This is a genomic window from Streptomyces sp. H51 (assembly GCF_035656535.1).
Lineage (GTDB): Bacteria > Actinomycetota > Actinomycetes > Streptomycetales > Streptomycetaceae > Streptomyces.
Genome location: NZ_JAYMHD010000087.1, coordinates 112,500 through 478,327, shown reverse-complemented (window position 1 = coordinate 478,327; position 365,828 = coordinate 112,500). Strand labels below are relative to the sequence as shown.

Below are 365,828 nucleotides of genomic sequence, written 5' to 3'. Positions count from 1 at the left end.
CAGCAGCAGCGGGTTCTGGATGATCGACTCGCCGCCCCGCTCCTCACGACGGCGCATCAGCGCCGCGAGCAGCAGCGGGTGCTGGATGATCGACTCCTCGCCCCCGCGCTCCTCACGACGGCGCATCAGCGCCGCGAGCAGCAGCGGGTTCTGGATGATCGACTCGCCGCCCCGCTCCTCACGACGGCGCATCAGCGCCGCGAGCAGCAGCGGGTGCTGGATGATCGACTCCTCGCCCCCGCGCTCCTCACGACGGCGCATGAGCGCGGCGAGCAGCAGCGGGTGCTGGATGATGGACTCGCCGCCCCGCTCCTCACGCCGGCGCATCAGCGCGGCCAGCAGCAGCGGGTGCTCGATGATCTGCTCCTCACCGCGGTCCTCACGGCGGGCCAGCATCGCTGCCAGCAGGAGCGGGCCGAAGGCGGATTCCTCGCCGAACTCTTCCTGGCCGGCCTCGGCCTTTTCACGAGTGGGAGTCTCCGTCGTTGCCGTCATGGTTCCCTCTTTCTTCGACGCATGTTCAGCGGAGTGCCCGGCCTTTTACCGGCCGGGCGCTCCGCCCTTCATCGCCATCGTCCGGGCGTACGTCGTCGGCCGCACTTCGATCATGCGCCAGATGGCTGGCGAATTCCCGAGAACTCGCGCACGCCGAAAGCGGGAGTTATAGCAGCGCAAACAAGGGAACAGTTATCGGTCCGGCCTGCCCCGAAGGCCGCGGCGCCGCGTGCCGCGGTCCGTACGGCGGCGGGCCACCGCTGCCGTACGGACCACGGCCGGTCCTCGGCGGCGGTCTCCCCGATCACCCGGCCGGCCCACCGGTCCTCGGTGCCCGTACGGGCGAAGGCGGCCGTACGGACGAAGGCCCCGACCGGTTCGCCGGTCGGGGCCTTGGTCGGGCGGAGGGTCGCGGGGACCGCCCCGGGCTCAGCTGGTGAAGGTGAAGTACTTCCAGGTGCCGTACGTCGTGGTGTTCACGCTGTCGCCGGAGCCGCTGATGTAGGAGTCGCGGACCCGGTAGCGGTAGCCGGTGGGCGGGGTGCCGGTGATCGTGACGACGGACCTGCCCGCCGAGTCGAGCGTGAAGTACTGCTTGGCCGTGCTCTGCCAGACACCGCCGTAGTAGATCTGGATCTGCAGCAACTGCTTGCGGCCCGGGTAGGGCGTCATCGTGGTCGTGACGACCGGGTCCTTGGACTGGTGGAAGTAGTAGTAGGTGTGGTTCCACGCGTACCGCGTCTTGTAGGAGCCGCCGAGCGTGGTGGACACCTTCACCTTGGCGCCGACCGTGCTCGTCGCCGTCTTCGGCGCGTAGCGGGCGTCGCCCGCGAACTTCGCCGTGAGCTTGGTCTTGCGCGTCAGGGTGAGGGTGGCGGACAGGTTGCCGCTGGAGTCGACCGTGCCGGACTTCACCAGGGTGTCGGGTTTGTCGGCGCCGTAGGGGTTGGCCCAGATCTCGACGGTGCGGTTCTTGTACGTGGTGCCGAGGTGCGCCGTGAAGGTGACGGACTTGGCGTAGTCGTAGACCTTGCCGTCGTTGTTCAGCGTCAGGGTGGGCGTGGCGCGCGAGACGCTGACGGTGTCCGAGGCGGTCGCCGCGGTGTGCGTGGCGTCACCGGCGTAGGTGACCGTGTACGTGACCTTGCCCCCGGCGGGCGGGGTGTCCGTGAAGGAGTACGCGCCGCCCGTGCCGAGGGGCTTGGTGCCCAGGGACTTGCCGTTCGGCGAGTCCAGGTCGGTGCGGGTGACCTGCAGCGGGGTGCCCGCGGGCAGCGCCAGGTTCGCGGTCAGCTTGCCCTTGACGGTGAGGGAGGCGGCGCGGGTGGCCGTCGAGGGGGCGTCGACCGTCAGGGTGGGGGCGTACTTGCGGGGCGCGTCGACGGTCTGGAACCGCATGGCGTCCGGGGACCCGGTGAGCACGAACAACTGCGAGCCGTCGGCCGACCAGGTGGTGGTGTGCCCTCCGCTCGGCATCCAGGAGTGCGACAGGTTGCGGATGCTTGCCGGCTGGGCGGGGTCGGTGCCGAAGACGTAGGTGTCGCCGATGTCGTCGGTGTCGAGGACGGTGGCCGCGACCGTGCCGTCCGGGGCGACGCTGACCGTCAGCGGGTTCAGGGCGATCGGGTAGGTGCGCACCGCGGACAGGTCGGAGAGGCGGTACTCGGTGAGCGTCCGCGGCGCGGGCCCGGTGACGATGACGTTCCGGCCGTCCGGGGTGAGGGCCGCGTCCTGGAAGGAGGCGCCCTTCTCGGCGGAGACGCGGATCACCGGGGTGCCGGAGGAGATGTCGTAGACGACGATCGGGCCGGAGCTGATGTGCGCGTCGAGGGCGAGCAGCGTGCCCGGGTTGTCGGGGTCGGCGTAGAGCTCGGGCGGACTGGAGAAGTCGTGGCCGGCCGCCAGGTCGAGGGTGACCGTGGGCTGCTGGGCGGTCAGGTCCACCTCGCCGAGCCCGGAGTCCCACTGGTCGCCGTAGCCGAACCACAGCCTGCCGTCGGCGTAGGCGATGCGGGAGGGGGCGGTCTTGTCGCCCGTCGGGTACTCGGCCGCCTGCGTGAGCTGCTCGGTGTCGAGGGCGACGATCTTGTCGGCGCCGGGGACCGCGGCGTACAGGGTGCCGGAGTCCGGGCTCAGTTCCAGGTCGAGGACCTGGGGCAGACCGGTGAACTTGGTGACGACCGTGCCGGTGAAGTCGGTGACGACGATCTGGTTGTCGTAGCTGTCGCTGATGAAGACCCGCTGGTGGACGCCGTCCACGACGGTGTCGTCCGCCAGCGAGACCGGTATGGACGTGCTGGAGTCGGCGGACGCCGGTGCGGCGAGCACCACCGAGCCGAACAGGGCCGCCAGGGCTGCGGCGGCCGGGAGAGTGCGCAGACGCACGGTTCGAACCCCCCGGAACGAAAGTGAGCGCAAGTGGGTGCCACCCGTGTGTCCGGCGCGTCCGGTGTCTCCGGTGCGTGCCCGGGCGTGCCCGGTGCGTGGGAAGCAGGGGCCGCGTGTGGCGGGTGAGCGAAGAGTAAGTGATGCCGTGGTGAACCGGTGCACAGGGGTCCGGTCCGGGTCCCGGGCGGAGCCGTGCTGCCGTGCTCGCGTTCACGCTCGCGCCCCGCCCCGCCCCGCCCGGCCGAGCGGGCGGGCGGGGCGGGGCGGGAGCGGCCGGTGGGCGTGGTGCTTGAGGCGGGAGGCTCGGGGCACCCGGCGCCCATGAATCAACCGCTCGAACCCAGGCATACGCGAGACACGGCACGTCCCGGTCCAGGCGGCCCGGAGTCCGGGGAGGAGCGGGCGGCGGACACCTCCGAGGAGTCGTTCGGCCCGGACCCGGAGGTCGAGGAGCGGGCTCCGGACACCCCGGCCGGTCTGCCGAAGCAGCGCTGGGGCGCGGCACTGAAAGGCACCTTGAAGGAGTTCAAGGACGACGAGCTGACCGACCGCGCGGCCGCGCTGACGTACTACGGGGTGCTCTCGCTCTTCCCGGCCCTGCTGGTGCTGGTGTCGCTGCTCGGTCTGGCCGGCAGGTCGGCCTCCGAAGCGGTGCTGGACAGCATCAACCGGCTCGCGCCCGGCTCGGCGCGGGACATCCTCACCCGTGCCGTCCACCAGTTGCAGGACAACGGCGGTCTCGGTTCGGTCATGGCGATCGTCGGTCTGGTCCTGGCGGTGTGGTCCGCCTCCGGGTACGTCGCGGCGTTCATCCGCACCGCCAACGCGGTCTACGACATCCCCGAGGGCCGCCCGCTGTGGAAGATCCTGCCGGTGCGGCTCGGGGTGACGGTCACGCTCATGGTGCTGGCGGTCATCAGCGCGCTGATCGTCGTCTTCACCGGCGGCGTCGCCCGTCAGGCGGGAAGGGCGCTCGGCATCGGCGACACGGCGCTGACCGTCTGGTCCATCGCGAAGTGGCCGGTGCTGGTCCTGCTGGTCACGATCATGATCGCGATCCTGTACTGGGCGACGCCGAACGCCAGGACGCGCGGTCTGCGGTGGGTCACGCCGGGCAGCTTCCTGGCCCTGCTGATCTGGCTGGCCGCCTCCGCCGGGTTCGGGGTCTACGTCGCCAACTTCGCGTCGTACAACAAGACGTACGGCACGATGGCGGGGGTGATCGTCTTCCTGATCTGGCTGTGGATCGGCAACCTCGCCATCCTGCTGGGCCTGGAGTTCGACGCGGAGGCGGCACGGCAGCGCGCCCTGGCCGGCGGGCATCCGCCGGACGAGGAGCCGTACACCACGCCGCGCGACACCCGCACCTGGGACGAGGAGGACCGCCGCCGCCTGCGCGGCGGGTGACGGCGCCGGCTGCGCGGCGGCGGGTGACGGCGCCGGCTGACCGGCCGGACCGGTCGGTGCGGCCGGTGCGCCGGTGCGGCCGGTGCGGCCGGTGCGGCCGGTCAGCCGGCGACGCGGACCGGCCTGGTGACGGTCACCTGGTCGACGTCGGAGACGCGGACCGTGACCCTCATCGTCCAGGTCCCGGCCAGGGGGAGGGTGAGGGAACCGGTGCCCCAGTAGCCGCCCCGGTCGGTGAGCCGGGCGTCGACCGGGCCGATCCCGCGCGCGGGCAGCGTGAGCGACATCCGCAGTTCGGGGACGGTGGAGATACCGCCGTCGGGGCCGTACACCACGGCCTGCACGGAATTGCCGCCCACCCGGCCGGGGTCGAGGGTGATCTGCACCTTGCCGCGGCCGCCGGGGGTGCCGACGTCGAAGGGGACCGTGGTGACCGACGCCACCGGCAGTCCGCCCGCGGTGGTCGCGGGCCCTCGGGCCGCCTCGGCCTCGGCGCGGCCGGGCAGGGTGCCGGTGAGCACGGTGGTGATCACCAGCACCACCAGGCCGACGGTGACCTCGGCCAGCACGCGGCGGCGCAGGACGGGACGGTGGTCGTCGCCGGCCGCCTCGGCCTCCTGGGCGGACTTCGCGGACTTCGCGGGCTCGGCGGACTTCGCGGGCTCGGCGGGCTCCGGGGGCAGCGACGGCGGGCCGCCCACCGGCTCGGAGACCCGTTCGGGCACGGCTGCCTCCGCCCGCGCCGCCGACAGCGGCGCCGTTGCGCGCCGGGACAGCCCGGCCGCCGCCGGCAACAGCGCCACCGCGGCCAGCTTCGCGGTCAGCAGACGGCCGTACGCGGTGCCGGTGACCTGGTCCCAGGAGCCGAGGCCGCGCCAGGACTGATAGACGCCGGTGAGGACGAGGACGGTCACGCAGGCGAACGCGAGGCGGGAGAACCGGGCGGCCACGGACGCCGGGACCCGGTCTTGGTGCAGCGTGCGCAGCAGGGCCGTCAGACCGCCCAGCCAGACCGCCATGGCCAGCAGGTGCAGCACCGACGACGCCATCGCCGCCGGCACCTGGATCCCGGCCGACGCGTGCTCGGCGGATGCCCAGGTCAGCGCCAGGCCCGCGGCGAGCGCGGCGCCCGTCGCGAGCGCCGGGCGCGACCACGCCCCGCGCCCGCGCAGCCACCGGGCCCACACCGCCGCCGCCACCAGCAGCAGCGCGAGCCGGGCCAGCAGGGCCAGGCCCGGCCGGCCGGTCAGGGTGCGGGCGAGGACGGAGGGGTCGAGGGCGGCCGACGGGCCCGCTCCCGTCTCGTAGGGGCCGCGCAGCACCAGCAGGGCGAGCGTGGCGGCCAGCAGCGTCCACCAGCCCGCCGTCAGGGGCCGCCGCAGCGCGCCCCGCTCGGGCGGCCGGCACAGTGCCACGAACGCGGCCGTGCCGATGAGCAGGGCCGCGGCCAGGTACGCGAGGTAGCGGGCGACGGTGAAGAGGCTGCCGGTGACCGGGTCCTCGACGGGGCCGGTGTCCACCGGTGCCGTGGTCGCGGAGGGCCGGCCGACGGAGAAGGTGAAGGCGCCGGAGACCGGGTGGCTGTCGGCGGAGACGACCCGCCACGCCACGACGTACGTGCCCTCGGACAGTCCCGCGGGCAGGGGCACCCGGACCGTGTCGGAGCCGCCGGGGCCGTGCTGGGCGCCGCCCGTGCGGACCCGTCGGTTGCCGGGGTCCAGGACGCGCACGGAGTGGTCGAGCAGTCCGACGGACTCGGTGAAGGCCAGGGTGACGTGGCGGGGGGCGGAGTCGAGGACGGTGCCGTCGGCGGGGTCGGTGGAGCGCAGGGCCGCGTGGGCGGACGCCGGGACCGCGCCGCCGAGGACGAGCAGGAGCAGCAGGGCGCCGAGCAGCACGAGGCGCGGCGGTCGCCGGGGCACCCGGCGGGCCGGTCCGGAGCGCCGGGCCTCGCGGCGGACCGGACCGGCACACCCCGCCTCCCCGCCGACCAGACCAGCACACCCCGCCTCCCCGCCGACCAGACCAGCACACCCCGCCTCCCCGCCGACCAAACCAGCGCACCCCGCCTCCCGACCGATCGGACCGGCGCTGCGCGCCGGGTCGTCCGTCACGTCGTGTCCCGAACCCTCCGCCACGCTCCCTCACTTTCCGCCGCCCGGGCGTCCCGTCGTCGACGCGCCCCTCCGCATGGGTACGGACGCCGGTCCCGGTGCGCTCACCACGTGGGGCGCGCCGACACTCCGCCGTCGACGACGAGGTCGTGCCCGGTGATCCAGGAGGCGAGCGGGGAGGCGAGGAACACGCAGGCGTCGCCCACGTCCTCCGGCCGTCCGAGCCGCCCCGCGGGTGCCGCCGCCCGCCATCGCCGCACCCCCTCCGGCCAGTCCTCGGCCAGCCCGGCGCGGTCGATCAGGCCGGGCGAGACCGTGTTGACCCGGATGCCGTGCGGGCCGTACTCCAGGGCGGCGGAGCGGGCGTGCATCACGACCGCCGCCTTGGACGCGCCGTAGTGCGCGTGCCCGGGGGCGGGCCGCCGTGCCTCGATGGAGGCGATGTGCGTCACGGAACCCCCGCCGGCCTGCTCCCGCATGATCTCGGCGGCGGCCTGCGTGCAGGCGAAGACGCTGGACAGGTTGGCGTCCACGACCGCCCGCCACTCGGCCGCCGTCATGCCGGGCAGTTCCCTGACCGGCTGCACGCCCGCGTTGTTGACCAGCGCGGTGAGCCGCCCGCCGCCCCAGTCGGCCGCCTCCCGCACGACCCGCGCGCAGGCCTCCTCGTCGGTGAGGTCGCCGCGCAGTACGACGGCCCGGCCGCCCGACTCCTCGATGCGGCGGGCCACGTCGTGCGCCGCGTCCACCGCCGTACGGCAGTGCACGGCGACCGCGGCGCCCTCCTCGGCCAGCCGCACCGCGATCCCCCGTCCGAGGCCGCCGCTCGCGCCCGTGACCAGGGCAACCTGGCCCGCCAGCAGGCTCATGGGCGGCACAGCCGCGCGATCCGCGCGGCCTCGGCGGGGTACCGCGCCGTGAGCGCGGCCGCGTCGCCGTGCTCGTAGCCGGCGTAGGTGAAGCCGGGCGCCATCGTGCAGCCGAAGAACGTCCACGCCCCGCCCGCGGCGACCCGTCCGCCCATCCAGGTGCCGGCCGGGACGGTCAGCTGGGGTTGCTGGCCGTGCAGCACGTCCGGTCCGAGGACGGCGCTCGCGGCGGTGCCGTCCGGGGCGAGGAGCAGCAGCTCCAGCGGGTCGCCCAGGTAGAAGTGCCAGACCTCGTCGGCGGGCAGGCGGTGCAGGGCGGAGAAGTCGTCCGCGGTCAGCAGGGCGACGATCGCGGTGCCCTCCGGCCGCCCGTCGGCGCGCTCGGGACCCTCCCAGGTACGGCGGAACAGGCCGCCCTCGCGCGGGATCGGCTCCATCCGGTAGTGGGCGACGAGGTCTTCCGGAGTCATCCGGCGAAGGCTAGCGCCCTCCCCCGGACTCCCGGTGGAGGAACGCCAGCCGGGCCGTCTTGGCGGGCAGGTACACGTCCGGGAGGTCGACCTCGGGGAGCACGGCCACCGGGCCCGCCGTGAAGCGCCGTACGGCCGGGCGGGGAGGGTGCATCCCGCGCGGCCCGGAACGGTCCGCGGGATCATCGGTCCATGGACGTCACCCTGCACCTCGCCCAGGACCCCGAGGCCGACGAGCTCCTCGGGCGCTCCCCGCTCGCCGCGCTCGTCGGGATGCTGCTCGACCAGCAGGTCCCCATGGAGTGGGCGTTCAAGGGGCCCCGCACGATCGCGGACCGGCTCGGCGCCGACGACCTGGACGCGCACGACATCGCCGTACAGGACCCGGAGGCGTTCGCGGCCCTGCTGTCCGAGAAGCCGGCCGTGCACCGCTATCCCGGCTCCATGGCCAAGCGGGTCCAGGAGCTGTGCCGGTACCTGGCCGAGCACTACGACGGCAATGCCGAGCTGGTCTGGAAGGGCGTCACCGACGGGCGTGAGCTGCTGCGCCGCCTGCAGGAGCTGCCCGGGTTCGGCAGGCAGAAGGCGCAGATCTTCCTGGCCCTGCTGGGCAAGCAACTCGGCGTGCGCCCCGAGGGCTGGCAGGAGGCCGCCGGCGCGTACGGCGAGCCGGGATCCTTCCGCTCCGTCGCCGACATCACCGGACCCGAGTCGCTGGCCAAGGTGCGCGCCCACAAGCAGGAGATGAAGGCGGCCGCCAAGGCGGCGAAGGGCGCCCGCGGCTGAACGGCCGTAAGCCGACCGGCCCGCGCCCGGTGGCGGGGCGGCCGGGGCCGGTTCCAGCATGGACCATGACCGAGGCACCGACCGGCTCCTCACAGGGCCCCCACTTCGACGACCGCAAGGTCCACGCGGCAGGCCACGCGCCGGGCGGACACGAACCCGAGCCGCCCCTCGAAGGACCCCTGCACGCGCTGTCCCGCGCCGCCTGGCAGGTCGTCCTGCTGACCGGCGTGGCGTCCCTCGTCCTGGGCGTCCTGCTGCTGGTCTGGCCGGGCCCCTCCCTGCTCGCCGTGGGCGTCCTGTTCGCCCTGTACCTGCTGATCAGCGGCGTCTTCCAGCTGGTCGCCGCGTTCGGCACGCACCGGACGACGTCCCTGCGGGTGCTGGCCTTCGTCAGCGGCGCCCTGTCCATCCTGCTGGGCCTGTTCTGCCTGCGCGGCCCCATGCGCTCGATCCTGCTGCTCGCCCTGTGGATCGGGATCGGCTGGCTCATCCGCGGGATCACGCAGACCCTCGCCGCCGCCTCCGACCGGTCCGTGCCGGCCCGTGGCTGGCAGATCTCCCTCGGGATCCTCACCTTCCTCGCCGGCGTCGTGCTGATCGTCTCGCCCTTCACGTCGGTCGCCGTGCTCACCCTGGTGTGCGGGATCTGGCTGGTCGCGGTCGCCGTCGTGGAGATCGTCACCGCGCTGCGCATCCGGAGCCTGGCCCGGCAGGTGCCGCGCGCCCTGTGACCGGTGCCCGATACGCCGAACGGGCGGATTCCGCGTCCGCGTGACGCACACCGGGCGTGCCGCGGGAAGCCACCCGGCGTGAGCACCGCACGACGCCTCCCGCGCGGCCGCGCCTGGCCGCGGCTGCTCGTGCTGCTGTTCGTCCTGCTGGTGCCGGCCGCGCACACGAACGCCCTGACGGCACCGCCGACGTCCGTGGAGAGCGTCGAGTACGACACCTCGGACACGGCCGCACGGCCACCGGCCCCCGCCGCCCACCGTCCCGCCGCACCCGCGCGCCCGGCCGCCGTCGCGGCCGCCGCGCCCGCCGCGCGCGCCGTGCCCGGGGCCCGCCCGTGCGCCGCGCCGCCGCTGCCGCCGCAGGCCCTGCGGGCCCGGCGCTCCGTGGTCCTGCGCTGCTGACCGGCCTCCTTCCTCCCGGCCCGTCGGCACAACGAAGGAGCACTTCCATGCCCACAGACATGCCCGCAGACCCGTACGCGGTGCTGCGCGCCCTGCTGCGCGCGGAGGCCGTGCGCAGCGCCTCCCGGCCGCAGCGCGCGGAGGCGCGACCGCAGCCGGCCGAACAGGACCGGCGCGGCTGACCGCGCGGCCGGGCGCCGTCCGGCGGCGCCCGGCCACCTCCGGCGCCCTTCGCTCGTCCATGCCGGCCCGTCCCGGCAAGCCGGCCACGGCCAACCCCTTTTGACCGACATGGCCGGAATCTCCGCGTACTTGCCCCGCCCCGCCGGGGCCTGGAGGCTGCGCCCGGCGAGGCTCGCCCGGTAGGCTTTCCGTGTGATCTTCAAGCGCATCGGAAACGGCCGGCCGTACCCCGACCACGGCCGGGAGAGCACCCGGCAGTGGGCGGACGTCGCGCCACGCCCGGTCCGCCTCGATCAGCTCGTGACGACCAAGGGGCAGCTCGACCTGGAGACCCTCCTGGCCGAGGACTCGACCTTCTACGGCGACCTGTTCGCCCACGTCGTCAAGTGGCAGGGCGACCTGTACCTGGAGGACGGACTGCACCGCGCGGTGCGGGCGGCGCTCCAGCAGCGCCAGGTGCTGCACGCACGCGTCCTGGAGCTGGACTGACACGCTCCCGCGTCCCGGGTTGGACCTTTCGGGTTGACTGAGCGGCGTCCGATGATCATTTAGTAGGAATCACCGCCCGGGCGCACTACGCTGCGCCCATGAGCATGCTGACTCCCCCGGGCATGGGCGGGAAGTACCGGATCACGGGGGACACGTACCCGCGGATGCGCCCGCGTCGGCGGCACGGAAGGCTCCTGGCCGCCGCGGCGGCGTCCGTCGCCGTGCTCGGTCTGATCGGCTGGGGCACCGTGCAGCTCATCGACGTCTTCACCGGCGGCGCGGAGAAGGACTCGGCGTCCCCCGGCAAGGCGGCCTGCGCTGCCCAGGCGAGCCCGTCGCCCACCGCGGCCCCGTTGCCCAGGCCCGCGCAGATCACGGTCAACGTGTTCAACGCCACGCCCCGCAGCGGGCTGGCCAAGGAGACCGCGGACGAACTGAAGAAGCGCGGCTTCAAGATCGGCGAGGTCGGCAACGCGACCAAGCAGTACGACAAGAAGGTCAAGGGCACCGGGCTGCTGCTCGGCCCGGCCGCGTCGCTGAAGACCTCGCTGCCCGTGCTCGCCACCCAGCTCTCCTCCGCCGAGCAGCAGGCCGAAGCGGGCCGCAAGGGCACCGACGTGGACCTGATCATCGGCAGCGGCTTCAAGGCGCTCACGGAGAAGGCGGACGCCGACAAGGCACTGGCCACGCTGGCCGAGCCCCGGCCGACGCCCACCACGGGCAAGAAGAAGAGCTGCTGAACCCGGTACCCGGCAGGTCCCCGGCGCGGGGAAGCCGCCCGGGGCCCGCTCGGCGACGGCCGCCCGGGGCCTATTCGGCGGCGCCGTAGAGCCGGTCGCCCGCGTCGCCCAGGCCCGGCACGATGTAGCCCTGCTCGTTGAGGTGGTCGTCGACGGCGGCCGTCACCACGGTCACCGGGGTGCCCGCCAGCTCGCGCTCCATCACCTCGACGCCCTCCGGAGCGGCCAGCAGCACCACGGCGGTCACGTCGTCGGCGCCGCGCCTGATCAGCTCCCGGATCGCAGCGACCAGCGTGCCGCCGGTGGCCAGCATCGGGTCCAGGACGTACATCTGGCGGCCGGAGAGGTCCTCGGGCATACGCGTGGCGTAGGTGGAGGCCTGCAACGTCTCCTCGTTGCGGATCATGCCCAGGAAGCCCACCTCGGCGGTCGGCAGCAGCCGCATCATGCCGTCCAGCATGCCGAGCCCGGCGCGCAGGATCGGCACGACCATCGGGCGCGGGTGGGACAGCTTGACGCCGGTGGTCGCCGCGACCGGCGTGTTGATGTCGACCTGCTCGGTACGCACGTCGCGCGTGGCCTCGTAGGCGAGCAGGGTGACCAGCTCGTCGGCGAGACGGCGGAAGGTCGCGGAATCGGTGCGGCGGTCGCGCAGCGTGGTGAGCTTGTGGGCGACCAGAGGGTGGTCGACGACGTGGAGACGCATGACCACACAGTAACCGGGCCCGCCGGGGCCGGCGTCCTCACCAGGCACAAGCCGCCACACCGGCATTCACACTTCAGCCCGCATCAAACCACTCGCCCGAGGGAAAGTGGGAGGGACGGACCAGGGTGGTGAACCGATGCCTGAGCTGTCTGACCTGTCTGAGCTGCCGGAAGACGCATCCGAGCGGGAGTCCCGATCCGAGCGGGAGTCCCGATCCGGCAGGAAGGCCCGACCCGGGAGGGAGCCCCGATCCGAGCGCACGTCCCGGCCCGAGCGCACGTCCCGATCCGAGCCGGAGTCCTCCGCGCAGGACACCGAGACCGACACCGACCCGGACACCGAGCGCCGCAGGCGCCGCGCCCAGTTCCTGCGCGACCTCGCCGAGGCCCGCGAACTGCGCGCCCGGGTCCGGCCCCGGCGCGCCAAGGCGGCCCGGCTGCGCCACGCGATGCGCATGCGGACGTTCCGCTGGTAGGACCTCCGCCGGGAACCTCCGCCGGCCGCACCAGCGGCTCCGCCGCGCCGGGAAGATCTTCGGGCACACGGGTGTCGACCGGGTGGCCGTGCATGGACTCGGGGGAAAGCCGCGTACGATCCGCTGGTGGCGGCAACGAGTGTGCTGGTGAGTGCTTGACCGACGCGCCCGCGTACGCACGGTCAAAACTGCCGGACACAGGGAGCCGAAGACGTCCCCTGAACGCCTTGTTTCTGCCACGATTCCGAGTGGGTGGGGCTCGGAGCCCGAGCTCTCCCCGCCCGTAGCCTCCGCCGGGGGGATCCCCAACCGGCACGCCTAAGAACAGTGGGAGAGTCACGGTGTACTTCGCCGCACTGCTCGCGCGCACCGAAGACGGGTGGGAAGCGAGCGACACAGAACTCCTCGACAACGTGGAGACCCTGTCGGATCTGGCCGACCTCGCCCGGGAAGCCTCCGCCGACGAGGACACGGTGCTCGTTCTCATCGAGCAGGAGGACGAGTGGTTCGGCGTCGTCCGCGTCGACGGCGAGGACGACCCTCGTATCTACGTCTCGGACGCCGCGGCCGCCGCCCGCAGCAGTTACGGCGAGATCCTGCTCACCGACGAACTGCTCGGAAGGGAGCCCGGCGACGACGGCCCCGACCTGGACTCCCTGGACCTCGACGGCACGGAGGACGGAGAGGACGAGGACGGCGACGAGGACGCCCCGTCCGCCGAGTCGGTGCCGCACGGCCCCGTCGGTGACAGCGAGATCCTCGACGACCTCGGTGTCAGCGCCAAGGAGCTGCGGCTGCTCGACGAGGACGCCCTGACCGCGATCGCCGAGTCCCTGGGCGCCTCGGAGGTACTGGAGACCGTCCGCTGACCTCACCGACCGCACCCCGTACGGCCGACCCGGTGCGCGACCCCTGGCGGGCCGCGATGCGGCTCGCCCTGGCCGAGGCCGAGCGGGCCGGCCGGGGCGGGGACGTACCGGTCGGCGCCGTCGTGCTGGCCCCGGACGGTACGACGGTGCTCGCCGCCGGGCACAACGAACGGGAGGCCACCGGCGATCCCACGGCCCACGCGGAGGTGCTGGCGATCCGCCGGGCCGCCGCCGGGCTCGGCGAGTGGCGGCTGTCCGGCTGCACGCTCGTCGTCACGCTGGAGCCCTGCACGATGTGCGCGGGCGCGCTCGTGCAGTCCCGCGTGGACCGCGTCGTCTACGGCGCCCGCGACGAGAAGGCCGGCGCGGCCGGCTCACTCTGGGACGTCGTGCGCGACCGGCGGCTCAACCACCGACCGGAGGTGATCGAGGGCGTGCTCGCCGACGACTGCGCCCGGCTGCTCACGGACTTCTTCCGGAACCGCTGAATACAGATTTCTGAGCTGGGCCGGTCTTGCTGTAGGGTCTCCCTCGGTAGCGTGTCCGAGCGGCCGAAGGAGCTCGCCTCGAAAGCGAGTGTGGCGCAAGTCACCGAGGGTTCAAATCCCTCCGCTACCGCTTGAAGAAGGGTCCGGCTCGGTGAGCCGGACCCTTCGTGCTTCTCCCGCGGCGGTTTCCCTCCCGGCTGCCCGGCCCCCGGCCGGGGCCCGCCCGTCAGACGGTCGCGGCCAGCCAGCCGATGGTCTCGGTGGTGTGCTTGCCGTCACTCTTGGCGGCGCCGGCATACACCTCGTTCAGGCGGATGAGGAAGCCCGTGTTGGTGACGTCATGGATGCGGATGCCCGGCGTCTCCGGACCGTTGAAGGTCTGCGTCAGCGGGAGGACGACGACGCTGGACCCCTGCGGGAACGGGGTGGGGAACGTGACCCGCGTGAAGGTCGAGGTGTTGCCGCCGCTCGTCTCGATGGGGTTGTCGGACCTCAGGTCGATCTTGCCGGTCTGGATGAGGCTCATGGTCGACTTCCTTCATGGAGGGGATGGGATCTCCCGGCCGTCCTCGACGGCCAACGGGAGGATCGTCACGAAAGCGGCCCCACATGCCGAAGTCCCGCAAACGAGTGATCACTTTTCAGACACCCACAAAACGGCAGCTCAACCCCGCCGGCACCGAAGAAGGGCCCCGTCGTGGGACGGGGCCCTTCGGGTGCTTACGGACGGACCCTCAAGTGCGCGTCGCCGACGGGGGAGAACAGCGCCGCACACCCCGCAGTGGGGGTCCGTCCGGGCCCTCGGGACTCCTGCCAGATCCGCCGGGCTTGGTCCCATGATGACCCCCGGCGGCGCCGCGCGGACCCGGCGAAAGCCCCTGAATGACGGGCCGTTGGTCCCTAAAGACGATGTGAGGGGGATGACACGGGGGTTACACTCGCGGCCGGCAACAGGGGGCCCTCGGGGCACAGCAGTCACAGGGGAGGCCGCGGTGGCGGTGAACTTGAAGAGGATCGCCGTCTACCTGCTCGCGGTCTTCGCGCTGTACGTGATCATCACGGACCCGGCAAAGGCGGCCGACTACGTCCAGATAGGCTTCGAGGGCATATCGGACGCAGCCAAGGCCATGGGCGACTTCATGACCTGGGCCGTCAACGGAGGTAAGTCATGATCCGCCATCTGGTCCTCTTCAAGCTCGACGAGGGCGTCGAGCGCGACGACCCGCGCGTCGTGGAGGGCTTCGAGGCCTTCCGCTCGCTGGAGGGAAAGATCCCCGAGATCCGGTTCTGGGAGCTCGGCTGGAATTTCAGCGACCGGCCCATCGCCTACGACTTCGCCATCAACTCCGGCTTCGACGACATCGCCGCGCTGCGCCGCTACGTCGAGCACCCTGAGCACCAGGCGGGGGCCGCGCTGTGGAAGCAGTTCTCCACCTGGGTGGTCGCCGACTACGAGTACTGAGCCCGGCGCTCTGCGAGCCCTCCGCCGCGACGGCGGGGGGCTTTCGCATGTTCACCGGCCAACTCGTCCCTCAACACGGCGTTATGCGGTGCTTGCACACAGTGCACATGTCTTGTGATGCTATGACCGCTTTTGACGGATGAGTTGACCGATGTATGACCGATGAAGAGGTGGCGTTGACCGTGTCGGCCAGTACTGCGCCTCCCCAGGACGTCACCGATCCCGCCCCCGGCGCCGACCGGCGCAGTCGCGGCGCGGACACCCGGGCCCTCACCCAGGTGCTCTTCGCCGAGCTCAAGCAGCTGCGGCCGGGCACCCCCGAGCACGACCGGGTGCGCGGGGCACTCATCGAGGCCAACCTCCCGCTGGTGCGCTACGCCGCCGCCCGCTTCCGCTCCCGCAACGAGCCCATGGAGGACGTGGTCCAGGTCGGCACCATCGGGCTGATCAACGCCATCGACCGCTTCGACCCGGACCGGGGCGTGCAGTTCCCGACGTTCGCGATGCCGACGGTCGTCGGCGAGATCAAGCGGTACTTCCGCGACAACGTCCGCACCGTCCACGTACCGCGCCGCCTCCACGAGCTGTGGGTCCAGGTCAACAGCGCCACCGAGGACCTGACCACCTCCTTCGGGCGCAGCCCGACGACCGCCGAGATCGCCGAGCGGCTGCGCATCACCGAGGAGGAGGTGCTCTCCTGCATCGAGGCCGGGCGGTCGTACCACGCGACCTCCCTGGAGGCCGCCCAGGAGGGCGACGGACTGCCGGGCCTGCTGGACCGGCTCGGCTACGAGGACCCGGCACTGGACGGCGTGGAGCACCGCGATCTGGTCCGGCACCTGCTCGTCCAACTCCCCGAGCGGGAACAGCGAATCCTTCTTCTGCGGTACTACAGCAATCTCACCCAGTCGCAGATCAGCGCGGAACTCGGCGTGTCACAGATGCACGTCTCCCGGCTACTCGCACGTAGCTTCCAGCGACTGCGGTCCGCGAATCGCATCGAGGCATAAGAGGCGCACGGGAGCATGGCCGGAACACACCCGGAACTCCGCAGTTCGCAAGCAGGATCGACGGGTAACCGGTGCGAGCGAATCGCTCACCGGCGCTCCTCCCGACAGTTTCGCGCCGAAAAAGCCTCAGACCCCCTCTTTCCAGGGCCGATTCGACACTTGCATGTCGACATGTCACTACAGCGTGTTGCCGACATGTGACATTCTTCCGGAAGCGCGTTTGCCGCGGCTTCGGCTCCGGTATTCAGGTGAAGGCTGCGTTCCTCGATGGGACGTTCGCCGCGACCGTCCCGCGACCCAGAGGGGGTGGCATGTCCGTAGACCAGGGCAGCTCGAAGGTGCTCACGCTCACGAAGAGCGAAGCGGCGCCCGCAGAGCCCGACGTGCTCGACGACGTGGTGGCTCTCGAGGCCGCGCCGGCCCCGGCCCTCCCGACCTCGGAGAGCATCGACACCCGCACCCTGTCCCGCTCCCTCTTCCTGCGGCTGGCCGCCCTCGACGAGAACAGCCCCGAGCGGGCGTACGTCCGGGACACCCTGATCGAGCTCAACCTCCCGCTGGTGCGCTACGCCGCCGCCCGCTTCCGCTCCCGCAACGAGCCGATGGAGGACATCGTCCAGGTCGGCACCATCGGCCTGATCAAGGCGATCGACCGCTTCGACTGCGAACGGGGCGTGGAGTTCCCGACCTTCGCGATGCCGACGGTCGTGGGCGAGATCAAGCGGTTCTTCCGCGACACCTCGTGGTCGGTGCGCGTGCCGCGCCGCCTGCAGGAGCTGCGGCTGGCCCTGACGAAGGCCAGCGACGAGCTCTCGCAGAAGCTGGACCGCTCGCCGACGGTCACCGAACTCGCCGGCGCGCTCGGCGTCTCGGAGGAGGACGTCGTCGACGGCCTCGCGGTCGGCAACGCCTACACCGCCTCCTCGCTGGACTCCCCGGCGCCCGAGGACGACGGCGGCGAGGGCTCCCTGGCGGACCGCCTCGGCTACGAGGACAGCGCCCTGGAGGGCGTCGAGTACCGCGAGTCCCTCAAGCCCCTGCTGGCCAAGCTCCCGCCCCGGGAGCGCCGGATCATCATGCTGCGCTTCTTCGCCAACATGACCCAGTCGCAGATCGGCGAGGAGGTGGGCATCTCCCAGATGCACGTCTCGCGGCTGCTGACCCGGACCCTGTCCCAGCTCCGCGAGGGGCTCATCTCCGACTGACTCATCTCCGACTGGCTCATCTCCGACTGCCTCATCTCCGACTGAGGGGTTCTCTTCTGACGGAGCGTCAGCCACACTGGCGCGATGCTTCGCGGGTCTTCTCGGACTACGACGACATGGACACCCGGCCGTCGGCGCGCCCTGATCGGCGTGTCGGCGGCCGTCGTCTGCCTGGGCGGCGTCCTGGGCGCCTGCGCGGGCGACGACAGGGGCGGCGGATACGTCGCGACCGGGGCGGCGGGCGGACCACCGCGCGCCTCGGGCGCGGCCGCGGCGCCGACGGACGGGGTGCGGTTGGTTCCGCTCGACGACAGCGCCGGGGACGGCGGAAGCGGCGGGGGCGGGAGCGGTGACACCGGCGCCTCGGGTGACGGCGGTGCCGGTGGTGACGGGGGTGGCCGACGGGCGGCGGGTGCGGGGCCGGCCGCGGGTGCGGGCGGCGCGGCGGCTCGCGGGGGTGCGCCGGGCCCGGGCGGTACTCCCCGGGACACGCCGACGACGGCGTCCGGCACGCATGACGGCCACGGGTCCGGCGGTGGACCGGGCGGGGGCACCGGGTCCGGCGGTGGACCGGCCGGTCCGGGCTCTCCGGCGCCGACTCCCGGTGAGCCGACGCCGACCGGCCCCGCCGCGCTGAGCTGGGGCGAGCCGGAGCGGGAGGCGACGGACCGGCGGTGGTGCGAGAAGGTGACCGTCGCCTTCGACAACTCCGGCGGCACGGCGGTGCGTTCGGGCACCGTCACGTTCGGCACCCATGTCGTCGGCGCGCTCGGCGTCGACTGGGGGACCGTCGAGTCGACGGTGGGGCTTCCGGTGCCGATCGGGGCCGGAACGCGGACCGAGCGGACCTGGACGGTGTGCGTCGACCGGTGGCGGGTGCCGCTCGGCATGCACATCGAGACGCGGGACGTCTCCGTCCGGTGGGAGTAGCCCGGCCGTCGGGGCCCTGCTGAACGCTGCCCCTCCGGCCGGAGAGCGGCCCGCCCGTTCCGCTCGGACGGGGTCCGTCCTACTTGAACGCCAGCCAGGCCACCGCGGCGACGACCGCGACGGCGACCACGATGCCGACGATCAGGCCGACGCGCGGGCCGGACGACGCGGCCGCCTGCTGCTGGGCCGGCGGCGCCTCATCGACGAAGGCGCGGAACATCTGGGTGCTGCCTGCGGGGTCGTGGTTGCCCTGGGGGCCCTGGGGGTTAGCCATAGTGCGGAACCCTAGCGAATACCGGGTGGGTACCCAAGTGCGGGGCCGCCCACCACCACGGACGCCCCCACCTGCGCGTTTACGTCCGCAATACTTGCCTTTGCCAAGTTTTTGGACCACACCCGCCCGATTTTGTTTGCCTTCAGCAACCAACAACTCCTATGGTTGCCCCAAGCAACGAATGTAGGAGGTGTCATGGCCGAGCGAGCGCAGTACGAGGAACTGATCCGCCAGTTCAGCGCCTTCGGCGCCGTGAAGCGGGAGCTGGGGCGCATCCTGCCGCACGACTGCCCCAGTGGCTCCGCGGCCGTCCTGACGCTCCTCGGACGCCACGGCGACATGCGCATGAGCAAGCTCGCGGAGCTGCTCTCGGTGGACATGTCGGTCACCAGCCGCCACGCCGCGCACCTCGCCGACCGGGGCTGGATCGACCGCTCCCCCGACCCGGCGGACAAGCGGTCCCGGATCCTGCACCTCACACCCGCGGGCCGCGCCCAGCTGGAGGCGCTGTCCGAGCGCACCGCCGAACTGCTCGCCGACCGCCTGAGCGACTGGAGCGACGACGAGGTCGCCCAGCTCACCCGGCTCATGGCACGGCTCAGGTCGAGCTTCGACGACTGCCGCAGCGCCGCGCCACGGCACGCGCCGCCCGCACTCGCACCGACCACCCGTACACCCGCAAGCACGTAAGAGAAGGAAGTCCATGGCAACGACCACACCAGCCGGTGTGCGGGCCCACGCCAAGCACGGGGGAGGTTCCTCCGACGGCGCTCCGATGACGCACCGGCAGATCATGGAGGCGCTCTCCGGGCTGCTGCTCGGGATGTTCGTGGCGATCCTGTCGTCGACGATCGTCTCCAACGCCCTCCCGGAGATCGTCGGCGACCTCGGCGGCGGCCAGTCCGCCTACACCTGGGTCGTCACCGCCAGCCTGCTGGCGATGACGGCGACCACTCCGCTGTGGGGCAAGCTCGCCGACCTGTTCAGCAAGAAGGTCCTCGTCCAGGCCGCGCTGGTCGTCTACGTCCTGGGATCGGCCGCCGCGGGTCTGTCGCAGAGCTCGGGGATGCTGATCGCCTGCCGTGTCGTGCAGGGCATCGGCGTCGGCGGTCTGTCGGCCCTGGCGCAGATCGTCATGGCCGCCATGATCTCCCCGCGGGAACGCGGCCGTTACTCCGGCTACCTGGGCGCGACCTTCGCCGTCGCCACCGTCGGCGGCCCGCTGCTCGGCGGTGTCATCACCGACACCTCCTGGCTGGGCTGGCGCTGGTGCTTCTACGTCGGCGTGCCCTTCGCCGTCATCGCGCTGATCGTGCTGCAGAAGACCCTGCACCTGCCCGTCGTCAAGCGGGACGTGAAGGTCGACTGGGCCGGCGCGTTCTTCGTCTCCGCCGCGGTCTCGCTGCTGCTGCTGTGGGTCACCTTCGCCGGTGACAAGTACGACTGGCTGTCCTGGCAGACGTACACGATGATCTCCGGGTCGGTCGTGCTGGGGCTGATCTTCCTGCTCGTCGAGTCGAGGGCCGCCGAGCCGATCATCCCGCTGCGGCTGTTCCGCAACCGCACCATCACCCTGTCGTCGCTCGCCTCGCTGTTCGTGGGCGTGGCGATGTTCTCCGGCACGGTCTTCTTCGCCCAGTACTTCCAGCTGGCCCGGGACGAGTCCCCGACCATGTCGGGCGTCCTGACGATCCCGATGATCGGCGGCCTGTTCGTCTCCTCCACCGTCTCCGGGCAGCTCATCACCCGCACCGGCAAGTGGAAGGCCTGGCTGGTCAGCGGCGGCGTGCTGGTCACGGCGGGGCTGGGCCTGCTGGGCACCATCCGCTACGACACGCCGTACTGGAAGACCGCCGTCTTCATGGCACTGCTGGGTCTCGGCATCGGCATGATGATGCAGAACCTGGTGCTGTGCACGCAGAACCAGGTCGACCCGCACGACCTCGGCGCGGCCAGTTCCACGGTCACGTTCTTCCGGTCCCTCGGCGGTGCGATGGGCGTCTCGGCGCTCGGCGCGGTCATGGCCAACCGCATCACCGACTACGCCCGGGACGGCATCGCCGGCCTCGGCCCGAAGTACGCCGCGCTGGCGTCCGGTTCGAGCTCCTCCAGCCAGATCCCGGACATGGACAAGCTGCCGGCGCCGCTGCGCACCGTCATGGAGAGCTCCTACGGCCACGGCATCGCGGACGTGTTCCTGATCGCGTCGGGCCTGGCGCTGGTCGCCTTCCTGATCACGCTGTTCATCAAGGAGGTCCCGCTGCGGACCAAGGGCGGGCTGGCGCAGGCCGCCGAGAGCGAGACGCCGGCCGGGGCTCCCGCCGCCGAGACCGCTTCCGCCGCCGGGACCGGGGCCGCTTCCGCCGTCGGGGCCGGGGCCGGGGTCACCGCCGTCGAGGCCGGGGCTCCCGGCGCCGAGACGGCCGCGGGCCGGGCGGTGTCCGGCACGGAGCCGGCGCCCGAAGGCGGACGGCCGCTCACGGCCGTCGCCACGGCGGCCCGCCCCCAGGAGACCTCCGGTACCTCCGGCGCCCCCGACGGCATACCTGTGCGCGGGTACGTGCGCGGCGCCGAGGGCGCGGCCGTGCCGCTGGCCGCGGTCACGCTGATCTCGCTGACCGGACGACAGCTGGGCCGGTCGGTCGCGCAGGCCGACGGTTCCTACACGCTGGACGCGCCGGGCGCGGGCTCCTACGTCCTGATCGCCGCCGCCGACGGCTTCCAGCCGCAGGCGTCCACGGTCGTGGTGACCGGCGAGCCGGTCTCCTACGACGTCCTGCTCAGCGGGACCAGCGGGCTGAACGGCCTGGTGCGGGCCACCCGGACCGGTGAGCCGGTGAAGGACGCGATGGTCGTCGTCACCGACGTGCGCGGGGACCTGCTGGCCACCGGGAAGACCGGGGAGCAGGGCGAGTTCGGCTTCACGGAGCTGGTGCCGGGTGCCGTGACCGTCGCCGTCAACGCCTCCGGGTACCGGCCGCGGGCGCTGCCCGTCGAGGTGGGCGGCACCGGCGTCACCCGGATCGAGGTCGGCCTCGACGCGGGCGCCCAGGTCCAGGGCGTCGTACGGGCCCCGCACGGGCCGCTGGCCGACGCCCGCGTGACGCTGGTCGACGCGGCGGGCAACGTGGTCGGCACGGCCACCACCGGGCCGGACGGCGCTTACGCCTTCGCCGACCTGGACGGTGGCGAGTACACGGTCATCGCGGCGGGCTACCCTCCGGTGGCCACGGCGCTCACCGTCAGCGGCCGCGGAGCCGACGGCCACGACATCGAACTGGCCCATCCCGGCCAGTAGTCCGGAACCGGCCCCGGCCCGTGGCGGTGGCGCACCGTGAGCGGCGGTGCGCCACCGCCACGGGCCGGACTCTTTCACGACCACGCGCTGTTGCAGGGAGAAAACGGGATGGGACTGACCGCGAGGATCCGCACCCGGGACGGATGGGCCGTGTCGCACGCGATCGTCACGGTGACCGACATGACCGGTGCGCAGGTGGTGCGGGCCGAGGCGGACGCCGAGGGCAACGTACGGGACACGACCGTGCTCGCTCCCGGGCCGTACACCGTCGTCGTCACGGCCGTCGGGTACGCGCCCGCCGCCGCGACCGCGATCGTCACCGGTGGGGGAGGCAGGGTCGAGGTCGGCACGGTGACCCTGGACCGGCAGGGCGGCACCGAGTTGCCGGCGCCCGGACCGTGGACCATCGACCCGGCGCACTCGGCGGTCACCGCCGTCGCCCGGCACCTGGGGTTCTCCAGTGTCCGCGGCCGGTTCATGGAGTTCGCCGGACGCGTCGAGATCGCCCCGGACGAGGTGGAGAAGTCGAGCGTCGAGGCCGTCATCCGGGCCGCGTCCATCGACACCGGCAACGGCATGCGCGACGGCCACCTGCGCTCGCCCGACTTCCTGGATGTCGAGAAGTACCCGGAGATCGCCTACCGCTCCACGGGCCTTACGGCGGCCGGCCCGGACCGCTGGACGGTGCACGGCGAGCTGACGCTGCACGGCGTCGTACGGCCCGTCGACCTCGACCTCGCCTACCTCGGCACCGGCGCCGACCCGTGGGGCGGCACCCGCGCCGCGTTCCGCGCGACGACGGAGCTGCGGCGCGAGGACTTCGCCATGCACTACAACCAGGTCGTGCAGGCGGGCATCGCCGCGATCGGCACGACGCTGAAGGTGGAACTGGACGTCCAGGCGGTACAGGGCGAGTCCCTGCCCCAGCTGTGACCCGCCCGGGGCGGGCGGGTCAGCCGCCCGCGGTCCGGGTGACGAGTTCGGCGCACAGGTCGCGCAGTTTCATGTTCGCGTTCTGCGAGACGCGGCGCAGGCGCTCCATGGCCGTGGCGGCGTTGATGCGCTCCTGCGCCATGAGGATCCCGATCGCCTGGTCGATGACGCTGCGGGAGAGCAGGGCGGTGCGGACGTCGGCGACGGAGTCGGCCTCGCGTTCCACGCGCAGCGCGAGGCCGACGGCGTCCGCCGCCTGCGCGGCGAAGGCGCGGGCGGCCGGTCTGCCGGTGCCCAGGACACCCGGCTCGACGCCGTAGAAGTTGAGGGCGGCGCCCCGTTCGGCCTGCACGACGAGCGGCAGGGCCAGGACGCAGCGGACACCGACGGAGCGGGCGTAGGCGGTGTAGCGCGGCCAGCGGGTCTCGGCGGCGAGGTCCGGCGCGTACTGCTCGACACCGGTGTCGGCGGCCTCCACGCAGGGGCCCGAGCCGTTCTCGTACTGGCGCTGGTCGAGACCGTTGACCAGGTCGCTGCTGCCCGCCAGGGTCAGCAGGCGGTCGCCCCTGCGCACGGTGACACTGCACGCGGCGGCGCCGGGCACCGCCCGGACCGCTCGGTCGGTCAGGTCCCGCAGCAGCGTGTCGAGTCCGCCGCTGCGCGCGATCGCCATCTCCAACGTGTCGGAGCCGGATGTGCCGGGCGTGTCAGGACTCATAGGAGTACTGATAACCCGGAAGGCCGCGGACAAGCACGGACCGGACCGTGGCGGGCGTCGCACCGCCGCGCGCCACGGTCCGGTCCTCGTCCCCGCACGCCACCCGCCACGGTCCGGTCCTCGTCCCCGCGCGCCACCCGCCACGGTCCGGTCCTCATCCCCGCACGCCGACCTGCGCATCCGGCTCATGCCAGCCGTGCGACCGGCCCTCACGCCCGCACGCCACCCGCGCGACCGGCCCTCACGCCGGCCGTGCGCATCCGCCTCACGCCGGCCGGTTGCTCGCGTCGACGATGCGCCGGGCCAGGTCGCGCAGCTTGACGTTCTCCCGCTGCGAGGCCCGCACCAGGCTGTCGAACGCCTCGGCCGCGTCCATGTTCATGCGCTCCATGAGGATGCCGGTGGCCTGGCCGATCAGGTCGCGGGTGCGCATCGCCTCGGTGAGCTGCTCACGCACCGTCGTCGAGTCCAGGGCCAGGCTGACGTGCGCGGTGAACAGGCGGCCGATGCGGGTGGCGGCCTCGTCGAAGGCCCGGGGCCGGCGCGCGTACGCGGTCAGCACGGTCAGCCGCCGCCGGTCGGTGCGCAGCCGCAGCGCGAGCGCGGAGCGCAGTCCCAGGTCCGCCAGGCCACCGCCGCCCTCCTCGGTCTCGCTGTCGTCCAGGCGGACCACGGGCCGGTGCCAGAGCCCGTCCCAGTACGGCTGCTGCCGGTCCCCGTCCGCGCCCGACGCCTCCGCGGCGCGGACGATCTCGTCGGTCCAGGCGACCGTGCGCGGGTGGCTGTCGCCGTCGAGCACCGAGACGCCGGCGTGCTCGGCGCCGGGCAGCAGGTGCACGGCCAGGCGGGCCGCGGTGCGCATGGCGCTGTTGGGGGTGACGGTGTCGTGCAGTTGCTGTGCCGCCGCCGTCAGGGCTTCGGCCAGCTCGAAACCCGCTGGAAAGGGGGGCAAATCAGAAAATTCAGACGCAGTCACCACGAACCTCTTCGGCATGCACGGCCGACAAGCCGTGCGCAGGAGAGCTCCGCAGCACATTCCTGACTGCGAGCACAGTACGGACAGCACTTTATCCGTTCTCCCGCACGCCGATCACGTCCTCCCGGCCGTCGTACGGCTGCCCTTTTCAAGCCTCCATGGGGCATGGTGGAATGACGGCAGGTCGGGAAGTGGCCTCCCCCGGATTCCGGACGTCCGTCTGCCGTCTGCCAGGTGAGTGCGATGACCTTCCTGCTGGCCCTCTGCCGGGTCGATGACCTGCCCGGATGCACACTGATCACCCTTCCCGACGAGATCGACCTCGCCAACGGCGCGCTGCTGCTCGACGCCGTGGCCGCCGCCGTGACCTCCCGCCTCGACCGGATGGGCCTGCTGGTGCTGGACCTGACCGGCACCGCCTTCATGGACTCCCAGGGCGCCCGCCTCGTCGGGGACGTCCACCGCTTCCTGGACGGCCGCGTCCCGCTGCGGGTGGTGGCGGCGCCGGGCGGCCTGCCCAGCCGGGTCCTGGAGCTGACCGGGATACGCCGGGACGTACCGGTCTTCGGCAACCTGACGGAGGCGCTGCCGGGCTGAGCGGCGCGGCGAGAAGCCGCGCGACACGTCCGGGGCGGGCGGGCGGAACGGCCTAGGCTGGCGCCATGGCACCGAACATCGCGACCAACACCCGCGTCTCCCTGGACGAGCTGCTGGATTTCGTACGGCCCCGCCACCGCGCGATCCTGCTGACCCGGCGTGCCGACGGCAGCCCGCAGGGCTCCCCGCTGACCTGCGGCGTCGACGACTCCGGCCGGATCGTCGTGTCCACCTACCCCGAGCGCGCCAAGACGCGCAACGCCAAGCGGGACCCGCAGGTCAGCCTGCTCGTGCTGAGCGACGACTGGAACGGGCCCTGGGTCCAGGTCGACGGCACCGCCGAGGTGATCGACGCCCCCGACTCCGTCGAGCCGCTGGTGGAGTACTACCGCAACATCGCCGGCGAGCACCCGGACTGGGACGAGTACCGGGCGGCCATGCTGAAGCAGGGCAAGTCGATCATCCGGGTCACGCCCGAGAAGTGGGGTCCGGTCGCCACCGGCGGCTTCCCGGCCCGGCTGGCGTCCCAGGAGTAACGCGGCCGGCGGCCGGGTCCGGTTCGGCCGGCGGCCGGGAGCGAGTGGTCAGCCGCGGGCGACCATCGCCTCGATGCCCGCCACCAGCAGCTCCAGGGCGAAGGTGAAGTCCCTCTCCCTCATGTCCTGCACCGTGTCGCCGCCGCGGGCCGCCATGAGTTCGGCGGACTCCTGGACGACCTCGGCGGCTTCCGGCGCCCGGGTCGCCGCGCTCATCGCGTGCCGGAAGTACTCGTCCTGGGTCATGCCCGCGGCGGCGCAGCGGGCGATGAAGTGGCCCTCGACCGTGCCGTAGCCGTACACGAACTGGAAGACGGCGGAGATGGCGCCGGTCAGACCGTGCACCGGCAGGCCGGTCCTGCGGACGACCTGCTGGACGGCGCGGGAGAACGACAGCGAGTTCGGGCCGATGTTGAGGAACGTGCCGGCCAGCGGGGACAGCCAGGGGTGGCGCACCAGCAGGGTGCGGTACTCCCGGGCCAGCGCCCGCAGCTGGTCGCGCCAGTCCTCGTCGGGGTCGGCGTCCGGGTCGGGCAGGACCAGCTCGCCGAAGGCCGCGTCGAGGGCGAGTTCGAGCAGGTCGTCCTTGGTGTCGACGTACCAGTAGACGGACATCGCGGTGACGTTCAGCTCGGCGGCCAGGCGGCGCATGGAGAATCCGGCCAGCCCCTCGCCGTCCAGCAGCCGGACCGTCGCCTCGGTGATCCGCTGCCGGTCCAGCCCCGACGGCTGGCCGCTGCCGCGCCCTCCCCGGCGGGCCTTGCCCTCCAGCCAGACGCTGGTCCGCCCGGCCCGCTCGGCTGCCCTCACCATGGCGCACCTCCTCGACCTCGTTCGCCGGCCAGATGCCAGGTGGGGCATCCGCCCGCCCGGCTGCGGGCGGTCACCACCCGAGTCTGCCCGCTCCGCCCCGCGCCCCAACGCGGCGGGGGGCTTGGGTGACGCGTGGGACCGTTCCCGGCGGTGGGTGAAAGGACGGAGCGTCAGTCGCTCGTCTTCCGCGTGAGGTCGTAGAAGGTGGCCGAACCGGCCGTGACCGTCCTGAAGTTGCCCTCCACCCAGGAGGTGATCTGCGCGGACGTGCCGCTGTTGCCGCCGCCGCCCATGCCACCGCCGGCGACGAAGTAGTGGATCCTCCCTTCCGCCACGTACTTCTTGAACTGGGCGAGCGTCGGGGAGGGGTCGGTGCCGTTGAAGCCGCCGATCGCCATCACCGGTTCACCGGTGGAGAGTTGGTAGCTCGCCGCGTTCTGGGCACCGATGGCCGCGGCGACCCAGGTGTACTCGTCCGCGTCGGTCTCCAGCAGCTTCTTGGCCTCGGAGCTGACGCTCGCGCCGTTCAGCAGGCCGCCGGCGCCACCGCCGCCGCCCATGCCGCCGCCGTCGCCCGTCTGACCGCCGGGCATGCCGCCCTGCCGGCTCGGGCCCTGGTTCGGGGCCTGGTTCTGGCCCTGGTTCTGGCCCTGGCCCTGCTGGCCGGGCATGCCGCCGCCGGGGGCGCCGCCGGGGAAGCCGTTGCCCTGCTGCCCCTGTGTGCCGCCGTTGCCGTTCTGCTGGTTCTGGCCCTGCCGGCCCGGCATGCCGCCACCGGGGCCGCCCCGCATGCCGCCACCGCCGCCGGGGCCGCCGGGGCCGCCGGGGCCGCCGGGGCCGCCGCCCATCGTGCTCGCGCCCGCCGGACCGGCCGTCACGATGGAGCCGGTGTGCCCGCTGTCGACGGTGCTCAGGGTGTACGCGGTCGGGCCGGCCAGCGCGGCCACCAGGCCCAGGCCCGCCGCCGCGAGGGCGAGCCGCCGGGTGATGCGGCCCGCGAAGATCAGGCCGAGCGCTGCGGTCAGACCGCCGATCAGGACCGGCCACTTCAGCCAGGGAAGGTAGTCCGGGGTGCGGTCGAGCAGGACGTAGCCCCAGGCGGCGCTCGCCACGACCGAGGCCGCGAGGGTGAGCGACGCCCACGTCTGGCTCCGCCGCTCCCACAGCAGCGCCGAGCCCATGCCGGCCACGGCCGCCAGGTAGGGGGCGAGGGCCACCGTGTAGTACTGGTGGAAGATGCCCGCCATGTAGCTGAAGACGGCCATGGTCATCAGCAGCGAGCCGCCCCAGACCAGGAACGCGGCGCGGGTCGCTGAGGTGCGCGGCAGCTTGCGGGTGGCCACCAGACCGGCGGCCAGCAGGATCAGCGCGGCCGGCAGCAGCCAGGAGATCTGACCGCCGACCTCGGAGCCGAACATCCGGTTCCAGCCGGTCTCGCCCCACATGCCGGTGCCGCCCCCGCCGCCGACGCTGCCGGTCTCGTCGCCGCTCAGGCGGCCGAGGCCGTTGTAGCCGAAGGTCAGCTCCAGGAAGGAGTTGTTCTGCGAGCCGCCGATGTAGGGGCGGGAGGAGGCCGGCCACAGTTCGACGACCGCGACCCACCAGCCGCCCGAGACGACCAGCGCGAGCGTCGCCGCGGCCAGCTGCCCGAACCGCTTCTTCAGCGGCACCGGCGCGCACACCGCGTACACGATCGCCAGCGGCGGCAGGATCAGGAAGGCCTGCAGGGTCTTGGCGAGGAACGCGAAGCCGATCGCGACCCCGGCCCGTAGAAGCCACCGCGTCCGGCCGTCCTCGACCGCGCGGACGACGTAGTAGCAGGCCAGCGCCATCAGCAGCGCCAGCATCGCGTCCGGGTTGTTGAACCGGAACATCAGCGCCGCGACGGGGGTGAGCGCGAGCGCCGCGCCGGCGATCAGTCCCGCCGCGGGGGTGGACCGGCGGCGTACGGCCGCGTACACGACGGCGACCGTCGCGACGCCCATGAGGACCTCGGGGACCAGGATCGCCCACGAGTTCAGCCCGAAGATCCGCACCGACAGCTCCATCGGCCACAGCGAGGCCGGGGGCTTGTCGACGGTGATGGCGTTGCCCGCGTCCAGCGAGCCGAAGAAGAACGCCTTCCAGCTCTTGCTGCCGGCCTGGACGGCCGCGGAGTAGAAGGAGTTGGCGTAGCCGGAGGCGCTGAGGTCGTAGAGGTAGAGCAGGCCGGTGGCCAGCAGCAGGCCGAGGAGGGCCGGGCGCGCCCAGCGGGGGTCCTCGGGCCGGCCCCGCCACAGTCCGCGCCCGAACGGCTGCTTCGGTTCGCCCGCCGCGGGGGCGGGCGGGAGCGGCGGCGCCACGGGCTGCCGAGGGGCCGGGGCGAGCGTGTCCGTCGTCGGCGCGCTCGCCGGCGACGCGCTGGTCGGCGACGCGCTGGCCGTCGGTGTACTCGTCGCCGGTGCGCTCGTCGTCGGTGCGCTCGTCGTCGGTGGTCCCCAGGCGGAGGGGCCCGGTCCGCCCTCGTGGCTGGTCCGGTCGTAGTCGGTGGTCATCGGAAGTTCCTCGGGTCGGTGTCGGTGGGGCGCACCGGCTGCAGCCGCACGGTGGCGTCCCCCCAGGTGCGGGTGCGGTCCGCGGCGTCACCGGCGCGGACCGGGGCCGGGGTCTGCTGCCGGTACGGGTGCGGGTGCGGGTGCGGGTGCTGGGGCCGCGATCGCCGCGCGTGGGCCGGTGCGGACGGGGTGTGCGAGGCCACCGCGGCCGAGTGCCGCTCCTCCTGGCGGTCGGGGAACACCCACGCCCGGAACAGCAGGAAGCGCAGCACCGTCGCCGCGAGGTTGGCGGCGATCAGGACGGCCAGTTCGGTGGAGTGGGCCGGGTCGGACGTCGCCGCGTCGAGGGCGGCGAGCGAACCGCTGGTCAGCGCGAGGCCGATACCGAAGACGACCAGCCCCTGCGCCTGGTGCCGGACGGCGCCGCCGCGGCCGCGCACCCGGAAGGTCAGGCGGCGGTTGGCCGCGGTGTTGGCGACCGCCGAGACCAGCAGGGCGAGCGCGTTGGCCGCCTGCGAGCCGGAGAACACCCGGAAGCCGCTGTAGAGGAGCAGGTAGAACAGCGTGGACAGACCGCCGACCACGCAGAACCCGACGAATTGGCGGGCCAGCCCCTTCGGCACGTCCTCGAGGTCGCGGTCGCGCGGGTCGTCGCCGAAGGGACGGGCGAGCCGGTCCAACGGCAGCGAACCGCCGGCCAGGGCCCGGCCCACGCGCCACACTCCCCTGAGGTCGTCGGTCGCCGTCCGCACGATGTGCACCGTCGAGTCCGGGTCGTCGACCCAGTCGACCGGCACCTCGTGGATGCGCAGGCCCGCGCGCTCGGCGAGGACCAGCATCTCGGTGTCGAAGAACCAGCCGGTGTCCTCCACCAGCGGCAGCAGCACCTGGGCGACGTCACGGCGTATCGCCTTGAAGCCGCACTGCGCGTCCGAGAACCGGGCCTGCAGCGAACCGCGCAGGACGAGGTTGTAGGCCCGGCTGATGAACTCCCGCTTGGTACCCCGTACGACGCGGGAGGAGCGGGACAGCCGCGACCCGATCGCCAGGTCGGAGTGGCCCGAGATCAGCGGCGCCACCAGCGGCAGCAGCGCGTTGAGGTCGGTCGACAGGTCCACGTCCATGTAGGCGAGGACCGGGGCGTCCGAGGTGGACCAGACGCTTCGCAGCGCGCGGCCGCGGCCCTTCTGCTCCAGCCGGAAGGACCGGACCTCGGGGATGTCCGCCGCCAGCCGCCGGGCCACCAGCGGGGTGGTGTCCGTCGAGGCGTTGTCCGCGATCGTGATGCGGAACGCGTACGGGAAGGTGCGCCCGAGGTGCTCGTGCAGTCTCAGCACGCACGGCCGGAGGTCCTTCTCCTCGTTGTAGACGGGGATCACTACGTCCAGGACAGGCGTACCGGCATCGCCGGCCGGGAGGTGCTCCCGCGCCGGCAGGGTGCCGGGAGAAGAGTCGGTTCGCATGACACCGACTCTGGTCACGCGCCCTGTCGCGCCCATGTGGTGGCGCTGTGCTGCGCCTGTGAGTGCGATCGCCGGTCCGCTTCGGGGGCCGGCCGGGGCGCCTGCGGGGCGAGGGCCGGCAGGCGCACGGTGAACACCGTGCGTCCGGGCACGCTGTCCACGGTCACGGCGCCGCCGTGCGCGGTCGCCACGGCCTGCACGATCGCGAGCCCCAGGCCGGTCGAACCGGTCGCGCGGGAGCGCGCCGAGTCGCCCCGGGCGAACCGCTCGAAGACGTGCGGCAGCAGCTCCGGCGGGATGCCCCGGCCGTTGTCCTCTACGTCCACGCACATCCACGGTCCGCGCCGCTGCACGCGCGCGGTGACGGTCGTACCGGGCGGGGTGTGCTTGCGGGCGTTGCCGAGCAGGTTGACCAGCACCTGCTGGACGCGTGCCGCGTCGGCCGGCACCAGGGCCGGCTCGTCGGGCAGGTCGAGGCGCCAGTTGTGGTCCATGCCAGCCGCCCGGGAGTCGCTCACGGTGTCGACGACGAGGGGGACGAGGTCGGTCTGCTCGAACCGCAGCGGACGGCCCGCGTCCAGCCGGGCGAGCAGCAGCAGGTCCTCCACGAGCAGCGTCATACGGCCCGCCTCGGACTCGATGCGGCCGAGGGCGTGCCGGGTGTCGGGGCCGACCTGCTCGCGTCCGCGCCGGGTCAGCTCGGCGTAGCCGCGGATGGAGGCGAGGGGCGTACGCAGCTCATGGCTGGCGTCGGCGACGAACTGCCGTACCCGCATCTCGCTCTGCTGGCGGGCGTGCAGGGCGCCGTGGACGTGGTCCAGCATCCGGTTGAGCGCGGCGCCGACCTGGCCGACCTCGGTGTGCGGGTCGGTCTCGGACTCCGGGACGCGCTCGCTGAGGTTGACCTCGCCGGTGTGCAGGGGGAGTTCGGAGACGCGGGTGGCGGTGGCGGCGACCCGGCGCAGCGGGCGGGTGGCGACGCCGACCAGCACGTAACCGGCGAGGACGGCCGCGCCGAGACCGGCGGCGGTGACGCTGACCTCGACGAGGATCAGGGTGTTGATGGTGCTGTCGGTGTCCTTGGTGGGGATGGCGACGTAGTAGTCGCCGTTGACCCCGGTGACGTACTTGACGAGGTAGTGGCCCAGCCCGGGCAGTTCCACCGTGTGCGTCCGGCGGTCCGGGGCCACCTCGTCGAGGGCCTTCATCACGGAGTCGCCGAGTTCCGCGGCTTCCATGTGCGTGACGCCGCTGCTGTCGGTCGACTTCTCGCCCACCAGCCCGTCGGTGATGGAGCCGTCCACCACCTTCGCGGCGACCGTGCCCTCGGGCTGCGGCCCGTGCGTGACGAAGTCTTCGAGGTCGACCGCCTTGCCCTGCTGCTCGGGGGGCGCGGAACCGGCGTTCTTGTCGTTCTTGCCGGCGCCGGGCGGCCCGAAGCCGCCCGCGGCGCGCGCCGCGACCTCGTTCAGCCGCCCGTCCAGCTGCTCGTACAGATGGGACCGCAGGGCCAGCGTCGTCACCGTGCCGATCACCGCGCAGACGACGGCGATCAGCACCACGGACGCGACGACGAGCCGCGTCCGCAGGGTGCGCGGCTGTCCCGCCCCCGCCCCCGCCCCCGTCCCCGCCCCCGGCTTCGGCTTCGTCCGGGCGGGCAGGCCCGCACGCCGCTTCCGCGGCCGCGGTCGCCGCCGCCCGCTCATGACGCGGCGGGCTTGATCAGGTACCCGGCACCCCGGCGGGTGTGGATCATGGGCTCGTGTCCGGCGTCGATCTTCCGGCGCAGGTAGGAGATGTACAGCTCCACCACGTTGACCTGGCCGCCGAAGTCGTACGACCACACGCGGTCGAGGATCTGCGCCTTGCTGAGCACGCGCCGCGGGTTGCGCATCAGGAAGCGCAGCAGTTCGAACTCGGTGGCGGTGAGGTGGATGTTCCGGCCGGCCCGCGAGACCTCGTGGCTGTCCTCGTCGAGGGTGAGGTCGCCGACGACCAGGACCGATTCGGAACGCCGGTCGGCGGCGCCGGAACGGCGGATCAGTCCGCGCAGCCGGGCGACGACCTCCTCCAGGCTGAAGGGCTTGGTCACGTAGTCGTCGCCGCCGGCGGTGAGACCGGCGATACGGTCCTCGACCGCGTCCTTGGCGGTGAGGAACAGGACCGGCACGTCGGGCAGTTCGCGGCGCAGCCGCCCCAGGACGGTCAGCCCGTCCATGTCCGGGAGCATCATGTCGAGGACGACGGCGTCGGGGCGGAACTCCCGCGCGGTCCGGACGGCTTCCGTGCCGTCACCGGCGCTGCGTATCCGCCAGCCCTCGTAGCGAAGGGCCATGGACAGCAGTTCGGTGATCGACAGTTCGTCGTCCACCACCAGGACTCGGACCGGGCTCCCGTCCGGCCTCAGCAGTTCGGTGCGCCCCTGGGGCGAGGTCGTGGTCATGGTGGACACACTGTCCGGACCCTCTGAGAGCGCCCTTTCGGCAACCTGTGATTTCGCTGAGAAACTCACAGGCGCCTCTCAGGCGGCGCTTGGGCAATCCCTTGCCGGGTCCTTGCCGGGCCCTTGGCGGGTCCTTGGCGGGCGGCTCCGGTCCCTTGGCGGGCGCTGCTGACCCCTTGATGGGCGCTGCCGGCCCCTTGGTGGGGGGTGACGTCCGGTCACAGTCCCAACAGCCGGGCCCCGTTGTCGTGGCACACCGCGCGCAGCCACGCGTCCCCGAGCCCCAGCTCCTCCAGGGCCCGCAGCTGGTCGAGGTAGGGGTAGGGGATGTTGGGGAAGTCGCTGCCGAGCAGGATGCGGTCCCCGAGGCCGGCCAGCCTGGGCAGCGCGCGCTTCGGGAACGGCGCGAGCCGCTCGCTGAAGTCGGTGAACGCCATGGTGGTGTCCAGCCGCACCTCGTCGTACCGCTCGGCCAGGGCGAGGAAGTCCTCGTACTCCGGCATGCCCATGTGCGCGACGACGAGCCGCAGCCGGGGGTGGCGGGCCAGCACCCGGGCGACCGGTTCGGGACCGGTGTGCTTGCCCGGCGCGGGACCGGAACCGCAGTGGATCACCACCGGCGTACCGGCCTCGGCCAGCAGCCCCCACGCCGGGTCGAGCAGTTCGTCGGCCGGGTCGTACGCCCCCACCTGCACGTGCGCCTTGAAGACCCGCGCGCCCGCCTCGACCGCGTCCCGCACGTACGCCTCGACCCCGGGCTCCGGGAAGAGCGTCGAGGTGTGCAGGCAGTCGGGGGTGCGGCGGGCGAAGTCCACGGCCCAGCCGTTGAGCCACTCGGCCATGCCGGCCTTGTGCGGGTAGAGCATGGCCGTGAACGCGCGCACGCCGAACTCCCGGATGACGGCCACCCGTTCGGCCTCCTCCGCCCGGTAGGTGATGGGCCACTCGACACCGCCGGTCAGCGGGCCGAGCGAGTCGAAGTACCCCCAGACCTTGCGCAGGACGCGCTCCGGCATGAAGTGCGTGTGGACATCGACGAGCCCCGGCACTCCGAGCCGCTCCCAGAACCGCCGCACATCGGCGGCCTCACTGACGGCGGGCTCGGTGGGGGCGGGCTCGGTGGGGGCGGGCTCTCGGTGATCGCTCATGCCCTCACCCTCACCCGCACAGGCAGGCCAGAACAACCCGTCCCGCAGGTCAGAACAACCCGTCCTGAACCCCCGCCACCTCCCTGAACTCCCGCACCGGGACGGTGAGCCCGCCCCCGTCCGGGGCGGGAACCAGGTCCCAGCCGGTCATCAGCCGGGTGTCGAGCACGACGACCCCGCGCCCCGTCGCGAGATGCAGGTCCGGCCCGGCCGCCGCCAGCAACTCGCCAGCCACCGACCCGCCCGCGACCAGTTCACCGACCTGCCCGGCAGCGGGCGGCAGCCCCGCGATCCCGAACGCCTCCACGTGGTCCACCACCCGGCACGGCTCACGCGCCAGCGACTCCGGCCAGCCGGCCAGTCCCACCGCCCGCGCGTGCAGGGCCGTCACCTCGGCCGCCCGCTCCGCCGCCGACGCGGGCAGCCGGGACCGCACCGCCCGCTTCTCGCCGTACGGGATCCGGTCCGGCACCTGAAGCGCGGCCCGCAGCAGTTCCTCGGTCCGCCGGGCGGCCATCAGGGGCCCGGCGCCCAGCCAGCCGAAGCAGACCGCCCCCTGTTCGAGCAGCCGGGCCGAGCCCCGCTCCACCGCCGTGATGCCGACCTTGACCATGCCGGGCCCGAACCACGCCAGGTACACGCGGTACGGCCGCGGGTCGTCCGCGATCGTGTCGGCGGCGACGGAATGCGCCCGGTCCAGCCGCGCGCACTCCTCGCACCGCGCCCCCGTGCTCCGCCCCGGCACGCCCGCCCGTACCGGACACGGATGCCCCCTGGCTCCCACGCATGTCCGCCCACCCCCGTCCGCGACCGCGAAGGCCACGCGTTTCCCCCGCACCAGCGCGCTGCGCCGCCCGCCCTCCCAAGCCAGCTCGGGACGGCCCGCCGTCCAGCGCAGCCCCGCGCACTTCCATGCCTGTGCCATCACTCACGAGCGTAGGCGGAGCCACTGACATTGATCCTGGCGGCTCCTGTCACCCAGGTTCCGGTGGTCGTGGCTCTGCCACTGACCGACGTCCTGCTGGACCGTCTTCCGGCCGCATCCGCACGGCGTGCCCCACGCCCCGCCAGCCGGCACGCCACGCACCCCGGACGCCCGTCCGGGTGGTGATGAGGTCCCGCACCCACCAGTCCCACTGGTCCCTGGGCCGCGGCCCCGACGGCTTGCCCACCCGGCGAGATGCAGCACCCACGTGACCATGGCGCTCGCGGCCACGACCGCGAGCCCCCGGCCGGCACCGCGCCGGACGCCTCGCCGGCTCCCACCCCGGTCACCGCCGCCCCGACGACCGCGGCCCCGAAGCCGAAGCCGGGGCCAAGCCGCGCCCACCCGCCACCCCGGCACAGGCGCTGTCGGCGATGGACCACCGCATCACGACGAGCATGATCGGCCAGCACGAGACAGCACAGCAGGTGGGCCTGAACGCCACCGACCTGACCTGCTTCGCCCACGTCAACGAGGCCGGCGAGAACCTGCTCACGGCAGGCGATCCGGCAACCCACACCCCCGTCACGACGGGCGCGGTGACCGGAATCCCCAACCGCCTGACCCGGAGCCGGGACCGGCAACACACGATCTTTAACCCGTGGCAGCCATCACGACGTAAACCATCCCGACGACGGCGGCCAGACAGGCGCCGGCGGCAGCGACCGCGGCAACGGCCATCAGCCCCGTCACGCCCAGAATCGCCGTCCAGCCCACCCGCGTCATCCGCTCGGCCCGCTCGACCGCGCCCTCGCAGTCGCTGTCGTCGTCCCAGTCTCGATCAGCCATGGCACCCCGGCCCAAAGCATAGAAGGCACGGATTCAACCCCTGCGCCGACTCCCCTCGGCCCAGGCCCCGTTGCCGCACCTCACCGCTGTACGCCCCAGAAACACCGAAGGCCCCGGATCACTCCGGGGCCTTCTGGTCTGTGTGCACTCGGCAGGATTCGAACCTGCAACCTTCTGATCCGTAGTCAGATGCTCTATCCGTTAAGCTACGAGTGCTTGTTTTGTTTTCCGTCGGTCCTGGTCCTTTCGGCCCCGTCCCGGCGACAGGAAGAACATTACATGACTGCCGCCGCCATGTGAAATCCGTTTGGTCCACCCCTTGTGACCTGGGCAAACGCCCTCACGGGGGGGGGAGGACGGGAACGACGAAGCCCCGGTCCTGAGGACCGGGGCTTCGGTGATGCAGCGCGGAGGCGGAGGGATTTGAACCCTCGATGGGCTTTAAGGCCCAAACCGCATTAGCAGTGCGGCGCCATAGACCGGACTAGGCGACGCCTCCAGCACAACCGCCCGCGCGAGCGCGAGTGGTGCGTGCAGATGATGACACAGTCGAGTGCGGTGTCACCAATCGCCTCCCACGGTACTAGGCCGGAAGCCCGCAGGGCAAAGCCCTTGCCCGTGACGGGTGTGGCGCGCAACGTCCGGCGGTGTGGCGCGTTAGTCAGGTCATGCTGCAGGCCATCCCCCGCGTCCTCGTCGCCGCCACCGCCGCGACCGCCGCCGCCTTCTCCGTCGTGCCCGCCGTCGCGTACGCCGCGACGGGCCCGCTCGCGCCCCCGCCCGTCCGTGACGGGGACCGCGGCGGCGATCACCTCGTGGTCACCGTGCGGCACGCCGGGGAGGGGCGGGACGGCACGTACGAGCTGTACTGCCATCCCGCGAGCGGCAGTCACCCCGACGCCGCCGGCGCCTGCGCCGTGCTCGACCGGGGGACCCGGTGGGGAACGGACACCTTCGCCCCCGTCCCGGACGGCAGCATGTGCACCATGCAGTACGGCGGACCCGCCACCGCGCACGTCACCGGCACCTGGGCCGGACGGCCGGTGGACGCGGTGTACGACCGCGGTGACGGCTGCCGCATCGCCCGCTGGAACCGGCTGGTGCCGCTGCTGCCCGATCTCGATTCCGGCGGACGGCCGTGACCGCACGGCGTCCCGTGGCGGGGCGTCTCACGGCGGGACCGGGCTTCGCGGAAGTATGTGGAGGTCCCGCGGAGACCGGGCACCGGGCGGGCGGCGTGGTCACGGCAGGGTCACGGGTTCTGCGTCATTTCGTTGTGCGACCTCCCTCTCATCCGGCGTCGCCGGCGCAACCGCTGCCCTTAGACTCCCTCGCGTGACACGTCGCGGGCAGGTTGGCAAGATGGCCCGAGCGGTCAGCAAAGGGCGGTAACAGGGAGGAAGCGTCTCGTGAGCAGCAGGCCATCCCGAGGCGCTGCTCGCCTCGCAGCCATACTGGACGCGCTTCCCGACGCGTTGGTGCTGGTCAACGCCAATGGGACCGTCGTCAACGCCAACACCATCGCGCTCGAGGCGTTCGAGGCGCCGGGGACGGCCCTCGTCGGGCGGGGGCTGCTCGACCTGCTGCCGGAGTTCGACTCCAAGCTCATCCCCGGGTCCATGCGGCGGCCGGACCACATGGACCCGCGCGGGCGGACCAAGCCGACGCGGATGATCGCCCGGCGGACGGACGGTGCCGAGTTCCCCGTCGAGGTCACCAGCGCGAACCTCGAGAGCGGCCACCAGGCGTACGACAGTCACGGCTACAGCGGCGACGAACTGCTGATGCTCGTCGTGCGGGACCTCACCGGCACCGTGGACACCGAGGCCGAGCTGGCCCGCTCGCAGCGGCAGACCGAGATGATCCTGCGGGCCGCGTCCGAGGGCGTGGTGGGCACCGACACCGACGGGCGCATCGTCCTCGTCAACCCGGCCGCCGCCCAGATCCTCGGGTACCGGGCCAGCGATCTCGGCGGGCGCGAGCTGCACACCCTCGTCCTGCACTCCCGCGCCGACGGCTCGCCCTTCCCGTACGACGAGTCCCCGCTCGCCGACACCCTGCGCTCCGGGCGCAAGCACCGGGTGCGCGGGCAGGTGGTGTTCGCCAAGAACGGCGACGCGCTGCCGGTCGACCTGACGACCGCGCCCGTGCGTGACGGCGACCAGCTCGTCGGCGCCGTCATGACCTTCACCGACCGGCGGCCCTACGACGCGCTCGCCGAGGAGAAGAACGAGCTCGAGAAGCGGCACGCGGCGGAGCTGGAGCGGATCGAGGAGGAGCACGCCTCGGAGCTCACCGCCCTGCGCCAGAAGCACGTCACCGAACTCGAGGAACTGCAGGAGCAGCACGACGAGGAACTCGCCGCCGGGGAGGAGCGGTACGCCGCCCTCGGCGAGCGGGAGAAGGACCGCTACGAAGCTCTCGCCGGGCGGTACGAGCAGTTGCTGACGCTGCTGGGCCGGTCGCTGCGCGGGCCGCTGGAGGAGCTGCGGCGCGAACTCGCCACGCTGGCCGCCGACGACGCCGGGCAGTTGTGGCCCGAGGCCAACCAGGTGCTGCACCACCTCTCGGCCGGCTACTCGCGGATCACCTCCCTCATCGACAACGTCCTCGGCTACCAGCGCCTCGACGCCGGAAGCGAGGGGATCAGCCGTACGAAGGTCATGCTCGACGCCGTCGTCGCCGCCGGCATCGACGGAGCGGTGGAGCTGATCGGGCCCGGCCGGGTGCAGTTCGCGGTGCACGCCCCGCCCATCGAGGCCGAGGTCGACCCGCAGCGCCTGGCGACCGCCCTCGCGCACCTCGTCGCCGACGTCGCGGGGGTCGACGCGACCGGCAACACGCCCGTGTCGGCGGGCGGTTACATGGACAACACCGTCGTCGTGGCGGCGGCGCAGCGCGGTGAGGTCGTACGGATCGAGGTGCGCGGGCCGTACGCCGGGGGTGACCCGGTGCACGAGCCGATCGTGCGCGGGATCGTGCGCGCTCACGGCGGCGTGCTGCAGACGCACGAAGTGCCGGGCATGAGCGGCAACGCCTACGTGCTCGAAGTGCCCATCGGCGGTGGCGCCGGGGCCGTTCCGGCGGCCGAGGTCGCGGTGGCGGCGGTCCCGGTCGACGAGGCTCCGGCGGCCGAGTTCCCGGTGGCCGGGGCGCCGGCCGTCGAAGGCGCGGTCCCGGCCGAGCAGCCGGGCGGCGGGCGGCGGCGGGCCCGGCGGTCCTCCGTCGACGCCTTCCTGGAGAGCGAGGTCTCCGGCGGGCCCGGGACGGCCGGAGCGGGCGACACGGAGGGCGGCACGCCCACCGGTCGGCGCCGGAGGCGCGCGGCCGAGGAGGCGGCGGCCCAGGCACAAGCACAGGCACAGGCACAGGCACAGGCACCTGGGCAGGGGCAGGTACCGGCGCAGGCCGGTGTCGAGGGTTCCGGTGGTACGGGGCGCCGCCGGGGGCGGCCTGCCGAGGGCGCCGGGGAGGACGTCTCCGAGGGCGCCGTCATGACGGCTGCCGAGCATGCGGCGGGGACCGCCGCCGTGGGAACCGGGCTGGGCGGAACCGTGCCGCCGCAGGGCGTGCCCGCGCCGGGCGCCGGGCACCACCGTGCCCGGCGTGACGACGGAGGGCAGCAGGCGTTGCCGCCGGCCCTGCCGGCTCCCTCCGCCCCTCAGCCGGACCCGAGCGTCCAGCCCTCCCAGCCCCCACAGCTCTCCCAGGCGCCTCAGCTCTCCCAGGCGCCTCAGCCGGGCCAGACCGAGGATGCCCAGCCGACCGGGCGGCGGCGACGGGCCCTGGCCGCCGCCAACGAGCGCGCCGCCGCGCAGGAGGCCGGGCCCCGCGCGGTGTTCGCCCTGCCCCCGGCCGAGGCCGACCGTCCGTCCGGCGGGACGGCGACGGACGCCGGAGCCGAGGCCGGAGCGGAGACCGCGGCGGGGGCGGCCGCAGCAGCAGCGGCGGCCGCAGGGGCGGGGGCGGGGACAGCCGCGCCGGGCGGGCAGGCACCGGTTCCGGTGCCGGTGCCGGTGCCGGGACAGGTCCCTGGGCAGGCGCAGGTTCCGGGGGTGGCTGCGGCGCAGGAGCTCGGTCCCGTGCCGGGGATGACGCCCGCGCAGGTTCAGATTCAGGTTCCGGGTCAGTCGCAGGCGGTCGCCGGGCAGGTGCAGGCACAGACACCGGTTCCCGGGCAGGGAGTCGTTCCCGGGCAGCAGGCAGCGCCCGCGCAGGGAGTCGTTCCCGCGCAGGGGCTCGCGCCGGTGCAGGCGGTGACGCCGGCACCGGGTACGGCTCCGGCGCAGTCTCAGCTTCCCGGCCGGCCGCAGGCACCCGCGCAGCCGCAAAGCGCCGGCCGGCCGCAGTTGCCCGCGCAGGCCCAGGTGCCCACACAGGCGCAACCTCCGGTGCAGACTCCGGTGCCGGCGCAGGTTCCGGCGCAGGGGCAGGTCCCCGGGCACCCGCAGGGCCTCGTCCAGGCCGGTCAGGACGTCCCCGGTGAGGCTCTCGACGACGGTCGGCACGACGCCGTTCCGCACGACCAGGCCGACGACCACACCCCGCCCCAGCCGCACCCCACGACCGCGCCGACGGGGCGTCGACGTCGTGCCGTGGCCCAGCCGGGCGCGACGGCCGGAACGCCCGCCCACGGAGTTCCGGTGCAGGAGACCAATGCGCCGGCAGCCGGTCAGGGCGTGCCGGTGCAGCAGCCCCAGGTGCAGCCCGGCGCCCCCGTTCCCGCGCAGGGTGCCCTGGCGTCGAGCGTGCAGGTGGCTCCCGGTCAGCTGGTCACCGCACCGGACGCGACCGGGCAGGTCGGCCTGCCCGCCCAGCCCGTGCCGGCCCAGCCGGCGACAGTCGCCCAGCCGGCGACAGTCGCGCAGCCGGCAGTCCCGCAGCCCGTCCCCGCGGAACCCGTGCCTGCCCAGCCCGTGCCTGCCCAGCCGGTGCCCGCCCAGCCCGTGCCTGCCCAGCCGGTGCCCGCCGAGGCCGGCCCGGCCACCACTCCCGCTGCCGTCCCCACTCCCGCTCCCACCCAGCCCTGGCCCGGCACCGGCGGCACCTCCGGCGTCGGCGTGCCGCTGGCCAACGCCACCGCCCCGGCCCCGGCCCCGGTGGAAGCCGCGGCACAGCCGGTGCCCGCCGAGGGCGTCGCGCCGATCGATCCGAACTCCACGCAGGGGCGGGCGATCAGTGTGCGGACACTGGGGCAGGGCGTGCCGTTCACGCGGCAGGCGGCCCAGGTGCAGCAGCCGACCGCGACGCCCGCGCCGCATCAGCCGGGCGGTTCCGGCCGTCGGCGCAAGCTGGGGACGAGGGCCGACGCCGCCGCGGTCACGGAGCAGGCCGCCCGGCCGCACCCGCCGGCCGGGCAGGCTCCCGTACCGCCGCAAGCCCAGCCCCAACCTCAGCCCCAAGCGCAGGCGCAGGCGCAGCCGGCCACCGAGGGCACCGGACGGTCGTACGCCATCGGCGCGCCGGACGAGAACGCCGCCGAGGGGCCCGAACCGCTGGACGGTCCGGGCGGGGCCGTGGAGGTCGCGGATCCGCCGCGTCCGCAGCCGATGGACGACGAGCTGCCGCCGGAGCCGCTGGACAACCCGCGCCGACTGCTGGTGTGGCCGGCCCCGGACGTCATCACCCAGCAGGCGCTCAGCGACCGCGGCTACCGGCCGGTCATCGTGCACTCGCGCGAGGAGGTCGACGCGCAGATCGCCGCCTTCCCGGCCGCGCTGTTCGTCGACCCGCTGACCGGGCCGATCACCCGCACCGCGCTGCAGTCGCTGCGGCAGGCGGCGGTGGCCGCCGAGGTTCCGGTGATGGTGACGGCGGGCCTGGGGCAGGCGACGCGCGAGGCGGCGTACGGCGCCGATCCCGCCGTTCTGCTGAAGGCGCTCGCGCCGCGCGACAGCGAGCAGCACCCGCCACGCGTGCTGCTCATCGAGGAGCACGCGGAGATCGCGCTGGCGCTGACCGCGACGCTGGAGCGGCGCGGGATGCAGGTGGCGCGGGCCGCGAGCGACGCGGACGCGGTGGCGCTGGCGGGACAGTTCCGGCCGAACCTGGTCGTGATGGATCTGCTGCAGGTGCACCGGCACCGGGCGGGGATCGTCGACTGGCTGCGCGCCAACGGGCAGCTCAACCGCACCCCGCTCGTCGTCTACACCGCCGCGGTCGACGCGGCCGACCTGCCGCGGCTGGCCTCCGGCGAGACCGTGCTGTTCCTCGCGGAGCGCTCCACCAGCGCGGAGGTGCAGGCCCGGATCGTGGACCTGCTGGCCCGGATCGGGACCAACTAGGGCGGACCCACCCTTGTACCGGCCGGTGGGGACACCGGTCGGTGGGGACACCGGTCGGTGGGGACACCGGCCGGTGCCGTTCACCGCCCGGACGGTGTCTCCGGCCGTCCGGTTCGCCGCCGCCGGACAGACGGACGACATTGAGCAACGATTACTCAATTCCCTGGCACGGCTCGCTTGTCTTACGGAATGGTTGTTCAACTTTCTACGGAGGCGAGTTGTGAAGAAGCATGCGATGCGCGCGGCCCTGGTGGCCGGCGTCGCGGTCATGGCCGCGGGCCTTCCCGCCATGACGGCGCAGGCGTCCGCCGAGGCGGGCAGCGGCGCGACGACCTCGTACGAGAAGGGGCACGTGCTGTCCTGCCAGGGCCGGGCGGGAGACAGGTCCATCCTGGTGGATCTGTACGACAACTCCCAGTACGGCTCCTTCGCGTCGGTCAACATCGAAGGACCCGACGGGGAGTACGGCGGCGGCTCGGAGCCCGCACAGCTGTTCGCGAACGGTTCGGTCTCCGCCGACGTGCCCATCGAGCGCTTCGGCGAGAACGGCGGTGACGCGGGAACGGCGACGATCCGCGGTACCTACGCGCCCACCGGGGAGACGACCCGGGTCCACGACGTCTACCGGGAGCCCACCTGGGTCGTCGTCACCCACGGCGTTCACCGGCAGCTCAGCTCCAGCCTCACCGTCGACGTCCTCGGCGAGACCGCGTCGCTGTCCTGCCAGCCCTCCTTCGAATACGACCTGAAGGTGACCCGGACGCCCATGTGACGCGCCGTCCCGGGCACCGGGTCCGGCCGCGGATGAGGGTGCGGGCGACCCCGGTGAACACCGGGAAGCCGGCCGGCTGTCGCGCCCGCGGCGAAACCGCGGGCCCCGGCAGCCGGCCGGTCGCGTGAGATCAGCTGAGCGTCGTCACGTCGAGCCTGCCCAGCCTGTGGGCCTCACGGATCTTCTTCTTGTCGAACTTGCCCACGCTCGTCTTCGGCACCGACTCGATGATCGTCCAGCGCTCCGGGAGCTGCCACTTGGCGATCTTGCCCTCGGCGGCCAGGAAGGCGCGCAGGGAGGCGAAGTCGGCGGTGGCACCCTCCTTCAGGACGACGGTGGCCAGCGGACGCTCGCCCCACTTCTCGTCGGGGACGGCGACCACGGCGGCCTCGGCGACGTCCGGGTGGGACATGAGGGCGTTCTCCAGGTCGACGGAGGAGATCCACTCGCCGCCGGACTTGATGACGTCCTTGGCGCGGTCGGTGAGGGTGAGGAAGCCGTCGGGGGAGATGGTGCCGACGTCGCCCGTCTTCAGCCAGCCGTCCTCGCTGAACTTGTCGGCGGGGCGCAGCGGTTCGGCGTCGGGGCCGTTGTAGTAGGCGCCCGCGATCCACGGGCCGCGCACCTCCAGCTCACCGGCCGACTCGCCGTCCCAGGGCAGGCGCTCGCCGCCGGGGCCGGTCAGCCGTCCCTCGACGCCGGCCGGGAAGCGGCCCTGGGTGAGCCGGTAGGCGAACTCCTCGTCGGTGCCGACCGCGTGGGCCGGCGGGCGGGCGATCGTGCCCAGCGGCGAGGTCTCCGTCATGCCCCAGGCGTGGCAGACCCGCATGCCCAGGTCGTCGAACGCCGCCATGAGGGAGGGCGGGCAGGCCGAGCCGCCGATGGTGACCTGGGTCAGCGAGGAGACGTCGCGCGGCTTGGCGGTGAGCTCGGCGAGCAGGCCCTGCCAGATGGTGGGCACGGCGGCCGCGTGCGTCGGCTTCTCGGTCTCGATCATCTCGGCGATGGGGGCCGGCTGGAGGAAGCGGTCCGGCATCAGCATGTTCACGCCGGTCATGAAGGTGGCGTGCGGCAGGCCCCAGGCGTTGACGTGGAACTGCGGGACCACCACCAGCGACGTGTCCTGGTCGGTCAGCCCCATCGACTGGGTCATGTTGACCTGCATCGAGTGCAGGTAGACCGAACGGTGGCTGTACACCACGCCCTTGGGGTCGCCGGTGGTGCCGGAGGTGTAGCACATGGCGGCGGCCCGGCGCTCGTCCAGCTCCGGCCAGTCGTAGCCGGCCGGCTTGCCGGCGATCAGGTCCTCGTACTCGTGCACGTTCGCGGAGGCCCCGGCGAGCAGCGAGCGGTCGCCCGGGCCGGACACCACCACGTGTTCGACCGACGTCATGCGGGGCAGCAGCGGGGCCAGCAGCGGCAGCAGCGAGCCGTTGACGATGACGACCTTGTCGGCCGCGTGGCCGACGATCCAGGCCAGCTGTTCCGCGGGGAGGCGGAGGTTGAGGGTGTGCAGCACCGCGCCCATGGAGGGGATCGCGAAGTAGGCCTCGACGTGCTCGGCGTTGTTCCACATGAGGGTGGCCACCCGGTCGTCCTCGACGACGCCGAGGTCGTCGCGCAGGGCGTGCGCCAGCCGGGCCGCCCGGGCACCGATGTCCGCGAAGGAACGGCGGTGCGGCTCGCTCTCGCCTGTCCAGGTGGTCACCTGCGATGTGCCGTGGACCGTGGACCCGTGGGTCAGGATCCTCGAGATCAGCAGCGGTACGTCCTGCATCGTGCTCAGCACGGTGTCCTCCCGGGGCGACATTGCCAACGCGGCGGTAAGGTGTGCGCTGATTCTGCGCACATACCGCGTGGTATGTCACTAGCCGACGATGATCGATCAGCCCGGGTCGGCACCCCGAATGGGATCAGGAGGGGTCATTTCCGCACAAGCCCCAGCTCAGGGTCGTCCCGCAGCTTGCCGAGGGCACGCGAGACCGCCGACTTCACCGTGCCCACCGACACTCCCAGGACCGCGGCCGTCTGGGTCTCGCTGAGGTCCTCGTAGTACCTGAGGACGACCATCGCCCGCTGCCGGGCGGGCAGCTTCGTGATCGCCCGCCACATCGCGTCGTGCAGTGCCTGCCGCTCGGCGGGGTCGTCGCCGCCGGGCACCGGCTCCGGCTCGGGCAGCTCGTCGCAGACGAACTCGTCGACCTTGCGCTTGCGCCACTGCGAGGTGCGGGTGTTCAGCAGCGCCCGGCGCACGTAGCCGTCGAGTGCGCGGTGGTCCTCGATCCGCTCCCAGGCGACGTACGTCTTGGCGAGCGCGGTCTGCAGCAGGTCCTCCGCGTCGCTCGGGTTCGCGGTCAGCGAGCGGGCGGTGCGCAGCAGCACCGGCTGACGCGCCCTGACGTACGACGAGAACGACGGATAGGGCAGAGTCTGCGTCGCCGGTTCGGCGGCGGTCGAGGCGCTGGTGCAGACGGGTGTGGTCATGACGTCCACGCTAGGAGCGGCGCGGGCCGGGCGGATCGGCCGCAGGTCCCGAAGGGGAGTCCGACTCAGGTTGTAGGGGTGGGGCCGGCCCCACCTCCTGAAGGTGGACGATCGCCCCCGACCCGATGAGGGTTCAGCCGTCGGCGGTCAGCAGCAGGGCCGACGTCGGCACTCCCGTGCCCGCCGTGACCAGGACTTTCTCCGCACCCGGCACCTGGTTGACGGCGGTGCCCCGCACCTGCCGCACACCCTCCGCGATCCCGTTCATCCCGTGCAGGTACGCCTCGCCCAGCTGCCCGCCGTGCGTGTTGAGCGGCACCGTGCGCCCGGCCACGAAGTCCGCCGCCTCCCCCCTCCCGCAGAACCCGAACTCCTCCAGCTGCATCAGCACGAAGGGGGTGAAGTGGTCGTACAGGATCGCCACGTCGACGTCGGCCGGTCCCAGGCCCGCCGTCCGCCACAGCTGGCGCGCCACCACGCCCATCTCCGGCAGCCCGGTCAGATCGTCCCGGTAGAAGCTGGTCATCTGCTCCTGTGCGCGGCCCGAGCCCTGGGCGGCCGCCGCGACGACGGCGGGCGGGCGGGGCAGGTCGCGGGCGCGTTCCAGGGAGGTGACGACGACGGCCTGGCCGCCGTCGGTCTCCTGGCAGCAGTCCAGGAGCCGGAGCGGCTCCACGATCCAGCGCGAGGCGGCGTGGTCGGCGAGGGTGATCGGCCGGCCGTGGAAGTACGCCGCCGGGTTCGTCGCCGCGTACTCGCGGTCCACCACGGCCACGTGCCCGAACGCCTCCGGGGTCAGCCCGTGGGCGTGCAGGTAGCGCCGGGCCGCCATGGCCACCCAGGACGCCGGGGTCAGCAGCCCGAACGGCAGGACCCAGCCGAGCGCCGCGCCTTCCGCCGACGGTTCCCGGTGCCGCACGCCGGAGCCGAACCTGCGCCCCGACCGCTCGTTGAAGGCGCGGTAGCAGACCACGACCTCCGCCACGCCCGCCGCCACCGCCAGTGCCGCCTGCTGGACGGTCGCGCAGGCCGCCCCGCCGCCGTAGTGGACGCGGGAGAAGAAGGACAGCTCGCCGATCCCGCAGGCCTGGGCCACGGTGATCTCCGGGCTGGTGTCCATGGTGAACGTGACCATTCCGTCGACGTCCGCCGGCCGCAGTCCGGCGTCCCGCAGCGCGGCCCGTACCGCCTCGGCGGCCAGCCGCAGCTCACTGCGCCCGGAGTCCTTGGAGAACTCCGTGGCCCCGATGCCGACCACGGCCGCCCGCCCGCCGAGGGCGTCCGCAGCGCGCAGGCTCATGACACACCGCCCGGGTCGGGGACCGTGACCGTCACCGTGGCCGAGTCGGGGACCGTGACCGTCACCGTGCCTGTGACGTGATCGCCGACGCTGTTCGAGCCGACCACCCGGACCGTCGCGGTGTCGCCGTCGACCTCCTCGACGGTGCCCGTCAGCACCATGGTGTCCCCCGGGTGGTTGGGCGCCCCGAGCCGGATGGCCACCTTGCGCAGCACGGCCGCCGGGCCGAAGTGGTCGGTGACGTAGCGGCCGACCAGGCCGTTGGTCGTCAGGATGTTCATGAAGATGTCCGGTGAGCCCTTCTCACGGGCCCGTTCGGCGTCGTGGTGCACGTCCTGGAAGTCGCGTGAGGCGACGGCCCCGGCGACGATCAGGGTGCGGGTGACCGGGATCGTGAGCGGCGGGAGCTTCTCGCCGGCCCTCATGCGGCCTCCTCCCGGGGACGGAACACCGGCAGCACCGGCTCCTCGCCGTCGGCCTGGAACGCGAGCCGCACCGGCAGCCCGATCCGCACGTCGTCGCAGGGCAGCCCCACGACGTTGCTGACCATGCGGACGCCCTCCGTGAGTTCGACCAGCACCACCGCGTAGGGCGGGTCGAAGCCCGGAGCGGGTGGATGGTGCACGACGACGTACGAATGGACCGTCCCCTCGCCGCTCGCCTCGACCGTGTCCCAGTCGGGGCAGCCGCAGGCGCCGCACCCCGGCAGCCACGGGAAGCGCAGCACGCCGCAGCCCACGCACCGCTGGATCAGCAGGCGGCGCCGCGCGACGCCCTCCCAGAAGCCGGCGTTGTCGCGGTTGACGACCGGGCGGGGGCGCGGGGAATCGGGGCGCGGGTTATAGGGGCGCGGGGGCCCGGTGCGCGGAGCACCCGTGCGCGGAGAGCCCGTGCTCGTGAGGCCGGTGCGCGGGCGCGCGGGGGCGTACTTGAGGATGCGGAAGCGGTGCGTGCCCGCCAGGTCGGCGCCCACCCGCACGTCCGTGCGGGTCGTGACGAACCAGCCCGTGCCCAGCCGGGTCGTCTTGGGCCCGGATACCGACTCGATCACCGCGTCGAAGGTGATCTCGTCGCCGGGGCGCAGGGGCCGGACGTACTCCTGCTCGCAGTCGGTGGCGACGACGGCGGTGCAGCCCGCCTCGTCGAGCAGGCCGAGCAGTTCGTCGTACGCCCGCGCGCGTCGCCCGTGACCGGAGAGGCCGCCCATGGTCCACACCTGGAGCATGGTGGGCGGGGCGACGGGGTCGGGGCCGGCGTAGGCGGGGTGGGCGTCTCCCAGCGCCTCGCACCAGTGCCGGATCATGGGCGCGTTGACGGGGTCCTTGCCCCGGCACGCCACGGCCGCCGCCCGGCCCTCGTACGCCTTCAGCCGCGCCTCCAGGCCGTCGTCCCCCTCCGTCTCCGGCTCGCCGCTCACTGTCGCCCCCTCGTCGTGACCGCTCGTCGTGACCCCTCACCGTGGCCGCGCGCCGCGACCGCGCGCCGCGACCGCGCGTCCCGGGCGGCACCGCTCCGCCCCGCAGGGGTTTCTGACTGTCCGTCAGATCTCGTGGGCTGTCAAGCTGTCAAGAAGGCCGTCCGCGCCCGCGTACGTCCGCGCGGCGGCACCGGAGTACCGCCGCGACCGCCGCGCAGACGCCCTACGCCCCTTGCGAAGCACGTTCCCCCGGCCCCGAGGTCAGGGCCATCGAGTCACCGCATCGGAGCGAAGTGGATGGCAACGTTCCCGTTGCCCTGCTGGAGGGCCGTGCGATCGGAGCCGTTGACCTGGATGGCGTTGCTCTGGTTCGTGGCGCCGGGGCCTACCGCGTTCTGTTGCGTGGTGGACGAGTTGCCGTAGTTGTCGAGCCCGACACCGCTTCCGACGACACTCGCGACTCCCGCGTTCGAGTCGTCGTTCGCGAAGGCGCCGTTGTCCGCCGCCGCGACTCCGGTGAACAGGGCGGCTGCCAGCGGGAGGGCGGAGACGGCGGCGGTGACGCGAGCGGTACGGATGCTTGCCATGTGCTTCCTCCAGAATCCGGCTTCCTGGCCGGAGGTCCGTCAAGTAGGGCTTTCACCGGGCCGGTTGGCCGACCGCCCGGACTCCGTGCACGACGTCGCAAGACCAGGGTTGCCCACCGCATCCCCGGCGAACCACCCTGGAAGCCGCGATTCGCCCCTAAGTGCTACGGCGTATCGATAAACCCCTTTCACCACTTCCGACCCCGGACCAGGACAGACCACTCGCCCCCCACCCCAAGCGCCGCAAGGGGTGAACCGTTCCGGCAGAGGCCCCGCCCCGGACCTCCACCCCCGCGTGTCGCAACCACCCCCTCTTCCATTTTTCGAACGCGCGTACGAACATGGGAGCATGGCCACCACCGACCGGCAGGCCACGACGCTGGCCCTCGCGCACGCCCTGTCAGCCGCCGAACGCGGCCTGGCCGTCATCCCGCTGACCCGCACGAAACTCCCGGCCCTGCGCTCCCCCCACCGCGACGACCCCGACCCCCGCCCCTGTCACGGCGAGTGCGGCCGCTTCGGCCACGGGGTGTACGACGCCTCGACCGACCCGGCCCGCATCCGCGAGCTGTTCGCCGCCGCCCCCTGGGCCACCGGCTACGGCATCGCCTGCGGCCTTCCGCCCCACCACCTGATCGGGATCGACCTCGACACCAAGTCGGACACGGACTCCTCGGCGGCGCTGCGGGAACTGGCGCTGCGCCACCTGTTCACCATCCCCGACACCGTCGTCGTCCTCACCCCCAGCGGCGGCCGCCACCTGTGGCTGACCGGCCCGCCCGACGTCGCCGTGCCCAACTCCGCCGGCCGTCTCGCGCCCGGCATCGACATCCGGGGAGCGGGCGGCTACCTGGTCGGCCCCGGCTCCCGTACCGACCGTGGCGTGTACACGACGGCTCCGGGCACCGCACGCCTCGCCCCCGCGGCGTGCCCGCCGGCCCTCCTGCGCCTGCTTCTGCCGCCGCCGCGCCCCCTCCATCCAGCGACGCACCCGTCGGCCGGCGACCACGGCCAGGGCCTGATCCACTTCGTGCTCGCCGCGCACGAGGGCCAGCGCAACACCCGCCTGTTCTGGGCCGCCTGCCGCGCCTACGAGAACGGCATCGGCCCCGCGCTCGTCGCCCCGCTGGTCGACGCCGCCCTCGACACCGGCCTGTCCGAACGCGAGGCGCGGGCGACGATCGCCTCGGCGGCCCGCATGACGGGGCGCCGGCCGTGACGGCGAACCTCGACCGTCAGGGCGAGTAGACCTGCTCCAGTCGGTCGATGGAGCCGTCGGCACCGGTCCGGTACCGGAAGACCAGGCCGGAGTCGGGGTGCGCGTCGATCCAGTCGATCAGTTCCTGCACGCCGATCCGCTGGTTCGCGCTGCTGTCCGTGATGGGGTTCGTGGCGGTGACGTACGCGGCCTGGTCCAGCGCCCAGCGGCTGTCCTCACCGGTGACGACGAAGGGCACGCCGTCGCCGTCCCCGCCGGGGCACCCCCAGGCGCCGTGCTGGACGACGAGGTTCACCTTGCCGGTGCTGCCGTCGAGTTCCTCGACGCGGTACACGGCGAACTCGTCCGGATCGACCTCGTCCGGGGTCGGCGCCTTGTCGACGCAGCCGGCCTCGGACGCGCCGGGCTTGGCCGGGGCGGCGGGCTTGACGGAGGCGGCCGGCTTGGCGCCGGAGGTCGCGGCGGACGTGCCGCCGCCCTTGCCGGCCGAGGGGGTGGCCGCCGCGGCGCCGCTCGGCGTCGACGCGGACGCGGACGTGGCGGGCGACGAGGCGGCCGTACCGTCGGCCGCCGCTCCGGTTCCGCCGCCTTCCTGGCAGGCGGTGAGGACGGCGGCCAGCGCGACGGCCGTGAACGCGAGGACTGCGGGTCTGAGACGGTCGGCGTTCATCTGGGACATCCCCCCTGATCAAGGACGACCCGATCGGCCGTTCCCCGGAGCGGGAACGTAGCAGCGGCCCCCACCGCGCCACAGCCCCCGGCGACCGGATGTCACAGACGCAGGACAGACCCGTCACACCCCCCCGGACAGGCGTGACACCCCACACGCGGAAGCCCGGGACACACGGCGGTCCCCGGCCCGGGCCACCGCGGACGGCTCACCGGCTCCCCGGACCGGAACGGCCCCCGACCGAAGGCCGAAAAGCCAGGTCAGGGGCCGCGCCACGCTGCGGTGGGTGTGGGATTTGAACCCACGGTGGCTTGCGCCACGACGGTTTTCAAGACCGTTCCCTTAGGCCGCTCGGGCAACCCACCCCGCGCCGGCCGGTGATCGGTGGCGCGGGGACAAGGGTAACGGGTCGGTGCGCGGGTGTGCGGTCAGTTGTCGCCGAGGCGGGAGCCGAGGGTGAGTTGGACGGTGTGGGACTTGCCGCCGCGCTCGTAGGTGATCGTGACCTTGTCGCCGGGCTGGTGGGTCCAGATCTCGCCGATCAGGGTGGGGCCGGAGTCGATCACCGTGTCGTCGAGCTTGGTGATGACGTCACCGGGCTTGAGGCCTGCCTTGGCGGCGGGACCGCCCGGCTCGACCGAGGCGGAGCCGCCCGAGCCCTGGTCGGTGATCTTCGCACCGTTGGAGGAGTCCTCCAGGGAGACGGAGGCGCCGATCTTCGCGTAGACCGGCTTGCCGGTCTTGATCAGCTGCTGGGCGACGTACTTGGCCTGGTTGATCGGGATGGCGAAGCCCAGGCCGATCGAGCCGGACTGGCTGGCGCCGCCCAGGCCGCCGCTGCCGGTGGACTGGATCGCCGAGTTGATGCCGATGACGTTGCCCTGGGCGTCGAGGAGCGGGCCGCCGGAGTTGCCCGGGTTGATCGACGCGTCGGTCTGCAGGGCGCTCATGTAGGAGGCGTTGCTGCCGGTGCCGTCGCTGGAGGCCACGGGCCGGTTCTTGGCGCTGATGATGCCCGTCGTCACCGTGTTGGACAGGCCGAAGGGGGCGCCGATGGCGATCGTGGAGTCGCCGACGGCGACCTTGTCCGAGTTGCCCAGCGTCAGCGGCTTGAGGTCGGACGGGGCGTTCTTGAGCTTGATGACCGCCACGTCGTAGCCCTGCGCGTGGCCGACGACCTCGGCGTCGTACTTCTTGCCGCTCGGGAAGGTCGCCGTGAGTTTGCCGCCGTCGACCGCGTCGGCGACGACGTGGTTGTTGGTGACGATGTGGCCCTGGGTGTCGAAGACGAAACCGGTGCCGGTGCCGCCCTCACCGCTGGTGGACTCCGCCTGGATGGTGACGGTGCTGGGCAGCGCCCTGGCGGCGACGGCCGCGACCGTGCCGGGGTCGCGTTTGATGGAGCCGCCGGTGTCGGAGGCGGAGACCGTGGTGGAACCGGTGTTGTCGTCGTTCTTGGCCAGGGTGTAGCCGAGGCCGCCGCCCAGGCCGCCGGCGACCAGCGCGGCCACCAGGACCGCGGCGACCAGGCCGCCCCGTCCCCGGCCGGACTTCGGCGCGGGCTGCTGGTGGGGCGAGCCCCAGCCGCCGCCCGAGTCGCCTCCCGCGTCGGCGTAGGACGGGGTGGCGGGGGGCGGGGGCGGCCAGGCGGCGTCGGCGGCGGAGCCGACGGGGCCGGCGGAACCGGCGGGGCCGTAGCCCTGCGCGTCGGCGGCGGGGCCGTAGCCCTGGGGGCCGCCCGCGGGGGACGGCGTGAGCGGCGCCATCGGTGTGCTGCCCTCGTGGGCGGCGGGCGCCGAGGGAGCGGGAGCATCCACCGGCACGGGAGGTGCGGACGGGGCCGGGGGTACCGCGGTGCCCTCGTTCTCGGTGCTCACAGCTTCTCTCCTCGATCCACGGCTGTTGTCTTGGGTCACGCTGGTTCACGCTGGTCGACGGCCCGGCGCGCGGCAGCTGTGCACGTCTTTTTGTATGCCGTCAGCTTTTCCCATGGTCCGTCAGGGCACCATAAGCGGCTGCTGTGGGTACGGGACCATTCCTTATATAGGTCATGTGCGACAAAAAGGGCGCAATCTCGTCTCCGCCGAGAGCACGCTTACCCCCTACTCGGTGGCACCATGACGCCGTGACCCTCGCACGGCAGCAACGGATCCAAGTCGTCGCCCACCGCGGAGCCTCCGAGGAGGCCCCGGAGCACACCCTGGCCGCGTACCGGAAGGCGATCGAGGACGGCGCCGACGCCCTCGAATGCGACGTACGCCTCACCGCGGACGGCCACCTCGTCTGCGTCCACGACCGTCGCGTCAACCGTACGTCCAACGGCCGCGGTGCGGTCTCGGCGCTGGAGCTCGCCGATCTCGCCGCCCTGGACTTCGGCTCCTGGAAGACGCGGGACGCCTGGCGCACGCGCGACGAGGAGCCCGACTGGGAGCACCGGCCCGAGGACCGCGAACACACCGCCGTGCTGACCCTGGAGCGGCTGCTGGAGCTGGTCGCGGACGCGGGGCGCCGGGTGGAACTGGCCGTGGAGACCAAGCACCCCACCCGCTGGGCCGGGCAGGTGGAGGAGCGGCTGCTGGTGCTCCTCAAGCGGTTCGGACTGGACGCGCCGGCCTCGGCCGAGGAGTCGCCGGTGCGTGTGATGAGCTTCTCGGCGCGCTCGCTGCACCGCGTGCGCGCCGCCTCGCCGACGCTGCCGACGGTGTACCTGATGCAGTTCGTCTCGCCCCGGCTGCGCGACGGACGGCTGCCGGCGGGTGTCCGGATCGCGGGCCCCGGCATGCGCATCGTGCGCAGCCACCCGGCCTACGTGGAGCGGCTGAAACGGGCCGGTCACGAGGTGCACGTGTGGACCGTGAACGAGCCCGAGGACGTGGATCTCTGCGTCGAGCTGGGTGTCGACGCCATCATCACCAACCGGCCGCGGGCGGTGCTGCACCAGCTCCGCGGGTGACCGGGCCGCAGGTGACCGGCCGCGGGGCGACCGGTGAAGACCTCTGACGAAACGCTTGACCTCACGACACACCTGCAGCATCTTCAGTCTCGGCCACATAGTAGAAATCCAGCCACACGACTACGGGGAGTGCTCCGGCGCGTTCGCTCTGTGTTCGCTCATTTCGAATGCGTCACCGCACCGGGATTGGCCGGTTTCCGGTACAGGCCAATGGGGCATCCACACCGTGGCGTGGGGCGAAGGAGGTCTCGGGGGTGGCGTTGGTGGTGGCACAGGAGGTGCCCACGTCGTCGAGCATGGCCGTACCCCATGGCCCTGCGGGCGTGGGCGAGGCAAGGCACCGGATGCGCGAGCAGCTGCGCAGGGGCGGGGTCTCGGAAGCGGTCATCGACGATGCCGTACTGATTCTGTCGGAGCTGTTGAGCAACGCGTGCAAGCACGGCCGGCCGCTGGGCGACGCCCTGGCCGGGGACGGTGACGTCCGGGCCGCGTGGCGGGTCGACCCGTGCGGCAGGCTCACGGTGGAGGTGACGGACGGCGGCGGTCCCACCCGCCCCGCTCCGGCCACGCCCTCGGTCACCGCGCACGGCGGCCGCGGGCTGAACATCATCACGGCGCTGGCCGACGACTGGGGCGTACGCGACGACGTGCGCGGCGAGGTCACCGTCTGGGTGGTGGTCCACCAGGACGTTCATGATCCGGATGCGGGGTATCGCCGCGACGACTTCGCTACGCGCGTCACGGCCCCGTCCCTGTCCGCGATACGCGGGCTGGCCGGCCTGGACTTCGCGGACGCGTTCGACGACCTGGACTGACCCTCCGGGCGACCTGGGCCCGCCCGCGGGCGACCCGGGCCGGTGTCCGCGCGGCCCGGAGCGGCCGGGAGACGGCCCGGGCCGGCATCCGCGGGGCGTTCCCCGCCCGGCCCCGGACGGCACGCGGGCCGCGTCGTCCACAGGCTCCCGTGTCCCGTGGCGTGAACGGCTAGGCTCCCGCCCGTACGAGACGAGCCGTAACCGGGAGACCCCACGATGGCCAAGAAGCGACCTCAGACGAAGGCCAAGCGCCCCCAGACCAGCGTCGGGGCCGGCGCGGCAGGCGCTGATGGACAGGTTCCCGTTGTCGGCGCCCGCGAGCCCTGCCCGTGCGGCAGCGGCCGCCGCTACAAGGCCTGCCACGGCCGGGCCGCCGCGCAGGCCGTGACCGAGCTGGTGCAGCGTCCCTTCGAGGGGCTGCCCGCCGAGTGCGACTGGGTGGCGCTGCGTGAGCTGGTCCCGGCGGCCACGGTGGAGCTGACGCTCAAGGACGGCCTGCCGGAGGGCGTTCCGTCGGTCACCCTCGCCACGGTGCTGCCGATGGCCTGGCCGGCGTTGCGCCGCGACGACGGCTCGGTGCTGCTCGGCCTGCAGAACGACACGGCCTCCGGCGACATCAGCCGCGACCTCGCCGACACCCTCCGGCGCGCCCTCACGGCCGAGCCGGGCACCCCCGTCCAGGGCCGCCGCGCTCCCGCCGACGGTCCGCGGCTGCAGGATCTCCTCGACCCCGAAGGCGCCTTCGAGCCAGTTGTGCACAGCGGCTTCGAGTTCTGGGTTCCGGACTCGGAGAACGCCACGCCGGAGGTGACCGCCTCCCTGGAGCGGGCCAACGCCGCGGCCATCCCGACGGTCCGGCTGACCGGTGTGGACGCCGCGTACTGGTGCCGGACGCCGGAGAAGAACCATCTGCGGTGGGTCATGCCGCACGAGGAGGAGCGGCTTCTGGACGCCCTCGCGCGGCTGCACGCGGCGGGCCGGTCGAACCTCGGCGAGGGCACCCGCCTCGTGGGCTCCTTCCGCGCTCACGGGCTCACCGTCCCGGTCTGGGACCTGCCGAGCGAGGTCCGCGCGGAGGACGTGGAGAAGCCGGCGGCCGAGTTCGCCGAGCGGCTGGCCGACGCCCTCGCCGCGGACGCCCCGCTGACCGCCGACGAGCGCCGGGCGCGCGGCGGCCTGACCAACCGGCAGGTCACGCTCAGCTGACACCCGCGCGAGGGCCGGTCCGGACGGCCGTCCGTCCGGCCGGACCGGCCCTCGCGCGGACCGGAAACTTCCCTCACAACTCCCTTGCCGCGCAAGTGGATAGGTGACTGGAAAGCCCGGATGGAATTTGCGAACCGCCGATCTCTTGTTACCGTTCCAGTAGCCCGGTTGCTGGTGCATCCCCCGTCGCCAGCAACCGGGTCTTTTCATGTGCACGGTTCTTCACAGAAGGTCGCCGCCTGTCAACTGGCAGCTACCGCAAGGGGGTTGCTGCCGGATCGCGGGCATGGCCGCGCTGCTCCGGGACGCTCACGGGAGCCGGAGGGCGGCGGGACGACGGCGGGCGGCGGGACGAGGGCGGGCGGCGGGGAGCCGACGGCGACGGGGACCCGACAGCGACGGTGCAGCCGACAGCGACGGGCGCGCCCGGTCCGGCGCGCGCCCGGCACCGTCACAACTCGGGCGCGCCCGGCACCGTCACAGCTCGGGCGCGCTCACACCCGCACGCGTGAGGGCCTCGACGACGGCGTCCACCACGGCCTCGACGTCGGGCACCCAGGGGGCGGCGGAGCCGGGCAGCGGCGCGCGCTCCCAGCGGATCTCGCCCTCCCCGGTCTCGGACGGGGGCAGGGCGATGTAGCCGCCCTCGCCGTGGAAGCGGAGGGAGCCGGGGACGAAGTCCTTGGCGTACAGCAGCTCGCCCAACTGCTCCATGGAGTACGGCTTGACGAGGATCGCCCAGCGGCTGGGCGAGGCGACGACCGGGCCCAGGCGCATGCCCGCGCGGTCCAGGGCGGTCAGGGCGTGCGCGGCGGCGAGGGCCGGCAGGCTGACCGCGCAGGGGGCCTTGCCGCCGGTGGCCAGGATGATCGGCGCGGTCGGGCGGTTGGTCCACCACCAGCGCACCATGCGGGCGTCGGCGGTGGCCGCCAGCAGGCCGGGGTCGAAGGGATGCGCACCGGGCACCGTGCACTCGGGGTCGGGGCAGCCGCAGCGCCCCTTCGGGTCCGCTGTCACGCCGGGGAGCACGGGCCACTGCCATCCGGCCGCGAAGGTCAGGGCCGCGCTGATCGACTCAGGCCTCCCGTCGCTGCGCTGGGACAGGAGCCTGCGTCGCCTTCCGAGGATCTCGCGCATGAGCGCTCGTTCCTTTCCGTTGCACCGCTGGCAACACCGTGGGCCACATCACACCATGTGTAGATCACTTCACTGTGCGTACCTGTTGGCGCGTCACACCCGTGCCGGAGGCACAGGGAAACCCCTCTTGGCCGAGCGTCGGCTGCGTCCGCGGCAGCCTCGCCCTTGCTGCGTCTGTCAAAAGCACGGGCGTGGCGTGGGGGTGGCGAAGTCTGGCGTTTTGCGTCGCGCGTATTTCTCTTCGCCTCCGCCACGGGAGGATGGGGCACGGTCGTCGGTGGATAGGACGCCCGGGTCGGTCACCAGGTTCCGGGCAACTGCCAACCGCCCCTGGTCTTCTCCGAGTACGTACCCATCACGACCGCTGTGACGCTCCGTGGAGCAAACCCAGTCGACCGCAATGCCCCGTTGCCCGAGTCATTTTTAGGCCAACTTTGCTTTTTAGCAAGGGGTCCACTGAGTCCTCAGGGACACCAGGAATCCCCGCAGGACAATGCTGGACATCCCCTTACGAGTGCGTGTACATGTGGAGACACTGCCAGCGGCGCAGAACGACATGGGGGTTTGCGATGCTTTTGAGCAGTACGCACCGGTCGGAAAGCCGGTTGCCATGAACGCCCCTCACCCTCCGAAAGTGGCCGGAATCGATTCAACGGTCCCGGCTCCCGCACACACTGTCGCGCCGATGTCCGTCGTCTCGGGTACCTCGCCGGTCACGCCGCCAAACCCGCCCTGCGCCCTGCTCCAGGACCGCCTCGCCGGCTGGGTCTCGGACCTCACCACACTCCACGAACTGACCGAACGTCTGGTGCGCACGGACGCGCTCGCGGACGCCCTGACCGAACTGCTGCGCGCCGGATCCGCCCTCGTGGGCGCCCGGCGCGGCCTCGTCGTGCTCGAGCCCGGCGACGGGCTCGGGCCGGACACCACGATCGGCCTGGGTCTCGCCCACGCGGACCTCGGTCACATCGAGACCGTGCCGCGCAGCGCCATGTCGTACGGGAGGATCCTGGACGGACTGCCGGGCTGCGACCGGGAGATCGCCCAGCCCGACCTGCTCTCCGAGGACGGGCTCGACCCGCGCCACCGCGAGGTGGCCGCCCGCCTCGGCTATGCCGCGAGCTACGCCCTCCCCCTGGCCACCGACACCCTGGGCCGCGTCGGCGCCGCCGTGTGGCTGTACGACGAGCCCGCCGAACCGAGCGAGCGCCAGCGTCACCTCGTCGGCCTGTACGCCCGGTACGCCGGTGAGTACCTGGCCCGGCTGGTGGAGGTCGAGCGCGCCCGCACCCGCATGGCGACGATGGCCGAGGAACTGCTGCCGTCCCGGCTCCCGCGCGTCGCCGGCGTCCAGCTCGCCGTGCGCCACCGCACCGGCCCGCGCGGGGGCGGCGACTGGTACGACGCGCTGCCGCTGCCGGACGCGGCGCTGGGTCTCGCGGTCGGCTCGGTGACGGGCTCGGGCCCCAGCGCAGTCGCCGCGATGGGCCGCCTGCGGGCGAGCCTCCGGGCGTACGCGGTGATGGAGGGCGAGGATCCGGTCGCCGTGCTGTCCGACCTGGAGCTGCTGCTCAGACTCACCGAGCCCGCCCGCTCCGCCACCGCCCTGTTCGCCTACTGCGAGCCCGCGCTGCGCAAGATCACGCTGGCCGGTGCCGGGCACTGCCCGCCGCTGCTGCTCGGCGAGGGCCGCACGGAGTTCGTCGAGACGTCCGTGTCCGCACCGCTCGGCATGCTCGCCTGCTGGGAGGCGCCGAGCGTGGAGATGCAGGCGGGGCTCGGCGAGACGGTGCTGCTGTACACCGACGGGCTGCTGCACCGCACCGGCGACGCGATCGACCGCGCCTTCGCCCGGCTGCACGCGGCGGCGGCCGGCGTGCCCCGGGTGCTGCGCCACGACCCCGACGCGGTCGCCGACCACGTACTGCGCACGATGCTGCCCGACGGGCTGGACGCGGACGACAGCGCGGACGACGTCGTGCTGCTCGCGGCGCGTTTCGACTGACCCCTGCCCCCGCGTCTCAGCTGAGCCCCGACCCGGGTGAGCCGGGGCGCGTTCTCCGCACGCATGCCTTCCCACGCGCACGTCCCCGTACAGCGCATGTCCCTGTGCATACGTCCCCGTACATGCGTCTTGGTGCGCGGTGACGCGCCGCTGCCCGCGGTAACAGGTGCTCGGGGCCTGGGCCCCCTTCCGTACGACCGTACGATGGAGCGGTCCTGTGCCGTATCAAGGAGGATGACCGTGGCTGATGAGCTGCCGGCTGTGACCGACGGAGCTGCTGCCGCAGCGGCCCCGGAGGCTTCCGAGGAAGAGCCGATCGAGCAGCGCAAGAACGGCCTCTACCCGGGTGTCTCCGACGAGCTGGCCGAGAACATGAAGTCCGGCTGGGCCGACACCGAGCTGCGAGACCTGCGACCGGTCGCCCAGGCAGCCGAGACCGCCGCCCGCCGCGCCGCGCTGTCCGCGCGGTTCCCGGGCGAGCGTCTGGTCATCCCCGCGGGCAACCTCAAGACCCGCTCGAACGACACGGAGTACCCCTTCCGCGCGTCGGTCGAGTACGCCTATCTCACCGGCGACCAGACCGAGGACGGCGTACTCGTCCTGGAGCCGAAGGGGGACGGCCATGTCGCCACGCTGTACCTGCTGCCCCGCTCGAACCGCGAGAACGGCGAGTTCTGGCTCTCCGGCCACGGCGAGCTGTGGGTGGGCCGTCGGCACTCGCTGACCGAGGCGGAGAAGCTGTACGGCATCCCGGTCGCCGACGTGCGCGAAATCGCCGACGAACTGCGCGGGGCCACCGGCCCGGTGCGCGTGGTGCGCGGGTACGACGCCGGCATCGAGGCCGCCCTGACCGACAAGGTCACCGCCGAGCGCGACGAGGAGCTGCGCGTCTTCCTGTCCGAGGCGCGGCTGGTGAAGGACGCGTTCGAGATCGGCGAGCTGCAGAAGGCCGTCGACTCCACCGTGCGCGGCTTCGAGGACGTCGTACGGGTCCTCGACCGGGCCGAGGCCACCAGCGAGCGCTACATCGAGGGAACGTTCTTCCTCCGTGCGCGCGTGGAGGGCAACGACGTCGGCTACGGCACCATCGCCGCCGCGGGCCCGCACGCCTGCACCCTGCACTGGGTGCGCAACGACGGGCCCGTGCGCTCCGGCGACCTGCTCCTGCTGGACGCGGGCGTGGAGACGCACAGCTACTACACGGCCGACGTCACCCGCACGCTGCCGGTCAACGGCCGCTTCACCGAGCTCCAGAAGAAGATCTACGACGCGGTGTACGAGGCGCAGGAGGCCGGCATCGCGGCCGTGCGGCCGGGCGGCAAGTTCCGCGACTTCCACGACGCGGCGCAGCACGTGCTGACCGAGAAGCTCGTCGAGTGGGGCCTGGTCGAGGGTCCCGTGGAGCGGGTGCTGGAGCTCGGGCTGCAGCGCCGCTGGACGCTGCACGGCACCGGGCACATGCTCGGCATGGACGTCCACGACTGCGCCGCCGCGCGCGTGGAGTCGTACGTCGACGGGACGCTGGAGCCAGGCATGGTGCTCACCGTCGAGCCGGGGCTGTACTTCCAGGCCGACGACCTGACGGTGCCCGAGGAGTACCGGGGCATCGGCGTGCGCATCGAGGACGACATCCTGGTCACCGAGGACGGCAACCGGAACCTCAGCGCCGCGCTGCCGCGCCGGTCGGACGAGGTGGAGGCCTGGATGGCCGCTCTGACGGACAGCAAGGACAGCAAGGGCTGACAGGCGGCGATGGCCGGGTACCAGTAGGGTGCCCGGCCATTGACGTGCCCGGACGCACGTGCCGGTCATGCGCCATGTCCGGACGCACGTGCCCGGTCATGCGCCATGTCCGGACGCACGTGCCCGGACGCACGTGCCTGGATCCACATGCCTGGATTCACGTACCTAGGGGGAGGGTCTTCGTGGCGGACTTCTGGTCCGGTGTCGGTGTCGATCTGCATCTGGAACCCGAGGCCGGGGACGGCCGGCGCATCGGTCTCGAGCGGGCGCTGAGGGACGCCGTGCGGGACGGCCGGCTCGCGCCGGGCACCCGGCTGCCGGCCACCCGGCGGCTCGCCACCGAGCTCGGGATCTCGCGGGGCACGGCCAAGGCGGCGTACGACCAGCTCGTCGCCGAGGGGTACCTGACCGCCCGCCAGGGCTCGGGCACCCGGGTGGCCTCGCTGCCCTCGGTCGACACCGGCACGCCGGAGGCAGCGGCGCACGCGCGCGTGCCCCGGTTCGACCTCAGGCCCGGCAGCCCGGACGTCGGGGCGTTCCCGGCCGCGGCCTGGCTGCGCGCACTGCGCCGCGCCATCGCGACGGCACCCCTGCTGGCGTACGACTACGGGGACCCGCGCGGCCGCGTCGAGCTGCGCACGGCGCTGTCGGGGTACCTGGGGCGGGCGCGGGGCGTCATCGCGCCGCCCGAGCGGATCGTGATCACCTCCGGGTACGTGCAGGGGCTCGCGCTCCTCACCCGGGTGCTGGACGGCGCCGGGATCGCCATGGAGGACCCCGGCCTGCCCTTCCACCGGGACGTGGTGCGGCACAACGGCGGGACCGTGGTGCCGGTGCGGGTGGACGGACGCGGCGTGTGCGCGGAGGAGTTGGGGGACGTCGGCGCGGTCGTCGTCACCCCCGCCCACCAGTACCCGACCGGGGTGACGCTGCACCCGGAGCGGCGGCGGGCGCTGACGGACTGGGCACGCGCGCGGGGCGGGCTGATCGTCGAGGACGACTACGACGGGGAGTTCCGCTACGACCGCCAGCCCGTCGGCGCGCTCCAGGGCATGGCGCCCGGCCAGGTCGTCTACCTCGGCACCGCCTCCAAGACCCTCGGCCCCGCGCTGCGGCTCGGCTGGATGGTGCTGCCGCCGGACCTGGTCGACGCGGTGGCCGACGCCAAGCTGCACAGCGACCACCACACCGAGACGATCGGCCAGCTGGCGCTCGCCGAACTCATCGACAGCCACGCCTACGACCGGCACGTGCGCGCGGGCCGGCTGAGGTACCGGCGGCGCAGGGACCAGCTCCTGGACCGGCTCGGCTCGCGGCGCACGGTGCGCGGGATCGCGGCCGGGCTGCACGCGCTCGTGGAGGTCGCCGACGAGGCGGACGTCCTGGCGCGGGCCGAGGCGGAGGGGCTGGCCGTCGGACACCTCGGCGACCACTGGCACACCCCCGGCGAGGGACGGCCGCAGGGGCTCGTCGTCGGCTACGGGACACCGCGGGAACGGGTGTACCCGGAGGCGCTGGAGGTGCTGGCCAAGGTGCTGGACGGCGCCTGACCGGCGCGACGCCGGGCAATATTGGGCCATTGGATCGGGTTCTCATTGGATCTGCCGAGCGGTCCATTCCCTGCCTAGCGTCGACGGCATGACCAATCGCCTCGTCCCTCCCGCGGGTCCGCGACGCGTCCTGGCGCTGGCCCAGTTGTCCCATTCGATCGGCGACGGCGCCTACTACGTGACCTCGGCGCTGTTCTTCACCCGGGTGGTCGGGCTGGCCCCCGCGCGCGTGGGGCTCGGGCTGACCCTCGCGTGGGCGGCCGGCTCGGCGGCCGGGGTGCCGCTCGGGCGGCTCGCCGACCGGCGCGGGCCGCGCGGCACGGCGGTGCTGCTCGCGTCGGCGACGGCGATCGCGGTGGCGTCCTTCCTCGTCGTGCGCGGCTTCGTGCCGTTCGTGGCGGCGGCGTGCGCGTACGCGACCGCGCAGTCGGGACTCGCGGCGGCCCGGCAGGCGCTGCTGGCGGGACTGGTGCCCGCGGGGGAGCGCACCGGGCTGCTCGCGCGTCTGCAGTCGACGCTGAACGCCGGGCTGGCGGTGGGCGCGGGACTCGGCGGGCTTGCGCTGCAGGCCGGGACGCGGGAGGCGTATCTCGCGGTGCTGGCGCTGGACGCGGTGAGCTTCGCGGCGTGCGCCGGGATGCTGTCACGGCTGCCGTCGGTGCCGCCCGTGCCGTCGCCCACATCGTCCGCGCCGTCGGTGCCGTCCCCGCCGTCCCCGCCGCCCGCGCCGCCCGCGCCGTCCGCGCCGGTGCGTCGGCGGGACTCCCCCGGGGTGCTGCGCGACCGCCCGTACGCCCTGCTCGCCCTCCTCAACGCCGTGCTGTTGCTGCGGATGCCGGTGCTCAGCCTGGGGCTGCCGCTGTGGATCACGGAGCGGACCGGCGCACCGGTCTGGCTGGTCTCCGCGCTGTTCGTCCTGAACACCGTCGGGGTGACGCTCCTCCAGGTGCGCGCGGCCCGCTCGGTCACCGGGCTCGCGTCGGCCACGCGTGTCCTGCGGCGGTCCGGATGGGTGATGTTCGGGGCGTGCGCGGCGTTCGCGCTGTCGGCGGGGGTCTCGCCCTGGCTCGCGGTGGGCGTCCTGGTCGCGGGGGGCGTGCTGCAGGTGGTCGCGGAGACGGGGCAGTCGGCGGGTTCCTGGCAGCTGTCGTTCGACCTGGCCCCGGCCGGGCGGGTGGGCGAGTACCAGGGCTTCTTCGGCACCGGGGTGACGGTCGCCCGGACCCTGGGCCCGCTGGTGCTGACCTCGCTGCTGGTGGGGTGGGGGACGCCGGGGTGGCTGCTGCTGGGCGGCGTGACGGTCGCGGCGTCCTACGCGATGGGGCCGGCCGCGCGCCGGGCCGCCGCCGGCCGTGCGGGCGAAGACCTCAGGCGGCCGGTGGCGGTGCGGTGACCGGCGGCAGTGCGGTGACCGGCAGGGGCGGGGGTGACCGGCAGGGGCGGGGGTGACCAGCGGCAGCGGGGTGACCGGCGGCGTGTCCAGGAACAGCGTCCCCCGGCAGACCCGCGCTCCCCGGCGGGCTCCACCCGCGTGCGTCCAGGTCGGCATCGAGGGCGCGGCGACGGCCGATCCATGTGCCCGGGAGATGAGGCGCGGCGACGGCTGATCGATGTGCCCGGGAGATGAGGCGCGGCGACGGCTGATCGATGTGCCCGGGGGATGAGGCCCGGTCGGCAGCGGGCCGTGAATGCCGCGGAAGCCGAAGTCCGCTCGCGGTGAGGCCTCCGGCCGGTTCACACCGCCATCAGCGGCGCGCCCTCCCGGAACTTGAGGATCTTGTCGAAGCTCACCACGGTGCCACCACGGCCCGGCTTGCTGCCGATGTGCACGTGGTCGGCGAGCTCCTGGATCAGGCACAGGCCCCGGCCGTGCTCGGCGTCGGCGCGCGCGGGCCGGACGGGCGTCGGCGCGGTGAATCCCGGACCGGGGTCGGCGACCTCGATGCGGCACGTCTCGCCGTCGAGGTAGGCGGTGACGCGGTACGCCTCCGCCCTGCCACCGCGCGTTCCGTCCCCGCCGTGCTCGACGGCGTTCGCGCAGGCCTCGCTCAGGGCGACGGAGAGGTCGAAGGAGACGTCGGGATCGACCCCCGCGGTCTCCATCGCGCCGAGTAACAGGCGCCTGGCGAGCGGGACGCTCGCAGCCTCGCGCCGCAGATGGAGTGACCACCAGATGCTCATGCTCCAGCCTCCCGGCCGCGGCTCGACATACCGTTACGTATTGCCGCGCGTACCCGGTTGTAAGCGCGCAGTTGACGTGATGCCGCCCATATGGACGATGCGCCCCCATGGGATTCGGTGTATGTGCGGGCGGTCCGCTCCGGGAAGCGATCATCCGGCCGCCTTGCGGACCTGCTGTGTGGCGCCGAGGGGGCGAGTGCGATGATGAGCCCGCCATGACTGCCCCCCACCGGCGCCCGGCGCGCTCCGGAGGCGACCTGAGGGTCCTGCGGGCCGCGGTGTTCGCCGCGGTCTGCGTCGTGCTGGCCGCGGCCGGGCACGCGCTCGCCTCCTGCGCCACGGTTCCACTGTGGACCCTGGGCGCGGGCTTCCTCGGGGTGCTGCTGGCCGTGGCGCCGCTCGCCGGACGCGAGCGGTCGCTGCCCGGCATCGCGGCACTGCTCGCGGCCGGGCAGACCATGCTGCACACACTGTTCGAGCTGGGGCAGCAGGCGTCCGCCGGCGCCGGCGCGACGGCGATGTCCCCGGTGCCGACGGTGACGGACGCGTCCCTGGTGGAACGGGCCGCGCGGCTCGTGTGCGGGACCACCGCGGCGGCGATCAGCCCGGCCCAGGCCCGCGTCATCCTCGCGCGCGCCGGGGTCTACCAGGATCCTGGCGGCCAGGGCGCCGCCATGGGCCCCATGCACCACCCGGCCGACGCGCTGTCCACCGCGGCCGGCTCCCCGGCCGCGCTGCTGCCGTCGCTGCCCATGCTGCTCGGCCACGTCCTCGCGGCGCTGGCCGCGGGCTGGCTGCTGCGGCGCGGGGACCTGGCGCTGCTGCGGCTGCTGGAACTGTCGGCGCACTCCGTCGCCGAGGGCGCGCTGATGCGGTCCCTGCGCGGGGCGCTCGCCCTGGTGCGCGCCCTGTGTGCCGGGCTTCCCGGCGCCCCCGGGGCGGGGCCACGCCCGCCGCGGACCGCCCTGCTCCCCCCGCCGAAGCCCCGTACCGCCGCACTCCACCACACCGTGATCCGGCGCGGGCCGCCGGCCGCCGCGCTCGTCCTCGCCGCCTGACACGACGCGACCGCCGCTCCGCTTCTTCCGCTCCGGGAGCCGGGACCGCCGTCGTGCGGCACGCGCGCGTACCCGCGTCTCAGCGGCCGCGCGCCCGACCCGATCACCGGAAACCTCACTCGAAGTGGAGTGCCCCCTGCCATGAAGGCTTCCCGACTCGCCGCCGCCGGCGCCCTCGCCGCCTCGGCCGTCGTCGTGCTGTCCTCGCCCGCCTTCGCGCACGTCAGCGTGCAGCCCGAGGGCACCGCCGCCAAGGGCGGCTACGCGGTCGTCGACTTCAAGGTCCCCAACGAGCGCGACGACGCCTCGACCACCAAGCTCGAGGTCAGCTTCCCCACCGACCATCCGCTGGTCTCGGTGCTGCCGCAGCCGATGGACGGCTGGCGCGTCGAGGTCACCAGGGCGAAACTGGCCAAGCCCGTGGAACTGGAGGGCGAGAAGATCACCGAGGCCGTCACCAAGGTGATCTGGACCGCCGACGGCAAGGGCATTCAGCCCGGCTACTTCCAGAAGTTCCCGCTCTCCGTCGGCGCGCTGCCGAAGGACACCGACGAACTGGTCTTCAAGGCGCTCCAGACGTACTCCGACAAGGAGGTCGTGCGCTGGATCGAGGTCCAGCAGGACGGCCAGGCGGAGCCCGAGAACCCGGCCCCGGTGCTGACCCTCTCCGACGCCTCCGCCGACGGCCACGCACAGGGCTCCGGCTCCGAAGCCTCGGCCGCCAAGACCGGGAACACCGCCGCCGGCACCTCCGCATCCGTCTCCGCCTCCGACTCCGCCGACTCCAGCGACACCACCGCGCGCGTGCTCGGCGTGGTGGGCATCGCCGTCGGCACCCTGGGCGTCGCCTACGGCGTCCTCGCCGGCCGTCGGCGCACCGACGCCTGAGCCCGACCGTCCGCGTGCCGCGCCGGGGCCGCCGGCACCACCCCGTGCCGACGACCCCGGCGCACACCGGAACTCCTCACATCTGGGACATTTCTCTATGCGCAAGAAGACGTTCGCCGCGGCCGCGCTGCTCGCCGCGGCCGGCCTGACCCTCTCCGCCTGCGGCAGCGGCGACGACGGCGGCTCCCCCGTCGCCGTGGTCTCCGAGGACACCTCGCAGAAGGCCGCGACCATCCTCGACAAGCCCTTCGAGAAGCCGGACCTGGTCCTCACCGACACCCACGGCAAGAAGTACGACTTCCGCCGGGAGACCGCGGGCAGGCCCACGCTGATCTACTTCGGCTACACCCACTGCCCCGACGTCTGCCCGCTGACGATGAACAACCTCGCCGTCGCGAAGAAGCAGCTGCCCAAGGCCGAGCAGGACAAGCTGCGGGTGGTGTTCGTCACCACCGACCCGGCCCGGGACACCCCGTCCGAACTCGGCAAGTGGCTCAAGGGCATCGATCCCCGGTTCACCGGCCTCACCGGCGACTTCGCCACCATCCAGGCCGGCGCCCGCACCCTCGGCATCTCCATCGAGCCGACCCACAAGGACAAGAAGACCGGCAAGACCGTCTCGGTGCACGGCACCCAGGTCATCGCGTTCTCCCCGAAGACCGACGCCGGGTACGTCCTCTACGGCGAGGACGCCACCGTCGACGACTACACCAAGGACCTGCCCAGCCTCATCGAGGGAGCAAAGCCGTGAGGCGGCTGGCCCTGTCCGCCGCGGTGCTGGCGGGCGCGATGGCCCTGACGACGGGCTGCGGCGGCTCCGACGAGGGCGCGGGCAGGCCCGAACTGACCGTCGGCTCCCCCTACATGCCCCAGCCAGTCTCCGACATGGCCGCGGGCTTCCTGACCGTCGTCAACGAGGGCGGCGCCAAGGACGAGCTGACCTCCGTCAGCAGCGACATCGCGGGCAGTGTCACCGTGCACGAGACGGTCGGGCAGTCGATGCGGGAGGCCGACTCCCTCACCGTGCCCGCGCACGGCCGCCTCGTGCTGGAGAGCGGCGGCAACCACCTGATGTTCGAGAAGCTGAAGCGCGAGCCGAAGCGGGGCGAGAAGGTGACCGTCGTACTGCACTTCGCGACGTCCGACCCCATCACGGTCGAGATGCCGGTGAAGGCGGCCACCTACCGGTCGGCGACCGGCCACTGAGGGAGGACCACCGTGAGGCAGACCACCGCCCCCCGCCGCGTGCGGATCCTGGTGCTGCTGTTCCTGGCCGTCACCGGCGCGCTGCTCGCCGGCGCCGGCCCGGCATCCGCGCATGCCGCGCTGACCGGCAGCGACCCCGCGCAGGGGGTGGTGGTCGACAAGGCGCCCGCCCAGGTCTCCCTCACCTTCTCCGAGAAGGTCGCCACCTCAGACGGCTCCGTGCGCGTGCTCGACCCCAAGGGCGCGCGCGTCGACACCGGCAAGCCCACCGAGACCGGCGGCGCCACCTACGCCGTACGGCTGCGCGGCGGCCTGCCCGACGGCACGTACACCGTGTCCTGGCAGGTCGTCTCGGCCGACAGCCATCCGGCCGCCGGCGCCTTCACCTTCTCCATCGGCGCCCCCTCCGCGACCACCGTGTCGGTCTCCGAGCAGACGGCGGGCGGCGGGGTCGTCGGCGGGCTGTACGGCTTCGGGCGCTACCTGTCGTACGCGGGCTTCGTCGTCATGACCGGCGGGGCCGCCTTCGTGCTGGCCTGCTGGCAGCGCGGCTCCGGCGTGCGCGCGCTGCAGCGGCTGGTCGTCGGCGGCTGGCTCGCGCTCACCTCGGCCACCCTCCTGCTGCTGCTCCTGCGCGGCTCCTTCACCGGCTCCGGCACGCTCGCCGACGTCTTCGACCTGAGCCTGCTCGGCCAGGTCCTGCAGACCAAGACCGGCGCCGCGCTGGTCTCCCGGCTGCTGCTGCTCGCCGCGGCGGCCCTGTTCATCGCCGTGCTCTTCGGCGCATACGACAAGCGCGAGGCGGAGGAGAAGCGGGACCTGACCTTCGGGCTGGCCGTCGGCGGGGTCGTCGTGGCCGCGGGGCTGGCGGCGAGCTGGGCGATGGCCGAGCACGCCTCCACCGGCCTCCAGCCCGGCATCGCCATGCCGGCCGACGTCGTCCACCTGCTCGCTGTCGCCGCGTGGCTCGGCGGCCTCACCGCGCTCCTCGTGGCCCTGTACCGCGCGGACCGCCCGGTCGAGTCGGCCGCCGTACGGCGCTTCTCGCACGTCGCCTTCGGCAGCGTCTGCGCGCTCGTCGCCACGGGCGTCTACCAGTCGTGGCGCCAGCTCGGCTCCTGGTCGGCGTTCACCGAGACCTCCTACGGACAGTTGCTGATCGCCAAGCTGGCGCTGGTGGCGCTGCTCGTCGGTCTCGCCTGGTTCTCCCGGCGGTGGACGGCGCAGCTGACGGACCCGGTGACGGCCGCCGTGCGCCGACGCCCGAAGGAAACCGCCACGACCGGCGCCGCGAAGGCTACGAAGGGCGCGAAGGCCGTGAAGGGTGGGACCGGCGGGACTGGCGGGACGGGCGGGACGGGCGGGACGGACGCCAAGGCAGCCCAGGGCACGACGGACGCGAAGAACACGAAGGACGGGAAGGCCGGGAAGGACGGGAAGGACGGGAAAGACACGAAGGACGCGAAGGACGCGAAGAGCGGGAAGGACGCGAAGAGCGGGAAGGACGCGAAGTCGGCGGCGTCCGGGGACGGCGGACGCGCCGCCCAGCTCGCCCGGCAGCGGGCCGCCATGGCCGCCGCCCGGCAGAAGCGGCAGCGCGACGCCGACCCCGTCCGCTTCGGACTGCGGCGCTCCGTGCTCGCCGAGGCCGGAGTCGCCGTCGCCCTGCTCGCCGTCACCACCGTGCTGACCCAGACCGAACCCGGCCGCACCGAGCAAGAAGCCGCGGCGGCCACCGCGTCCTCCTCCTCGTCCGCGGCGGACTCCTCCGGCGCGCTGACGCTGACCATGCCGTTCGACACCGGCGGCGCGGACGGCAAGGGCGTGGTGTCGGTCGACCTCGACCCCGCGCGCGTGGGCGGCAACGACATGCACGTCTACGTCCAGCGCCCCAACGGCCGAGCCTTCGACATCCCGGAGGTCAAGGTCTCCTTCACTCTCACCGCCAAGGACATCGGGCCGTTGCCCGTCGTCCCCGACCACGTCACCACCGGACACTGGTCCGCGAGCGGCGTGCAGATCCCGATGGCCGGCGACTGGAAGGTCGCCGTGACCGTACGGACCTCCGACATCGACCAGGCCACCGTCTCCAAGAACGCGCAGATCGGCTGAACCGCACCATGCCCGACCAGTCCCTCCCCCAGGCCCCCGGCGAGGACCGCGCCGCCGCCCCGAAGGCGCCCTCCGCCGAGGGCGTCTCACGCCGCACGCTGCTCGGCACCGCCGGCGCCACCGGTCTCGCGCTCGGCGCGGCAGGCGGCGCCCTCGGATACACCGCCGCGCCCGCCGCGGCCACCCCGCTCACCTCGCTGGGCACCGGCCGGGCGATGTTTCACGGGAAACATCAGCCCGGCATCACCGAAGGGCTCCAGGCCCGCGGCCACCTCGCCGCCTTCGACCTGGCCGCCGGCGCGGGCCGCAAGGAGGCGGCCGCACTGCTGCGCCGCTGGTCGGCGACCGCGGAGCGGTTGATGGCGGGCGAGGCCGCGTCCGGCGACGACACGGACGTGGCGCGCGACGCCGGGCCCTCGTCGCTGACGATCACCTTCGGCTTCGGCCACAGCTTCTTCACCCGCACCGGCCTGGAGAAGCAGCGCCCGGTCGCCCTGGACCCGCTGCCCGACTTCTCCTCCGACCACCTGGACAAGAAGCGCAGCGACGGCGACCTGTGGGTGCAGATCGGCGCGAACGACGCCCTCGTCGCCTTCCACGCCCTGCGCGCCATCCAGAAGGACGCGGGGCGGGCGGCCCGGCTGCGGTGGCAGATGAACGGCTTCAACCGCTCGCCGGGCGCCACCGCCCGGCCCATGACGGCCCGGAACCTGATGGGCCAGATCGACGGCACGCGCAACCCCAAGCCCAGCGACGCCGACTTCGACCGGCGGATCTTCGTACCGGCGAACGGCACGCCCGCCTGGATGGCCAACGGCTCCTACGCGGTCGTACGCCGTATCCGCATGCTCCTCGACGACTGGGAGAAGCTCTCCGTCAGGGCCCAGGAGAACGTCATCGGGCGCCGCAAGGCCGACGGGGCGCCGCTGTCGGGCGGCTCCGAGACGACGGCGATGGACCTGGAGAAGATGGGTGCGGACGGCAATCTCGTCGTCCCCGTCAACGCGCACTCCCGGATCAGCCGTCCCGACCAGAACGGGGGCGCGGCCATGCTGCGGCGCCCGTTCAGCTACCACGACGGCTTCGGCGCGGACGGGACGCCCGACGCGGGGCTGCTGTTCGTCTGCTGGCAGGCGGATCCGCTGCGCGGCTTCGTGCCGGTGCAGCGCAAGCTCGACCGGGGCGACGCGCTGTCGAGGTTCATCCGCCACGAGGCCAGCGGGCTGTACGCGGTGCCCGGCGGAGCCGCCGGGGGACAGTACGTGGGGCAGGCGCTGCTGGAGGGGTGAGGGCCGGGGCGCCCACCGGGGCGCTCGGGGGACGGGTGCGCATGCGTCCGCCTGAGGCGATTAGGGTGAGGTCATGCCAGCGAGCTACGCGTATCTCGGCCCCGAGGGCACCTTCACCGAAGTCGCCCTGCGCACCCTCCCGGAGACGGCCACCCGGGAGCTGGTCCCGTACGTCTCCGTGCAGTCCGCGCTCGACGCGGTCCGCGGTGGCGAGGCCGAGGCCGCGTTCGTGCCCATCGAGAACTCCGTCGAGGGCGGTATCACCACCACCCTCGACGAACTGGTCGCGGGCACACCGCTGATGATCTACCGCGAGGTGCTGCTGTCGATCACCTTCGCGCTGCTGGTCAGGCCGGGCACCAAGCTGTCGGACATCAAGACCGTCTCCGCCCATCCGGCCGCCCAGCCCCAGGTGCGCAACTGGCTGCGGAGCAACCTGCCGGACGCCGCCTGGGAGTCCGCCGCCTCGAACGCGGACGCCGCCCGCCTGGTCCAGGAGGGCCGCTACGACGCCGCCTTCGCCGGCGAGTTCGCCGCCGCCCGGTACGGCCTGGAGGCCCTGGAGACCGGGATCCACGACGCGGAGAACGCCCAGACCCGGTTCGTGCTGGTCGGCCGGCCGGCCCGGCCCGCCGCGCCCACCGGCGCCGACAAGACGTCCGTCGTGCTGTGGCAGCGCGACGACCACCCCGGCGGCCTGCGCGACCTGCTGGGCGAGTTCGCCACCCGCGGCATCAACCTCATGCTGTTGCAGTCCCGGCCCACCGGCGCCGGCATCGGCAACTACTGCTTCTGCGTCGACGCCGAGGGGCACATCTCCGACCGCCGGGTCGCCGAGGCCCTGATGGGCCTGAAGCGGATCTGCCTGGAGGTGCGGTACCTGGGGTCGTACCCGCGCGCCGACGCGACGGTGGCGGACGTGAGCGCGCCGCGTCCGGGGACGTCGGACGAGGAGTTCGTCGCGGCGGCCGACTGGGTGGCCCGCTGCCAGGACGGGCGTTTCTAGGGCCTCACCTGCGTGGTTCCGTTATCCACAGAAGTTTTCCACAGGCGCGGTTCTCGACCTGGGGACAAGTCGACAAGGAAGCGCCATTCGGTCGACAAATCCTCGTGCGGACCCCTTCCGGATTCACCGACCCCCAAGACGCCCTTCGCTCGTTCTTTTCCTTCGGTCAACCCATTGAGGCGACGCATTTCCACCCGAAAGGGTGAGGAATCCAGGTTTGCACCGGCAGTCACCCGCATCGCTGACGACATTCGGATTGATCAATTCCGATATCCACAGATCTTCCACACAGCCTGTGGATAACTTGCCGGTGGGTGGCCCCCGCTGTGGACAACGCGGCCGCCAAGTCCCGTCCGCCGGACGGAGATCGAGCCGGAGAGCCGCACGACGCGGATAGTGAGTCGTGGGCCGTATCCCCGCACCGGTAGCCTTGAGCCCGTGATTGACCTTCGCCTGCTCCGTGAGGACCCCGACCGTGTGCGCGCCTCGCAGCGTGCCCGTGGAGAGGACGTCGCACTCGTCGACGCTCTCCTGTCTGCCGACGAGCGGCGCAGGTCGTCCGGCGTCCGCTTCGACGAGCTGCGCGCCGAACAGAGGGCGCTCGGCAAGCTCATCCCCAAGGCCTCGGGAGACGAGAAGGCCGAGCTGCTGAAGAAGGCAAGCCAGCTCGCCGCCGACGTCAAGGCGGCCGACGCCGAGCGCGACACGGCCGACGCCGAGACGCGGGAACTGCTGCAGAAGCTCGGCAACCTCGTCCACCCGGACGTGCCCGTGGGCGGCGAGGAGGACTTCGTCACCCTGGAGACGCACGGCACCATCCGCGACTTCGGCGCCGAGGGCTTCGAGCCCAAGGACCACCTGGAGCTCGGCCAGCTCCTCGGCGCGATCGACGTCGAGCGCGGCGCCAAGGTCTCCGGCTCCCGCTTCTACTTCCTCACCGGCGTGGGCGCCCTGCTGGAGCTGGCGCTGGTGAACGCGGCGATCGCGCAGGCCACGGCGGCCGGCTTCACGCCGATGCTGACCCCGGCGCTGGTGCGCCCGCAGTCGATGGCCGGCACCGGCTTCCTCGGCCAGGCGGCCCAGGACGTCTACCACCTCGACGCGGACGACCTCTACCTGGTCGGCACGTCCGAGGTCCCGCTGGCCGCGTACCACATGGACGAGATCATCGACGCGGACCGCCTGCCGCTGCGCTACGCGGGCTTCTCGCCCTGCTTCCGCCGCGAGGCCGGTTCGCACGGCAAGGACACGCGGGGCATCTTCCGCGTGCACCAGTTCGACAAGGTCGAGATGTTCTCCTACGTGACGCCCGAGGAGTCGCAGGAGGAGCACCGGCGCCTGCTGGAGTGGGAGAAGCAGTGGCTGACCTCGCTCGAGCTGCCGTTCCGCGTCATCGACGTCGCCAGCGGTGACCTGGGTTCCTCGGCCGCGCGGAAGTTCGACTGCGAGGCGTGGATCCCGACCCAGGGCAAGTACCGCGAGCTGACCTCGACCTCGGACTGCACCGAGTTCCAGTCCCGCCGCCTGCAGATCAGGGTCCGTGAAGGCAAGCAGGTCAGGCCGCTGGCGACGCTGAACGGCACGCTGTGCGCCGTACCGCGCACCATCGTGGCGATCCTGGAGAACCACCAGCAGGCCGACGGCTCCGTGCGCGTGCCCGAGGTGCTGCGCCCGTACCTGGGCGGCCGGGAGGTCCTGGAGCCGGTCGCCAAGTGAGCGCGGCCTTCCCCTACACCCTCGTCGCCACCGACCTCGACGGCACGCTCCTGCGCTCCGACGAGTCGATCTCGCGGCGCACCCGGGACGCGCTCACCGCGGCCACCGCGGCGGGCGCCGCCCACATCGTCGTCACCGGCCGCTCGGCGCCCTGGACCCGGCACATCCTCGACGACCTCGGCTACCGGGGTCTCGCGGTGTGCGCCCAGGGCGCGCAGGTCTACCACGCCGGGGAGCACCGGCTGCTGACGTCCGTCACCCTGGACCGGCAGCTAGCCGGGGTGGCCCTGGCCAAGATCGAGGCGGAGGTCGGCCCGCTGTTCCTCGCGGCGAGCCGGGACGGCCTGGACGGCGAGGTGCTGGTCGGGGCCGGTTACGCGGTCACCGGCGATCTCCCGTCGACGCCGCTGTCGGACGTGTCCGACCTGTGGGCCGCGCCGCTGAACAAGCTCTACATCCAGCACCCGCGGCTCTCCGACGACGCACTCGCCGAGGCTGCCCGCCAGGCAGCGGGGGGCTTCGTCACGGTCGCGATGGCGGGCGAGGGCATCGTGGAACTGCTGCCGCTGGGGCTGTCGAAGGCGACGGGACTGTCACTGGCCGCCCGGCGGCTGGGCCTGAAGGCCGCCGACACGATCGCCTTCGGCGACATGCCCAACGACGTCCCGATGTTCGCCTGGGCTTCCTACGGCGTGGCGATGGCCAACGCCCACGACGAGCTCCGGGCGGTGGCGGACGAGGTGACGTCCTCCAACGAGGAGGACGGGATCGCGGTGGTCCTGGAACGGTGGCTGACCTGACCCGGACCGCCTGACGGGGACCGCCTGACGTCGGCGTCGCCACGGCCCGTCGCCTCAGGGGCGGCGCCCGCCCCGGGAGGACCGGAGTGCGGCCGCCCCGCGGACCGGCCGCACATGGCACCGCTCCACCGGCGAGAAACCCCACCCGGCCAGAAACCAGGCCCCACGGACGCGGGCCCCCGAACCGACGCGGGCCCCGCACCATGGACGCGATTCCCCGAACCACGAATGCCGGCCCGCCGCACCACGAGCACGGCTCCCGCGCCCCGGGCACGGGGTGCCGAATCACACACGCGGGGCACCCGCGCCACGGACGCAGGGCGCCGAATCACGCAAGGCGGCGCCCCGAACCAACGTTCGTGAGTCCCCGCACCACGCACGCGGCGCCCACATCGCGAGCGCGAGTCCCCGGACCAACGCACGCGGGCATGTGGACCGCCGGCTCAACGGGCGCGGCTCCCCGCACCACACGGGCCGCCGAACCAACGGACGCAGGCCCCGCATCGAACACGGCTCCCAGCATCACGGACGCGGGGCGCCGAACACTCACGCGGCTCCCCGCACCTCAGCTGCGGCTCCAGGCATCATCGGGCACAGCTCCCCGCACCACACGGGCCGCCGAACCAACGGAGGCAGGCCCTACGTCGGGCGCGGCTCCCCGCACCACGGACACGGGCGCCGCACCACGGGCACAGCTCCCCGCACCTCGGCCGCGGGCCCCACGTCGGGCGCGGGCCCCACGTCGGGCGCGGCTCCCCGCACCACGGACACGGGCGCCGCACCACGGGCACAGCTCCCCGCACCTCGGCCGCGGGCTCCACGTCGGGCGCGGCTCCCCGCACCTCGGCTGCGGCTCCAGGCAGCACGGGCGCGGCTCCCCGCATCACCGCACCGTCCCAGTGACAACGTCTCGCGGAGGATGCACGGATCGAACGTGCGCGGGCTTTTCAGCCCGACCATGGCTTAGCAAGCCAGTGCCTTACCACTCGGCCAATCCTCCGGGTGGGCGGCCCACGCGAGTGCGACATCGCGTGCTCGAAGCGGCCGCCCGGGCAGCTCTCGTGCGCGGCGGGCTCGACGGTGCGGTGATCACACCGGAGCCTGCCCCGGGCTGCCCTGCGGGGAGCCCGGCGGACTGTCGTGCATCGACATGCCGGACCCCTCCCCGGTACGTGGCGCCGGCTCGGCCCGGCGTCGTGGACATCTCCACTCTGCCCGCGGGACGAGTCGGACGCCACCGAATAAAAACGGCGGTCAGCGGCGCCGCCACCGGCGCCTGCGGGCCTTGCTGAAGAACCAGCCGGCCGGCGGCTCGTCGGACCGCCACGGCTGCGGTTCGGGCTCCTCGGACCGCCAGCGCGCGGCGAGCATGCGGGCCCGGGCCGACGGCTCGGTGGTCTCGGCGGCCCGCACGAAGTCCTCGTCCAGCACCATGTCGTCCCACTCGTCGGCCATCGTCGTCCCTCCCGGCCCTCCCGCCGAACGTCCCTCCGCCCAGTGTGCCCCGACGGGGGTGAAGCCCCCGTCAGGACCGGACCGGGCCTGTCACTCCTCGCCGGCGAGGGTGAGCGACCGCAGCTTCTGACCGGCGTACCAGGTGGCGAGGACGGTGACCGCGACCAGCAGCACCGTCGCCGTGGTCAGTCCGACGTCCGAGGTCACCAGGTCCCCGCCGGCGACCTTGTGGGCCACCGCCAGCGACCACTGCTGGACGCTCAGCGTGCGCGCCCCGGCGACCAGGGAGCCGAACAGGGCCTCCCAGACGAGGGCGTAGACGAGGCCGAAGACGACCGCGTGCCGGGAGACGGTGCCCAGCAGCAGGAACAGCGCCGCGTAGGCGATCGAGGAGACGAGGGCCGCGACCGTGTAGGCGACGGCGATCTGCTGACCGTTGCCGTTCAGGACGAACCCAGCGATCAGGGTCGGCAGTGCCGAGAACACCATCGTCACCGCGATCGCCACGATCAGCTTGGTGAAGATGATCGTGGAGCGTTTCACCGGCTTGGACAGCAGGTACACCACCGAGCCGTCGTCGATCTCCGGTCCGATGGCGCCGGTGCCGGCGATGACGCCGATGATCGGCACCATCGTGGCGAGGGCGAGCCCGCCCAGCAGGTCGGCGGCGGTCTGGTCGTCGGCGCCCGCGAGGGCGCGGACGGCGACGGAGATCACGATCAGCAGCAGGGGCAGGGCGCCCAGGACGAGGGCCCGGCGGCGGCCGAGCAGGGCCCGGTAGGTGAGCCGGGCGACTGTGGGGTCGTACATCAGGGCCTCCTACGCCGCGACCAGGTACGAGAAGACGGACTCGAGGGACTCGTCGGACGGCGAGACCGTCAGCAGCCGGATGCCGTGGTCCCTGGCCACGCGGGGCAGCAGGGCCGTGAAGCGGCCGAAGTCGACGGCCTGGACGCGCAGCGCGCCCTCGGCGTGGTCCACCTCGATGCCGGACGTCGACGGGTCGGCGATCAGCGCGGCCGCGAGGGCGCGGTCGTCGCTGGAGCGCACCAGGTAGCGGTGCGGCCGGTCGGTCATCAGCCGGCGGATCCGGCGGAAGTCGCCGCTGGCCGCGTGCCGGCCCGCGACGACGACCTCGATGTGCCAGGCGAGCTGTTCGACCTCTTCGAGAATGTGGGACGAGAACAGCACGGTGCGGCCCTCGTCGCCCATGCGCCGCAGCAGGTCCATCAGCTGCATGCGCTGGCGCGGGTCCATGCCGTTGAAGGGCTCGTCCAGGAGCAGCAGCGAGGGGTCGTGGACGAGGGCGCTGGCCATCTTCACGCGCTGGCGCATGCCCTTGGAGTAGGTGGAGATCTTCCGGTCCTGCGCGTACTCCATCTCGACCGTGGCCAGCGCCCGCTGGGCGGCCTTGGCGCCGAGGCCGTGCAGCTCGGCGTTGGCGACGACGAACTCGCGGCCGGTGAGGAAGTCGTACATCGCCTCCCGCTCCGGGACGATGCCGATGTGCTTGTAGATCGACTCGTTGCGCCACACCTGCTGTCCGTCGAGGGTGACGGAGCCGGTGGAGGGGGCCAGGAAGCCGCCCATCATGTTGATGAGGGTGGACTTTCCGGCGCCGTTGGGGCCGAGGAGGCCGGTGACACCGGGGCCGATCGTCATGGTGATGTCGTTGACGGCGACCACGTTGCCGAACCAGCGGGAGACGTGGGCGATGGACAGGACGGTCATCAGAGGCCCACCCTCCGGTAGCGACGCAGCAGCAGGCCGTAGCTCGCGGCGATCAGGCCCAGGACGACGAGGACGTACACGGCGCCTTCGCCGTGGCCGGGGCCGATCGCGCCGGGGAAGGCCGAGTCGGCGCCGAGGAACGCGGACTGGAGCCCGTCGATGAGCGTGACGGGCGAGAACAGGCCGATCCACGGGACGGCGCTCGTGCTGCCCTGCGCGTCGGCGATGGCCTGGAGCGTGGAGACGGCGCCGTAGGAGATGGTCAGGACGGCGATCACGGCGGCGATGCCGAAGCCGCGGCGCGGGGTGACCGAGGCGATGACCAGGCCGATGCCGGAGAACAGCAGCGAGAGCAGGGCCACCGAGACGAGTCCCTGCGCGAACCCCTTGGTCTGGTCGGTGAAGTCGAGTTCGGCCAGCAGCGCGCCCACGTAGAGCACGAGCAGCGGGGCCGCGGTGAGGATGAACATCGCCGAGGCCAGGGCCGCGTACTTGGCGCGCACGTAGTCCGCGGTCTCGATCGGGCGGGAGAAATACAGCGGCACCGTCTTGAAGCGCAGGTCGCGCGAGACGGCCTGGGGCGCCTGCGAGGCGACGTAGAGGCTGATGACGGCCTGCATGATGATCGCGTAGCGCGTGTAGTCGACGGGCAGGTCCTTGGCCTTGGTGGCGACCGCGACGGCGACCATGATGGCCGCGGGCACGCACATCACCACGAACAGCAGCATCGGCAGCACCTTCGACTTCACCGAGCGGCCGAGGCCGTAGGCGCCGCGCAGGGACTGCGAGTACAGCGAGCGGGTGGCGTAGGAGCGGCCGAGGCGGGGGCCGTCGTAGGAGCGGTAGCCGATGTCGTGGATGCGGGTCTGGTCACCCGACACGGCGGCTGCGGGGTGGTCAGTTGCCATGGCCGACGGCCTCCTTCCGGTCGGTGTCGTGGTCCGTGAAGACCTCGGAGATGTGGTGCCTGCGCTGTTCCATGCGCACCAGGCCGAGGCCGAGGTCGGCGACCAGGTCGCGCACCAGGTCGTAGGTGTCCTCGCCCTGCGCGGTCAGCAGCAGGAGGTGCCCGGCGCCGGGCAGTCCGTTGCCGGCCTCGACGTCGGCCCCGCGCGCGGTGAGCGCCTCGCGCAGCGCGCGGGTGCCGTCGGGGTGCTCGTCGGTGTCGGTGACCTCGATCGCGAGCGTGGTGGTGGTCTGCGTGAAGTCGGTGGTGCGGCTGGAGCGCAGCAGCTTGCCGCCGTCGATGACGACGACGTGGTCGCAGGTGCGTTCCAGCTCGCCCAGCAGGTGCGAGGTGACCAGGACCGAGATGCCGAAGTCGGTGTGGATGCGGCGGATCAGGCCGAGCATCTCGTCGCGGCCGACCGGGTCGAGGCCGTTGGTCGGCTCGTCCAGGAAGACCAGCTGCGGGTCGTGCACCAGGGCCTGGGCCAGCTTGACGCGCTGTTTCATGCCGGTGGAGTAGCCGCCGATGGGGCGGTAGCGCTCCTCGTACAGGCCGACGTGGCGCAGGGTGTCCGCGGTGCGTTCGCGGGCGGCGGTGGGCGGCAGGCCGGACATGCGGGCCATGTGCACGACGAACTCGGTGGCCGAGACGTCGGGCGGCAGGCAGTCGTGCTCCGGCATGTAGCCGACGCGCTCGCGGATGGCGGCACCCGACGACGGGGCCGCGACGTCGAGTCCGAGCACCTCGGCTCGGCCCTCGCTCGCGGGGGACAGACCCAGCAGGATCTTGATCAGGGTGGACTTGCCGGCTCCGTTGGCGCCGACGAGTCCGGTCACACCGGGCCCGACGTCCATGGAGAGCCGGTCGAGCGCGGTCACCCGCGGGAACCGCTTGCTCAGGCTTTCGGTCGCGATCACAGTCACGGGTTCGACGGTAGTGACCGCGACCACTCGGGTCGTCAGCCCGGAGAGCCGGTTGGAGGTCCGTCTGGAGTTGTACGGACCCCTGAGGGAACCCCTGCCTGAGGGCTACGCGGCTGAGGGTTCTGTCCGCACGGAGGGAGGGCCGCGCGCCGCCGTCCGCACGCCACGGGGCTTTGCGGGGGGCTTTGCGCGGCCCGCTGTTGACGAAGCCTCTAACAACTGCCACATTCACCGGGGTCGGGACGGCGGCGAAGGAGAGGCCACGGTGCTGGAGGGCACGCGGGAGCGCAGGGTGAGGACCGGCGGCATCGAGCTGTGCGTCGCCGAACTGGGGGACCCGGGGCGGCCGACGGTGGTCCTGGTGCACGGCTATCCGGACAGCAAGGAGGTGTGGTCCGAGGTCGCGCCGCGGCTGGCGGACCGCTTCCACGTCGTGCTGTACGACGTCCGGGGCCACGGCCGGTCGACGGCGCCGCGGCCGCTGCGGGGCGGGTTCACGCTGGAGAAGCTGACGGACGACTTCCTGGCGGTGGCCGACGCGGTCAGCCCGGACCGGCCGGTGCATCTGGTGGGACACGACTGGGGCTCGGTGCAGGGCTGGGAGTTCGTCACCGCCGCCCGCGCGAAGGGACGCGTCGCGTCCTTCACCTCGATGTCCGGGCCGTCGCTGGACCACTTCGGGCACTGGATCGGCCGGCTCGCGAAACGACCCACCCCACGCCGGATCGGCCAGCTCCTCGGCCAGGGCGCCAGGTCCTGGTACGTGTACCTGCTGCACACGCCGGTCGTGCCGGAGCTGGCCTGGCGCGGCCCGCTCGGCAAGTGCTGGCCGGGCATCCTGCGGCGCCTGGAGAAGGTCCCCGGCGGTGACTACCCCACCTCCTCGCTGTCCGCCGACGCGGCACACGGCGCGTGGCTGTACCGGGACAACGTGCGGGCCAGGCTGCGCCGGCCGCGCCCGGACGCGTACGCGCACGCGCCGGTGCAGCTCGTCACGCCCCTGCACGACCCGTTCCTGTCGGAGCGGCTCTACGACGAGCTGGAGCGGTGGGTGCCGCGGCTGACCCGGCGCACCCTTCCCGCCGGGCACTGGATTCCGCGCACCCGGCCCGACCGGGTGGCCGCCCTGATCGACGATTTCGTCACCTCCGTGGAGGGCGGCACGGCCTCCGTCGACGGCGGCGCGACGTCGGTCGAGGACGGCGTGCCCGAGGCGCCGGTCGCGGCGGGCGCGTACGCCGACCGCTTCGCGGGGCAGCTCGTCCTGGTCACCGGTGCGGGCAGCGGCATCGGGCGGGCCACCGCGCTCGCGTTCGCCGGTGCCGGCGCGCGCGTGGTGGCCGTCGACCGGGACGCCGGCGCCGCGGCGCGCACCGCCGAGCTGTGCCTGCGGGCCGGGGCCACGCGGGCCTGGGCGCAGACCGCCGACGTCTCCGACGAGCAGGCCATGGACAAGCTCGCCGCCACGGTGGCCGCCGAGTACGGCGTGGTGGACGTCCTGGTGAACAACGCCGGTATCGGACTGGCCGGCTCCTTCCTCGACACGGCCCCCGAGGACTGGCGGAAGGTCCTCGACGTCAATCTGTGGGGCGTCATCCACGGCTGCCGCCTCTTCGGCGGGCAGATGACCGCGCGCGGGCAGGGCGGCCACATCGTCAACGTCGCGTCGGCGGCGGCGTACCAGCCCTCCAGGGCGCTGCCCGCCTACAGCACCTCCAAGGCCGCCGTGCTGATGCTCAGCCAGTGCCTGCGCGCCGAGCTGGCCGGGCAGGGCATCGGGGTCACCGCGGTGTGCCCGGGCTTCGTCAACACCGGCATCACCTCCGCCGCGCGTTTCGCGGGCGTCGATGCCGAGGAGGAGAAGCGGCGCCGGAGGAGGTCGGCGCGGCTGTACGGGCTGCGGAACTACCCGCCGGAGAAGGTGGCCGACGCGATCCTGCGGGCGGTGGCGCGCGACCGGGCCGTCGTCCCGGTGACGCCGGAGGCCCGCGCGATGTACGCGCTGTCGAGGTTCACGCCGAGGGTGATGCGGGCCGTCGCACGGCTGAAGCCGCCGCTGTGAGGACTCCGCGTCGGCTGCGGGACGGCTGTGGGCGGCGACTGCGGGACGGCTGTGGGCGGCGACTGCGGGACGGCTGTGGGCGGCGACTGTGGGTGTTCCCTTGTCCACAGAAGGCTCCGTTCTCCTGTGGACAACACCCCCTGGGCTGTGGATCAAACGTCCGGAGGAAAACCCGTCGCGTGATCCACGTCTCTCCCGGCACGCTGACGGCATGGACGACAGACGCACCGTGAAGGTGTCGAAGTACCTCTCGAAACACCTGCGGCACCAGCCGGAGCGGATCGGGCTGACGCTCGACGAGGGCGGCTGGGTCGAGATCGACGCGCTGATCGCCGCTGCCGCCGCACACGGATTCCGCCTCACCCGTGAAGAGCTGGACCAGGTGGTCGCCACGAACGACAAGCGGCGCTTCGCCGTGGAGGGCACCCGGATCCGCGCCAGCCAGGGCCACAGCGTGGAGGTGGAGCTCGGACTGGCTCCGGCGACCCCGCCGCCGTACCTCTACCACGGGACCGTGGCCCGCCATCTGGAGGCGATCCGCGCCGAGGGCCTGCGGCCCATGAACCGGCACGACGTGCACCTCTCGCCCGACCGTGAGACGGCGAGCCGTGTGGGCGCCCGCCGCGGCAGGCCCGTGGTGCTCTCCGTGGACGCGGCCGCCATGCATCGCGACGGCCACGTCTTCCACGTGAGCGCGAACGGGGTGTGGCTGACGAAGGCCGTGCCTCCGCGCTACCTCCGCTTCCCCGGGCCGCGCTGACTGCTTCACGCGTTCACGGGGCGGCGCCGACTGTTTCACGTGAAACCGGGTCGGCCGCATAGGCTCGGGGCATGAGTCTGCGTCTGAGCACCGTGATCCTGCCGTACCGCCGCTGGCACGAGGGAACACGTGAGACATGGCTGCGCGCGGAGCAGCTCGGCTTCCACGCCGCGTACACCTACGACCACCTGTCCTGGCGCACCTTCCGGGACGGGCCGTGGTTCGGCGCCGTGCCGACGCTCACCGCCGCCGCGGCCGTGACCGAGCGGATGCGCCTGGGAACCCTGGTGACCTCGCCGAACTTCCGGCATCCGGTGACCCTGGCCAAGGAGCTGATCTCCCTCGACGACATCTCCGGCGGGCGCGTCACACTCGGCATCGGGGCGGGCGGCACCGGCTTCGACGCCACCGTGCTGGGTCAGGAGGCCTGGACGCCGCGGGAACGCGCCGACCGGTTCGCCGAGTTCGTGCCGCTGCTGGACCGGCTGCTGACCGAGGAGTCGGTGTCGTACGAGGGCGACTTCTACTCGGCGCACGAGGCGCGCAACATTCCGGGCTGCGTGCAGCGGCCCCGGCTGCCCTTCGCGGTGGCCGCGACCGGGCCGCGCGGGCTGAGCCTGGCCGCAGGGTACGGACAGGCGTGGGTGACCACCGGCGATCCGAAGCTGTTCGAGAGCGGCACGTCCGAACAGTCGGTTCAGGCCATTCGGGGACAGATCGAGAGGCTGGCCGACGCCTGTGCCGCGATCGGGCGGGACGCGGCCGGGATGGACAAGATCCTGCTCACCGGGTTCACCCCGGACCGTGGCCGTCCGCTGGAGTCACTGGACGCGTTCGTGGACTTCGCCGGCCGCCACCGGGAGCTGGGCATCACCGAGATCGTGGTCCACTGGCCCGTTCCCGACTCGGACTTCGCCGCGGACGAGAAGGTCTTCGAGCGGATCGCGACGGAGGCACCGGCGCAGCTCGGCCAGGCCGGGGAGGGATGACGGGGGGCGATCTTTCCTGGGTGCGGGCGCCTTCCCGGGCGAGTGCCGGGGGCTTCCCGGGTGGGTGCCGGGAGCTTCCCGGGTGGGTGCCGGGGGGCTTCCCGGGTGCACTCGACGGCGGTAATCACTCACATGTGCGGACTCCCGCACGACCGTGCGGGCATATGCGGGAGAATGAGCGGGTGACCTCAGCGACCCGCCAGCCCGAGCCCCCGTCCGCCCTCGCACCGCCGCGGCTGATCGCCACCGACCTCGACGGCACCCTGCTGCGGGACGACCAGTCGGTCTCCCCGCGCACGGTCGCCGCCCTCGCCGCCGCCGAGGAGGCGGGCATCGAGGTCTTCTTCGTCACCGGCCGCCCGGCCCGCTGGATGGACGTCGTCAGCGAACACGTCCACGGCCACGGCCTGGCGATCTGCGGCAACGGCGCCGCCGTGGTCGACCTGCACGACGGCCCCGGCGCCCACCGGTTCGTCACGGTGCGCGACCTGGCCCGGGACAACGCGCTGCACGTCGTGCAACTGCTGCGCGAGGCCGCGCCGGGCACGGTGTACGCGGTGGAGCAGACGTACGGCTTCCACCAGGAGCCGGACTATCCCAAGCTGCACATGGAGCTCCCGGACCGGCTCCTGCCCGCCGAGGAAATCCTCGCGGCGGAGGGGCCGGCCGCCACCGAGCCGGTGCTGAAGATCCTCGCCTACCATCCCGAGCTCGACCCGGACGGCTTCCTGACCACCGCCCGCCTGGCCGTCGGCGAGCACGCCAACGTCACCCGCTCCAGCCCCAGCGCCCTGCTGGAGATCAGCGGCCCAGGCGTCTCCAAGGCCAGCACGCTGGCCCTGTGCTGCGCCGAGCGGGGCATCTCGCACGAGGAGGTCGTCGCCTTCGGAGACATGCCGAACGACGTCGAGATGCTCACCTGGGCGGGCCGCTCTTACGCCATGGGCAACGCCCACCCGGACGTGGTCGCCGCGGCCTCGGGCCGGACGGTCGCCAACAACGACGACGGGGTGGCCATCGTGATCGAGCAGATGCTGGCGCAGTGGTTGTAGCCCCTGTCGTCCGGGCCGCTCCGGCGCCGCGAGCCCCTGGCCCGCGCTACTGACCCAGGGGAACCCCTCGTGCCGTCAGCCACGGCACCGGGTCCACCGCCGATCCCGCCTCCGGCGTGACCCGCACCTCCAGGTGCAGGTGCGGGCCGGTGGAGTTGCCCGTGGTGCCGGACTGCCCGATCCACTGCCCGGTGGTCACGCGCTCGCCCTGTTCGACGGCGACGGCGGCGAGGTGGGCGTACTGCGTCCAGTAGCCGCCCGCGTGCTCGATGACCACTTCCATGCCGAAGGGGCCGCCGCACGACACCCGCACCACGCGCCCGGCGCCGACCGCCCGCACCGGCGTGCCGATGGGGACCGCGAAGTCCTGCCCGGTGTGCCGGTTCGCCCAGCGGGTACCCCCGCTGCCGAAGCCCGCGGACAGGACGTAGTCCTCCACGGGCGCGACCCACGCGCTCGCGGACCGCGCCGACGGCGGGTCGAGGCGGACCGCGCCCCGGCAGGCGCCCGCGGCGGCCGCCGCGTCCGCCCGGCCCTGCAACTCCGACTGCGCCTCCTCGAGCAGGCGCTGGAGGGCGTCCTTCATGGCGGCGAGTTCGGTGGTGCGCTTCCTCAGCGACCGCCATGCCGAAGCCGCCCTGGCCTCGTCCGCGGTGAGCCGGGCCGCGGCCCGGCGGCTCCTGTCCAGCGCGTGGTCGAGCACCAGGCTCTCCTGGGAGAAGAGGTGCTGACCGCGCATCAGCTCGTCCGGGCTCCTGGCGAGGACGATCCGCGCCGTCAGCGGCAGCCCGCCGCCGCTGCGGTACTGGGCGCGCGCGATGCGCCCGAGGCCGTCGCGCAGGACACCGAGTTCCCGCCGCTCACGCCCCAGCAGCACTTCCAGCCGCCGGGTCCGCGCCCGCTGCGCCTCGGCCTCCTGACGGCCCTTCTCGTAGTGCTGTGTCGCCACCGCCGCGTCCTCGTACAGGCGGGCCACCCGCGCACTGATCGCCGTGTCGTCGGCCCCGTCACCCTCCGTGGCGCCGGCCGGCCGCGCCGTGGGCACCGCCAGCGCGCACAGCAGCGCCACAACGAGCAGAGGCCGACGATGAGGTGAGCACATGTCAGCGATCGTGCCCGCGACGGTCCCGCAGCGCCTGTTCACGTCGTACACCTGGGGGACCGTCAGCCCCGAACGGCCCCGTACGGCCCGGTCCGGGCCCCGCCGCTACCGCGCTGCCGCCGGCAGCTCCGACTGTTCCTCGCGCTCCAGCATGTCGCTCAACGGACCGCCCGCGGCGGCCAGTTCCGCGTACGTTCCGCGCTGCACGACCCGCCCCGCGTCCAGCACGACGACCTCGTCGACGGCTCGCAGGCCGGCCAGCCGGTGGGTGATGAGCAGCGTCGTGCGGCCCTCGGTGGCCGCCAGCAGGTCGGCGGTGAGCGCGTCGGCCGTCGGCAGGTCGAGGTGTTCGGCGGGCTCGTCGAGGACCAGCACCGGGAAGTCGGCGAGCAGCGCACGGGCCAGCGCCAGCCGCTGCCGCTGCCCGCCCGACAGCCGCGCCCCGTGCTCCCCGACCAGCGTGTCGAGGCCCTCGGGCAGACCGTCGGCCCACTCCAGCAGCCGGGCACGCCTCAGGGCGGCGCGCAGTTCGTCCTCGGTGGCGTCCTTCTTGGCGAGCAGCAGGTTCTCGCGCACGGAACTGTCGAAGAGGTGCGCGTCCTGGGCGCACAGTCCGACGAACCGCCGTACGTCGTCGCCGTCGAGCGCGTACGCGTCCACACCGGCCAGCGTGTACGAACCGGCGCCCGCGTCCAGGAAGCGCAGCAGCACCTGGGCCAGCGTCGTCTTGCCGGAGCCGGAGGGGCCGACGACGGCGATCCGGCGCCCCTGCTCCAGCGTCAGGTCGAGGCCGGCGAGCGCGTCCCGCTCCTGTCCGGCGTGCCGGGCGGCCAGGCCGCGGACGACGAGCGGGAACGGCGAGGCGGGCGCCTGCCGCGGCCGCTCGGGTTCCCGTACGGGCTCGGGGGCGTCCAGCACCTCGTACACGCGCTCCGCGCTCTTGCGCACCCGCTGCCGGTACTGCACGGCGAGCGGCAGCCCGAGCACGGCCTCGAAGGCGGCCAGCGGGGTGAGGACGACGACGGCCATCGCCACGCCGTTCAACCGCCCGTCGGCGACCGCCTGGGCGCCCACGAGGGCCGCGACGGTGACCGTCAGGCCGGACAGCAGCGCGGTGAGCCCGTCGCCGAGCGCGGTCGCGGTGGCGGCGCGCGAGGCGATCCGGGTGAGCGTTCCGTCGGCCCGCCGCGCCTCGGCGGTGCGCGCGGGCAGCGCGCCGGCGACGGTCAGCTCCGCGGTGCCGGTGAGCAGGTCGGTCACCCGCGTCGCCAGCACCCCGCGGGCAGGGGCGAGCCTGCGCTCCGCACGCCGGGCAACGGCGCCGGTCACCAGCGGGACGCCGGCCCCGGCCGCGAGCAGGCCCACGGCGAGCGCGGCACCGGCCTCGGGCAGCAGCCAGGCGGTGAAGCCGACGGACACGGCGGACACGACGGCCGCGGCGCCCGCGGGCAGCAGCCAGCGCAGCCAGTAGTCCTGCAGGGCGTCCACGTCGGTGACCAGGCGCGAGAGCAGATCGCCCCGGCGGGTCCGCCGCAGTCCGGCGGGCGCCAGCCGCTCCAGCCTGCGGTAGACGGCGACCCGGGTGTCGGCCAGCATCCGCAGCACGGTGTCGTGCGAGACGAGCCGCTCGCCGTAGCGGAAGACGGCGCGCCCGATGCCGAAGGTCCGCGTCGCCGTCACGGCCACCATCAGGTACAGCACCGGCGGCTGCTGCGAGGCCCGGGAGATGAGCCATCCGGAGGTGGCCATGAGCCCGACGGCGCTGCCGAGCGCGAGGCTGCCGAGCAGCAGGGCGAGGGAGAGGCGTCCGCGGCGCGCCGCGGACATGGCCCGCACGCGGGCGAGGACGTTCCGGCTGCCCGCGGGCGCCTGCGCCGTCTCCGGTTCGAGCGGGCCGGCTTGGGCGGGGGAGGTCGTCCCTCCGGCGCCGCGCGCTTCGGCCGTCGCGTGCTCCGCCCGGGCGGCGGGGGCCGGCTCCTGAAGCCGCACGATCCGGTCGGCCACACCGAGCAGCGCCGGCCGGTGCACCACCAGCAGCACCGTCCGCCCCACGGCCAGACGCCGTACGGCCTCGACGATCCCGGCCTCGGTCGCTCCGTCCAGGGCCGCCGTCGGCTCGTCGAGCAGCAGCACGGGCCGGTCCGCGAGGAACGCCCGGGCCAGCGCGAGACGCTGCCGCTGCCCCGCGGACAGTCCGGCGCCGTCCTCGCCGAGCACCGTGGCCGCGCCGTCGGGCAGCGCGTCCACGAATTCCAGCGCGCCGGCGTCCTCCAGCGCGCGCCGCACGGCATCGTCGTCGGCGTCGGGGCGGGCCAGCCGTACGTTCTCGGCGATGGTGCCCGCGAACAGGTGCGGCCGCTGCGGCACCCACGCGATCCGTGACCGCCACTGCTCCAGGTCGAGGTCGGCGAGGTCGGCTCCGCCGACCGACACCCGCCCCTCGGCCGGCCCCACGAAGCCGAGGAGGACGTTCAGCAGTGTCGACTTGCCCGCGCCGCTCGGCCCCACGAGCGCGACCGTCTCTCCTGGCTCGACGGCGAAGGACACGTCCGAGACGGCGTCGTCGGCGCGCCCCGGATAGCGGACGGTCACCCCCTCGAAGGCGAGGGCGCCCTCCGGCACCGCGGCGTTCCCCGAGGCGGGCACCGGCGTCTCCAGGACCGCGAAGATCTCCTCGGCGGCGGCCAGTCCCTCGGCGGCCGCGTGGTAGCGCACGCCGACCTGCCGCAGCGGGAGATACGCCTCCGGGGCGAGGACCAGGATGACCAGACCGATGTAGAGGTCCATCTCGCCGTGCACGAGGCGCATGCCGATCGTCACGGCGACCAGCGCCACCGACAGGGTCGACAGGAGTTCCAGAGCGAAGGACGAGAGGAAGGCGATCCGCAGGGTGCGCATGGTGGCCTGCCGGTACTCGCCGGTGATGCGCCGGATCGACTCGGCCTGGGCCTTGGCCCGCCCGAACACCTTCAGTGTCGGCAGGCCGGCGACGACGTCCAGGAAGTGCCCGGACAGCCGGGACAGCAGCCGCCACTGACGGTCCATCCGGGACTGGGTGGCCCATCCGATGAGGGCCATGAAGACGGGGATGAGGGGGAGCGTCGCGACGATGATGGCCGCCGAGACCCAGTCCTCGGTGACGATCCGCGCCAGCACCGCCACCGGCACCACCACCGCCAGCCCCAGTTGCGGCAGGTAGCGCGAGAAGTAGTCGTCGAGGGCGTCGACCCCGCGGGTGGCCAGGGCGACGAGCGATCCGGTCCGCTGCCCGCCGAGCCAGCCGGGGCCCAGCTCGGCACTGCGCTCCAGCAGCCGCCCGCGCAGTTCCGACTTCACCGCCGCGCTCGCGCGGTGCGCGGCGAGTTCGGTGAGCCAGGACACCAGCGCCCGCCCGCACGCCACGGCCACCAACAGCAGCAGGGGAGTACGGAGTTCGGCGGCGGACATGCCGTGCTGGAAGGCGCCCACCACCGTCTCGGCGATGAGCATCGCCTGCGCGATGACCAGCCCGGCACCGACGGCGCCCAGGCCGACGACCGCCATCAGGAAGAAGCGGGTGGCGCGGGCGTACTGGAGGAGTCGGGGATCGATCGGTTTCACGTGAAACATGCCCTTCGATTCAGGGAGGGTGTTTCACGTGAAACATGACGGATCATCGCGAAAACACCCTCCCCGGCAGATTCAGCGCACAGCTCCGGCGGCAGTGTCGGCGGCGATGTGCTGCGTACCGATCCGCTTGCGGAACACCCAGTAGGTCCAGCCCTGGTAGAGCAGCACGATCGGCGTGGCGATCCCCGCGCACCAGGTCATGATCTTCAGGGTGTACGGGCTCGACGAGGCGTTGGTGACCGTGAGGCTCCAGTCACTGTCGAGCGAGGACGGCATGACGTCCGGGAAGAGCGTCACGAAGAGCATCGCCACCGCCGCCACGATGGTGACACCGGAGAGGGCGAACGACCATCCCTCCCGCCCGGCCTGGTTCGCCACGAGGGCGGCGACCAGCGCGGCGACCGCCACGACCAGCGCGACCAGGCTCTTGCCGTCCCCGCCGTCGATCTGCGTCCACAGCAGGAAGACCAGTGCCGACACGGCGGTGGCGAGACCGACCTGCAGGGCCAGCTTGCGCGCCCGCTCCCGGATGTCCCCGAGCGTCTTGAGCGCCGTGAACACCGCCCCGTGGAAGGTGAACAGTGTGAGCGTCACCACTCCGCCGAGCAGGGCGTACGGGTTGAGCAGATCCCAGAAGGTGCCGACGTATTCGCCGCTCTGGTCGATCTTGACGCCCCGCACGATGTTGCCGAAGGCCACGCCCCACAGCAGCGCGGGTATCAGCGAGGTCCAGAAGATCGCGTTCTCCCAGTTGCGCTGCCAGTTCTCCTCGGGCCGCTTCGCCCGGTACTCGAAGGCGACGCCCCGCACGATCAGGCAGACCAGGATGATCAGCAGAGGCAGGTAGAAGCCGGAGAACAGAGTGGCGTACCACTCGGGGAAGGCGGCGAAGGTCGCGCCGCCCGCCGTGAGCAGCCAGACCTCGTTGCCGTCCCAGACGGGCCCGATGGTGTTGATGAGCACCCGCCGCTCGGGCCGGTTGCGGGCGAGCAGCTTGGTGAGGATGCCGACCCCGAAGTCGAAGCCCTCGAGGAAGAAGTAGCCGATCCACAGGACGGCGATGAGGATGAACCAGACGTCGTGAAGGTGCATGACTTCAGCTCCTCGGCCTAGTACGAGAAGGCCATCGGCTTGTCGGCGTCACGGGTGTCGCCGCCGATCTTCGTGGGCGGATTGAGGTCGGCCTCGGTGAGCTCGGGCGGGCCGGCCTTGACGTACTTCGCCAGGAGCTTGACCTCGACGACGGCGAGGACGGCGTAGAGCACGGTGAAGACGATCATCGAGGTGAGGACCTCGCCCTGCGAGACGCCGGGGGAGACGGCACTGCGGGTCTGCAGGACACCGAAGACGGCCCACGGCTGACGGCCCATCTCGGTGAAGATCCAGCCCCAGGAGTTGGCGAGCAGCGGGAAGCCCAGGGTCCAGATCGCCACGAGCCAGTACAGCTTGCCGATCTTGGGGCTGAGCGCCTTGTTCTTGAACAGGACCAGGTTCGGCACCTCGTCCTCACCGACCCGCAGGTGCTGGGGCAGCATGAACTTCTTGCGGGTCAGCCACAGGCCGGCCAGGCCGATGGCGAAGGACGCCATGCCGAAGCCGATCATCCAGCGGAAGCCCCAGTAGGTGACGGGGATGACCGGACGGTAGTCACCCGGCCCGTACTTCTGCTGCTCGGCCTTGTTGACGTCGTTGATGCCGGGGACGTGCGAGGTGAAGTTGCTGTCCGCGAGGTAGGACAGGAGTCCCGGCACCTCGATGGCCACCTTGTTGTGCCCCTTGTCCACGTCACCGACGGCGAAGACCGAGAACGGCGCCGAGTCCTGCCCGTCCCACAGCGCCTCGGCGGCGGCCATCTTCATCGGCTGCTGCTTGAACATGACCTTGCCGAGGAAGTCGCCGCTGACCGCGGTGAGCAGACCCGCGATGACCACGGTGACCAGGCCCAGCCGCAACGAGGTCTTCATCACGGCCACGTGGTTCTTGCGGAACAGGTGCCAGGCGGCGATGCCGACCATGAAGGCGCCACCGGTCAGGAAGGCCGCGGACAGCGTGTGGAAGACCTGGGTGAGCGCGGTGTTCTGGGTCAGGACCTGCCAGAAGTCGGTGAGTTCGGCGCGTCCCTTCGCCTGGTTGATCTTGTAGCCGACGGGGTGCTGCATCCACGAGTTGGCCGCGAGGATGAAGTACGCCGACAGGATCGTGCCGATCGCGGTCATCCAGATGGTGGCCAGGTGCAGCTTCTTCGGCAGCTTGTCCCAGCCGAAGATCCACAGACCGATGAAGGTGGACTCGAAGAAGAAGGCGATGAGCGCCTCGAAGGCGAGAGGGGCGCCGAAGATGTCCCCGACGAAGCGTGAGTAGTCGGACCAGTTCATGCCGAACTGGAACTCCTGCACGATGCCGGTGACCACGCCCATCGCGATGTTGATCAAAAAGAGCTTGCCCCAGAACTTCGTCGCCCTGAGGTACTTCTCCTTGTCCGTGCGCACCCAGGCGGTCTGCAGGCCGGCCGTGAGGGCGGCGAGCGAGATCGTCAGGGGGACGAAGAGGAAGTGGTAGACGGTGGTGATACCGAACTGCCAGCGCGCCAGTGTCTCCGGCGCCAAAGCCATTTCCACGTCGTGGTCTCCTTACGTGGCCGTGGTCACAAGCGGCAGTTTGCTCCAGGGCAAAGACGCGGAAACGGAGCAACCGGGACACGTTTGTGAACGCGTTCACATTCACAAGGAATTATGACGCATACCCGTTCGGAACGGGATGGGCGGGGGGTCCCTGGGGCCGACCGACCGGCCCACCCAGGGACAGGGCCACCCGGCCCATGGCGCCCAAATGTGCTGCTCAGCAAGGGTGGAGACGGGGCGGCGGCGACTGGCGGACGGGCCGCGGCGCTCGCCTGTGAGCTTCCTCTCGGGTCCTTGCGGCCGACGCACCCAGGGCCTGTCCGGCGTGATTGCCGGACAGGCCCTGGGTGCCGTACGAGCCCGTACCTCGACGGGGGCTACAGCTCCTTGCGGAACCCTTCCGTCACCTTCAGGAAGATGTCGTTCGCCTCGGTCTCCCCGATCGTCACCCGCACGCCCTCGCCCGGGAACGGCCGCACGACGACGCCCGCTTGCTCGCACGCCGCCGCGAAGGCGGCCGTGCGCTCCCCCAGCCGCAGCCACACGAAGTTGGCCTGGGTCTCGGGCACCGTCCAGCCCTGGGCGCGCAGCGTGTCGACCACGCGCGTGCGCTCGCACACCAGCGAGCCGACCCTGCCGATCAGTTCGTCCTCCGCGCGCAGCGAGGCGATGGCCGCCTCCTGCGCGATCTGGCTCACCCCGAAGGGCACCGCGGTCTTGCGCAGTGCCGCGGCCACCGGCTCGTGCGCGATCGCGAAACCGACGCGCAGGCCCGCGAGACCGTAGGCCTTGGAGAAGGTCCGCAGCACGCAGACGTTCGGCCGGTCGCGGTAGAGCGTCACGCCGTCGGGCACCTCGGGGTCGCGGATGAACTCCCGGTAGGCCTCGTCCAGCACGACCAGCACGTCGGAGGGCACCCGGTCGAGGAACCGCTCCAGCTCGGCCCGCCGCACGACGGTGCCGGTGGGGTTGTTCGGGTTACAGACGAAGATCAGGCGGGTCCGGTCGGTGACCGCGTCCGCCATCGCGTCCAGGTCGTGCACGTCACCGGAAGTCAGCGGCACCCGCACGGACGTCGCGCCGCTGATCTGCGTGATGATCGGGTACGCCTCGAAGGACCGCCAGGCGTAGACGACCTCGTCGCCGGGGCCGGAGGTCGCCTGGACCAGCTGCTGGGCGACGCCGACCGAGCCGGTGCCGGTGGCCAGGTGGGAGGGCGGGACGGCGAAGCGCTCGGCGAGCTCGTCGATCAGGCCGGTGCAGGCCATGTCGGGGTAGCGGTTGAAGGAGGCCGCGGCGGCCGCCACGGTCTCCATCACGCCCGGCAGCGGGGGGTAGGGGTTCTCGTTGGAGGACAGCTTGTAGGCCACCGGTCCCCCGGCCGCGGCGGGCTTGCCCGGCTTGTAGGTGGGGATACCCTCCAGCTCGGCGCGCAGCTTGGGGCTCGTCTCGCTCACCGCAGTCCTCCTCATGACCACCGGCATCCAATACTTCTCACCTTATGAGGATTCGAAGCCGTTGCGTACAGGTGCGCGCTGACCTCGTGCTTTCCGACGACATCACGGGCATCACCGCACGGATCATGACGAAACCAGGGGCGCTGTCACATATATCTACGCGCCGGTGGCTCGCGCCGTGGCGCGCATCACTCGTGAAGGTGAGTTGAGACCTCTTCGAAACATCGGTGACTTGGCAGGCTCATGCGTGCCGACAAGTCACGTAATGCCATCGAATCGCTCAACTGGCTTCGTTTCACAGGGTGTTAGTGGCAAATGACCATGCAGAAACGTGCCTGTCAATGCGTGCATATGCGTCCGCCCTACCCCACCGCATGAGCCCTACTATCGGCTCGCCATGACAGCAGCAGGGAAGCACCAGGTGAGCCGCGCGGAAACCTCACGCCGAGGCAGCCGGCCGGGCCGGGCGGGCATCAGAGACGTGGCCGCCGCCGCCGGAGTCTCCATCACGACCGTCTCCGACGCCCTCAACGGCAAGGGCAGGCTCCCGGACGCCACCCGGCGCCATGTGCGCGAGGTCGCCGACCGGCTGGGCTACCGTCCCTCGGCCGCCGCCCGGACCCTCCGTACCGGCAAGTCCGGCCTGATCGGTCTGACCGTGACGACGTACGGGGATGAACCTTTCACCTTCACCGAGTTCGCCTACTTCGCCGAGATGGCCCGCGCCGCCACCTCCGCCGCGCTCGCCCGCGGCTACGCGCTCGTCATCCTGCCCGCGACCTCGCGGCACGACGTGTGGTCGAACGTCGCCCTGGACGGCACGGTCGTCATCGACCCCTCCGACCAGGACCCGGTCGTCAGCGAGCTGGTCCGGCAGGGCTTACCGGTCGTCTCCGACGGCCGCCCGGCCGGCGCGCTCCCGGTCACCGCCTGGGTCGACAACGACCACGAGGCCGCCGTCCTCGGCATCCTCGACCACCTGGCCGACGCCGGCGCCCGCCGCATCGGCCTGCTGACCGGTACGACCACGGACACGTACACCCACCTGTCGACCACGGCGTACCTGCGCTGGTGCGAGCGCGTCGGCCAGGACCCGGTGTACGAGGCCTACCCGGCGCACGACCCGTGCGCGGGCGCCGTCGCCGCCGACCGGCTGCTCGCCCGCCCCGACCGGCCCGACGCCGTCTACGGCCTGTTCGACCCCAACGGCACCGATCTGCTCGCCGCCGCCCGTCGTTACGGCCTGCGGGTACCGGACGACCTGCTCCTGGTCTGCTGCAGCGAGTCGACCGTGTACGCCAACACCGAGCCCCCCATCACCACGCTGTCGCTGAAACCGCGCCGGATCGGCACGGCTGTGGTGCAGCTCCTCATCGACGCGATCGAGGGGGTCGAATCGGACCAACCGGTCGAGCAGGTGATACCGACCGAGTTGATCGTGCGCACCTCCTCGCAGCGTCGACCGCAGCGGACGACGGTCAGCCCGCCGCGGTCGCCCGAGGAGGAGTAGAAGAGGTACGGTCGGCAGACGGTCGAAGCCCTGCCCAACCGGGGCGAATGCCACAGTGAGCAGGACTCTTGTTCCGATTGAGCACCCCTGGGTCATCACATGGCGCGATCCGCGTTCCTATGATGGGCCCACGACACCGCGGGCCGCTGCGACCTGGCAGTCCGAAGCGGTGCAGATGCGGCGCGATGGTGGAGGGGTCTGATGACTCAGGGGGCCGGTCAGGGACCCGAGGTGGAGCGGACGGCGACGCTGCGCGACTTCCGGGTACCGGCGTACGTCCACGAGACCGGTCCGTACGGCCACAGCACGCACCCCGGTGACGTCGTCCCGCCCCACGAGGCCGCCCACCCGGAGGGCTACACGCCCACCGAGCGCGACCTGCCCGTCATCAAGCGCGGTGACACGCTCCAGGTGACCATCGCCCCGGCCCCCGCGCCCGCCCCGCCGCACACCGACGGGCCGGGACCGCTGTACGTCGTCGGAGACGTGCACGGCTACCTCGACGAACTGATGGCCGCCCTGCGGGAGAAGGGCCTCATCGACGCGGCCGGCCAGTGGAGCGCGGGCACCGCCCGGCTGTGGTTCCTCGGCGACTTCACCGACCGCGGCCCCGACGGCATCGGCGTCATCGACCTCGTGATGCGGCTGTCCGCCGAGGCCGCCGCGGCGGGCGGCTACTGCAAGGCCCTCATGGGCAACCACGAACTGCTGCTGCTGGGCGCCAAGCGGTTCGGCGACACCCCCGTCAACTCCGGCGCGGGCACCGCCACCTTCCAGGCGGCCTGGCTGCTCAACGGCGGCCAGAAGACCGACATGGACCGCCTCCAGGACCACCACCTGCAGTGGATGGCCCGCCTCGACGCCGTCGAGGAGGTCGACGGCTATCTGCTCGTCCACTCCGACACCACCGCCTACCTCGACTACGGCGACTCGATCGAAGCGGTCAACGACACCGTCCGCGAGACGCTCACGCGCAATGACGCCGACGAGTGCTGGGACCTCTTCCGCAAGTTCACCAAGCGCTTCTCCTTCCGCGACGAGGGCGGCGCCGACCATGTCCGCTCCCTGCTGGATACGTACGGCGGCACCCGTATCGTTCACGGCCACAGCCCCATCCCGTATCTGCTCGGCCAGGTCGGCTCGGAGGACGGCGGGGACGACAGCGGTCCGGTGGTCGAGGGACCGCACGTCTACGCCGACGGGCTGGCCATCGCCATGGACGGCGGAGTGACCATGGCCGGAAAACTGCTGGTCCAGCAGCTTCCGCTGGAGGCCTAGGCGTTCGCCGGGCAGGCACCCCCGCCTGCCGGGAGCGCTCCCAACAGCGCAGGCCAGGGCCCAATTTCCGGAAACCCCCTGTCACCGCGCGCCCCCACCGCTCTACCATCGGCTTATCCGTAGCAGGCTCCCCTCCGTTTCTGCCCGACGGCTCGTTGGCATGCGAGCCCCAAGCCCTACGGAGCATCGGGGGATGCACATGAACAGCATTCCGCAGCACCTGCTGAGCGAGGACCGCCAGGAATACGAGCGGATCCTCGATGAGGCGCTGCGCCTGGCACCACACCGCCCGGAACTCGCCGCTGTGGGACAGCGGCTCAACTCCGAACAGCTGCGCACCATGGCGCTGAACGCCACCGCGCTCATCACGGCCGCCGCGGCGGCCGAGTACCAGCACTACGTGAAGGTCCGCGAGGAACTGCGCCGGCCGGCGCCGCCCGCCCCGTCGTCCGCCCACGTATCCGGCCCGGACGAGCCGGGCACGGGCGGGCTGGGGCTCGCCACCACGCTCGGCGGGACAGCCGGGACCGACGAGGAGGCCGGCGCGGGCGCCGTAGCCGTCGCCGCCGTCCTGACCCCCGTCCTCGCCGGGACAGCAGCGGCGATCTTCCTGCTCGTCGGCTACGTCCTCAAGTCCTTCGCCCCCCACAAGGCGTTCGGCAGGACCCTGCTCACCGCCGGGTGGGTGTTCGGTGCCATGACCGCGGTCGCCATCCTCGTCGCCGCCGTCGGGCTCCTGCTCACCGCCCTGCGCAACCGGCCGTCGTTCGACGCGGGGTCCTACGGGGAGTCGGGCGCGGAGGTGTTCCGGGCCAGGGAAGCCTGGCGCGAGGCCCTGCTGGAGCGCGGCGTCCTCCCGTTCCTGCGGGAGGCGCTCGAGGATCCCGCCACCGCTGCCGCACTCCGGCGGACGGCACAGCCCACGCCGAGCGGCCGTATGCCCCAACTCGGCTACGACCGGCCGGGCTTCAGCAGCCCGGACAACGGCCCGGCCGCCGGCCCGCGCCCGAGCTTCACCAGCCCGGACTACACCAGCCCGGACTTCGGAGGCCCGGAACACCGGCCGGAGTGACCCGGACGGACGCACGCAGCCTGCGCCCTCCGGACCCCGGGGGCGCGCATGCCGCGCCTGCAGACGCCTGATGATCTGCGCCTCGGCCCGTTCCACCGGCGTGCGGCCGTAGGCATGCACGAGAGAGAGGTGGAACAGCGCCGGCGCCAAGGGCGCCCACCGGTGGACGCGGTCGTCCCGCATCAGGTACTTGATCACCGTTGCCGGGCGGAAGGGCACGTGGTCGATGGTCTGGTGCTCCCAGCGGTCCGCGACACCCCGAGCGTGTACTCGTGCGGCGCCAGGGACAGCTCTTCCCGCACCCCCCGCCGGGCCACGACGTGCAGGTCCGGCGCGTTCCGGCCGGGCCCCTGCACACCTGGATCTTGACGGCGCCCGGCGGCATCGCGTTCCTGCCGTTGTCCCGGTGCGGACCCCTGCCCACGCAGGGGCGTCGGTGCGGCCCGCGCTCACATACGCGGGCCACACGACCACGAGGATCGCAAGGATCACAACGAACGGTCACGCAGCGGCTGCGGGCGCCCGCGGGTCAGTCGGCGATCGGCAGGTACACCCGGTTCCCGTTCGCCGCGAACTCCTTCGACTTCCGCAGCATCCCCTCGGCGACCTCCTCGGGCGACGCGCCCTCGGCCACGTCCCCGCCGAACCGTTCCGCGATGCTCTGGCTGATCTTCATGGAGCAGAACTTCGGCCCGCACATCGAGCAGAAGTGGGCGGTCTTGGCGGGCTCCGCAGGCAGGGTCTCGTCGTGGAACTCCCGTGCCGTGTCCGGGTCGAGGGCGAGGTTGAACTGGTCCTCCCACCGGAACTCGAAGCGGGCGTCGGACAGGGCGTCGTCCCACTCCTGCGCACCCGGGTGCCCCTTGGCGAGGTCGGCCGCGTGGGCGGCGATCTTGTAGGTGATGACGCCGGTCTTGACGTCGTCGCGGTTGGGCAGGCCCAGGTGTTCCTTGGGGGTGACGTAGCAGAGCATGGCCGTGCCCCACCAGGCGATCATCGCGGCACCGATGCCGGAGGTGATGTGGTCGTACGCCGGCGCGATGTCCGTCGTCAGCGGGCCGAGCGTGTAGAACGGGGCTTCGTCGCAGATCTCCTGCTGGAGGTCGATGTTCTCCTTGATCTTGTGCATGGGGACGTGACCCGGGCCCTCGATCATGGTCTGGACGTGGAAGCGCTTCGCGATCCGGTTGAGCTCCCCGAGCGTGCGCAACTCCGCGAACTGCGCCTCGTCGTTGGCGTCCGCGATCGAACCCGGCCGGAGGCCGTCACCCAGCGAGTACGTGACGTCATAGGCGGCGAGGATCTCGCAGAGTTCCTCGAAGTTCTCGTACAGGAAGCTCTCCTTGTGGTGCGCGAGGCACCAGGCGGCCATGATCGAGCCGCCGCGCGAGACGATGCCGGTCTTGCGGTTCGCCGTCAGCGGCACGTACGGCAGGCGCACACCCGCGTGGACCGTCATGTAGTCGACGCCCTGCTCGGCCTGCTCGATGACGGTGTCCTTGTAGATCTCCCAGGTCAGTTCCTCGGCCTTGCCGTCGACCTTCTCCAGGGCCTGGTACAGCGGCACCGTGCCGATGGGGACGGGGGAGTTGCGCAGCACCCACTCGCGGGTGGTGTGGATGTTGCGGCCGGTGGAGAGGTCCATGACCGTGTCGGCGCCCCAGCGGGTCGCCCAGGTCATCTTCTCCACCTCCTCCTCGATGGAGGACGTGACCGCGGAGTTGCCGATGTTGGCGTTGACCTTCACCAGGAACCGCTTGCCGATGATCATCGGCTCGATCTCCGGGTGGTTGACGTTGGCGGGCAGCACCGCGCGCCCCGCGGCGATCTCCTCACGGACCACCTCGGCGGAGACGTTCTCCCGGAGCGCCACGTACTCCATCTCCGGCGTGATCTCACCCCGCCGCGCGTACGCGAGCTGGGTGACCGCCTTGCCGTCCCGGCCGCGGCGCGGCTGGCGCGGCCGCCCCGGGAAGACGGCGTCGAGGTTGCGCAGTCCGCCGCGCGGCGAGGTGTGCTTGATCCCGTCGTCCTCGGGGCGTACGGGGCGGCCCGTGTACTCCTCGGTGTCACCACGGACGACGATCCAGTTCTCCCGCAGCGGCGGCAGGCCCCTGCGGACATCGGTGACGACGAGTGGATCGGTGTACGGGCCCGATGTGTCGTACAGCGTGACCGACTGCCCGTTGGTGAGGTGCACCTGACGGACGGGCACCCGCAGATCGGGGCTCGAGCCCTCGACGTACGCCTTGTGCCAGCCGATGGATGTCCCGGCCTCCCCGTCGATCTGGTCGGAGGCAGGCGTGCGTGCGTCCTTGCTGGTCATGAGACCTACTCCCTACGCCGGCATTACCCGGTAACAGGTTCGGCGGTCGACGCAGCGGTTTCCGTCGATGGACGTTCCGTGTGCAACGTCACTCGACTTCGGTGACGTTCCACGTGAAACATCGCTGGGACGGAGGTCAGCGCCCTCTCAGCCCGGTGCTCCGAGCTCCCGCGTGTACAAAAGGTGACTCCACGCTAGCGTCAACCCGGGCGCGGTGAACAGAGGCCCCCTGTCGTCCTTGCGATGATCGGGCGGTGACCACGACACCGCAGTACCCGTTTCCGCCACCCGATCCGCCACCCGGCCCGCCACCCGGTCCGCCGCACCGGCACGAGGGCGGTCACGGCCGTGGATCCGGCCCCGATCATGGCCACGGCCACGATCACGGGCCTGGGCATGAGCCTGGGCCTGGGCATGGGCACGATCAGGGGCAGGGGCGCGGCCACGGGTCAGGGGTCGGAGGCGGAGGCGCACACGGTCACTCGCACAGCCACGGCCCCGCCGCGCCCGTCTCCCGGCATCTGCGCAAGGTCATCGCCGCGATCCTGATCCCGTTCGCCGCGGCCGTGCTGGTCGGGCTCGCGGTGCTGTGGCCCGGGGGTGCGCCGTCGCACGAGCGCACCGGCGTCGGCTTCGACCGGCAGACCCAGCAGGCGACGGTCGTCAAGGTGGTGAACCTGAGCTGCGGGTCGGTGAACGCCTCGGGCTCCACGCCGACCGGCGACCCGGCGACCGCCGGGGGCTCCTCGGCCCGGCAGCAGGCGAACGGCGACTGCCACAAGGCCACCATCCGCGTCGACACCGGCAAGGACAAGGGCCGGACGTTCACCGAGATCGTGCAGCCGGACCAGTCGCGGCAACTGCACCAGGGACAGCAGGTCGTGGTCGCCTACGAGCCCTCGGCGCCCAAGGAACTGCAGTACGCGGTCGCCGACGTCGACCGCAGGTTCCCCATGGCCCTGCTCGCCGGCATCTTCGCGCTCGCCGTCGTGGTGGTCGGCCGGATGCGGGGCGTCATGGCGCTGATCGCGCTGGCCGTGAGCTTCCTGGTGCTGACCCTCTTCATTCTCCCGGCGATCCTGGAGGGGTCGAATCCGCTGGTCGTGGCGGTGGTCGGGTCCAGCGCCATCATGCTGATCGCCTTGTACATGTGCCACGGCCTGTCGGCCCGTACGTCCGTGGCGGTCCTGGGCACGCTGCTCTCGCTGCTGCTGATCGGCGTCCTGGGCTCGGTGTTCATCGGATGGGCCGCACTGACCGGCAACACGGATGACAACACCGGTCTGATCCACGGCCTGTATCCGTCGATCGACATGAGCGGTCTGCTGCTGGCCGGCGTCATCATCGGCTCCCTCGGTGTCCTCGACGACGTGACGGTCACGCAGACCTCGGCCGTGTGGGAACTGCACGAGGCCAACCCCTCGATGGGCTGGCGCGGGCTGTACCGCGCGGGCATCCGCATCGGCCGCGATCACATCGCGTCGGTCGTCAACACGCTCGTCCTCGCCTACGCGGGCGCCGCGCTGCCGTTGCTGCTGCTGTTCTCCATCGCGCAGAGCAGCGTGGGGACCGTCGCCAACAGCGAGCTGGTCGCGGAGGAGATCGTGCGCACGCTGGTGGGCTCGATCGGGCTGGTCGCCTCGGTGCCGGTCACCACGGCTCTCGCCGCCCTGGTCGTCTCCGCGGACCGTCGGGGATCGGAGGGGGCGACGGCCGGCGCCGCTCCGGCCCAGGCCCGCTCCGGCACGGGCAGAGGCAGGCGCCGCAAGCGCTGAGACCGGGGCTCGGACCGGACTCGTGGTGCTCCCGGGCCGACGGTGGCCGCGGAGGGGCATGAGGTCTGCGAGTCGGCCTGCTGGGAGGGCGGCTGTCGATGCCCCGGCACACGGCCAGGAGAAGCGTTCCTGCACAGTTTCCTGGCCCATGTCGCAGCGTTCCGCCGACTCGGTGCGCCCTGCCTCCGTCGTACCGCTTCAGCCCGCGCTCTGTTCCGCCAGGATGCGGTCCAGCGCCTCGTCGAGGTGGGCGTCGAAGTCGGCGAGCGAACCTTCCTGGCCGAGCGGCACCAGCTTGTCGGTGCGGTCGAGGAAGGCGATGAGCGGCGCCGTCGACGAGCGGAACAGCGCCTGGTCCCGGCCCACCTGGAGCCGGATCAGAACGTCGCTCAGCGACTCCGGGTCGGCGGGCGAGATGCGCACATCGCCGTCGCCGCAGGGCCGTCCTACCCCGTCGATCATCAGTTCCCGGCCGAACGCCCAGGTCACCGGGGCGTCACCCGGCAGATGGAAGGTCAGCCGCACGGCGTAGGGATCGTACGTCTCGTAACGCAGCTCCACCGGGATGCGGAAGGAGAGCTCCTCGGACACGAGAAAGCTCATCATGACCTCTGCCTGTACGGACTCGCGCATCGCCTACCCCGTCTTGTGACGCCGACTGGCCGGGAATGATCCCCCCGACCCTGCAGGCATCTTGCTCAACGTGTACACCAGATCACAAGGAGTGAGTTTTCAGATACTGATAGACCGGCCCGGAGACCTCAGCAACCGGCCCACTTCGCTCTGCAGTTGCTGCACGGCCGACTCCAGTCGGTCGGCCTGATCGCAGGGCATCGAGATGGCCATCGTCGCGGCGATCGTGCCCACGGTGACCGGGATCGCCGCGCACACCGTGCCGAGGGCGTACTCCTGCCGTTCCGTCACCGGCTCCCGGGGACCGATGCGTTCCAGCCTGCGGAGCAGGGCCTGGTTGTCGCGCACCGTGTAGGGGGTGACGGGACGCACCGGGTAACGCTCCAGGTGGTCGCGACGGGCCTGCTCGTCCAACTGGGCGAGCAGGCACTGACCGATCGCGTGCGCGTGCCCGGTCTCACGGAAGTCGGCCCCCTCCGCCACCGCCGGATTTTCCGAGTTGTCCGAAACGCCCAGCATCTCGATCTCACCGTCCTGGTAGACGGCGTAGTACACGGGCACGCCGATGGCGTCGTGACAGCGGGCCAGCACCTCGGCGACCGTGCCGCGACGTTTCTGCTCGGCTCCACTGCCGCCCAGCCGCCCGGCCGCCTCCCCGAGGAAGAACAGACCTCTGTCACGGCGCAGATAACCCTCGTGCACCAGGGTGCGCAGCAGGTGGTAGGCCGTGGGCAGCGCCAGACCGGTCTCGCGGGCCAGTTGCTTGGCGGGGGCTCCCTGCTCGTGCTCGGCGACGCGTTCCAGCAGGCGCAGCGCGCGCTGGACGGACCCGATGAGGGTGCCCGCCTGCGACGGTGCGCCGGACACCGCGGGGTGCGGCGCCGCGGGCACCGGCTGCGAGGAATTCTGCGAGGAGTTCTGTGCGGGGGCCTGTCGCTGAGCCTGCGAGGGGGGCGAGGGAGTCCGCGGGGACCGAGATGTGGACCGCGGGGACCGTGGCGGGGTCCGTGGGGGCTGCGTCGGCGTCCTCGGGGGCTGTGAGGGGGGTCGTCGAGGCTGGGTCGGTGTCCGTGGCAGTTGCGAGGACGTTCGCGGCGGATGTGCCGCGGAGCGGTCCTGCTCGGCGGGGCCCGGCTGTTCCGGGGGCCGGACGCGGTGTGCGGAGGAGATCACGGCCGACCGGTCCGGAGCCGGTGGTGCGTGGGGGACGGTGAGTGCGGTGTCTACCGTGGCCAAGGGTCACTCCCGAAGCGCGAGGGGGGAGCCCGTGCGGGGGAAACACGGGAGGGGTGTGCGCCGTTCGCGGGGTGGCCCCGCGTCGAGTTCCGGACTCTAACCGCCCGCCACCGCTTGCGGACCGCCTGCCGGGAAAACTTCCCTCGCGCGAGGGAACCGGTGATTCCTGTTACCGCTCACCGGCTCCCGGGGCCCTCACCAGTCGCCGCGCGAGGAGGAACTCGACGTGAACTTGCGCACCACGTAGACCAGTCCGCCCACCAGCGCCACGAAGACCAGCACCTTGAACAACAGCCCGATGACGAAGCCCACGACGCTGGCTATCAGCCCGCCGAACACGACCAGGGCGATGACCGGCACCGCTACCCACTTCACCCACCACGGCAGTCCCGCGAAGATCTCTCCCATCGCCTCTGTCCTTGCCTCTCCGCCCACTGCCTGGAGCAGGGGACGATCCGATGTCCTGCTCTCGATGCTAGGACGGACGGGGTCCCGGCGGAGGGCTCGCGCCCCTTGTCCTCCCCTGACTGATCCCCTAGGGAGCCCCGAGAGGACGGGTCGACCCGCGGGAGGGGCCGGCTTTCCGGCGGGTCAGCTCTCCGGAGGTCTCCCGAGGTCTCCGGGGGTCAGCTCTCCGGAGGTCTCCGGGGGTCAGCTCTCCGGCGGGGAGAACACCACGAGCACCCGCAGGTCCTCGCTGATGTGGTGGAACTTGTGGGCGACTCCGGCCGGCACGTACACCACGCTGCCGCGCGCCACCTCCGTGGTCTCCAGGCCGACGGTGATCGAGGCGCGGCCGCTCACCACGAAGTAGACCTCGTCCTGGCGGTGCGGCTGCTGCGGATCGTGCTCGCCCGCGTCGAGCGCGTACAGGCCGACCGACATGTTCCGCTCGCGAAGAAACTGCAGGTAGGCGCCCTCGTTGGCGGCGCGCTCCGCCTCCAGTTCGTCCAGCCGGAATGCCTTCATCGCCCTTGCCGCCCTCATCACGCTGCTCGTATTCGGTCCTGTCTGCCACGATCAGACACATGAAGAATTTCGTAGTCAAGACGATCGCCAACGCGGGTGCCCTGGCGGTCGCCGTCTGGCTGCTCGACAAGATCACCCTCACGGGGGACAGCACGGGCAAGAAGGCAGGCACCCTGATAGTGGTAGCGCTGCTCTTCGGCCTGGTGAACTGGCTGGTCAAGCCGGTCCTCAAGCTCCTCAGCCTGCCCCTGCTCGTCCTGACGCTCGGCCTGTTCACCCTGGTCGTCAACGCTCTGATGCTGCTGCTGACCTCGTGGCTGGCCGACGGGCTCGATCTCAGCTTCCACGTCGAGGGCTTCTGGACCGCCGTCCTCGGCGGCCTGATCATCTCGATCGTCTCCTGGGCGCTCCACGTCGTCCTGCCCGACGAGGACTGAGCGTGCGATGACCTACCGCGTCTGCTTCGTCTGCACCGGCAACATCTGCCGCTCCCCGATGGTCGAGGCCGTCTTCCGCGCCCGCCTGGCCGAGGCCGGGCTCGACGGTCTGGTCGAGGCCGAGAGCGCCGGGACCGGCGGCTGGCACGAGGGCGAGGGCGCCGACCCGCGCGCCGCCGCCGTCCTGGAGGACAACGGTTACGCGAACGAGCACACCGCCCGACAGTTCCAGCCGTCCTGGTTCGACCGGCTCGACCTCGTCGTCGCCCTGGACTCCGGCCACCTCACGGCCCTGCGCCGCCTCGCGTCCACTCCGAAGGACGTGGCGAAGGTGCGGCTGCTGCGCGCGTACGCCCGCCCCTCGCCCGGTCTCCAGCCCTCGGCGAGTGGATCGCCCGCGCCTTCCGACGAGGCCGGCGACGACCTCGACGTGCCCGACCCGTACTACGGGGGCAGGGACGGCTTCGAGGAGTGCCTGGAGATGGTGGAGACGGCGTGCGAGGGCCTGCTCGCCGCGGTGCGCGAGCACCTGGAAGGACGCGCGGCATGAACGGCTCCGGCACGGGCTCGGGCGGCGGCGGAGAGGGCACGCGCGCGGTGCGGGCCGGTCTGCCCGAGCCGGTGAAGTACGAGCCGACGCTGCCCGGTCCGGTGTTCGCCGCCCACTTCCACCTGCCGGGCGACCCGACCGGCCCGTACACCTACGGCCGTGACGAGAACCCGACCTGGACGCTGCTGGAGCGTGCCGTCGGCGAGTTGGAGGCGCCCGGTCAGGACGGGGTGGAGACGCTCGCGTTCGCCTCCGGTATGGCCGCGATCTCGTCGGTGCTGTTCTCCCAGCTGCGCGCCGGGGACACGGTCGTCCTGCCCAGCGACGGCTACCAGGCGCTGCCCCTGGTGCGCGCCCAGCTGGAGGCGTACGGCATCGAGGTGCGCACCGCGCCGACCGGGAACGACGCCCAGCTCGACGTCCTCGACGGCGCGCGGCTGCTGTGGCTCGAAACCCCCTCCAACCCCGGGCTCGACGTGTGCGACGTCCGGCGCCTGGCCGCGGCCGCACACGCGCGCGGCGCCCTGGTCGCGGTCGACAACACGCTCGCGACGCCGCTGGGGCAGCGCCCGCTGGAGCTCGGTGCCGACTTCTCGGTGGCCAGCGGCACCAAGCAGCTCACCGGGCACGGGGACGTACTGCTCGGTTACGTCGTCGGCCGCGACGCCGAGGCCATGTCCGCGGTCCGGCGCTGGCGCAAGATCGTCGGCGCGATCCCGGGGCCCATGGAGGCCTGGCTCGCGCACCGTTCGCTCGCCACGCTCCAGCTGCGGGTGGACCGGCAGTGCGCCACGGCCCTGGCGGTCGCCGAGGCCCTCCGGGAACAGCCGGAGGTGAGCGGTCTGCGCCATCCCGGGCTGCCCGGCGATCCCTCGCACGCCGTCGCTTCCCGGCAGATGCGCCGCTACGGGTGCGTGGTCTCCTTCACGCTGCCCACACGGGCGCGGGCCGAGCGGTTCCTTCAGGCGCTCCGGCTCGTGGACGAGGCGACGAGCTTCGGCGGGGTACGGTCCACGGCCGAGCGGCGCGGACGCTGGGGCGGGGACGCGGTGCCGGAGGGGTTCATCCGCCTGTCGGTCGGGGCCGAGGACCCGGAGGATCTGGTGGCGGACGTACTGCGCGCGGTGCGGGAATCGGCGGCGTGAACGCGGTCCCGGACGCCCCGCCCGGCATCCCGGGCGGCGTCCGCTGCGGACGGCGGAGGGCGGACGGTCCGAGCCTCCCCCCTCGTGGCTCGGACCGTCCTCGGTTCCGCGCGCGAAGAACCGCGCGACCAAGGCTAGTTGACTCTGTGTCAGTGTCCAATCACGGTAGCGACAGCGACCTATCGACATATTTATAGTTGGGCCCTGCCTCAAGGCCGGGAGAAGGGCAGGGAAAGAGGAGGACAGCCCATGGATCTGGCCTTGCTGCGCACCTTCGTGACCGTGCACCGGGCCGGCTCCTTCACCCGCGCCGCCGCGCTGCTCGGTCTGTCGCAGCCGGCCGTGACCTCACAGATCCGCACCCTCGAACGGCAGCTGGGCCGTCCCCTGTTCCTGCGCCAGGCCCGCGGAGTGACGCCGACGACCATCGGCGACGAACTCGCCCACAAAGCGGCTCCGCATCTCGACGCCCTGGTCGAGATCGCCGAAACCGGACTCGACGACGAGTCCTACCTGCGCAGTCTGCACCTCGCCGGGCCACCCGAGTTCACCGCCGAACGCGCGCTGCCCGCCCTCACCGAACTGACCGGGGAGGACGGCCAGGGATTCGCGTTGCGCTCCTCCTTCGGCACCGCCGAGGAGGTCCTGGAAGGGCTGGCAGCCGGGCATCACGATCTGGCCATCAGCACGGCCCGCCCGCGCGGGGCGCTGCTCACGGCGACTGCGCTGTGCGACGAGGAGCATGTCCTGGTCGCCGCGCCGGGCCGGGCCGAGCAGACAGGCCGGGCCGAGCAGACAGGCGCCGAGACAGCCCGCCACACCGGGGCGCCCGCGCTGAAGGACGTCCCCGTGATCGAGGTGCACGAGTCGCTGCCCTTCGTCTCCCGCTACTGGGCCTCCGTCTTCGACTCCCGTCCCGCCGCTCCCGGCACGGTCATCGTCCCCGACCTGCGCGCGGTCCTCGCCTGCGCCGTCGCGGGCGCGGGGCTGGCAGTGCTGCCCCGCTATCTGTGCGAGGCGGCTCTGGAGCGCGGTGACATCGTCGCCCTGCACGAGCCGGCCGTGCCTCCGCTGCGGACCTACTTCCTGGCGGTCCGGACGGGCACGCTGGCGATGCCGCACATCGCGCGGGCACACGATCGGCTGCTGCGGGCCGCGGCGGACTGGTGCTGAGCAGAGCCGCTCCGGCCGTCACCGGGAGGGCTCGCCCGGTGACGATATGCGATGTTTCACGTGGAACGATACGGGCCACATTCCTCCCATGACCGTCCGACCCGTGGTCAAGCGCACCGCCCGTGCCGTCCTGCTGGACGGTGACGACCTGATCCTGATCAAGCGCACCAAGCCCGGCGTGGACCCCTACTGGGTCACTCCCGGTGGCGGGGTGGAGCCCGGGGACACGACCGTCGTCGACGCCCTGCACCGCGAGGTGTACGAGGAACTCGGCGCCAAGATCACCGACGTGGTGCCCTGCTTCGTCGACACCGTCGAGCACATCGGCGAGGACGGCGGCGCGACCGGCGTGAAGGTGCAGCACTTCTTCGTCTGCCGCCTGGAGTCCATGGACACCTCCCTGCGGCACGGCCCGGAGGTGGACGAGCCCGCAGGCGAGTACGAGATCGTCCGTGTGCCGTTCACCCGTGTCGGGATCGCCTCCGTCCATCTCGTCCCGTTGTCGCTGCGGCACTATCTGGACGGCAACATCGAGGGCGTACGCGCCATGCACGCCCCGGACCTCGGCTGACGTACCGCCCGCGATCTCGGCCTCCGCCCCGCGCTGAGCGCTTCCGCCGGATCCGCCGCCCCGGTGAACGACAGGAAAGTGGTGGACGCCGAGGTGGCCCGTCGGACAGCCTGGCCCGCGTGCCGACTTCTTCCCTCCCCGCTCTGCCCATCCGCCGGCTGACGCTCCGCGATCTCACCGCCTGCGCCGACCTGTCCGAGGACCGGGGGTGGCCTCGTGAGGAGCACAAGTGGGGCCTGCTCCTCACCGCCGGGACGGCTTACGGCATCGACGACCCCGGCGGGGGTCTCGTCACCGCCTGCGTCGTCACCGAGTACGGGCCGCGGGACCGGCCGGAACTGGGCGCCGTAGGCATGGTGCTGGTGGCCCGACGGCATGCCCGCCAAGGCGTGGGCCGCCGACTGATGAGGCACGTCGTCACCACCCTGGGCACCACCCCGCTGACCCTGCACGCGACCCCGAACGGCCGCCCGTTGTACGAGGAACTCGGCTTCGAGGTCACCGGCCGGGCCGAGATGCTGCGCGGGCGCTTCACGCCCGGCGGACCGGTGCCCGAGGTCACCACCCGCGCCGCCACCGCCGAGGACCTCACCGCGATCCTGCGGCTCGACGCGGAGGTGTTCGGCGTCGACCGCACGCACCTCATCACGCGCCTGCCGGCCTTCGCCGACCAGATCCGGGTGGCCGAGGAGAACGGACGGCTCATCGGATACGCGGCCGCCTGGCCCAACATGGACACCCACGTCATCGGGCCGCTGATCGCCCGCGACACCGAGACGGCCGCGGCACTCATCACCTCCCTCGCCGCGCGCACCGACCGCCCCCTGCGCACCGACATCGACGTACGGCACGAGGCACTGCTGACATGGGTGAGGGCACGGGGGCTGGCGTCCGTCGCCTTCAACGCGGTCATGACCCACGGCATCCCGGACCTGCCCGGCGACTGGACCCGGCGCTTCGCTCCCCTGACGGTGGCGGCGGGCTGAACCGTGCCCGGCCGCCGTCAGCGCACCCGCATAGGGTGCTGCCCATGGGAGACCTTGCGATACGGCCCGCCACGGCGGACGACGTGCCCGCGATCGTCGCGATGCTGGCCGACGACCCTCTGGGCGCCCGGCGTGAGTCGCCGGACGATCTGAGCCCGTACCTGGCGGCCCTCGACCGCCTCACGTCCGACCCGCACCAGCATCTGGTCGTCGCCGAACACGAGGGCCGGGTCGTCGGCACCCTCCAGCTCACGATCGTTCCGGGACTGTCCCGGCGCGGCGCCACCCGGTCGATCATCGAAGCGGTGCGCGTCCACGCCGACGAGCGGGGCAGCGGACTGGGCACCCTGCTCATCGAGTGGGCGATCGACCGGTCCCGCCGTCTGGACTGTCAGTTGGTGCAGCTGACGTCGGACAGGACACGCAGCGACGCCCACCGTTTCTACGAGCGACTGGGATTCGAGCCCTCCCATCTGGGCTTCAAGCTCCAGCTCTGAACCCGCACCGAAACGGACGGGGCGTCTTGTTTCACGTGAAACAGGACGCCCCTCAGGCGCCACACCGGTTCACCGGGGGCGGATCACCCGTCAGCTGATACCCCGCCACCCGTCCGGGTCCACTCCGCCGGGTACGGAAGCCTCCTCGTCGTACGGCCGGCGCGTGAACACGAACGACCCGAGGTCCAGATGATCGACTGTCCCGTCCGGGCGCCGCACAGGCCTGAGCAGTTCGCCGGCGTAGTAGCCGTCGAGCCCGGTCCAGGTCCCGTCGCCGTTCGCCCGGAAGCGTGAGCGGCGGCCTCTCTCGGACAGCGGTTCCAGCGAGGCACCCCCGTCGGCCGTCAGCCGCAGGGCGAACGCCTGTGTCCCCCAGTACCAGGGTCTCGCCAGTTCCAGCGCCTCCGGGTCGACCTCCGGCATCGGCCGCCACGGTTCCGGGATGCGCGGCTCGGCCTCCGCGACGATGGCCACGAGATCGGCTCCGACCTCCGACAGATGGGGACCGGACGTGCAGTTGGCCAGCACCACCGCCGCGACGTCGTCCTCCACGCTGATGGTGAGGTTCGCCAGGAAGCCCGGCAGCGACCCGGAGTGCCCGACGAGTAGCCGGCCGTCCCGGCGCTGGATCTGCAGTCCGAGCCCGTAGGCGGCACCGTCCACCACGTCCGCGGGTTCCGGCGGGGCCGCGGGAGTCCGCATCTCCCGTACCGTCTCCTGGCTCAGCACCCGGTCGTCGCCGCGCGCCAGGAAGACGGCGAACCGTGCCAGGTCACCGGTGGTGGACCACAGTTGTCCCGCGGGCGCCATCCGTCCGAGGTTCTCGGAAGGCTCCGGCAGCAGCGCGTCGGCCCAGGGGTGGACGGCCCAGCCACCCGCGTGAGGAGACCTCGGTTGCACGGTCGTACGGTCCAGTCCCAGGGGCTGGAGCACTTCACTGCGCAGCACCTCCTCCCACGGAGCCCCCCGCAGCTTCTCCACGAGCGAGCCCAGCACGGTGTAGCCGGGATTGGAGTAGTGGAAGCGGCGGCCCACCGGATGCAGCAGGGGCCGTTCACCGAGGACGTCGGCGAGTTCGGGACGCAGCGACCCCGGGGTGCGCTCCCACCACGGGGCGGGCGACTCCGCGGCCAGCCCGCCGGTGTGGGCGAGGAGATCCGCGATCGTGGTCTCCCCCACTCCCGTGCCGGGCAGGTGTTTCTCCAGCGGATCGCCGAGGCCGAGCAGACCCTCGTCCCGCAACCGCAGCACCAGAACGGCCGTGAAGGTCTTCGTGATCGAGCCGATGCGGTACTGCACGTCCTCGTCGGGACCGTGCCCCTCCACCGAGGTCCGCGCACCGTGCCATACGGCTCGCCCGTCCCGTACCACTGCGGCGACCAGCGAGGGCGCGCGCCCCTCGGCCTGGGCCACGGCGATCCGGTGCACAAGTGCCCGGCGCGTGCCGGGGAGCAGGTCGAACTGAGGTGTCGTCATGCCCCCAGTCCATCCCGCGGGACACTCGGCCGTCGAGCTCATTACCTCCGGGCACCCCCGCGGCGCGGTGTGGAGCCTCGCCGCTCGTGACATGTCGATCTCGCGAGAGTGAGTTCGAGATCAGACGGCTTGCCCGTGTCGGCCGAGTGCACCACGCTGAGCCCCGAGCACGAGGACTACCGGCGAGCCCGGATCGCGCACCGATGAGTTTCCCGAGCCGCACTGGTCCATACGCCGGACACCCACGGACGGAAGGCTGGACATGCGGAAGCTGATCTACGGCATGAACCTGACGCTGGACGGCTACATCGCCGCGGCCGGTGACGACATCGGCTGGAGCGGACCGCCGAGCCGTGAACTGTTCCAGTGGTGGCTCGACCACGAGCAGGCGAGTGGCCTGTCGCTGTACGGGCGCAAGTTGTGGGAGACGATGAGCTCCTACTGGCCGACCGGCGACCAGCAGCCCGACGCCACCCCAGCGGAGATCGAGTTCGCGCGGAACTGGCGGGACACGCCGAAGGTGGTGTTCTCCTCGACGATCGGCAAGGTCGGCTGGAACGCCCGCCTGTTCACCGGCGACGCGATCGCCGAGATCACCCGGCTCAAGGCCGAGGACGGCGGCCCGATGAACATCGGCGGCGCGACACTCGCCGGGGCGGCCATGCGCGCAGGGCTGATCGACGAGTACGTGATCGCCGCCCATCCGGTCCTGGTGGGCGGCGGCACCCCGTTCTTCACCGCACTGGACAACTGGGTGAACCTGAACCTGGTGGAGACCCGGACGTTTCCCGGCGGCGTGGTCCTGACCAGGTACGAGACGAGGCGCTGAGCGGCTTCCCGTGTCTAACGGCCCGGCCGCGGAATCCGAGACCCGCACGCGGACGGATCAGGTCTGCGCCATGTCCACGAACCGGGAGTAGTGGCCCTGGAAGGCGACCGTGATAGTCGCCGTCGGGCCGTTACGGTGCTTGGCCACGATCAGGTCGGCCTCGCCCGCGCGCGGCGACTCCTTCTCGTAGGCGTCCTCGCGGTGCAGCAGGATCACCATGTCGGCATCCTGCTCGATGGATCCGGACTCACGCAGGTCGGAGACCATCGGCTTCTTGTCGGTGCGCTGCTCGGGACCACGGTTGAGCTGCGAGAGCGCGATCACCGGGATCTCCAGCTCCTTGGCGAGCAGCTTGAGGTTACGGGACATGTCCGAGACCTCCTGCTGACGGCTCTCGGCGCGCTTGGAGCCGCCGGACTGCATCAGCTGCAGGTAGTCGATGACGACCAGCCTGATGTCGTTGCGCTGTTTCAGGCGGCGGCATTTGGCGCGGATCTCCATCATCGACAGGTTCGGCGAGTCGTCGATGAAGAGGGGGGCCGCGGAGACGTCGGGCATGCGGCGGGCCAGCCGGGTCCAGTCCTCGTCGGTCATCGTGCCGGAGCGCATGTGGTGCAGGGCGACGCGGGCCTCGGCGGACAGCAGGCGCATCGCGATCTCGTTGCGGCCCATCTCGAGGGAGAAGATGACGCTCGGCAGGTTGTGCTTGATCGACGCGGCCCGCGCGAAGTCCAGCGCGAGGGTGGACTTGCCCATGGCGGGACGGGCGGCGATGACGATCATCTGGCCCGGGTGCAGGCCGTTGGTGAGCGAGTCGAAGTCGGTGAAGCCCGTGGGCACGCCGGTCATCTCGCCGCTGCGGGAGCCGATCGCCTCGATCTCGTCGAGCGCGCCCTCCATGATGTCGCCGAGCGGGAGGTAGTCCTCACTGGTGCGCTGCTCGGTGACCGCGTAGATCTCGGCCTGGGCGCGGTTGACGATCTCGTCGACGTCGTCGTCGGCCGCGTATCCCATCTGGGTGATGCGGGTGCCCGCCTCGACCAGGCGGCGCAGGACGGCACGCTCGTGGACGATCTCCGCGTAGTACTCGGCGTTCGCCGCGGTCGGCACCGTCTGGACGAGGGTGTGCAGGTAGGAGGCGCCGCCGACCTTGTTGATCTCGCCGCGCTTGGTGAGCTCGGCGGCGATCGTGATGGGGTCGGCCGGCTCGCCCTTGGCATAGATGTCGAGGATCGCCTGGAAGATCGTCTCGTGGGCGGGCTTGTAGAAGTCGTGACCCTTGAGGATCTCGACGACGTCCGCGATCGCGTCCTTCGACAGGAGCATGCCGCCGAGGACGGACTGCTCGGCGTCGAGGTCCTGGGGTGGGACCCGCTCGAAGGACGCACCGCCGCCGTCCCACACCCCGTTGTCCCGGCCGCGGTCGTGCTGCTCGTCCCGGCCTCGTCCCCCGTCACCACGCCGGCGGGAGGCGGGCAGACGATCACTGGGACCGCTGTCGGCCCACGGATCGTCCAAGGGCTCGGAAATGCTCACCGAGCCACCTCCTCCCGTCCGCGGAGCGGACCTCGCCGTGCCCCTCATTTCTACGGCACGGCACTGACAACTGAAGCGGCCAACTCCGGTTCTGAGACGTCGGTTTTGTGTCGTTATCACGGCCGACGAAGGGAGCGGGCGCCGGACCACGGTAGGCCCGCGGGCACCGTCAGCCAATCTGGTTATCCACAGGGCATGTGGACGACGGCCCGGATGCTGTGGAGAACTCCGCGAAACCTGTGCACGACCCGGTGGACAGGCCTGTGAACAAGGTTCCGACTCTCTCCCCACCAGGTAGCTGACCTGCACGTTTTCCGTCCACCGGCTGTGCAGAACAAAAACTTCTCCGCTCGGGCCGAGATCGCTGCGAACGGTGTACGAAAGAGCACACGCCAAGATGACGAGTAAGGGACGCATAGGCTTTACATCTCTTACCTGTGGACGATTGGATTGGTGCTCATGACACAGGCTCCCGCGCCCTCCCGCGCCACCCGGCGACTGCACGACCGAGAGATCGTCGCGCTGGCCGTGCCGGCCTTCGGCGCGCTGGTGGCCGAGCCGCTGTTCGTGCTGGCCGACAGCGCGATCGTGGGCCACCTGGGGACCGCCCAACTCGCCGGTCTCGGTGTCGCCTCGGCTCTGCTCACGACAGCGGTGAGCGTCTTCGTCTTCCTCGCCTACGCCACCACCGCGGCCGTCGCCCGGCGGGTCGGTGCCGGCGACCTCCACGCCGCGATCCGTCAGGGCATGGACGGCATCTGGCTGGCGCTCCTGATCGGCATCACCGTGATCACCGTCGTCCTGCCCACGGCACCGGTGCTGGTGGACGTCTTCGGCGCCTCCGACACCGCGGCCCCCTACGCGACGACCTATCTGCGCATATCCGCCCTCGGCATCCCGGCCATGCTCGTCGTGCTCGCCGCGACCGGCGTCCTGCGCGGCTTGCAGGACACCAAGACACCGTTGTACGTGGCCGTCGCTGGCTTCGTCGCGAATGCCGTGCTCAACGCGGGCCTCGTCTACGGTGCCGGCCTGGGAATCGCGGGCTCCGCGTGGGGGACGGTCATCGCCCAGTGCGGGATGGCGGCGGTCTATCTCACGGTGGTCGTCCGCGGGGCCCGCGGCCACGGCGCCTCGCTGCGGCCCGACGCCACGGGGATCAGGGCCTGCGCACAGGCCGGCGCCCCGCTGCTGGTGCGCACGCTGTCCCTGCGGGCGATCCTGATGATCGCCACCGCTGTGGCCGCGCGGCTCGGTGACGCCGACATCGCGGCCCACCAGATCATCCTGTCCCTGTGGAGCCTGCTCGCCTTCGCCCTCGATGCCATCGCCATAGCCGGGCAGGCCATCATCGGGCGCTACCTGGGAGCCGGCGACACCCGAGGAGCACGCCAGGCATGCCGCCGGATGGTGGAGTGGGGCATCGCGGTCGGTGTCGTCCTGGGCGTGCTGGTCGTGATCGCTCGACCGGTCTTCCTGCCCTTGTTCACCAGTGACTCCGTCGTGAAGGTCGCAGCTCTGCCCGCCCTGGTGATCGTCGCTCTCTCACAGCCGGTCTGCGGTGTCGTCTTCGTGCTGGACGGCGTCCTGATGGGCGCCGGCGACGGCCCGTATCTGGCGTGGGCCATGCTGCTCACCCTGGCGGTCTTCACCCCGGCGGCTCTGCTCGTGCCGACGACGGGCGGCGGACTGACCGCCCTGTGGGCCGCCATGACGTTGATGATGACGGTGCGGATGCTGACCCTGTGGCTCCGCGCCCGGTCGGGCCACTGGCTGGTGACCGGGGCGACACGCTGAACGTTTCACGTGAAACGCTCCCCGTCGTCCGTATCCGTGGGACGCCCGGCGGCGGAAGCAGAGCACGGGCGGGACACCGGCAGGACGTGGCCGGAACGCCGACGGCATGCGGAAGGGGCCGCACCCAGCGGGTACGGCCCCTTCCCGGCTGTCCAGCCGAACGCGGCACTCAGGCCGCGACCACCTCGATGCTGACCTTGGCGGCAACCTCGGGGTGCAGACGCACGGACGTCTCGTGGGCGCCCAGGGTCTTGATCGGCGCACCGAGCTCGATGCGGCGCTTGTCGACCTCGGGGCCACCGGCAGCCTTGATCGCCGAGGCGATGTCGGCCGGGGTGACGGAACCGAAGAGGCGACCGGCGTCGCCGGAGCGGACCGCCAGACGGACCTTCACGCCCTCGAGCTGGGCCTTGACCTGGTTGGCCTGCTCGATGGTCTGGATCTCGTGGATCTTGCGAGCACGACGGATCTGCTCGACGTCCTTCTCGCCGCCCTTGGTCCAGCGGATCGCGAGCTTCCGCGGGACCAGGTAGTTGCGAGCGTAACCGTCCTTGACGTCGACGACGTCGCCCGCGGCACCGAGGCCGGAGACCTCGTGGGTGAGGATGATCTTCATCAGTAGGTCACCCTTCCTTTAGCGCGCGGTGGACGTGTAGGGCAGCAGCGCCATCTCACGGCTGTTCTTGACGGCCGTGGCGACGTCACGCTGGTGCTGCGTGCAGTTGCCGGTCACGCGGCGGGCACGGATCTTGCCGCGGTCGGAAATGAACTTCCGCAGCATGTTCGTGTCCTTGTAGTCCACGTACGTGACCTTGTCCTTGCAGAAAGCGCAGACCTTCTTCTTCGGCTTGCGCACAGGCGGCTTCGCCATGGTGTTTCTCCTGTGTGATCAAGAAGTGTGGGTACGGCCCGCCCCTCGGCCCGAGGCCTAGAAGGGGGGCTCGTCCGAGTAGCCGCCACCGCCGCCGCCGGAGTTACCGCCCCAGCCGCCGCCCTGGTTGCCACCGGCGGGAGCGCCGGTGGCCCACGGGTCGTCGGCGGGAGCCCCGCCGCCCTGCTGGCCGCCACCGGGGCCACCGCCCCAGCCGCCGCCACCCTGGCCGCCACCGCCACCGCCGCCGTAACCGCCCTGGCCACCGCGGCCGGTGGTCTTGGTGACCTTGGCCGTGGCGTTGCGCAGGCTGGCGCCGACTTCCTCGACGTCCAGTTCGTAGACCGTGCGCTTGACGCCCTCACGGTCCTCGTAGGACCGCTGCTTCAGCCGGCCCTGCACGATGACGCGCATGCCTCGCTGGAGCGACTCGGCGACGTTCTCCGCCGCCTGACGCCAGACGGAACAGGTCAGGAAGAGGCTCTCGCCGTCCTTCCACTCGTTCGTCTGGCGGTCGAAGGTGCGGGGAGTGGACGCGACACGGAACTTCGCGACCGCCGCACCGGAGGGGGTGAAGCGCAGCTCGGGGTCGTCGACAAGATTGCCGACGACCGTGATGACGGTCTCGCCTGCCATGGGGGAACCTCTCGGCGGGTTTGCTGCTGGCTGCTTGGTGCTGCTACTCGAATCCCGGGATCAGCTGAGCGGAAGGGCTCAGTGGGTCTCGGGACGGAGGACCTTGGTCCGGAGGACCGACTCGTTCAGGTTCATCTGGCGGTCGAGCTCCTTGACGACCGCAGGCTCGGCCTGCAGGTCGATGACCGAGTAGATGCCCTCGGGCTTCTTCTTGATCTCGTACGCGAGCCGACGACGGCCCCAGGTGTCGACCTTCTCCACCTTTCCGTTGCCCTCACGGACGACGGAGAGGAAGTTCTCGATCAGCGGGGAGACAGCGCGCTCCTCGAGATCGGGGTCGAGGATGACCATCACCTCGTAGTGACGCATGTGGAACCCACCTCCTTTGGACTCAGCGGCCACGGTCGTTCCGTGGCAGGAGGGTTGTGATGCGTACGCAACGGTATAGGCCGCCACTGACAATCGGGGCCCTTCGCGAAAGACCCCACCGTGACATGGGCAGACACCGTGCAGAAGGTACAGAGTACCTGCAGGGCGGCTTCCGGTTGAAATCCGGCCTCCGGGACCGTCACTCTGTACACATCGGGTGTGTATGGCGCTACGGTGCGCCGTCTTCCGCAGGAGGTGCCCATATGGCACAGGCAATGCGACCCAACACCGTCGGAGGCCTCTTCGCCACGGACGGCAAGCCCCATCCGCTCCAGGACACCCTGCTGGTGGTGACCGGGGTGCTCGGAGTCCTCGCGTTCGTGACGGGCTTCTTCGGCGATCTGCACCTGCTCAGCTCGTGGACCGGCCTGATCGGCATCCTCACGGGCGCGTACGGGCAGTGGATCTCGGTGACGACGCGCGAGCGCTTCGGGCTCGTTCTGGGGCTCGGCGCCTCCGCGGTCGGGTTCTTCCTCGGCATGGCGCACGGCGGCCTCTTCGGCGGGGTCGTCGGCTGACGCCGCGGACACCGTCCACAGGACATCGCACAGCACCCTGCGGGCCGCCTCGGCGGCCCGCAGGCCCGGCGTGGCTTCCGCATGCCCAGTCGGGGCGCTCGTAAGGCGCAGTAGGCTTCGCGCGAGAGCCGGAGCCCCTGTACCCATGGGGACACACCAGCCCGAGGAGCGCCCCGAATGAGCCTGACCCTGAGGACGATCAGTCGCGAGCAGCATCTGGCGTACATCCAGAGCCTGCCGTCGGCGAGCCACATGCAGGTTCCGGCCTGGGCTGACGTCAAGGCGGAGTGGCGCTCGGAGAATCTCGGCTGGTTCGACGGGAAGACGGGCGAACTGGTCGGCGTGGGCCTCGTCCTGTACCGGCAGCTGCCGAAGATCAAGCGCTACCTCGCCTATCTGCCCGAGGGCCCGGTCATCAACTGGTTCGCGCCGAATCTCACCGACTGGCTGGAACCGATGCTCGCGCACCTCAAGCAGCAGGGCGCGTTCTCGGTGAAGATGGGCCCGCCGGTGATCATCCGGCGCTGGGAGGCCACCTCCATCAAGGCCGGCATCCAGGACCCGGACGTGAAGCGTCTGCGCGACATCGAGGCCGACTTCATCGAGCCGCGCGCCTTCGAGGTCGCCGACAAGCTGCGCCGGATGGGCTGGCAGCAGGGCGAGGACGGCGGCGCCGGCTTCGGCGATGTCCAGCCCCGCTACGTCTACCAGGTGCCGCTGGCCAACCGCTCCCTGGAAGAGGTCCACAAGAACTTCAACCAGCTGTGGCGCCGCAACATCAAGAAGGCCGAGAAGGCCGGCGTCGAGGTCGTCCAGGGCGGTTACCAGGACCTGGAGGAGTGGCAGCGGCTGTACGAGATCACGGCCGTGCGCGACCACTTCCGGCCCCGCCCGCTGTCGTACTTCCAGCGCATGTGGACGGCCCTCAACACCGAGGACCCCAACCGCATGCGGCTGTACTTCGCCCGGCACAACGGTGTGAACCTGTCGGCCGCGACGATGCTGATCGTCGGCGGGCACGTCTGGTATTCCTACGGCGCCTCCGACAACATCGGCCGCGAGGTCCGGCCCTCGAACGCGATGCAGTGGCGGATGCTGCGGGACGCCTACGCGCTGGGCGCGACCGTCTACGACCTGCGCGGCATCTCCGACTCGCTGGACGAGTCCGACCACCTCTTCGGCCTGATCCAGTTCAAGGTGGGCACGGGCGGGCAGGCCGCCGAGTACCTCGGCGAGTGGGACTTCCCGCTCAACAAGCTGCTCCACAAGGCGCTCGACATCTACATGTCGCGCCGCTGACGTCACGTTCAGTGATTCCATACCTCTGACACACCGCAGCCACGAGAAAGGTTCCAGGTCCGGCCATGGCGCTCACGCTCTACGTCGACACCGCGCGCTGGCGGGCGCACCACAAGCACGTGCAGGAGCAGTTCCCGGGGCTCGTCCCGGTCTGCAAGGGCAACGGCTACGGCTTCGGGCACGAGCGGCTGGCGGAGGAGGCCACGCGGCTGGGCGCGGACATCCTCGCCGTCGGTACGACGTACGAGGCCGCGCGCATCAAGGACTTCTTCAGTGGGGACCTGCTGGTGCTGACGCCGTACCGGCGCGGTGAGGAGCCCGTCCCGCTGCCCGACCGGGTGGTGCGCTCGGTGTCGTCCGTCGACGGCGTGTACGGCCTGGTGGGCGCCCGTGTGGTGATCGAGGTGATGTCCTCGATGAAGCGCCACGGTGTGAGCGAGCAGGACCTGCCGCAGCTGCACTCCGCCATAGAGAACGTCCGCCTCGAGGGCTTCGCCATCCACCTGCCGCTGGACCGGACGGACGGCTCGGACGCCGTCGAGGAGGTCATCGGCTGGATGGACCGTCTGCGGGCGGCCCGGCTGCCGCTGCACACGATGTTCGTCAGCCACCTGAAGGCGGAGGAACTGACTCGGCTGCAGCAGCAGTTCCCGCAGACGCGCTTCCGCGCCCGGATCGGCACGCGGCTGTGGCTGGGCGACCACGAGGCCACGGAGTACCGGGGAGCGGTCCTGGACGTCACCCGTGTCGCCAAGGGCGACCGCTTCGGCTACCGGCAGCAGAAGGCGGCCTCGGACGGTTTCCTGGTGGTCGTGGCGGGCGGTACGTCGCACGGGGTGGGCCTGGAGGCCCCCAAGGCGCTGCACGGCGTCATGCCGCGTGCCAAGGGCGTCGCCCGGGCCGGCCTGGCGACGGTCAACCGGAATCTCTCCCCGTTCGTCTGGGGCGGCAAGCAGCGCTGGTTCGCCGAGCCGCCGCACATGCAGGTCTCCATCCTCTTCGTGCCCGCGGACGCGCCCGAGCCGAAGGTGGGTGACGAGCTGGTGGCCCATCTGCGGCACACCACCACGCAGTACGACCGGCTCGTGGACGTCTGAGCGGCACCCCGCCCGCACGGCGAAGGCCGGACCCGGAGGACTTCCGGGTCCGGCCTTCGTCGTGCTCCGCCTTGCCTGTGGCCCGTTCGTTCAGAGTTCGTCCGTCGGGGACGCCGTTCCTCGGGAGCCCCATTCCACGTGCGGCCCGTCGAACGAGGGGACGTGCCCGCGGCGGGCGCGGGCCGCGGAGCCGAGGACGAAGACGTCCTCCGCTCCGTCGAGCACGCCCCCCGAGGGGTCGTCGTCACCGGAGCGGCGCACCGGGTCCCGTTCCGGCATGAGGATGTCCCGGACCACCATGACGCACAGGTACAGGGTGCCCAGCAGGTGGACGGCGATGGCCCAGTGGTAGCCCTCCTGGGGCAGGCCCTTGTGGGCCTCGCCGCTGGTCGTGTAGGCGAGGTACATCCAGATGCCCAGGTAGTACAGGACCTCGCACGCCTGCCAGATCAGGAAGTCCCGCCATTTGGGCCGCGCCAGCACGGCGAGCGGGACCAGCCACAGGACGTACTGCGGGGAGTAGACCTTGTTGGTGAGGATGAACGCCGCGACGATCAGGAACGCGAGCTGGGCGAAGCGCGGCCGGCGGGGAGCTGTCATGGTGAGCACCGCGATGCCCACGCCGCACAGCAGCACCAGAGCCGTGGCCAGGTTGTTGACCGTGTCGGTGGTCAGCGGGTCGGTCGAGTTCTGGGCCATGATCAGCCAGAAGGACCCGAAGTCCACGCCCCGGTCATGGCTGAACCTGTAGAACTGCACCCAGCCGTTCCAGGCGAACAGCATCACCGGCAGGTTCACCACGAGCCAGGAGACGACCGCCCCGCCCAGCCCCCGGCCGAACTCCCGCCACCTGCCCGACCGCCAGCACAGCAGGAACAGCGGCCACAGCAGGAACACCGGGTACAGCTTGGCGGCCGTGGCGAGCCCCAGGAGGACACCGAAGGCCAGGGAGCGGCCCCGCGACCACATGAGCATCGCCGCGGCCGTCAGGGCGACCGCCAGCAGGTCCCAGTTGATGGTGGCGGTCAGCGCGAAGGCGGGCGCCAGGGCGAGCAGCAGGCCGTCCCAGGGCCGCCGGGCGTGCGTACGGGTCACGCTGACGGCGATGACGGCCGCGCAGACCATCAGCATCCCGGCGTTGACCATCCAGTACCACTGCTCCTGGTCCTGGATGCTGCCGCTGCCCGGCGTGAGCCACGCGGCGACCTCCATGAACACGCCGGTCAGCACGGGGTACTCGAGGTACGGCATGTCGCCGGGAAGCTTGTCGAAGTACGGTACAAGCCCTTCGGCGAAGCCCCGCCCCTGGTACAGGTGCGGAATGTCCGAGTAGCAGGCCTTCGTGTACTGGGAGCTGGCGCCGTAGAACCAGGCGCCGTTGTAGCAGGGCGCCTTCTGGATCAGGCCGAGGGCGAACATGCCGATCGCGACCAGCGCGACGACCCGGACCGGTGTCCACCAGGACGTCCCGAGCAGGGCGCGCCGCCCGAGGGGGCCGCCGATCAGCTCGCTGCCGGAGCGGGCGACCTCGTCCTCCCTGGTCGGCAGCACCGGGTCCGGCTCGTGCGCGCTCGCTTGCGTCGATTCTGCACTGGGCATGCCGCACATCCTGCCGTACGTGCCCGGGGATACGCCGAGGGCCGCCGCACCTGTTCCGGTGCGGCGGCCCTGTTTTGCGTTTCACGTGAAACATGTGCTCGTTTCACGTGAAACATCCGTGCTGGGCGTTTTGGCGGTGGCCCGGTCCGTCAACCGAAGATGCCGCCGTTGCCGTTGCCTCTGTTGTTGCCGGTTCCGGAGGTGTCCGTGGGCGTCGGCGAGGAGGTGACGCCTCCGTCCGTGCCGCCGGTGTTCGTCCCGCCGGTGTCGTTGCACTGCCAGCCGAACTTGCAGGAGTCGCTCGGCGACGGTGTCGGGCTCTGCAGCGTCTCGCTCGGCGTCGGGCTCGGCGTCGGGCTGGCCTCCGGCGTGTCGCTGGCCGTCGGAGTGGGCGTCGGGCTCGGGACGTCGTTGACCACCTCGCCGATGTCCTCGGGCGTCGGGAAGTCCTTCGCCGGCGTGCCCTTCAGCGCCTCCGCCATGTAGTCGTGCCAGATCTCGGCCGGGAACGAGGCGCCGTGGATCTTCTCCTGGCCGCCGGTTCCGTACATCTCCTCGAAGGTGCGGTTCTTCTTGGTCTCGTCGTCGTCGTACCGGAACATCGTGATCGACGTCGACAGCTGCGGGGTGTAGCCCACGAACCAGGCCGACTTGTTGCCGTCGGTGGTACCGGTCTTGCCGGCGACCTCACGGCCGGGCAGCTGGGCGTTGGTACCCGTGCCCTTCTCGACCACGGTCTTCAGCACGTCCGTGACGTTGTCGGCGACCGCCGCGGTGAACGCCTGCTTGCTCCGCACCTTGTGGGCGTAGACCGTGCCTTCGCTGCTGGTGACCTTCTGCACGGAGTACGGGTCACGCTGCTCGCCGCTGGCCGCGAAGGTGGCGTACGCCCCCGCCATCCGGATCGCGCTCGGGTCGGAGATACCGATCGAGAACGACGGGAAGCTGGTGCCGGTCAGGCTGTCCGCCTTGATGCCGGCGTCGACGGCCGCCTCCTTCACCTTGTCCAGCCCGACGTCCATGCCGAGCTGCACGAAGGCGGAGTTCACCGACTCGCGCATCGCCTCACGAAGGTCGATCCGGTAGTCCGGCGGGCTGCCGAGCGACTGGTTGCCGTCGTTGGTCTGCAGCCACTCCTCGCCCTTCTCGTTCTTCCAGACCGTCCCGTCGTAGTCCTTGATCTTCAGCTTGTTCTTGCCGCTGTACAGACTCTTGGGGGAGACCTGGGTGCGCTCGTCCTGCGCCTGCTCGGTCCCGAGGTCGGGGTCGCGCACACCCCACTTCATGGCTGCGGCGAGCACGAACGGCTTGAAGGTCGAACCGACCTGGGCGCCGGTGACATCGGCGTTGTTGGTGAAGTGCTTGGTGGCGTCCTCGCCGCCGTAGATGGCCTTGATCGCCCCGGTCGCCGGGTCCACGGACGCCCCGCCGAACTGGACGTGGGTGTCCGTGTCCGGGCGCAGTTTGGGCTTGATGTTGGCCTTCCGGACGTTCTTGACGGCCGTCTCGAGCGCCTTGACCTTCTTCTTGTCGAAGGTCGTGTAGACCGAGTAGCCGCCCTGCTGCAGGTCGTCGGCGGTGATGTCGGTGTTGTTGATGATGTAGGCCTTGGCGAGGTCGACGAGGTAGCCGACCTGGCCGCTGAGCGCGGTGTTCGACCGCGGGTTCTGCACCTTGGGGAGCTTGGGGTACTTCGCCCGCGTCGAGGCGTCCAGGTGGCCGTACTCGACCATCTTGTCGAGCGTGTCCTGCATCTGGACCGTGGCACGCCTGCGGTTGGCCTCGGGCGTGGCGGCCGGGTCGATGGACGTCGCCCCCGCCGGGTCGTAGTACGTGGCGCCCTTCAGCATCGCCGCCAGGAAGGCGCACTCGCCCTCGTTGAGGTCGACGGCGTCCTTGTTGAAGTACGCCCGCGCGGCGGCCTGGATCCCGTAGGCGTTGCGCCCGTAGTACGCGGAGTTCAGGTAGCCGGCCATGATGGCGTCCTTCTTCATCTCGGCACCCACCTTGATCGAGACGAAGATCTCCTTGAACTTCCGGGAGATGGTCTGCGACTGGTCGTTCAGCATCGCGTTCTTCACGTACTGCTGAGTGATGGTGGAGCCGCCCTGCGTCTCACCGCCCCTGGCCATGTTGAACACGGCGCGGGCGATGCCCTTGGGGTCGATGCCGCTGTCGGTGTAGAAGGTCTTGTTCTCCTGGGAGATGACGGCGAACCGCATCGCCTCGGGGATCTGCGAGAGGTTGACGATCTGGCGGTTGGTCTCACCACCGGTGGCGACCATCTCGGAGCCGTCGGACCAGTAGTAGACGTTGTTCTGCGCCGTGGCCGTCTTGGCGACGTCGGGGATGCCCACGAGGGCGTACCCCACGCCGGCGACCGCCACCATGCCGCCGAAGAAGGCGATGAAGAGGCCGGTCACCAGCTTCCAGGACGGCACCCAGCGCGCAGCGCCGTACTTGCCCGCGCGCGGGTAGTCGATCAGACGCTTCTTGTCGGGGACGGCGGCGCGCCCGCGGCCTCGTCCCGGCGGCCCGCTCGGGCCACCGGGTGCCCCGCGGCGGCCCGAGCGGCCGGGTTCGGGCGCCCTGCGGCGGCCGCCCCCGTTTCTCTGTGCCGCACGCCGGGCATCGGCGCGGCCTCCGTAGGACCGCTCCTCGCCTCCCGGCCCGTAGGGATCCGACCCGTACGCGTCGGAAGGAGACCCGGTGGCGCCTCGCGGTGCCGCACGGCGGCCGGAGGACGAGCCGGACTGGCCACGTCGGGCCGCGGCACGTCCGCCTCCCTGCGGCTGCGGCGGTTTGCGACGGTGCTCGCTCATCGAACGACTACTCCTCGGGCAGGCGCACCCTTGCGCGCCTGTCAACGGCGGCTGGTTTCCGGTCCCCCCGAAGTACGGATGTGGTCGGTCGCTCATTCACCCGTACTGCACCGAGGACGATGACGCCCCCTCGCGTCACTCGGTTCCCGGTGGTGTGCATGGCGCACAGACTACGCACCGCCAAAACCCACCGAGCACAGAAGTTCACCTCAAACCAGGCAACTTGCCCCGGATGAATAAGTGATGTGACCCCGTTCACCGTTTCCCCACTTGTCGCATCCGGGCGGCCGTTCTATCGTCTTGATGTATCGAGTCGATACATCAGCGCGAGATAAGGACGGGGGCGAGAGGATGAGCCGACGTTCCGGCATCCTCGAGTTCGCCGTACTCGGCCTTCTCCGCGAGTCCCCGATGCACGGCTACGAGCTGCGGAAACGGCTCAATACGTCACTGGGAGTGTTCCGGGCGTTCAGCTACGGGACGCTGTACCCCTGCCTCAAGACGCTGGTCGCGAACGGCTGGTTGATCGAGGAGCCGGGGACCACCACCGAGGACGCCCTCGCCGCTCCGCTCGCGGGACGTCGCGCCAAGATCGTCTACCGGTTGACGGCGGAAGGTAAGGAACACTTCGAGGAACTGCTCTCGCAGACCGGCCCCGACGCCTACGAGGACGAGCACTTCGCCGCCCGTTTCGCCTTCTTCGGGCAGACGTCGCGCGACGTACGCATGCGCGTGCTCGAGGGCCGCCGCAGCCGGCTGGAGGAGCGGCTGGAGAGGATGCGTGCCTCCCTGGTGCGCACCCGGGAGCGCCTCGACGACTACACACTCGAGCTCCAGCGCCACGGGATGGAGTCCGTGGAGCGCGAAGTGCGCTGGCTGAACGAGCTCATCGAGAGCGAGCGGGCCGGGCGGGACCTCAGCGGTTCAGCGTCCGGGGGGTCCGCTCAGCAGGACACCACATCTGGAGCGCCGGGCGGCCTGCCCCGGCCCGGGGACACCCCCGGGCCGGATACGCCCGGCGACACCGCCACGTGACGGTCCACTCAGGACCTCACTCGTACACACAGGGAGCAACCGGAATGGGTTCGGTTCGCGTAGCCATCGTCGGCGTGGGCAACTGCGCCGCGTCGCTGGTGCAGGGAGTCGAGTACTACAAGGACGCCGACCCGGCGTCCAAGGTCCCCGGCCTGATGCACGTGCAGTTCGGTGACTACCACGTCCGCGACGTCGAGTTCGTCGCCGCGTTCGACGTCGACGCGAAGAAGGTCGGCCTGGACCTCGCGGACGCGATCGGCGCGTCGGAGAACAACACCATCAAGATCTGCGACGTGCCGCACACCGGCGTCACGGTCCAGCGCGGCCACACCCTCGACGGCCTCGGCAAGTACTACCGCCTCACCATCGAGGAGTCCGACGCCGAGCCGGTCGACGTCGTCCAGATCCTCAAGGACAAGCAGGTCGACGTTCTGGTCTGCTACCTGCCCGTGGGCTCCGAGGACGCGGCGAAGTTCTACGCCCAGTGCGCCATCGACGCCAAGGTCGCCTTCGTCAACGCCCTTCCGGTCTTCATCGCCGGCACCAAGGAGTGGGCGGACAAGTTCACCGAGGCGGGCGTGCCGATCGTCGGCGACGACATCAAGTCCCAGGTCGGCGCCACCATCACGCACCGCGTCATGGCGAAGCTGTTCGAGGACCGCGGTGTGATCCTGGACCGCACGATGCAGCTGAACGTCGGCGGCAACATGGACTTCAAGAACATGCTCGAGCGCGAGCGCCTGGAGTCCAAGAAGATCTCCAAGACGCAGGCCGTCACCTCCCAGATCCCCGACCGGGACCTCGGTGAGAAGAACGTCCACATCGGCCCGTCCGACTACGTCGCCTGGCTCGACGACCGCAAGTGGGCGTACGTCCGCCTCGAGGGCCGCGCCTTCGGTGACGTCCCGCTGAACCTCGAGTACAAGCTCGAGGTCTGGGACTCCCCGAACTCCGCCGGCGTCATCATCGACGCCCTGCGCGCCGCGAAGATCGCCAAGGACCGCGGCATCGGCGGCCCGATCCTGTCCGCGTCCTCGTACTTCATGAAGTCCCCGCCGGTCCAGTACTTCGACGACGAGGCCCGCGAGAACGTCGAGAAGTTCATCCGCGGCGAGGTCGACCGCTAAGCACGCACCGAGACCGCTCCTGCCAGGGCCTGAGGGTCCCCGGGTCGTAGGACCCGGGGACCCTCCGTGTGTGAGGCTGTGATCCATGGCCGTCGTCCGTGACCTGCGCACGCTGCTGCGCTTCAGGAACTTCCGGCGCCTGCTCGCCGTGCGACTGCTGTCGCAGGGCGCCGACGGCGTCTACCAGGTCGCGCTCGCCGCCTACGTGGTCTTCTCGCCGGAGAGACAGACCTCGGCCGCCGCGATCGCCTCCGCGATGGCGGTCCTGCTGCTTCCCTACTCCCTGGTGGGCCCCTTCGCCGGCGTCCTGCTGGACCGCTGGCGCCGACGGCAGGTCTTCCTCCACGGCAACCTGATCCGCGCGGTGATGGCGTCGGCGACCGCCCTGCTGATGATCGGCCGCGCCCCGGACTGGCTGTTCTACGTCTCCGCCCTGTGCGTCACCGGCGTCAACCGCTTCATCCTGGCGGGCCTGTCCGCCGCACTGCCACGCGTCGTCGACGACGAGCGCCTGGTGGTGGCCAACTCCCTCTCCCCGACCGCCGGTACGCTCGCCGCGACCGCGGGCGGCGGACTCGCCTTCCTGGTCCGGCTGGCATTCGCGGACAGCGACGCCGCCGTGGTGCTGCTGGGGGCGTCCCTGTACCTGTGCGCGGCCCTCGCGTCGCTGCGTATCGCGCCGGACGAGCTGGGACCGGAACCGGAGCTGGTGCGGCCCCGGCTGCTGACGGCGCTCAGCGGCAGCGCCCGTGACCTGGTGGCGGGTGTGCGTCACCTCGCCGCCCCGCCGCGGCGGGAAGCCGCCTGGGCGCTGATGACCATGACGCTCATGCGCTTCTGCTACGGCGCGCTGCTGGTCATACTGCTGATGCTGTGCCGGTACGCCTTCACCTCCACCACCGAGAGCGGACTCGCCCTGCTGGGGCTGGCGCTGGGGGTGTCCGGCGCCGGCTTCTTCGCGGCGGCCGTCGTGACGCCGTGGGCCGCGGGACGTCTCGGGCCCGGCTGGTGGATCGTCACGTGCGCCGCGACCGCCGCGGTTCTGGAACCGGCCCTCGGCCTGTCGTTCGCCAGGACTCCCATGCTGGCCGCGGCGTTCGTCCTGGGACTGACGACTCAGGGTGCGAAGATCGCCACGGACACGATCGTGCAGTCCTCGGTCGACGACGCCTTCCGGGGCCGCGTCTTCTCCGTCTACGACGTGCTGTTCAACGTGGCCTTCGTCGGCGCGGCGGGAACGGCCGCGCTGATTCTGCCTCCTGACGGCCGCTCGGCTTTCCTGGTCGTCATGGTGGCCGTGACGTATGGATCGGTTGCTGCCGCTATGGCCCGCTATGAGCGCCGGTAAGTGTCACATCAAAGCCACAGAGTCCTTATCGACTGCAGCGTTGTCAGTGGGGGCCGGTAGCTTACGTGGGTCTTACTCGCGTCTTACGCGTCACGTACCCATGCTTTTAGGGGGACCCCCAAGTGACAACTCCGCCTCAGGGCCAGAACCCGTTCGCCCAGGGCCAGCAGCCCTACGGCCAGCCTCAGGGCCAGGCCCCGTACCCGCCCCAGGGCGGCTACCCGCAGCAGCCGGGCCAGCCCGGGTTCCCCCAGCCCGGCGCCGCGCCCTACGCCCCCGTGCCGCCGCAGCCCAGCCGCAAGCTCGGCTTCAAGGCGATCAAGGGCATCGTCATCGCCGTCGTCGCCCTCGGCGTGGTCGTCGGCGGTTACATAGCCAGCCGCGACGACGCCAACACGGCCGCCGTCGGCGACTGCATGCACCGCGGCAACACCGACGACAACAACCCGGACCTCGAGGTCGTCGAGTGCAGCTCGGCGAAGGCCCAGTACGTCGTGCTCGCCAAGATCGAGGGCACCTACTCCGCACTCACCGCAGAGAGCAAGTGCACGGAGAAGGCCAAGGACTTCCAGTACTCGTACACCGAGTCCGGCGACGGCAGTGACTTCCTGCTCTGCCTGAAGGACTACAAGAAGTAGCCCAGACATACGGAGGGGCGGTGTTTCACGTGAAACACCGCCCCTCCGGCGTTCTGGTCATGTTTCACGTGAAACATGAGCCGCCATTGACGTCAGCCCTGCTCGGCCCACCACTCCTTGAGGGCCGCCACCGCCGCGTCGTACTCCATCGGGCCGTTCTCCAGGCGGAGCTCCAGCAGGTGCTTGTAGGCGCGGCCGACAGCGGGGCCGGGGCCCACGCCCAGGACCTCCATGATCTGGTTGCCGTCGAGGTCCGGGCGGATCGCGTCGAGCTCTTCCTGCTCCTGAAGGTGGGCGATGCGCTCCTCCAGTCCGTCGTAGGCACGGGAGAGCGCCGCGGCCTTCCGCTTGTTGCGCGTCGTGCAGTCCGAGCGGGTCAGCTTGTGGAGTCGGTCGAGGAGCGGGCCGGCGTCACGGACGTAACGGCGGACCGCGGAGTCCGTCCACTCGCCCGTGCCGTATCCGTGGAAGCGCAGGTGGAGTTCGACCAGGCGCGAGACGTCCTTGACCAGCTCGTTGGAGTACTTGAGGGCCGTCATCCGCTTCTTGGTCATCTTGGCGCCGACCACCTCGTGGTGGTGGAAGGAGACCCGGCCGTCCTTCTCGAACCGGCGGGTGCGCGGCTTGCCGATGTCATGCAGGAGGGCGGCCAGGCGGAGCGCCAGGTCGGGACCGCTCTGCTCCAGCGCGATCGCCTGTTCCAGGACGATCAGGGTGTGCTCGTAGACGTCCTTGTGGCGGTGGTGTTCGTCACTCTCCAGACGCAGCGCCGGCAGCTCGGGCAGCGCATGGTCGGCGAGACCCGTGTCCACCAGCAGCGTCAGCCCCTTGCGCGGGTGCGCCGACAGGATCAGCTTGTTCAGCTCCTCCCGCACCCGCTCGGCCGAGACGATCTCGATGCGGCCCGCCATCTCCTTCATGGCCGCCACCACCTCGGGAGCCACCTCGAAGTCGAGCTGCGCGGCGAAGCGCGCGGCCCGCATCATGCGCAGCGGGTCGTCCGAGAAGGAAGCCTCGGGCGTGCCCGGGGTGCGCAGCACCCGTGCGGCGAGGTCGTCGCGCCCGCCGTACGGGTCGATGAAGCGCCGCTCCGGCAGCGCGAGGGCCATCGCGTTCACGGTGAAGTCACGCCGGACGAGATCCTCGTCGATGGAGTCGCCGTACGACACCTCGGGCTTGCGCGAGGTGCGGTCGTAGGCCTCCGACCGGTAGGTCGTCACCTCGATCTGGTAGCCGTCCTTCTGGGCCCCCACCGTCCCGAAGGCGATGCCGACCTCCCACACGGCGTCCGCCCAGGGCCGGACGATCTTCAGGACGTCTTCGGGGCGGGCATCGGTCGTGAAATCCAGGTCGTTGCCGAGCCGCCCGAGCAGCGCGTCCCTGACCGAACCGCCGACCAGAGCAAGCGAGAACCCGGCCTCCTGGAAGCGGCGGGCGAGGTCGTCGGCGACAGGGGCGACCCGCAATGGTTCGCTCATCGCGGGCAGCTCCTGGTTCACGGCGCTGGCGGAGTCTTCGTTGGCGTTCGGCACAACAGAAGAGGGTACGTGGCCCGGGCGACCTCGGGCGCCCCCATTCGACGCACACGGACATTCCATCCGATATCAGCTCAAGAATGGCATTCAAGGGCGCAATGCGGCTCTAACCTCTCTTGTCCGTATATACGCGACGGAAGATTCCCTGCTCCTCGATCTTGTGGAGTGGTCCGCGGCACTTCCCCTCAGCGGGCATCGTTACCATGCGTGGACGCACATTCCGACGACCACTGACGACGACGAGGGACGGGCGAGCGCGTGGCCGAGGCGGCAGACTTCCAGGGGATGAGTTCCTCACCTGCCCGCCGGTGGCTGCGGCGCACCGGCTCCCTGCTCGCCGGGGCGCCTCTTCTCGCCGGCCTCCTGCAGCTGCCTTCGCCCGCCGCCGCGCACGCCGCCGGGCCGGCCTCTGCGGTGCGGGCCTCCGGCTCCGGCTCGGTGGCCGTCGCCCTCGACTCGCTCAGCCCCGGCCTTCCGCAGGACGGGGACACGCTGACCGTGACCGGCACGGTCACCAACAACGGCAAGCAGGCCGTCACCGGCGCCCATGTGGGCCTGCGCGTGGGCCCGCAGCTCCGCACCCGCTCGGCCATCGAGAATGCCGCCCAGAGCAGCGGCGAGGTCCCGGTGCCGGTCGGCCGGGAGGTGGGCGGCAAGTACGTGGAGAAGTTCGACGAGCTGGCCCCCGGTGTCGCCGAGCACTTCAGCATCTCCGTGCCGGTCGACAAGCTGGACCTGGGCTCCGACGGCGTCTACGAGTTCATGGTCTCGCTGTCCGGACAGACCTCCGCACAGCCCTGGGAGCAGGTCCTCGGCGTCCGGCGGACCTTCCTGCCCTGGAAGCCGGACGAGGCCGCCGCCAAGACCAGGACGACGTTCCTGTGGCCGCTCGTGTCCACCGTCCACATGACGGCGGAGACGGGGTCGAACGAACAGCAGACGCCGGTCTTCCTCAACGACGATCTCGCCGCGGAGATCTCGCCCGGAGGCCGCCTCGACGAGATGCTGTCGCTGGGCGCCGGCCTCGACGTCACCTGGGTGGTCGACCCGGATCTGCTGGCCTCCGTCGACGCCATGACCCGCAGCTACAAGATCCAGACCGGCAGCGGTACCCCCAGGGCCGGCACGCACCAGGCGGTCGCCAAGCAGTGGCTCGCCGAACTGCAGAGGGCGGTGGCCGGCAAGGAGGTCGTCGCACTGCCCTTCGGGGATCCCGACCTGGCCTCCATCGCGCACAACGGCACGAGCGTCACCGGCTCGCTCAGTCACCTCAAGGAGGCGACCGACGTCGTCGCCAACACGGTGGAGCCGATCCTCCACGTGAAGCCGAACACCGACTTCGCCTGGCCCGTGGACGGCGCGGTCGACCCGTCGATCGTCAAGGTGGCCACCTCCGCCGGCGCCGACAAGATCATCGCCCGCAGCGACAGCCTCCAGGAGACCGGCGACCTGCCGTACACGCCGTCCGCGGCCCGCCCCATCGGCGGCGGCACCACCGCGGTGGTCGCCGACGCCCGGCTGTCGACGGCGTTCCAGGGCGACCTGACGAAGGCCTCCGGCACCACGCTGGCCATGCAGCGGTTCCTGGCCCTGAGCCTGGCCCTCAACGCCCAGTCGGACAGGACGCGCAGCGTCGTCGTCGCCCCGCAGCGCATGCCGACCGTGCGTCAGGCCCACGCGATGGCCGACGCGCTGAGCGCACTCCAGAGCGGCACCTGGTCGGAGTCCCAGGAACTCGCCGCGACCGCCGCCGCCAAGCCCGATCCGGGCGCCACGACGAGGATCCCCTCCAGGTCCGACTACCCCTCGGCGCTGCGCCGGCAGGAGCTGCCGCGGTCCGCGTTCGAGCAGACCGCGACCACGCAGGACAAGCTCGACAACTTCAAGGTGATCCTCACCGACGAGTCCCGGGTGGTCACCCCCTTCGGACGGGCGATGAACCGGGAGATGTCCACGTCGTGGCGCGGGCGCGCCCGCGCCACGGAGAGCTTCCGCGGCAGCGTGGAGTCCCATCTCGACGACCTGACCGGCCAGGTCAAGCTGATCGACAAGTCCGACACCAAACTCTCCGGACGCAGCGCCACGATCCCCGTGACCGTGCAGAACAACCTGGTGCAGGGCGTCGGGCACCTGGTGCTGCGCCTCAGCTCGACGAGCCCCACCCGCCTGCAGATCCGCGGCGACGCCTTCGACGAGCAGCCCGTCACGGTGTCCGGCGGGCACAGCCAGACGGTGAAGTTCACCACCTCGGCCAGGGCCAACGGCCAGGCCACGGTGATCGCCCAGCTGTACACGGAGGACGGCCAGGCGTACGGCGCACCCGTCAGGTTCGAGGTCAAGGTCACCGAGTTCACCGCCACTGTGATGCTCGTCATCGGCGGCGGCTTCCTCCTGCTCGTCCTCGCCGGCTTCCGCATGTACACCCAGCGCAAGCGCGCCGCCGCCCGCGGCGCAGAGGACGACGGTCCCGACGAGGCGGCACCGACGGCCGACGGCCCGGAGAACCCCGGGGACCCGGAGGACCGTCCTGACAAGGAGTCCGGCACCGACGCCCGGGCGGACGACCCGGACCAGCCGAGTGACCGGACACCGGACACCGCGGCGGAAAGCACAGACCCGTCCGGCACGGGTGAGAGAGTGGACCGTTGAGGATGTCGTGGCCGGTCGGCCCGGGACGATGAGGTGGGGTAACCATGAACGCGCCGTACGACGGTGACCGCGGCCAGGCTGCGGGCAGCCCGGGGCACCCCGAGGGCCCGCCGCCCGAGCACGGCCAGGTACCGTCGCAGTCCTCCGGCGACATGTACCTCCAGGACGCCTACGACCAGGACCCCTACCGCGAGCAGGGCCTCTCCGCGCAGGACCCCGTCGCCGAGGCGCTCTACGACCGCGCCGCGCACCCCCCGCCGCCCGCGGGCACGTACGAGCCTCAGCAGCCGCTGTACTCGCAGCCGCCCCGGTCGGCGCACGGGCCCGACCCGCGGGTGTGGGCGCAGACCCCGGCCCCCGAGCCGGACGGCCCCAGCCGGCACCTGCCCTACGGCGACGATCCGCGCACGACGCAGTACGTGGGCGTCGACGACCTGGTCACCCAGGCCGGCGAGGAGCGCCACCAGCCGGATGCCTTCGCCCATCTCTTCCGCGACCAGCAGCAGGACGGCGGGCCCCGGCTTCCGGTGGACTCCCGGGCGGTGCCGGGCCCGGCCGCGCCCCCGCGCGGGCCGGAGCCGGCCGTGGCGGTCCCGGTGCCGGTGCCGGCGGACGACCGGACCATGAACCTGGGCACCGCCACGGAGCCTCCCGCACCGGCTCCCGCACCCGCCGCCAAGAAGGGCGGCCGCGCGTCGGGCCTGCTGAAGTCGAGCGCCGTGATGGCGGCGGGCACGATGGTCTCCCGCCTGACGGGGTTCATCCGCTCCGCGCTGATCGTCTCCGCCCTCGGCGTCGGCCTGCTCGGCGACACCTTCCAGGTCGCCTACCAGCTGCCCACGATGATCTACATCCTGACCGTCGGCGGCGGCCTCAACTCCGTGTTCGTGCCGCAGCTGGTGCGCGCCATGAAGGAGGACGAGGACGGCGGCGAGGCGTACGCCAACCGCCTGCTGACTCTCGTGATGGTGGCGCTGGGCCTGCTCACCGCCGCGGCGGTCCTGGCCGCGCCGCTCCTGATCCGTCTGCTGTCCGACTCGGTCGCCAGCGACCCGGCGGCCAACCAGGTCGGCGTCACCTTCGTCCAGTACTTCCTGCCCTCGATCTTCTTCATGGGCATCCACGTGGTCATGGGCCAGATCCTCAACGCGCGCGGCAAGTTCGGCGCGATGATGTGGACCCCGGTCCTGAACAACATCGTCATCATCGTGACGCTCGGCGCGTTCATCTGGGTGTACGGCACCTCGGCGGACTCCGGCATGAAGGTCACGAACATTCCGCCGGAGGGTCAGCGCCTCCTCGGCATCGGCGTGCTGCTCGGCCTCGTGGTCCAGGCACTGGCCATGATCCCGTACCTGCGCGAGACCGGCTTCCGGGTGCGGCTGCGCTTCGACTGGAAGGGCCACGGCCTCGGCAAGGCGGCAACGCTCGCCAAGTGGACGGTCCTCTTCGTCCTCGCCAACCAGGCGGGCGCCCTCGTCGTCTCCCAGCTCTCCACGGCGGCCGGCAAGGCGTCACCGGTCGACGGCACCGGCTTCGCCGCCTACGCCAACGCCCAGCTGATCTGGGGCCTGCCGCAGGCCATCATCACCGTCTCCCTGATGGCCGCCCTGCTGCCGCGCATCTCCCGCTCGGCGGCCGAGGGCGACGGCGGCGCCGTCCGCGACGACATCTCCCAGGGCCTGCGGACGACGGCGGTCGCCATCGTGCCGGTCGCCTTCGGCTTCCTCGCGCTCGGCATCCCGATGTGCACGCTGATCTTCGGCTCCTCGGGCACCAGCGAGGCCACCAACATGGGGTTCATGCTGATGGCCTTCGCCCTCGGCCTGATTCCGTACTCCGTGCAGTACGTCGTCCTGCGCGCCTTCTACGCCTACGAAGACACCCGGACGCCCTTCTACAACACGGTCATCGTCGCCGCGGTCAACGCGGGCGCCTCGGTGGTCTGCTACTTCGTGCTGCCGGCGCGCTGGGCCGTGGTCGGGATGTCGGCCTCCTACGGCCTGGCCTACGCCATCGGCGTCGGCGTCGCCTGGAACCGGCTGCGGGGGCGCCTCGGCGGCGACCTGGACGGCGCGCGTGTCCTGCGGACGTACGCGCGGCTGTGCATCGCCTCGGTGCCCGCGGCGCTGCTCAGCGGCGCCGCCTGCTACGCCATCGGCCACACGCTCGGCCAGGGTGTGGCCGGATCGTTCGCGGCGCTGCTGGTCGGCGGGGCGGTCCTGCTCGGCATCTTCTTCCTCGCGGCGCGGCGGATGCGCATCGAGGAACTGAACTCACTGGTCGGCATGGTGCGCGGGCGTCTGGGCCGCTGAGGCGGGGGTACGCGCACAACCATCGTCCGCCGCCGTGTGTCGTGCATACAGGCGGACTGTGGGCACAATGTGTTTCGGCGTCGGACGGCGCGCACGGACGTCGGTCGGCGCGCATGGGATGGGGAGGCAGGAACGACGGTGGCGGAACGGAGCACGGCTGCCGTCGACGTGGCAGACAACAGTGGCGATGAGCCGCTGACCGCACAGGCGGACCAGTCCACGGCCGACGGGGTGGCCCAGAACCGGGAGTGGGACACGGACATCGACGAGGAACAGGGGAGCGGGGGGACCGACGGTCCCGGCAAGGTCTCACCGCCGGAGCTGCACAGCGGTCACAAGCTGGCCGGACGGTACCGGCTGGAGGAGTGCGTCACCCGTCTGGACGGATTCAGCAGTTGGCGTGCGGTGGACGAGAAACTGCGCCGCGCCGTCGGCGTCCACATCCTGCCCGCGGACCACTCGCGGGCCCGCGCCGTCCTCGCCGCCGCCCGCTCCTCCGCGCTGCTCGGCGACCCCCGCTTCGTCCAGGTGCTGGACGCGGTCGAGGAGAACGACCTCGTCTACGTCGTCCACGAGTGGCTGCCCGACGCCGTCGAACTGACCACGCTGCTCGCCTCCGGCCCGCTGGAGCCGCACGACGCGTACCAGATGGTCAGCCAGATCGCCTCCGCCATGGCCGCCGCACACCGCGAGGGCCTCGCCCATCTCCGCCTGAACCCCAACGCGGTCCTGCGCACCTCCACCGGCCAGTGGCGCATCCGTGGCCTCGCCGTGAACGCCGCACTGCGGGGCATCAGCTCCGAGAGCCCGCAGCGCGCCGACACCGAGGCCGTCGGCGCGCTCCTGTATGCGGCGCTCACCCAGCGCTGGCCGTACGAGAGCGACGCCTACGGCCTGTCGGGGCTGCCCAAGGACGTCGGACTGATCGCGCCCGACCAGGTACGGGCCGGTGTCCACCGCGGCTTGTCCGAACTGGCCATGCGCGCACTCGTCAACGACGGCGCGACCGCCTCCCGTCACGAGTCGCCGTGCACCACGCCGGAGGAACTGGTGAAGGCGATCGGCGAGATGCCGCGCATCCGCCCGCCGGAGCCGGCGTTCACCGCGCCGCCGGAGTACCAGCGCACGACGTACCAGCAGGGCTCGTACGGCCGCCCGGCGCCGCACCCCGGCGTCGCCCAGCCGGTGCCGGCCCCGCCCGCCCCGCTGCAGAGCCGCACCGGCAAGGCGCTGAAGTGGGCCGTCTCGGCCCTGCTCATCGCCGCCCTGGGCCTGGGCAGCTGGCAGCTCGCGGACGCCCTGATGGACCACGGCGACAAGTCCGACGACACGAACAAGACGCAGACGACGGACGGCAACGACAAGAGCGGCAAGACGAAGCCGCTCAAGCCGATCGCCGTTAGGGGCGCACAGGAGTACGTGGCGGCGGGCGAGGCCCAGCACCCTGCCGACGTCGCCAAGACCTACGACGGCGACACGTCCACCGGATGGCGTACCAACAGCTTCAAGGACGGCCCGAAGATAGTGATCAAGCCGGGCGTCGGCATCGTCTATGACCTCGGTTCCGACCAGAAGGTGACGACCGCGACGCTTTCCCTCCGGTACGGCGGCGATCACACGGCGGTCGAGCTGTACGCGACGAACTCCTTGACCTCGTCCACTCCGCTGAGCTCGATGACCAAGCTCGGCTCGGTCACGACGACCGGCACCTCGGCGAACGTGACGGTCGCCAAGCCGACGAAGAGCCGATACGTGCTGGTCTGGCTCACGGCCATGCCGTACTCCGGTGCCGATTCCGCCAACTTCAGCGACGCCGGCTACAAGCAGGCCATCACCGAAGTGAAGTTCACCGGCTGAGCAGTACGTGCAGGGGGAGGGGGGCCGATGGCAGATGGAACCGCGTACGGCGGCGCTGACGATCAGGACCTCCTCGCCCGGCACGTGGCGGGCGATCCCGACGCCTTCGGTGAGCTCGTGCGGCGTCACCGGGACCGTCTGTGGGCCGTGGCGCTGCGGACGCTGGGCGACCGTGAGGAAGCCGCCGACGCCGTTCAGGACGCCCTCGTCTCCGCCTATCGGGCCGCCCATACCTTCCGCGGGCAGTCGGCCGTCACGACCTGGCTGCACCGGATCACGGTGAACGCCTGCCTCGACCGCGCCCGCAAGGCCGCCTCACGCAAGACGTCTCCCGTCGACGACCCCGAGCGGCTGGAGCAGCTGCTGGAGCCCCATGAGGAGGCGTCCGCCCCGGCGGAACGCAATGATGTCCACCGCCAGCTGCTGGAAGCGCTCGGCACTCTGTCGCCCGACCAGCGTGCCGCCCTCGTCCTCGTCGACATGCAGGGCTATCCGGTCGCCGAGGCCGCCCGCATGCTCGATGTCCCCACCGGCACGGTGAAGAGCCGCTGCGCGCGAGGCAGGGCGAGACTTCTGCCCCTGCTCACCCATCTGCGGCCGGGAAACACCGACGACGGCGACGGACACGCACAGGAGCGGAACCGGACGCCCGGGGCATCCGTCCCATCCGCAGCGGGACCACCGACCGGTGTCCGCGACGTGGGGCCGGACGCCGAGCCGAGTGATTCAGCTGCTGTGAAGGGCGGAGGTGGGCGAGCGTGACATCCACGCAGGACAGTGCCGGGCACCCGGACATCGCCGAGATCTCCGACCTCGCCGAGGGACTCCTCCCGCCGGCCACTACCACGGACGTTCGGCGGCATCTGGACGACTGCGAGCTGTGTGCCGACGTCTACGCGTCGCTGGAGGAGATCCGAGGCCTGCTCGGCTCCCTCCCCGGCCCGCCCCGCATGCCCGCAGATGTCGCCGGGCGTATCGACGCGGCTCTGGCGGCCGAGGCTCTGCTGAGCGCGACGACGTCCGGCACCTCCGGCGCCCAGCAGCCGGCGACCGGCTCCGGCTCACCGGCCGGCACGGACGACGGCACGCATGTTTCACGTGAAACATCGTCCACCAACGACCGCCCCACGGGGCGCGCCCGCCCTTCGACCACCGGCCCGGGCCGCAAGGACCACAAGCGGAGCGGCCGTCGCAGGGCCGCCGTCCTCGGCACGGTCTTCGCGGCCGCCGCTCTGGGACTCGGCTCGGTCCTCCTCACCACGCTGGACGACACCACGTCGAGCGGTACGCAGGCCGACGGTCGGCAGACCACCGCGGCGGACACCTTCTCCCGGAGCAAGCTGGAGAAGCACGTCTCCGACCTCCTGGCGAAGGAGCGGGGCTCGGCCACCGGCACCAGCGCCCCGCACAGCGATGGGGTGCAGAACGGTTCCGGTATCGCCTCGCCCAAGCTCCTCCGGACGCCCGCCGTCCCGGACTGCGTCCAGAAGGGCCTCGGTCGCACCGACCCGGCGCTCGCCACCGAGGAAGGCACCTACAAGGGCGGAGACGCCTTGCTCGTGGTGCTGCCCGACCCGTCCGACAGCACGAAGGTGACCGCGTACATCGTGGACTCGACGTGTGTGACCCACCCGTCGTCCGCCAAGGCAGACGTTCTGCTGGAACAGTCCTACACACGGTCGTCCGGCTGAGGCTTCGGCTCCCGCCCGCGTGGTATCCCGCCTCCGTGGCATCCCCTACGGTGCATGCTTCCGTGTGCCCGGACACAGCGGGAATGCGCGCCCCTTAGGATCCGTTGGGTGGGATGAGAGCCAGCAAGAGGCTCTCCCACCGGTCCGACGACGCAGTCCAGAGACGAGGAAACAAGCCGTGAGCGACGTCCGTAACGTGATCATCATCGGCTCCGGGCCCGCCGGCTACACGGCGGCGCTCTACACCGCGCGCGCGTCGCTGAAGCCGCTGGTGTTCGAGGGCGCCGTCACCGCCGGCGGCGCCCTGATGAACACCACCGAGGTGGAGAACTTCCCCGGTTTCCGGGACGGCATCATGGGCCCCGAGCTCATGGACAACATGCGCGCCCAGGCCGAGCGCTTCGGTGCCGAGCTCGTCCCCGACGACGTCGTCTCCGTCGACCTCACCGGTGAGATCAAGACCGTCACGGACACCTCCGGAACCGTGCACCGGGCGAAGGCCGTCATCGTCACCACCGGCTCGCAGCACCGCAAGCTCGGACTGCCCAACGAGGACGCCCTCTCCGGACGCGGCGTCTCCTGGTGCGCCACCTGTGACGGGTTCTTCTTCAAGGACCAGGACATCGCCGTGATCGGCGGTGGCGACACCGCGATGGAGGAGGCCACCTTCCTCTCCCGCTTCGCCAAGTCCGTGACGATCGTCCACCGCCGGGACACCCTGCGCGCCTCCAAGGCGATGCAGGAGCGCGCCTTCGCCGACCCGAAGATCAAGTTCGTGTGGGACAGCGAGGTCGCCGAGATCCACGGCGACCCGAAGCTCTCGGGCCTGAAGCTGCGCAACGTCAAGACGGGCGAGCTGTCCGACCTGGCGGTCACCGGCCTGTTCATCGCGATCGGCCACGACCCGCGCACCGAACTCTTCAAGGGCCAGCTCGACCTCGACGAGGAGGGCTACCTCAAGGTCGCCGCCCCCTCGACCCGCACCAACCTGTCCGGTGTCTTCGGGGCCGGCGACGTGGTCGACCACACCTACCGGCAGGCGATCACCGCCGCCGGTACGGGTTGCTCCGCCGCCCTCGACGCCGAGCGTTACCTCGCCGCTCTCGCGGACGAGGAGAAGGCCGAGCCCGAGAAGACCTCTGTCTGACCCCTGTCCGCCCCACGCACCAACCAGTTAAGGAGCCCGCCGTGGCCGGCACCCTGAAGAACGTGACCGACGACTCCTTCGACGAGGACGTCCTCAAGAGCGACAAGCCTGTCCTGGTGGACTTCTGGGCCGCCTGGTGCGGTCCGTGCCGCCAGATCGCGCCGTCCCTCGAGGCGATCGCCGCGGAATACGGCGACAAGATCGAGATCGTCAAGCTGAACATCGACGAGAACCCGGAAACGGCGGCCAAGTATGGCGTCATGTCCATCCCGACGCTGAATGTCTACGAGCACGGCGAGGTCGCCAAGACCATCGTCGGCGCCAAGCCGAAGGCCGCGATCGTCCGCGACCTCGAGGACTTCATCGCCGACTAGTCGGGCGCGCCGCCGAGCGGTCGGCGGCGCATGTTTCACGTGAAACACGAATGGGCCGACCCGAACGGGTCGGCCCATTCGCATGACAACGGCCACGTGTCACAAGGGACGCAGCGCCGGTTCCTTCTGCACTGCTCCCAGGAGCCGGTCCAGGGCCATCTCCACGTCTTCCTTCCAGGAGAGCGTCGTTCGCAACTCCAGCCGCATCCGTGGATAGGTGGGATGCTGCCTGACCGTCTTGAAGCCCACGGCCAGAAGGTGGTCGGCCGGGAGCACACAGGCCGGTTCCTTCCAGCGGGCGTCGCCGAACGCCTCGATCGCCTTGAAGCCCCTTCGCAGAAGGTCCTTGGCGACCGTCTGCACCATCACCCGTCCCAGGCCCTGCCCCTGATAGGCCGGCATGATGAAGCCCGTCATCAACTGCACCGCATCCGGCGAGACGGGGCTCGTGGGAAACGCCGTGGAGCGGGGGACGTACGCGGGAGGGGCGTAGAGCACGAAGCCCACCGGCACGTCATCGACGTACACCACCCGGCCGCACGATCCCCAGTCCAGGAGCACGGCTGAGATCCAGGACTCCTTCTCCAGCGCGGCCGTGCCTGCTCTTACCGCTGCTTCGCCGCTGACCGGGTCCAACTCCCAGAACACGCACGAGCGGCAGCGCTGGGGAAGGTCCTGAAGGTTGTCCAGCGTGAGCGGTACGAGCCGACGCCCCATGAAGGCTGTTCCTCGCTTCCTTCGCCCGCCCCGTCACGGGCGGCTGTCAAGGCACTCCGTTCCCTGAGCGGACTGCCGGCGAAACCGCCGACCGCGCCCAGGCCGAGCCCCGCGCTGACCAGTCCGGCGCGGCTCATCGTTCGCATGGCCCGGGTCCCTCTCAGCGGGCCTGCCACGTCGATGCGCCGTACCCGAACGCATCGTATCCACGATGCGATGCGTCAATGCCGACCGAAAGCAAAGAGCAGGCCGTGTTCCGGTAGACACCGGACACGGCCCGCCCCCGTGGCTGATCAGTCGAGCCCATCGGGCCGACCACCGGATCAGCCCTCGTTCTCCTCACCGTCGTCCTCGGCGAGACTGGCCTGGAGGGCCAGCTTCTCTCCCGGAGCGAACGTGCCGAGAATCCGCTCCAGGTCCTCCGGGGAGGCGAACTCGACGGTGATCTTGCCCTTCTTCTGGCCCAGTTCGACCTTCACGCGCGTTTCGAACCGGTCCGAGAGCCGCGTCGCCAGGTCGGTCAGTGCCGGAGAGACGCGGGAGCCTGCCCGCGGGCCCTTGGGGCGCCGAGCCGCCTGCGGACGTGATCCCATCAGGGTCACGATCTCCTCGACGGCCCGCACCGACAGCCCCTCGGCCACGACCCGGTAGGCCAGCCGCTCCTGCTCCTCCGGGTCCTCCACGGACAGCAGCGCCCGGGCGTGTCCGGCGGACAGTACACCGGCTGCCACCCGGTTCTGGACCTTGGGCGAGAGCTTCAACAGGCGGAGCGTGTTGGAGACCTGCGGACGGGACCGGCCGATGCGGTCCGCCAGCTGGTCGTGCGTGCAGTTGAAGTCCTTCAGCAACTGGTCGTAGGCGGCGGCCTCTTCCAGCGGGTTCAACTGCGCGCGGTGCAGGTTCTCCAGGAGCGCGTCCAGCAGCAGCTTCTCGTCGTCCGTGGCCCGCACGATCGCCGGGATCGCCTCCAGGCCCGCCTCACGGCAGGCCCGCCAGCGCCGCTCGCCCATGATGAGCTCGTAGCGGCCGGGACCCAACTGCCGGACCACGACCGGTTGGAGGAGGCCGACCTCCTTGATGGAGGTGACGAGTTCGTGCAACGCGTCCTCGTCGAAGACCTCACGCGGCTGACGCGGGTTCGGGCTGATGGAGTCGAGAGGGATCTCCGCGAAGTGAGCGCCGACGGGCGGTGCGGGCCGCTCCATGGTGCCGCCGACCGACGGCTCCTCCGTTTCACGTGAAACAGGCGGCAGCGTGGCCACCTTCGCCGCGGCGATCCCGCGGTCGGTCGTCAGCACCGGAACAGCCGCCGGAGCAGGAGAACCGGCACCCCCCGCCGCCGTCGGAAGCGGCGTCTTCTCCGTCGGGGCAGCAGGGATCAGTGCGCCGAGACCACGGCCCAAACCCCTCCGTCGCTCACTCACTGAATCCCCTCCACCATGTTCGGATCACTCTGGGCACCGATATGGGCCTGCGTCGCGTCGTAGCTGACGCCGACACCCTTCAGCGCGATTTCTCGTGCCGCCTCAAGATAGGACAGGGCACCGCTGGACCCCGGATCGTAGGTCAGCACGGTCTGTCCATAACTCGGCGCCTCGGAGATGCGGACCGAGCGCGGGATGCTCGTCCGTAGTACCTCGTCGCCGAAGTGGCTGCGCACCTCCTCCGCGACCTGGGACGCGAGCCGCGTCCGGCCGTCGTACATGGTGAGCAGAATCGTCGATACGTGCAGTGTGGGGTTGAGGTGCCCCCGGACCAGGTCGACGTTGCGCAGCAGCTGCCCCAGACCCTCCAGCGCGTAGTACTCGCACTGGATCGGGATGAGGACTTCCTGACCGGCGACCAGGGCGTTGACCGTCAGCAGGCCGAGCGACGGCGGGCAGTCGATCAGGATGTAGTCCAGCGGCTGCTCATAGGCCTGGATCGCCCGCAGCAGCCGGCTCTCGCGGGCCACCAGCGACACCAGCTCGATCTCTGCACCCGCGAGATCGATCGTGGCGGGAGCACAGAAGAGACCCTCGACGTCCGGGACGGGCTGGACGACCTCCGCGAGCGGCTTGCTCTCGATGAGGACGTCGTAGATGGACGGGACGTCGGCGTGGTGGTCGATCCCCAACGCCGTGGAGGCGTTGCCCTGCGGGTCGAGGTCGATCACCAGCACACGGGCACCGTGCAGCGCCAGGGAGGCGGCAAGGTTGACGGTCGTCGTGGTCTTGCCCACGCCGCCCTTCTGATTGGCGACCACCATGACTCGGGTCTGCTCAGGCCGCGGCAGGCCCTCGCCGGCGCGGCCCAGAGCCTCCACCGCAAGTTGGGCAGCACGACCGATCGGAGTGTCGTCCATCGGAGGCGGCGTTTCACGTGAAACATCCTCCCCCCTCGACTCGCTACGGGGACCGGGGACCGGATCGGTCATCGGTCCCGCGATGTTGGCGTCGGACCGCAAGGATTCACTCTCCTCGACTTCAGGCTCGCAATGAACAGAGCCTCCCATGCCTTCGGGGTCACGAACCAGCGAGGCCTTGTCTTCTGTGGAGAAATCCACCTCTGTGGACAACTTCGTGCCCCCCGAGGAGGACTCCGCATCGTGGGGAACCGGTGCCTCTCCGAGTGAACCGAGAGGCTTTCGGTCGCGGGGTTCGGCTGCGGCGCGACCGCGGCTGATGATGCCGTGGAGCAGTGAGCGACGTTTCACGTGAAACACGATGCACAGCGGCTCGGGTCCCATCCGGACGACACTCCGACACGCACGGGTGGCGCAGCTTGTGTGGAGTAGGGCGGAACGTCAGGAACACTCAGCGACGCCGACGCGCACGTCCGGTGCGCGCCGCCTTCGCACGCTTCGCCGCGAAGCGCACGCCGCCGGGGCTCTCCCCGACCTCCACCCGGACCACCGTGGACATCGGATCCACGATGCCGTCCCCGACATGCAGGATGGACGTCTCCACCGCGCCCAGCTTGCTCAGCGCCGCGGCAGCCGCCTTCAGCTCCTCCTCGGCGGTGTCGCCCTTGAGCGCGAGCATCTCGCCGTAGGGGCGCAGCAGTGGAATGCCCCAGGTGGCCAGACGGTCCAGCGGGGCGACCGCTCGTGCCGTGACCACATGGACCGGCGTCAGCTTCCCCATGACCTCCTCGGCGCGCCCCCGCATCACCGTCACGTGGTCCAGGCCCAGCAGCTCCACCACCTCGGTGAGGAAGTTCGTCCGCCGCAGCAGAGGTTCCAACAGGGTGATCTTCAGGTCCTCCCGGACCAGGGCCAGGGGGATGCCGGGCAGACCGGCTCCCGAGCCGACATCGCACACGGTGACACCCTCGGGAACCACCTCCGAGAGCACCGCGCAGTTCAGCAGGTGCCGTTCCCAGAGCCGGGACACCTCACGGGGACCGATCAGACCCCGCTGCACACCCGTCTCGGCGAGCAGCTCCGCGTACCGGACCGCATCCGCGAACCGATCGCCGAACACTTCGCGCGCCTGCTCGGGCGCAGGGGGAAGCTCCGCTGCCTCCGTCACGGGGACCGTCCTTCCGTACCGCATCGGCGCGCCGGGCGCCGACCACCAGAACTATCAGGCTGACAAAGACCGGCCCCGCCTGCGCTACAGACGGGGCCGGAGGAACGTGGGGACCGATCAGGCGGGAAGCACGACGACGAAGCGCTGCGGCTCCTCGCCCTCGGACTCGCTGCGCAGGCCCGCGGCCTTGACCGCGTCGTGCACGACCTTGCGCTCGAACGGCGTCATCGGCTTCAGCTTCACCGGCTCGCCGGTGCTCCTGACCTCGGCGGCGGCCTTGGCTCCCAGCTCGGACAGCTCGGCGCGCTTCTTGGCCCGGTAGCCCGCGATGTCCAGCATCAGCCGGCTGCGGTCCCCGGTCTCCCGGTGCACCGCCAGGCGCGTGAGCTCCTGGAGTGCCTCCAGCACCTCACCGTCACGGCCGACGAGCTTCTGCAGATCGCGGCTGCCGGTGTCGCTGACGATCGAGACAGCGGCGCGGTCGGCCTCGACATCCATGTCGATGTCGCCGTCGAGATCGGCGATGTCCAGCAGACCCTCGAGGTAGTCCGCCGCGATCTCGCCCTCCTGCTCCAGGCGGGTCAGGGTGTCTGCACCCTCGGCAGCGGCGGAGGTGGTGCCTTCCGTCACGGGATGGACTCCTTCTTACTTCTTGGACGGGGACTTGGGCCGCTGCGGGCCCTTGCGCTGTCCGGACTGGGCCTTGCTGCGGGTACCGCTGCCGGGCTTTGCGGCGCCCTTCTCGGCAGCGGCGGGCTTGGCGTCCTCGGGCTCCTCGGACTTGGTCAGCGACGTCTTCGACTCGGACTCGCCGGCTGCCTTGACACCGCCGGACTGACGCTGGGCCTTCGTCTGACGCTTGGGCTGCTGACGCTTCACGGCAGCGCCGCCCGTCGTCGGCGTACCGTCGTCCTGCACCTCTACGGCGACGGCGCCCTCGCTCTTGACCACGGTGCCGTCGGCCTGCGCCGCCAGTCCCGCCTTGCTCAGGCCGTTGATGAACTTGCGCTCGAACTCGTTGCGGTCCCGGCCCTTGGCGACGATCGCCTTGATGATGGTGCGCTCGCTGCGCCGACGGACCTTGCCGTGGTGCGTGACGTGCTTGGTCAGGCGCTCCAGGTACGCGGCCTGCGCCTTGGAACCCGGGGTCGGGTTGTTGTGGATCACGTACATCTGCTGGCCCATGGTCCACACGTTGGTGGTCAGCCAGTAGACGAGAACACCGACCGGGAAGTTGATGCCGAAGACGGCGAACATGACCGGGAAGACGTACATCAGCATCTTCTGCTGCTGCATGAACGGCGTCTTCACCGTGGTGTCGACGTTCTTCGTCATGAGCTGGCGCTGCGTGTAGAACTGCGACGCCGACATCATCACGATCATGATCGCGGTGACGACCCGGACATCGGCCAGCGTGGCGTTGAGTTGGGCGACCTTATCGGCGCTGTCCGTGAACTTCGCGGCCAGCGGGGCGCCGAAGATGTGCGCCTTGCGGGCGCTGGCGAGCAGCGGCTCGTTGATGACGCCGATCGTCTTGCTCGTCGCGATGCCGTTGAGCACGTGGTACAGGGCGAAGAAGAACGGGGACTGCGCGAGGATGGGAAGGCACGAGGAGAGCGGGTTGGTACCCGTCTCCTTGTACAGCTTCATCATCTCTTCGGACTGGCGCTGCTTGTCGTTCTTGTAGCGCTCCTGGATCTTCTTCATCTCGGGCTGGAGCGTCTGCATCGCCCGGGTCGCCTTGATCTGCTTCACGAAGAGCGGGATCAGGCAGATGCGGATCAGGATCACCAGAGACACGATCGACAGGCCCCAGGCCCACCCGGTGTCAGCGCCGAAGATCGCGCCGTACACCTTGTGGAACTGGACGATGACCCAGGAGACAGGTGTCGTGATGAAGCTGAAGAGGCTGGCAATCGTGTCCACTAATCATGCTCCTTGGGCATGGGACGAAGTCTCTGCGGCCGGGCTCGAAGAGGAACGCACTTCGCTGCTCGAAGACAGATTCTCCTCGGTGGCCGTTTCGGCGGCGGAGGGCCCGCCCCTACGTGCACGCCAGGCGTTACGCAGCATCTCGTGCCACCGCGGGCGCTTGCGCGGCGGAACATGGTCCACACCGCCCAGCGACCACGGATTGCACCGCAGGATGCGCCAGGCCGTGAGCGCCGTGCCCTTGATCGCGCCGTGCCGGTCGATGGCCGTGTAGCCGTAGTGCGAGCACGACGGGTAGTACTTGCACACCGGGCCGAGCAGTGGACTGATGGTCCACTGGTACAGCTTGATCAGAGCCAGCAGCGGGTACTTCATCGCGCGCCCCCTCCCAGCAGCCGCTCCACGGCGGCATCCAGGTCTCGGGCCAGATGTGCATGGTCGGCGTCGCCCGCACCGGGCAGCGCTCGTACGACTACCAGGCTACCGGGGGGAAACAGAGCGACTCGGTCGCGCATCAGATGACGCAGTCTGCGCTTCACCTTGTTACGCACCACCGCACCGCCCACGGCCTTGCTCACGACGAAACCCGCACGCGTCGGGGGAGCGCTCTCCCCAGGCGCGTGCGGGTCCGTGGCACCGCTACGAAGGTGGACGACGAGGGTCGGGCGGCCCGCCCGGCGACCTCGCCGTACCGCGGTCGCGAAGTCCTCGCGCCGCCTCAGCCGGTTCTCGGTGGGCAGCACGACGTCATGACCTGACCGGGATCAGGCGGACAGACGGGCGCGACCCTTGCTGCGGCGGGACGCGAGAATCGCGCGGCCGGCACGGGTGCGCATACGCAGCCGGAAGCCGTGGGTCTTCGCGCGACGACGGTTGTTCGGCTGGAAGGTGCGCTTGCTCACTCGGGGGCTCCAGAAGTAAATCGCGGTGGTGGCGTGGTGCCGTCCTGGCTGTCACCGTGCGCCCACGAGTAGCTCGCAGTGACGCCCGAGTGCACCGCTTACCGATCACCTGCAAGTGATCTGTGCCCATCGGAGGCAGGCGGCAGCAGCCATCGACAACTCGACCTGGTTACGGTACGCGCGGCTGAGCCGTCCGGTCAAACCAGAGCCCGCGGAGGCACACTGTCCACAGCCTGGGGACAACAACTTGAACCGCACCCGCCGCCCTGACTACCGTGGCTGAACTCCGATTCGTTCCCTTGTCCCCTCTGATCCGGCTGATCCGGCTCCACCCAGTTGAATCCCGACCCGTCCGACGACCACACGTTCGTGGGACCCGTGAGAGAGCGTGCCCTGTGGCTGACGTACCTGCCGATCTTGCCGCAGTGTGGCCACGAGTACTGGAGCAGCTCCTCGGGGAGGGCCGCGGGCAGGGCGTCGAGACGAAGGACGAGCACTGGATCCGCCGCTGCCAGCCCCTCGCGCTGGTCGCGGACACCGCCCTGCTCGCCGTACCGAACGAATTCGCGAAGGGCGTACTCGAAGGCCGCCTCGCCCCCGTCGTGAGCGAGACCCTGAGCCGCGAGTGCGGCCGCCCCATCCGCATCGCCATCACCGTCGACGACTCCGCGGGCGAGCCCCCCGCCCCGCCCGCGCGCCCCCAGCCGCGCTACGAGGAACCCGAACTCCCCGCCACGCAGTACGAGGGCTACGGCCGCCACCGGGCCGACGATCACCGCGCCGGCCGCCCGGAACAGCACCCCGGCACCTCCGGCGACCGGCTGCCCACGCCCCGGCCCGCCTACCCGGGCGAGTACCAGCGCCCCGAACCGGGCAGCTGGCCCCGCCCCGGCCAGGACGAGTACGGCTGGCAGCAGCAGCGCCTCGGCTTCCCCGACCGCGACCCCTACGCCTCCCCCTCCCAGGACACGTACGCGTCATCGCCGCAGGACCCCTACGGCCGCCCGCCCCAGGACTACCGCCCGCAGTCCATGGAGCGCCCCGCCTACGACGGCCAGCGCCCGGACTACGACCAGGCACGGCCCGACTACGCCCAGCGCGACGCCCGCCGGGACCGGCCCGAGTCGCCGTCCGGCACCGGACCGGCGCACCGCGGCGGCCCCGCGGGTCCTGGCGGCTCCGGCGGGCCGGCCACCGGCTCGTCCGGCCCACTCGCCGCGCAGCCCGCGCCGGCCACCGGCTCCGGTGAGCCGACCGCCCGCCTGAACCCCAAGTACCTCTTCGACACCTTCGTCATCGGCGCCTCCAACCGTTTCGCGCACGCGGCCGCGGTCGCCGTCGCCGAGGCACCCGCGAAGGCGTACAACCCCCTCTTCATCTACGGCGAGTCCGGGCTCGGCAAGACCCACCTGCTGCACGCCATCGGGCACTACGCGCGCAGCCTGTACCCCGGCACGCGCGTGCGGTACGTGAGCTCGGAGGAGTTCACCAACGAGTTCATCAACTCCATCCGCGACGGCAAGGGCGACAGCTTCCGCAAGCGCTACCGCGAGATGGACATCCTGCTCGTCGACGACATCCAGTTCCTCGCGGACAAGGAGTCGACGCAGGAGGAGTTCTTCCACACCTTCAACACCCTCCACAACGCCAACAAGCAGATCGTGCTGTCCAGCGACCGGCCGCCCAAGCAGCTGGTCACGCTGGAGGACCGCCTGCGGAACCGCTTCGAGTGGGGCCTGATCACCGATGTCCAGCCGCCCGAGCTGGAGACGCGCATCGCGATCCTGCGCAAGAAGGCGGTCCAGGAGCAGCTCAACGCCCCGCCGGAGGTGCTGGAGTTCATCGCCTCGCGGATCTCCCGCAACATCCGTGAGCTGGAGGGCGCGCTGATCCGGGTGACGGCGTTCGCCTCGCTCAACCGGCAGCCGGTCGACCTCGGCCTGACCGAGATCGTCCTCAAGGACCTCATCCCCGGCGGCGAGGACTCGGCGCCCGAGATCACCTCGACGGCCATCATGAGCGCGACCGCGGACTACTTCGGCCTCACCGTCGAGGACCTGTGCGGCACCTCGCGCGGGCGCGCGCTGGTGACGGCCCGCCAGATCGCCATGTACCTGTGCCGCGAGCTGACGGACCTGTCGCTGCCGAAGATCGGCGCGCTGTTCGGCGGCCGCGACCACACGACGGTGATGCACGCCGACCGCAAGATCCGCAATCTGATGGCGGAACGGCGCTCCATCTACAACCAGGTCACCGAGCTGACCAACCGCATCAAGAACGGCTGACGCGGCCGGCCGTACGGCCGCCGAAGGGCGCCCCGGGACGAGGTCCCTGGGCGCCCTTCGCCGTTCCGCCGGCCGGTCCGAGGGAGCACGCCCAGCCGGTCCGAGGGGAGCACGCCCAGCCGGTCCGAGGGGAGCACGTCCAGCCGATCCGCGGAGCACGTCCCAGCCGGTCCGAGGGGAGGGTCCGGCCGTCCGGGGAGTGTGTCCAGCCGGTCCGAGAGGGGCGCCCAGCCGGTCCGAGAGGGGCGAACAGCCGGTCCAGGAGGGGTGTCCGGCCGGTCCAGGAGGGGTGTCCGGCCGGTCCAGGAGCGGAGTGGCCGCCGCTTCGGGGCCGCACGTGCGACCACCCGCTGTTCGATTACCTGCCGGGTTACGGCCTCCCTCCACAGATCGGCCGACTTTCTGCCGTCCACATCCTGGGGACTGCGAAGTTGTCCAGATCGTTTCCACAGGGGCCCCTGCCGGTGGATCATCGAAGCAGCTCAGGTGGCTGTGGATTCGTGGACGAAGGATCTCCACAGGCTGTGGACAGAGCGGCGGTCCACAGCCTGTGCACAGAGTTGTCCACCGACAACCCACAGGCCCGGACCGGTTGTCCCCAGTGCGGGACGAGTTCTCCACATGCCTGTCCACTGTTCGGCAACCCGAGACGCCCCGTCACCGGGTGGAGTGAAAGGCGTCACATGAAGGTGCCGGATTCGGCTGTGGGCAACGGGGGTAAAACTGGGGACGGTCCTGGGGAGAACTCGCCCCGCCCTGTGCATGGGATGTGCAGAACTTTCCGTTCTCCACAGAGACGGCCGGTTGTCCACCGGTGTCGCCCACAGGGTCCGTGGACAAAATCTCCGCTCTGAGCTGCGCAGACGGGGTTATCCACCGTTTCCACAGGCCCTACTACTACTCCCGACCATAGAGAGCCGGGAATTCGTTTCGAAGCGGGTCCTGTGCACAACTCGCCGTCCGGCCCCCGGCTGCCCCTCGTCACGACTTGACCCCGAGCGGCACCTACTGTCAGTGCCGTGCGTCAGACTGTTCCCGGTGTCCTTGCCCTCACAGCGGCTCGGTCACACCGAGACAGACCACGAAGCCAGGCAGGCCGAGAAGCGCCGGCAACAGCAGGAGGCGGCAACAGTGAAGATCCGGGTGGAACGCGACGTACTCGCGGAGGCAGTGGCCTGGGCGGCCCGCAGCCTCCCGGCCCGTCCGCCGGCGCCTGTCCTCGCCGGCCTTCTGCTGAAGGCCGAGGACGGTCAGCTCAGCCTCTCCAGCTTCGACTACGAGGTCTCCGCACGCGTGAGCGTGGAGACGGAGGTCGAGGAGGAGGGCACGGTCCTCGTCTCCGGCCGCCTGCTCGCGGACATCTGCCGCGCGCTGCCGAACCGGCCGGTGGAGATTTCCACAGACGGTGTACGGGCGACGGTGGTCTGCGGGTCCTCGCGGTTCACCCTGCACACCCTGCCTGTGGAGGAGTACCCGGCGCTGCCGCAGATGCCGAACGCGACGGGCACCGTCCCCGGTGAGGTGTTCGCCTCCGCGGCCGCGCAGGTCGCCATCGCCGCCGGACGCGACGACACGCTGCCCGTGCTCACCGGTGTGCGCATCGAGATCGAGGGCGACACCGTCACCCTGGCCTCCACCGACCGCTACCGCTTCGCGGTCCGTGAGTTCCTGTGGAAGCCGGAGAACCCGGACGCCTCCGCGGTGGCCCTGGTGCCCGCCAAGACGCTCCTGGACACCGCCAAGGCGCTCACGAGCGGCGACAGCGTGACGCTGGCGCTGTCCGGCTCGGGCGCGGGCGAGGGGCTGATCGGTTTCGAGGGCGCCGGACGGCGGACGACGACGCGTCTGCTGGAGGGCGATCTGCCGAAGTACCGGACGCTGTTCCCGACGGAGTTCAACAGCATCGCCGTCATCGAGACCGCGCCGTTCGTCGAGGCCGTCAAGCGTGTGGCCCTGGTCGCCGAGCGCAACACCCCGGTGCGGCTCAGCTTCGAGCAGGGTGTGCTGATCCTGGAGGCGGGCTCCAGCGACGACGCACAGGCTGTGGAGCGCGTGGACGCACACCTGGAGGGCGACGACATCTCCATCGCCTTCAACCCGACCTTCCTGCTGGACGGCCTGAGCGCCATCGACTCGCCGGTGGCCCAGCTGTCGTTCACCACGTCGACCAAGCCGGCGCTGCTGAGCGGCAGGCCCGCGGTGGACGCGGAGGCGGACGAGGCCTACAAGTACCTGATCATGCCGGTGCGCCTCAGCGGCTGACCGCGTCCGGCAGGGAATCCGCAGGTCGGGGCGTACGTTTGAGCGCGTATGCCCACAGGTGTGCGTGAGCGTCCGGGTTTAGGCTGTTCGGGCTCGGACGCGGGTACGAACGTGCCCCACATGCCACACGCAACCTAAGGAACACCTGATGGAGCTCGGTCTCGTCGGCCTCGGCAAGATGGGCGGCAACATGCGCGAGCGGATACGCCGCGCGGGCCACACCGTCGTCGGATACGACCGCAACCCGGACCTCGCCGACGTCCACAGCCTGCGCGAACTCGTGGACGAGCTGGCGGGTCCGCGCGTGGTCTGGGTGATGGTCCCGGCCGGTGCGCCCACCCAGTCGACCATCGACGAACTCGCCGAGCTGCTGGAGCCGGGGGACGTCGTCGTGGACGGCGGCAACTCGCGCTGGACGGACGACGAGCGGCACGCCGAGGAACTGGCCGCGAAGGGCATCGGCTTCGTCGACTGCGGCGTCTCCGGTGGCGTCTGGGGCCTGGAGAACGGCTACGCGCTGATGTACGGCGGCGACGCCGAGCACGTCGCCAGGGTGCGGCCCGTCTTCGAGGCGCTCAAGCCCAAGGGTGACCTCGGTGCCGTACACGCCGGCAAGGTCGGTGCGGGCCACTTCGCGAAGATGGTCCACAACGGCATCGAGTACGCGATGATGCAGGCCTACGCCGAGGGCTGGGAGCTGCTGGAGAAGGTCGACTCGGTCACGGACGTGCGGGAGGTGTTCCGCTCCTGGCAGGAGGGCACCGTGATCCGTTCCTGGCTGCTGGATCTCGCGGTGAACGCGCTCGACGAGGACGAGCACCTGGACGGGCTGAAGGGTGTCGCCCAGGACTCCGGTGAGGGACGCTGGACGGTGGAGGCCGCGATCGACCACGCGGTTCCGCTGCCGGCGATCACCGCGTCGCTGTTCGCGCGGTTCTCCTCCCGGCAGGAGGACTCGCCCCAGATGAAGATGGTCGCCGCGCTGCGGAATCAGTTCGGCGGGCACGCGGTCGAGAAGAAGTAGTCCAGACAAGTCCACACCCTGGGGACGCGGGCCGCCCGGCGTTCCCGGAGGCGGCCCGGTCGTCCACAGCCCGGGGAAAAGTCAGCACGGCGGCGGCTCCCAGCGGGGCCGCCCACCACCACGTCCGGGGAGGTCGGCGAACGACCATGCACGTCACGCATCTGTCGCTGGCCGACTTCCGCTCGTACGCCCGGGCCGAGGTGGAGCTGGACCCGGGCGTGACCGCGTTCGTCGGTCCGAACGGGCAGGGCAAGACGAACCTGGTCGAGGCGGTCGGCTACCTCGCCACCCTCGGCAGCCACCGGGTGTCGTCCGACGCCCCTCTGGTGCGCGTGGGCGCCGACCGGGCGGTGATCCGGGCGCAGGTCAGGCAGGGTGAACGCCGACAGCTGGTGGAGCTGGAGCTGAACCCGGGCCGGGCCAACCGCGCCCGCGTCAACAGGTCCTCGCAGGTCAGGCCGCGGGACGTGCTGGGCATCGTGCGGACCGTGCTGTTCGCGCCGGAGGACCTCGCGCTGGTCAAGGGCGACCCCTCCGAGCGGCGCCGCTTCCTCGACGAGCTGGTCACCTCGCGTTCCCCGCGGATGGCCGGGGTGCGCTCCGACTACGAGCGGGTGCTCAAGCAGCGCAACACCCTGCTGAAGTCGGCCGCGCTGGCCCGGCGGCACGGCGGCCGCTCCCTGGACCTGTCCACCCTCGACATCTGGGACCAGCACCTCGCGCGCGCGGGGGCGGAACTGCTGGCCCAGCGGCTCGACCTGATCGGGGCGTTGCAGCCGCTCGCGGACAAGGCGTACGAGCAGCTGGCGCCGGGCGGTGGCCCGGTCGTGCTGGAGTACCGGCCGTCGGCCCCCGGTGAGGCGCACACGCGGGACGAGCTCTTCGCGCAGCTGACGGAGGCGTTGGCCCAGGCGCGCAAGCAGGAGATCGAGCGGGGGGTGACCCTGGTGGGGCCGCACCGGGACGACCTGCTGCTCAAGCTCGGTCAGCTGCCGGCCAAGGGATACGCCTCGCACGGTGAGTCGTGGTCGTTCGCGCTGGCGTTGCGGCTGGCGTCGTACGACCTGCTGCGGGCCGAGGGCAACGAGCCGGTGCTGGTGCTCGACGACGTGTTCGCCGAGCTGGACGCCCGTCGCCGGGAGCGGCTGGCGGAGCTGGTGGCCCCCGGTGAGCAGGTGCTGGTGACGGCGGCGGTGGACGACGACGTGCCGCACGTGCTGGCGGGGGCGCGGTTCGCGGTGTCGGGCGGGACGGTGGAGCGCGTATGAGCACCGGGCAGGAGCCCCAGCCGGAGAAGCGGCCGGAGCCGTCCGGTGTGGATCTGGCGCGGGTGGCGTTGCGGGCGGCGCGGGAACAGGCACGCGCGCGCGGGGACGCGACGCGGCAGCGGAAGCAGGCGCGGCGGGGTGGTCTGCGTTCGGGTGCCCGTGCCGACGGCCGGGATCCGATGGCGCTGGGCGCCGCGATCAACCGTCTGATCACCGAGCGCGGGTGGGAGGCGCCGGCCGCGGTGGGCGGGGTGATGGGGCGCTGGCCGCAGATCGTGGGCGCTGACGTCGCCAAGCACTGTGTGCCGGAGCGGTACGACGAGGACGAGCGGGTCCTGGTGGTGCGGTGCGACTCCACGGCGTGGGCGACGAACCTGCGGCTGCTGGCCCCGACGCTGGTGGCGCGGCTGAACGAGGATCTCGGGCACGGCAGGGTGCGGGTGATCAAGGTGCTGGGGCCCGGCGGACCCGCCCGTCGCTACGGTCCGCTGCGCGCTCCGGGCAGTACGGGACCGGGTGACACCTACGGGTGACGGACTTCACAACGGACGTCGCAGCGGGGGCCGGCGGCCGCCCGGTCGCGGGGCCGGACGCGGTCGCGAACCGGTCCGTGCGTCCGGGCTGACTTCCACGTAGCCATGGGTTGACGGCCGGAAGCGCTGAGTGCCGTTGTGAGCGTCTTGGAGCCCCGCTCCGTATATGGGGACCCGGCCAAGACCGGTTGAGGGCGCCACATGCGGACTCAGGTACCGGCAAACCCCCATCACTGTCGGCGCTACCGGTAGACTGGAAGACAATCCCGCCCCAGCCGTGGGGATCGTCCGGGAAAAGCTGAGCAACGCTGATCTAGGGCTTACCAACGCAACATGCCGCAGCCGCTCCGGCGACCGCCCCCCAGCGGGGGGAACCCCCAGGAGCCTGGCTCGTGCTGTGCCAGAAAGGGCGCTTCGTGGCCGATTCCGGCAACCCCAACGAGAACATCCCGTCCACCGACGCCGGCGAGCACGACGCGGTGACCTCGTCGAACGGCGAGGTCACCGCCTCGTACGACGCCAGCGCCATCACCGTCCTCGAGGGTCTGGACGCGGTCCGCAAGCGACCCGGTATGTACATCGGCTCCACCGGCGAGCGCGGACTGCACCACCTCGTGTACGAGGTCGTCGACAACTCGGTCGACGAGGCGCTGGCCGGTTACGCGGACACCATCGATGTGACGATCCTCCCCGACGGCGGCGTGCGCGTCGTCGACAACGGCCGTGGCATCCCGGTGGGCATCGTCCCGTCGGAGGGCAAGCCGGCCGTGGAGGTCGTGCTGACCGTGCTGCACGCGGGCGGCAAGTTCGGCGGCGGCGGTTACGCGGTGTCCGGCGGTCTGCACGGCGTGGGCGTCTCCGTCGTGAACGCGCTGTCCTCGAAGGTCGCCGTCGAGGTGAGGACCGACGGGTACCGGTGGACGCAGGACTACAAGATGGGCGTCCCGACGGCGCCGCTCGCGCGGCAGGAGGCCACGGAGGAGACCGGCACGTCGGTCACCTTCTGGGCGGACGCGGACATCTTCGAGACGACCGAGTACTCCTTCGAGACGCTGTCGCGGCGCTTCCAGGAGATGGCGTTCCTCAACAAGGGCCTGACGATCAGGCTCACCGACGAGCGCGAGTCGGCGAAGGCCACCACGGGCGCGGACGAGGCCGGCGCGGACGTCAAGGACGAGGTCAAGTCGGTCACGTACCACTACGAGGGCGGCATCTCGGACTTCGTGCGCTACCTCAACTCCCGCAAGGGCGAGGTGGTGCACCCGACCATCATCGACCTGGACGCGGAGGACAAGGACAAGCACCTGTCCCTCGAGGTCGCGATGCAGTGGAACAGCGGCTACAGCGAGGGTGTGTACTCCTTCGCGAACATCATCCACACGCACGAGGGCGGCACGCACGAAGAGGGCTTCCGCGCCGCGCTGACCAACCTGATCAACAAGTACGCGCGCGACAAGAAGCTGCTGCGGGAGAAGGACGACAACCTCACCGGCGACGACATCCGCGAGGGCCTGACGGCGATCATCTCGGTCAAGCTGAGCGAGCCGCAGTTCGAGGGCCAGACGAAGACGAAGCTGGGCAACACGGAGGCGAAGACCTTCGTGCAGAAGGCGGTCTACGAGCACCTCAACGACTGGCTGGACCGCAACCCGAACGAGGCCGCGGACATCGTCCGCAAGGGCATCCAGGCGGCCACCGCGCGCGTGGCGGCCCGCAAGGCGCGCGACCTCACCCGCCGCAAGGGCCTGCTGGAGTCGGCGTCGCTGCCGGGCAAGCTGGCCGACTGCCAGTCGAACGACCCGGCGAAGTGCGAGATCTTCATCGTCGAGGGTGACTCCGCCGGCGGCTCGGCCAAGTCCGGCCGCAACCCGCAGTACCAGGCGATCCTCCCGATCCGCGGCAAGATCCTCAACGTCGAGAAGGCCAGGATCGACAAGATCCTGCAGAACCAGGAGATCCAGGCGCTGATCTCCGCGTTCGGCACGGGCGTGCACGAGGACTTCGACATCGAGAAGCTCCGCTACCACAAGATCATCCTGATGGCGGACGCCGACGTCGACGGCCAGCACATCAGCACCCTGCTGCTGACCTTCCTGTTCCGCTTCATGCGGCCGCTGGTCGAGGCCGGGCACGTGTACCTCTCCCGTCCCCCGCTCTACAAGATCAAGTGGGGCCGGGACGACATCGAGTACGCGTACTCCGACCGCGAGCGCGACGCGCTGATCGAGATGGGCCGGCAGCGCGGCAAGCGGGTCCGCGAGGACTCGATCCAGCGCTTCAAGGGCCTCGGCGAGATGAACGCCGAGGAACTGCGCGTGACCACGATGGACCAGGAGCACCGGGTCCTCGGCCAGGTCACCCTCGACGACGCCGCCCAGGCCGACGACCTGTTCTCGGTCCTGATGGGCGAGGACGTCGAGGCCCGCCGCCAGTTCATCCAGCGCAACGCCAAGGACGTCCGCTTCCTCGACATCTGAGTCGGTCTCAGCTGACCGCACCAGGAAGGATCTTCACCAGCAATGGCCGACGAGAACACTCCCGTGACGCCCGCGGAGGGCGGCGAAGTCGCGATGCGCGTCGAGCCCGTCGGGCTCGAGACGGAGATGCAGCGTTCGTACCTGGACTACGCGATGTCCGTCATCGTGTCCCGTGCGCTGCCCGACGTCCGTGACGGTCTCAAGCCCGTCCACCGCCGTGTGCTGTACGCGATGTACGACGGCGGCTACCGACCCGAGCGCGGCTTCTACAAGTGCGCCCGCGTCGTCGGCGACGTCATGGGCAACTACCACCCGCACGGTGACTCATCGATCTACGACGCGCTGGTGCGCCTGGCGCAGCCGTGGTCGATGCGGATGCCGCTGGTGGACTCCAACGGAAACTTCGGCTCCCCGGGCAACGACCCGGCGGCGGCGATGCGCTACACCGAGTGCAAGATGGCGCCGCTGTCGATGGAGATGGTCCGTGACATCGACGAGGACACCGTCGACTTCACGGACAACTACGACGGCCGCTCCCAGGAGCCGACCGTCCTGCCGTCCCGTTTCCCGAACCTGCTGATCAACGGTTCGGCCGGTATCGCGGTCGGCATGGCGACGAACATCCCGCCGCACAACCTGCGCGAGGTCGCGGCCGGCGCCCAGTGGTACCTGGAGAACCCGGAGGCGTCCCACGAGGAGCTGCTGGACGCCCTGATCGAGCGGATCAAGGGCCCGGACTTCCCGACCGGCGCGCTGGTGGTGGGCCGCAAGGGCATCGAGGAGGCGTACCGCACCGGCCGCGGCTCGATCACCATGCGCGCGGTGGTCGAGGTGGAGGAGATCCAGAACCGCCAGTGCCTGGTGGTCACCGAGCTGCCGTACCAGGTGAACCCCGACAACCTGGCGCAGAAGATCGCCGACCTGGTGAAGGACGGCAAGATCGGCGGCATCGCGGACGTCCGGGACGAGACGAGCTCCCGTACCGGCCAGCGTCTGGTGATCGTGCTGAAGCGGGACGCGGTCGCCAAGGTCGTCCTGAACAACCTGTACAAGCACACCGACCTGCAGACGAACTTCGGCGCCAACATGCTGGCGCTGGTCGACGGGGTGCCGCGCACGCTGTCGCTGGACGCGTTCATCCGGCACTGGGTGACGCACCAGATCGAGGTCGTCGTCCGCCGGACGCGTTTCCGGCTGCGCAAGGCCGAGGAGCGGGCGCACATCCTGCGCGGTCTGCTGAAGGCGCTGGACGCCATCGACGAGGTCATCGCGCTGATCCGGCGCAGTGAGACCGTCGAGATCGCGCGCGGCGGCCTGATGGAGCTGCTGGAGATCGACGAGATCCAGGCGAACGCGATCCTCGAGATGCAGCTGCGCCGACTGGCCGCCCTGGAGCGCCAGAAGATCGTCCAGGAGCACGACGAACTCCAGGCGAAGATCAACGAGTACAACCAGATCCTCGCCTCGCCGGTCCGCCAGCGCGGCATCGTCAGCGAGGAGTTGGCCGCGATCGTCGAGAAGTACGGCGACGACCGCAAGACCATGCTGGTGCCCTACGACGGCGACATGTCCATCGAGGACCTCATCGCCGAAGAGGACATCGTGGTCACCGTCTCGCGCAGCGGGTACGTCAAGCGCACGAAGACGGACGACTACCGGGCGCAGAAGCGCGGCGGCAAGGGCGTGCGCGGCACGAAGCTGAAGGAAGACGACATCGTCGACCACTTCTTCGTCTCCACCACGCACCACTGGCTGCTGTTCTTCACCGACAAGGGCCGGGTCTACCGGGCGAAGGCGTACGAACTCCCGGACGCCGGCCGGGACGCGCGCGGGCAGCACGTGGCGAACCTGCTCGCCTTCCAGCCGGACGAGACGATCGCGGAGATCCTCGCGATCCGCGACTACGAGGCGGCGCCGTACCTGGTGCTGGCCACGAAGGCGGGTCTGGTGAAGAAGACGCCGCTGAAGGATTACGATTCGCCTCGTTCCGGCGGTGTGATCGCGATCAACCTGCGGGAGCGGGAGGACGGTTCCGACGACCAGCTGATCGGAGCCGAACTCGTGTCGGCCGACGACGATCTGCTGCTGATCAGCAAGAAGGCACAGTCGATCAGGTTCACCGCCTCGGATGACACACTGCGTCCCATGGGCCGTGCCACCTCGGGTGTCAAGGGCATGAGTTTCCGCGAGGGGGACGAGCTCCTCTCGATGAATGTTGTTCGACCCGGTACGTTCGTGTTCACTGCCACAGACGGTGGGTACGCGAAGCGGACCGCCGTCGACGAGTACCGCGTCCAGGGTCGCGGTGGCCTGGGTATCAAGGCTGCCAAGATCGTCGAGGACCGCGGCTCGCTCGTCGGCGCGCTGGTGGTCGAGGAGAGCGACGAGATCCTCGCCATCACGCTGGGTGGGGGTGTGATTCGTACGCGAGTCAGCGAGGTCAGGGAGACGGGCCGTGACACCATGGGCGTCCAACTGATCAACCTGGGCAAGCGCGATGCCGTGGTCGGCATCGCACGTAACGCCGAGGCCGGGCGCGAGGCGGAGGAGGTCGACGGTGACATCGCCGTGGACGAGACCGCCGAGGACGCCGCTGCCGCCGGCACGGACGAGGGTGAGTCGCCCTCGGCCGAGTAGGACGAGGAGAGAGTCATCGTGAGCGGAGCCACGGGCGCCGGATCGACCGGTACCTCCACTGGTACAGGAGCCGACGGCGGCGGCCGTGGCTCCGCCGCGCGTGCGACCGATCCGCACACGACCCAGCTGCGCAGGATCGACAGCGGTGCGACCGTGTCGTCTCCGCCGGACGCGCAGGGAACTCAGGGAACCCAGGGGGGAACTGTGCCGGAGACCCGCGGCCCGCGGCCTCAGCAGTACGCGGGCGGGGCCGCTCAGGGCGGTCGGCAAGCGCAGCAGCCGGCCTCCGCGCTGCCCGGTGAGCGGCAGCCGGAGCAGCCTGCCGGGCCGTATCACCCGCCGCAGGCCTACCCGGCACCGGAGGCGGCCTCGGCCGCGGCCGGTGCTGCCGGTTCGGTGCGCCGGCCGCGTACCGGGGCGCGCACGACGCCGCGCGTACGCAAGGCGCGGCTGCGGGTGGCCAAGGCGGATCCGTGGTCGGTCATGAAGGTCAGCTTCCTGCTGTCCATCGCGCTGGGCATCTGCACCATCGTGGCGTCCGCGGTGCTGTGGATGGTCCTGGACGCCATGAGCGTCTTCGAGACGGTCGGCGGCACGGTCTCCGAGGCGACCGGCTCCAACGGCTCCAGCGGCTCCAACGGCTTCGACCTGCAGTCGTTCCTGTCGCTGCCGCACGTCCTGATGTTCACGTCGATCATCGCCGTCATCGACGTCGTCCTCGCGACGGCCCTGGCGACACTGGGGGCGTTCATCTACAACCTCTCGGCGGGCTTCGTCGGGGGCGTCGAGCTGACGCTGGCGGAGGACGAGTAGCGGGCCTGCGGATATCGATTTTGGGACTGCGCACGTCGTGCGCTAATCTTCAGGAGTCAGCGCGCGGGACACACACCGCAGAGCGCGGCGGGGCTATAGCTCAGTTGGTTAGAGCGCATCCCTGATAAGGATGAGGCCACAGGTTCAAATCCTGTTAGCCCCACAGCTGAAGATCCGACAGACGGGCGTTTCCCTACGGGGGGCGCCCGTTCTTCGTTGTCCGGGACGGGCCCGGACGGGCGTGGGGGGCCTGGCGGCCTGGAGGGTCAGCGCAGGGCGCCGGGGGCGGAAGCGGGCGCCTGCCCGGCGGCTGCCGCGGCCGTCTCCACATCCCCGCCGGAGTGCACGCCGGTGTCGGTACCGGCTTCCGTTCCGGTGTCCGGAGTGATGTCCGTGCAGGCGTCCGTGAGCGGACGGTGGCGGCAGCTGGGGGACGAGCCGTGGGCCTCGGCGTGGATGCGCTGCTTCATCGTGGGTGGCAGGGCCCTGGCCAAGGGCCGTCCCCAGCCGGTCGGGACCGCCACGGCCGGCGCAGGCGCGGGCACCGGGGCGGTCCTGTTGCGGCCCGCCTCGGACTGCGGTACGGCCGCGGCGGCGTTCGTGGTGACGAGTCCGAGCGCCGTGCACAGCGCGAGGAAGGCGGTGACGATGGCGGTCCACAGCGTCATGACCTTGTTCCGGGCCATGTCCCCTCACTTTCGGGTTGGGCGATTTGCGTACTTTCCTCATGATGTGTATGAGGGTCGCGAAGTGGCGGACCGACGCCCGTGGTGCGCCGATCTTCGGATGAACACCACCCGGATGGTCGCAAGGCGGAGCAAAAGCGGACAATAAGGGTCGAAGTGACCGTCCGTGCGGGTGTGATCACCCTCTGATCGGAGCGCTGTCGCTCCGCTCGTACTGCGTTGAGCGGACCGGAAGTTGGGGGCCCACGCAGGTCACCGATCGGTCTCGGCCGGTGTGTATAGTCGGGCGCCAGAGGTCCCCTACGTCAAGGAAAGACGAGGTCGCGCGGTGAAGAAGCTTCTCCTGGTCGCACTGGCCGCCATCGGCGGGCTCCTCGTGTACCGCCAGATCCAGGCGGATCGCGCCGAGCAGGATCTGTGGACGGAGGCGACTGACTCCGTGCCCACGGGTTCGTGAGTACCGACATCCCAGTCTGAATGCAGACCCCGGCCGCGACGCGGTCGGGGTTTTGTGTCGCACGGGCGTTTCGGACGGGGTACGGAATGCGCGGGTGACGCGCCGCCTCGCGGGGCAGGATGGGCCACGGTTTTCGTGGTCCGGCGACGGCGAGGGGTGGCGCGTGATGGGGCGGCGTACGGCGTGGTGGCGCGCGAGGGCACGGCGCGGTCGTCCGTCGGCGCGCGCGTGCGGGGCGGCCGCGGGCGCGGTACTGTGCGCGGCGGCACTGCCCGGCCCGGCCGCGGCGGCCGCCACTCCCGGCGCCGCAGCCGCCTCCCACGGTTCCGGAACTGCCTCCTACAGCTCCGCCGCCGCCTCCCCCTCCGTCGCCTACGCCTTCGCCGAGGACGCGCGGACCGTGACCGGGGCGCCCGGCACCACGGACGCCCCGCTGATCGAACCCGGCCGGACGTACCGCAGCTCGCTGCCCAGGGGCGCCAAGGCGTACTACCGCATGGAACTCGACGTCGTGTCGAACGCGTACGTCTCCGCCACCGCCGTCCCCCGGCCGGGCAGCGTGCTGTCCACCTCCGACGGCATCCGGGTGTCGGTGCAGAGCGCCGACGGCCGCTCCTGCTCGCGGGAGAGCGTGAGCTTCGGCGCCGCGCACAGCCCGCACCCGATCACCGCCTGGGGCGCGCGGACGACGTCGCCCGCCGACCCCGTGTGCCGGGGCGCCGGCCCGTACTACGTCGTCGTCGAGCGTGTCGACGCGGCGGACTCCTCGCCCGGCGCCTGGGACCTCGAACTCGCCGCCGCGACCGAGCCGGGCCTGACCCGGACCGGCGCCACCAGCGCTCCCGATCCATGGGACTCCGCCTCGCCCGCACCGCTCACCGGCCGGGAGCAGCGGCGCCAGGGCGGCGCGGGCTTCAGCCGGGCGGTCCCGGTCCGGCAGGGCGTGTGGCGCGCGGCCGTCAGCCCCGGGCAGACGCTGTTCTACAAGGTTCCGGTCGACTGGGGCCAGCAGTTGTCCGCCACCGCCGAACTGGGCAGTTCGGCAGACGGCAGGGGCTTCGCCGTCGGCGCCCTCTCGCTGGCGCTGCACAACCCGGTGCGCGCCCGCGTCGAGGACGCCGGCGTCGGGTACGACGGACGGCAGCGGACGGCCGCCCTCGCTCCCGTGCCGCCGGTCGAGTACGCCAACCGGTACGCCGTGACCGACCGGGTGAACGGGATGCGTTTCGCCGGCTCGTACTACCTGGTGGTGCACCTCGCCGAGTCGGTGGCCGAGGACTTCGGCGACGGGCCCTTCGGGCTGACCCTGCGTGTGCGGGTCGCCGGCGCGGCGCACGACGGTCCCGGGTACGCCGGGCGGGCCGTGCCGCGGGACGCCTTCGGCGTGACGGCGGCGGACCGGCAGGCCGCGGCGGACGGCGGAGCGGCGGGGGACGACACGGCGATGAAGGCCCTCGCCGCGGGGGGCATCGGGGCGGGGACGCTGGTGCTCGTGGTGCTGGGGGTGTGGACGGCTTCGGCCCGGCGCAGGGCCGGGGTGCGCCTGCCGGTGCGGTAGGGCTGCCGCCCCGGGCGGTCGGTGGTGCGCAGGGTGGCCTCACGCGGGTCACAAGTGCGTCAGAGGCGGGGCGGAGGCGGGGACAGGGGCGGGCGGGGTCAGGGGCAGGGGCGGGTCAGAGTCGGGTCAGGGCCCAGAAGCCGATGGCGTAGCAGACCAGCGCCAGCAGCAGGAGCGGGACGGCCACCCGGGCGGGCGGGCCGGGGCGGCGCGCACGGCGGGCGGCGCGGTGGCTCGGGCGCGGGGCTTGCTGGGCCACGGGCGCCGCATGCGGTTCCTGGGCGGTGTAGGCGGCGGTCACGGCGTCGGGGCGCTGCGGTGGCGCGGGGGGCCGGGGAGGGCGCAGCACGTGCGTGGGGTCGTGGGGGGAGGCGGGGGCGGGACCGGGCCACGGGGCCGCCGCCGGATGGGGCTGCGGCGGTGCGGGGAGCGGCCGGTGCGGTGCCTGGGGGGAGGGGGTGATCGTGTCCTGGGGTGGCGGCAGGCGGAAGCTGCCGGTGTCCGACATGGTGGATCCGGTGGATCCGGTGGATCCGGTGGATCCGGTGGATCCGGCAGATGCGGTGGGCCCGGACGCGGTGGGTGCGGACGCGGTGGGTGCGGCAAGCCCGGTCGGTCCGGTCGGTGTGGCGGGTCCGGGGGGCCGGCGGGGGTCGGCGGGCGGCGTCTCGGCCGGGGTGGGGGCGGCCGGTGCCGACGCCGGCTCGCTCGGGTCCGTCGCGGGCGCGGGGGCCGCCGTCCCGGACGCGGTGCTGTCGGTGGCCGTCGCGCCGGACGCGGTGCTGTCGGTGGCCGTCACGCCGGACGCGGGTTTCAGGGGGCCGTCGGCGGCGAAGCCCGTCGGGAGCGGGCCGAGTTGGTCGAATATCTCGATCAGTTCGTCGTCCGGACCGGGTTCCGGCAGGAGTTCGGCGGCGGAGGCCAGGGCCTTGCGTGCCCCCGTGGCGGTGCGGAAGCGGGCCTGCGGGTCCGGTTGCAGCAGGGTGGCGATGACCTGCCACAGCGGTTCGGGGATGCCCTTGGGCGCACCCGGCGTCCCGTGCTCGGCGAAGTACTGCACGAGCGCCTTGGCGTCCGGCTTGGCGCCCTCCAGGAGATAGAGGGCGACCAGGCCCACGGCGAACAGGTCGGCGGGGAAGTCCGGTTCGGCGCCCATCATCTGTTCGGGCGCCAGATAACCGGGCGTGCCCACCACGAGGTTGGTCTCCGTCAGGCGGGGCTCGCCCAGCCGCATCGCGATGCCGAAGTCGGACAGCCGCAGGCGTGGACGGCCGGTGCCGGTGGCCTCCAGCAGCACGTTGGCGGGCTTGATGTCGCGGTGCACCACGCCTTCGGCGTGCACCGCGGCCAGCCCGGACAGGAGCTGGTCGATCAGGGTGCAGACGAAGACGGGCGGCAGCGGGCCGTAGTCCCCGACCAGATGGACCAGCGAACCGCCGGCCACGAGGTCCATGGTGAACAGGACCTTGTCGTCGTCGGCGGCCCAGCTCGCCGGGGCCAGCACGTGCGGATGGTCGATGCGCAGGGCCTGCTCGCGCACGAACCGCAGCAGGGAGTGGGCGTCGCGCTGTTGCAGCACCTTGGCGGCCACGTAGCGGCGGCGGCGGTGGTCCCAGGCGCGCCAGACGGCGCCGACCCCTCCGCGTCCGATCGGGTCGACCAGTTCGTACCGGCCGGCGAAGACCTCACCCATGGCGGTGCGTCGCTCCTCCCCCTGCGGTCATCCCCCTTCACCCCCCTCACTCCCCCGTGGCGGGTGAGACGACTCCCCTTCGTCTCCCCCTCGTTGCGATCTCCCCCTGGTGCGCGACCGTCGGCCCGGCTGCCGAACCCCCTTCGGTGACCGGGCCGCGGGGTCAGTTCTGGTGGGACTGGTAGTGCGCGACGGCGTCGGAGGTGCGCCCGGCGCCGTACACCCGCAGGAACTCGGCGAGTTCGGGGTGGGCCGGGGCGAGGCTGTCCGCGGCGTCGATTATGTCGCCGGCGGCGGCCACCGAGCGCAGCAGGGACTGGATCTCGCGGACCACCCGCTTGACCGTCGGCGCTCCCGAACCGGTCGTCGTGGTCGTGGTGTTGCTGAGCACCGAGCCCCCCTGGGACTTCTTGATCTCTTCCATGCGCTCGGTGGCCTCGGCCGCGCTGACGCTGCCGTCGGCGACCTGCCCCGCCAGGTCCTGCAGCAGCTGCACCCGCTGCACGACCGCCGGGTTGCCGATCTTCGCGCGCTGGCCGCTCATCAGCTGTGACAGCATCGGAGCGGACAGTCCCAGCACCCCCGCGAGACGAGCCTGGTTGAGGCCAAGATCGTCGATGAGCTTACGGAAGAGCGCCCCCAGCGGCTCCCCGTACCAGTTCCGCTGCAGTTCCCGCGCTCTCGCGGTCGCTTCCTGCTGTGCGGCGTCCATTGCGTCTCCCCATCGCTTCCCCAAGTACGGTGGTTCGCTGTAGCGAACCACGCCGAGCATCTTACGGAGAGTGGTCGCCCGCTGGGGACCCCCAATCTTTTTGCGGGATCCCGGGGGTGACCCGGTACTCTGGTCTCCGGCGCCTGCCGGTGGGAGGTTCTTCCGGACGGTCGCCTGTTGTCGCGGGGCCTTAGCTCAGTTGGTAGAGCGCTGTCTTTGCATGGCAGATGTCAGGGGTTCGACTCCCCTAGGCTCCACACAGAAACCCCTCCACCTGCGTGAATGCGGGTGGAGGGGTTTTTCGCGTGCTCTTCGTGTGCCCTGTCAGGGGTGGTGGACGGCGGCCGACACGACGTGGTCGGCGACGACCGCCGACGTGACGGTCAGCGCGGCCGGCAGGCCGTGGGCCGGGCGCAGGCGGTGCGGGGCGGCGGCGCCCGGGATCCAGGCCAGGGCCACCGCGCGGAAGGAGAGGCGGGGCTGCAGCGCGGGCGGGGCCGCCTTGTACGCGGCCTCCTTGGCGGAGAACAGCGTCAGCACCGCCCGCTGCGGGGGCGCCGGGGAGCGGGTGATGACGGTCAGCTCGGCGGGGCGGGCGATGAGGTGGCGGGCCCGGTGCAGGGCGGCGGCGGAGGCGAGCGGCTCGATGTCGATGCCGATGCGCGGGCCCGGTTCGGGCGCGGCCGTCACCACGCACACCGCCGTGGTCCCGCTGTGGCTCAGGGAGCCGTGCACCCCCGGTGGCCAGTCCGGCGCCCCGGTCGCCGTACGGGCCGGCCAGTGGCCCCGCCCGGTCGCCGCCGCCAGCGCGCGGTGCGCGGCGAGACGCCCCGCCGCGAACTCCGCGCGGCGGCGCGCGCCCGCGCCGGACAGCCGCAGACCGGCGGGGAGTTCGTCGTGGTCGTACTCGCCGACCCGCGCGATGCCGACGCTCACCGGCAGCGGCGCGAACAGCGCGGCCACCGATCCGGGCGCGTACGGCGCCGTCGCGAGGATGCCCGCCGCGTCCGCCGTCCGCGCCTTCATGCGCTCGCGCCCCGCGGCGTCGTGCGCCACGGCGTCGCGCCTCGTGTCGTCGTGCCTCGTGTCGGCGCGTCCCGCGCCGTAGCGGGCGTCGGGTGCCTCATCGTGCGGCGGTCTTCGCGGTCTCGGCGAGGTGGTCCTCGAAGGTGCCCCGGCCGACCGCGTGGGAGGCGGTCAGGTGGCCGCCCTCGCGGAACGCGCGGAACGTCCTGCCGGGCAGGCGCAGGCCGACGACCTTGCGGCTGCGGCCCTGGGCGCGGAGATAGACCCGGGCCAGCTCGGTCGCCTCGCGCACCTGCGGGCCACCCATGTCCGTCACCCGCCCCGAGGGCCCGCCGAGGGCCAGCGCGGCCAGCCGGTCGGCGACCTCGGCGGCGGAGATGGTCTGGTAGGAGAAGGCCGGGGCGAGCATCAGGGGGAGCTTGGAGGTGCCGTCGAAGATGGCGCGGACGAAGTCGTGGAACTGGGTCGCGCGCAGGATCGTGTACGGGAGCCGGCTGTTCTCGACGAGCCGCTCGCACTCCTGCTTGCCCTTGAAGTAGCTGAACGGCACCCGGTCGCAGCCGACGATGGAGATGTACACCAGGTGCCGGGTGCCGGCCTCCCGGGCCGCCGCGAGCAGCCTGCCGGTGGCGGCGACGTCCTTCTTGCCGTTGCTGGACGTCGCGCAGTGCACGATCGTGCCGGCGCCGCGGACCGCCTCGGCGACGCCCTCGCCGGACAGCAGGTCGCCGACCGCCCACCCGCGGCCGGCCGGCGCCGGGTCCGGGGGCGGCGTGTGGCGGCTGAGCACGCGCACCGTGCGTCCGGCCGTCAGCAGCCGGTCGACCACGAGGCGTCCGAGCGTGCCGGTGCCTCCGGTCACGAGAATGGTTCCGTCCACGACATTCCCCTTCGCCGATACCTGCCGATATCTGCCGATGCCTGTCCACGTCTGTCCGCGCCGGTGGCCGTCCCGGTGCCGGTGGCGTGGTCGCAGGGCGCGGCCACTCCGGGAGCATGCCCGCGCGGGCCAGGGCGGGCCAGGGCGGAAAAGGAATGTGTCAGGTCGGGCCGCCGGTTCCGGCCGGGCGTCCGGATTACCCGGAGACGGCATTTCCGGGAAGCGGTGAATAGGCGGGCGGCGGGACCTGACATATTTCCCGCCGAGGACCTGACGAACTCCCTTGCCCGCAGCCGCTCCACCGGGTCGCGTGGCGCACCATCTCTTCTGCCGGCTGCCGACCGAGGGCGGCTGCGGACGCGGGAGATTGATTGCCATCATGTCGCGCATCGAATTAATCCCCACCAAAGTCGGGGACCTTTTCGTTGAAGTACTCGGAAGCGGGCCGCCGGTATTGCTGTGGCACAGCATGCTGGTGGACCGCACGCAGTGGAAGCGCATGGCCGACTCGCTGGCCGGGGAGCGGACCCTGGTCCTCGTCGACGGTCCCGGACACGGCCGCAGCGGCGCCCCGCCGGCCGGCTACACGCTCGAGGACTGTGCCGACGCGGCCGACGAGGTGCTCACCGCCCTCGGCGTCGACGCCGTCGACTGGCTGGGCAGCGCCTGGGGCGGCCACGTCGGCCTGGTGTTCGCCGCCCGGCACCCGCGGCGCTGCCTGAGCGTGGTCACCGTCGCCACGCCCGTCGCCCCGCTGGAGACCGCCGAGCGCGTCCAGACCCGCGTCCTGGCCGGCGTGTACGGCGCGCTGGGGCCGATCCGGCCGCTCGCGGACGGCGTCGCCGACGCGCTGCTGACCAGGCGGTCCAAGCGCACCGACCCGGAGGGCCGGCGGATCGTGCGGGACGCCTTCGTGCGGGCCGGCCGCGTCGGCATGCACCGTTCGATGCACGCGATGATGCTGCGCCGGCCCGACATCGGCGGCCTGCTGGCCACCCTGGCCGCGCCGGTGCTGGTCATCGCCGGCAGCGACGACCGGATGTGGCCGCCCGAGGTGGCCGAGCGGTCCGCGGCCACCGTCCCGCGGGGCTGCTGCGCCGTCGTCGACGGTGCGCACCGGCTGCCCGCGCTGGAGCGGCCGGAGGCGGTTCTCACCCACGTGCGCGCGTTCTGGGCGCGTATCGGCAGCGTCCCCTCCGCGAATTGAGCGGCGCGCGGAACGGCCACGCGGAACAGTCGCGCGGAACGGCCGCGCGGAACGGCCGCGCGGAACGGCCACGCGGAAAAAGAAGTCCCGGTGGATCCCGGCACTCCGACAGCAGGGAGAAATGAAATGCCCAACCCCGAGTTCGGTGTTCTCGACGTCCGGTACAAGAACCACGAGGCCATCGCCCTTCCGGACGGCGGCGAGCTGTACTACGAGGAAAGCGGAATCGGCGGCGACGGAACTCCGCTGACCTTCGTCAACAACTTCTACATCGTCAGCCCGATCTGGGGAAACTTCACCCAGGAGCTCGCCAAGGAATTCCGCCTGCTCAACTACGACCTGCGCAACCAGGGTGCCTCCACGCCCGGCCCGGCGCCGGCCACCTTCGACGACCACGTCGAGGACCTGCGCCGCCTGCTGGACCACCGGGGCATCGAGCAGACGTACCTGGTCGCCACGTCGATCTCCACGCTGATCGCGCGCGAGTTCACCTACAAGTACCCGGAGCGGGTGGCCGGGCTGGTGCTGATCGGACCGGCGTTCTCCCCCAACGGCAGCCTGCGCCGGATCCTGCTCAGCAAGCACTGGCTGGCGACGCTGGAGAGCGGCGGCACCACCGGCCTGTTCAACCTGCTCTACCCGCTGGTCTTCCCCGACCAGCTGGTGCACGCCGGCGGCACCGCGGCCTACCTGGCGCTGCGCGACAACTTCCTCGCGCTGCTGTCCAAGAGCTCCATCGCGGAGAACCTCAAGGCCTCCCTGGAGGTCGAGGACGACCCGGACAAGCTCGCGACCCTCACCCGGCCCACGCTGATCATCAACGGCGACGGCGACTTCGCCTGGAGCCGCTCCGTCATCGAGGACGCCCTGGCGCGCATCCCGGACAGCCGCGAGGTCACCCTGCCCCGCGCCGGTCACGTGCCGTTCTTCGACGACCCGGCCGGCTTCCAGAAGGCCACCGCGGAGTTCGTCCGCGACTGCGAGGCCGCGCGGGCCGCCGAACGGCGGGGCGCCGCGGCCGCCGCGTGATCCGTCCCCGTCCTTGAAGGGAACCCCATGACCACACGCCTGCTCACCGGAGCCACCGGGTTCGTCGGCGGAGCCGTCGTCCTGGAGCTGCTGGACCGCACCGACGACCACATCCACGCCCTGGTCCGGGGCGAGGACGCCGCCGACGCCCAGCGGCGCCTGCACGAGGCCCTGGTCTCCATGGCCCGCGGCTACGGCCGGGCCGACCTGGAGGACGCGATCGCCCGCCGGACGACGGCGGTACGCGGCGACATCTCCCTGCCCGGCTGCGGCGTCGACCCGGCCGTGCTGCCCCGGGTCGACGAGCTGTGGCACTCCGCCGCCTCGCTGCGCTACGAGGAGGAGTACCGCGCCGAGATCGAGCGGCTCAACGTCGGCGGCACCCGCAACGTGCTGGATCTGGCGCGGACTTCGGGCGCCCGCACCGTCAACTACGTCTCCACCGCGTACGTGGCCGGCGCGCGCCGCGGCGCCGTGCCGGAGGGCCCGGTGACGGACGCGTCCGTCGCCAACAACTGCTACGAGGAGACGAAGATCCGTGCCGAGGCGCTGGTGCGGGAGGCGGCGGGCGACTTCGACCGGATCCGCGTCCTGCGGCCCACCGTCGTCATCGGCCACAGTCTGACCCGGCACGGCCTCAACTGGTCGGGGATGTACGGCTTCGCGCGCCAGGTGATGGTGTTCGAGAAGCTGGCCCGCCGCAAGGTCGGCACGCTCCTGGACCACGCACGCATGCGGCTGATCGCCGAGCCGGACTGCCCCGTCAACCTGGTCCCGGTCGACATCGTGGCCCGCAACGCGGTGAGCATCGCCCTGTCGGACTCGCCGGAGACGTACTTCCACCTCGGCAACTCCGCCACCGCGCCGGCCGGTCAGGTGCTCGCCACCATCATGCGGCTGGTCGGGCTGCGCGAGCCGGAGTGGGTCACCGACCCGGACACCTTCACGGCCCTGGACGAACAGCTCGACAAGGGCATGGCGTTCTACGGCTCGTACGTCAAGAACGCCAAGAAGTTCGGCCTCTCCCACACGGAGGACGTCTGCGGCGCCGGCTCCTGCCACGCCCCGCTCGACCCGGAGGAGATCCAGGAGTACGTCCTCTACTACCTCCGCCGGCAGCCGACGTACGTCGAGAAGTCGGGCCCCACGCGCACCCTGCACCCGGTGGTGGCCTGACCGGGCCAGCACCGTCCCACCCCGGCGACTTCGGAGGAATCATGCACGACAACGACGCGGTGACCGCTGCCCTGGGCGAGGTCTGGACGCGGGTCACGGGTGAGCCGGCGCCGGCCGGCCCGGCGGCCCGCGCCGGCTCCCTGTGGAACCTCGGACTGACGTCGGCCGGCTTCATCCAGCTGCTGGCCGCCGTGGAGGACGAGTTCGGCTTCGAGTGGGACCTCGACGACGACATCTCGTCCTTCGACGTCCTGGCCGTCCACGTCGCCGCGAAGGCGCGGCGGCTGCCCGCCGTGCCGGGGGGCCGGTGATGGCCCGCCGCACGCCGGGCCACCTGGCGCTGCCCACGGCCCCGGCGCTCGCCGCCCGGCGGCACGGCCGCGTCCCGCTCCGGCTGGACCGGCCGCTGGACCTGTTCCCGGACACGGGTACCGAACTGGACTACGTCACCTTCGCCGACCTGGTGGACCGCGCGGCCCGGCTGCTGGCCGCCGCGGGCGTCTCCCCGGGCGGCCGGGTGATGGTGGTCAAGCGGCCCGGGTTCGACGTGCCGCTGCTGGCGTTCGCCTGCGCCCGGCTGGGCGCCGTACCGGTCCTGATCCACCCCACCGTGGGCCGGCACGAGCTGCCGGTGCTGGTGGAGCGGGCGCGGCCGGGGGTGATCGTCACCGACGCGTACGCCGACGGGCTCGGCGTCCTCGGCGAGCTGCCGGCCGGCGGCCCGCGGCGCTGGTACGTCGGCTCCGGCGGCCGGTCGCTGACCGCGCTGGTGCCCGTGGAACTGCCCGAGGTGTCGGCGCCCGCGCCGGACACCGAGCAGCTGGTCACCCACACCTCGGGGACGACGGGCGTGCCGAAGCTGGTGCGGCAGACCGCGCGGACCTTCGCCGGGCAGGCCCGCCCGCAGACGGTCATCGGCCGGCTGCTGCGGGTGAGGGACCCCTACCTGGTGTGCATCTCGCCGGTGCACGTGCGGACCATGGCCGCGATCGTCTCGACGCTCGCGCTGGGGCTGCCGTTCGGCTTCATGACCGAACCGGACCCGCGGAACGCGGCCCGGATGCTGGAGCGGGTGCGGCCGGGGATCGTCGAGACGGTGCCCAACGCGTTCATCCGCTGGGAGGAGCTCGCCGACGAGCGGCCCGAACTGCTGGCGCCGGTGCGGATGTTCCTCAGCACCTTCGACGCGGCGCACCCGCGGACCATCCGGACGCTGCTCGGGGCGGGGCACCGGCACGCCCGGTACGTCCAGGTGTACGGGCAGTCGGAGACCGGGCCGGTGGCGATGAAGTTCTACCGGCGCGGGCGCCGGGGGCGGTGCGCCGACGGCCGGTGCGTGGGGCGTCCGCTGCCCGGCCAGTCCCGGGTGCGCATCGCCGGCGTCGGCGGCGCCGGCGCGGTGGGCCGGGGGACGGCGGGCGCCATCCTGGCGCGGACCTCCGCGGTCACCCCGTCCTACCTCGGCACCCCGGACGAGCGGACCGACGGCTGGTGGGCGATGGGCGACTTCGGGGTCGTCACGGACCGGGGGTGCCTGCACCTGTACGACCGGATCGTCGACCGCGAGCCCGGCGTGGACAGCCTGCTGGCGCTGGAGGACACGATCCTGGAGCGCGTCCCGGAGCTGACCGAGGCCGTGCTCGTCCCCGTCCGGGGCGGCCCGCCGGTGCCGGTGGTGTGCACCCGCGGCGACCGACCGCTGGACGCGCGGGCCTGGCGCGCGGCGGTCGCCGGGCTGCCGCCGGTCGCCGAGCCGGTCCGGCTGGCCTGGGACGACATCCCGCACACCGCGACCTGGAAGGTCAAACGGGCGGAGGCGGCACGAGTGCTGGAAGGAGTGAGGGCGCATGACGTCGCACACCTCGGCCGCGGCTGACACCTGGCTCGGCGCCCTGGACCGGCTGCGCCGCGTCCCCGGGCCGTACTTCCGGGCGACCCTGGACGTCACCGAGGCCGCGAAGCAGCTCGGCGCGAGCGTCGAGACCGTGTACGCGCTGATCGGCGCGGGGCTGCCCGCCGAGGAAGGGCGCGGCGGGCCCCGGCTCGACTACCACGACGTCGCCAACCTCGGCCTCGCCGCCGGACTCGGCAGGTCCCTGGGCGAGCTGGCGGAGGGCCGGATGCTGCGGATGGCGGCCGGGGAGCCGGAGGGGTGGGTCAAGGAGCGCACCTGGCGGCTGCGGCTCACCGCGCCCTGCGACGCCGACGGCTGCCCGGGCGAACGGCCCACGACACCCCGACCGGAACTGCTGGACGGCACCCTGCTCGACTTCGCCGACGCCGGCGACCACATCGTCGCCACCGTGGTCACCCGGGGCCTGCCCGACGCGCCCCGCACGGCCGCCGTGCGCGCGGTGTACGACGATCTGCTCGCCGAACTCGACGACGGCACGTACCAGTTCGGCTGGCTGCCGCACCGCCTGCGGGCACTGCCGGCGACGGCGGCCGCGCACGGCATGGTCGACTGCCGGGTCGCCGCGTGGATCATGGAGCGGCGCGCCCGCGAGGCCGGCCTGGCCGCCCGGGTCCGGGTCGGCTTCGTGCTCGGCCTGGTGGGCGTCGAGCACGCCTGGACCGAGGTGCTGGAGGGCGACCGCTGGCTGCCGCTCGACCCGGTCCTCGCCTTCCTGGCCCGCCGGCACCGTACGAGCAACCCGGCGTTCACCGACTTCTGCCGGGGCTCCGTCCACAACCGGCTGCTCGCCTGGCCGGCCGCGGCCGACCGGCCGCTCGTCGCGCACGACTGCGCCCTCGGCGGCCGCGTGACGCTCGCCTGCAACCAACTCATGGGCCGCTAGGGCCTGTCGTCCGGCCGCACCGGTCCGGACGGCAGGGCCCGGCGCCCACCGACCCCTGAGAGGGTGCCATGCTCCACAAGCTCGCCGCCTTGGCAGTGGGCCGCCGCAGACTCGTCCTGGTGCTGACGCTGCTGTTCGTGGCGCTGGGCGGGGCGCTGGGCGGCGGTGTCGCCGACAGACTGTCCGCGGGCGGCTACGAGGTCCCGGCCTCCGAGTCCACCCGGGCCGCCGACGCGGTCGCCGACGAGTTCGGCAGCGGTTCGCCGAACCTGGTGATCCTCGTCCGCACCCCGGCCGGCATCGACGACCCGGCGACCACCCGCAAGGGCTTGGCGCTGACCGCGGCCCTGGCGAAGGAGCCGGGCGTGCGGCAGGCGGTGTCGTACTGGTCGCAGGACCGCGCCCCGCTGCTGCACAGCGAGAAGGGCGACTCGGCGCTGGTGCTGGCGCACCTGTCCGGCGACGAGGACCGGGTCGCCGACAGCCTGGAGGCGCTGCTGCCGCACTACGACAAGGGCTTCGAGGGCCTCGACCTGGCCTTCGGCGGGCAGGCCGAGGCCTACCGGGAGCTGACCGAGCAGACCCAGAAGGACCTCGCGCTCGCCGAGGCGCTGGTGCTGCCGCTGACGCTGCTGCTGCTCGTCCTGGTCTTCCGCGGGGTGATCGCCGCCCTGCTGCCGCTGGCCCTCGGCGTCGTCGCCGTGATGGGCACCCTCGCGGTGCTGCGGGTGCTGGTCGCCTTCACCGACGTGTCGGTGTTCGCGATGAACCTCACCACCGCGCTCGGCCTGGGACTCGGCATCGACTACGCGCTGTTCGTGGTCTCCCGCTTCCGGGAGGAACTGCGCCGCGGCGCGCCGGTCCCGGACGCGCTGTCCACGACCTTGCGCACGGCCGGCCGTACCGTGCTGTTCTCCGCGCTGACGGTCGCGCTGTCGCTGTCGGCGCTGCTGATCTTCCCGATGTACTTCCTGCGGTCGTTCGCCTACGCGGGCATCGCGGTGGTCGCGTTCGCCGCGCTGGGCGCCCTGGTGGTGCTGCCCGCGCTGCTCGCGGTCATCGGGCACCGGGTGGACAAGTGGTCGTTCGGCCGGCGCCGGCGAGCCGCGACCGTGGACAGGGGGAACAGGGGGAACAGGGGGAACAGGGGGAACAGGGGGGACAGCGGCGACAGCGGCTTCTGGCACCGGCTCGCGACGCTGGTGATGCGCCGGCCGCTGCCGCTGGCCACGGCCGTCGTCGCCCTGATGGTGTTCCTGCTCACCCCGTTCTCCGGCATCAGCTTCGGCCTCGCCGACGAGCGCGGGCTGCCCGCCGACGCCGAGGCCCACCGGGTCGGCGACGTCATCACGCGGGACTACGCGGCCCAGGCGATGTCGCCGATGCTGATCGAGGCCGACGGGGCCGCGAGCCGGGCGCGGGTCGCCGACTACACCGAGCGGCTGTCGCGGCTGCCGGACGTGGCCCGCGTCGACGGGCTCGCCGGCTCCTGGACCGACGGCCGTCAGGTCGCCGACGGGTCGGGCCCGCTGTACCGGCAGTTCGCCGGCGGGGACGGCACCTGGCTGCTGCTGGTGCCCGACGTCGACCCCTACAGCGACGCCGGGCAGCGCCTGGTGAGCGAGGTGCGCCGGACGCCCGCGCCGTTCGCGGTGCGGGTGGGCGGCACGGCGGCCTCCTTCAAGGACACCATGTCCGCGCTCGGCGACCGGCTGCCGTACGGCCTGCTGATCGTCGCGGTCAGCATGTTCGTGCTGCTGTTCCTGCTCAGCGGCAGCGTGCTGATGCCGCTGAAGGCGCTGGTGCTCAACCTGTTCAGCCTCACCGCGACGTTCGGCTCCATCGTGTGGGTCTTCCAGGACGGCCACCTGAAGTGGCTGGTCGGCGACTTCACCACCACCGGCACCACCGTCGCGACCAACCCGATCATGATGTTCTGCGTCGCGTTCGGGCTGTCCATGGACTACGAGGTCTTCCTGCTGTCGCGGATCAAGGAGGAGTACGAACTCACCGGCGACAACACCCGCGCCGTGGCCCGCGGCCTGGAGCGCACCGGCGGCCTGGTCACCGCGGCGGCCCTGCTGATGGCACTGGTGTTCCTGTCCTTCCTGGTCTCCGGCATCACGTACATGAAGATGCTCGGCTTCGGTCTCGCCGTCGCCGTCCTGATGGACGCCACTCTCGTGCGCGGCGTGCTCGTCCCGGCGTTCATGCGGCTGGCCGGCCGCTTCAACTGGTGGGCCCCGGCCCCGCTGGCCCGCCTGCACCGGCGGATCGGACTGCGGGAGGGCGGCGAGGCGCCCCCCGTACGCCGTCTCCGGGCGGTCCCGCAGCCGCCCGAGCCCGAGCCTGCGCCCGCGCGCCGCTGACCCCGACCCCACCCTCACTCCCCACCCCCACTCCCCATCCCCAATCCCACTCCCCACCCCCACTCCCACTCCCACTCCCATTCCCCACCCTCACTCCACTCCCATTCCCACTCCCCACCCTCACTCCACGCCCGTCCCCACCCCGCCCCGCCCCGCGAAAGGACCCCGCGATGAACGACGTCGCCTCTCCCGGCCGCCGGCTGCTGCTCGAACTCGTCGACGTGCCCGGCCTGTTCGACGAGCTGGCCGACGACGCCGACCTGCTGTCGGCGGGCATCAACTCCGGTGAGCTGATCCGGCTCGCGCTCGCCATCGAGGAACGCACCGGCGTCGCCCTCGACGACGACGAGATGGCCGGCCTCTACACCATCGACGGCATCGACCGGGTGCTCAGGGCCGCGCGGGTGAGCGGCTGATGTGGCTGGCCCACGCGGTGCGCCGGCGCCGGCAGCTCGCCCCCGGCGCGACCGCCCTCGCCGACGAGACCCGCACGCTGACCTGGCAGGAACTGGACGACCGCACCGACGCCCTGGCCTGCGGGCTGCGGGACCTCGGCCTCACGCCCGGCGACCGGTTCGCGGTGGTCTCCCGCAACCGCCTGGAGGTCGTCGAGCTGTACGTCGCCGCCGCGAAGGCCGGTGTCACGGTGTGCCCGGTCAACCCGACGTTCCCCGCCCCCGAGGTCGCGCACATCGTGCGCAACGCCGGGCCGGCCTGCGTGATCGCCGACCCGTCGGCCGCCGCCCGGCTCGGCGACGCCCTCGGCGCGGGCACCCGGGTGCTGCTCGACTCCCCGCGGTTCGCCGCGCTGTACGACACCCCGCGGCGGGCGCTGCCGCTGCCGGACCCGGACGACGTCTTCGCCGTGGTGCACACCTCCGCGACCTCCGGACGCGCCAAGGGCGTCGCCCTCACCCACCGCGCGATCGCCGCGGGCTACACGGCGACGGTCGCCGACTTCGGCTTCACCCCCGACGACGTCCTGCTGTACCCGTGCCCGCTGTTCCACGGCAGCATGGTGGTGGGCCTGGCGCTGCTCGCGGCGGGCGGAACCCTCGTGGTGCAGGGCGAGTTCACCCCGCAGCGGTTCCTCGCCGGCGTCGAGCGGTTCGCGGCGACGACCGCCTTCCTGGTGCCGTCGATGATCCGTTTCGTCCTGCGGGCCAAGGCGTTCGCGGCCACCGACCTCTCCAGCCTGCGCGAGGTGATCTTCGGCGGCGCGCCGATGCCGGAGCCGCTGCTGCGGGAGGCGCTGGAGCGGTTCGGCGTCCCCGTGCGCAACTCCTACGGCCTGTCCGAGGGCGGCCCGATCGCCACCGCCCGCTACACCCTCGACGGGGACACGCCCCTGACCTCGGCCGGCCGGATGCTGCCCGGCTGCCACATCGAGATCCTCGACGAGGACGGCCGCCCGGTGCCGTACGGGGAGACCGGCGAGGTGTGCGTCCGGGGCGACGGCGTGATGCGCGGCTACTGGAACGACCCCGGGGCCACCGCCCGCAGCATCCGCGACGGCCGGCTGCGCACCGGGGACCTCGGGTACATGGACCCCGGGGGCCTGATCCACCTGGTGGACCGGCGCGGCGACGTCATCGTCCGCGGCGGGCAGAACGTCTACCCGGCCGAGATCGAACGGGTCCTCGGCGAGGTGGCGGGCGTCCGGGACGTGGCCGTGGTCGCCGCGCCGTCCGAGGAGTGGGGGCAGGTGCCGGTCGCGTTCGTCGTGGCGGACGGGGGGCGCCGGCCGACGGTGCCCGAACTGTACGGCGCGTGCGCCGCCCAGCTCGGCAGCTACAAGCGGCCGGCCGCCGTGCACTTCGCCGAGGAGATCCCGCGCAACGCGGCCGGCAAGGTGCTGCGCCGGGTCCTCAAGGAGCGGCTGGCGACGGCGGGAGCGGGGCGATGAGGGTCGCGTGCGTCGGCGGCGGGCCGGCCGGGCTGTTCTTCGCGCTGCTCATGCGCCGGGCCGGCGACCACCGGGTGGACGTCTTCGAGCGCAGCGCGCCGGACGCCACGTTCGGCTTCGGGGTGGTCTTCTCCCGGCTGAGCCTGATGCGGCTGCGCCGCCTCGCGCCGGAGGTGGTGGCCGGCATCCTCGACGCCGGGGCCCGCTGGGACAACGTGGAGGTGCGCCGCGGCGGCGAACGGGTCAGCGCCTCGGGCCACGGCTTCGCCGCCGTGGAACGCCGGGCGATGCTGGCCATGCTCCAGCGGCAGGCCGCCGCGGCCGGCGCCGGGCTGCACTACCGGACCGAGGTCGATCCGGCGTCCCTGCTCGACCGGTACGACGTGGTCGTCGCGGCCGACGGGGCGGGCAGCCGCAGCCGCGGCGCCTTCGCCGAGGACCTGGGCGCGCGGGTGGGCGCGGGGGAGAGCCGGTACGCCTGGTTCGCCTCCGACCGGGTCTTCGAGGACATGACGTTCCTGTTCGCGGACAGCCCCTACGGGCCGGTCGCCGCCCACGCCTACCCGTACGCGCCGGACCGCTGCACCTTCCTGGTGGAGATGGACGCCTGGAGCTGGCGGCGGGCAGGCTTCACCGACGGGCACACCAAGCCCGCCGACTTCACCGACGAGCGGGCCATGGCCTTCGCCCGCGAGGTGTTCGCCGACCAGCTCGGCGGCGGACGGCTGTACGGCAACGGCTCGCGCTGGCTGCGCTTCCCACAGGTGTCGGCCGCGCGCTGGCACCACAAGAACCTCGTCGGCATCGGCGACGCCGTGCACACCGCCCACTTCTCGATGGGCTCCGGCACGACGATGGCCCTGGAGGACGCGGCCGAACTGGTCGCCGTGCTCACCGGGGCCGGCCCGCTCGACGTGCCGGCCGCGCTCGCCGCTTACCAGGCGGTCCGGCGGCCGGTGGTGACCGGCGTCCAGGACGCGGCCTGGGCGAGCCGCCGCCTGTGGGAGACGCCGGAGGCCCACCACGGCGCCCCGCTGGACGTGCTGACGCTGCGCCTGCTCACCCGGGCCGGACAGCTGTCGGTGCGTCAGATACAACGGCTCGACCGGGGCTTCGCCTCGGGCGCGGGCGCCTCCTTCACCGCGCTGCCCGAGGCGCCGGTGCGGCGGCTGGCCGACCTGGCGGGGGCGCTGGTGGAGGTGGGCGCCGGGGACGGTGCCGAGGAACTGACGGCGCGGGTGAAGCGGCTGCGGCGGGCGGAGGCGGGGCTGCTGGTGCCGGCGCCGGGCGTGGACACCGCCGCCGTACGGCGACTGGCCGACGTCGTCCGCCGGGTCGCCCGCGCGGCCCCGGTGGACGTCGTCCTCGCGGCCCCGGGAGCGCACGGAGCCGCGGAGAACCGCATCGCACAGATGGTCCTCGCCGAGGAACTGCACGCCACCACGGGCGTCCGCACCGGGTACGCATGCCCGGGCCGGGAACTGGAGTACGGCTGGACGCACGTGCAGGCGGGTCGCGCGGACGAGGTCTGGACGACCGACTGACCCGAGCCAACCGGGTCACCGGGCTCACCCGGCCCACCGGCACCGACGTCGCGTGTCGGCCGTCCTCGGCATCCCCGCACCACGATGTGGTGCGGGGATCAGGCGTTTCACGCACGGGCACGGGGGCCGAGGCATTCCGGTCGGCGGGTGCCGAGCACTGGGTGGTGTGCACTGTGCGGTGTGCGGTGTTCCGCGTGCTAGGTGCGGTCGGTGTGCCTTGTGTGCTTTATGTGCCTTGTGCTCGTTGGTGGCTGCCAGCGCGACGGCGCCGGCTGCCTTGTTGTGGCAGATGAGGCGAGGGAGGCGTAAGCCGGCCGCCGTGCTGGACGGGAGGCGGGTTCCGCGGTGCGGTCGGCCGGGGGGCCCGCCTCCCGGCGTGCGCGCTCGGTCTCCGAGGGTGCTCCCGCGGGTTCACCTCTCCGACAGCGCCGGCCGTACCACCTCCAGCATCCGCACCAGCCACTCCTGGGTCGACCGGCGGGAGGCGAACGGGCCGTCGCCGAAGGCGATCTCCGCCGGTGAGCGGCTCATCGAGGTGGCGCCGACCACCAGGGACATCAGCAGACCGGTGGCCGGCCGGACCTCGACACCGGACAGCAGGGAACCGTCCGCGCGGGCCCGCCGCAGGGCCCGGAACAGGGTGCCGAGCCAGTTGAGCTGGCAGTGCAGCGAGGGGTCGTCGGGCGTCTCGAGCTCGTGGGCCAGGCGCGCCCCCGCGCGGACGACGATGTCGCCCTGCAGCATCCGTACCAGGGCGTCGGCCATGTCGACCGCGATCTCGAAGCCCGGCCCCTGACGGTCCGCCAAGTCCGCCAGCACCGCGCCCGACACCCGGCACGCCTCGGCCTGGACGGCCCGCGCGAGGTCGGACTTGGCCGCGAAGTGGAAGGTCAGTGCCCCCTTGGTGACCTGGGCCCGTTCACTGATCGCCGAAAGGGCGGCCCGCTCGTAGCCGACGTCGTCGAACACCGTCGAGGCGGCCCGGACCAGCCTGGCCCGGGTGCGCTCGGCCCGCTCCTGCTTCATCACGGCCAGCTCCTCGTTTGATCGTCGATACGACGACTGATCGTCACTACGACGACATTAGAAACCGGGCGTGCGGTCTGTCAAAGGTCGGAAGCTGAATGGCTTGATCCATGACATTCTCTCCGTCAAATGACGAGAACCTGCGGGTTTTTGGGGCAGGCTGCGAGCCAGGAGGTCCTGACCTGGGGGCGTTGACAGACCGCGCGCCCGGTTTTTAATGTATGGCTTGTTCTTGAGCATTCAGGTGGCCGCACGACACGACACACCGAAGGGGGACACTGTGAGCACTGCCGTCCTGAGGCATGAAACATCTCCCGCGGAGGCCGGCCTGGCCGAACTGACCGACCTGCTCTTCGCCTCGCTGCGGCGGCGGGACCAGCGGGACAAGGGAGCGAAGTACCTGCGCGGACTGCTGACGGCCAAGGGGCGCAAGTCGATCCGCAACATCGCCAGCGTCACCGGCGGCTCGGCCGCCGAGCAGAGCCTGCACCACTTCGTGTCCTGCTCCCCGTGGGAGTGGGCACCGATGCGCCGGGCGCTCGCGCAGTACGTGCACAAGGCCGTGGAGCCGCAGGCCTGGGTGGTGCAGTCGGTGCAGATACCCAAGGTCGGCGAGCACTCGGTCGGCGTCGACCGGCACTTCGTCCCGCACCTCGGCCAGACCGTCAACGGTCAGCAGGCCTTCGGCCTCTGGCTGGCGGGTCAGCGGGTGAGCGCCCCGGTCAACTGGCGGATGTACCTGCCGGGTTCGTGGCTCGACGACTCCGACCGGCGGCGCCGGGCGGAGATCCCCGAGGGACTGCCCGAGGAGACACTGGCGGCCTGCGCCGCGGCCGTCGTCCTGGAGGTCGCCGGATGGGGGCTGCCGGTGCGGCCGGTGGTGCTGGACGCCCGCTCCCCCGAGGTGCGGGGCGCGCTCGACACCTTCGCCGCGCTGGGTGTTCCCTTCCTGGCGCGGATCGACCCGGGCGACCGGCTGACCGTCGCGGACCCGGCGCTCCCGGGGTACGGCGCCGGGGCGCTGCCCGCGCAGCACATCATGCGCTCGGTCAGCGGGTTACGCCGTCCCGTCCGGTGGCTGGACCCGAATGTGCCGACGCCCGCCGTGCGCACCTCGTTGGCGGCGGCGATGCGGGTGGAGCCGGCGCGCGAGCCGTCCCGGCCCGCTGCCGCCGAGGCCGGGCGGGGGCGGATGCTGCTGCTCGGGGAGTGGCGCGATCCGCGGCGCCCGCCGGCCGAGCTGTGGCTGACCGGCATGGGCGCGGCGCCACCGGGCGCGCTGCTGCGCCTGGGCAAGCTGGTGCGCCGGGTGGCCCGCGACTACCGGGAGGTCGGTGAGCCCAGCGGGCTCAGCGAGTTCGCGGGGCGTTCCTTCCACGGCTGGCACCGGCACGTCACGCTGGCCTCCGCGGCGCACGTCGCGGCCCTGCTGGGGGAGCGGCGGTGACCGCGTACCGGGCCGTGCCGGTGGTGCTGGTGCCCCGGGGGCTCGCCCTCCCGGCGGCGGGCATGCCGACGGCGCCGAGTCCGGGCGCCTCAGCCGGTGCCGGCCGTGACCCCGGCGTCGCGGTCGGTGGTGGCGGCGTCCTGGCCGGTGGTCCCGGCATCGGCGGTCCGGTGGGCGACCTGTTCGGCCGGGTCGGTGGCGCCCTCCGGGAGCAGCCGGGCGATGGTGGCCGGGTGGGCGATGGACGGCAGGATGTGACGCCACATCACGCCGACCCGTACCCGCAGGTCGGCCCGGCGGCTGACGGCCTCGGAGACCAGCTGGACCCCGGTGAAGGTGGCCACCACGAACTCGGCGGTCTCCCGTGGCACCACCTGCGGCAGCACCTCGCCCTGTTCCTGTCCCTCGGCCAGCAGCCGCGTGGTGAGGTCGAACCAGTCGTCCCACGGATGGGTGCCGTGGAAGAACACGCCCTCGATGGACAGCCGGGTGCCCGCCCGGGCCAGGGCGTCGTGGCGCAGCACGTGCGCGAACTGGTGGGTGATGTCGATGACCGACTGCAGGGGTGACAGCTGCGGGGGTACGGTGACCAGTGAGGTCTGCCCGTCCATGATCGCCTGGGCGAGTGACTCCTTGGACGGGAAGTGGAAGTACATCGCGCCCTTGGTGACGTTCGCCCGCCGCAGGATCTCCGAGGTGGCCGCGCGTTCGTAGCCGTACTCGGCGAAAACGCTCGCTGCGGCTTCCACGATCGAGCGCCGGGTCTGCACCGCGCGCGCCTGCTTGGCCATGTCTTCCCTCCGAGGCGATTGCACAGCCATTCTAGCCGACCATGCGGTCTGTTTCCGTAGGTCCCTCGTACCGGCCATGGGCGGAACGATGCCGTCGAGGGTGGCCCGTCCCTTTATGGGGCGGTTGGGTCTCCAGGCAGGCGCCCTGGTTCGCCCGAAGAAAGAGACCGCACATCCCGTTTTTTTCATGCGACACCGGGCCACTCGCTGAAGGAGAGACACCAACCGTGACCATGCTCCTCGCCCCGCCGGACCACTCCACCCGCCAGCCGGTCCCGCGGGAGTTCGTCCACCGGAGTGCCGACGACGACATCCTGATCACCCATTTCCAGACCGGCGCCGACGGCACCCACCGGATGGCCGCCCGCTGGCCCCGCGCGCACGCGCTGTTCGGCCCGGTCGCGGGCGGCGACAACCCGATGCTGATGGCGGAGACGATCCGCCAGGCGGGCGCGGCCGTCGCGCACATGGCCTACGGCGCCCCGACCGACCTGCACTTCCTGCTGTGGGACCTGCGGTACGAGGTGCCCGGCGACGTCCTCGCGGCCGGCGTCCCGCTCTCCCCGGCGACCGTGGTGGTGCGGTGCGACGACGTGCGGCGGCGCGGCGGCCGGCTGGCCTCCTTCCACCTGGAGGCGGACCTCTGGCGCGGCGGCCTCCGGGTCGGCCGCGGCGGCGCCTCGGCGACCTGCGTCACCCGGGCCGCCTACCGCAGGCTCCGCCCGGCCCGCCCCCCGGCGCCCGCCGTCGTCACGGCGCCCGCCGTCGTCACGGCGCCCGCGGCGGTCACGGCGCCCGCCGTCGTCGACGGGCCCGAGCCGGTGACGCCCGCGCCGGCCGGGCGCACCCGGGCCCGGGACGTGCTGCTCGCGGCCACCGGGAGGCCCGGGGTGTGGCGGCTGCGGGCCGAGCGCGGTCACCCGGTCGTCTTCGACAGCCAGAGCGACCACCTGCCCGGCCGCGCGATCGTCGAGGCGATGCGGCAGGCGGCCCAGCTGGCCACCGGGTACCCGCACATGGTGGTCCCCTCCCTGGAAGCAGGGTTCCGCCGGTACGTGGAACTCGACCGTCCGTGCCACGTCACCGCCTCCCCCGGGCGCCCGCTCCCGGGCGGCGGCCTCCCGGTCCGGGTGGCCCTGGTGCAGGACGACGAGGTCGCCGCCGAAGGCGTGCTGACGGCGCGTCCGGTCGCCGGCGGTGCGTCGTGACCGGGCGGATCCTGGTCACCGGCGGCACCGGGTTCATCGGCTCGGCGGTGCTGCGGGCGCTGGCCCGCGACGACGCGTCCACGGTGACGGCGCTGGTGCGGCGCCTGCCGTTCCCGTCCGACGCGGTGCCCGGCGTCGAGTACACCGGCGGGGACCTCACCGATCCCGCCTCCCTGCGCGGGGCGTGCGGCGGCGTGGACACCGTGCTGCACTGCGCCTCCTGCATCGGCGGCGACGAGGACAGGTGCCGGGCGGTCAACGTCGACGGCACCGGCGCCCTGCTCGCCGAGGCCGCGCGTGCCGGGGTGCGCCGGACCGTCCTGCTCTCCACCACCGCCGTCCTCGGCGCCGGACCGCACCGGGGCCTGACCGCGCACGAACGCGAGCCCGCGCCCGCCTCGGCGACCAGCCGTACCCGGCTGCTGGCCGAGCACGCCGTGCTCGCCGCGGGCGGCACGGTGGTCCGGGCACCGCTGGTGTACGGCGCCGGGGACGTGTGGGTGGTGCCCTCCCTCGCCGAACTGCTGAACCGCGTACCGGCGTTGCCGGAGGACGGCAGGGCCCGGCTGTCGCTGGTGGCGGTCGACGACCTGGCCCGGCCGCTGGCCGCCCTGGCCCGCGACCCCGGCCTCGCCGCCCCGGGCACCGTCCACCACGCCGCCCACCCGGACACCCTCACCCTGCGCGAGTTCACCGGCCTGCTCGGCGACACCCTCGGCCTGCCGGTCCCGTCGGCCGGCCTGCCCCTGGACGCCTACCTGGCCCGTCTGGCCGAGGCACCCGGCACCGTCAGCGCGCACCAGGCACGGCTGCTCGCGGAGGACCGCTGGTACCGCGGCACGCTGTGGTCCCTGACCGGCTGCCCGCCCGGACCGGGCCACGCGGCANNNNAACGGCTGCTCGCGGAGGACCGCTGGTACCGCGGCACGCTGTGGTCCCTGACCGGCTGCCCGCCCGGACCGGGCCACGCGGCGCGGCTGGCGGAGGCGGCCGCCTGGTACCGGCGGCACCTCGCGACACGGAACCGCACCTGACGGCGCCGCACGGCCCGGGCCACGCGGCCCGTCCGGCCGAGGCGCCCGGCACCGTCAGCGCGCACCGGGCGCGGCTGCTCGCGGAGGACCGCTGGTACCGCGGCACGCTGTGGTCCCTGACCGGCTGCCCGCCCGGACCGGGCCACGCGGCGCGGCTGGCGGAGGCGGCCGCCTGGTACCGGCGGCACCTCGCGACACGGAACCGCACCTGACGGCGCCGCACGGCCCGCCTCCCGCATGCTGCTTTCCACCCGCCCGCTCCCCGCCCCCGCCGACCCGCCCCCGTCGACCTGCTGCCGCCTCCCCGGCGTCGCTGCCCCGCTGCGGCCGTCCCCCTGTCCGCCGTCCCCCTGTCCGCCGTCCCCCGGCCGCCGTCCTGCCGCCCCGCCCGGATTCCGGAGAGAGACCCGCCCATGCTCGCTGCGTACATCGACCGGTTCGGTCCGCCCGAGGTCATCCGTCACGGAGAGCTGCCCGACCCGGTGCCCGGACCCACGGACGTCCTGGTGGCGGTCGACGCGGTCGCCGTGAACCACGTCGACACCTTCGTCCGCTCCGGCGCCTGGCGCACCCCGGTCCCGCTGCCGTTCGTCGTCGGCCGCGACCTCGTGGGCACGGTCGTCGCGGCCGGGCCCGGCGCGCCCGGCTTCGCGCCCGGGGACCGGGTGTGGTGCAACAGCCTGGGGCACGAGGGGCGGCAGGGCGCCGCCGCCGAGCGGGCGGTGGTGCCGGTCGACCGGCTGTACCACCTGCCGCCCGGCGCCGACCCGCTGGACACGGTGGCGGTGGCGCACGGCGCGGCGACCGCCCATCTCGGCCTGTTCACGCACGGCCGGCTGCGGGCCGGCGAGAGCGTGGTCGTGGTCGGCGCCGCCGGGAACGTGGGCGGGGCGGCGGTGGTGCTGGCCGCCCGCGCCGGGGCCCGGGTCGTCGCCGTGGCCTCGGCGCGGGACGAGGACCGCTGCCGCTCCCTGGGCGCCGCCGAGTTCGTCGACCACCGTGCTCCCGACCCAGGTGCCCGGATCCGGGCGGCCTGCCCGTCCGGCGCCGGGGTGTGGCTGGACACGGCCGGCGCCAACGACCTCCCGCTCGCCGTGGACGCGCTGGCGCGGCGCGGCCGGATCGTCCTGCTGGCCGGCCTGCGCACCCGACCCGCGCTGCCCACGGGCCCCCTGTACCTGAAGGAGGGCTCGGTGCACGGCTTCGCCATCTCGCACGCCACCGTCCCCGAACTGGCCGAGGCCGCCGCCGCGGTAGGCCGGCTCACCGCGGAACGGGCCCTGGCACCCCGCGCGACCGAGACGCTGCCGCTGAACGCGGCGGCCGAGGCGCACCGCCGCCTGGAAAACGGCGAAGTGCGCGGAAAAATGATTCTGATCGTGAGGACTTGACGCACCCTGAAAGAATGCGTTGACCGTACCCGGAAGCGGTCGCGAGGATTTCCGGCATGACGACCGAAAGCATTGCCCGCGCGTCCGCGTCCGCTTCCGTGTCCGGCGCCGACGTCGGCGCCGTATCCGTCATCGACACCGTGCCGCTGTTCGAGTTCCGGGCGGAAATCCAGGTCGCCGCGGATCCGCACGGAATCTATTCCGTCGTCAGCGATCTGCCGCGCAGCCGCGAATGGAGTCCGGAATGCCGCGGCGGCAGCTGGAAGGGCGGTCCGCCCGCCGCCGTCGGCACGGTGTTCCGCGGCGAGAACGAGCGCTCGCCAGAGGTGGTCGGCTGGGCTCCCGTGGTCCGCGGCACCTGGTACACGGAGGCCGAGGTCGTCGCGGCCGAACCCGGCCGCACCTTCCGCTGGGCCATGCTCACCGCCGCCGGCGCGAGGCAGGAGAGCGTCTGGGGCTTCGACATCGCACCCGGCGCCGAACCCGGCACCAGCACACTCGTCCACCACTTCCGGATGGGCCGCGCCACCGAGGGAATCCGCTCGATCACCGCGGAACTCGACGAAGCGGCACGCCGGGATTTCGTCGCCGAATGGGGCGTGAAGCTGGAAAAGGATCTCGCCGCCACGGTACGGCGCATCAAGCAGGTCATCGAAAAGGCCACGGAGAAGACCGCGGAGAAGACCGATGGGAAGACCGCGGAGAAGGCCACCGGGGTGGCGGCCGAGACGGTCACCGAGAACGTCGACGAACAACAGCAGGGCTGAACACAGCGGCCTGAAATCGTGTTCCGTCGGTCACCGGCGGCCCGGCCTCTGCGGCACTGCGGGAGGAAGGCACATGTTTCTGCAGCGGATAGCTAACAACGGAATCCGGCTGGGAACGCTCTTCGACAGGGCGGCCGCCAGGTTCCCGGCGAACTTCGTGGTGCTCGACCACGACCTCGACTGCGCGCCCGGCTTCGGCCGCCGCGCCACCGTCACCGAACTGGCCGCGCTCGTGGACGACTTCGCCGCCCGGCTGTGGGCCGCCCGGGTCCGCCCGGGTGACCGGGTGGTGCTGCACAAGTCCGACGGGTTCGACATCACCCTGCTCGCCGTCGCCGTGGCCCGCGTCGGCGCGACCGCCGTACTGCTGTCGCCGAAGCTGGACGGGGCCACGGTCGCCGAACTCGTGCGCCGGGTCGACCAGCCGTACCTGATCACCGACCAGGACAAGCTGGACCACCACCTGCCCGACGACATCGCCGGTCTCACCCGGGGGGTGCTGCTGGCGGTCGGCCGCCACGAACGGGCCACCGCCCTCGCGGACCTGGCCGGCGCTCCCCGCGTCGACCCGGTGACGATGTCCCCGGACCACCCGGTGCTCATCACGCACACCTCCGGCACCACCGGCATCCCCAAACTCGCCGTCCACACCAACCGCACCTTCCAGGCGCGCTACCGCCCCCAGGCGAGCGTGGTCCGCCTCATCGACAAGCGCGAACCGGTCGCGATGCACATGTCGTTCGTGCACTCCCGGCTGTTCACCGCGATGCCCATCTCCCTCCTCCAGGGCCACCCGCTGATCATGCTGCGCGACGACGAACCGGCGGCCGTGGCCGAGCTGTTCACCCGGGTCCGCCCCGGCATCGTCGAGACCCACCCCAACACTCTGCTGCGCTGGGAGGTCCTGGCCGACGACCCGCGCCGCCCGCTGGCGCACGTCAAGTACTTCTCCAGCACCTTCGACGCCGTCCACCCCCGCACCGTCGCCACGATGCTGCGCGCCTCCGGGCGCCGCAATCCGCGCTACGCCCAGATCTACGGCCAGAGCGAGGTCGGCCCCGTCGCCGCCCGCACCTACACCGACCGCCACCCCTTCGACGGGCGCTGCGTCGGCATGCCGTTCCCCGGCATGACCGGCGTGCGCGTCGTCAGCCGGGACGGCAACCCGGTCAGCAAGGCCAACCCCGGCTTCATCGAGGTGCGCACCGACGGGCGCGTCCTCACCTACCTCGGCGAGCACCCGCGCTGGCAGAAGCAGGTCAACGACGGCTGGTGGCGCATGGGCGACCTCGGTTACCGCACCGGATGGGGCTGCCTGCACCTGCTGGACCGGGAGGTCGACCGCATCCCCGGCATCGACAGCACCCTGGAGATCGAGGACAAGCTGCTCGGCCGGCTGCCGGAGCTGATCGAGGTCATCATCGTGCCCGGCTCCGGCGGCGTTCCCTCGCCCGTGGTGTGCACCCGCGACGACCTGCCGCTGGACGGCGCCCGGTGGCAGGCCGCCCTGGACGGCCTGCCCGCCCTGGGCGAGCCGGTGCAGTGGCGACAGCGCGACCTGCCGCAGACGGCCACCACCAAGATCAAACGGCTGGAGCTGGCCCGGCTGCTGACCGCCCGGGAGGTACCGGCATGAACGGCCCCCGCACCCACATCCGCGCCGAGATCTGCGTGATCGGGGCAGGCCCACGCGGCCTGTCCGTGCTGGAGCGGCTGCTCGCCAACGAGCGCCGCACCCCCACGCACGACGAGGTCGTCGTGCACGTGGTCGACCCCGCCGCCCCCGGCGCCGGCACGGTCTGGCGCCCGGAGCAGTCCTGCCACCTGCTGATGAACACCGTGGCCTCGCAGATCACGGTCTTCACCGACGACTCCGTCCGCATCGAGGGCCCCGTCGAACCCGGCCCCACCCTCCACGAGTGGGCCCGCAGCCTGTCCGTCCTCGGCCAGTTCGGCGACTACGACGAACACATCCTGAAGGAGGCCGCCGCCCTCGGCCCCGACGCCTACCCCACCCGCGCGTTCTACGGCCGCTACCTGCGCGACTGCTTCCAGCAGATCGTCGCCGGCGCGCCCGCCCACGTCCACGTGCGCGTCCACCGCAGCCGGGCCCTGGCGATGGCCGACACCCACGGCGTGCCCGGCGGCCCGCAGGGCGTCCGCCTGGAGGACGGCACCCGCCTCAACACCCTCGACGCGATCGTCCTGGCCCAGGGCCACGTACCGGCCCGCCTCAGCCCGCGCGAGGCCCGCACCGCCAGCCTCGCCCGCATCCACTACCTGACCTACCTCCCCCCGGCCAACCCCGCCGACCTCGACCTCAGCGGCATACAGCCCGGACAGACCGTGCTGCTGCGCGGCCTCGGCCTCAACTTCTTCGACCACATGGCCCTGTTCACGGCCGGCCGCGGCGGCGCCTTCGTACGCCGCGACGACGGCGGGCTGACGTACCTGCCCTCCGGCCGCGAACCCCGGCTGTACGTGTTCTCCCGGCGCGGCGTGCCCTATCACGCGCGCGGTGAGAACGAGAAGGGCGCCCACGGCCGCCACCAGCCGCGCCTGCTCACCCCCGGCTTCGTCGCGCGCCTGCGCGGCCGCACCGGACCGGGCCCCCGCATCGACTTCACCGGCGACCTGTGGCCGCTGATCCGCAAGGAGGTCGAGAGCGTCTACTACGGCACCCTGCTGCGCGCTCACGGCCGCGGCGCCGAGGAGGAAGCCTTCGTCGAGCGGTACCTGGCGCTGCCAGAGGACGAGGAGACGGCGCTGCTCGACGCGTTCGGCATCCCCGCGGCCGAGCGCTGGGACTGGGAGCAGCTCTCCCGTCCCTACGGCGACCGGGTCTTCGCCGGCCGCGACGACTTCCGCGACTGGCTGCTGGAGCACCTGCGCGAGGACGTGCGCGAGGCGCGCGCCGGAAACGTCCGCGGCCCGCTGAAGGCCGCCCTCGACGTGCTGCGCGACCTGCGCAACGAGATCCGGCTCGCCGTGGACCACGGCGGCCTGGACGGCGCCTCGCACCGCGACGACCTCGACGGCTGGTACACCCCGCTCAACGCGTTCCTGTCGATCGGCCCGCCCGCCTCCCGCATCGAGGAGATGACCGCGCTGATCGAGGCCGGGGTGCTGACCGTCACCGGGCCGGGCACCCGGGTGCGCATCGACACCCGTTCGCCCGCCTTCGTCGCCGACTCCGAGGCCGTGCCCGGACCGCCCGTCCGCGCCACCGTCCTCATCGAGGCCCGGCTGCCGGAACCCGACCTGCGCCGCACCGACGACCCGCTCCTGCAGCACCTGCTGAGCACCGAGCAGGCGGCGCCGTACCGCATCGACAGCGCCCACGGCCCGAGCCACGAGACCGGCGGTCTCGCCGTCACCGAGCGCCCCTACCGCCTCCTCGACGCCCGCGGCCGCGCCCACCCGCGCCGCTTCGCCTACGGCGTCCCCACCGAGTCCGTGCACTGGGTCACCGCCGCCGGTATCCGCCCCGGAGTGGACTCCGTCACCCTCGGCGACTCGGACGCCATCGCCCGCGCGGTCCTCGCCCTCCCGCCGCACGCCCGGCCGCCGTCGGGCATCCACCCGGTGGGGACGGACGCCGACCCGTCCACGGACCCGTTCACGGACGCGGACGTGGACGTGACGGAGGTGATCGTGTGAACACCGCGGCCGCACACGCGGGTCGCCCCGGCGGAGCCCGGTCCGGCTTCGACGCCGGAGCCGCGGCCGAGGCCGGGGTCGGCGTCGGGTTGGCGGCCGGGGTGGTGGCGCGGCGCGGCTTCACCGGTGCCGGTGCCGGTGTGGGCGCGGTCCTCGTGTCCCCGGCGGTGCGGGCGGCGGCGGACTGGGCGCCGCCGTCCGGGGCCGCGGCGCGGGGTGGTCTCCGGGGCGCGGGACCGGGGCCGGTCGTGCGGGGCGTCCCGAGAGGGGTGGCCGCGTGAGCGCCGCCGCCCCCGCCCCCGCCGGGCCCGCCGCCCCCGCCGGGCTCGGCGACCTCGTGGACGCCGGGCTGCTCTCCCCCGTCCGTGCCGGAACGCCCGTCGAAGCCGCCGTCGGCGACCGGGCCTGGCTGCAGGCCATGCTCGACGCCGAGGCGGCACTCGCGCGGGCGCAGGCCCGGCTCGGCACGCTGCCGCAGCGGGCCGCCGACGTCATCGGCGAGGTCGCCCGGGCCGACCGGCTCGACCTGCGCGCCCTCGCGCTCGCCGCGCGGGAGACTGCCAACCCCGTCGTCGGCCTGGTGCGGGCGCTCACCGGCGCCGTCGCCGACGTGGACCCGGCCGCCGCCGAGTACGTGCACCGCGGCTCCACCAGTCAGGACATCCTCGACACCGGCAGCATGCTGGTCGCCGCCCGGGCCCGCGCCCTGACGGTCGCCGACCTCGACCGGGCCGCCGCCGCGTGCGGCGCCCTCGCCGCCGGCCACCGCGACACCCCGATGGCCGGCCGCACTCTCGCCCTGCACGCCGTCCCCACCACCTTCGGCCTGAAGGCCGCCGGCTGGCAGCGGCTGCTGCTGGACGCCCGGCAGCGCCTGGCCGCCGTGGTGCTGCCGGTCTCGCTCGGCGGCGCGGCCGGCACCCTGGCCGGCTACCTCGAGTACGCGGCGATCGACACCGCCGGCCCGCTCGACCGCGCCGCCTACCTGGACCGCCTCGTCGACGCCTACGCCGCCGAGACCGGCCTGGACCGGCCGGTGCTGCCCTGGCACGCCCTGCGCACCCCCGTGGCCGACCTCGCCGCCGCCCTGGCGTTCACCGCGGGTGCGCTCGGCAAGATCGCCCTGGACGTGCAGTCACTGGTGCGCACCGAGGTGGGCGAGGTCGCCGAGCCCGGTGGCGCCGCTCGCGGCGGCTCCTCCGCGATGCCGCACAAACGCAACCCCGTCCTGGCGACGCTGCTGCGCAGCGCGGCCCTTCAGGTCCCCGTAATGGCCGCCGGCCTGACCCAGTGCCTGATGAGCGAGGACGAGCGGTCCGCGGGCGCCTGGCACGCCGAGTGGCTGCCGCTGCGTGAGTGCCTGCGGCTCGCGGGCGGCGCCGCCCACACGGCCGTCGAACTCACCGAGGGCCTGCACGTCCACGCCGACCGCATGCGGGCCAACCTCGCCCTGACCGGCAGCGGGATCGTCTCCGAACGCGTCGCCGCCGTCCTCGCCCCCGGCCTGGGCAAGGCTGCCGCCAAGCAGCTCCTGGCCCACCTCTCCGCCGACGCCGTCCGCACCGGCCGCCCGCTCGCCGACCTCCTCGCCGCGGTCCCCGGCCTCGCACTGGACGCGGCGGACCTGACCGCCCTGTGCGACCCGGCGACGTACACCGGAGCCGCCGGGGAACTGGTCGACCGGGCCCTGCACGCGGCAGACACCTGACCGACCCCCGACCCCGCGCCCGCCATCCGGCTCTGCACCCGGCCCCGCACCCGCGCCCTTGCCCCTCCGGCCGGCACCTGGCCCCATGGCCGGCACCCGGCCCTCCGGGCTGGCACCTGGCCCCACGGCCGGCACCCGGCCCTCCGGGCTGGCTCGTGGCGCTCGGCCGGTGCCTGGCTCTGCGGGTAGGCATCCGGTCCCAGGGCCGGCACCTGGGTCTCCGGGCTGGCTCGTGGCGCTCGGCCGGTGCCTGGCTCTGCGGGTAGGTATCCGGTCGCACGGTCGGCACCTGGGTCTCCGGCCGGCGTCCGGACCTCCCGCTGGCATCCGGTGCCACAGTCGGCACCTGGGGTTCTGGCCGACGTCCGGCTCTCCCACCGGCATCCGGTCCCACGGCCGACGCCTGGCACTCAGGGGTGGCACGTGGTGCTCGGGCGGTGCGCGGCTCTGCGGGGAGGTATCCGGTCCCGCGGCACCCGGTCTTACGGTCGGCATCTGGCTCTGCGTTCGGCATCCGGCTTCACGGCCGACGTCCCGTCCTCCGGCTGGCATCCGGTCCATGGCCGGCATCTGGGGATCCGCCCCTGGCCCGCCAACCGGCCCCTGGCCCTCGGTCGGCCCCCTGGCCCTCGGTCGGCACATGGCCCCCGGCCGGTGCCTGGCTCTGTTGCCGGTACCTGGCCGTACGGTCGGTATCCCGTCCCTAGGGTCGGCACCCGACCCGGCTCCCACGGCCCGAAGGGGCCGGCCTCCCGTCGGACGGAGGCCGGCCCCTTCCCGTGGCCCGTTCCCGGCGCGGGCGCGGGTGAGGGTGCGTCACCCGACCGCCACCGCCGGCCGCAGGCCGGTCAGCAGCCGGCCCACCAGACGCGGCCCGTCCTGCGTGAGCACCGACTCCGGATGGAACTGCACCGACGCGAAGTGCGGCCCGCGCAGGGCGTGCACCTCGCCCGTGTCCGCGTCGCGGCAGACCTCGACGGCGCCGACGCCCGCACAGTTGACCCGGTCGCCGCGCGAACGGGCCGCGAAGGTGTTGTAGAAGCCCACCCGCGCGCGCGTGCCGAACAGGTCGATCTCGCGCTGCACACCTTGGTTCGGCACGTCCCGGCGCGCCAGCTCGAAACCCAACCGCGTCGCGAGCACCTGGTGGCTCAGACACACCGCGAGGAACGGCCGGCGCCCGGCGATCAACGCGTCCACCGCGCCGCGCAGGTGCGCGATCTTCGGATGTGCGGGCCGGCGCGGATCCCCCGGACCGGGGCCGAGGACGACGAGATCGTGGTCGGCGAAGGAGTACGCCTCGTCGAAACGGCGGACCGTCACCGCCAGCCCCAGCGAACCCAGCTGCCGCCCGAGCATCGAGGTGAACGTGTCCTCCGCGTCGACGATCAGCACTCGGCCGCCTTCCAGCCGCGGCACCGTCCGTGTCTCGGCCGCCCCGTCCGCCAGCCAGAAACCGGCCAGCGAGGCGTTGCGCAGCTCCAGGGCCGCCCGCACGTTCGGGTGGTCCGCGAACCGCGCCGGCCCCTCCGCCTCCAGCGCGGCCAGCATCCCCGCCGCCTTGGCGCGGGTCTCCGCGACCTCGGAGGCGGCGTCGGAGTGCCGCACCAGCGTGGCGCCCACCGACAGCCGCAGCCGCCCGCCCGCGTCGATGTCGGCGGTGCGGATCAGGATCGCCGAGTCGAGCGTCCGCCCGCCCCGCGCGTCCCGCCCGATCAGCGCGGCGACCCCGCTGTAGTAGCCGCGCCCGTCCGGTTCGTACCGCTCGACGACCCGGGCCGCGCTCTCCAGCGGAGAGCCGGTGACGGTCGGCGCGAACAGCGTCTCGCGCAGGATCTCCCGCGGATCGCGGCCGGTGCGGCCCTCGACGAAGTACTCGGTGTGCGCGAGCCGCGCCATCTCCTTCAGGTACGGGCCCACCACGCGCGGCCCGTCGTCGCAGATCCGGGCCATCATCTTCAGCTCCTCGTCGACGACCATGTACAGCTCGTCGGCCTCCTTGCGGTCGGCGAGGAAGTCGAGGACGCCGGAGAGGCTGGGACCGGTGGACGGGTAGCGGTAGGTGCCGCTGATCGGGTTCATCACCGCCGCACCGCCGCGCACGCTGATGTGCCGTTCCGGCGTCGCCCCGACGAGCGTCCGGTCGCCGGTGTGCACCAGGAACGTCCAGTACGCGCCCGACTCCAGCGTCAGCAGCAGCCGGAACAGGGCCGGCGCGGTGGCGGGGCCGTAGTCGGTGAGGTCGGCGACGAAGGTGCGCTTCAGGACGAAGTTGGCGCCCTCACCGGTGCCGATCTCGTCCCGTACGATCCGCCGGACCAGCTCCGCGTACGCCTCGTCGCCGATGTCGAAGTGCCCGCCGGCCAGCCGCACGGTCGTGCGCGGGGCCCGCGCGAGGAAGTCGTGCACGCGGACCGTCTCCTGCCCGGTGACGGTCATCGCCAGCAGGGGCGTGCCGTCGTCCGGGGCGGCGAAACCCCGCTCGGCGATCTGCCGGTAGGGCACCAGCGCCAGCACCTGGTGCCGCCCGGCGCCCGGCTCCTGCCCCATGGGCAGGTCGGCGAGACGGGCGACCTCCGCCACCTCGCCGGTGAGCACGTCGAGCAGGCCCGGACCGGTCGCCTCCGGCCGGTGGAGCAGCGCGTACGGCACTCCGGGCCCCCCGGGAGCCAGCACCCGGTCCAGCAGTCCGCCACCACCGTTGCTGGTGCCGCTGGTGCCGCTGGTGCCGCTCATGCGAAGACCTCCTTCGCGGTGGTGACCACCGCGCAGCGCCGGGCCGCGTAGTCGAGGGTCGTACGGTGCTCCGCCGCGCCGAAGTCGGCGACGCCGTCGGCCACCAGGAACGGCTGGATGTCGTGGGTGAAGGCGTCCACGGCCGTCATCAGCACGCCCACGTGCCCGTACACCCCGCACACCACCAGCTGGTCACGGCCGTGGGCCCGCATGAGTTCCAGCAGGTCGGAGCGGAAGAAGGCGCTGTAGCGCCACTTGGTGAACAGCCAGTCCCCGTCCCGGGGCGCCAGCTCCTCGACGATCTCCCGGTCGGCCGGCGCGGTACGCATGCCGGGGCCCCAGAAGTCCTTCAGCAGACCGCGCTGTTCGGGGCTCATGCCACCGGGCTGGGCGGTGTAGGCCACGGGGACGCCGAGGGCCCGGGCCCGGTCGGCCAGCGCCGCGACGTTGGCGACGAGTTTCGCGCGCAGGACCTCGGGAAGGGGCGCGAGGAAATAGCGCTGCATGTCGTGCAGCAGCAGCACCGCCCGCCCGGCATCGGCCGTCCACGCGGCGGTGTTCGCGGGCAGCTCGCCCGCGCCGGGCAGGGGATAGGGGGCGATCGTGGGTATGCCTGCCATGGCCGACGGGTCCTTTCGACGAAACCGGAGCGAATCCAGCGAATCCAGCGAGACCAGCGAATTCAGCGAGACCAGCGAGACCAGCGAAGCCGGGGATACCGGCGAAACGAGCGAAACAAGCGAAATGAGTGAAACGAGCGAAACCGGCGAGTGCTGTGTCCGGCGGGGCGTCGGACCGGGCCTAGCTGCCCAGGGAGGCGCCGCCGTCGACGGTCAGGACGTGCAGGGTGATGTGGCGGGCCCGGTCGGACAGCAGGAAGAGGACGGCGTCGGCGACGTTCGACGGCTGGGCGACGCGGCCCAGCGGGATGCCGGTGCGGAACGCGCCGGGGTCGCCCTCGACGGTGCCGGTCCGCCCGCTCTCGTCCCGCCACATGGAGTGCAGCATCGGCGTGTCGGTGGAACCCGGCGCCACCACGTTGCAGCGGATGCCGTGCCGGGCGACCTCCAGCCCCAGTGACTTGGTGAACATCGTGGCCGCCGCCTTGGAGGCCCCGTACGCAGCCATGGCCGTACGGGGAGTGCCCGCCGCGTTGGACGCCACGGTGACCACCGAGCCGGCGGCCCGCGGCACCATGCGCCGCACGACGGCCCGGCACATGTGGAAGACGCCGTCGGTGTTCACCCCGAACGTGGCCCGCCAGTCCTCGTCGCCGTAGTCCAGCACCCCGCCCAGACGCAGCACACCGGCCGCGTTGACCAGGTGGCCGACGGGCCCGAGCGTGCTCTCCACGCCGTCCACGACCCGTTCCACGTCCGCGCCGTCGGTCACGTCGACCGGGAAGGCGTGCGCCTCGTACCCGTCGCCGCGCAGCTTCTCCACCGTCTCCGCCAACCGGACGGCGTCACGGTCCAGCGCGGCGACCACCGCTCCCTCTTCGCACAGTGCCCGGGCGACCGCCCCGCCGATACCGCCGGCGGCGCCGGTGACCACGGCGACTCGGTTCTCCATCGTTACCTCCCGCAACTGGGACAGCCGGAACAGCTAGGACCGCCAGGCCGACACGACGGTGACGGCCTGGCCGAGATTGAGCCGGGGATCGCACAGCGTCGTGTACGACAGCCGCCCGCGGTCCCCGGCGAGACCGAGGTCGCACTCGACGACGTCGTGCGGCGTGGTCTCCAGATGGAGACCGCCCGCGACACCGCCGGAGGACCGCACGGCCCGCTGGAACGCCTCCACCTCCGCGATCACGGACTCGACGCGGCGGGTCTTCAGCCCGTACTCCGTGCTCACCGTGTTGCCGTGCATCGGATCGGTCAGCCACACGACCGGATGCCGGGCCGCCCGCACCGCCCACACCAGCGCGGGCAGACGTTCGCCCACCAGGTCGGCGCCCATCCGGGCCACCAGCGTCAGCCGCCCGGGTTCACGGTGCGGATCGAGCCGCGCGCACAGCCGCAGCACGTCGCCCACGCTGGTGTCGGGGCCCACCTTGCAGGCCACCGGATTCACCACGTCGGACAGGAGAGCGACATGAGGGCCGTCGGGCTGCCGGGTGCGCTCGCCGATCCACGGCCAGTGGGTGGAGGTCAGCAACGGCCGGCCGTGCTCGTCGCAGCGGATCAGCGGCATCTCGTAGTCGAGCAGCAGGGCCTCGTGGCTGGTCCACACCGACGGCCGGCCGCCGCCCGGCCCGCTCCGCTCCCCGAGCCACCCGAGATGCCCCATGGCCTGCCGGGCCGCGGTGTAGCCGTGCAGCAGACGCAACGGGTCGGGACGGCGCGCGGCCCGTTCGGGAACCGGCGAGTTGACCATGTGTCCGCGGTAGACGGGCAGTTCGACACCCTCGACGCGCTCGGTCGGCTGTGAGCGCGGCTTCGCGAACTGGCCGGCCATCCGTCCGACCCGCACCACCGGCAGCCGCGTCCGCGCGGTCAGCACACCGGCGAGCGCCTCCAGCAGCCCCGCCTTGCGCGCCACGTGATCGCGGGTGCACTCGGCGAAGTCCTCCGCGCAGTCGCCGGCCTGCACCACCAGGGCACGCCCCGTCGCGACCTCGGCGAGCAGCGCCCGCAGTCGCCGTACGTCCGAGGAAGCCACCAGCGGATCGCTCAGCACCAGTTCCTCCCGCACCGCCGGCAACCGGGGGTCCGCGCCCCAGTCCGGCTGTTGCAGGGGCGGGTGTGCCCGCGGGTCGAGCAGAGTTCCGTCCCCTGTCGTCACTGTCACTGGTCGTCTCCCGTTGCGATGGTGAGCTGAGACGGCGGGAATTCGGTGACAGGCTCCCGGAACGAATACGCACTGCCGCCAGATCCTGCCGACACGTGACCCCGAAACACCGGAACCACAGCGGTCCCGCCATGGTGGTCAGCGCTCAACCGGGCGGCAAAGGGTGAGGTGAGAGTAGGTCAGGTGCGGGAGAAAGGTGACAGACAATGCCCGGAAAACCTCCTGACACACAGGAGAACGCCTATGCTCCAATGCGCCATACGCCATAAGTCATTTCCGGCTTGACCGTGCGTGAATAGGGATTCGTGTCTTCTCATCTGACGAATCGTTGATCGAACTGGGCGGGCACCACAGCTCTGCCCCGGCCGTCGCACGGCCGTACCGCTCAACGAACGGGCAGAACATGATCGACGAATCGGTGCTCCTGGAGTCCAGGACGCTGCGCGACAGCGTCCTCGACCGCACGGACGTCCTCGACCGGGTCAAGGCACTGTCGCTGCTGCCGGACGGCATGCACGTGACGACGGCGATGGTGGCGGCGTACTTCGACGTCGGCCTCGAAGCCGTCAAGTCACTGATCAAGGACCACCGAGGCGAACTGGAGGCCAACGGCTACCGACTGCTGATCGGGGAGGAACTGAGGTCCTTCAAGGACCTCAGTGGCATCCAGTCCCGCACCCGCTCCCTGGCGATCTTCTCCCGCCGGGCTGTCCTCGACGTCGCCATGCTGCTCCGGGACAGCGACGTCGCACGTCAGGTGCGTGCGTATCTGCTGGACATGGAGTATCTGGCGCGTGCACAGCCTGTGGAAAACTCTGTCCACAGGCCCGCCGACTCCCTCGACGCACGCATCGACCAGCGAATCGACGAACGCATCACGCACATCCTCGGCAGGACCGTGGTGCCGCTGTTCAACGCGCTGATCGAAACCTCCGGCGAACACCGCCGGGAACTGATCGCCCTGCGGGCCGACGTCCAGCGCATCGAGCGGCGGCTCCACCGGCATCGCGTCCGGCTGCAAAGGATGGAAATGGGTGCGGGAAATCCCCTGAAAGCCCTGGAGCGGCGGATTCCCGGGGTGTGACGGCACCCACGCGCGCGAAAGGCCCGAAACCGCGAAGAACGGTCGCGGTTTCGGGCCTCACCATGAATACGGGACGTCTGCCGGTGCGGACCGGTTCTCACTGGCCCTCGTCGCGCCGGGCTGCCTCCTCCTCGGCCTGCTTGGCCTGCACCTCCGGGTCGAGCACCGACGGTCCGGTGCCGTCCACGGACGTGAGCCGGCTCGACTCGGGGACCTCGGTCGCGGCGGGCGGCTCGACCAGCCAGTCCGGGTTGGCCTGCTTGTCCCACCACTTCCAGGCGGCGAAGGCACCGCCCGCGACGGCGCCGAAGACCACCAGCGCCTTGGCCAGTCGGCCCACTTTCGCCCGCCGCTCCTGCCTGCGGACCAGCTTCTGGATCTGCCGCGCCGTGACCTGGCCGCGCAGCGCGGCCAGCGCGGCCGCACCACGCGCCGCGGCCTCGGCGCCGGCGGGCCCCGCCACGGCCACGACCTGCTCGATCTTCGGCCGGGAGTAGTCGGCGGCCTGCCGGGCAGCCGAACGCGTACGTTCGGCGGCCTCCTGGGCCGCATGGTCGAACTTCGGCGGCACGTGCGCACGTGCCTGCTCCAGGCGCGGCGCGACATGGACGCCGTACTGGGCGCGGGCCTGCTCTGCGGCCAGCGTCACCTTGGGCGCGAGCCGTACGCGTGCCTCGTGTGCGTAGTGTGCGGCCCTGTCCTTGGCCGTGTCGGCGTAGGGCGCCACCACTTCCGCGGCGTGCAGCACGCTGTCCTTCGCCGAACCGGTCGCGGCGCGCACGCTGTCGATGCGGGTCACGGGTTCCTCCTCCTCGGTGGCGTACGGTATTTCGACTTTCCACCCTTTTACGGATCATGCCTGCCAACGGACCCCGGGGCATGTGAGGGCGGGCATCCGGGTCATGCGACGCGACTCCGGGCCGTCCGGCGGTGCGGAGCCGGTCGAGAGTCCGGTCGAGAGTCCGGTTGAGAGGCCCGTCGATAACCCCATCGAGAGCCCCGTCGCGAGAGCCCCGTCGAGAGGGAGCCGGTCGGGAGAGCCGGTCGGGAGGTGCTCGACAGAGCCGGTCGGAAGCCGATCATGAGCCGATCGAGAGCCGATCAAGAGTCGACAGTCGGATATGAGGATGAATACGGTGCAAGGGGTACTTGTCGTCGACAATGCCACGGATGGCCGCCGAGCGCCCCCGAACCGGACGGACTCGCCCTGTTCTCCCCACCGACTTCCCCTCTGACCGCGCCCGGAACCGGCCGACGGGCGACGCGCGGCCCGGACCGTGCGAGGATCAGGGAGTCACAGGAAGACAACGGAAGGCAGATCGTGGCTGAGCAGCTTTACGCCACCCTGAAGACCAACCACGGGGACATCGAAGTCCGGCTCCTGCCGAACCACGCCCCCAAGACGGTCAAGAACTTCGTCGAGCTCGCCAAGGGCGAGCGTGAGTGGACCAACCCCGCCACGGGCCAGAAGTCCACGGACAAGCTCTACGACGGCACGGTCTTCCACCGGGTGATCAGCGGCTTCATGATCCAGGGCGGTGACCCGCTGGGCAACGGCACCGGCGGTCCCGGCTACCAGTTCGAGGACGAGTTCCACCCGGACCTGTCCTTCAACAAGCCCTACCTCCTGGCCATGGCCAACGCCGGTCCGGGCACCAACGGCTCGCAGTTCTTCATCACCGTCTCGCCGACGACGTGGCTGAACCGCAAGCACACGATCTTCGGCGAGGTCACGGACGCGGCCAGCCAGAAGGTCGTGGACGCCATCGCCGCCACCCAGACCAACCCGCGCACCGACCGCCCGGTCAACGACGTCGTCATCGAGTCGGTCGTCGTGGAGCCCCGCGAGGGCTGAACCGGCACCCGCCGGTCACGTGCCGGCAGGGCAGGAATCTGTCGGCAGGGCAGGAACCAAACGCCCCGCTCATCCGTAAAGATGGGCGGGGCGGTGCGTATGCGCACAACCGGTATGCGCACGCCGCCCGCCGGACGACCGAGGGGAAACCATGGACCACGCGGCAAGCAGCTCGCAGGACGCCATGAGCCTGCCCGGCTGCTACCGCCACCCCGACCGCGAGACGGGCATCCGCTGCACCCGCTGCGAACGCCCGATCTGCCCCGAGTGCATGGTGAACGCCTCGGTCGGCTTCCAGTGCCCCGAGTGCGCCCGAGGCGGCTCCGGCACCGGTCACGCGCCCGACGCCGCCAGGCCCCGCACCCTCGCCGGTGGCACGGTCGCCGCCGACCCGCGGCTGGTCACCAAGGTGCTGATCGCCGTCAACCTCGCCGTCTTCCTCGTCCAGCTCGCGGTCGGCGACCGCTTCACCGAGCGCTTCGAGATGCTGGGACAGGCCTACGTCCCCGTACTCGGCTCCGTGCACGGGATCGCCCAGGGCGAGTGGTACCGGCTGCTCACCCCGATGTTCCTGCACGGCAGCTACATCCACATCCTGTTCAACATGCTCAGTCTGTGGTGGCTCGGCGCCCCCCTGGAGGCGGCCCTCGGCCGCGCCCGCTACCTCGCGCTCTACTTCACCTCAGGGCTGGCAGGCAGCGCCCTCACCTACCTGGTCGCCGCCCCGAACCAGCCCTCGCTGGGCGCGTCCGGTGCGATCTTCGGCCTCTTCGGCGCCACCGCCGTGCTGATGCGCCGACTCGACTACGACATGCGGCCGATCATCGCCCTGCTGGTGATCAACCTGATCTTCACCTTCGGCTGGAGCAACATCGCCTGGCAGGCCCACATCGGCGGCCTCGTGGCCGGCGTGATCACCGGCTACGCGATGGTCCACGCCCCCCGCAGACACCGCGCCCTCGTGCAGTACGGCACCTGCGCCGTGGTGCTCGCCGCCGTGGTCGTCATCACCCTGGTCAGGACGGCTCAGCTCACCTGAGGTGCCCGGTTGTCCACAGCGTGTGGCCAATCTTGTGCATGGAGTGCGGCAAGCAGCGCGCCCCCTGCCTGACCCGCGTTCACGCAGGTCAGGCAGGGGGCGAACAGACGTCCGGGTGGCGGTGTGACAGTCGTACCGGTGTCAATGGGCGGGGAGTTATCCACAGATCGTCGTTTCTTTTCCCCAGGTGGCCTGTGGATATTTCCGCGATCTGTGGATAACCCGCCGGTGTGCCCGGCGGTGGACGGCACGGCACCACCGCAGCTGTCACTACGGCACCACCGCAGCTGTCACTACGGCACCACCGCAGCGCCACTACGGCGCCACACGCAGCGTCACAGGCGGCGCCATCGCGGCGCTACCACGCCGCTCGCGGCGCTACTTCCACTGGGTGGAGACGGCGAAGCCGGCCGCGATGAAGCCGAAGCCGACCACGATGTTCCAGTTGTCCAGCTTGTCGATCGGCAGCGAGCCGTCGCTCACATAGAAGACGACGATCCAGGCGAGCCCGATGAGGAACATGGCCAGCATCACGGGAGCGACCCAGGCGCGGCTGTTCAGCTTGATGGCGGTCGCCTGCTTCGCGGGCGGCGGCGTGTAGTCGGCCTTCTTGCGGATACGTGACTTCGGCACGAGGGTCTCTCCTGTCGATGCGCTGCGTGGCCGCGCAGGTAACTGGGTCGGGCTCGGGGCGGTGCAAGGGGACTCTTAGCGCTCCCCCGGGCGTCAGTTAGCGTAGTGCTTCCGCGGCGCCGAAGGAGATAAGGGTACGTTGAGCAATTCTGCCGACTCTCCCCAGTCCGGTTCCACCCCTGCCCCCGGGCGCCGTTTCCGGCCCGTTCGGGTGCTCACGGTGGCCGTCTTCGCGCTCGCCGGGCTCATTTTCTTCACCAGCTTCGACACCGCCAAGGGCACCAACATCCGCACGGACACCTCGCTGCTGAAGCTCTCCGACCTCATCCAGGAGCGGAGCCGCAAGAACGGCGAGCTGGACGAGTCCAACGGCTCGCTGCGCGGCGAGGTGGAGTCGCTGGCGGCGCGGGACGACGGCAGGACCAAGGCGGAGGACGAGAAGCTCAAGGCCCTGGAGCACCGGGCGGGCACGCAGAAGCTGACGGGCGAGGCGATCACGGTCACGCTCAACGACGCTCCGCCGGACGCGACCGCCAAGCTGCCCGGTTATCCCGAGCCGCAGCCCGACTACCTGGTCATCCACCAGCAGGACCTCCAGGCGGTGGTGAACGCGCTGTGGCAGGGCGGCGCCAAGGGCATCAAGGTCATGGACCAGCGGCTGATCTCCACCAGTGCCGTGCGCTGCGTCGGCAACACGCTGATCCTGCAGGGCAGGGTGTACTCGCCGCCCTACAAGATCACGGCGGTCGGTGATCCGGAGAAGCTGAACAAGGCGCTGTCCGACTCCCCGGCGATCCAGAACTACATGGTGTACGTGAACGTCTACGGCCTGGGCTGGAAAGTCACCGAGAACGGGACGGTGACTCTGCCCGGTTACTCGGGCACAGTGGATCTGCACTACGCCGAGCCCGTGGGATGAGCTGAGCCGTTCAGGAGCTGCCGGTGCGCGTCGTCGTCAGGACCGTCAGCGAGCTGTGCATCACCGTGGGCGCCCTGATCGTGCTCTTCGTCGTCTACGTGCTGTTCTGGACGGGTGTGCGGGCGGACGGCGCGATGGATCACCAGATCGACGTCCTCCAGGACCGTTGGGCCCGGCAGAGCGTGCCGTCGGCGGCGGCCGGCACCTCCGCGGCCCCGGCCCCGGCTGCGAAGAAACCGGCGCCGTATGTCGCGGGCAGCGCCTTCGCGATCATGTACATCCCGCGTCTTGGTTTCACGTGGAACAAGCCGGTCCTGGAGGGCACGGCCGTGGACACGCTGAAGAAGGGGCTCGGGCACTACGCGGGCACCGCCCGGCTCGGGCAGCGGGGGAACTTCGCGGTGGCCGGCCACCGGCGGACGTACGGCGATCCGTTCAAGGACTTCCCGAGGCTGCGCCGGGGGGACGCGGTGGTGCTGACGGACGGGACCACCTGGTTCACGTATCGGATCGACAAAGGGCCTTACAAAACGGTTCCGGCGGACGTTGAGGTGATCGACCCTGTGCCACGTAAGTCGGGATATAAACGCGAGGGCCGTTACCTGACGCTGACCACCTGCGATCCGGAGTGGGGGCACAGTCACCGGCTGATCGTGTGGGCACATCTGGACTCCACGCAGCCCGTGGAGGCAGGCAGGCCGGGGGCTCTGCGCCGTTAGTCTGGTGCCGGTACGGCGAATGGGTCCGGTGCCGTGGTGGAACGGAAGGGACGGCATGTACGGCTGGATCTGGCGGCATCTGCCGGGGAACGCGTGGGTGAAGGCGCTGATCTCACTCGTGCTGGTTCTGGCGGTGGTCTACATCCTGTTCCAGTACGTGTTTCCGTGGGCCGAGCCGCTGCTTCCCTTCAACGATGTGACGGTGGACAACCAGTGAGCGCGCGGATTCTCGTCGTCGACAACTACGACAGCTTCGTCTTCAACCTGGTCCAGTACCTGTATCAGCTCGGTGCCGAGTGCGAGGTGGTGCGCAACGACGAGGTGTCGACGGCGCACGCCCAGGACGGCTTCGACGGCGTCCTCCTCTCGCCGGGCCCGGGGACGCCGGAGGAGGCGGGCGTCTGCGTCGAGATGGTCCGCCACTGCGCGGCGACCGGGGTGCCCGTCTTCGGGGTGTGCCTGGGGATGCAGTCGATGCAGGTGGCGTACGGCGGTGTGGTGAGCCGTGCCCCTGAACTGCTGCACGGCAAGACGTCCTTGGTGGAGCACGCGGGCAAGGGCGTCTTCGCCGGCCTGCCGTCGCCGTTCACGGCGACGCGCTACCACTCGCTGGCCGCCGAGCCGGCGACGGTTCCGGCGGAGCTGGAGGTCACCGCCCGAACGCACGACGGCATCATCATGGGCCTGCGCCACCGTGAGCTGCCGGTCGAGGGCGTGCAGTTCCACCCGGAGTCGGTGCTCACCGAGCACGGTCACCGGATGCTGGCCAACTGGCTGGTGGAGTGCGGCGACGAGGACGCGGTGGCACGGTCTGCGGGGCTCGCCCCGGTGGTGGGCAGGGCCACGGCGTGACCGCGTTGCGTCCCGAGCGCAAGTCCGGCGCCCCGTACGGGCAGGAGCCGTACGAGGCGTCCGGGGCGTTCGCGGACTGGTCGGCGGGACAGCAGGCGCCCGAGACGCAGCCGCTGCCGCCGATCGACGAGGAGACGGTGGCGCTGCGGATCCCGGATCCGCCGCCGGATCCGCCCCCGTCGTCCTCTGCGGCCCTGTCCGTCACTTCCGTCACGGGAAGGCCCTCCGGCGGGCGTGCGGCCCGGAGAAAGGCCGCCAAGCGCCGTCACGGGCGTCACGGGGGCGCCCGCCCGGCGTCCGCTGCCGCGGCTGCCGCCACTGCCGCCACTGCCGCCGCTGCGGCGCCGGAGGCTTCTGGCGCGCCGTTGTCCCGGGTGGAGGCGCGTCGGCGGGCCCGTGCGAGCAAGGCGAGCCCGGCGGTCGTGGCGAGCCGGGTGATCGGCGAGGTGTTCATCACCACGGGCGTCCTCATGCTGCTGTTCGTCTCGTACCAGTTGTGGTGGACGAACGTCCGGGCGCACGCGCAGGCGGACAAGGAGACCAGCAGCCTCCAGCACGACTGGGCGGACGGCAAGCGTGCTCCGGGGAGCTTCGAGCCGGGGCAGGGCTTCGCGATACTCCACATCCCGAAACTGGACGTGGTGGTCCCGATCGCGGAGGGCGTCAGCAACAAGAAGGTGCTCGACAAGGGCATGGTGGGGCACTACAGCGAGGGCGAGCTGAAGACGGCGATGCCGTCGGCGAGGACCGGCAACTTCGCGCTGGCCGGGCACCGCAACACGCACGGCGAGCCCTTCCGGTACATCAACCGGCTGCGCAAGGGCGACCCGATCGTCGTCGAGACGCAGGACGAGTACTACGTCTACACGATGACGTCGACGCTGCCGGTGACGCCGCCGGGCAACACGAGCGTCATCGGGCCGGTACCGCCCGGCTCGGGCTTCACACAGCCCGGCCGCTACATCACCCTGACGACCTGCACGCCGGAGTTCACCAGCAAGTACCGGCTGATCGTCTGGGGCAAGATGGTCGAGGAACGGCCGCGCAGCAAGGGGAAGCCGGATGCGCTCGTCGAATAGGGGCGGTTGAACAACGTGGCAGCGACCACCGGCGGCACGCAGCACGCAGAGCACACCGGGGACTCACCGCCGGACGACGCCACCCCCCGGCGTCCGGGCCGCATCGCCTTCGCGGTGAGCGTCTTCGGCGAACTGCTGATCACCTCGGGCCTGGTGCTGGGCCTGTTCGTCGTCTACTCGCTGTGGTGGACCAACGTGGTCGCGGACCGCAGGGCCGACCGGCAGGGCGACAAGGTCCGCGACGGCTGGTCCCAGGGACCGACGGGCCCGGGCGCGCTGGACACCAAGGACGGCATCGGCTTCCTGCACGTCCCCGCCATGAAGAACGGCGAGGTCCTGGTGGAGAAGGGCACCTCGGCGAAGATCCTCAACGACGGCGTGGCCGGCTACTACACCGACCCGATCAAGGCGACGCTCCCGACGACGGGCAAGAAGGGCAACTTCACCCTCGCCGCCCACCGGGACGGCCACGGCGCCAAGTTCCACAACATCGACAAGGTGAGGAAGGGCGACCCGATCGTCTTCGAGACGAAGGACAAGTGGTACGTCTACAAGGTGTACGCGGTCCTCGCCGAGACCTCGAAGTACAACGTGAAGGTGCTGTCGCCGGTGCCGAAGGAGTCCGGCCGGAAGAAGCCCGGCCACTACATCACCCTCACGACGTGCACCCCGGTGTACACGTCCCGCTACCGCTACGTCGTCTGGGGCGAACTGGTCCGCACCCAGAAGGTGAACAGCGAACGGACCCCGCCGAAGGAACTGCGGTGACCGGCCGGCCGCGCTGACGGTCGGGCGGGCTTGCGACGACGAGAGCCCCGGTCCCTTGCGGGCGCCGGGGCTCTCGTGTGTGCCGGGTGCGGGCGGGTCAGTTCTCCTGACGGTACGCGACTCCGTCGACACCGCCGAAGAAGTTGGTGCCGCCGTTGTCGTTGCCGCCGTTGCCGCCGTTGCCGCCGAACGTCGTGAGGGTGATCGTGGTGCTGCCCGGATCGGCGACCTGGGTGTTCGCGCCCGGATCCTGCCCTATCACGATCGCGTCGTCGCTCGAGTCGCTGCCGTCGGCGAACTGGATGTTGTTGAAGCCGGCCTGCTGCAGGGCCTTCCTTGCGTCCTTCACCTTCCGGCCGACGACGCCGGGCACCGTGACTTGCTGCTTGGCCTTGCCGATCTGGATGGTCACCGCGGAGTTCTTCTTCACCTGGCTGCCGGCGACCGGGTTGGTGCCGACGACCTTGCCCACCAGGGCGGCGTTGTCGGTCTCCACGTCGGTGCAGTTGCCGACGAGGTTGCTGGCTGCCATCTGGGCCGTCGCTTCCTCGCAGCTCTTGCCCGCGACGTCCGGGACCGGCACCGTCTCGGCGGCCTTGGCGATGGTGAGGGTGATCGTCGATCCCTTCTCCACCCGCTTGCCGCCGACCGGGTCCTGATCGAGGACCTGGTTCGCGGTCTCCGAGGACTCACGGGTCTTCGTCTCGACCTGGAACTGGTAGTCGTCGCCCTCCAGCTTCGACTTGGCCTCGTCGAGGCTCAGGCCGATCACGCTGGGGACGGTGACCTTCGGGGCGCCCGTGGACACCACGAAGTTGACGGTGGAGCCCTTCTTGACGTCGGTGTTCTTGCCCGGTTCCTGCGAGCAGACCTTGCCCTTGCTCTGCGCCTCGCAGGGCTTGCGGGTGATCTCGCCCACTTCGAGGTCGCTGTTGGCCAGCAGCTTCTTGGCGTCGCCCTCGGTCTGGCTGACCAGGTTGGGCACCGGGACCGTGTCGTTGCCCGCGCCCCCGTTGCCGCTGAAGGCCCACTTCCCGATCAATATGGCGCCGATCAGCACCAGGACGCCGGCGACGACGAGCAGGATCGTGGAGGTGTTGTTCTTCTTCTGGCGGCGGCGGTCGGGACGGTCGTCGTAGCCGTAGCCACCGTCGTCCGGGTTCATGGGCGGCAGCATCGACGTGGCGCCGGCGCCGGCGCCCGCGTCGGCGCGCAGGGCCGTGGTCGGCTGGTCGTCGGGGTAGCCGCCGTAGCCCACCGGGCTCATGGCCGCCGCGGCGGCGACGGGCTGGCCGTCGAGGCAGGCCTCGATGTCGGCGCGCATCTCGTCCGCGGACTGGTACCGGTAGTTGGGGTCCTTGGTCAGCGCCTTCAACACGATCGCGTCCATCTCGGGCGTGATCTCGGGGTCGAAGACGGACGGCGGCTGGGCCTCCTCCCGCACGTGCTGGTAGGCGACCGCGACCGGGGAGTCGCCCACGAACGGCGGGCGGACCGTCAGCAGCTCGTACAGCAGGCAGCCGGTGGAGTACAGGTCGGAACGGGCGTCGACCTGCTCGCCCTTGGCCTGCTCCGGCGAGAGGTACTGCGCGGTGCCGATGACCGCCGCCGTCTGCGTCATCGTCATGCCGGCGTCGCCCATGGCGCGGGCGATGCCGAAGTCCATCACCTTGACCTGGCCGTTGCGCGTCAGCATGACGTTGGCCGGCTTGATGTCGCGGTGGACGATGCCGCTGCGGTGGGCGTACTCCAGGCCCTGGAGGATGCCGATGGTCATCTCCATGGCCCGCTCCGGCAGCAGCTTGCGGCCGGAGTGCAGCAGCTCACGGAGCGTGGAGCCGTCGACGTACTCCATCACGATGTACGGGATCGAGACCCCGTCGATGTAGTCCTCGCCCGTGTCGTAGACCGCGACGATCGCGGGATGGTTGAGCGAGGCGGCCGACTGGGCCTCCCGGCGGAACCGGGCCTGGAAGGACGGGTCGCGCGCGAGGTCGGCGCGCAGCGTCTTCACCGCCACGGTGCGGCCGAGGCGGGTGTCGTGCGCGAGGTAGACCTCCGCCATGCCACCACGGCCGAGCACATGGCCCAGCTCGTACCGGCCGCCGAGGCGACGCGGCTCTTCCATAGCTTCCTACCAGCCCTCTCCGTCGGTCCCGACCGGCACTGCTGTGCGGTCGGAGGCTGCCGTCCGGGCCCTACCGTACCCGGACAGCTGTGTGCGACTCGGCCGAGCCCGTCACCCGATACAGGACCGGTATCGCAACGTGCACCGATGCGTTGGGGACGTGACCGGGGTCACTTCTTGGAGTCGATGACCGCCTCCATCACGCTCTTGGCGATCGGCGCCGCGAGACCGCCACCGGAGATGTCGCCGCGGTTGGCGCTCTCGTCCTCGACGACCACGGCGACGGCCACCGGCGAGCTGCCGTCACTGAGCTTGGCGTAGGAGATGAACCAGGCGTACGGGTTCTTGCTGTTGGCCACACCGTGCTGGGCGGTACCGGTCTTGCCGCCCACGGTGACGCCCTGGATCTGGGCCCTCGTGCCGGTGCCCTCCTTGACGACCGTCTCCATCATCGACTGCAGGATCTGGGCGTTCTCCGAGGACAGCGGCTGGCTCAGCTCCTGGGGGTCGGTCTGCTCGATGGTGTCGAGGGTCGACGACTGGAGCTTGTCGACCATGTACGGCTTCATCAGCTTGCCGTTGTTGGCGACCGCGGAGGCCACCATGGCCATCTGCAACGGCGTCGCGGCGGTGTTGAACTGGCCGATGGAGGACAGCGCGGTCTGCGACGGGTTCATGTTGTCGGAGAAGACGGAGGCGCTGGAGCGCACCGGCGTGAACTGCTCGGCGTCGAAGCCGAACTTCTTCGCCTCGGCGAGCATCTTGTCGTTGCCGAGGTCGGAGCCGATCTTGCCGAAGACGGTGTTGCAGGAGTACCGCAGCGCGATCCGCATGGTCGCGTTCTCGCAGGGGATGTTGCCCTCGTTCTTCAGGGGGGTCGTGGTGCCGGGCATGATCCACGGCAGCGGCGTCTTGGTCTTCTGGTCGGCGGAGCTGTACAGCCCGTTCTCCAGCGCGGCCGCGGCGGTGACCACCTTGAACGTGGAGCCCGGCGGGTAGGTCTCGCGCAGCGCCCGGTTCAGCATCGGGTCGTCGGGGTTGTACTTCTTCTGCAGCTTCTTCCAGGCGGCGGCGTCGTCGTTGGAGTTGCCGGCGAAGGCCGACGGGTCGTACGACGGGAACGAGGCCAGCGCCAGGATCTTGCCGGTGGACGGCTCCAGCGCCACGACGGCGCCCTTGCCCCGGCTCTTCAGCCCGTTGAACGCGGCCTTCTGCGCGGCGGCGTTGAGGGTGGTGACGACGTTGCCGCCCTGCCGCGGCTTGCCCGTGATCATGTCCAGGGTGTTGCGGAAGAAGAGCCGGTCGTCGTTGCCGGTGAGGATGCCGTCCTCGATGGACTCCAACTGGTTGGCGCCGAAGGCCTGGGAGGCGTACCCGGTGACCGGCGCCCACATGGGGCCGTTCTTGTAGGTGCGCTTGTACTTCAGGTCGTTCAGGCCGTTGCGCTTGGTATCGGCCGACCCGGTGACCGGATTGCCGCCGACGATGATGTCGCCGCGCGGGGTGGAGTAACGGGAGATGGTGACGCGGCGGTTCTTGGGGTCGTCCTTCAGACTGTCGGCCTTGACGTACTGGAGCCAGTTGTCGCGGATGAGCAGGGTGAGGACCAGGAGGCCGCAGAAGATCGCGATCCGGCGCAGGGGCTTGTTCACGGGCGGACCACCTGGGTCATCTCGGCGTCGGGGTTGGCGGCGGGGGCAGGCGCCGGGCGGCGCGCGGTGTCACTGATCCGGATGAGAATGCCGATGAGGGCCCAGTTGGCGATGACGGAGGAACCGCCATACGCCACGAAGGGCATGGTCATACCGGTCAGCGGGATGAGGCCCATCACACCGCCGGAGACGACGAAGACCTGCAGGGCGAAGGCCCCGGAGAGGCCGATGGCGAGCAGCTTGCCGAACGGGTCGCGGGCGGCCAGCGCGGTGCGCACGCCGCGCTCGGCAATCAGACCGTAGATCAGCAGCAGTGCCATCACGCCGGCCAGGCCCAGTTCCTCGCCGAAGGTGGCGAGGATGAAGTCCGAGTTGGCGGCGAACCGGATGAGGTCGGAGTGGCCCTGGCCGAGGCCGGAACCCAGGGTGCCACCGGAGCCGAACGCCCACAGCGCCTGCATCGACTGCTCGGAGTGGCCGGCCACGCCCGCCTGGCTGAGCGTGTACTCCCGCATCGGGTCCAGCCAGGCCTGGACACGCATCTTCACGTGCGGTTCGAAGCTGGCCACGCCTACGGCGCCGGCGGCGGACATCAGCAGACCGAAGACGATCCAGCTGGTCCGCTCGGTGGCGACGTACAGCATGATGACGAACATTCCGAAGAACAGCAGCGAGGTGCCGAGGTCCGTCTCGAAGACCAGGATGAGGATCGAGATGAACCAGACGACCAGGATCGGGCCCAGGTCACGGCCGCGTGGCAGGTACAGGCCCATGAAGCGGCGGCTGGCCAGGGCCAGCGCGTCCCGCTTCACCATCAGGTAGCCGGCAAAGAAGATCGCGAGCACGATCTTGGCGAACTCACCGGGCTGGATGGAGAAGCCGGCGACCGAGATCCAGATCTTGGCACCGTAGATGTTCGCGCCGAGGCCCGGAACCAGCGGCAGCAGCAGCAGGAACAGCGCGCCGACCATGGAGATGTAGGTGTAGCGCTGCAGGACTCTGTGGTCCTTGAGGAAGATCAGCACCACGATGAACAGAGCGATACCCATCGCCGTGTACAGCAACTGCCGGGGCGCTGCCGTGCCCGCCTGATTGATGGACTGCAGCAGCTTGGACTGGTCCAGACGCCAGATGACGACCAGGCCGAGTCCGTTCAGCAGCGTCGCCAGCGGCAGCAGCAGCGGGTCCGCGTACGGCGCGAACTTTCGGACGACGAGGTGGGCGACGCCGGCCAGCAGGCCGAGGCCGAGGCCGTAGCTCAGCAGCCCGGCGGGCACCTGGTCGTTGATGGCCAGCCCCGCGTTGGCGTAGGCGAACACCGGGATGGCCACGGCGAACACCAGCAGCGCCAGTTCGGTGTTGCGTCGGCTGGGCGCGCCGATCGCGCCGATCGTGGACGTGTGGTGCGTCGACGGGTTGGTAGTACTGCTCATCGTGTGACGGGGCCTCTCACGGCTTGCCTACTGCTTACCGCACAGCGAGACGACCTTCTGCTCTTCCTCCGAGAGGGTCGGGCCGGGGCTGGGAGTGGCGGTCGGGGACGCGGACGGGTTCGGGGACTTGGTGGCCGACGGGCTCGGCGACGCCTTGGACGCGAGGGAGGTGGTGGTGGTTCCCGTGGTGCCGCCGGCCTGGCCCTCGCCGGTCTTGGCGTTGTTCTGGCTGTCGGCCGCCTCCCGCTCGGCCTGCTTCTTGCACGCGGAGGCCTGCAGGGCGAGTTCGTCGACCTTCGAGGTGGCGTCCTTCAGGCCGCCCTCGGCGATCGTGGCCTTGACCTGCTTCTGCTGGTACACCGGCAGGTACTTGAGTTCGATCTCGGGGTGGTCCTTCTCCACCTTCGACAGCGACACCCAGGCCAGGTCCTGGCTGATGCCGCGGTACAGCGCGACGTGCTCGCCGTTGGCGCCGACGTAGTACTGCGTCTGCGTCCAGCGGTAACCGCCGTACAGGCCACCGCCGATGACGGCGAGCGTGACCACGCTGTAGAAGGACCTCTTCAGCCATCTGCGGTTCTTGCGCGGCTTGACGAAGTCGTCGTCGGAGTAGTCGCCGAAGCCGCCCGTCGGGACGAAGCCGGTGGTGTCGCCGGAGCCGGGCGGGCCGAACTCGCCGCCGCCGCCCTGCCGGTGGCCCTGCCGGCCGAGGCCGGAGGCGCGGCCGGCCGGGGTCTGCATGATGTTGTTGTCGTGCAGCTGGTTCTGGTTCTCCGCGACGGCGCCCACCACGACAGGAGTGTCGGACAGCTGCCCGGCGAGGGTGTCCCCGGTGTCGAGGTCGAGGACGTCGGCGACGATGACGGTGATGTTGTCGGGCCCGCCGCCGCGCAGCGCGAGCTGGATGAGCTCCTGGACGGTCTCCTGGGGACCCTGGTAGCTGGCGAGGGTGTCCTCGAGGGTCTGGTGGGAGACGACGCCGGAGAGGCCGTCGGAGCAGATCAGGTAGCGGTCACCGGCCCGCACCTCGCGGATGGACAGGTCCGGCTCGACGTGCTCGCCGCTGCCCAGCGCCCGCATGAGCAGGGAGCGCTGCGGGTGGGTGGTGGCCTCTTCCTCGGTGATGCGGCCCTCGTCGACCAGGCGCTGCACCCAGGTGTGGTCCTGGGTGATCTGGGTGAGGACGCCGTCGCGCAGCAGGTAGGCGCGGGAGTCCCCGACGTGCACGAGACCGAGGCGCTGGCCGGTCCACAGCAGGGCGGTCAGCGTGGTGCCCATGCCCTCGAGCTGGGGGTCCTCCTCGACCATGGCGCGCAGCTGGTCGTTGGCGCGCTGCACGGCGGCGCCGAGGGAGGTGAGGATGTCGGATCCGGGCACGTCGTCGTCGAGGGCGACGATGGTGGAGATGGCCTCCGAGGAGGCGACCTCGCCCGCGGCGGCGCCGCCCATGCCGTCGGCGATCGCGAGCAGCCGCGGGCCGGCGTATCCGGAGTCCTCGTTGCCCTCCCGGATCATGCCTTTGTGCGATCCGGCGGCGAAGCGCAGTGACAGACTCATGCGCACCTCGCCCGTCGGCTCCGGGTACATCCGCACGGTGCCCACCCTCCGGTCGGGAGCGCGCCGGGGCCCTGGGTGACGGCCACCGCTGCGTGCTCGCTCCGCTCGCGCTCATTCATGACGTAGCACTACTTCCGCAGCTCGATGACGGTCTTGCCGATGCGGATCGGCGCGCCCAGCGGGATCGGCGTGGGGGTAGTCAGCCGGCTCCGGTCGAGGTACGTGCCGTTGGTGGAGCCCAGGTCCTCGACGATCCACTGGCCGTCGCGGTCCGGGTAGATCCTGGCATGGCGGCTGGAGGCGTAGTCGTCGTCCAGCACGATGGTGCTGTCGTGCGCCCGGCCCAGCGTGATGGTCTGGCCCTGCAGCGCGACGGTGGTGCCGGTGAGTGTGCCTTCGGTCACCACCAGCTTGGTGGGGGCGTTACGGCGCTGGCGCCCGCCCGACTGCTGGCGCTGCTGCGGAGGCGCGGCCTGCTGGCGGGCTGCCTGCTGCGGCCGCGAGGCGTCCCGCCTGGAGCCGCGCTGGGTGACGCGCGTACCGAACAGGTCGCTGCGGATGACCTGCACGGCCACGATCACGAACAGCCACAGTACGGCCAGGAAACCCAGCCGCATGACCGTGAGGGTCAGCTCTGACATTGCCCCCGCTTCACCCTTCGGCTTGCCTATAGATAACGGTGGTGCTGCCCACGACGATCCGCGAGCCGTCGCGGAGCGTAGCGCGGGTGGTGTGCTGCCCGTCCACCACGATGCCGTTGGTGGACCCGAGATCCTGGATCGTCGAGGGCATTCCGGTCCGGATCTCACAGTGTCGGCGCGAGACGCCGGGGTCGTCGATCCGCACGTCGGCGTCGGTGCTGCGGCCCAGCACCAGCGTCGGGCGGGAGATCTGATGGCGCACGCCGTTGATCTCGATCCAGTAGCGGGTGCGTCCGCCGGCCGTCGGCGCGGCGGCCGGGGGGCGCTGGGCGCCCGCGGGCTGCGGGTAGCCGTAGCCGCCGGGGCGTGCGCCGGGCGGCGGCGTGGCCGGCATGGGCGGGACGCCCGCGGGGGCTCCGGGCGGCGGGTAGCCGTAGCCGCCGTGCCGGGGCGCGGCCGGGGCGGCGGGCGCGGCGGACTGCTGGTTGGTGGAGGAGGCGAGCGTACGGCTGCGCACCCGGTACAGGCCGGTGTCGAGGTCGTCCGCCTTCTCCAGGTGGACCTTGATGGGGCCCATGAAGGTGTAGCGCTGCTGCTTGGCGTAGTCGCGCACCATGCCGGCGAGTTCGTCGCCGAGCTGGCCGGAGTAGGGGCTGAGCCGCTCGAAGTCCGGCGTGCTCAGTTCCACGATGAAGTCGTTGGGCACCACGGTGCGGTCGCGGTTCCAGATGGTCGCGTTGTTGTCGCACTCGCGCTGGAGCGCTCCGGCGATCTCCACGGGCTGGACCTCGGACTTGAACACCTTTGCGAAGGTGCCGTTGACCAGACCTTCGAGACGCTGCTCGAACTTCTTCAGGACTCCCATGGGGCACCTCCTCCTAAGTCGCTGCCGTCCGTCGTCCCGCCCTGCGGGCACTGCCCTACCTGGTACTGCTTACTGATCGTATCCACGCGCCGGTGAATCGGCCGGTTCCCCCTGTCGACCCCGTCGACGGGTGTCGACGCCTGACGAAGTTCCCTGCGGAGCAGTCGTTCGAACTCCTCCCGCGAACTCCTTCTGCCCAGGATCGTAGAGGCGGCTGCAGACCAGTGTCCCGCACCCGGCTGTGCACCTGTCCCGGCGCCGGGGGAGACGGGCCGGACCGGTACGAGGTTGATACGCGATCCGGTACGCCCTGAGACACCTCGGCGGGAGGCGGGGCAGGGGGCGAACGGCCCGGCGGACGCACGACTGCGCTGGTCGGGGGCCGCCCCGGAACAAGTGATGTGAACCCACCCTGCCCAGCGTGCTAATGTTCTGCGTGTCGGAAGGCGCCGGACCGAAAAGCCCGGAGCCCGAGGACAACACCCAATGCGCGGGTGGCGGAATAGGCAGACGCGCTGGATTCAGGTTCCAGTGCCCGCAAGGGCGTGGGGGTTCAACTCCCCCCTCGCGCACAGAAGCGAAGCGGTCCCATCGTGATCACGGTGGGACCGCTTCGCTGTGTCCTCGGCGCCGCGGTTCCGGTGCGGTGTGATGATGCTTACACACCGAAGGCCGGCTCCTGTCCGGCAGGGTCCGGCGGTCTTCGCGGCCGGGTCCGGCGGTCTTCACGACAGGTCCGGTGGTCTTCGTGCCGTGGCGATACCGCTCGGTGGTCTGCCGGAGCCGGGTCGAGGACCTGTAGGGTTCCCCACGGTGTGCCGGGAAGCCTGGTCGGCGAGCAGGAGAGCGTTTTCTCTTCCGATCGGGGTGGCCCTCATGGTGCTCGTGGTGGTGTCCGGTGCCGCGCTGTCGGCGGCGTGCGCGGACGGCCGCCCGCGCCGCCCGTCCCCGACCACGCCGGGGGCCCCTGGGTGAACGACTGGCAGAGCTGGGCGGCGGTCGTCGTCTTCGTCGGCGCGTACGCCCTGATCATCAGCGAGAAGATCCACCGCGTCGCCGTCGCCCTCGGCGGGGCCGGCCTGATGCTGGCCGTCCGGGCGACCGACGACAGGTCGGCCTTCTTCTCCGAGCGCAGCGGCGTCGACTGGAACGTCGTCTTTCTGCTCATGGGCATGATGATGATCGTCGGCGTGCTGAAGAAGACCGGGGTCTTCGAGTACCTGGCGATCTGGTCGGTGAAGCGGGCCCGGGCGGAGCCCTTCCGGGTGATGGCCATGCTGGTCGTGATGACGGCGCTGGCGTCGGCTCTGCTGGACAACGTCACCACGGTGCTGCTGATCGCGCCGGTGACGCTGCTCGTGTGCGAGCGCCTCGCGCTGCCGGCGGCGCCGTTCCTGATCGCCGAGGTCATGGCGTCGAACATCGGGGGGACCGCGACCCTGGTCGGTGACCCGCCCAACATCATCATCGCCAGCAGGGCCGGACTGTCCTTCAACGACTTCCTCGTCCACCTGGCCCCGATCGTGGCCGTCCTGCTGATCGCCCTGCTCCTGGTGTGCCGGGTGATGTTCCGTGAGACGTTCCGCTACGACGAGGACCGGGCCGCCGAGATCATGGAGCTGGAGGAGCGCGAGGCGATCGAGGATCCCCGGCTGCTCGTGCAGGGCCTGGCGGTGCTGGCGCTGGTGGTCGCCGGCTTCGTCCTGCACCCGGTGCTGCACTACGCGCCCAGTGTCGTCGCCCTGCTCGGCGCCGGACTGCTCATCGCCGTCTCCTCGGCGGAGACCCGCGAGGTCCTCGATGAGGTGGAGTGGCCCACCCTGGCCTTCTTCGCCGGTCTGTTCGTCATGATCGGCGGTCTGATCGAGACCGGTGTGATCGGTGAGATCTCCAAGGCCCTGGCCGACACGATCGGTGACAACGAGTCGGCCGGCTCGATGACCATGCTCGGTGCCTCCGCGGTCCTGTCCGGCGTCGTCGACAACATTCCCTACGTCGCCACGATGGCGCCCATCACCGGCGATCTCGTCCGGAACATGGGCGGCGGCGCGGACCACGTCATGTGGTGGGCCCTGGCCCTCGGCGCCGACCTGGGGGGCAACGCGACGGCCATCGGCGCCTCCGCCAACGTCGTCGTGCTCGGCATCGCCGAACGCAGCCGACAGCCCATCTCCTTCTGGCAGTTCACCAAGTACGGACTGGTCGTCACCGGCGTGACGGTGGCTCTCGCGCTCGGGTACGTGTGGCTGCGCTACTTCGCGCTCGGCTGACGCCCGGCCATCACCTCGGACCGGAAGGGAGCGGGCGGGCGCTCCCCGGGGGCGTGGGGGCGCTCACGCCGGTGTGCGGCTCGGCGCCGGAGTCCGCGTTCGGGGAAGTCCCGGGACCGCCGCCGGGCGCGCACCACAGAACGCCGACTATGACGGACACGGCGAACAGTGCGGCCGCGGCTGTGAGGCCGACGGCCGTCGGGCGCTGTGCGGCCGCGGCTCCCGCCCGCCGTCGGCCACTCCCGTGCCTGCGGTGACCGGGAGGCGGCAGGCGGTACGTGGTGCTGCGGCTGCGGCTGTGGCTGCGCCGTCTGCCGGACGGCGGGCGTGGTGAAGGACTCCAAGGCGTCAAGGTGCGGCACCCGCAGTGATGTGTGGCCGACCGGCATCAACGGGGCGTCAAGACTGCCGGGCGACGGCAATGCGCCTACGGGCACGCCCGGTTCAGGATGAGGGGCAGCGGCAGGGGTATCAGAAGGCCGGGACGGGGGGCAGGGCATGGGACGGTTCGTCGACGCCTCCGTGCGTTTCCCCGCCGTCGGCCTGACCTCCGCCTTGGTGGTCGCACTCGGTTTCTGGGCGCTGGTTCTGCTGGGCCGAGCCGACGTGCGTGCCTTCGACACCGACCTCCCGTCGCTGACCAGGTCTCTCAGCGGGATTCCGGTCGCCGTCGCGGTCTCCGCCGTGATCGTGAGCGCCTGGCTGGTCAGCCTCACCGGAACGGTCCTGATGGACCTGGCGCACCTGACGGGGGCCAGTGGCGCCACGGCCCGGGTCGCGCTGCTCGCCGCGTCCGCGCTTGCCGCCCGGACGGTGACACGCCGGTGTGCGCCCCTCCTCGCCGGACTGTTCCCGCATCCGCGGACGCACCCGCGGACGCACCAGCCGACGCACCCGCGGACGGCGACCGACAGTGCCCCGTACGACCCCGGCAGTCCCCGCTCCCGCGCCTGACCCCGGCCGGACGCTCCCGCGCTCGCAGCGGGTCGCCACGCCTTCCCGCACCTGCCCGCAGCCGAGTGGGCCACCCGGCCTCCCCACCGAGGCGCCGACTTCTCGCAGTCCAGCAGACTCAAAGGATTTCGCATGAACACCATCGCCGTGGGCCTCGGCGTGCTCGTCGCCGTCTGCCTGCTCGCCGTACTCGCCGTCTCCCGGCTGTTCCGCAAGGTGGAGCAGGGCAAGGCCCTGATCGTCTCCAAGCTGCGGAAGGTCGACGTGACCTTCACCGGGCAGGTCGTGCTGCCGGTGCTGCACAAGGCCGAGGTGATGGACATCTCGGTGAAGACGATCGAGATCACCCGGGCCGGCAAGGAGGGGCTGATCTGCCGGGACAACATCCGCGCGGACATCCGGATCTCGTTCTTCGTGAAGGTCAACAAGACCGTCGGAGACGTCATCAAGGTCGCCCAGGCGGTCGGCACGGCACGGGCCAGCGACCAGCGGACGCTGCAAGAGCTGTTCCACGCGAAGTTCTCCGAGGCACTGAAGACCGTCGGCAAGCAGATGGACTTCACCGACCTGTACACCAAGCGCGAGGAACTCCGCTACAAGATCATCGAGTTGATCGGCGTCGACCTCAACGGCTACCACCTGGAGGACGCGGCCATCGACTACCTGGAGCAGACGCCGGTCACCCAGCTCGACCCGGCGAACGTCCTCGACGCCCAGGGCATCCGGAAGATCACCGAGCTGACGGCCGTGGAGCACGTGCGCACCAACGAGGCGCAGCGCACGGAGGAGAAGGAGATCACCCGGCAGAACGTGGACGCCCGGGAGGCGATCCTGGAACTGGAGCGCCGGCAGGCGGACGCGGAGATCAAGCAGCGGCGGGAGATCGAGACCGTGCGGGCTCGTGAGGAGGCCGAGACGGCGCGGGTGGTGGAGGAGGAGCGGCTGCGGGCGCAGGGGGCGTTCCTCAGGACCGAGGAGGAGCTCGGCGTCCAGCGGGAGAACCAGGCCCGGGAGATCGCGGTGGCCGCGAAGAACCGCGAGCGGGTCATCGCGGTGGAGAACGAGCGCATCGAGAAGGACCGCATGCTGGAGGTCATCGCGCGGGAGCGGGAGACCCAGCTCACGAAGATCGCCGCCGAGAAGGAGGTCGAGGCGGAGAAGCGGGAGATCGCCGAGGTCGTCCGGGAGCGGGTGGCGGTGGACCGTACGGTCGCCGAGCAGGAGGAGTCCATCAAGAAGCTGCGTGCGGTGGAGGAGGCCGAGCGGCAGCGGCAGGCCGTCGTCATCGCCGCCGAGGCCGAGGCGCAGGAGAAGCTGGTCAAGGACATCAAGGCGGCGGAGGCCGCCGAGCAGGCCGCGGTCCACCGTGCCACCGAGGAAGTCACCCTGGCCGAGGCCCGGCTGAAGAGCGCAGACCTGGACGCGCGGGCGAAGCTGCGGCTGGCGGAGGGCGTGCAGGCGGAGGCCGCCGCGGAGGGGCTGGCCGCGGTGCAGGTGCGGGACAAGGAGGCCGAGGTCATCGAGAAGGCCGGCCGGGCGGAGGCCGAGGCGGCCGAGGCGCGGATGCGGGCCGAGGCGGAGGGCGCGCGGGCGAAGGCGCTCGCCGAGGCCGCGGGCATCGGCGAGAAGCTGAAGGCGGAGGCGGCCGGTCTGACCGAGAAGGCGGCGGCGATGGCCGCGCTCGACGAGGCGTCCCGCGGCCACGAGGAGTACCGGCTGCGGCTCCAGGCGGAGAAGGACATCCGGCTGGCCGGGCTCGAGACGCAGAGGCAGGTCGCCGAGGCGCAGGCCACCGTCCTCGCCACCGGCCTGGAGAACGCCGACATCAACATCGTCGGCGGCGAGTCCGTCTTCTTGGACCGCCTGGTCTCCTCCATCACGCTCGGCAAGAGCGTCGACGGGTTCGTGCGGCACTCCGAGACGGCGCAGGCCCTCGCCCGGCCGTGGCTGGACGGCTCGTCGAGTTTCACCGACGACCTCGGCCGCGTCCTCGGCTCGGTCTCCACGGCGGACGTGCAGAACCTGACCGTCTCCGCCCTGCTGATGAAGCTGATGAACACCGGCGGAGCGAACGCCGGACACCTCCAGCAGCTCCTGGACAAGGCCGGCGAGCTGGGCCTCTCCGACACCTCCCTCGCCGCCCTCGACGGCAGCGCCAAGGGCTGACCGGTCGTGGTCCGGAGCTGCCGCGCAGGGCACGGCAGCTCCGGACCATGTCTTTCCTCCGACCTCCTGAGAGGGCTTCATGACCACCGGGCTGGACACCGGAACGTACGAGGTGCTGCGCGACCGCCTCACCGCGCAGGCCGCCGAACTCGCCCGCCGCGCCGAGGCGCTCAACGCCCGCCGTGCCGAGGAGTTCGGCTCCACACGGCTCGAACTCACCGGCACCGACCGGCTGCGCACGGAACACAACTGCGTGCCCCGGGACATCGTCCCGGTCGGCGACGTCCTGCTCTTCGGCCACAACGTCTTCCTCGGCCTGAAGCCGGAGACGACCGTCGGGGACGTCTTCGCGCTGCACGACCGCGACCTGAACCGACTGCCTGACGACGCCGTTCCCGGCCTGCTGGACGATCCGGCCTTCGTGCGCGAGTTCGCCGCCCTCTACCGCTACTACCGGCAGGCCCACCTCCTGCAGCTCCGCCGGGTCGACGGCAGGCTGCTGGCCGTCTTCCAGACCGGGGTGAAGCCCGGGGACATCCGCGTCCTGCGCTGGGCCGTGACCGACGACGGCCGGGTGTCCTTCCTGGACGCGCGCGGCGAGCGCGACCACGTCTTCCCGCCCTCCCACGACTTCGACTGGACGCGGACGACCCGTGAGGACCACGTACCCGGCCGTCACCCGCACGTCTCCATCGAAGGAGAGGTCTTCGTCGAGACCATGGGCGGCAGCCTCACCGTCAAGGTCGAGAACAACACCGAGACCGGTGAGGGCCTCTACGCCGAGCCCGTCGACGAGCCGCTGCAGTCCCTCGCCGACGCCGACATCGCGTACGCGCGGGTGGGCGCCCTGATCCTGCTGCGGATCCGTCCCTACAAGGAGGACGCCGACCGACACCTGGTGTTCAACACGCTCACCAGGTCGGTGGTCCGCCTGGACGGCATCGGCCAGGCGTGCCGCCGGCTGCCGGAGGACCAGGGCATCGTGTTCCCGGGCGGCTACTGCCTGGCCACCGGCGCTTACAAGATCTTCGACGGGGCCGCCGCCCCATGGGACACGACGGCCCTGGAGTTCGAGCGCCTGGTCCGCTCGCCCAACGGTGAGGACGTGCTGTTCGCGTTCCACGCGCGCGTGGAGGGACGCAGCCTGCTGCTGCCCTACAACATGATCCGCAAGGAGGTCGCCACCCCGCTGTCCTGCCACGGCTGGGCGCTCTTCGACGACGGTGCCCTGCTCGTCCTGCGCGCCGGCAGCGACGAGCCGCAGCGCGTGCACCCCGTCCAGGTGTGGAACTCCCCGTACGTCTCCGACGCCCACGCCGCCGCCCGGCCCGTCGGCACCGGCCCGCTGGCCCGCGTCGGCAACGCCGACCTCGTGCGCGGCATCTCCGACTGCCTGTCCATCGCGCGCGCCGTCACCGAGACCACCCCCACGGGCAAGGTGTACGAGGCACTCGCCGCGGCCTGCGTGCGCGCCGCCGACTCCTACCACTGGCTCGCCGAGCCCGAACTCGGTCTTCTCCGTGAGCCGTTGGAGCAGGTGCGGGTCACCGCCGAGCAGGTCCTGTCCGAGTTCGAGACCGTCCGGGCCCTCACCCGCCGGGCCACCCACGCGCTGGGCACGGCCGAGGCACGGGTCGCCGCCGTCGTCCGACGCCTGCGCGGCGAGGCCCCGCGCGGCGCCACCGCCTGGGTGGCCGGGCTGACCGAACTCCGGCAGGCCCAGGGCCACCTGCTCACCCTCAAGGACATGCGGTACACCGACATCGCCCGCATCGACGAACTCGCCGCCGAGACCGAGGCCGACCTGGCCTCCTTCGGGCAGCGGGCGGTCGCCCACCTGGCCCGCGAGGATGCCTTCGCCGACCACCGGGCCGACATCGACCGGCTCGTCGCCGACGCCGAAGCGATCACCACCGTCGCCGAGGCCACGCCCGTCGCCGCCCGCCTCGACGAACTCGCCGACGGGCTGCGCACGGTGACCGAGGTGGTCGCCGGCCTGCACATCGCCGACGCCACCGTCCGTACGGCCGTACTGGAACGGATCGCCGGAATCCTGGGCGGCGTCAACCGCGCCCGTGCCACCCTCGACGGCCGCCGCCGCATGCTTCGGGACCGCGAGGGGCGGTCCGAGTTCGCCGCCGAGTTCGCGCTGCTCGGCCAGGCCGTCTCCGGCGCGCTCGGGGCCGCCGACAGCCCCGACGCGTGTGACGAGCAGCTCGCCCGCATGCTCGTGCAGGTGGAGAACCTGGAGTCGCGGTTCGCCGAGTCGGCCGGGTTCGCCGAGTCCGACGACTTCCTCGGCGCGCTCGCCGACAAGCGGGAGGAGATCCACGAGGTCTTCTCCGCCCGCAGACAGACCCTCGCCGACGCTCGCGCCCGCCGCGCCGAACGGCTCGCCGACGCGGCGGCCCGGATCCTGCGGACCGTCTCCCGCCGCGCCGCCGCCCTCGCCGACGCGGACACGGTCGCCACCTACTTCACCTCCGACCCGATGCCCGCCAAGGTCCGCCGCCTGGCCGACGAACTGCGCGAACTCGGCGACCAGGTGAAGGCCGAGGAACTGGACGGCCGCCTGAAGGCCGCCCGCCAGGACGCGCTCAGGTCCCTGCGCGACCGCACCGACCTGTACACCGACGACGGCCGCACCCTCCGCCTCGGCGCCCACCGCTTCGCCGTCAACACCCAGCCCCTCGACCTCACCCTCGTCCCGCACGGCGACGGCCTCGCCTTCGCCCTCACCGGCACCGACTACCGCTCCCCGGTCGACGACCCCGGCTTCGCCGCCACCCGCCCGTACTGGGACCGCCCGCTGCCCTCGGAGTCGCCGGAGGTCTACCGGGCCGAGCACCTCGCCGCCCGGCTGCTGGCCGAACACGGCCCGGCACACCTCGCGGACGCCGACCTGCCCGCCCTGGTCCGGCAGGCCGTGGAGGGCGCCTACGACGAGGGCTACGAGCGCGGCGTCCACGACCACGACACGGTCCTGATCCTCACCACCGTCCTGCGCCTTCACGAGACCGCGGGCCCCCTGCGCCACGAACCCTCGGCACGCGCCGCCGCCCAGATGTTCTGGGCCCACGGCACGACCGCCGAGGCCCGGCAGGACTGGCGGCGGCGCGCGGTCTCGCTGGCCCGCGCCCGCGACACGTTCGGCCTCGCGCCCGCGATCGACGACCTGCGCCGGGAGCTGGCTCAGGAGATCGGCGGAGAGGCCGCGGACGCCGCCGCCGCGTACCTCTTCGAGGAACTGACGAGCGGCCCGGACGGCTTCGTCATCAGCGCCGGCACACGGACGCTGCTCGACACGTTCCGCCGTACGGCCGGCGATCCGGCGTACGACGACGATCTGACCGCTCTCGGCGACCTGGCCGCCCGGCGACAGCTCGTCGAGGCATGGCTCACCTCGTACACCGCCTCGACCGGCACCGGCGTCCTCCCCGGCGACCTGGCCGAGGCGGTGGCCGCCGAGCTCTGCCCCGGCCTGACCCGGTACGAGCGCGACGCACCGCTGACCGGGACGGTCGAAGGGCTGCTGGGCGACCACCCCCGCATCGCCGGCCGCTCGCTGCCGGTCCGCATCGACGAGTTCCTCGCCCGCACCCACGCCTTCCGCACCCACGACGTCCCCGGACACCGCGCCTACCAGCGCCGCCGCGCGGAGCTGGCAGCCGCCGAACACGCCCGGCTCCTCCTGGACGACCACCGGCCCCGGACCATGTCCGCCTTCGTCCGCAGCAAGCTCATCGACCAGGTGTACCTCCCGCTGATCGGCGACAGCCTGGCCAGGCAACTCGGCACGACCGGAGCCTCGAAGCGCACCGACACCGGAGGCCTGCTCCTGCTCGTCTCCCCGCCCGGCTACGGCAAGACCACGCTCATGGAGTACGTCGCCGACCGCCTCGGCCTGCTCCTGGTGAAGGTCAACGGTCCGGCCCTCGGGAACGCGGTCACCTCCCTCGACCCCGCCGAAGCCCCGAACGCCACCGCCCGGCAGGAGGTCGAGAAGATCAACTTCGCGCTGGAGGCGGGCAACAACACCCTCCTCCACCTCGACGACATCCAGCACACCTCGCCCGAGCTGCTGCAGAAGTTCATCCCGCTGTGCGACGCCACCCGCCGCGTCGAGGGCGTCCGGGACGGTGTGCCGCGCACCTACGACCTGCGCGGCAAGCGCTTCGCCGTCTGCATGGCCGGCAACCCCTACACCGAGTCCGGCGCCCGCTTCCGTGTCCCCGACATGCTCGCCAACCGGGCCGACGTCTGGAACCTCGGCGACGTCCTCACCGGCAAGCAGGACGCCTTCGCGTCGAGCTTCGTCGAGAACGCGCTCACCGCCAACCCGGTCCTCGCGCCGCTCGCCGGCCGGGACCGCGCCGACCTCGACCTCCTCCTCCGGCTCGCCGGGGGCGACCCCACGGCCCGGGCCGACCGGCTCACCCACCCGTACGCCCCGGCCGAGCTCGAACGGATCCTGGCGGTGCTGCGCCACCTGCTGACGATCCGCGAGACGGTCCTGGCGGTGAACGCCGCGTACATCGCCTCCGCGGCCCAGACCGACACCACCCGCACCGAACCGCCCTTCCGGCTGCAGGGCTCGTACCGCAACATGATCAAGATGGCCCAGCGCATCCAGCCGGTCATGAACGACGCCGAGCTGTCCGCGCTGATCGACGACCACTACCGTGCCGAGGCTCAGACCCTCACCACCGGGGCCGAGGCCGGCCTGCTGAAGCTGGCCGAACTGCGCGGCACGCTCACCCCGGAGCAGGCCGCGCGATGGGCCGGCATCAAGAGCGCCTACGTCCGCGCACAGGCGCTCGGCGGCCCGGAGGACGACCAGCTCACCCGCGCGATCGCGGCCCTCGGCCTCCTCGCCGACCGGATCGCCGCCGTCGAGTCGGCCATCAGCCGCGCCGCCGGGTCAAGCCCCCCGACGGCCCCCTCGACGGCCCCGCCGACGGCCCACCCGACGGCCCCGCCGACGGCCCCTCCGACGGCCCGTCACGCGGCCCGCCCGCACCAGGAGTGACTCCTGGACCCGGGGGAGTGAGGTGCTCCGGCTCGAAGTGTCCTCAGCCGGATCGAGACGTGCCGGCGGCCCCGAGCAGCTCGTGCAGGAGGTGCGAGGCGGTGATCACACCCAGCAGACGGGTGCCGGTCTTCCCGCGCGCGTCCTTACCCCGTTCCGCCACGGCCACCAGCGGGCTGCGCACCCGCGCCATCAGCGCGGCCACCTCCAGCGCGGTGTCGTCCGGGGCGGCGATCGGCGGCGGGTCCGCCTCCTGCGGCAGACAGTCTCCGACGCTCCGGCCCGCCAGGGCCCGGCAGAGCCGGTCGGCGTGCTTCTCGTCGACCACGGCGGCGAGCGCCGGGTCCTCGACGACGTAGGCGGGCACGAGCGCCTTGACCATCTGGGAGGCGGGGAGGACCGCCTTCGGTTCGCCCAGCTCGTCCACCACGAGCAGCCCCGGCAGCCGGTGCTCGGCCAGCAGCCGGGCCGCGTCCTCGGCGTCGCTGTCGACGCTCACCGTCTCGTACTCGACCGCCAGGTCACGTGCGCGCACGGCGGGCTCCCCTCTCCGCTGAAGGTCCGGTCAGGGCTGTGGAGCGGCGCCCATCTCCTGGGCGAAGGTCACCGCATCGCTGTCGAATCCCCGGATCATGCCGTGGAACTCCCACGTCCCCGAGTCGTCTCTGCGGAATTCGGCGACGGTGCCGGAGGTGGACCCGGCGATCTGTCCGAAGTCGTCCTTCAGCAGCTCCGTGTACCCCTCCACGACCAGGACTCCGGTGTTCGTGATGTCGCCGAAGGTCTTGGGGCCGCTGTCCTGGTGGATCACTACGCCCACGACGACCCGTGCGAAGGAGGGTGCGAGCCGGTCGAGTTCGAGGGTCATCGCCTCGACGTAGCCGAAGCCCTGGCCGGTCCGGCTGTGCCGGCTCATGTTGATGGTGCCGTCCGGTGAGCGGCTGTCGTAGTGCACGACGTACACCGGCCGCCCGTAGGGGGCTTCCGCCGAGTAGGTCGTGGCGACGATGTCGAGGTGATGAGGCGGCTGACCCAGGGGGCTCGGGTCCCACTTGAGCCGCACCTCGACCTTCTTGACTCCCTTGCTGCCACTGCTCACCGGAAACCGCCCCTCCTGCCGTCATGGGCCCTCACGGGACGTCCCCCGCAGGTCAAGTATGGCGACTGACCCTTGATGCGACCCCTGCCCGGAACGGGACGTCCCCCGCAGGCCAAGTATGGCCGCGGGCGCTGCCGTTGGTTCACCGGTAGCGCAGCAGGAGCATGGCGGCGTCGTCCTGGATCGGGCCGTCGATGTGCTGGAGCACGTCCTGGCGGAGGGTCTCCAGGGCCTTCTCGGGATCCTGTTCCTCCAGCAGTCGGGCGCGTTCGGCGAGCGGGTAGAAGCGGCCGTCGCGGTCGCGGGCCTCGACGATGCCGTCGGTGTACAGCAGCAGTTGGTCGCCCGGGCGGAAGGCCGCTCGGTACGGCTCCGGTCCCGCGGTGCCGTGTGCGCCCAGGCCGAGCGGCAGTGCGTAGGAGTCCGGTTCGGGCAGTTCGACCCTGCCGTCGTCGCGGACCAGCATCGGGGCGGGATGGCCGAAGTTGAGGAAGGTCACCTGCTGGGCGTTCACCTCGGCGAGGATGGCGGTGACGAACCGCTCGCCGTCCAGTTGCCGGTCGACGGAGCGGGCCAGTCTGCTGCCGACGTCCACCAGATCCGCCTCGTCGAGAGCCGCCTCGCGGAACGCTCCGAGGACCAGCGCCGCCGTCTCCACCGCCTCCAGCCCCTTGCCCTGGACGTCCCCGACGATCACCCGGACGCCTTGCGGCGCGGCGACGACCTCGTACAGATCTCCGCCGATACGGGCCTCGGCCACGGCGGACGTGTAGGAGACGGCCGCCCGCAGTCGGCCGGCGTGCTTCGGCACGGGTTTCAGCAGGACCCGCTGCGCGGCCTCGGCGATCGACCGGACGCTTTCGAGCTCTGCCTCCTGCTTGCGGCGCATGGACACGGCCACCAGTCCGGCGACGGTGACCCCGAAGACCGATGCGAGGGCCACGGCTCCGCGCGGCACGGTGGTCAGATCGTCGTACCAGGCCAGGGCGAGGCAGAGCAGCAGGGACAGCCCGCCGACGCAGGCGGTGCGCTTCCAGCCGCCCACGAGCGGAGCGAGGGCGGGCCCCACCGCCACCAGCGGCAGGAAACCCAGTGAGGGGCCGGCCACGACATCCGCCACGGCGACCGCGCCCATGACCGCGAAGGGCAGCACGGACAGCACCCTGGACTGACGGCTCTGTGCGGACACGTCCTGGAATGCCTCCCCTCACGCCCGACCGGCACGACGCATCATCGCAGACGTACCCGTTGCTGCCCGTAAATAGGCGACAGGGCGGTCGATAGCCGTAAATGGCAATGAAACGGGACGGGCCGGCGTGCCGCCTGCCGCACGGCCCGGTGGGCGGGGTTTTCCACAGCGGCTCGGTTGTCCACAGGGTCTGACGCGTCCGGGCCGCCGGCTGTACGGTCTGCACGAGTTGATGTTCGTACGGGTGCGCATTTCGGGGGGAGGCGGTCGACATGACCGGTAGTGGTGCTGGTGGTGCCGGGGAGACTGCGGGGACGGCCACGGAGCCGGCGGGCGCGGGCGCGGGCGCGGAGTCCGCGGGCGCGGGCGCAGGCGCGGAGTCGGCGGGCGCGGGCGCGGAGTCGGCGGTTGCGGTCGCGGAGCCGGCGGCCGCGTCGGCTGGGGCGTCGGCTGGGGTGGCCGGGGCAGGTGGGGAGGCGGTGGCGCGGTGGCTGCCGCCGGTGCCCGGGTTCGCCCGGTGGCCCGTCGGAGGGTCGGCGAAGGACGAGGGCAAGGAGCTGCGCCGGCGTGTCCCGCGCGGCGCCCACGCCACCCTCGACACGGACGCCTCCCGGCCCGACGCGGTCGCGGCGGTGGAGGAGTCCAACCGTGGCAGGCTCCCCGAGCTGACCCCGATACGCGTGGGGCGGATGGTGGCCACGCCCTTCGCCTTCCTGCGCGGTTCGGCCGGCCTCATGGCCCACGACCTGGCCCGCACGCCGATGACCGGGATCCGCGCGCAGATCTGCGGCGACGCGCACGCGGCGAACTTCGGCCTGTACGGCGACGCGCGCGGCGGCCTGGTCATCGACCTCAACGACTTCGACGAGACGGTGGACGGCCCCTGGGAGTGGGACCTGAAGCGGCTCGCCGCCTCGCTCGTGCTCGCCGGCCGGGAAGCCGGCGCGGACGAGGACACCTGCCGTCAGGCGGCGCACGACGCGGTCGGCGCCTACCGGCGCACCATGCGGCTGCTGGCCAAGCTCTCCGTCCTGGACGCGTGGAACGCCATCGCGGACGAGGAACTCGTCTCCCACACCGACGCCCACGACCTGCTCGGCACGTTGGAGCGGGTCTCGGAGAAGGCACGCGCCAACACCAGCGGGCGGTTCGCGGCGAAGTCGACCGAGCCGACCGCGGACGGCGGCCGCCGCTTCGTCGACGCCCCGCCGGTGCTGCGCCGCGTGCCGGACGCGGAAGCCGCGATGGTGGCGTCGTCCCTGGAGCACTACCTGACCACGCTCTCCGAGGACCGCCTTCCGCTGCTGGCCCGGCACACGGTCCACGACGTGGCGTTCCGCGTCGTCGGCACGGGCAGCGTCGGCACCCGGTCGTACGTCGTGCTGCTCCTGGACCACCGCGGCGCGCCGCTCGTCCTTCAGGTGAAGGAGGCCCGCCCGTCCGCGCTGGTGCCGCACCTGGCGGCCGCCGGCTTCGACGTGCCGCCCGTCGAGCACGAGGGCCGCCGGGTCGTCCTCGGGCAGAAGCGCATGCAGGTCGTCAGCGACATCCTGCTGGGCTGGACATCGGTGGACGGCCGTCCCTTCCAGGTGCGGCAGTTCCGCAACCGCAAGGGCAGCGTCGACCCGGCCGCGCTGGCCGCCGACCAGGTGGACGACTACGCCCGCATGACCGGAGCCCTGCTGGCCCGCGCCCACTCCCACAGCGCCGACCCGCGCCTGATCGCCGGGTACTGCGGCAAGAACGAGGAACTGGACGACGCCGTCGCCGCGTTCGCCGTCGCCTACGCCGACCGCACCGAGGCCGACCACGCCGACCTGCTCGCCGCGGTGCGCAACGGGCGGGTGGCGGCCGAGACGGGGGTGTGAGGCGGGGGTCTTCAACTGCTGGTCTTCAAGGTCGGGTGAGTGAGCGTAACCATGTGTGAGTGAGTGTCGTTGTCAGAGCATGAATCTCACGGAATGGGCGAAGGCGCAGGGCGTGCATCCGCAGACCGCGTATCGCTGGTTCCGTGAGGGGACGCTGCCGGTACCGGCTCAGCGGGTGTGAGGGGACTGTGAGGCGCCGGCGGTGGGCCGCGCGGGGCGTCCGCCCGCGTGGCCTAGGCTGGTCGGGTGACAAGCTCGGAAGCTGATGGTGGTGGCGCCGGTGAGGCCGAGGTGACCCGTGAGGCCGCTGAGGGCCCGGTGACCGGTGAGAGCGGTGCCGCGCGGCCCGAGGAACGGCTGGAGCGTGCCGTGCGGGCCGCCGAGCAGGCGTTGATCGAGTACGAGATCGCGGTGGAGACCTTCCGCATCGAGGTCGAGAACTTCTCCCGGCTGCACCACCAGAAGCTGGGCCCGATGTACGCCCGTCTCGACGAACTGGACGCCCAGATCCTGGAGGCCAGGGCCGCCCGCAGCGGTGACCCCGAGGACCGGCGCAAGGCCGACGAGGCGCGTGCCCGGGTGATGCCGATGCCCGGCGTCGAGGAGCTCTTCCACGGCTGGATGGACGGGGAGGGACTGTTCCCCGAGGCCGCGGCGATGCTCACCGACCAGCCGGTTCGGCCGCCGCAGCGGGTCCGGCCCAGCGACGAGGCCCGCAAGCTCTACCGTGAACTGGCCCGCAAGGCGCACCCGGACCTGGCGCAGGAGGACGGCGAGCGGCAGCGCCGGGAGGAGTTCATCACCCGCGTCAACTCCGCCTACGCACTCGGCGACGAGTCCCTGCTGCGGGAACTGGCCGAGGAGTGGGCCAAGGGCCCGGCACCGGCCGAGCGGGGTCCGAGCCACAGCGAGGAGCTCTACGCCCGCCTGGAGTGGCTCTCCCAGCGCAAGGAACTGCTCACCCTGATCGCCCGTGACCTGGAGGAGGGCGCGATCGGCTCGATGCTCCGGCTGGCCCCGGACGACCCGGACCGCCTGCTGGACGAGATCGCCGAGCAGCTCCTGGGCGAGGTCGCCGAGCGGGAGCGCGAGCTGGCGGCGCTGCTCGGGTAGCTGCCCGGTTCGCTGCCCAGTTCGGGTGGCGGCCCCGCTCGGGTAGCTGCCCTGTTCGGGTAGCTGCCCTGTTCGGTGGCGGTCCTGCTGGGTCGGCGGCGGGGGCGGGGAGCCACGGTTCCCCGGTGGACGTGCGGTTGTGGTTGTGGTCGCGGGCGGTCGGCGGTCGGGTAGCGTCGGGGCATGCATTTCGGAGCTGGTGTGCCCACGATCGAGGTCGGCGACCTCAAGGACGACGACTTCCTGCTGGACGTCCGCGAGGACGACGAGTGGAAGGCGGGACACGCGCAAGGGGCGCTGCACATCCCCATCAGCGAGTTCGTGGCCCGTTACGGCGAGCTGACCGAGGCCGCGCCGCAGGACGGCCGCGTCCACGTGATCTGCCGCTCCGGGGGCCGTTCGGCCCAGGTCGCGATGTATCTGGTCCAGCAGGGCGTCGACGCCGTGAACGTCGAGGGCGGTATGCAGGTGTGGGCGGCCGCGGGCCGGCCCGTCGTGACCGACGAGGGAGAGCCGGGCTTCGTGCTGTAGGACGGGGCTGGACCTCGTCCTGCGGGACGGCAGGCCGGCGCCGCGCGCAGGGCGCCCGACGGCGCCGGTCAGCCGAGCGGGTGGGCTGCCAGCAGGTCTCCCAGGGCCTCCTCGTGCGCGGGCGCCGGGCCGAGCGACAGTTCCAGGTGCTTGGCCCAGGCGTGGTAGCGGTGCAGCGGGTAGTCGACGTCGGCCCCGAACCCGCCGTGCAGATGCTGCGCGGTCTGCACGATCCGCCGTACGCCGTCCGACGCCCAGATCTTGGCGACGGCGACGTCGCCGGAGGCGGGCAGCGCGCCGGGCGCCCCCGAGGCGATCCGCCAGGCCGCCTGCCACAGCGTGGCTTCCATCGCGCGCAGGTCGATGAAGCGGTCGGCGGCCTGCACCGCCACGGCCTGGAAGGTCGCGACCGGGTGCCCGAACTGCTCCCGCCCGCCGGTGTATTCGGCGGTCATCGCGAGGACCCGCTCGCCCAGGCCGAGGGCCAGCGCGCACGTCCCGGTGGCCAGCAGTTCGCGCAGCCATTCCCACGCGCCGTCGGCGTCGACGACATCACGGGCCGCGATCCGCGCTGCGTCCAGGCGCAGTTCGCCGAGCCGCTCGCCGGTGGTGGAGACCTGCTCGCCGATCGTGATCCCGGGGTGGGCGCGGGGGAGCACGGCGAGCAGGGTCCGGTCGTCGGCCGTTCGCGCGGGGACGACGATGTGGTCGGCGGTGTGGGCCCACGGCACCGCGGTCTGTGTCCCGTCCAGGATCCATGCGTCGCCGTCCCGCCTCGCGGTGACGGCGAGTTCGGCCGGGTCGTGGCCGGTGCGGCCGTTCGCCGCGACGGTCAGCACGACCTCGCCGCGGGCCGCCCGGGCGAGCAGGCCGGACCTCAACTCATCGCTCCCGTGCGCCTGGACGGCTGCCGCGGCCGCGCTGCTCTCCAGCAACGGGACACGCGCCAGCACCTTCGCCGACTCCCGCAGCACCAGGCACAGCGCGATGGCGTCCAGGCCGGCGCCGCCGTACTCCGCGTCGAGCAGCAGGCTCAGCAGGTCGGCCTCGGCGAGCCGGGCCCACAGAGCGCGGTCGAAGTCGTCGGCGACGGCGCCCGTGACGAGTGAGGGGCTGGGCACCGCGTCGGGCGTGACGCCGGCGAACACCCCGCGTGCCGCCTCGGCCGCCGCCTGCTGCTCCTCGGTGAAGGTGAAGTCCACGGTCCTGTCCTTCCGGCCGGATCCGCTCAGCCGAAGCTGATCTGACGAGCCGTCAAGATAGAACAGGTTCTAGGAGAAGGGAACGGTGACGTTCCCGGTCGGTCTCACCGGTCGAAGTCCAGTTCCACCTTCTCCGTCACCGGATGCGACTGGCAGGCCAGCACGTATCCCGCCTCGGTCTCCTCCTTCTCCAGCGCGAAATTGCGGTCCATGCGGACCTCGCCCGAGACCAGGAAGGCCCGGCAGGTGCCGCACACACCGCCCTTGCAGGCGTAGGGCGCGTCGGGCCGGTTGCGCAGCACGGTCTCCAGCAGCGACTCGCCGTCCTCGACGGGCCAGGTTCCACCGCGGCCGTCGAGCCGGGCGGTCACCGTGCTGTGCGCGGGGGCGGGCACGGGCCTCGCGGGGGCGGCGGCCGAGTCCACGTGGAAGATCTCCTCGTGGATCCGGGCCCGGGGGACGCCGAGCTCCCGGAGCGCCTGCTCGGCGCCCTGGACCAGTCCGAACGGCCCGCACAGGAACCACTCGGCGACCTCCGTCACCGGCAGCAGCGCCGGCAGCAGGGAGGCCAGCCGCTCCCGATCGAGCCGCCCGGACGGCAGCCCGGCCTGCTGCTCCTCCCGGGACAGCACCGTCACCAGCTGCAACCGCTCGGGATACCGGTCCTTCAGGTCGGCGACCTCGTCCAGGAACATCGTGGAGGCCGTCGTACGGTCGCCGCGTATCAGGCAGAAGCGGGCCGTCGGCTCGCGCTCGAGCAGCGTCGAGACGATCGACAGCACCGGGGTGATGCCGCTGCCGCCGACGATCGCCGCGTACCGGCCGGGGGCGGGCCGGAGGGTGAAGCGCCCCGCCGGTGTCATCACCTCCACCTCGTCGCCGACGTTGATCTCCTTCAGGGCGTAGGTCGAGAACGCGCCGCCCTCCACCAGGCGCACCCCGACCCGCAGTTCCCGCGGACCCTCGGCGTCCGGTGCCGGGGAGCAGATCGAGTACGTGCGCCGTATCTCCCGGCCGTCGACGGTGCGCCGCAGGGCGAGGTGCTGGCCGGGGGCGTGCCGGTAGTCCTGCCTCAGCTCGGGGGGCACGGCGAGGGTGAGGGCCACGGAGTCGTCGGTGAGCCGGTCGACCGCCACCACCCGGAGCGCGTGGAAGCGGGCCATCACAACTCCTTGAAGTGGTCGAACGGTTCACGGCAGGCGAGGCAGCGCCGCAGCGCCTTGCACGCGGTGGAGGAGAACCGGCTCAGCAGCTCGGTGTCGGCACTGCCGCAGTGCGGGCAGCGGACGGGCTCCTCGCCCGCGTCGCGGGTCCGGACCGGGCCGAGGGAGACGGCCACCGGGCCGGACTCCCGCCGCGCGCGGGGCGGGGCGATGCCGAACTCCCTCAGCTTGCGCCGCCCTTCGGCGCTGATGTCGTCCGTCGACCAGGCGGGCCGCAGCACTTTGCGGACGGTCACCTCGCGCACGCCGTGCGCGTGCAGCGCCCGCTCTATGTCCAGGCACATCGCCTCGATGGCCGGGCAGCCGGTGTACGTGGGGGTCAGCTCGACGTCGACCGAGTCCGTGTCGCGCAGGTGCACCGCGCGCACCACGCCCAGCTCACCGAGGGTGAGCACGGGCAGCTCCGGGTCGGGCACCGACCCGGCGATCTCCAGCAGCTCCGCCTCCAGCGGGGTGGCCGTCACCATGACGCCCCCGGGTGGCTGCGGTGCAGGTGCTGCATCTCGGCGAGCATCCGGCCGAAGGGCTCGGTGTGCAGGCCCTGGCGACCCGCGCCGGCCGTCCACGCCCCGGACCTCGCTCCCTCCGGCACCGTCAGGGTCGCCCGGCGCAGCACGTCCCCGACGGACTCCAGCCAGGCCGACTCCATGCCCGCCCGGTCGACGTCCAGCCCGTCCACCGGCTGGAACATCTCGCCGGTGAACCGCCACAGGGCCGCGCACGCCCGCTGCATCCGCTCGTGGCTGACCTCGGTGCCGTCGCCGAGCCGCAGCGTCCACTGCTCGGCGTGGTCGCGGTGGTAGGCGACCTCCTTGACGGCCTTCGCGGCCAGGCCGGCGAAGGGGCCGTCCCCGTCGGCCAGTTCGGCGTACAGCAGGTGCTGGTAGGTGGAGAAGTACAGCTGGCGGGCGATGGTGTGGGCGAAGTCGCCGTTCGGCTGCTCGACGAGCTGGAGGTTGGTGAAGGAGCGCTCCTCGCGCAGGTAGGCCAGTTCGTCCTCGTCGCCGGCCATCGACAGCAGCACGCGGGCCTGGCCGAGCAGGTCGAGGGCGATGTTGGCGAGGGCGACCTCTTCCTCCAGCACGGGGGCGTGGCCCGCCCACTCGCCCAGGCGGTGGGACAGCACCAGCGCGTCGTCGCCGAGGGCCAGCGCCGCCGTCGTGGGGACCGGGGCAGGTGTGGGGGCCGGGGTCGTGGCCGTCGTGGGGACCGGGGTCGTCTGCTGAGCCGTCACAGGTGCTTCACCCCCTCCGGGATGTCGTAGAACGTCGGGTGCCGGTAGGGCTTGTCGGCGGCCGGTTCGAAGAACGGGTCCTTCTCGTCGGGGGAGGACGCCGTGATCGCGGACGAGGGGACGACCCAGATCGAGACGCCCTCGCCGCGGCGGGTGTACAGGTCGCGGGCGTTGCGCAGGGCGAACTCCGCGTCGGGGGCGTGCAGGCTGCCGGCGTGGGTGTGCGCGAGGCCGCGGCGCGAGCGCACGAAGACCTCCCACAGGGGCCAGTCGGTGTTCGTCATGCTCGCTCCGCTCCGTCGCCGGTGTGCTTGGCCGCGTACGCCGCGGCCGCCTCCCTGACCCAGGCGCCCTCCTCGTGGGCCCGCCTGCGCTGGGTCATCCGCTGTTCGTTGCACGGGCCGTTGCCCTTGAGGACCTCCCGGAACTCCGCCCAGTCGATCGGGCCGAAGTCGTGGTGTCCCCGCTCCTCGTTCCACTTCAGGTCCGGGTCGGGGAGCGTGAGGCCCAGGGACTCGGCCTGAGGCACGCAGATGTCGACGAAGCGCTGGCGCAACTCGTCGTTCGAGTGCCGCTTGATCTTCCACGCCATCGACTGCGCCGAGTGCGCCGACTCGTCGTCGGGCGGACCGAACATCATCAACGACGGCCACCACCAGCGGTTCACCGCGTCCTGGGCCATCGCGTGCTGCGCCGGGGTGCCGCGGCTGAGGGCGAGCAGCAGCTCGTAGCCCTGGCGCTGGTGGAAGGACTCCTCCTTGCAGACGCGGACCATCGCGCGGGCGTACGGGCCGTAGGAGCAGCGGCACAGCGGCACCTGGTTGGTGATCGCGGCGCCGTCCACCAGCCAGCCGATCGCGCCCACGTCCGCCCAGGTCAGCGTGGGGTAGTTGAAGATCGAGGAGTATTTCTGGCGGCCGGAGTGGAGCTTGTCGAGCAGCTCTTCGCGGCTGGTGCCCAGGGTCTCCGCCGCGCTGTAGAGGTACAGCCCGTGTCCCGCCTCGTCCTGGACCTTGGCCATCAGGATGGCCTTGCGGCGCAGTGATGGCGCGCGGGTGATCCAGTTGGCCTCCGGCTGCATGCCGATGATCTCGGAGTGGGCGTGCTGGGCGATCTGGCGGACGAGGGTCGTGCGGTAGGCGTCGGGCATCCAGTCGCGCGGCTCGATGCGCTCGTCGGCAGCCACGGCGGCGTCGAAGGCGCGCTCGTACGCGTCGGTGCCGACGGTCTTCTCCTCGGTGCCGTACGTCTGGTGCGCGGCTGCTGTCGCCATTTGAGGTCCCCCTCGACCTGGACTCTGCTGGAACCGACTCCCGACCGATCGTTCGGTCCGTGCGATTCCATGGTGGGTCGGCCGCCGTGAGGTGTCAACCACTGTGGAAAACGTGCGGCGCACCCTGTGGATCCTGTGGACAGCCGCGACGTCCGCCCCCGGCCCGTCGTGCGGGACGCCGGAGGGCGGGTGTGGCCATGGCCACGTGGAGATCTCCCGACAAGGCTGTGCCGGGTGCCCGGGCCTGAGTACCGTTCCGTGCGAGTGCCGCGGAGCCGGTGCCGCGGGCGGCGGAACGCCATGCGGCCGGAGGCGGGACGGCGACGGCAACCGGAAGACGGGGCGCAATGGACGCGTACGACGCAGGCTCCCAGGCCCGGCATGGGCCAGAGGGTCCGGACGAGCCCGACGAGCCCGGCGAGTCCGATGGGCTGGACGTACCCGCCGAGTCCGATGGGCTGCACGGACCGGCCGGGTCTGGCGGGTCCGGTGGGCTCGGTGGGGCGCTCGGTGTCTCGGAGTCCGATGTGGCTGGTGCCTCCAAGGCCGGTGGGCCTGGCGATGCCTCGGAGTCAGGTAGGGAGGAGCGGGACGGGCCCACTGGTGCGTCGGATCCCGCACGACCTTCCCAGGCCGATCGGACCGACCAGCCCGACCGGTTCCCCCAGTCCGACCGGTCCGACCGGTCCCCCCAGTCCGACCGGCCCGACCAACCCGACCGGCCTGATCAGCCGGCCTGGCTCGACCAACCCGGCCAGGCAGCCGAGCCGCGGGACTCCGCGTCGAGCGCCCTGACCGGCCACGCCGGTGCCCGCACCGGCGTGGCCGCTCTCGGGCTGCGCTGTCAGATAGCCGCGGCCGTGGCTCTCGCGGTCGTCGCGGTCGCCGTCTGCGTGCATCTCGGCATGGTCTTCCTGCACGTCGCGCCCTCGAACACGCTCACCAAGCAGCACGGGAAGGCGATCGACGACTGGGTCTACCCGGAGTTCGAGCAGAACTGGAAGCTCTTCGCGCCGAACCCGCTGCAGCAGAACATCGCCGTGCAGGTCCGCGCGGACGTCAGCACGGGCGACGGGGACGTGCGGACCACCGGCTGGTACGACCTGTCCGCGCAGGACGGCCGCGCCATCGACGGCAACCCGCTGCCCAGCCACACCCAGCAGAACGAGCTGCGCAGGGCCTGGGACTTCTTCGTCGCCACCCATGACGGCCAGAACCGCCCGACCGGCCTGCGCGGGGCCCTGTCCGAGACGTATCTGCGGCGCATCGTGGCGCTGCGCCTGGACCGGGAGGACGCGGCCGGCGCGGGCGGCGTCGTCCAGCGTGTCCAGGTCCGTTCCCGTACCACGGACGTCCCGCCGCCGAAGTGGAGCGGGGAGCAGGTGGCCGTCCGGCCGGTGTACCGCGTGCTGCCGTGGTGGTCCCTCTCGTCCGCCGACACCGGGGGAGGCACCGGGTGAACCGCTTCGCCCTGTCGGTGTCCGCAGGCATCGCCCGCGTCACCGAGTCCGCGCTCGGCCCGTACCAGAGCGCCGTGATCCGCATCGGCTTCAGCACGACCTGGCTGCTGTTCCTGCTGCGCGAGCTCCCCCACCGCCGCGAGCTGTACGGTCCCGACGGGCCGTGGAGCTGGGACCTGGCCCAGCAGCTGATCTCGGTCAACCACGCCTTCACGGTGCTGATGTGGTCCGACAGCGCCGTCTGGTTCGAGATCGTCTACGCCGTCGCCGTACTGTCGAGCGTCCTGCTGCTGCTCGGCTGGCGCACGCGCGCGATGTCCGTGCTGTTCATGGTCGGTGTGCTGTCGCTGCAGAACCGCAGCGTCTTCATGGGCGACGGCGGGGACAACGTCCTGCACCTGATGTCGGTCTACCTGGTCTTCACACGCTGCGGCCGGGTGTGGTCGCTGGACGCCCGCCGGGCACGGCTCGCAGGCGAGGCACGTGCGCGCGGGGAACGGGTCGCCGATCCGGCGGGCCCCGTGCTGTGGGGCGTGCTCGGGTTCGTGCTGGTCGCGGTGACCGCCGGCGGCCGGTTCCACGGCGTCGATCCGACGGTGCCGGTGATCCTGTGGACGCTGTGGCCGGCGTCGGCCCTGTACTGGGCTGTCGCGCGCCGTGCGCGAAGTGACCAGCCGCGGATCCTGCTGGACGTCGTCGGGAACATCGTGCACAACGGCGCCCTGCTCGTGATCATGGCCGAGGCCTGTCTGATCTACGCCACGGCCGGCTGGTACAAGATCCAGGGCTCGCGCTGGCAGGACGGCACCGCGGTCTACTACCCGCTCCACCTCGACTACTTCTCGCCCTGGCCCGCGCTCGCCGACGCGCTGTCGGCCGGCGGCACGATGGTGATGCTGGTGACCTACGGGACGGTCGTCGCGCAGGTCGCCTTCCCGTTCACGCTGTTCAACCGGCGGGTCAAGAACGTCCTGCTGGTGGGCATGATGACCGAGCACGCGGTGATCGCCGTGGTGCTCGGGCTGCCGTTCTTCTCGCTGGCGATGATCGCGGCGGACTCCGTCTTCCTGCCGACCTCGTTCCTGCGCAGGCTGGGCGGACGGGCGGTACGCGCGCGTGGACGCGTGCTCCGGCGGGACGGCCGTACGGCGCCGTCCGAGCCGGGGGCCGCGGACGACTCCGGGGGCCCGCAGGCGGGGCCGACGGCGAAGGCGGACGGGGAAGCGGCCAAGGGCATCCCCCGGCCACGCGCACGCGGGGTGGACGACGACGTGACCGCACACCGGCCCTGACCGTCGGCCGCCGTCGAGCCCGCACGTAGGCTTCACGCCATGACCGATCCGGCCGCCCCCGGCCCCCTGCGCACCTGGCACCGGCTCGCCGACGCCTGCGTCCTGCTCGACGGCTTCCATGCCCTCAAGCACGCCGTGCGCTTCGGGGCGGAGGTGCCGGTGGCGGTCGCCGTCGACCGGCGGGCGGCGCTGGCGCTGGCCGACGAGCTGGCCCCCGACGTGCGGTCCACGCTGGCCGCGCTGGTGACGGAGGTGCCCGAGGTGGCGTACCGCGGCCTCGTGTCCCGGCCGCATCCGACCGGGGTCGCCGCCCTGGCGGTACGTCCGTCCCGTGAGGCCAACCTGGCGAGGCTGACCCACACGCCGCGCACCGCCCCGGTCGTCGTCCTGGACAATCCGCGCAACCTCGGCAACGCGGGCGCCGTGATCCGGCTGGCCGCCGGCTTCGGGGCGACCGGCGTCGTCACCACCGGCACGCTCGACCCCTGGCATCCCACGGTCGTGCGCGGCGGGGCCGGGCTGCACTTCGCCACCGCCGTGGAGCGGCTGACCGTCGGCGAACTGCCCGGCGGACCGGTGTTCGCACTGGACCCGGAGGGCGAGGACGTCCGGGGCGTGAAGCTCCCGGACGACGCCGTCCTCGCCTTCGGCTCGGAGCGCAGCGGCCTGTCGCAGGAACTGCGCGCCCGTGCCGATCACCTGCTCGCCCTGCCGATGCGCCCGCAGGTCTCCAGCTACAACCTCGCCACCAGCGTGGCCATGACGCTGTACCACTGGAGCGCGGGCGCCGGCCGACCGGCCTGACCCGCCGGGTCGGCTGTCCTACGTCCTCCGGTATGTCAGTCGATCAGGCTGTCCTACACCCTCCGGTATGCCAGCCGATCGGGCTGTCCCCCGCGTCCCGGCCCGGCCCGCCGCGCCGGCTTTCCTACGCCTCCCGGCGCACCTCCACCACCCGGAAGCGGTTGGCGACGAACGCCCCGTCGGTGAGGGCCGCGTTCGCCGCCGGGTTGCCGCCCGAGCCGTGGAAGTCGGAGAAGGCTGCCGTCTGGTTGACGTACACCCCGCCGGTGAGGTTGAGGGACAGCTGGGCCGCCTCCTCCAGGCACACCTCCTGGATCGCCTGCTCCGCCTCGGCGTCGGTCGTGTAGGCGCCGACCGTCATCGCGCCCTTCTCGCGGATCGTGCGCCGCAGCAGCTCCACCGCGTCGGCCGTGGAGTCGACCGCGACGGCGAAGGAGACCGGGCCGAAGCACTCGCTCATGCAGACGGCCTGGGCGTCCGGCTTGGCGCCGTCCAGGGTGACGATCACGGGCGTCCGCACGACCGCGCCCGGGAACTCCGGGTTGCTCACCTCCCGAGAGGCCAGGGCGACCTCGCCCAGGCCCGCGGCCGCCTCCAGGCGCGCCTTGACGTCGGGGTTGACGATGGCGCCGAGCAGGGCGTTCGCGCGCGCGTCGTCGCCGAGCAGGCCGTCGACCGAGCGGGCGAGGTCGGCGACCACCTCGTCGAAGGTCTTCGGGCCCTGGTCGGTGCGGATGCCGTCGCGCGGGATCAGCAGGTTCTGCGGGGTGGTGCACATCTGGCCGCTGTACAGGGAGAGCGAGAAGGCCAGGTTGGACAGCATCCCCTTGTAGTCGCCCGTGGAGTCCACGACGACCGTGTTGACGCCGGCCTTCTCCGTGTAGACCTGTGCCTGGCGGGCGTTGGCCTCCAGCCAGTCGCCGAACCCGGTGGAGCCGGTGTAGTCGATGATCTTGATCTCGGGCCGGGTGGCGAGCGTCTTGGCGATGCCCTCGCCGGGCCGTTCCGCGGCCAGCGCCACCAGATTGGGGTCGAAGCCTGTCTCGGCCAGGACCTGGCGGGCGACCTGCACGGTGAGCGCGAGCGGCAGTACCGCGCGCGGGTGCGGCTTGACCACGACCGCGTTGCCGGTGGCCAGGGAGGCGAACAGGCCCGGATAGCCGTTCCACGTGGGGAAGGTGTTGCAGCCGATGACCAGGGCGGTGCCCCGGGGCACCGGGACGAACTGCTTGGTCAGCGCGAGCGGGTCGCGCTTGCCCTGGGGCTTGGTCCACTCCGCCGTGTCCGGGGTGCGGACCTGCTCCACGTAGGCGTACGCCACCGCCTCCAGGCCGCGGTCCTGGGCGTGCGGGCCGCCCGCCTGGAAGGCCATCATGAAGGCCTGGCCGGAGGTGTGCATGACCGCGTGCGCGAACTCGTGCGTCCGGTCGCTGATCCGCTTGAGGATCTCCATGCAGACCACCGCGCGCATCTCCGCGCCGGCGTCCCGCCAGGCCCGCTGACCGGCCCGCATCGCGGGCAGCAGCACGTCGAGGTCCGCGTGCGGGTACTCGACCCCCAGCTCGATGCCGTACGGCGAGACCTCGCCGCCGACCCAGTCGTCCGTGCCGGGCTGGCCGAGGTCGAGACGGGTGCCGAGCAGCGCGTCGAAGGCGGCCTTGCCCGCCGCCATGTCCAGGCTGCCGTTCTCGCCGTAGGCCTTGGGGTGCTCGGGGTGCGGGGACCAGTACGCGCGCGTGCGGATCGCGTCCAGCGCCTGGTCGAGGGTGGGCCGGTGCTTGGCGATCAGCTCGTGGGCGGTCAGTTCGGCGGCCATGCGGGACCAACTCCTCGTCTTGTGAACTCTCCGTTGAGCTCATGACCTGGGCAGAAACATGGGCGGGACGGTGCCGCGAGAGTTAGAGTAACCGAACGATCGGTCGGGACAAGGGGGCCTGCCGCATCTGTGGAAAACCCCGTGCGGGAGGATCGCGCACATGACAGCACTCGACCTCAGCAGCCCCGTGGCCGTCGTCGGCACCGGCACCATGGGCCAGGGCATCGCCCAGGTCGCGCTGGTCGCCGGCCACCCCGTCCGGTTGTACGACGCCGTACCGGGGCGGGCCCGGGAAGCGGCCGACACGATCGGCGCCCGCCTCGACCGGCTCGTCGAGAAGGACCGGCTCACCGGCACCGACCGCGACGCGGCCCGCGCCCGGCTCAGCCCCGTCGAAAGCCTCGCCGACCTGGCCGGCTGCGCCCTCGTCGTGGAGGCCGTGCTGGAGCGGCTCGACGTCAAGCAGGAGCTGCTGCGGGAGCTGGAGGGCATCGTCGGCGAGGACTGCCTGCTCGCCACCAACACCTCCTCCCTGTCGGTGACGGCCATCGCCGGCGCGCTGCGCAACCCCGGCCGCTTCGTCGGCCTGCACTTCTTCAACCCCGCCCCGCTGCTGCCGCTGGTCGAGGTGGTCTCCGGGTTCGCCACCGACGTCACCTCGGCCACGCGCGCCTACGAGACGGCGCGCGCCTGGGGCAAGACGCCGGTGGCCTGCGCCGACACACCCGGTTTCATCGTCAACCGCATCGCCCGGCCCTTCTACGCCGAGGCCTTCGCGGTGTACGAGGACCAGGGCGCCGACCCGGCCACCATCGACGCGGTCCTGCGCGAATGTGGCGGCTTCCGGATGGGCGCCTTCGAGCTGACCGACCTCATCGGCCAGGACGTCAACGAGTCCGTCACGCACTCCGTGTGGCAGTCCTTCTTCCAGGACGTGCGCTTCGCGCCCTCCCTCGCCCAGCGGCGCCTGGTCGAGTCCGGCCGTCTCGGCCGCAAGAGCGGCCGCGGCTGGTACGACTACGCCGACGGCGCCGACCGTCCCGAGCCGCACACCGCGGAGAAGCACCAGCCGCCCGCCTACGTCGTCGCCGAGGGCACGCTGGGGCCGGCCGGGGAGCTGCTCGCGCTGATCCGGGAGGCGGGCATCCAGGTCCGCGAGGAGGACGACGACCACGGCACCCGCCTGGTGCTGCCGAGCGGCGGCCAGCTGGCGCTCGCCGACGGGCAGACCTCCGTGGAGTTCCGCGACGTCGTCTACTTCGACCTCGCCCTCGACTACCGCCGGGCCACCCGCATCGCCGTGTCCGCCGGCCAGGACACCGCCCCGCGGACCCTCTCCGAGGCGATCGGCCTGTTCCAGGCGCTCGGCAAGGACGTCAGCGTCATCGGCGACGTCCCCGGCATGATCGTCGCCCGCACGGTCGCCCGGATCGTCGACCTCGCGCACGACGCCGTCGCCAAGGGGGTGGCCACCGAGGAGGACGTCGACACCGCGATGCGCCTGGGCGTCAACTACCCGCTCGGCCCCTTCGAGTGGAGCCGCAAGCTCGGCCGGATGTGGGCCTTCTCCCTCCTGGACGACCTGCACGACCGTGACCCACGCGGCCGCTATGCGCCCTCGCTCGCGCTGTACCGGCACGCTTTCGCCACCGACAAGCGGGAGGGCGGCACCTCATGACCACCGCCAAGCGCGACACGTACACCCCCGAGACGCTGCTGTCCGTCGCCGTGCAGGTCTTCAACGAACGTGGCTACGACGGCACCTCCATGGAGCACCTGTCCCGCGCGGCGGGCATCTCCAAGTCATCGATCTACCACCACGTCACCGGCAAGGAGGAGCTGCTGCGCCGGGCCGTGCGCCGGGCGCTGGACGGCCTGTTCGCCATCCTGGACGAGCAGCACGCGTGCGAGGGGCCCGCCGCCGACCGCCTGGAGTACGTCGTACGGCGCATGGTCGAGGTGCTGATCGCCGAGCTGCCGTACGTGACGCTGCTGCTGCGCGTACGGGGCAACACCGAGACCGAGCGGTGGGCCCTGATGCGGCGCCGCGAGTTCGACCGCCGGGTCGCCGAGTTGCTGAAGGCGGCGGCCGCCGACGGGGACGTACGGGGCGACGTCGAGGTGCGGCTCGCCACCCGGCTGGTCTTCGGGATGATCAACTCGATCGTCGAGTGGTACCGGCCGGACGGCCGGGGCATGAACGAGCGGGACGTGGCCGACGCGGTCGTGCGGCTGGTCTTCGGGGGGCTGCGCCAGGCCGGCTGAGTCAGCCCTGCGGCTCGAGGTCCTCCTCCTCGAAGACCAGCAGCGTGCGCGTGCTGAGCACCTCCGGCATGGCCTGCAGCCGGGTGAGCACCAGCTCGCGCAGCGCCCTGTTGTCGGAGGTGTGCACCAGCAGCAGCACGTCGAAATCACCCCCGACCAGGGCGATGTGCGAGGCCCCCGGCAACTGCCTGAGCTGCTCGCGCACCGTGCGCCAGGAGTTCTGGACGATCTTCAGGGTGATGTACGCCGACGTGCCCTGACCGGCCCGTTCGTGGTTGACCCGGGCGCCGAAGCCGCAGATGACACCGTCCTCGAGGAGGCGGTTGATACGGGCGTAGGCATTGGCACGCGAGACGTGGACCCGTTCGGCGACCGACCGTATCGAGGCGCGGCCGTCGGCCTGGAGTATCTGCAGGATGTCCAGATCGATGGCGTCGAGAGGTCTCGCGGGCGGCGGGGCGACGCCCTCGGCGGGCCGCGCGGGCGGCAGAGCGTCGTCGGCCTCCGGAGCCTCGGCCATTTGTTCAGGTGTCATGTCCCCCCGCCTTCCCGCCATGGACGTCCTGCGTTCATTGCAGGCTGTGGAGAACCGTTTGTCCACAGCCTGGAGGGCCCTGTAGCCAAACTGTGCCGACGACCGAACAATCGGTAGGTGAGGCCCGTCACACACGTGCCGTGCCGCAAGCCGCCCACGAGGAGGTTCCGTCATGACGGTCATGGAGCAGCGGGGTGCCTACCGGCCGTCCCCGCCGCCCGCCTGGCAGCCCCGCACGGACCCCGCGCCGCTGCTGCCCGACGCGGAGCCGTACCGCGTCCTCGGCACGAAGGCAGCGGCCGAGGCCGACCCGGCCCTGCTGCGCCGCCTGTACGCCGAGCTGGTGCGCGGCCGCAGGTACAACGCGCAGGCCACCGCCCTCACCAAGCAGGGCCGCCTCGCCGTCTACCCCTCCACCACCGGCCAGGAGGCATGCGAGGTCGCCGCCGCGCTCGTCCTCCAGGACCGCGACTGGCTCTTCCCCAGCTACCGGGACACGCTCGCCGCCGTCGTCCGCGGCGTGGACCCGGTCGAGGCCCTGACCCTCCTGCGCGGCGACTGGCACACCGGCTACGACCCGCGCGAGCACCGCGTGGCCCCCCTGTGCACCCCGCTCGCCACCCAGCTCCCGCACGCCGTCGGCCTCGCGCACGCCGCCCGCCTCAAGGGCGACGACGTGGTCGCGCTGGCCATGGTCGGCGACGGCGGCACCAGCGAGGGCGACTTCCACGAGGCGCTGAACTTCGCCGCCGTCTGGCAGGCGCCGGTCGTCTTCCTGGTCCAGAACAACGGCTTCGCCATCTCCGTGCCGCTCGCCAAGCAGACCGCGGCCCCGTCGCTGGCCCACAAGGCCGTCGGCTACGGCATGCCCGGCCGCCTGGTCGACGGCAACGACGTCCTCGCCGTGCACGAGGTGCTCGACGAGGCGGTGCGCCGCGCGCGAGCGGGCGGCGGCCCCACGCTCGTCGAGGCGATCACCTACCGCGTCGACGCCCACACCAACGCCGACGACGCCACCCGCTACCGCACCGACGCCGAGGTCGACACCTGGCGCGAGCACGACCCGATCGACCTGCTGGAACACGAACTGACCGGACGCGGCCTGCTCGACGACGACGGCGTCCGGGCCGCCAAGCAGGACGCGGAGGCCATGGCGGCCGCCCTGCGCGAGCGCATGAACCAGGACCCGGTGCTCGACCCCATGGACCTGTTCGACCACGTCTACGCCGAGCCCACCCCGCAACTGCGCGAACAGCGCGCGTTGCTGCGGGCGGAACTCGAGGCGGAGCAGGAGGGAACCCACCGATGACCACCGTCGCCCTCAAGCCGGCCACCATGGCGCAGGCCCTCACGCGCGCGCTGCGCGACGCCATGGCCGCCGACCCGAGCGTGCACGTGATGGGCGAGGACGTCGGCACCCTCGGCGGCGTCTTCCGGGTCACCGACGGGCTCGCCAAGGAGTTCGGCGAGCACCGCTGCATGGACACCCCGCTCGCCGAGGCCGGCATCCTCGGCACGGCCGTCGGCATGGCCATGTACGGGCTGCGCCCGGTCGTGGAGATGCAGTTCGACGCGTTCGCCTACCCGTCGTTCGAGCAACTGGTCTCGCACGTGGCCCGCATGCGCAACCGCACCCGCGGGACGATGCCGATGCCGATCACGATCCGCATCCCCTACGGCGGCGGCATCGGCGGCGTCGAGCACCACAGCGACTCCTCCGAGGCGTACTACATGGCGACTCCGGGGCTCCATGTCGTCACGCCCGCCACCGTCGCCGACGCCTACGGCCTGCTGCGCGCCGCGATCGCCTCCGACGATCCGGTGGTCTTCCTCGAACCCAAGCGCCTGTACTGGTCGAAGGACTCCTGGAACCCCGAGGAGCCGGCGGCCGTGGAACCGATCGGCCGCGCGGTGGTGCGGCGCACCGGCCGGAGCGCCACGCTCATCACGTACGGGCCGTCGGTGCCCGTCTGCCTGGAAGCCGCCGAGGCGGCCCGGGCCGAGGGCTGGGACCTGGAAGTCGTCGACCTGCGCTCCCTGGTGCCGTTCGACGACGAGACGGTCTCCGCCTCGGTACGGCGGACCGGGCGAGCGGTCGTCGTGCACGAGGCGGGCGGGTTCGGCGGACCGGGCGGGGAGATCGCGGCCCGTGTCACGGAGCGCTGCTTCCACCACCTGGAGGCGCCGGTGCTGCGCGTGGCCGGGTTCGACACCCCCTACCCGCCGCCGATGCTGGAGCGCCACCACCTGCCCGGGGTGGACCGGATCCTGGACGCCGTGGCGCGTCTGCAGTGGGAGGCCGAGGGCTGATGGCACAGGTGCTGGAGTTCAAGCTCCCCGACCTCGGGGAGGGGCTCACCGAGGCGCAGATCGTGCGCTGGCTGGTCCAGGTCGGCGAGGTCGTCGCCATCGACCAGCCGGTCGTCGAGGTCGAGACGGCCAAGGCGATGGTCGAGGTGCCCTGCCCCTACGGCGGCGTGGTCACCGCCCGCTTCGGCGAGGAGGGCACCGAGCTTCCCGTCGGGGCGCCCCTGCTGACCGTCGCGGTGGGCGCGCCGGCCGCCGGCTCCCCCGGCGGGAGCGAGCAGCACGGCGAGGGTTCGGGCAACGTACTGGTCGGCTACGGCACCTCGCAGGCGCCCGCCCGCCGGCGCCGGGTCCGGCCGCAGGCGCCCGCGGCCTCCCCCGCGCCCGCGGCCTCCCACGCGTCCGTGGCGCCGGCGCGGCAGCCCGTGCCCGGTGCGGCGCCCGGCGGGTCCGCCGACCGGATCGCGTCCTCGGCCGGGCACGGCCCGGCAGGTACGGGCGGCCTCGGCACGGCCCCGCCCCCCGGCGCCGGCCGGCCGGCCACCGGCAACGGCGCCGACGGCTCCCCCGCCGACGGTCCGGTGCCGGTGATCTCGCCGCTCGTGCGCCGTCTCGCCCGGGAGAACGGCCTGGACCTGCGGGAGCTGACCGGGTCCGGGCCGGACGGGCTGATCCTGCGCGCGGACGTCGAGTACGCCCTGCGTGCCGCCGCCGCCGGCGCGCACAGCCCTACGCCCTCGGCTCCGGCGTCGGCCGCAGCCCCCGCCGGGACACGCATCCCCCTCAAGGGCGTCCGCGGTGCCGTCGCCGACAAACTCTCCCGCAGCCGGCGCGAGATTCCGGACGCCACCTGCTGGGTGGACGCCGACGCGACGGAGTTGATGCGCGCGCGCAGCGCGATGAACGCCACCGGCGGGCCGAAGATCTCCCTGATCGCCCTGCTGGCCCGCATCTGCACCGCCGCCCTCGCCCGGTATCCCGAGCTCAACTCCACCGTGGACATGGAAGCCAGGGAGGTCGTCCGGCTCGACCAGGTGCACCTGGGCTTCGCCGCGCAGACCGAGCGGGGTCTGGTCGTACCGGTGGTGCGCGGCGCGCACGAGCGGGACGCCGAGTCGCTGAGCGCGGAGTTCGCGCGGCTCACCGAGGCGGCCCGGGCCGGCACCCTCACGCCCGCCGAACTCACCGGCGGCACCTTCACACTGAACAACTACGGAGTGTTCGGCGTCGACGGCTCGACCCCGATCGTCAACCATCCCGAGGCCGCCATGTTGGGCGTCGGCCGCATCGTCCCCAAGCCGTGGGTGCACGAGGGCGAGCTGGCGGTGCGCCAGGTCGTCCAGCTCTCGCTCACCTTCGACCACCGCGTCTGCGACGGCGGCACCGCGGGCGGTTTCCTGCGGTACGTGGCCGACTGCGTCGAACATCCGGCGGTACTGCTGCGCACCCTGTGACGGCGGGACCCCCCGCGCGTTCCCCGTGATCGCCGGGGCCCGCATACTCGGGGGGTGACGTCTAACGAGCCGCGGGACGCCGCGGCCCCTGCCGGGCAGGAACCTGCCCGGCAAGAACCTGCCGGGCAGGACCCCGCCCGGCAGGACGCCGCCGGGTACGACGCCGTCGTGCTCGCGGGCGGGGCCGCCCGGCGGCTCGGCGGCGCGGACAAGCCCGGCCTGCCCGTCGGCGGGCGCGCGCTGCTCGACCGCGTGCTCGCCGCCTGCGCCACGGCACACACGACCGTGGTCGTCGCCGACGCCCGCCCCACCGCCCGGCCCGTGCTGTGGACGCGCGAGGACCCGCCCGGCGCGGGCCCGCTCGCCGCACTCGGTGCCGGGCTGCGCCACATCACGGCCGAGGACGTCGTCGTCCTCTCCGCCGACCTGCCCTTCCTGCGGGCGGCGACGGTGGAACGCCTGCTGGCCGCCCTGCGCGCGGACCACGCCGACGGCGTGCTGCTCACCGACGCGGACGGCCGCGACCAGCCCCTCGTGGCCGCGTACCGCAGGAAGGCGCTGGACCGCGAGCTGGCCGCACTCACCCGGGCGCACGGCGGCCTCAGCGGGCTGCCGCTGCGCCGGCTGACCGCCGCCCTCGACCTCACCCGCATCACCGACCCCGTCGCGTCGTTCGACTGCGACACCTGGGAAGACATCGCCACCGCCCGGGCACGCATCAGGGAGCATGAGCACGTGTTGGACGAATGGATCTCCGCAGTCAAGACCGAGCTCGGCATCGACCTCGACGTCGACACCGGCGTCCTGCTCGACCTCGCCCGGGACGCCGCCCACGGCGTCGCCAGGCCGGCGGCGCCGCTGACCACCTTCCTCGTCGGTTACGCGGCCGCACGGGGCGTCTACGAGCGGGGAGCCGAAGGGGCTTCCGAGGAGGGCGACGGCGGGCGACGGGTGAGCGGACCCGACGCGGTCGCGGAGGCCGCCCGGAAGGCCGCCGCCCTCGCCCTGCGCTGGGCCGAGGAGGACGCCGCCGCCGGCGAACCGGACGTGGCCCCCGACGCCACACCCGACACCCGCCCGGACGCCGAATGACCGCCCGGTCCGCAGGGTCCGCCCGGTCCGCGAAGCCCTCCCGGTCCGCCGAATCCGCCGAATCCTCCCGGTCCGCCGAATCCGCCGAATCCGCCCGGTCCGCAGAGTCCCCGCGTTCCCAGCGGACCGGTGAGGAAGCCGACGACCTGGGCGTCGAGGAGGTGCTCGCGCTCGTGAGGAATCCCGAAGGCGGCACCCCCGGCACCTCCGGCACCCCCGGCCACCGGGTGACCCCGCCCGCCGCCCAGGGCGGCCGTCACGGCGCCCCCGCCGCGGCCGACGCCCGGCACCGGGCCACCCCCTGGCCGCAGGCCCGCGCGACCGCCGCCCACGCCGGTTCCCGGGCGGCCCGCCGCGCCCTCGTCTCCGCCCCGCTCGACGCCGCCCTGGGCCTCACCCTGGCCGCCCCCCTCGACGCCCTCACCGACCTGCCGTCCTTCGACACCTCGGCGATGGACGGCTGGGCGGTCGCCGGACCCGGCCCCTGGGACGTGCGGGACGAGGGGGTGCTCGCCGGGCACGCGCGGCCGGAGCCCCTCACCGACGGCGAGGCCGTCCGCATCGCCACCGGCGCCCGCATCCCCCTGGAGACCACCGCCGTCCTGCGCAGCGAGCACGGCCGCGGCGACGACAAGGGCCGCCTGCACGCCACCCGCGAGGTCCAGCACGGCCAGGACATCCGCCCCCGCGGTCAGGAGTGCCGCAGCGGCGACCGGCTGCTGCCCGCCGGCGCCCTCGTGACCCCGGCCGTGCTCGGCCTCGCCGCGGCCGCCGGGTACGACACCCTCACCGTGGTCCCCCGCCCCCGCGCCGAGGTCCTGGTCCTCGGCGACGAACTGCTCACCGAGGGACGGCCGCACGACGGTCTCATCCGGGACGCCCTCGGCCCCATGCTCCCGCCCTGGCTGCGGGCGCTCGGCGCCGAGGTCACCGCCGTCCGCCGCCTCGGCGACGACGCGAAGGCCCTGCACCGGGCGATCACGGCGTCCGACGCCGACCTGATCGTCACCACCGGCGGCACCGCCTCCGGCCCGGTCGACCACGTCCACCCCACCCTGCACCGCATCGGGGCCGAACTCCTGGTGGACGGCGTCAAGGTCCGCCCCGGCCACCCCATGCTGCTGGCCCGCATCGCGGACGGCCGGCACCTCGTGGGCCTGCCCGGCAACCCCCTGGCAGCCGTCTCCGGCCTGCTCACGCTCGCCGAGCCCCTGCTGCGCGCCCTGGCCGCACGCCCCGCCCCGGAGCCGTACACGCTGCCGCTGCGGGAGGCGGCGCAGGGACACCCGTACGACACCCGGCTGGTCCCCGTCGCGCTGCGCGGCGATCGTGCCGTGCCGCTGCACTACAACGGACCGGCCATGCTGCGCGGCGTCGCGGCGGCCGACGCCCTCGCCGTCGTCCCTCCCGGCGGGGCCCGTGCCGGTCAGGAGCTGGAACTGCTGGATCTGCCGTGGGCGTCCGCGGGAATCGGGGTGTGTTTCACGTGAAACTTCCGGGCCATGACGCGATCGCCCGCCAGGCGGACGAACATCTCGTGACCCGTCGGGTGAATCTGCCGAGACGAGTGGTGGAGCGCCCGCTGCGGCAGGTCACCAAGCGGCTGCTGATGGCGCTCCTGGTGCTGATCGTGACCGCGCTGATCGTCTACGCCGACCACGACGGCTACCACGACAACGCCGACGACTCCGTCGGCCTGCTCGACTCCTTCTACTACGCCACCGTCACCCTCTCCACCACCGGATACGGCGACATCACCCCGGTCGGTGACGGCGCCCGGCTCATCAACATCTTCGTCGTCACGCCGCTGCGTGTGCTGTTCCTGATCATCCTGGTCGGCACCACGCTGGAGGTCCTCACCGAACGAACCCGTGAGGAATGGCGTCTGAACCGCTGGAGGTCCACCTTGCGCGACCACACCGTCGTCGTCGGCTTCGGCACCAAGGGCCGTTCGGCGATCCAGACCGTCTGCGCGACGGGCCTGAAGAAGGAACAGGTCGTCGTGGTCGATCCCAGCAACAAGGTGATCGACGCCGCGACGGCCGAGGGCTACGCGGGTGTGACCGGGGACGGGACGCGCAGCGAGGTGCTGAAGCGCGCCGAGGTGCACCGGGCGCGGCAGGTCATAGTCGCCACCCAGCGCGACGACACGGCCGTGCTCGTGACGCTGACGGCGCGGCAGCTCAACCGCGGAGCGAAGATCGTCGCCGCGGTGCGCGAGGAGGAGAACGCGCCGCTGCTGAAGCAGTCCGGCGCCGACGCGGTCATCACCAGCGCCAGCGCGGCCGGCCGGCTGCTCGGCCTGTCCGTGCTCAGCCCCGCGGCCGGCATGGTGATGGAGGACCTGATCCACCAGGGCAGCGGGCTCGACATCGTCGAACGACCGGTCACCAAGGCGGAGGTGGGCAGGGGCCCGCGCGAGCTGGACGACCTGGTGGTGAGCGTCGTCCGCGGACACCGCGTCCTCGGCTACGACGACTCCGCCGTCGGAGGACTGGAGCTGACGGACCGGCTGATCACCATCGTGCGGGCCACGCCGGGTACGCACGTCACGCCGGACGTCCGCCGGCTGCCGCCGCAGTGATCACCGGCGGTCGTACGGCCGCGTCGTGACCGGGGTGAGGGAGTAGCGTCCTGCTCATGCATGCGATCACGATTCCCGAACCTGGTGGGCCCGAGGCGCTGGTGTGGGACGAGGTCCCCGATCCGGTGCCCGGCGAGGGAGAGGTGCTGGTCGAGGTGGTGGCCGGCGCCGTCAACCGGGCCGACATTCTGCAGCGGCAGGGCTTCTACGACCCGCCGCCCGGTGCCTCCCCCTACCCCGGCCTGGAGTGCTCCGGACGGATCGCCGCCGTGGGGCCCGGCGTGTCCGGCTGGGCCGAGGGCGACGAGGTGTGCGCGCTGCTCTCGGGCGGCGGCTACGCGGAGAAGGTCGTCGTGCCGGCCGGTCAGTTGCTGCCGGTGCCGGAGGGCCTGGACCTGAAGCAGGCCGCGGCGCTGCCCGAGGTGGTCTGCACGGTCTGGTCCAACGTGTTCATGGTCGCCCACCTGCGGCCGGGCGAGACGCTGCTCGTGCACGGCGGCTCCAGCGGCATCGGCACGATGGCGATCCAGCTCGCCAAGGCCGTCGGCGCCAAGGTCGCCGTCACGGCGGGCACCCCGGAGAAGCTGGAGCGCTGCGCCCGGCTCGGCGCGGACATCCTGATCAACTACCGGGAGCAGGACTTCGTCGCCGAGGTGAAGAAGGCCACCGACGGCGCGGGCGCCGACGTCATCCTCGACAACATGGGCGCCAAGTACCTGCAGCGCAACGTGCAGGCCCTCGCCGTCAACGGCCGGCTCGCGATCATCGGCATGCAGGGCGGCGTCAAGGGCGAGCTGAACATCGGCACGCTGCTGAACAAGCGGGCCGCGATCAGCGCCACCTCGCTGCGCGCCCGTCCGCTCGGCGAGAAGGCGGCCATCGTCGCGGCCGTGCGCGAGCACGTCTGGCCGTTGATCGCCGGCGGTCACGTCCGCCCGGTCGTCGACCGCGAGGTCCCGATGAACGACGCGGCCGCCGCCCACCGGGTGGTGGAGGCGAGCGGGCACGTGGGCAAGGTCCTGCTGGTCGTGCCGTAGCCGCCCCGACGCCGGGCCCGCGCCGGGCCCGCGCCGGGCCGGCGCCGGGCCGGCCCGGATCCCCGGACGGCCCGGAGCAGGCCACGACCCGCCCACGACCCGCCCCGGACCGGCCCCGGGTCAGCCGCGCCGCAGCCGCAAGCCGAGGAAGGCGAGGCCCAGGCCGAGCCCGATCAGGACCAGCCCGCTGCCCAGGGGCAGGATCCGCAGCACGGGCTCGGTGGGGGCCTCGGCGTGCGAGGCGGCCTGCTGTGTGGACCGCGACGTGGGCGAGGAGTCGCCCGGGGTGGCGTCCTGGGGCGGCGCGGAGGCGTCCGGCTCGTCTGCGGTGTCCTGCTGGTCGGGGTACGCCTTCCGGGGGTAATCCCCCTGCCGGTCGGCGTCCTGGTCCTCCTGGTTCTCCTCGCTCTCCTCGTCCTGCTCGTCCCACCACCGGCGCCCGGGCCGCTCGCGCCCCTCACCCGCCCGGCTCCCGGCTCGCGACGGCTCGGGCCGGGCGGACGCGGAGGCGCGGGCGGCAGGCGTGCGCCGGTGACCGTGCGACGAGGCGCTGTCGTACGTCGGCGACGTCTCCTCGGACGACTCACCCACCGCCGTGGACGCTGCCTCGCCACGGTCGGTCCGGTGGTCGTCCCGCTCCCACCGCCCCGGCCCCGCAGCGGCGGAGGCACCGACCGGAGCACCGGCCGAGGCACCGGCCGAGGCACCCACGGCAGGCGCCCGCCCGTCGTCGCCCGGCGAGACGCTGCCGTACGACGAGACACGGCCGCCCGGCGGAACGCTGCCGTACGACGAGACGCCCTCGCCCGGCAGCGCGCCCCCGCACAGGAGGAGCACGCCGGCGCCCGCCAGTCCCGTCGTCCGCACCACACGTAGCCATGGAGTCACGCCACCACCCTCACCCTGCTGCCCGATCCCGGCATTTCTGCTTCCGCCAAAGTGCTGATGGCGCTGCACAATCCGGTTACGCCGACACGTCACGGACTGCCCGCGCTCCTGGAACGCGGCCCCCGCCACTCGGCATCGGGCAGGTGTGCACCGCGTCGGCCCGGCTGGAGCGGGACGGGGCGGTCGTACAGGAGGGCGTGGACGAGGCGGGGCACGTGCTGTACGCGCTGACCGAGGCGGGGCGCGCCGAACTGCGGGCCTGGTTCGCGCGGCCGGTGGAGCGGGCGAGCCCGCCGCGCGACGAACTGGGCGTCAAGCCGGCCCTGGCGGTCGGTGCGCCCTGTGCCGACGTCCGGGAGGTCGTCGAGGCGCAGCGCCGGCACGTCACCCAGGCGCTGCACGAGCACGTGCGGCAGCGGGCCGGCGGGCCGGCGGGCCGAGGTGCTGTCCGGGGCGCCGGGCGGACCGGACCGGACCGGATCGCCCGGCTGCTCGTGCCGGAGCAGCGCATCTGCGACGCGGAGGCCGAGGTCCGCCGGCTCGACCACTGCGAGGCCCGGGTGCTGCGGCTGACCAGAGCGGCGGAGGCGGGAGAGAGACGGCGGAGGCGGGAGAGTGACGCAGAACTTCCGCGGCGCGAAACGGCGATCGGCCCACGGTGGGGGCGGCACGGTGATGAGATGCAGGGGTGCGAGACAATGGCGGCATGGAGATGCCGAGGAACGAAAGGTCGCCCGAGAATCCCCAGATCCTGGTCGTGGGCCAGGACGGCATGGCGATCGGCGGCGGAGGAGACGAGGACTCCCGCGAGACTCCGGTGACGGAGCAGGTCGAGCAGCCGGCCAAGGTGATGCGGATCGGCAGCATGATCAAGCAGTTGCTGGAGGAGGTGCGCGCGGCACCGCTGGACGAGGCGAGCCGGGTCCGGCTGAAGGAGATCCACGCCAGCTCGGTGAAGGAGCTGGAGGACGGGCTGGCGCCGGAACTCGTGGAGGAACTGGAGCGGCTCTCCCTGCCGTTCACGGACGAGAAGACCCCCAGCGACGCGGAACTGCGGATCGCGCAGGCCCAGTTGGTCGGCTGGCTGGAGGGCCTCTTCCACGGCATCCAGACCACCCTGTTCGCGCAGCAGATGGCGGCGCGGGCCCAGCTGGAGCAGATGCGGCGGGCGCTGCCGCCGGGCGTGGCCCACGAGATGGGCGGCGACGACCCGCGAGCCGGTGGCCGTTCGGGAGGACCGTACCTGTAGATCTCGGCCGACAGACGACACAAGGGCCCGGCGGCCGCGCGGGATGCAGCATCCCGCGCGGCCGCCGGGCCCTTCGCACGTCCGCCCGGACGGACGGGACGCGGGAGACGGCTCAGGACGGCGGGTTGCCCGTGGAGACGTCGAGCTGGATCTGCGGCATGTCCGTGGGGTCGACGTCCGTGCCGGCGGCGGGGAACTGCTTCATGACCGCCCCCTCGCCGTAGGTGTTCTCGTCCACGTTGTTGACCTTGAGCTCCCAGCCGGCGGCCTGCAGGCACTCCTTGACCGACTTGATGTACTTGAACCGGAAGTCGGGCAGCTCGATCTTGTCCGGGTCGTTGTACGACTCCTGCGGTTCGGTGCACTCGGTGGAGTCGATCGTCTTCGAGGTGTCCGGTCCGGTGTAGCCCGCCGCCCTCGCCACCGTCGGGCTCGCGCTGCTGCCGCCGTCCTTGCCCTTGCTGTCGCTGCCGCCGCCCTGGGTGGCCAGGGCGATGAGCAGGCCGCCGACGGCCACCAGGGAGACGACGACCGAGCCGATGACCACCGGCTTGTTGCTCCTGCCGCCGCCCGCGGGGGCGGGCGTGTGGTGCTGCGGCGCCGGCTGGTACTGGGGCTGGGTCTGCGGCGCGTACCCGGACGGCGCCGGCGTCTGGTAGCCGCCCTGCTGCGGGTAGCCGTAGGCCGGCGACGGGGTGGGCGTGCTGTACGGGTTCGGCGTCGGCTGGTACGGCGTCTGCACGGGCCCGGTCGGCGCCGGGGTCGACCGGTCGACCGGCGGGAACACCGCGGAGCCGACGCCGGCGCCGCTCGCGGTGGGCGCGCCGGGGACGATGCTCGGCGGGGCGCCCTGGACGGAGGAGGCCACCCGCAGGCACTCGTCGCGCATCGACTCGGCGCTCGGGAAGCGCTCGTTCGGGTTCTTCTTCAGCGCGCGGGCGACCAGCGCGTCCACCGCGGGCGGCAGCGAGCGGTTGACGGACGAAGGAGCCACCGGCTCCTCCTGCACGTGCGCGTACGCGATGGCCAGCGGCGAGTCGGCGTCGAACGGCAGCCGCCCGGTGACCAGCTGGAACAGCATGATGCCGACCGAGTACAGGTCGGAGCGGGCGTCCACGCCACGGCCGAGGGCCTGTTCGGGCGAGAGGTACTGCGGGGTGCCGACGACCATGCCGGTCTGCGTCATCGAGGTGACGCCGGACTGCATGGCGCGGGCGATGCCGAAGTCCATCACCTTCACGACGCCGCGCTTGGTCATCATCACGTTGCCCGGCTTGATGTCCCGGTGGACCAGCCCCATCTCGTGGCTGATCTCCAGCGCCGCGAGCACGTCCGCGGTGATCTTCAGCGCCTTGTCCGCGGGCATCGCGCCGAGCTGCCGTACGTCCTCGTCGAGGACCGAGCCCAGCGGGCGGCCCTCGATGTACTCCATGACGATGTACGGCGTCGTCATACCGTCGAGCTCGTCCTCGCCGGTGTCGAAGACGGAGACGATGTTGGTGTGCGTGAGCTTCGCCACGGCCTGGGCCTCGCGGCGGAAACGCTCGCGGAAGGCCTGTTCCCGGCCCAGTTCGGTGTGCAGGGTCTTGATCGCGACCTGCCGGTCCAGCACGGCGTCGTACGCCAGGTGCACCGAGGCCATGCCGCCCTCGCCGAGCAAGTCACGCAGCTGATACCGGCCACCGGCGAGCGCCCGCCCCGTATACCGCCCGTGTGCGCCGTCCTGCTGGCTCATGTCTCCGTGTCCCCCACTAGACCTCAGGCGCAGTGACCATCATTGATCGAAAGTGCCATTCCCGGCCAAGTCTGCCCCAGGGCAGTGACACGTCAAGCTCGGTGCCCGTTCCGTGACCGTACGCGAATGAAGCGTCGCGGGAGCGTTACAGAGGCTGTACGGCCGGTACACGGGATTTGCACGACCGAGGACGATGACGGTTTCATGGCCGGTCCGTCCCGTGCCGGTTCCGCCACCCTTCCCGGATCGGCGGGTTGCGCGGAGGCTGTAGCGTGGCCGACGGAGACCGTGACAACACCGCGCGCACCGCGGGCAGAAACGACGGCGAGGACTGATGGCACAGCAGCAGCGCGCCCAGGGCCCGTCCGACCCCGAGGCGACTGGCGGCGGTATGTCGGACGCGCCGGAGATGTGGGGCAACGGCGGGCTTGTCGGGGACGGCCGGTACCGGCTGACCCACAGACTCGGCCGGGGCGGCATGGCAGAGGTGTTCGCCGCCGAGGACGTGCGCCTCGGGCGGACCGTCGCGGTCAAGCTGCTGCGCGCCGACCTCGCCGAGGACCCGGTCTCCAAGGCCCGTTTCACCCGCGAGGCACAGTCGGTGGCCGGGCTCAACCACCACGCGATCGTCGCCGTGTACGACTCCGGCGAGGACGTCGTGGGCGGCCAGAGCGTGCCGTACATCGTCATGGAGCTGGTCGAGGGCCGCACCATCCGCGACCTGCTGCTCAACGCCGAGGCGCCCGGTCCCGAGCAGGCCCTGATCATCGTCTCCGGCGTGCTGGAGGCGCTGGCCTACTCGCACCAGCACGGCATCGTGCACCGCGACATCAAGCCGGCCAACGTCATCATCACCAACAACGGCGCCGTGAAGGTGATGGACTTCGGCATCGCCCGCGCCCTGCACGGCGCGTCGACGACGATGACGCAGACCGGCATGGTCATGGGCACCCCGCAGTACCTCTCCCCGGAGCAGGCGCTCGGCAAGGCCGTCGACCACCGCTCCGACCTGTACGCGACGGGCTGCCTGCTCTACGAACTCCTCGCGCTGCGGCCCCCCTTCACCGGCGAGACGCCGCTGTCGGTGGTCTACCAGCACGTGCAGGACATCCCGACACCGCCGTCGGAGGTGTCCGACGCCTCGCCTCCGGAGCTCGACGGCCTGGTCATGCGTGCGCTGGCCAAGGAGCCGGACGACCGTTTCCAGACGGCCGAGGAGATGCGCGGGCTCGTCCAGTACGGGCTGCAGATGCTGTACGACCAGGGCAGCCACACCGGCACCTGGAACACCGGCCCGGTCGACATGCACGAGGGCCGGCACACCCCGGCCGCCGGTTTCGCCGGCACCCAGGTGCTGCCGCACCCCGGCGACGCCCCCGGCACGACCCAGATCCCGCAGCCGATCCTGCCCGCCGGGTACGGCGGCGGGGACGACGGCGGCTTCGAGGGGCACGGCAACCGGGGCAGCGGCCGCGGCAAGCTGTGGATCCTCGCCGTCCTCGCGGTGATCGCCATCGCGGCGGGCGTCGCGCTGGCGATGCAGAAGACCGGCTCGGGCGGCGGAGGCCCGGACACGACCCAGTCGCCGACCGCGACGAAGTCCACCGAGGACGGCACGGCCAGCGAGACGCCGAGCGACCAGGCGAGCGACCAGGCGACGGACACGGCCACGGGCGACAGCTCCGGCGACAACTCCGGCTCGAGCTGGACGCCGTCGTACTCGCCCTCGTACACGCCGTCGCCGAGCTACACGCAGCAGCCGACGAACGAGCCCACCAGCGAGCCGACGTCCCAGGCGCCGACGCAGCAGCCGAGCGACACGGCGTCCCAGCCGTCGCAGCCGACGGAGCCGACGGCCGGCATCACCGACGGCCTGGGCGGGAACTGACCCGGCCCGGCGGACCGCCTTTCACGCGTGCGGGGAGCCGTCCCACGGCTCCCCGCACGCGTGTCCGCGCCTGCCCTGATGCCGGGCGGCCCGCGTATTTGTCCGCCCGCCCGGTGCAGCCCGCCGTTTCGGGCAGCCGCTTCAGCCGGCCGTCTCAGCAGGCCGTCTCAGTCCGCGAACGCCCCGCACACCGCGTCGTACTCCCGCGTCCACCACACCGCCAGTGCCGAGGCCGCCGGGAACTGGAGGTCGGCGCGGGTGTCGCCGCGTTCGTAGTGCCAGCGCAGCATCCAGAAGTCGTTCAGGCGCTCCCACCACACGCGGTGCACGGCCGCGGCGAGCTGGGACGGTGTGGCGCCGGCCGCGCGCCGGTACGCGCGCGCGTAGGCCCGCACCTTCGGCAGGTCGAGCGTCCCGGCGGGCTGCACGAAGAAGATCGCGGCGGCGCGTACGGCCTCCTCGGCGCGGGGCCGCAGGCCCAGCCGGTCCCAGTCGACGATCGCGGCGGGCGCGTCGCCCCGGTAGAGCAGGTTGAACGGATGGAAGTCGCCGTGCACCCAGCCCACCGAGGCGCCGCGCGGCGGACGCCGGTCCGCGTGCCGCTCCAGCAGCGCGCGCCGCTCCAGCAGGCGGTGGCGGGCCAGTTCGTCGAAGGCGTCGGCGGGGTGGTGACGGCGCACCCGGGCGAGCAGCTCGTCGATGAGGCTGAAGGTGTCGGCGGGGTCGGCGCTCTCGGCCGGCTCGGCGCGCGCCCGCCGGTACGCCGGTTGCATTACGTGCTCCAGTCCGGCGTGCACCCGGCCCAGCAGCGCGCCCAGCCGTCCGCACTGCCCGGTGCCGAGCTGCCCGCCGTGCCGGTGGCGTCCCTCGATCCACGGGTGCAGGGCGTACGCGTGGCCGCCGACGACGGCGACCGTGCGCCCGTCCCGGCCGGCCAGCGCGGGCGCCACCGGGACACCCAGGTCGGCCAGGCGCTGGGTGGCGCGGTGCCGGCGTGCGATGGCGGCCGGGTCGGCCGTCTCGGGGTCGAAGTGGTGCTTGAGGAAGTACCGGCCGAGAGTGGTGCGCAGGCGGTAACCCCGGTTGAGCAGGCCTTGGTCGACGGGCTCGCAGGCGAGGGCCGAACCGGCCGCGAACTGGCGCAGCAACGGGCCCAACGGGGGCGCGTGAGGCACCTGGGGTGGTACGGAGGAGCGCGGCACGCCCCGATGCTAGGGCACCGGCCGAGCCTGTGAACTGCGTATTGTCACAGACTGTCGCATTCGATCACGAAGAGTACTCGAAGTGGGCGTCACGCACCCGGCGCGCACCCGTCACGCACCCGACGCGTGTGCCGGCACGTGTCCTGACGCCGCCCTGACGCCTGCCCGCACGCCTGTCCTGACGAGTGCCCCGGCCGGTGTCCTGACCCGCGCACCTGACGAACCGCGCCGCGCCCGCGTGACGAACCGCCTCCGTAGCGGTGGACTCTTCCCGTGACCTGGGTCACCGGGATAACGTGCCGTTGTTCCGGCCCCCTGCAAGGCTGTGACCAGCGACTGTTCCCGGCTGACGCGATTTACTTGGAAATCCAAGCAAAATCGCAGGTCAGGAGGTGTTTCACAGAAGTGTGGGGCACTGGGTAACGTGCCTCTTGCAGGGCGCTCGCCGGGGCACCTGTCACGCCTGTCCCCAACGAGCCACCCACCCTGTGCGCCCGTGGGACGGCAGGCGAGCCGCTTCCCCGGGCTCCTGAACGGAGCTGGGGGGACACCCAGGCACCCGGCGAACCCGGGAGCCGGACCGACGGAGGAGCACACGTGACCGTGGAGAGCACTGCCGCGCGCAAGCCGCGACGCAGCGCCGGTACCAAAAGCACGGCCGGCAAGCGAACGACCGGCCGTAAGTCGCCGGGCACCGAGCCCGGACTCGTACAGCTGCTGACGCCCGAGGGCGAGCGCGTCGAGAACGCCGAGTACGACCAGTACGTCGTCGGCGTCACCCCCGAGGAGCTGCGCGGCCTGTACCGCGACATGGTGCTCACCCGCCGCTTCGACGCCGAGGCCACCGCACTGCAACGGCAGGGCGAGCTGGGCCTGTGGGCCTCGCTGCTCGGCCAGGAGGCCGCCCAGATCGGCTCCGGCCGGGCGCTGCGCGACGACGACTACGTCTTCCCGACCTACCGCGAGCACGGCGTCGCCTGGTGCCGCGGGGTCGACCCGACCAACCTGCTCGGCATGTTCCGCGGCGTGAACAACGGCGGCTGGGACCCGAACGGCAACAACTTCCACCTGTACACGATCGTCATCGGCTCCCAGACGCTGCACGCGACCGGGTACGCGATGGGCGTCGCCAAGGACGGCGCGGACTCGGCCGTCATCGCGTACTTCGGCGACGGCGCCTCCAGCCAGGGCGACGTCGCGGAGTCCTTCACCTTCTCCGCGGTCTACAACGCCCCCGTGGTGTTCTTCTGCCAGAACAACCAGTGGGCGATCTCCGAACCGACCGAGAAGCAGACCCGCGTGCCGCTGTACCAGCGCGCGCAGGGCTACGGCTTCCCCGGCGTCCGCGTCGACGGCAACGACGTCCTCGCCTGCCTGGCGGTCACCCGGTGGGCGCTGGAGCGCGCCCGGGCCGGCGAGGGCCCGACGCTGGTCGAGGCGTACACGTACCGCATGGGCGCGCACACCACCTCCGACGACCCGACCCGCTACCGGGGCGACGAGGAGCGGCAGTCCTGGGAGGCGAAGGACCCGATCCTGCGGCTCCGCCGCTACCTGGAGGCCGCAAACCACGCGGACGAGGGATTCTTCGCGGAACTCGAGACCGAGAGCGAGACGTTGGGCAGGCGAGTGCGCGAAGCGGTCCGCGCCATGCCTGACCCGGACCGTTTCGCCATCTTCGAGAACGTGTACGCGGACGGGCACGCGCTCGTCGACGAGGAGCGAGCGCAGTTCGCCGCCTACCAGGCGTCGTTCGCGGACGAGTCCGAAAGCGGCTTCGCCGCGGGAGAGGGGGTCTGACATGGCTGCGGAGAAGATGGCCCTGGCCAAGGCGATCAACGAGTCGCTGCGCCGCGCCCTGGAGTCCGACCCCAAGGTCCTGGTCATGGGCGAGGACGTCGGCAAGCTCGGCGGCGTGTTCCGGGTGACGGACGGCCTGCAGAAGGACTTCGGCGAGAGCCGCGTCATCGACACCCCCCTCGCCGAGTCCGGCATCGTCGGCACGGCGATCGGTCTCGCGCTGCGCGGCTACCGCCCGGTGGTGGAGATCCAGTTCGACGGCTTCGTCTTCCCGGCCTACGACCAGATCGTCACGCAGCTCGCGAAGATGCACGCGCGCTCGCTGGGCAAGGTCAAGATGCCGGTCGTCATCCGCATCCCCTACGGCGGCGGCATCGGCGCGGTCGAGCACCACTCGGAGTCCCCGGAGTCGCTGTTCGCGCACGTGGCGGGCCTGAAGGTGGTCTCCCCCTCCAACGCCTCCGACGCGTACTGGATGATGCAGCAGGCCATCCAGAGCGACGACCCGGTGATCTTCTTCGAGCCGAAGCGGCGCTACTGGGACAAGGCCGAGGTCAACACCGAGGCGATCCCCGGCCCGCTGCACCGGGCCCAGGTCGTCCGCGAGGGCACCGACCTCACCCTGGTCGCCTACGGCCCGATGGTGAAGCTGTGCCAGGAGGTCGCCGACGCGGCCGCCGAGGAGGGCAGGTCCCTGGAGGTCCTGGACCTGCGCTCGGTCTCCCCGCTCGACTTCGACTCGATCCAGGCCTCGGTGGAGAAGACGCGCCGCCTGGTGGTGGTCCACGAGGCGCCGGTGTTCTTCGGCTCGGGCGCGGAGATCGCCGCCCGCATCACGGAGCGCTGCTTCTACCACCTGGAGGCGCCGGTCCTGCGGGTCGGCGGCTACCACGCCCCGTACCCGCCGGCCCGCCTGGAGGAGGAGTACCTGCCGGGCCTGGACCGGGTGCTCGACGCCGTCGACCGCGCCCTGGCGTACTGAGGAGAAGGTCGTGACGACGATGACGGAAGCGTCCGTACGCGAGTTCAAGATGCCGGACGTGGGCGAGGGGCTCACCGAGGCCGAGATCCTCAAGTGGTACGTCCAGCCCGGCGACACGGTCACCGACGGCCAGGTGGTGTGCGAGGTCGAGACCGCCAAGGCGGCCGTCGAACTGCCCATCCCCTACGACGGTGTGGTCCGCGAGCTGCACTTCCCCGAGGGCACCACGGTGGACGTGGGCACGTCGATCATCGCGGTGGACGTGTCGGGGGGCACCGCCGTCGCCGCCCCGGCCGCCCCCGCCGCGCCGGAGCGGCAGGAGGAGCCGAAGCCGCAGGGCCGTCAGCCGGTCCTGGTGGGCTACGGGGTGGCGACGTCCTCCACCCGGCGCCGTCCGCGCAAGGGCCCGGAGACCGCGACGCCCGTACCCGCGCCCGCAGCCCCCGCGGTGCCCGCGCCCGCGGCTCCGGCGGGGCTGAACGGCCACGGGACGGCTCCCGCGGCGGCGCCCGTGGCGCCGCCGCAGGAGCGCCCGCTGGCCAAGCCGCCGGTGCGCAAGCTGGCCAAGGACCTGGGCGTCGACCTGGCGACGGTCACCCCGTCCGGCCCGGACGGCATCATCACGCGCGAGGACGTGCACGCGGCGGTCGCGGCGCGGACCGAGGCGCCCGAGCCGGCCGTGGAGGCGCCCGCCGCCCCCACGCCCGCCCCCGCCCCGGTGTACGACACGGCCCGCGAGACCCGCGTCCCGGTCAAGGGGGTCCGCAAGGCCACGGCGGCGGCGATGGTCGGCTCGGCGTTCACCGCCCCGCACGTCACCGAGTTCGTGACGGTGGACGTGACCCGCACCATGCGGCTGGTCGAGGAGCTCAAGCAGGACAAGGAGTTCGCGGGCCTGCGCGTGAACCCCCTGCTGCTGATCGCCAAAGCCCTGCTGGTCGCCATCCGGCGCAACCCGGACATCAACGCGTCCTGGGACGAGGCGAACCAGGAGATCGTCCTCAAGCACTACGTCAACCTGGGCATCGCGGCGGCGACCCCGCGCGGCCTGATCGTCCCGAACATCAAGGACGCCCACGCCAAGACGCTGCCGCAGCTGGCCGAGGCCCTGGGCGACCTGGTGGCCACGGCCCGCGAGGGCAAGACGTCCCCGGGAGCCATGCAGGGCGGCACGGTGACCATCACCAACGTCGGCGTCTTCGGCGTCGATACCGGCACGCCGCTGCTCAACCCCGGCGAGTCCGCGATCCTCGCGGTCGGCGCGATCAAGCTCCAGCCATGGGTCCACAAGGGCAAGGTGAAGCCTCGCCAGGTCACCACCCTCGCCCTGAGCTTCGACCACCGCCTGGTGGACGGCGAACTCGGCTCCAAGGTCCTGGCCGACGTGGCCGCGATCCTGGAACAGCCCAAGCGGCTGATGACTTGGGCGTGACGGACATCACGCGATAGCCTCAGAGGCCCGGAGGGGACGGCCGCAACTTCAGCTTGCGACCGCCCCCTCCGTCTTTTTCTCCTCAGGTGCTGTCAGCCCTGGTTGAGCACGTACACCGGCACCCCGTCCTCCGTACCGCCCTGCGAGCGGATGCAGGCGTGCTTCTGCAGCAGCCGGAGGCACTCGTTGACGCGACGCACCGGAAGCCCCGTACGAGCCGCGACCGCTTCCAGCGGCTCGCGGAGTTCACCCTGTTCGACGAGGACCGGGGCGATCACCACAGCCACCGTCCACACGTCCTCCGTCACGGACAGCCGGTGCCGCCAGTCGGCCAGCACGGACTCCGTGGTTGGCGGCACCGCGAGGCGCCCGCCATGAGCCCGACGTTCGAGCACGAGACCGTCGAGCCGGTCCGCGATCCGCTCCATCGCCCGGACCATGGCCTGCTGCACGGCAAGCGTGGCCTTCTGCGTCGCCAGCACCTCCCTCTGCAGGGTGAGCGATTCCTGCTGTGCGTTCGCAAGCTCCTCGTCCAACTGAAGGTTGTGCGCCTCCAGACGGACGATGGCCTCCGCGACCTGGTCCGGCATGGCATACACGACCGGGGCACCCGGATCGGCGGGCTGCACCTCCGCCTCCTCAAGGGCGTAGGAGCCCTCCCGCTGCACTGTCTCGATCACCTCGGCGGCCCACTGCTTGAAGGGCTCGCAAGACGGTTTCGTGCAGGCCTGGACGAGGCGGATCAGACCCTGCAGATCGATGAGTTGCAAGTCTCGACGCCACTCCCTACCTGCGGGAATGCTGAGAGAGTGACTTCCAGTCACTGTCTCGAGACTCTCTCGATGGTCCGCCGGGACGTGGTCCGTCAGTGCCTTACGGGTCGTGGTGTACCCGAGTTCCTTGCACACATCCACCGCCGGGAACCAGTGGGTCCCGTCCGGCATGGTCAGCCGGCGCACCCGGGCTCCGGTCGCCGCGTAGACGAAGTCGCTGACGTCGATCGCCTCGTGTCGTTCGACAGAGTCGTGTCGCTTGCTGGGTTCGATCACGTGAACCACCTCCGCCGCGGAACGTAAAGCGGAGCAAATCGAATATGCCAGCCAAAGCCAGGATGTTCACGATTGCGAGCGAATATCGCCTCTTCTGCTTGCATATAAGGCAGTTGAGTGCGCATAACCTCAACTGCCTTATCCTGCCGCTGTCGGTGAGCACCTCCGCCAGCACGGTCAGGACAGCCGGTATCTCTGCTCGACAACCGACAACCGACAACCGACAACCCCACCGGGTCGGAGACCGGGGCCTTCTGCTGTCGACCGGCACATGGACGGCCCCCCGGGTGGGACCCGGGGGGCCGGCAGGGTGGCTGGGGTCAGCGGACGTCGACGAAGTCGCCGGGGGAGGTGGCGGCCGCTGTGGTGGACGTGCCGGTGAAGACGTATCGCCAGTAGCCGTCCGTCGACGCCGTCACCGTGGTGTTCAGACCTCCCGTGCTGCTGGTGGAGATCGTTTTGACGGTCGTGTACCCGGACGCCCCGGTCTTTCTGAACTGCAGCTTCACCTTCTGCCCGGCGTATCCGTGATACCCGCCGAGCGTCTCCCAGCCCGCGCGGGAGAGCTTGCCCGTGATGGTGAGCGTCTTGCCCTTGGCCACCGGCTCGGGGGACGCGTTCGCCGTCACCCTCGCGTCGCGCACCACGGACGCCGACTTGGCGGCGTGCAGGTCGACGTACCCGGTGCCGTCCGCGGCCTCGGCCCAGGCGGCGGCCTTCCAGACACCGGCGAAGGCGTTGCGGCCCAGGGTCCAGCGCGGCTGGATGTACGCGAACTGCGCCTCGCAGGTGGACGTGGTCGCGTCGACCTTGGTGCAGGTCGCCGGCCACGCGCCGTAGAGGACGGCGTCGGGGGTGGTGTACGAGCCCCGGTAGAGGTACATGTCGCCGCTCGCGATCCCCGACGGGTCGGTCGCGGTGAACTTCGCCGTGAACTCCTGGAGCGGCTGGTCGGTCAGCTCGACCGGCTTTCCGCCGTTCACCACGATGTTCGAGATGCGGGTAGCGCCCACCGCCTCGTCGCTCTGCGGGGCCGGGCCCCCGAACGCCCGCACGATGGTGCGGCGGAGGCTGCCTCCCTGGTCGTCGGCGGCGGTGACGCGCAGGGTGATGAAGGAGGCGGTGGCGGGTACGTCCAGCGTGGCGGAGCCGTCGGCCGCGACGGTCAGGTCGGTCCAGTTCGCGCCGTCGTCGGTGGAGTAGGCGAGACCGGTGACCCGGGTGTTCACCTCGGTCGCCGTGTTGCGGGTGCTCGCGCTCGCGTCGACCCGTACCGTCCCGACCGCCGCACGACCCAGGCCGTCGAGCCCCGAGACCTTCAACTGAGTGTCGATCAGCGGGAGCTCCATGCGGCTCGCATAGCCCGAACGGAAGGTCCACTCGTTGTGGACGTCCGTGGACAGCCGGGAGTACGGGACACGGCGGTGCACCGTCTGGTCGAGGGTGTACGTCCGCTCGGACGACGGCAGGCTCGAAGACGTCAGCCCGTGGAAGCTGTCGAGGCCCGAGGCCTGCGCGTAGGTGACGCCGTCGGACGTCAGCTTGTAGGCGTAGGTCGCGCGGAGGTCGTTGGCCGGGTGGCCCGCGGTGTCACCGAAGGTGTCCGGCTCGCGCAGCGACATCTTGTCGAGGGACCGCTGTGAGCCGCCCCACTGGCCGCGCACCGGCTGGAGCGGGGCAGCACCGAGTACCTCGCCCGCACTGGTCCCGGCGGGCAGGGTGCGGTCGGGGAGGTTCAGCCTCAGGTCGCTGGGGCCGTAGTCCAGGATGCGGTTGTAGGTGATGCCGGGGGTGGCGTACTCGGTGACGGAACCGGCGGTCGGCACCGAGGAGCCGATGAACACGCCCGTCCACTCGCCGAGGGAAGGGGCGCTCTGCAGGAGCGCGGTGGTGCGGGTGCCCGGGGCGTCGACCTTCGTGACCGTCTTCGCCAGGTCGGAGGTGCGGACCGTCTTGACGGGCGAGGTGGGCACCGTGCTGTCGAAGCTGTGCGTGAGGTCGTATCGGTAGGTGCTGGGGACGCTCGCGGACGCGCCCTTCTTGCCGAGCACCTCGTGCAGACGCAGCGAGACACCGGGCACCGAGAACGGGGTGACGTACACCTTGTCGGGCCCCGCACCGGCGAAGCCCGCCAGGCCGCCACCCGGGACGGCGATCCACACGGCGGAGGACTCCCGGGCGGCGCCGGTGTCATCGGTACGGATCGCGGTCTCCTTGGCCGCGCGCTGGTCGAAGGTGACCGTGGTGGCGGCCGAACCGACGGTGAAGGTCCGGGTGAGCAGGTAGCTCGGCTTCATCCAGTCGCTGTGCAACGCCACCGAGAAGTAGTCGCCCGGCGGCAGCTTCACGCTCGAGGTGCCGCCCGCCGTGTCGCTGTTGACGGCGTACGACGTCCAGGTCTTGCGGTTCCAGACGTAGAAGAGCTTCGAAATGACGTCGGCGTTCGTGATGCTCAGTTTCACCGTGTACGTCGACGCGGTGGCGCTCTGCGTGGTGAGACCGCTGAGGGTGGTGCCGGTGCGGGTGTCCGTCGCTGTCAGCGGAAGCCTGGCGGTCGTTCGGTCCGCCGCGGACTTCGTCGTCGGTCGTACGGAGAGCGTGCCGTTCGTGGCGGCGATCGTGTAGCGGGCCGGGCGGCCCCCGGAGCTTTCCGGATCCGCCGTGACCCGGACGTTCCGCCCGTCGACGAGCTCGACACGGCCACCGTCCCCCAGCTCGGCGCTGGACGCCAGGCGGTGGGCCGGACCCGGTACCGCGGAGACCACGCCCACCGTGCCGGGTTCCGCGTCCGTGGCGCTCGCCATGGGCGCGAGCAGCACCGAAGCCGTCACCAACGCCCCGCTCACTGCCACCCCAGCGGGCCTTCGGAACCGCCCACCCAAGAATTCGGACATCAGATCGTCCCTGTCCCTTCCCCTCGAAGATCAACCCCCGGCCTGTCCACCACAGGAGTCGATCTGCCCACCCCAAGGCGGAGTGCGAGCCTCCGTTCGATTATTGCCACCCGTCCGCCTGCGGCCTCAGCGGGGTGGGTGACACGGCCGACGGAGCGGGTCCGGCGTCCGGGCCTCTGACGAGGTCGAGTTCCGCCCAGACGCTCTTGCCGACCGTCGGTTTCTCCACGGACCCCTCGTCTACGCCGTGGCTGGAGAGCGAGTCCGACGCCGCGCGTCACAACGTCACGTTCGAGCGGATCGCCCGCAGCGGCCTCGCGCTTCGCGACTCCGCCGCCCTGATCGAACGCATCCGCAAGGAGCTGTGAGCCGTGTCGCCTTTCCGGTTCGCCGAGTTCACTTGCAGCAGCGGCAACGGGGAGTGCGTGGAGTCGCCCGTAACGTCCCCCGGACCGTCGCCGTGCGGGACGGCAAGCGGGCCGGCGGGCCCATACTCCGGGTCGGGCCCGCCGCGTGGGCGTCCTTCGCGGCGTACGTGGGGCGCCCCGGGCGCTGAAAAGGCCCGCCGCCGGCTGCGACGGGCCCTCGGAGCGCGGAGCGGGACGTCAGCTGATCCTGGCGTAGCCGTAGTTGATGAGCTTCTTGACGTCGTTCGTGCGGTCCGTGGCGGTCGGTGCCGTCATGACCGTGCCCATCACCGACTCGCCGTTCAGCGTGGCGGCGAAGACGAGGCAGTAGTGGGCGTCGGGGCCCGAGCCGGTCTTGATGCCGAGCGTGCCGTTCCAGCCGAGCAGGGTGTTGGTGTTGTACCAGGTGGCCATCGTGCGGGTGGCGCCGCTGCTGGTGATGGTCTTCGCCGTGTACGACTTGGTCTTCACGACGGTCTTGAACGTCGTGCTCTTCATCACGCTGCGGGCGAGCTTCGTCAGGTCGCGCGGCGTCGAGTAGTTCGAGCCGTTGCTCAGGCCGTCGAACGAGTCGAAGTGCGTGTTCGTCATGCCGAGGTTCTTGGCCGTGGTGTTCATCTTGTAGATGAACGACTTCACGCGCGCGCTGACCGTCGTGCCGGAGCCGAACTTGTCGGCGAGGGCCATCGCGGCGTCGCAGCCGGAGGGCAGCATCATCCCGTACAGCAGCTGCCGGACGGTGACCTTGTCGCCGACGATCAGGTGGGCCGACGAGGGGTAGCCCTTGGAGACCATGTAGTCACTGACGGCCTTCTTGATCGTGACCTTGGTGTCCAGGTTCAGGTTCGACTGCGACAGCACGACCTTGGCGGTCATGACCTTCGTGGTCGAGGCGGTCAGCCGCTTGGTGTCGGCGGACTTGCTGTAGAGGGTCGTGCCAGTGGCGCTGTTCATCAGGTATCCGCCCTTGGCGGTGATGGTGGGCGCCGTCAAGGCCTGCGCCGGAGCCGCGGTGAGCGCTCCGGTGGCGAACACCGCGCCGGTCGTGACGGCGACGGCTGCGGCTTTGCGAAGACGGAAGCCCTTGATGCCGGTAATCAAGTGAGGTACCCCGATTGAGTCGAATGCCCCTGGAATGCGGCCGGGTTGAGCGTGCATGGATTCTGGGGCCGCACGTGTGTGACACGTAAGTAGCACAGAAGGTTGTGCGGTTGATGGGGTGAATTCGGGATCCGGCTGTGGCGTGGGCCACGTGCGTGCCGCGCCCGACGCGGGGCCGGCCGCCCGCGGTCCGCATGGTGGACCGGCCCGGACATGCGTACGTGTTGTATCTATGCTGTGTTCATGCCTTCAGTGCCACTCGCACCCGTCAAGCGGCCGCCCGCCGCCGACCGCGTGTACGCCCACGTCAAGCAGGCCGTCCTGGAACGCCGTTACGAGGGCGGGACCCTCCTCACCGAAGGCGAACTCGCCGAAGCCGTCGGAGTCTCGCGCACCCCCGTGCGCGAGGCGCTGCTGCGGCTGGAGGTCGAGGGGCTGATCCGGCTGTACCCGAAGAAGGGTGCGCTGGTCCTGCCGGTGTCCGCGCAGGAGATCGCCGACGTCATCGAGACCCGCCTGCTGGTCGAGGAGCACGCGGCCCGCAAGGCCGTACCCGCATCCGCGGGTCTCGTCGAGCGGCTGGAGGAACTGCTGGCCCGGCAGCGGGCGCAGGCCGCCGTCGGCGACTTCGCCGCGGCCGCCGTCACCGACCGCTGCTTCCACGCCGAGATCGTGCGCAGCGGCGGCAACGAGATCCTCTCCCGCCTCTACGACCAGCTGCGCGACCGTCAGCTGCGGATGGGCGTAGCCGTCATGCACTCCCACCCGGACCGGATCGCCAAGACCCTCGCCGAGCACGAGGAGATCCTCGACGCGCTGCGCTCCGGGGACGCGGACGCGGCGGTCGGGGTCGTGCACCGGCACGTCGGCTGGTTCTCGCACCTGGCGCGGGGGGAGATCCGATGAGCGTCTCCACCCTGCCGGGCGACCCGCCGGGCGGACGGCGCGCGATCGCCGTCTGGGGCGTCGGCGTCTCCGTCTACTTCGTCGCCGTGATCTTCCGGACGTCCCTCGGCGTCGCCGGGCTGGACGCGGCCGACCGCTTCCACGTCAACGCCTCGGCGCTGTCGACCTTCTCCATCCTGCAACTGCTGGTCTACGCCGGCATGCAGATACCCGTGGGGCTCCTGGTCGACCGGCTCGGCACCAAGAAGGTGCTGGGCATCGGGACCGTGCTGTTCACGGCCGGCCAGCTGGGCTTCGCCCTCTCGCCGTCGTACGGCATGGCGCTCGCCTCGCGGGCGCTGCTCGGCTGCGGCGACGCGATGACGTTCATCAGCGTGCTGCGGCTGGGCACCCGCTGGTTCCCCGCCCGGCGCGGCCCGCTCGTCGCGCAGCTCGCGGGGCTCGTGGGCATGGCCGGCAACCTGGTCTCCACGCTGCTGCTGGCCCGGCTGCTGCACGGCGTCGGCTGGACGGCGGCGTTCGCGGGCAGCTCGCTCGCCGGAGCCGTCGTCCTCGTCCTGCTGCTGGTCTTCCTGAAGGACCACCCCGAGGGCCACGAACCGGAGCCGCTGCCGCACCGGGGGGCCGCCTACGTGCGCCGGCAGATCGCCGCTTCCTGGCGGGAGCCGGGGACCCGGCTCGGGCTGTGGGTGCACTTCACGACCCAGTTCCCGGCGATGGTGTTCCTGCTGCTGTGGGGGCTGCCGTTCCTGGTCGAGGCGCAGGGGCTCAGCCGCGCCACGGCCGGGGAACTGCTCACCCTGGTCGTCCTGTCGAACATGGCCGTCGGCCTGGTCTACGGCCAGGTCGTCGCCCGGCACCACGCGGCCCGGCTGCCGCTGGCGCTGGGCACGGTGGGCGCCACCGCGGTCATGTGGGCGCTCACCCTGGCGTGGCCCGGCGCCCGTGCGCCGATGGGGCTGCTGATCGCACTGTGCGCGGTGCTGGGCGCGTGCGGGCCCGCGTCCATGCTCGGCTTCGACTTCGCGCGGCCGGCCAACCCGCCGGAGCGGCAGGGCACGGCCTCCGGAATCACCAACATGGGCGGTTTCGTCGCCTCGATGACGACGCTGTTCGCGATCGGCGTGCTGCTCGACGCCACCGGTGACAACTACACCGTCGCCTTCTCCGCGGTGTTCGTGCTCCAGGCGCTCGGCGTCAGCCAGATCCTCCGGCTCGGCGGGCGGGCGGCACGCCGGGAGCGGGAGCGGCTGGTGGCCAGCCGGGTGGAGACGGTGCACGTGCCCGCGTGACCCACGACGCGGCCCCGCTCACCTGCGCGGCCCCGCTCACCTGCGCGGCCCCGCTCACCTGCGCGGCCCGGTCATAGGCGTGGCCCCGCGCAGCCGTGAGACCAGTCGGGCGGCCCCGCTCACCGGCGTGTCCCGGGCGCCGGGCGGGGCACCGCGTCGCCGTCGGCACGCGGTGCGGCCTGGTCCCGCGGCCTCCGGACCACCGTCCGGCAGCGCCCCGGACTACGGCGTCACCGTGAAGTTCCGCAGGATCGCCGACGTCAGCTCCGGGGCGCCCTCGGCCTTGACCCGGTCCGCCACCGCGTCCGGCGTCACCCGGCCGCAGGCCAGGCGGACGTAGGTCTCCCAGTCGAGGGTGAAGGTCGCGGCGGGTCCCAGCGCGGGGGCCGTCTCGAGGGTGCCGCGGCCCTGGATGTCGATGCGGATCGTGCGCAGGAACTCGATCGGGCCGTGGACGTCGAAGACGAACGCCGAACTGCGCGGCGCCTCGGCCCGGTTCGCCACCACCTCCGGCAGCGCGGCCAGCAGCACGTCACGGGCCACGTGCGCGCCGGGGGAGTCGAGGTTGCCGGGACGGCCGAGCGCGGCGCGCAGGTCCTGCTCGTGCACCCACACGTTGAAGGCGTGGCTGCGCATGGACTCCTCCAGCGTCAGCTCGGAGCCCAGCGGGCCGCGCACCTTGGCGCCCGGCTGCCGGTTCTCGTTGCGCAGCTGGCGGTTGCGGCGGATGATCACGTACTCCAGCTCGGACGTCATCTCCGGCGCCGTGTGGTGGCGGCGGACGTCGACCTGCATCTCCATGTAGCGCTGGTGCTCGTTGGTGACGTGGAACAGGTCGCGCGGGAGCGCGTGGATGGGCCGCGGGTCGCCGAGCATCTCGCAGTCCAGGCCGATGACGTGGGAGACGACGTCACGGACCGACCACCCAGGGCACGGTGTGCGCCAGTTCCACTCGCCCTCCACGAGGGGCCGGACCAGTTCGGATATCGCTTCGATGGAGTGGGTCCAGGCGTCGGCGTAGGGCTGGAGGGTGGGATGCAGACTCACGGAACGGGACCCCTCGGCGGTCGGTACACGGGCAGGTTGTGGCGGCTTTGCCAGTGGGAGGTGGCTGCACTCGGCGGGTGTCTTGGAACTCCCCCAGCTCTCGGTCGCGCTCGAGCCGGGGGTGCCCCCAAGTTACGCTGCTGTGAGGCACCCCGGCAGTGCTTTCGTGTGACGATCGTAGGCCCGAGTGGACGGCTTCCATGCCAGGACGGTGGTAGTGTGCGCGCCTCTTTGCTTCAGATTGCCGTGAACGAGGACGAATCGGTCGAATCGCGTCGGCGGCGGGTGTCGTCGCTCGTACGGGAACAGGCCGGAGCCGATCTGGTCGTGCTCCCGGAGCTGTGGACCACCGGTGCCTTCGCCTACGAGGACTTCGGCGGCGAGGCCGAGCCGCTCCAGGGGCCGACGTACGAGGCCATGGCGAAGGCGGCGAGCGACGCGGGCGTGTGGCTGCACGCGGGCTCGATCCCCGAGCGCGACCCGGACGGCACCCTCTACAACACCTCACTCGTCTTCACCCCCTCCGGCGACCTGGCCGCCGCCTACCGCAAGATCCACCGCTTCGGCTTCGACGAGGGCGAGGCCGTGCTGATGGGAGCGGGCCGCGAACCGGTGACCGTCCGGCTGCCGCAGACCACCGCCGGCCTGGCCACCTGCTACGACCTCCGCTTCCCCGAACTGTTCCGCGCGCTCGTCGACGCCGGCGCCGAGATCCTGGTGATCCCGGCGGGCTGGCCGGAGCGCCGCCGGGCGCACTGGACGCTGCTGGCCCGGGCGCGGGCGGTGGAGAACCAGGCGTTCGTGCTCGCCTGTGGAACGGCCGGGACCCACGCGGGGGTTCCCCAGGCCGGTCACTCGATCGTGGTGGATCCCTGGGGCGAGGTGCTCGCCGAGGCGGACGCCGGCGAGGAGGTCCTCACCGTCGACCTCGACCCGGCGAAGGTGGCGGCGACCCGGCAGCAGTTCCCGGCCCTGAAGGACCGCGTCCTGGGCCTGGCACCCCCGCCCGCGCCCCGGCCTTCCTGAGGCCCCGTGACCCCTGTCCCATGACCCCTGCCCCCGGCTGGGACGGGGGTTCAGTCCTCCCCCAGGCCGTGTTCCCGCTCCTTCTCCGCCAGGTGGATCACGCACACCGTCACCGCGATCAGCAGCGCCGGGTCCGCGTCCTCGCGGACGACGTCGACGCCGTACGTCTCGCGCACGTGCAGCCAGCGGCGGGAGATCACGGCCAGCACCTCGCCGTCGTACTCGACGACGAACTCCCGGTCGAGGATCCGGCCGCTGACGTCGAGTTCGGTGCCGTCCACCAGGGTGACCCGGAAGTGGTTGCGCAGCAGCGACAGGCGCTTGCGCCGGACGGTCGCCAGGGCCTCGCCGCCGCGTTCGATCACCATCGTGTCGCGCAGCGCGAACATCTTCCGGTGGATGTCGACGAGCACGTGCCCGTCCCGGTCCTTCAGTTCGAAGGTGTCCCGCAGCCGCATGGCCTTGCCGTCGACGAGGAACACCTTGTCGCCGTGCTCGTCCTCGATCCAGTAGTCCTCGCCGATGCCGAGGAGCCGGTCGCGTACCAGGAATCTCATACCGTCAGCGCTTCCCCGCCGGCCGGCCCGCGACGCCGCCGCTAGGCCGACGGACTGAGCCCCCGGCCCCGGCCCCCGAGCCGCCGGGCTGAGCAAGGGCCGCCGGGCTGAGCAAGGGCCGCCGGGCTGAGCCCGGTCCCGTGCCGCGCCGCGCCCGCCCCGCCCCGGGCTGCGGGCGGAGCGGAGTCAGGCGCCGGGGCCGGGACAGGGCGGCCGAAGAGGACTGCCCCGGCACCCGGCGGGGGTGAGGGGCAGGTGGGTTGCCCGGGAACGGCGGGCGGGGCCCGGGTGGTCCCCGGCCGCCGCCGCCGCCGCCGCCGCCGCCGCCCGCCCCCACCCGCCCCCGGCCGCGTCCGCGTCCGCCGTGGAGAGCGGCGGCCGGTGTACCTCCTGCCGGTTACCGCCGACGCGGCACCAGCTTGAACACCGCCACCCCGGCGGCCACCAGGGTGGTGGCCGCCACCAGCATCGCCATGCTGTTCATCCACAGGCCGGTGGCCGCCAGTGTCGCGCCTCCGGCGCCGGTCGTGCCCGCGCCGATCACTCTGCCGTACATGTCGCTTTTCTCCTGGAAGGGTTGAAAGAGGGTTGAAGGGGATTCACGTGGCCACCCACTTCTCCTCGCTGCGGCGGACCAGCCCCCACAGCGAGGTGAAGTAGACGGCGTGCTGGAAGAGGTCGTAGAGCATCTCCGGGACCATCAGTGCGGCGACCAGCACGGCCAGCGGCCCGGCGCGGCGTACCGAGACGGTCTTCTCGACCACGAAGATCAGGCCGATCGCCGTCCAGAAGGGCGAGAGGCCGGGCCAGCCGTACAGCGTGGTGTACGTGGTCATGTAGGTCAGGTAGGCGAGGAAGGAGAGCGCGCCGAAGCCCATCAGGATCTGCTGGAGGAAGTAGCGGGCGGTGACCCGGGTCCAGCCGTAGTCGCGCAGGTTCTCCAGGGCGCCGCGCTGCCAGCGCAGCCGTTGGTGCCACAGCTTGGACAGGCTCGGCATGACCTCGGTGGTGACCGCGCAGCCGGCCGGGGACATGGTCCGGTAGCCGAGGGTCTTGACCGCCTTGGTCATCTCGTCGTCCTCGGTGAGCGAGGCGAGGCTGTAGTAGTCGGTGCCGCCGCCCAGTTCGCCGGAGCGGCGGGCGGCGCGGACCTCGCGGAGCACGCGGGCGCGGAACATGGTGCCGGTGCCGGTGAGGACCTGGGCCTTGCCTCCGGTGCGCTCCAGTTCCCAGGCGTAGCGGTGGAACTCCATGCGCTGCAGCAGGCCGAGGAGGCCGCCGCCGTCCTCGCCGTAGAAGACGCCGCCGACGGCGCCGACCTTGCGGTTGAAGGTGGCGAGCGCGGTCTCGGCGAACCAGGGGTTGAGGACGGTGTCCGCGTCCTGGACGAGGAGCAGGTCCCGGTCGTCCAGGTGCGGCAGCACCCAGGAGATGGCCTGGTTGAGGGCGCCGGCCTTCTTGTGCGTGTTGCCCCGGGTGTGGAAGACCTGGGCGCCGTGCGCGGCGGCGACGCGGGCGGTGTCGTCGGTGCAGTTGTCGGCGACGACGACGATCAGGTCGGGGCGCCGGGTCTGCTCCCAGAGGCCCTCGATGGCGTAGGAGATACGTTCCTGCTCGTTGTGGGCGGGGATCAGGACGGCAAGCCGAGGTCTGCCGTCCTGATCCCCGGGGGCGGCGTGCGCGCGGCGCGCGGCATGACGGCGCACAGCTCGGACCCCCCATCGTGAAAGCCGTAGTGGACCCGGACGGTGATGTTCCGGATCCGACGGTGATCCACAGTCTTCACGATTTCCCTACAACTCCGAAAGTTGAAACTGGTAAAAAATCCCTCACGGCTGTCTGTGATCGCCCTGTGGGTGCGGGATCGCCCTGTGCGTACGGCTGTGTCCCGCAAACGGTCGAACGGTTCCTCAGACGCCGTAGCCGTCGCTGTAACCGTCGCGCCGATGGGGGTGCGCCTCCTCGCTGACGACCGGTGTGGTGGGCGGTACCACCACCCGCCTGCGCCGGGCGATGCTGCTGAAGGTGCTGACACCGATCAGCCCGACGATCATCAGGATGATGCCGACCAGGTCGAGGTTGACCCCCTGCATGTGCCAGTCGGTCGCAAACGTGAGGATGGCTCCCGCGGCGATGAGGATGATGCATCCGCCGAGGCCCATGAGTGTCGCCTCCTGTCCGATCCGGACTTTCCGGTCACCTCCGTGTACCCGCGCGTCCGGCACCCATGCGGAGCCGACGGCTCACGTCTCGTCAGGACGGCCGCCACCGGCCCGGGTTCGGGCCGGTGCTCACCCCTCCAGGAACGCCACCAGCGCGTTCGCCAGCAGGTGCGGGTCGTCGACGCCGCACAGTTCGCGCGCGCTGTGCATGGACAGGATCGCCACGCCGATGTCGACCGTCTTGATGCCGTGCCGGGCCGCGGTGATCGGGCCGATCGTGGTGCCGCACGGCATGGAGTTGTTGGAGACGAAGGACTGGAAGGGGACGCCGGCCTTCTCGCAGGCGGCGGCGAACACCGCGCGGCCCGAACCGTCGGTGGCGTAGCGGTTGTTGACGTTGACCTTGAGGATCGGCCCGCCGTTGACGCGCGGGTGGTGCGTGGGGTCGTGCCGCTCCGCGTAGTTGGGGTGGACGGCGTGACCGGTGTCGGAGGACAGGCAGACGCTGCCCGCGAAGGCCCTGGCCCGGTCCTCGTACGATCCTCCGCGCGCGAAGACCGAACGTTCCAGCACGCTGCCGAGCAGCGGCCCGTCCGCGCCGGTGTCCGACTGGGAGCCGTTCTCCTCGTGGTCGAAGGCCGCCAGGACGGGGATGTACGGCAGGTCCGAGCCGCCGGACGCGACGGCGGCCAGCGCTGCCGTGGCGGCGTGCACGGACAGCAGGTTGTCCATCCGGGGTCCGGCGACGAGCTCCTTGTCGCGGCCGAGGTGGGCCGGGGGTTCCACCGAGTGCACCATCAGGTCCCAGCCGGTGACCTCGCCCGCGCCGAGCCGGGCGGTCTCCTCCAGGAACGCGATCAGGTCACCGTCCCGCACGTCGTTGCCGAGGCCCCACACCGGCTGGAGGTGGCGCTGCTTGTCGAGCTTGAGCCCCTCCGCGGCCACCGAGCGGTCCAGGTGGATGGCGAGCTGGGGGACGCGCAGCAGCGGCCGGTCGACGTTCACCAGCCGGGTCGAGCCGTCCCGCAGGGTCAGCCGGCCCGCCAGGCCCAGGTCGCGGTCGAGCCAGGAGTTCAGCAGCGGCCCGCCGTAGATCTCGACGGCCACCTGCCGCCAGCCGTGCGCCCCGGTGTCGGGCAGCGGCTTGACCCGCAGGTTGGGGGAGTCGGTGTGGGCGCCGATGATCCGGAACGGGGCGTGCGCGGGGGCGGCCTCGGGGACGTACCAGGCCACGATCGCCCCGCCGCGCAGCACGTACCGGCCGCCGCTGGTCCCGTCCCAGGCGTCCGTCTCGACGACCTGGCGGAAACCGGCCTTCTCCAGCCGTTCGGCGGCAGCGGCCACCGCGTGGTAGGGCGACGGGCTGGCCGTCAGGAAGGACATCAGGTCGTCGGTGTGGCCGCGGTCGAAGCGGGAGGGTGCGCTCATGGGTTCACCTTAACGACGCCAAGGAGCCCGTTCCCGGGCTGGGAACGGGCCCCTTGTGAAGGAAATGGGGACGCGCGGGCCCCTCCCGGGGAAGGGAGGGGCAGGGGCGGGCAGGAGGCTCCCCTGGCGGGGAGCGGAGGCGGCTAGAACGCCGCCTCGTCCAGCTCCATCAGGTCCAGGTCCACGCCCTCGGCGAGCTTGCGCGCGCCGGTGACGCCGGGCAGGACGTTGGCCGCGAAGAACTTCGCCGCCGCGATCTTGCCCGTGTAGAACGCCTTGTCCTTGGCGGACGCCGTCTGCAGCTTCTCGGCGGCGATCGCGGCGCCCTTGAGCAGCAGGTAGCCGACGACGACGTCACCGGAGGCCAGCAGCAGGCGGGTGGTGTTCAGGCCCACCTTGTAGATGTTCTTGACGTCCTGCTCGGTGGCCGCGAGGTCGGTCAGCATCAGGCCGACGATGGCCTCCAGCTCGACGGCCGCCTTGGCCAGGTGCTCGCGGGCGCCCGCCAGCTCCTCGCCGCCGGTGCCGAGGGCGAGGAACTTCTTGATGTCCTCGGCGAGCGAGTTCAGCGCGGCGCCCTGGTTGCGGACGATCTTCCGGAAGAAGAAGTCCTGGCCCTGGATCGCGGTCGTGCCCTCGTACAGGGTGTCGATCTTGGCGTCGCGGATGTACTGCTCGATCGGGTACTCCTGCAGGAAGCCGGAGCCGCCGAAGGTCTGCAGCGACTGCGCGAGCTGCTCGTAGCCCTTCTCGGAGCCGTAGCCCTTGACGATCGGCAGGAGCAGGTCGTTGAGCGCGTGCTCGGCCTTGGCGTCCTCGCCGGCGGCCTCCTTGACGGCGATCGCGTCCTGGATCGAGGCCGTGTAGAGGACGAGGGCGCGCATGCCCTCGGCGTACGCCTTCTGCGTCATCAGCGAGCGGCGCACGTCGGGGTGGTGGGCGATGGTGACCTTCGGCGCGGCCTTGTCCATGAAGTTGGCCAGGTCCGGACCCTGGACGCGCTCCTTGGCGTACTCCAGCGCGTTGAGGTAGCCGGTCGACAGGGTGGAGATGGCCTTCGTGCCGACCATCATCCGGGCGAACTCGATGATGCGGAACATCTGGCGGATGCCGTCGTGCTTGTCGCCGATCAGCCAGCCCTTGGCGGGGTGCTGGTCGCCGAACGTCATCTCGCAGGTGTTGGACGCCTTCAGGCCCATCTTGTGCTCGACGTTCGTGGCGTAGACGCCGTTGCGCCCGCCCAGCTCGCCGGTCTCGAAGTCGAAGAGGTACTTCGGGACGAGGAAGAGGGACAGGCCCTTGGTGCCGGGGCCGGCGCCCTCGGGACGGGCGAGGACGTAGTGGAGGATGTTCTCCGCCATGTCGTGCTCGCCGGAGGTGATGAACCGCTTCACGCCCTCGATGTGCCAGGAGCCGTCCTCCTGCTCCACGGCCTTGGTGCGGCCGGCGCCGACGTCCGAGCCGGCGTCCGGCTCGGTGAGCACCATCGTCGAGCCCCACTGCTTCTCGACGGCGATCTTCGCGATGCCCTTCTGGACGTCGTTGCCCTCGTCGTAGAGGATCCCGGCGAAGGCCGGCCCGGAGGAGTACATCCACACGGCCGGGTTCGCGCCGAGGATGAGCTCGGCGTACGCCCAGATCAGGGACGGGGGAGCGGTGGTGCCGCCGATTCCCTCGGGCAGGCCCAGGCGCCAGTACTCGGAGTCCATGAAGGCCTTGAAGCTCTTCTTGAAGGACGCCGGGACCGGCGCGGTGTTGGTCTCCGGGTCGAAGACCGGCGGGTTGCGGTCGGCGTCCGCGAAGGACTCGGCGAGCTCGTTCTCCGCGAGGCGGGTCAGCTCCTCGAGGACGCTGCGGGCGGTCTCGGTGTCCATCTCCTCGAACGGGCCGGTGCCGTACAGCTTGTCGCGCCCGAGTACTTCGAAGAGGTTGAACTCGATGTCGCGGAGATTCGACTTGTAGTGCCCCATGGCGACGGCTCCGTAGAGAGATCGGCGAGGCACTGGATCCTCGCGCTAGTTCACGTACCAACAAGTAGCTCCGATGATGCTACCCGTCGGTAATAAGAAGCAACCCCGATTCGGTCATCTGTGACTCGTTACTCTTTGGGGCATGTACGGCTACGACCAGGGTGTGGGCGCTCAGCAGCAGCAGTACGCCCAAGCGCAGCAGCAGATGCCGGGCGGGTACGGCCAGCAGCCGCCGCTGTACCCCGAGCCGTCCCCGCCGTCCCTCGCGGACGCGGTGCGGGCCTTCACCACCGGCCAGATGTCGGCCGAGGACTTCCAGCAGGTCTTCGCCACGTCCAAGGTGTACTGCCCGCGCGGCGACAACCCGGGCTTCCTCGCGCTGCACAACACCCAGCAGCCGGTGATCCCGATGTTCACCTCGCTCAAGGAGCTGCGCCGGTACGCCGGCAAGGAGTCCAAGTACTTCGTGATCACCGGTGCGGAGGTGATCGACCTGCTGCCCACCGGCTACGGCTTCGTCCTGGACATGGAGGGCGAGCACCGGATGGTGTTCGACGCGAAGGCGGTCGAGCAGATGGTCGACTTCGCGATGCGGCGCATGTACGGCTGAGACGCCATTGCTTCGCGGACGCCTGGTGCGGCGCGTGCGCGGCTGAGCGGCCGCCGTCCCGCGAGGAACCCTGCGAGAGCCCGTGAGGGGCTGGGAGAGCCCGGAGGGAATGCCCTCCGGGCTCTCCGTGTTCTGGGTGGCAGAAAGTTCAACGCTCAACTAAAGTAGCCGCACAAGGAGGTACCGACATGCCTGCAGTGACCGTCGAGAACCCGCTGACGCTCCCGCGCGTGACCGCGCCGGCCGACGCCGTGGCACGCCCCGTACTCGCTGTGACCACCGCACCGAGCGGTTTCGAGGGCGAGGGTTTCCCGGTGCGCCGGGCGTTCGCCGGGATCAACTACCGCCACCTGGACCCGTTCATCATGATGGACCAGATGGGTGAGGTGGAGTACGCGCCGGGAGAGCCCAAGGGAACCCCCTGGCACCCGCACCGCGGCTTCGAGACCGTCACCTACATCGTCGACGGGATCTTCGACCACCAGGACTCCAACGGCGGTGGCGGCACCATCACCAACGGCGACACCCAGTGGATGACGGCGGGCGCGGGCCTGCTGCACATCGAGGCGCCGCCGGAGCACCTGGTCGTCTCGGGCGGCCTCTTCCACGGCCTGCAGCTGTGGGTGAACCTGCCGGCCAAGGACAAGATGATGGCGCCGCGCTACCAGGACATCCGCGCCGGCAACGTCCAGCTGCTCACCTCCCCCGACGGCGGCGCGCTGCTCCGCGTCATCGCCGGCGAGCTGGACGGCCACGCCGGTCCCGGCATCACGCACACGCCGATCACGATGATCCACGCGACGCTGGCGCCGGGCGCGGAGATCACGCTGCCGTGGCGTGAGGACTTCAACGGCCTCGCGTACGTGATGGCGGGCAAGGGCTCGGTCGGCGCCGAGCGCCGTCCGATCCACCTCGGCCAGACGGCGGTCTTCGGCTCCGGCGGCTCGCTGACCGTCCGCGCGGACGAGAAGCAGGACTCCCACACCCCGGACCTGGAGGTCGTCCTCCTCGGCGGACAGCCCATCCGTGAGCCCATGGCCCACTACGGCCCGTTCGTCATGAACACCCGCGAGGAGCTCCAGCAGGCCTTCGAGGACTTCCAGAAGGGCCGCCTGGGCACGATCCCGGCCGTGCACGGAATGACCGAGGGCGGCCTGTAGGACGCACCCGGCCGACCCCTGCGGGAGGGCTCCGTCCCCGATGGGACGGGGCCCTCCCGCAGGTCCGGGCCCGTCGCTCCGGACGCCACCGGCCCGGGGCGTCCTCCGGGGCCGTTCCCCCGTTGGTGGGCACAAGCGGCGGTTCGCCCGATGTCGGGCGGGTGGTGGGCGCGGCCTGTGGTGGCCTGGGAGCGTGTCGTTGCTTCCCGAACCCGTGCGCCGGCTCGCCGCCTGGTGCGTCGTCGCGCTGCTCGTGTCCGGGGTCGTGTTCGTCGGGATCCGGCTGTGCGTGGAACTGCGGACCGCCGTCGTGCCCGTGCTGCTGGCGCTGCTGGGGACCGCGCTGCTCGGGCCCCTGCACCGGCGGCTCGTCAGCGTCGGGGTCCCCCGGTCCGCCGCCGCCGGGCTCACCTGCGTCGCCGTCGTCGCCGTGGTCGGCGGGGCCGTGTACATCGTCGTCGCCGCGCTCCTGGGCACCGGGGACCAGATCGTCGCCTCGCTGAAGGAGGCGGCCCGGGGGGTCGCCGAGCACTTCGGCGCCGCCGGCACGTCGCTGGACGACCTCGCCTCCAACTCGCGGCAACTGCTGGCGAAGTTCGGGGGGACGGCGGCCTCGGGCGTGATCAGCGGGGTGAGCGTCGTGGGGGAGAGCCTCGCCATGGCCGTGCTCGCCCTGCTGCTCGTCTTCTTCTTCCTGCGCGACGCGCACCGGGCCGCCGACACCCTGCGGGCGCTCGTCCCCCGCGATTCCGGCGACACCGTCGAGGCCATGGCACGGCGGGCCTACGGCGCCGTCGAGGGGTTCATGCGCGGGACCACGTTCATCGCGCTCATCGACGCCCTGTGCATCACCGTCGGCCTGCTCATCCTCCGCGTGCCGGGCGCCGTCGGCCTCGGCGCGCTGGTCTTCGTCGGGGCGTACATCCCCTACCTCGGCGCGTTCATCTCGGGGGCCGTGGCCGTGCTGGTCGCGCTCGCCGACCGCGGGTTCGTCATCGCGCTGTGGGCGCTCGGCGTCGTGCTCGCCGTGCAGGTGCTGGAGGGACACGTGCTGCAGCCGATGATCCAGAGCAGGACCGTGCAGATGCATCCGGCGGCGGTGCTGCTCGCGATCACGGCGGGCGCGTCGGTGGCCGGGATCCTCGGCATGCTGCTCGCCGTGCCGCTGACGGCGGCCGCCTTCGGGGTCCTGCACGAGATGCGGGAGATCTACGGGGCCACGGGGATGTCGGAGTCGTCGGACTCGTAGAGCTCGAACCAGATGGTCTTGCCCTCGCCCTGCGGATCGACGCCCCAGGCGTGCGCCAGCAGTTCGATCAGGAGCAGCCCGCGGCCGGAGGAGGCCAGTTCGCCCGGGCGGCGCCGGTGCGGCAGGTCGTCGCTGGGGTCGGTGACTTCCACCCGCATCCGCCGGTCGCCCTTCTCGCCCCGCACCTCGGCGCGCAGCAGCGCGTCGGAGTCGGTGTGCAGGAGCACGTTGGTGAGCATCTCCGACAGCAGCAGGACCGCCGAGTCGACCTGGTCCGGGTAGGCCCAGTCGTGCAGCAGTTCGCGCAGTTGCTGGCGGGCCGCGGCCACCCGCTCCGGCTCGGTCTGCGCCACCGCCAGCGCCGTGCGGCGGACGGGGGGCTGGACGGTGACCGCGTCGGGGCTGCCCTCCGACGGCCGGCACAGCAGCAGGACCGCTATGTCGTCCTCGCGCCGGTCGGCGAGCGGGCCGGTGGTGTGGTGGGAGGAGGGCCCGTGCACCCCCTGCACCAGCCCGTCGGCGAGTTCCTCGAGGTCGCCCTTGTGCTGCTCGAGGATCGTGCGGATGCGCCGCCAGCCGGTCTCAAGGTCGTGGCCGCCGGTCTCGATCAGGCCGTCGGTGCAGAGCAACATGATCTCGTCGGGTTCGAGGAGGATGCGGCTGGTGGGGTAGTCGGCGTCCGGGTCGATGCCCAGCGGCAGGCCGCCCTCCGTCGGCCGGGTCAGCACCGTGCCGTCCGCCATCCGGATCGCCGGATCGGGGTGGCCGGCGCGGGCGATCTCCAGGACTCCGGTGGCGGGGTCCACCTCGACGTACAGGCAGGTCGCGAAGCGCAGGTCGGCGGCCTCACCGCCCATGCCGTGCAGGAAACGCGACGCGCGGGAGAGCACCGCGTCGGGGCGGTGGCCCTCGCTGGCGTAGGCGCGCAGCGCTATGCGCAGCTGCGCCATCAGCCCGGCCGCCCGTACGTCGTGGCCCTGGACGTCGCCGATGACGAGGGCGAAGCGGCGGTTGCCGTCCCTGGTCCGGGAGGTCCCGCCGGGCAGCGGGATCATGTCGTACCAGTCACCGCCGACCTGGAGGCCGCCGCCGGTGGGGACGTAGCGGGCGGCGACGCGCATGCCGGGTATCTGCGGGCCGAGGGTCGGCAGCATGGAGCGCTGCAGGTCGTCGGTCAGGGCCCGCTCGGTCTCGGCGGCCCCGGCGCGGCTGAGTGCCTGGGCGAGCATGCGGGCCACCGTCGCCAGCACGGCCCGTTCGTCGGGGGTGAAGGCGACCGGGTAGGAGAAGACCGCCAGCCAGGTGCCCATGGTGCGGCCCCCCGCGGTCAGCGGCAGGTAGGCCCAGGAGCGGCGGCCGTAGTGCGCGGCCAGCGGCCAGGTGACCCGGTAGCGGGACCTGTACTGCTCGGGCGTGGAGAGGTAGATGGCACGGCCGGTGCGGACCACCTCGGCAGCCGGGTAGTCGGTCTCCAGCGGCATCTGTGTGAAGGGGGGTTCCGCGCTGAGTTCCGGCCCGTGGTGGCCGATGACCTTGAGCTGGTCGCCCTGCACGCCGAACACCGCGAGTTCGGCCGGCGAGAAGCCCGGCATCGACAGGCCCGCCGCGACCCGCAGCACCTCCTCCGTGGACCGTGCCTCGGCCAGCGCCCGGCCCGCGTCCAGCAGGAAGGCCTCACGGGAGCGCCGCCAGTCGCCGGTGACCGCGCTGCGCCCGGCGGGCGTGCCCGGGGTGGGCTCGGTGACCTCCTGAAGGGTGCCGATCAGCCGGAAGGAGCGCGTCCGCCGGTCGTAGGTCGGCTTGGAGCGGGAGCGGACCACGCGGATGATCCGGCCGTGCTCGTCCATGATCCGGATACGCACCTCGGCGAGGGTCTGCTCGGAGACGGCGAGGGCGACCACGCCGGTGATCTCGTTCCAGTCGACGGGGTGCAGACGGGCCCGGGCCTGGGCCTGCGTGAGCGTGGTCGTCTCGGCGGGCAGCCCGAGCAGCCGAGCGGCCTCGGCGTCGACGGTGACCAACTCGGTGGCGGTGTCCCAGTGCCACAGGCCGGTCGCGAGGGCGGTGAGGACGTCCCCCACGGCGGGCAGGGGCTCGCCAGTGCGCATTGACCCACTTTATGGAGAAGCGATCGGAAAGTGCCACTGATCGTCTCGTTTCCGGTCGTGGGAAGGCGATCTCGGTGTCCCCGGTAGGCTTGGCAGGAGTTTCACGTGAAACATGCCCCCGATCCGCGAAGGCTGGATGAACGACGATGCATCGGTACAGGTCCCACACCTGCGGCGAGCTCCGCGCCTCTGACGTCGGCACCGACGTCCGGCTGAGTGGCTGGCTGCACAATCGGCGCGACCTGGGCGGCATCCTCTTCATCGATCTGCGGGACCACTACGGCATCACGCAGCTCGTGGCGCGCCCCGGGACGCCCGCGTACGAGGCACTCGACAAGCTCTCCAAGGAGACCGTCGTCCGCGTCGACGGCAAGGTCGTCTCCCGCGGCACCGAGAACGTCAACGCCGACCTGCCGACCGGTGAGGTCGAGGTCGAGGTCGGCGAGGTGGAGGTGCTGGGCGCGGCCGCCCCGCTCCCCTTCACGATCAACACCGAGGACGGCGTCAACGAGGAGCGGCGCCTGGAGTACCGCTTCCTGGACCTGCGCCGCGAGCGCATGCACCGCAACATCATGCTGCGCACGGCGGTCATCTCGGCCATGCGGCACAAGATGACGGCGATGGGCTTCAACGAGATGGCGACGCCCATCCTGTCCGCCACCTCGCCCGAGGGCGCCCGCGACTTCGTCGTTCCCTCCCGCCTCAACCCGGGCAAGTTCTACGCCCTCCCGCAGGCCCCGCAGCAGTTCAAGCAGCTGCTGATGATCTCCGGCTTCGACCGCTACTTCCAGATCGCGCCCTGCTTCCGCGACGAGGACGCCCGCGCCGACCGCTCGCCGGGCGAGTTCTACCAGCTCGACATCGAGATGTCCTTCGTCGAGCAGGAAGACATCTTCCAGCCGGTCGAGAAGCTGATGACCGAGCTGTTCGAGGAGTTCGGCGACGGCCGGCACGTGACGTCCCCGTTCCCGCGGATCCCGTTCCGCGAGGCGATGCTGAAGTACGGCTCCGACAAGCCGGACCTGCGCGCCAAGCTGGAGCTCGTCGACATCACCGACGTCTTCGAGGGCTCGGAGTTCAAGGCGTTCGCGGGCAAGCACGTGCGCGCGCTGCCGGTGCCGGACGTGTCGTCGCAGCCCCGCAAGTTCTTCGACCAGCTCGGCGAGTTCGCCGTCTCGCTGGGCGCCAAGGGCCTGGCCTGGGTGCGCGTGGCCGAGGACGGCTCGCTGACCGGCCCGATCGCGAAGTTCCTCACCGAGGAGAACGTCGCCGAGCTGACCAAGCGCCTGTCGCTGGTGGCCGGGCACGCGGTGTTCTTCGGCGCGGGCGAGTTCGACGAGGTCTCCAAGGTCATGGGCGCGGTGCGGGTCGAGGCCGCCCGGCGCGCCGGCCACTTCGAGGAGGGCGTCTTCCGGTTCTGCTGGATCGTCGACTTCCCGATGTACGAGAAGGACGAGGAAACCGGGAAGATCGACTTCTCGCACAACCCCTTCTCGATGCCGCAGGGCGGCCTGGAGGCGCTGGAGACCCAGGACCCGCTGGACATCCTCGGCTGGCAGTACGACATCGTCTGCAACGGCGTCGAGCTGTCCTCCGGCGCGATCCGGAACCACGAGCCGGAGATCATGCTGAAGGCGTTCGAGATCGCCGGCTACGACCGGGAGACCGTCGAGGAGAAGTTCGCCGGCATGCTGCGCGCCTTCCGCTTCGGCGCCCCGCCGCACGGTGGCATCGCGCCCGGCGTCGACCGCATCGTCATGCTGCTGGCCGACGAGCCGAACATCCGCGAGACCATCGCCTTCCCGCTCAACGGCAACGCCCAGGACCTGATGATGGGCGCGCCGACGGAGCTGGAGGAGGCGCGGCTGAGGGAGCTGCACCTCCAGGTGCGCAAGCCGCAGCCGAAGTAGGCGGAGCGGGCCGCAGCAGCCGATGCGGGCGAAGTAGCCGCAGCGGGCACAGGCGGGCAGGAAGGGCTCGGAACCGGCGTCGGTTCCGAGCCCTTCCGCGTGCGGGACGGCCGGGGGCGGGGAGGATCTCGCCCGGTCGCGGTTCAGGCGCGTCGGTTCGGGCATGCCGGTCGAGGCCCGCCGGTTGAGGCCCGCCGGTTCAGGCGCGCCGGTCAAGGCCCGCCGGTCGAGGCGTGCCGGTTCAGGCGTTCTGCTTCGCGTCGATCTCGGCGATGAGGGCCTCGACGCGGGTCCTGATCTCGTCGCGGATGGGGCGGACGGCCTCGACGCCCTTGCCCGCCGGGTCCTCCAGCGGCCAGTCGAGGTACTTCTTGCCGGGGAAGACGGGGCAGGCGTCGCCGCAGCCCATGGTGATGACGTAGTCGGACGCCTGGACGGCCTCGGTGGTCAGGACCTTCGGCCTGGCCGCGGAGATGTCGACGCCGGCCTCCAGCATGGCCGCCACCGCGGCCGGGTTGACCTGGTCGCCGGGGACGGAACCGGCGGACCGCACCTCGATGCGGTCGCCCGCGAGGTGGTGGAGAAATCCGGCGGCCATCTGGGAGCGCCCGGCGTTGTGGACGCAGACGAACAGCACGGAGGCGAGCGGGCTGGAGGACATCGGCTCTTTCCTTCGTCGGTGGGGCGGGCGGTCGTGGATCCTCACGGATGCAGACGGGTTCAGACGGATACGGATGGGCTCCGACGGGCTGACGGATCAGTCCTGGCTGGCATCAGTCTGAAGTGATGTGACAGTATCAGTGCATGATGTCGTCAGCCGACGCTGATCTGATCCGGGTGCTGGCCGACCCGCTCAGGCTGCGGATCGTGACCCTGCTGGCCCGCGAGACGCTGTGCACCACCCACCTGGTGGAGGAGACCGGCGCACGGCAGACCAACCTCTCCAACCATCTGAGGGTGCTGCGCGAGGCGGGCGTCGTGGATACCGAACCGTGCGGCCGGTACACCTACTACCAGCTGCGTCCGGACGTCATCGACCGGCTGGCCGGGCAGTTCGCCGGCCTGGCCGCGTCCGCCCGCAAAGCCGCCGGGATCAAGAGGGCCTGCCCGTGACCAGCCCCGGAACCAGCCCCGGAACCACGCCACCCGGGGATTCCTCGGTCGTCGCGAAGCTGTCGACGCTCGACCGCTTCCTCGCCGTGTGGATCCTGGCCGCCATGGCCGCCGGCCTGGGCCTGGGCCGGGCGATCCCCGGCCTGAACGACGCCCTCGCCAGGGTGGAGATCGGCGGGGTCTCGCTGCCGATCGCCCTCGGCCTGCTGGTCATGATGTACCCGGTCCTGGCCAAGGTCCGCTACGACAGGCTCGACGCGGTCACCGGCGACCGCCGGCTCATGGTGCCGTCGCTGGTCGTCAACTGGATCGTCGGCCCGGCGGTCATGTTCGCGCTGGCGTGGATCTTCCTGCCGGACCTGCCCGAGTACCGCACCGGCCTGATCATCGTCGGGCTCGCCCGCTGCATCGCCATGGTCATCATCTGGAACGACCTCGCGTGCGGGGACCGCGAGGCCGCCGCCGTCCTCGTCGCCCTCAACTCCGTCTTCCAGGTCCTCGCGTTCGGGCTGCTCGGCTGGTTCTACCTCGACCTGCTGCCCGGGTGGCTGGGCCTGGGCGACGGCGAGCGCCTGGACATCTCCATGGGGAAGATCGCGCTGAACGTCGTCATCTTCCTCGGCATCCCGCTGGTGGCCGGCTTCCTCACCCGCCGCCTCGGCGAGCGCAGGCTGGGCCGGGAGGCGTACGAGAGCGGGTTCCTGCCGAAGATCGGCCCGTGGGCGCTGTACGGCCTGCTGTTCACGATCGTGATCCTGTTCGCCCTCCAGGGGAAGACGATCACCTCCCAGCCCCTGGACGTGGCCCGCATCGCGCTGCCGCTGCTGGCCTACTTCGCCATCATGTGGTTCGGCACCTTCGCCCTGGGCAAGGCGCTCGGCCTCCCCTACGACCGCACCGCCACCCTCGCCTTCACCGCCGCCGGCAACAACTTCGAGCTGGCCATCGCGGTCGCGATCGCCACCTTCGGCGTCACCTCGGGACAGGCCCTCTCCGGTGTGGTCGGGCCGCTGATCGAGGTCCCGGTGCTGGTGGCGCTGGTGTACGTCTCCCTGGCCTGGCGGCGGAGGTTCAGCGCGGACCGGCGGACCGGGCCGGGGCCGGAGCAGGGGCCGACATCGGCGTCCGCGTCCGCGTCGCGGGAGAGCTGACACCGGTCAGCAGCCTGCCCATGGCGGCCAGCACGGACGGCTCGACGCGGTAGTACACCCAGGTGCCGCGCCGCTGCGAGCTGAGCAGCCCGGCCTCCTTCAGCTTCTTCAGGTGGTGCGACACCGTCGGCTGGGACACGCCGACGTCGGAGATGTCGCACACGCACGCCTCGCCGCCGTCGTGCGAGGCCACCGCGGAGAACAGCCGCAGCCGCACCGGGTCGCCGAGCGCCTTGAACATCCGCGCGGCCGTCTCCGCCTCCTCCGCGGTGAACGGGCGCTCGGTGAGCGGCGGGCAGCAGGGTTCCACGGCCTCGCCGGGGCCGGGTCCCGGCAGCGGCAGCACCTCAGCGTTCGACATGCGTCTATGTTGACATACGTCGAACCAGCGGGCTCCTCCTGCGGGACAGGCTGCCGCGGGCCTGCTTCTTGCTCCGCTGCCGGCTCCGGTCCGGCCGGGGGCCGCCGCGTCACGCGTCCGGCATCACAGGGATTCGTCGCCGACCTTCCCCTTGGCCTCGTCGTAACCGGCCTTGGCGGGCGCCTCGGCCGGTGCGTAGATCACGCGGATCACACCGGTCGGGAACGTCTCGGTCGCCGTCACGCGCAGGTGGTACGGCGCGTCGCCCTCATCGAACAGCTTGCGGCCCTTGCGCGCCGCCACCGGGTGCACCAGCAGGCGCAGTTCGTCGATCAGCCCTGCGGCCAGGAGTTGCTGCACGACCGAGAGCGACCCGGGGACGAGGATGCCCCGGACGCCGGTGTCGTCCTTCAGTGCGGCGACGGCGTCGACGAGGTCGCCCTTGATCAGCTCGGAGTTGCGCCAGGTGAACTCCTGCGGCCGGCGCGAGACGACCACCTTGCGCGTGTCCCCGAGCTGCTTCGCGAACGGTGCGTCCTCCCCGCCCGCGGCCTCGCGGCCGGGCCAGGCGCCGGCGAAGCTGTCGTAGGTCTCGCGGCCGATGAGCAGCACGTCAGAGGTTTCGTAGTCCTCGGTGACGGCGCGGCCCATGTCCTCGTCGAAGTAGGGGAAGTGCCAGTCCGGGTCGATCTCGGCCACGCCGTCGGCCGAGATGAACAGGGTGGAGATGACCTTCGCCATGTGATGACTCCTTCGCTTCGAGTGGTGTCAGCAGGTAGACCGGTGCACCGCGCCGAACTCATCGGGCCGGCGGGGCGAGATGCTCCGGGGAGAGGGGCGGGATTCGTCCCGCTGCCCACGATCTACTGGCGGCTGGTGCCTGAGCCAGGACATCGGGGCCGGAAAACGGCGTGTCGGGGCCCTGGATTCGATGAATGTCTATGTTGACGCTTGTCGAATCAGGTGCCATGCTGGCCGCTCAAGCCATCGACGCATGTCGAAGCAAAGGGGAATTCTCGTGGCCGTGTCCATCAGCAACGTCTCCGGCACCGACCGGCTGCCCGTCGTGGTCGTCGGAGCCGGCCCGGTCGGACTGGCCGCCGCCGCCCGTCTCCTCGAGCGTGGCATCGAGCCGCTGGTCCTGGAGGCCGGACCGTCCGCCGGCACCGCCGTACGCGACTGGGCACACGTACGGCTGTTCTCCCCCTGGGCCGAGGTGACCGACCCCGCCGCCGAGAAGCTCCTCGCCCCCACCGGCTGGGTCCGCCCCGACTCCACCGCGTACCCGACCGGCGGCGACTGGGCGCGGCAGTACCTGCAGCCGCTCGCCGACGCCCTGGGCGACCGGGTCCGCTACGGCGCCACGGTCACCGGCGTCGCCCGCGCCGGCCGGGACCGCGTCGTCGACTCCGGCCGCGACGAGCAGCCGTTCACCGTGCACCTCCGCACCGCGGACGGCGGCGAGGAGCGGATCGCCGCGCGCGCCGTCGTCGACGCCTCCGGCACCTGGTCCACGCCCGGCCCGATGGGCGGCGACGGCCTGCCCGCGCTCGGTGAGGCGGCGGCCGCCGACCGGATCTCCCACCGCATCCCCGACCTCGCCGACCCGGCCGTCCGCGCCCGGTACGCGGGCCGCCGCACCGCCGTCGTCGGCTCTGGCGCCTCCGCCTTCACCGCGCTGGCCCAGCTCGCCGACCTGGCCGAGCGGACGGAGGGCACGCACGCGGTGTGGATCCTGCGCCGGGGCATCGGCACGGACACCTACGGCGGCGGCGAGGCCGACCAGCTCCCCGCGCGCGGCGCGCTGGGCCTGCGGGCCAAGGCCGCCGTGGAGAACGGGCACGCGAGCGCGGTCACCGGCTTCCGCACCGCGGCCGTGGAGCGCGCCGACGCCGGCGGCCTGGTCCTGGTGTCCGAGGACGGCCGCCGCCTCGACCCCGTCGACGAGGTGATCGTCCTGACCGGCTTCCGCCCGGACCTGTCCTTCCTGACCGAGATCCGCCTGCGCCTCGACGAGCGGCTCCAGGCCCCGGCCGCGCTGGCCCCGCTCATCGACCCGAACGTGCACTCCTGCGGCACGGTCTACCCGCACGGCGTGAACGAGCTCTCCCACCCCGAACACGGCGTCTACCTGGTCGGCATGAAGTCCTACGGCCGTGCCCCGACGTTCCTCGCCCTCACCGGCTACGAGCAGGTCCGCTCCGTCGCCGCCGCGATCGCCGGGGACCGGGAGGCCGCCGAGCGCGTCGAACTGGTCCTCCCGGAGACGGGGGTGTGCGGCGGCGCCGGCCTGTTCGACGAGCCGGACAGCGCCGAGGGGTCCGGCGGCTGCTGCGCCGCCCCCGCCACCCTCCAGATCGGCACCGGCATCCCGGCCGACCCCTCCGGCGCCGCCTCCGGCGGCTGCTGAAACCACCTGCCTGCCCGCCCGCCCGGCCGTTGCCTGCCCGCCTCACCGCGTTCGCACAGCGAGCGCGAGGCCGCCGCGCAGCGGCCCGGCGTGTCATGGGGGAGTGACATCGTTCGGTCCCCCGGCGTTCGGTCTCCCGGCGTTCGGTCTCCCGGCGTTCGGTCCCCCGGCGTTCGGTCTCCCGGCGTTCGGTCCCCCGGGGTTCAGTCCCCCGGCGTTCAGTCGTCCGGCTCGTCCGGGGACGCGCCCTCCTCCAGCAGCCGCTCGGCGATGTCCGTGGACCAGGCCAGTGCCCAGCCGCGCAGCTCCGTGATCTCCTCCTCGGCCAGGCCGTACGCCGTGAACGCCGAGTCCGGGTAGTAGTCCCCGCCCTCCAGCCGGGCCCGCAGGGTGGGCAGGTCGAAGTCGTCCCGGGCGTGGCGGCGGCCCAGTTCCTCCAGGCCGGGGTGGGTGAAGCGGGCGGCGGCCGCCCTCGCGTCGATCAGGTCGACGGCCAGCCCCCGGTCGTACAGGGCCCGGATCTTGGTGCCGACCGCGTCCTCCAGGCAGAGCGCCGGGCCGTACGCCGTCAGGACGGGCGGGCCCCAGAAGGTCTCCTTGTGCAGGGCGAGCGCCAGCGGGGAGGCGGGACCGCCGGCCCGCGGTCCCGTCACCGACAGGCGGGCGGAGAGGGGGTCGGTGTCCTGGACGGTGACCTCGCGGCCCCGGGCGGACAGCGCCTCGGCGAGCGCGCCCGCGATGCGGTCCATCGGCTCGGTGCTCTCCGTCGCCAGGTCGACGTTCGCGTGCGGGCGCTGGAGCAGTCCGTGCGCCTGGAGGCAGTAGCCGCCGGCCAGGGCGAGCGGGGCGGGCACGTGCGGGGCGTGCGGCATGTCCCTTACATGCGCCGCATCCGGCACGTTCACGGCGAAGACGTCGGCGAGGAGACGCAGGTGCGGTTCGGTGAGGTTCGGCAGGTTCACTCGGCGGCCTGAGGGCGGGGGCTGGGGCTGGGCTGGGGCTGGTGCGGGGCGGACACGGAAGGTGGAGCCTAGCGGGCGATGCGGGGCGGCCGGGGACGACATTCCCGAACGGCCGGCGGGGACGTCACCCGAACCCCCTCGGCGAGCGTCCGGAAAGACTTCCCGGGGCACGACAACCTTCCTCCCCCCGGCGACCACTGACGGGTCGTAAGCCCCCTCACCGGAGCACGCCCGCGGAGCCGGGGACGGACGGAACACGACCGTCCCCGGCTCCGCCGCCCCGGACGCCACCACCCCAGCACGTGAAGTACCAGCACGTAAGGAATCCCCCCGTGGCAAAGCCCCCGCAGCGTCCCTCGCACCGCCGCTCCCTCCGCAGGCGGCGCCTGGCCACCCTCCGCGCCACCCTCGAAGCCGGCTCCCACGGCCGAGCAGGCTGAGGGGGCATGACGGTGAGGTCGGTCACGGAGAGCAATCCATGCGGGCTGACTTGGGCCATCCCGTGACGGCGGCACCAAGTGCAGGTTCTCCAGTCCCGGACGGAAGCCGGCCCACCCCGGGTCACGCTAGTACTTCGCCGTCCTGCCCGAGGTACGAGGGCAGGGCCTGGGCCGCGTCCTGTGGCGGGCCGCGATGCACTGGGGCCAGTCCCAAGGCGCCGTCCACCAACTTCTCCAGACCGAGGTCGGCGGCCCGTCCGACAGGCTGTGCCAAGCCGAAGGGCTGACTTCCCTCGGCTTCATCCACACCACACCGGCGTAGCCGCTTCAGCACCTCTGTTGGCCATGCGTCCCGAATGCTGAGTGAGCCTGCGCCTGGCAGACTCTGCCAGGCGCAGGCGAGAGTGAGGCACTCATCGCCAACATGATCAAGGTAGAGCCATTGGTGGGTTGATCGTCACTTTCCGTAAGGAAGAAGCGGCTGTGGTCGGTGCGGTATCCGTACTCGGCCCATTCGGCCACGTCGGAGGAGAGCGATGATTCGGAACCTGCGGATCCATGGATTGACTGATCTCGATCGGCGGGCAGTGGAATGGGGGGTTCCCCCGGTGGGTGAGAAATCGGGAAGCGCAGATCTACCTCAAATGGGAAACCCCAAGCGGTAGTTCGCTCTAGTCTGATCCATCCGCCAACCAGCAGAATCGAGGTTGCCGCATGCCTGTCGGCCCCGAAGTCACGGCCCTGACGCGGTCGGTCGGGGGCGTTCTCCGGGCGGTCTCGGAGCGCGCCACACGCTCGCCGGAGTGGCCGAACCTGCACGAGTCGTTGATGGAACTGCACGAGATCCTCAATGACTGGTGCGACGCGGCCACTCGAACCAATCGGGCTCTTCGGGAGATCGGAACGGGTGCGCAGTCCAGACGGGAGTTGAGGCAGCGCGCCAGTGTCGGCAATGGAGGGGGCGGCACCTACACCGTTTTCACGCTCAAGCTCGGACGCGGTTACGTGCAGAAGGCTCATCGGGAGATCGAGTCGATCATGCGGCCCGCGGCGCCCTTGATGCAGCGTTGGAGTGCCGACAAGCGACGACGGGCGGCCAGGCGCTCACTCCGCGGCATGATGACCATCTACTGTGCCGAACTGCTGCTGGAGTTCGAGCTGGCGGTCGAAGCGCGAACGGAATGGATCGGCAGGTATCGCGAGTTCGTCGACCATGCCCTCACGTGCACAGAGGTGAATCCGGAACGCCTTCGTGTCCTGCGACAAGAGACTGAGGACACCACTGCCGCGCTGGTCACCATCCGGGATCAATTGAGAGAATTGATCAAGGAGCGATACCCGATGGGTGACGTGCACGGGGGGAACATTCTTCGAAGCCAGCCCTAGCGGTCGTTGACGGTGTGGGGGTGCAGGGCCGTGTCTACGGATCGAGCGGAAGGGATGTCTGTTCCGCCGCCGGGCCGAGGTAGGTGTATTCGGTCGACCGTGCGATGCCCATGGAGTCCAGTTGCTGGCGGAAGCGGACCCTGAAGTGGACGTTGTCGCCAAGACCGGGGCGCATGCGCAGCAGTTCCTCGGGGTCCTCGAAACGGACGTCGTAGGCGGGCGCGTTCTTGGCCGTGCCCGTCTTCACCTTGACGAGGCCGCTTTCCCGCAGTTCCGTGATGCGGCCGGAGATGATGATCTCCTGATCGCGGTCTTTGGTCTCCCGAAGCCGTCTCACATAGCTCCGGCCCCGCTCGGTCAGTCGTGCGCGACGCATGTGGCCGTCGGCGCCGTACCAGGTCACACCCAGGTCCAGCTCGTACCGGCCCAGTGCCCGGGACACTGCTTCGACCGCGTCGAAGATCCGTGCCCATTCGCGGACGTCACGTTCCGACTCCAGGGCGTCGAGCAGCGTGGTGAGGGTGCCGAGGCCGGTGGAAGCGGCGGAGGTGGCGGGTGCGTCGAGAGCGCCGGATTCGGCGGCTTCGGCGGGCACGGCGACCGGGCGGGCGTGCACCACCGTGCTGCCCGCCGAGATACCGGTGAGTTCCAGATGTACCGGAGTGCCCGCGGCGACCGAGACCAGGTGCTCGACGGGTTGCAGCAGCGCATCGCCCCACTGGAAACGGAGAGCACCGCCCTCGGTGTCCGGTCCGGTCAGACGGAGTCGCAGCTCTTCGTCGAGCCGGGCGCCCGGGGCGTACTCCCGTGCCGCCGCCAGTCGGCTCGCGCGGTGCTCTGCCTCGATCTCCTCGTCGTCCCGGTCCTCGGTGCCCAATTGGTCAAGCAGGCGTGCGGCATGTTCGGCCGCGCCGGGATGGTCTCGAAGGAGCGCGCGCCTGCGCTCGCGCCAGCTGTCGCCGGTCACAGTCGCACCTCCAGGTATCCGCGTGCCGGGATGGCACTCTCTTCGGACGGTGAGCGGTCCTTCCCGTCTGACAACCTGCAGCGCTGCCACCAGTCGTCCCACACACCCCGTTGCGTGAAGTATGTCCGCTCTTCGGGCGTGAAGCGCTCCGGCTCGAAGATATGGGCAACCGGCTGGTACCCGATACGGAGGGGCGAGACGCCGAACTTCTCCCTCATCTGTCCCGGCTCTGGAACGCGGTCGTCAGCCACTTGGAGCCGGGTCTACCGCGTACCGCACGTTCGGCCCGGGTGTCGATCAGAAGCGTCGCGTCGATGTTCCGGGGGTCGGTCTTCGTGCTGACGAAACTGCCACCGAGCCAGATCCGGTGGATGAGCGGGAGTCCGGCAAGGACGTCTGTGTACGCGTCCTCCAGAGCGAGGAAACGATCGAGATAGTCGTGCAGGCCGTCCCACAGCGCTGTGCGTGTGTCGGAGTCCTGGAACTCCGGCGCGCTGACCAGCATGGCCTCCGCTTCGTCGAGGGAGACGGAGTACCGGCCCAGGGGGAGGAATCCGTTGGCCGCGAAGGTGGGTGGCACGTCAGGTCCTGTCGGGTGTCGGGGAACGTCGGCACAGCGGTCGGGGCAGGGCATTACCGGTCATCCTGCCGGGGCGTCCTCGGAGGCGCCGACAGTTCCGGGAACTGCGCCGTTGACGCGCACTCCCGGCAGTGGTGTGGGTCGGGGCCTCGGTAGCCGCGGTCGCAGGAGTCGCAGTTGCGGAGCGGGTGCCGGACGGGCGGGGTCGGGTCGGGGAGGCGGAGCGGCGGCAGCGGTGGGAGCTGGGCGGTGAGGCGGTGGGCCAGGAAGGCGGCCGGGCGGCGCAGCGGTTCCGCCGGAAGGTCGTCGGTCAGGGCGTGGCGTACGGCGGTGGGGGTGAGGTCCCGTTCCAGCCAGGCGACGACGCCGGGCGCGAGGTGCTCGGCATCGGTGGCGGAGAGCAGCAGGCGGGGGTCCTTGCGGCGCAGGCCGGCGAGGATCTCGGTGGCTGTCTGGAGGAGGGTGGGGGAGCTGTACGCGGGCTTCGGGACGGCGGGGAGGGCGCGGCGGCGTGGGGGTTCCTGCTGCGGGGCGGTGGCCGCGCGGCGGGCCGGGGGCTTCGGCGGTGCCGTCTCGGACGCGCCGCGGTCGTGGTCGCGGTGGCGGCCGGGCTGGTTGCAGGAGACGGTGCGGGTGACGATCCGGCCGGTCGGGGTGCGTTCGCGGGTACGGCTCAGGTAGCCGTGGTCCTCCAGCTCGCTCAGGGCGTCGGCGATCCGGGTCCGGCCCTCGGGGAAGCGGTCGGCGAGGGTCTTGATGTCGACGGGGGTGCCGGCGGGGACCGACTGAATGTACACCGCCAGCCCGATGGCGAGCGCCGACAGCTCGGGGTGCTGGGCGAGGTGGTTGCCGATCACCGTGAAGCGGGTGGCGTGGCGGGTGTTGTCGTGGATGACCCCGCCGGGGTGCGCGTTCGTGTGCGTGCGCCGAGTCCGCCGGAGGGGGTGGTTTTTGCCGCCGTTACGGGACTGGGCGCGCGGGGGCGCGCTAGTGTTTTGGGTGTCCATCGGGAAGGTTCCGTCTTCCTTGGTGGTCAGGCCCTCGCACTGGGATGCCAGTCCCGGCGAGGGCCGTTGCATATCTGGAGTTGTGCCGTGCCACTCGGGGCCGTGTGGTGTTGCGCTGAGCGTAAGGCAGACAACCAGGGACGAATCCAGCCCAGTTGGTGATGTTCACTCGTGGGAGTGAGCGTCCGCTGCGGGCGGGAGGGGCGGGGCTTGGTGCGGTTCTTTTCCTCTCCTGGTCCTTGGGAAAGACCGCCTGCGGCACCGGAGTGCACGCGGTCGGGTTCCGGTGCGGGTGCCGCTGCCGTGGGTGGATTTTCGCTGTTCAGCGACCGAGCACGGCCGTGCATGCTTACCGTGAGCAGTGACAGTGCTGACACGCAGGGTGACTGAACCTGCGTGTGGAGGTGCTGCGGCACGGCGGTACGACGGAAGGTGCGGGATGTCGGTCGACGGAGAGGTGCGGCAGCTCACGGGTGAGGTGGAGGAGCCGGGGTGGGAGGTCGATCCGGACGATGAGTGGGGAGTGGCAGTACTGGCCACGGTGGGGCGGCAGTTGAGACTGCGGCGGGAGGCCGTGGGCATGCGTGCCGCCGACTTCGCGGCGGCGATCGGGTATGGAGAGGACCTGGTCTACAAGGTCGAGAGCGGGAAGCGGATCCCCCGGCAGGAGTACTTGCGCGAAGCCGACGAGGTGCTGGGCGCGGGCGGGCTCATCGCGGCGGCCTGGGAGGACGTGAAGAAGGTCCGGTATCCGAAAAGGGTTCGGGAACTGGGGAAGCTGGAGGCCCAGGCGGTTGAGATTGCGCTGTACAGCAACCACAACATTCACGGCCTGTTGCAGACCGAGGAGCATATGCGGGCGCTCTTCGACGCGTGGCTTCCCAGCTACTCGGACGAGGAGACGGAACGTATGGTGGCCGCTCGGATGGCCCGCCGTGCGATCTTCGAACGGTCACCGGCACCGACTCTCAGCTTTGTCCAGGAAGAGGTGACTCTGCGCCGCCCGGTCGGGGGGAGAATGGTCTGGCGGCGGCAACTCGAACGTCTCCTGGAACTCGGGCAGTTGCGGAACGTCTCGATCCAGGTGATGCCGACCGACTGCGAGGATCACTTCGGCACGGGCGGGTTGATCGAGGTGCTCAAGTTTCCGGACGGCACGGCGGTCGGGCGCTCGGAAGGGGCGTTCAACTGCCGCCCGGTGTCCGAGCCGAAGCAGCTCAGGATCCTCGAACTGCGCTATGGCATGATCCGGGCGCAGGCTCTCACGCCCCGAGAGTCGCGGGCTTTCATCGAGCAGATGCTGGGAGAGACATGATGGGCACCTCCACTCGGCGCGACGCTTCCGGACTGATCTGGTTCAAGAGCAGCTACAGCAGCAGCGGTGACGGCAACGACTGCGTCGAGTGTGCCGTCACCCCCGGCACCGTGCACGTCCGCGACTCAAAGAACATAGGCGGCGCGCAACTCGCGCTCACCCGCGATGCTTGGGCGGAGTTCGTGGCCCACGCGTCGGCAAGCTGAACGGCCCCACGCGTCGCTCTCCAAGTCGGAGTGAACAGTTCCTCCGACGTGCTCACCGTGACGGCGCGGCCCGGAAACGGGTGGTTTCCGGGCCGCTGTTGCTGTGCGGGAAGGGTGTGCCTGGCTGCTGTTACTGGTCCTCGCCGCCGAAGCGCTCCTTGTACGTCTCCAGGTCCTCGTCCGTCAGCTTGGCGAACAGGACCGGCGGGACGGTGAAGGCGGTGCCGGCCGGGACGGAGGTGAGGGCCTTCGCCTCGTCACGGGTGACCCAGCTCGCGGTGTCGTCCGCCAGGGAGAACACCTCGCGCATGGCCTTCGACGTCGTCGGGACGATGGGCTCGGAGACCACCGAGTAGAGGTGGATGAGGTTCATCGCCGTGCGGAGGGTGAGGGCGGCGCCGTCCTTGTTCGTCTTGATCTCCAGCCAGGGGGCCTTCTCCTCGAGGTAGGAGTTGCCCGCGGACCACAGGGCGCGCAGCGCGGCCGCCGCCTTGCGGAACTGGAGCGCCTCCATGTGCTCCTCGTACTCGGCGAGGAGGCGAGTGATCTCCTCGCCCAGCTTCGCCTCGGCCTCGCCCGGCTCGCCGCCCGCCGGGACCTCCTCGCCGAAGCGCTTCTTCGAGAAGGACAGCACGCGGTTGACGAAGTTGCCGAGCGTGTCGGCCAGGTCCTTGTTCACCGTGGCGGTGAAGTGCTCCCAGGTGAAGGACGAGTCGTCCGACTCGGGGGCGTTGGCGATCAGGAAGTAGCGCCAGTAGTCGGCGGGCAGGATGTCCAGCGCCTGGTCGGTGAAGACGCCGCGCTTCTGCGAGGTGGAGAACTTGCCGCCGTAGTACGTCAGCCAGTTGAACGCCTTGACGTAGTCGACCTTCTTCCACGGCTCGCGGACCCCGAGCTCCGTGGCCGGGAACATCACCGTGTGGAAGGGGACGTTGTCCTTCGCCATGAACTCGGTGTAGCGGACCTCGGTGTCGACGTCGTACCACCAGGACCGGTAGTCGCGGTTCTCCGGGTCCTGGTCGGCCCACTCCTTCGTCGCGCCGATGTACTCGATCGGGGCGTCGAACCAGACGTAGAAGACCTTGCCCTCGGCGGCCAGCTCCGGCCAGGTGTCGGCCGGGACCGGGACGCCCCAGTCCAGGTCACGGGTGATCGCGCGGTCGTGCAGGCCCTCGTTCAGCCACTTGCGGGCGATGGACGCGGCGAGCTGCGGCCACTCCTCCTCGTGCGCGGCCACCCACTCCTCGACCTCGTGCTGGAGCTTGGACTGCAGCAGGAAGAGGTGCTTGGTCTCGCGGACCTCCAGGTCGGTGGAGCCGGAGATCGCGGAACGCGGGTTGATCAGGTCCGTCGGGTCCAGGACGCGCGTGCAGTTCTCGCACTGGTCGCCGCGGGCCTTGTCGTAGCCGCAGTGCGGGCAGGTGCCCTCCACGTAGCGGTCGGGGAGGAATCGGTTGTCGGCGGGCGAGTAGACCTGGCGGATCGCCCGCTCCTCGATGAAGCCGTTCTCGTTCAGGCGGCGGGCGAAGTGCTGGGTGATCTCCACGTTCTCGGGGCTGGAGCTGCGGCCGAAGTAGTCGAACGCCAGCGCGAAGCCGTCGTAGACCGCCTTCTGCGCGTCGTGCGCCTGCGCGCAGAACTCGTCGACCGGCAGGCCCTGCTCCTTCGCGGCCAGCTCCGCCGGGGTGCCGTGTTCGTCCGTCGCGCAGATGTACAGCACGTCGTGGCCGCGCTGGCGCAGATAACGGGAGTAGACGTCCGCCGGGAGCATGGACCCCACCATGTTGCCCAGGTGCTTGATCCCGTTGATGTACGGAAGGGCGCTGGTGATGAGGTGTCGAGCCATCGGGGGCTGCTCCCAGGTCGGGGTTTCGCGAACCTTGAAATCGTAGCCGACATGGGTGGGCCGCCCGCTTCCCGTTTTGCAGGGTGGGAAGGGGCGGCCGCGGTGGTCCCGGTGGGATCTTCGGCGGTGGCTACGGGCGCCAGGCCGCGAGGACTCCTTCGTACAGCTCGGCGTCCGTGAGCTCGCGCGGGGCCGGGCCCGCGTGGAAGAAGGACGCGTTGTCGGTCTTCAGTTTGCGGAGGTAGTCGAACGCCTTGTTGTCGTGCTCGCCGAAGGCGACGAAGGAGAAGAACACGGAGGGGTGGTTCTTCGCCGCGTCCGTGAGGGACTGGGTGGCGGGGGTCTTCGCGTCGGGGGCGCCGTCCGTCTGGAAGACGACCAGGGCCGGGGTCTGCGGGTCGGCGGCGTTCTCCCGGTGGTGGGTGACGACCGCCTCGACGGCCGCGTGGTAGCTGGTACGGCCCATGCGGCCGAGGCCCGCGTGCAGCTCGTCGATCTTGTTCTCGTGGTCGGCGAGCGTGACGTCGGCGGTGCCGTCCAGCTCCGTGGAGAAGAAGACGACGTGGACCTTGGTGCCGGGGCCGGCCGGGTCGAGATGGGCGGCGAGGGCGAGGGTCTGCTCGGCGAGGGCCTGCGCGGAGCCGTCCTTGTAGTACGGGCGCATCGACGCCGAGCGGTCGAGCACGAGGTACACGGAGGCGCGGGCACCGGCGAGACCCCGCGCGGCGAGAGCGTCGGTGGCGGCCCGGTAGGCGGAACCGAGCCCGACGGCTTCGGCGGCCTCGGTCTCGGCCTCGGTGCCTGCATCGGTCACGGCGTCGGCATTGGCCTCGGCCTCGGCATCGGCCTCGGGGGCAGCGCCGTCGGGTGCGGCGGCGGCCACGACCTCGGGCTCGGGGGCGGGCTCCGGCGCCGTCTCGGCCTCGGGGGCAGGGGCAGGGGCGGGGGCGGGCTCCGGCTCGGGCTGGGCTTCGGCTTCGGGGGTGGGCTCCGGGGCGGACTCAAGCTTGGGCTCGGCCTCGGCCTCGGGCTCGGCTACGGGAGCGGGGTCTGCGGGCTGCTCGGGCTCCGCGGCAGGCTCCGGCGCCTCGACGGCCTCGGGCTCGGAGGCCGTTTCACCGGCGGGCACGGGCACGGCCTCGGCCGCGGGCTCCGGTGCGTCGGAGGTCACCTCTGACTCGGGCTCGGGCTCGGCGGTCGCCTCGGTGGCCGGTTCGGGAGTCGCCTCGGGCTCCTCCTGCGGCGCCTCTGCCTCCGTCACCGTTTCGGTTTCCGGGGTCGGCTCCTCAGCGGTCGCCTGCGGCTCGGCCTGCGCCTCCGCCTCGGCGGCGGGCTCCGCGGTCTCTTCGGCGGCCGGTGTGACCTCGGGCTCTGCGGCGCGCTCGGGCTCCGCCACCGCTTCCTCGGCTGCCGTCTTGGGCTCCTCGGCGTCGGCTGCCGCCGTCGTTTCGGGCTCGGGGGTGGCCTCGGCGGCCGGTTCGGGAGTCGCCTCCGGCGCCTCCTCCGCCTCCGTCACCGTCTCCGCTTCCGGGGTGGGCTCCTCGGCCGTCGCCTGCGGCTCGGCCTCCGCCTCGGCCTCGGGCTTCTTCTCCGCCTCGGGCTCCGTGTCAACCGTCACCTTGGCCTCGTCGGCGGCCTCGGCCTCCTCGGCGGTAACGGCCTCCTCGGCGGTAACGGGCTCCTCCGCCGTCGGCTCGGTAGCCGGCTCCTCCACCGGGGCGGACTCCTCCGTCGCCGTCGGCTCGGCGGCCGGCTCCTCCGGGTGCGTCGGCTTGGGGACCGTCACGTTGTCGAAGGCCGCGGCCACCAGGTCGTGCTCATCCCCGGTGTCCGGGGTCGACGACGAGCGGGGCTCCGGGACGCGGGCCGAAGCCGAGGGCTGGGGCTCGGGGGACGGGGAGGGGACCGCCGGCTGCTCCGCCTGCTCCGCCTCCACCTGCGTCGATGCCGCCTCCGACGGCTGCGAAGAGGTACGGTCCGCACCCTCCGCCTCGGCCGCACGTTCCTTGCGTGATCGGCCGAAAGCGTTCCGCAGGAGAGTGAGAATGCCCATGTGCGCACCCCTTCGCGTAAGTTGTTGCCCGTCAATCCCTGGCCAGGACGGACACGTAAGGTTAGCCGCCCCGGAGGGCGATCTTGGGTAGGGGCGGGGACCTGTGCCGGGCTCCGTGTCAAGTGCGCCTCAGGTGTCGGGGACTTCACTCTTCGTTCATGTCGCGGCAGCCCTCCCGCACATACGCACCCCTAACGTCACGCTCACACCAAGGGCATGCAAGGGGAGAGCAAAGTGCGCAAGCTGCTGCCGATCGTCGGGACGCCGTCCGGCTCGCATCCGGGTGGGCGGTCCGCCCTGACCTGTCGTTTCCGGTGTGGTGACGCCTGTTTCCACGAGGTGCCCAACACCAGCTCCAACGAGTACGTCGGTGACGTCATCGCCGGTGCCATCGGCCGCCGCTCGATGATGCGGGCCGCCGCCGTCGTCACCGTGGCCGCCGCGGCCGGTACGGCCGGCCTCGCGGCCGCCCGTCCGGCCCAGGCCGCCGAGACGGCGGGCGCCGGCGCGGCGGGCGCGACGTCGCACCCGAGGCCGGCGTCCAAGGCGGCGCGCGGGCTGCGGTTCGCCCCCGTCGCCCCGAACACCGTCGACGCCGTCGTCACCCCGGACGGGTACGGCCAGAACGTCGTGATCCGCTGGGGCGAGCCCATCCTGCGCGGTGCCCCGGCCTTCGACCCCGACAACCAGACCGCCGCCGCGCAGGCCGGGCAGTTCGGTTACAACAACGACTTCCTCGCCCTGCTGCCGCTGCCCGGCGAGCACGGCCGGCAGCTCCTGGTCGCCAACCACGAGTACACCGACGAGATCCTGATGTTCCGCGGGTACGACCCGGCCAACCCGACCCGGCAGCAGGTCGAGGTGGCCTGGGCGGCGCACGGGCTGGCGGCCGTGGTCGTGGAGGAGGACCGGAAGACCGGCAAGCTCACCGCCGTGCCCCGGCACGCCCTGAACCGGCGCGTCACCGCCACCACCGAGTTCCGGCTGACCGGGCCCGCGGCCGGCAGCGACCTGCTGAAGACCTCCGCCGACCCGACGGGCACGAAGGTGCTCGGCACCCTTAACAACTGCTCCGGCGGCACCACCCCGTGGGGCACGACCCTGCACGGCGAGGAGAACTTCAACCAGTACTTCGCCAACGGCAGCCGCGCCACCGACAAGCGCTACGGCATCGGCACCGGCGCGACCGAGCGCAAGTGGGAGCGGTTCGACAAGCGGTTCGACGTCGCGCGGGAGCCGAACGAGGTGCACCGGTTCGGCTACGTGGTCGAGTTCGACCCGTACGACCCGACGTCCACGCCCCGCAAGCACACCGCGCTCGGACGGTTCAAGCACGAGGCGGCGACCGTGCGGCTGACGGCGGACGGCCGTCCGGTCGTCTACTCCGGCGACGACGAGCGGTTCGACTACTTCTACAAGTTCGTCGGCAGCAAGCGGATGAAGCACGGCTCCTCGCGGGCGGTGCGGGAGCACAACCTCTCGCTGCTCGACGAGGGCACCCTCTACGTCGCCCGGCTCACCGGCGACTCGCCCGCCGCCGAGATCGACGGCAGCGGCGCGCTGCCCTCGGACGGCGAGTTCGACGGCAGCGGCCAGTGGATCCCGCTGGCCACCGCGACCGCCGACGGCGCCGTCTCGCACGTCGAGGGCATGACCGCCGAGGAGGTCTTCGTCTTCACGCGGCTGGCCGGCGACAAGGTGGGCGCGACGAAGATGGACCGGCCGGAGGACATCCAGCCGTCCCCGCAGACCGGCAAGGTCTACGTCGTCCTCACCAACAACACCAAGCGCGGTGTCGGCAGCGAGGCCAAGGCCGACGAGGCCAACCCGCGCAACGCCAACAAGCACGGGCACATCCTGGAGCTGACCGAGCGCCGGAACCGGCCCGAGAGCACCGAGTTCGGCTGGTCGCTGTTCCTGGTCGCGGGCGACCCGGACGACCCGGCGACCTACTTCGCCGGGTTCCCGAAGGACGACGTCAGCCCCATCTCCTGCCCGGACAACGTGGCCTTCGACCCGCACGGCAACCTGTGGATCTCCACCGACGGCAACCAGCTCGGCTCGCACGACGGGCTGTTCGGCGTCGCCACCCGCGGTGAGCGGCGCGGTGAGCTGAAGCAGTTCCTGACCGTGCCGACGGGCGCGGAGACCTGCGGTCCGATCGTGCAGGACCGGCGCGTGCTGGTCGCCGTACAGCACCCGGGAGAGATCGACGGGGCGTCCGTGGAGAAGCCCGCCAGCACCTGGCCGGACGGTCCCGGCCGGATCGTCCGCCCGGCGGTCGTGGCGGTGTGGCGCGAGGACGGCCGCGACATCGGCGTCTGAGACCCGTCCGTCCGAGTCCCGCAGGGGCGCGCGCACCCCTGCGGGACCCCGTTTTCCAAGGGCCGGCTTTTCCAAGGGTCGGCTTTTCAAGGGTCAGCCGCGCCCGTGCAGCGCGATGTCCACGAGCAGGGCGCGGTGGTCGGTGCCGGCCAGGTCGAGGAAGCGGGCGGTGTTCGCGGAGAAGTCCCGCGACACCAGTACGTGGTCGATCTGGACGCCGAACGCCGGCGCGGTGCGGGCCGGCCAGCTCGGGGTGCGGTCGTGGCCGGCGAGGCGGGCGGCGTCGCGCAGGCCGGTGTCGAGGACGCGGCGGAAGGCCGCGTGGTCCTGGGAGGCGTTGAAGTCCCCGGCCAGGACGGTCGGGGTGCGCCGGTCGGCCGCGGCGAAATCGCGCAGCCTGCCCAGTTGGCGGCGCCAGACGCCGACCTGGCCGGGCAGCGGCGGCGCGGGGTGCGCGAGCTGCAGCCGTACGGGCCGGCCGCGGACGTCGGCGACCGCGCCGGGCATGCCCATGGTGCCCCGCACGCCGGCCGCGTCCCGCAGCCGGAACCGGCTGAGCAGCAGCGACCCCGCGGAGCCCTCGGCGGCGACGGCCCGCCGGAAGCGCAGGGTGTCGCCGAACGTCCGCTCCAGGGCCGCCCGGCACCCCTGCTCGCACTCCTCGACGAACACGACGTCGGGCCGCTCGCGGCGGATCACGGCGATCAGCGAGCCGGTGCCGCGCCCGAACTCGACGTTCGAGGTCAGCACCCGCAGCTCGGCGACCGCGGGCCCGCCCGGCTCGCCGCTCCTGCCGTACGGCTCGACGTACCAGGCCAGCAGTCCGAGGACGGCGGTCCCCCACACCAGCCCGGCCCACCATCTGGCGAGCAGCGCGAGCAGCAGCGCACCCCCGGTGGGCGCGAGCAGCCAGGGCAGGAAGGCCAGGAACTGCGGCACCGGCGTGACGCCGTCGCTGTCGGCGGCCCGGCAGCCGACGACGACGCTGACGCCGGCGAGCAGCAGCCCCGCGCACCGGCCGCCGACGCGCCGCACCGTCGATCGCACGCCTCGAGCCTACGAGGGGCCGTCCACCCGCGCCAGGAACGTCCCCAGCGCCCGGTTGAACTCCTCGGGCCGTTCCAGGTTCGGCAGGTGGGCAGCCCCCTCGACCACGTGCAGGTCCGCGTCGGGCAGCGCCGCGTGCATGGCCTCGGCGTCGGCGACCGGCGTGTAGGTGTCGTCGGCGCCCACGACGACCAGGGCGGGGACGGCGACGCGGGTGAGCAGGGCGCGGTAGTCGGGGCGGGCGGCGCGGGCGCGCAGGGCGGCCGCGGCGCCCTGCGGGGAGGCGGCCGTCATCATGCCGTGCACGTGCGCCTTGACCGGCGGTCCGGCGTGCGGCGCCACCATCTTCTCCAGGATCTCGTCGGCGTACCCGCGCATGCCCTCCCGCAGCAGGCGGTCCGCCAGGGTGTGCCGTGCGCGCACCCCCTGCGGGGTCTCGGCGGCGGGGAAGGTGTCGGCCAGGACCAGGCCACGGACGCGGCCCGGGAACTGGCGGTAGAGGTCCAGGACGATCTGGCCGCCCATGGACAGACCCACCGGCACGAAAGCGTCCACCTCCAGGTCGTCCAGCAGCGCGACGACGTCCCGTGCGAACTCCTCGAAGGGGAACTCGTCGGAACGGGTGACGCCGGGAGAGACGGGGGACGCGCCGTAGCCGCGCAGGTCGGGGGCGATCACCCGGCGGGTGGTGGAGAAGGCGGCGAGCTGCGGGTGCCACATCGTGCGGTCGAAGGGATGGCCGTGCACGAGGACCAGGGGGGCGAGGGGGACGAGGGGGGTACCGGCGTCCCGCGGGGTATGGGAGGTGTCCGGGCCTTTGTCCTCGTACGCGAGGAAGGGTGCCATGCGACCGACCCTAGGAGCGCGGCGTTCCTCGGTGCAATAAAATCTTTGCCCTCGGTGCAATCACAGCCGCCGGCCGACCCGTCGAGAGGAGCCCCGCCGTGGCAGACCACCGCCGTATCGACTACCGCCGCGTCGCCGACCGCATCGCCGCCGACATCGCGGCCGGCCGGCTCCAGCCCGGTGAACGGCTGCTTCCGCAGCGCCGGTTCGCCCGTCGGCACGGGATCGCGGTGTCCACCGCGGAGCGGGCGTACGGCGAACTCGTCCGGCGCGGGCTGGTCGTCGGCGAGGTCGGCCGTGGCACCTTCGTGCGGGCCGCGCCGCGGCAGCCGGCCGGCCGCGCGCTGATCGAGCCCGCCACCACGGCCACCGTCAACCTGGAGCTCAACTACCCTTCCGCGCCGCACCAGTCGGAACTCCTCGCGCCCGTTCTCGCGCCGCTGCTGCGCCCCGACGTGCTGACCGAGGCGCTGCGCCCGGCCCCCGCCGCCGGCACCGCCGCCGCCCGCGAGGCGGCGGCCGCGCTGCTCGCGACGCCCGGCTGGGAGATCGCGCCCGAGCAGGTGCTGTTCACCGGAAGCGCCCGCCAGGCCATCGCCGCCGCACTCGCCTCCCTGGTCCGGCCGGGCGGCCGCGTCGGCGTGGAGGCACTGACGTATCCGCTGGTCAAGGAGATCGCCGCCCGCCTCGGCCTCACCCTGGTCCCCCTGGCGACCGACCAGGAGGGCCTGCGCCCGGAGGCCGTCGCCGCCGCGCGGCTGTCCGCCCTCTACGTCCAGCCGACCCTGCACAACCCGACGTCCGCGACGATGGGCGCCGGCCGGCGCCGTCGGCTCGCGGAGGTCGTCGCCGGCCTGGGGCTGCCCGTCGTCGAGGACCGCATCTGGTCCTTCCTCGACGAGTCGGCCCCGCCGCCCCTCGCCGCCCACGCCCCCGGCCTGACCCTGGTGGTCGACGGCCTGTCCAAGCGGGTCGCGCCCGGCCTCACCGTCGGCCTCCTCGTCGTCCCGCCCGGGCGGGCGGAGTCGGTGGCGGGCGCCGTGCGGTCGGGGGGGTGGAGCGCCGGACGGTTCGCGCTGGAGGCGGCCGTGCGGTGGGCCGGGGACGGCACGGTGGAGCGGCTGGTCGCGGCGAAACGCGCGGACGCGGCGGCCCGGCAGCGGCTGGTGGCCCGGCACCTCGGCGGCTTCCGGGTACGGTCCGACCCGCGCGCGTACTTCGCCTGGTGGGAACTGCCCGCCGGGTGGCGTGCGGACACCTTCACGGCCGCCGCGGCCGCGTACGGCATCGCCGTCACCCCCGGCACCGCCTTCGCCGTCGACCCGGGCCACACCCCCGACGCCGTCCGGCTCGGCCTCGCGTCGGCCCCACCGGACGACCTGGACCGCGCCCTGCGCACCCTCGCGGCCATCGCCGGGGAGCGCCCGGGCGGCCGTCGGCACGGGACCTGAGGCGCGCCCGGCTCGCCGTGGCCGGCCGTGCGGCCGTGTTCACGGGCCGGAACTCGTCAGCAGGTTCAGCAGGTGATGCTCTCGATGTAGACGTGGTCCAGATCGCTGAACTTCTTCCACAGGCTGGCCTTGCCGCGCCGGTCCTCCGTGTTGGTCCAGCCGCCCCAGTAATGCCACTTGGTGACGCAGCCCTTGTAGAACCGGACGGCGTCGGTGTCGTAGTAGTAGTAATGGAACTTCGACTCGTCGCCCGCCGGGAGTTCCACGTCGGAGTAGTAGGCGGACCAGTAGTTCACGTGCTGCACGCAGGGGAGCTTGTCCCCGGAGTAGGTGCTGGAGGTCCCGGACCAGCAGTTGGCGATACGGACCGGCATACGCGAGTTGTTGCTGACCTCACCGCCGCAGCCCGAGGTGGTGCAGGTGCCCGCGGACGCGGGTGTGCTGAGGCCGATGCCCATGAGGGGTATCGCGACGGCCAACGCCGCGGAGCGCGCGCCCCACTTGCCGAGTCTTTCCTTGATCATTTTTCCTCCGTGTGATCGCGAGTGATCCGACCGATGACCGATGGCCGGTGACCGATGACCGATGACCGATGACCGGTGGGGGCTGCGGGCGGGCGGCCGACGGCCGGTGGGGTCCCGACGGCCGGCTGGGTCCCGGTGGCCGTCGGGGGCCGGGTGGGCGGCGGGGGTCCGGTGAGCGGCGGGGGAGCGCGGCAGGATGAGCAGCGCGCAGAGTCTCGGCAATCTGCCGAGGGGCTCTGGCCTCCCCGTTCTCACCCCTGCTGCGTTTCACCCCGCCCGCGGGTCCCCGGGCCCCGTCTCCCCCGGGCCCCGTTTCCCCCGGGCCCCCCGGGCCCCGTTTCCCCCCCCGGGCCCCTCGTTTCCCCCGGTCGCCCGGGCCCCCGTTCTTCCGCGGCCCCCGTTTCCCCCCGTTGTCCCCGTCCCCCCGTTTCCCCCGACCCCCGTTGTCCCCCGTTGTCCCCGTCCCTCCGTTTCCCCGGCCCCCGTTGTCCCCGTCCCTCCGTTTCCCCTGGCCCCCGTTGTCCCCGTCCCCCCGCCCTCGGATTGCCGTGGCCTTCGTCTTCGTCAGGCAGCAGACTGCATCGGGCAGGACTGCCACGGCGAGCTTCCGTGCCACGATTCGAGCAGGTTCGAAGGGCCGGAGGACACCGAGCCCGTCGGGGACGCCGTGGGCCGGTGGGGGTGTCGGGCTCTCAGACGGGTCGGCCGGAGGCTGGGGCCGAGGCAGGTGCCGCGGGTTCGCCAGGTTCGCCGTGGCGTCGTCCGAGAGGGCCCGGGCGGCCGGTGAGCCAGGCGCCGAGGGCGACCGCCAGGCCGAGGGCGACCAACAGCCAGGAGGCTTCGCGCAGGGTGGCGGTGAGGGCGTCGTAGACCGCGCCCGCGGCCGTCCGGCGGGACGGTTCGGGCACGTCGGCGACGGTGAGACGGCGGCAGACCGCGACGGCGAGGGCGAGCAGCGCACCGCCCAGCGCGGCGCCGAGGGCGGTCGCGACGACCGCGTGGCGGCGGCAGCCGGCGACGGCGATCCCGGCGACGGCCAGGACGACGGCCACCGGCGGCAGCCAGAAACCGGCGACTTCCAGTACGCGGAAACCTTTCCGGAGCCGGTCCAGGTCCACGGCGGGCACGACGGCCACCTCGGTGTGCTCGACCGGGATGCGCTCGGCCAGCGGCATGTGCTCGTCGGCCAGTTTCCGCTTGACCTGCGCGGTGACGGGCGCGAGGTCGACGGTCACCGCGCGCTCGCGCTCGTCGCGCAGGGCGCGCAGGACGGCGTCGTGGACGGCCCGGTTCCCGGCGTCCCACGCCGTGCGGTAGGCCTCGGTCCGGGTGAACGAGCGCACCGCGTCGTGCACGAAGGGGCGCATGCTCCCCCGCATCGGCCGGACGTCGAGCCGGTCGTCGACCTCGTCCATGATCCCGGCGCCGACGGTCTCCGCGACGGCGTTCCGCACGGCCGGGTCCGACGCCAGCGGCGCCAGCGTGGCGACGTACCGGCCGGTGTCGGCCAGCCCGTAGGCGGCCCAGGCGGCCAGCGCGCCGAACGGCACGAGGAAGCAGGCGAGGGCGATCAGGGCGGCCGACAGGACGCCACGCAGTCGTGAGGGCACCCTCCCAGGCAACGTCCCCGACCCGCCCCCCGCGACCGCTGCGCCCGCAATCGGGTGCCCCGCCGTCCGCGCCGCCGCCGGGTCGCACCGTCGTCCGCGCCGTCGCTGTGCCGCGCCGCCGGACCGGCGGCGGCCTGGCCGCGCCGCCGCCGGGTCGCACCATCGGCCACGCCGACGCTGTGCCGTGCCGCCGCCCGGCCGCGCCGCCGCCCGGCCGCGCCGCCGCCCGGCCGCGCCGCCGCCCGGCCGCGCCGCCGCCCGGCTGCGTCACTGCCGGGCCCTGTCCTCCGGCCGCACCGCCGCACCTCCGTGCCGTCGCACCTCCGTGCCGTCGTCGGGCCGTGGCGGCCGTCGCCCGCGCTGCGGTCGGGCGGTGCCCGCGCTGTCGGGTGGCGCCGTCCGGCCGGGCCACCGGCCGTGCCGCCGTGCGCTGCCGCGCCGCCTTGTCGCCGCCAGGCCGGGCCGCCGGCCGCTTCGCTGCCGGGCTGTGTCCTGCGGCCGGGCCGGTGGCGGACACTGCGCCTGGTTGTCCCGCTGCCCGGCCCGGGCCCGGTGGCCGCTGCCGATCCGTGTCGTCCGGTCGGGTCGCTCCCGGGTCTGCCGCATCCCGCCGTCGCCCGGCTGCGCCGTCGCCCGGCCGCTTCGCTGCCGGGGTGTGTCCTGCGGCCGGGCCGGTGGCGGACACTGCGCATGGCTGTCCCGCTGGCGGACCCGCGCTGCCGGCCGTCGCCGACCTGTGTCGTCCGGCCGTAACCCTCCGGGCACGCCGTTCACGGTCTGCGTTTACGGTCTGCCGCATCCCGCCGTCGCCGTGCGATGCCGTGCCGGTCGTGTGCCGCGTCGCCGACTGCGCCGCATCGCCGTCGTGTCGCGGGGGCGCGGGGGCGCGGAGGCGCCGGGCCGCAACGTGCCGCCGCGTTGCCGTCCGGTCGCGTCGTGTCGCCGCCCGGCCGGGGGCCGGGCCCCCGGGGGTGGCGGCGTCAGCGGATGCGGTTGCCCGCTGCGTCCTCGCGTGTGTAGTAGCGGTAGAAGAAGACGGCGAAGACGCCCGCCGTGACGGCGATGCCCAGTGCCACGCACTCCAGCACGGACGCGCCGCTCTGGTCGAAGAGGAAGGCGATCGCCGCGCCCGCGAACGCGGACTTCGTCAGCGAGTGCAGTTCCCGCTTCAGCCGCGGCGCGAAGACCGCCACGGCGATGCACAGCACCATGAACACCAGCGCGGTCACGAAGCCGAACAGGAGGTTCCAGCCGGTGATGGGGCCGCCGTCGCGACGGTTCGCCGCCGCCCAGTAGCCGTAGAGGAGCCCGAGGGCGACGGGTACCCCGTACCGCACCGCCGTGTGGACGCGCTCGTCGAAGACGTCGGGTGTGCGGGTGGGCCTGACCAGTCCGCCGCGCCTGGGTGCCGCGTGCGTCATGGGAGCACTCCTTCCTCCTCGCCCCGGCTTCCAGAGCACACCGGCGCGGGGGTCCTGGCAAGTCGGCGGACGGAACCGGTTCCCGCCCGGATGCGCGGGGGGCGGACGCGTGCTTCGCTGGGGCTCATGAGCGGGCGGGTGCCGAGGCGGGTGGGCGGCGGCCGGGCTCCGCTCCACCGGGTGCTTCCGGCCGGGCGCGAGGACGTGCTGTACCGGCACCAGCTGCTGCGGGTGCGCGGGCGCAGTGTCGCGTGGGTTCCGCCGCTGCTGCTGCTCGTCGGCATCATGCTGGTCGACATCAACACCGGCGATTTCCGGATCAACTCCTGGATCGTGCTGGTGCCGGGCATCGCCGCCGCGATCTGCGGGCTGTGGGGCACGGCCGCTTTCGCCGTGCTCGCCATGGGCGCGTACGTCATCGGGGACCGGTCCTGGCCGCACCAGTACCAGAGCGGCCTGCCCGACTTCATCCTCGTCGCCGTCGGCGGCGCCCTCGCGGTCCTGGCCTGCGCGGTGCGACTGCGCGGCGAGCGGCGCATGCTGCACATGCGGGACATCGCCGACACCACCCGCCGCACCGTGCTGCGCCTCCTGCCGCCGGGCTGGGGCGGCCTCGACCACGCGGCCGTCTACCTCGCCTCCGACGTCGAGGCGCGGGTCGGCGGCGACTTCTACGACGTCCAGCCCGGCCCGCACGGCACCCGCGTCCTGCTCGGCGACGTCCAGGGCAAGGGCCTCGCCGCGGTCGAGGCGGCGGCCGCGCTGCTCGGCGCGTTCCGCGAGGCCGGCTACCACGAGGCCTCCCTGACCACGATCGCCGAGCGTCTGGAGGTCCGGATGACGCGCCACCGCGAGCACACCGCGGCCCTCGGCCGGGACGACGGCGAACGCTTCGCCACCGCCGTGCTGCTCGGCTTCCCGGAGGACTGCCCCGGCGCGGTCGACGTCGTCGTCTTCGGCCACGAGCCGCCGCTGATCGTCGGCCCCGCGGGCGTGCGCACCCTGCCGCCCGGCGACGGCCTCCCCCTCGGCCTCGCCGATCTGACCGACGAGGGGCCGCCCCCTGTGCACCGGGTGCCCGTCGCCCCCGGTGAGACCCTGCTGCTGACCACCGACGGCGTCACCGAGGCCCGCAACGACGACGGGGTGTTCTACCCCCTCCTCGTGGACGTGGCCGGCGCCGTCGCCGCCGACCCGGGGACCGCGGACCCGCGGCGCCTGGTCGACCTCGTCCGGGACGACACGCTGCGGCACTGCGGCGGGCGGCTCGCGGACGACGCGACGATCTTCGCCGTGCGGCGCGTCACGTCCGGGCAACCCGGACGGGTGCGTCTGCGGGCCTGAGGCCCCCCTTTGCACCCGCAGCCGTTACGGTGCTGCCGTACGTGATCGACGGGGGATGGGGAGGGAACGATGCCCGGAACCGTGCTGCTGCTCGCCGCATCGCCGGCGGGCAAGGGGTGCCTGGTGGACGCCGCTTCGGTGCTCCCCGTACTCGCGGCCGTACCGCCCGCCGTGCTGTCCGGCACCGAGACCGCGAACGTCGTCGAACTCGCCGACCCCCTGGAGCCGCAGGCCGTGCTGACCCGGCTGCGGGCCGCCGCGGCCGCGACCGGTCCGCTGACCGTGTTCGTCACCGGCCAGCTCCAGCTCGACCGCCGCCAGCGCCTGCCGCACCTCGCGCTGGCCCGTACGACGCCCGCCACCGTCCGCTACACCGCCCTGCCCTGGCACTGGATCCGGGAGGAACTGCGGCTGCGGGCGGCCGGGACGACCTCCCTCGTCCTCGACCTGCACGCCGATCCGGAGACCTGGGAGTGGCTGCGGGCGCACCCGCTCGACCCGGGGCCCGGCCACGCCGTTTACGGTCGCATCGCGCCGCCGCCGGGCCGACGCGCGGTGGCCGTGCCGACGTACATGAAGGCGGTGGCGACGATCCTGCGCAGCGGGCACCGGCCGCGACTGGCGGACCTGCACCAGCAGGCGGTGGCGCGGCTGGGCAGCGACGGCTACGGGGACCTGCTGCTGGCGCCCGCGTCGGCGCCCGCACCCGCACCCGCGTCGGCGTCGGCCGCGGTGGTGTCCGGCGCCGGAGGCCCGGCCTTCGTTCCCCGGCCCTCCGAGCCTCCTGAGCCCCCTGAGCCCTCCGCACCTCCGGAGCCTTCCGAGCCTTTGCGGTCCTCCGAGCCTTTGCGGTCCTCCGAGCCCTTGCGGTCCTCCGAGCTCTCCGAGCCTTCCGAGCTTTCCGCCGCATCCGACGGGTTGGCCCACCTGCCCGGACGGTCCGGTCCGCAGGCGCCCGAGGAGCCGGGCGCCGCCACGGCGGACGCCGGCGAGGACCCCCACGCGGTCATCTCCGACGCCGTCCGGTCCGGGCGGCACGCGGACGCCGACGCCCTCGCCGCCCGGCAGGAACAGGCCGCCCTGCGCGCCCACGGGCCGGGCTCCGAGGAGGCGCTGCACTGGGCCGAAGTACGGGCCGACCTGGCGATGTTCGCCGGTGACCCGGTGCGCAGCTGTCGCACCTGGCTGGCGGTGGCCGCCGCGCGGCTGTCGGCCGGGCAGGCGCCGGACGCGCCGGCCGTCGAGGCGGCCGTGGACCGGGCGCACCACCAGTGGGGGCTGATCGGCGACCCGGCCGGAGCGCGGGAACTCGGCTCCCTGCTGGCCGACCTGCGCTCCCGCGTGCCGGGGCGCAGAGAGGGCGCGTTGGAGCATGTTCGGCGCCAGCTCGGTCAGTTGCAGACACAGGGTTGAGCCAATTGCGGACGCAGGGGTGCCTTGCCCCTCCCCGGTCGGTGGCCCCGGTGCCATGATGGTGTGTCATGGCTGAGGGGGATGGAGTGGCCGACCACGAGATTCGCGTACGGCTTGACCGGACCGCGAGCGAGAGCGATGTCGGCGCGCTGAAGAAGTGGCTGGAGCGGGAGACACCGCTCGACCGGTTGGCGCGCGCCGGTGAGCTGCGGATCGGCGTCCGCAGACGCACGGACGCCGAACCGGGTGCCCCGATGGGCATCGGCTCGGAGATCGTCGTGGAGTTGGTCGGCGTGGTCGGGGCCGCCGTGGTCGAGGAAGTACGGCACCAGGTGAGGCTCGCCGTCCAGGCCTGGCGTTCCAACCGCCGGGACGTCGAGAACGGCGAACCGCCCGGTGCCGACGTCGACGGTGTGGGACCCGACGACAGGTAGGCCGCCCGGTGAGCCGCTTCGACGCGCGTGGCAAGGCGAACCGGGCGCTGCTGGTCGGCGTGTCCGAGTACGACCACACGAAGCCGCCGCACGGGGTGCCCGGCGACCTGCCGGCCGTGCGGCACAACCTGGACCGGCTCCGGGACGTGCTGCAGCGGGGCGGGGTGTTCGGCGCGAGCGAGCTGGTGCTGCTGCGGTCGCCGTACACGCACGACTTCGAGCACCAGCTGCGCAGGGTCGCGGAGGAGGCCGAGGGCCTGCTGCTGGTGTACTTCGCGGGCCACGGGGCCATCCCCAGCGCGGGTGACGAGCTGTTCCTGCAGCTGCGAGGCGCCGGCGTGTACGCGGGCGAGGCGGCGGTCTTCCCCGGCGCCGAGATGTTCACCACGGTGCTGGGCATGCTGGGCACCAGCCGGGCCGAGCGGATCGTGGTGGTCCTCGACTGCTGCTTCGCGGGCAACGCGGCCTGGATCTGGGAGCACGTCCCGGACCGGCGGCGGGTGCTGCTGCTGACGAGCGTGCAGGCCAACCACCGCATCGACGCGGGCGATCCGGCAACCCCGACGCCGTTCACCGCCCTGCTGGCGGAACTCCTCGCCGGAGAGGGGGAGTTGTGGTTCGGCCGGCTCGCGGAGGACTTACGCACCCGGATGCGGGCGGCGGGCCTGCGGACGATACGGGACCAGCCGTGGGAGCCGCTCAGCCGGACGGAGCCGGGCGAGGACGTCCTGCTGTCGGCCCGCGGGGTGGCCCGCCCGGGGAGCCCGGTGCAGGCACCGCCCGACCGACGGGACTCACCCGGAACGCCCTCACCGGCCGCCCTCGGTTCGCCCGGCACCGGTTCGGCCGGCACCGGTTCGCCCGGCACCGGTTCGGCCGCCCTCGGCTCGCCCGACGCCGGATCGCTCCACAACGGATCCCTCGACGCCGGATCCCTCGACGCCGGATCCGTAGGTCCGTCGTCCCCCGGCTCCGGACGGTCCGGGGCGACCGAGCCGTCGGCGGGGGCCGCTCCGTCTCCGCCGGGTTCGCGTCCGCCGTCGGCGGGTTCGGCCGCGCCGACCGCCTCCACACCCGGGACCGCCCCGCACCCGCCGGACCGGAACCGGGACCGGGACCCGCATCCGCATCCGCATCCGGAACGGAACCCGGACCCGCTCGGCTCCGGCCCACCCCGACCGGGCGGCGCGGGCGGCGCGGGCGGCGCGGGCGGCGCGGCGCGGCCGACGCCTCCCGGCCGGGCGGACGGGGCCCTCCTCGCCCGCTTACGGGCGCCCGTCGCGCTGCTCGCCGCCTGGTACCGGCGACTGCGGCCGGCCGGGCGGGTCACCCTGGTGCTCGCGCTGCTCGCCACCGGACTCGGGTCCTGCGCCCTGTCCGCGCTGCTGGCCGACGGCTCCTCCTGCGCGCCGCCCCTCGAACTGCGCGTGCTGACCGACCCCGACCTGGAGGCCACCGTCACCGCCGCGGCCGCCGCGTACCTGACGTCGGACGCGAACACCGACGGCGACGGCTGCCGGCGCAGCGGCGTCACCGTCTACAGCGCGGGCTCCGCCGACGCGATCAACGCGCTGCGCCGGCAGACCGAGGCCTGGCAGGAACCCCGCGACGAGGACACCAACCCGCAGCGCGACATCGGCCCGCAGCCGGACGTGTGGATCCCGGCCTCCCCCGCCGACGTCGTCCGGGTCACCAAGGGCCAGGACACCGACACCGCGGCCCGCCTGAAGCCGGACACCGCGCCGCTGGCGTACTCGCCGATCGTGCTCGCCGTTCCCGAAAAGATGGCGGCCGTCGAGGAGCAGCGCCGCGTCCGGCCCACGCTGTCCCAGCTGTTGAGCGACCTGCACGAGCGGTCCAAGGACGCCGAGGTGCGCCGCCCGGACCCGGAGTTCACCGACGCGGCGCTGCTCGCCACGACGGGCCTGTACGGCACCGGCGTCGATCCGGCCCAAGCCGAGAGCCAGGTCGCCCAGCCGGGCCCGCCGTCCCCCACCGCCGCCGACCTGCTGTGCGCGCTGCCCGAGGACATCACCGTCGACCAGCGCACCGCCGCGCTCGTGCCCGAGTTCCTGATGAAGACCGGCATGGACTGCGACCGTACGAGGCGCACCCCGCGGACGGCGGAGTACCCGGGCGACGTGCCCGGCATCGAGCCCACCTTCGTCCGGGTCCGCTGGAAGGGCGCCGACCGGGACGAGGAGGCGCGCGGGACGGCGGCCGGCCGGTTCCGGGACTGGCTCGCCGGCCCCGGCGGCCGGGCCGTGTTCGCGCGCGACGGCTTCCGCGCCGCCGCCGACGGCGACCGGGACCTGCTGGACCCCGACCACATGGCCCCCGGGGTGCTGCGCGCGCCCTCGCCGCTGACCGAGGCGTCCGGACAGCGGGCGATGGACACCGCGCTCACCCGGTACCGGGGCGCCCACGGGCCCGGCCGGGTGTTGTTCCTGCTCGACAGCTCCGGATCCATGACGGATCAGTGGAAGGGGGCGAGCGGCGGTCGCGGCCTGCTGAAGCAGTCGCTCGGCGGGCTCGGCGACCTGGACGAGTACGGCGTGTGGTCGGTGGCCGGCACGGCGAACGGGCGCCAGTACGAGTCCCTCCTCGGCTCTGGGCAGCACCGGCGCAAGGACGCCGAACGCGCCATCGACGCCGCGAAGGTCCGCGACGCCCAGGCCGACCCGCGCGCCGCGTTGCTCGCCGCGCTCAAGGACATGGCCGACCGCCGCGCCCGCGACGACCGTCCTCAGCTGATCGTCTACATCACCGACGACGAGGACAACTCCCGCCTCACCGGCGGCGGCATCGACGAAGTGCTGTACCAGGCCGGTGAGGCGAAGGTGCCGGTGACCATGGTGTCCCTGGCGAGCGGCGGCTGCGACCGGGGCAGGCTGGACGCCCGGATCTCCGCGGCGAGCGGCGGGCGCTGCCTGGACGCCGACGACGACCTCGGCGCCGGCCTGGCCGACGAGGTCGCGCGCATCGGGACGGGGGACGACTGATGGCCGAGCGCGCCGTACGAGGCCTGCGAAGCACGCGGGACCCGCGGGACCCGCGACTCCCGCGTGACCTGCGGGGCCTGCGCGACATACAGGGCCGACGGGGCCGACGGGGTCTGCGGGGTCTGCGGGCCGTGGGGCGGATCGCGGCGTTGCTGGCGCTGCTCCTGTCGGCCGCCTGCTCGGGCGGGCCGCAGCCGCCCTCCGACGAGGAGGTGCCCGGCCAGATCGTGATAGCCAGCGGCCGGGACGTGACCGGCAAGAACGGCGTACGCGAGCAGCTCATCGACGCCTGGAACCGGCAGCAGGAAGCGCGGCACACCGGCTACAGCGCCCGGCTCGTCGAACTGCCCGGCAGCGCCGACGAACAGCGCAGCCAACTGCTCGGCGCCCTGCAGTCCGGCAGCGCGACCTACGACGTGGTCAACCTGGACGTGACCTGGGTACCGGAGTTCGCCGCCGCGCACCTCGTCCGCACGCTGCCGGACGGCATGATCGGCACCGACGTCATCCCGTCCGTGGCCCGCACCGCCCGCTGGGACGGACGGGTGTACGCGGCGCCGTTCAACAGCGACGTCGGCCTGCTCTACTACCGGCGGGACTGGCTGCACCAGGCCGGCGTGCAGCAGACCGACCTGAGCGGCGGCATCAACTGGACCCAGCTCGACGCCCTGATCGGCGACGTGGGCGACGTCCGGCCCAAGGGCTACGACCACGGCTGGACCACCCAGCTCGCCGCCTACGAGGGCCGTACGGTCAACGCGGTGGAAGCCTTCGCGACGTCGGTGACCGACCTGTCCCTCACCGACGCCGACGGCCACTACACCGGCGACGTGGACCAGTTGACGCGGGGCGTCGCGGAGCTGCGGCGGCGCACCGAGGGGTCCTACCTCCTGCCGGACGCCTTCCACTCCGACGAGGCCGCCTCACTGGGCGACTTCGCCGACGGCCGCACCGCGTTCCTGCGGCACTGGCCGTACGTCTACCGCTCCCTGTTCCAGAACTTCACGAAGGACCAGATCGGTGTGGCGCCGCTCCCCGGACGCGCGGTGCTCGGCGGTCAGAACCTCGCGGTGACCGCCTCGTCCCGGCGGGCGACGAAGGCCAAGGAGCTGATCTCCTTCCTCACCGGCAAGCAGAGCGAGCGCTGCCTGCTGGACGCCGGGTTCGCGGCGACGCGGGAGTCGGCCTACACGGACGACACGGTGCGCTGCGCCACCGCTGCCTCCCCGTCGCCCTCGCCGACCGGGGAGCGGGACGACCGGATGCCCCGCGACGCGGCGGGCCGGCCCCTGTATGCGCGTGCCATCCTGCTTCCGGCCCTGAAGAAGGCGGTGCAGCGTCCCCGCACTCCGCTGTACGGCGCCTTCACGCAGACCTTCACCACCCAGCTCGGCGCCCTGTTCGGCGACAGCCCGCCGGACGACGAGACGCTGGCGAGAAGGCTGGACGCGGCCCTCCGCAAGGCCCTGCCGGACGGACGGGGCTGACCGGAACCGGCGGGCTGACCGTGCTGAAGGGACGGACCGTGCTGAAGGGACCGACGGGGCTGAAAGGACCGACGGGGCTGAAAGGACCGAGCGGACCGAGAGGACCGGCGGGATCGACCGGACCGAGGGGACGGGCGGGACCGGGCGGGACCGGGCGGACCGAGGGGACGGGCGGGACCGGGCGGAGCGTCCGCCCGTCAGGCGCCCTGGGGGAGGTGCGGGACGGTCACGGCCACCCGGTCGGCGGTGGGCCGCAGGTCCGCCGCCCTGGCCGGGCCGGCGTTGGCGGCCAGCAGCAGGGCGACCACCGCGACGACGGCTGCGCCGAACCCTCTGGCATGACGCTCGGAGATGTGTCGGAGCACGGCAACCTCTCACTGGCATCGGGTTAAACGCGTTTAATCCGCGGTTTAACCTAGGGGCGGGCGAGGGGCAACGGCAAGGGCCGCAGGGGGAGTTGGCGATGCAGGAGCGGGACGATCCGGAGACCGTCGGGCGCCGGGTGCAGCGGTTGCGGGCGGAGCGTGGGATGACGCAGAAGCAGCTCGCCGAGCCCGCCTACACGCCCGCCTACATCTCCACCCTGGAGGCCGGGCGGGCGCGGGCCTCCGAGGCGGCGCTGCGGCACATCGCCGAGCGGCTCGGGGTGGCGTACCAGGAACTGGTCACCGGGCGTCCGGCCCGCCTCGCCACCGACCTGCGCCTCCGGCTCACCGAGGCCCAGCGCGCGCTCGCCACCGGGGAGGCGGCGCGGGCGGCCGAACAGTACGCCGCGCTGCTCGCCGAGGCCGAGGAGCACGACCTCGCCGACGCGCAGGCCGCCGCCCTGCTCGGACTCGGCGAGTGCGCCCTGGACACCGGCGAACTGGCCGCCGCCCGGATCCACTTCGAGCGCTGCGAGCGCGTGCTCGCCGACGCGCCGCTGCCCGCCCGGGTGCCCGCGCTGCGCGGACGCGCCGTCTCCCACTACCTCGCCGGGGAACTCCGTTACGCCGTCTACCTCCTCGAGTCCACCCTCGACGAGCTGAACCGGGGCGGACTGCACGACCCCGACGCGCTGCTGCTGCTGTACGCCGGCATCATCGGGCCGTACATGGACATGGGCGCGCACGCGCGGGCCGCCCAGGCCGCCGAGTTCGCGCTGGCGCTCGCCCCGCAGGCCGGCGACCCCGCGCTCGTCGCCCGCATGCACCGGTCGGTCGCCCGCACCCTGCTCGCCGAGGGCCGGGTCGCCGAGGCCGACGCCTCCCTTGCCAAGGCCGCCGAGCTGTACCGGACGCTGCACCTGCGGACCGAACTCGCCAACTGCCACTGGATGCGCGGCTACGTGTACGCGCAGAACGGCGAACTCGATCGCGCCGAGGAGGAGTTGCGCCAGGCCCTGGCCATGTTCGCCGCCGGGCGCGCCGCCCTCTACGGCAGTCAGGCCGCCGTCGAGCTCGCCGACGTGCTGCACCGGCGCGGGAAGTCCGAGGAGGCGGCCGGGCTGCTGCGCCACGTCCTCAGCGACCTGAGTCCCGACCGCGGTGCCCTGCACTCCGCCGCCGCTCACCGCCTGCTCGGCATCATCGCCGAGGACGCCCGCGACACGGAGGCCGCCGAGGAGCACTACGTGCGTGCCCTGAGCCTGCTGGAGCGGGCGGGTGCCGCCGGTGACCTGGCCGACCTGTGCCGGCTGCTCGGCGACCTGCTGCGCCGCACCGGCCGGGTGGAGGCGGCGCTGGACGCGTACCGGACGGGGCTCGGACACCGTACGGCGCCGGGCACCACCACCCTCGGACCCGCCCCCGCACAGCCTCCCGTGTGACCCGTCCGGGCCGGCGCTCGCCGCCGCGGGGGTGCGGCGGTTGAGGCAGTCGGCTCGTCCGTGTCCGGTCGGTTTCTCGTCGGCATCGCATCCCTAGCGCATCCGCATCGCATCCGTAGCGCATCCGTGTGAGAAGTGGGGGCGGGCGGGGCCGGAACAGGCGTTTCGGGCCTGGGGCCACGGGTAGTCGGGCGGCGTCCGGGCCACGGGCGGCGGCGCCCCGTACCGGAACCCCCGGACGACGAAGGCCCTCCTGCGAGTGAAGGAGGCGGTGGCAGTGGGGCCCAGGTCCGAGCCTCCAGACAGCCCCGGTGACGCCGGACGGGACAGGGCACCCGGAGTCGAGGCGATCGCCGAGTGGCTGCGCGACACCGGCCCCGGGGAGATCCCGGCCCGCCTGTGCAACGTCGCGGTCAGCCTGCTGCCGGTGACGGGCGCCGGCGTGACGCTGCACACCGACGGCCTGCCGGTGCGGCTGGGCGCCAGCGACGCACAGGCCGCCTACCTGGAGGACGTGGAGGCGACGCTGGGCGAGGGGCCGGGTCACGCCGCCCTGGAGGCCGGCGAGGCCGTGCTCGCCTGCGACCTGGCGACCGGCACGGACGCCCGGCGCTGGCCCGTCTTCGCCCAGAAGGCCACGGCCGCCGGGATCCGGGCGATGTACTCGATGCCGCTGGGCAACGAGACGGTGTGCGTGGGCACGCTCGACCTCTACCGCGACACCCCCGGCCGGCTCAGCGACCGCGACCTGCACACCGCGCGGCTCATGGCCAGGGTCGTGACGGTGGCCCTGCTGATCATGCCGTGGGGGGACGACGACGGCCGGGACGAGGTGCGCTGGCCGGCCGGCCTGGCCCGCGAGCAGGACGAGGTCTACCAGGCCACCGGCATGGTCATGGCGCAGCTCGGCGTCTCCGCGGAGGAGGCCCTGGCCCGGCTGCGCGGCCACGCCTTCGCCCGCGACCGCACCGTCGTCGACGTGGCCCGCGACGTGGTGGAACACCGCGTGCGCTTCGACCACGAGTGAGGCGGGAACGCGGGCGCCCGCCGGTCAGGCCCGGCGCGGACCTCGCCCTGTCGGGGGCCGCCCACGGCCCGGCCTCGGCCTAGATCTCCGCCCGCCCCTGCTTGCGTACGTCCGTCAGACGCCGCACCGCCGTCTCGACCGCCGTGCGGGTTGTGTCGGGGGAGACGTCGCCGAGGCCGCCGTCGGTGACCACGACGGTGTCCGCGCCGGCCCGGACGACGGCGACGTCCAGCGTGAGCACGCTCCGCTCGCCGTGGTCGGTCTGCCCGCTCAGCGTGACCCGCAGGCCCTGACGGGCGTCCCCGGCCTCCGGCAGCACGGCCTCGACGACCTTGACGTCCTGCATGTAGCCCTGAGCGGTGGCCGCCGTGAACCCGGCGCACTCGCGCGGCAGCGTGCGCATCCAGGCCAGTTTCCGGTCGACGGCCGAGGGTGCGAGGGCACGGACCTGCTGGCGCAGCTGGGATCCGTCCAGGGCGTCGTCGAGACCGGTCTGGGCGAGGACGCGCGCACCGGCGCCGAACAGGTCGTCGGTGTACAGGGCGTCGAGGAGCCGTCGGCAGTCCGGCGCCTTGGCGGTGGCCTTCAGCAGACCGTCCCGCCAGGTCGCCGCTCCCTGGGTGGGGGTCCAGGACGGGCCGAGGTCGGCCGGGGTGAGCAGGGCGGCCTGCGCCTGGTCCCGGGTGAGCGGGCGCGAGGAGAGGGCGTCGGCCGGTGAGGTCGTCGCGGCGCGGGAGGCGGCGGGCGCGGGCTGCCGCGACGCCGCCGGGCCGGCCGTGCAGGCCGCCGCGGTCGGCAGGACGCCCGCGCAGAGCGCGGAGACGACGAGGACGCGGGCCGGGGTGCGGGTCATCGGGGCCTCCTGAGCCGGGCAGCTTCCAAGATCGGTACGTCTCCCACGGGACCACCGCCTCCCGGCCCCCACCAGTGCGCCGGGCCGTCCGGGTTACGGCAGCGCCCCCACCCGCCCGCCACCGAGGCCCGGCCGCGGGCCGCGGGCCGGCTGTCGCCGGTTGGCCGTGGCCGGTCTTCGGCCGCCGGTTGCCGGTCGTCCGCCGCCCCTCGGACGCCGCCCGTCGTCCGTCGTCCGTCGCCGAGAACCCGCCCCGCCTGTCGAGGGTTGGCTGTTGGCCGTCGCCCCTCGGCCATCGCCCCTGGCCCGGCGCCAGTCACCAGGTGCCTGGCCTGGCCCGTGGCCTGTCGTCTCTCGCCCCTGGCCCCGTCGGTTGCCGCCAGGCCCCGTCGCCCATGGACGGTCGCCGGTCGCCGGTTGCCGTTTGCCGGTCGCAAGGTGCCTGGCGACCTGGCCGTGCCTGTCGTCCCTGGCCCGTCGCCGGTCGTCAGGTTCCTGGCACTTGGCACCTGGCCCGTGGTCCGTGGGCCCGTCGGCCCGTCGCCTGTCTCCCGTCGGTTGCCGCCAGGTCCCGTCGCCCATGGACCGTCGCCGGTCGCCGGTTGCCGTTTGCCGTTTGCCGGTCGCAAGGTGCCTGGCGACCTGGCCGTGCCTGTCGTCCCTGGCCCGTCGCCGGTCGTCATGTTCCTGGCACCTGGCACCTGGCCCGTGGTCCGGTGGCCCGTCGGCCGTTGCCTGTCTCCCGTCGGTTGCCGCCAGGCGCCAGGCTCCAGGCGTCCGTCACCCGGGCGGCAACGCCCGCGGCGACTCTGTGCGGCGCGGCTTCCTGTCTCCGCCCGGCGGTGCCGGAGCGGGTCCGTGCCGGGCCGTGGGCGGCGCGCGGCCGTGCGCCCGCGGCGGTACGCGGCCGGGTGTCGTACGGCTGGGGTGCGGCCGGGTGCCGTACGGCTGTGGGGCGGGCGGTGGCGCGCGGGAGCCCGGCGGCCGGCGAACGGGCCGGACCGGGGCGTCGCCGGGCGACGTGGTCGGCGTCGCCGTCCGGATCGCCGCCCGCGGCGACCGGCTCGCGGCGGCTGCGTAAGGTCACTGTCCGAGGAGAGAGGAGCCTGCCGTGACCGGTCAGCCCATCCCGGTGATCATCGACTGCGACACCGGTGTCGACGACGCCCTGGCCCTGCTGTTCGCCGTCCGCCATCCCGGGCTCGACCTGCGGGCGGTCACCTGCGTCGCCGGGAACACGGACGTGGACGGCGTCGTGCGCAACACGCTGACCGTGCTGGAGCAGGCGGGCGCCCCCGACATCCCCGTCGGCCGGGGCGCCGAACGCCCGCTGATCGAGCCCGTCCGGTCGGCGCGGCACGTGCACGGCGACGACGGCATGGGCGACCTCGGCCTGCCCGCGCCGGCCCGCACCCCGTCCGGCCTGGACGCGGTGACCCTGCTGCGCCGGGAGATCCTCGGCTCGCCGCGCCCGGTGACCCTGATTCCCACCGCGCCCCTGACCAACATCGCCCTGCTGCTGCGCACCCATCCCGAGGTGACCCGCAACATCGAGCGGATCGTCTTCATGGGCGGCGCGGTGGCGACCGGCAACGCCACGCCGGTCGCCGAGTTCAACGTCTGGCACGACCCGGAGGCGGCCGCGATCCTGCTCACGGCGGGCGTGCCGATCACCATGTACGGCCTCGACGTGTTCCAGCGGGTCGTCGTGCCGGCCCCGGACGTACGGCGCCTGCGGGCGAGCACGGAACCGGGCGCCCGCCTGGCCGGCGAACTGCTCGCCCACCGCCCCGCCGCGCCCGACCCCGACGGCGACGACCCGGCCGGCGGTCTCGGCGACGCGGGCGCCGTCTGCTCGGTCGCCGACCCGGCCGGCATCACCACCCTGTCGCTGCCCGTCGAGGTCTCCCTCGCCCCCGGCCCGACCCGCGGCCAGACCGTCGTCGACCGGCGCGCCCGCCCCGGCGAGTCCGAGATCCACGAGGGCGGCCGCGGCCGGCCGCTGGTGGACGTGGCCCTGGACGTCGACGTCCCCCGCTTCGTCCGCCTGTACCTGTCGACGGTGGAAGGGGGGACCGGTCGCTCCTGATCCCCCTTCCGGGAGCGCTCAGTCCGCCTTCGCCGGCCGGGCCGCCCAGCGTTGTTCCACCCTGGCCAGCCGCCAGTACGTCACGGCCACCGCCCAGACGACCACGAACAGGCCGACGATGACGTAACCGACGTCGCCGACGTCGAGACCGGCCAGCTGCATCGTGCCGATGACGAAGGCGACGGCGATGGACAGGCCGGTGATGGTGACGTTGTAGTAGACCTTGCGCACGGGGTTGGAGAAGGCCCACTGGTAGGCGAAGTTCATGAACGTGCCGTCCAGCGTGTCGAACAGGCACATCCCCGCGGTGAACAGCAGCGGCAGGCACAGCACCGCGTACCACGGCAGGCCGGCCGCCGCCCCCGAACCGGCCATCGCCAGCAGCACCACCTCGGTGGCCGTCTCGAAGCCGAGCCCGAACAGGAAGCCGACCGCGTACATCTGGCCGGGGCGGGAAACCGACCGGGTGAGGCGGCCGAGGAAGCGGTTCACGAACCCGCGTGACTCCAGGTGCCGTTCGAGCTCCCGCTCGTCGTACGTGCCCGCCCGCATCGCCCGGAAGACCCGCAGGATGCCCACCAGGGCGACCAGGTTGAGCGCGGCGATCAGATACAGGAACGTGCCGGCGACCGTCGTTCCCATGAAGCCGAGGACCTGGTGGACGGACGAGTCGCGGTTGGTCACCCGGTCGGCTAGGTGCGTGCCGCCCGCGGTCAGCGCCGCCAGCACGATCACCACGCTGGAGTGGCCGAGCGCGAACCAGAACCCCACCGACACCGGCCGCTTGCCGTCGGCCATCAGTTTGCGGGTGGTGTTGTCGATCGCCGCGATGTGGTCGGCGTCGAAGGCGTGCCGCATCCCGAGGGTGTAGGCGGTGACGCCGAGCCCGATGCCGAACGTGCGGGTGCCGACCTCGTAGTGGCCGGGGGCGACGAGCAGGAACAGGATGCCGAACGCGACGACGTGCAGGGCGGCGATGACGGCCAGCAGGCCGGCCGTCTTCACCGTGTCCTCGCGCCGCCAGCGGAAGGAGGCAGAGTTGTGGGCAGGGTCGGTCATACGGTCACGCTCCAGCACCTCGTGGATCACTTCGTGAGCTGCCGTGGCCGGTCTCCTGGCTCTCAGGTCGTGCGTTCCCGGCCCGCCTTCCCGGCCACCTCGCGGCGGCCAGTGGCTGTCCCGTGAGGGACGTGGACCGGCAACTCCCTGATCACAGTGGCGAGGGCCGCGCCGGCATCGCACCGGCTTCCCGAACACCACGGCCCGCCCACCGTAGGGGCCGGGCCCCTCCCCTGCATAGCTGCACACGTGCGCAGGTATCGAAGATCACAGAGGGACGCCTGCGAGGATGGTTCCATGCATCTCGTCCCGGCCGACCGCGCGGACCGCCGCGCCATCGACGGCCACCGGGTGTGCGACGCGATCGCCGCCATCGGCGACGCGGGCCGCGTCCGCGCCTGGGCCGCCCGTTTCTCCCTGCTCGCGGACCCGAAACGGCTCGCGCTGCTCCTCGCCCTGCACCGCACCGGCCCCCTCGCCGTGTCCGACCTGGCGATCGCGACCGGCATGAACGACCCCGCCGTGTCCCAGGCGCTGCGGCTCCTGCGGGCCGCCGGCGTGGTGGCCGGCGAGAAGGAGGGCCGCGTCGTGCGCTACCGGGTCGTCGACACGGACGTCCAGGCACTGCTCGCCCACTGCGGGGCGGACAGCGACCGGGACGGCGGCTGGGACGGAGCCTGACCGGCCCCGGGCGGCGCACGGCCGCACCCCGAGGCGCGGTGCGTACCCCGAGACGCGGTGCGTACCCCGAAACGCGGTGCGTACCCCGAAACGCGCACGCGCACTGCAAAGCGCGGCGCGCACCCCGGAGCGCGGAGGCGCGGCGCACGGCGGATGGGCGCGCGGCGCAGGACAGGCGTGGACGCGGGGCGGGCGCGCGGCGCAGGACGCGGTGGGCGCGCCGCGCACGACGCGGCGGACGAGGGGCCGGACGCGCCGACGACCCCCCCGCGGCCGGAGGTTACCGGGGGGTTCCGGGTTCACCCGGAGGGCTGTCCGGACAGAGTTGTGTCTGTCGTCTTTTCTCCGGCCCGTCCGAAGGGGAGCACGTGAACCACCCCGCGCCCGACCTCTCGTCCAGGGACCCCGACTGGTGGCGGCAGGCCGTCGTCTACCAGGTCTACCCCCGCAGCTTCGCCGACGCCGACGGCGACGGGCTCGGCGACCTCGGCGGGATCACCCAGCGCCTGGCCCACCTCGCCGCCCTCGGCGTCGACGCCCTGTGGCTCAGCCCCTTCTATCCCTCCGAACTCGCCGACGGCGGCTACGACGTCGTCGACCACCGGGACGTCGACCCGCGCCTGGGCACGCTGGACGACTTCGGCGCCATGGTCGCCGAGGCCCACCGGCTCGGCCTGAAGGTGCTCGTCGACCTGGTCCCCAACCACACCTCCCACCGGCACCGCTGGTTCCGGGAGGCACTCGCCGCCGGCCCCGGCTCGCCCGCCCGCGACCGCTACGTCTTCCGCGACGGCCGTGGCGCGCACGGCGAACTCCCGCCCTCCGACTGGCAGTCCGTCTTCGGCGGCAGCGCGTGGCAGCGGGTGCCGGACGGGCAGTGGTACCTGCACCTGTTCGCGCCCGAGCAGCCGGACCTGAACTGGTCCCACGAGGAGGTGCGCGAGGACTTCCGCACCACCCTGCGGTTCTGGTCCGACCGCGGCGTCGACGGCTTCCGCGTCGACGTCGCGCACGCCCTGGTCAAGGACCTGAGCGAGCCGCTGCGCGACCTCGGCGACCTGCCCCGGGTCGCCGAGGAGGCGCTGCTGCTGACCGCGCCGGGCAGCCACCCCTACTGGGACCGCGACGAGGTGCACGAGATCTACCGCGACTGGCGCACCGTCCTGGACACCTACCGCCCGCCCCGCGCGGCCGTCGCCGAGGCCTGGGTGCCGGACGCCCGGCGCGCGCTGTACGCCCGCCCCGACGAACTGGGCCAGGCGTTCAACTTCGAGTATCTCCAGGCCCGTTGGGACGCCGAGGAGCTGCGCCGGGTGATCGCCTCCTCGCTGCGTACGGCCGGTACGGTGGGCGCCTCCGCGACCTGGGTGCTGTCCAACCACGACGTCGTACGCCACGCCTCACGGCTGATGCTGCCGCCGGGCACCGACGAGAACGCCTGGCTGTTGTCCGGCGGGCACGCCCCGGCGGTGGACCAGGCGGCCGGGCTGCGCCGGGCCCGGGCGGCGACCCTGCTGATGCTGGCGCTGCCCGGATCGGCGTACCTCTACCAGGGGGAGGAGCTCGGCCTGCCCGAGGTCGCCGACCTGCCCGCCGAGGTGCTCCGGGACCCGATCTGGGAGCAGACGGGCCACGTCCGCAAGGGCCGCGACGGCTGCCGGGTGCCCTTGCCGTGGACGACGACGGGGCCGTCGTACGGCTTCGGGGCGGGCCGGGCCTGGCTGCCGCAGCCGCCGGGATTCGCGGCGTACTCCGTCGAGGCGCAGGACGGAGCGGAGGGCTCCACCCTGGAGCTGTACCGCAGGGCACTGCGGCTGCGCCGCAAACTGCTCGAGGGCGAGTCGCTGACCTGGGTGCAGGACGCCCCGGACGGAGTCCTGCACTTCACCCGCTGCGACGGCTGGCGGTGCGTCACCAACCTCTCCGCGACCGCCGTCCGGCTGCCGCCCGGGGAGGTGCTGCTGAGCAGCGCGCCGGTCGAGGACGGCCGACTGGACCCGGACACCACCGTCTGGCTCGCCTGACCGCACCGGACGCGCGCGGCCGAAGCCGCCGCACCGGAGGTGCGCGGTCACCGCGCTCTCGGCCCGGCCGTCACCCCCCTCTCGGCCCGGTCGTCAGCGCACCGTCGGGCTGGGGGCGGCGGCCTGGCCCGACGACTCGCCGGGCAGGGCCGGCGGCTGGGTGGTGCTGTCGACCGGCGGGGTGAGGACCACCTCGGGCTGGCCCGCGGCCGGTGGCGGCGGGGTCAGGTCCGAGGAGGGCAGCTTCGGAGGGGTCGTCTGCTGGAAGAGGGCCTGGTCGAAGTCGACCAGGCCGGTCTGCTCCATCACCGTGATGTGGTCCAGGACCGTGTCGTTGGCCTGGTCGGCGAGCGTCCGCACCAGGGTGTTCTTGGTCGTCGAGCGGATCTTCGCGATCGTGTTGAAGATCGAGCCGTGCGTGATGCGCAGGATGTTGGCGAAGTCCTTGTCGAACTGCGCGCCGCTGTCGGCGTTGAGGGTGTTGATGAACCCCTGCTGCTGCGGACTCGGCTGGTTCGGAATCGCGATGTTGAGCATCGGGCCGATCTTGCGGCAGCTGGCGTCCAGCGCCGCGTGGCCGTCGATCAGATGCTTGCTGGCGGTGATGACCGCCTTGCTCTGCCCCTTCTTCAGACCCATCTGGCCGACCGGGTACTCCCACAGCCCGGCCGCCCGCACCTTGACCACGAAGTCCCGGTCGCCCTCCGTCAGCGGTCCCCACTGGGTCTGCGCGATGACGCGGTCCGGCGAACTGCTGACCTTGCTGACCCCGAGCATCGACGGATAGGCGAGCGCGACGAGGGTGATGCTGAGCGCACCGCCCACGAAGAGGGTTCCCATCGCGTTCCGCGAAAAGCGCACCGTGCCTCCTGCCCGGTCGGGGATCCCGCCAAGGCGCGGCGGGGGTCGGACGCAGGGGAGTACGGACGGGATCAGCCGCGGAACCTTTTGATTCGGTAAAAAGTGGGGGGTGTGAGCCAGGTCTCGCACGGCGCCGGGGCCGCTGCGGCGGGTTGACGGGATGTTGACCGTCGTGCAGGAGAGTTGACCCGTTCGCGGGAGAGTCGAGACCTGCCCCGCGCCTACATTCGGCCGCATGTCCCTCCAGCCCCCCAGGATGCCCGCGGGCATGTCCGCCCAGCCCCCCGTCAGGATGCCCGCGGTGCTGCCCGTGCTCCCGTACCGCAAGCCCACCAAGGGCCGCGACTACTGGGTGCTGGACGACGTCCTGCCCGACCCGGACGCCGTGCGGGAGCGCTGTCTCGCCAGGGACGACTGGGTCCAGGGGTATCCGTACACGGCGGAGACCTGGCCGGGCCTGCGTGCCATGCCGGGACTGGAACCCGGCGAACTGGCCCGCGTGGAGCGGCTGGTGAGGAAGGCGACCGGGGCGGACCGGCTGTGGGTGCAGCGGGCGCCCGGCGGCGGCACCCTCAACCACAACTGCGTCCAGGTCGTCGGCGCGGGCGAGAGCGAGCCGCGCCCGCACACCGACTCGCGCGCGCTGTGCCGGTACGCGGCCGTGCTCTATCTCAATCCCGCCGTGCCCGCGGACTGCGGGACGAGCTTCTACCGCCAGTCGCTGCCGGGCGGCCGGCTCGGCGGCAACGTGGTGCAGGCGCCGCACAACAATCTCGTCGAGGCGCTCGGGACGCGGTTCGTCGCGCCGGACGCCTTCGAGGAGGACGTCCGCGTTCCGCACCGCGGCAACCGGCTGCTGCTCTACAACGCCAACCTGGTGCACAGCGCCACCGGCTACTGCGGCAGCACGCCGGCCGACAAGAGGATGACGGCGGTCTTCTTCTGGATGGCCTGAGCCGAGGGGACCGCGCGCTCGCAGGTCACGCGCTCGCAGTTCACGCGCTCACACGTGGCCGATGCCGCCGCTGCCGAAGGAGCCGCTGGAGCCGGGCAGCCAGCGCCGGCGGTTCTGGTCCTTGCCCGTTCTGGTCGACGAGGCGTGCAGTTCGTAGGGCATGAGCCGTTCGCCGTGGTCCCCGAACGGGACCTCGTCCGGCTCGCGCACCTCGCGCGCCTCGCGGACCGCGCCGCCGGGCGGGGGATGGGGCTGGTCCTCCGGGCTGGGATGGGGCAGCTCGCGGTCCCGGACCCGCATGCCGAGCTGCACCGCCCAGATCAGCGCGCCGGCGATGAAGATACCGCCGAGGAAGGCGAGGATCAGGTTGACCACGTCGCCCGCCGAGGCCGCAGCCAGGACAAAGGTCACTGTGTTCATGAGCCGATTATCACCCTAATGACCGAAAAGAGCAGAGTGTGTGTATCGGTTATGTCGATCGGGTCCATCGGGCCCGCGCAATGGATGGCGAACACGGGTTCGATGCCGTCGGTCGATGACCCGCCCGCGGTCGATGACCCGCCTGTGGGTGATGGCCCGCCTGCGGGTGATTCGCCCCGTTCGTTCCGATCCTGGCGGACCCGGGCAGATTCTCCGTTGGTTACGGATCGCTCAATCCCTGGTGGCCGCACGGTGATCGGCGCACCATGGGCTCATGACGCCGGTCCTCAGAGCCATGCAGCAGTTGGAGACATGGCCCGACCTCAGCCCGTGCCCCACCAGTTGCGGAACCGGCCGGGCGCTGCGCTCGGCCCGTGACGAGATCGTCCACTTCCACTCGGACCGCGACGTGGACCTCCACCTCACCGCCCCGGCGATCCAGCGGCTGCACTACGACTTCGCCGGGTCCAGCGCGATCCACCTGGTGCCCGGCTCGCGCTGGGTCACCGTCCACCTCGACTGCGGCACCGATGTCGACCTGCTGCTCAGCCTGGTGAGCGTCGCCCTCAAGGCGCATCAGTTCCGGCCCGTGCGCGGCGACGCGTCGGCGGCCTCGTGCAACTTTCACCGCGTGACGGTGCTGCCGCGCGACGCGGGCGGCTGACGCGGGCGGCCGGACCGCCCCTGACGGAAACGCCTTTCCCAAGTGTCACAGGCATGACATAGGCTGCCATTCGCAGCCGCGCCCCGCGCGTCACCGCCGTCCGGCGGTCATGCCCGGGTGCTGCGCGGCGCACTCGTCTTCCCGGTCACACGCCGGGTTTTCTCGTGGGGGTAACAGCACTGTGCGCACGCGCAGCATTTCGACAGCGACGGCACTGGCGGTTCTCTTCAGCTCGGCGGCGCTGAGCGTCGTCGCGGCCGGCACCGCCTCGGCGGCCACCGCCAAGGTCACCACGCCCGGCGGCATCGTCGTGGACGGCGCCCTGAAGCGGGTCTTCGTCGGCGACCGCTCCACCGGCACCGTCACCGCCACCGACTACTCCGGCGCCGTCCTGGAGTCGGTCAGCGGCCTCGAGGGCGTCACCGGCCTGGCGGTCTCCGACGACGGCACCACCCTCTACGCGGCCGCCGAGGGCACCCACGACATCGTGGCCCTCGACGCCGCCACCCTCGACGAGAAGGCGCGCTACCCGGTCGCCACGCTGAAGGGCCCGCGGTACGTCGCCTTCAGCGCCGGCAAGGTGTGGTTCACCTACGGCGACCAGTGGGACGGCAACCTCGGCTCGGTCGACCCGGCGGTGACCCCCGGGCCCGACACCGACCCGGTCGCCCTCGGGCAGGCGCCGGAAGGCGTGTCGATCTGGAACCCGGGCCTGCTCGACACCGACCCCTCCACGCCCGGCCTGCTCGCCGTCGGCGAGACCGGCGACTCCACGGGCTCGATGGCGATCCTGGACGTCTCCTCCGGCACCGCGCAGAAGGTCGCCTACTACAGCAGCGACTACACCCTCAACAGCGGGATCGGCGACATCGACATGGTGCCCGGCGCCTCCCAGGTGCTGGTCAACGGCACCTTGCGGGACGCCTACCAGGACGGCAAGTTCACCCAGGTCGGCGCCTACCCGGCCGGCCAGCGGGCCGACATCGCCCCCGACGGCACGGTCGCGCAGATCAACGGCACGCAGATCTCGACCTTCAAGCCCAACGCCACCAAGCCGATCCGCACCTACTCGGCCGGTTCGTACGGCACCGCCGACCTGGCCTGGGCCCCGGACGCCTCCCGCGTCTTCGCGCTGGTCGGCGTCTCGGGCGGCGGCTACACCGTCAAGGCGCTCACCGACCCGACGAAGAACGTCCCGACCCTGACGATCAACGCCCCGTCGACCGCGAAGCGCGCCACCAAGCTCACGGTCACCGGCAAGATCTCGGCGACGGTACCGCTGCCCAGCGGCGTGAAGCTCGAGGTGACCCGCACCGACCTGGAGTCCCCGAACGGCAAGGCGCTGCCCTCCGTCACGGTGAAGGCGGACGGAACCTACTCCTTCTCCGACACCCCGCCGGCCGGCGGCACGGTCACCTACAAGGCCAGGTACGCGGGCGACGCCCAGCACGCCGCGGTCAGCGCCAGCGACAAGGTCTCGGTCTCCCGCAACGCGACCACGCTGACCCTGAACAACAACGGCAAGCTGTACTCGTACGGCACCGACGTCAAGTTCACCGCGCACCTCGGCACCACGTACAAGAACCGCACGGTCGAGATCTGGGCCGACCCCTTCGGCGGCGACAAGCCCAAGAAGCTGATCAAGTCCGGCACGGTCAACTCCAGCGGCAACATCACCGCGACCGTGGACATGACCCGCGACACGCTCGTCACCGCGGTCTTCAAGGGCGACGCCCGCTACGCGCCCAAGACGGTGAAGTCGACGGCGTACGCCAAGGTGAAGGTCTCCGTCGCCGTCTCCAAGCACTACAAGACGGCCAAGATCGGCACGCACACGTACTACTGGTTCCACAAGAGCACCGACCCGCTGCTCACCACGACCATGACGTACTACCCGGGCCGCCAGCAGCGCTTCGACCTCCAGGTCTACTACAACGGCACCTGGTACTCCGCCGACTCCGAGTACTTCCCGATCGGCAGCAACGGCAAGTCGGCCGTCTCGCTGGGCGCCCCCGGCGAGTCCGGCATCAAGGCGCGCATGCGCTCGGCCTACATCAACGGCTCCTCGGGCGACAGCGTCAACTCGACGACGTACAGCTCCTGGAAGTACCTGTACTTCTCCAACTAGCCGGTCCGGAAAGCCTGTCGGGGCTCCCGCTCTCCCGCGCCCACGGCGTGCGGGGCGGGAGCCCTTCCGCGTGCGGTACGCAGCCGCCGGCACGGGCGTTCCCGGCCGCGCGTCTTCCTGTCACACTGCAACCGCGGTGGCCGAAAACGTGTCTCCGCATGCGTGCCGCCGCGGGACGGAGCGACGGCTTCGGGGGGTCGGAATGAGTACATGGGCGGTGCCCGGATACACCGAGTCGCTGGAACTCGGGGCGGGGGCGAGCGGGCGGGTCGTGCTGGCCGTGCACGAGGAGACCGGCATCCCGGTCGCGGTGAAGTACCTCAGTGACTCGCTGCGCACCCGGCCGGGCTTCGTGCACGACTTCCGGGCGGAGGCGCGGCTGCTCGCCGGGCTGGAGAGCCCGCACGTCACCGGCCTGTACGAGTACGTCGAGAGCCCGGACGGCGCGGCCATCGTGATGGAGCTGGTGGACGGCGTCTCGCTGCGCACCCTGCTGAAGCGGAACGCCCCCCTGGAACCCGAGGCCGCGCTGCTGGTCCTCAAGGGGTCGCTGCTCGGCCTGGCCGACGCGCACCGTCTCGGCGTCGTGCACCGCGACTACAAGCCCGAGAACGTGCTGGTCGCCCCGGACGGCACCTCCAAGCTCGTCGACTTCGGCATCGCGGCGGACGCCGGCACCAGCGCCGGCGCGGCCGGCACCCCCTCCTACATGGCGCCGGAACAGTGGACCGGCGCGCCCGCGTCCCCGGCCGCCGACGTGTACGCGGCCACCGCCACGTTCTTCGAGTGCCTGACCGGCCGCAAGCCGTACAGCGGCGGCAACCTCGCCGAACTCGCGCTGCAGCACGTCGACGCGCCGGTCCCCGCCGACGAGGTCCCCGAGCCGGTACGGGACCTGGTGCGGCGCGGACTGGCCAAGGACCCGGAGGAACGGCCCACCCACGCCGAGCTGTTCGTCACGGAGCTGGAGTCGGCCGCCGGCGCCGCCTACGGGCCCGACTGGGAGGAACGCGGCCGCGGCCGGCTCGCCGCGCTGGTGGCCCTGCTGCCGCTGCTGCTGCCGTCGGCCCGCGTCCGCCCGCACACCACCAAGGCCACCGCCCGCACGGTGCTCGGCGGTGAGGCGGCCCGGGGCGGGGCACGGTCGTGGCTGCCCGGCCGGCCGGGGATGCTGGTGTCCGGCGCGGCCCTGGTGCTCGGCGCCGTGCTGGCCTACGGCCTCCAGCCACAGCCGGGAGCGGCCCCGCAACAGGCGGCGAAGGCCCTGGCCACCACCAGCGCGGGGCCCGGCGCGACGGCCACCGGATCCGCCACCGCGAGCGCCTCGGCCTCCGCGTCGGCGTCTCCGACGTCCACGGAGTCGCCGGGACCGTCGCCCTCGGACACGGCGGCGACCGCGACCGCCACCGCCACCGACGGGCCCACCGCTTCCGCGACCGCGGGTCCGGACGGGGAGACGAAGGCGCCCGGCGGGGCGACCGCCGGGGCCACGCCGACCACCGCGGCCCCCACCTCGGCCGGTCCCGTCTCCCCCGCGGTCAAGGACGTCGCGGTGTCGGGCTTCCGGCAGACCGGACCGGCCACCGCCACGGCGACCGTCGACGTCACCACGGACGGCACGGGACCGGTCTCCATCACCGTCGTGTGGTTCGCGGGCAACGTCCCCGGATCGCTCGGCGCCCCCGACGGCGCGCCCCAGACGTTCAAGCGCAGCGGCGCCACGCACTACACGATCAGCGTCGACCACACCTTCCAGAACTCCGGCTGCTACTGGGCGGTGCAGGGCACCACCACGCCGTCCTCCGCGGACGGCGGCGCATCCCAGCAGCTGCTGACCAGACAATGCGAGCTCCGATGACCGCCGACAGCGACCGCGCGCCCACGCCCGCCGGGGACGGCGAGCCCACCCGGGCACTGGGCCCCGCCGACCCCGAGTACAGCGCCACCGTGCTCTCCAGCCAGTGGATCCAGCGGCCCGAGCCGGACGACGCCACCCTGCTCGCACCCGAGCCGGACGACGCCACCCTGCTCGCACCCGAGCCGGACGACGTCACCCTCGTCGTGCCGCCCGGGGACGCGGACGTCACGGTCGTCGTGCCGCCCGGGGACGCGGACGTCACGGTCGTCGTGCCGCCCGGGGACGCGGACGTCACGGTCGTCGCGCCGCCCGGGGACGCGGACCAGACGGTCGTCGTACCGCCCGGGGACGCGGACCAGACGGTCGTCGCGCCGTCCACGGACAAGGACGAGACCGTCGTCGCGCCGCCCGCAGGCGTCGCCGCGTCGACGGACGTACCGGACCGCACCGAGGGCACCGTGCTCCGCTTCGGCCCGGGGGTGACCGCGGCCGTCGCGCACCGCACCAGCGTGACCCTGGCCGCCGTACCGCCGTCGCCCCCCGCACCCCCGCGCCGCCGCCACCGGCTGCGCCGGCACGCCCTGCCCGCGCTGGTGCTGCTGTGCGTCCTCGCCTTCCTCGCCTGGCAGCGGCTCGGCCCCTCCGTCGCGGTGCGCACGGTCGAGGTCACGTCCCGGCCGGCGGCGGTCGGATGCGACGCCACCGCGGACGTCGTCGGCGTCGTCACCACCGACGGCCGTGCGGGCAGCCTCTCCTACCGCTGGACCCGCAGCGACGGAACCGCCTCGGGCATCCTGCGCGAGCAGGTCGCCCGAGGGCAGCGGCAGGCCCGGCTGCACCTGCTGTGGAGCTTCCAGGGCACGGGCCGCTACACGGCACGGGCCGAACTGCACCTCCTGACCCCGGCCAAGCGCACCGTCGCGACCAGCCTCACGTACGACTGCCGGTGAGGGCCGCCACCTCGGCCGCGCGGAGCCGCTCGGCCGAGGTCCGCGCCGCTGTCCAGGTCGATGTCCGCGCCGGTGTCCGGTCGATGCCAGCGCCGGTGTGGCGCAGGTCACGGGAAGTCGGCCGAGGGGGCCGGACAGCTCATTGAGGTGAGCACTCATCTGCGAACCCGGGTCCGGGCCGGGGAATCGAGCGCGTTCGCCGAGCTGTTCGACAGCTACGCCCGCGCGGTCTACAACCATGCCTTCCGGCTGACCGCCGACTGGTCGGCGGCCGAGGACGTGATGGCCGCGACCTTCATGGAGGCGTGGCGGCTGCGCGACCGGGTCGATGCCGAGGGCGGCTCCCTGCGGCCCTGGCTGCTGGGCATCGCCACCAACACAGCGCGCAACCAGTACCGCAGCAACCGCCGTTACCGGGCGGCGGCCAACGCCGCCGCGGCGGCCGAACTGTCGGTGCCCGACCACGCCGACGAGGTGGCGGGCCGGGTCGACGACCGGCGCCGGCTCGCGACGGCCCTCACCGCGCTGGCCGCCCTGCGCCGGCCGGAACGCGAGGTCATCGCGCTCTGCCTGGGCGAGGGCCTGGACTACGAGGCCGCCGCGACAGCGCTCGGCATCCCGGTCGGCACGGTCGCCTCCCGGCTCTCCAGGGCCCGCAGGAAACTGCGCGCGCTCGCGGAGGGCCCCGCCTCTCGCGAGAAATCTCCCGCGAGACGGGAAGCCGGCCACGCCGGCAGACAGACAAGAGGAGACCACCCACACACCAGGCGGCCCGCGCAGGAAGGAAACCGATGAACGCGAACACGTCCCGGCACGAACCGGCCGAGGGGGACCAGGAAGCACAGCTCCTGTCCTGGACGGCGCGTGATCTGCCGACGGGCCGTCACCAGTTCCACAAGGAGCGCCTGATGGCCCAGATCCACGACATGCGGCAGCGGGAGCAGCACGAGCAGCACGAGCAGCGGGAGCAGCGGGATCGCCGTACGGCACCGGCGGCGCCCGGGAAGCGACGCCGGCTCCGGCTGCCGCGCCCGGCGATCGCCCTGCCCGCCCTCGCGGCGGCCCTGGCGGGCACGGTCGTCGCCGGGATCGCCGTGCAGGGCGGCGGCGGGGGAACCCGCGACGGCGGCGTGGCCACCGGCCCGGCCCTGACCACCCAGGTCGGCGTGGCCGCCGCGGGCGCGCCCCAGCTGCTCGACCAGATCTCACTCGCGGCGGCCGACGCCTCCCACCCGAAGGTCGGTCCCGGCCAGTACGTCTACATCGAGTCCCGCATGGCCGACACCTTCCTCAAGACCGTCAACGACAAGACCTCCCTGGCCAGCCACGCCCTGCACCGCCGCCAGGTGTGGATGTCGCCGGACGGCACCAAGGGCTGGCTGATCGACCCCGCGGTCAACGACAGCCCCGAGGGCGAGACGCTGAGCCTGCCCGACGAGCAGGGCAACACCCCGAAGGCGGGCCTGAACAGCCCGTCGTACGACTACCTCACCAAGCTGCCCGCCGATCCCGACAAACTGCTGGCGAAGATCTACAAGGAGACCGAGGGCCTCGGCAACACCCCCGACCAGGAGGCGTTCACCACCATCGGCGACCTGCTCGGCGAGAGCTATCCCCCGGCGGACCTCTACCCCGCCCTCTTCAAGGCGGCCGCCAAGATCCCCGGTGTCGTCGTCGTGCGGGACGCGGTCGACGCGGTGGGCCGGCACGGGGTGGCGGTGGCCCGCCTCGACGAGACCAGCGGCCAGCGCGAGGAATGGATCTTCAACCCGAAGACCTACGTCTTCCTCGGCGAACGCACGGTCCAGGTCCGCAAGGGCACCGGCGTGGACGCCCTGATCAAGCCGGGCACGGTCATGTTCACCAGCGCCGTCATCACCAGGTCCGTCGTCGACGGCATCAAGCAGACCCCGGCGGCCGACGGCTGATCCCTCCGCGCGCCCGGCACTGTGACGTGCGGCCACCTTCCTGTGCCGGGCCCCTGGGGAACCGCCGAGGGCCCGGGCACACTCTGCATGGTGGTAGACGTCTGAAGGGGATGGCCGAAAAATGATTACGCTCACCAAGGAAGACGGTCCGGCGGACCTGGACGGAGTGACCCATCTGTCCATCGGCGTGTCCTGGGATCCGACGGCCGGCACCAGCGGCGGCGTGCTGGGCAAGTTGCGCCGCAAGCAGGGCACCGACCTGGACCTGATCGCAATCGCCATGCAGGGCACGGACCCGGTACGCCTCGCGGGCCTGGACTCGCTGAACCCCATGGGCAACGGTTCGCTGGTCCACAGCGGCGACGACCAGACGGGGCACGGGGACGGGGACGACGAGACGGTGACCGTCGAGTTCGCCAAGATACCGCCGCAGATCACGTCGATCGTGTTCGTCGCCGCCGCGTTCAAGCGGGGCAGTTCCTTCCAGAAGGCGCGCAACATCAGTTTCAAGGTCTACGACGCGACGGGGGGAAGCTCGCAGCAGGTCGCCGACATCTGGCCCAGCCTGCTCAGCCAGGACAACGGCTGTGCCGTGGCCAAGGCCGTGCGGCAGGGCGCCGGCTGGAAACTCGAAGTCGTCAACGTGACCGGGAAGATCAAGCAGGGCGACGAACACTCCCTGATGCGCTTCGCCGTCAGCAAGTAGTGGGCGGACGGGGGCCGGAGTGAGCGAGGCCCTGTATGCCGAGCGCTCGTGGAACCCGCTCCGGCGGCCCGTGGAGCTGACCGAGGAGGGGCTGCGCAGGGGCGGCAGGCTCACGCCGCCGGCCGAGCTGAACCTCGGTGCCATGGCCGAGGCGTTCCAGCGCGGGCGCTGGCTCGGCGGCGGCGGTGCGGAACGCCCGCTGGAGCGGTTGCCCGAGGGGACCGGGTTCGTCCCGGTGACCCGGGTGACCGGCACGGCCACGCCGGTGCGGGTCCGGCAGGCCGCCCGGTTCGCCCGCGCGCTGGGCGAGTTGGCGGTACGCCGGTGCGGTGGGCCGGAACGGGTGGCCGCGCTGGCCGACCGGGCGCGCGCCGAGGGCGTACCGCTGTGGATGGCGAGGCGGTCCGCGCCGGGGCCCGCCGGACCGGTCACGGTCGTCGTGGACCGGCGTCTGGTGCGGGTCGACGTGTGGGGGCCCGGCGCTCCCGTCGTACGGATCCGGGCGCCGCACGGGTTCCACCGCGACTCCGCCCAGCCGGACCGGGGCCTGCGGTTGACCGTCGGCGAGGTGACCGCGCAACTCGGCCTCAGGAAGAAGCTGCGCAGGTCCAGGAGTTCGGTGGAGGTACGCCTGCCCGGACGACCGGGACAGCCCGGCGGGCGCTGGATGCTGCGACGGGAGAACGCGGTGAGCTCACGGCTGCTGCGCGACGACCGGAGAGTCGCCTTGCTGATGTGCCCACCGCGTCGACCCGCACGCCGGCCGGGCGAGCTGCTGCTGCCGCCGGCTCCCGTCCGCTACGAGAGCGCCGACCCGCTGGACGCCGTGATGGCGCAGGTCTTCTCCGTCGCCTTCGGCCTCGGCGACGCGACGGGCCTGGCGCGGTTCAGCTCCGAGCAGCGGGACGGCGGCGACGAGGGCTGGGACCTCCCCTGGTTCAGCAACCTCGGCAACGGCGGCGACGACAACGAATCCGGAGCCGCCGACGGCTGGGGCTCGGACGGCGGCGACGGCGGTGACGGCGGCAGTGACGGTGGTGGCGGCGACGGTGGCGGCGACTAGCCGGTGAGCTGAGCGACGGCCTCGGCGCGGGCGGCTCGGCGAGATCACGTCGAGGGGCCCTGGTGCCCGTACGGCACCAGGGCCCCGAAGGAAATACAACACCATCCGTCGGCTCTCTACTGCTCTGCCGACCTTCTCTTTTCCGCTACCCGGCCCAGCAGGGCGGAGCGGGGGATCGCAGCTGCGTGACCGGGGACCACCATCCATTCCGGGGTCTTGCGGTACCCGGACCGAGTGCTTCTCGGCGCTTCTCGGACCGGGCGATCCTGATGGCGTCTGTTCCTCCGTTCCTTTCCGAACCAACCACTGTGTGAACCGGTACTGCTGTCGGCAGCTCCTTGACGTGCGAGCCGCCCAGTGCGGCTCTCAGTCCCGTCACCGTCCTGAGAACACCTTGGCTCCGAGGCTCGAGAGCCGCACTGACCTGCGTGTTTCGTACTCCGTCACCCGGCAGTTCGTGTCTGTCGGGTCTCGTTCGACCGTGTCTACGAGAAGAAGCGTACCCACAGTGGAGCCAAAAATCTACTTCGGCAAAGGCAGTTTTCACCCTTCCGGCGGAGGAAGAACCCTGCCGCGATGGCTCCTCGCCGTTCCGCGGAAGCCGTCTCCGGCCGCACATGCGACCGCTTCGGCCCCGAGGGCGGTTCCGGGTGCGGGCGGGCCGCATAAGCTCTGCTGTCATGTCGAACCCTGATGAGCTGCTTGTCGCCATCTCCGCCGCGGTGGAGTCCGAGCGAAGCAATCAGATGTCGCTGACCGTGGTCGTCGGCGGCGCCGTCATCACCGGCCGGCTGGCTCCCGAGGCCGTGTGGCGGGAGCGGGTGGCGGAGGTGCTGAAGGACTCCGAACGTCTCGGCCCGTTCTCGAACGTCTTCACCCGCGGCCAAGGAGGAGGCCGGTCAGGCCGCGCTGAGGCGCCCACGCACCTGCACTTCCATCTCGCCCGGATCCTCCAGGGAACCCTCGGCATCCCTGAGACGGGTGGCATGTACCGGGTCGCGATCAAGGACGTCAGCGCATGGACCGTGGGCGATCTCAGCTACTCCGACCGCTGAGACGCCGTTCAGCCGTCCCCGGGGCCAGGCAGGCGGCCACCCCGGGCCGCCTGTCTCCCCGGCGACGGGCGCGCCCCGGGGGCGCCGCCGCCGGCCGTGACCGGTCCGGGCAGGTGTCCCGGGCCGTCTCCGGGTCGGTCCGGGGGAGAGTGCCAGGGGCGCTGACCACGTCGGGACACGCGTCCGTCGGTGACGGCCGACGGCAACCGGGCCGCGACCTACGGTCCGAGTGGACCTGGACTGAGAAGTCCGAGTGGACCTGAACCGAGAAGAGGGCGGCGGCTGTCACGCTGGGCACGCCGTCGCCCCGTGCGGCGACGGCGTGCCGAGGGCCGAGCGCCGGGGGGCCGATCGCCGGGACGGCGTCCGTGCCGCTGCGTCACCGGACGTGGGCCAGCAAGGTGCGCAGGACGGCGTCGGAGTGCGTCCAGAGCAGGGATCCCGCGGCGGCCGGAAGCAGGTGCCGGGTCGCCTTCGGGATCGTCCGGGCGAGCGACTCACCCAGATCCGGGGAGTGGACCGGGCTGGTGTCCTGCTGCCCGTACCAGAGGTCGACCGGGACGGTGATGTCGGCGGGGTCGAACGGCCAGCGGCCCATCGCCAGGACGGTGTCACGGGCGTAGCCGGCGGGGCCCTGCCCGAACGCCTCGTCCATCGCGCGCCGGAAGGCGGGCTGGAAGACCGGGTCGGTGTAGACCGTCCGGTCCGCCTCGGGGCTCGTCATGATGATCAGGTCCCACAGCGCGTCGGCGCTGCCGAAATCGGCGAAGGAAACCTCGGCGGCGGCAGGGTCGGCCGCGACGGCGTCCACCAGGCCCCGCACCTGCGGGTCCAGCGAGTGCGCGAAGCGGGGATGGGCGAGTTCGTCGCTCCCGGACACCACCGCCACCGCGCTCACCAGACCGTGTGCCGCCAGGGCGAGGGCGAACGGCGCCCCCTGCGAGAAGCCCACCACCGACGGCGCGTGCAGGCCTCGCTCCTGGACGAAGTGCCGGATGTCGGTCGCCCAGCCGGTCAGGGTCCGGCCGGGGGCCGGGTCGGAGGCGCCGAGGCCGGGCCGGTCCAGGCTGACGAGCCGGACGCCTTCCGCGTCGACGGCGGCGCCGCCGAAGGCGAGCCGCCTGCTGGTGGCCGCCCCCGGGCACAGCAGCACCGGGGTGCCGTCGGCCGGCCCCCATTCCGCCCAGCCCAGGAGCCGACCGTCCGGCAGCCCGGTCTGTCCGAGCCGCGCTGGTTCCCGTACGCCGTAGTCCATGATCCGTATTGTCGCGTGCCCGTCTTTCCGCCGCCGTCCAATTTTTTCGCCGGCCGCGGTGGCGAGGGGAGCGGCCTGCGGGGCCGGGCGAGGGGCTTCCGGCATCCCGGCCCGGCCCGGCCCCGCGGCGGTCATGGCGTGCGGTCCCCGAGCCGGGCCCGCGGGCCGGGTGTCAGGGGCAGCTGGGCTGGTTGACGCCGTAGACGATGCGTTTGCCGAGCCCTGGCCACTCGGTGACCGTCCACAACTGGCGGTTCGACCTCATCACGTACAGGTCCTGGAGCCCGACGCCGCCCTGCTGGTACGTGGGCTGCTGGTTGGGCCGGTCCGTCACCAGCCAGCCGAGGTTGTCCTCGCCCCGGCTGCTGTCGAAGTAGTAGCAGCGGCGCGTGGCGGCGGCCGGGTCCAGGTACGAGACGGCTCCCTGCACGTTGGTGACCGGTTGCCGGTAGACCTCCTGCGCGTGGATGGTCCGGTCGGCGGTCCGGGACGTGATGTCGCTCGTCCGCCACCGCGCGAGCCGCGAGTTGCACCACACCAGGGTCCCGCCCCGGCGCTCGCTGCAGTACTCACCCGTGATGAACTGCCAGCTGGACGCGGACCGGTCCAGGGCGACGTAGTCGTAGCAGGCGCGATTGCCCCTGTTGCAGGCATGGGGGGACACCCCTCCTGTCCCCGAGGACCACAGACCGACCTCCGGCAGCACGAACCGGCTGCCCGGAGCCCTCTGGTCGTCGGTCCGGCCCAGGTCGAGGATGTTCCGGGTGTCGAACACGAACAGGCCCCTGCGCGGATCCGCGACGTAGAGGAAGTTCTCGTGCCAGACGATGCCGCCCGCGTGCGTCGGCAACGACCTGAACTGGGTCTGGCCGGGCATGAGTTGCACCAGCTCCACGTGCACGTAGCGTGCGGGGGACCCTGGGACGAGGAAGCTGACCCGGGAGCGGGTGGGCGTGCTCTGGTTCGGTGCGTGTCCGTACCACGAGTTGAGGAGGACCCGACGGCCGTCGACCGTCCCCCCGGCGTGCGCGTCCTCGCTGCCGCTCATGCCCTGCGGGGTCCAGGTGGACGATGCGGAGTCCACGCTGTCGAAGCAGTACCAGTCGGCTGCCGCGACCGCGTTGCGCAGTGCTCCGAGCGAGCTGTTGGCCGCGGAGCACTTCCGAGTGGCGATGTGGTCGAGGTTGCTGGTGTTGCTGATCAGCTGACCCGGCGTGAGCCGCGGGTACGGCAACGCGGGGATGTTCGAGGCGCGGGGGTCCGGATCCCACGTCAGGTGGAAGTCCGGTACGGACGCGGGATCCGACACCATCGGCCGGGGCGCGGGGACCGGTGCGGCGGCCGGCCCGGGGGACTGCGTGTGCGCGCCGGCCGGTCCGGCGCAGAAGACGAGGGCCAGGGCGGCGACAGCCACCCGGCCCAGCAAGGGGGGAATCACGAGAACTCCTTCTCCACGTCGCGGCCTTCGTGGCTGCGAAGCATTGCCCGTCACCGCACCCCATGGAACGACCACGCCGAGAGGACGGACGTGCGTGAGTACGGCGCGTGATCTGTCGGAGAGAGTTTTGACAGGTGGCCAGTACTTCTTGACGTGTGTCGCGAACTTTCACCCGGAAACAGCAGTCGCAGCACCCCGCACCGGCCTCGCACCGGCCTCGCACCGGCCTCGCACCGGCACCCGCACCGGCCCCGCAGCGGTGGGGCGCAGGGCGCCCTCACCGGAGGCGTCGGCCGCCGTCTACAACCATCGACACCAGCGGTTGGTCAGACCCACGCAAGGAGATCTTGCGACAAAAGGATCACCGACGTTTCACGTGGCAAGAGAGAAGACCGATGGCACGTACACGCTCCGCGGCGGTTGCCGCTGCTTCGTTCCTGCTCATGGCCGGTGCCGGTCTGATGCACGCACCCTCCGTGTTCGCCGCCGGCTCCACCTCCGGTGCCGCCGCGAGCGACTTCGACGGTGACGGGTACTCCGATGTGCTGATCGGCGCGCCGAGCGGCATCGCCGGCGGTGTCAAGGGCGCGGGTTACGTCACGGTCCAGTACGGCAGTGCGTACGGCATCGGCACCGCGGCCACCACGCCCAAGGGCCGTACCGCCGTCTTCAGCCAGGCCACCGCGGGTGTCCCGGGAAAGGCGGAATCCGGTGACGCCTTCGGGGCTTCGGTGGTCACCGGTGACGTCAATGGCGACGGTTACGACGACGCCGTCATCGGGGCGCCGGGTGAGGACACCGGTGCGCTGCGCAACGCGGGCCGGGTGACCGTGCTGTACGGCTCCGCGCGGGGGTTGCGCGCCGTCGGGAGTGTCTCCGTCGCCCCGGCGGCCCCGTACGCCGAGGCCCGTTTCGGGCTGGCCCTGGCCACTGCCCGCCTGGCCGGCTCCGCTCCGGGCGAGGCCCTCGTCGCCGCGGACCGTCGCGGCGCGGACGTGCTCGCGTACGAGGCGGGAACGCTGAGGAGCAAGAGCCGCCTCGACACCACCGGTGCCGTGCAGGGCGACGCCATCGAGCCGAAGTCCCTGACCACCGGTGACTACGACGGCGACGGCGACGACGACCTGGTCGTGTCCGGCCGCAGCCTGGAGGAGGACGGCGGCGGGCGCTCCGCGGTGTACGCGAGCGGAACCGGAGGGCTGACGTACGTACGGGACCTCGGCGGCGGCCCCGCCACCGCGTCCGGGGACATCGACAACGACGGTTACGACGATTTCGTCTACGGGTCGCCGGACAGCCCCGATGACCAGGGCGAGCCCCTGACCGGAGGCGTGGTGGGCGTCTACTTCGGCGGTGAGGACGGGGTGAAGGGCGTCGACGAGCTTGGCACCGTGGCGCAGGCCTGGGCCCAGTACAGTCCCGGGGTGCCGGGCACGGCCGAACTCGGTGACGGTTTCGGGTCCGCCGTTTCCGTCGCCGACGTCGACGGGGACGGCTACGACGACCTGGCGGTGGGCGCGCCGGGGGAGGACGTCGGCGGCGTCAAGGACGCGGGTGCGGTCTGGATCCTGCGCGGGTCGGCTTCCGGAGTGACCGCAGGCAGGGCGATGTCGTTGACGCAGAACTCCGCGGGCGTACCGGGCACGGCGGAGCGAGCGGACCGCTGGGGCGGGCAGGTCCGGCTCGTGGACACGAACCACGACGGCCGTCGCGAGCTGCTGGCCTCCGCCCCGGGAGAGAACGGTTCCGAGGGAGCGGTCTGGGTGTTCCGCGCCCTCGCGTCCGGGATCGTGACCACGGGCGCCCGTTCGTACGGGGCCGGGGTGCTCGGGGCTTCGCCGACCGGCGCCCGGTTCGGTGCCGCGATCAGCGAGTAGGAGGCCGGCGAGCAGCAGGCCCGCGGAAGGAACGGCGCCGCACGGCACCGGCCGGCCGGGGGCCTGTTCTCGCCGCCGCCGCTCCCGCGCCGGCCGCGACGGCGGTCAGCGCCTGACGGTCCGGCGACGGCCCGGCCACGAGTCCCGCATCCGGCGTCCCGCGTCCCGCCGGTCGGCGACGCGGCCGTGGACCGTGACCGCCGGGTGCGCGGACGGCGCCTCACTTCTCGGGGGCGCAGTCGTAGAGGGTGAAGCTGCCGTCGGTGCGCAGGCCGTAGGCGGTGGGCGGGATGCGGGTGCAGTGGGACTTCACCCAGGTGGTGGCGGGAGTGGTGGGGCGCTGGGTGGTGAGCAGCGCGTAGCGCAGCTGGTGGGCGGTGACCAGGCCGCCGAGCTGCTGGGCGGTCGGGAAGGGGGTGCTGCCGGTGAAGCCGCCCATGACGAGGACGGGCTCGGACTTCGCGCGCAGCAGGGGCTCGGCGGTGTAGGCGGCCTGGGTGGCGAGCAGGTACTTCTCGCCGTGGCGGTGCGCGGTGAGGTAGGCGAGCAGGGCGGTGTCGCGGGCGCTGGGCAGGCCGAGCCCTCTCCTCCGCGGGGCGCGATGGGGATGCTCGAGGTACGACTTGCCGACCGGGCCGGCCATCGGCGAGGTGGTCGCGCCCGCGTAGAGCGGGTCGAGGCTGGAGACGGCCCAGCCGGCCGGTACGACCAGGGTGGCCGCGATTCCGGCGGCGAGGGCGGCGTCGACCATCCGCGGGGAGGTGCGTGGCCCGCGGCTCCACAGGCCCACCACGCCGCACAGCGCGAGCATCACGGCGACCGGCAGCAGCCAGGAGACGAATCGGGTCGGCCAGTCGAGCACCAGCGCCCACGCCGCCGTCAGCGCGATCGCCGCCGGCAGCACCAGATGCCGTCGGTCGGCCGCCTCGTGCTCCGCCGCGGGCCGCGGCTCGTACGTCCCCGTCGGCCGCGGCTCGTACGTCGCCGTCGGCCGCGGCTCGTACTTCGCCTCGTAATCCGAGCGGAAGAGCGCGAGGCCGCCACCGGTCAGCGCGGCGAGCGCCGGGGCGACGACGGCCGTGTAGTAGGCATGGTTGCCGTTGGAGACGCTGAACACCACGGTGTGCACGGCCAGCCAGCCGCCCCACAGCAGGAATCCCGCGCGCGCCAGGTCGGTTCGCGGTCGTCCGGCGTGCCGGACGACACCCAGGACCGCGGCGAGCACGGCGACCGGCAGGAACCAGGCGACCTGCGGGCCGACCGTGTGGTTGATCAGCATGTCCCAGCCGGTGTTGCCGGTGGTGCGGCTGGCGGCGGTCCCCGCGACGGCGCCGAACGCGGTGGCATCGCTGCTGAAGCGGCTCAGGCCGTTGTAGCCGAAGACCAGGGCGAACGGATTGTTGTCGGACGTCCCGTCGAGGTACGGGCGGTCGGCGGCCGGTGTCACCCAGGCGATCAGTATCCAGGAGCAGGAGACCGCCAGCGCGACCACCCCGCTCACCAGGACGCGCAGAACCCGCTTCAACGGCGTACCGGGCGCGACGATTTGATACACGGCGGCGAAGACCGGCAGCACCAGCCACGCCTGCAGCATCTTCGCCTGGAAGGCGAGCCCGACCCAGATCCCGCAGGTGATCAGCGGCAGCAGCCGCTCGGTGCGCACCGCCTTCTGCAGCGCTCCGGCGGCCGCGACCAGGAGCAGGGTGAGCGCGGTGTCCGGGATGGTGGCACGGTTCAGCGCCACGGTGACCGGGGTGAGGGCGAGCACCAGCGCGGCGATCAGCGCGGCGAACGGACCGGCCCAGGCCCGAACGATCCGGTGCAACAGCCATACGGTGAGCACGCCCTCGACGACCTGCGGAAGCGCGGCGGCCCAGGTGTGCGGGCCGAAGAGCCAGACGGAGACGGCGTCGGGCCAGAAGGCGCCGGGCAGCTTGTCGATGCTGATCGAACCGGCGGTGTCGAGCCCGCCGAAGAAGAACGCCCGCCAGCTGCCGGCCATCGAGCGTATCGCCGCACCGTAGAAGGGGTGGAGCGCGGCGTGCCCGATGCCCCAGGAGTACAGCACCGTGGCGACGGCCAGCACCGCGGCGAGGGCCGGGCGCTCCCAGCGCGGGGCGTCCTTCGGCCGGCCGGCGCGGCGGTTCGCCGCCCGATGGCCTCGCTGCGCTCCGGTGGCCTGGGCGGCGGGGGTGGCGGTCATGGCAGTGGTCCTCGGATCAGCAGGTCAGGTGAAGCGGCGGTGCACACGCGGCGGAGCCACGGACGACGGAGTCACAGGAGGCGGAGCCACGCACGGCGGAGCCACGGAGGACGGAGTCACATGAGGCGGAGCCACGCACGGCGGAGCCACGGAGGACGGAGTCACAGGCGGCGGGCCGCCCGGAAGCCGCGGGCGTAGAAGTCGGTGCCGTCCAGCAGCGCGTGGCCGGACAGGTCACCCAGGGTCGGGCCGTTGGCGGCGGAGCGGCTGGAGTAGAAGCGGTGCCGGCCCCGGTCGTCGAGGCCCATGTACATGCCCACGTGGTCGATGAAGTCCGGCCGGTCCTTGATGATGGCGAAGAAGACCAGATCGCCGGGTTGCAGGGCGTCCAGGTCGGTGGCCTGCCGGGTGCCGGTGTGGGGGATCACCGTGCGGCCGGGACCGTAGGCGGCGATGGCGTAGGCGCGGCGCGGCAGACCGGCGCCCTTGGTGTTGGTGTTGTGCAGGGGGATGCCCATGCGGTAGCCCCACACCAGACGCTGGAAGCCGGAACAGTCGACATCGCCGTAGCGGGCCTTCTCCGGCTGTGCGCGCGTGCCGTCCGGGAAGGTCCACTCGATGCCCAGATAGTCGTAGAAGTCGGACTGCTCGTCGTAGTAGGCGAAGTCCAGCGGGTTCTTGACCGCGGCGTTGCGCGGGCCGAAGTGCGCGGTGCCCGCGTAGCGCACGCCGTCGGCGTTGCGCTTGTCGGGCGCCCCGGCGCTGCTGTACTGGAACGCCACCGCGAAGACGTCCGGGCTGCTGTCGCCGAGCGTCTTGCGGAACCAGCCCGTGAACCAGGCGGACTTCTCCATGCCCCGCTGCCACGCGTGCGGCAGCACCCGCACCCAGGCGTCCGTGGTCACCTTGGCCTCGGTGGTCCTCGGCTCGCTGAAGGTGCGGGCGGGACCGGTGAGTACGGCCGTACGGGCGCCGTCGGTGAAGGTGGCCAGCGTCCCGCCGTCGGCGGCGCGGACCACGGTGCGGCCAGGTGCGGACAGCCGTTCGAAGGTGTGGGGCCGGGTGGACCGGGCGCCCGTGCCGGAGCCCGTGCCGTCTGCCGCACCGTCACGGTCGTCGTCGCCGTGCCCGAGGCGGTCCCAGGCGTAACCGCCCACCGCCCCGGCGGCCACCACGCCCGCGATCGTCCGGAACACGGCGCGGCGGGCCGGGCGGCTTCGCCTGCCGACGGGGTCGGAGTGCATGGCCGATCCTCCTGTAACTGTGAGGTGAGCGGGTGGTGAGCGGGTCAGCCGGTGGGCAGGGCGCCGATCAGCAGACCGGAGACCAGCACCACGTACGTGGCCAGGGTCACCGCCGTGGTCGTGATGACCGTGGCCGCCGGCGGCTGACGGGTCATCTGGTAGGAGACCAGGCCCGGGACGATGAAGCCAAGCGTCTGTGACGTGTACAGCAGCGGGAATTCGTGGTTGAGGGCGAGCATCACGGTGGTCTGCATCAGCACCGCGCACAGCACCACGGCGGCGAACAGCCGCTTGCCGTACAGAATCACCGTGCGCTGCACCAGCTTCGTCAGGAAGTACGTGGCCGCCGCCACGCCGACCATCAGCCCGGCCATCCGCACATCGGTGACGAGCGTGAGGGCGATCCAGCCCGGGGTGATCATCCCCCCGGGCGAGAGGTTGGTGGTCAGGTAGCAGACGAGCGAGAAGACCAGGCCGAGGGCGATCCCGAGTGCGGCGGTCTGTGCGTTGAGATTGGCGGGGATCACGGGTTCCTCGTGAACTGGGACGGATCGTGGGGGTGGCGCGGTTCGTCCGCGGTGCTCCGGTCGTCGGGCCGGCCCTGGCGGGCGGCTGCCCGGCGGGCGAGGTCGCGCTGCTCCGGGATGCGGAAGGCGTACGTCGGTGTCTCCAGGGGTGCCACCCAGCTGTACGGCTCCGGTTCGGGCGGCCGGGCCACCGAGATCCGCGGCCGGGGTATGGCGAACTGCATGGTCTCCTGGTCCAGGCCGTCGCCGCCGGGAACGGCGTCCAGCGGTTCCTCGGGGGAGTCGTCCAGCGGCAGTTCGGCGAGGCACTCCAGGAACAGCTCGCCCTGGCCGTGGATGTTGCCGATCGCCACCAGCGAGGAGACGGGGCCGAGTTCCGCGAGGATCGCCGCGGTCAGCTCCGCGGGGTCCCGGCGGTCGCCGCCGAGGTCCACCACCCGCCCGGTGAAGCCGCCCGGGATCGCCTCGCGGGCGCTCTTGGTCGGGTGGCCGATCAGGAACACCGTCTCGGCACCGAGGTCGGGGACGATCGTGCCCATCTGGCCGTTGCGCTCCACCCGGTCCGGGCGGCAGTTGACGACCACGTTGAGCGGCCGTCTGATCGCGCCCAGGTCCTCCAGCTGCTTGACGTTCATCAGCGTCGACTCGGGGTCGTTGGCCGCGAAGACGTTGGCGAACCGCAGCCGCTTGCCCTCGGGGGTGAGGTAGCGCTCCATCGACAGCACACCCGGGTCGGGCGGCGCGTCCCACATGCCCTGCATGGCGGTCCGGCGCTCCACGCCGAGCAGTTCGGCGACGGCGAGCGCGATCGCCACGTTCTCCTTGAAGGTGAACCAGCTGAAGCCGCGCAGCTCGGCGTCGGTCACCGTTTCCGGATCGACCGCGATCAGTCGGCAGTTCCGCTTGTCGGCCTCCTCCTGGAGGATGTGCAGCCGGTCCTTCTCCGCCGTCACGCACACCCCGCCCACCGGCATCGAGCGGGAGAGCGAGCGGGCGACGTCGTCCAGCGTCGGCCCCATCTCCTCCAGATGGTCCTCGCGGACGTTGCACAGCACGCCGATCGTGGAACGGATCAGCTTCTCCTGGTTGATCTCCTGAAGGGCAGGCATCACCGCCATGCACTCGATCACCAGCGCGTCCGGCCGGTAGATCGCCGCCCGCCGTACGATGCCGATCTGCTCGACGATGTTGGAGATGCCGAACTTGCGGTAGATCGGCTCCTCGGTGGCGTCCGGGTGGATGAACCGGGCCGCGGTGCCGGTGGTCTTGGCCACCGTGACCAGGCCGCCGCCGCGCAGCGCGCCCGCGCACAGCCGGGTGATCGAGCTCTTGCCGCGGATGCCGTTGACCAGCACCCGCGTCGGTATCTGCTCCAGCGAGGCGAAGTGCCGCCGCTGCTCCAGGATTCCGGCGATCCACAGCGCGGCGCAGCACAGCAGGACGATGACATAGAGGAAGACCACGTCGATTCCGTCCTTACTACCGCTGGAGGGTGTTCTGATACGGGGACCGGGAGGGCCCGGCGGCGTGGCCGGATCTGGCCGCCCGGTCGCGTTCCACCAGGGCCTGGCGCACCAGTTCCAGGCTGCGGGTGACCGAGCCGATCTCGTCGTGGTTGACCGGATACAGCACGGTCCGGCGGTCTCCGCCGGCGAGTCGCCCGACGAGTACGGCGACCGCGCGCAGCGGCCGGATCACCACGACGTGCAGCCAGCCCAGGCAGGCCGCGCCCAGGGCGAGGGCCAGGATGCCGGCCAGCATGGTGCGCTGCTCGGCCTGCATCGCGGGGATCCGCAGCGCCGCCGCGGGCTCCGCGGTGACCACGTGCCAGCCGAGGCCGGCTGTCGGGCCCTTCTGCGCCAGCGGCGCGGCGGCGTCGACCGACGGGCCGGAGGACGTGTGGTGCACCGCCGAAGTCGCGGTGCCCGCGGTCCCCGGGGCGCTCTGGGTGGCGCGGGCGAGACGGGTCAGGGCGGGGTCGGGCAGCGACTGGAAGGCGAGGTAGCCCACGCTCGCCGCCAGCACCTTGTCGTGCCGGTCCGTGACCCAGACGCTGCCCAGCTTCGGCCTGGGCAGTATGGAGTTGAGCGCCTTCACGTCGATCTCGCCGAACAGGACCACCCCGGCCGCCGGGGCCTTGCCCTTGACGGCCGGGACCTGGGCGTAGGCGGCGATCACCGGGATCCGGCCCGAGGTGTTGACGTTGGTGATGCCGCCGCCGCCCGGCACGTGGACGAGGGTGCGCAGCGGTGAGTCGCCCACCCTCAGCGTGATGCCGCCCGAGCGGTCCAGCAGATACAGCGAGCGGTACTGCTCGTGCTCGGCGGCGAACGTCCGCAGCACCTCGGTCTGGGCGGCCCGGCTCCTGCCCGGCAGACCCGCGACCGCGGCGCTCAGGTCGGTGTACGACTGGTCGAGGGACTGCCGGATCCGCTGCGACGCGATCTCGGTCCGCGCCTGCTGGTCGGCGAGGACCGGAGCCGGAACCGCGGTCGCGGTGTCCGCCCGGTTCAGCACGAAGATCATGGGCACCGCCCAGCAGCCCACCACCAGCACGGCGGCCACGGCCAGCGCCCGGCAGCCCGGTCCGCGCCGGGCCGGGAACTCCTGCGGGCCGCTCTCGCCGAGCAGTTGCCCGCGCAGTGACTCCAGTGCCCGCCCGATCCGCGCCGGTTCACCGAAGCCGTGCACCGGAACCGGCCGGGACAGCTCCTCCGCCGCGGCCGGCCCGCCCCCGGTCGCGCCCCGGGCCAGGCGGCCGGCGGACAGATACAGCCGCAGCAGCGGCCGCTGCACGCACAAGTACAGCGTCAGCCCGAGCAGCAGCGCGACCACGGCCAGCACCCCTGCTGCCTCCAGCGCGAAGTCCGAGTAGTCGGCGGCGGTGGTCGTGGCGGGCACCGCACGGGCGGTGAGCACCAGCAGACCGAGGTCGTCGGTCTCCCCCGGACCGGTCGCCGAGGCGACCTGGGCCCAGCCGGCCACGGTGCGCCGGCTGCCGGCGGCGGCGCCCAGCAGGCTTCCCGAGGCGTCGGTGTCGTCCCCCGACCTGTGCGCCGCGCGGGCCGCCGCCGTGGACAGACCGCGGTCGGCGGCGGCCGGCGACGCCGTGCCGTCCACCGCGGTGGCGAGCACCGTTCCGCTCGCGTCCAGCACTTCGGCGGCGCGTCCGTCGCCGTACGCCGTGAGGGCGGGGAGCGCTTCGGAGACCACCAGCAGCCACTGCCGCTCGGTCCGGTCGGGGGTCTGGAACTGGTCCTGGTCGGGGTCGTCCAGCGCGGGCAGCGTGACCCTGGCGAAGTACAGCAGTTGCCGCGTACCGCCCGACGTCACCAGCCGGGGCGGGATCTCCCCGTGCCCGGACGCGGTCCTGGCGGCGTCCACCCCGGCCAGCGGCACGGTCCTGCCGCCGGTCGCCAGCAGTCTGCCGGTGCGCGCGTCGAGCAGCGCCCGGCCGAGGGCCGCCCTCCTGCCGGAGGTCAGCGCTTTCAACGCGGTCGTGGGGGTCGAGGCGCTCGTCGCCGGGTACGCCTTCGCGGTACGGCGCAGCGTGCTCGCCTCGGCTTCGATCGCGGTGCGCACCGACAGCGCGCTGTCCGCGGCGATCCGCTGCTCCCCGTCCAGCACGGCCTGCGGGATTCCCGCGCCGTGGATGCCGTCGAGGCCGATCACGGTCAGGGCGGCGACCACCAGCAGGAGTGCGACGAGTGAGGCGATCGGCGGGCGCACCCCGCCGAGCATCGGCATGTCGGCGCGGCGGCGGATGCGGTGCCGGCGCGGCGCCCGGGGTGCGGAGGGCAGGGCAGCGGGTCCTTCCTCAACCTGGCGCCGGGCGCCCGAATGTTCGATGGTCGAGCAGTCTAGCCCCCTGCGATCACACAACCATCACACCTTTGCCTCATCTGTCGCACAGACCACAGGCCCCCCTGTACGGTGCCGGCACCTGCGCGACCGACCCCCCTACGCGGCGAAGGGCGGACCCGCGAACAGGCCCGCCCTTCGAACGTCCGCCCGACGGTCGGATCAGCCGTCCGGTCGGCTGTCCGGCCGGCTCTCCGTTCAGCCGTCCGGTCAGCGGACGAAAGAGATCTCCGGGTACGTGCTGCTGGGCCCGTCGAGCAGGCTGCTGTGCTTGTTGCGCAACTGCTGGTCGAAGAAGGCGGCGAGGTAGACGCGCTGGATCTTCACCGCCCGGTTCGGGTCGATCGTGCCGTACTGCTGCTGGATCTGCGTCTGGGAGATCCCGAGCAGGCCAGCCCACTGCGGCACCAGGTACTCGTAGTCGCTGAACGTCAGGTGCGCCGCGCCCTTCAGCTTGATGTCGACCCGGTATCCCTTCAGGTGCGACCACAGCGTCCGCCACGACTTGTCGTTGTTGCGGTTGTGGTTGGCGGAGCTGAAGAGCATGAAGGGCCGGTCCAGGTCCTTGCTCGGCGCCGTCCCGAAGAACTGGCCGTCCAGGTTGGCGCCGGCGTCGATCCGCTTGTCGAGCTGCATGGCGGTGTCGACCGCCGCCCCGCCCAGCGAAAAGCCGAACATCCCGATACGGGAGGTGTCCACCGACTTCGACAGTCCGGACGGGAGCGTCGCGTGGCCGGCGTCCGGGTTGCCGCCATTGCTGATCTTGCCGAGCGCGTTGATGACGAACTTGATGTCGGCGGCGCGCACCTTGAGCGTGTCGGAGGAGTGGGTGCCCGCCGGCATCCTGTTGACCTCGAGCCGGTTGCCGGGGAACTGCACCTCGTTGGCGTCGTGGGTGTGGTCGACGGTGACGACGAGGTAGCCGCGGCTGGCGAGGTCCTGGGCGAGCGCGTTGCCCACCGCGCGGTCCGAGTGCAGCCCGGTCGAGTACAGCAGGACGGGCAGCTTGCCGAGCGAGGTCTTCACCGGGGCCAGGACATGGCCCGCGGTCTTCGGCAGGGTCACCTGCTGCGGCGACAGCCAGCGCGAGGCCAGGAAGTGGGCGCCGGAGATCGACGGCATCCACGGCGCCCGGTAGTGCCCGGACGTGGAGGTGGCCGGATACCAGAGCGACACCATCAACTCGCGGGTCTGGCCGGACACGTACGGATCCGTACGGGACTTGTCGACGAGGTGCAGGCCGACCATGCCCACGCTGTATTTCCCGGTCGGCGCGGGCATGGTGAGCTGCAGGGGGGCCTGGGCCGCGCGGGCGGAGGTGAGCCCCTCGGCGCGCACGGACTTGCCGCGCAGCGGCAGCTCGTCGTTCTCGGGCGCCCAGGGCTTGGTCGGGTCGGACTCGCGAGCCGAGAACCCGGTGGCCGCGGGCTTCTCGGACGTCTTCCCGGCACCCATCGCGGGTGTCATCCCCACACCCAGCGCCAGGGCGGCCAGCACACCAGCCGAGCCGACCGCTCTGGCGATCGTCCTACGACGGTGGCGCGGGCGGCGGTGTTCCATGAAACCCCCTTGGTGGTCAACGATCGTAGAAAGCGCGATCGACTGCCGCACACCGTACCGCCGCAGCGCCGGCCGGACCCGCGCACCCCGAATCCCGCCCCGGCGGTTTCACGCACCGAATGCCGGGCCTTGGCGGCTTGACTGACAGGTCATCAGATCACCTCCCCGGTACCGGTGTCGCCCCCCGGGACGGCCGGTCCTCAAGGAGACGGGGTCGGCCGGGATACCCGCCTCTCAGCACCTGCGCCGTGAACGGCGCTGAACGAGGCGGAAACCGAGACGAACGGCCGGGCCGGACTCGCCGGCATCCTCGCAGTCGAAGGGGGAGCCATGGCGCCGGTCCGCAAAGGATCACGACGCATCGTCGTCGACGGCACCGCCTATCGCCGGCGCCTGCGCGGCCGGCCGACGTACTTCCAGGGGCTGGCCCGGTCGCCGTGCGCGTTCGCGGTCGAGCACGCGGACACCCCGGGCACGACGCTCGTGGTCACCACCGACCAGCCGCACCCCGGCAACTGGTTCGGCCGCCAGGCCGAACCAGTACTGCCGTCCGGCGTCGCCGCGGCTGTCCGGCTCGTTTCCTGCGCCCGCTGGTACCGGCGGTCGGGGTGCTCGTCGGGCTCCTGGCGCGGGCCGTCGGCCGCTGCCTGGTGCTTCGCGCGCCGACGGCGGTCCGCGTCTCACTGCCGGCGCTGCTGGTGGTCGTCGCGACCGTGGGGGCGGCATGGTGGTTCTTCGCGGCCCGGGGAACGCTGGACGGCTATCCCGGCGACTCGGGCCTCTGCCCCGCGAACAACGTTCCGCCCCAGTGGCCCGACTGGATCCGCGCCTGATGCCGCGAAGCACTCGGCGGGCAGCGCTTGCCCCCGAGACAGCGGGCCGCCGCGGCCCCGCCCGGCAAAGATTCAGGGCTTGTATCTCTTCCCGGCGGAATACACGGTCGGCGTAGCCTTCCAAGGGTTTTCGGCACTGCCCTCCTAGGCTGTGGCCTCACGGCCGCGCAGGGAGTGAGGGTGACCGACCAACTCATCGAGCATGAATTCACACCGGCGCACGGGAGAGTCGGCCGGTGGCGATTTCACCTGAGTCCGAGCGACAGAGTCGTACTTCAGGCTTATCTGCTCTTCCATACAACGGTATGGGTGATCGTATATTCCGCTGGATGGCTGTTCGCCGCCGGCGGCAAGCCGACTCACCCCCTCCCGATGCTGTCCCGCTGGACGCAATGGGATACCGCCCTCTTCACCGCCATCGCCAGAGATGGATACTTCCCGAACGGTGCGGTCGCCAAGGACGCCCGTGAGGCATTCCTTCCCGGCTTTCCGCTGTTGTTGCGCTGCGTCCATTCGATCATCCCTGAGTGGAGCGTGGACGGACTGCTCGTCTCCTTCGTGGCCGGCGGTGTCGCCGCGCTGGCCTTGAGTCGCGTCGCGCAGGCCACGCTGCCGGGACAAGAAGTGGGAGCGCGTTCCGTGTTCTTCCTGCTGGCGTCTCCTTGTGCGGTCTTCCTGGCGGCAGGCTATTCGGAATCGCTGTTTCTCGCGCTGGCGCTTCCCGCCTGGCTCGCGGCCAAGAAGGACAACTGGCGCCTTGCGGCCACACTGGCCTGCGCGGCCGGTACCGTACGCGTGAGCGGACTCTTTCTCGCCACGGCCATGATGGTTCAATTCGCAATGTCCGCGAAGGCACGCAGCCAAGCCCGCCACTTGCCGTGGCTGGCCCTCCCTTTCCTTCCCATGCCCGCCTACACGTGCTATCTGTACGCACACACAGGTGACTGGATGGCCTGGAAGCATGCCCAGGAGCGTGGCTGGTTCCGCGGCTTCCACTACCCCTGGCAGACCTGGTTCAACACCTGGGAGGCGGCCTTCTCCCATACTCAGCCGGCGCCTTACGCATTCATGTTCCAGATGGAGATCGCGGCCGTGGCGGCAGGAATCCTGCTGCTCGTCGTCCTGCTGAGGCAACGCCGCTGGCCAGAGGTCACGTACGTGGGCTTGAGCCTCTCGGCGCTCAGCACTTCCTACTGGTACATGTCCGTCCCCCGAGCCGCCCTCCTCTGGTGGCCGCTGTGGGCTTCGCTGGCAGCGTGGAGCCTGCGGCGCCCATGGGCGAAGAGCGCATACGTCTCCGTCGCCGTCCCACTGATGACACTCATCACCGTCGCCTTCACGTCGGGAAGGTGGGCCGGCTGACCCTCCCCGCGATTTCCGGACTGCGGGACGGCCGCCTCTTCGATCGGCGGTGGAGCGGTTCCGGGAGGCACCTTGCTGCGCCATGCGCACGGGCGGGCGTTGCTCCTGTTCGACTCCATCGCCGAGTCGTGGCGCTGCGGGCCCAGCCGCTTCGGGGGCGGTGGCGGTTGTGGTGCGGCGACCGCCCGCTGGTCCGGGCAACAAAGAACCCCCGGGTCGCTGACCCGGGGGTTTCGCATGGAGCGGGTGACGAGAATCGAACTCGCGCTCTCAGCTTGGGAAGCTAAGGGCATTTGGAGCCTGCACCGGGACTGACCTGCGGCGGGAGCGGTGTCGGCACCTGGCAGGCGGTCGACTGGCTCCCCGGTGTTCCCCGCACTATCTGGCACGGGTCTGGCACGACCGATCCACCGCCCGCCCACCCGATTCATAGATGAGCCATCCTCGCAGTGAGCGTGACTGGTAGCGTCCTTGCAGCAGAGTCAGGAGGCTGCTCTTCGCCTGAACGCGCCATCTGCTCGGCGGAGGATCACGTTGAGGTACAACTTGCGGAGAATCGATGGCCGAGCTGAGCAGTAACCTGATCGTCCGAGGCGAAAACATTCAAACGCTGTACAACAGCTATGTAAATCAAGCTTTCGTTGTTAACAGGCGTTACCAACGAAAGCTTGTTTGGGCGATCAGTGAAAAAGCGGCATTCATTGATTCTCTTCGCAAGCAGTTGCCCGTTCCGCTTGTCCTGACTGCCGAACGGACCATTGGAGGGAAGACTACCCTCGAAATTATCGATGGCTTGCAACGGCTGAATGCTATCTTTTCATTCATTGAGAACCAGTATGCGCTCGATGGCTATTACTTCGATCTCGAAACGCTCGCCGAGACAAAGCTGAGGCGGGATGAAGGGAAACTCGAACAGCGTCTGCCAGTGCTCGACCGTCGAGAATGTGTTAGCATTGCAAATTACGTTCTTCCGATGTCGACCTATCGAGCTCCTGACGAAGAGATCGTGGAAGAGGTATTCCGGAGAATTAATTCCAATGGACGCTACCTTTCACGGCAGGAGATTCGCCAGGCCGGAGCCGTATCAAATTTCGCTGATCTCGTCCGCGAAGTATCCTCCTTCGTAAGGGGCGATACGTCGGTTCGGGATCTGGTGGCCCTAACTGGTATGCCTGCCATCAGTATTTCGAGCGATCGAAATGGTCCGGGCGTCTTCATTGAAGATGTATTCTGGGTGCGTCACAAGATCTTGGAGAAGGACCAAGTTAGAGAGTCGCGAGACGAAGAGATTGTTGCTGACCTGCTTGCAACTATGATCTTGGATAACGTTCCCAGGTATGCATCCGAAACACTTGACGAATATTATGGGATCAAGCCCGGGGATTCAAAGGAGCGCAGGAAGGATCGCATTGAATCTTCTGTGCAACGAGAGGGCGCAGACCTGATTAAGGGTCGATTTGAGCATGTCCACAGCGTCCTGGAAGATCTCCTCAAGAAGTCCGGCAAGAGTTTCTCTCAGCTAGTATTCAAAGCTCCTCGGCAACGCGTGCCACGTTATTATGCGACTATTTTCCTGGCCCTCTATACCTTGTTGATTCGCGAGAATCGATCAATTAGGGATTCCGGGAAGATGGTCAAAGCCCTCGATGGAATCGGTGATCGAGTTCTGAACATCACCGCCGGCGGGGGCACCTGGTCCGCAGAGAATAAGCGGGATAACGTTTCTGCTGTGGCGGGAGTCCTCAGGGATCTTACGGTTCCGGAAAGCAGTCAGCGTGATGTCCTATTTGAGGCGAATGAGGCTAGGATTCATCGGCTTCTTCGTGCTGCCCTCGCTGAGCACAGCCTCTTTGAGCTGAAGCAGGGGTTGCATTCTCTCGATGGCAGTGGCAATTTCGACTCCCGCGGCTTCGAGCGGATCTTGAAGGCGGTATCGGCCATCGCAAACGATGGCGACAGTACTGTGGGATATGTCGTGATCGGTATTGCCGACACGAAGAGTGATGCGGACAGGGTTCGGAGCCTGTACGGAGCCCCAGCAGTTCGTGACGGTGACTTTTGGATTACTGGAGTCGAGCACGAATTCCAGCAACACGGCGGCTCCCTTGACGGGTACATGAGTTTCTTCACCGAGAAGGTGAGAGCGTCCGGCCTGGAGGCTGACCTAAAGTCTCAGGTACTCCGCGACATGCGTCCCGCGAACTACCACGGAAAACCCGTTTTGCTGCTTACCGTGAAATCTGTTGGGCATCCGGTTCCTTACGTCGATAAGTGGTATGAACGTCAGGGTTCTAGCACAATTGAGGTTGCGGCGCGTGATGTTGGGAGGTTGTTCAAGCGTTTCCCGTAAAGCGCGAGTCGGCAGAGCCTCATGGATATGTCGATACCCTGAGCGTTCTCAAAGCAGTCGGCCCCTGACCAGGTCAAATGGTCAGGGGCCGATGTGCTGCATTGGTGCCCGCCTGTCGGCCTGATTCCCTGAGTGAGCCACAGATAGGGCATGCTCACACAAGTTGCTATGCGATGTCGATAGCAGGAGCGCCGGAATCGGTCCACACATTTGCCAGGCGGGCGCCGATCTCAGTTAGGCACCAAGTATCTGTTGATTCTTCCGAATCTTCTGACCCGGCCTCGACCAATCTAATATAGCCGTCGGATTCGAGGGTTCGCAAGGAGATGCGACCCCTTCTAGGGTGAATGAAATGGGTTCCTCCACGCTTGGAAAATACCCCTAGCCAAATAAGCTCGTCGTGCGTGTAACGGTTGAGGCTCCAGGCGAGGCGGGCCTTAATTAGGCGCATGTCCTGCTCTGAAAAGCCTCCGGTTTCGTACTGCCGGTGATGGTTCGGGCACAAGAAGAGTAGATTCCCAAAGCTATTATTCCCTCCCGTCGCTATTGAGGCGATGTGCGCCAATTCAATAGTCGTACTCTGACAGTGAGGGACGGGGCACTTCCCGCCGACCTCAAGTCTGAGGTCTCTCTTTAGCCTGGTCGAGATAGTTCGTCTAACTCGCGAGGGTGTGAAGACGGCGGGGGGTTCCAAGGCGCCCGGCGCAGGAGAAGTAATCTCTGACTTTTCGCGCGCGGGCAGATTATGGCTGTGGTCGGGAGCCGGGTGCGAGACCGGTGTTCCTTCTATCAGCGGAACCCAAAGAGTATGAAATTCTTGAGCAATTTTTCGAGGTTCAGGTCTGCTCACGTCTAGGCCGGCCAGGACTAGAACGAGGGCTTCTAGCTTATTCCATCTCGGGATCGACTTACCGGAGAGAATGTTTGAAGCCCCTTGGTGTGAGATAATGTCGCAATTATCGCCAAGATGAATTGAAGCGTTGCTGATGGATTTGATGCCGGGGAATCCGGCTCTCCTGTAAAGTTCGTGCAACTTGATTACTAGATTTCGATGCACTCCTGGAGGTAAATCCTTTTCGCTTGGAAGGCGGATCATGTTTAGCTCCGAATTACTGGTTGCTTTTGCGTTAGATGGAGATGCCTGGAGATCTTTGGTCGGAACCCCGAGTTGAACAAAGAGATCCCGCCCCTTGGGGGTCAAGTATGGCAAACCAAACACCTCCTCCGCCATGTCTACAGGGGTCAATTTTCATCAATTACCAACTAGTTTCGTACGCCTGCCTGAAGGTGAGCGGGAGGGTGATACCGGGTCAAGGAGATCCGCTGGCAGATGTTAAGCGGTGGGAAGATGGAGAAGATCATTTCATTGATCAAGATCATCATCGGAGCGGTGGTGGCTGGGCTTACTCGGGCCTTCGTAGAGGAAGAACTCGACTCCCAGGAGTAGGCACCTGGGTCGGCGCAGCGTCTTTGGGCTGGAAGCTGCTTTGGCGCGAGTGATCATGGCCCCGTAAGCCTCCGGCGCGTCGGGCGGTCTGTGGACCTGCCCGGTAAAGCACGACGTTGGGGCCATGATCTGCGAGGCTCGCGCCAAAGTGGCTCCGTAAAGCCGTGGAGCCGACCGCCCCAGCTACGACGTACCCCTTCTCTGACATCAGGCGGCTTCATGCTCTGAGCGCGGCACGGGTGCCGGCCGGGCTGGAGCGGGACGGAGGCAGGAGCGCTGGCCCGGCCGGGGGCCGGGCCGCGCGCGGTGAGCGGAGCGAGCCGCCTTGAACCCGTGAAGAAGGTTGTAACTCAGCAGTCGTCGGACTAGTTCTAAAACTGACGATCATCGTTGACACCTGGGTCTCCGATCACTACGGAGATCCACATGCCGAAGCCCACGCCCACCACCCCGCCGCTTGACCGTGAGGCCAAGCGGCGCCTGGCCGTTATACGCCACGTCGAGGAGGTCACCGGGAACGTCGCAATGTCCTGCCGGTACTTCGGGATCAGCCGGCAGGCGTACTACACCTGGTACCGCCGCTACCAGGCCGAGGGCATCGACGGCCTGCGCACCCGCTCCAAGGCGCCCAAGACCTCGCCGAACGCGACGCACGTCGAAGTGGTCGGGAAGATCATCTACCTCAGGCAGAACTACCACTTCGGCCCCGAGAAGATCGCCATGTACCTCAAGCGGTACCACGACGTCACCATCAGCAAGTCGGGCGTCTGGCGCATCCTCAACCGGCTCGACATGGGCCGTCTGCCGGCCTCGCAGCGCTACAAGCGCCACGACCGCAGATGGAAGCGGTACGAGAAGCAACTACCCGGCCACCGGGTGCAGATCGACGTGAAATTCATCGAGCCGCTCGCCTCGATGCCCCAAGGACGCCGCGGCGGCCGCAACAAGTACTACCAGTTCACCGCCATCGACGACTGCACCCGCCTGCGCGTCCTGCGGATCTACCCGACGCTGAACCAGAAGACCGCCATCCAGTTCCTCGACTACGTGCTGCAGCGCCTGCCGTTCAAGGTCGAAGTCATCCAGACCGACAACGGCGCCGAGTTCCAGTCCGCCTTCCACTGGCACGCGCTCGACAAGGGCATCGCCCACACCTACATCAAGCCCCGCACTCCACGGCTGAACGGCAAGGTCGAACGCTCCCACCGCATCGACGCCGAGGAGTTCTACCGGCTCCTGGACGGCGTCATCATCGACGACGCCGAGGTCTTCAACGACAAACTGCGCGAGTGGGAGGACTACTACAACTACCATCGCCCCCACGGCGGCCTCGGAGGCCAGACCCCCTACGAACGCCTCAAGCAGAAGACCACGACACAGGCGTAATCGATCAACGTCAGTGGCACAGGGCGGTGGCGCCGGTGCCGTCGCGGATGACGGTGTATCGGATTCTGATCCGGCATGGGCTGGTGGAGCCGGGGGTTCGGCGCCGGAAGCGGTCGGATTACAAGCGCTGGCAGCGGGGCCGGCCGATGCAGTTGTGGCAGATGGACATCGTCGGCGGCGTGGTGCTGGTCGATCCGGTGACGGGGGAGCTGACCGAGGCGAAGGTCGTGACCGGGGTGGACGACCATTCCCGGTATTGCGTGATCGCGTCGGTGGTGGAGCGGGCGACCGGTCGGGCGGTCTGCGCGGCGTTCGCCCGGGCCTTGCAGAGGTTCGGGGTGCCGGAGGAGGTGCTGACCGACAACGGCAAGCAGTTCACCGACCGGTTCGGTCACGGTGGTGAGGTGTTGTTCGACCGGATCTGCCGGGAGAACCGAATCGCCCACCGCCTCACCCAGCCGGCGTCGCCGACCACGACGGGCAAGGTCGAACGGTTCCATCAGACGCTGCGGCGTGAGCTTCTCGACGACTGCGGCGCGTTCGAGAGGGTCGAGCAGGCTCAGGCGGCGCTGGATGCGTGGGTGGAGGAATACAACGTCTCGCGTCCGCATCAGGCGTTGGACATGCAGTCTCCGGGTGACCGGTTCACCCCGGTGCCCGATGAGGAGCGGGACGTGCTGGGCCTGAAGATCCCCGGCGTGCTTGCGTTGGTGCCGCAGCAGCGGACACCTCCTGCGGAGCCGGATCCGGTCGAAGTGTCACCCGTACCGGCCGGCCCGTCTGAGGTGGTCCCGGCAGCGGTGCCGGTGGGGCCCGGTGGGCCGGTGGAGTTCGAGCGGGTGGTGCCTGCGAGTGGGAATCTGCAGGTCGCGGGCAAGCAGTTCTGGCTGGGTGCGGCCCGCTCGGGGCTGACGGTGACGTTCTGGGCCGACACGCAGGTGATCCATCTGCTGATTGCCGGGGCGCGGATCAAGAGCGTTCGGTCGCATCTGTCGGTGGCGGGTCTGGGGCGGCTGGCCGCCTGGGGTGGACGTGTGGCTGGACCGGCCCCGCTTCCGGCCGGTGACGGGGTGGCGTTCGAGGTGGACCGGGTGGTGAACAACAGCGGCCTGGTGGGCCTGGGCGGGCACCAGGTCCTGGCGGCGGAGATCCTCGGAGGCCGCCAGGTGGGCATCCGCATCGACGACGAGACGCTGTCGTTCTTCGATCTGTCCTCGCGGGAGTTGCTGCGGGTGCGGCTCAACCCGCTCACCCGCGACCAGGTGCAGAGGCTGCGGGGTCTGCGGCCCGCCGGCCCGCCGCCACGGCCCCGAGTGGAGCCGGTGAGGGTGCAGCGGCGGGTCAGCGCGGTCGGCACGGTCATGGTCTGCCGCCAGACCGTCTCCCTCGGCCGCCCCTACGCAGGCCGGACCGTGACCGTGCACGTGTCGGACACGACGATCACTGTCGAGCTGGACGGCCAGGTCCGGTCCGGCGCCACGCTCAAGGACACGATGGTGCGGGCCGGGCAGTCGTCCGAGAAGGCCGCGCTGATCTACCAGCACTCCGACGACGAGCGTCAGGAAGAGGTCGCCGCCGGCCTCGACGCCACCGTGCGGAAGGCTCGGGCTGCCGCGGCGGAGAAGGCGGGCGGCGAGCGTTCTGGCACGGATCTGGCACGCGACGAGTGATCGTCGCACACAGCAAAAAGGCCCGGGTCTCTGACCTGGGCCTTCGTCGTGGAGCGGGTGACGAGAATCGAACTCGCGCTCTCAGCTTGGGAAGCTGCGATCATTTTGGGCTGCTCCAGGTGCTGACCTCGCCGAACGGCTTCGGCGCGGACTCCTCTCGCCCGACTGCTTTCACCGTGGTTCCCCGCTGTTCCCCGCTCGATCTGGTGCGGTTGTGGTGCGGCGCGCTCCGGTCTCGTCGACACCGACCCCTGCCCCCTCCCGGGCGAACGCCGGGAGGGCCTTCCGCCTCGTGATCTACGCGGGCGGGCCACACCGCCGGCAGGTCTTGCCCGAGCTTGCCCGGCGTGCTCCCCGAGCGTCGGCCCCGGCAGGTCGACCACCACAGCGAGGTTAACTCTTGCATTAACATTGTGGCCGTGGCTCAATGGGAAGTGGTTCTCGTCGGGGAGGTCGCGGCGTGGTTCGAGGCACTGGCCGAAGAGGACTGGGACAGCTCTGAACAGGTAGAAGACGCTATCGACATGTTGGCGGCAACGGGCCCGACGCTCGGCCGCCCGCTGGTGGATCGGATCAAGGGTGCTGAGAACCATCACCTGAAAGAGTTGAGGCCGGGATCATCCGGGAGCAGTGAGATCCGCATCCTCTTCGCCTTCGATCCGGTACGCCGGGCAGTACTGCTGGTGGCCGGCGACAAAGCCGGAAACTGGCAGCGCTGGTACGACATCAACATTCCGCTTGCCGAGGAGCGGTACCAGGCACATCTGGCCGATCTTGAAACTAGGGAGTACGAATGAGCACCGTGAGCTGGGAGGAGACCAAGCGCAAGGCGCGCGAGCGGCGTGCGGCCTCGGGGCTGCCGGTGCGGTCGCCTCAGGAGAAGCAAGCGGCCATGGACCGGCTGACCGCCGAAGTGCGCGCTCACAAGCTCGCGGAGGTCAGACGTGAACAGGCGTTGACTCAGCGCCAAGTGGCCGCGTCAATGGGGGTCTCGGCACCTCGGGTCTCCGCCATCGAGCACGGTGAGCTGGATCGCGCGGAGGTCGCGACCCTCCGGGCCTACGTGGAGGCGCTCGGCGGTCGACTGCGCGTAGTCGCAGACTTCGGGGACGCGGAGTACACCGTCGCCTGAGGCGCGCGCCAAAGCTCTCGTCAACCAGCAAGGCCCAGGTCTCTGACCTGGGCCTTCGTCATGGAGCGGGTGACGAGAATCGAACTCGCGCTCTCAGCTTGGGAAGCTGATGTTCTACCATTAAACTACACCCGCGTAAGACGCCGGTCGGACCGGTGTCGGAACGCATCGTCACTTTACCCCATCGCAGGCCCCCGGTG

Annotated in this window: 309 protein-coding genes, 9 tRNA genes, 6 pseudogenes and 2 riboswitches; of the genes and pseudogenes, 186 read left to right on the top strand and 138 right to left on the bottom strand. The window is 71.9% G+C overall.

The features are described 5' to 3' along the window. Positions 1 to 924: 924 nt before the first annotated feature. The gene (locus VKA29_RS35800; protein ID WP_324790215.1) at positions 925 to 2,880 is read right to left on the bottom strand and encodes an Ig-like domain repeat protein; all 1,956 of its coding nucleotides are present in this window, start codon (positions 2,878 to 2,880) and stop codon (positions 925 to 927) included. A 324-nt stretch (positions 2,881 to 3,204) separates the two neighbouring features. Between VKA29_RS35800 and VKA29_RS35795 the strand changes: the two genes are divergently transcribed. After that, positions 3,205 to 4,290 (top strand): YihY/virulence factor BrkB family protein, encoded by a 1,086-nt coding sequence (locus VKA29_RS35795; protein ID WP_324790214.1) that lies wholly within the window; start codon positions 3,205 to 3,207, stop codon positions 4,288 to 4,290. Between the two features lie 101 nt (positions 4,291 to 4,391). Here the strand turns inward: VKA29_RS35795 and VKA29_RS35790 are convergent, their stop codons facing one another. The 4 genes and pseudogenes from VKA29_RS35790 to VKA29_RS35775 form a co-directional block, all read right to left on the bottom strand. Beyond that, on the bottom strand, positions 4,392 to 6,188 hold the full coding sequence (locus tag VKA29_RS35790) for a copper resistance CopC/CopD family protein (RefSeq protein WP_324790249.1): 1,797 nt from the start codon (positions 6,186 to 6,188) through the stop codon (positions 4,392 to 4,394). A gap of 320 nt (positions 6,189 to 6,508) precedes the next feature. Further along, a complete protein-coding gene (locus VKA29_RS35785) occupies positions 6,509 to 7,273 on the bottom strand; it encodes an SDR family NAD(P)-dependent oxidoreductase (protein WP_324790213.1) in 765 nt (254 codons plus the stop codon). Next, positions 7,270 to 7,743: a cupin domain-containing protein gene (locus tag VKA29_RS35780; protein WP_324790212.1), complete on the bottom strand. Its 474-nt coding sequence runs from the start codon at positions 7,741 to 7,743 to the stop codon at positions 7,270 to 7,272. Before VKA29_RS35780 ends, VKA29_RS35785 begins: the two co-directional genes overlap by 4 nt. A 10-nt stretch (positions 7,744 to 7,753) precedes the next feature. Continuing rightward, a pseudogene (locus VKA29_RS35775) lies at positions 7,754 to 7,867 on the bottom strand (siderophore biosynthesis protein); the annotation flags it as partial. 68 nt (positions 7,868 to 7,935) lie between these two features. On the opposite strand from VKA29_RS35775, the gene VKA29_RS35770 reads away from it, so the two are divergent. The 6 genes from VKA29_RS35770 to VKA29_RS35745 all read left to right on the top strand — a co-directional run bounded on the left by VKA29_RS35770 (position 7,936) and on the right by VKA29_RS35745 (position 11,074). Continuing rightward, positions 7,936 to 8,529 carry an HhH-GPD-type base excision DNA repair protein gene (locus tag VKA29_RS35770; RefSeq protein WP_324790211.1) on the top strand — a complete coding sequence of 198 codons (594 nt, stop codon included), beginning with the start codon at positions 7,936 to 7,938 and terminating at the stop codon, positions 8,527 to 8,529. 65 nt (positions 8,530 to 8,594) lie between these two features. Then, positions 8,595 to 9,260, top strand: a complete 666-nt coding sequence (locus VKA29_RS35765; RefSeq protein WP_324790210.1) for an HdeD family acid-resistance protein — start codon at positions 8,595 to 8,597, stop codon at positions 9,258 to 9,260. Positions 9,261 to 9,338: 78 nt separating this feature from the next. Further along, entirely contained in the window at positions 9,339 to 9,662 is a 324-nt protein-coding gene (locus tag VKA29_RS35760) for a hypothetical protein (protein ID WP_324790209.1), read from the top strand. Positions 9,663 to 9,709: 47 nt separating this feature from the next. Then, positions 9,710 to 9,844, top strand: a complete 135-nt coding sequence (locus VKA29_RS35755; RefSeq protein WP_324790251.1) for a hypothetical protein — start codon at positions 9,710 to 9,712, stop codon at positions 9,842 to 9,844. Positions 9,845 to 10,037: 193 nt separating this feature from the next. Next, complete coding sequence (locus VKA29_RS35750) at positions 10,038 to 10,334, top strand: type II toxin-antitoxin system VapB family antitoxin (RefSeq protein WP_003999914.1); 297 nt, start codon at positions 10,038 to 10,040, stop codon at positions 10,332 to 10,334. Positions 10,335 to 10,432: 98 nt separating this feature from the next. After that, a complete protein-coding gene (locus tag VKA29_RS35745; protein ID WP_324790208.1) occupies positions 10,433 to 11,074 on the top strand; it encodes a LytR C-terminal domain-containing protein in 642 nt (213 codons plus the stop codon). 70 nt (positions 11,075 to 11,144) lie between these two features. On the opposite strand, the gene upp is transcribed toward VKA29_RS35745, so the two are convergent. Further along, positions 11,145 to 11,780 (bottom strand): uracil phosphoribosyltransferase, encoded by a 636-nt coding sequence (gene upp, locus VKA29_RS35740; protein ID WP_324790207.1) that lies wholly within the window; start codon positions 11,778 to 11,780, stop codon positions 11,145 to 11,147. A gap of 136 nt (positions 11,781 to 11,916) precedes the next feature. Between upp and VKA29_RS35735 the strand changes: the two genes are divergently transcribed. The 4 genes from VKA29_RS35735 (at position 11,917) to VKA29_RS35720 (ending at position 13,742) form a co-directional block, all read left to right on the top strand. Beyond that, positions 11,917 to 12,255, top strand: coding sequence for a hypothetical protein (locus tag VKA29_RS35735; protein ID WP_324790250.1), 339 nt, complete (start codon positions 11,917 to 11,919; stop codon positions 12,253 to 12,255). 341 nt (positions 12,256 to 12,596) lie between these two features. After that, a complete protein-coding gene (locus tag VKA29_RS35730; RefSeq protein WP_324790206.1) occupies positions 12,597 to 13,124 on the top strand; it encodes a hypothetical protein in 528 nt (175 codons plus the stop codon). A 56-nt stretch (positions 13,125 to 13,180) separates the two neighbouring features. Beyond that, positions 13,181 to 13,612 (top strand): tRNA adenosine(34) deaminase TadA, encoded by a 432-nt coding sequence (gene tadA / locus VKA29_RS35725; protein WP_324790248.1) that lies wholly within the window; start codon positions 13,181 to 13,183, stop codon positions 13,610 to 13,612. A 45-nt stretch (positions 13,613 to 13,657) separates the two neighbouring features. Further along, positions 13,658 to 13,742, top strand: a tRNA-Ser gene (locus tag VKA29_RS35720). Positions 13,743 to 13,838: 96 nt separating this feature from the next. Here VKA29_RS35720 and VKA29_RS35715 read toward each other — a convergent pair. Next, positions 13,839 to 14,138 (bottom strand): gp53-like domain-containing protein, encoded by a 300-nt coding sequence (locus tag VKA29_RS35715; protein WP_324790205.1) that lies wholly within the window; start codon positions 14,136 to 14,138, stop codon positions 13,839 to 13,841. Positions 14,139 to 14,604: 466 nt separating this feature from the next. Here VKA29_RS35715 and VKA29_RS35710 point away from each other — a divergent pair, with 466 nt between their 5' ends. From VKA29_RS35710 to VKA29_RS35690, 5 genes are all read left to right on the top strand, one after another. Then, entirely contained in the window at positions 14,605 to 14,784 is a 180-nt protein-coding gene (locus VKA29_RS35710; protein WP_324790204.1) for a hypothetical protein, read from the top strand. Continuing rightward, positions 14,781 to 15,074, top strand: coding sequence for a Dabb family protein (locus VKA29_RS35705; RefSeq protein WP_324790203.1), 294 nt, complete (start codon positions 14,781 to 14,783; stop codon positions 15,072 to 15,074). The genes VKA29_RS35710 and VKA29_RS35705 overlap by 4 nt, the downstream gene beginning before the upstream one ends. Positions 15,075 to 15,229: 155 nt before the next feature. Next, complete coding sequence (locus VKA29_RS35700; RefSeq protein ID WP_324790202.1) at positions 15,230 to 16,084, top strand: RNA polymerase sigma factor SigF; 855 nt, start codon at positions 15,230 to 15,232, stop codon at positions 16,082 to 16,084. Positions 16,085 to 16,395: 311 nt separating this feature from the next. Then, the gene (locus VKA29_RS35695; RefSeq protein ID WP_324790201.1) at positions 16,396 to 17,289 is read left to right on the top strand and encodes an RNA polymerase sigma factor SigF; all 894 of its coding nucleotides are present in this window, start codon (positions 16,396 to 16,398) and stop codon (positions 17,287 to 17,289) included. A 687-nt stretch (positions 17,290 to 17,976) separates the two neighbouring features. After that, positions 17,977 to 18,219: a hypothetical protein gene (locus VKA29_RS35690; protein WP_324790200.1), complete on the top strand. Its 243-nt coding sequence runs from the start codon at positions 17,977 to 17,979 to the stop codon at positions 18,217 to 18,219. Positions 18,220 to 18,298: 79 nt separating this feature from the next. Here VKA29_RS35690 and VKA29_RS35685 read toward each other — a convergent pair whose 3' ends face one another. After that, positions 18,299 to 18,493: a hypothetical protein gene (locus VKA29_RS35685; RefSeq protein WP_324790199.1), complete on the bottom strand. Its 195-nt coding sequence runs from the start codon at positions 18,491 to 18,493 to the stop codon at positions 18,299 to 18,301. Between the two features lie 195 nt (positions 18,494 to 18,688). Between VKA29_RS35685 and VKA29_RS35680 the strand changes: the two genes are divergently transcribed. The 3 genes from VKA29_RS35680 (at position 18,689) to VKA29_RS35670 (ending at position 22,724) form a co-directional block, all read left to right on the top strand. After that, positions 18,689 to 19,183: a MarR family winged helix-turn-helix transcriptional regulator gene (locus VKA29_RS35680; RefSeq protein WP_324790198.1), complete on the top strand. Its 495-nt coding sequence runs from the start codon at positions 18,689 to 18,691 to the stop codon at positions 19,181 to 19,183. Positions 19,184 to 19,196: 13 nt separating this feature from the next. Next, positions 19,197 to 21,791: an MFS transporter gene (locus VKA29_RS35675; RefSeq protein WP_324790197.1), complete on the top strand. Its 2,595-nt coding sequence runs from the start codon at positions 19,197 to 19,199 to the stop codon at positions 21,789 to 21,791. Positions 21,792 to 21,899: 108 nt separating this feature from the next. Further along, on the top strand, positions 21,900 to 22,724 hold the full coding sequence (locus VKA29_RS35670; protein WP_324790196.1) for a YceI family protein: 825 nt from the start codon (positions 21,900 to 21,902) through the stop codon (positions 22,722 to 22,724). 19 nt (positions 22,725 to 22,743) lie between these two features. On the opposite strand, the gene VKA29_RS35665 is transcribed toward VKA29_RS35670, so the two are convergent. Then, on the bottom strand, positions 22,744 to 23,442 hold the full coding sequence (locus VKA29_RS35665) for a GAF and ANTAR domain-containing protein (protein WP_324790195.1): 699 nt from the start codon (positions 23,440 to 23,442) through the stop codon (positions 22,744 to 22,746). A gap of 265 nt (positions 23,443 to 23,707) precedes the next feature. Further along, complete coding sequence (locus VKA29_RS35660; protein WP_324790194.1) at positions 23,708 to 24,436, bottom strand: ANTAR domain-containing protein; 729 nt, start codon at positions 24,434 to 24,436, stop codon at positions 23,708 to 23,710. Between the two features lie 225 nt (positions 24,437 to 24,661). Here VKA29_RS35660 and VKA29_RS35655 point away from each other — a divergent pair, with 225 nt between their 5' ends. Together VKA29_RS35655 and VKA29_RS35650 are read left to right on the top strand one after the other, a co-directional pair. Continuing rightward, the gene (locus VKA29_RS35655) at positions 24,662 to 25,015 is read left to right on the top strand and encodes an STAS domain-containing protein (RefSeq protein ID WP_324790247.1); all 354 of its coding nucleotides are present in this window, start codon (positions 24,662 to 24,664) and stop codon (positions 25,013 to 25,015) included. 65 nt (positions 25,016 to 25,080) lie between these two features. Beyond that, the gene (locus VKA29_RS35650; RefSeq protein WP_324790193.1) at positions 25,081 to 25,551 is read left to right on the top strand and encodes a PPOX class F420-dependent oxidoreductase; all 471 of its coding nucleotides are present in this window, start codon (positions 25,081 to 25,083) and stop codon (positions 25,549 to 25,551) included. Between the two features lie 48 nt (positions 25,552 to 25,599). Here VKA29_RS35650 and VKA29_RS35645 read toward each other — a convergent pair whose 3' ends face one another. After that, entirely contained in the window at positions 25,600 to 26,364 is a 765-nt protein-coding gene (locus VKA29_RS35645; protein ID WP_324790192.1) for a TetR/AcrR family transcriptional regulator, read from the bottom strand. A gap of 170 nt (positions 26,365 to 26,534) precedes the next feature. After that, positions 26,535 to 28,706: a glycosyltransferase family 39 protein gene (locus VKA29_RS35640; RefSeq protein ID WP_324790191.1), complete on the bottom strand. Its 2,172-nt coding sequence runs from the start codon at positions 28,704 to 28,706 to the stop codon at positions 26,535 to 26,537. 25 nt (positions 28,707 to 28,731) lie between these two features. On the opposite strand from VKA29_RS35640, the gene VKA29_RS35635 reads away from it, so the two are divergent. Continuing rightward, positions 28,732 to 28,887, top strand: coding sequence for a hypothetical protein (locus VKA29_RS35635; RefSeq protein WP_324790190.1), 156 nt, complete (start codon positions 28,732 to 28,734; stop codon positions 28,885 to 28,887). Positions 28,888 to 28,894: 7 nt separating this feature from the next. Here VKA29_RS35635 and VKA29_RS35630 read toward each other — a convergent pair whose 3' ends face one another. From VKA29_RS35630 to VKA29_RS35610, 5 genes are all read right to left on the bottom strand, one after another. Beyond that, on the bottom strand, positions 28,895 to 30,361 hold the full coding sequence (locus tag VKA29_RS35630) for a bifunctional glycosyltransferase family 2/GtrA family protein (RefSeq protein WP_324790189.1): 1,467 nt from the start codon (positions 30,359 to 30,361) through the stop codon (positions 28,895 to 28,897). Positions 30,362 to 30,375: 14 nt separating this feature from the next. Continuing rightward, positions 30,376 to 32,067, bottom strand: coding sequence for a HAMP domain-containing sensor histidine kinase (locus VKA29_RS35625; RefSeq protein WP_324790188.1), 1,692 nt, complete (start codon positions 32,065 to 32,067; stop codon positions 30,376 to 30,378). After that, positions 32,064 to 32,804 carry a response regulator transcription factor gene (locus VKA29_RS35620; protein ID WP_324790187.1) on the bottom strand — a complete coding sequence of 247 codons (741 nt, stop codon included), beginning with the start codon at positions 32,802 to 32,804 and terminating at the stop codon, positions 32,064 to 32,066. The genes VKA29_RS35625 and VKA29_RS35620 overlap by 4 nt, the downstream gene beginning before the upstream one ends. Before the next feature lie 218 nt (positions 32,805 to 33,022). Then, positions 33,023 to 33,952 (bottom strand): amidohydrolase family protein, encoded by a 930-nt coding sequence (locus VKA29_RS35615; RefSeq protein WP_324790186.1) that lies wholly within the window; start codon positions 33,950 to 33,952, stop codon positions 33,023 to 33,025. Positions 33,953 to 34,001: 49 nt separating this feature from the next. Beyond that, positions 34,002 to 34,877, bottom strand: a complete 876-nt coding sequence (locus VKA29_RS35610) for a DUF2797 domain-containing protein (RefSeq protein ID WP_324790185.1) — start codon at positions 34,875 to 34,877, stop codon at positions 34,002 to 34,004. A gap of 434 nt (positions 34,878 to 35,311) precedes the next feature. Between VKA29_RS35610 and VKA29_RS35605 the strand changes: the two are divergent. After that, a pseudogene (locus VKA29_RS35605) lies at positions 35,312 to 35,507 on the top strand (MarR family transcriptional regulator); the annotation flags it as partial. A gap of 24 nt (positions 35,508 to 35,531) precedes the next feature. Here the strand turns inward: VKA29_RS35605 and VKA29_RS35600 are convergent. The 3 genes from VKA29_RS35600 to VKA29_RS35590 form a co-directional block, all read right to left on the bottom strand. Beyond that, on the bottom strand, positions 35,532 to 35,726 hold the full coding sequence (locus VKA29_RS35600; RefSeq protein WP_324790184.1) for a hypothetical protein: 195 nt from the start codon (positions 35,724 to 35,726) through the stop codon (positions 35,532 to 35,534). Positions 35,727 to 35,869: 143 nt separating this feature from the next. Beyond that, positions 35,870 to 35,942, bottom strand: a tRNA-Arg gene (locus VKA29_RS35595). A gap of 192 nt (positions 35,943 to 36,134) precedes the next feature. Then, positions 36,135 to 36,225 (bottom strand) — tRNA-Ser (locus VKA29_RS35590). Between the two features lie 169 nt (positions 36,226 to 36,394). Between VKA29_RS35590 and VKA29_RS35585 the strand changes: the two genes are divergently transcribed. The 3 genes from VKA29_RS35585 (at position 36,395) to VKA29_RS35575 (ending at position 42,782) form a co-directional block, all read left to right on the top strand. Then, entirely contained in the window at positions 36,395 to 36,868 is a 474-nt protein-coding gene (locus tag VKA29_RS35585; protein WP_324790183.1) for an SSI family serine proteinase inhibitor, read from the top strand. A 267-nt stretch (positions 36,869 to 37,135) separates the two neighbouring features. Then, positions 37,136 to 42,010: a PAS domain-containing protein gene (locus VKA29_RS35580; RefSeq protein ID WP_324790182.1), complete on the top strand. Its 4,875-nt coding sequence runs from the start codon at positions 37,136 to 37,138 to the stop codon at positions 42,008 to 42,010. Between the two features lie 220 nt (positions 42,011 to 42,230). Continuing rightward, on the top strand, positions 42,231 to 42,782 hold the full coding sequence (locus tag VKA29_RS35575) for a hypothetical protein (RefSeq protein ID WP_324790181.1): 552 nt from the start codon (positions 42,231 to 42,233) through the stop codon (positions 42,780 to 42,782). A 130-nt stretch (positions 42,783 to 42,912) separates the two neighbouring features. Here the strand turns inward: VKA29_RS35575 and VKA29_RS35570 are convergent, their stop codons facing one another. The 6 genes from VKA29_RS35570 to VKA29_RS35545 form a co-directional block, all read right to left on the bottom strand. Further along, on the bottom strand, positions 42,913 to 44,592 hold the full coding sequence (locus tag VKA29_RS35570) for a long-chain fatty acid--CoA ligase (protein ID WP_324790180.1): 1,680 nt from the start codon (positions 44,590 to 44,592) through the stop codon (positions 42,913 to 42,915). A gap of 113 nt (positions 44,593 to 44,705) precedes the next feature. Beyond that, complete coding sequence (locus VKA29_RS35565) at positions 44,706 to 45,266, bottom strand: SigE family RNA polymerase sigma factor (protein WP_324790179.1); 561 nt, start codon at positions 45,264 to 45,266, stop codon at positions 44,706 to 44,708. A 133-nt stretch (positions 45,267 to 45,399) separates the two neighbouring features. Further along, entirely contained in the window at positions 45,400 to 46,566 is a 1,167-nt protein-coding gene (locus VKA29_RS35560) for a lipid-transfer protein (protein WP_324790177.1), read from the bottom strand. After that, positions 46,563 to 46,991, bottom strand: a complete 429-nt coding sequence (locus VKA29_RS35555) for a MaoC/PaaZ C-terminal domain-containing protein (RefSeq protein WP_324790176.1) — start codon at positions 46,989 to 46,991, stop codon at positions 46,563 to 46,565. Before VKA29_RS35555 ends, VKA29_RS35560 begins: the two co-directional genes overlap by 4 nt. Beyond that, the gene (locus VKA29_RS35550; protein WP_324790175.1) at positions 46,988 to 47,983 is read right to left on the bottom strand and encodes a bifunctional MaoC family dehydratase N-terminal/OB-fold nucleic acid binding domain-containing protein; all 996 of its coding nucleotides are present in this window, start codon (positions 47,981 to 47,983) and stop codon (positions 46,988 to 46,990) included. The genes VKA29_RS35555 and VKA29_RS35550 overlap by 4 nt, the downstream gene beginning before the upstream one ends. A gap of 275 nt (positions 47,984 to 48,258) precedes the next feature. Continuing rightward, positions 48,259 to 48,570, bottom strand: a complete 312-nt coding sequence (locus VKA29_RS35545; RefSeq protein ID WP_324790174.1) for a hypothetical protein — start codon at positions 48,568 to 48,570, stop codon at positions 48,259 to 48,261. Between the two features lie 349 nt (positions 48,571 to 48,919). On the opposite strand from VKA29_RS35545, the gene VKA29_RS35540 reads away from it, so the two are divergent. Then, on the top strand, positions 48,920 to 49,789 hold the full coding sequence (locus tag VKA29_RS35540) for a bifunctional DNA primase/polymerase (protein WP_324790173.1): 870 nt from the start codon (positions 48,920 to 48,922) through the stop codon (positions 49,787 to 49,789). 16 nt (positions 49,790 to 49,805) lie between these two features. On the opposite strand, the gene VKA29_RS35535 is transcribed toward VKA29_RS35540, so the two are convergent. The 3 genes from VKA29_RS35535 to VKA29_RS35525 form a co-directional block, all read right to left on the bottom strand. After that, entirely contained in the window at positions 49,806 to 50,459 is a 654-nt protein-coding gene (locus VKA29_RS35535) for a hypothetical protein (protein ID WP_324790172.1), read from the bottom strand. A 280-nt stretch (positions 50,460 to 50,739) separates the two neighbouring features. Beyond that, a tRNA-Ser gene (locus VKA29_RS35530) sits at positions 50,740 to 50,824 on the bottom strand. Between the two features lie 63 nt (positions 50,825 to 50,887). Then, positions 50,888 to 52,336 carry a S1C family serine protease gene (locus VKA29_RS35525; protein WP_324790171.1) on the bottom strand — a complete coding sequence of 483 codons (1,449 nt, stop codon included), beginning with the start codon at positions 52,334 to 52,336 and terminating at the stop codon, positions 50,888 to 50,890. Positions 52,337 to 52,584: 248 nt separating this feature from the next. Here VKA29_RS35525 and VKA29_RS35520 point away from each other — a divergent pair, with 248 nt between their 5' ends. The 3 genes from VKA29_RS35520 (at position 52,585) to VKA29_RS35510 (ending at position 55,433) form a co-directional block, all read left to right on the top strand. After that, entirely contained in the window at positions 52,585 to 53,412 is an 828-nt protein-coding gene (locus VKA29_RS35520) for a glycerophosphodiester phosphodiesterase (RefSeq protein WP_324790170.1), read from the top strand. A gap of 167 nt (positions 53,413 to 53,579) precedes the next feature. After that, complete coding sequence (locus VKA29_RS35515; RefSeq protein WP_324790169.1) at positions 53,580 to 54,227, top strand: ATP-binding protein; 648 nt, start codon at positions 53,580 to 53,582, stop codon at positions 54,225 to 54,227. Positions 54,228 to 54,443: 216 nt separating this feature from the next. After that, positions 54,444 to 55,433, top strand: coding sequence for a DUF5926 family protein (locus VKA29_RS35510; RefSeq protein WP_324790168.1), 990 nt, complete (start codon positions 54,444 to 54,446; stop codon positions 55,431 to 55,433). Positions 55,434 to 55,910: 477 nt separating this feature from the next. Here the strand turns inward: VKA29_RS35510 and VKA29_RS35505 are convergent, their stop codons facing one another. Beyond that, a complete protein-coding gene (locus VKA29_RS35505; protein ID WP_324790167.1) occupies positions 55,911 to 56,570 on the bottom strand; it encodes a bifunctional DNA primase/polymerase in 660 nt (219 codons plus the stop codon). A 493-nt stretch (positions 56,571 to 57,063) separates the two neighbouring features. Between VKA29_RS35505 and VKA29_RS35500 the strand changes: the two genes are divergently transcribed. The 4 genes from VKA29_RS35500 (at position 57,064) to VKA29_RS35485 (ending at position 63,261) form a co-directional block, all read left to right on the top strand. Further along, positions 57,064 to 58,575, top strand: a complete 1,512-nt coding sequence (locus VKA29_RS35500) for a PP2C family protein-serine/threonine phosphatase (protein WP_324790166.1) — start codon at positions 57,064 to 57,066, stop codon at positions 58,573 to 58,575. Positions 58,576 to 58,809: 234 nt separating this feature from the next. Beyond that, positions 58,810 to 60,318, top strand: coding sequence for an aminopeptidase P family protein (locus tag VKA29_RS35495; protein ID WP_324790165.1), 1,509 nt, complete (start codon positions 58,810 to 58,812; stop codon positions 60,316 to 60,318). A gap of 182 nt (positions 60,319 to 60,500) precedes the next feature. Then, on the top strand, positions 60,501 to 61,868 hold the full coding sequence (locus VKA29_RS35490; RefSeq protein WP_324790164.1) for a PLP-dependent aminotransferase family protein: 1,368 nt from the start codon (positions 60,501 to 60,503) through the stop codon (positions 61,866 to 61,868). Between the two features lie 88 nt (positions 61,869 to 61,956). After that, positions 61,957 to 63,261, top strand: coding sequence for an MFS transporter (locus VKA29_RS35485; RefSeq protein WP_324790163.1), 1,305 nt, complete (start codon positions 61,957 to 61,959; stop codon positions 63,259 to 63,261). 341 nt (positions 63,262 to 63,602) lie between these two features. Here VKA29_RS35485 and VKA29_RS35480 read toward each other — a convergent pair whose 3' ends face one another. Further along, a complete protein-coding gene (locus VKA29_RS35480; protein ID WP_324790162.1) occupies positions 63,603 to 64,049 on the bottom strand; it encodes an ATP-binding protein in 447 nt (148 codons plus the stop codon). A gap of 215 nt (positions 64,050 to 64,264) precedes the next feature. On the opposite strand from VKA29_RS35480, the gene VKA29_RS35475 reads away from it, so the two are divergent. The 9 genes from VKA29_RS35475 to VKA29_RS35435 all read left to right on the top strand — a co-directional run bounded on the left by VKA29_RS35475 (position 64,265) and on the right by VKA29_RS35435 (position 74,124). Next, complete coding sequence (locus VKA29_RS35475; RefSeq protein WP_324790161.1) at positions 64,265 to 65,107, top strand: hypothetical protein; 843 nt, start codon at positions 64,265 to 64,267, stop codon at positions 65,105 to 65,107. A gap of 141 nt (positions 65,108 to 65,248) precedes the next feature. After that, entirely contained in the window at positions 65,249 to 65,995 is a 747-nt protein-coding gene (locus VKA29_RS35470) for a YcnI family protein (protein WP_324790160.1), read from the top strand. Positions 65,996 to 66,092: 97 nt separating this feature from the next. After that, the gene (locus VKA29_RS35465; protein WP_324790159.1) at positions 66,093 to 66,746 is read left to right on the top strand and encodes an SCO family protein; all 654 of its coding nucleotides are present in this window, start codon (positions 66,093 to 66,095) and stop codon (positions 66,744 to 66,746) included. Between the two features lie 38 nt (positions 66,747 to 66,784). Next, a complete protein-coding gene (locus VKA29_RS35460) occupies positions 66,785 to 67,201 on the top strand; it encodes a copper chaperone PCu(A)C (RefSeq protein WP_420718642.1) in 417 nt (138 codons plus the stop codon). Between the two features lie 12 nt (positions 67,202 to 67,213). After that, entirely contained in the window at positions 67,214 to 69,313 is a 2,100-nt protein-coding gene (locus VKA29_RS35455) for a copper resistance CopC/CopD family protein (protein ID WP_324790157.1), read from the top strand. An 8-nt stretch (positions 69,314 to 69,321) separates the two neighbouring features. After that, positions 69,322 to 70,602, top strand: a complete 1,281-nt coding sequence (efeB, locus tag VKA29_RS35450; RefSeq protein ID WP_324790156.1) for an iron uptake transporter deferrochelatase/peroxidase subunit — start codon at positions 69,322 to 69,324, stop codon at positions 70,600 to 70,602. Positions 70,603 to 70,675: 73 nt separating this feature from the next. Beyond that, positions 70,676 to 71,608: a prephenate dehydratase gene (gene pheA, locus VKA29_RS35445; protein ID WP_324790155.1), complete on the top strand. Its 933-nt coding sequence runs from the start codon at positions 70,676 to 70,678 to the stop codon at positions 71,606 to 71,608. A gap of 438 nt (positions 71,609 to 72,046) precedes the next feature. Next, positions 72,047 to 73,324 (top strand): serine--tRNA ligase, encoded by a 1,278-nt coding sequence (serS, locus tag VKA29_RS35440; protein WP_324790154.1) that lies wholly within the window; start codon positions 72,047 to 72,049, stop codon positions 73,322 to 73,324. Continuing rightward, a complete protein-coding gene (locus tag VKA29_RS35435) occupies positions 73,321 to 74,124 on the top strand; it encodes an HAD family hydrolase (protein WP_324790153.1) in 804 nt (267 codons plus the stop codon). The genes serS and VKA29_RS35435 overlap by 4 nt, the downstream gene beginning before the upstream one ends. A 913-nt stretch (positions 74,125 to 75,037) precedes the next feature. Here VKA29_RS35435 and VKA29_RS35430 read toward each other — a convergent pair. The 6 genes from VKA29_RS35430 to VKA29_RS35405 form a co-directional block, all read right to left on the bottom strand. Further along, positions 75,038 to 75,124: transfer RNA gene (locus VKA29_RS35430), tRNA-Ser, on the bottom strand. A 254-nt stretch (positions 75,125 to 75,378) separates the two neighbouring features. Further along, on the bottom strand, positions 75,379 to 75,579 hold the full coding sequence (locus VKA29_RS35425) for a hypothetical protein (protein ID WP_324790152.1): 201 nt from the start codon (positions 75,577 to 75,579) through the stop codon (positions 75,379 to 75,381). Positions 75,580 to 75,669: 90 nt separating this feature from the next. Beyond that, a complete protein-coding gene (locus VKA29_RS35420) occupies positions 75,670 to 76,389 on the bottom strand; it encodes an ABC transporter permease (protein ID WP_324790151.1) in 720 nt (239 codons plus the stop codon). A gap of 9 nt (positions 76,390 to 76,398) precedes the next feature. Beyond that, entirely contained in the window at positions 76,399 to 77,310 is a 912-nt protein-coding gene (locus VKA29_RS35415) for an ABC transporter ATP-binding protein (RefSeq protein ID WP_324790150.1), read from the bottom strand. Next, a complete protein-coding gene (locus tag VKA29_RS35410) occupies positions 77,310 to 78,218 on the bottom strand; it encodes an ABC transporter permease (RefSeq protein WP_324790149.1) in 909 nt (302 codons plus the stop codon). The genes VKA29_RS35415 and VKA29_RS35410 overlap by 1 nt, the downstream gene beginning before the upstream one ends. Then, positions 78,208 to 79,176 (bottom strand): ABC transporter ATP-binding protein, encoded by a 969-nt coding sequence (locus VKA29_RS35405; protein WP_324790246.1) that lies wholly within the window; start codon positions 79,174 to 79,176, stop codon positions 78,208 to 78,210. The genes VKA29_RS35410 and VKA29_RS35405 overlap by 11 nt, the downstream gene beginning before the upstream one ends. Positions 79,177 to 79,447: 271 nt before the next feature. On the opposite strand from VKA29_RS35405, the gene VKA29_RS35400 reads away from it, so the two are divergent. From VKA29_RS35400 to VKA29_RS35385, 4 genes are all read left to right on the top strand, one after another. Beyond that, on the top strand, positions 79,448 to 81,244 hold the full coding sequence (locus VKA29_RS35400; protein ID WP_324790148.1) for an SDR family oxidoreductase: 1,797 nt from the start codon (positions 79,448 to 79,450) through the stop codon (positions 81,242 to 81,244). Positions 81,245 to 81,455: 211 nt separating this feature from the next. Further along, entirely contained in the window at positions 81,456 to 82,004 is a 549-nt protein-coding gene (locus tag VKA29_RS35395; protein ID WP_324790147.1) for an RNA 2'-phosphotransferase, read from the top strand. Between the two features lie 71 nt (positions 82,005 to 82,075). Continuing rightward, on the top strand, positions 82,076 to 82,993 hold the full coding sequence (locus VKA29_RS35390) for an LLM class flavin-dependent oxidoreductase (protein ID WP_324790146.1): 918 nt from the start codon (positions 82,076 to 82,078) through the stop codon (positions 82,991 to 82,993). A 164-nt stretch (positions 82,994 to 83,157) separates the two neighbouring features. Continuing rightward, positions 83,158 to 84,045 carry a Cof-type HAD-IIB family hydrolase gene (locus tag VKA29_RS35385; protein ID WP_324790145.1) on the top strand — a complete coding sequence of 296 codons (888 nt, stop codon included), beginning with the start codon at positions 83,158 to 83,160 and terminating at the stop codon, positions 84,043 to 84,045. Positions 84,046 to 84,091: 46 nt separating this feature from the next. On the opposite strand, the gene VKA29_RS35380 is transcribed toward VKA29_RS35385, so the two are convergent. From VKA29_RS35380 to hisC, 5 genes are all read right to left on the bottom strand, one after another. Continuing rightward, complete coding sequence (locus VKA29_RS35380; protein ID WP_324790144.1) at positions 84,092 to 85,147, bottom strand: M23 family metallopeptidase; 1,056 nt, start codon at positions 85,145 to 85,147, stop codon at positions 84,092 to 84,094. A 105-nt stretch (positions 85,148 to 85,252) separates the two neighbouring features. Continuing rightward, positions 85,253 to 88,747, bottom strand: a complete 3,495-nt coding sequence (cydD, locus tag VKA29_RS35375) for a thiol reductant ABC exporter subunit CydD (protein ID WP_324790143.1) — start codon at positions 88,745 to 88,747, stop codon at positions 85,253 to 85,255. Between the two features lie 81 nt (positions 88,748 to 88,828). After that, entirely contained in the window at positions 88,829 to 89,848 is a 1,020-nt protein-coding gene (gene cydB, locus VKA29_RS35370; RefSeq protein ID WP_324790142.1) for a cytochrome d ubiquinol oxidase subunit II, read from the bottom strand. Positions 89,849 to 89,865: 17 nt separating this feature from the next. After that, positions 89,866 to 91,374 (bottom strand): cytochrome ubiquinol oxidase subunit I, encoded by a 1,509-nt coding sequence (locus VKA29_RS35365; RefSeq protein WP_324790141.1) that lies wholly within the window; start codon positions 91,372 to 91,374, stop codon positions 89,866 to 89,868. Between the two features lie 380 nt (positions 91,375 to 91,754). Next, positions 91,755 to 92,834, bottom strand: a complete 1,080-nt coding sequence (gene hisC, locus VKA29_RS35360) for a histidinol-phosphate transaminase (RefSeq protein WP_324790140.1) — start codon at positions 92,832 to 92,834, stop codon at positions 91,755 to 91,757. A 397-nt stretch (positions 92,835 to 93,231) separates the two neighbouring features. Between hisC and VKA29_RS35355 the strand changes: the two genes are divergently transcribed. From VKA29_RS35355 to VKA29_RS35345, 3 genes are all read left to right on the top strand, one after another. Next, positions 93,232 to 94,344: a LacI family DNA-binding transcriptional regulator gene (locus VKA29_RS35355; protein ID WP_324790139.1), complete on the top strand. Its 1,113-nt coding sequence runs from the start codon at positions 93,232 to 93,234 to the stop codon at positions 94,342 to 94,344. Positions 94,345 to 94,545: 201 nt separating this feature from the next. Next, positions 94,546 to 95,622 (top strand): metallophosphoesterase, encoded by a 1,077-nt coding sequence (locus tag VKA29_RS35350; RefSeq protein ID WP_324790138.1) that lies wholly within the window; start codon positions 94,546 to 94,548, stop codon positions 95,620 to 95,622. Between the two features lie 193 nt (positions 95,623 to 95,815). After that, the gene (locus VKA29_RS35345) at positions 95,816 to 96,694 is read left to right on the top strand and encodes a hypothetical protein (RefSeq protein WP_324790137.1); all 879 of its coding nucleotides are present in this window, start codon (positions 95,816 to 95,818) and stop codon (positions 96,692 to 96,694) included. A 529-nt stretch (positions 96,695 to 97,223) separates the two neighbouring features. On the opposite strand, the gene thiC is transcribed toward VKA29_RS35345, so the two are convergent. After that, complete coding sequence (thiC, locus tag VKA29_RS35340) at positions 97,224 to 99,020, bottom strand: phosphomethylpyrimidine synthase ThiC (protein WP_324790136.1); 1,797 nt, start codon at positions 99,018 to 99,020, stop codon at positions 97,224 to 97,226. Then, positions 99,013 to 99,202, bottom strand: a riboswitch (TPP riboswitch). Its footprint overlaps the gene before it by 8 nt. 72 nt (positions 99,203 to 99,274) lie before the next feature. On the opposite strand from thiC, the gene VKA29_RS35335 reads away from it, so the two are divergent. After that, the gene (locus VKA29_RS35335; RefSeq protein ID WP_324790135.1) at positions 99,275 to 100,795 is read left to right on the top strand and encodes a YibE/F family protein; all 1,521 of its coding nucleotides are present in this window, start codon (positions 99,275 to 99,277) and stop codon (positions 100,793 to 100,795) included. A 198-nt stretch (positions 100,796 to 100,993) separates the two neighbouring features. Here the strand turns inward: VKA29_RS35335 and VKA29_RS35330 are convergent, their stop codons facing one another. The 4 genes from VKA29_RS35330 to VKA29_RS35315 form a co-directional block, all read right to left on the bottom strand. Next, positions 100,994 to 101,428, bottom strand: coding sequence for an SsgA family sporulation/cell division regulator (locus VKA29_RS35330; protein ID WP_324790134.1), 435 nt, complete (start codon positions 101,426 to 101,428; stop codon positions 100,994 to 100,996). Between the two features lie 99 nt (positions 101,429 to 101,527). Continuing rightward, complete coding sequence (locus tag VKA29_RS35325; RefSeq protein ID WP_324790133.1) at positions 101,528 to 102,319, bottom strand: IclR family transcriptional regulator; 792 nt, start codon at positions 102,317 to 102,319, stop codon at positions 101,528 to 101,530. 540 nt (positions 102,320 to 102,859) lie between these two features. After that, positions 102,860 to 103,072, bottom strand: coding sequence for a DUF5326 family protein (locus tag VKA29_RS35320; protein WP_324790132.1), 213 nt, complete (start codon positions 103,070 to 103,072; stop codon positions 102,860 to 102,862). 243 nt (positions 103,073 to 103,315) lie between these two features. Then, the gene (locus tag VKA29_RS35315; protein ID WP_324790131.1) at positions 103,316 to 103,633 is read right to left on the bottom strand and encodes a cupin domain-containing protein; all 318 of its coding nucleotides are present in this window, start codon (positions 103,631 to 103,633) and stop codon (positions 103,316 to 103,318) included. A gap of 59 nt (positions 103,634 to 103,692) precedes the next feature. Here VKA29_RS35315 and VKA29_RS35310 point away from each other — a divergent pair, with 59 nt between their 5' ends. From VKA29_RS35310 to VKA29_RS35280, 7 genes are all read left to right on the top strand, one after another. After that, the gene (locus VKA29_RS35310; protein WP_324790130.1) at positions 103,693 to 104,070 is read left to right on the top strand and encodes a phage holin family protein; all 378 of its coding nucleotides are present in this window, start codon (positions 103,693 to 103,695) and stop codon (positions 104,068 to 104,070) included. Positions 104,071 to 104,077: 7 nt separating this feature from the next. Next, on the top strand, positions 104,078 to 104,620 hold the full coding sequence (locus VKA29_RS35305) for a low molecular weight protein-tyrosine-phosphatase (RefSeq protein ID WP_324790129.1): 543 nt from the start codon (positions 104,078 to 104,080) through the stop codon (positions 104,618 to 104,620). Then, complete coding sequence (locus tag VKA29_RS35300; protein ID WP_324790128.1) at positions 104,617 to 105,765, top strand: cystathionine gamma-lyase; 1,149 nt, start codon at positions 104,617 to 104,619, stop codon at positions 105,763 to 105,765. The genes VKA29_RS35305 and VKA29_RS35300 overlap by 4 nt, the downstream gene beginning before the upstream one ends. Before the next feature lie 249 nt (positions 105,766 to 106,014). Further along, on the top strand, positions 106,015 to 106,938 hold the full coding sequence (locus VKA29_RS35295) for a LysR family transcriptional regulator (protein ID WP_324790127.1): 924 nt from the start codon (positions 106,015 to 106,017) through the stop codon (positions 106,936 to 106,938). 88 nt (positions 106,939 to 107,026) lie between these two features. Beyond that, positions 107,027 to 107,509, top strand: coding sequence for an NUDIX hydrolase (locus VKA29_RS35290; RefSeq protein ID WP_324790126.1), 483 nt, complete (start codon positions 107,027 to 107,029; stop codon positions 107,507 to 107,509). 119 nt (positions 107,510 to 107,628) lie between these two features. Further along, a complete protein-coding gene (locus tag VKA29_RS35285) occupies positions 107,629 to 108,495 on the top strand; it encodes a GNAT family N-acetyltransferase (protein WP_324790125.1) in 867 nt (288 codons plus the stop codon). Positions 108,496 to 108,539: 44 nt separating this feature from the next. Next, positions 108,540 to 108,992 (top strand): GNAT family N-acetyltransferase, encoded by a 453-nt coding sequence (locus tag VKA29_RS35280; protein ID WP_324790124.1) that lies wholly within the window; start codon positions 108,540 to 108,542, stop codon positions 108,990 to 108,992. 90 nt (positions 108,993 to 109,082) lie between these two features. Here the strand turns inward: VKA29_RS35280 and VKA29_RS35275 are convergent, their stop codons facing one another. Then, on the bottom strand, positions 109,083 to 110,468 hold the full coding sequence (locus VKA29_RS35275; protein ID WP_324790123.1) for a serine hydrolase domain-containing protein: 1,386 nt from the start codon (positions 110,466 to 110,468) through the stop codon (positions 109,083 to 109,085). Positions 110,469 to 110,730: 262 nt separating this feature from the next. Here VKA29_RS35275 and VKA29_RS35270 point away from each other — a divergent pair, with 262 nt between their 5' ends. Next, positions 110,731 to 111,297: a dihydrofolate reductase family protein gene (locus VKA29_RS35270; RefSeq protein ID WP_324790122.1), complete on the top strand. Its 567-nt coding sequence runs from the start codon at positions 110,731 to 110,733 to the stop codon at positions 111,295 to 111,297. 57 nt (positions 111,298 to 111,354) lie between these two features. On the opposite strand, the gene dnaB is transcribed toward VKA29_RS35270, so the two are convergent. Further along, a complete protein-coding gene (gene dnaB, locus VKA29_RS35265; RefSeq protein WP_324790121.1) occupies positions 111,355 to 112,833 on the bottom strand; it encodes a replicative DNA helicase in 1,479 nt (492 codons plus the stop codon). Positions 112,834 to 113,292: 459 nt separating this feature from the next. Here dnaB and VKA29_RS35260 point away from each other — a divergent pair, with 459 nt between their 5' ends. After that, positions 113,293 to 114,630 (top strand): MATE family efflux transporter, encoded by a 1,338-nt coding sequence (locus tag VKA29_RS35260; RefSeq protein WP_324790120.1) that lies wholly within the window; start codon positions 113,293 to 113,295, stop codon positions 114,628 to 114,630. A gap of 169 nt (positions 114,631 to 114,799) precedes the next feature. Here the strand turns inward: VKA29_RS35260 and rplI are convergent, their stop codons facing one another. The 4 genes from rplI to rpsF form a co-directional block, all read right to left on the bottom strand. Beyond that, positions 114,800 to 115,246 carry a 50S ribosomal protein L9 gene (gene rplI / locus VKA29_RS35255; protein WP_159534618.1) on the bottom strand — a complete coding sequence of 149 codons (447 nt, stop codon included), beginning with the start codon at positions 115,244 to 115,246 and terminating at the stop codon, positions 114,800 to 114,802. 18 nt (positions 115,247 to 115,264) lie between these two features. Beyond that, a complete protein-coding gene (gene rpsR / locus VKA29_RS35250) occupies positions 115,265 to 115,501 on the bottom strand; it encodes a 30S ribosomal protein S18 (protein WP_003949403.1) in 237 nt (78 codons plus the stop codon). A 57-nt stretch (positions 115,502 to 115,558) separates the two neighbouring features. Then, complete coding sequence (locus VKA29_RS35245; protein WP_324790119.1) at positions 115,559 to 116,137, bottom strand: single-stranded DNA-binding protein; 579 nt, start codon at positions 116,135 to 116,137, stop codon at positions 115,559 to 115,561. Positions 116,138 to 116,215: 78 nt separating this feature from the next. Continuing rightward, entirely contained in the window at positions 116,216 to 116,506 is a 291-nt protein-coding gene (gene rpsF, locus VKA29_RS35240) for a 30S ribosomal protein S6 (protein WP_004950685.1), read from the bottom strand. Between the two features lie 263 nt (positions 116,507 to 116,769). Here rpsF and VKA29_RS35235 point away from each other — a divergent pair, with 263 nt between their 5' ends. The 3 genes from VKA29_RS35235 (at position 116,770) to VKA29_RS35225 (ending at position 119,480) form a co-directional block, all read left to right on the top strand. Continuing rightward, entirely contained in the window at positions 116,770 to 117,084 is a 315-nt protein-coding gene (locus tag VKA29_RS35235; protein WP_324790118.1) for a hypothetical protein, read from the top strand. A gap of 177 nt (positions 117,085 to 117,261) precedes the next feature. Then, the gene (gene femX, locus VKA29_RS35230; protein ID WP_324790117.1) at positions 117,262 to 118,383 is read left to right on the top strand and encodes a peptidoglycan bridge formation glycyltransferase FemX; all 1,122 of its coding nucleotides are present in this window, start codon (positions 117,262 to 117,264) and stop codon (positions 118,381 to 118,383) included. 65 nt (positions 118,384 to 118,448) lie between these two features. Further along, complete coding sequence (locus VKA29_RS35225) at positions 118,449 to 119,480, top strand: alanine racemase (protein ID WP_324790116.1); 1,032 nt, start codon at positions 118,449 to 118,451, stop codon at positions 119,478 to 119,480. 90 nt (positions 119,481 to 119,570) lie between these two features. Here the strand turns inward: VKA29_RS35225 and VKA29_RS35220 are convergent, their stop codons facing one another. Next, positions 119,571 to 121,079 (bottom strand): glycosyltransferase family 87 protein, encoded by a 1,509-nt coding sequence (locus VKA29_RS35220; protein ID WP_324790115.1) that lies wholly within the window; start codon positions 121,077 to 121,079, stop codon positions 119,571 to 119,573. Between the two features lie 149 nt (positions 121,080 to 121,228). Continuing rightward, positions 121,229 to 123,901, bottom strand: coding sequence for a transglycosylase domain-containing protein (locus VKA29_RS35215; protein ID WP_324790114.1), 2,673 nt, complete (start codon positions 123,899 to 123,901; stop codon positions 121,229 to 121,231). Positions 123,902 to 124,252: 351 nt separating this feature from the next. On the opposite strand from VKA29_RS35215, the gene VKA29_RS35210 reads away from it, so the two are divergent. The 4 genes from VKA29_RS35210 to VKA29_RS35195 all read left to right on the top strand — a co-directional run bounded on the left by VKA29_RS35210 (position 124,253) and on the right by VKA29_RS35195 (position 128,049). Then, on the top strand, positions 124,253 to 124,936 hold the full coding sequence (locus VKA29_RS35210; protein WP_324790113.1) for a PadR family transcriptional regulator: 684 nt from the start codon (positions 124,253 to 124,255) through the stop codon (positions 124,934 to 124,936). Positions 124,937 to 124,980: 44 nt separating this feature from the next. Next, entirely contained in the window at positions 124,981 to 126,063 is a 1,083-nt protein-coding gene (locus VKA29_RS35205; RefSeq protein ID WP_324790112.1) for an inositol-3-phosphate synthase, read from the top strand. Between the two features lie 85 nt (positions 126,064 to 126,148). After that, positions 126,149 to 127,411 carry an MFS transporter gene (locus VKA29_RS35200; protein WP_324790111.1) on the top strand — a complete coding sequence of 421 codons (1,263 nt, stop codon included), beginning with the start codon at positions 126,149 to 126,151 and terminating at the stop codon, positions 127,409 to 127,411. A 122-nt stretch (positions 127,412 to 127,533) separates the two neighbouring features. Then, complete coding sequence (locus VKA29_RS35195) at positions 127,534 to 128,049, top strand: LppU/SCO3897 family protein (protein ID WP_324790110.1); 516 nt, start codon at positions 127,534 to 127,536, stop codon at positions 128,047 to 128,049. A 92-nt stretch (positions 128,050 to 128,141) separates the two neighbouring features. On the opposite strand, the gene VKA29_RS35190 is transcribed toward VKA29_RS35195, so the two are convergent. Continuing rightward, positions 128,142 to 129,581: a CCA tRNA nucleotidyltransferase gene (locus VKA29_RS35190; RefSeq protein ID WP_324790109.1), complete on the bottom strand. Its 1,440-nt coding sequence runs from the start codon at positions 129,579 to 129,581 to the stop codon at positions 128,142 to 128,144. 261 nt (positions 129,582 to 129,842) lie between these two features. On the opposite strand from VKA29_RS35190, the gene VKA29_RS35185 reads away from it, so the two are divergent. The 7 genes from VKA29_RS35185 to trxA all read left to right on the top strand — a co-directional run bounded on the left by VKA29_RS35185 (position 129,843) and on the right by trxA (position 139,617). After that, positions 129,843 to 132,233 carry a DUF6049 family protein gene (locus tag VKA29_RS35185; protein WP_324790108.1) on the top strand — a complete coding sequence of 797 codons (2,391 nt, stop codon included), beginning with the start codon at positions 129,843 to 129,845 and terminating at the stop codon, positions 132,231 to 132,233. Between the two features lie 44 nt (positions 132,234 to 132,277). Beyond that, on the top strand, positions 132,278 to 134,548 hold the full coding sequence (murJ, locus tag VKA29_RS35180) for a murein biosynthesis integral membrane protein MurJ (RefSeq protein ID WP_324790107.1): 2,271 nt from the start codon (positions 132,278 to 132,280) through the stop codon (positions 134,546 to 134,548). Between the two features lie 138 nt (positions 134,549 to 134,686). Continuing rightward, on the top strand, positions 134,687 to 136,405 hold the full coding sequence (locus tag VKA29_RS35175) for a protein kinase family protein (RefSeq protein ID WP_324790106.1): 1,719 nt from the start codon (positions 134,687 to 134,689) through the stop codon (positions 136,403 to 136,405). Between the two features lie 27 nt (positions 136,406 to 136,432). Beyond that, positions 136,433 to 137,167, top strand: a complete 735-nt coding sequence (gene sigM, locus VKA29_RS35170; protein WP_324790105.1) for an RNA polymerase sigma factor SigM — start codon at positions 136,433 to 136,435, stop codon at positions 137,165 to 137,167. Next, positions 137,164 to 138,096 carry a hypothetical protein gene (locus VKA29_RS35165; RefSeq protein WP_324790104.1) on the top strand — a complete coding sequence of 311 codons (933 nt, stop codon included), beginning with the start codon at positions 137,164 to 137,166 and terminating at the stop codon, positions 138,094 to 138,096. Before sigM ends, VKA29_RS35165 begins: the two co-directional genes overlap by 4 nt. Before the next feature lie 178 nt (positions 138,097 to 138,274). Then, positions 138,275 to 139,243, top strand: coding sequence for a thioredoxin-disulfide reductase (trxB, locus tag VKA29_RS35160; RefSeq protein WP_324790103.1), 969 nt, complete (start codon positions 138,275 to 138,277; stop codon positions 139,241 to 139,243). 41 nt (positions 139,244 to 139,284) lie between these two features. After that, positions 139,285 to 139,617, top strand: a complete 333-nt coding sequence (gene trxA, locus VKA29_RS35155; protein WP_324790102.1) for a thioredoxin — start codon at positions 139,285 to 139,287, stop codon at positions 139,615 to 139,617. Between the two features lie 99 nt (positions 139,618 to 139,716). On the opposite strand, the gene VKA29_RS35150 is transcribed toward trxA, so the two are convergent. From VKA29_RS35150 to rpmH, 9 genes are all read right to left on the bottom strand, one after another. After that, a complete protein-coding gene (locus VKA29_RS35150) occupies positions 139,717 to 140,334 on the bottom strand; it encodes a GNAT family N-acetyltransferase (RefSeq protein WP_324790101.1) in 618 nt (205 codons plus the stop codon). A 323-nt stretch (positions 140,335 to 140,657) separates the two neighbouring features. Beyond that, the gene (locus tag VKA29_RS35145) at positions 140,658 to 141,758 is read right to left on the bottom strand and encodes a ParB/RepB/Spo0J family partition protein (protein ID WP_324790100.1); all 1,101 of its coding nucleotides are present in this window, start codon (positions 141,756 to 141,758) and stop codon (positions 140,658 to 140,660) included. Next, on the bottom strand, positions 141,755 to 142,828 hold the full coding sequence (locus VKA29_RS35140) for a ParA family protein (RefSeq protein ID WP_324790245.1): 1,074 nt from the start codon (positions 142,826 to 142,828) through the stop codon (positions 141,755 to 141,757). The genes VKA29_RS35145 and VKA29_RS35140 overlap by 4 nt, the downstream gene beginning before the upstream one ends. 301 nt (positions 142,829 to 143,129) lie before the next feature. Next, positions 143,130 to 143,846: a 16S rRNA (guanine(527)-N(7))-methyltransferase RsmG gene (gene rsmG, locus VKA29_RS35135; RefSeq protein ID WP_324790099.1), complete on the bottom strand. Its 717-nt coding sequence runs from the start codon at positions 143,844 to 143,846 to the stop codon at positions 143,130 to 143,132. A gap of 117 nt (positions 143,847 to 143,963) precedes the next feature. Further along, complete coding sequence (locus tag VKA29_RS35130; protein ID WP_324790098.1) at positions 143,964 to 144,476, bottom strand: protein jag; 513 nt, start codon at positions 144,474 to 144,476, stop codon at positions 143,964 to 143,966. A gap of 15 nt (positions 144,477 to 144,491) precedes the next feature. Beyond that, the gene (gene yidC, locus VKA29_RS35125) at positions 144,492 to 145,772 is read right to left on the bottom strand and encodes a membrane protein insertase YidC (protein ID WP_324790097.1); all 1,281 of its coding nucleotides are present in this window, start codon (positions 145,770 to 145,772) and stop codon (positions 144,492 to 144,494) included. Between the two features lie 3 nt (positions 145,773 to 145,775). Then, positions 145,776 to 146,153, bottom strand: coding sequence for a membrane protein insertion efficiency factor YidD (gene yidD, locus VKA29_RS35120; protein WP_324790096.1), 378 nt, complete (start codon positions 146,151 to 146,153; stop codon positions 145,776 to 145,778). Further along, on the bottom strand, positions 146,150 to 146,521 hold the full coding sequence (rnpA, locus tag VKA29_RS35115) for a ribonuclease P protein component (RefSeq protein ID WP_324790095.1): 372 nt from the start codon (positions 146,519 to 146,521) through the stop codon (positions 146,150 to 146,152). The genes yidD and rnpA overlap by 4 nt, the downstream gene beginning before the upstream one ends. Positions 146,522 to 146,542: 21 nt before the next feature. Beyond that, a complete protein-coding gene (gene rpmH / locus VKA29_RS35110; protein WP_003956500.1) occupies positions 146,543 to 146,680 on the bottom strand; it encodes a 50S ribosomal protein L34 in 138 nt (45 codons plus the stop codon). Positions 146,681 to 147,075: 395 nt separating this feature from the next. Between rpmH and dnaA the strand changes: the two genes are divergently transcribed. From dnaA to VKA29_RS35065, 9 genes are all read left to right on the top strand, one after another. Beyond that, positions 147,076 to 148,965, top strand: coding sequence for a chromosomal replication initiator protein DnaA (gene dnaA / locus VKA29_RS35105; RefSeq protein WP_324790093.1), 1,890 nt, complete (start codon positions 147,076 to 147,078; stop codon positions 148,963 to 148,965). 1,131 nt (positions 148,966 to 150,096) lie between these two features. After that, a complete protein-coding gene (gene dnaN, locus VKA29_RS35100) occupies positions 150,097 to 151,227 on the top strand; it encodes a DNA polymerase III subunit beta (protein ID WP_324790244.1) in 1,131 nt (376 codons plus the stop codon). A gap of 148 nt (positions 151,228 to 151,375) precedes the next feature. Beyond that, positions 151,376 to 152,251: a phosphogluconate dehydrogenase (NAD(+)-dependent, decarboxylating) gene (gnd, locus tag VKA29_RS35095; protein WP_324790092.1), complete on the top strand. Its 876-nt coding sequence runs from the start codon at positions 151,376 to 151,378 to the stop codon at positions 152,249 to 152,251. Positions 152,252 to 152,397: 146 nt separating this feature from the next. Further along, positions 152,398 to 153,519 (top strand): DNA replication/repair protein RecF, encoded by a 1,122-nt coding sequence (recF, locus tag VKA29_RS35090; protein ID WP_324790091.1) that lies wholly within the window; start codon positions 152,398 to 152,400, stop codon positions 153,517 to 153,519. Continuing rightward, positions 153,516 to 154,052, top strand: coding sequence for a DUF721 domain-containing protein (locus VKA29_RS35085; protein WP_324790090.1), 537 nt, complete (start codon positions 153,516 to 153,518; stop codon positions 154,050 to 154,052). Before recF ends, VKA29_RS35085 begins: the two co-directional genes overlap by 4 nt. Positions 154,053 to 154,468: 416 nt before the next feature. Beyond that, a complete protein-coding gene (gyrB, locus tag VKA29_RS35080; RefSeq protein ID WP_324790243.1) occupies positions 154,469 to 156,529 on the top strand; it encodes a DNA topoisomerase (ATP-hydrolyzing) subunit B in 2,061 nt (686 codons plus the stop codon). A gap of 42 nt (positions 156,530 to 156,571) precedes the next feature. Then, the gene (gene gyrA, locus VKA29_RS35075; protein WP_324790089.1) at positions 156,572 to 159,166 is read left to right on the top strand and encodes a DNA gyrase subunit A; all 2,595 of its coding nucleotides are present in this window, start codon (positions 156,572 to 156,574) and stop codon (positions 159,164 to 159,166) included. 18 nt (positions 159,167 to 159,184) lie between these two features. Next, entirely contained in the window at positions 159,185 to 159,979 is a 795-nt protein-coding gene (locus tag VKA29_RS35070; RefSeq protein WP_324790088.1) for a DUF3566 domain-containing protein, read from the top strand. Positions 159,980 to 160,068: 89 nt separating this feature from the next. Continuing rightward, a tRNA-Ile gene (locus VKA29_RS35065) sits at positions 160,069 to 160,142 on the top strand. Between the two features lie 103 nt (positions 160,143 to 160,245). Here the strand turns inward: VKA29_RS35065 and VKA29_RS35060 are convergent. After that, a complete protein-coding gene (locus VKA29_RS35060; RefSeq protein ID WP_324790087.1) occupies positions 160,246 to 160,665 on the bottom strand; it encodes a DUF6344 domain-containing protein in 420 nt (139 codons plus the stop codon). Positions 160,666 to 160,993: 328 nt separating this feature from the next. Between VKA29_RS35060 and VKA29_RS35055 the strand changes: the two genes are divergently transcribed. Continuing rightward, the gene (locus VKA29_RS35055) at positions 160,994 to 161,122 is read left to right on the top strand and encodes a DLW-39 family protein (protein ID WP_003999697.1); all 129 of its coding nucleotides are present in this window, start codon (positions 160,994 to 160,996) and stop codon (positions 161,120 to 161,122) included. A 166-nt stretch (positions 161,123 to 161,288) separates the two neighbouring features. Next, positions 161,289 to 162,680, top strand: a complete 1,392-nt coding sequence (locus VKA29_RS35050; RefSeq protein ID WP_324790086.1) for a hypothetical protein — start codon at positions 161,289 to 161,291, stop codon at positions 162,678 to 162,680. 115 nt (positions 162,681 to 162,795) lie between these two features. Here VKA29_RS35050 and VKA29_RS35045 read toward each other — a convergent pair whose 3' ends face one another. After that, positions 162,796 to 164,373, bottom strand: coding sequence for a serine/threonine-protein kinase (locus tag VKA29_RS35045; RefSeq protein ID WP_324790085.1), 1,578 nt, complete (start codon positions 164,371 to 164,373; stop codon positions 162,796 to 162,798). 163 nt (positions 164,374 to 164,536) lie between these two features. Then, positions 164,537 to 165,085, bottom strand: coding sequence for a DNA-binding protein (locus VKA29_RS35040; RefSeq protein ID WP_324790084.1), 549 nt, complete (start codon positions 165,083 to 165,085; stop codon positions 164,537 to 164,539). Positions 165,086 to 165,269: 184 nt separating this feature from the next. On the opposite strand from VKA29_RS35040, the gene VKA29_RS35035 reads away from it, so the two are divergent. Next, positions 165,270 to 165,342: transfer RNA gene (locus VKA29_RS35035), tRNA-Ala, on the top strand. A gap of 67 nt (positions 165,343 to 165,409) precedes the next feature. On the opposite strand, the gene VKA29_RS35030 is transcribed toward VKA29_RS35035, so the two are convergent. After that, positions 165,410 to 166,141 (bottom strand): 4'-phosphopantetheinyl transferase family protein, encoded by a 732-nt coding sequence (locus VKA29_RS35030; RefSeq protein ID WP_324790083.1) that lies wholly within the window; start codon positions 166,139 to 166,141, stop codon positions 165,410 to 165,412. A 67-nt stretch (positions 166,142 to 166,208) separates the two neighbouring features. Then, positions 166,209 to 166,991 (bottom strand): SDR family oxidoreductase, encoded by a 783-nt coding sequence (locus VKA29_RS35025; RefSeq protein WP_324790082.1) that lies wholly within the window; start codon positions 166,989 to 166,991, stop codon positions 166,209 to 166,211. 379 nt (positions 166,992 to 167,370) lie between these two features. On the opposite strand from VKA29_RS35025, the gene VKA29_RS35020 reads away from it, so the two are divergent. From VKA29_RS35020 to VKA29_RS34975, 10 genes are all read left to right on the top strand, one after another. After that, on the top strand, positions 167,371 to 168,198 hold the full coding sequence (locus VKA29_RS35020) for an alpha/beta hydrolase (RefSeq protein ID WP_324790242.1): 828 nt from the start codon (positions 167,371 to 167,373) through the stop codon (positions 168,196 to 168,198). A gap of 126 nt (positions 168,199 to 168,324) precedes the next feature. Further along, positions 168,325 to 169,227, top strand: a complete 903-nt coding sequence (locus VKA29_RS35015) for an alpha/beta hydrolase (protein WP_324790081.1) — start codon at positions 168,325 to 168,327, stop codon at positions 169,225 to 169,227. 27 nt (positions 169,228 to 169,254) lie between these two features. Beyond that, a complete protein-coding gene (locus VKA29_RS35010) occupies positions 169,255 to 170,403 on the top strand; it encodes an SDR family oxidoreductase (RefSeq protein WP_324790080.1) in 1,149 nt (382 codons plus the stop codon). A gap of 41 nt (positions 170,404 to 170,444) precedes the next feature. Then, complete coding sequence (locus VKA29_RS35005) at positions 170,445 to 170,714, top strand: phosphopantetheine-binding protein (protein WP_324790079.1); 270 nt, start codon at positions 170,445 to 170,447, stop codon at positions 170,712 to 170,714. After that, entirely contained in the window at positions 170,714 to 172,279 is a 1,566-nt protein-coding gene (locus VKA29_RS35000; RefSeq protein WP_324790078.1) for a class I adenylate-forming enzyme family protein, read from the top strand. The genes VKA29_RS35005 and VKA29_RS35000 overlap by 1 nt, the downstream gene beginning before the upstream one ends. Further along, positions 172,251 to 173,201: a transglutaminase domain-containing protein gene (locus VKA29_RS34995; protein WP_324790077.1), complete on the top strand. Its 951-nt coding sequence runs from the start codon at positions 172,251 to 172,253 to the stop codon at positions 173,199 to 173,201. Before VKA29_RS35000 ends, VKA29_RS34995 begins: the two co-directional genes overlap by 29 nt. A 68-nt stretch (positions 173,202 to 173,269) precedes the next feature. Next, positions 173,270 to 175,570, top strand: a complete 2,301-nt coding sequence (locus tag VKA29_RS34990; protein WP_324790076.1) for an MMPL family transporter — start codon at positions 173,270 to 173,272, stop codon at positions 175,568 to 175,570. A gap of 170 nt (positions 175,571 to 175,740) precedes the next feature. Next, entirely contained in the window at positions 175,741 to 175,986 is a 246-nt protein-coding gene (locus VKA29_RS34985) for an acyl carrier protein (protein WP_324790075.1), read from the top strand. After that, a complete protein-coding gene (locus VKA29_RS34980) occupies positions 175,986 to 177,476 on the top strand; it encodes a class I adenylate-forming enzyme family protein (RefSeq protein ID WP_324790074.1) in 1,491 nt (496 codons plus the stop codon). The genes VKA29_RS34985 and VKA29_RS34980 overlap by 1 nt, the downstream gene beginning before the upstream one ends. Continuing rightward, positions 177,473 to 179,020, top strand: a complete 1,548-nt coding sequence (locus tag VKA29_RS34975; RefSeq protein WP_324790073.1) for an FAD-dependent monooxygenase — start codon at positions 177,473 to 177,475, stop codon at positions 179,018 to 179,020. The genes VKA29_RS34980 and VKA29_RS34975 overlap by 4 nt, the downstream gene beginning before the upstream one ends. 411 nt (positions 179,021 to 179,431) lie before the next feature. Here the strand turns inward: VKA29_RS34975 and VKA29_RS34970 are convergent, their stop codons facing one another. Beyond that, the gene (locus VKA29_RS34970; protein WP_324790241.1) at positions 179,432 to 180,046 is read right to left on the bottom strand and encodes a ScbR family autoregulator-binding transcription factor; all 615 of its coding nucleotides are present in this window, start codon (positions 180,044 to 180,046) and stop codon (positions 179,432 to 179,434) included. 280 nt (positions 180,047 to 180,326) lie between these two features. Here VKA29_RS34970 and VKA29_RS34965 point away from each other — a divergent pair, with 280 nt between their 5' ends. After that, positions 180,327 to 181,493, top strand: a complete 1,167-nt coding sequence (locus VKA29_RS34965; RefSeq protein ID WP_324790072.1) for a transposase — start codon at positions 180,327 to 180,329, stop codon at positions 181,491 to 181,493. A gap of 89 nt (positions 181,494 to 181,582) precedes the next feature. Here the strand turns inward: VKA29_RS34965 and VKA29_RS34960 are convergent, their stop codons facing one another. Beyond that, positions 181,583 to 182,284 carry a ScbR family autoregulator-binding transcription factor gene (locus tag VKA29_RS34960; RefSeq protein ID WP_324790071.1) on the bottom strand — a complete coding sequence of 234 codons (702 nt, stop codon included), beginning with the start codon at positions 182,282 to 182,284 and terminating at the stop codon, positions 181,583 to 181,585. Positions 182,285 to 182,517: 233 nt separating this feature from the next. Here VKA29_RS34960 and VKA29_RS34955 point away from each other — a divergent pair, with 233 nt between their 5' ends. From VKA29_RS34955 to pcaB, 7 genes are all read left to right on the top strand, one after another. Further along, positions 182,518 to 183,492 (top strand): ScbA/BarX family gamma-butyrolactone biosynthesis protein, encoded by a 975-nt coding sequence (locus tag VKA29_RS34955; RefSeq protein ID WP_324790240.1) that lies wholly within the window; start codon positions 182,518 to 182,520, stop codon positions 183,490 to 183,492. After that, positions 183,489 to 184,526 (top strand): NAD-dependent epimerase/dehydratase family protein, encoded by a 1,038-nt coding sequence (locus tag VKA29_RS34950; RefSeq protein ID WP_324790070.1) that lies wholly within the window; start codon positions 183,489 to 183,491, stop codon positions 184,524 to 184,526. Before VKA29_RS34955 ends, VKA29_RS34950 begins: the two co-directional genes overlap by 4 nt. Positions 184,527 to 184,939: 413 nt before the next feature. After that, on the top strand, positions 184,940 to 185,917 hold the full coding sequence (locus VKA29_RS34945; RefSeq protein WP_324790069.1) for an NADPH:quinone reductase: 978 nt from the start codon (positions 184,940 to 184,942) through the stop codon (positions 185,915 to 185,917). Between the two features lie 56 nt (positions 185,918 to 185,973). Then, positions 185,974 to 186,684 carry an SRPBCC family protein gene (locus tag VKA29_RS34940; RefSeq protein WP_324790068.1) on the top strand — a complete coding sequence of 237 codons (711 nt, stop codon included), beginning with the start codon at positions 185,974 to 185,976 and terminating at the stop codon, positions 186,682 to 186,684. A 73-nt stretch (positions 186,685 to 186,757) separates the two neighbouring features. Further along, positions 186,758 to 188,320, top strand: a complete 1,563-nt coding sequence (locus VKA29_RS34935) for a class I adenylate-forming enzyme family protein (protein WP_324790067.1) — start codon at positions 186,758 to 186,760, stop codon at positions 188,318 to 188,320. Next, positions 188,317 to 190,344: an FAD/NAD(P)-binding protein gene (locus VKA29_RS34930; protein WP_324790066.1), complete on the top strand. Its 2,028-nt coding sequence runs from the start codon at positions 188,317 to 188,319 to the stop codon at positions 190,342 to 190,344. Before VKA29_RS34935 ends, VKA29_RS34930 begins: the two co-directional genes overlap by 4 nt. 277 nt (positions 190,345 to 190,621) lie before the next feature. Beyond that, positions 190,622 to 192,052: a 3-carboxy-cis,cis-muconate cycloisomerase gene (gene pcaB / locus VKA29_RS34925; protein WP_420718638.1), complete on the top strand. Its 1,431-nt coding sequence runs from the start codon at positions 190,622 to 190,624 to the stop codon at positions 192,050 to 192,052. An 816-nt stretch (positions 192,053 to 192,868) separates the two neighbouring features. On the opposite strand, the gene VKA29_RS34920 is transcribed toward pcaB, so the two are convergent. The 4 genes from VKA29_RS34920 to VKA29_RS34905 all read right to left on the bottom strand — a co-directional run bounded on the left by VKA29_RS34920 (position 192,869) and on the right by VKA29_RS34905 (position 197,581). Next, positions 192,869 to 194,788, bottom strand: coding sequence for an anthranilate synthase family protein (locus VKA29_RS34920; RefSeq protein WP_324790065.1), 1,920 nt, complete (start codon positions 194,786 to 194,788; stop codon positions 192,869 to 192,871). After that, positions 194,785 to 195,408 (bottom strand): isochorismatase family protein, encoded by a 624-nt coding sequence (locus VKA29_RS34915; RefSeq protein ID WP_324790064.1) that lies wholly within the window; start codon positions 195,406 to 195,408, stop codon positions 194,785 to 194,787. The genes VKA29_RS34920 and VKA29_RS34915 overlap by 4 nt, the downstream gene beginning before the upstream one ends. Before the next feature lie 181 nt (positions 195,409 to 195,589). Continuing rightward, on the bottom strand, positions 195,590 to 196,360 hold the full coding sequence (locus VKA29_RS34910; RefSeq protein ID WP_324790063.1) for a 2,3-dihydro-2,3-dihydroxybenzoate dehydrogenase: 771 nt from the start codon (positions 196,358 to 196,360) through the stop codon (positions 195,590 to 195,592). A gap of 33 nt (positions 196,361 to 196,393) precedes the next feature. Further along, on the bottom strand, positions 196,394 to 197,581 hold the full coding sequence (locus VKA29_RS34905) for a 3-deoxy-7-phosphoheptulonate synthase (protein ID WP_324790062.1): 1,188 nt from the start codon (positions 197,579 to 197,581) through the stop codon (positions 196,394 to 196,396). A 403-nt stretch (positions 197,582 to 197,984) separates the two neighbouring features. Between VKA29_RS34905 and VKA29_RS34900 the strand changes: the two genes are divergently transcribed. Continuing rightward, positions 197,985 to 198,665, top strand: coding sequence for a restriction endonuclease (locus tag VKA29_RS34900; protein ID WP_324790061.1), 681 nt, complete (start codon positions 197,985 to 197,987; stop codon positions 198,663 to 198,665). Positions 198,666 to 198,762: 97 nt separating this feature from the next. Here VKA29_RS34900 and VKA29_RS34895 read toward each other — a convergent pair whose 3' ends face one another. Next, positions 198,763 to 199,464, bottom strand: a complete 702-nt coding sequence (locus VKA29_RS34895; RefSeq protein WP_324790060.1) for a DUF5324 family protein — start codon at positions 199,462 to 199,464, stop codon at positions 198,763 to 198,765. Between the two features lie 522 nt (positions 199,465 to 199,986). Here VKA29_RS34895 and VKA29_RS34890 point away from each other — a divergent pair. Together VKA29_RS34890 and VKA29_RS34885 are read left to right on the top strand one after the other, a co-directional pair. After that, positions 199,987 to 200,520 carry a peptidylprolyl isomerase gene (locus VKA29_RS34890; protein WP_324790059.1) on the top strand — a complete coding sequence of 178 codons (534 nt, stop codon included), beginning with the start codon at positions 199,987 to 199,989 and terminating at the stop codon, positions 200,518 to 200,520. A gap of 151 nt (positions 200,521 to 200,671) precedes the next feature. After that, complete coding sequence (locus VKA29_RS34885; protein WP_324790058.1) at positions 200,672 to 201,559, top strand: rhomboid family intramembrane serine protease; 888 nt, start codon at positions 200,672 to 200,674, stop codon at positions 201,557 to 201,559. Between the two features lie 378 nt (positions 201,560 to 201,937). Here the strand turns inward: VKA29_RS34885 and crgA are convergent, their stop codons facing one another. Beyond that, positions 201,938 to 202,192: a cell division protein CrgA gene (crgA, locus tag VKA29_RS34880; RefSeq protein ID WP_324790057.1), complete on the bottom strand. Its 255-nt coding sequence runs from the start codon at positions 202,190 to 202,192 to the stop codon at positions 201,938 to 201,940. A gap of 139 nt (positions 202,193 to 202,331) precedes the next feature. On the opposite strand from crgA, the gene VKA29_RS34875 reads away from it, so the two are divergent. Genes VKA29_RS34875 through VKA29_RS34850 form a run of 6 tightly spaced genes read left to right on the top strand, consistent with a single transcriptional unit; the run spans position 202,332 to position 206,529 of the window. Further along, the gene (locus tag VKA29_RS34875) at positions 202,332 to 203,111 is read left to right on the top strand and encodes a DUF881 domain-containing protein (RefSeq protein ID WP_324790056.1); all 780 of its coding nucleotides are present in this window, start codon (positions 202,332 to 202,334) and stop codon (positions 203,109 to 203,111) included. A 23-nt stretch (positions 203,112 to 203,134) separates the two neighbouring features. Then, positions 203,135 to 203,830, top strand: a complete 696-nt coding sequence (locus VKA29_RS34870) for a class E sortase (protein ID WP_324790055.1) — start codon at positions 203,135 to 203,137, stop codon at positions 203,828 to 203,830. A gap of 19 nt (positions 203,831 to 203,849) precedes the next feature. Further along, a complete protein-coding gene (locus tag VKA29_RS34865) occupies positions 203,850 to 204,047 on the top strand; it encodes a hypothetical protein (RefSeq protein WP_324790054.1) in 198 nt (65 codons plus the stop codon). Then, positions 204,044 to 204,682, top strand: coding sequence for an aminodeoxychorismate/anthranilate synthase component II (locus VKA29_RS34860; protein ID WP_324790053.1), 639 nt, complete (start codon positions 204,044 to 204,046; stop codon positions 204,680 to 204,682). Before VKA29_RS34865 ends, VKA29_RS34860 begins: the two co-directional genes overlap by 4 nt. Beyond that, positions 204,679 to 205,761 (top strand): class E sortase, encoded by a 1,083-nt coding sequence (locus tag VKA29_RS34855; protein WP_324790052.1) that lies wholly within the window; start codon positions 204,679 to 204,681, stop codon positions 205,759 to 205,761. Before VKA29_RS34860 ends, VKA29_RS34855 begins: the two co-directional genes overlap by 4 nt. 15 nt (positions 205,762 to 205,776) lie before the next feature. Next, positions 205,777 to 206,529: a class E sortase gene (locus VKA29_RS34850; RefSeq protein WP_324790051.1), complete on the top strand. Its 753-nt coding sequence runs from the start codon at positions 205,777 to 205,779 to the stop codon at positions 206,527 to 206,529. Between the two features lie 97 nt (positions 206,530 to 206,626). Here VKA29_RS34850 and pknB read toward each other — a convergent pair whose 3' ends face one another. The 6 genes from pknB to VKA29_RS34820 form a co-directional block, all read right to left on the bottom strand. Beyond that, a complete protein-coding gene (gene pknB / locus VKA29_RS34845; protein ID WP_324790050.1) occupies positions 206,627 to 208,657 on the bottom strand; it encodes a Stk1 family PASTA domain-containing Ser/Thr kinase in 2,031 nt (676 codons plus the stop codon). A gap of 170 nt (positions 208,658 to 208,827) precedes the next feature. After that, positions 208,828 to 210,309: a penicillin-binding protein 2 gene (locus tag VKA29_RS34840; RefSeq protein ID WP_324790049.1), complete on the bottom strand. Its 1,482-nt coding sequence runs from the start codon at positions 210,307 to 210,309 to the stop codon at positions 208,828 to 208,830. Beyond that, positions 210,306 to 211,742, bottom strand: coding sequence for an FtsW/RodA/SpoVE family cell cycle protein (locus tag VKA29_RS34835; protein ID WP_324790048.1), 1,437 nt, complete (start codon positions 211,740 to 211,742; stop codon positions 210,306 to 210,308). Before VKA29_RS34835 ends, VKA29_RS34840 begins: the two co-directional genes overlap by 4 nt. 27 nt (positions 211,743 to 211,769) lie before the next feature. Next, positions 211,770 to 213,329, bottom strand: coding sequence for a Stp1/IreP family PP2C-type Ser/Thr phosphatase (locus VKA29_RS34830; protein WP_324790238.1), 1,560 nt, complete (start codon positions 213,327 to 213,329; stop codon positions 211,770 to 211,772). A 98-nt stretch (positions 213,330 to 213,427) separates the two neighbouring features. Continuing rightward, entirely contained in the window at positions 213,428 to 213,940 is a 513-nt protein-coding gene (locus tag VKA29_RS34825; protein ID WP_324790047.1) for an FHA domain-containing protein FhaB/FipA, read from the bottom strand. A 10-nt stretch (positions 213,941 to 213,950) separates the two neighbouring features. Beyond that, positions 213,951 to 214,805, bottom strand: a complete 855-nt coding sequence (locus tag VKA29_RS34820) for a DUF3662 and FHA domain-containing protein (protein ID WP_324790046.1) — start codon at positions 214,803 to 214,805, stop codon at positions 213,951 to 213,953. 488 nt (positions 214,806 to 215,293) lie between these two features. On the opposite strand from VKA29_RS34820, the gene VKA29_RS34815 reads away from it, so the two are divergent. The 5 genes from VKA29_RS34815 (at position 215,294) to VKA29_RS34795 (ending at position 225,224) form a co-directional block, all read left to right on the top strand. After that, positions 215,294 to 215,377: transfer RNA gene (locus tag VKA29_RS34815), tRNA-Leu, on the top strand. 399 nt (positions 215,378 to 215,776) lie between these two features. Next, complete coding sequence (locus VKA29_RS34810; protein ID WP_324790045.1) at positions 215,777 to 217,075, top strand: ArsB/NhaD family transporter; 1,299 nt, start codon at positions 215,777 to 215,779, stop codon at positions 217,073 to 217,075. Between the two features lie 498 nt (positions 217,076 to 217,573). After that, positions 217,574 to 218,029, top strand: coding sequence for a hypothetical protein (locus VKA29_RS34805; protein WP_324790044.1), 456 nt, complete (start codon positions 217,574 to 217,576; stop codon positions 218,027 to 218,029). 132 nt (positions 218,030 to 218,161) lie between these two features. Then, positions 218,162 to 220,195 carry an SPFH domain-containing protein gene (locus VKA29_RS34800; RefSeq protein WP_324790043.1) on the top strand — a complete coding sequence of 678 codons (2,034 nt, stop codon included), beginning with the start codon at positions 218,162 to 218,164 and terminating at the stop codon, positions 220,193 to 220,195. Between the two features lie 79 nt (positions 220,196 to 220,274). After that, a complete protein-coding gene (locus tag VKA29_RS34795; RefSeq protein WP_324790042.1) occupies positions 220,275 to 225,224 on the top strand; it encodes a DNA repair ATPase in 4,950 nt (1,649 codons plus the stop codon). A gap of 43 nt (positions 225,225 to 225,267) precedes the next feature. On the opposite strand, the gene VKA29_RS34790 is transcribed toward VKA29_RS34795, so the two are convergent. The 3 genes from VKA29_RS34790 to VKA29_RS34780 all read right to left on the bottom strand — a co-directional run bounded on the left by VKA29_RS34790 (position 225,268) and on the right by VKA29_RS34780 (position 227,458). Next, on the bottom strand, positions 225,268 to 225,759 hold the full coding sequence (locus VKA29_RS34790) for a CBS domain-containing protein (RefSeq protein WP_324790041.1): 492 nt from the start codon (positions 225,757 to 225,759) through the stop codon (positions 225,268 to 225,270). 30 nt (positions 225,760 to 225,789) lie between these two features. After that, positions 225,790 to 226,323, bottom strand: coding sequence for a TerD family protein (locus tag VKA29_RS34785; protein WP_324790040.1), 534 nt, complete (start codon positions 226,321 to 226,323; stop codon positions 225,790 to 225,792). A 142-nt stretch (positions 226,324 to 226,465) separates the two neighbouring features. Continuing rightward, positions 226,466 to 227,458, bottom strand: coding sequence for a PP2C family protein-serine/threonine phosphatase (locus VKA29_RS34780; protein ID WP_324790237.1), 993 nt, complete (start codon positions 227,456 to 227,458; stop codon positions 226,466 to 226,468). Between the two features lie 326 nt (positions 227,459 to 227,784). On the opposite strand from VKA29_RS34780, the gene VKA29_RS34775 reads away from it, so the two are divergent. From VKA29_RS34775 to VKA29_RS34760, 4 genes and pseudogenes are all read left to right on the top strand, one after another. Continuing rightward, positions 227,785 to 229,380, top strand: a complete 1,596-nt coding sequence (locus VKA29_RS34775) for a DUF2252 domain-containing protein (RefSeq protein WP_324790039.1) — start codon at positions 227,785 to 227,787, stop codon at positions 229,378 to 229,380. 79 nt (positions 229,381 to 229,459) lie between these two features. Further along, a pseudogene (locus tag VKA29_RS34770) lies at positions 229,460 to 229,558 on the top strand (IS607 family transposase); the annotation flags it as partial. 113 nt (positions 229,559 to 229,671) lie between these two features. Continuing rightward, positions 229,672 to 230,493, top strand: coding sequence for a hypothetical protein (locus tag VKA29_RS34765; RefSeq protein WP_324790236.1), 822 nt, complete (start codon positions 229,672 to 229,674; stop codon positions 230,491 to 230,493). 201 nt (positions 230,494 to 230,694) lie between these two features. Further along, on the top strand, positions 230,695 to 231,024 hold the full coding sequence (locus VKA29_RS34760) for a rhodanese-like domain-containing protein (RefSeq protein ID WP_324790235.1): 330 nt from the start codon (positions 230,695 to 230,697) through the stop codon (positions 231,022 to 231,024). A gap of 68 nt (positions 231,025 to 231,092) precedes the next feature. Here the strand turns inward: VKA29_RS34760 and VKA29_RS34755 are convergent, their stop codons facing one another. From VKA29_RS34755 to paaA, 6 genes are all read right to left on the bottom strand, one after another. After that, positions 231,093 to 232,226, bottom strand: a complete 1,134-nt coding sequence (locus VKA29_RS34755) for an acyl-CoA dehydrogenase family protein (protein WP_324790038.1) — start codon at positions 232,224 to 232,226, stop codon at positions 231,093 to 231,095. 104 nt (positions 232,227 to 232,330) lie between these two features. After that, entirely contained in the window at positions 232,331 to 233,389 is a 1,059-nt protein-coding gene (gene paaE, locus VKA29_RS34750; RefSeq protein ID WP_324790037.1) for a 1,2-phenylacetyl-CoA epoxidase subunit PaaE, read from the bottom strand. Further along, positions 233,389 to 233,916 carry a 1,2-phenylacetyl-CoA epoxidase subunit PaaD gene (gene paaD / locus VKA29_RS34745; RefSeq protein ID WP_324790036.1) on the bottom strand — a complete coding sequence of 176 codons (528 nt, stop codon included), beginning with the start codon at positions 233,914 to 233,916 and terminating at the stop codon, positions 233,389 to 233,391. Before paaD ends, paaE begins: the two co-directional genes overlap by 1 nt. Beyond that, positions 233,910 to 234,683: a 1,2-phenylacetyl-CoA epoxidase subunit PaaC gene (paaC, locus tag VKA29_RS34740; protein ID WP_420718635.1), complete on the bottom strand. Its 774-nt coding sequence runs from the start codon at positions 234,681 to 234,683 to the stop codon at positions 233,910 to 233,912. The genes paaD and paaC overlap by 7 nt, the downstream gene beginning before the upstream one ends. Then, entirely contained in the window at positions 234,680 to 234,967 is a 288-nt protein-coding gene (paaB, locus tag VKA29_RS34735) for a 1,2-phenylacetyl-CoA epoxidase subunit PaaB (RefSeq protein WP_324790035.1), read from the bottom strand. The genes paaC and paaB overlap by 4 nt, the downstream gene beginning before the upstream one ends. Then, positions 234,964 to 235,956 carry a 1,2-phenylacetyl-CoA epoxidase subunit PaaA gene (paaA, locus tag VKA29_RS34730; RefSeq protein WP_324790034.1) on the bottom strand — a complete coding sequence of 331 codons (993 nt, stop codon included), beginning with the start codon at positions 235,954 to 235,956 and terminating at the stop codon, positions 234,964 to 234,966. Before paaA ends, paaB begins: the two co-directional genes overlap by 4 nt. Positions 235,957 to 236,303: 347 nt before the next feature. Between paaA and VKA29_RS34725 the strand changes: the two genes are divergently transcribed. Genes VKA29_RS34725 through VKA29_RS34715 form a run of 3 tightly spaced genes read left to right on the top strand, consistent with a single transcriptional unit; the run spans position 236,304 to position 239,512 of the window. Further along, positions 236,304 to 237,416 carry a DUF5819 family protein gene (locus VKA29_RS34725; RefSeq protein WP_420718633.1) on the top strand — a complete coding sequence of 371 codons (1,113 nt, stop codon included), beginning with the start codon at positions 236,304 to 236,306 and terminating at the stop codon, positions 237,414 to 237,416. Continuing rightward, positions 237,413 to 238,708, top strand: a complete 1,296-nt coding sequence (locus VKA29_RS34720; protein WP_324790032.1) for an HTTM domain-containing protein — start codon at positions 237,413 to 237,415, stop codon at positions 238,706 to 238,708. The genes VKA29_RS34725 and VKA29_RS34720 overlap by 4 nt, the downstream gene beginning before the upstream one ends. A 39-nt stretch (positions 238,709 to 238,747) precedes the next feature. Continuing rightward, positions 238,748 to 239,512, top strand: coding sequence for a TrmH family RNA methyltransferase (locus tag VKA29_RS34715; protein WP_324790031.1), 765 nt, complete (start codon positions 238,748 to 238,750; stop codon positions 239,510 to 239,512). A gap of 124 nt (positions 239,513 to 239,636) precedes the next feature. Here VKA29_RS34715 and paaN read toward each other — a convergent pair whose 3' ends face one another. Then, on the bottom strand, positions 239,637 to 241,328 hold the full coding sequence (gene paaN / locus VKA29_RS34710) for a phenylacetic acid degradation protein PaaN (protein ID WP_324790030.1): 1,692 nt from the start codon (positions 241,326 to 241,328) through the stop codon (positions 239,637 to 239,639). A 160-nt stretch (positions 241,329 to 241,488) separates the two neighbouring features. On the opposite strand from paaN, the gene VKA29_RS34705 reads away from it, so the two are divergent. Beyond that, positions 241,489 to 243,006, top strand: coding sequence for a 3-hydroxyacyl-CoA dehydrogenase (locus tag VKA29_RS34705; protein WP_324790029.1), 1,518 nt, complete (start codon positions 241,489 to 241,491; stop codon positions 243,004 to 243,006). Continuing rightward, the gene (locus VKA29_RS34700) at positions 243,003 to 243,593 is read left to right on the top strand and encodes a TetR/AcrR family transcriptional regulator (protein ID WP_324790028.1); all 591 of its coding nucleotides are present in this window, start codon (positions 243,003 to 243,005) and stop codon (positions 243,591 to 243,593) included. The genes VKA29_RS34705 and VKA29_RS34700 overlap by 4 nt, the downstream gene beginning before the upstream one ends. A gap of 1 nt (position 243,594) precedes the next feature. On the opposite strand, the gene VKA29_RS34695 is transcribed toward VKA29_RS34700, so the two are convergent. Continuing rightward, complete coding sequence (locus tag VKA29_RS34695) at positions 243,595 to 244,113, bottom strand: Lrp/AsnC family transcriptional regulator (protein ID WP_324790233.1); 519 nt, start codon at positions 244,111 to 244,113, stop codon at positions 243,595 to 243,597. Between the two features lie 187 nt (positions 244,114 to 244,300). Here VKA29_RS34695 and pdhA (VKA29_RS34690) point away from each other — a divergent pair, with 187 nt between their 5' ends. The 7 genes from pdhA (VKA29_RS34690) (at position 244,301) to VKA29_RS34660 (ending at position 252,602) form a co-directional block, all read left to right on the top strand. After that, on the top strand, positions 244,301 to 245,437 hold the full coding sequence (gene pdhA, locus VKA29_RS34690; RefSeq protein ID WP_324790027.1) for a pyruvate dehydrogenase (acetyl-transferring) E1 component subunit alpha: 1,137 nt from the start codon (positions 244,301 to 244,303) through the stop codon (positions 245,435 to 245,437). Continuing rightward, positions 245,434 to 246,438 (top strand): alpha-ketoacid dehydrogenase subunit beta, encoded by a 1,005-nt coding sequence (locus VKA29_RS34685; RefSeq protein ID WP_324790026.1) that lies wholly within the window; start codon positions 245,434 to 245,436, stop codon positions 246,436 to 246,438. The genes pdhA (VKA29_RS34690) and VKA29_RS34685 overlap by 4 nt, the downstream gene beginning before the upstream one ends. After that, the gene (locus VKA29_RS34680) at positions 246,438 to 247,889 is read left to right on the top strand and encodes a dihydrolipoamide acetyltransferase family protein (protein WP_324790025.1); all 1,452 of its coding nucleotides are present in this window, start codon (positions 246,438 to 246,440) and stop codon (positions 247,887 to 247,889) included. Before VKA29_RS34685 ends, VKA29_RS34680 begins: the two co-directional genes overlap by 1 nt. A gap of 54 nt (positions 247,890 to 247,943) precedes the next feature. Next, positions 247,944 to 248,981 carry an NTP transferase domain-containing protein gene (locus VKA29_RS34675; RefSeq protein ID WP_420718632.1) on the top strand — a complete coding sequence of 346 codons (1,038 nt, stop codon included), beginning with the start codon at positions 247,944 to 247,946 and terminating at the stop codon, positions 248,979 to 248,981. A 173-nt stretch (positions 248,982 to 249,154) separates the two neighbouring features. Then, positions 249,155 to 250,471, top strand: coding sequence for a molybdopterin molybdotransferase MoeA (locus VKA29_RS34670; RefSeq protein ID WP_324790024.1), 1,317 nt, complete (start codon positions 249,155 to 249,157; stop codon positions 250,469 to 250,471). Then, positions 250,468 to 251,565, top strand: coding sequence for a potassium channel family protein (locus VKA29_RS34665; protein WP_324790023.1), 1,098 nt, complete (start codon positions 250,468 to 250,470; stop codon positions 251,563 to 251,565). The genes VKA29_RS34670 and VKA29_RS34665 overlap by 4 nt, the downstream gene beginning before the upstream one ends. 56 nt (positions 251,566 to 251,621) lie before the next feature. Beyond that, a complete protein-coding gene (locus VKA29_RS34660) occupies positions 251,622 to 252,602 on the top strand; it encodes an NAD(P)H-quinone oxidoreductase (RefSeq protein ID WP_324790022.1) in 981 nt (326 codons plus the stop codon). 120 nt (positions 252,603 to 252,722) lie between these two features. Here VKA29_RS34660 and VKA29_RS34655 read toward each other — a convergent pair whose 3' ends face one another. Together VKA29_RS34655 and VKA29_RS34650 are read right to left on the bottom strand one after the other, a co-directional pair. Beyond that, positions 252,723 to 253,490 (bottom strand): hypothetical protein, encoded by a 768-nt coding sequence (locus VKA29_RS34655; protein WP_324790021.1) that lies wholly within the window; start codon positions 253,488 to 253,490, stop codon positions 252,723 to 252,725. Between the two features lie 89 nt (positions 253,491 to 253,579). Further along, positions 253,580 to 254,038 (bottom strand): hypothetical protein, encoded by a 459-nt coding sequence (locus VKA29_RS34650; protein WP_324790020.1) that lies wholly within the window; start codon positions 254,036 to 254,038, stop codon positions 253,580 to 253,582. A 158-nt stretch (positions 254,039 to 254,196) separates the two neighbouring features. Between VKA29_RS34650 and VKA29_RS34645 the strand changes: the two genes are divergently transcribed. Beyond that, the gene (locus VKA29_RS34645) at positions 254,197 to 254,739 is read left to right on the top strand and encodes a bacterial proteasome activator family protein (RefSeq protein WP_324790019.1); all 543 of its coding nucleotides are present in this window, start codon (positions 254,197 to 254,199) and stop codon (positions 254,737 to 254,739) included. Between the two features lie 112 nt (positions 254,740 to 254,851). On the opposite strand, the gene VKA29_RS34640 is transcribed toward VKA29_RS34645, so the two are convergent. Then, positions 254,852 to 256,474, bottom strand: coding sequence for a protein kinase domain-containing protein (locus VKA29_RS34640; protein ID WP_324790018.1), 1,623 nt, complete (start codon positions 256,472 to 256,474; stop codon positions 254,852 to 254,854). A 334-nt stretch (positions 256,475 to 256,808) separates the two neighbouring features. Here VKA29_RS34640 and VKA29_RS34635 point away from each other — a divergent pair, with 334 nt between their 5' ends. After that, positions 256,809 to 258,362, top strand: a complete 1,554-nt coding sequence (locus tag VKA29_RS34635; protein WP_324790017.1) for a protein kinase domain-containing protein — start codon at positions 256,809 to 256,811, stop codon at positions 258,360 to 258,362. A 167-nt stretch (positions 258,363 to 258,529) separates the two neighbouring features. Here the strand turns inward: VKA29_RS34635 and VKA29_RS34630 are convergent, their stop codons facing one another. Next, positions 258,530 to 259,537, bottom strand: a complete 1,008-nt coding sequence (locus VKA29_RS34630; protein WP_324790231.1) for a phosphotransferase — start codon at positions 259,535 to 259,537, stop codon at positions 258,530 to 258,532. A 624-nt stretch (positions 259,538 to 260,161) separates the two neighbouring features. Here VKA29_RS34630 and pdhA (VKA29_RS34625) point away from each other — a divergent pair. From pdhA (VKA29_RS34625) to VKA29_RS34615, 3 genes are read left to right on the top strand one after another with little or no spacing between them, the layout of a single operon-like run. Beyond that, on the top strand, positions 260,162 to 261,364 hold the full coding sequence (gene pdhA / locus VKA29_RS34625) for a pyruvate dehydrogenase (acetyl-transferring) E1 component subunit alpha (RefSeq protein WP_324790016.1): 1,203 nt from the start codon (positions 260,162 to 260,164) through the stop codon (positions 261,362 to 261,364). Between the two features lies 1 nt (position 261,365). Beyond that, the gene (locus VKA29_RS34620; RefSeq protein ID WP_324790015.1) at positions 261,366 to 262,346 is read left to right on the top strand and encodes an alpha-ketoacid dehydrogenase subunit beta; all 981 of its coding nucleotides are present in this window, start codon (positions 261,366 to 261,368) and stop codon (positions 262,344 to 262,346) included. A 10-nt stretch (positions 262,347 to 262,356) separates the two neighbouring features. Further along, the gene (locus VKA29_RS34615) at positions 262,357 to 263,778 is read left to right on the top strand and encodes a dihydrolipoamide acetyltransferase family protein (protein WP_324790014.1); all 1,422 of its coding nucleotides are present in this window, start codon (positions 262,357 to 262,359) and stop codon (positions 263,776 to 263,778) included. A gap of 92 nt (positions 263,779 to 263,870) precedes the next feature. Here VKA29_RS34615 and VKA29_RS34610 read toward each other — a convergent pair whose 3' ends face one another. Both VKA29_RS34610 and VKA29_RS34605 read right to left on the bottom strand, forming a co-directional pair. Beyond that, positions 263,871 to 264,827 carry a Bro-N domain-containing protein gene (locus tag VKA29_RS34610; protein WP_324790013.1) on the bottom strand — a complete coding sequence of 319 codons (957 nt, stop codon included), beginning with the start codon at positions 264,825 to 264,827 and terminating at the stop codon, positions 263,871 to 263,873. 320 nt (positions 264,828 to 265,147) lie between these two features. Continuing rightward, positions 265,148 to 267,658 (bottom strand): hypothetical protein, encoded by a 2,511-nt coding sequence (locus VKA29_RS34605; protein WP_324790012.1) that lies wholly within the window; start codon positions 267,656 to 267,658, stop codon positions 265,148 to 265,150. A 269-nt stretch (positions 267,659 to 267,927) separates the two neighbouring features. On the opposite strand from VKA29_RS34605, the gene VKA29_RS34600 reads away from it, so the two are divergent. Both VKA29_RS34600 and VKA29_RS34595 read left to right on the top strand, forming a co-directional pair. Next, positions 267,928 to 268,089, top strand: a complete 162-nt coding sequence (locus VKA29_RS34600) for a hypothetical protein (protein WP_324790011.1) — start codon at positions 267,928 to 267,930, stop codon at positions 268,087 to 268,089. Further along, positions 268,086 to 268,277: a DUF397 domain-containing protein gene (locus VKA29_RS34595; RefSeq protein ID WP_324790010.1), complete on the top strand. Its 192-nt coding sequence runs from the start codon at positions 268,086 to 268,088 to the stop codon at positions 268,275 to 268,277. The genes VKA29_RS34600 and VKA29_RS34595 overlap by 4 nt, the downstream gene beginning before the upstream one ends. Before the next feature lie 49 nt (positions 268,278 to 268,326). On the opposite strand, the gene VKA29_RS34590 is transcribed toward VKA29_RS34595, so the two are convergent. Then, positions 268,327 to 269,229 carry a D-alanyl-D-alanine carboxypeptidase family protein gene (locus tag VKA29_RS34590; protein ID WP_324790009.1) on the bottom strand — a complete coding sequence of 301 codons (903 nt, stop codon included), beginning with the start codon at positions 269,227 to 269,229 and terminating at the stop codon, positions 268,327 to 268,329. A 243-nt stretch (positions 269,230 to 269,472) separates the two neighbouring features. On the opposite strand from VKA29_RS34590, the gene VKA29_RS34585 reads away from it, so the two are divergent. Continuing rightward, complete coding sequence (locus VKA29_RS34585) at positions 269,473 to 270,135, top strand: GntR family transcriptional regulator (protein ID WP_324790008.1); 663 nt, start codon at positions 269,473 to 269,475, stop codon at positions 270,133 to 270,135. Continuing rightward, on the top strand, positions 270,132 to 271,427 hold the full coding sequence (locus VKA29_RS34580) for an MFS transporter (protein ID WP_324790007.1): 1,296 nt from the start codon (positions 270,132 to 270,134) through the stop codon (positions 271,425 to 271,427). The genes VKA29_RS34585 and VKA29_RS34580 overlap by 4 nt, the downstream gene beginning before the upstream one ends. A gap of 222 nt (positions 271,428 to 271,649) precedes the next feature. Here the strand turns inward: VKA29_RS34580 and VKA29_RS34575 are convergent, their stop codons facing one another. Further along, the gene (locus tag VKA29_RS34575; protein ID WP_324790006.1) at positions 271,650 to 272,474 is read right to left on the bottom strand and encodes a maleylpyruvate isomerase family mycothiol-dependent enzyme; all 825 of its coding nucleotides are present in this window, start codon (positions 272,472 to 272,474) and stop codon (positions 271,650 to 271,652) included. A gap of 219 nt (positions 272,475 to 272,693) precedes the next feature. On the opposite strand from VKA29_RS34575, the gene VKA29_RS34570 reads away from it, so the two are divergent. Beyond that, positions 272,694 to 273,500 carry a carbon-nitrogen family hydrolase gene (locus VKA29_RS34570; protein ID WP_324790005.1) on the top strand — a complete coding sequence of 269 codons (807 nt, stop codon included), beginning with the start codon at positions 272,694 to 272,696 and terminating at the stop codon, positions 273,498 to 273,500. A 50-nt stretch (positions 273,501 to 273,550) separates the two neighbouring features. Here the strand turns inward: VKA29_RS34570 and VKA29_RS34565 are convergent, their stop codons facing one another. The 6 genes from VKA29_RS34565 to VKA29_RS34540 all read right to left on the bottom strand — a co-directional run bounded on the left by VKA29_RS34565 (position 273,551) and on the right by VKA29_RS34540 (position 279,617). Further along, complete coding sequence (locus VKA29_RS34565; protein WP_324790004.1) at positions 273,551 to 274,057, bottom strand: LURP-one-related/scramblase family protein; 507 nt, start codon at positions 274,055 to 274,057, stop codon at positions 273,551 to 273,553. Positions 274,058 to 274,454: 397 nt separating this feature from the next. Next, complete coding sequence (locus VKA29_RS34560) at positions 274,455 to 274,613, bottom strand: hypothetical protein (RefSeq protein ID WP_324790003.1); 159 nt, start codon at positions 274,611 to 274,613, stop codon at positions 274,455 to 274,457. A gap of 43 nt (positions 274,614 to 274,656) precedes the next feature. Next, positions 274,657 to 275,763: a glycosyltransferase family 2 protein gene (locus VKA29_RS34555; RefSeq protein WP_324790002.1), complete on the bottom strand. Its 1,107-nt coding sequence runs from the start codon at positions 275,761 to 275,763 to the stop codon at positions 274,657 to 274,659. Between the two features lie 204 nt (positions 275,764 to 275,967). Then, complete coding sequence (locus VKA29_RS34550; protein WP_324790001.1) at positions 275,968 to 276,219, bottom strand: DUF6458 family protein; 252 nt, start codon at positions 276,217 to 276,219, stop codon at positions 275,968 to 275,970. Positions 276,220 to 276,348: 129 nt separating this feature from the next. Continuing rightward, positions 276,349 to 277,647 carry a M18 family aminopeptidase gene (locus VKA29_RS34545; RefSeq protein WP_324790000.1) on the bottom strand — a complete coding sequence of 433 codons (1,299 nt, stop codon included), beginning with the start codon at positions 277,645 to 277,647 and terminating at the stop codon, positions 276,349 to 276,351. A gap of 143 nt (positions 277,648 to 277,790) precedes the next feature. Next, the gene (locus VKA29_RS34540) at positions 277,791 to 279,617 is read right to left on the bottom strand and encodes an acyl-CoA dehydrogenase (RefSeq protein WP_324789999.1); all 1,827 of its coding nucleotides are present in this window, start codon (positions 279,615 to 279,617) and stop codon (positions 277,791 to 277,793) included. Between the two features lie 142 nt (positions 279,618 to 279,759). Here VKA29_RS34540 and VKA29_RS34535 point away from each other — a divergent pair, with 142 nt between their 5' ends. The 3 genes from VKA29_RS34535 to VKA29_RS34525 all read left to right on the top strand — a co-directional run bounded on the left by VKA29_RS34535 (position 279,760) and on the right by VKA29_RS34525 (position 282,636). Next, a complete protein-coding gene (locus VKA29_RS34535) occupies positions 279,760 to 280,227 on the top strand; it encodes an SseB family protein (protein ID WP_324789998.1) in 468 nt (155 codons plus the stop codon). A 188-nt stretch (positions 280,228 to 280,415) separates the two neighbouring features. Next, positions 280,416 to 281,387 (top strand): pirin family protein, encoded by a 972-nt coding sequence (locus VKA29_RS34530; protein ID WP_324789997.1) that lies wholly within the window; start codon positions 280,416 to 280,418, stop codon positions 281,385 to 281,387. Between the two features lie 193 nt (positions 281,388 to 281,580). After that, positions 281,581 to 282,636 carry an AI-2E family transporter gene (locus VKA29_RS34525; RefSeq protein ID WP_324789996.1) on the top strand — a complete coding sequence of 352 codons (1,056 nt, stop codon included), beginning with the start codon at positions 281,581 to 281,583 and terminating at the stop codon, positions 282,634 to 282,636. Here VKA29_RS34525 and VKA29_RS34520 read toward each other — a convergent pair. Further along, entirely contained in the window at positions 282,597 to 284,744 is a 2,148-nt protein-coding gene (locus VKA29_RS34520) for a SpoIIE family protein phosphatase (protein ID WP_324789994.1), read from the bottom strand. The two genes, VKA29_RS34525 and VKA29_RS34520, sit on opposite strands and share 40 nt — an antisense overlap. A gap of 146 nt (positions 284,745 to 284,890) precedes the next feature. On the opposite strand from VKA29_RS34520, the gene aspS reads away from it, so the two are divergent. Beyond that, a complete protein-coding gene (gene aspS / locus VKA29_RS34515; protein WP_324789993.1) occupies positions 284,891 to 286,654 on the top strand; it encodes an aspartate--tRNA ligase in 1,764 nt (587 codons plus the stop codon). 241 nt (positions 286,655 to 286,895) lie between these two features. Here aspS and VKA29_RS34510 read toward each other — a convergent pair whose 3' ends face one another. After that, positions 286,896 to 287,315, bottom strand: a complete 420-nt coding sequence (locus tag VKA29_RS34510) for an arsenate reductase ArsC (RefSeq protein WP_324789992.1) — start codon at positions 287,313 to 287,315, stop codon at positions 286,896 to 286,898. A 143-nt stretch (positions 287,316 to 287,458) separates the two neighbouring features. Here VKA29_RS34510 and VKA29_RS34505 point away from each other — a divergent pair, with 143 nt between their 5' ends. After that, positions 287,459 to 287,767, top strand: coding sequence for a metalloregulator ArsR/SmtB family transcription factor (locus tag VKA29_RS34505; protein WP_324789991.1), 309 nt, complete (start codon positions 287,459 to 287,461; stop codon positions 287,765 to 287,767). Further along, positions 287,764 to 288,918 carry an ACR3 family arsenite efflux transporter gene (gene arsB, locus VKA29_RS34500; RefSeq protein ID WP_324789990.1) on the top strand — a complete coding sequence of 385 codons (1,155 nt, stop codon included), beginning with the start codon at positions 287,764 to 287,766 and terminating at the stop codon, positions 288,916 to 288,918. The genes VKA29_RS34505 and arsB overlap by 4 nt, the downstream gene beginning before the upstream one ends. Here the strand turns inward: arsB and VKA29_RS34495 are convergent. Both VKA29_RS34495 and VKA29_RS34490 read right to left on the bottom strand, forming a co-directional pair. Beyond that, positions 288,839 to 289,279 carry a metalloregulator ArsR/SmtB family transcription factor gene (locus tag VKA29_RS34495; RefSeq protein WP_324789989.1) on the bottom strand — a complete coding sequence of 147 codons (441 nt, stop codon included), beginning with the start codon at positions 289,277 to 289,279 and terminating at the stop codon, positions 288,839 to 288,841. The two genes, arsB and VKA29_RS34495, sit on opposite strands and share 80 nt — an antisense overlap. A gap of 123 nt (positions 289,280 to 289,402) precedes the next feature. Beyond that, positions 289,403 to 290,020 (bottom strand): dihydrofolate reductase family protein, encoded by a 618-nt coding sequence (locus VKA29_RS34490; protein ID WP_324789988.1) that lies wholly within the window; start codon positions 290,018 to 290,020, stop codon positions 289,403 to 289,405. Positions 290,021 to 290,303: 283 nt separating this feature from the next. On the opposite strand from VKA29_RS34490, the gene VKA29_RS34485 reads away from it, so the two are divergent. Continuing rightward, complete coding sequence (locus tag VKA29_RS34485) at positions 290,304 to 291,689, top strand: NAD(P)-binding domain-containing protein (RefSeq protein ID WP_324789987.1); 1,386 nt, start codon at positions 290,304 to 290,306, stop codon at positions 291,687 to 291,689. A gap of 218 nt (positions 291,690 to 291,907) precedes the next feature. On the opposite strand, the gene VKA29_RS34480 is transcribed toward VKA29_RS34485, so the two are convergent. Further along, positions 291,908 to 292,651: a hypothetical protein gene (locus VKA29_RS34480; RefSeq protein ID WP_420718631.1), complete on the bottom strand. Its 744-nt coding sequence runs from the start codon at positions 292,649 to 292,651 to the stop codon at positions 291,908 to 291,910. A gap of 570 nt (positions 292,652 to 293,221) precedes the next feature. Between VKA29_RS34480 and VKA29_RS34475 the strand changes: the two are divergent. After that, positions 293,222 to 293,413: pseudogene (locus VKA29_RS34475) on the top strand (GNAT family N-acetyltransferase); the annotation flags it as partial. Between the two features lie 506 nt (positions 293,414 to 293,919). Beyond that, complete coding sequence (locus VKA29_RS34470) at positions 293,920 to 294,477, top strand: hypothetical protein (RefSeq protein ID WP_324789986.1); 558 nt, start codon at positions 293,920 to 293,922, stop codon at positions 294,475 to 294,477. Between the two features lie 34 nt (positions 294,478 to 294,511). On the opposite strand, the gene VKA29_RS34465 is transcribed toward VKA29_RS34470, so the two are convergent. The 3 genes from VKA29_RS34465 to VKA29_RS34455 all read right to left on the bottom strand — a co-directional run bounded on the left by VKA29_RS34465 (position 294,512) and on the right by VKA29_RS34455 (position 297,031). Further along, complete coding sequence (locus VKA29_RS34465) at positions 294,512 to 295,444, bottom strand: hypothetical protein (RefSeq protein ID WP_324789985.1); 933 nt, start codon at positions 295,442 to 295,444, stop codon at positions 294,512 to 294,514. Between the two features lie 214 nt (positions 295,445 to 295,658). Further along, entirely contained in the window at positions 295,659 to 296,024 is a 366-nt protein-coding gene (locus tag VKA29_RS34460; protein ID WP_324789984.1) for a DUF6932 family protein, read from the bottom strand. Between the two features lie 53 nt (positions 296,025 to 296,077). Further along, positions 296,078 to 297,031, bottom strand: coding sequence for a helix-turn-helix domain-containing protein (locus VKA29_RS34455; RefSeq protein WP_324789983.1), 954 nt, complete (start codon positions 297,029 to 297,031; stop codon positions 296,078 to 296,080). 439 nt (positions 297,032 to 297,470) lie between these two features. Here VKA29_RS34455 and VKA29_RS34450 point away from each other — a divergent pair, with 439 nt between their 5' ends. Both VKA29_RS34450 and VKA29_RS34445 read left to right on the top strand, forming a co-directional pair. Further along, entirely contained in the window at positions 297,471 to 298,346 is an 876-nt protein-coding gene (locus VKA29_RS34450) for a helix-turn-helix domain-containing protein (protein WP_324789982.1), read from the top strand. Continuing rightward, a complete protein-coding gene (locus tag VKA29_RS34445) occupies positions 298,343 to 298,552 on the top strand; it encodes a DUF397 domain-containing protein (RefSeq protein ID WP_324789981.1) in 210 nt (69 codons plus the stop codon). The genes VKA29_RS34450 and VKA29_RS34445 overlap by 4 nt, the downstream gene beginning before the upstream one ends. A 130-nt stretch (positions 298,553 to 298,682) precedes the next feature. On the opposite strand, the gene metG is transcribed toward VKA29_RS34445, so the two are convergent. Both metG and VKA29_RS34435 read right to left on the bottom strand, forming a co-directional pair. Further along, positions 298,683 to 300,398 carry a methionine--tRNA ligase gene (metG, locus tag VKA29_RS34440; RefSeq protein WP_324789980.1) on the bottom strand — a complete coding sequence of 572 codons (1,716 nt, stop codon included), beginning with the start codon at positions 300,396 to 300,398 and terminating at the stop codon, positions 298,683 to 298,685. A 130-nt stretch (positions 300,399 to 300,528) separates the two neighbouring features. Further along, positions 300,529 to 302,451: a VWA domain-containing protein gene (locus tag VKA29_RS34435; RefSeq protein WP_324789979.1), complete on the bottom strand. Its 1,923-nt coding sequence runs from the start codon at positions 302,449 to 302,451 to the stop codon at positions 300,529 to 300,531. Positions 302,452 to 302,685: 234 nt separating this feature from the next. On the opposite strand from VKA29_RS34435, the gene VKA29_RS34430 reads away from it, so the two are divergent. Beyond that, positions 302,686 to 304,776 (top strand): PhoX family protein, encoded by a 2,091-nt coding sequence (locus VKA29_RS34430; RefSeq protein WP_324790229.1) that lies wholly within the window; start codon positions 302,686 to 302,688, stop codon positions 304,774 to 304,776. A 93-nt stretch (positions 304,777 to 304,869) separates the two neighbouring features. On the opposite strand, the gene VKA29_RS34425 is transcribed toward VKA29_RS34430, so the two are convergent. After that, positions 304,870 to 305,823 carry an endonuclease/exonuclease/phosphatase family protein gene (locus VKA29_RS34425; protein WP_324789978.1) on the bottom strand — a complete coding sequence of 318 codons (954 nt, stop codon included), beginning with the start codon at positions 305,821 to 305,823 and terminating at the stop codon, positions 304,870 to 304,872. A gap of 9 nt (positions 305,824 to 305,832) precedes the next feature. Further along, positions 305,833 to 306,669, bottom strand: coding sequence for an alpha/beta hydrolase (locus tag VKA29_RS34420; RefSeq protein WP_324789977.1), 837 nt, complete (start codon positions 306,667 to 306,669; stop codon positions 305,833 to 305,835). 98 nt (positions 306,670 to 306,767) lie between these two features. On the opposite strand from VKA29_RS34420, the gene VKA29_RS34415 reads away from it, so the two are divergent. Next, positions 306,768 to 308,120, top strand: coding sequence for a PLP-dependent aminotransferase family protein (locus VKA29_RS34415; protein ID WP_324789976.1), 1,353 nt, complete (start codon positions 306,768 to 306,770; stop codon positions 308,118 to 308,120). 65 nt (positions 308,121 to 308,185) lie between these two features. Here the strand turns inward: VKA29_RS34415 and VKA29_RS34410 are convergent, their stop codons facing one another. The 3 genes from VKA29_RS34410 to VKA29_RS34400 all read right to left on the bottom strand — a co-directional run bounded on the left by VKA29_RS34410 (position 308,186) and on the right by VKA29_RS34400 (position 311,675). Continuing rightward, entirely contained in the window at positions 308,186 to 308,644 is a 459-nt protein-coding gene (locus tag VKA29_RS34410) for a hypothetical protein (protein ID WP_324789975.1), read from the bottom strand. Positions 308,645 to 309,336: 692 nt separating this feature from the next. Further along, positions 309,337 to 310,254, bottom strand: a complete 918-nt coding sequence (locus VKA29_RS34405; protein ID WP_324789974.1) for a hypothetical protein — start codon at positions 310,252 to 310,254, stop codon at positions 309,337 to 309,339. A gap of 980 nt (positions 310,255 to 311,234) precedes the next feature. Beyond that, the gene (locus VKA29_RS34400; protein ID WP_324789973.1) at positions 311,235 to 311,675 is read right to left on the bottom strand and encodes a hypothetical protein; all 441 of its coding nucleotides are present in this window, start codon (positions 311,673 to 311,675) and stop codon (positions 311,235 to 311,237) included. Positions 311,676 to 311,801: 126 nt separating this feature from the next. Between VKA29_RS34400 and VKA29_RS34395 the strand changes: the two genes are divergently transcribed. The 5 genes from VKA29_RS34395 to VKA29_RS34375 all read left to right on the top strand — a co-directional run bounded on the left by VKA29_RS34395 (position 311,802) and on the right by VKA29_RS34375 (position 319,355). Further along, a complete protein-coding gene (locus tag VKA29_RS34395; protein WP_324789972.1) occupies positions 311,802 to 313,019 on the top strand; it encodes a PP2C family protein-serine/threonine phosphatase in 1,218 nt (405 codons plus the stop codon). A 69-nt stretch (positions 313,020 to 313,088) separates the two neighbouring features. Beyond that, positions 313,089 to 314,432 (top strand): hypothetical protein, encoded by a 1,344-nt coding sequence (locus tag VKA29_RS34390; RefSeq protein WP_324789971.1) that lies wholly within the window; start codon positions 313,089 to 313,091, stop codon positions 314,430 to 314,432. Positions 314,433 to 314,500: 68 nt separating this feature from the next. After that, positions 314,501 to 314,866, top strand: a complete 366-nt coding sequence (locus VKA29_RS34385) for a hypothetical protein (protein ID WP_324789970.1) — start codon at positions 314,501 to 314,503, stop codon at positions 314,864 to 314,866. A gap of 8 nt (positions 314,867 to 314,874) precedes the next feature. Continuing rightward, the gene (locus tag VKA29_RS34380; RefSeq protein WP_324789969.1) at positions 314,875 to 317,868 is read left to right on the top strand and encodes a substrate-binding domain-containing protein; all 2,994 of its coding nucleotides are present in this window, start codon (positions 314,875 to 314,877) and stop codon (positions 317,866 to 317,868) included. Positions 317,869 to 317,999: 131 nt separating this feature from the next. After that, positions 318,000 to 319,355, top strand: coding sequence for an extracellular solute-binding protein (locus VKA29_RS34375; protein ID WP_324789968.1), 1,356 nt, complete (start codon positions 318,000 to 318,002; stop codon positions 319,353 to 319,355). Positions 319,356 to 319,552: 197 nt separating this feature from the next. Here the strand turns inward: VKA29_RS34375 and VKA29_RS34370 are convergent, their stop codons facing one another. Beyond that, on the bottom strand, positions 319,553 to 319,720 hold the full coding sequence (locus tag VKA29_RS34370) for a hypothetical protein (protein WP_324789967.1): 168 nt from the start codon (positions 319,718 to 319,720) through the stop codon (positions 319,553 to 319,555). 98 nt (positions 319,721 to 319,818) lie between these two features. Between VKA29_RS34370 and VKA29_RS34365 the strand changes: the two genes are divergently transcribed. Next, positions 319,819 to 321,162, top strand: coding sequence for a helix-turn-helix domain-containing protein (locus tag VKA29_RS34365; protein WP_324789966.1), 1,344 nt, complete (start codon positions 319,819 to 319,821; stop codon positions 321,160 to 321,162). A 277-nt stretch (positions 321,163 to 321,439) separates the two neighbouring features. After that, positions 321,440 to 322,189 (top strand): GAF and ANTAR domain-containing protein, encoded by a 750-nt coding sequence (locus tag VKA29_RS34360; protein ID WP_324789965.1) that lies wholly within the window; start codon positions 321,440 to 321,442, stop codon positions 322,187 to 322,189. A 79-nt stretch (positions 322,190 to 322,268) separates the two neighbouring features. Here the strand turns inward: VKA29_RS34360 and VKA29_RS34355 are convergent, their stop codons facing one another. Further along, positions 322,269 to 323,042 (bottom strand): hypothetical protein, encoded by a 774-nt coding sequence (locus tag VKA29_RS34355; protein ID WP_324789964.1) that lies wholly within the window; start codon positions 323,040 to 323,042, stop codon positions 322,269 to 322,271. Between the two features lie 1,111 nt (positions 323,043 to 324,153). Here VKA29_RS34355 and VKA29_RS34350 point away from each other — a divergent pair. Beyond that, positions 324,154 to 325,131 carry a nucleoside hydrolase gene (locus tag VKA29_RS34350; protein WP_324789963.1) on the top strand — a complete coding sequence of 326 codons (978 nt, stop codon included), beginning with the start codon at positions 324,154 to 324,156 and terminating at the stop codon, positions 325,129 to 325,131. Positions 325,132 to 325,149: 18 nt separating this feature from the next. On the opposite strand, the gene VKA29_RS34345 is transcribed toward VKA29_RS34350, so the two are convergent. Next, positions 325,150 to 326,190: a HoxN/HupN/NixA family nickel/cobalt transporter gene (locus tag VKA29_RS34345; RefSeq protein ID WP_324789962.1), complete on the bottom strand. Its 1,041-nt coding sequence runs from the start codon at positions 326,188 to 326,190 to the stop codon at positions 325,150 to 325,152. 27 nt (positions 326,191 to 326,217) lie between these two features. Further along, positions 326,218 to 326,407: riboswitch (cobalamin riboswitch) on the bottom strand. 80 nt (positions 326,408 to 326,487) lie between these two features. Here VKA29_RS34345 and VKA29_RS34340 point away from each other — a divergent pair. Both VKA29_RS34340 and VKA29_RS34335 read left to right on the top strand, forming a co-directional pair. Next, on the top strand, positions 326,488 to 326,871 hold the full coding sequence (locus VKA29_RS34340) for a metalloregulator ArsR/SmtB family transcription factor (protein WP_324789961.1): 384 nt from the start codon (positions 326,488 to 326,490) through the stop codon (positions 326,869 to 326,871). 368 nt (positions 326,872 to 327,239) lie between these two features. Beyond that, on the top strand, positions 327,240 to 328,895 hold the full coding sequence (locus VKA29_RS34335; protein WP_324789960.1) for a glycoside hydrolase family 13 protein: 1,656 nt from the start codon (positions 327,240 to 327,242) through the stop codon (positions 328,893 to 328,895). Between the two features lie 93 nt (positions 328,896 to 328,988). On the opposite strand, the gene VKA29_RS34330 is transcribed toward VKA29_RS34335, so the two are convergent. Then, positions 328,989 to 329,720 (bottom strand): DUF4142 domain-containing protein, encoded by a 732-nt coding sequence (locus VKA29_RS34330; RefSeq protein ID WP_324790228.1) that lies wholly within the window; start codon positions 329,718 to 329,720, stop codon positions 328,989 to 328,991. Between the two features lie 304 nt (positions 329,721 to 330,024). Here VKA29_RS34330 and VKA29_RS34325 point away from each other — a divergent pair, with 304 nt between their 5' ends. After that, positions 330,025 to 330,711, top strand: a complete 687-nt coding sequence (locus VKA29_RS34325) for a DUF6445 family protein (protein ID WP_324790227.1) — start codon at positions 330,025 to 330,027, stop codon at positions 330,709 to 330,711. Between the two features lie 48 nt (positions 330,712 to 330,759). On the opposite strand, the gene VKA29_RS34320 is transcribed toward VKA29_RS34325, so the two are convergent. Continuing rightward, positions 330,760 to 331,131 carry a DUF6479 family protein gene (locus tag VKA29_RS34320; protein WP_324789959.1) on the bottom strand — a complete coding sequence of 124 codons (372 nt, stop codon included), beginning with the start codon at positions 331,129 to 331,131 and terminating at the stop codon, positions 330,760 to 330,762. Positions 331,132 to 331,405: 274 nt separating this feature from the next. Here VKA29_RS34320 and VKA29_RS34315 point away from each other — a divergent pair, with 274 nt between their 5' ends. From VKA29_RS34315 to VKA29_RS34275, 9 genes are all read left to right on the top strand, one after another. Continuing rightward, positions 331,406 to 331,795 (top strand): luciferase family protein, encoded by a 390-nt coding sequence (locus VKA29_RS34315; RefSeq protein WP_324789958.1) that lies wholly within the window; start codon positions 331,406 to 331,408, stop codon positions 331,793 to 331,795. 181 nt (positions 331,796 to 331,976) lie between these two features. Beyond that, a complete protein-coding gene (locus tag VKA29_RS34310; protein WP_324789957.1) occupies positions 331,977 to 333,923 on the top strand; it encodes an Ig-like domain repeat protein in 1,947 nt (648 codons plus the stop codon). A 202-nt stretch (positions 333,924 to 334,125) separates the two neighbouring features. Beyond that, on the top strand, positions 334,126 to 335,781 hold the full coding sequence (locus tag VKA29_RS34305; RefSeq protein WP_324789956.1) for a serine/threonine-protein kinase: 1,656 nt from the start codon (positions 334,126 to 334,128) through the stop codon (positions 335,779 to 335,781). Beyond that, positions 335,778 to 336,731 (top strand): hypothetical protein, encoded by a 954-nt coding sequence (locus VKA29_RS34300; RefSeq protein ID WP_324789955.1) that lies wholly within the window; start codon positions 335,778 to 335,780, stop codon positions 336,729 to 336,731. Before VKA29_RS34305 ends, VKA29_RS34300 begins: the two co-directional genes overlap by 4 nt. A gap of 147 nt (positions 336,732 to 336,878) precedes the next feature. Further along, positions 336,879 to 337,526 carry an RNA polymerase sigma factor gene (locus tag VKA29_RS34295; RefSeq protein WP_324789954.1) on the top strand — a complete coding sequence of 216 codons (648 nt, stop codon included), beginning with the start codon at positions 336,879 to 336,881 and terminating at the stop codon, positions 337,524 to 337,526. After that, the gene (locus VKA29_RS34290) at positions 337,523 to 338,659 is read left to right on the top strand and encodes a CU044_5270 family protein (protein ID WP_324789953.1); all 1,137 of its coding nucleotides are present in this window, start codon (positions 337,523 to 337,525) and stop codon (positions 338,657 to 338,659) included. Before VKA29_RS34295 ends, VKA29_RS34290 begins: the two co-directional genes overlap by 4 nt. 121 nt (positions 338,660 to 338,780) lie before the next feature. After that, the gene (locus VKA29_RS34285; protein ID WP_324789952.1) at positions 338,781 to 339,365 is read left to right on the top strand and encodes a TerD family protein; all 585 of its coding nucleotides are present in this window, start codon (positions 338,781 to 338,783) and stop codon (positions 339,363 to 339,365) included. A gap of 19 nt (positions 339,366 to 339,384) precedes the next feature. Further along, on the top strand, positions 339,385 to 340,428 hold the full coding sequence (locus tag VKA29_RS34280) for a hypothetical protein (RefSeq protein WP_324789951.1): 1,044 nt from the start codon (positions 339,385 to 339,387) through the stop codon (positions 340,426 to 340,428). A 680-nt stretch (positions 340,429 to 341,108) separates the two neighbouring features. After that, positions 341,109 to 341,483, top strand: a complete 375-nt coding sequence (locus VKA29_RS34275; protein ID WP_324789950.1) for a hypothetical protein — start codon at positions 341,109 to 341,111, stop codon at positions 341,481 to 341,483. Positions 341,484 to 341,862: 379 nt separating this feature from the next. On the opposite strand, the gene VKA29_RS34270 is transcribed toward VKA29_RS34275, so the two are convergent. Together VKA29_RS34270 and VKA29_RS34265 are read right to left on the bottom strand one after the other, a co-directional pair. Then, positions 341,863 to 342,738: an alpha/beta hydrolase gene (locus VKA29_RS34270; RefSeq protein WP_324789949.1), complete on the bottom strand. Its 876-nt coding sequence runs from the start codon at positions 342,736 to 342,738 to the stop codon at positions 341,863 to 341,865. Positions 342,739 to 342,910: 172 nt separating this feature from the next. Next, complete coding sequence (locus tag VKA29_RS34265; RefSeq protein WP_324789948.1) at positions 342,911 to 344,176, bottom strand: hypothetical protein; 1,266 nt, start codon at positions 344,174 to 344,176, stop codon at positions 342,911 to 342,913. Between the two features lie 395 nt (positions 344,177 to 344,571). Here VKA29_RS34265 and VKA29_RS34260 point away from each other — a divergent pair, with 395 nt between their 5' ends. Continuing rightward, the gene (locus VKA29_RS34260) at positions 344,572 to 346,053 is read left to right on the top strand and encodes an FG-GAP repeat protein (protein WP_324789947.1); all 1,482 of its coding nucleotides are present in this window, start codon (positions 344,572 to 344,574) and stop codon (positions 346,051 to 346,053) included. Positions 346,054 to 346,273: 220 nt separating this feature from the next. On the opposite strand, the gene VKA29_RS34255 is transcribed toward VKA29_RS34260, so the two are convergent. The 6 genes from VKA29_RS34255 to VKA29_RS34230 all read right to left on the bottom strand — a co-directional run bounded on the left by VKA29_RS34255 (position 346,274) and on the right by VKA29_RS34230 (position 355,448). Continuing rightward, positions 346,274 to 348,256, bottom strand: coding sequence for an ArnT family glycosyltransferase (locus VKA29_RS34255; RefSeq protein ID WP_324789946.1), 1,983 nt, complete (start codon positions 348,254 to 348,256; stop codon positions 346,274 to 346,276). 161 nt (positions 348,257 to 348,417) lie between these two features. After that, the gene (locus VKA29_RS34250) at positions 348,418 to 349,500 is read right to left on the bottom strand and encodes an NlpC/P60 family protein (protein ID WP_324789945.1); all 1,083 of its coding nucleotides are present in this window, start codon (positions 349,498 to 349,500) and stop codon (positions 348,418 to 348,420) included. Positions 349,501 to 349,544: 44 nt separating this feature from the next. Then, positions 349,545 to 350,027 carry a poly-gamma-glutamate biosynthesis protein PgsC/CapC gene (locus VKA29_RS34245; protein WP_324789944.1) on the bottom strand — a complete coding sequence of 161 codons (483 nt, stop codon included), beginning with the start codon at positions 350,025 to 350,027 and terminating at the stop codon, positions 349,545 to 349,547. Continuing rightward, positions 350,024 to 351,490, bottom strand: coding sequence for a poly-gamma-glutamate synthase PgsB (gene pgsB / locus VKA29_RS34240; protein WP_324789943.1), 1,467 nt, complete (start codon positions 351,488 to 351,490; stop codon positions 350,024 to 350,026). The genes VKA29_RS34245 and pgsB overlap by 4 nt, the downstream gene beginning before the upstream one ends. A gap of 16 nt (positions 351,491 to 351,506) precedes the next feature. Then, positions 351,507 to 353,756 carry a HAMP domain-containing protein gene (locus VKA29_RS34235; RefSeq protein ID WP_324789942.1) on the bottom strand — a complete coding sequence of 750 codons (2,250 nt, stop codon included), beginning with the start codon at positions 353,754 to 353,756 and terminating at the stop codon, positions 351,507 to 351,509. A gap of 342 nt (positions 353,757 to 354,098) precedes the next feature. Then, entirely contained in the window at positions 354,099 to 355,448 is a 1,350-nt protein-coding gene (locus VKA29_RS34230) for a hydrolase (RefSeq protein WP_324789941.1), read from the bottom strand. 330 nt (positions 355,449 to 355,778) lie between these two features. Between VKA29_RS34230 and VKA29_RS34225 the strand changes: the two are divergent. The 8 genes and pseudogenes from VKA29_RS34225 to VKA29_RS34190 form a co-directional block, all read left to right on the top strand. After that, positions 355,779 to 356,042 (top strand): annotated as a pseudogene (locus VKA29_RS34225) (hypothetical protein); the annotation flags it as partial. 14 nt (positions 356,043 to 356,056) lie between these two features. Then, positions 356,057 to 356,281: a hypothetical protein gene (locus VKA29_RS34220; protein ID WP_324789940.1), complete on the top strand. Its 225-nt coding sequence runs from the start codon at positions 356,057 to 356,059 to the stop codon at positions 356,279 to 356,281. Positions 356,282 to 356,461: 180 nt separating this feature from the next. Further along, complete coding sequence (locus tag VKA29_RS34215; protein ID WP_324789939.1) at positions 356,462 to 357,643, top strand: mannosyltransferase family protein; 1,182 nt, start codon at positions 356,462 to 356,464, stop codon at positions 357,641 to 357,643. 559 nt (positions 357,644 to 358,202) lie between these two features. Next, positions 358,203 to 359,993 carry a GmrSD restriction endonuclease domain-containing protein gene (locus tag VKA29_RS34210; RefSeq protein WP_324789938.1) on the top strand — a complete coding sequence of 597 codons (1,791 nt, stop codon included), beginning with the start codon at positions 358,203 to 358,205 and terminating at the stop codon, positions 359,991 to 359,993. Between the two features lie 1,873 nt (positions 359,994 to 361,866). Further along, the gene (locus tag VKA29_RS34205; RefSeq protein WP_324789937.1) at positions 361,867 to 362,826 is read left to right on the top strand and encodes an IS481 family transposase; all 960 of its coding nucleotides are present in this window, start codon (positions 361,867 to 361,869) and stop codon (positions 362,824 to 362,826) included. 20 nt (positions 362,827 to 362,846) lie between these two features. After that, positions 362,847 to 363,689, top strand: a pseudogene (locus tag VKA29_RS34200) (integrase core domain-containing protein); the annotation flags it as partial. Positions 363,690 to 364,906: 1,217 nt separating this feature from the next. Beyond that, on the top strand, positions 364,907 to 365,293 hold the full coding sequence (locus VKA29_RS34195; protein WP_381079949.1) for a type II toxin-antitoxin system RelE/ParE family toxin: 387 nt from the start codon (positions 364,907 to 364,909) through the stop codon (positions 365,291 to 365,293). Next, complete coding sequence (locus VKA29_RS34190; RefSeq protein ID WP_324789936.1) at positions 365,290 to 365,628, top strand: XRE family transcriptional regulator; 339 nt, start codon at positions 365,290 to 365,292, stop codon at positions 365,626 to 365,628. The genes VKA29_RS34195 and VKA29_RS34190 overlap by 4 nt, the downstream gene beginning before the upstream one ends. Positions 365,629 to 365,689: 61 nt before the next feature. Here VKA29_RS34190 and VKA29_RS34185 read toward each other — a convergent pair. After that, positions 365,690 to 365,763: transfer RNA gene (locus VKA29_RS34185), tRNA-Gly, on the bottom strand. Positions 365,764 to 365,828: the final 65 nt, after the last annotated feature.

What these genes read in the sequence shown, in the direction of transcription:
- VKA29_RS35795 (WP_324790214.1), top strand. Translation starts at nt 3,205, where the DNA reads ATGAATCAACCGCTCGAACCCAGGCATACGCGAGACACGGCACGTCCC.
- VKA29_RS35785 (WP_324790213.1), bottom strand. Translation starts at nt 7,273, where the DNA reads ATGAGCCTGCTGGCGGGCCAGGTTGCCCTGGTCACGGGCGCGAGCGGC.
- VKA29_RS35780 (WP_324790212.1), bottom strand. Translation starts at nt 7,743, where the DNA reads ATGACTCCGGAAGACCTCGTCGCCCACTACCGGATGGAGCCGATCCCG.
- VKA29_RS35770 (WP_324790211.1), top strand. Translation starts at nt 7,936, where the DNA reads ATGGACGTCACCCTGCACCTCGCCCAGGACCCCGAGGCCGACGAGCTC.
- VKA29_RS35765 (WP_324790210.1), top strand. Translation starts at nt 8,595, where the DNA reads ATGACCGAGGCACCGACCGGCTCCTCACAGGGCCCCCACTTCGACGAC.
- VKA29_RS35755 (WP_324790251.1), top strand. Translation starts at nt 9,710, where the DNA reads ATGCCCACAGACATGCCCGCAGACCCGTACGCGGTGCTGCGCGCCCTG.
- VKA29_RS35745 (WP_324790208.1), top strand. Translation starts at nt 10,433, where the DNA reads ATGAGCATGCTGACTCCCCCGGGCATGGGCGGGAAGTACCGGATCACG.
- upp (WP_324790207.1), bottom strand. Translation starts at nt 11,780, where the DNA reads ATGCGTCTCCACGTCGTCGACCACCCTCTGGTCGCCCACAAGCTCACC.
- VKA29_RS35735 (WP_324790250.1), top strand. Translation starts at nt 11,917, where the DNA reads ATGCCTGAGCTGTCTGACCTGTCTGAGCTGCCGGAAGACGCATCCGAG.
- tadA (WP_324790248.1), top strand. Translation starts at nt 13,181, where the DNA reads ATGCGGCTCGCCCTGGCCGAGGCCGAGCGGGCCGGCCGGGGCGGGGAC.
- VKA29_RS35715 (WP_324790205.1), bottom strand. Translation starts at nt 14,138, where the DNA reads ATGAGCCTCATCCAGACCGGCAAGATCGACCTGAGGTCCGACAACCCC.
- VKA29_RS35705 (WP_324790203.1), top strand. Translation starts at nt 14,781, where the DNA reads ATGATCCGCCATCTGGTCCTCTTCAAGCTCGACGAGGGCGTCGAGCGC.
- VKA29_RS35700 (WP_324790202.1), top strand. Translation starts at nt 15,230, where the DNA reads ATGACCGATGAAGAGGTGGCGTTGACCGTGTCGGCCAGTACTGCGCCT.
- VKA29_RS35695 (WP_324790201.1), top strand. Translation starts at nt 16,396, where the DNA reads ATGTCCGTAGACCAGGGCAGCTCGAAGGTGCTCACGCTCACGAAGAGC.
- VKA29_RS35685 (WP_324790199.1), bottom strand. Translation starts at nt 18,493, where the DNA reads ATGGCTAACCCCCAGGGCCCCCAGGGCAACCACGACCCCGCAGGCAGC.
- VKA29_RS35680 (WP_324790198.1), top strand. Translation starts at nt 18,689, where the DNA reads ATGGCCGAGCGAGCGCAGTACGAGGAACTGATCCGCCAGTTCAGCGCC.
- VKA29_RS35675 (WP_324790197.1), top strand. Translation starts at nt 19,197, where the DNA reads ATGGCAACGACCACACCAGCCGGTGTGCGGGCCCACGCCAAGCACGGG.
- VKA29_RS35670 (WP_324790196.1), top strand. Translation starts at nt 21,900, where the DNA reads ATGGGACTGACCGCGAGGATCCGCACCCGGGACGGATGGGCCGTGTCG.
- VKA29_RS35665 (WP_324790195.1), bottom strand. Translation starts at nt 23,442, where the DNA reads ATGAGTCCTGACACGCCCGGCACATCCGGCTCCGACACGTTGGAGATG.
- VKA29_RS35660 (WP_324790194.1), bottom strand. Translation starts at nt 24,436, where the DNA reads ATGCCGAAGAGGTTCGTGGTGACTGCGTCTGAATTTTCTGATTTGCCC.
- VKA29_RS35655 (WP_324790247.1), top strand. Translation starts at nt 24,662, where the DNA reads ATGACCTTCCTGCTGGCCCTCTGCCGGGTCGATGACCTGCCCGGATGC.
- VKA29_RS35650 (WP_324790193.1), top strand. Translation starts at nt 25,081, where the DNA reads ATGGCACCGAACATCGCGACCAACACCCGCGTCTCCCTGGACGAGCTG.
- VKA29_RS35645 (WP_324790192.1), bottom strand. Translation starts at nt 26,364, where the DNA reads ATGGTGAGGGCAGCCGAGCGGGCCGGGCGGACCAGCGTCTGGCTGGAG.
- VKA29_RS35630 (WP_324790189.1), bottom strand. Translation starts at nt 30,361, where the DNA reads ATGCGAACCGACTCTTCTCCCGGCACCCTGCCGGCGCGGGAGCACCTC.
- VKA29_RS35625 (WP_324790188.1), bottom strand. Translation starts at nt 32,067, where the DNA reads ATGAGCGGGCGGCGGCGACCGCGGCCGCGGAAGCGGCGTGCGGGCCTG.
- VKA29_RS35620 (WP_324790187.1), bottom strand. Translation starts at nt 32,804, where the DNA reads ATGACCACGACCTCGCCCCAGGGGCGCACCGAACTGCTGAGGCCGGAC.
- VKA29_RS35615 (WP_324790186.1), bottom strand. Translation starts at nt 33,952, where the DNA reads ATGAGCGATCACCGAGAGCCCGCCCCCACCGAGCCCGCCCCCACCGAG.
- VKA29_RS35610 (WP_324790185.1), bottom strand. Translation starts at nt 34,877, where the DNA reads ATGGCACAGGCATGGAAGTGCGCGGGGCTGCGCTGGACGGCGGGCCGT.
- VKA29_RS35600 (WP_324790184.1), bottom strand. Translation starts at nt 35,726, where the DNA reads ATGGCTGATCGAGACTGGGACGACGACAGCGACTGCGAGGGCGCGGTC.
- VKA29_RS35585 (WP_324790183.1), top strand. Translation starts at nt 36,395, where the DNA reads ATGCTGCAGGCCATCCCCCGCGTCCTCGTCGCCGCCACCGCCGCGACC.
- VKA29_RS35570 (WP_324790180.1), bottom strand. Translation starts at nt 44,592, where the DNA reads ATGTCGCCCCGGGAGGACACCGTGCTGAGCACGATGCAGGACGTACCG.
- VKA29_RS35565 (WP_324790179.1), bottom strand. Translation starts at nt 45,266, where the DNA reads ATGACCACACCCGTCTGCACCAGCGCCTCGACCGCCGCCGAACCGGCG.
- VKA29_RS35560 (WP_324790177.1), bottom strand. Translation starts at nt 46,566, where the DNA reads ATGAGCCTGCGCGCTGCGGACGCCCTCGGCGGGCGGGCGGCCGTGGTC.
- VKA29_RS35555 (WP_324790176.1), bottom strand. Translation starts at nt 46,991, where the DNA reads ATGAGGGCCGGCGAGAAGCTCCCGCCGCTCACGATCCCGGTCACCCGC.
- VKA29_RS35545 (WP_324790174.1), bottom strand. Translation starts at nt 48,570, where the DNA reads ATGGCAAGCATCCGTACCGCTCGCGTCACCGCCGCCGTCTCCGCCCTC.
- VKA29_RS35540 (WP_324790173.1), top strand. Translation starts at nt 48,920, where the DNA reads ATGGCCACCACCGACCGGCAGGCCACGACGCTGGCCCTCGCGCACGCC.
- VKA29_RS35535 (WP_324790172.1), bottom strand. Translation starts at nt 50,459, where the DNA reads ATGAACGCCGACCGTCTCAGACCCGCAGTCCTCGCGTTCACGGCCGTC.
- VKA29_RS35515 (WP_324790169.1), top strand. Translation starts at nt 53,580, where the DNA reads ATGCGTCACCGCACCGGGATTGGCCGGTTTCCGGTACAGGCCAATGGG.
- VKA29_RS35510 (WP_324790168.1), top strand. Translation starts at nt 54,444, where the DNA reads ATGGCCAAGAAGCGACCTCAGACGAAGGCCAAGCGCCCCCAGACCAGC.
- VKA29_RS35505 (WP_324790167.1), bottom strand. Translation starts at nt 56,570, where the DNA reads ATGCGCGAGATCCTCGGAAGGCGACGCAGGCTCCTGTCCCAGCGCAGC.
- VKA29_RS35500 (WP_324790166.1), top strand. Translation starts at nt 57,064, where the DNA reads ATGCTGGACATCCCCTTACGAGTGCGTGTACATGTGGAGACACTGCCA.
- VKA29_RS35495 (WP_324790165.1), top strand. Translation starts at nt 58,810, where the DNA reads ATGACCGTGGCTGATGAGCTGCCGGCTGTGACCGACGGAGCTGCTGCC.
- VKA29_RS35485 (WP_324790163.1), top strand. Translation starts at nt 61,957, where the DNA reads ATGACCAATCGCCTCGTCCCTCCCGCGGGTCCGCGACGCGTCCTGGCG.
- VKA29_RS35480 (WP_324790162.1), bottom strand. Translation starts at nt 64,049, where the DNA reads ATGAGCATCTGGTGGTCACTCCATCTGCGGCGCGAGGCTGCGAGCGTC.
- VKA29_RS35475 (WP_324790161.1), top strand. Translation starts at nt 64,265, where the DNA reads ATGACTGCCCCCCACCGGCGCCCGGCGCGCTCCGGAGGCGACCTGAGG.
- VKA29_RS35470 (WP_324790160.1), top strand. Translation starts at nt 65,249, where the DNA reads ATGAAGGCTTCCCGACTCGCCGCCGCCGGCGCCCTCGCCGCCTCGGCC.
- VKA29_RS35465 (WP_324790159.1), top strand. Translation starts at nt 66,093, where the DNA reads ATGCGCAAGAAGACGTTCGCCGCGGCCGCGCTGCTCGCCGCGGCCGGC.
- VKA29_RS35460 (WP_420718642.1), top strand. Translation starts at nt 66,785, where the DNA reads ATGGCCCTGACGACGGGCTGCGGCGGCTCCGACGAGGGCGCGGGCAGG.
- efeB (WP_324790156.1), top strand. Translation starts at nt 69,322, where the DNA reads ATGCCCGACCAGTCCCTCCCCCAGGCCCCCGGCGAGGACCGCGCCGCC.
- pheA (WP_324790155.1), top strand. Translation starts at nt 70,676, where the DNA reads ATGCCAGCGAGCTACGCGTATCTCGGCCCCGAGGGCACCTTCACCGAA.
- VKA29_RS35425 (WP_324790152.1), bottom strand. Translation starts at nt 75,579, where the DNA reads ATGGCCGACGAGTGGGACGACATGGTGCTGGACGAGGACTTCGTGCGG.
- VKA29_RS35420 (WP_324790151.1), bottom strand. Translation starts at nt 76,389, where the DNA reads ATGTACGACCCCACAGTCGCCCGGCTCACCTACCGGGCCCTGCTCGGC.
- VKA29_RS35415 (WP_324790150.1), bottom strand. Translation starts at nt 77,310, where the DNA reads ATGACCGTCCTGTCCATCGCCCACGTCTCCCGCTGGTTCGGCAACGTG.
- VKA29_RS35410 (WP_324790149.1), bottom strand. Translation starts at nt 78,218, where the DNA reads ATGGCAACTGACCACCCCGCAGCCGCCGTGTCGGGTGACCAGACCCGC.
- VKA29_RS35395 (WP_324790147.1), top strand. Translation starts at nt 81,456, where the DNA reads ATGGACGACAGACGCACCGTGAAGGTGTCGAAGTACCTCTCGAAACAC.
- VKA29_RS35390 (WP_324790146.1), top strand. Translation starts at nt 82,076, where the DNA reads ATGAGTCTGCGTCTGAGCACCGTGATCCTGCCGTACCGCCGCTGGCAC.
- VKA29_RS35385 (WP_324790145.1), top strand. Translation starts at nt 83,158, where the DNA reads ATGCGGGAGAATGAGCGGGTGACCTCAGCGACCCGCCAGCCCGAGCCC.
- VKA29_RS35380 (WP_324790144.1), bottom strand. Translation starts at nt 85,147, where the DNA reads ATGTGCTCACCTCATCGTCGGCCTCTGCTCGTTGTGGCGCTGCTGTGC.
- cydB (WP_324790142.1), bottom strand. Translation starts at nt 89,848, where the DNA reads ATGCACCTTCACGACGTCTGGTTCATCCTCATCGCCGTCCTGTGGATC.
- VKA29_RS35355 (WP_324790139.1), top strand. Translation starts at nt 93,232, where the DNA reads ATGACAGCAGCAGGGAAGCACCAGGTGAGCCGCGCGGAAACCTCACGC.
- VKA29_RS35350 (WP_324790138.1), top strand. Translation starts at nt 94,546, where the DNA reads ATGACTCAGGGGGCCGGTCAGGGACCCGAGGTGGAGCGGACGGCGACG.
- VKA29_RS35345 (WP_324790137.1), top strand. Translation starts at nt 95,816, where the DNA reads ATGCACATGAACAGCATTCCGCAGCACCTGCTGAGCGAGGACCGCCAG.
- thiC (WP_324790136.1), bottom strand. Translation starts at nt 99,020, where the DNA reads ATGACCAGCAAGGACGCACGCACGCCTGCCTCCGACCAGATCGACGGG.
- VKA29_RS35330 (WP_324790134.1), bottom strand. Translation starts at nt 101,428, where the DNA reads ATGCGCGAGTCCGTACAGGCAGAGGTCATGATGAGCTTTCTCGTGTCC.
- VKA29_RS35320 (WP_324790132.1), bottom strand. Translation starts at nt 103,072, where the DNA reads ATGGGAGAGATCTTCGCGGGACTGCCGTGGTGGGTGAAGTGGGTAGCG.
- VKA29_RS35315 (WP_324790131.1), bottom strand. Translation starts at nt 103,633, where the DNA reads ATGAAGGCATTCCGGCTGGACGAACTGGAGGCGGAGCGCGCCGCCAAC.
- VKA29_RS35310 (WP_324790130.1), top strand. Translation starts at nt 103,693, where the DNA reads ATGAAGAATTTCGTAGTCAAGACGATCGCCAACGCGGGTGCCCTGGCG.
- VKA29_RS35305 (WP_324790129.1), top strand. Translation starts at nt 104,078, where the DNA reads ATGACCTACCGCGTCTGCTTCGTCTGCACCGGCAACATCTGCCGCTCC.
- VKA29_RS35300 (WP_324790128.1), top strand. Translation starts at nt 104,617, where the DNA reads ATGAACGGCTCCGGCACGGGCTCGGGCGGCGGCGGAGAGGGCACGCGC.
- VKA29_RS35295 (WP_324790127.1), top strand. Translation starts at nt 106,015, where the DNA reads ATGGATCTGGCCTTGCTGCGCACCTTCGTGACCGTGCACCGGGCCGGC.
- VKA29_RS35290 (WP_324790126.1), top strand. Translation starts at nt 107,027, where the DNA reads ATGACCGTCCGACCCGTGGTCAAGCGCACCGCCCGTGCCGTCCTGCTG.
- VKA29_RS35280 (WP_324790124.1), top strand. Translation starts at nt 108,540, where the DNA reads ATGGGAGACCTTGCGATACGGCCCGCCACGGCGGACGACGTGCCCGCG.
- VKA29_RS35275 (WP_324790123.1), bottom strand. Translation starts at nt 110,468, where the DNA reads ATGACGACACCTCAGTTCGACCTGCTCCCCGGCACGCGCCGGGCACTT.
- VKA29_RS35270 (WP_324790122.1), top strand. Translation starts at nt 110,731, where the DNA reads ATGCGGAAGCTGATCTACGGCATGAACCTGACGCTGGACGGCTACATC.
- VKA29_RS35260 (WP_324790120.1), top strand. Translation starts at nt 113,293, where the DNA reads ATGACACAGGCTCCCGCGCCCTCCCGCGCCACCCGGCGACTGCACGAC.
- rplI (WP_159534618.1), bottom strand. Translation starts at nt 115,246, where the DNA reads ATGAAGATCATCCTCACCCACGAGGTCTCCGGCCTCGGTGCCGCGGGC.
- rpsR (WP_003949403.1), bottom strand. Translation starts at nt 115,501, where the DNA reads ATGGCGAAGCCGCCTGTGCGCAAGCCGAAGAAGAAGGTCTGCGCTTTC.
- VKA29_RS35245 (WP_324790119.1), bottom strand. Translation starts at nt 116,137, where the DNA reads ATGGCAGGCGAGACCGTCATCACGGTCGTCGGCAATCTTGTCGACGAC.
- rpsF (WP_004950685.1), bottom strand. Translation starts at nt 116,506, where the DNA reads ATGCGTCACTACGAGGTGATGGTCATCCTCGACCCCGATCTCGAGGAG.
- VKA29_RS35235 (WP_324790118.1), top strand. Translation starts at nt 116,770, where the DNA reads ATGGCACAGGCAATGCGACCCAACACCGTCGGAGGCCTCTTCGCCACG.
- femX (WP_324790117.1), top strand. Translation starts at nt 117,262, where the DNA reads ATGAGCCTGACCCTGAGGACGATCAGTCGCGAGCAGCATCTGGCGTAC.
- VKA29_RS35225 (WP_324790116.1), top strand. Translation starts at nt 118,449, where the DNA reads ATGGCGCTCACGCTCTACGTCGACACCGCGCGCTGGCGGGCGCACCAC.
- VKA29_RS35220 (WP_324790115.1), bottom strand. Translation starts at nt 121,079, where the DNA reads ATGCCCAGTGCAGAATCGACGCAAGCGAGCGCGCACGAGCCGGACCCG.
- VKA29_RS35215 (WP_324790114.1), bottom strand. Translation starts at nt 123,901, where the DNA reads ATGAGCGAGCACCGTCGCAAACCGCCGCAGCCGCAGGGAGGCGGACGT.
- VKA29_RS35210 (WP_324790113.1), top strand. Translation starts at nt 124,253, where the DNA reads ATGAGCCGACGTTCCGGCATCCTCGAGTTCGCCGTACTCGGCCTTCTC.
- VKA29_RS35205 (WP_324790112.1), top strand. Translation starts at nt 124,981, where the DNA reads ATGGGTTCGGTTCGCGTAGCCATCGTCGGCGTGGGCAACTGCGCCGCG.
- VKA29_RS35200 (WP_324790111.1), top strand. Translation starts at nt 126,149, where the DNA reads ATGGCCGTCGTCCGTGACCTGCGCACGCTGCTGCGCTTCAGGAACTTC.
- murJ (WP_324790107.1), top strand. Translation starts at nt 132,278, where the DNA reads ATGAACGCGCCGTACGACGGTGACCGCGGCCAGGCTGCGGGCAGCCCG.
- sigM (WP_324790105.1), top strand. Translation starts at nt 136,433, where the DNA reads ATGGCAGATGGAACCGCGTACGGCGGCGCTGACGATCAGGACCTCCTC.
- VKA29_RS35150 (WP_324790101.1), bottom strand. Translation starts at nt 140,334, where the DNA reads ATGGGGCGTCGGCTCGTACCGCTCACGCTGGACAACCTTCAGGACCTT.
- VKA29_RS35140 (WP_324790245.1), bottom strand. Translation starts at nt 142,828, where the DNA reads ATGGGAGGCTCTGTTCATTGCGAGCCTGAAGTCGAGGAGAGTGAATCC.
- yidD (WP_324790096.1), bottom strand. Translation starts at nt 146,153, where the DNA reads ATGAAGTACCCGCTGCTGGCTCTGATCAAGCTGTACCAGTGGACCATC.
- gnd (WP_324790092.1), top strand. Translation starts at nt 151,376, where the DNA reads ATGGAGCTCGGTCTCGTCGGCCTCGGCAAGATGGGCGGCAACATGCGC.
- recF (WP_324790091.1), top strand. Translation starts at nt 152,398, where the DNA reads ATGCACGTCACGCATCTGTCGCTGGCCGACTTCCGCTCGTACGCCCGG.
- VKA29_RS35085 (WP_324790090.1), top strand. Translation starts at nt 153,516, where the DNA reads ATGAGCACCGGGCAGGAGCCCCAGCCGGAGAAGCGGCCGGAGCCGTCC.
- gyrA (WP_324790089.1), top strand. Translation starts at nt 156,572, where the DNA reads ATGGCCGACGAGAACACTCCCGTGACGCCCGCGGAGGGCGGCGAAGTC.
- VKA29_RS35060 (WP_324790087.1), bottom strand. Translation starts at nt 160,665, where the DNA reads ATGGCCCGGAACAAGGTCATGACGCTGTGGACCGCCATCGTCACCGCC.
- VKA29_RS35050 (WP_324790086.1), top strand. Translation starts at nt 161,289, where the DNA reads ATGGGGCGGCGTACGGCGTGGTGGCGCGCGAGGGCACGGCGCGGTCGT.
- VKA29_RS35045 (WP_324790085.1), bottom strand. Translation starts at nt 164,373, where the DNA reads ATGGGTGAGGTCTTCGCCGGCCGGTACGAACTGGTCGACCCGATCGGA.
- VKA29_RS35040 (WP_324790084.1), bottom strand. Translation starts at nt 165,085, where the DNA reads ATGGACGCCGCACAGCAGGAAGCGACCGCGAGAGCGCGGGAACTGCAG.
- VKA29_RS35020 (WP_324790242.1), top strand. Translation starts at nt 167,371, where the DNA reads ATGTCGCGCATCGAATTAATCCCCACCAAAGTCGGGGACCTTTTCGTT.
- VKA29_RS35015 (WP_324790081.1), top strand. Translation starts at nt 168,325, where the DNA reads ATGCCCAACCCCGAGTTCGGTGTTCTCGACGTCCGGTACAAGAACCAC.
- VKA29_RS35010 (WP_324790080.1), top strand. Translation starts at nt 169,255, where the DNA reads ATGACCACACGCCTGCTCACCGGAGCCACCGGGTTCGTCGGCGGAGCC.
- VKA29_RS35005 (WP_324790079.1), top strand. Translation starts at nt 170,445, where the DNA reads ATGCACGACAACGACGCGGTGACCGCTGCCCTGGGCGAGGTCTGGACG.
- VKA29_RS35000 (WP_324790078.1), top strand. Translation starts at nt 170,714, where the DNA reads ATGGCCCGCCGCACGCCGGGCCACCTGGCGCTGCCCACGGCCCCGGCG.
- VKA29_RS34995 (WP_324790077.1), top strand. Translation starts at nt 172,251, where the DNA reads ATGACGTCGCACACCTCGGCCGCGGCTGACACCTGGCTCGGCGCCCTG.
- VKA29_RS34990 (WP_324790076.1), top strand. Translation starts at nt 173,270, where the DNA reads ATGCTCCACAAGCTCGCCGCCTTGGCAGTGGGCCGCCGCAGACTCGTC.
- VKA29_RS34985 (WP_324790075.1), top strand. Translation starts at nt 175,741, where the DNA reads ATGAACGACGTCGCCTCTCCCGGCCGCCGGCTGCTGCTCGAACTCGTC.
- VKA29_RS34980 (WP_324790074.1), top strand. Translation starts at nt 175,986, where the DNA reads ATGTGGCTGGCCCACGCGGTGCGCCGGCGCCGGCAGCTCGCCCCCGGC.
- VKA29_RS34975 (WP_324790073.1), top strand. Translation starts at nt 177,473, where the DNA reads ATGAGGGTCGCGTGCGTCGGCGGCGGGCCGGCCGGGCTGTTCTTCGCG.
- VKA29_RS34970 (WP_324790241.1), bottom strand. Translation starts at nt 180,046, where the DNA reads ATGAAGCAGGAGCGGGCCGAGCGCACCCGGGCCAGGCTGGTCCGGGCC.
- VKA29_RS34960 (WP_324790071.1), bottom strand. Translation starts at nt 182,284, where the DNA reads ATGGCCAAGCAGGCGCGCGCGGTGCAGACCCGGCGCTCGATCGTGGAA.
- VKA29_RS34955 (WP_324790240.1), top strand. Translation starts at nt 182,518, where the DNA reads ATGCTCCTCGCCCCGCCGGACCACTCCACCCGCCAGCCGGTCCCGCGG.
- VKA29_RS34945 (WP_324790069.1), top strand. Translation starts at nt 184,940, where the DNA reads ATGCTCGCTGCGTACATCGACCGGTTCGGTCCGCCCGAGGTCATCCGT.
- VKA29_RS34940 (WP_324790068.1), top strand. Translation starts at nt 185,974, where the DNA reads ATGACGACCGAAAGCATTGCCCGCGCGTCCGCGTCCGCTTCCGTGTCC.
- VKA29_RS34935 (WP_324790067.1), top strand. Translation starts at nt 186,758, where the DNA reads ATGTTTCTGCAGCGGATAGCTAACAACGGAATCCGGCTGGGAACGCTC.
- VKA29_RS34930 (WP_324790066.1), top strand. Translation starts at nt 188,317, where the DNA reads ATGAACGGCCCCCGCACCCACATCCGCGCCGAGATCTGCGTGATCGGG.
- VKA29_RS34920 (WP_324790065.1), bottom strand. Translation starts at nt 194,788, where the DNA reads ATGAGCGGCACCAGCGGCACCAGCGGCACCAGCAACGGTGGTGGCGGA.
- VKA29_RS34915 (WP_324790064.1), bottom strand. Translation starts at nt 195,408, where the DNA reads ATGGCAGGCATACCCACGATCGCCCCCTATCCCCTGCCCGGCGCGGGC.
- VKA29_RS34910 (WP_324790063.1), bottom strand. Translation starts at nt 196,360, where the DNA reads ATGGAGAACCGAGTCGCCGTGGTCACCGGCGCCGCCGGCGGTATCGGC.
- VKA29_RS34900 (WP_324790061.1), top strand. Translation starts at nt 197,985, where the DNA reads ATGATCGACGAATCGGTGCTCCTGGAGTCCAGGACGCTGCGCGACAGC.
- VKA29_RS34885 (WP_324790058.1), top strand. Translation starts at nt 200,672, where the DNA reads ATGGACCACGCGGCAAGCAGCTCGCAGGACGCCATGAGCCTGCCCGGC.
- VKA29_RS34865 (WP_324790054.1), top strand. Translation starts at nt 203,850, where the DNA reads ATGGGTCCGGTGCCGTGGTGGAACGGAAGGGACGGCATGTACGGCTGG.
- pknB (WP_324790050.1), bottom strand. Translation starts at nt 208,657, where the DNA reads ATGGAAGAGCCGCGTCGCCTCGGCGGCCGGTACGAGCTGGGCCATGTG.
- VKA29_RS34835 (WP_324790048.1), bottom strand. Translation starts at nt 211,742, where the DNA reads ATGAGCAGTACTACCAACCCGTCGACGCACCACACGTCCACGATCGGC.
- VKA29_RS34830 (WP_324790238.1), bottom strand. Translation starts at nt 213,329, where the DNA reads ATGTACCCGGAGCCGACGGGCGAGGTGCGCATGAGTCTGTCACTGCGC.
- VKA29_RS34825 (WP_324790047.1), bottom strand. Translation starts at nt 213,940, where the DNA reads ATGTCAGAGCTGACCCTCACGGTCATGCGGCTGGGTTTCCTGGCCGTA.
- VKA29_RS34820 (WP_324790046.1), bottom strand. Translation starts at nt 214,805, where the DNA reads ATGGGAGTCCTGAAGAAGTTCGAGCAGCGTCTCGAAGGTCTGGTCAAC.
- VKA29_RS34805 (WP_324790044.1), top strand. Translation starts at nt 217,574, where the DNA reads ATGGGACGGTTCGTCGACGCCTCCGTGCGTTTCCCCGCCGTCGGCCTG.
- VKA29_RS34800 (WP_324790043.1), top strand. Translation starts at nt 218,162, where the DNA reads ATGAACACCATCGCCGTGGGCCTCGGCGTGCTCGTCGCCGTCTGCCTG.
- VKA29_RS34795 (WP_324790042.1), top strand. Translation starts at nt 220,275, where the DNA reads ATGACCACCGGGCTGGACACCGGAACGTACGAGGTGCTGCGCGACCGC.
- VKA29_RS34780 (WP_324790237.1), bottom strand. Translation starts at nt 227,458, where the DNA reads ATGGGCGCGGTCGCCGTGGCGGATGTCGTGGCCGGCCCCTCACTGGGT.
- VKA29_RS34775 (WP_324790039.1), top strand. Translation starts at nt 227,785, where the DNA reads ATGACCGGTAGTGGTGCTGGTGGTGCCGGGGAGACTGCGGGGACGGCC.
- paaE (WP_324790037.1), bottom strand. Translation starts at nt 233,389, where the DNA reads ATGGCCCGCTTCCACGCGCTCCGGGTGGTGGCGGTCGACCGGCTCACC.
- paaD (WP_324790036.1), bottom strand. Translation starts at nt 233,916, where the DNA reads ATGGTGACGGCCACCCCGCTGGAGGCGGAGCTGCTGGAGATCGCCGGG.
- paaB (WP_324790035.1), bottom strand. Translation starts at nt 234,967, where the DNA reads ATGACGAACACCGACTGGCCCCTGTGGGAGGTCTTCGTGCGCTCGCGC.
- paaA (WP_324790034.1), bottom strand. Translation starts at nt 235,956, where the DNA reads ATGGCGACAGCAGCCGCGCACCAGACGTACGGCACCGAGGAGAAGACC.
- VKA29_RS34725 (WP_420718633.1), top strand. Translation starts at nt 236,304, where the DNA reads ATGGACGCGTACGACGCAGGCTCCCAGGCCCGGCATGGGCCAGAGGGT.
- VKA29_RS34715 (WP_324790031.1), top strand. Translation starts at nt 238,748, where the DNA reads ATGACCGATCCGGCCGCCCCCGGCCCCCTGCGCACCTGGCACCGGCTC.
- paaN (WP_324790030.1), bottom strand. Translation starts at nt 241,328, where the DNA reads ATGGCCGCCGAACTGACCGCCCACGAGCTGATCGCCAAGCACCGGCCC.
- VKA29_RS34705 (WP_324790029.1), top strand. Translation starts at nt 241,489, where the DNA reads ATGACAGCACTCGACCTCAGCAGCCCCGTGGCCGTCGTCGGCACCGGC.
- VKA29_RS34700 (WP_324790028.1), top strand. Translation starts at nt 243,003, where the DNA reads ATGACCACCGCCAAGCGCGACACGTACACCCCCGAGACGCTGCTGTCC.
- VKA29_RS34695 (WP_324790233.1), bottom strand. Translation starts at nt 244,113, where the DNA reads ATGGCCGAGGCTCCGGAGGCCGACGACGCTCTGCCGCCCGCGCGGCCC.
- pdhA (WP_324790027.1), top strand. Translation starts at nt 244,301, where the DNA reads ATGACGGTCATGGAGCAGCGGGGTGCCTACCGGCCGTCCCCGCCGCCC.
- VKA29_RS34685 (WP_324790026.1), top strand. Translation starts at nt 245,434, where the DNA reads ATGACCACCGTCGCCCTCAAGCCGGCCACCATGGCGCAGGCCCTCACG.
- VKA29_RS34680 (WP_324790025.1), top strand. Translation starts at nt 246,438, where the DNA reads ATGGCACAGGTGCTGGAGTTCAAGCTCCCCGACCTCGGGGAGGGGCTC.
- VKA29_RS34660 (WP_324790022.1), top strand. Translation starts at nt 251,622, where the DNA reads ATGCATGCGATCACGATTCCCGAACCTGGTGGGCCCGAGGCGCTGGTG.
- VKA29_RS34645 (WP_324790019.1), top strand. Translation starts at nt 254,197, where the DNA reads ATGGAGATGCCGAGGAACGAAAGGTCGCCCGAGAATCCCCAGATCCTG.
- VKA29_RS34640 (WP_324790018.1), bottom strand. Translation starts at nt 256,474, where the DNA reads ATGAGCCAGCAGGACGGCGCACACGGGCGGTATACGGGGCGGGCGCTC.
- VKA29_RS34635 (WP_324790017.1), top strand. Translation starts at nt 256,809, where the DNA reads ATGGCACAGCAGCAGCGCGCCCAGGGCCCGTCCGACCCCGAGGCGACT.
- VKA29_RS34620 (WP_324790015.1), top strand. Translation starts at nt 261,366, where the DNA reads ATGGCTGCGGAGAAGATGGCCCTGGCCAAGGCGATCAACGAGTCGCTG.
- VKA29_RS34585 (WP_324790008.1), top strand. Translation starts at nt 269,473, where the DNA reads ATGCCTTCAGTGCCACTCGCACCCGTCAAGCGGCCGCCCGCCGCCGAC.
- VKA29_RS34580 (WP_324790007.1), top strand. Translation starts at nt 270,132, where the DNA reads ATGAGCGTCTCCACCCTGCCGGGCGACCCGCCGGGCGGACGGCGCGCG.
- VKA29_RS34565 (WP_324790004.1), bottom strand. Translation starts at nt 274,057, where the DNA reads ATGAGATTCCTGGTACGCGACCGGCTCCTCGGCATCGGCGAGGACTAC.
- VKA29_RS34560 (WP_324790003.1), bottom strand. Translation starts at nt 274,613, where the DNA reads ATGTACGGCAGAGTGATCGGCGCGGGCACGACCGGCGCCGGAGGCGCG.
- VKA29_RS34550 (WP_324790001.1), bottom strand. Translation starts at nt 276,219, where the DNA reads ATGGGCCTCGGCGGATGCATCATCCTCATCGCCGCGGGAGCCATCCTC.
- VKA29_RS34545 (WP_324790000.1), bottom strand. Translation starts at nt 277,647, where the DNA reads ATGAGCGCACCCTCCCGCTTCGACCGCGGCCACACCGACGACCTGATG.
- VKA29_RS34540 (WP_324789999.1), bottom strand. Translation starts at nt 279,617, where the DNA reads ATGGGGCACTACAAGTCGAATCTCCGCGACATCGAGTTCAACCTCTTC.
- VKA29_RS34535 (WP_324789998.1), top strand. Translation starts at nt 279,760, where the DNA reads ATGTACGGCTACGACCAGGGTGTGGGCGCTCAGCAGCAGCAGTACGCC.
- VKA29_RS34530 (WP_324789997.1), top strand. Translation starts at nt 280,416, where the DNA reads ATGCCTGCAGTGACCGTCGAGAACCCGCTGACGCTCCCGCGCGTGACC.
- VKA29_RS34520 (WP_324789994.1), bottom strand. Translation starts at nt 284,744, where the DNA reads ATGCGCACTGGCGAGCCCCTGCCCGCCGTGGGGGACGTCCTCACCGCC.
- aspS (WP_324789993.1), top strand. Translation starts at nt 284,891, where the DNA reads ATGCATCGGTACAGGTCCCACACCTGCGGCGAGCTCCGCGCCTCTGAC.
- VKA29_RS34510 (WP_324789992.1), bottom strand. Translation starts at nt 287,315, where the DNA reads ATGTCCTCCAGCCCGCTCGCCTCCGTGCTGTTCGTCTGCGTCCACAAC.
- VKA29_RS34505 (WP_324789991.1), top strand. Translation starts at nt 287,459, where the DNA reads ATGATGTCGTCAGCCGACGCTGATCTGATCCGGGTGCTGGCCGACCCG.
- VKA29_RS34495 (WP_324789989.1), bottom strand. Translation starts at nt 289,279, where the DNA reads ATGTCGAACGCTGAGGTGCTGCCGCTGCCGGGACCCGGCCCCGGCGAG.
- VKA29_RS34490 (WP_324789988.1), bottom strand. Translation starts at nt 290,020, where the DNA reads ATGGCGAAGGTCATCTCCACCCTGTTCATCTCGGCCGACGGCGTGGCC.
- VKA29_RS34470 (WP_324789986.1), top strand. Translation starts at nt 293,920, where the DNA reads ATGGAACTGCACGAGATCCTCAATGACTGGTGCGACGCGGCCACTCGA.
- VKA29_RS34455 (WP_324789983.1), bottom strand. Translation starts at nt 297,031, where the DNA reads ATGGACACCCAAAACACTAGCGCGCCCCCGCGCGCCCAGTCCCGTAAC.
- VKA29_RS34450 (WP_324789982.1), top strand. Translation starts at nt 297,471, where the DNA reads ATGTCGGTCGACGGAGAGGTGCGGCAGCTCACGGGTGAGGTGGAGGAG.
- VKA29_RS34445 (WP_324789981.1), top strand. Translation starts at nt 298,343, where the DNA reads ATGATGGGCACCTCCACTCGGCGCGACGCTTCCGGACTGATCTGGTTC.
- metG (WP_324789980.1), bottom strand. Translation starts at nt 300,398, where the DNA reads ATGGCTCGACACCTCATCACCAGCGCCCTTCCGTACATCAACGGGATC.
- VKA29_RS34435 (WP_324789979.1), bottom strand. Translation starts at nt 302,451, where the DNA reads ATGGGCATTCTCACTCTCCTGCGGAACGCTTTCGGCCGATCACGCAAG.
- VKA29_RS34420 (WP_324789977.1), bottom strand. Translation starts at nt 306,669, where the DNA reads ATGGCACCCTTCCTCGCGTACGAGGACAAAGGCCCGGACACCTCCCAT.
- VKA29_RS34410 (WP_324789975.1), bottom strand. Translation starts at nt 308,644, where the DNA reads ATGATCAAGGAAAGACTCGGCAAGTGGGGCGCGCGCTCCGCGGCGTTG.
- VKA29_RS34400 (WP_324789973.1), bottom strand. Translation starts at nt 311,675, where the DNA reads ATGACGCACGCGGCACCCAGGCGCGGCGGACTGGTCAGGCCCACCCGC.
- VKA29_RS34395 (WP_324789972.1), top strand. Translation starts at nt 311,802, where the DNA reads ATGAGCGGGCGGGTGCCGAGGCGGGTGGGCGGCGGCCGGGCTCCGCTC.
- VKA29_RS34390 (WP_324789971.1), top strand. Translation starts at nt 313,089, where the DNA reads ATGCCCGGAACCGTGCTGCTGCTCGCCGCATCGCCGGCGGGCAAGGGG.
- VKA29_RS34385 (WP_324789970.1), top strand. Translation starts at nt 314,501, where the DNA reads ATGGCTGAGGGGGATGGAGTGGCCGACCACGAGATTCGCGTACGGCTT.
- VKA29_RS34365 (WP_324789966.1), top strand. Translation starts at nt 319,819, where the DNA reads ATGCAGGAGCGGGACGATCCGGAGACCGTCGGGCGCCGGGTGCAGCGG.
- VKA29_RS34355 (WP_324789964.1), bottom strand. Translation starts at nt 323,042, where the DNA reads ATGACCCGCACCCCGGCCCGCGTCCTCGTCGTCTCCGCGCTCTGCGCG.
- VKA29_RS34345 (WP_324789962.1), bottom strand. Translation starts at nt 326,190, where the DNA reads ATGACCGACCCTGCCCACAACTCTGCCTCCTTCCGCTGGCGGCGCGAG.
- VKA29_RS34340 (WP_324789961.1), top strand. Translation starts at nt 326,488, where the DNA reads ATGCATCTCGTCCCGGCCGACCGCGCGGACCGCCGCGCCATCGACGGC.
- VKA29_RS34325 (WP_324790227.1), top strand. Translation starts at nt 330,025, where the DNA reads ATGTCCGCCCAGCCCCCCGTCAGGATGCCCGCGGTGCTGCCCGTGCTC.
- VKA29_RS34320 (WP_324789959.1), bottom strand. Translation starts at nt 331,131, where the DNA reads ATGAACACAGTGACCTTTGTCCTGGCTGCGGCCTCGGCGGGCGACGTG.
- VKA29_RS34315 (WP_324789958.1), top strand. Translation starts at nt 331,406, where the DNA reads ATGACGCCGGTCCTCAGAGCCATGCAGCAGTTGGAGACATGGCCCGAC.
- VKA29_RS34305 (WP_324789956.1), top strand. Translation starts at nt 334,126, where the DNA reads ATGAGTACATGGGCGGTGCCCGGATACACCGAGTCGCTGGAACTCGGG.
- VKA29_RS34300 (WP_324789955.1), top strand. Translation starts at nt 335,778, where the DNA reads ATGACCGCCGACAGCGACCGCGCGCCCACGCCCGCCGGGGACGGCGAG.
- VKA29_RS34290 (WP_324789953.1), top strand. Translation starts at nt 337,523, where the DNA reads ATGAACGCGAACACGTCCCGGCACGAACCGGCCGAGGGGGACCAGGAA.
- VKA29_RS34285 (WP_324789952.1), top strand. Translation starts at nt 338,781, where the DNA reads ATGATTACGCTCACCAAGGAAGACGGTCCGGCGGACCTGGACGGAGTG.
- VKA29_RS34275 (WP_324789950.1), top strand. Translation starts at nt 341,109, where the DNA reads ATGTCGAACCCTGATGAGCTGCTTGTCGCCATCTCCGCCGCGGTGGAG.
- VKA29_RS34270 (WP_324789949.1), bottom strand. Translation starts at nt 342,738, where the DNA reads ATGGACTACGGCGTACGGGAACCAGCGCGGCTCGGACAGACCGGGCTG.
- VKA29_RS34260 (WP_324789947.1), top strand. Translation starts at nt 344,572, where the DNA reads ATGGCACGTACACGCTCCGCGGCGGTTGCCGCTGCTTCGTTCCTGCTC.
- VKA29_RS34255 (WP_324789946.1), bottom strand. Translation starts at nt 348,256, where the DNA reads ATGACCGCCACCCCCGCCGCCCAGGCCACCGGAGCGCAGCGAGGCCAT.
- VKA29_RS34250 (WP_324789945.1), bottom strand. Translation starts at nt 349,500, where the DNA reads ATGCACTCCGACCCCGTCGGCAGGCGAAGCCGCCCGGCCCGCCGCGCC.
- VKA29_RS34230 (WP_324789941.1), bottom strand. Translation starts at nt 355,448, where the DNA reads ATGGAACACCGCCGCCCGCGCCACCGTCGTAGGACGATCGCCAGAGCG.
- VKA29_RS34210 (WP_324789938.1), top strand. Translation starts at nt 358,203, where the DNA reads ATGGCCGAGCTGAGCAGTAACCTGATCGTCCGAGGCGAAAACATTCAA.
- VKA29_RS34205 (WP_324789937.1), top strand. Translation starts at nt 361,867, where the DNA reads ATGCCGAAGCCCACGCCCACCACCCCGCCGCTTGACCGTGAGGCCAAG.
- VKA29_RS34190 (WP_324789936.1), top strand. Translation starts at nt 365,290, where the DNA reads ATGAGCACCGTGAGCTGGGAGGAGACCAAGCGCAAGGCGCGCGAGCGG.